General features: G+C 65.5%; 382 protein-coding genes, 6 other RNA genes, 10 pseudogenes and 2 riboswitches (2 of these 400 only partly in view). Of the genes and pseudogenes, 248 read left to right on the forward strand and 150 right to left on the reverse strand.

The annotated features are described in order from the left end of the window. From ACCQ07_RS02520 to ACCQ07_RS02540, 5 genes are all read left to right on the forward strand, one after another. On the forward strand, positions 1 to 118 hold the 3' portion of the coding sequence (locus ACCQ07_RS02520) for a bactofilin family protein (protein ID WP_008574004.1). The gene continues 332 nt to the left of window position 1, outside the view; the window shows 118 of its 450 coding nt (coding positions 333-450); its start codon lies off the left edge, out of view; the stop codon is at positions 116 to 118. Positions 119 to 201: 83 nt separating this feature from the next. Beyond that, on the forward strand, positions 202 to 588 hold the full coding sequence (gene erpA / locus ACCQ07_RS02525) for an iron-sulfur cluster insertion protein ErpA (RefSeq protein ID WP_008574005.1): 387 nt from the start codon (positions 202 to 204) through the stop codon (positions 586 to 588). A 956-nt stretch (positions 589 to 1544) separates the two neighbouring features. Continuing rightward, positions 1545 to 2807: a lipase family protein gene (locus ACCQ07_RS02530; RefSeq protein ID WP_127165412.1), complete on the forward strand. Its 1263-nt coding sequence runs from the start codon at positions 1545 to 1547 to the stop codon at positions 2805 to 2807. A 309-nt stretch (positions 2808 to 3116) separates the two neighbouring features. Further along, positions 3117 to 4007 carry an NAD(+) diphosphatase gene (nudC, locus tag ACCQ07_RS02535; RefSeq protein WP_218560824.1) on the forward strand — a complete coding sequence of 297 codons (891 nt, stop codon included), beginning with the start codon at positions 3117 to 3119 and terminating at the stop codon, positions 4005 to 4007. Positions 4008 to 4080: 73 nt separating this feature from the next. Then, the gene (locus ACCQ07_RS02540; RefSeq protein ID WP_372363754.1) at positions 4081 to 4971 is read left to right on the forward strand and encodes a cobalamin biosynthesis protein; all 891 of its coding nucleotides are present in this window, start codon (positions 4081 to 4083) and stop codon (positions 4969 to 4971) included. Positions 4972 to 5050: 79 nt separating this feature from the next. Here the strand turns inward: ACCQ07_RS02540 and ACCQ07_RS02545 are convergent, their stop codons facing one another. The 4 genes from ACCQ07_RS02545 to ACCQ07_RS02560 all read right to left on the reverse strand — a co-directional run bounded on the left by ACCQ07_RS02545 (position 5051) and on the right by ACCQ07_RS02560 (position 9161). Further along, on the reverse strand, positions 5051 to 5461 hold the full coding sequence (locus ACCQ07_RS02545) for a DUF2752 domain-containing protein (protein WP_008574010.1): 411 nt from the start codon (positions 5459 to 5461) through the stop codon (positions 5051 to 5053). Continuing rightward, on the reverse strand, positions 5461 to 5805 hold the full coding sequence (locus ACCQ07_RS02550; RefSeq protein WP_005920117.1) for a CD225/dispanin family protein: 345 nt from the start codon (positions 5803 to 5805) through the stop codon (positions 5461 to 5463). Before ACCQ07_RS02550 ends, ACCQ07_RS02545 begins: the two co-directional genes overlap by 1 nt. Positions 5806 to 6267: 462 nt before the next feature. Further along, positions 6268 to 8190 carry an MFS transporter gene (locus ACCQ07_RS02555; RefSeq protein WP_071118655.1) on the reverse strand — a complete coding sequence of 641 codons (1923 nt, stop codon included), beginning with the start codon at positions 8188 to 8190 and terminating at the stop codon, positions 6268 to 6270. 68 nt (positions 8191 to 8258) lie between these two features. Next, the gene (locus tag ACCQ07_RS02560) at positions 8259 to 9161 is read right to left on the reverse strand and encodes a LysR family transcriptional regulator (RefSeq protein ID WP_057681093.1); all 903 of its coding nucleotides are present in this window, start codon (positions 9159 to 9161) and stop codon (positions 8259 to 8261) included. A 97-nt stretch (positions 9162 to 9258) separates the two neighbouring features. Between ACCQ07_RS02560 and ACCQ07_RS02565 the strand changes: the two genes are divergently transcribed. Then, the gene (locus ACCQ07_RS02565) at positions 9259 to 10449 is read left to right on the forward strand and encodes an MFS transporter (RefSeq protein WP_372363756.1); all 1191 of its coding nucleotides are present in this window, start codon (positions 9259 to 9261) and stop codon (positions 10447 to 10449) included. A 131-nt stretch (positions 10450 to 10580) separates the two neighbouring features. Here ACCQ07_RS02565 and yccS read toward each other — a convergent pair whose 3' ends face one another. The 4 genes from yccS to purH form a co-directional block, all read right to left on the reverse strand. Beyond that, on the reverse strand, positions 10581 to 12794 hold the full coding sequence (gene yccS, locus ACCQ07_RS02570; RefSeq protein ID WP_011346193.1) for a YccS family putative transporter: 2214 nt from the start codon (positions 12792 to 12794) through the stop codon (positions 10581 to 10583). A 208-nt stretch (positions 12795 to 13002) separates the two neighbouring features. Next, entirely contained in the window at positions 13003 to 14298 is a 1296-nt protein-coding gene (gene purD / locus ACCQ07_RS02575) for a phosphoribosylamine--glycine ligase (protein WP_011346194.1), read from the reverse strand. 32 nt (positions 14299 to 14330) lie between these two features. Further along, positions 14331 to 15176 carry a hypothetical protein gene (locus ACCQ07_RS02580; protein ID WP_372165079.1) on the reverse strand — a complete coding sequence of 282 codons (846 nt, stop codon included), beginning with the start codon at positions 15174 to 15176 and terminating at the stop codon, positions 14331 to 14333. Between the two features lie 24 nt (positions 15177 to 15200). Beyond that, positions 15201 to 16784 carry a bifunctional phosphoribosylaminoimidazolecarboxamide formyltransferase/IMP cyclohydrolase gene (purH, locus tag ACCQ07_RS02585; RefSeq protein ID WP_008571212.1) on the reverse strand — a complete coding sequence of 528 codons (1584 nt, stop codon included), beginning with the start codon at positions 16782 to 16784 and terminating at the stop codon, positions 15201 to 15203. Between the two features lie 73 nt (positions 16785 to 16857). Between purH and ACCQ07_RS02590 the strand changes: the two genes are divergently transcribed. The 8 genes from ACCQ07_RS02590 (at position 16858) to ACCQ07_RS02625 (ending at position 24840) form a co-directional block, all read left to right on the forward strand. Then, complete coding sequence (locus tag ACCQ07_RS02590; RefSeq protein ID WP_008571211.1) at positions 16858 to 17475, forward strand: CDP-alcohol phosphatidyltransferase family protein; 618 nt, start codon at positions 16858 to 16860, stop codon at positions 17473 to 17475. Between the two features lie 84 nt (positions 17476 to 17559). After that, positions 17560 to 19320 carry a bifunctional alpha/beta hydrolase/class I SAM-dependent methyltransferase gene (locus ACCQ07_RS02595; RefSeq protein WP_014089210.1) on the forward strand — a complete coding sequence of 587 codons (1761 nt, stop codon included), beginning with the start codon at positions 17560 to 17562 and terminating at the stop codon, positions 19318 to 19320. Continuing rightward, entirely contained in the window at positions 19317 to 20654 is a 1338-nt protein-coding gene (locus ACCQ07_RS02600; protein ID WP_372363757.1) for a phosphatase PAP2/dual specificity phosphatase family protein, read from the forward strand. Before ACCQ07_RS02595 ends, ACCQ07_RS02600 begins: the two co-directional genes overlap by 4 nt. Then, positions 20651 to 21097 (forward strand): hypothetical protein, encoded by a 447-nt coding sequence (locus tag ACCQ07_RS02605; RefSeq protein WP_008571207.1) that lies wholly within the window; start codon positions 20651 to 20653, stop codon positions 21095 to 21097. The genes ACCQ07_RS02600 and ACCQ07_RS02605 overlap by 4 nt, the downstream gene beginning before the upstream one ends. Beyond that, complete coding sequence (locus tag ACCQ07_RS02610; RefSeq protein WP_218489086.1) at positions 21094 to 22602, forward strand: TIGR04222 domain-containing membrane protein; 1509 nt, start codon at positions 21094 to 21096, stop codon at positions 22600 to 22602. Before ACCQ07_RS02605 ends, ACCQ07_RS02610 begins: the two co-directional genes overlap by 4 nt. Further along, complete coding sequence (locus ACCQ07_RS02615) at positions 22602 to 23240, forward strand: CDP-alcohol phosphatidyltransferase family protein (protein WP_008571205.1); 639 nt, start codon at positions 22602 to 22604, stop codon at positions 23238 to 23240. Before ACCQ07_RS02610 ends, ACCQ07_RS02615 begins: the two co-directional genes overlap by 1 nt. After that, entirely contained in the window at positions 23237 to 23869 is a 633-nt protein-coding gene (locus ACCQ07_RS02620) for a lysophospholipid acyltransferase family protein (RefSeq protein ID WP_008571203.1), read from the forward strand. The genes ACCQ07_RS02615 and ACCQ07_RS02620 overlap by 4 nt, the downstream gene beginning before the upstream one ends. Beyond that, positions 23866 to 24840 (forward strand): phosphatidate cytidylyltransferase, encoded by a 975-nt coding sequence (locus ACCQ07_RS02625; protein WP_372363758.1) that lies wholly within the window; start codon positions 23866 to 23868, stop codon positions 24838 to 24840. Before ACCQ07_RS02620 ends, ACCQ07_RS02625 begins: the two co-directional genes overlap by 4 nt. A 236-nt stretch (positions 24841 to 25076) precedes the next feature. Here ACCQ07_RS02625 and fis read toward each other — a convergent pair whose 3' ends face one another. From fis to ACCQ07_RS02640, 3 genes are all read right to left on the reverse strand, one after another. Beyond that, positions 25077 to 25349, reverse strand: coding sequence for a DNA-binding transcriptional regulator Fis (gene fis / locus ACCQ07_RS02630; RefSeq protein ID WP_002804983.1), 273 nt, complete (start codon positions 25347 to 25349; stop codon positions 25077 to 25079). 105 nt (positions 25350 to 25454) lie between these two features. Continuing rightward, positions 25455 to 26825, reverse strand: a complete 1371-nt coding sequence (locus ACCQ07_RS02635) for a DUF3426 domain-containing protein (protein WP_372165087.1) — start codon at positions 26823 to 26825, stop codon at positions 25455 to 25457. Positions 26826 to 27151: 326 nt separating this feature from the next. After that, positions 27152 to 27529 carry a helix-turn-helix domain-containing protein gene (locus tag ACCQ07_RS02640; RefSeq protein WP_008571865.1) on the reverse strand — a complete coding sequence of 126 codons (378 nt, stop codon included), beginning with the start codon at positions 27527 to 27529 and terminating at the stop codon, positions 27152 to 27154. 143 nt (positions 27530 to 27672) lie between these two features. On the opposite strand from ACCQ07_RS02640, the gene ACCQ07_RS02645 reads away from it, so the two are divergent. Beyond that, complete coding sequence (locus tag ACCQ07_RS02645; protein ID WP_057681102.1) at positions 27673 to 28182, forward strand: hypothetical protein; 510 nt, start codon at positions 27673 to 27675, stop codon at positions 28180 to 28182. 22 nt (positions 28183 to 28204) lie between these two features. Here ACCQ07_RS02645 and prmA read toward each other — a convergent pair whose 3' ends face one another. Beyond that, positions 28205 to 29125 (reverse strand): 50S ribosomal protein L11 methyltransferase, encoded by a 921-nt coding sequence (gene prmA, locus ACCQ07_RS02650; RefSeq protein WP_218489084.1) that lies wholly within the window; start codon positions 29123 to 29125, stop codon positions 28205 to 28207. Between the two features lie 891 nt (positions 29126 to 30016). Here prmA and ACCQ07_RS02655 point away from each other — a divergent pair. Both ACCQ07_RS02655 and ACCQ07_RS02660 read left to right on the forward strand, forming a co-directional pair. Further along, a complete protein-coding gene (locus ACCQ07_RS02655) occupies positions 30017 to 30946 on the forward strand; it encodes a hypothetical protein (RefSeq protein ID WP_372363759.1) in 930 nt (309 codons plus the stop codon). Next, on the forward strand, positions 30943 to 31308 hold the full coding sequence (locus tag ACCQ07_RS02660) for a hypothetical protein (RefSeq protein ID WP_011346207.1): 366 nt from the start codon (positions 30943 to 30945) through the stop codon (positions 31306 to 31308). Before ACCQ07_RS02655 ends, ACCQ07_RS02660 begins: the two co-directional genes overlap by 4 nt. A gap of 369 nt (positions 31309 to 31677) precedes the next feature. Here the strand turns inward: ACCQ07_RS02660 and accC are convergent, their stop codons facing one another. The 6 genes from accC to cutA all read right to left on the reverse strand — a co-directional run bounded on the left by accC (position 31678) and on the right by cutA (position 38010). After that, a complete protein-coding gene (gene accC, locus ACCQ07_RS02665) occupies positions 31678 to 33045 on the reverse strand; it encodes an acetyl-CoA carboxylase biotin carboxylase subunit (protein ID WP_008571860.1) in 1368 nt (455 codons plus the stop codon). Then, positions 33035 to 33412 carry a four helix bundle protein gene (locus ACCQ07_RS02670; RefSeq protein WP_228885150.1) on the reverse strand — a complete coding sequence of 126 codons (378 nt, stop codon included), beginning with the start codon at positions 33410 to 33412 and terminating at the stop codon, positions 33035 to 33037. The genes accC and ACCQ07_RS02670 overlap by 11 nt, the downstream gene beginning before the upstream one ends. Positions 33413 to 33489: 77 nt before the next feature. Next, on the reverse strand, positions 33490 to 33978 hold the full coding sequence (accB, locus tag ACCQ07_RS02675; RefSeq protein WP_008571858.1) for an acetyl-CoA carboxylase biotin carboxyl carrier protein: 489 nt from the start codon (positions 33976 to 33978) through the stop codon (positions 33490 to 33492). A 96-nt stretch (positions 33979 to 34074) separates the two neighbouring features. After that, positions 34075 to 34521 (reverse strand): type II 3-dehydroquinate dehydratase, encoded by a 447-nt coding sequence (gene aroQ / locus ACCQ07_RS02680; protein WP_041469344.1) that lies wholly within the window; start codon positions 34519 to 34521, stop codon positions 34075 to 34077. A gap of 835 nt (positions 34522 to 35356) precedes the next feature. Beyond that, entirely contained in the window at positions 35357 to 37672 is a 2316-nt protein-coding gene (locus tag ACCQ07_RS02685) for a protein-disulfide reductase DsbD family protein (RefSeq protein ID WP_372363761.1), read from the reverse strand. Between the two features lie 5 nt (positions 37673 to 37677). Next, entirely contained in the window at positions 37678 to 38010 is a 333-nt protein-coding gene (gene cutA / locus ACCQ07_RS02690; protein WP_008571855.1) for a divalent-cation tolerance protein CutA, read from the reverse strand. Positions 38011 to 38394: 384 nt separating this feature from the next. Between cutA and ACCQ07_RS02695 the strand changes: the two genes are divergently transcribed. Continuing rightward, positions 38395 to 38469: non-coding RNA, sX9 sRNA (locus ACCQ07_RS02695), on the forward strand. A gap of 4 nt (positions 38470 to 38473) precedes the next feature. Here the strand turns inward: ACCQ07_RS02695 and ACCQ07_RS02700 are convergent. After that, a complete protein-coding gene (locus ACCQ07_RS02700; protein WP_014089225.1) occupies positions 38474 to 40264 on the reverse strand; it encodes an endonuclease in 1791 nt (596 codons plus the stop codon). A gap of 140 nt (positions 40265 to 40404) precedes the next feature. On the opposite strand from ACCQ07_RS02700, the gene ACCQ07_RS02705 reads away from it, so the two are divergent. The 3 genes from ACCQ07_RS02705 to groL all read left to right on the forward strand — a co-directional run bounded on the left by ACCQ07_RS02705 (position 40405) and on the right by groL (position 42736). After that, positions 40405 to 40474, forward strand: a non-coding RNA gene (locus tag ACCQ07_RS02705) — sX9 sRNA. A 198-nt stretch (positions 40475 to 40672) separates the two neighbouring features. Continuing rightward, complete coding sequence (locus tag ACCQ07_RS02710) at positions 40673 to 40960, forward strand: co-chaperone GroES (protein WP_003483210.1); 288 nt, start codon at positions 40673 to 40675, stop codon at positions 40958 to 40960. Positions 40961 to 41095: 135 nt separating this feature from the next. After that, positions 41096 to 42736, forward strand: coding sequence for a chaperonin GroEL (gene groL / locus ACCQ07_RS02715; RefSeq protein WP_011346211.1), 1641 nt, complete (start codon positions 41096 to 41098; stop codon positions 42734 to 42736). A 112-nt stretch (positions 42737 to 42848) separates the two neighbouring features. On the opposite strand, the gene xopX is transcribed toward groL, so the two are convergent. Further along, on the reverse strand, positions 42849 to 44957 hold the full coding sequence (gene xopX, locus ACCQ07_RS02720; RefSeq protein WP_071117437.1) for a XopX family type III secretion system effector: 2109 nt from the start codon (positions 44955 to 44957) through the stop codon (positions 42849 to 42851). Positions 44958 to 45459: 502 nt separating this feature from the next. On the opposite strand from xopX, the gene ACCQ07_RS02725 reads away from it, so the two are divergent. The 4 genes from ACCQ07_RS02725 (at position 45460) to ACCQ07_RS02740 (ending at position 55424) form a co-directional block, all read left to right on the forward strand. Continuing rightward, complete coding sequence (locus ACCQ07_RS02725; protein ID WP_041469347.1) at positions 45460 to 48273, forward strand: TonB-dependent receptor plug domain-containing protein; 2814 nt, start codon at positions 45460 to 45462, stop codon at positions 48271 to 48273. Positions 48274 to 48802: 529 nt separating this feature from the next. Next, positions 48803 to 49876, forward strand: a complete 1074-nt coding sequence (locus tag ACCQ07_RS02730) for a 3-deoxy-7-phosphoheptulonate synthase (protein ID WP_372363762.1) — start codon at positions 48803 to 48805, stop codon at positions 49874 to 49876. 826 nt (positions 49877 to 50702) lie between these two features. Further along, positions 50703 to 52880 carry a translocation/assembly module TamB domain-containing protein gene (locus ACCQ07_RS02735; protein ID WP_372363763.1) on the forward strand — a complete coding sequence of 726 codons (2178 nt, stop codon included), beginning with the start codon at positions 50703 to 50705 and terminating at the stop codon, positions 52878 to 52880. Between the two features lie 93 nt (positions 52881 to 52973). Further along, positions 52974 to 55424: a hypothetical protein gene (locus ACCQ07_RS02740; RefSeq protein ID WP_372363764.1), complete on the forward strand. Its 2451-nt coding sequence runs from the start codon at positions 52974 to 52976 to the stop codon at positions 55422 to 55424. Between the two features lie 420 nt (positions 55425 to 55844). Here the strand turns inward: ACCQ07_RS02740 and ACCQ07_RS02745 are convergent, their stop codons facing one another. Both ACCQ07_RS02745 and ACCQ07_RS02750 read right to left on the reverse strand, forming a co-directional pair. Further along, positions 55845 to 56765 (reverse strand): SMP-30/gluconolactonase/LRE family protein, encoded by a 921-nt coding sequence (locus ACCQ07_RS02745; protein WP_011346216.1) that lies wholly within the window; start codon positions 56763 to 56765, stop codon positions 55845 to 55847. Next, on the reverse strand, positions 56765 to 57283 hold the full coding sequence (locus ACCQ07_RS02750) for a cupin domain-containing protein (protein ID WP_277572958.1): 519 nt from the start codon (positions 57281 to 57283) through the stop codon (positions 56765 to 56767). The genes ACCQ07_RS02745 and ACCQ07_RS02750 overlap by 1 nt, the downstream gene beginning before the upstream one ends. Positions 57284 to 57445: 162 nt before the next feature. On the opposite strand from ACCQ07_RS02750, the gene glnE reads away from it, so the two are divergent. After that, the gene (gene glnE, locus ACCQ07_RS02755; RefSeq protein ID WP_372165103.1) at positions 57446 to 60271 is read left to right on the forward strand and encodes a bifunctional [glutamate--ammonia ligase]-adenylyl-L-tyrosine phosphorylase/[glutamate--ammonia-ligase] adenylyltransferase; all 2826 of its coding nucleotides are present in this window, start codon (positions 57446 to 57448) and stop codon (positions 60269 to 60271) included. A 103-nt stretch (positions 60272 to 60374) separates the two neighbouring features. Here glnE and ACCQ07_RS02760 read toward each other — a convergent pair whose 3' ends face one another. Then, positions 60375 to 60926 carry a VUT family protein gene (locus tag ACCQ07_RS02760; RefSeq protein ID WP_127167675.1) on the reverse strand — a complete coding sequence of 184 codons (552 nt, stop codon included), beginning with the start codon at positions 60924 to 60926 and terminating at the stop codon, positions 60375 to 60377. A gap of 781 nt (positions 60927 to 61707) precedes the next feature. Here ACCQ07_RS02760 and ACCQ07_RS02765 point away from each other — a divergent pair. Then, positions 61708 to 63669: a S53 family peptidase gene (locus ACCQ07_RS02765; protein WP_031420874.1), complete on the forward strand. Its 1962-nt coding sequence runs from the start codon at positions 61708 to 61710 to the stop codon at positions 63667 to 63669. 107 nt (positions 63670 to 63776) lie between these two features. On the opposite strand, the gene ACCQ07_RS02770 is transcribed toward ACCQ07_RS02765, so the two are convergent. The 3 genes from ACCQ07_RS02770 to ACCQ07_RS02780 are packed head-to-tail and all read right to left on the reverse strand — an operon-like array spanning position 63777 to position 66142. Beyond that, the gene (locus tag ACCQ07_RS02770) at positions 63777 to 64286 is read right to left on the reverse strand and encodes a hypothetical protein (RefSeq protein WP_372173279.1); all 510 of its coding nucleotides are present in this window, start codon (positions 64284 to 64286) and stop codon (positions 63777 to 63779) included. Continuing rightward, a complete protein-coding gene (locus ACCQ07_RS02775) occupies positions 64283 to 65152 on the reverse strand; it encodes a DUF2145 domain-containing protein (protein WP_014089236.1) in 870 nt (289 codons plus the stop codon). Before ACCQ07_RS02775 ends, ACCQ07_RS02770 begins: the two co-directional genes overlap by 4 nt. Before the next feature lie 42 nt (positions 65153 to 65194). Continuing rightward, on the reverse strand, positions 65195 to 66142 hold the full coding sequence (locus tag ACCQ07_RS02780) for a mitochondrial fission ELM1 family protein (RefSeq protein WP_029818534.1): 948 nt from the start codon (positions 66140 to 66142) through the stop codon (positions 65195 to 65197). Positions 66143 to 66276: 134 nt separating this feature from the next. On the opposite strand from ACCQ07_RS02780, the gene ACCQ07_RS02785 reads away from it, so the two are divergent. The 4 genes and pseudogenes from ACCQ07_RS02785 (at position 66277) to ACCQ07_RS02800 (ending at position 69665) form a co-directional block, all read left to right on the forward strand. Continuing rightward, positions 66277 to 66867, forward strand: a complete 591-nt coding sequence (locus tag ACCQ07_RS02785) for a malonic semialdehyde reductase (protein WP_008571724.1) — start codon at positions 66277 to 66279, stop codon at positions 66865 to 66867. A gap of 231 nt (positions 66868 to 67098) precedes the next feature. Next, the gene (locus ACCQ07_RS02790) at positions 67099 to 67842 is read left to right on the forward strand and encodes a YceI family protein (protein WP_005920166.1); all 744 of its coding nucleotides are present in this window, start codon (positions 67099 to 67101) and stop codon (positions 67840 to 67842) included. A gap of 126 nt (positions 67843 to 67968) precedes the next feature. Then, positions 67969 to 68209 (forward strand): annotated as a pseudogene (locus ACCQ07_RS02795) (hypothetical protein). 184 nt (positions 68210 to 68393) lie between these two features. Then, positions 68394 to 69665 carry a histidine-type phosphatase gene (locus ACCQ07_RS02800; RefSeq protein WP_372165109.1) on the forward strand — a complete coding sequence of 424 codons (1272 nt, stop codon included), beginning with the start codon at positions 68394 to 68396 and terminating at the stop codon, positions 69663 to 69665. An 82-nt stretch (positions 69666 to 69747) separates the two neighbouring features. On the opposite strand, the gene ACCQ07_RS02805 is transcribed toward ACCQ07_RS02800, so the two are convergent. Further along, positions 69748 to 70542, reverse strand: coding sequence for a siderophore-interacting protein (locus ACCQ07_RS02805; protein ID WP_372165111.1), 795 nt, complete (start codon positions 70540 to 70542; stop codon positions 69748 to 69750). A 310-nt stretch (positions 70543 to 70852) separates the two neighbouring features. After that, complete coding sequence (locus tag ACCQ07_RS02810) at positions 70853 to 71389, reverse strand: PadR family transcriptional regulator (protein ID WP_071118550.1); 537 nt, start codon at positions 71387 to 71389, stop codon at positions 70853 to 70855. 186 nt (positions 71390 to 71575) lie between these two features. Here ACCQ07_RS02810 and mdcA point away from each other — a divergent pair, with 186 nt between their 5' ends. From mdcA to ACCQ07_RS02860, 10 genes are all read left to right on the forward strand, one after another. Then, a complete protein-coding gene (gene mdcA / locus ACCQ07_RS02815) occupies positions 71576 to 73222 on the forward strand; it encodes a malonate decarboxylase subunit alpha (protein WP_014089243.1) in 1647 nt (548 codons plus the stop codon). Between the two features lie 9 nt (positions 73223 to 73231). Then, a complete protein-coding gene (gene mdcC, locus ACCQ07_RS02820) occupies positions 73232 to 73549 on the forward strand; it encodes a malonate decarboxylase acyl carrier protein (RefSeq protein ID WP_008577475.1) in 318 nt (105 codons plus the stop codon). Between the two features lie 121 nt (positions 73550 to 73670). After that, positions 73671 to 74573, forward strand: coding sequence for a biotin-independent malonate decarboxylase subunit beta (locus tag ACCQ07_RS02825; protein WP_372364114.1), 903 nt, complete (start codon positions 73671 to 73673; stop codon positions 74571 to 74573). Continuing rightward, positions 74564 to 75268, forward strand: a complete 705-nt coding sequence (gene mdcE / locus ACCQ07_RS02830) for a biotin-independent malonate decarboxylase subunit gamma (RefSeq protein WP_008577480.1) — start codon at positions 74564 to 74566, stop codon at positions 75266 to 75268. The genes ACCQ07_RS02825 and mdcE overlap by 10 nt, the downstream gene beginning before the upstream one ends. Positions 75269 to 75270: 2 nt before the next feature. Then, entirely contained in the window at positions 75271 to 75912 is a 642-nt protein-coding gene (mdcG, locus tag ACCQ07_RS02835; protein ID WP_209261026.1) for a malonate decarboxylase holo-[acyl-carrier-protein] synthase, read from the forward strand. Continuing rightward, positions 75909 to 76778 (forward strand): triphosphoribosyl-dephospho-CoA synthase MdcB, encoded by an 870-nt coding sequence (gene mdcB, locus ACCQ07_RS02840; RefSeq protein WP_209261025.1) that lies wholly within the window; start codon positions 75909 to 75911, stop codon positions 76776 to 76778. Before mdcG ends, mdcB begins: the two co-directional genes overlap by 4 nt. Beyond that, entirely contained in the window at positions 76775 to 77008 is a 234-nt protein-coding gene (locus tag ACCQ07_RS02845) for a hypothetical protein (RefSeq protein WP_372363765.1), read from the forward strand. The genes mdcB and ACCQ07_RS02845 overlap by 4 nt, the downstream gene beginning before the upstream one ends. Then, positions 77005 to 77925, forward strand: a complete 921-nt coding sequence (gene mdcH / locus ACCQ07_RS02850) for a malonate decarboxylase subunit epsilon (protein WP_372363766.1) — start codon at positions 77005 to 77007, stop codon at positions 77923 to 77925. The genes ACCQ07_RS02845 and mdcH overlap by 4 nt, the downstream gene beginning before the upstream one ends. Before the next feature lie 87 nt (positions 77926 to 78012). Continuing rightward, the gene (locus tag ACCQ07_RS02855) at positions 78013 to 79368 is read left to right on the forward strand and encodes an SLC13 family permease (RefSeq protein ID WP_011346235.1); all 1356 of its coding nucleotides are present in this window, start codon (positions 78013 to 78015) and stop codon (positions 79366 to 79368) included. A gap of 78 nt (positions 79369 to 79446) precedes the next feature. Continuing rightward, positions 79447 to 80166 (forward strand): GntR family transcriptional regulator, encoded by a 720-nt coding sequence (locus ACCQ07_RS02860; protein WP_008576608.1) that lies wholly within the window; start codon positions 79447 to 79449, stop codon positions 80164 to 80166. A 149-nt stretch (positions 80167 to 80315) separates the two neighbouring features. Here ACCQ07_RS02860 and ACCQ07_RS02865 read toward each other — a convergent pair whose 3' ends face one another. The 4 genes from ACCQ07_RS02865 to ACCQ07_RS02880 all read right to left on the reverse strand — a co-directional run bounded on the left by ACCQ07_RS02865 (position 80316) and on the right by ACCQ07_RS02880 (position 84113). Continuing rightward, complete coding sequence (locus tag ACCQ07_RS02865; protein ID WP_008576610.1) at positions 80316 to 80939, reverse strand: HAD hydrolase-like protein; 624 nt, start codon at positions 80937 to 80939, stop codon at positions 80316 to 80318. A gap of 221 nt (positions 80940 to 81160) precedes the next feature. Continuing rightward, positions 81161 to 81580, reverse strand: a complete 420-nt coding sequence (locus tag ACCQ07_RS02870) for an STAS domain-containing protein (protein ID WP_008576612.1) — start codon at positions 81578 to 81580, stop codon at positions 81161 to 81163. Continuing rightward, on the reverse strand, positions 81577 to 82008 hold the full coding sequence (locus ACCQ07_RS02875; protein WP_007969522.1) for an ATP-binding protein: 432 nt from the start codon (positions 82006 to 82008) through the stop codon (positions 81577 to 81579). Before ACCQ07_RS02875 ends, ACCQ07_RS02870 begins: the two co-directional genes overlap by 4 nt. After that, positions 82005 to 84113: a SpoIIE family protein phosphatase gene (locus ACCQ07_RS02880; protein WP_011346239.1), complete on the reverse strand. Its 2109-nt coding sequence runs from the start codon at positions 84111 to 84113 to the stop codon at positions 82005 to 82007. Before ACCQ07_RS02880 ends, ACCQ07_RS02875 begins: the two co-directional genes overlap by 4 nt. A gap of 137 nt (positions 84114 to 84250) precedes the next feature. Between ACCQ07_RS02880 and ACCQ07_RS02885 the strand changes: the two genes are divergently transcribed. The 5 genes from ACCQ07_RS02885 to ACCQ07_RS02905 all read left to right on the forward strand — a co-directional run bounded on the left by ACCQ07_RS02885 (position 84251) and on the right by ACCQ07_RS02905 (position 92639). Beyond that, positions 84251 to 84850, forward strand: coding sequence for a hypothetical protein (locus tag ACCQ07_RS02885; RefSeq protein WP_029818546.1), 600 nt, complete (start codon positions 84251 to 84253; stop codon positions 84848 to 84850). Then, positions 84847 to 86169 (forward strand): XVIPCD domain-containing protein, encoded by a 1323-nt coding sequence (locus ACCQ07_RS02890; RefSeq protein ID WP_372363767.1) that lies wholly within the window; start codon positions 84847 to 84849, stop codon positions 86167 to 86169. Before ACCQ07_RS02885 ends, ACCQ07_RS02890 begins: the two co-directional genes overlap by 4 nt. A gap of 410 nt (positions 86170 to 86579) precedes the next feature. Beyond that, the gene (locus tag ACCQ07_RS02895) at positions 86580 to 87581 is read left to right on the forward strand and encodes a glycosyl hydrolase 53 family protein (protein ID WP_014089250.1); all 1002 of its coding nucleotides are present in this window, start codon (positions 86580 to 86582) and stop codon (positions 87579 to 87581) included. Positions 87582 to 88254: 673 nt separating this feature from the next. Further along, positions 88255 to 90942 carry a pyruvate dehydrogenase (acetyl-transferring), homodimeric type gene (aceE, locus tag ACCQ07_RS02900; RefSeq protein WP_218499212.1) on the forward strand — a complete coding sequence of 896 codons (2688 nt, stop codon included), beginning with the start codon at positions 88255 to 88257 and terminating at the stop codon, positions 90940 to 90942. A 125-nt stretch (positions 90943 to 91067) separates the two neighbouring features. Continuing rightward, positions 91068 to 92639: a DUF6119 family protein gene (locus ACCQ07_RS02905; RefSeq protein ID WP_372363768.1), complete on the forward strand. Its 1572-nt coding sequence runs from the start codon at positions 91068 to 91070 to the stop codon at positions 92637 to 92639. Positions 92640 to 93254: 615 nt separating this feature from the next. On the opposite strand, the gene ACCQ07_RS02910 is transcribed toward ACCQ07_RS02905, so the two are convergent. Further along, on the reverse strand, positions 93255 to 93953 hold the full coding sequence (locus tag ACCQ07_RS02910; protein ID WP_372363769.1) for a transposase: 699 nt from the start codon (positions 93951 to 93953) through the stop codon (positions 93255 to 93257). A gap of 249 nt (positions 93954 to 94202) precedes the next feature. Here ACCQ07_RS02910 and ACCQ07_RS02915 point away from each other — a divergent pair, with 249 nt between their 5' ends. Together ACCQ07_RS02915 and ACCQ07_RS02920 are read left to right on the forward strand one after the other, a co-directional pair. After that, positions 94203 to 95162 (forward strand): hypothetical protein, encoded by a 960-nt coding sequence (locus ACCQ07_RS02915; RefSeq protein ID WP_372363770.1) that lies wholly within the window; start codon positions 94203 to 94205, stop codon positions 95160 to 95162. Between the two features lie 124 nt (positions 95163 to 95286). After that, positions 95287 to 95880, forward strand: coding sequence for a hypothetical protein (locus tag ACCQ07_RS02920; RefSeq protein ID WP_372363771.1), 594 nt, complete (start codon positions 95287 to 95289; stop codon positions 95878 to 95880). A 247-nt stretch (positions 95881 to 96127) separates the two neighbouring features. On the opposite strand, the gene ACCQ07_RS02925 is transcribed toward ACCQ07_RS02920, so the two are convergent. Both ACCQ07_RS02925 and ACCQ07_RS02930 read right to left on the reverse strand, forming a co-directional pair. Continuing rightward, complete coding sequence (locus ACCQ07_RS02925; protein ID WP_372363772.1) at positions 96128 to 96508, reverse strand: transposase; 381 nt, start codon at positions 96506 to 96508, stop codon at positions 96128 to 96130. A gap of 12 nt (positions 96509 to 96520) precedes the next feature. Then, complete coding sequence (locus tag ACCQ07_RS02930; RefSeq protein WP_372363773.1) at positions 96521 to 96760, reverse strand: transposase; 240 nt, start codon at positions 96758 to 96760, stop codon at positions 96521 to 96523. Here ACCQ07_RS02930 and ACCQ07_RS02935 point away from each other — a divergent pair. Beyond that, entirely contained in the window at positions 96674 to 96901 is a 228-nt protein-coding gene (locus ACCQ07_RS02935; protein WP_372364182.1) for a hypothetical protein, read from the forward strand. The genes ACCQ07_RS02930 and ACCQ07_RS02935 overlap by 87 nt on opposite strands. Before the next feature lie 620 nt (positions 96902 to 97521). On the opposite strand, the gene ACCQ07_RS02940 is transcribed toward ACCQ07_RS02935, so the two are convergent. The 4 genes from ACCQ07_RS02940 to ACCQ07_RS02955 form a co-directional block, all read right to left on the reverse strand. Continuing rightward, a complete protein-coding gene (locus tag ACCQ07_RS02940) occupies positions 97522 to 97914 on the reverse strand; it encodes a hypothetical protein (RefSeq protein WP_228735347.1) in 393 nt (130 codons plus the stop codon). A gap of 156 nt (positions 97915 to 98070) precedes the next feature. Then, positions 98071 to 99258, reverse strand: a complete 1188-nt coding sequence (locus ACCQ07_RS02945) for an XVIPCD domain-containing protein (RefSeq protein ID WP_372363774.1) — start codon at positions 99256 to 99258, stop codon at positions 98071 to 98073. A gap of 3 nt (positions 99259 to 99261) precedes the next feature. After that, complete coding sequence (locus tag ACCQ07_RS02950; RefSeq protein ID WP_108702759.1) at positions 99262 to 99678, reverse strand: hypothetical protein; 417 nt, start codon at positions 99676 to 99678, stop codon at positions 99262 to 99264. 130 nt (positions 99679 to 99808) lie between these two features. Beyond that, positions 99809 to 100507, reverse strand: coding sequence for a hypothetical protein (locus ACCQ07_RS02955; RefSeq protein ID WP_223866300.1), 699 nt, complete (start codon positions 100505 to 100507; stop codon positions 99809 to 99811). A gap of 724 nt (positions 100508 to 101231) precedes the next feature. Between ACCQ07_RS02955 and ACCQ07_RS02960 the strand changes: the two genes are divergently transcribed. The 4 genes and pseudogenes from ACCQ07_RS02960 (at position 101232) to xopAF (ending at position 104550) form a co-directional block, all read left to right on the forward strand. After that, positions 101232 to 101627 (forward strand): SymE family type I addiction module toxin, encoded by a 396-nt coding sequence (locus ACCQ07_RS02960; protein WP_029818555.1) that lies wholly within the window; start codon positions 101232 to 101234, stop codon positions 101625 to 101627. Positions 101628 to 102483: 856 nt separating this feature from the next. Then, a pseudogene (locus tag ACCQ07_RS02965) lies at positions 102484 to 102726 on the forward strand (XVIPCD domain-containing protein); the annotation flags it as partial. Between the two features lie 317 nt (positions 102727 to 103043). Continuing rightward, positions 103044 to 103247 (forward strand): annotated as a pseudogene (locus ACCQ07_RS02970) (XVIPCD domain-containing protein); the annotation flags it as partial. A 646-nt stretch (positions 103248 to 103893) separates the two neighbouring features. Next, positions 103894 to 104550, forward strand: a complete 657-nt coding sequence (gene xopAF / locus ACCQ07_RS02975; RefSeq protein WP_083347870.1) for a XopAF/AvrXv3 family type III secretion system effector — start codon at positions 103894 to 103896, stop codon at positions 104548 to 104550. A 484-nt stretch (positions 104551 to 105034) separates the two neighbouring features. Here xopAF and ACCQ07_RS02980 read toward each other — a convergent pair. Further along, positions 105035 to 105193, reverse strand: a pseudogene (locus ACCQ07_RS02980) (oxidoreductase); the annotation flags it as partial. 367 nt (positions 105194 to 105560) lie between these two features. On the opposite strand from ACCQ07_RS02980, the pseudogene ACCQ07_RS02985 reads away from it, so the two are divergent. From ACCQ07_RS02985 to ACCQ07_RS02995, 3 genes and pseudogenes are all read left to right on the forward strand, one after another. After that, positions 105561 to 105804 (forward strand): annotated as a pseudogene (locus ACCQ07_RS02985) (DJ-1/PfpI family protein); the annotation flags it as partial. Further along, positions 105795 to 106328: pseudogene (locus ACCQ07_RS02990) on the forward strand (DJ-1/PfpI family protein); the annotation flags it as partial. The pseudogenes ACCQ07_RS02985 and ACCQ07_RS02990, both read left to right, overlap by 10 nt. Before the next feature lie 164 nt (positions 106329 to 106492). Further along, the gene (locus ACCQ07_RS02995; protein ID WP_209261639.1) at positions 106493 to 106906 is read left to right on the forward strand and encodes a hypothetical protein; all 414 of its coding nucleotides are present in this window, start codon (positions 106493 to 106495) and stop codon (positions 106904 to 106906) included. Between the two features lie 59 nt (positions 106907 to 106965). Here ACCQ07_RS02995 and ACCQ07_RS03000 read toward each other — a convergent pair whose 3' ends face one another. Both ACCQ07_RS03000 and ACCQ07_RS03005 read right to left on the reverse strand, forming a co-directional pair. Beyond that, positions 106966 to 107310 (reverse strand): hypothetical protein, encoded by a 345-nt coding sequence (locus tag ACCQ07_RS03000; RefSeq protein ID WP_031425287.1) that lies wholly within the window; start codon positions 107308 to 107310, stop codon positions 106966 to 106968. 42 nt (positions 107311 to 107352) lie between these two features. Continuing rightward, positions 107353 to 108462 (reverse strand): annotated as a pseudogene (locus ACCQ07_RS03005) (hypothetical protein); the annotation flags it as partial. A gap of 300 nt (positions 108463 to 108762) precedes the next feature. Between ACCQ07_RS03005 and ACCQ07_RS03010 the strand changes: the two are divergent. Continuing rightward, positions 108763 to 109074 (forward strand): hypothetical protein, encoded by a 312-nt coding sequence (locus tag ACCQ07_RS03010; protein WP_372165132.1) that lies wholly within the window; start codon positions 108763 to 108765, stop codon positions 109072 to 109074. A gap of 428 nt (positions 109075 to 109502) precedes the next feature. Next, the gene (locus ACCQ07_RS03015; RefSeq protein ID WP_372364115.1) at positions 109503 to 110090 is read left to right on the forward strand and encodes a hypothetical protein; all 588 of its coding nucleotides are present in this window, start codon (positions 109503 to 109505) and stop codon (positions 110088 to 110090) included. A gap of 337 nt (positions 110091 to 110427) precedes the next feature. Here ACCQ07_RS03015 and ACCQ07_RS03020 read toward each other — a convergent pair whose 3' ends face one another. Next, a complete protein-coding gene (locus ACCQ07_RS03020) occupies positions 110428 to 112014 on the reverse strand; it encodes an SDR family NAD(P)-dependent oxidoreductase (protein WP_372165134.1) in 1587 nt (528 codons plus the stop codon). A 358-nt stretch (positions 112015 to 112372) separates the two neighbouring features. On the opposite strand from ACCQ07_RS03020, the gene ACCQ07_RS03025 reads away from it, so the two are divergent. The 3 genes from ACCQ07_RS03025 to ACCQ07_RS03035 all read left to right on the forward strand — a co-directional run bounded on the left by ACCQ07_RS03025 (position 112373) and on the right by ACCQ07_RS03035 (position 114757). Continuing rightward, entirely contained in the window at positions 112373 to 113152 is a 780-nt protein-coding gene (locus ACCQ07_RS03025) for an SPFH domain-containing protein (protein ID WP_014089266.1), read from the forward strand. Between the two features lie 162 nt (positions 113153 to 113314). After that, a complete protein-coding gene (locus tag ACCQ07_RS03030) occupies positions 113315 to 114289 on the forward strand; it encodes a glutathione S-transferase family protein (RefSeq protein ID WP_338340047.1) in 975 nt (324 codons plus the stop codon). Between the two features lie 72 nt (positions 114290 to 114361). Further along, complete coding sequence (locus tag ACCQ07_RS03035) at positions 114362 to 114757, forward strand: VOC family protein (protein ID WP_071117401.1); 396 nt, start codon at positions 114362 to 114364, stop codon at positions 114755 to 114757. 132 nt (positions 114758 to 114889) lie between these two features. Here the strand turns inward: ACCQ07_RS03035 and ACCQ07_RS03040 are convergent, their stop codons facing one another. The 3 genes from ACCQ07_RS03040 to ACCQ07_RS03050 form a co-directional block, all read right to left on the reverse strand. Next, positions 114890 to 115351, reverse strand: a complete 462-nt coding sequence (locus ACCQ07_RS03040; protein ID WP_372363776.1) for a DUF4126 domain-containing protein — start codon at positions 115349 to 115351, stop codon at positions 114890 to 114892. A gap of 255 nt (positions 115352 to 115606) precedes the next feature. Next, positions 115607 to 116545, reverse strand: coding sequence for an alpha/beta hydrolase (locus ACCQ07_RS03045; RefSeq protein ID WP_372364116.1), 939 nt, complete (start codon positions 116543 to 116545; stop codon positions 115607 to 115609). 85 nt (positions 116546 to 116630) lie between these two features. Then, the gene (locus ACCQ07_RS03050) at positions 116631 to 117251 is read right to left on the reverse strand and encodes a YiiX/YebB-like N1pC/P60 family cysteine hydrolase (protein WP_372165139.1); all 621 of its coding nucleotides are present in this window, start codon (positions 117249 to 117251) and stop codon (positions 116631 to 116633) included. Between the two features lie 228 nt (positions 117252 to 117479). On the opposite strand from ACCQ07_RS03050, the gene ACCQ07_RS03055 reads away from it, so the two are divergent. Then, positions 117480 to 117815, forward strand: a complete 336-nt coding sequence (locus tag ACCQ07_RS03055) for a DUF3817 domain-containing protein (RefSeq protein ID WP_071117402.1) — start codon at positions 117480 to 117482, stop codon at positions 117813 to 117815. A 38-nt stretch (positions 117816 to 117853) separates the two neighbouring features. Continuing rightward, a pseudogene (locus ACCQ07_RS03060) lies at positions 117854 to 118158 on the forward strand (alpha/beta hydrolase family protein). Positions 118159 to 118204: 46 nt separating this feature from the next. Here the strand turns inward: ACCQ07_RS03060 and ACCQ07_RS03065 are convergent. Next, positions 118205 to 120532, reverse strand: coding sequence for a S9 family peptidase (locus ACCQ07_RS03065; protein WP_372165141.1), 2328 nt, complete (start codon positions 120530 to 120532; stop codon positions 118205 to 118207). Between the two features lie 415 nt (positions 120533 to 120947). On the opposite strand from ACCQ07_RS03065, the gene ACCQ07_RS03070 reads away from it, so the two are divergent. Further along, positions 120948 to 122381 carry a GAD-like domain-containing protein gene (locus ACCQ07_RS03070; protein ID WP_372165143.1) on the forward strand — a complete coding sequence of 478 codons (1434 nt, stop codon included), beginning with the start codon at positions 120948 to 120950 and terminating at the stop codon, positions 122379 to 122381. A 41-nt stretch (positions 122382 to 122422) separates the two neighbouring features. Here the strand turns inward: ACCQ07_RS03070 and ACCQ07_RS03075 are convergent, their stop codons facing one another. After that, positions 122423 to 123514, reverse strand: a complete 1092-nt coding sequence (locus ACCQ07_RS03075; protein WP_008577566.1) for a DUF1615 domain-containing protein — start codon at positions 123512 to 123514, stop codon at positions 122423 to 122425. A 502-nt stretch (positions 123515 to 124016) separates the two neighbouring features. On the opposite strand from ACCQ07_RS03075, the gene ACCQ07_RS03080 reads away from it, so the two are divergent. The 4 genes from ACCQ07_RS03080 to ACCQ07_RS03095 all read left to right on the forward strand — a co-directional run bounded on the left by ACCQ07_RS03080 (position 124017) and on the right by ACCQ07_RS03095 (position 128032). Beyond that, positions 124017 to 125891 carry a GGDEF domain-containing protein gene (locus ACCQ07_RS03080; protein ID WP_372363777.1) on the forward strand — a complete coding sequence of 625 codons (1875 nt, stop codon included), beginning with the start codon at positions 124017 to 124019 and terminating at the stop codon, positions 125889 to 125891. Positions 125892 to 125999: 108 nt separating this feature from the next. Further along, positions 126000 to 126473 carry an Rrf2 family transcriptional regulator gene (locus tag ACCQ07_RS03085; protein ID WP_011346273.1) on the forward strand — a complete coding sequence of 158 codons (474 nt, stop codon included), beginning with the start codon at positions 126000 to 126002 and terminating at the stop codon, positions 126471 to 126473. A 103-nt stretch (positions 126474 to 126576) separates the two neighbouring features. Further along, positions 126577 to 127476, forward strand: coding sequence for an NAD(P)/FAD-dependent oxidoreductase (locus tag ACCQ07_RS03090; RefSeq protein WP_338340051.1), 900 nt, complete (start codon positions 126577 to 126579; stop codon positions 127474 to 127476). Positions 127477 to 127837: 361 nt separating this feature from the next. Further along, on the forward strand, positions 127838 to 128032 hold the full coding sequence (locus tag ACCQ07_RS03095; protein WP_029818569.1) for a hypothetical protein: 195 nt from the start codon (positions 127838 to 127840) through the stop codon (positions 128030 to 128032). Positions 128033 to 128260: 228 nt separating this feature from the next. Here ACCQ07_RS03095 and ACCQ07_RS03100 read toward each other — a convergent pair whose 3' ends face one another. Continuing rightward, positions 128261 to 128806 (reverse strand): hypothetical protein, encoded by a 546-nt coding sequence (locus ACCQ07_RS03100; protein WP_372363778.1) that lies wholly within the window; start codon positions 128804 to 128806, stop codon positions 128261 to 128263. Between the two features lie 194 nt (positions 128807 to 129000). Further along, positions 129001 to 129915 carry a class I SAM-dependent methyltransferase gene (locus tag ACCQ07_RS03105; protein WP_277569666.1) on the reverse strand — a complete coding sequence of 305 codons (915 nt, stop codon included), beginning with the start codon at positions 129913 to 129915 and terminating at the stop codon, positions 129001 to 129003. A gap of 160 nt (positions 129916 to 130075) precedes the next feature. Between ACCQ07_RS03105 and ACCQ07_RS03110 the strand changes: the two genes are divergently transcribed. Next, the gene (locus ACCQ07_RS03110) at positions 130076 to 130951 is read left to right on the forward strand and encodes a DMT family transporter (RefSeq protein ID WP_031420908.1); all 876 of its coding nucleotides are present in this window, start codon (positions 130076 to 130078) and stop codon (positions 130949 to 130951) included. A gap of 97 nt (positions 130952 to 131048) precedes the next feature. On the opposite strand, the gene ACCQ07_RS03115 is transcribed toward ACCQ07_RS03110, so the two are convergent. Continuing rightward, on the reverse strand, positions 131049 to 131822 hold the full coding sequence (locus tag ACCQ07_RS03115; protein ID WP_372165151.1) for a transporter substrate-binding domain-containing protein: 774 nt from the start codon (positions 131820 to 131822) through the stop codon (positions 131049 to 131051). Between the two features lie 298 nt (positions 131823 to 132120). On the opposite strand from ACCQ07_RS03115, the gene ACCQ07_RS03120 reads away from it, so the two are divergent. Continuing rightward, the gene (locus ACCQ07_RS03120; RefSeq protein WP_011346280.1) at positions 132121 to 132336 is read left to right on the forward strand and encodes a hypothetical protein; all 216 of its coding nucleotides are present in this window, start codon (positions 132121 to 132123) and stop codon (positions 132334 to 132336) included. A 784-nt stretch (positions 132337 to 133120) separates the two neighbouring features. Then, complete coding sequence (cycA, locus tag ACCQ07_RS03125) at positions 133121 to 134497, forward strand: D-serine/D-alanine/glycine transporter (protein ID WP_218496657.1); 1377 nt, start codon at positions 133121 to 133123, stop codon at positions 134495 to 134497. 86 nt (positions 134498 to 134583) lie between these two features. On the opposite strand, the gene xopV is transcribed toward cycA, so the two are convergent. Beyond that, complete coding sequence (gene xopV / locus ACCQ07_RS03130; protein WP_372165153.1) at positions 134584 to 135570, reverse strand: XopV/AopV family type III secretion system effector; 987 nt, start codon at positions 135568 to 135570, stop codon at positions 134584 to 134586. A 237-nt stretch (positions 135571 to 135807) separates the two neighbouring features. Between xopV and ACCQ07_RS03135 the strand changes: the two genes are divergently transcribed. Then, positions 135808 to 136719, forward strand: coding sequence for a CorA family divalent cation transporter (locus ACCQ07_RS03135; RefSeq protein WP_372162574.1), 912 nt, complete (start codon positions 135808 to 135810; stop codon positions 136717 to 136719). A gap of 338 nt (positions 136720 to 137057) precedes the next feature. On the opposite strand, the gene ACCQ07_RS03140 is transcribed toward ACCQ07_RS03135, so the two are convergent. The 3 genes from ACCQ07_RS03140 to ACCQ07_RS03150 all read right to left on the reverse strand — a co-directional run bounded on the left by ACCQ07_RS03140 (position 137058) and on the right by ACCQ07_RS03150 (position 140896). Then, positions 137058 to 137753, reverse strand: coding sequence for an AIM24 family protein (locus ACCQ07_RS03140; RefSeq protein WP_218504852.1), 696 nt, complete (start codon positions 137751 to 137753; stop codon positions 137058 to 137060). 427 nt (positions 137754 to 138180) lie between these two features. After that, positions 138181 to 139854 (reverse strand): alpha,alpha-trehalase TreA, encoded by a 1674-nt coding sequence (gene treA / locus ACCQ07_RS03145; RefSeq protein ID WP_371893392.1) that lies wholly within the window; start codon positions 139852 to 139854, stop codon positions 138181 to 138183. A 271-nt stretch (positions 139855 to 140125) separates the two neighbouring features. Continuing rightward, positions 140126 to 140896 (reverse strand): DUF72 domain-containing protein, encoded by a 771-nt coding sequence (locus ACCQ07_RS03150; RefSeq protein ID WP_372363780.1) that lies wholly within the window; start codon positions 140894 to 140896, stop codon positions 140126 to 140128. Between the two features lie 104 nt (positions 140897 to 141000). Here ACCQ07_RS03150 and ACCQ07_RS03155 point away from each other — a divergent pair, with 104 nt between their 5' ends. Both ACCQ07_RS03155 and ACCQ07_RS03160 read left to right on the forward strand, forming a co-directional pair. After that, positions 141001 to 141753 (forward strand): DNA-formamidopyrimidine glycosylase family protein, encoded by a 753-nt coding sequence (locus ACCQ07_RS03155; RefSeq protein ID WP_372353726.1) that lies wholly within the window; start codon positions 141001 to 141003, stop codon positions 141751 to 141753. A gap of 593 nt (positions 141754 to 142346) precedes the next feature. Next, entirely contained in the window at positions 142347 to 143252 is a 906-nt protein-coding gene (locus ACCQ07_RS03160) for a hypothetical protein (protein ID WP_171309880.1), read from the forward strand. Positions 143253 to 143289: 37 nt separating this feature from the next. Here the strand turns inward: ACCQ07_RS03160 and ACCQ07_RS03165 are convergent, their stop codons facing one another. Both ACCQ07_RS03165 and ACCQ07_RS03170 read right to left on the reverse strand, forming a co-directional pair. Further along, positions 143290 to 144219 carry a GAF domain-containing protein gene (locus ACCQ07_RS03165; protein ID WP_008577841.1) on the reverse strand — a complete coding sequence of 310 codons (930 nt, stop codon included), beginning with the start codon at positions 144217 to 144219 and terminating at the stop codon, positions 143290 to 143292. Positions 144220 to 144783: 564 nt separating this feature from the next. Then, positions 144784 to 147663 (reverse strand): M16 family metallopeptidase, encoded by a 2880-nt coding sequence (locus ACCQ07_RS03170; RefSeq protein WP_008577842.1) that lies wholly within the window; start codon positions 147661 to 147663, stop codon positions 144784 to 144786. A 35-nt stretch (positions 147664 to 147698) separates the two neighbouring features. On the opposite strand from ACCQ07_RS03170, the gene ACCQ07_RS03175 reads away from it, so the two are divergent. Continuing rightward, positions 147699 to 150491 carry a PAS domain S-box protein gene (locus ACCQ07_RS03175; RefSeq protein ID WP_372363781.1) on the forward strand — a complete coding sequence of 931 codons (2793 nt, stop codon included), beginning with the start codon at positions 147699 to 147701 and terminating at the stop codon, positions 150489 to 150491. A gap of 585 nt (positions 150492 to 151076) precedes the next feature. Here the strand turns inward: ACCQ07_RS03175 and ACCQ07_RS03180 are convergent. Together ACCQ07_RS03180 and ACCQ07_RS03185 are read right to left on the reverse strand one after the other, a co-directional pair. Further along, a complete protein-coding gene (locus ACCQ07_RS03180; protein WP_029818585.1) occupies positions 151077 to 153263 on the reverse strand; it encodes a methyl-accepting chemotaxis protein in 2187 nt (728 codons plus the stop codon). A gap of 264 nt (positions 153264 to 153527) precedes the next feature. Then, on the reverse strand, positions 153528 to 154970 hold the full coding sequence (locus ACCQ07_RS03185) for a cellulase family glycosylhydrolase (protein WP_372165163.1): 1443 nt from the start codon (positions 154968 to 154970) through the stop codon (positions 153528 to 153530). A gap of 212 nt (positions 154971 to 155182) precedes the next feature. Here ACCQ07_RS03185 and ACCQ07_RS03190 point away from each other — a divergent pair, with 212 nt between their 5' ends. The 8 genes from ACCQ07_RS03190 to hemC all read left to right on the forward strand — a co-directional run bounded on the left by ACCQ07_RS03190 (position 155183) and on the right by hemC (position 166157). Beyond that, positions 155183 to 156670, forward strand: coding sequence for a SulP family inorganic anion transporter (locus ACCQ07_RS03190; RefSeq protein ID WP_014089296.1), 1488 nt, complete (start codon positions 155183 to 155185; stop codon positions 156668 to 156670). A gap of 237 nt (positions 156671 to 156907) precedes the next feature. Next, on the forward strand, positions 156908 to 157888 hold the full coding sequence (locus ACCQ07_RS03195) for a GGDEF domain-containing protein (protein WP_071118716.1): 981 nt from the start codon (positions 156908 to 156910) through the stop codon (positions 157886 to 157888). Between the two features lie 167 nt (positions 157889 to 158055). Continuing rightward, positions 158056 to 159705 carry a M28 family metallopeptidase gene (locus ACCQ07_RS03200; RefSeq protein WP_014089297.1) on the forward strand — a complete coding sequence of 550 codons (1650 nt, stop codon included), beginning with the start codon at positions 158056 to 158058 and terminating at the stop codon, positions 159703 to 159705. 967 nt (positions 159706 to 160672) lie between these two features. Then, entirely contained in the window at positions 160673 to 162571 is a 1899-nt protein-coding gene (mdoH, locus tag ACCQ07_RS03205; RefSeq protein WP_008574349.1) for a glucans biosynthesis glucosyltransferase MdoH, read from the forward strand. Positions 162572 to 162721: 150 nt separating this feature from the next. Continuing rightward, entirely contained in the window at positions 162722 to 163390 is a 669-nt protein-coding gene (locus tag ACCQ07_RS03210) for an alpha/beta hydrolase (protein ID WP_218531775.1), read from the forward strand. A 4-nt stretch (positions 163391 to 163394) separates the two neighbouring features. Continuing rightward, positions 163395 to 164444 carry a sensor histidine kinase gene (locus ACCQ07_RS03215; protein ID WP_008574347.1) on the forward strand — a complete coding sequence of 350 codons (1050 nt, stop codon included), beginning with the start codon at positions 163395 to 163397 and terminating at the stop codon, positions 164442 to 164444. 30 nt (positions 164445 to 164474) lie between these two features. Then, positions 164475 to 165212 carry a LytR/AlgR family response regulator transcription factor gene (locus ACCQ07_RS03220; protein ID WP_014089299.1) on the forward strand — a complete coding sequence of 246 codons (738 nt, stop codon included), beginning with the start codon at positions 164475 to 164477 and terminating at the stop codon, positions 165210 to 165212. 30 nt (positions 165213 to 165242) lie between these two features. After that, positions 165243 to 166157, forward strand: coding sequence for a hydroxymethylbilane synthase (hemC, locus tag ACCQ07_RS03225; RefSeq protein ID WP_372363782.1), 915 nt, complete (start codon positions 165243 to 165245; stop codon positions 166155 to 166157). 191 nt (positions 166158 to 166348) lie between these two features. On the opposite strand, the gene ACCQ07_RS03230 is transcribed toward hemC, so the two are convergent. Next, the gene (locus ACCQ07_RS03230; protein WP_008574344.1) at positions 166349 to 167149 is read right to left on the reverse strand and encodes a DUF481 domain-containing protein; all 801 of its coding nucleotides are present in this window, start codon (positions 167147 to 167149) and stop codon (positions 166349 to 166351) included. 568 nt (positions 167150 to 167717) lie between these two features. On the opposite strand from ACCQ07_RS03230, the gene ACCQ07_RS03235 reads away from it, so the two are divergent. After that, on the forward strand, positions 167718 to 168683 hold the full coding sequence (locus ACCQ07_RS03235; protein ID WP_005916857.1) for a helix-turn-helix transcriptional regulator: 966 nt from the start codon (positions 167718 to 167720) through the stop codon (positions 168681 to 168683). Positions 168684 to 168840: 157 nt separating this feature from the next. On the opposite strand, the gene ACCQ07_RS03240 is transcribed toward ACCQ07_RS03235, so the two are convergent. The 3 genes from ACCQ07_RS03240 to ACCQ07_RS03250 all read right to left on the reverse strand — a co-directional run bounded on the left by ACCQ07_RS03240 (position 168841) and on the right by ACCQ07_RS03250 (position 170150). Next, positions 168841 to 169119, reverse strand: coding sequence for a hypothetical protein (locus ACCQ07_RS03240; RefSeq protein ID WP_218556308.1), 279 nt, complete (start codon positions 169117 to 169119; stop codon positions 168841 to 168843). An 87-nt stretch (positions 169120 to 169206) separates the two neighbouring features. Further along, positions 169207 to 169548 (reverse strand): VOC family protein, encoded by a 342-nt coding sequence (locus tag ACCQ07_RS03245; RefSeq protein WP_122273317.1) that lies wholly within the window; start codon positions 169546 to 169548, stop codon positions 169207 to 169209. Between the two features lie 32 nt (positions 169549 to 169580). Beyond that, on the reverse strand, positions 169581 to 170150 hold the full coding sequence (locus ACCQ07_RS03250; RefSeq protein ID WP_008574341.1) for a lipocalin family protein: 570 nt from the start codon (positions 170148 to 170150) through the stop codon (positions 169581 to 169583). 367 nt (positions 170151 to 170517) lie between these two features. Between ACCQ07_RS03250 and ACCQ07_RS03255 the strand changes: the two genes are divergently transcribed. Next, a complete protein-coding gene (locus ACCQ07_RS03255) occupies positions 170518 to 170829 on the forward strand; it encodes a hypothetical protein (protein ID WP_014089304.1) in 312 nt (103 codons plus the stop codon). A gap of 67 nt (positions 170830 to 170896) precedes the next feature. Next, positions 170897 to 172990 carry a prolyl oligopeptidase family serine peptidase gene (locus tag ACCQ07_RS03260; protein ID WP_008577312.1) on the forward strand — a complete coding sequence of 698 codons (2094 nt, stop codon included), beginning with the start codon at positions 170897 to 170899 and terminating at the stop codon, positions 172988 to 172990. Between the two features lie 243 nt (positions 172991 to 173233). On the opposite strand, the gene ACCQ07_RS03265 is transcribed toward ACCQ07_RS03260, so the two are convergent. After that, on the reverse strand, positions 173234 to 174418 hold the full coding sequence (locus ACCQ07_RS03265) for a pyridoxal phosphate-dependent aminotransferase (protein ID WP_014089305.1): 1185 nt from the start codon (positions 174416 to 174418) through the stop codon (positions 173234 to 173236). 144 nt (positions 174419 to 174562) lie between these two features. Between ACCQ07_RS03265 and ACCQ07_RS03270 the strand changes: the two genes are divergently transcribed. The 8 genes from ACCQ07_RS03270 (at position 174563) to hslU (ending at position 182537) form a co-directional block, all read left to right on the forward strand. Beyond that, positions 174563 to 176635 (forward strand): S9 family peptidase, encoded by a 2073-nt coding sequence (locus tag ACCQ07_RS03270; RefSeq protein ID WP_218556305.1) that lies wholly within the window; start codon positions 174563 to 174565, stop codon positions 176633 to 176635. Between the two features lie 367 nt (positions 176636 to 177002). Then, on the forward strand, positions 177003 to 177401 hold the full coding sequence (locus tag ACCQ07_RS03275) for a YbaN family protein (RefSeq protein WP_372363783.1): 399 nt from the start codon (positions 177003 to 177005) through the stop codon (positions 177399 to 177401). Between the two features lie 56 nt (positions 177402 to 177457). Further along, a complete protein-coding gene (gene lptM / locus ACCQ07_RS03280) occupies positions 177458 to 177712 on the forward strand; it encodes an LPS translocon maturation chaperone LptM (RefSeq protein WP_014089308.1) in 255 nt (84 codons plus the stop codon). Further along, a complete protein-coding gene (dapF, locus tag ACCQ07_RS03285; protein ID WP_014089309.1) occupies positions 177702 to 178556 on the forward strand; it encodes a diaminopimelate epimerase in 855 nt (284 codons plus the stop codon). Before lptM ends, dapF begins: the two co-directional genes overlap by 11 nt. After that, the gene (locus tag ACCQ07_RS03290) at positions 178553 to 179224 is read left to right on the forward strand and encodes a DUF484 family protein (RefSeq protein WP_011346312.1); all 672 of its coding nucleotides are present in this window, start codon (positions 178553 to 178555) and stop codon (positions 179222 to 179224) included. Before dapF ends, ACCQ07_RS03290 begins: the two co-directional genes overlap by 4 nt. A gap of 179 nt (positions 179225 to 179403) precedes the next feature. Continuing rightward, positions 179404 to 180321, forward strand: coding sequence for a tyrosine recombinase XerC (gene xerC / locus ACCQ07_RS03295; protein WP_372165176.1), 918 nt, complete (start codon positions 179404 to 179406; stop codon positions 180319 to 180321). Between the two features lie 196 nt (positions 180322 to 180517). Further along, positions 180518 to 181069, forward strand: a complete 552-nt coding sequence (gene hslV, locus ACCQ07_RS03300) for an ATP-dependent protease subunit HslV (protein ID WP_005997221.1) — start codon at positions 180518 to 180520, stop codon at positions 181067 to 181069. Positions 181070 to 181169: 100 nt separating this feature from the next. Further along, entirely contained in the window at positions 181170 to 182537 is a 1368-nt protein-coding gene (gene hslU / locus ACCQ07_RS03305; RefSeq protein WP_029818597.1) for an ATP-dependent protease ATPase subunit HslU, read from the forward strand. Between the two features lie 200 nt (positions 182538 to 182737). On the opposite strand, the gene ACCQ07_RS03310 is transcribed toward hslU, so the two are convergent. From ACCQ07_RS03310 to ACCQ07_RS03325, 4 genes are all read right to left on the reverse strand, one after another. Beyond that, positions 182738 to 183193, reverse strand: coding sequence for a nucleoside deaminase (locus tag ACCQ07_RS03310; RefSeq protein WP_011346314.1), 456 nt, complete (start codon positions 183191 to 183193; stop codon positions 182738 to 182740). After that, entirely contained in the window at positions 183190 to 183690 is a 501-nt protein-coding gene (locus ACCQ07_RS03315) for a GNAT family N-acetyltransferase (RefSeq protein WP_008577306.1), read from the reverse strand. Before ACCQ07_RS03315 ends, ACCQ07_RS03310 begins: the two co-directional genes overlap by 4 nt. 113 nt (positions 183691 to 183803) lie before the next feature. Next, positions 183804 to 184892 (reverse strand): HlyD family secretion protein, encoded by a 1089-nt coding sequence (locus tag ACCQ07_RS03320; protein ID WP_122273313.1) that lies wholly within the window; start codon positions 184890 to 184892, stop codon positions 183804 to 183806. After that, positions 184889 to 186541 carry an MFS transporter gene (locus ACCQ07_RS03325; protein WP_031420951.1) on the reverse strand — a complete coding sequence of 551 codons (1653 nt, stop codon included), beginning with the start codon at positions 186539 to 186541 and terminating at the stop codon, positions 184889 to 184891. Before ACCQ07_RS03325 ends, ACCQ07_RS03320 begins: the two co-directional genes overlap by 4 nt. A gap of 87 nt (positions 186542 to 186628) precedes the next feature. Between ACCQ07_RS03325 and ubiE the strand changes: the two genes are divergently transcribed. From ubiE to ACCQ07_RS03390, 13 genes are all read left to right on the forward strand, one after another. After that, complete coding sequence (gene ubiE / locus ACCQ07_RS03330; protein ID WP_008577300.1) at positions 186629 to 187390, forward strand: bifunctional demethylmenaquinone methyltransferase/2-methoxy-6-polyprenyl-1,4-benzoquinol methylase UbiE; 762 nt, start codon at positions 186629 to 186631, stop codon at positions 187388 to 187390. Positions 187391 to 187580: 190 nt separating this feature from the next. Then, entirely contained in the window at positions 187581 to 188471 is an 891-nt protein-coding gene (locus ACCQ07_RS03335; protein ID WP_008577298.1) for a GGDEF domain-containing protein, read from the forward strand. 120 nt (positions 188472 to 188591) lie between these two features. After that, entirely contained in the window at positions 188592 to 190538 is a 1947-nt protein-coding gene (locus ACCQ07_RS03340) for a M1 family metallopeptidase (protein ID WP_372363784.1), read from the forward strand. 192 nt (positions 190539 to 190730) lie between these two features. Continuing rightward, entirely contained in the window at positions 190731 to 191450 is a 720-nt protein-coding gene (locus ACCQ07_RS03345) for a hypothetical protein (RefSeq protein ID WP_031420956.1), read from the forward strand. 346 nt (positions 191451 to 191796) lie between these two features. After that, a complete protein-coding gene (locus ACCQ07_RS03350; protein WP_372364117.1) occupies positions 191797 to 192420 on the forward strand; it encodes an HAD family hydrolase in 624 nt (207 codons plus the stop codon). Positions 192421 to 192916: 496 nt separating this feature from the next. Beyond that, positions 192917 to 193816 carry a hypothetical protein gene (locus tag ACCQ07_RS03355; protein ID WP_031420960.1) on the forward strand — a complete coding sequence of 300 codons (900 nt, stop codon included), beginning with the start codon at positions 192917 to 192919 and terminating at the stop codon, positions 193814 to 193816. Between the two features lie 30 nt (positions 193817 to 193846). Further along, positions 193847 to 196042: an XVIPCD domain-containing protein gene (locus ACCQ07_RS03360; RefSeq protein ID WP_372363786.1), complete on the forward strand. Its 2196-nt coding sequence runs from the start codon at positions 193847 to 193849 to the stop codon at positions 196040 to 196042. A 462-nt stretch (positions 196043 to 196504) separates the two neighbouring features. After that, the gene (locus ACCQ07_RS03365; protein ID WP_372363787.1) at positions 196505 to 198529 is read left to right on the forward strand and encodes a methanol/ethanol family PQQ-dependent dehydrogenase; all 2025 of its coding nucleotides are present in this window, start codon (positions 196505 to 196507) and stop codon (positions 198527 to 198529) included. After that, positions 198526 to 200280 (forward strand): quinoprotein dehydrogenase-associated putative ABC transporter substrate-binding protein, encoded by a 1755-nt coding sequence (locus ACCQ07_RS03370; RefSeq protein WP_277574365.1) that lies wholly within the window; start codon positions 198526 to 198528, stop codon positions 200278 to 200280. The genes ACCQ07_RS03365 and ACCQ07_RS03370 overlap by 4 nt, the downstream gene beginning before the upstream one ends. Positions 200281 to 200306: 26 nt before the next feature. Then, positions 200307 to 200975 carry a c-type cytochrome gene (locus tag ACCQ07_RS03375; protein ID WP_031420966.1) on the forward strand — a complete coding sequence of 223 codons (669 nt, stop codon included), beginning with the start codon at positions 200307 to 200309 and terminating at the stop codon, positions 200973 to 200975. Next, positions 200972 to 202018, forward strand: a complete 1047-nt coding sequence (locus tag ACCQ07_RS03380) for a beta-propeller fold lactonase family protein (RefSeq protein ID WP_303429960.1) — start codon at positions 200972 to 200974, stop codon at positions 202016 to 202018. The genes ACCQ07_RS03375 and ACCQ07_RS03380 overlap by 4 nt, the downstream gene beginning before the upstream one ends. 35 nt (positions 202019 to 202053) lie before the next feature. Then, complete coding sequence (locus tag ACCQ07_RS03385; RefSeq protein WP_014089321.1) at positions 202054 to 203160, forward strand: S-(hydroxymethyl)glutathione dehydrogenase/class III alcohol dehydrogenase; 1107 nt, start codon at positions 202054 to 202056, stop codon at positions 203158 to 203160. A gap of 11 nt (positions 203161 to 203171) precedes the next feature. Then, complete coding sequence (locus tag ACCQ07_RS03390) at positions 203172 to 205556, forward strand: TonB-dependent receptor (RefSeq protein ID WP_372363788.1); 2385 nt, start codon at positions 203172 to 203174, stop codon at positions 205554 to 205556. Between the two features lie 84 nt (positions 205557 to 205640). Here the strand turns inward: ACCQ07_RS03390 and ACCQ07_RS03395 are convergent, their stop codons facing one another. Beyond that, positions 205641 to 207626, reverse strand: coding sequence for a sigma-54-dependent Fis family transcriptional regulator (locus ACCQ07_RS03395; protein WP_372363789.1), 1986 nt, complete (start codon positions 207624 to 207626; stop codon positions 205641 to 205643). 255 nt (positions 207627 to 207881) lie between these two features. Beyond that, on the reverse strand, positions 207882 to 208814 hold the full coding sequence (locus tag ACCQ07_RS03400; RefSeq protein WP_008573357.1) for a carbohydrate kinase family protein: 933 nt from the start codon (positions 208812 to 208814) through the stop codon (positions 207882 to 207884). 275 nt (positions 208815 to 209089) lie between these two features. Here ACCQ07_RS03400 and ACCQ07_RS03405 point away from each other — a divergent pair, with 275 nt between their 5' ends. From ACCQ07_RS03405 to rodA, 5 genes are all read left to right on the forward strand, one after another. Next, positions 209090 to 210136, forward strand: coding sequence for a rod shape-determining protein (locus ACCQ07_RS03405; RefSeq protein WP_003482734.1), 1047 nt, complete (start codon positions 209090 to 209092; stop codon positions 210134 to 210136). Positions 210137 to 210301: 165 nt separating this feature from the next. Further along, positions 210302 to 211645 (forward strand): rod shape-determining protein MreC, encoded by a 1344-nt coding sequence (mreC, locus tag ACCQ07_RS03410; protein ID WP_031420977.1) that lies wholly within the window; start codon positions 210302 to 210304, stop codon positions 211643 to 211645. Continuing rightward, complete coding sequence (gene mreD, locus ACCQ07_RS03415) at positions 211642 to 212127, forward strand: rod shape-determining protein MreD (protein WP_005911183.1); 486 nt, start codon at positions 211642 to 211644, stop codon at positions 212125 to 212127. The genes mreC and mreD overlap by 4 nt, the downstream gene beginning before the upstream one ends. Before the next feature lie 3 nt (positions 212128 to 212130). Beyond that, positions 212131 to 214191: a penicillin-binding protein 2 gene (gene mrdA, locus ACCQ07_RS03420; RefSeq protein WP_008573355.1), complete on the forward strand. Its 2061-nt coding sequence runs from the start codon at positions 212131 to 212133 to the stop codon at positions 214189 to 214191. Continuing rightward, positions 214188 to 215306, forward strand: coding sequence for a rod shape-determining protein RodA (gene rodA, locus ACCQ07_RS03425; protein WP_218496618.1), 1119 nt, complete (start codon positions 214188 to 214190; stop codon positions 215304 to 215306). The genes mrdA and rodA overlap by 4 nt, the downstream gene beginning before the upstream one ends. Here rodA and ACCQ07_RS03430 read toward each other — a convergent pair. Together ACCQ07_RS03430 and ACCQ07_RS03435 are read right to left on the reverse strand one after the other, a co-directional pair. After that, the gene (locus tag ACCQ07_RS03430) at positions 215300 to 215425 is read right to left on the reverse strand and encodes a hypothetical protein (RefSeq protein WP_372363790.1); all 126 of its coding nucleotides are present in this window, start codon (positions 215423 to 215425) and stop codon (positions 215300 to 215302) included. The genes rodA and ACCQ07_RS03430 overlap by 7 nt on opposite strands. Positions 215426 to 215565: 140 nt before the next feature. Beyond that, positions 215566 to 215949 carry a hypothetical protein gene (locus ACCQ07_RS03435; protein ID WP_228996753.1) on the reverse strand — a complete coding sequence of 128 codons (384 nt, stop codon included), beginning with the start codon at positions 215947 to 215949 and terminating at the stop codon, positions 215566 to 215568. Between the two features lie 722 nt (positions 215950 to 216671). Between ACCQ07_RS03435 and ACCQ07_RS03440 the strand changes: the two genes are divergently transcribed. The 4 genes from ACCQ07_RS03440 to ACCQ07_RS03455 all read left to right on the forward strand — a co-directional run bounded on the left by ACCQ07_RS03440 (position 216672) and on the right by ACCQ07_RS03455 (position 222629). Next, entirely contained in the window at positions 216672 to 218066 is a 1395-nt protein-coding gene (locus ACCQ07_RS03440; RefSeq protein ID WP_372363791.1) for a glycoside hydrolase family 28 protein, read from the forward strand. A 357-nt stretch (positions 218067 to 218423) separates the two neighbouring features. Further along, positions 218424 to 219572: a lytic murein transglycosylase B gene (mltB, locus tag ACCQ07_RS03445; protein ID WP_011346339.1), complete on the forward strand. Its 1149-nt coding sequence runs from the start codon at positions 218424 to 218426 to the stop codon at positions 219570 to 219572. Continuing rightward, a complete protein-coding gene (locus tag ACCQ07_RS03450) occupies positions 219569 to 220981 on the forward strand; it encodes a septal ring lytic transglycosylase RlpA family protein (RefSeq protein WP_046932245.1) in 1413 nt (470 codons plus the stop codon). Before mltB ends, ACCQ07_RS03450 begins: the two co-directional genes overlap by 4 nt. Before the next feature lie 442 nt (positions 220982 to 221423). Continuing rightward, positions 221424 to 222629: a D-alanyl-D-alanine carboxypeptidase family protein gene (locus ACCQ07_RS03455; protein ID WP_003482723.1), complete on the forward strand. Its 1206-nt coding sequence runs from the start codon at positions 221424 to 221426 to the stop codon at positions 222627 to 222629. A gap of 166 nt (positions 222630 to 222795) precedes the next feature. Here the strand turns inward: ACCQ07_RS03455 and ACCQ07_RS03460 are convergent, their stop codons facing one another. Next, positions 222796 to 223857, reverse strand: coding sequence for a lipid A deacylase LpxR family protein (locus ACCQ07_RS03460; RefSeq protein ID WP_008577896.1), 1062 nt, complete (start codon positions 223855 to 223857; stop codon positions 222796 to 222798). Between the two features lie 308 nt (positions 223858 to 224165). On the opposite strand from ACCQ07_RS03460, the gene ACCQ07_RS03465 reads away from it, so the two are divergent. The 5 genes from ACCQ07_RS03465 (at position 224166) to ACCQ07_RS03485 (ending at position 229827) form a co-directional block, all read left to right on the forward strand. Further along, positions 224166 to 225149 (forward strand): CsgG/HfaB family protein, encoded by a 984-nt coding sequence (locus tag ACCQ07_RS03465; protein WP_014089329.1) that lies wholly within the window; start codon positions 224166 to 224168, stop codon positions 225147 to 225149. A gap of 126 nt (positions 225150 to 225275) precedes the next feature. After that, complete coding sequence (locus ACCQ07_RS03470; protein WP_008577897.1) at positions 225276 to 225554, forward strand: YbeD family protein; 279 nt, start codon at positions 225276 to 225278, stop codon at positions 225552 to 225554. Further along, on the forward strand, positions 225542 to 226240 hold the full coding sequence (gene lipB, locus ACCQ07_RS03475; RefSeq protein WP_372363793.1) for a lipoyl(octanoyl) transferase LipB: 699 nt from the start codon (positions 225542 to 225544) through the stop codon (positions 226238 to 226240). Before ACCQ07_RS03470 ends, lipB begins: the two co-directional genes overlap by 13 nt. A 14-nt stretch (positions 226241 to 226254) precedes the next feature. Then, complete coding sequence (lipA, locus tag ACCQ07_RS03480; RefSeq protein WP_372363794.1) at positions 226255 to 227268, forward strand: lipoyl synthase; 1014 nt, start codon at positions 226255 to 226257, stop codon at positions 227266 to 227268. A 399-nt stretch (positions 227269 to 227667) separates the two neighbouring features. Continuing rightward, a complete protein-coding gene (locus ACCQ07_RS03485; protein WP_008577900.1) occupies positions 227668 to 229827 on the forward strand; it encodes a carboxy terminal-processing peptidase in 2160 nt (719 codons plus the stop codon). Positions 229828 to 229911: 84 nt separating this feature from the next. Here the strand turns inward: ACCQ07_RS03485 and ACCQ07_RS03490 are convergent, their stop codons facing one another. Continuing rightward, positions 229912 to 230655, reverse strand: coding sequence for a sulfite exporter TauE/SafE family protein (locus tag ACCQ07_RS03490; protein WP_014089333.1), 744 nt, complete (start codon positions 230653 to 230655; stop codon positions 229912 to 229914). An 87-nt stretch (positions 230656 to 230742) separates the two neighbouring features. Here ACCQ07_RS03490 and ACCQ07_RS03495 point away from each other — a divergent pair, with 87 nt between their 5' ends. Beyond that, on the forward strand, positions 230743 to 231648 hold the full coding sequence (locus tag ACCQ07_RS03495; protein ID WP_008577903.1) for a LysR family transcriptional regulator: 906 nt from the start codon (positions 230743 to 230745) through the stop codon (positions 231646 to 231648). Positions 231649 to 231737: 89 nt separating this feature from the next. On the opposite strand, the gene ACCQ07_RS03500 is transcribed toward ACCQ07_RS03495, so the two are convergent. Continuing rightward, entirely contained in the window at positions 231738 to 232601 is an 864-nt protein-coding gene (locus ACCQ07_RS03500; RefSeq protein WP_008577905.1) for an endonuclease/exonuclease/phosphatase family protein, read from the reverse strand. 183 nt (positions 232602 to 232784) lie between these two features. Between ACCQ07_RS03500 and ACCQ07_RS03505 the strand changes: the two genes are divergently transcribed. From ACCQ07_RS03505 to gnd, 8 genes are all read left to right on the forward strand, one after another. Then, a complete protein-coding gene (locus tag ACCQ07_RS03505; protein ID WP_372172191.1) occupies positions 232785 to 233840 on the forward strand; it encodes a bifunctional nicotinamide-nucleotide adenylyltransferase/Nudix hydroxylase in 1056 nt (351 codons plus the stop codon). Positions 233841 to 233962: 122 nt separating this feature from the next. Next, entirely contained in the window at positions 233963 to 235366 is a 1404-nt protein-coding gene (locus ACCQ07_RS03510; RefSeq protein WP_127167589.1) for a nicotinate phosphoribosyltransferase, read from the forward strand. 22 nt (positions 235367 to 235388) lie between these two features. Continuing rightward, entirely contained in the window at positions 235389 to 236489 is a 1101-nt protein-coding gene (locus ACCQ07_RS03515) for a hypothetical protein (protein WP_071117863.1), read from the forward strand. Then, positions 236482 to 237546 (forward strand): DNA methyltransferase, encoded by a 1065-nt coding sequence (locus ACCQ07_RS03520; protein WP_071117862.1) that lies wholly within the window; start codon positions 236482 to 236484, stop codon positions 237544 to 237546. The genes ACCQ07_RS03515 and ACCQ07_RS03520 overlap by 8 nt, the downstream gene beginning before the upstream one ends. Positions 237547 to 237620: 74 nt before the next feature. Further along, positions 237621 to 238379 (forward strand): DUF2242 domain-containing protein, encoded by a 759-nt coding sequence (locus ACCQ07_RS03525; RefSeq protein ID WP_008572106.1) that lies wholly within the window; start codon positions 237621 to 237623, stop codon positions 238377 to 238379. Positions 238380 to 238503: 124 nt separating this feature from the next. Beyond that, on the forward strand, positions 238504 to 238884 hold the full coding sequence (locus ACCQ07_RS03530) for a glycine zipper 2TM domain-containing protein (RefSeq protein WP_008572108.1): 381 nt from the start codon (positions 238504 to 238506) through the stop codon (positions 238882 to 238884). Between the two features lie 163 nt (positions 238885 to 239047). Next, the gene (locus ACCQ07_RS03535) at positions 239048 to 240391 is read left to right on the forward strand and encodes a hypothetical protein (RefSeq protein WP_071117865.1); all 1344 of its coding nucleotides are present in this window, start codon (positions 239048 to 239050) and stop codon (positions 240389 to 240391) included. A gap of 20 nt (positions 240392 to 240411) precedes the next feature. After that, positions 240412 to 241353: a phosphogluconate dehydrogenase (NAD(+)-dependent, decarboxylating) gene (gene gnd / locus ACCQ07_RS03540; RefSeq protein ID WP_011346352.1), complete on the forward strand. Its 942-nt coding sequence runs from the start codon at positions 240412 to 240414 to the stop codon at positions 241351 to 241353. Positions 241354 to 241428: 75 nt separating this feature from the next. Here gnd and ACCQ07_RS03545 read toward each other — a convergent pair whose 3' ends face one another. After that, entirely contained in the window at positions 241429 to 242484 is a 1056-nt protein-coding gene (locus ACCQ07_RS03545; protein WP_011346353.1) for an oxidoreductase, read from the reverse strand. 150 nt (positions 242485 to 242634) lie between these two features. Here ACCQ07_RS03545 and ACCQ07_RS03550 point away from each other — a divergent pair, with 150 nt between their 5' ends. From ACCQ07_RS03550 to folK, 5 genes are all read left to right on the forward strand, one after another. Beyond that, positions 242635 to 243006 carry a BON domain-containing protein gene (locus ACCQ07_RS03550; protein WP_071117860.1) on the forward strand — a complete coding sequence of 124 codons (372 nt, stop codon included), beginning with the start codon at positions 242635 to 242637 and terminating at the stop codon, positions 243004 to 243006. 281 nt (positions 243007 to 243287) lie between these two features. Continuing rightward, entirely contained in the window at positions 243288 to 245099 is a 1812-nt protein-coding gene (locus tag ACCQ07_RS03555) for a sensor histidine kinase (protein WP_008572116.1), read from the forward strand. Then, positions 245096 to 245536, forward strand: coding sequence for a response regulator (locus ACCQ07_RS03560; protein ID WP_109291978.1), 441 nt, complete (start codon positions 245096 to 245098; stop codon positions 245534 to 245536). The genes ACCQ07_RS03555 and ACCQ07_RS03560 overlap by 4 nt, the downstream gene beginning before the upstream one ends. 3 nt (positions 245537 to 245539) lie before the next feature. After that, entirely contained in the window at positions 245540 to 247042 is a 1503-nt protein-coding gene (locus ACCQ07_RS03565) for a response regulator (RefSeq protein ID WP_109291976.1), read from the forward strand. Positions 247043 to 247134: 92 nt separating this feature from the next. Next, complete coding sequence (gene folK / locus ACCQ07_RS03570; RefSeq protein WP_057682128.1) at positions 247135 to 247650, forward strand: 2-amino-4-hydroxy-6-hydroxymethyldihydropteridine diphosphokinase; 516 nt, start codon at positions 247135 to 247137, stop codon at positions 247648 to 247650. Positions 247651 to 247819: 169 nt separating this feature from the next. Here folK and ACCQ07_RS03575 read toward each other — a convergent pair whose 3' ends face one another. Then, positions 247820 to 248557, reverse strand: a complete 738-nt coding sequence (locus tag ACCQ07_RS03575; protein WP_372363797.1) for a pteridine reductase — start codon at positions 248555 to 248557, stop codon at positions 247820 to 247822. On the opposite strand from ACCQ07_RS03575, the gene ACCQ07_RS03580 reads away from it, so the two are divergent. Next, on the forward strand, positions 248556 to 249809 hold the full coding sequence (locus ACCQ07_RS03580) for a class I SAM-dependent methyltransferase (protein ID WP_029818631.1): 1254 nt from the start codon (positions 248556 to 248558) through the stop codon (positions 249807 to 249809). The two genes, ACCQ07_RS03575 and ACCQ07_RS03580, sit on opposite strands and share 2 nt — an antisense overlap. Further along, positions 249797 to 250216 (forward strand): VanZ family protein, encoded by a 420-nt coding sequence (locus ACCQ07_RS03585; RefSeq protein ID WP_008572126.1) that lies wholly within the window; start codon positions 249797 to 249799, stop codon positions 250214 to 250216. The genes ACCQ07_RS03580 and ACCQ07_RS03585 overlap by 13 nt, the downstream gene beginning before the upstream one ends. Positions 250217 to 250467: 251 nt before the next feature. On the opposite strand, the gene ACCQ07_RS03590 is transcribed toward ACCQ07_RS03585, so the two are convergent. Together ACCQ07_RS03590 and ACCQ07_RS03595 are read right to left on the reverse strand one after the other, a co-directional pair. After that, complete coding sequence (locus ACCQ07_RS03590) at positions 250468 to 252513, reverse strand: TonB-dependent receptor (protein ID WP_372363798.1); 2046 nt, start codon at positions 252511 to 252513, stop codon at positions 250468 to 250470. 297 nt (positions 252514 to 252810) lie between these two features. Then, positions 252811 to 253671, reverse strand: a complete 861-nt coding sequence (locus tag ACCQ07_RS03595) for a 2OG-Fe(II) oxygenase (RefSeq protein ID WP_338334603.1) — start codon at positions 253669 to 253671, stop codon at positions 252811 to 252813. A 185-nt stretch (positions 253672 to 253856) separates the two neighbouring features. On the opposite strand from ACCQ07_RS03595, the gene ACCQ07_RS03600 reads away from it, so the two are divergent. From ACCQ07_RS03600 to ACCQ07_RS03695, 20 genes are all read left to right on the forward strand, one after another. Continuing rightward, positions 253857 to 255329 (forward strand): beta-helix domain-containing protein, encoded by a 1473-nt coding sequence (locus ACCQ07_RS03600; protein ID WP_122273293.1) that lies wholly within the window; start codon positions 253857 to 253859, stop codon positions 255327 to 255329. A gap of 77 nt (positions 255330 to 255406) precedes the next feature. Beyond that, complete coding sequence (locus ACCQ07_RS03605) at positions 255407 to 258064, forward strand: TonB-dependent receptor domain-containing protein (protein ID WP_372363800.1); 2658 nt, start codon at positions 255407 to 255409, stop codon at positions 258062 to 258064. A 159-nt stretch (positions 258065 to 258223) separates the two neighbouring features. After that, positions 258224 to 259042: a type II secretion system protein N gene (locus tag ACCQ07_RS03610; protein ID WP_372363801.1), complete on the forward strand. Its 819-nt coding sequence runs from the start codon at positions 258224 to 258226 to the stop codon at positions 259040 to 259042. Continuing rightward, positions 259039 to 261117 (forward strand): type II secretion system secretin GspD, encoded by a 2079-nt coding sequence (gspD, locus tag ACCQ07_RS03615; protein WP_109291970.1) that lies wholly within the window; start codon positions 259039 to 259041, stop codon positions 261115 to 261117. Before ACCQ07_RS03610 ends, gspD begins: the two co-directional genes overlap by 4 nt. Before the next feature lie 4 nt (positions 261118 to 261121). Beyond that, positions 261122 to 262609 carry a type II secretion system ATPase GspE gene (gene gspE / locus ACCQ07_RS03620; protein ID WP_081711050.1) on the forward strand — a complete coding sequence of 496 codons (1488 nt, stop codon included), beginning with the start codon at positions 261122 to 261124 and terminating at the stop codon, positions 262607 to 262609. Next, positions 262596 to 263798 carry a type II secretion system inner membrane protein GspF gene (gspF, locus tag ACCQ07_RS03625; RefSeq protein ID WP_218489916.1) on the forward strand — a complete coding sequence of 401 codons (1203 nt, stop codon included), beginning with the start codon at positions 262596 to 262598 and terminating at the stop codon, positions 263796 to 263798. Before gspE ends, gspF begins: the two co-directional genes overlap by 14 nt. 28 nt (positions 263799 to 263826) lie before the next feature. Then, the gene (gspG, locus tag ACCQ07_RS03630) at positions 263827 to 264291 is read left to right on the forward strand and encodes a type II secretion system major pseudopilin GspG (protein ID WP_065628811.1); all 465 of its coding nucleotides are present in this window, start codon (positions 263827 to 263829) and stop codon (positions 264289 to 264291) included. 57 nt (positions 264292 to 264348) lie between these two features. Continuing rightward, positions 264349 to 264813 (forward strand): GspH/FimT family pseudopilin, encoded by a 465-nt coding sequence (locus ACCQ07_RS03635; RefSeq protein ID WP_029818641.1) that lies wholly within the window; start codon positions 264349 to 264351, stop codon positions 264811 to 264813. Next, the gene (gspI, locus tag ACCQ07_RS03640) at positions 264797 to 265177 is read left to right on the forward strand and encodes a type II secretion system minor pseudopilin GspI (protein ID WP_014089354.1); all 381 of its coding nucleotides are present in this window, start codon (positions 264797 to 264799) and stop codon (positions 265175 to 265177) included. The genes ACCQ07_RS03635 and gspI overlap by 17 nt, the downstream gene beginning before the upstream one ends. Beyond that, entirely contained in the window at positions 265174 to 265776 is a 603-nt protein-coding gene (gene gspJ, locus ACCQ07_RS03645) for a type II secretion system minor pseudopilin GspJ (protein ID WP_372363803.1), read from the forward strand. Before gspI ends, gspJ begins: the two co-directional genes overlap by 4 nt. Next, on the forward strand, positions 265776 to 266765 hold the full coding sequence (gene gspK, locus ACCQ07_RS03650; protein WP_372363804.1) for a type II secretion system minor pseudopilin GspK: 990 nt from the start codon (positions 265776 to 265778) through the stop codon (positions 266763 to 266765). The genes gspJ and gspK overlap by 1 nt, the downstream gene beginning before the upstream one ends. Next, on the forward strand, positions 266762 to 267850 hold the full coding sequence (gspL, locus tag ACCQ07_RS03655; RefSeq protein ID WP_372363805.1) for a type II secretion system protein GspL: 1089 nt from the start codon (positions 266762 to 266764) through the stop codon (positions 267848 to 267850). The genes gspK and gspL overlap by 4 nt, the downstream gene beginning before the upstream one ends. After that, entirely contained in the window at positions 267847 to 268323 is a 477-nt protein-coding gene (locus ACCQ07_RS03660; RefSeq protein WP_372363806.1) for a type II secretion system protein M, read from the forward strand. Before gspL ends, ACCQ07_RS03660 begins: the two co-directional genes overlap by 4 nt. Before the next feature lie 5 nt (positions 268324 to 268328). Further along, positions 268329 to 269039 carry a type II secretion system protein N gene (gene gspN, locus ACCQ07_RS03665; protein WP_029818645.1) on the forward strand — a complete coding sequence of 237 codons (711 nt, stop codon included), beginning with the start codon at positions 268329 to 268331 and terminating at the stop codon, positions 269037 to 269039. A gap of 397 nt (positions 269040 to 269436) precedes the next feature. After that, positions 269437 to 270159 (forward strand): GntR family transcriptional regulator, encoded by a 723-nt coding sequence (locus ACCQ07_RS03670; protein ID WP_008576739.1) that lies wholly within the window; start codon positions 269437 to 269439, stop codon positions 270157 to 270159. Positions 270160 to 270202: 43 nt separating this feature from the next. Further along, a complete protein-coding gene (locus ACCQ07_RS03675) occupies positions 270203 to 271480 on the forward strand; it encodes a sugar MFS transporter (protein ID WP_372363807.1) in 1278 nt (425 codons plus the stop codon). A 40-nt stretch (positions 271481 to 271520) separates the two neighbouring features. Next, entirely contained in the window at positions 271521 to 272588 is a 1068-nt protein-coding gene (locus ACCQ07_RS03680; RefSeq protein WP_003482633.1) for a LacI family DNA-binding transcriptional regulator, read from the forward strand. A 6-nt stretch (positions 272589 to 272594) separates the two neighbouring features. Continuing rightward, a complete protein-coding gene (locus ACCQ07_RS03685) occupies positions 272595 to 273623 on the forward strand; it encodes an SIS domain-containing protein (protein ID WP_014089359.1) in 1029 nt (342 codons plus the stop codon). Positions 273624 to 273625: 2 nt separating this feature from the next. Then, a complete protein-coding gene (nagA, locus tag ACCQ07_RS03690) occupies positions 273626 to 274780 on the forward strand; it encodes an N-acetylglucosamine-6-phosphate deacetylase (protein ID WP_011346379.1) in 1155 nt (384 codons plus the stop codon). 544 nt (positions 274781 to 275324) lie between these two features. Next, positions 275325 to 277994, forward strand: coding sequence for a TonB-dependent receptor (locus ACCQ07_RS03695; RefSeq protein ID WP_372363808.1), 2670 nt, complete (start codon positions 275325 to 275327; stop codon positions 277992 to 277994). Between the two features lie 47 nt (positions 277995 to 278041). Here the strand turns inward: ACCQ07_RS03695 and ACCQ07_RS03700 are convergent. From ACCQ07_RS03700 to ACCQ07_RS03745, 10 genes are all read right to left on the reverse strand, one after another. Beyond that, positions 278042 to 278117: non-coding RNA, sX9 sRNA (locus tag ACCQ07_RS03700), on the reverse strand. Between the two features lie 196 nt (positions 278118 to 278313). Continuing rightward, entirely contained in the window at positions 278314 to 279546 is a 1233-nt protein-coding gene (locus ACCQ07_RS03705) for a multifunctional CCA addition/repair protein (protein ID WP_122273284.1), read from the reverse strand. Positions 279547 to 279703: 157 nt separating this feature from the next. Beyond that, a complete protein-coding gene (betA, locus tag ACCQ07_RS03710; protein WP_055026926.1) occupies positions 279704 to 281374 on the reverse strand; it encodes a choline dehydrogenase in 1671 nt (556 codons plus the stop codon). Positions 281375 to 281500: 126 nt separating this feature from the next. After that, positions 281501 to 282973, reverse strand: a complete 1473-nt coding sequence (gene betB / locus ACCQ07_RS03715) for a betaine-aldehyde dehydrogenase (protein ID WP_372165214.1) — start codon at positions 282971 to 282973, stop codon at positions 281501 to 281503. 40 nt (positions 282974 to 283013) lie between these two features. Continuing rightward, positions 283014 to 284993, reverse strand: coding sequence for a choline BCCT transporter BetT (betT, locus tag ACCQ07_RS03720; RefSeq protein ID WP_008576754.1), 1980 nt, complete (start codon positions 284991 to 284993; stop codon positions 283014 to 283016). Positions 284994 to 285136: 143 nt separating this feature from the next. After that, a non-coding RNA gene (locus tag ACCQ07_RS03725) (sX9 sRNA) lies at positions 285137 to 285213 on the reverse strand. Positions 285214 to 285274: 61 nt separating this feature from the next. Further along, positions 285275 to 286012, reverse strand: a complete 738-nt coding sequence (locus ACCQ07_RS03730; protein ID WP_010377815.1) for an endonuclease/exonuclease/phosphatase family protein — start codon at positions 286010 to 286012, stop codon at positions 285275 to 285277. A 49-nt stretch (positions 286013 to 286061) separates the two neighbouring features. Continuing rightward, positions 286062 to 286877 (reverse strand): thiol:disulfide interchange protein DsbA/DsbL, encoded by an 816-nt coding sequence (locus ACCQ07_RS03735; RefSeq protein WP_008576756.1) that lies wholly within the window; start codon positions 286875 to 286877, stop codon positions 286062 to 286064. Between the two features lie 91 nt (positions 286878 to 286968). Then, positions 286969 to 287619 (reverse strand): thiol:disulfide interchange protein DsbA/DsbL, encoded by a 651-nt coding sequence (locus ACCQ07_RS03740; protein WP_218532748.1) that lies wholly within the window; start codon positions 287617 to 287619, stop codon positions 286969 to 286971. A gap of 93 nt (positions 287620 to 287712) precedes the next feature. Next, positions 287713 to 288510: a c-type cytochrome gene (locus ACCQ07_RS03745; RefSeq protein WP_014089367.1), complete on the reverse strand. Its 798-nt coding sequence runs from the start codon at positions 288508 to 288510 to the stop codon at positions 287713 to 287715. 143 nt (positions 288511 to 288653) lie between these two features. On the opposite strand from ACCQ07_RS03745, the gene yihA reads away from it, so the two are divergent. Together yihA and ACCQ07_RS03755 are read left to right on the forward strand one after the other, a co-directional pair. Continuing rightward, complete coding sequence (gene yihA, locus ACCQ07_RS03750; protein ID WP_031421051.1) at positions 288654 to 289277, forward strand: ribosome biogenesis GTP-binding protein YihA/YsxC; 624 nt, start codon at positions 288654 to 288656, stop codon at positions 289275 to 289277. 391 nt (positions 289278 to 289668) lie between these two features. Then, complete coding sequence (locus ACCQ07_RS03755) at positions 289669 to 291033, forward strand: glutamate--cysteine ligase (RefSeq protein ID WP_074038845.1); 1365 nt, start codon at positions 289669 to 289671, stop codon at positions 291031 to 291033. A gap of 187 nt (positions 291034 to 291220) precedes the next feature. Here the strand turns inward: ACCQ07_RS03755 and ACCQ07_RS03760 are convergent, their stop codons facing one another. Both ACCQ07_RS03760 and ACCQ07_RS03765 read right to left on the reverse strand, forming a co-directional pair. After that, positions 291221 to 292723, reverse strand: a complete 1503-nt coding sequence (locus tag ACCQ07_RS03760; protein ID WP_029818653.1) for an ATP-binding protein — start codon at positions 292721 to 292723, stop codon at positions 291221 to 291223. Beyond that, positions 292720 to 293439 (reverse strand): response regulator, encoded by a 720-nt coding sequence (locus ACCQ07_RS03765; RefSeq protein WP_011050505.1) that lies wholly within the window; start codon positions 293437 to 293439, stop codon positions 292720 to 292722. Before ACCQ07_RS03765 ends, ACCQ07_RS03760 begins: the two co-directional genes overlap by 4 nt. A gap of 137 nt (positions 293440 to 293576) precedes the next feature. On the opposite strand from ACCQ07_RS03765, the gene ACCQ07_RS03770 reads away from it, so the two are divergent. The 6 genes from ACCQ07_RS03770 (at position 293577) to fghA (ending at position 298783) form a co-directional block, all read left to right on the forward strand. Further along, positions 293577 to 294677 carry a glycosyltransferase gene (locus ACCQ07_RS03770; protein ID WP_218556270.1) on the forward strand — a complete coding sequence of 367 codons (1101 nt, stop codon included), beginning with the start codon at positions 293577 to 293579 and terminating at the stop codon, positions 294675 to 294677. Positions 294678 to 295131: 454 nt separating this feature from the next. Beyond that, a complete protein-coding gene (locus tag ACCQ07_RS03775; protein ID WP_039417284.1) occupies positions 295132 to 295470 on the forward strand; it encodes a hypothetical protein in 339 nt (112 codons plus the stop codon). Between the two features lie 327 nt (positions 295471 to 295797). Further along, entirely contained in the window at positions 295798 to 296073 is a 276-nt protein-coding gene (locus tag ACCQ07_RS03780; protein ID WP_005911021.1) for a metal/formaldehyde-sensitive transcriptional repressor, read from the forward strand. A gap of 66 nt (positions 296074 to 296139) precedes the next feature. Then, positions 296140 to 297249 carry an S-(hydroxymethyl)glutathione dehydrogenase/class III alcohol dehydrogenase gene (locus ACCQ07_RS03785; protein ID WP_122273278.1) on the forward strand — a complete coding sequence of 370 codons (1110 nt, stop codon included), beginning with the start codon at positions 296140 to 296142 and terminating at the stop codon, positions 297247 to 297249. A 68-nt stretch (positions 297250 to 297317) separates the two neighbouring features. Further along, positions 297318 to 297893: an S-(hydroxymethyl)glutathione synthase gene (gene gfa / locus ACCQ07_RS03790; protein ID WP_029818656.1), complete on the forward strand. Its 576-nt coding sequence runs from the start codon at positions 297318 to 297320 to the stop codon at positions 297891 to 297893. Positions 297894 to 297952: 59 nt separating this feature from the next. After that, positions 297953 to 298783, forward strand: a complete 831-nt coding sequence (gene fghA / locus ACCQ07_RS03795) for an S-formylglutathione hydrolase (RefSeq protein WP_372165219.1) — start codon at positions 297953 to 297955, stop codon at positions 298781 to 298783. A gap of 168 nt (positions 298784 to 298951) precedes the next feature. Here fghA and ACCQ07_RS03800 read toward each other — a convergent pair whose 3' ends face one another. Together ACCQ07_RS03800 and ettA are read right to left on the reverse strand one after the other, a co-directional pair. Continuing rightward, positions 298952 to 299290, reverse strand: coding sequence for a hypothetical protein (locus ACCQ07_RS03800; RefSeq protein ID WP_008576771.1), 339 nt, complete (start codon positions 299288 to 299290; stop codon positions 298952 to 298954). Between the two features lie 187 nt (positions 299291 to 299477). Next, entirely contained in the window at positions 299478 to 301139 is a 1662-nt protein-coding gene (gene ettA, locus ACCQ07_RS03805) for an energy-dependent translational throttle protein EttA (protein ID WP_005910999.1), read from the reverse strand. A gap of 224 nt (positions 301140 to 301363) precedes the next feature. Between ettA and ACCQ07_RS03810 the strand changes: the two genes are divergently transcribed. From ACCQ07_RS03810 to ribD, 5 genes are all read left to right on the forward strand, one after another. Further along, positions 301364 to 301861, forward strand: a complete 498-nt coding sequence (locus ACCQ07_RS03810) for an RcnB family protein (protein WP_008576772.1) — start codon at positions 301364 to 301366, stop codon at positions 301859 to 301861. Positions 301862 to 302058: 197 nt separating this feature from the next. Beyond that, complete coding sequence (gene glyA / locus ACCQ07_RS03815) at positions 302059 to 303312, forward strand: serine hydroxymethyltransferase (RefSeq protein WP_008576774.1); 1254 nt, start codon at positions 302059 to 302061, stop codon at positions 303310 to 303312. Between the two features lie 102 nt (positions 303313 to 303414). Further along, positions 303415 to 303939 carry a transcriptional regulator NrdR gene (nrdR, locus tag ACCQ07_RS03820; protein WP_003490311.1) on the forward strand — a complete coding sequence of 175 codons (525 nt, stop codon included), beginning with the start codon at positions 303415 to 303417 and terminating at the stop codon, positions 303937 to 303939. Continuing rightward, positions 303936 to 304424 carry a GNAT family N-acetyltransferase gene (locus tag ACCQ07_RS03825; RefSeq protein WP_057682144.1) on the forward strand — a complete coding sequence of 163 codons (489 nt, stop codon included), beginning with the start codon at positions 303936 to 303938 and terminating at the stop codon, positions 304422 to 304424. The genes nrdR and ACCQ07_RS03825 overlap by 4 nt, the downstream gene beginning before the upstream one ends. Beyond that, entirely contained in the window at positions 304417 to 305526 is a 1110-nt protein-coding gene (gene ribD, locus ACCQ07_RS03830) for a bifunctional diaminohydroxyphosphoribosylaminopyrimidine deaminase/5-amino-6-(5-phosphoribosylamino)uracil reductase RibD (protein ID WP_014089376.1), read from the forward strand. The genes ACCQ07_RS03825 and ribD overlap by 8 nt, the downstream gene beginning before the upstream one ends. Positions 305527 to 305622: 96 nt before the next feature. Here ribD and ACCQ07_RS03835 read toward each other — a convergent pair whose 3' ends face one another. Continuing rightward, entirely contained in the window at positions 305623 to 306246 is a 624-nt protein-coding gene (locus ACCQ07_RS03835; protein ID WP_372363809.1) for a hypothetical protein, read from the reverse strand. 219 nt (positions 306247 to 306465) lie between these two features. After that, positions 306466 to 306644: riboswitch (FMN riboswitch) on the forward strand. Between the two features lie 168 nt (positions 306645 to 306812). On the opposite strand from ACCQ07_RS03835, the gene ACCQ07_RS03840 reads away from it, so the two are divergent. From ACCQ07_RS03840 to ACCQ07_RS03900, 13 genes are all read left to right on the forward strand, one after another. Next, positions 306813 to 307415, forward strand: coding sequence for a riboflavin synthase (locus ACCQ07_RS03840; RefSeq protein WP_005920959.1), 603 nt, complete (start codon positions 306813 to 306815; stop codon positions 307413 to 307415). Then, on the forward strand, positions 307412 to 308551 hold the full coding sequence (gene ribB, locus ACCQ07_RS03845; RefSeq protein WP_011346403.1) for a 3,4-dihydroxy-2-butanone-4-phosphate synthase: 1140 nt from the start codon (positions 307412 to 307414) through the stop codon (positions 308549 to 308551). Before ACCQ07_RS03840 ends, ribB begins: the two co-directional genes overlap by 4 nt. A gap of 289 nt (positions 308552 to 308840) precedes the next feature. Beyond that, positions 308841 to 309305: a 6,7-dimethyl-8-ribityllumazine synthase gene (ribH, locus tag ACCQ07_RS03850; protein ID WP_003490334.1), complete on the forward strand. Its 465-nt coding sequence runs from the start codon at positions 308841 to 308843 to the stop codon at positions 309303 to 309305. Further along, positions 309302 to 309781: a transcription antitermination factor NusB gene (nusB, locus tag ACCQ07_RS03855; RefSeq protein ID WP_003490336.1), complete on the forward strand. Its 480-nt coding sequence runs from the start codon at positions 309302 to 309304 to the stop codon at positions 309779 to 309781. The genes ribH and nusB overlap by 4 nt, the downstream gene beginning before the upstream one ends. A 110-nt stretch (positions 309782 to 309891) precedes the next feature. After that, entirely contained in the window at positions 309892 to 310866 is a 975-nt protein-coding gene (gene thiL, locus ACCQ07_RS03860) for a thiamine-phosphate kinase (protein WP_031421072.1), read from the forward strand. A 387-nt stretch (positions 310867 to 311253) separates the two neighbouring features. Beyond that, on the forward strand, positions 311254 to 312834 hold the full coding sequence (locus ACCQ07_RS03865) for a CocE/NonD family hydrolase (RefSeq protein ID WP_031421074.1): 1581 nt from the start codon (positions 311254 to 311256) through the stop codon (positions 312832 to 312834). Positions 312835 to 313058: 224 nt separating this feature from the next. After that, positions 313059 to 314411 carry a type III secretion system effector F-box protein XopI gene (xopI, locus tag ACCQ07_RS03870; RefSeq protein ID WP_071118646.1) on the forward strand — a complete coding sequence of 451 codons (1353 nt, stop codon included), beginning with the start codon at positions 313059 to 313061 and terminating at the stop codon, positions 314409 to 314411. A 448-nt stretch (positions 314412 to 314859) separates the two neighbouring features. Further along, entirely contained in the window at positions 314860 to 314952 is a 93-nt protein-coding gene (locus ACCQ07_RS03875) for a potassium-transporting ATPase subunit F (protein WP_005910961.1), read from the forward strand. Between the two features lie 15 nt (positions 314953 to 314967). Next, positions 314968 to 316761, forward strand: coding sequence for a potassium-transporting ATPase subunit KdpA (gene kdpA / locus ACCQ07_RS03880; RefSeq protein ID WP_122273272.1), 1794 nt, complete (start codon positions 314968 to 314970; stop codon positions 316759 to 316761). A gap of 12 nt (positions 316762 to 316773) precedes the next feature. Then, positions 316774 to 318822 (forward strand): potassium-transporting ATPase subunit KdpB, encoded by a 2049-nt coding sequence (gene kdpB, locus ACCQ07_RS03885; protein WP_071117895.1) that lies wholly within the window; start codon positions 316774 to 316776, stop codon positions 318820 to 318822. A gap of 40 nt (positions 318823 to 318862) precedes the next feature. Further along, the gene (gene kdpC, locus ACCQ07_RS03890; RefSeq protein ID WP_039419308.1) at positions 318863 to 319492 is read left to right on the forward strand and encodes a potassium-transporting ATPase subunit KdpC; all 630 of its coding nucleotides are present in this window, start codon (positions 318863 to 318865) and stop codon (positions 319490 to 319492) included. Between the two features lie 135 nt (positions 319493 to 319627). Then, complete coding sequence (locus ACCQ07_RS03895) at positions 319628 to 322288, forward strand: DUF4118 domain-containing protein (RefSeq protein WP_109291954.1); 2661 nt, start codon at positions 319628 to 319630, stop codon at positions 322286 to 322288. After that, entirely contained in the window at positions 322278 to 322994 is a 717-nt protein-coding gene (locus ACCQ07_RS03900; protein ID WP_014089386.1) for a response regulator, read from the forward strand. Before ACCQ07_RS03895 ends, ACCQ07_RS03900 begins: the two co-directional genes overlap by 11 nt. Before the next feature lie 13 nt (positions 322995 to 323007). On the opposite strand, the gene ACCQ07_RS03905 is transcribed toward ACCQ07_RS03900, so the two are convergent. Genes ACCQ07_RS03905 through ACCQ07_RS03920 form a run of 4 tightly spaced genes read right to left on the reverse strand, consistent with a single transcriptional unit; the run spans position 323008 to position 327022 of the window. Next, positions 323008 to 324393, reverse strand: a complete 1386-nt coding sequence (locus ACCQ07_RS03905) for an FAD-binding oxidoreductase (protein WP_071117756.1) — start codon at positions 324391 to 324393, stop codon at positions 323008 to 323010. Beyond that, positions 324390 to 324929 (reverse strand): metal-dependent hydrolase, encoded by a 540-nt coding sequence (locus ACCQ07_RS03910; protein WP_033478494.1) that lies wholly within the window; start codon positions 324927 to 324929, stop codon positions 324390 to 324392. The genes ACCQ07_RS03905 and ACCQ07_RS03910 overlap by 4 nt, the downstream gene beginning before the upstream one ends. A gap of 29 nt (positions 324930 to 324958) precedes the next feature. Then, positions 324959 to 325327, reverse strand: a complete 369-nt coding sequence (locus ACCQ07_RS03915) for a YraN family protein (protein ID WP_008571510.1) — start codon at positions 325325 to 325327, stop codon at positions 324959 to 324961. Between the two features lie 3 nt (positions 325328 to 325330). Further along, positions 325331 to 327022 (reverse strand): penicillin-binding protein activator, encoded by a 1692-nt coding sequence (locus ACCQ07_RS03920; protein ID WP_372165803.1) that lies wholly within the window; start codon positions 327020 to 327022, stop codon positions 325331 to 325333. A 120-nt stretch (positions 327023 to 327142) separates the two neighbouring features. Here ACCQ07_RS03920 and rsmI point away from each other — a divergent pair, with 120 nt between their 5' ends. Both rsmI and rnpB read left to right on the forward strand, forming a co-directional pair. Continuing rightward, positions 327143 to 327964 carry a 16S rRNA (cytidine(1402)-2'-O)-methyltransferase gene (rsmI, locus tag ACCQ07_RS03925; protein ID WP_029818675.1) on the forward strand — a complete coding sequence of 274 codons (822 nt, stop codon included), beginning with the start codon at positions 327143 to 327145 and terminating at the stop codon, positions 327962 to 327964. A 146-nt stretch (positions 327965 to 328110) separates the two neighbouring features. After that, positions 328111 to 328460, forward strand: an RNA gene (rnpB, locus tag ACCQ07_RS03930) — RNase P RNA component class A. Positions 328461 to 328937: 477 nt separating this feature from the next. On the opposite strand, the gene ACCQ07_RS03935 is transcribed toward rnpB, so the two are convergent. From ACCQ07_RS03935 to ACCQ07_RS03945, 3 genes are read right to left on the reverse strand one after another with little or no spacing between them, the layout of a single operon-like run. Continuing rightward, positions 328938 to 329255, reverse strand: coding sequence for a CcdB family protein (locus ACCQ07_RS03935; protein ID WP_008571283.1), 318 nt, complete (start codon positions 329253 to 329255; stop codon positions 328938 to 328940). Next, the gene (locus ACCQ07_RS03940) at positions 329252 to 329503 is read right to left on the reverse strand and encodes a type II toxin-antitoxin system CcdA family antitoxin (protein WP_008571282.1); all 252 of its coding nucleotides are present in this window, start codon (positions 329501 to 329503) and stop codon (positions 329252 to 329254) included. The genes ACCQ07_RS03935 and ACCQ07_RS03940 overlap by 4 nt, the downstream gene beginning before the upstream one ends. Before the next feature lie 47 nt (positions 329504 to 329550). After that, positions 329551 to 330333: an NRDE family protein gene (locus tag ACCQ07_RS03945; RefSeq protein ID WP_127167620.1), complete on the reverse strand. Its 783-nt coding sequence runs from the start codon at positions 330331 to 330333 to the stop codon at positions 329551 to 329553. 309 nt (positions 330334 to 330642) lie between these two features. Here ACCQ07_RS03945 and mraZ point away from each other — a divergent pair, with 309 nt between their 5' ends. The 15 genes from mraZ (at position 330643) to lpxC (ending at position 348624) form a co-directional block, all read left to right on the forward strand. After that, positions 330643 to 331089, forward strand: coding sequence for a division/cell wall cluster transcriptional repressor MraZ (mraZ, locus tag ACCQ07_RS03950; RefSeq protein WP_003485296.1), 447 nt, complete (start codon positions 330643 to 330645; stop codon positions 331087 to 331089). 14 nt (positions 331090 to 331103) lie between these two features. Further along, positions 331104 to 332147, forward strand: a complete 1044-nt coding sequence (rsmH, locus tag ACCQ07_RS03955) for a 16S rRNA (cytosine(1402)-N(4))-methyltransferase RsmH (RefSeq protein ID WP_008571990.1) — start codon at positions 331104 to 331106, stop codon at positions 332145 to 332147. Then, the gene (gene ftsL, locus ACCQ07_RS03960) at positions 332144 to 332407 is read left to right on the forward strand and encodes a cell division protein FtsL (protein WP_005910928.1); all 264 of its coding nucleotides are present in this window, start codon (positions 332144 to 332146) and stop codon (positions 332405 to 332407) included. The genes rsmH and ftsL overlap by 4 nt, the downstream gene beginning before the upstream one ends. A 355-nt stretch (positions 332408 to 332762) precedes the next feature. Next, positions 332763 to 334631 (forward strand): peptidoglycan D,D-transpeptidase FtsI family protein, encoded by a 1869-nt coding sequence (locus ACCQ07_RS03965; protein ID WP_008571988.1) that lies wholly within the window; start codon positions 332763 to 332765, stop codon positions 334629 to 334631. An 8-nt stretch (positions 334632 to 334639) separates the two neighbouring features. Next, positions 334640 to 336115: a UDP-N-acetylmuramoyl-L-alanyl-D-glutamate--2,6-diaminopimelate ligase gene (locus tag ACCQ07_RS03970; RefSeq protein ID WP_372364119.1), complete on the forward strand. Its 1476-nt coding sequence runs from the start codon at positions 334640 to 334642 to the stop codon at positions 336113 to 336115. Beyond that, a complete protein-coding gene (locus tag ACCQ07_RS03975) occupies positions 336112 to 337623 on the forward strand; it encodes a UDP-N-acetylmuramoyl-tripeptide--D-alanyl-D-alanine ligase (RefSeq protein WP_218496076.1) in 1512 nt (503 codons plus the stop codon). Before ACCQ07_RS03970 ends, ACCQ07_RS03975 begins: the two co-directional genes overlap by 4 nt. After that, positions 337613 to 338698, forward strand: coding sequence for a phospho-N-acetylmuramoyl-pentapeptide-transferase (gene mraY, locus ACCQ07_RS03980; protein ID WP_003485285.1), 1086 nt, complete (start codon positions 337613 to 337615; stop codon positions 338696 to 338698). The genes ACCQ07_RS03975 and mraY overlap by 11 nt, the downstream gene beginning before the upstream one ends. Continuing rightward, positions 338698 to 340074 (forward strand): putative lipid II flippase FtsW, encoded by a 1377-nt coding sequence (gene ftsW, locus ACCQ07_RS03985; RefSeq protein WP_372363810.1) that lies wholly within the window; start codon positions 338698 to 338700, stop codon positions 340072 to 340074. The genes mraY and ftsW overlap by 1 nt, the downstream gene beginning before the upstream one ends. After that, positions 340071 to 341366, forward strand: coding sequence for an undecaprenyldiphospho-muramoylpentapeptide beta-N-acetylglucosaminyltransferase (gene murG, locus ACCQ07_RS03990; protein WP_057681855.1), 1296 nt, complete (start codon positions 340071 to 340073; stop codon positions 341364 to 341366). The genes ftsW and murG overlap by 4 nt, the downstream gene beginning before the upstream one ends. Beyond that, on the forward strand, positions 341363 to 342796 hold the full coding sequence (gene murC, locus ACCQ07_RS03995) for a UDP-N-acetylmuramate--L-alanine ligase (protein WP_011346425.1): 1434 nt from the start codon (positions 341363 to 341365) through the stop codon (positions 342794 to 342796). The genes murG and murC overlap by 4 nt, the downstream gene beginning before the upstream one ends. Further along, positions 342793 to 343749 (forward strand): D-alanine--D-alanine ligase, encoded by a 957-nt coding sequence (locus tag ACCQ07_RS04000; protein WP_071118277.1) that lies wholly within the window; start codon positions 342793 to 342795, stop codon positions 343747 to 343749. The genes murC and ACCQ07_RS04000 overlap by 4 nt, the downstream gene beginning before the upstream one ends. A gap of 124 nt (positions 343750 to 343873) precedes the next feature. Beyond that, positions 343874 to 344701: a cell division protein FtsQ/DivIB gene (locus ACCQ07_RS04005; protein ID WP_071117963.1), complete on the forward strand. Its 828-nt coding sequence runs from the start codon at positions 343874 to 343876 to the stop codon at positions 344699 to 344701. Further along, positions 344698 to 345933, forward strand: coding sequence for a cell division protein FtsA (gene ftsA / locus ACCQ07_RS04010; RefSeq protein WP_003485272.1), 1236 nt, complete (start codon positions 344698 to 344700; stop codon positions 345931 to 345933). The genes ACCQ07_RS04005 and ftsA overlap by 4 nt, the downstream gene beginning before the upstream one ends. A gap of 306 nt (positions 345934 to 346239) precedes the next feature. Next, positions 346240 to 347478 (forward strand): cell division protein FtsZ, encoded by a 1239-nt coding sequence (ftsZ, locus tag ACCQ07_RS04015; RefSeq protein WP_218196040.1) that lies wholly within the window; start codon positions 346240 to 346242, stop codon positions 347476 to 347478. A gap of 234 nt (positions 347479 to 347712) precedes the next feature. Further along, complete coding sequence (gene lpxC, locus ACCQ07_RS04020) at positions 347713 to 348624, forward strand: UDP-3-O-acyl-N-acetylglucosamine deacetylase (protein WP_008571811.1); 912 nt, start codon at positions 347713 to 347715, stop codon at positions 348622 to 348624. A 185-nt stretch (positions 348625 to 348809) separates the two neighbouring features. Here lpxC and ACCQ07_RS04025 read toward each other — a convergent pair whose 3' ends face one another. Then, complete coding sequence (locus tag ACCQ07_RS04025; RefSeq protein ID WP_008571812.1) at positions 348810 to 349256, reverse strand: DciA family protein; 447 nt, start codon at positions 349254 to 349256, stop codon at positions 348810 to 348812. Here ACCQ07_RS04025 and ACCQ07_RS04030 point away from each other — a divergent pair, their 5' ends adjacent. The 3 genes from ACCQ07_RS04030 to ACCQ07_RS04040 all read left to right on the forward strand — a co-directional run bounded on the left by ACCQ07_RS04030 (position 349257) and on the right by ACCQ07_RS04040 (position 354363). Beyond that, positions 349257 to 350198 carry a M23 family metallopeptidase gene (locus ACCQ07_RS04030; protein WP_011346427.1) on the forward strand — a complete coding sequence of 314 codons (942 nt, stop codon included), beginning with the start codon at positions 349257 to 349259 and terminating at the stop codon, positions 350196 to 350198. It abuts the gene before it with no gap. Between the two features lie 156 nt (positions 350199 to 350354). Further along, on the forward strand, positions 350355 to 353093 hold the full coding sequence (gene secA, locus ACCQ07_RS04035) for a preprotein translocase subunit SecA (protein ID WP_014089396.1): 2739 nt from the start codon (positions 350355 to 350357) through the stop codon (positions 353091 to 353093). Positions 353094 to 353415: 322 nt separating this feature from the next. Continuing rightward, a complete protein-coding gene (locus ACCQ07_RS04040; RefSeq protein ID WP_372165239.1) occupies positions 353416 to 354363 on the forward strand; it encodes a Nudix family hydrolase in 948 nt (315 codons plus the stop codon). A gap of 111 nt (positions 354364 to 354474) precedes the next feature. On the opposite strand, the gene ACCQ07_RS04045 is transcribed toward ACCQ07_RS04040, so the two are convergent. Genes ACCQ07_RS04045 through ACCQ07_RS04055 form a run of 3 tightly spaced genes read right to left on the reverse strand, consistent with a single transcriptional unit; the run spans position 354475 to position 357399 of the window. Then, positions 354475 to 355104, reverse strand: a complete 630-nt coding sequence (locus tag ACCQ07_RS04045) for a hypothetical protein (RefSeq protein WP_014089397.1) — start codon at positions 355102 to 355104, stop codon at positions 354475 to 354477. A 45-nt stretch (positions 355105 to 355149) separates the two neighbouring features. Then, positions 355150 to 355977, reverse strand: coding sequence for a methylenetetrahydrofolate reductase [NAD(P)H] (metF, locus tag ACCQ07_RS04050; protein WP_008573251.1), 828 nt, complete (start codon positions 355975 to 355977; stop codon positions 355150 to 355152). Between the two features lie 39 nt (positions 355978 to 356016). Then, complete coding sequence (locus tag ACCQ07_RS04055) at positions 356017 to 357399, reverse strand: glycoside hydrolase family 2 TIM barrel-domain containing protein (protein WP_071117836.1); 1383 nt, start codon at positions 357397 to 357399, stop codon at positions 356017 to 356019. Positions 357400 to 357809: 410 nt separating this feature from the next. Between ACCQ07_RS04055 and ACCQ07_RS04060 the strand changes: the two genes are divergently transcribed. Together ACCQ07_RS04060 and ACCQ07_RS04065 are read left to right on the forward strand one after the other, a co-directional pair. Continuing rightward, a complete protein-coding gene (locus ACCQ07_RS04060) occupies positions 357810 to 358787 on the forward strand; it encodes an NAD(P)H-quinone oxidoreductase (RefSeq protein WP_372165243.1) in 978 nt (325 codons plus the stop codon). A 238-nt stretch (positions 358788 to 359025) separates the two neighbouring features. Further along, positions 359026 to 360786 carry a S53 family peptidase gene (locus ACCQ07_RS04065; RefSeq protein WP_372363812.1) on the forward strand — a complete coding sequence of 587 codons (1761 nt, stop codon included), beginning with the start codon at positions 359026 to 359028 and terminating at the stop codon, positions 360784 to 360786. A 79-nt stretch (positions 360787 to 360865) separates the two neighbouring features. Here ACCQ07_RS04065 and ACCQ07_RS04070 read toward each other — a convergent pair whose 3' ends face one another. Beyond that, a complete protein-coding gene (locus ACCQ07_RS04070) occupies positions 360866 to 361270 on the reverse strand; it encodes a VOC family protein (protein WP_372358099.1) in 405 nt (134 codons plus the stop codon). Between the two features lie 376 nt (positions 361271 to 361646). Between ACCQ07_RS04070 and ACCQ07_RS04075 the strand changes: the two genes are divergently transcribed. Continuing rightward, positions 361647 to 362582 (forward strand): Gfo/Idh/MocA family protein, encoded by a 936-nt coding sequence (locus ACCQ07_RS04075; RefSeq protein WP_029818690.1) that lies wholly within the window; start codon positions 361647 to 361649, stop codon positions 362580 to 362582. Between the two features lie 382 nt (positions 362583 to 362964). On the opposite strand, the gene ACCQ07_RS04080 is transcribed toward ACCQ07_RS04075, so the two are convergent. Next, on the reverse strand, positions 362965 to 364335 hold the full coding sequence (locus tag ACCQ07_RS04080) for an alpha-amylase family protein (RefSeq protein ID WP_372363813.1): 1371 nt from the start codon (positions 364333 to 364335) through the stop codon (positions 362965 to 362967). Between the two features lie 716 nt (positions 364336 to 365051). Between ACCQ07_RS04080 and ACCQ07_RS04085 the strand changes: the two genes are divergently transcribed. The 5 genes from ACCQ07_RS04085 to ACCQ07_RS04105 all read left to right on the forward strand — a co-directional run bounded on the left by ACCQ07_RS04085 (position 365052) and on the right by ACCQ07_RS04105 (position 369465). Then, the gene (locus ACCQ07_RS04085) at positions 365052 to 365597 is read left to right on the forward strand and encodes a DUF2058 domain-containing protein (protein WP_008573524.1); all 546 of its coding nucleotides are present in this window, start codon (positions 365052 to 365054) and stop codon (positions 365595 to 365597) included. Between the two features lie 234 nt (positions 365598 to 365831). After that, positions 365832 to 366389 (forward strand): DUF3228 family protein, encoded by a 558-nt coding sequence (locus tag ACCQ07_RS04090; protein ID WP_029818693.1) that lies wholly within the window; start codon positions 365832 to 365834, stop codon positions 366387 to 366389. Positions 366390 to 366539: 150 nt separating this feature from the next. After that, positions 366540 to 367226 carry a sulfotransferase family protein gene (locus tag ACCQ07_RS04095; RefSeq protein ID WP_005910850.1) on the forward strand — a complete coding sequence of 229 codons (687 nt, stop codon included), beginning with the start codon at positions 366540 to 366542 and terminating at the stop codon, positions 367224 to 367226. Between the two features lie 492 nt (positions 367227 to 367718). Continuing rightward, positions 367719 to 368651, forward strand: coding sequence for a sulfotransferase domain-containing protein (locus tag ACCQ07_RS04100; RefSeq protein ID WP_372363814.1), 933 nt, complete (start codon positions 367719 to 367721; stop codon positions 368649 to 368651). Positions 368652 to 368682: 31 nt separating this feature from the next. After that, complete coding sequence (locus ACCQ07_RS04105; protein WP_372363815.1) at positions 368683 to 369465, forward strand: class I SAM-dependent methyltransferase; 783 nt, start codon at positions 368683 to 368685, stop codon at positions 369463 to 369465. Between the two features lie 238 nt (positions 369466 to 369703). On the opposite strand, the gene ahcY is transcribed toward ACCQ07_RS04105, so the two are convergent. Then, positions 369704 to 371146: an adenosylhomocysteinase gene (gene ahcY, locus ACCQ07_RS04110; RefSeq protein WP_031421135.1), complete on the reverse strand. Its 1443-nt coding sequence runs from the start codon at positions 371144 to 371146 to the stop codon at positions 369704 to 369706. Positions 371147 to 371177: 31 nt separating this feature from the next. Continuing rightward, positions 371178 to 371290: riboswitch (S-adenosyl-L-homocysteine riboswitch) on the reverse strand. A 125-nt stretch (positions 371291 to 371415) separates the two neighbouring features. On the opposite strand from ahcY, the gene ACCQ07_RS04115 reads away from it, so the two are divergent. The 6 genes from ACCQ07_RS04115 to ACCQ07_RS04140 all read left to right on the forward strand — a co-directional run bounded on the left by ACCQ07_RS04115 (position 371416) and on the right by ACCQ07_RS04140 (position 382097). Then, a complete protein-coding gene (locus ACCQ07_RS04115) occupies positions 371416 to 373950 on the forward strand; it encodes a S9 family peptidase (protein ID WP_372363816.1) in 2535 nt (844 codons plus the stop codon). Positions 373951 to 374304: 354 nt separating this feature from the next. Continuing rightward, positions 374305 to 377019: a phosphoenolpyruvate carboxylase gene (gene ppc, locus ACCQ07_RS04120; protein WP_011346444.1), complete on the forward strand. Its 2715-nt coding sequence runs from the start codon at positions 374305 to 374307 to the stop codon at positions 377017 to 377019. Between the two features lie 136 nt (positions 377020 to 377155). Then, complete coding sequence (locus tag ACCQ07_RS04125; RefSeq protein WP_008573539.1) at positions 377156 to 377728, forward strand: TetR/AcrR family transcriptional regulator; 573 nt, start codon at positions 377156 to 377158, stop codon at positions 377726 to 377728. Next, positions 377725 to 378762 (forward strand): DUF4105 domain-containing protein, encoded by a 1038-nt coding sequence (locus ACCQ07_RS04130; RefSeq protein WP_372363817.1) that lies wholly within the window; start codon positions 377725 to 377727, stop codon positions 378760 to 378762. The genes ACCQ07_RS04125 and ACCQ07_RS04130 overlap by 4 nt, the downstream gene beginning before the upstream one ends. Beyond that, positions 378759 to 380753: an esterase/lipase family protein gene (locus ACCQ07_RS04135; RefSeq protein WP_136733603.1), complete on the forward strand. Its 1995-nt coding sequence runs from the start codon at positions 378759 to 378761 to the stop codon at positions 380751 to 380753. The genes ACCQ07_RS04130 and ACCQ07_RS04135 overlap by 4 nt, the downstream gene beginning before the upstream one ends. A 141-nt stretch (positions 380754 to 380894) precedes the next feature. Then, positions 380895 to 382097: an OmpA family protein gene (locus ACCQ07_RS04140; protein ID WP_014089411.1), complete on the forward strand. Its 1203-nt coding sequence runs from the start codon at positions 380895 to 380897 to the stop codon at positions 382095 to 382097. Between the two features lie 174 nt (positions 382098 to 382271). Here ACCQ07_RS04140 and ACCQ07_RS04145 read toward each other — a convergent pair. After that, positions 382272 to 382604: pseudogene (locus ACCQ07_RS04145) on the reverse strand (hypothetical protein). Between ACCQ07_RS04145 and ACCQ07_RS04150 the strand changes: the two are divergent. Continuing rightward, on the forward strand, positions 382603 to 385374 hold the full coding sequence (locus ACCQ07_RS04150; RefSeq protein WP_372363818.1) for a TonB-dependent receptor: 2772 nt from the start codon (positions 382603 to 382605) through the stop codon (positions 385372 to 385374). The pseudogene ACCQ07_RS04145 and the gene ACCQ07_RS04150 sit on opposite strands and share 2 nt — an antisense overlap. After that, positions 385364 to 386977, forward strand: coding sequence for a histidine-type phosphatase (locus tag ACCQ07_RS04155; RefSeq protein WP_372363819.1), 1614 nt, complete (start codon positions 385364 to 385366; stop codon positions 386975 to 386977). The genes ACCQ07_RS04150 and ACCQ07_RS04155 overlap by 11 nt, the downstream gene beginning before the upstream one ends. Before the next feature lie 571 nt (positions 386978 to 387548). Here ACCQ07_RS04155 and metK read toward each other — a convergent pair. Continuing rightward, positions 387549 to 388760, reverse strand: coding sequence for a methionine adenosyltransferase (metK, locus tag ACCQ07_RS04160; RefSeq protein ID WP_005910819.1), 1212 nt, complete (start codon positions 388758 to 388760; stop codon positions 387549 to 387551). Positions 388761 to 389004: 244 nt separating this feature from the next. Between metK and ACCQ07_RS04165 the strand changes: the two genes are divergently transcribed. Next, positions 389005 to 390105, forward strand: coding sequence for a metal-dependent hydrolase (locus ACCQ07_RS04165; RefSeq protein WP_011346451.1), 1101 nt, complete (start codon positions 389005 to 389007; stop codon positions 390103 to 390105). Here the strand turns inward: ACCQ07_RS04165 and ACCQ07_RS04170 are convergent. The 6 genes from ACCQ07_RS04170 to ACCQ07_RS04195 all read right to left on the reverse strand — a co-directional run bounded on the left by ACCQ07_RS04170 (position 390099) and on the right by ACCQ07_RS04195 (position 397269). After that, entirely contained in the window at positions 390099 to 390926 is an 828-nt protein-coding gene (locus ACCQ07_RS04170; RefSeq protein WP_065628434.1) for a class I SAM-dependent methyltransferase, read from the reverse strand. The genes ACCQ07_RS04165 and ACCQ07_RS04170 overlap by 7 nt on opposite strands. 28 nt (positions 390927 to 390954) lie before the next feature. After that, positions 390955 to 391953, reverse strand: a complete 999-nt coding sequence (gene dusB / locus ACCQ07_RS04175; protein ID WP_071117989.1) for a tRNA dihydrouridine synthase DusB — start codon at positions 391951 to 391953, stop codon at positions 390955 to 390957. 107 nt (positions 391954 to 392060) lie between these two features. Further along, the gene (locus ACCQ07_RS04180; protein ID WP_372363820.1) at positions 392061 to 394403 is read right to left on the reverse strand and encodes a glycoside hydrolase family 98 domain-containing protein; all 2343 of its coding nucleotides are present in this window, start codon (positions 394401 to 394403) and stop codon (positions 392061 to 392063) included. Between the two features lie 222 nt (positions 394404 to 394625). Next, complete coding sequence (locus ACCQ07_RS04185) at positions 394626 to 394748, reverse strand: hypothetical protein (protein WP_256127295.1); 123 nt, start codon at positions 394746 to 394748, stop codon at positions 394626 to 394628. A 181-nt stretch (positions 394749 to 394929) separates the two neighbouring features. Beyond that, positions 394930 to 395880 (reverse strand): ribokinase, encoded by a 951-nt coding sequence (locus ACCQ07_RS04190; RefSeq protein WP_008573562.1) that lies wholly within the window; start codon positions 395878 to 395880, stop codon positions 394930 to 394932. Between the two features lie 90 nt (positions 395881 to 395970). Then, the gene (locus ACCQ07_RS04195; protein WP_008573564.1) at positions 395971 to 397269 is read right to left on the reverse strand and encodes a NupC/NupG family nucleoside CNT transporter; all 1299 of its coding nucleotides are present in this window, start codon (positions 397267 to 397269) and stop codon (positions 395971 to 395973) included. Between the two features lie 887 nt (positions 397270 to 398156). On the opposite strand from ACCQ07_RS04195, the gene ACCQ07_RS04200 reads away from it, so the two are divergent. From ACCQ07_RS04200 to ACCQ07_RS04220, 5 genes are all read left to right on the forward strand, one after another. Continuing rightward, entirely contained in the window at positions 398157 to 399125 is a 969-nt protein-coding gene (locus ACCQ07_RS04200) for a potassium channel beta subunit family protein (RefSeq protein ID WP_014089419.1), read from the forward strand. 161 nt (positions 399126 to 399286) lie between these two features. Beyond that, on the forward strand, positions 399287 to 399526 hold the full coding sequence (gene hemP, locus ACCQ07_RS04205; RefSeq protein ID WP_029818708.1) for a hemin uptake protein HemP: 240 nt from the start codon (positions 399287 to 399289) through the stop codon (positions 399524 to 399526). A 258-nt stretch (positions 399527 to 399784) separates the two neighbouring features. After that, positions 399785 to 402016, forward strand: a complete 2232-nt coding sequence (locus ACCQ07_RS04210; RefSeq protein ID WP_372363821.1) for a TonB-dependent hemoglobin/transferrin/lactoferrin family receptor — start codon at positions 399785 to 399787, stop codon at positions 402014 to 402016. A gap of 5 nt (positions 402017 to 402021) precedes the next feature. Next, positions 402022 to 402654, forward strand: a complete 633-nt coding sequence (locus ACCQ07_RS04215) for a ChuX/HutX family heme-like substrate-binding protein (protein WP_372363822.1) — start codon at positions 402022 to 402024, stop codon at positions 402652 to 402654. 29 nt (positions 402655 to 402683) lie between these two features. Further along, a complete protein-coding gene (locus tag ACCQ07_RS04220; RefSeq protein ID WP_372363823.1) occupies positions 402684 to 403622 on the forward strand; it encodes a DUF6607 family protein in 939 nt (312 codons plus the stop codon). Positions 403623 to 403749: 127 nt separating this feature from the next. Here the strand turns inward: ACCQ07_RS04220 and ACCQ07_RS04225 are convergent, their stop codons facing one another. From ACCQ07_RS04225 to ACCQ07_RS04255, 7 genes are all read right to left on the reverse strand, one after another. Beyond that, the gene (locus tag ACCQ07_RS04225) at positions 403750 to 404103 is read right to left on the reverse strand and encodes a DMT family protein (protein WP_005910790.1); all 354 of its coding nucleotides are present in this window, start codon (positions 404101 to 404103) and stop codon (positions 403750 to 403752) included. A 79-nt stretch (positions 404104 to 404182) separates the two neighbouring features. After that, the gene (locus ACCQ07_RS04230) at positions 404183 to 405067 is read right to left on the reverse strand and encodes an ABC transporter permease (protein ID WP_065628439.1); all 885 of its coding nucleotides are present in this window, start codon (positions 405065 to 405067) and stop codon (positions 404183 to 404185) included. After that, positions 405064 to 405897 carry an ABC transporter ATP-binding protein gene (locus tag ACCQ07_RS04235; RefSeq protein ID WP_008573580.1) on the reverse strand — a complete coding sequence of 278 codons (834 nt, stop codon included), beginning with the start codon at positions 405895 to 405897 and terminating at the stop codon, positions 405064 to 405066. Before ACCQ07_RS04235 ends, ACCQ07_RS04230 begins: the two co-directional genes overlap by 4 nt. Positions 405898 to 405900: 3 nt before the next feature. Continuing rightward, positions 405901 to 406947, reverse strand: coding sequence for an ABC transporter substrate-binding protein (locus ACCQ07_RS04240; protein WP_372363824.1), 1047 nt, complete (start codon positions 406945 to 406947; stop codon positions 405901 to 405903). 40 nt (positions 406948 to 406987) lie between these two features. Further along, the gene (locus ACCQ07_RS04245) at positions 406988 to 407905 is read right to left on the reverse strand and encodes a TauD/TfdA dioxygenase family protein (RefSeq protein ID WP_372363826.1); all 918 of its coding nucleotides are present in this window, start codon (positions 407903 to 407905) and stop codon (positions 406988 to 406990) included. Positions 407906 to 408153: 248 nt separating this feature from the next. After that, positions 408154 to 410637, reverse strand: a complete 2484-nt coding sequence (locus tag ACCQ07_RS04250) for an ABC transporter permease (protein WP_008573586.1) — start codon at positions 410635 to 410637, stop codon at positions 408154 to 408156. After that, on the reverse strand, positions 410634 to 411233 hold the full coding sequence (locus ACCQ07_RS04255; protein ID WP_005910777.1) for an ABC transporter ATP-binding protein: 600 nt from the start codon (positions 411231 to 411233) through the stop codon (positions 410634 to 410636). The genes ACCQ07_RS04250 and ACCQ07_RS04255 overlap by 4 nt, the downstream gene beginning before the upstream one ends. A gap of 109 nt (positions 411234 to 411342) precedes the next feature. Here ACCQ07_RS04255 and ACCQ07_RS04260 point away from each other — a divergent pair, with 109 nt between their 5' ends. The 3 genes from ACCQ07_RS04260 to ACCQ07_RS04270 all read left to right on the forward strand — a co-directional run bounded on the left by ACCQ07_RS04260 (position 411343) and on the right by ACCQ07_RS04270 (position 414230). Then, positions 411343 to 412011 carry an arylesterase gene (locus ACCQ07_RS04260; RefSeq protein WP_218504965.1) on the forward strand — a complete coding sequence of 223 codons (669 nt, stop codon included), beginning with the start codon at positions 411343 to 411345 and terminating at the stop codon, positions 412009 to 412011. Positions 412012 to 412102: 91 nt separating this feature from the next. Then, complete coding sequence (locus ACCQ07_RS04265; RefSeq protein ID WP_002811889.1) at positions 412103 to 412816, forward strand: response regulator transcription factor; 714 nt, start codon at positions 412103 to 412105, stop codon at positions 412814 to 412816. Positions 412817 to 412958: 142 nt separating this feature from the next. Further along, positions 412959 to 414230: a sensor histidine kinase gene (locus ACCQ07_RS04270; protein WP_372165272.1), complete on the forward strand. Its 1272-nt coding sequence runs from the start codon at positions 412959 to 412961 to the stop codon at positions 414228 to 414230. A gap of 416 nt (positions 414231 to 414646) precedes the next feature. Here the strand turns inward: ACCQ07_RS04270 and ACCQ07_RS04275 are convergent, their stop codons facing one another. Next, a complete protein-coding gene (locus ACCQ07_RS04275) occupies positions 414647 to 415348 on the reverse strand; it encodes an SGNH/GDSL hydrolase family protein (RefSeq protein WP_014089428.1) in 702 nt (233 codons plus the stop codon). A 181-nt stretch (positions 415349 to 415529) separates the two neighbouring features. Between ACCQ07_RS04275 and ACCQ07_RS04280 the strand changes: the two genes are divergently transcribed. The 8 genes from ACCQ07_RS04280 to ACCQ07_RS04315 all read left to right on the forward strand — a co-directional run bounded on the left by ACCQ07_RS04280 (position 415530) and on the right by ACCQ07_RS04315 (position 421229). Further along, positions 415530 to 415910 (forward strand): diacylglycerol kinase, encoded by a 381-nt coding sequence (locus ACCQ07_RS04280; protein ID WP_005910722.1) that lies wholly within the window; start codon positions 415530 to 415532, stop codon positions 415908 to 415910. 96 nt (positions 415911 to 416006) lie between these two features. Next, complete coding sequence (locus ACCQ07_RS04285; protein ID WP_014089429.1) at positions 416007 to 416645, forward strand: LemA family protein; 639 nt, start codon at positions 416007 to 416009, stop codon at positions 416643 to 416645. 346 nt (positions 416646 to 416991) lie between these two features. Continuing rightward, on the forward strand, positions 416992 to 417882 hold the full coding sequence (locus tag ACCQ07_RS04290; protein WP_184420358.1) for a TPM domain-containing protein: 891 nt from the start codon (positions 416992 to 416994) through the stop codon (positions 417880 to 417882). Next, positions 417882 to 418373 carry a TPM domain-containing protein gene (locus tag ACCQ07_RS04295; RefSeq protein ID WP_014089431.1) on the forward strand — a complete coding sequence of 164 codons (492 nt, stop codon included), beginning with the start codon at positions 417882 to 417884 and terminating at the stop codon, positions 418371 to 418373. The genes ACCQ07_RS04290 and ACCQ07_RS04295 overlap by 1 nt, the downstream gene beginning before the upstream one ends. Positions 418374 to 418427: 54 nt before the next feature. After that, complete coding sequence (gene lgt, locus ACCQ07_RS04300; protein ID WP_011346474.1) at positions 418428 to 419318, forward strand: prolipoprotein diacylglyceryl transferase; 891 nt, start codon at positions 418428 to 418430, stop codon at positions 419316 to 419318. Beyond that, entirely contained in the window at positions 419315 to 420109 is a 795-nt protein-coding gene (locus ACCQ07_RS04305; RefSeq protein WP_372363827.1) for a thymidylate synthase, read from the forward strand. The genes lgt and ACCQ07_RS04305 overlap by 4 nt, the downstream gene beginning before the upstream one ends. A 53-nt stretch (positions 420110 to 420162) precedes the next feature. Beyond that, positions 420163 to 420735, forward strand: coding sequence for a hypothetical protein (locus ACCQ07_RS04310; RefSeq protein ID WP_127165370.1), 573 nt, complete (start codon positions 420163 to 420165; stop codon positions 420733 to 420735). Continuing rightward, positions 420735 to 421229, forward strand: coding sequence for a dihydrofolate reductase (locus ACCQ07_RS04315; RefSeq protein ID WP_127165372.1), 495 nt, complete (start codon positions 420735 to 420737; stop codon positions 421227 to 421229). The genes ACCQ07_RS04310 and ACCQ07_RS04315 overlap by 1 nt, the downstream gene beginning before the upstream one ends. A gap of 51 nt (positions 421230 to 421280) precedes the next feature. Here ACCQ07_RS04315 and ACCQ07_RS04320 read toward each other — a convergent pair whose 3' ends face one another. The 9 genes from ACCQ07_RS04320 to ACCQ07_RS04360 all read right to left on the reverse strand — a co-directional run bounded on the left by ACCQ07_RS04320 (position 421281) and on the right by ACCQ07_RS04360 (position 430615). Beyond that, positions 421281 to 422237: a symmetrical bis(5'-nucleosyl)-tetraphosphatase gene (locus ACCQ07_RS04320; RefSeq protein WP_011346478.1), complete on the reverse strand. Its 957-nt coding sequence runs from the start codon at positions 422235 to 422237 to the stop codon at positions 421281 to 421283. Between the two features lie 28 nt (positions 422238 to 422265). Then, positions 422266 to 422649, reverse strand: a complete 384-nt coding sequence (gene apaG / locus ACCQ07_RS04325) for a Co2+/Mg2+ efflux facilitator ApaG/CorD (protein WP_007965232.1) — start codon at positions 422647 to 422649, stop codon at positions 422266 to 422268. Positions 422650 to 422685: 36 nt separating this feature from the next. After that, positions 422686 to 423474 (reverse strand): 16S rRNA (adenine(1518)-N(6)/adenine(1519)-N(6))-dimethyltransferase RsmA, encoded by a 789-nt coding sequence (rsmA, locus tag ACCQ07_RS04330; protein WP_014089435.1) that lies wholly within the window; start codon positions 423472 to 423474, stop codon positions 422686 to 422688. A 117-nt stretch (positions 423475 to 423591) separates the two neighbouring features. Further along, on the reverse strand, positions 423592 to 424563 hold the full coding sequence (pdxA, locus tag ACCQ07_RS04335; RefSeq protein WP_014089436.1) for a 4-hydroxythreonine-4-phosphate dehydrogenase PdxA: 972 nt from the start codon (positions 424561 to 424563) through the stop codon (positions 423592 to 423594). A gap of 19 nt (positions 424564 to 424582) precedes the next feature. After that, on the reverse strand, positions 424583 to 425974 hold the full coding sequence (locus tag ACCQ07_RS04340; protein WP_008576397.1) for a peptidylprolyl isomerase: 1392 nt from the start codon (positions 425972 to 425974) through the stop codon (positions 424583 to 424585). Continuing rightward, positions 425971 to 428400: an LPS-assembly protein LptD gene (gene lptD / locus ACCQ07_RS04345; protein WP_011346480.1), complete on the reverse strand. Its 2430-nt coding sequence runs from the start codon at positions 428398 to 428400 to the stop codon at positions 425971 to 425973. The genes ACCQ07_RS04340 and lptD overlap by 4 nt, the downstream gene beginning before the upstream one ends. Positions 428401 to 428528: 128 nt before the next feature. Continuing rightward, a complete protein-coding gene (locus tag ACCQ07_RS04350) occupies positions 428529 to 429437 on the reverse strand; it encodes a histone deacetylase family protein (protein ID WP_008576401.1) in 909 nt (302 codons plus the stop codon). A 38-nt stretch (positions 429438 to 429475) separates the two neighbouring features. Then, a complete protein-coding gene (locus ACCQ07_RS04355) occupies positions 429476 to 430033 on the reverse strand; it encodes a cob(I)yrinic acid a,c-diamide adenosyltransferase (RefSeq protein ID WP_008576403.1) in 558 nt (185 codons plus the stop codon). Positions 430034 to 430036: 3 nt separating this feature from the next. Further along, a complete protein-coding gene (locus ACCQ07_RS04360; protein WP_008576405.1) occupies positions 430037 to 430615 on the reverse strand; it encodes a hypothetical protein in 579 nt (192 codons plus the stop codon). Between the two features lie 341 nt (positions 430616 to 430956). On the opposite strand from ACCQ07_RS04360, the gene ubiH reads away from it, so the two are divergent. The 5 genes from ubiH (at position 430957) to ACCQ07_RS04385 (ending at position 435908) form a co-directional block, all read left to right on the forward strand. Further along, positions 430957 to 432165, forward strand: coding sequence for a 2-octaprenyl-6-methoxyphenyl hydroxylase (gene ubiH / locus ACCQ07_RS04365; RefSeq protein WP_209261707.1), 1209 nt, complete (start codon positions 430957 to 430959; stop codon positions 432163 to 432165). Further along, the gene (locus ACCQ07_RS04370) at positions 432162 to 433343 is read left to right on the forward strand and encodes a UbiH/UbiF family hydroxylase (RefSeq protein ID WP_372363828.1); all 1182 of its coding nucleotides are present in this window, start codon (positions 432162 to 432164) and stop codon (positions 433341 to 433343) included. Before ubiH ends, ACCQ07_RS04370 begins: the two co-directional genes overlap by 4 nt. Before the next feature lie 127 nt (positions 433344 to 433470). Further along, positions 433471 to 434193: an alpha/beta fold hydrolase gene (locus tag ACCQ07_RS04375; protein WP_029818728.1), complete on the forward strand. Its 723-nt coding sequence runs from the start codon at positions 433471 to 433473 to the stop codon at positions 434191 to 434193. 102 nt (positions 434194 to 434295) lie between these two features. Further along, positions 434296 to 434727 (forward strand): nuclear transport factor 2 family protein, encoded by a 432-nt coding sequence (locus ACCQ07_RS04380; RefSeq protein WP_008572574.1) that lies wholly within the window; start codon positions 434296 to 434298, stop codon positions 434725 to 434727. A gap of 149 nt (positions 434728 to 434876) precedes the next feature. Continuing rightward, complete coding sequence (locus tag ACCQ07_RS04385; RefSeq protein ID WP_011346485.1) at positions 434877 to 435908, forward strand: SphA family protein; 1032 nt, start codon at positions 434877 to 434879, stop codon at positions 435906 to 435908. A gap of 166 nt (positions 435909 to 436074) precedes the next feature. Here ACCQ07_RS04385 and ACCQ07_RS04390 read toward each other — a convergent pair whose 3' ends face one another. Then, entirely contained in the window at positions 436075 to 436749 is a 675-nt protein-coding gene (locus ACCQ07_RS04390; protein WP_372363829.1) for a GntR family transcriptional regulator, read from the reverse strand. A 233-nt stretch (positions 436750 to 436982) separates the two neighbouring features. Between ACCQ07_RS04390 and ACCQ07_RS04395 the strand changes: the two genes are divergently transcribed. The 3 genes from ACCQ07_RS04395 (at position 436983) to ACCQ07_RS04405 (ending at position 439317) form a co-directional block, all read left to right on the forward strand. Then, complete coding sequence (locus tag ACCQ07_RS04395; RefSeq protein ID WP_011346486.1) at positions 436983 to 437879, forward strand: gallate dioxygenase; 897 nt, start codon at positions 436983 to 436985, stop codon at positions 437877 to 437879. A 10-nt stretch (positions 437880 to 437889) separates the two neighbouring features. Next, complete coding sequence (locus ACCQ07_RS04400; RefSeq protein ID WP_011346487.1) at positions 437890 to 438249, forward strand: protocatechuate 3,4-dioxygenase subunit alpha; 360 nt, start codon at positions 437890 to 437892, stop codon at positions 438247 to 438249. Positions 438250 to 438315: 66 nt separating this feature from the next. Next, positions 438316 to 439317 carry a LysR substrate-binding domain-containing protein gene (locus ACCQ07_RS04405; RefSeq protein ID WP_008572588.1) on the forward strand — a complete coding sequence of 334 codons (1002 nt, stop codon included), beginning with the start codon at positions 438316 to 438318 and terminating at the stop codon, positions 439315 to 439317. A 177-nt stretch (positions 439318 to 439494) separates the two neighbouring features. Here ACCQ07_RS04405 and ACCQ07_RS04410 read toward each other — a convergent pair whose 3' ends face one another. The 7 genes from ACCQ07_RS04410 to ACCQ07_RS04440 form a co-directional block, all read right to left on the reverse strand. Beyond that, on the reverse strand, positions 439495 to 440973 hold the full coding sequence (locus ACCQ07_RS04410; protein WP_008572590.1) for an AMP-binding protein: 1479 nt from the start codon (positions 440971 to 440973) through the stop codon (positions 439495 to 439497). A 206-nt stretch (positions 440974 to 441179) separates the two neighbouring features. Further along, entirely contained in the window at positions 441180 to 442649 is a 1470-nt protein-coding gene (locus ACCQ07_RS04415) for an aldehyde dehydrogenase (protein ID WP_372363830.1), read from the reverse strand. An 83-nt stretch (positions 442650 to 442732) separates the two neighbouring features. After that, positions 442733 to 443560, reverse strand: a complete 828-nt coding sequence (locus ACCQ07_RS04420; RefSeq protein ID WP_008572593.1) for a p-hydroxycinnamoyl CoA hydratase/lyase — start codon at positions 443558 to 443560, stop codon at positions 442733 to 442735. Positions 443561 to 443605: 45 nt separating this feature from the next. After that, entirely contained in the window at positions 443606 to 444079 is a 474-nt protein-coding gene (locus ACCQ07_RS04425) for a MarR family winged helix-turn-helix transcriptional regulator (RefSeq protein WP_008572595.1), read from the reverse strand. A 129-nt stretch (positions 444080 to 444208) separates the two neighbouring features. Beyond that, the gene (locus ACCQ07_RS04430) at positions 444209 to 444610 is read right to left on the reverse strand and encodes an EF-hand domain-containing protein (RefSeq protein WP_031421198.1); all 402 of its coding nucleotides are present in this window, start codon (positions 444608 to 444610) and stop codon (positions 444209 to 444211) included. A gap of 200 nt (positions 444611 to 444810) precedes the next feature. Further along, the gene (locus ACCQ07_RS04435) at positions 444811 to 445533 is read right to left on the reverse strand and encodes a hypothetical protein (RefSeq protein WP_014089445.1); all 723 of its coding nucleotides are present in this window, start codon (positions 445531 to 445533) and stop codon (positions 444811 to 444813) included. Positions 445534 to 445614: 81 nt separating this feature from the next. Then, the gene (locus ACCQ07_RS04440) at positions 445615 to 446520 is read right to left on the reverse strand and encodes an SMP-30/gluconolactonase/LRE family protein (RefSeq protein WP_008572599.1); all 906 of its coding nucleotides are present in this window, start codon (positions 446518 to 446520) and stop codon (positions 445615 to 445617) included. A gap of 123 nt (positions 446521 to 446643) precedes the next feature. On the opposite strand from ACCQ07_RS04440, the gene ACCQ07_RS04445 reads away from it, so the two are divergent. Then, positions 446644 to 447753 carry a Gfo/Idh/MocA family protein gene (locus ACCQ07_RS04445; RefSeq protein ID WP_011346492.1) on the forward strand — a complete coding sequence of 370 codons (1110 nt, stop codon included), beginning with the start codon at positions 446644 to 446646 and terminating at the stop codon, positions 447751 to 447753. A 512-nt stretch (positions 447754 to 448265) separates the two neighbouring features. Here ACCQ07_RS04445 and rlmM read toward each other — a convergent pair. Genes rlmM through ACCQ07_RS04460 form a run of 3 tightly spaced genes read right to left on the reverse strand, consistent with a single transcriptional unit; the run spans position 448266 to position 450289 of the window. Further along, positions 448266 to 449309: a 23S rRNA (cytidine(2498)-2'-O)-methyltransferase RlmM gene (gene rlmM, locus ACCQ07_RS04450; protein ID WP_008572601.1), complete on the reverse strand. Its 1044-nt coding sequence runs from the start codon at positions 449307 to 449309 to the stop codon at positions 448266 to 448268. 39 nt (positions 449310 to 449348) lie between these two features. Next, the gene (locus ACCQ07_RS04455; RefSeq protein WP_372165286.1) at positions 449349 to 449909 is read right to left on the reverse strand and encodes a nucleoside deaminase; all 561 of its coding nucleotides are present in this window, start codon (positions 449907 to 449909) and stop codon (positions 449349 to 449351) included. Next, the gene (locus ACCQ07_RS04460) at positions 449909 to 450289 is read right to left on the reverse strand and encodes a hypothetical protein (protein ID WP_046932418.1); all 381 of its coding nucleotides are present in this window, start codon (positions 450287 to 450289) and stop codon (positions 449909 to 449911) included. The genes ACCQ07_RS04455 and ACCQ07_RS04460 overlap by 1 nt, the downstream gene beginning before the upstream one ends. 265 nt (positions 450290 to 450554) lie before the next feature. Between ACCQ07_RS04460 and ACCQ07_RS04465 the strand changes: the two genes are divergently transcribed. Next, positions 450555 to 450629, forward strand: a non-coding RNA gene (locus ACCQ07_RS04465) — sX9 sRNA. A 13-nt stretch (positions 450630 to 450642) separates the two neighbouring features. On the opposite strand, the gene ACCQ07_RS04470 is transcribed toward ACCQ07_RS04465, so the two are convergent. The 4 genes and pseudogenes from ACCQ07_RS04470 to ACCQ07_RS04485 all read right to left on the reverse strand — a co-directional run bounded on the left by ACCQ07_RS04470 (position 450643) and on the right by ACCQ07_RS04485 (position 454008). After that, positions 450643 to 450852 (reverse strand): hypothetical protein, encoded by a 210-nt coding sequence (locus ACCQ07_RS04470; protein WP_162012997.1) that lies wholly within the window; start codon positions 450850 to 450852, stop codon positions 450643 to 450645. 103 nt (positions 450853 to 450955) lie between these two features. Then, positions 450956 to 451885, reverse strand: coding sequence for a DMT family transporter (locus tag ACCQ07_RS04475; protein WP_014089450.1), 930 nt, complete (start codon positions 451883 to 451885; stop codon positions 450956 to 450958). Between the two features lie 11 nt (positions 451886 to 451896). Then, positions 451897 to 452145 (reverse strand): annotated as a pseudogene (locus ACCQ07_RS04480) (hypothetical protein). Between the two features lie 123 nt (positions 452146 to 452268). Beyond that, complete coding sequence (locus tag ACCQ07_RS04485; protein ID WP_372363831.1) at positions 452269 to 454008, reverse strand: glutamine--tRNA ligase/YqeY domain fusion protein; 1740 nt, start codon at positions 454006 to 454008, stop codon at positions 452269 to 452271. A gap of 416 nt (positions 454009 to 454424) precedes the next feature. Between ACCQ07_RS04485 and ACCQ07_RS04490 the strand changes: the two genes are divergently transcribed. Together ACCQ07_RS04490 and ACCQ07_RS04495 are read left to right on the forward strand one after the other, a co-directional pair. Beyond that, positions 454425 to 455066: a glutathione S-transferase family protein gene (locus ACCQ07_RS04490; RefSeq protein WP_031421206.1), complete on the forward strand. Its 642-nt coding sequence runs from the start codon at positions 454425 to 454427 to the stop codon at positions 455064 to 455066. Position 455067: 1 nt separating this feature from the next. After that, the gene (locus ACCQ07_RS04495; RefSeq protein WP_014089453.1) at positions 455068 to 455298 is read left to right on the forward strand and encodes a putative signal transducing protein; all 231 of its coding nucleotides are present in this window, start codon (positions 455068 to 455070) and stop codon (positions 455296 to 455298) included. A 94-nt stretch (positions 455299 to 455392) separates the two neighbouring features. Here the strand turns inward: ACCQ07_RS04495 and ACCQ07_RS04500 are convergent, their stop codons facing one another. Continuing rightward, on the reverse strand, positions 455393 to 455857 hold the full coding sequence (locus ACCQ07_RS04500) for a response regulator (protein WP_008572608.1): 465 nt from the start codon (positions 455855 to 455857) through the stop codon (positions 455393 to 455395). After that, positions 455854 to 456796 carry the end of an ATP-binding protein gene (locus tag ACCQ07_RS04505; protein WP_071118393.1) on the reverse strand. 968 nt of this gene lie beyond the right edge of the window, so only the last 943 of its 1911 coding nucleotides appear in the window; its start codon lies off the right edge, out of view; the stop codon is at positions 455854 to 455856. The genes ACCQ07_RS04500 and ACCQ07_RS04505 overlap by 4 nt, the downstream gene beginning before the upstream one ends.

Here is a 456796-nt window from a genome sequence, read left to right on the forward strand (position 1 = left end):
GCTCACCGGGCGGCTGATCCATGCCGCGACGGCCGGTGCAACCGCGGCGCTGCCGGCGCCGGAAGCCGGCCGTGCCGAGCCGGCCACGGCGTTGCAGGCCGAAACCGCCGACGCCTGAGTGCGGCATGCGCGGTGAATGCCGCGGCAGCCGATGCGGCGGCCTGGCTTGAAGTAGGACCGTCTGGCCCCCATGCTGGCGCCATGAGTACGCTCGTTTCGCTTCCTACTGTCGCCCCGGCGCCGGACTACCAGTCCATCGACCGGCCACTGAACTTCTCCGTGGCCGCTGCCGCCAAGGTGCGCGAGCTGATCCAGGAAGAAGGCAACGCCGACCTGGCATTGCGCGTGTACATCCAGGGCGGAGGGTGTTCCGGTTTCCAGTACGGTTTCGAGTTCGACGAGAACCGCGCCGAGGACGATCTGGCCGTGGCCACCGATGGCGTGACGCTGCTGGTGGATCCCCTGAGCCTGCAATACCTGATGGGCGCCGAGGTGGATTACACCGAAAGCCTGACCGGCGCCCAGTTCGTCATCCGCAATCCCAATGCGAAGACCACCTGCGGGTGCGGAAGCAGCTTCAGCGTCTGATTGCCTCTGGATAGATGCGGATCGTTCGACGTATCTGGGCAAATGCGAATTGCTGGCGCGTAGCGCCTATTCCTGCAGGCACCTGCGTTGATGCCAAGGCATTGCCGAACGTGTGATCGATCGCGGCAGGGCTGCGCGCTGTTTGCGTGAGATGTTGACCGGCTCGCGATGAGGTGGGCGTTGCAGGTGGCGGGACTGGCCGGTATGCCTCGCTCGCCTTGCAGTGCGCGCTGTGATGAGGGTGGTGCATCGCTTGTTGTGCGGCTGCAGTTCGTCGGCGACCGCCGGCCGCCATCACGATGAGGCGGCCAACCCGAGCTGCGCAGTGCGTACATGGCCGCCACTGGTCAGGCATGCGTGTGAGTGCTTCCACGTTGCGCAATGACTGCGGCAATGCTTCAAGACGATGACAGCGCTGTGCGCCACGTGGAGACGAGCGAACCGCGCGCGTCGTTGCGAACCACGTGCGTAGTTGAAAATGCCTGCGTCATGCGCGGCGCTGCAGGTTGCTTCAGCACGACGGCAGGAATGCGGCGAGTCGCTGGCGGTCGATCGCCGGGCACGCACCCGATTGCTTGGGCTGCGCCCGCGAGGCGGGCGATCTGCACGCGCGCGTAACGCGCCACGCCACTTTCTGCGCTGCAGGTTTCGCGGCGCGCGCGCCAGCTTCGTGCGTGCGCGATGGTGCGCAGATCCGGATGACCATACTGCGTGCGTGCTCACCGCTGGCGCCACGATATGCGCGTTTTCTCCAGGCATTGCCGCTTGTCCACGCTGATCCACCGCAGTCGTGTGCGACACCGTGCTGATGCGCATGCCATGCCTTGTGTCGATTCCACGCCGTGGTGCAGTGAGCGTTCCCGCTCGTTCCGCACCTGGATCGGGCACCGGCACCGATCCGGTGTCGGCTGATTGCTGCGCGTCTGTTCCGTCCTTCCCCAAGAGAGCATTACTTCATGTTGCAGATCAACTCCCGATCGGCGTTTGGCCTGGCGGCCATGTTGGGCATCGCCAGCGCAGTGCTTGCACCCGCCGCGCAGGCCGCGCCCGCGCGCGGTACCTTGCTTACCAGCAATTTCCTGACCAGCTACAGCCGTGACGCGATCGGCGCGATGCTGGCCTCCGAGCCGCAGGCCGAACAGCCCAAATGCAATGTCCGTGTCGCCGAATTCACCTATGCAACCGTCGGTGTCGAAGGCGAACCTGCAACCGCATCTGGCGTGCTGCTGGTTCCAGATGGCGAGCGGTGCGTAGGGCCGTATCCGTTGCTCGGCTGGGGACGTCCGACCGGAACGGTTCGCACTGAGGAGCAGGCCAAGGACATCCGCGATGCCAAGGGCAACGACCCACTGGTCACGCGCCTGGCCAGCCAGGGGTATGTCGTGGTCAGCAGTGATTATCTGGGGCTCGGGAAGTCCAACTACGGTTATCACCCGTATTTGCACAGCGCGACCGAGGCGAGTGCGACCATCGATGCGATGCGTGCGGCGCGCAGTGTGTTGCAGCGCTTGAACACGCCGCTGTCCGGCAAGGTGATGCTGTCGGGTTATTCGCAGGGCGGCCACACGGCGATGGCCACCCAGCGTGAGATAGAGACGCATCTGTCCAAGGAATTCCATCTGGTGGCCAGTGCGCCGATCTCCGGGCCTTACGCGCTGCAGCAGACATTTTTGGACAGCTGGAGCGGCAGCAATGCGGTAGGCGAAAGCAGCTTCGGCATCATTCTGGGCAGCTATGCCATCGTCGCGATGCAGCACACCTACAAGAACATCTATCTGGAGCCCGGACAGGTGTTTCAGGAGCCGTGGACTGCCAAAGTGGAGCCCTTGTTCCCGGGCAAGCAAAGCCTGACCGATCTGTTTCTCGGCGACACCTTGCCAGGCATCGATCAAATCAAGGCGTATTTCCAGCCTGGCTTCTACCGCGACTTTGCCAGCAACCCCGCCAACCCGTTCCGCCAGGATCTGGCGCGCAACGATCTGCTGGCGTGGGCGCCGCAAACCCCGACCTTGCTGTGCGGTTCGTCCAACGATGCCACCATTCCGCTCAAGAACGCGCAGACCGCCATCGCCAGCTTCAAGCGGCGTGGCAGCAACCAGGTGGCGTTGGTGGATATCGGCACCGGCAACTCCAGCGACAACTCGGCCTTCGCCCATCTGTTGACGAACGAGCCGTGCATCGTGGCGGTGCGGCATCAGCTGTTGGACAAGCAGCGCTGATACAGCGCTCGTTGCTTGACCCTGCCGAAAGAACCGTGCAGGTGCGGGCGTATCCCAAGCCCGCACCTGCACGGTTCTTCACTGCAGCCGGTGCAGCGCACTGCCGTGACCATTGGCGAACGTGCGTGTACTGGCATGGCCGCGCCTGCGCGCGGTCCCGTGATGGGGGCCGCGCGACCAGGCGTGAACCACGTTCCAAGCCGGTGGCCAGCGCGGGCGGCGCCCGCGTCTGAACACGCACCGCAGGCGCGCTCGGTCGAGTGCGTACGATGGTTGCAGGCGCTGCCGATTATCGGCAGGCTTGCGCCGATGTCAGAGTCTCTTTTTTCATCTTCCGGTTTTGCCTTCACCCACGCGCCGCTCGATCGCGGCGATATGTTGCGTGACGATCCCGACGCCCTGGCGCGTCTGTGGCCGCAGGGCCGTGTGCTGTTGATCGACGCCAAAGGCGCGGCGCTGGCCGATGCCGATGGCCAGCCGTTGTTGCTGGATGGCGCCGAACTGGGCGACGGGCCGGAGGCTGCGATCTTCCTGGGTCTGCGCGATGCGGTGGGCTGGTTTTGTGTGCCGGCCGACATTGTCGCGGTGCAGGCGCCGCAGCGGATCGATCTGCGCCAGGCCGCCGCCGATTGGCCTGCCGAGATCGCTACCGCCTTCGCCTATGCACGCGCCATGTTGCACTGGCAATCGCGCACGCGTTTTTGCGGTGTCTGCGGCGGTGCGATCGCGTTCCGGCGCGCCGGCTTCATTGCGCACTGCACGCAATGCCAGATCGAGCATTACCCGCGCGTGGACCCGGCCATCATCGTGGCGGTCAGCGATGGAGCGCGCTTGCTGCTTGGTCGTCAGGCCAGTTGGGCCCCAGGACGTTACTCGGTGATTGCCGGGTTCGTCGAACCGGGCGAGTCGCTGGAGCAGACCGTGGCGCGCGAGGTGTTCGAGGAAACCCGCGTGCATGTGCAGGACTGCCGCTACCTGGGCGCGCAGCCGTGGCCCTTCCCGGGCGCGCTGATGCTGGGCTTCACCGCGCGTGCCGCAGCGACCGAGGTGCCGCAGGTCACCGGTGAGCTGGAAGACGCGCGCTGGGTCAGCCATGCGCAGGTCAGCGCTGCGCTGGCCGGCGAGGGCGACATCGGGTTGCCGCCGCGCATTTCCATTGCGCGTGCGTTGATCGAGCATTGGCATCGTGCGCATGGCTGAGCCAGGCCGGCTTTTGCAGTGTTGCAGCGGCGCTCGCGTCCGCTCGGCTAGACTCGGCTGAGGAGGCCTGCCCATGTTCACCACCTTGGTTGCCGTCGTCGTCGCGCTCACGCTGGGCCATCTGGTACCGGCGCAGGTAGCCAGGCTGCGCAATTTCGCCTGGTTCGGCCAATGGCTGCGCCGGCTGGACGGTTACGCGGCCGGGCGCGGTGCGTGGCAAGGGCGCTATGGCGTGCTGCTGGCGGTGCTGCCGGCGCTGGTGGTGCTGCTGGTGCAGTGGCTGCTGGACGATGTCTGGCACGGTTTTCTGGATTTGCTGTTCGGCGTGGCGGTGCTGGCCTGGACCTGGGGGCCGCGCGATCTGGATCGCGATGTGGAAGCGGTCATCGACGCCGACGAGCCGCACACGCGGCGCGAAGCGATTTCGCACCTGCAGGCCGCCGGCGGCAGCGTGCATGAAGACGCGCCATCGCTGGTGGAAGCGGTGGTGGTCAACGGCCTGCGGCGTTGGTTCGCGGTGCTGTGGTGGTTTCTGCTGCTGGGGCCGTTCGGCGCGGTGTTGTATCGGCTCACTGCGCTGGCGGTGGAAAGCCCGCTGGCCGTGTTGCTGCCGCCCCGCAATCTGGCCGGCGCACGTTGGCTGCTGGCGGTGCTGGAATGGCCGGTGGCGCAGTTGATGACGATGTCGATGGCGCTGGTGGGTAACTTCGACACCGTGTTCCGCGCCTGGCGCGAAGCGCATGGCAACCGCTGGTCGCTGGAACCGCATTTTCTCGGTGCTGTGGCGCGTGCCAGCGTCAGCGCCGAGCTACGCGAGGAGGCGCACGACTACACCGATTCGGGCCTGGTACCGGTGTGGCGCCGCCTGCCGGAAGTCCGCGATGCGATGAGCCTGGTCTGGCGTGTGCTGCTGCTGTGGTTGGGGGTGCTGGCGTTGTTGGTGATTGCGGGATGGGTGCGGTAGCGCCGCGCATGATGTCGTGCAAAAAAATGTGTAGCGCGCGTCCGCCTGGGAACCTCGGCGCATCGCGCTTGTTCGCGGTCTAACCCGGCGCCAGCAGCGTAAACGGGTACCACGGCAGATTCCTTGCGATCCAGTACATCGGCAATGCCCATAACCAGAACTTCGGTTCGGACATCACGGCCACCACCGGGGCAAACCAGCGTGCGCGCCAGCCGGCTTTCCAGGCGATCAGGCCGGGCAGGGTGAACAGGCCGAGCACGGCGGCCGGATTCATTGCGAAGGCGCCGGGCAGGTCGAAGTGGACCAGCGCATACAGTGCGCGGGTCATGCCGCAGCCGGGGCAATAGCAGCCGGTGACGGCGCGGAACACGCAGGGCGGGAACGGGCTGTTGCCCGCATTCGGATCGAAGCGATACAGCAACGATACGCCAAGGGCGGCCACGCTGGTGGCCGCCCCCAGTCCAAGCCAGTGGCGTGGACGCAGTTCCATTACTGCATGTGCTGCAACTGCTGCATGTAGTCCATGTAGCCCTGCATGCCGCCGGTGGCCACCATGCCGATGTTGATCAGCAGGCCGATCGCGGCCAGCACGCTGGTCACGATGCACCAGGTCTTGGCGGTGTTGGAGGCGCGACGTGCGCCGTCGATGTCGCCCTGGTTGAGCAGGCCGTTGACCTTGCTGGAAAACACGATCGCCACGATGCCGGAGATCAGCGCCGGGCAGCACAGGCAAAAGCCCAGCACGGTGGAAACGATCGCCCAGATCAGGTGATTCGGTACCGGGCCGGGCGCGGCGCTGGACGAGGGATGGATCGGCGGTGGCATGGCACTCATGGTGAAGCTCCTTGGGTGGTAAACAACAGCGAACTGATGGGTGAGTGGGGTGGATTATCGGGCGCCATGCGCGGCGGTGATGCGCCCGGTGTGCGCTGACGACGGCCGGATGACTCTCATGCGCGCTTTGGCGCGCGTGTGAGCCGGGGCCGGCGTGTCGGTCGCGGCAGCGGCGAGTAGCGTCTCGCGGTGCCGGATGGCTGCTCGCGCCAGCGAACGGGCGCTCCACGCCTGCGCAGCGAACGAATGCGGCGGCATGCCCATCGCTGCCGGCACAGCCAGCCGCTGGAATGCGTGACGCCCGCCGGTCACGGCAGACGCCTCAGGCGCGATGATGTTGAGCACAACGACGTCCCCCGGTACGACCGGCCGCGTCCGCTTGGCGGCTGCGACGGCAAAGCGTGCAATGGCGCACAGGCTACTCGCGGCGCGCCATGGACGCAAAGCCTGCACCGGCCGGGCTCAGGGCTGATCCTGCCGCAGCGCGCGCACCTGTTGTTCGAGCAGCGCGGCACTGGCCTGATCGCCGGCAACCGCTGCCCCTGCCACCACGTCGATCTGCGCGCGCATCCGCCGCGGCACCCGCATGCGGCCCAGGCGCGTGTCGCGCCGGCTCCACATGCTCGACCACATGCCGCGCAGCGCCATCGGAATGACCGGCACGTTGCGGCGCTGCAGAATCTTTTCCACGCCGGATTTGAAGGGGGCGATTTCGCCATCCTTGGTCAACGCGCCCTCGGGGAAGATGCACACCAGCTCGCCATCGGCCAATGCGGCATCGATGCGGTCGAAGGCCTGCTGCATCAATGCGGGGTCTTCGCGCGCGCCGGCGATCGGGATGGCCTTGGCGGTGCGGAAGATCCAGCGCATGACCGGGATGCGGAAGATCTTGTAGTACATGACAAAGCGCACCGGACGCGGGATCACCGCCGATAGGATCAGCGCGTCCATGTAGCTGACGTGGTTGCACACCAGCAGGGCAGCGCCCTCGTCGGGCACGTGCGCGTCGATGTTGCGCGCGCGCAGGCGGTACAACACGCTCACCAGCACCCAGCTGAGGAAGCGCATCAGGAATTCGGGCACCAGGGTGAAGATCCACAGTGCCACCAGCGTGTTGGCGATCGCCAGCGCCAGGAACACTTGCGGAATGCTCAGGCCCGGCAGCGGAATCCGCACCCCGAACAGCACCACCTGCGGCAACTGCAGCGCGATACCGATGACCGCCGCAGCCACGATGAACAACGAGTTCTGGATATTGAGCCCGGCGATCACGCGCGAGAGCTCGGCCTTGGGCGTGCGGCTCTGGATCAGCGCAAACAACGGCACCACGAACAGGCCGGTGAACAGGCCGATGCCGACCAGGTCGATGATCAGCCGCACGCTGCCGGGCTGCTGCACGAACTGGCCGATCGACAGGCCGGTGGCCGGCGCCGCGCCAGGCCGGGCGAAGTACAGGTCCAGCAGGAAGGCGCTGATGCCGAACGCGCCCAGCGGCACCAGGCCGATTTCCACGGTGCGCCCGGACAGGCGTTCGCACAGCAGCGAGCCGGCGCCGGTGCCGATCGAAAACAGCGCCAGCGCGAACACGTACAGGTCCTGCTGGCCGCCCAGGTTGAGCTGCGCATAGGTGGGCAGCTGCGCGGTCAGCACGGTGCCGACGAACCAGAACCAGGACACGCCCAACACCGCGTTGCGCACCGCCAACGTGCGCCGGGTCAAGCGCATGATGGCGCGCGATTCGGGGATGGGGTTCCAGTTGATTTTCAGCTCGGGCGCGCCGGCGTCGACGCGCGGTACCAGCCGCGCCACCAGGTTGCCAGTGACGGCAATCGCGATCACCGCGGTGGCGGCAGCCTCCGGCCCATGACTGCCGGCGATCTGGAAGATCAGTCCGCCGAAGATCATGCCGCACAGGATCGAGATCGAGGTGCCCATTTCGACCAGGCCGTTGCCGCCGGTGAGTTCTTCCGGTTTCAGCACCGAGGGCAGGATCGAATATTTCACTGGCCCGAACAGCGTGGACTGCAGGCCGGTGCAGAACAGCGCAATCAGCAGGATCACCATGTTCTCGGTGATGAAGCCCACTGCGGCCAGCGACATGATCGCAATCTCCATCGTGGTGGTGATCACGATGAGCTTCTGTTTTTCCAGCTTCTCGGCAATCTGCCCGGCCAGCGCGGAGAACAGGAAGTACGGCAGGATGAACAATGCCGGCGCCAGGTTGGTATACAGCGTGCGCTGGGCGGCATCGATGCCGAGATAGAACAACAGGCCGATGATGGCCTGCCGATAGACGTTGTCGTTGAACGCGCCCAGCGCCTGGACAGCGAAGAACGGCAAGAAGCGGCGCTGCCTGAGCAGGGCGAACTGACTGTGACCGGACATGCAGTTTCCTTTGCGAACGCGCGCAGCCTAGCAGGCTTCCACGGCGTGCTGGTGGATGGCGGCTGCGCTCAGCGGCTTCTAGGTGCCGGCGGCCTGCGTTGCGCGTGCTGGGCGCGCAGTAAGGCCACGAAGGCGCGTGCGGCCGGGCTGGGATCGGGCCGCCACACCGCGTAGGTCAGAAAGCGGTAACGCTCCTTCAAGGCCACCGCGACCACGCCGTGCATGGCCCCGGCCATGGTCTGCGGGACGATGCCCACGCCCAGGTTGGCGGCGACCAGTTCGCGCACCAGATCGGCATGGGTGACTTCGTACTGCTGGCGTTGCCGCAGGCCCCCGTGCGCAAACGCAGCATCGATGATGCCGCGCACGCCGGCACCGGGAACCAGCCCGGCCATCGGTTCGTCGTCCAGCTCGGCCAGTGCCACCCGTTTGCGTGCGGCAAAGCGGTGGCCCGGTGCCACGATCAAGGCCAAGGCCTCTTCATGCAGCAGCAGGCGCTGCGCCGGCACCGCAAGCTGCGGGCCGACCCCCACCAGGGCGACATCCAGCCGGCCTTCGCCCAGATCGTGCAGCAAGGCCTCGCTCATGGCGGTGCGCAGATGCACGTCCACCCGCGCATGCGCGCTGCGGAACTGCTGCAGCAACGTCGGCAGTTGCACGGTGGTGAGCGAGGAAATCTGTCCCAACGCCAGCCGCCCGCGCACGGTACCCAGGGCCTGCGCCATTTCCTCGTGCAGGCGCTCGGCAGCGCGCAGGGTCTGGCGGGCATTGTGCAGGAACACCTCGCCGGCGGCGGTGGGCCGCACCTGGCGGGTGCCGCGTTCGAACAGGCGTGCGCCGAAGGTCTCTTCGATCTTGGCGACCTGGTGGCTGAGCGCCGATTGCACGGTGTTGCAGCGGCGCGCAGCAGCGGTGAAGCCGCCTTCTTCGGCCACGGCAATGGCAAATTCCAGTTGGCGCAAGGTCAGCATGCAATCTCGAAAAAAGATGGCGATGGTGAAAACAATACATTGGAAAGATGCGTGCCGGCTGCCCACACTGTGCATATTCCTTGACCAGGCAGCAGCCATGCAGGCCGAGCCCACCTCCCACCCGCCCTTGCCCCGTCGCCTGGTGCTGCTGATGGCTGCCGCCACCGGGTTGGCGGTGGCGAGCAATTACTACGCCCAGCCTCTGCTGGAAACGCTGGCGCAGGCGTTCGGCATCCAGGTGCGCAGTGCCGGTGCGGTGGTCACCGCGGCGCAGCTGGCTTACGCGGCAGGGTTGCTGTTGCTGGTGCCGCTTGGCGACCGGCTGGAGCGCCGCGGCCTGATCGTGGGCCTGTTCGTGCTGAGCGCGCTCGGGCTGCTGGTGAGCGCCAGTTCGCACAGTTTTGCGATGTTGCTGGTCGGCACCATCGTGACCGGCGCCAGCTCGGTGGCGGCGCAGATCCTGGTGCCGTTCGCCGCCACGCTGGCGGCGCCCCACGAGCGTGGCCGGGTGATCGGCACGGTGATGAGCGGGTTGCTGCTGGGGATCTTGCTGGCGCGCACCGCGGCCGGCGTGCTGGCCGGTGTCGGCGGCTGGCATACGGTGTACTGGATCGCCTCGGTCGCGTTGTTGCTCACCGCCGGGCTGTTGTGGCGCGGGCTGCCGCGCCATCCCGGCAACGCGCAACTGGCGTATCCGCAGTTGGTGGGCTCGGTGCTGGCGCTGCTGCGCGACGATGCGGTGCTGCGTTCGCGCGCGGTGCTGGGCGGGCTGATCTTTGCAGGATTCAGCATGTTCTGGACCACGCTGGCGTTTTTGTTGTCCGGGCCGAGTTATGGCTATGGCACTGCGGTGATCGGCTTGTTCGGCCTGATCGGTGCGGCCGGTGCACTGGCGGCCAATCGTTCCGGGCATTGGTCCGATCACGGCCATGGCGACCGCGTGAGCTGGGGCGGGCTGGCGATGTTGCTGCTGTCGTGGGGCTTGCTCGCGTTTGCGCCGCAGTCGATCGGGCTGCTGATCGTCGGCGTGCTGCTGCTGGATATCGCAGTGCAGGGCGTGCATATCGCCAACCAGAGCGTGATCTATCAGCGCAACCCGGCGGCGCGCAATCGCATCACCTCGGCCTACATCACCTGCTATTTCATCGGTGGTGCCGTGGGGTCGACGTTGGGCACGGCCGCGTATGCGCAGGCCGGGTGGATGGGTGTGGTGATCGGCGGCGCGGTACTGGCTGCAGCGGCACTGGGTTGGGTGGGGCTGAGCGTGGCGCGCAGGCAGTGGAAGTGAGCGTGGCCGGTGGGGCGACGACGCAGCGGTTGCACGCAGTGGCGAATACGCGGCATGGCCGTGTTCGACATCGCTTACCGCATCGAGGCTGCATGTACGGCGCGGCGCCCATGCCTGTCGACCGCTGGCGGCTAGGTCTTGCTGGCCGCCAGACGCGGCGTGTTCTCCGCCGGCGCCGTTGTCACCGCCAGCGCTGCAGCGCGGAGCTTGGGCAGCAGGCGCAGCGTCAATGCCAGTTGGTCGCGCACCAGGCGTTGCTTGGGCGGTAGTTGCACCGGATGGTGTTCCAGCGCTTCGGCGGTGGCCAGTTCTTCGCTTTCGTCGTGCGCCGGCAGCGGTTGGCGTTGGCCAAGGGCGCTGGCGATCTCGCTCAGTGCGCGCTGCAGATATTCGCCGGCTTGCGCGATGGTGGCGTCGTGTTCGCCCTCCAGTGCGGCGCGGTGCGCGCCCAGTGCCGACAGATAGCCGAGCAAGGTGTTGGACAGCGCCAGGAAGCGAAAGCCCGCATCTAGATTGCGCCGATAGCGGCCGGGTTCGCGCAGCATGTTGGATAAGGCCACCGACAACGCAGCATCGGCGTTGTGCATGTCGCGGCGCGCAATGCGGTAGGGCAGGTCGTCGCGCTTGCCGCTGGCGTACTGCTCCAGCACCTGGGCCAGATAACGCGCGCAGCTGGCCAGCACCGTGGCCATCACCTGGTTCAGCCGGCGGCCCTGCCAGTCCGGCAGGATCAGGAACGAGGCGGCCGCGGCAATCGCGCAACCGATCAGGGTGTCGATCAGGCGCGGCCAGATCAGCACGAAGCCATCGCCCAGCAGGTTGAAGCAGAACAGCGCCATCACCGTGATGCCGGCGGTGGCCAGCATGTAGCGATCGGTGCGGGTGATGAAGAACACCAGCGCGCCGGCCAGCGCCAGCAGCAGCTGCACTTCGGTGGTGGGGAACAGCTGCATCAGCGCCCAGGTGGCGACCAGGCCGATCAAGGTGCCGGCAATGCGCTGCACCAGCCGCAGGCGCGTGGCGCCGTAGTTGGGCCGGCACACGAATGCGGTGGTGAGCAGGATCCAGTACCCGTTGTCGGCGTGGATGGATTGCATGATGGCGTAGCCCACCAGCAGCGCGATGGCCATGCGCAGGCCATGGCGGAACAGCACCGAGCCGGGCGTGAGTTGCTGCACCAGCCGCGCGCCCATTTCGCGCAAGGTGTGCGGCGAGGAATCGCGCAGCCGGGTGTCGAGGTTGTCGCTGGTGGAATCGGATTGCGCCGCTTCCGACAACCTGCGTTCGATGCTCTGCAGATTGGTCACCAGCAGCTCCAGCGCGCCGAGCAGGCGGGCCAGTGCGGGGTCGGCGCGCGCGTGCAGATAATCCAGCGATTGGCGCAGGTCTTCGGTGGCAAGGCGGCTGCTGTCGCCGTAATCGAACGGTTGGCGCAGGCGAATCGCCTCGCCCAACGCCGCGCACGCCTTGCCTTGCAGGGCGAGCAGGCGCTGGCAGCGATACAGCACGTCGCTGTGGAAGAACGCGTCGGTGAGCGCCTCGTAGGGATAGTGCGAGGAGCTGGCGCGCTCGTGGAAGTCCTGCGCCATGTAATACAGCCGGAAATACAGGCCCGACTGCACGCCCGGCCGCCCCGAGCGGCCGAAGCGGCTCATGATGGCGGTCTTGGCCGCATTGAGCGCGCCGACCACCTTGGCGTTCTGTTCGGCCAAGGCCAGCCGGCGTGCATGCAGGTCGCTCTGGCGCACCGGTTCGAACAGATCGGCCTTGAGCTTGAGGTAGCGGCCCAACTCGAAGAACAGCCGCGACAGCCGCTCGCGCACCGGGCGATTGGCGAACAGGATGGTCCACAGGATCGACAGCACGCCGTACCAGGTGGCGCCGATCAGCAGCAGCGCCGCGCCGTGCCAGGCGACCAGCGGATCGCGGCTGCCATGCTGGTCCATGCCGATCATGGCGTAGATCGACAGGGCCACCGTGGCCTGCGCGATCGAGGCATAGCGCTCGCCCAGTGCGCCGAGCAGGGTCAGCGAGAACGTAGCCAACGCCATGCCCAGCACGAACGGCAGCGGATACGGAAACAGCACCACCACTGCGGCGGCGGCGGCGGCGAAACACAGCAGCGAGAGCAGCACCGATTTGATGCGGCCCAGCCAGTTGTCGTCGGTTTCGGCAATGGCGCTGGCGATCGCGCCCAGAAACAGCGCCGGCACCGCAGTGAGCTGTTGCCAGTGCCAGCACACGCCCATCGCCACCGCCAGCGCGATGAACACACGCAGGCCATAGCTGGCCTTTTCATGGGCCCACAAGCGGCTTAAGCGGGTTTCGAAGGAGGGAGTGGCCACAGTCTCTACAAGGCAGGGAGCCCGGGCATTATTGCCGCAGCCACGCGCCGCCGGTGTGGATGGCGGCTAGTTCTTTGTCAGTAGCCGCACGGTGCCAGGCGCCGCAGGTGGCCCGTGCCGGTATCGGCAGGATGCCTGGTGGTGCGCAGAAACCTGCAACCACCGCGTGGCGACAGCGCGCAACGCGGTGGTTGCAGGCGCGAGGCGCTTAGCCCTGCGCCGCCTGCTCGCGGGCGATGGCCCGCCAGCCGATGTCGCTGCGCTGGAAGGCGTTGGGCCAGTGGATCGGCTTGAGGCCAGCATAGGCGTTGCGCTGGGCGTCCTGCACGCTGTCGCCGAGCGCCGCAACGCACAGCACGCGGCCACCGGCGCTGATCACCTCGCCGGCGGCATTCAGCGCAGTGCCGGCGTGGAAAACCTTGGCGCTGGCCGGCACCGCGTCCAGCCCGGTGATGACCTCACCGGTGACCGGGGTGTCCGGGTAAGGCTTGGCGGCGATGACCACGCCCAGCGACGGGCGCGGGTCCCACTGCGCGTGCGCGCCATCGAGCTTGCCGTCGATGGCCGCGTCGAGCAGATCGACCAGATCCGACTGCAGGCGCAGCATTACCGGCTGGGTTTCCGGGTCGCCGAAACGCACGTTGAATTCGATCACCTTCGGCGCGCCGTGCGCGTCGATCATCAGCCCGGCATACAGAAAACCGGTGAACGGCACGCCATCGGCGATCATGCCCTGCACGGTCGGCTCGACCACCTCGCGCATGACCCGCGCATGCACCTCGGGCGTGACCACCGGCGCCGGCGAGTAGGCGCCCATGCCGCCGGTATTGGGGCCGGTGTCGCCGTCGCCGACGCGCTTGTGGTCCTGGCTGGTGGCCATCGGCAAGGCGTGTTTGCCATCGACCATGGAGATGAAGCTGGCCTCTTCGCCGTCGAGGAATTCTTCGATGACCACGCGTGCGCCGGCATCGCCGAACGCATTGCCCGAGAGCATGTCGCGCACCGCGTCTTCGGCCTCGGCCAGGGTCATCGCCACGATCACGCCCTTGCCGGCAGCCAGGCCATCGGCCTTGACCACGATCGGCGCGCCTTTCTCGCGCACATACGCCAGCGCGGCGTCGACTTCGGTGTGCACGGCGTAATACGCGGTGGGAATGCCGTGGCGGGCGAGGAAATCCTTGGCGAAGGCCTTGCTGCCTTCCAGCTGCGCGGCCTTGGCGGTGGGGCCGAAGATGCGCAGGCCGGCGGCATGGAAGCGGTCGACCACGCCCAGCACCAGCGGCACTTCCGGGCCGACCACGGTCAGCGCGACGGCTTCGCGCTGCGCCAGCGCGAGCAGGCCGTCCAGATCATTGACCTTGATCGCGACATTGCGGCATTTGGCTTCGGTGGCGGTGCCGGCATTGCCCGGTGCCACCAGCACCTCGCGCACGCGCGCGGACTGCGCGATCTTCCAGGCCAGGGCATGTTCACGGCCGCCGGAGCCGATGACGAGGATTTTCAAGGCAGTTGCTCGCTAGTACGGGGGAAGGGGCGTTACCTGCAGCCTTCGCGCTGCAGTGCATTGGGAAACGGGTAGGTCCAGGTCTTGGTGTCGAGCGCGAAGACGTGGGTCTTGTCCAGGGCCACCCCGCAATCGCTGCCGTGCTCGCGGATGCGCAGCGGCCAGGTGCGCGCCTGCGGCGCGCTGTTGTCCACCTCCAGCGCGAAATCCACGTCGAAGGCCTCGGCAAGGCATTGCGCCTGGGTCTGGTCCGGCTCGCGCGCGTCGTCGTCGCAGGCCAGTGCGCCGCTGTTGTCGATGTGCGCCCGCAGCGAGCCGGCATTGACCAGGCCCTTGGGCCCGGGCACGACCAGATCCTGCGATTCGAGGATCAGGCCCTGGCCCATCCAGAAACTGTGCACGGCAAAGCCGTAGAAATCGCTGCCCAGACGCAGGACGTCCACGCTGCCGGGTTGGCCGGCGCTGCCGTAGCCGTCGGCGAGCCGTTCGGCCACGACCTTGAAACCGTCGCCATCGCCGCGCAGCACGAAGAAATCGATCAGCCCCGGATTGCCGTGGCCGGCATCGCTGAGGCTGTGGCAGACCGCCAGCAGTTGCTGTACCTGGTCGCCCACCACCACCGGCTGTTCGGCGCAGACTGCGCTGTCGGCCTTGAAGCCGTCGGCTTCGCCGCTCCACTGCGCGGCCAGGCCGGCCTTGGCGCCGTAGCGCGTGCGCAAGAACCCATCCAGCCGCTCGGTGCGGCTCAGACGGGGGCCGTCGCTGGGCGCGGTAGGTGCTGCGGCGCCCGGCGCCGCAGCGGGCGCAGGCGCCTGCCTGCACGCGCTCAACAGCGCGGCGGTGGCAAGAAACGCGGCAAAACAACGCAGACGCTGCATCGACCTATCCCTGTGTCGGTGACATCAATGCCGGAAGTGGCGCACGCCGGTGAACACCATCGCGATGCCGTGTTCGTCGGCGGCGGCGATCACCTCGCCATCGCGCATCGAACCGCCCGGCTGGATCACCGCCTTGATGCCGGCCGCAGCCGCCGCATCGATACCGTCGCGGAACGGGAAGAACGCATCGGACGCCATCACCGAGCCGGCCACGGTGAGCTTGGCTTCTTCGGCCTTGAGCGCGGCAATCTTGGCGCTGACCACGCGGCTCATCTGCCCGGCGCCCACGCCAATGGTGCGGCTGTCCTTGGCATAGACGATCGCGTTGGATTTGACGTACTTGGCCACGCGCCAGGCAAACAGCAAATCGCCCAGTTCTGCCTCGTTGGGCGCACGTTGGGTGACCACGCTCAACTCGCCCAGCGACATGCTGCGGTTGTCGGCCGACTGCATCAACAGGCCCGAGCCGATCCGCTTGGTGTCGTAGTTGTTCAAGCCATTGCCGTGCGGAATCTTGAGCACGCGCACGTTGGCCTTCCTGGTGGCGTATTCCAGCGCGCCGGCCTCGTAGTCGGGCGCGATCAGCACTTCGACGAACTGGCGGTCCAGAATGGCCTTTGCCGTCGCTGCGTCCAGGGTCTTGTTGAACGCCAGGATGCCGCCGAACGCGCTGGTGGGATCGGTGGCGTAGGCCAGTTCATAGGCATCGCCGCAGCCCGCGCCCACCGCCACGCCGCAGGGGTTGGCGTGCTTGACGATCACGCAGGCCGGCGCGTCGAACTGGCGCACGCATTCCCACGCTGCATCAGCATCGGCCAGGTTGTTGTAGCTCAGTTCCTTGCCTTGCAGCTGCTGGAAGGTGGCCAGCGTGCCCGGCACCGGATACAGGTCGCGGTAGAACGCGCCGGACTGGTGCGGGTTCTCACCGTAACGCAGGTCCATCACCTTGACGAAGTTGGAATTGATCTGCGCCGGGAACGGGCTGCGCGTGGGCACCGCCTCGCTGCTGTCGGCCACTGCCGAGAGATAGTTACTGATCGCCGCGTCGTACTGGGCCACGCGATTGAACGCAGCCACCGACAGCGCAAAGCGCTTGGCCGCCGACAGCTGCCCGTCGTTGGCTTCCAGCTCGGCCAGCAGGTCGGCGTACTGCGCCGGGTCGGTGGCCACGGCCACGCGCGCGAAATTCTTGGCCGCACTGCGCAACATCGCCGGGCCGCCGATGTCGATGTTTTCCACCGCATCGGCCAGGGTGCAATCGGCTTTCACCGTGACCGACTCGAATGGATACAGGTTCAATACCAGCAGGTCGATCGGCACGATGCCGTGCTCGGCCATCACCGCTTCGTCGACACCGGCGCGCCCGAGCAGGCCGCCATGCACCAGCGGGTGCAGGGTCTTGACGCGGCCATCCATCATTTCCGGGAAACCGGTCAGCTCGGCAACGTCCTTCACCGGCAGGCCGGCCTCGCGGATCGCCTTGGCGGTGCCGCCGGTGGACAACAGCTCGACGTTGCGCGCCACCAGCGCGCGGGCCAGGTCGATCAGGCCGGTCTTGTCGGAAACGGAGAGCAGGGCCCGGCGCACGGGCAGGAAATCAGAGGCCATCGGTGGGGGATGTCGTTGCGGAGCAGCCGATATTGTAGGCTGCGCCAGCGCTCGAATGGACTCAACACCCCGTATGGCCTCGATCTACGCATTGAAGGGACGCTTCCAGGCGCTGCTGCGGCCGATGGTGGGCGCGCTGTATCGCGGTGGCATCACCGCCAATCAGGTCACGCTGGGCGCAGCGGCGGTGTCGCTGATGGTGGCGGCGGTGGTGTTGCGCGGCGGCCCCAGCTGGCCGCTGCTGTATCTGCTGCTGCCGGTGTGGATGCTGCTGCGCATGGCGCTCAATGCGGTGGACGGCATGCTGGCGCGCGAATTCGGCCAGCAGTCGCGGCTGGGCGCCTACCTCAACGAGCTGTGCGACGTGGTGGCTGATGCGGCCTTGTACTTGAGCCTGCTTGGCGTGCCCGGTGTGAGTGCGCCCTGGCTGTGGATCTTCGCGCTGCTGGCCGCGCTGACCGAGTACGCCGGCGTGCTCGGCCTGATGGTCGGCGCCAGCCGCCGCTACGACGGGCCGATGGGCAAGAGCGACCGCGCCTTCGTCATCGGCGTGCTGGGCGTGGGCCTGGCTTGTGGCTGGCTGGGTGCGCGCGGCGTCACCTGGGTCGCCATTGCCGTGAGCCTGGCCTGCGCGGTCACGGTGTGGCGGCGGGTGCGCGCCGGCCTGGCGCAGGCGCCCGCAGGCACCTAGCGATCCATTCCCGCAGCAACGCCGCTGGCCGCTGCGCTGTGGTGATCTCTGCGATTCAACCTTTCGACTTTTCAGGATGCTTCGATGCGCACAGTGCTAGAGCGCGAGTTCGTCAGTTTCGATGGTGTGCCGCTGTTCTACCGGCACTGGCCGTTGCACGATGCCGCTGCCACCGGCACGCCGAAGGCGGTGGTGCTGCTGCATCGCGGCCATGAGCACTCTGGCCGTGTGATGCATCTGGCCGAAGAACTCGACATGCCCGACGCCCAGTTCTTCGCCTGGGACGCACGCGGCAACGGCCGCTCGCCGGGCGTGCGTGGCGATGCGCCGGGCTTCGAAGCGCTGGTGCGCGATCTGGACAGCTTCATCGCGCATCTTCGCGCCACCCACGGCATTGCGGTGCAGGACATCGTGGTGATTGCGCAGAGTGTGGGCGCGGTGGTGGCCGCCACCTGGGTGCACGATTACGCCCCGCCGCTGCGCGCGCTGGTGCTGGCATCGCCGGCGTTCAAGGTGAAGTTGTATGTGCCGTTTGCACGCCCCGGGTTGGCGTTGCTGCATGCGCTGCGCGGCAACTTTTTCGTCAACAGCTACGTCAAGCCGCAATGGCTGACGCATGATCCGGCGCGCGTGGAAAGCTATCGCACCGATCCGTTGATCACCCGCCCGATTTCGGTGCGCGTATTGCTCGGTCTGTATGCGGCAGCCGATCGCGTGGTGGACGATGCACAGGCCATTACCGTGCCGACCCAGTTGCTGGTCTCCGGTGCGGATTTTGTGGTGCATCGCGGCCCGCAGGACCGCTTCTACGAAAACCTGCGCTCGCCGATCAAGCAGCGCCACTGGCTGCCGGGGTTCTTCCACGACACCTTGGGCGAACGCGATCGCGCGATGGCCATCGCGCACATTCGCCAGTTCGTCCAGGCGCGTTTTGCGCAACCGCCGGTGCGCGCCGCGCTGGGCGATGCACACCGTGCCGGGCCCAGTTTCGAAGAGGCCGAACGGCTGGCCTGGCCGCCGCAGCGCAATAGCCTGCAGGACCTGCGCTGGCGTGGCGTGCGTGCCGGCCTGCGCCTGGGTGGCAGGCTCTCCGAGGGCATCGCGCTTGGTCTGCAGACCGGTTTCGATTCCGGAAGCACATTGGATTACATCTACCGCAATCAGGCGCGTGGTCGCGGGCCGTTGGGGCGCATGATCGACCGCACGTATCTCAACGCGATCGGCTGGCGTGGCATCCGCATCCGCGGCAGCCATCTGGGCGAATTGCTGCGCGATGCGGCGGCGCGCTTGCGTGGCGCCGGCAAGCCGGTGCGCGTGCTGGATGTCGCTGCCGGGCACGGCCGCTATGTACTCCAAGCGCTGGGCAGCGGTGCACAGCGTGCCGATGCGATCGTGCTGCGCGACTTCAGCCCGCTCAACGTGACCCAGGGCACGGCGCTGATCCAGGCGCTGGGCGCAGGCGATATCGCCCGCTTCGAACAAGGCGATGCGTTCGACCCGGCAGCGCTGGCCACAGTGCAACCGGCACCGACGCTGGCGGTGGTGTCGGGCCTGTACGAGCTGTTTGCCGACAACGACCAGGTCGCGCGTTCGCTGGCCGGCCTGGCCGCGGCGGTGCAGCCGGGCGGTTATCTGCTTTACACCGGCCAGCCCTGGCATCCGCAACTGGAATTCATTGCGCGCGCGCTGACCAGTCACCGCGATGGCGTGGCCTGGGTGATGCGCCGGCGGAGCCAGCAGGAGATGGATGGCCTGGTGGAAGCGGCGGGCTTTCGCAAGGTGGCGCAACGCATCGATGCGTTCGGCATCTTCACCGTCTCGATGGCGCAGCGAATCGACGCATGAGCCACGTTGCGCGCCCATCCGGCCGTGCCGCGCTGTGGCTGGCGTTGCTGGGACCTTTTTTCTTCCTCAGCTACGGCCTGGCCAACACGCTGGCCGGGCGGGCGACGCATGTGCCATCGGTGGTGTTCGGCTGGGAACACGGTATGCCGTTCTGGCCGTGGACCATCGTGCCGTACTGGTCGATCGATGTGTTCTACGCGGTCTCGTTCTTTGTCTGCCGCAACCGCCGCGAGCTGGATACGCATGCACTGCGCTTGCTCAGCGCCCAGCTGATCTGCGTGGCGTGTTTCGTGTTGTGGCCGCTGCGCTACAGCTTCGTACGGCCGCAGACCGAGGGCGTGTTCGGCTGGCTGTTCGCGGTGCTGCTGGGCTTCGACAAACCCTTCAATCAGGCGCCGTCGCTGCACATCGTGCTGCTGGTGGTGCTGTGGGTGCGCTATGGGCAGCATCTTTGCGGGGTGTGGCGCTGGTTGCTGCATGCCTGGTTCGCATTGATCGGTGTGTCGGTGCTGACCACGTATCAGCATCACTTTCTCGATATTCCTACCGGACTCGCGGTGGGCTGGCTCTGCGTGTGGCTATGGCCGGAGCGGGTCGCCGCACCATTTGCGCAGGCACGGTTTGCACGCGACCTGCGCCGTTGGCGCCTGGCCGCGATGTATCTGGCCGGCGCGCTGGTCAGCGCTGCGCTGGCGCTGTGGAGCGGCGGTGCAGCACTGTGGTTGCTGTGGATCACCTTGGCCTTGCTGCTGGTTGCCTTGAATTACGCGCTGCTCGGGCCGGGCGGATTCCAGAAGCGCAGCGATGGGCGCCTGAGTCTTGCAGCCCATTGGTTGTATGCGCCGTATCTGTTGGCGGCATGGTGCAACTCCCGGCTCTGGACGTGGCGTGCGCCGTCGCCGCGCGCGGTGTGCGATGGCGTGTGGCTGGGGCGGATTCCGTTGCCCGGCCAGCGCGACAAGCGTGCCGCCGTGGTGGACGTGTCTGCAGAGCTCTCGTTGTACGCCGCGCAGGCGCAGGACCGTGTGGTGCCGATGCTCGATCTGGTCGCGCCGTCGCCGGCGCAGCTGCGCGAGGCCGCGCAGGCGATCGCGCAGGCGCAGGCGATCGGGCCGGTGCTGGTGTGTTGTGCATTGGGCTATTCGCGCAGTGCTGCCAGTGTGGCCACCTGGCTGGTGCGCAGCGGTCGCGCCCAGGACGTGGATGCGGCCATCGCACAGTTACGCGCCGTGCGGCCGTCGATCGTGCTCGGGCATGCGCATCGCGCGGCGATCCTGACGGCATGCGACGGTCATGACGGTGGCGACGACATCCCCGAACGGAGAGCGCAATGAATATCGCCCCGCTGACCTTGGCGGCCATGCGCGCAGTGCTGCGGCAAGGTGCAGCATTGGACCGCCTCTCACTCCTGCTGCTGGCAGCGGCCATCGGCTTGCTTGGTGTTGCGCAGGCGCCGCCGTTGATGCAGTTGAGCTATGCCATCAGCATGCTTGCGGGCGTGCTGCAGCGCTATTGGGCGTTTCGCGTGGGCCTGGATGCCGACCTGCTGGCAGCCTCCATCGCGCATCTCGAACGCTGCGGTGGCACCGGGCAAGACGCCGCGCACCAGCTCGATGCGGCGATGCATGCGATTGGCCTGATACCAAAGCTTTCGCCCACCCGCGACTGGGCATCGCGCTGGACCGGCATGCGCCGCCTGCTGCGTTGGCAGCTGGCAAGCGTGGTGGTGCAACTGCTGTTGGTGGCTGCCGCGCTCGCTCTCAGGATATTCGGATGAGCAACCAACCCGATTCCGCTCGGCGCGAACCGCGCCATGCCACGCCAGCGCAGCGAGCGCTGTGGCAACGGCTGCAGGGCTATCGTTTTGGCCAGGACGAAGCAGCGTTTGCCGCCTTCGTTCGGCGCGTGGCCAAGCAGGCACAGTGCAGCACCGAACAAGCGCAGGCGTTGGTGGAGGAGTACCGCCGGTTCTGTTTTCTTGCCTGCACCGACACCGACACCGACACCGTCGACGTCACCCCCAGCCCGTTGGTCGACCAGGTCTGGCACACGCATCTGACCGACACCCGCGAGTACTGGCAGCAGTTCTGCCCGCACGTGCTGCAGACCACGCTGCATCATCAACCCGGACGCGGCGATGCCGGCGAAGAAGCGCGTTTCCAGGCGCAGTACCGCCAGACGCTGGAGCGTTACCGCACGCAGTTCGGCGAGCCGCCGGCGCAATGGTGGCCTGTGGCGCGACCGCCGCAATCGACGCTGGATCCGCTGCACGGCCACACTGCCGAACAGACCTTGCAAGCCTTGCGTGGAGCGCCGCGGTCAGCTGGGCCGCAGCGCGGTGTGCCGTATGCCGTGGTTGTGTGGGCAATCATCGCGGTGGCAGTGGGCATGGTCTGTCACTCAGCCAATGGCGGGGCGCTGTCGCCGCTGCACTGGCGCGGTGTCTATTTCCTGCCGCTGTTCATCGCGCTGATCGGTCTGGCCTGGTCGATGGCGGCATGGTTGCGGCGGGTGCTGCGACGCGGTCGCACCGCAGCAGCAGTGGATGCCAGCGAGCTTGCATATCTGGGCGGCGGTGCCGATCGCGTGGCCGACCTGTGGTTCACCGAATTGCTGGTGCGCAATGCGGTGTATCTGGAGCGCGACGCAACCGAACCGGCACGTCGCTGGGTACGTTGCCACCGGCAGATTGCAGTCCCGCCTGCGCTGGAGCCGGCACTGGAAGCGGTGCGCACCACCGAAGACCCGGTGTGGGCCTTACGCGCGTTGCGCGCGCTGGCCGCACCGCTGGAGCAGCGCTTGATCGACAAGGGCCTGTGGCTGAGCCAGGCGCAGGCACGCGCGGTGCGCCTGGCATGTACCGTGCCGGTGGCGCTGGTATGGGGGCTTGGCCTGTGCAAGCTGGTCATCGGCGTGCAGGGCAACCATCCGGTGGGCTATCTGCTGTGTCTGATGGTGCTGACCACATTGCTGGTGCTGGGCTTTGCGCTGGTGCCCGTGCGGCGCACGCTCGGCGGCGAGGCTCGCCTTGCGACACTGCGTCAGACACGGCGACGCGATGCGGCGCGCACCGGCGGTGATCCAGGCGAGGCGGTGGCGCTGTACGGCACTGCGGCACTGATCGGAACCGCTTGGGCCGACTACCACAGCCTGCGTGCGCCGCATGGCCACGCCGGTGGCAGTGGCAGCAGCTGCGGCGGGGGTGGCGGCGACTGCGGCGGCGATGGTGGTAGCAGCGATGGTGGCGGCGGCTGTGGCGGCTGCGGCGGAGGAGGCGACTGATGCAACACGGACAGCGACAGCGGCAGTTGCTTTGGGCGCGCGTGCTGCGCGGACGTGGCGCCACGCCCAATGGCGTGTCGTGGGTGGGCATCGCATGTGCGGCGTTGGCCGGGCTGATGTTCTACATCGGGTTGAGCGCGCCTGCGCGCGAAGGGGCCATGCCGCTGCTGCTGGCGGTGCTCGGGATGCAGGGGCGGCTGTGGTGCAACCGCATGGATGGCGTGCTGGCGCGCCAGGCGCGCATGGTCGCGCGCGCCGGTGAGGTCTACAACGACGCGCCCGATCGGTTGTCCGATGTGCTGGTCTGCGTGGGCCTGGGCTATGGACTGCAGGCCGGTTTGCCGTGGGCTGCGCAACTGGGGTGGGCGGCGGCGCTGTGCTGCGTGACCACCGCATACGTGCGCATGCTGGGCCTGGCCTGCGGCACGCCAGAGCCGCGGCAGGGGCCGATGAGCCGCGTGCAACGCATGCAGTGGTTGTCGCTGGCAGGCGCGCTGGCCTTGCCGCTGCAATGGATGGGCCAGCCGCGTCTTGCGGCCTGGCTGCTGATCGGAGCACTGGCGGTGTTGATCGCCGGTGCCTTGCTGACGGTGGCAGTACGACTGCGCACGATCGTGCGCACCCTGGAGCAGAAATGATTGCCCGTTTGATCGCGCGCGCTTGCAGCGGCGCCATTCGTACCTTGACCGGCGCGCGTGCGCTATGGCGCGGTTGCGCGCCCTCCAACGAGCGTCGCGTGTATTACGGCAACCATGCAAGCCACGGCGATTTCGTGCTGATCTGGTCATCGCTGCCAGCCAGCCTGCGGCATGAAGTGCGCCCGGTGGCGGCGGCCGACTACTGGCAGCGTACCGCCCTGCGGCGCTACCTGATCCACGCGGTCTTCAACGGCGTGTTGATCGAACGCGACCCGGCGCAGCGCACGCGCGACCCGATCCAATGCCTGTGCGATGCGGTGGACGCCGGCGATTCGTTGATCCTGTTTCCCGAAGGCACGCGCAACCCGGACGACGGCGTGCTGCCGTTCAAGAGCGGGCTGTATCACCTGGCACGGCAACGCCCGGAACTGGAGTTCGTGCCGGTGTGGATCGATAACCTCAAGCGCGTGATGCCCAAGGGCAAGTGGTTGCCGTTGCCGCTGCTGTGCACCACCACCTTTGGTGCGCCATTACGCCTGGATGCGGACGAAACCAAGGATGCGTTTCTGGCGCGTGCACGTGCGGCGTTGCTGGCGTTGTCGCCCGATCAGTTGGAGGCGCGCGCATGAGCCTATATGTGGACAGCGGGCAGCTGCAGCAGTCTTCGATGCATCAGCAGACGCTGTGGCTGTTCAGCGGTATCGCGCTGGTGCTGGTCATCGCCACGCTGATTTCCGAAACCCTGCGTTGGCGCGCACGCGAACGCCCCAGCGCAGTGCTGGACAACCTAGTCGCCCGTATCCGTGCGTGGTGGGTGATGGCTGCGGTGGTCGGCCTTGCGTTCGTGTTTGGCCGCGCCGGCGTCATCGGCTTGTTCGCGCTGGTGTCGTTGTTTGCGCTGCGCGAGTTCATCACCTTGACCCCGACCCGGCGCGGCGATTACTACGCGTTGTTGGCCGCGTTCTACATCGTGCTGCCGTGGCAATACGGCCTGGTGTGGACCGGCTGGTACGGCATGTACACCTTGCTGATTCCGGTCTACGCGTTCTTGGTGTTGCCCATCCTGGCCACCATCGGCGGCGACACCACGCGCTATCTGGAACGCACCGCCAAAGTGCAGTGGGGCCTGATGATCTGCGTGTTCTGCATTTCGCATGTGCCGGCGCTGTTGAACCTGGACGTTCCCGGCTATGCCGGGCGCAATCTGCTGTTGATCGCCTTCCTGGTGATCGTGGTGCAGTCTTCGGATGTGCTGCAGTACGTGTGGGGCAAACTGGCCGGCCGCCATTTGATCGCGCCGAAATTGTCGCCGTCCAAAACGGTGGAAGGATTCATCGGCGGCGCGTTGTCGGCCAGCCTGCTCGGGATGGCGCTGTGGTGGATCACCCCGTTCGCGCCGTGGCATGCCTTCGGCCTGGCGTTGGTGGCCAACCTGATGGGATTTTTCGGCGGGCTGGTGATGTCGGCGATCAAGCGCGATCGCGGCATCAAGGACTGGGGCCATATGATCGAAGGCCACGGCGGCGTGCTCGACCGCCTGGATTCGGTGTGCTTCGCCGCGCCGGTGTTCTTCCACCTGATCCGCTATGGCTGGGCGTGACCGCTTGTCACATCGCTCGTCATGAAATCGCAACACGTGCATCGCGTGCGGTTGGCAATCTGCAGCATCGGGTCGGCGCAGCGCGCGTCGGTCGGCCGCCGCATCTGGCCAACCGGAAAGCTGACCCGCACGAAACCACGCTGTGACCGGTAACCCGTGCGCGCACCGTCTGGCAGATGCACGCTTTTACGATTCCCGATTCCCGATTCCCGATTCCCGATTCCCGATTCCCGGGCCTACGTCAGCCCGTACTCTTTGAGCTTCTTGCGCAAGGTTGCCCGGTGAATGCCCAGCATCGCCGCGGCGCGGCTCTGGTTGCCTTCGCAGTGGTTGAGCACTTCGACGAACAACGGGATCTCCATCTCGCGCAGCACGATTTCGTAAACATCGTCCGCGTCGCTGCCGTCCAGGTCGCGCAGATAACGGCGAACGGACTGGGCCACGTGTTCGCGCAGGGGCGACTTCGGGGCGCCACGACTGGTGTCAGGACGAGAGGGGGCTGCGTTCAAAGGAGGTTCCCAGTGTCACGAAGCCGGGACGCGTGGCCGGCGAGGGGGAGTGAGTCTAGCGCGTGACCTCATCGCTCGCCACGCCCATGTGGCGGTCGCGCCCGTTCACCGGAAGTCGAAACTGAAGGCGGCGGTGCTCGCGGCCGGTTCGCGTACCCGGAACGCGACCTGCACCGCCTGACCCGGCGCCAGCGTGTCCTGCGCCGGCGGCGATGGTCCCAGATACTCCTGCGGCGACAGGATGCGGGTGCCGATCACCCGGCCGTCGGCATCGGACAGCGACAGCTGCAGCCACGGCCAGGCCTGTGCCCAGCGCGCGTCGTTGCGGAAGCTGGCCTGGATCTGCAGCACCCCGGCCACACCGGGCAGCGGCCGCACCTCGCGGTTGAGCAGGGTCAGCGCCTCCGGCTCGCGCCAGGCCGGCAAGCTGCAGCGCGCCAGCGTGCAGGCCGCGCCGACCAGCGGCCGCCAGCGCGCGTTGGCGGCCAGGTGCGCGCGGTCGGCGATGACGATCTGCAACCCGAGCACGCCGACCAGCCCGACCAGCAGCGCCCACTGGCGCCCGCTGGCGCGTAGCCGCGGGCGGGTGACGCCACGCCGCGCGAAGGCGGGTGCGGCCAAGGCGGGCGCGGGCAGGGGCTGCAATTGCACGGCAGTGGTACGGGGCTGCGCGATGCCGGCATCGGACTGCGCGTGCTCGCCTGCCAATGCGCTGGCTGCGCCGGAATCGGTGGTTGCCGGGTCGGGATGGCTGGAGGGGCGGCTCGGGTGTGACTGGCCGTCGGCTGTGCCCGCCGACCGCTCGCTGGCGCTGGTGTCGGCCTGCGTTGCGGCTGCCGCCGTTGCCACAGCTGGGGTAGATCCCGCAGACGCTGCTGGCGTTGCGACTGAAGCCTGGCGCGCGGGCGTTTCTGCCAGCGCCTTCGGCGTGCCCGGCGCATTCTGAAATGCCAGATCTGCATCCGCCGAGGCGCGTAGTGCCCGTTGCTGCGCTGAATTCGATGGGCCAGGTGCAGCCCGCGCGGTTGGGTGCCCGAGGTCGTCAGCATCGGTCGCGGCCAGCCCGTCGTCGGCCCGGGTATCGGTGGCGGCCGACGCCGAGCGAGGTGGATCGAGCATCGCATCAGGAACGTGTCCGGCCGCGGGCGCGCTCGCCGAAGCGGACGGCGTCGCGGTGCCGGGCGCGGGCAGTGGCGTCTGGCCGGACACCGGCGCCTGGAGACCATCGTGCCCGGACATGCCCGTTGCGCGCTGCGGCGACGAAGCCACCGCGGCAGCAGGCAATGGCACACGCGGTGCCGGCTGCGCATCCACCTCTGGCGCTGGCGCCGGCGGCAACGCAGAGCCCGGGGCCGATGTGGCCTGCTCGGCCGGCTCCGCAGGTGGAACCACCGGGGTCGGAACCAGCGGCGGAGCAGCCGGCGTCGCACGCAGGAACGTGGCCAGGGGGCGGCGCGGTGGCGGAGTCTCGGACATCGGCAGGCGTGCAGCGGGAAGACCCCTATTCAACCACGCGCACGTCCAGGGGCGAACCTGTGCCGACGGCGATGCGGTCAAGCCGCCGCGCGCATGCCTGCAGGTGTTCGTCTCCGGCCCAGGTGGTCATGGCGGCGTCTGCGTCGATGCCCACGCAACGCACGCAGCGCATGCCTTCTCCGAAAACGGCCGCCGCCACGCCCATGCAAGCCGACGAAGACGCCCGGGCGCATCCAGGATCAGGAGGCCACAGCCAGCGGAATATCGCCTTGAAATCTCGGTGCCGGTTGCGTCGGCTCGCCGATTCCCGATTCCCGATTCCCGATTCACCGCCTGCGCCGCGTCTTCCCTTCAGCCAGCAACAGATCCAACAGGCCGGCGCGCTGGCGCGGCGTCAGGGTATCGAAGCGCGTCAGCAGCACGCGTTGCTGGTCATCCAGGCGGCGGTACTGCGCCGGTTCTTCGGCGATGGCCGACACCGGCGGGCCGAACACGCGGTCGCCGCGGCCGGTGGCCAGGTATTCGAACGCCATGCCGCTGCGCCTGGCCAGGCCGATCAGGTTTTCCACCGACGGTGCGGTGCCTTCGGCCATCTCCCATTGCGCCACCGCGCTGCGGGTGACACCCAGCTCGCCGGCCAGGGCTTCCTGGGTCAGCTTGGTGAGGCTGCGGGCTTCGCGTACTCGTTCGTACAGCTTGCTCACACGGCACCGTTGGAGGGCAGGCAGGGGCGGGAGATATAGCCCTAGCAGCGCCTGGAGATAGTTCGTATAACTTTCATATCGCCATATGTTTGCGATACTGTCGGTGGATCAATGATGGCTACATCACAGCGAACTCAAGGAGGATGTTCATGGTCGAGCCTGCCGGTCGAAAACCCGACCCCCAGCGGCGCAGCCCGCCCCCGCACGCCGCGCCCGCAGACGTGCCGTGGCCGGCCCATTCGCCGCTGGACCCTGCGGTGAGACGTTTTCGGGGCGCGGCCCGGTACGCGATCTGGCGGCGTGGCGACGAGTGGACGGCCGTGGCCGATGGTCCGCAGTGGTCAGCGGCGCTGGCACCGCGGGTCTGGGCGCTACGGCAGCGGCACTGGCCGCTGCTGGCGGCGAGCGCGCCGATGCTTGTGGTTGCCGGCGCAGTGGCGCTTGCAGGTGTGCGGGCGTGGTCGCCGGTGGCCTGGACGGCGCTGCTGGCGGCTGAGGTGCTGCTACGGGTCTGGGTGGCCCGGCAGGCCGGGCCGTGGCGCACGGCGGCACTGCAACGCGACGGCTGGCAACCGGTGACCCGGTTGCGGGCGATCAGCGTGGCCGATGCAGTGACCACCGCGCAGATTCGCGCCGGCCGGCCACAGCGCTAGCCGGCGTGGACGATACCCCGGATCAGCCGCGGCGCACGCCGTCGATCCGCATCCAGTCTTCGTCGCGTTCGCAGCGCAACTGGTCGAACCAGGGGGCGTAGCGTTTGAGCAAGTCGTCTTCTTGGCCGTGCAGGATGCCCGACAGCGCGATCCGTCCGCCCGGTGCCACGCGCGCGGCCAGGGTGTCGGCCAGGGCGTCCAGTGCCGAGGCCAGGATGTTGGCCACGACCACCTGGTAGGTCTGCACCGGTTCGTCCTGCGGCATGTAGACCGTCAGCTGCGCGTCCACACCGTTGCGTTGTGCATTGTCGGCAGTCGCCAGCAGCGCCTGCGGGTCGTTGTCCACGCCGACCGCGCCGGCGGCGCCCAGCTTCAGCGCGGCGACCGCCAGGATGCCCGAGCCGCACCCGAAATCGAGCACGCTGCGGCCCTGCAGCTCGCCGCTGCCGGCCAGGCTGTCCAGCCAGCGCAGGCACAGCGCGGTGGTTTGATGGGTGCCCGAGCCGAACGCCAGGCCCGGGTCCAGCCGCACCACGGCGGCCCCCGGGGTGTCGGCGGCTTCGGGCAGCGCGTGATTCCACGGCACGATGAAGGTGCGTTCGCCAAACTGCATCGGCTTGAACAGGTCCATCCAGGCGCGTTCCCAGTCGCTGTCTTCGACCATGCGAAACGCCACCTGGCTCCAGTCCAGGCCCGGATCGAAGGCTTCCAGCGCTGCCAGCACCACCAGCGCGTCGCTGTCGCCATCGAACAGCGCGGTCATCGTCAGCCGGTCCCACAGCGGCATTTCGCCCACGCCCGGTTCGAGAATGGCGCGCTCGTTGCTGGTATCGGCATCGGCGTCGAGCATGGTCACCGCCAGTGCGCCCACATCGTCCAGGGCGTTCTGGAAACGGGGCAGGGTGACCTCGGAACAGGAAAGCGTCAGTTCAAGAAACGGCATCGTGGCGGTCGGGCAATTCGAAAGCACGCATCCTAGACCATTCGTGCCGGCGTGCCTGCCGCGCTGCAGGCGACGGCGTTCGCAGGCGCCGTCGCTTCGGCGGTGTCTTGCACATGCGTGCGGTGAAAACTGCCTTGCTGATCAAGATGCGTCCGCCGCCAGGCAGACGGTGTGCTGCTGGCGAATGGACGACTGCCCGGTGCGACGCTGCCAGACAGCGCATCTGCGGCTGGATGTGGTGCCCGGCGGATGGCTGTAGGCCGATGCCGCCACGCCTGGGACTGAACCGATGATGCTGCTGCGCAATCGGGCACGGGCTTGGTCGACGGCCGCGTCGAGCAACCAGGAAGAGGCGCTGCGTCTTTGCGAACACGCGCAAACGCGTGCGCAGACAGCTGCGTGATGTGCTGCCGTGTTGCGTACCGCCGTGCAGCGCGATGTGTGCGGCACGCTGCGTCCACCGATGACGCAACAGCGCTGCAGCTGGGCATCGCAGCGTCGGCGAGTGATGTTGCCAGAGGACAGGCTCGCTCGAAGCGGCGCTCTCCAACATGCGCTGCTATCGGATGCCCAACCGGCGAAGATCGATGCCGCATCCGGCAATCGGCAACCGATCAACTCAACCGCAAGCCAGACGCAGCTGAGCAACACCGACACCACACCAACACCCAACACGCAGCACGGCAGAGCAAGCACCACAGCGCAGCACACCGCACAACCGAACGCATGCAGCGCGCCACTCACGTGCAGTCCGTTCAGGCCGTGACGCATGTCGCCCCCTTCCCGCCACCTCCACTGGCAGCGTCTGCTTGGCGGCGGCTGTGCGCGTGGGTGGGTGCTAGACTCCGCGCCGTCGCTGCGGGTGGTTCCGCAGCAGGGTCGCCGCCATCCATGCCGCTTGCTCGTGCCCGCCATCTCTGGCTGCTGCTCGCTCCCGCTGCGCTTGCGGCGGCCGCGTGGTGGCATGTGCGCGCGCAACCGGTCGAGCGTGATGTTGACCGCGCAGCGCCGGTTGCTGCACAGGTGGCGCCGGTCAGCGCTGCCACACCGCAGCTGCACGCGGCGGCCGAGCACGGCGCCGCGTTGCAGCTGCCGCATCGCGATGCGGTGGAAGCGCAGCCGGATCTGTATCGCTACGCGCAGCAATTGCAGCAGCAGGTGCGTGCCGGCGACGCACAGGCCGGGTGGCGGTTGAGCCGTGTCTACGATTACTGCGCGCCCTATGCGGCCAGCCCGTCCGGCTATGCCGCCGATAGCGCATGGATCGCCGCGCAACGCACGCCGGGAGTGGCAGCGATGCATGCCGCACGCGAGCGCCTGGCGCAGCGTTGCGCCGGCTTCGCCCCCACCGACGGGCTGAGTCCGCGCATGGTTGCGCAGCAACGCCTGGCCGCGGCGCGCGCCGGCAGCCTGGCCGCCGAGGCCGCCATGCTGGCGTTGGGCGAACCGTTGCACGCATCGCCCGGCTACAAGCGCGCGCTGGTGCAACGCGTGCTGGCCTCGCGCGATCCCGAGGCCTATCTGGCCCTGGCCCCGGCGATGGGCGCGCGGGCCAGCGGCGATGACAGCCTGCAAGGCTATGTGGCCGGCGATCAGTTCGCCGAGCTGGCCTGGCAAGTGGCTGCGTGCCGGCTGGGGCTCGATTGCAGTGCCAGCAGCACCTTGGTCACCAGTTATTGCGCCAACGCGGGCATCTGCTCGCGCGACAGCGCACAGGATTTCGTGTCGTTCGTATTCGATGCCGCGGTGCCGCGGCAGGGAGCAGACAGGGTGGATGAGATGGTCGATACATTGGTCTCCGATGCGGGAGCGCAGTCATGAATTACCGTCGGTTGGCGCACGGCGCCAAGTTCTGGTTATGGGTGGCGTTGTTCGTGGCGTATTCGGCGGCGGCAGTGAGCATCGTGATGATCGATACCGCCGATCACCGGTACCAGCCGCTGTCGGTCAAATCCACCAGCGTTACCGGCGACGAACAGCAGCGACGGCGGGGCGCAAGCCAGGTCGCTGCGGTCTACCGCGCCAGCAGTGCCATGCCGTTTTCCACCTTGCCGGCCGGCTCCACCTTCCAGGTGGTGTGGCCGGACGGCTCCACCGAAACCATGACCGTGGTCGACCCGTCATCGGCCAGCGGCATCGTGCCGGTGCCCGGCAGCCAGCAGGCGCCTGCGCCGCGGCGGTGAGGGGTGCGGCGCGTTACATATCGACACGGCCGCAGCCGCTACGTCTCCGGTAGCGCAGGCGGCGAAGGCGGCTAGGTGCGGCTGCAGCTTCAGTCATTCTCATGTGTGCAGACGACCGAGGGTCTGCAGATCGGATCCGGCGCTGGCTTGCGCCATCCGGGCGTCGAACCCTCGGGCTCTGTAGGAGCGCACCCGGGCGCGACAGGGCTTTATCGGTAAGCCCGGTCGCGCCCAGGTGCGCTCCTACGCATAGACTGGCCGGCTACAGGGTTGGCGGCGCGACGCAGTGTCGGCGCGATGCACCGGGGAACAACGAAAAAGCCCGGTTTCCCGGGCTTTTTTGCTTCATCGATACGGCGGCAAGTGCGATCAGGTCAGCGCGATCGACTTGTTCTTGCGCTCGGCCAGGCGCTTTTCCAGGTAGTGGATGTTCTGCCCACCGGCCTGGAAGCCCTTGTCGCGCATGATGCGCTGCTGCAGCGGGATGTTGGTCTTGATGCCGTCCACCACCATCTCGCTCAGCGCCACGCGCATGCGCGCAATCGCGGTTTCGCGATCGGGGCCATGCACGATCAGCTTGCCGATCATCGAGTCGTAGTTCGGCGGCACCTTGTAGCCGCTGTAGATGTGCGTATCCACACGCACGCCAGGGCCGCCTGGCGGATGGAAGGCGGTGATCAGGCCCGGGTTGGGCATGAAGGTTTCCGGATCTTCCGCGTTGATGCGGCATTCGATCGCATGCCCGCGCAGCACGATGTCGCTTTGCTTGATGCTCAGCTTGTGGCCGGCGGCGATGCGCAGCTGCTCGCACACCAGGTCGATGCCGGTGATGCGCTCGGTGACCGGATGCTCCACCTGGATACGCGTGTTCATTTCGATGAAGTAAAAACGCCCGTTCTCGAACAGGAATTCGAAGGTGCCCGCGCCGCGGTAGCCGATGCGGATGCAGGCGTCCACGCAGACCTTGCCGATCTCGTTGCGCAGTTCTTCGGTGATGCCCGGTGCCGGCGCTTCTTCCACCACCTTCTGGTGGCGGCGCTGCATCGAGCAATCGCGTTCGCCCAGATGGATCGCACCGCCCTGGCCGTCGGCAAGCACCTGGATTTCCACGTGGCGCGGATTTTCCAGGAACTTCTCCATGTAGACCTGATCGTTGCTGAAGGCGGCCTTGGCTTCGGACTTGGTGGTTTCGATGGCAGCCTTCAGCGCAGCCTCCGAATGCACCACGCGCATGCCGCGTCCGCCGCCGCCGCCGGCCGCCTTGATGATCACCGGGTAGCCGATTTCGCGCGCGACCTTGGTGTTGGCGACGATGTCATCGCCCAGCGGGCCACCCGAGCCGGGCACGCACGGTACGCCGGCGGCCTTCATGGCGCGGATCGCTTCCACCTTGTCGCCCATCAGGCGAATGGTGTCGGCCTTGGGGCCGATGAAGATGAAGCCGGATTGCTCCACGCGCTCGGCGAAATCGGCGTTTTCCGACAGGAAACCGTAGCCGGGGTGGATGGCCTGCGCATCGGTGACCTCGGCCGCGGCGATCAACGCCGGAATGTTGAGGTAACTGTCGCTGGAGGCGGCCGGGCCGATACACACCGACTCATCGGCCATGGCCACGTGCTTGAGGTTACGGTCGACCGTGGAATGCACCGCGACCGTGCGGATGCCGAGCGTGTGGCACGCGCGCAGGATGCGCAGCGCGATTTCACCTCGGTTGGCGATGACGACTTTATCGAGCATGGGATTGGGGATTCGGGATTGGGGATTCGTAAAAGGCGCTGGGTTCGCGGAGATGTCGCGACTTTTCCAACGAGCGGATCAATGCGTTGAGCTTGGCAAACGTGCGATTCAGCAAGTCGGCAATTGCCGCATCGGGCGATGCGAACTGCAGTCGTGTTGCGATCTGCAGCTGCGTGTCCAGCTCCGCCAACGAACCACGCGCCATCGAGAGATAGCGCAGGTACTCGGCCGTGGAGCGATGTGCAGCTCCTTCGGCAATGTTGGATGGAATGCTGATCGCGGCGCGGCGCATCTGTGCCGTCAGCCCAAAGCGTTCGGAATCAGGAAAGTCGTGGCTCAGGCGATAGATCGCTTCGACGAGCGACATCGCGTCGCGCCACACCGTCAGGCGCTCGTGTGGTCGCTCTTGCGAATCCCGAATCACGATTCCCGAATCCCGGCGCTTCAGCCAATCACAAACAACGGCTGGTCGAATTCCACCGGCTGGCCGGTTTCGCCGAGGATGGCGACGATGGTGCCGGAGGCGTCGGCTTCGATGGGGTTGAACATCTTCATTGCCTCGATGATCGCCAGGGTATCGCCGACCTTGACCTGCTGGCCGACGGTGACGAACGCCGGCTTGTCCGGGGAGGGCGAGGTGTAGAACGTGCCGACCATCGGGGCGCGCAGCACGTGGCCTTCCGGCAGTGCGGCGGCCTGCTTGGCGCCGCCGGTGGAGGCTTCGGTGGGCGATTGCATCGGCATGGTGGCCGCGGCGGCCGGCGCCTGGACGGGGGCCGGCGCGTACTGCTGCTGCACCGGGGCGCTCAGCATGGCCGCGCCCTTGGGTACGCGCGCCAGGCGCACGCTTTCTTCGCCTTCCTTGATCTCGATTTCGGCGAGATTGGATTCTTCGAGCAGGTCGATCAGTTTCTTGATTTTGCGGAGATCCATAAGGGCCTCTGGAAGTGAAACGGTGGGGAGTGCCGGCGGATGCCGGCGGAATGGGATCAGGACGCCAGCGCGCTGGCCGAGGTCATGCGGCAGGGGTCATGCGTCGCGCTCCAGGCGCGCGATCACCGCTTCCAGCGCCAGCCGGTAGCTGTCGGCGCCGAAGCCGCAGATCACCCCGTCGGCCTTGTCGCTGAGATAGCTGTGGTGCCGGAACGGCTCGCGCGCGTGCGGGTTGGACAGATGAATTTCCACGAACGGCAGCCCCACGCCCAGCAGCGCATCGCGCAGCGCCACCGAGGTATGGGTGAAGGCGGCCGGGTTGATCAGGATGTAGGCGGTGCCGTCCTCGCGCGCGGCGTGGATGCGCTCCACCAGCACGTGCTCGGCATTGGACTGCAGACAGTGCAGCACGTGCCCGGCCGCCTGCGCGCGGTCCACCAGGGCCGCATCGATCTGCGCCAGCGTGGTACGCCCGTAGACCTCCGGCTCGCGGGCGCCGAGCAGGTTGAGGTTGGGGCCATGCAACAGCAGCAGATGGGCCATGGGATCCGGAAGAGCGGAAAGGCCGGAAGTCTGCGCGATGTCGCCGATGCTGTCCAGTTCGACGAACTTAGGTCTGTTTAAAACGATTGTTTTAAATTTCGAATGGTTTGGGCGGTGGCTAATGGCGGCGGGCAATGGCGTGCCGGAGGTCATCGTGCCGGCCTTGAATCGCCCGGACCGCTGCGAGCGGAACCGGCAGCTGGCCGTGCGCATCCGGAGCGCAGCGTTTGCGCCTGGCGCGATGGAGGCAGCCGTCCCGGCCGGTTACGCGGCAACGGCTGCTGGCGGCATCCTCTCCTGTCGGGCGTCGGAATGTTGTGCCGGCGGCAGCAATTCGGTGAGTGCCCGGCTTGTTCATTGCAAGCGCGCAGGAGGTGATTTGCAGCAGGGCCGCGATCTGCGTTTTGCGCGCAGATGCAGGCTCCCAACAACGTGGCGTCGGGCCGGAACGGCCGGCGTGCCAGATGAAGGGCGATCAGCGCGATCGCCCCCCTCTGTTGCCTCGCTTCCTGCAGCTTCCCGCCGTGCAGGCCGCGGCCACGGTCGCCTGCTGCGCATCGCATGCATCAAGGCGTTGGAGGTGCCAGGGGCACCGAACAGGCGAGGCCGCGCGCAGCCTGACGCCACCTATGCGCATGCCAACATCGGCCAGTCAGGTCTGCAGGGCGCCAGCAGCGCGGGGCGTGCAGACCCCGGCCAGGAGGGGCTAAACCCGCGCTTGGACCTGTCGCAACACGCCTGTGGCGCGGGTGTCGGCCCACACGGTTCGCAAAATCTTCGGCCTGGCCCGCCAACAGACGGCCGCCCAGGCCACCGGCCGCAGCGAAGGCGCGCCTTACCGCGCAGCGCGCAGCAAGGCGTCTTCGGTAATCGCGCCGGTCAGCACGGTCGGCAGGATCGCCGGCGGGGCGCCGGGGCCGTAGACCACGTACAGCGGCACGCCGACGGCCTGGTGCTGGTCCAGGAAGGTGCTGATGGCGGGGTCGACATTGGTCCAGTCGCCCTTCATGTAGACCGCATCGACGCGGCGCAACGCGTCGCGGAATTCGGCGCTGCTCAGCACGTTCTTTTCGTTGGCCTTGCAGGTCACGCACCAATCGGCGGTCATGTTGACGAAGACCACGCGGTTGTCGGCACGCAGGCGGTCCAGCAACTGCGGCGAGAACGCCACCACGCCCTCGGCCGCGGTGGCCGCTGGCAGGCTCAGGCGCGTGACCGCGACCACCGGCACCAGCGCCAGTACCAGCATCGTCGTGGCCAGGCCCATGCCCAGGCGGTGGCTCTTCCAGCGGCTGCGCTCGAAGCACCACAGCCCCAGGGCCAGCAGGGTGGCGCCGACCAGCATCAAGGCCAGCGCATCCACGCCGCGCTGCTTGCCCAATACCCACAGCAGCCAGATCGCGGTGAGATACATGGGGAACGCCAGCACCTGCTTGAGCGTTTCCATCCACGCCCCGGGGGTGGGCAGGCGCCGCGCCAGCGAAGGCACGAAGCCGATCAGCAGGAACGGCAGCGCCAGGCCCAGGCCCAGCACCAGGAATACCAGCATCGCCAGCAGCGCGGGCGCGGTGAAGGCGTAGGCCAGTGCCGTGCCCATGAACGGCGCGATGCAGGGGCTGGCGACCACGCAGGCCAGCACGCCGGTGAAGAAGTCGCCCAGCGGCCCGTTGCGCGCGGCCAGTGACTGGCCGATGCCGCCCAGGTTGGTGCCCAAGGTGAACACGCCCGACAGGCTCAGCCCCACCGCGAACATCAGATACGCCAGCGCCGCGACGAACCACGGCTGCTGCAGCTGGAAGCCCCAGCCGGCGGCCTGCCCGGCGGCGCGCAAGCCGATCACCAGCCCACCGATGGCGGCAAAGGACACCAGCACGCCCAGCGAATACCAGATGGCATGGCTGCGCGCGTGGCTGCGGCTCTCGCCGCTGTGCGCCAGGCCCAGCACCTTCAGCGACAGGATCGGCAGCACGCAGGGCATCAGGTTCAGCACCAACCCGCCAAGCAGGGCCAGCACCAGCATGCCCAGCAGGCCCTTGTCGGCATGCGGCGGCGGCGTGCGCTCCGGGTTGCCGGCCGAGGCATCGGCGACCGGGACGGCCGTGCTGGCGGCCGGCGCCGGCTCGACCGGTGCCTGACCGGCGGCCAGCGGCGAAATCATCAACGGCGCGGCCTGCGCCTGGTTCTGCGGCGACACGGTGCCGGCCGGTACATCCAGGGCGACGCGGCGGGTCATCGGCGGATAGCAGATCCCGTCGGTCTGGCAGCCCTGGAAGGTGGCCACCAGGGTCACGTGGGCCGGGTCAGGGTGGTCGCGCAGCAGCGGCAAGGTCACTTCGGCCTGGTCGAAATACACCACCACATCGCCGAAGTGTTCGTCGCGGTGGGCCTTGCCTTGCGGCCAGCGCGGCAGCCCGGTGCGCACGCCGCTGGCGCCTTCCAGGGCCAGCGAGGTGCGGTCGCGGTAGATGTAATAGCCTGGCGCCGGGGTGAAGCGCAGCAGCAGGCTGTTGCCGTCGCCGACGATGGCTTCGAAATTGAACGCCTGCTCGGCTGGCAGCGGCAAGGCGTCCACCCCGGCGGTCTGGCCGGAGGCGCCGAACAGGCGCGGGGCGGCGTTGCGTGGCACCAGCGCGCCCAGGTTCTCGCGTGGCGCAGCGGTGGCCTGCGCCCCGGTGGCATCGGCCGCGGGCAGGTCGAGGCGGATTTCGCGCCGCTGCGGCGGATAGCACACGCCGGCATCGGCGCAGCCCTGGTACTGCACCTGCAGGACGGCGGTCTGCACTGCCGGGTCGGCCTTGCCGGCCAGGGTGGCCTGCAGTTGCTTGCGGTAGGTCTGCACCTGGCCGAAGAACTCGTCGTGCTTGCTCTCGCCTTCCGGCAGCGCCAGTTCGCCCGCGGCAAACCCCTTTCCGGCCTTGACGCTGATGCGGTGGCGATACAGGTAGTAGCCCGGTGCGATCTTCCAATTCAGCGCGATGCGGTCGCGGCTGTCGGCGGTGGCGCTCAGCGCGAAGGCCTGGTCCACCGGCAGCAGGTCGGCTTCGGTTACGGCGGCCTGCGCGGGGGCGGGCGCCAGTACCGCCAGCGGCGCGGCGAGCAAGGGGGCGGCCAAGAGCGCGCAGCGGGCGATCCAGCGGGACAGAGACTTCATGGACGTCAGAATTCCTTGCGGGTTTCGGCCCGGACCCAATCGAGATACGCCGGCAGCCCGGCGCTGGCTTGGACAGCGACCGCCTCCGGCAGTTCATACGGATGCAAGGCCTGCAGCCGCGCGATGGCGTCGGGCAGGCAGTCGTCCCAGGTTTTGATCAGCAACTGCACCTCGGTGCTGCGCTCGATCGCGCCCTTCCAGCGGTACAGCGATTGCACGCCGGGCAATAGGGTGACGCAGGCGGCCAGCCGTTCGTCGAGCAAGGCCTGCGCAATGCGCTCGGCGCTGTCGGTATCCGGGCAGGTGCTCACTAACAAATGGAGGGAAGGTGCGCTCATTGGACCCGGCAGTGTAATCCCCTGTTTGCGGGGGATCGACCGCCGATTCCGGAACAAGACGTTAACTTCGTGGCCCCGGTGAGATGGCGTGCTCAAGCGACCCTGCGGTCAGCACGCGGCGCCTTGGATGGTTCCGGGTTCGCTTGCGCCCTGCCGTGCACGGCAGGGCGGCTACCCGGGTTCGGCCAATGGGGGATCAATGCCGTGGCGCCTGCAGGCAACGCATGCCGTCTGTACAGACGCCCGGCGTCACCGGTTGGGGCAAGGCGCCCGGCGCGATCTGCTCCGGGCCCCGCGCCTCACCCGCCCGGCCGGTGCAGCCCAGGCCAACAGGCAACACGGTTGCGCTTGCCGCCAGGCGGGTGCGGCGGGCCCGGAATCGGCATGTACCACGCGTACAGTGCGGTTCCGAGCGTGCCGTTCACCCCGCCTGGCGACTGCGCGCGACGTGCGTGAGCCGGTCTTAGTTGGCCAGCTGGCAACTGGCCGGCTTGGCCGAGTTGAACAGGCTGGCGGTGGCCCATTCGGGGTGATCCACGAACGGGTTGCGGTTGCCCTGGAAGCTGAAGATCACCTCGTTGCGGGCGCGCTCGGCATCGTCCGGCGGGTCGGCCTGATGCCAGGCCAGCAGGGTGGAGAGCAGGCCCATGTAGGCCGGCGAGGCCGCGGTCTGCACGATCTTGCTGCGGTCGTCGGTCAGCTCCAGGTCCGGCTCGGATTGTCCGGTGGCCGCATCCAGCCCGCCTTCATAGCGGATGGCCATGTACATCACCGCGCGCGCCATGTCGCCCTTGCGCCGGCCCCACACCTCGAAGGTGCCGCTGTTGCCGTCGGGCGTGCGGACCCAGTTGGAATTGCCCGGATATCGCCCGCTGCCGCCGCCACTGCCGTCGTTGACCTCGGTCGCCCGCTCGCCGCAGCTGCTGGTGCAGGTGGCATAGGGCTTGTTGCCGCGGTCTGCGTTGAAGCTGGTGTCGGTCAGGTACAGCATGTGGGTGTCGGTATAGGGCGCGTACGGCAGGCCGCGGTCGCCGGTGGCGCTGCCAAAGCCCAGCGAGTTGGGCCAGGTGTGCTCGCGGTTGTAGGTGAGCCCGCTGCCGGTGCCGGCGCGGTCGCTGACCTTGGCGTAGCTGCGGTTGCGGTAGGCGTCCAGGATGCGGCCGCTGTTGTTGGGATCCTCGTCGGCCATTTCCAGGATGGTCCAGGTGCTGGTGCCGCTGCCGCTGTACGGGTAGACCGTGTGCCCCTTGATGGTGGCGTGCAACGAGCAGCGCAGCTGGCTGGCGCTGGCGGTATTGACCCGCGCGTAGTACCCGGTACCGCCGCCGCTGGCGGTGGCCACGGTGAAGGCGATGGACTGGTTGGCGGCCGGGCTCAGGCCGCTGGCATCGCGGATGGCGCTGGCGGTGATGGCCAGCGTGCAGCGCTCGCCGCCGACCAGCGCGGTGTTGGTGGACAGGGTGAAGCGGTTGCCGCTGGTCGGGTATGTCAGCGCCACGTTGCCGGAGCTGGCGCAGCTCAGCGCAAACGCACCGCTGCCCAGCGTCACCGCTTCGCTGAAGCCCACGGCCAGATCGCCGGCAGCCGGAAAGCCGGTGGCGCCTTGCGTTGGTGTGGTGCTGCTGATGGTGGGAGCACCGGTGCTTCCACCGCCGTCGCTGCCGGTGAAGGTCTGGCCGCGGTTGCAGGCGCCGAAGGTCTGCGCCGCCGAGCCGGCCCAGCTGAAGTTGGCCGCGCTGCTGCCGGTACCGGTCAATTGCAGCGAACTGCCGACCGCGGTGCTGTTGCTCTCGCTCACCGGCAGGTTCTGGCTGGTCACGCCGGCCGCCGGGCCGCCGCTGCCGGTGATGGCGCCTTCATAACTGAGGAACTGCACCAGCTGCCCGTTGGGGTCGACCAGCGCCACGCCGTCGTTGGGGCCGTTCTGCACGCCGTTGCTGGCATAGCTCACCGTGGCCATACGCACCTGGCTGCCGCAGCTGACCACCGTGCCGGCCGGCACCGCCGTATTGGCGTACACCACTGCCGCACTGGGGCTGTTGCCGTTGTACAGGTAGATGCGGTAACCGCTCAGCGATTCGCCGGCAGTGGCCACCACTTCCACCCCCTCGCCGCTGTCGCCGGAGGCGCCCGCGTCGTCGTAGTGCAGTTCGTTGATGAAGACCGCCGCATTGGCGGAGGTGGCACCGAGCGCGAACGCGCAGGCCAGGGGAAGGGTGCAACGCAGGGACACGAAACGGGACGGCAACCTCATCGACAGCTCCTTGTGATCGGGGAATGCGTTCCCGACTGTAAGGCGCGCGCATGACAGGCGATGGAACCTGGTTCCATTTCTAGAGCATTGGACCAGACCGCTATACGCCTGCCAGGTGGGCGCGCCCGGTGCCCGTGGGCATGCACTCCATTCCGGTTCCTCCGCGATGTCCGCGCCCACCTGACAACCGCTCGCTCCGTTTTGTCGGCTGCCCTCGGCGGTTCGGAGAGAAGCGGTCGGCGAAAAATTTTTGCCGCCAGCCCTTGAAAGCCGCCCGCGCAGCACAATCTCTGGCCCGCACCCGCTTGTCGGGTTTTTTCCGCGCGCTGTGCTGGCAGTCGTCATGTGCGAGTGCTAACATCGCCGATAATTTCCAGGCCAATCAAACACTTAAGAGGTCTTCTCTCTATGAGCATCAAGCCGCTTCACGACCGCGTTGTAGTCAAGCCGATCGAAGCCGACGAAGTTTCCGCCGGCGGCATCGTGATTCCGGACTCCGCCAAGGAAAAGTCCACCAAGGGTGAAGTCGTCGCGATCGGCGCCGGCAAGCCGCTGGACAACGGCAGCCTGCGCGCGCCGGTGGTCAAGGTTGGCGACAAGGTCATCTACGGCCAGTACGCCGGCAGCAGCTACAAGTCCGAAGGCGTCGAGTACAAGGTGCTGCGCGAAGACGACATCCTGGCCGTCATCGGCTGATAGCCGTTGCCGGCGGGATTCGGGAGTCGAGATTCGGGATTGGTCACCGCGGCTTGCCGCACCAATCCGCCTCTCCTCCGGATCCCGCTCTAGCCAATCCCCAATCCCCAATCTCAAATCCCGGAGTAACAACCAATGGCTGCTAAAGACATTCGTTTCGGTGAAGACGCACGTACCCGCATGGTTCGTGGCGTCAACGTGCTTGCCAATGCCGTGAAGGCCACCCTGGGCCCGAAGGGCCGCAACGTCGTGCTCGAGAAGAGCTTCGGCGCGCCGACCATCACCAAGGACGGCGTTTCCGTCGCCAAGGAAATCGAACTGGCTGACAAGTTCGAGAACATGGGCGCGCAGATGGTCAAGGAAGTCGCGTCCAAGACCAACGACAACGCCGGCGACGGCACCACCACCGCCACCGTGCTGGCCCAGGCCCTGATCCGCGAAGGCGCCAAGGCCGTGGCCGCCGGCATGAACCCGATGGACCTCAAGCGTGGTATCGACCAGGCCGTCAAGGCTGCGGTCGTCGAGCTGAAGAACATCTCCAAGCCCACCACCGACGACAAGGCGATTGCCCAGGTCGGCACCATCTCGGCCAACTCGGACGAGTCGATCGGCAACATCATTGCCGAGGCGATGAAGAAGGTCGGCAAGGAAGGCGTGATCACCGTTGAAGAAGGCTCGGGCCTGGAAAACGAGCTGGACGTGGTCGAGGGCATGCAATTCGACCGCGGCTACCTCTCCCCGTACTTCATCAACAACCAGCAGAGCCAGTCGGCCGACCTGGACGACCCGTTCATCCTGCTGCACGACAAGAAGATCTCCAACGTGCGTGACCTGCTGCCCGTGCTTGAAGGCGTGGCCAAGGCCGGCAAGCCGCTGCTGATCGTGGCCGAAGAAGTCGAAGGCGAAGCGCTGGCGACCCTGGTGGTCAACACCATCCGCGGCATCGTCAAGGTCGTGGCCGTCAAGGCACCGGGCTTCGGCGACCGTCGCAAGGCGATGCTGGAAGACATGGCCGTGCTGACCGGCGGTACCGTGATCTCCGAAGAAGTGGGCCTGGCGCTGGAGAAGGCGACCATCAAGGACCTGGGCCGCGCCAAGAAGGTGCAGGTCTCCAAGGAAAACACCACCATCATCGACGGCGCCGGCGACACCGCGGCGATCGAATCGCGCGTGGGCCAGATCAAGACCCAGATCGAAGACACCTCTTCCGATTACGACCGTGAGAAGCTGCAGGAGCGCGTGGCCAAGCTGGCCGGTGGCGTTGCAGTGATCAAGGTCGGCGCCTCGACCGAAATCGAAATGAAGGAAAAGAAGGCACGCGTCGAAGACGCCCTGCACGCCACCCGTGCAGCCGTCGAAGAAGGCGTGGTCCCGGGCGGCGGCGTGGCCCTGGTGCGTGCGCTGGTGGCCGTGGGCGAGCTCAAGGGCGCCAACGAAGACCAGACCCACGGCATCCAGATCGCCCTGCGCGCCATGGAAGCCCCGCTGCGCGAGATCGTGGCCAATGCCGGCGAAGAGCCGTCCGTGATCCTGAACAAGGTCAAGGAAGGCAGCGGCAACTACGGCTACAACGCCGCCAATGGCGAGTTCGGCGACATGGTCGAATTCGGCATCCTGGACCCGACCAAGGTGACCCGTTCGGCACTGCAGAACGCCGCCTCGATCGCCGGCCTGATGATCACCACCGAAGCGATGGTGGCCGATGCGCCGAAGAAGGACGAGCCGGCGATGCCGGCCGGCGGTGGCATGGGCGGCATGGGCGGCATGGATTTCTGATCCACGCCACTTCGGCTGTTGCAGCAAAAAAACCCCGCCCAACGGCGGGGTTTTTTTATGCGCGTCACTTGCGCAGGCACGCGGCAGTTGCCGATGACCGGCGGCCGTACCGTCAGGACGAAGGCGCAGTGCTGGCTGCGGCCTGATCCGGCGACGGATGGGTGCGGGCAGGCGAGCGTTGTTCAGGCGATGCGCTGGCTGCGGCGAGCGCCTCCTCGTTTGCCTCGGTGATCTCGGTGATGGTGACGCTGCTGGCGGGCCTGGTCTGCGCCTGCGCGCCGGCGTCCTGGATCCCCTGCAGGGCGCTATCGGCAACGGTCTGCGCGTAATCCTGCGCCTGTTCCGGCGACAGGCTTTGCACATATCTGGCGGTGTCCTGCACGTGCTGGATGAGTTCCTCGGGTGAGGACGGCATGCGGGTTGCGAGCGCGGTACCGTCGGGCCCCCTGAAGACACGCATGATCTGACCGCCGCCCCAGTTCATCGCCAGCTCTGCGCCACGCGCCATGGGGCCCGGCATGGTCATCGACATCAGCGACATGATCGCGCCGGCGTAGTAGGGCGATGAGGACGAGGCTTCGATCAGACTCTTGTCTGCGAAGGTCTTGGACAGTTTCTCCACGCCCAGGGCCAGCGCCATGACCAGGCTGCCGGAGCACATGGCCTTGAAGCGCTCCATGGCGTCCTGACGGGTCGCATGTGCGTTGAGCGCCGACTGCATCATCACGGTCGTTACAAGGATAGAGTCGGCCACCAGGTCGACCGTGCCGATGCGGTCGGGCTGGATCAGGTAGACCGTCAGCCCGGTCACTCCGGCCCCCAGCAATGCCAATGCCAACTTGGGTGCGATGTCGTGGTTGGTCACCTGATGCGGGATGGTGGCTGGCTGGTCCTGGTCCTGGTCCTGATCCACTTGTAGCGCAGTGCTCAGGCGCTTGCTGCATCGGTCCAGCGTCTCCAGCAGGTGCGTGCACTGGGCATTGAGCGTGCGGGTCAGCTCGCGCCCCTGGCTTGGGTCGGTAAAGTCGCGACGTGCCTGTTGAAACGCTTCCCGGCCGTGCTCCAGAGCGGCGGTTATCTCGTTGAGTTGCGTGCGCAGTTGCGCGCTGACCTGGCCGGGCGTCAGGCGTGCACGCAATCGCTGCGCCTGGCTCTGAAAACCGGCGCTTTCTGCCATGCCGGCGCCCAGATGCGACAGCTTGTGCTGCAGCCGATTGCCAAGCACGTTGAGGCTGTTCCAGAGGAAGGGCGTCAGCACCATCGCCGCGCACGCCGTCGATGCGGCCGCGGCAAATCCCAGGTTGTTTTCCACTGCTTCGGCTTGGTGCCGCATGGAGGGGTTGCCGAATTTCTTGGGCAGTTCGGTGGTGAGAAACAATCCGTTGAGCAGAATGGCGTAGAAGTGCATTTCGTTGGCGTCGCGCCCCAGCTGCCCGCCCATCAGCGGGAACGGAAATCCGTCGGCGGTGGGGCGCAGTGCAGATGCCGAGAGCGTCATCACGCCCTTGGTTGCCGCGGCGATGGAATAGGCGAAGGTCTTGGCCTGGTTGCCCAGCAACGGACTGGGGACCACCAGGGGCCAGAGATTGACCAGGTTGGCCAGCGACTTGAGCGCCCGCCCGGTCGCAGGTGTGCCGTGCTCCAGCGGCTGCAGCGCGTCTTCCACGGCCTTGATGTCGCCGAGCAATTGCTGACGGAAGCGTGCTTCCAGGCCGGTTGCCGCTGCGATGGCATCGCGCAGCTGCGTGATCTGTTGGCGGCACGCGGCCAGGGTGTGCGGGGCGCTCTGTTCCGGGTCGGTGTGACGCACCATCTGCAGGAATGCGGGATCGTCCGCATGGATCTGCAGCATGGTGCGCAGGTCCGCCAGCGACCAGAGATTGGACGCCCCCTTCGATACCGCAGCGTAAGCCTGCTGAACGCCGCTTGCCAATGCGGCGTTTGCGCGTGCGGCAAGCGTTGCGGCGGTGGACGGGCCGGAGGCGCGTTCGGGTGAGTCGGCCTGCGGTTCGGTGTCGTGCGAAGGCACCGGCGAAGCGCCGTGCTCGGAGTCGGCGCTGGATGCGCGCGAACGGCTGCGCGGAGTGAGCGCAGCCAGGCTGGGGTGGAGCGGGGTTTGCGTCGGCGATGTGGCGTCGGCGACGGGGGCATTGTCGGTATGGATGTCGTGCAATGGCGCCAGAGAAGAGGGGCCTGCGGTTTGCTGTTTCTTGATCTCCATGGTGGGTTTCCTTGATGAGGGGGAGCGGCCAGCGCGTACTGGCTGGCGCGCCTGCATCATTCGAACAAGCCTGCCCGGCCGGCCTAGCGCGATGCGAACTACTGCGTTGCAGGAAGAACCAACCAGGCAGGACGATGGCAACTTGTGATCGCATGACCTGTTGCCAGCTGCGCAGGGTCGAGTGCGCTGGGAGCGCAATCATCGCAGTGAGGGCAGCCCCAGCCTGCCGGATAGTCGATCGCCGTCACACTCCGCGACCACCTGTTGACACCGATGTCATCGCAGCTTTAGCGTCGCTGGGCAGGCGTTTGCGCCGAGCGGTCGGGGGGCCATCGGACAAGGGGCAGCGGTGCACGCATCGCTGGCAGGCGTCGTTGCAGCGCATTGCCACGCCGGCCACGTCCGGCCTCTCCCGGGGGATCTTATGAACTGCCGCAGTCATCGCCTTGCCTTGTCGATTTCCGTCTCCCTTGCCGTGACTGCCGCGTGCGCGCCGCCGCTCATGGCCCAGCAAACCGAACCCGATGCCACGCGCGCCACCTCCACGCTGGATGCGGTCAGCGTCACCGGCTCGCGCATCAAGCGCGCGCAGGTCGAAGGTGCGCAACCGGTGGTCACCATCAGTGCGCAGCAGATCCAGCAGGAAGGCTTCGCCACCGTCTACGACGTGCTCAACAGCATGAATCAGCAGGGCTCGGTGGAAGCCGATACGCAGTGGGGCTCGCATACGCCCAACGCCTCGCCGATCAATCTGCGCGACCTCGGGCCGGGACGGACGCTGTTGCTGGTCAACGGGCACCGCGTGGCCGATTACCCGCTGCCCTACGGCGGCGAGAGCAACTTCTCCAACTACAGCAATATTCCTTCCGCTGCGGTGGAGCGCATCGACATCCTCACCGGCGGCGCGTCGGCGATCTACGGCTCCGATGCAGTGGCCGGCGTGATCAACGTGATCCTCAAGCGCGACTATCAGGGCGACCAGGTGCGCCTGCGCGGCGGCACCGCCACCGAAGGTGGGCGCGACAGTTTCGACGTGTCCTGGGCCGGCGGGCGCACCGGCGAGAACTGGAGCCTGACCTACGCGCTGCAGGCCACCAAGCGCGACCCGTTGAGCGGGCGCGATCGCCCTGAAATGGACGATTCGGACGACATGTCCTATTCCAACTGGACCGGCCAGAACCGCCTGTACGGCTTCAATCCGTTCACCGGCTTGAGCCTGATCGACGCCAATACCAACGAGCGCCTGGCACCACCGGCCGGCACCTGCGCGCGCTTTGGCGGTGAGTTCATCGACGGGCAGCGGCTGAGCTACAACCAGAACACCGGCGCGCTCACCAATGCCGGCGATTACTGCGGCGTCGCGCGCGATTACGGCGACTGGGGTCTGGTCACCGGCAGCGAGGATTATTCGGCATATCTCTACGGCACCTGGAAATTCGGCGAGCACACCGAGGCTTGGGCCACGCTGTCTGCCAACCGCAGCATCGGCCGCTGGACCTACGACCCGCCGTACGCGTACCTGGGCCCGTTCCAGGACGCGGCCACCGGGCGTTCGTTGAACCTGATCCGCCAGCTCACCCGGCGCGAAGCCGGCGGCTGGGACCGGCTTGCCAACTACAACAAGGAGCAGTCCTGGGATCTGAGCGCCGGCTTGCGCGGCGTCTGGGCCGACCGTTTCGATTGGGAATTGAGCGTGGGCCGCTCGCGTTACACCGTCGACGAATACATCCGCACCGTGGACACCGCGCGCGCCACCGACTACTTCCTCGGCAGCTCCCTCGGCATCGCCGCCGATGGCACGCCGATCCATGCGATCAACGAGGCGCGCCTGTACACGCCGCTGTCGTCGGACCAGTACGACGCGCTGGTCGCCAAGTCGCATAACTCGGCGTATTCGTGGGTGAATCAAGCCAGTTTCAGCGTGAGCGGCGATGTGGTGCAGGGCTGGGCCGGGCCGATCCGCTTCGCCACCGTGGCCGAAGTGGCAAAGCAAGGCTATCAACTCTCGCCCGACCCCTGCGCCAACGCGTGCTACCCGGTGGATGTGGTGGACAGCGGCGGTGGCGAACGCATGCGCAGTTCGGCCGGTCTGGAATTCCAGATTCCATTGCTCTCCACGTTGAGCGCGAATGTGGCCGGCCGTTACGACCGCTACGGCAATTACCGTTCTTCGGCCGCCATCCCCACCGATGTGGGCACGCAGAGCGACACCACCTGGAGCGCGGGCCTGGAATGGCGGCCGGTGGAAAGCCTGCTGGTGCGCAGCACCGTGGCCACCAGCTTCCGCGCACCCGACATGCATTACGTGCTTGGCGAACCCAGCTCCACCAACCAGACGGTGATCGATCAATACCGCTGCATTTCCTCGGGCGCGTATTTGACCGGCGGCTGCAACGACGAGAACAACAACATCTTCTACACGGTGGACGTCAATCGTCGCGGCACCCCGGATCTGCGCTCGGAAACCGGCCGCTCGTTCACCGGTGGCGTGGTGTGGGACATCGCCCAAGGGCTGTCGTTGAGCGTGGATTACTACCGCATCCAGCTGGAGGAAATGATCAAGGACCTGGACCGCGACGAGATCCTGTCGGCCGAAGCCGGCTGCCGTACCGGCACCACCATCAGCGGCGGCACGTGGAATAACCCCGGCGGCGCGGGCTATTGCGACACCATCACCTCGCGCGTGATGCGCAATGCCGACGGCACCATCGCCAGCATCGAGCGCGGCCCGATCAACCTGGCGCAGATGGAAACCTCCGGCATCGATGCGTCGCTGAAGTATCGCCTTGCCACCGCAGGCTGGGGCAACTTCCAGCTGTCGCTGGACTACAACAATCTGATCGCCTACCGCGAGCAGATCTACCGCACCGACAGCGACGAAAACCGCCGCGACGAACGCGTGCGCAGCCGCGTGCGTGGCAGCGTGCATTGGGACAACGGCGGCGCCTGGGACTGGACCGTGTATTTCCGCCGGATCGGCTCCATGCGCGCGGTCAACTGGGGCACCTGCGAACGCTTCGACGACGGCTATCAACCCAGCGCCTCCGATGCGTGCCTGGTGACCGACACCGCCAACGTGCATCTGGGCGAAACCAGCAAGCGTTACTTCGGCCGCGTGGGCCCGGCGATCTACTGGAACCTGAGCACCGGCTACAAGATCACCGACCACGCCAAGGTCAATTTCTACGTCAACAACGTCTTCAACGAAGTGGGCTACGACCACAAGGAACGCTTCTACGGGTACGGCTTCTACAACACCACGCTGTTCAACCCGATCGGCCGCGAAGTGGCGGCCGAATACGTGTTCACGTTCTGAGCGAGTGCGGCGCTTGCGCACGCCACGGTGGCGGCCGTGGCGTGCGGGCGTCTGTTGTCTGCACTGCTTCCGGCAGGGCCGCAGGACCTGGCGAGACGACCAGCTCGATCAGCGCGTCATCGATTGTTTGCATCGCGCCGATTGGCGGCAGCGCCATCGTCACCCGTTGGATTGGCGGCCGCCGCGGGAACCTGTGCCGACTTCACCGCTGCGGCCGCATGCATTTCAACGCGGGGGTGTGCCGGAGCCCGTGGAAGGGCGTTCGCTTCCACCTGTGCCCGGTCCGTTGCCGATGAAACAGTGGCAACGCGCAAAAGTGCGTGGTATCAATGCATCCCATGAACGCACCCCGCAGCCAGTTTTATTTTTGGTACTACGGTTTTCCGATGCCGCTGGCGGAGGAAGGATTGCGCTCACCCTGAAGGCAACTTCAGCAGCATTCCCGAAAAGCCGCCAGCGCACACTGGCGGCTTTTTTGTTGCCGCCGTGCCTGGCTCCCCGATGCAACACCGCCCACCGAGACACTGTGATGCCGCCTGTAACCGATGACCTGCGTATCCGCAAGATCGAAACCCTCGCACCGCCTGCGCAACTGCTGTCGCTGCTGCCCTGCGATGAGCGCGCCTCCGAAACCGTCACCAATGCGCGCACCGCGCTGCACGACATCCTGCACGGGCGCGACGATCGCCTGGCCGTGGTGATCGGCCCCTGCTCGATCCACGACCCGGTCGCGGCGATGGAGTACGCACAGCGCCTGCGCCCGTTGCGCGACCAGTTCGGCGACGCGCTGGAGATCGTGATGCGGGTGTACTTCGAAAAGCCGCGCACCACCATCGGCTGGAAGGGCCTGATCAACGATCCGGACCTGGACGGCAGCTTCCAGATCAACAAGGGTCTGCGCGTGGCGCGTGGCCTGCTACGCGATATCAACAATCTCGGCCTGCCGGCCGGCGTGGAATTTCTCGACATCATTTCGCCGCAATACATCGCCGACCTGGTGGCCTGGGGCGCGATCGGCGCACGCACCACCGAGAGCCAGGTGCATCGCGAAATGGCATCCGGGCTGTCATGCCCGGTGGGCTTCAAGAACGGCACCGGCGGCGACGTCAAGATTGCGGTGGACGCGGTGGGCGCGGCCTCGCATCCGCATCATTTCCTGGCCGTGACCAAGGACGGACACACCGCCGTGGCAGCGACGGCGGGCAACCCGGATTGCCATGTGATCCTGCGCGGCGGCAAGCAGCCCAACTTCGATGCGGCCCATGTGGAAGCGGCCAGCCAGGTGCTCAATGCATCCGGCCTGCCCGCGCGGCTGATGATCGATGCCAGCCACGCCAACAGCAGCAAGAATCCCGAGAACCAGCCCAAGGTCGTCGAGGACATCGCCCATCAGCTGGAAAACGGCGAAACGCGCATCGTCGGCGTGATGGTGGAAAGCCATCTGGTCGGTGGGCGTCAGGACCTGTTGCCGGGGTGCGAACTGACCTACGGCCAGAGCATTACCGACGGCTGCATCGGCTGGGACAGTTCGGTGCAGGTGCTGGAACGCCTGGCGACCGCAGTGCGCGCACGGCGCATGCGCCGGATTGCCGAGGCTGCGTGAGTGGCGACGCAGCAGCATCGGCAGAACACGTGATGATGCTGCGTGGAGCATCGGCAGAACACGTGATGATGCTGCGTGGAGCATCGCCAACACGGAATGATTGCCAGGCAGCGCGTTGGCTGGTCTGCGGTGAGCGTGAGACCTCGCGCGTCCCCTCATCCGGCGCTGGGGGTCATCTTATCCCGATGGGAAAAGCGTCTTGCGGCTGGCACGTGCGTCGGTCCAGCGGGCGTCGGCAACTGCGCAGGCGATGAAGTGGATGCGCCGAACGCTCGTCCACGCCTCACCGAGGAGAGAAGGCACAGCTGGCGCGCCGATCTCGTGCAGGTGCAGCACGTTCAAGGTGACGCGCGGCGGTGCCATCGGCGACGACGCTCAGCGACGACCAATCGCTGCATCGATCGGCTTTGGCAGTGAGCGCAGGCGTCTGGCAGGCCGCTGCAGGCCAGGAACGTCGGGCCGGCGCAGGGAGCCGGCCCGACGGATTGGACACCACCCAGTGATGGCCCGTTTCGCTCAGTGACAGAAGGGGGAGAGAGCCTTCCTGGCACAGGAAGCGAGCGGGCAGGACCGTTATCCACCCGGCACGTGACCCTGCGATGTCGCTGCATGTCGTGCGCAGCAATGAAGTTCGAGAAGCGTTAAACGCAGGGATTGCGCGATTGCAGCGGTTCAGCGCATCGCCGGCGCAGCACCGGTCACCGGCCGCGCGCCAACTTCCAGGCTCGCCGCCGATTCCCGATTCCCGCAACGGCACCAGCCTCGTTCACGCGTCGCGGTCAGCGCAACCGGGATAGTGGCGGCAGACTCTTTCCTGCCTGTGCCCATGCCCTCACTTCGCGACCGCTTCCAGCGCTGGCCACGGCCGTGGCGTCGTGCAGTGGGCGTGGTGTTGGCGCTGTACGCGCTGTATCTGCTGGCCGGCAACCTGTATCTCAATACCCCGCTGTTCGACGCCAGCACCAATCGGCAGCCGCACAAGTTCACCATGCAGACCGGCCCGGCACTGACGCTGTTCCCGGGCGAGGTCATCGCCTGGAACGTGCGCATGCGCGGGCAGGCCAACCGCACCGTGTACGTCTTCCACGCCGACCGCGCACATGCGCGTATTGCACTGCTGGCCTTGTTTCGGCGCGAAGTGCGCCTGCCGTGGCTGCATGCCACCGGCGTGAGCGCGGAAGTGGAAACTTCCGATACGCCGATTCCGCCACCGCCGCGGGGCAACCAGGGCTGGACGTTGCGCTTTGATGCAATCACCAGCAACAGCATTCGCAGTGCCCGCCTGGGCAAATTGCTGATTGCCGGACAAGGGCACGGCAAGGTCGGTTTCCTGAAGCAACTCAAGGGCGGGCCGTCGGAACTGTTTCCTTCCGAAGCGGGCTTTACCGACGCGGTGGTCAGCTACGACGGAGTGCAGGTGTTCAACGGTGCGCAGCTGGATGCGCAGTTCCAGTTTCCACGCCATTACCGCGACCAGGCGCCGGGCTTGCGCAAGCTCGGCATCACCGCCGCACGGCTACAGCTCAAAGCCAATTCCGTGGCGCTGAAGATCGACACCGGCGCGCCGCATGTGGACATCGGCAGCGGACCATCGGCCGCGCGCGTGGAGGCCGATATCCGCCTGGCCAGCGGCGCGCTGCAGCCGGGCAGCCGTGCGGTGTGGCGGCTGCCATTGCTTGCGGGCGTTGGCGCCACCGACCGCGGCATGCTCGCGCTGCAACTGGACGTGGCGCAGGACATCCGCGTGCAGGCGCGGCTGCCGCGCGATGAGAAGACCGGCAGCGAGCTGCACGCCGATCTGCGCATCGCCGGGCGCAACGTTCCGTTCGAACAGCCGGCGCAGCTGTTGCCGCGCCTGTCGGGGCAGGTGCGTGGGCGCTGGAAGTTCGAATCGTTGAACTGGATCGCCGAGCTGTTCGTGCGCAAGCCGTGGTTCCAGCTGGAAGGCGGCGGTCTGGTCGAAGCGGACCTGCGCCTTGCACAGGGCCGGCTGAGTGCCGGCAGCACGCTGGATATTCCGCGCGTGGAGGCGGTGGCGCAGGTATTCGACACGCGCCTGGCCGGCGTGGCCAAGGCGCACGGGCGCATCGACGATGCCGCCACCCCGCAGGCGCATCTGGATGTCAGCATTCCCACCTTCAAGGCGGCGCCACGCGATGCGCCCAAACAGCTCCTGCTGGACGGCCGCGATCTGCAACTGGCCATGCATGGCGATGCCGAGCTGGCCCGCCTGAGCGACACGCTCAAGGCGCAGCTGCGTTTCAGCGATGCGCGTGTGCCCGATCTCACCGCCTACAACCGCTATCTGCCGGGCAATAACGTGCGCCTGCTCGGCGGTAGTGGCAGCCTGACCGGCGATGTGGCGCTCAATGCCTCCGGCGATGTCGGTAATGGGCATGCGCATCTGCGCGGGCAGGGCGCGCACCTGGCGTTGGCTGGCGTGCAGATGCGCGGCGATGCCGAGTTGCAGGCAACGCTGCAGCGCGCCGACTTCAAGAACAAGTTCTTCGACCTCAGTGGCACGCGCATACGCCTGCGCAACATGCGCGTGGGCGACGACGATAAAGACGCCGCTTGGTGGGGCGAGTTGCAAGTGGGTGCCGGCACCATCCAGGCCGAGGCACCGTTCCAGGTGGATGCCGAGGCAGCCCTTCGCATGCGCGATATCGCACCACTGCTCTCGGTGTTCGCCCAGCGCGCCGACTATCCGCGCTGGGTGCTGGGTTTGCTGGATTCGGGCGAACTGGATGCGACCGGCCGGCTGCGTTGGCGCAAGCAGCAGGTGCTGATCGACGACCTGCATGCGGAAAACGCGCGCTTGTCGCTGCGTGCGCGGCTGGCCTTGAACGATGCGCAGCGGCGCGGCGATCTGTATCTGCGCTGGGGTGTGCTGGGTGCCGGTATCGAACTCGATGGCAAGCAGCGGCAGTGGCATCTGGCCGGCGCGCGCCAGTGGTATGACGCGCAGCCCGCACTGCTGCCGGCGGTCTCCAAAACCAAGTGATGCGGCCGCTGGCGTGAGCGTGCTGCGCCCTGCTCACGGCTGGCTTGGCACACTGTGCCCAGCCGCGTGCGCGGTTTCCAGGAGCCTGCCGTCATGACGATGCCTGTTCGCGCCCGCTGGCGCGCCTTGCCACGCTCACTGCGATGGCCGCTATCGGCACTGATTGCGCTGTACGCAAGCTATTTGCTGCTGGGCAACCTGTTGCTCAACACGCCGCTTGGCCCGGCTGCGCTGAATCGCTCGCCCGACAAGTTCACGATGCACTGGGGCCCGGCGCTGACCTGGTGGCCGGGGCGTGTGGTGCTGTGGGATGTCGACCTGCAAGGCCATTCGGCACGCACGCACTGGAATGTCAGCGCGCAGCGGATGAGTGGGCAGATTCGGCTGCTGCCATTGCTGCACCGCCAGCTGCTGGTGCCGCAGTTGCATGTGCGCGGTGTGCGTGGCGGTATGCAGGCTGCAGCCGCAACGCCCGGGACGGGGGCGATGCAATCCCCTGCGGCGGCGCAAGCGACGCGTGCTGCTGTTGCTGCGGCGAAGGGGGCCGCGGATACGCCGGCCGCTTTAGCAAACGAGCGGGCGCCCACAGCAACGCCCAATGTCGAACACACGGCGACGACGCAGCCGCCCGCGCAGCATCTGCGCGTGACGACTGCAACGACCACGACGGACGCGAAGCCCGCAACGCCTACCACCAGCACACCGCAATCAGCCAGGCGCGCCGACACGCAAGCCGGTACACCCGCCTCGCCAACCGCCTGGACCCTGCAATTGGACCGCATCGTTGCCGAGCAGGTGCAGGCCGTGTCGCTGCGTCAGCTGCACATCGAAGGGCAGGGCCAACTGCAACTGGGCCTGTTCAAACAACTGCGTGGCGGGCCGATGGAAATCTTCCCCTCGCATGCGGTGTTCGAATCGGCGCGTGTGCGGTGGGGGCAGGACGAAGTGATGCGCAATGGGCAGCTGCGTCTCGACGCCAGCATCGCGCGGCATGCACCGGAGCAGGCAAGCGGACTGGCGGTGCTGCAACTCACCGACGCGCTGATCGCCGTGCATGGCGACACCGCAGCGCTGGATGTCACCCGTCATGCGCAGGGCCGGCACACGCTGGCGACCCGTGCCGGCAAGGGGCGTGCAGATGGCGAGCTGCGCTGGATACGTGGCGCCTTGCAGCCCGGGAGCCAGCTGCAATGGCGCGCGCCGCTGCACGACAGCGCGCGCGCGCCGGCCGCATTGCTGGGCGAATTGACGGCGCAGTTACAGGTCGATCAGGACATGCGGCTCGAGGTCAGCATGCCCGAGCCGGCCGATGCCGGGCTGACGCTGGACGCCGACCTGCGCGTGCAAGGCAGGCAACTGCCGGTGCAATCCATGCGCAGCCTGTTGCCGCGCACGTCCGGGCATGCGCGGCTGCATTGGCAGCTGTCTTCGTTGCGCTGGATTGCTGCGCTGTTTCCGGATGTGGATTGGCTGACCCTGGAGGGCGAGGGCCTGGTCGATGCCGATCTGCGGATCGATCGCGGCCAGCTTGCTGCCGGCAGCCGCCTGCAGGTGCCGCACGTGCACGCGCAGGTGGGCGTGATGGGGCATGCGATCACGGGACAGGCCAGTGCAGATCTGCGCGTGGACGCCGATGCCAGTGGACAGCTGCTGCCGGCGCTTGCACTGCAGATGCAGCAGTTTTCGATCGCGCATACCGACGCACCCGCGCGCCCGTTCGTGCAAGGCCGCGATCTGCGCCTGGAACTGCGCACACGCGCCGATGCGCGCAACCTGAGCAGCCTGCGCGATGCCACGCGCGCGCATCTGGTCTTCGCCAATGCCCGCGTGCCGGATCTGCGTGCCTACAACCGCTATCTGCCGCAGCAGCAACTGCGCTTTGACGGCGGTAACGGCGTGCTAAGCGGCGATCTGCAGATCGAGCCGGGTGGGCGCATCGGCAAGGGCGGTGTGCGCATCGGGGCGCGTGCAGCGCGGCTGCAGTTCGCCGGCCTGGCGTTGCGCGGCGATGTGGATGCGGATCTGCGCCTGCAGCGCGGCGATCTACGCGCCGAACAGTTCAGTCTCGATGCCAGCAGCATCCAGCTGCGCAATGTCGGATTCACCGGCCCGGATGGACAACAGCGCGATGGCTGGTGGGCGCGCATCGTGCTGGACGATGCGCGCATGCAATGGCGACAACCGGTTGGCGTGGATGGGCGTGTACGCATCCAGGTGCGCGATCTGGCATTTCTGGTGGCGTTGTATGCACGCGACCGCTCGATTCCGAACTGGATGCTCCGGCTGGTGGATGCAGGCCAGGCGCAGCTGACCGCACGCGCGCACTGGCAAGGCGAAACGGTCATCGTCGATCGCTTGCAGGCGCGCAACGAACGCTTTCAGGTCGATGCGCGCCTGCGCCTGCAGGGCAATCAACGTCGCGGCAGTCTGCTGGCCCGCTGGGGATTGCTGAGCGCGGCAGTGGGCTTGCGCGGCGACACGCCCGAATGGCATCTGCGAGGTGCGCCGGAGTGGTATCGCGCGCAACCCGACCTGTTGCGCTGAGGCCTGCATCGCGCGCGCAGGCGTGAAGAAAAAACACCAGTTCTGTACTGCCTGGTATTGTTTTGCAGTGCAGCGTGCAAGTCCGATTCGGGGCGCGCACTATGATCCTGCATCCCGACGTGGGGGAGGGAGCAAAGCCCGCTGGCAGTTCGCTGCAAGCGGGCTTTTTTATGCCTGCAGGTTGCCGGGTCAAGCGCCAATCCGCGCGAGATCCGCTGCAAATGAAGGCCGCACCTCATGCCGTGGCTGCCGCCTGCGCGCATCGCGGCGAGCAGGCTTGCATGGCGTGGCGCTGCGCCCAAAACCTGGCGAGCGATCATGCTGCTGGATGTGCACGGCGTGCGTGCAACCGTTCGTACGCGTGATCCCTGCCATCGCGGGCAGCGGCCGCGTCCGCCTGGCGGTTTTCGTTAACCGTTCTTATTGCTGCAACTCCAGCAGCCACAGCGTGCTGCCGCCAGTGATGAACAACCGCCGTTGCTCCAGGTCGAAGGTGCAGTTGGACGCCGTGGCCGGTGTCGGCACCAGGCCGAGGTATTGGCCATCGGTGTCGAAGACGCACACGCCCGCGCCGGAGCTGCTCCATAGCCAGCCCTGGCGGTCCACGCAAAAGCCATCCGGCAGGCCGTCCGGCACCACCGCGAAGCGGCGCCGGTTGTGCAATGCGCCATCGCGCCAGTCGAAGGCGGTGATCTCCGGCGAGGTCGGGCCACCTTCGGGCGTCTGCGAGACGTACAGCACGCGTTCGTCGGGGGAGAACGCCAGCCCGTTGGGGTGATCCAGGCCGACCATGCACTGCAGGGCACCGCCATCGGGCGGCAGCCGGTAGACGCCGTGATGGTCCAGCTCCTGTGGGCCCGGGCAGCCCTGGCTGGGCTTGAGCAGCCCGAACGGCGGGTCGGTGAACCAGATCGCGCCGTCGTGCGCCACGATCAGATCGTTGGGCGAATTGAGCCGTTTGCCCTCGAACCGCCCGACCAGCAGATGCGCCCGGCCATCGACATCGCTACGGGTGATCGCGCGGCGCCCGTGTTCGCAGTGCACCAGTCGCTGTTGCGCATCCACCGCATTGCCATTGGTGAAGGCGGTGGCATCCAGCAGCACGTCCACCGCGCCGTCCTCGCGCCAGCCAAGCACGCGGCGGCCGACCACATCGCTCCAGACCAGCGTGCGCTGCGCCTCCCACCAGGCTGGCCCCTCGCTCCAGGTCGCCTGGTCGTAGAGGGTCAGCAGGCGCGCGTTGCCCAGGCGCGCCGCCAGCCCGGCGTGGCGCGTGGCGGGGGGCGGGCACTCGGCCGGCCGGGCGGCGCCGGGCGCGCGGACGCGGCAGTGGCGGTCCATCAGCGCGGCGCCGGATGGCCGAACGGATGCGCGGTGGCCGCGCCCGGCGATTGCGCAAACTGCACCATCATCTGCAGGCAAGGTTCATCGCCCAACTGGCCGGAGCGATGGCCGCGCTGATCGGTGGTGCCCTGGTCCTGGCCGAAATGGATGTCGCCAGGACCCATTTCCACGCGTGTGCCGTCGCCGGTTTCGATGAACCAGCGGCCACGCAACGGAATCACCCATTGCGGGTGCGGGCTCTCATGCCAGTCGCCGACCCAGCCTACCGGCAGCACCGCGAACTGGATGCCGAGCACCTCGCCGGGAAACGGGCGCAACCACTGCGGTGCGGCACCGCCACCCACGCTCTTGCGACCGAAGCCGGGCAATTGCGAGAGGTTGAGGCAGCTGTTGCCATCCGGCCCGGTCCATAGATGCAGAAAGGGCAGGCTGGGCGGCAGCGCAGGATCGTTGCCATCGGTCTGGAGCGGAATCTGCGAGGGCAGCAAGTGGGCAGGCAAGGGGGTGGACGACATGGCGGGACCTCGTGCGAAAGCCGCAGTGCAGCATGGCTGTCGTCAGGGCTGCGTAAGCGAGATGTTCAAGGCGGCGAAATGCTGCACGCTCTGTTGCAGTCACCCTGCGGGATCTCGCGCATGCGTGTACTCCCTGCGTGGCGGGGATGCCAAAATCCGGTCATGCCGATGCCGACCGTTTCCATGTCTCCTGCGCTCACCGCCCTGATCGAGCGGGCCGTGGCGCGTGTTCGTCAATCATTGCCTGTCGAGCAGGCGTGGCCGGGCGGCGCGTTCGATCGGCAGCTTGCGCAGGTCGCACTGGCCAGCGAGTTCGCGCTCGATACCTTGGCGCGGCAATCGGCGTTGCTGCAGCACCTGGCCCAACCCGATCCGCCGCCACTGCCACTGCCGCAGCTGGATCCAGCCCAGCCACCGCTGTGGCCTGCCCAATTGCGACGCTATCGCAGCGCCGAGTCCACGCGCCTGGTCTGGCGCGATGTGCTCGGTCTGGACAGCGTCGAAGCCACCCTGGCCGGCGCCACCCGGCTGGCCGAGCACTGCCTGCAATGCGGCCTGCAAGCGCTGGAGCAGCAGTTCCACACCCGCCACGGCAAGGTCGTTGCTGCAGACGGCAGCGTGCAGCGCCTGGTGGTGTTCGGGCTGGGCAAGCTGGGCGGTGGCGAGCTGAATTTTTCCTCGGACGTGGATCTGGTGTACGCCTATCCGCAGGGCGGCCAATCCGATGGCGCGCGTCCATTGGCAGCAGAAGAGTATTTCGCGCGATTGGGCCAGCAGTTGGCCAGGTTGCTGGACGAAACCACGGCCGACGGCTTCAGCCATCGCGTGGATCTGCGCCTGCGTCCATTCGGCACCGCCGGCCGCGTGGCGTTGTCGTTCGCCGGCATGGACCAGTATTTCCAGCGCGAAGGTCGCGATTGGGAGCGCTATGCCTGGCTCAAGGCGCGCGCGGTGGCTGGCGATATCGACGCCGGCGAAGCCTGGCTGGAAACGCTGCGCCCCTTCGTCTACCGGCGGTATCTGGACTTCACCGCACTGGATGGCTTGCGCGAAATGAAGGCCGCCATCACCGCCGAAGTGGCGCGGCACGATCGTCTGGACGACATCAAGCGCGGGCCCGGCGGGATTCGCGAAATCGAGTTCCTGGCCCAATCGCTGCAGCTGATTCGTGGTGGACGCGAACCGAGTCTGCGCGAACGCCGGCTGCTGCCCGCGCTTCAGGCGCTGGTGGCCGCAGGCCAGATCGACCAGGAGAACGGCCAGGCGCTGTCGACGGCGTATCGTTTTCTACGCCGGCTGGAAAATCGCCTGCAGATGTTGCGCGATGCGCAGACCCACGCATTGCCGCAGGCGCCGCTGGATCGCGAGCGCATTGCGTTGGGCCTTGGGTATGCGGATTGGTCGGCATTGCTGGACGCGCTGGCACCGCAGCGCACACGCGTGGCCGCGGAATTCGCCGAACTGCTGGCCCCGCGCGTGCGCGCCACCGCACCGGACGCGCTTGCCGATTACTGGCGCGCGCTGCCGGAAGGCGATGCTGCGCCGTTGGCGGGGATTGGCTTGCACGATCCCGATGGCGCGCATCAGGCGCTGGCCGATTTCGCGCAGTCTTCCGGCGTGCGCGCGCTGTCCGATAGCGCGCGTGCGCGGCTGGATCGGGTGATGCCGGCACTGCTGCACGCGGCCACCCGCGCCAGCCAGCCCGACGCGGCAGTGCGTCGCATGCTCGGCCTGCTGCAGGCCACCTTGCGCCGCACCAGCTATCTGGCCTTGCTCGACGAGCAACCCAGCGCGCTTGCCCGCCTGGTCGATGTGCTCTCGCGCAGCGCGCTGCTGGCCGAGCGGCTGGCGGCGTATCCGCTGCTGCTGGACGAATTGCTCGACACCCGCATCAGCGGCCCGCTACCGGATCGCGCAGCGTTGCACGCGGCCTGCGCCGAGACCTTGCACATCGACGACACCGAAGCGGCGCTGCGTGAACTCAACGAGCGCCGGCTGGCACTGAGCTTCCGTATTGCGCTGGCCACGCTGGATGGCCGCCAGCAGGCGGTGGAGAGCACCCGGCAACTGGCCTGGCTTGCCGAAGCGGTCGTGCAGACCGTGCTGCACCTGGCGCGCAGCGACATGCTGGCCGCGCACGGACACGTGCCTGGCGGCAGCTTCGCCATTGTCGGCTACGGCAGTCTGGGCGGGCTGGAGCTGGGGTTCGGATCGGATCTGGATCTGGTGTTCCTGTACGATCATCCGCCCGAGGTGGACGCCTCCGACGGCAAGCGCCCGCTGGAAGCCGGGCGCTGGTTTGCGCGGCTTGCGCAGAAAGTGATGGCATTGCTGGCTGCCGAGACCGGCGCCGGCCGGCTGTACGACATCGATGTGCGACTGCGCCCGGATGGCGGCAAGGGCGCACTGGTGTCCTCGCTGGCCAGTTACCGCGACTACCAGCGCGATCGCGCCTGGACCTGGGAGCATCAGGCCCTGGTGCGTGCACGCGCGGTGGCCGGCGACGCGGCGCTTTGCGACGCGTTTGCCCACGTGCGTCGCGACACGCTGATGCGGGTGCGCGACACCGCGCAGTTGCACGAAGACGTGCGCAAGATGCGGGCGCGCATGCGCGCCGAACTGGATCGCAGCGATGCCGGCAGGCTGGATCTCAAGCAGGGCGCTGGCGGCCTGGTGGATCTGGAATTCGTGCTGCAGGCCGGCGTGCTCGGGCTGGCAGCGCAGCAGCCGCAGCTGCTGGACGCCTGCGACACGCCAGCGTTGATCGACGCACTGGCGCGCACGCACTGGCTCCCGGACGAGAGCGGCGCACCACTGCATCAGGCGCACGCAACGCTGGTCGATGCCGGCCTGAGCTGCACGCTGGACCGCCGCCCACGCCTGCTCGCACCGACGCCGGCCATCCAGCAGGCGCGCGGCATCATCTTCAACGCAGCACGTGGGCAGGGCCTGACGTTTCCGCTGGGCAAGGATGAAACAGCGCTGTAAGGGCCCTGGTGAGTGCGCCGCTTTCGATGCAGCTGCGGCAAACGGCGGCAACGGTGCCTGGCTGTCCTGGCGGAAAGCCCCGCATCCATGCGCGTCATGCGTTCTACCGACGCGGCGCACTCCGCCACAGCAGGGCGCGAAACGGGCCGAGCAGGAACACGCCCATGCCCAGTTTTACCGCCAGATCGCCTGCGGCCCAGCTGACCCACGGCAGGCTCGCGCCGGCAAACGCAATGCTCCAGAAGATGGTGGTATCCAGGGTGGCGCTGCAGGTGGTGGCCACGATCGGCGCGCGCCACCAGCTGCCATCGCGCAGGCGGTCGAACACGCTGATGTCCAGCAATTGCGCGGCGATGAAAGCGCTGCACGAGGCCACCGCGATGCGGGGCGTCGCCAGCCAGATCGACAGCAGCACCGCCAGCGCGAACCCGCACCAGGCAACGTGGCGCGCAGCGCGTGGACCGAAGCGGCGGTTGATCAGGTTGCTGACCAGAAACGCCAGCGGGTAGGAGAACGCACCCCAGGTCAGCCAGTCGTTGATCGGGTATTGCACCAGGATGTTGGACAGCAGGACCACCGCGCCCATTGCCAACACCGCCCAGATCAATGCGCGAGAGGTGAGCGGGGCAAAGGCAGGTGGCGAGGCAGGACGCATGGCGACACGGTTGATTGGGCGCGCAATTATCGCTTCGAGGGCAGGGCTGGACCAGCGCAGCGATGCGCGCCCCGACCACGGCGCCGCTGCGCGAAGACCCCTTCCCGTATCGCGCAGGCGCCTGGCGCCGGACCGTGCCTGTATCATCGGCGGCGACGACCGAGCGCGTGCGCACATCGCGGCCGCAATACAAAAGCGCCTGCGTTCGTGGCGGCGGCGGCGCTCGGCAGCATCGTCGGCATGCGATGTGCAGAGCGGGGCAAGCCTGCGCCCCGACATCGGGTCGTCATCGGTGACGCGTGCACATGACGCCTGACCGGCGGCATCGGCAGCACGCGGTGATCGCAAAGCAGGCGGCAGCCTCGACGCAGGAACTGCGGTGATGAGCGGGCGCAGGTGCGCGCAATGGGCGCTTGCATGTACTCGCGGCAACGGCGCGCACCTTGAGGCAGCCACGCGCGGCGAGCTGGCACGCAGCGGCACCTGCTGCCGCAGGCGCGCGCACCTCGCTGATGGCGACACAACCTCGCCCGCTGGCATTTCAGCGGTAGACATCGCACGTATCGTCCCGGCTCCCGACCCGCCGTCTGAGTGATGGCAACCCTTGCAAGCCGCGCGACCTGCCGATGCCGATGGAGATAGCCGCCGAATGTGCAGTGTCGCGATGGTGCACCGGCAGCGCTCGGCCTTGCCGTGGTCTGTGTCAGCGGCCAGCCGCGTGGATCGCGGCCCGCGCGGCCATCGATCGCAGCCGGCATCTGTGTCCTGTTTCCGTGTCGACATGATCGCGCCGGTGGTCGCGAGCGGTCGTGCACGTCCCTGCGATGCCATTCGGCCTCGCTCACTGCTGTGCCCCCTGGAGAGATCCATGCTTACTCGCATCCGCTGTCGGCCGCTGCTGGCTGCCGTGCTGTCCGCTTCGCTGTTGGCCTTCGGTAGCGCCAACGCTGCCACCACCGTCCCCGATGCCCGGATTGACGCGATCACGGCCAGCTTGCGCACAGCGCCCGTGTCCTTCGACGTGCATCTGCCACCACGCGACCAAGTGGCCCTGAACGCCCTGCTGGCCGACATCCAGGACCCGCTGTCGCCGCAGTACCACAAGTGGCTGTCGGCGGCCGAATTCCAGCGGCGTTTTGGTCCGGCGCCTGCGCAGCTCGCGCAGGTACGCGCCGCCCTGCAGGCCGCACACATGACCGTGGTGCAGCAAGGGCCAACCCTGCATGTCAGCGCGAATGCCGACAGCGTGGAGCGGTTGTTTGCCGCGCCGCTGGTGGCTGATCTGAACGCCGGCCAGCAGGTACGCCTGGCGGCTGCCGCTCCGCTGCAGCTGCCGGCCGCGCTGCGTGCCAACGGTGTCACCGTCACCGGCCTGAGCCGCGGGCTGCCGGCGGCGCGCATGGACTCGCGCATGCTGGCCGGCACGCCCGGCAACCGCACCGGTGATGGCACCACCAGCTATTGGTACAACGATCTCAAGCAGGCCTACGGCTATCCTTCCTACCAGACGATGATCGGTGCGCCAGGCAAGCAACAGCGGCTCGACGGTAGCGGCAGCACGATCGCCGTCCTGATCGGCAGCGACGTGCTGGATACGGACATTGCCGCGATGTTCGACCACGAGCGCTTCAGCCGCTATGCCGGCAACCATGCCAACCCGACACTGTATGCACGCCGCTATGTGGCCGGGGCCAAGCCCGGGGTGCAGGACGGCAATCGCGCTGCGGTGCGCGAGGCCACGCTCGATGTGGACATGGCACTCGGCGGCGCACCGGGCGCGCACGTGCTGCTGTACGTGATCCCCGATCTGTCCATCGATTCCATCCTGGCCGGCTACCGGCAGATCGTGCAGGACAATGAGGCGGACGTGGTCAGCTCCTCGTTCGGGTTCTGCGAACAGATCTTCACCGCGGCCTATAACGGCAAGGACGCCACTTCCATCCTTGGCCTGTTCGATTCGGTCTTCAAGCAAGGCAACGCGCAGGGCATCAGCTTCGTCGCCTCCAGCGGCGACAATGCCGGCCTGGATTGCCCGGACACGCAATACCTGGTGGAAGGCAAGAACGGCCGATACGTCCCCAGCGTGCATTGGCCCGCCGCCGATGCGCATGTCACCGCGGTCGGTGGCGGCAACCTGCTCACTGCCTACAAGAAGGGCAGCCTGGATTCGAGCTACCTCAGCGAAAGCGCGTTTGCCGACCCGTTGCAGGCCGAGGACCCGTATGGCGTCGGCGCGCTGCTCAGCGGCGGCTACTGGGGTGCCGGTGGCGGCGTCAGCACGCTGTTCCAGCGTCCGGCATATCAGCTGCGCGCGCTGGGCGGCACGCGCACCTCGATGCGCGCATTGCCCGATGTCGGCATGTTGGTCGGCGGCTGCCCGGGAATCGCCGTGCATCCCTGTCAGCAGGGCACAAGCTCGGTGTCCATCTACGTGGCCGGTGCCATCACCAAGGTGATCGGCACCAGCGTGGCGGCGCCGGAGTTCGCCAGCGTGGCCGCGTTGCTGGTGCAGAAGCAGGGCCGGCAGGGCAATCTCAACGATTACCTGTATCGCCTGGCCGCCAACGGCCCGCAGGCCTATCACCGCGGCATTCCCGGCAACAACGGGGTCGTCGGCAACGACGTGCCGATCGCCGGCAAGTACAACTACACCACCGGCTTGGGAACCCCGGTCGTGCGGCTGATGATCGGCGCGCTGGATGCGGCGCCTGCCGGCATTCCGCGTTCTCCCAGCAATCCGTAAACGCAGCGCGGTTGGAGGCATCGGCGTCGTGGCAACGCCGCCGATGCAACGACGATCGCGCTGCGCTCGATCAGAGGTGGCCCGGCCTGCGGCGCAGGGCGTGCACGTCACCAGGTCTGGCTGCTGCCGTATGCGGCGGCCGCTTCTGTCGGTACGAACGCCAACGCCTGGCCTTGTTCCGCATGCACGGTCCAGCCGCTGCCTGCGGGGCTAGGTTGGAACGTCACCATTTCGCCGACGTGGAAGCCTGCGACGGGGTCGTCCTGGCGTGCCTGCCATTGCAGCACTGCGGTGTTCTCGGCATGTTGCGGGTCCTGCAGGCGCACTTGGCGTGCACCCGCAGGCAGGGTGTCGACGGCTTGCACGCGCATTGGCGGCAGCTTGCCCGCGCGTGCCTCGCGGCGTGATTCGGCCACTGTATTAGATGCAGCAACGGGTGCGGAAAACACAGAGCCCGCCACACCGGACGCGATCAGCACTGGCATGGCGAGCGACAGCGCCGAATAGAACTCGGATTTTTCGCCGGGTGTGGTCGCTTCACCGGCGTGTGCGCAGGGCAATGTCAAGGCGGCGAACAGGCATGCGCTGGCAGCGAGAAAAGAACGGGCATGCATCATGGTGTTGCTCCAGGAGTAGGGGCGGCGCGTGCAATCGACAGTTCCTTGTCCACCGCGTCGCGCTGATGCAGGAAGTCGAATACCGATTCGACCGTGACCACCGAATAGTTACCGGACACACGTTCGCTCACAGGATGATCGGTGACCGCCGCATTGGCGGCGACAAAGCGCGCGCCGATGCGCTGGCTCAGGTCCAGATGCAGGGCGCTTGGGTGATAGCGCGCGGTGCGCAGCCATGCCTGTGCATCACCGCTGTTGGCAATCGCGACCGCCGGTTGCGCGTCGGCCGCCAGCGCGACGGCCAGCACTTCCAGCACCCATTGGTTGGAGTTTTGATAGTCGGTGGAAAACGGATACGCCACGATGCTGTAACGCGTTTCATGCAGGCGGTGCGCAAGATCGCCACTGCCAGTCAATCGCGCGTACAGACGTTGCTGCAGTGCCTGGGTGGGAATGCCCACGCGCAGATCGCTGCTCAACGCGCTTTCGCCGATGAAGTTGCTCAGGCCTTCCTGGTAAAGCTGTGACGCATCGCTCTTGCAGCGATTGAGCAGGTGGCGCACCCGCCAGCCGCCATCATCGTCGCGCACGGCAAATGCCAGGTGGCTATGTTTGAGGCCGTAGCGGCTTAGATCCTGGCCGCCGCGCGCCAGCAGCACCACCTTGGCATCGGGCAACGCATCCAGCGCCTGCGCGGTGGAGGTGGCCATGTCGAACATCGCGGCAGCGGCGTGCGGCGTGGGATAACGCGGCACGCAACGCGGTGTTGTTGCGGTGGCCGCCAGCGGTAATGCGGCCAGTACCAGCAGCGCAATTGCCTTGCGCCGGGTTTGCCGCATCCATCGCGCGTTGATCGTCCCTGTCATGCACATCGTCCTTGTCTCGCTGGCCCGCTGGCGGGCGTTGGGTTATGGCAGCAGGCGCGCGCGTACCTGCATGGCGATGCGCTCGGTTTCGCGCACAGGAACGATATCGACAGCGCTGGCGAGAACTTCATCGACTAAGCGCAAGCGCTGGCGTTGCCGCAACGCTTGCAAATAGGTGTCAACGCGCCCACGTGCCTGCTCGCCGAACGCGGCAGCGACCGGTACGCGGGTGGCACAGGCTTCGGAGAGCAGATTGACCGAATCGGCGCTGGCCACGATGGCATCGGCCCAGCCGAGCAGTCCAGCGTAGGGGTTCGGCCCATCGCGCTCATCGCACCACAGCAGATGCGGCAGGCCGGCGCAGGCCGCGCGCAGCGTTGCGAGTGCATCGCCCGGTGTGCGGCGCGAGGTGGTCACCAGCAGGCTGCCGCCCAGCGCGCGCAGTTGGGCGCTCACGCGCGTGCACAGCGCCGCCAGCGCCTGTGGCGTCCACGGCACCTGGGCGGTGGGGCCACCGACCAGCAGCGCCAGCCGCGGGCCCGGCAAGCCGCCCAAGGCGGGGAAGGCGGCCCGCCCGGCCGCCAGCCACGCATCGTCCACCGGGTGCAGGCTGCCGAGCAGGGTGAGCACGTTGCTGCCGCGCAGTGCATCGTGCTCGGGCACCACCAGCAGGTCCCAGTGCCGCGGGTCCAGCCGCGGATCCAGGATCTGCACGCTGCGGCTGCCGTGGGCACGCAGCAACCGGGTGGCCAGCGCCGCCTGCCTGCCGCAGCCGATGGCCAGCGCCGGGGGCTGCTGCAGTTGCCGGGCAAATGCCGCGCCAAACGCCTGCCGTGCGCCGGGGAGCCGCCGCGGCGCCGCCCAACGCCACGGCGCGTTGGTCTGCAGGTGCAGTGGCTGGTAGGCAGCGGGCTGCAATGCACGCGCCAGCGCCTCGGCCTGGCGCGCATTGCCGGCACGGCCGTCGCTCAGTGCCCAGGTCAGCCCCATCGTTTCAGATCCGACATAGATTTGTTTCAGATTGAACGCGTGTGGCGGCAATCGCGCCACTCTACACTGCGGGTCTTCACACTGGCGCCGACGCCGCAGCCTACCGTCGCACCACCCCTTCCTCTGGAGTGCTCATGTCCGACTCGCTCAATGCCGCCGCACTGGATCAGCTGTTCCGCACCGCCCGCACGCAAAATGCGTTTGCCGACACGCCGGTCAGCCACGAGGTGCTGCGTGAGCTGTATGAGCTGGTGAAGTGGGGACCCACCGCGGCCAATAGCGGCCCGGCGCGCTTTGTGTTCGTGACCAGCGCCGAAGGCAAGGCCAAGCTCAAGCCGGCGCTGTCGGAGGGCAATGCCGCCAAGACCCTGGCCGCGCCGGTGACGGTGATCGTGGCGCACGACGAAGACTTCCACGAGAAGCTGCCGTACCTGTTCCCGCATGCCGACGCCAAGAGCTGGTTCGACGGCCCGCGCGAGGGCCGCACCGAATCGGCGTTCCGCAATGGCTCGCTGCAGGGCGCCTACCTGATCCTGGCCGCGCGTGCGCTGGGACTGGACGCCGGCCCGATGTCCGGCTTCGACAACGCCAAGGTGGATGCGGCGTTCTTTGCCGGCACGCCGATCAAGTCCAACTTCCTGGTCAATCTTGGCTATGGCGACCCGGCCGGGCTGTTCCCGCGTTCGCCACGCCTGAGCTTCGACGAAGCGGCGCGCTTCGAGTAAGGCGATGCATGCGTGCCGGCTGCCGCGCAGCGCCGTGGACGGCGTGCGTCGGCCCGGCACACCGCGTGTGCCTGCCGCGTCAAGCGACGCAGTTGGCCGTTCGCCTGACGATCGCTTGATCTGGCTCGCCGTGTCGACGTACATGGTGTCTTGCGTTTCCTGCAGTCCTCGTCCGTCTGCATCTGTCCCACCCGCGTTGATCCGACGCGTCTCTCATCCCATGGAGTTCCAATGAAGACCACCCACAAGCTGTTGCTGCCGCTCGCCCTGACCCTGGCCATTGCCGCCTGCTCCAAGCCGGCCGAGAACACTGCCGCTCCGGCCGCCGAAACCCCGGCGGCGGCCACCGCACCGGCCGACGCCGCTGCTGCGCCGGCACCTGCACCGGCGGCTGCCGCCTCGACCGCCCCGGCCGTGGAAGTGGCGTCGGGCACCTACACCCTGGACCCGTCGCACACCGACGTGCTGGCGCAGTGGAGCCATTTCGGTTTCTCCAACCCGAGCGCGCACTTCGGCAATGTCGACGGCACCCTGGTGTACGACGCGGCCGACGTGACCAAGTCCACCGTGCAGGTCACCCTGCCGCTGTCCGGCTTGAACAGCTTCACCGCCAAGTTCGACGAACACCTCAAGAGCGGTGATTTCTTCGACGCGGCCAAGTTCCCGACCGCCACCTTCAAGAGCACCAAGGTGGAAGCGGCCGGCACCAACAAGCTGACCGTCACCGGCGACCTGACCATCAAGGGTCAGACCAAGCCGGTCGTGCTGGACGTCACCCTCAACGGTGCCGGCGAGCACCCGATGAAGAAGGTGCCGGCCGCCGGTTTCGACGCCACCACCACCATCAAGCGCAGCGATTTCGGCCTGGGCCAGTACGCCCCGAACGTCAGCGACGAAGTGAAGATCCGCATCACCACCGAAGCCCTGCAGGCCAAGGCGGGCGATGCTGCGGCGAAGGATGCCGCTGCCAAGTAAGCGATCTGGCTGCTGTCCAGGCAAAGGCCCGCTTCGGCGGGCCTTTGTCGTTGAGGGTAACGGCCAAGTGAGATGCCGTCGGGCGTGGTCACGTCATGTTGGGGCGGCCTGCGTGCCGGGCGAATCCTGGGAAACACCGCCGCTCACGGCATCGCCGGCAGCGTGGACTGCGTTGACCGTGGCATCGGCAAACAGGTGGCCGCCGCGACGTTTGGCAAACCTGGCGCCGCTGCACTGTCTCGACAGATCGCGCCATCGCCATCGCCGCGAATCAACGGCCGGGCGCAACGCGCGGCAACGGAGTTGCGGCTGTCATCCACGCGTCATCCGGTCCACGCAGGCTGGGCGCATTTTTCTGGAGCGGTGATGTCTGTCGTGCGCTTGGGTAGATTGTTGCCGCTGTTCCGGCAAGGGCAGCCATTGCGCCACCGCGATGTCCGGCCTCGCGGCACGCGCACCGTTGGCGCGCGTTCCACCCATGCACCGCGGTATGCCGGTCAGCCTGGACGCGGGAGAGTGCTCGCGTTGTCGGCAACGTTATGAGGCAAGCCATGCACAATCGCTCTTTTGCCGGAACGATGCGGCACGCACTGCTCGGTCTGGCGCTCTGCCTGCCGATGGCAAAACCGCTCGTGGCAAAAGAGACCGCCGCTGCAACCGCGCACCTGCGCCTGACCATCGTGCTGGTGCGGCATGGCATCCGTGCACCGACCCAGCCCGGCAGCGAGCTGGATCGCTACAGCGCGCAGCCATGGCCGCACTGGCCGGTGGCCACGGGCCAGCTGACGCCGCACGGACGAGCCGGCATGCAGGCGCTGGGCGCACGTTATCGCGCGTTATTCGCGCCGCCGCTCGGACTGGCGGCCAGTGGCTGCGCGGGCACCGAACAGATCGTCACCATCGCCGACAGTACCGCCCGCAACCACGCCAGCGCGCAGGCGCTGCTGCAGGGCATGGCGCCGGGCTGCGCAGTGCACTACCAGGCCCTGCCGGAGGGCGAGCGCACTGTATTGTTCGATGGCGGCAAGGCGCCCACGCCGCCGGTGCGGCTGGAAGCTGAGACGCGCGCGCAGCTGGCGCACTTGCAGGCGGTGTTGAGTGCCTGCCAGCACGGACGCTGCGCCACGCCGCCGCCTACCCGCCTGCTCTACGAGCCGGCCACGCGCGACGGCTCGCCGGCCGCGGCCAGCACCCTGAAGCTGGCCGGCGGACTGGCCGAGAACCTGATGCTGGAAGACATCGAAGGCTTCGATGCGGCGCAGCTGGGCTGGGGCCGTGTGGATCGCGCCGCAGTGGCGCAATTGATTGCCCTGCACAACACCTCGTTCGCCCAGAGCAAGCGTCCGTTGCCGGTTGCCACGGCGGCGGCATCCAACCTGCTCGCGCATCTTCTGGCCACCGTGCAGGCCGCGGTCGGGCAGACGCCGTCGGTAGCGGCATTGGCGCCGCCTTCCACGCGTCTGCTGGTGCTGGTGGGACACGACACTACCTTGGCCACGCTCGGTGGACTGCTCGGCGTGCAGTGGCATCGCAGCGATCGCCCCGACGACTATCCGCCCGGCGGTGCGCTGGTGCTGGATGTGTTCGAAGGCGACGGCATGCCGTTGCTGCGCGTGCGGACCTTGATGCCCAGCCTGGCGGCGTTGCGCAGCGGGCGCTTCGACGGCGATGCGCTGGCCTCGTCCACACTGGTATTGCCCGGTTGCCACGGTCAGGCCTTGTGTCCATTGCCGGTTGCGTTGGCCTGGCTGCGCACGCGCATCGATCCGACGCAGGTGCAAGTGGCGTTGCCGGCCATGCAGTCCTGGCCGGCGTCACCGTAGCGCATGTCATGCGCGGCGAGTGCGCAAGAAGCGGCTTAGTGACGCGTTGAGAGCCGACGCGCCTTGCGTGCACGCAGGGCAATCACTCCTCGCCGTGCTCGCCGCGCGCCTTCCAATAGCCTTTTGCGCGCACCGAATCCTTGTCCACGCCCAGGTGGTCTTCGAGGAATTTGCGCATGGCGCGCGCGCGCATCGATTCGGCGCCGATCCAGTAGAACGTGTCGCCATCCTCTGGCTCGTAGTCGCGCAGGCTGTCTTCCAGCAGGGTGCTGCTGGCGGCATCGAAGCCATTGCGCTCCAGCCAGTTCACCCGCACCTCGGCCGCGCTGAGCAGCTCCTGCCGCTCGGCGGCATCGGCGATCTCGATGAATACCTGCGCGTGCATGTCGGCGGGCATCGCTTCGAGCCAGCGGCCGATCGCCGGCAGCGCGGTTTCGTCGCCGATCAACACGTAGTGGTCGTAGTCATCGGTAACCAGGAACGAGCCGCGCGGGCCGCCCAGTTTCAGTGGATCGCCGGGCTGTGCGCGCGCGGCCCAACCGGACGCCACGCCCTCGCCGTGCAACACGAAGTCGATGCTCAACTCGCCGCTCTGCGGATCGAAATCGCGCGGCGTGTAGTCGCGCGCCGGCGAAGGCAGCGCGCCTTCTTCGTAGCGCGGGCCTTCCGGCGTCATGGTCGGCAGGACGAAGGCGCCGTCGGCGTTGGGAAAGAACAGTTTGACGTGATCGTCCGGCGCATCGCTTTGAAAGCCGGCCAGGTCGCTGCCGCCGAACACGATACGGCGCATGTGCGGGGTGATCGCTTCGCAACGCAGCACCTGCACGGAACGCAGGCGTGGGTCGCGACGGAGTTGGGTATTGGTGTGTGCAGCCATGGGATGCAATTCCTGGAGTGCCGCACGGATGCGCGGCGGTGCGGGGGAAGAGGGAGCGTTACGAAATCAATGCGTGATCAGTCAATAACGTGGTGAGTGGCGATCGGCCATGCTGGTGTGCTGTCATCCAGCGCAATGGCGTGGTCTTCAGCTCTACGGGAGAAGTGCCCGCAGGGGGCAGAGGAGGGGGCGTGTGAAGCTGCATGCAATTGCATCGCTTCACCTCGAACCGGGGCAGCGGGGGCGTTGTATCGCCCTGCGCGGTTCGCAGATCGCTGTCGGGCCGAGCCCAGGTGCTACCCACACCCGCTCAGTCGTCGTCGCGCTCCATGCCGTCGGCGGCGGCGTTGAGTAATGCAGCAATTCGCGCGGTTTCTGTCTCGCTCCATTGCCCATGGCGCGCGAACAAGCCATGTTTGATGCGATGAATCGCCTCGCGAATCGGGGCCGGCGTTTGCGACTTGATCAGCTCACGCGCGCGCCGATGGGTGCGGGCCAGTGCGGCATCGAGCGCATCGCGTTGCTGTGCAACGTAGTCGCTGCCAGCGGCAGTGACCTGATAGCGCTTGCGGCCGGCATCCAGATCGGTGTGCACCCAGCCGGCGGCCTCCAGTTGCGCCAGCGCCGGATAAATCGCCCCGGCGCTGGGCGTGTACAGCCCTTTGAAGAGGGCGGCGATCTGCCGCATCAGCTCATAGCCATGGCACGGGCGCTCGGCAATCAGCGCCAGCAGCAGCAGGCGCAGATCGCCGTGCTCCAGCGGGCGCACACGTGCGCCGGCACCGCGCGCGCGGGCAGATGCCGCATCGAGATCGGCCGTTGGCCTGACGGGCGGGCGCTGTTTCATTCGATATATCGAATCATGGAGAAACGATATATCGAAGTGTGTTGACGCGCAAGCGCTCGGCTTGCTGGCGGCTGACGCCTGCCCAGTGGCAAACCCGGATGCTGCAACGCGTCTAGACACCCGTAAATTTCATAATTACGATGTAATTACTTTGACATTACGGGCTCGCCCCGGCGAGGCAGAGGCATGAGTCGACAGTGGGACACCCAGGCCGAAAGCCGGCGTCAGCGTCTGCAGCGGGCCGCCGCGCTGGCGCCGCAGGGTCGCGTGGTGGCTGCCGAGGATGTCGTGGCGTTGCTGGAAGCGGTCATCGAGCCCGGCGACCGTGTGTGCCTGGAGGGCAACAACCAGAAGCAGGCCGATTTCCTGGCGCGGTGCCTTACCGAGGTGGATCCGGCGCGCGTGCATGACCTGCACATGGTGCAATCGGTGTTGTCGCTTGCCGCGCATCTGGACGTATTCGAACGCGGCATCGCCAAGCGCCTGGATTTTTCGTTCTCCGGCCCGCAGGCCGCGCGTCTGGCCGGGCTGGTGAGCGAAGGTCGCATCGAGATCGGCGCCATCCACACCTATCTGGAATTGTTCGGCCGCTACTTCATCGACCTGACCCCGCGCATCGCACTGGTCACCGCGCAGGCGGCCGATCGTCACGGCAATCTCTATACCGGCCCGAATACCGAAGACACGCCGGTGCTCGTGGAGGCCACCGCGTTCAAGGGCGGCATCGTGATCGCGCAGGTCAACGAAATTCTCGACACCCTGCCGCGCGTGGATATTCCCGCCGATTGGGTGGATTTCGTGACCCAGGCGCCCAAGCCCAATTACATCGAACCGTTGTTCACCCGCGACCCGGCGCAGATTTCCGAGATCCAGGTGTTGATGGCGATGATGGCCATCAAGGGCATCTATGCCGAATACGGTGTGGACCGGCTCAATCACGGCATCGGTTTCGACACCGCCGCGATCGAACTGTTGCTGCCCACCTACGCCCAATCGCTGGGGCTGAAGGGCAAGATCTGCCGCCATTGGGCGCTCAATCCGCATCCGGCGCTGATCCCGGCCATCGAATCGGGCTTCGTGCAATCGGTGCATTCGTTCGGCTCCGAGCTGGGCATGGAGAACTACATCGCCGCGCGTCCGGATATCTTCTTTACCGGCGCCGACGGCAGCATGCGTTCCAACCGCGCGCTGTCGCAGACCGCCGGGCTGTATGCCTGCGACATGTTCATCGGCTCCACCTTGCAGATCGATCTGCAGGGCAACAGCTCCACCGCCACGCGCGACCGCATCGCCGGTTTCGGCGGCGCGCCCAACATGGGCTCGGATGCGCGCGGTCGCCGGCATGCCAGTGCTGCCTGGCTCAAGGCCGGGCGCGAAGCGGCAACGCCGGGCGAGATGCCGCGCGGGCGCAAGCTGGTGGTGCAGATGGTGGAGACCTTCCGCGAACACATGGCGCCGGCATTCGTCGACAGACTCGACGCCTGGGAACTGGCCGAGCGCGCCAACATGCCGCTGCCGCCGGTGATGATCTACGGCGACGATGTCAGCCACGTATTGACCGAAGAAGGCATCGCCAACCTGCTGTTGTGTCGCACGCCGGAAGAACGCGAACAGGCAATCCGCGGCGTGTCCGGCTATACCGCGGTGGGCCTGGGCCGCGACAAGCGCATGGTCGAAAACCTGCGCGACCGCGGCGTCATCAAGCGGCCGGACGATTTGGGCATTCGCCCGCGCGATGCCACGCGCGACCTGCTTGCAGCGCGCACGGTCAAGGACCTGGTGCGCTGGTCCGGCGGCCTGTACGACCCGCCGAAACGTTTTCGCAATTGGTAAGGGCACAGCATGGAAACCCTGCGATATCGCTTTGATGGACAGCGCGGTGCACGCGCCGGGCTGGAACACGCGCTGGTCGGTGTCGTGGCCTCCGGCAATCTGGAAGTGCTGGTCGAGCGCGTGCCGCTCGAGGGCGCCATGGAGATCGAGATCCTCACCGCCGCACGCGGCTTTGGCGCAATCTGGCAGGCAGTGCTGGACGATTTCGCTGCACGCCATCCACTGCGCGATGTACGCATCAGCATCAACGACGTGGGCGCCACGCCGGCGGTGGTGAGCCTGCGCCTGGAACAAGCGCTGGAAGTGCTGCAGGGAGCTGACGCATGAGCCGCCCGCTCCACTGCGTAGGAGCGCACCCGGGCGCGACAGGCGTTCCCAATAACGCTGCGGTCGCGCCCAGGTGCGCTCCTACGCAAGTCATCGGGAGTCGCACATGAGCACCGTTCCCATGGCCCAGCGCAGCTACTACGAAGCCGATGCCCGCGAACGTATCGAGGGTCTGCTGGATGCCGGCAGCTTTCGCGAATTCGTTGGTCCGCGGCGTCGCTTGATCAGCCCGCACCTGGCACAACTGGACACACCCGGCGCCTTCGACGACGGCATCGTGGTGGGCGAAGGCACTTTGCGCGGCCGCAACGTGTTGATCGCGGCGCAGCAAGGCGCCTTCATGGGCGGCGGCGTGGGCGAAGTGCATGGCGCCAAGCTCACCGGCCTGCTGGAGCGCGCCGCAACCACGCAGCCGGCAGCGGTGCTACTGCTGCTGGACACCGGCGGCGTGCGTCTGCACGAAGCCAATGCAGGGCTCATCGCCATTTCCGAAATCATGCGTGCCACCTTGAGCGCGCGTGCCGCCGGTGTGCCGGTGCTGGCCCTGATCGGCAGCGGCAACGGTGCGTTCGGCGGCATGGGCATCGTGGCGCGCTGCTGCAGCGCGGTGATCATGTCCGAAGAAGGCCGCCTGTCGTTGTCCGGCCCGGACGTGATCGAAACCGTGCGCGGGGTGGAAGAGTTCGACGCGCGCGACCGTGCGCTGGTGTGGCGCATCACCGGCGGCAAACACCGCTACCTGCTTGGCGAAGCCCACACGTTGGTGGCCGATCGCATCGATGCCTTCGCCGATGCAGCGCTGGCCACGCTCGATGCACTCACCGAAGCGACGGGTGAGGCCGCATTGCAGGCGCTGGAGCATGCGCAGCAGCAGTTGACAGCGCGCATCGATGCCTACGGCGATTGCCGCGACGGGCTGGAGATCTGGAAGCGCCAAGGCATCGTCGATGCGCAGCGCCTGCCGCTGCTCGATACCGAGGCCTTTCTTGCCGCGACCGCAGACCGGAGCCTTCCATGGACCTGAGTCACTTGCTCGATCAGCTGTTTCCGCTCGGTCACGCCATCGCGCGCAACGACGATGTGCTGACCGGCAGCGCAACCACCGCCGCCGGCGATGTCACCGTGATCGGTACCGCCAACAAGCTCGAAGTCGGTGTCGATCACGCCTTGGCCCTGGCTGCCACTGTCTTGGCGAGTACCCGCGCATACCCGCAGCGCCCGATCGTGATGCTGGCCGACACCGCCGGGCAGCGGCTGGCACGGCGCGACGAGCTGCTCGGCATCAACGGGTATTTCGCGCACCTGGCGCGTGCGCTGGAGTTGGCACGCACGCGCGGTGCGCGGCTGGTCACACTGGTTTATGGCGAATCGGTCAGCGGTGGATTCCTGTCGTTCGGGCTGATGGCCGACCATATCCATGCATTGCCCGATGCGCAGATCCGGGTCATGGATCTGCGTGCGATGGCACGCGTGACCAAGCAATCGGTCGACACCTTGCAGGCGTTGAGCAAGAGCTCGCCGGTGTTTGCGCCGGGCGTGGAAAATTACGTGCGCATGGGCGCGGTGGAATCGCTGTGGGAAGGCGATCTGGCGCAGGCGCTGCTCGACGCACTGGCCGCGCCGGTCGACGGCGACCAGCGCCGTGCACGCGGCGCGCAACGCGGCGGGCGCACGCTGGCGCGCGATGTCGCCAGCGCCGTGGCTGCGGGCGAGGCCTGAGCATGGCCGGCCGCCACGCTCTGGTGTGGTTGCGCGAAGATGCGCAGTGGCAGGCCGTCACGCCTGGCGCGCAGCCACGGCTGCGGCAGTGGTTCGCGGCCGGCCTGCCAGCGGTAGTGGCGCGTGGCGATGGCAGTCAGGCACCCGGCAGCGTTCGGCTTGGCGTGCCGCTGCCGCCCAGCGAAGGCAAGCAGCGTTTGGCCCTGCAGGCGCACGTGGCCGATATCGCACGCTGCACTGCCCCGCTGACACTGGATGCGGTGACGCCACAGGCGCCTGTCGCGGTGCAGCCGGTACTGCAGGCCCTGCTCGCTCAAGCGCGCGCACATGCGTTGCGCCCGCACGTCTTCGGCAGCTTTGCCTGGCACGCCCTGACCGGCCTGACGTATGTGCACGCGCAATCGGATCTGGATCTGCTGTGGCCCATCGGAACGCCAGAGCAAGCACGCGCGCTGGTCACGCTGCTGCAGCGCTGGGAGCAGCAGCACGGGCTGCGTGCCGATGGCGAACTGCTGTTGCCCGAAGACAACGCGGTGAACTGGCGCGAGTACGCCGGCACTGCGCAACAGGTGTTGGTGAAATCCAACCAGGACTGCCGGTTATTGCCGCGTGCTGCGCTGTTTCCGATCCGGAATGCGGCATGAGCGCACAGCTGCAGCAAACCTGGGTTGCCGGTGCGCCTGCACTGCCGCGCGATGCTGCCTACCAGCTCGCACGTCTGGCGGTTGGCGCCCTGCATGCAGAGCTGGCCTGCGCGCCCAAGCCGGGCTTGGTGACGCCGTTCGACAGCGGCAGCCACACCGACATGGATGCCGCCACCTTCATGCGTAGCCTGTTCGCCTTGCGTGGCTATTTTGTCGCCATTGCCCAGGCCGGCATCGACCATGCGCCATTCGAGCGGCTCCGCGAGCTGGGTATCGGGGCCGAGTCCGCGATGTTGCGCGCTACCCGTGGCATCAATACGCATCGCGGCGCGGTTTTCAGTCTTGGCCTGCTCACTGCGCAGGCTGCACGCCTGTGGGTTGTGCAGCGGCGGCGACCTACTGCAGAACAGGTCTGCAATGGCGTACGCGCCTGGCGCGATGCATTGCAGGCTGCACCGTTGGATCCGCACAGCCATGGCCAGCGGGTGCGTGCGCAGTACCGCATCAGTGGCGTGCGCGAACACGCCGCGGCAGGGTATCCGGTGCTGCGCGAGATCGCCCTGCCTGCGTTGCGTACCGCGCTTGCGGGGGGCGCCACGCGTGAAGCGGCGTTGGTGCAGACCTTGATGCAGCTCATCGCCCAGGTGGACGATCTCAATCTTTTGCATCGTGGCGGGGCGGAGGGCCTGGCATTCGCCAAGGCGCAGGCGGCAGCCTTCCTTGCCGACGGCGGCGTTGCGCACCCGCAGTGGCGCGCGCAGTTGCATGCCATCGGCCAGCAGTTTGTCGCGCGTCGCCTGAGCCCTGGCGGCAGCGCGGATCTGCTGGCCTGTGCATGGTTCCTGCATCGGCAGGAGCTGGCATGAGCCGCGTTTGCTCGCTGGCTGCAGAACATGTGGTGCATGCGCAGGCGCACTGCCGCGGCGTTGTGCTCATCGGCGCAACGCCGGCTGGCCTGCCCGCCGTCGCAACATACGTCGCACATTGCTCCTCAGTCGACCTTCGCATCCAGGTGTCTCGCCACATCGCTTGCAATACGGAACACGGCAGCATGCGCGCAAGGCATTTCTGCAAAAACGGTCAGGTCACCGCATGAGCCTGGCCGTGCTCTGCCCCGGCCAAGGCGGCCAACATGCCGAGATGTTCGCGCGTGTCGGCGATGCGCCCGCGGTAGCCGCTGTCCTCGCCAGCGCACAGCGCGTGCTTGGCGCCGCACCACGAACACTGGCCGCAGATCCGGACCGCTACGCCAATGCCATCGCACAGCCACTGGTCTGCGCCGGTACGCTGGCGCACTGGCAGGTGCTACATGCGCAACTTCCCACGCCGCTGATGGTGCTCGGCTATAGCGTTGGCGAGCTTGCCGCCCATGCGGTGGCCTGCAGCATGTCCATCGACACCTGCCTGCAGCTGGCAGCGACGCGCGCCCGGTTGATGGATGCGGCCAGCCCGCAGCAGGCAGGGCTGATGGCGGTGGTCGGTGTGCCCTTACGCGGCCTGGAGACGCTGTGCCACACGCACGGCGCAGCGCTCGCCATCATCAACGGCGACGATCATGCCGTACTCGGCGGCCCGCGCACTGCATTGCAGGCGCTTGGCGAGGCTGCCAGCGCACAAGGTGCGCGCGTCACGCTGCTGCCGGTCAGCGTGCCGGCGCACACGCCGTGGTTGAGCGCGGCTGCCGAAGGCTTTGCCATTGAACTGGCAACCGCAGACCTCGTCGCGCCCAAGCTGCGCGTCTTGGCAGGCATCGATGCGCGTGCGGTCGGTACGCACGCCCTGGTGGTCGACTCGCTGTCCAGGCAGATCGCGCAGACCGTGCGTTGGTACGACGTGCTGGTGCAAGCCGCCGAGCGCGGCGCACGCGTGTTTCTCGAACTCGGCCCCGGCAGCGCATTGGCGCGGATGGCGCGCGAGGTGCTGCCGGCATGCGAAGCGCGCTCGGTGGACGAATTCCACAGCACTCAGGGTGTTCTCGAATGGGTCACGGCTGCGTGCGAGCGCGCGGCATGACGGTCCGGCAGGTGCTGCACACGGTGTGACCCCAGGGTGGCGGGCGGCCATCCGTGTTGTAGGCGTATCAGGTGTCTGGGAGGGCGCATGACCCCGCAAATTGCAACGATTCTTGGCTTGGTGATCATGTTCATCGTCGCCACCGCATTGCCCATCAACATGGGGGCGGTGGCGTTCGCGCTGGCCTTCATCATTGGCGGCGTGTGGGTGGGGCTGGAGGGCAAGGAAGTGCTGGCCGGCTTTCCCGGCGACCTGTTCCTGACCCTGGTGGGCATTACCTATCTGTTCGCCATCGCGCAGAAAAACGGCACCATCGATTTGCTGGTGCACTGGGCAGTGCGCGCGGTGCGGGGGCGCATCGTCGCCATCCCCTGGGTGATGTTCGTCATCACCGGGCTGCTGACCGCATTCGGTGCGCTGGGGCCGGCAGCGGTGGCCATCATCGGGCCGGTGGCGCTGCGCTTCGCCAAGCAGTACCGCATCAACCCGTTGATGATGGGCCTGCTGGTGATCCACGGTGCACAGGGCGGCGGCTTCTCGCCGATCAGCGTGTATGGCGGCATCACCAACAAGGTGGTCGAAAAGGCCGGGCTGGACGTCAGCGAGATGGCGGTGTTCCTCACCAGCCTGGGCTTCAACCTGATGATGGCGATCATCTGCTTCTGCGCCTTCGGTGGGTTGAAGCTGATGCGCCGGCAGGAGCTGTCGCTGGCCGATGCGCAGTACGTGGCGGTTGCCGGCGACCAGGCATCGCACCGCGGCTTCGCGATCGAAGGGCATGGCGCGCTGGTGGCGCCGGGCGGCGGCACCCTGTCCACCGACCCGCTGGCATTGGAGGCGGTGTTCATCACCCGCGACCGCGTGATCACCTTGATCGGCCTGCTGGGCCTGGGCGTTGCTGCGCTGATCTACAACCTCAACGTCGGCCTGGTCTCGATCACGGTGGCGGTGGCCCTGGCGCTGATCTCGCCCAACGCACAGAAGGGCGCGGTGGACGGCATCAGTTGGTCGACGGTGCTGCTGATCAGCGGCGTGGTGACCTATATCGCCGTGCTGGAAAAATCCGGTGCGGTGGACTACATCGGCACCGGCGTGTCGCACATCGGCATGCCGCTGCTGGGCGCGCTGCTGGTCTGCTACGTCGGCGGTATCGTCTCTGCATTCGCCTCCTCGGCAGCGGTACTGGGCGCCACCATTCCGTTGGCGGTGCCATTCCTGATGCAGGGCCAGTTGGGCGCGGCCGGGGTGATTTGCGCGCTGGCCGTGTCCTCCACCATCGTCGACGTCAGCCCGTTTTCCACCAACGGCGCGCTGGTGGTGGCCTCGGCGGCCAAGGAAGAGCGCGACGGCCTGTTCCGCCGCTTCCTGATCTACAGCGGCCTGGTGGTGTTGCTGGGGCCGCTGGCGGCGTGGCTGGTCTTCGTGGTGCCGGGCTGGCTGTGATGCGGTCCGCACGCCACAGCGCAGCGGGGCGCCCACGTAGAATGGGCGCCCCGACCCGATGCCGACAGCCTGCCCGCCATGACCCTCGCTCCTGATTCGCGCGCCTCCAAAAAGCGCGTGCCGCTGTACGAGGAAGTGGCCGAGCGCCTGCGTCAGAAGATCTACGATTACGCGCTGCCGCCGGGCGAGTGGATCGACGAGCCGGCCCTGGCCGAAGAACTCGGCATCAGCCGCACGCCGTTGCGCGAAAGTCTCAAGCTGCTCGCTGCCGAAGGCCTGGTGCAACTGGATGCCGGCCGCGGTAGCCGGGTCACCCGGCTGACGCTGGAAGACCTCAACCAGTTATTCCCGGTGATGGCGATGCTGGAAGGCCGCTGCGCGCACGATGCGGTCAAGCGCATCGATGCGGCCGGCGTGCAGCGCCTGGAAGAGCTGCATGCGGCAATGGAAGCCGCATCGGCAGCCGGCGATGTGGCCGAGTATTACCGCAACAATTACCTGATCCACGAAACCGTGCAGCAGTACGCCGGCAATCCCTGGTTGATCCGGGTGACGCACGATCTGCACCGCATCTTGAAGATGCACCGCGGCCGTCAATTGCTCACGCCCGGGCGCATGGCGCAATCGCTGGCGGAGCATCGCCAACTGATGGACTGCGTGCGACGCGGCGATGCCGAAGGCGCCGAGCGCACCATGCACGGGCACCTGCTGAGCCAGGGCCAGGCCCTGGCAGCGTATGTCGCGGCCGGTGGCATGCTGAACGTACCGGCGCCGTTGCCGCGGGTAGGTGGGGTGTAGAGATTGGCACGGTCCGGGCGCAGCGCCAGGCGCCCCGAGATCCCGCCTTCCTTCCTCCCATCGCAAGAAGGTGCCCGACGGGCGGATGAGGGTATGTCGACACGCATCACCGGCAATGCCCAGCGCTTGCCAATGCGCAGTTCCGCCGCCTAATCCCCGCTCAACGCAAGCAAGTCTTCCACGCGTTCGATCAACCGCGTTCCGGCCAACCCGGCGAACACGTCCGGATGCGCATAGCCCCAGGCCACTGCGGCAAACGGCAGACCCACGAGCTGTGCGGCTTCCCAGTCGGCGACCTGGTCGCCCACGTAGACCGCTTGCGACGCAGTGTGCCCGGTGGCACGCAGCACACGACGCAAGGCGCGTTGTTTGCCCAGCAGATGCGCGCCGCCTTCGATGACGGCAAATGTGGCGCTCAGCTCTGCGCCTAGCGCGCGTTGCACGTTCTCCACGGAGTTGGACGACACCACGGCCAGCCGGCTGCCGCCGGCATGCAACGCGCCCACGGTGTGGGCAATGCCGGGAAACAACGCCACCGGTGGCGCGGCGCGCATGAGCCGGATGAAGTCGGCCGCCACCCATGGCACGCGCCACGCGCTCAGGCCCGATGCCTTGAGCAATTCGCGCGTGCTTAGGCGACGTGCATCGTCGACTTCATGCGCTTGCGCGGCGCGAAAGCCATGCCGTTCGGCCAGCAGCCGCTGGGTGCTCAGGAAAAAACCAAACGAATCGGCAAGCGTGCCGTCGAAATCGAAGATGATCAGTGCGGGCATGGCAACGCGCAGGGCAGGGCGTCATAGCCTAACCAAGGTGGTGCCGGCACCCACGCGCACAGGTCCCCACATGTGCGCGCAGGCGACGTCGGCGGCGACATCGATGTGGCGCGCAGTCGTCAGCCCCGATGGAAAGCCCGCAGCGACCGCACGGCGCGCGTACAAGCCGCAACGTGCCTTGCCGCGCCCGGCGGTGGGCCCCGTCGGTAGTACAGCTGCGCTCAGGCTTCGGCGAAGTGCGGCACGATCGGCGTATCGCTTTGCGCGCTCTGTTCGATCACCTTGCGCTGCATCGCCGCCAGGTACGCGTCCAGCTCTTCGGTGGAGGCGAACACGTCGCTCAACGGCACCGCCTTGACCATGTCGAAGACCTTGCGGATCTGCGGTTGCGGGTTGCTCACCAGCACCTTGCCCTGGCGCGTGGCCAGCGCCTTGCGCGCCTTGAAGATGCAGCGGATGCCGGCGCTGGAAATGTATTCCAGTGCGCTCAGGTCGAGCACCAGCGTGGTGATGCGGGTGCCCAGCAACGGCGACAGTGCCGCGTCCAGGTCCTGGTAGGTGTGGGTGTCCAGCCGCCCGGTCAGAGTGACGCGTTGACGGGTGTCTTGCGGCGGGTCGATCTGAATGGCGAGCGTGGTCATGACAGGGCCTCGGGGACAGGGGCGTACGGGTGCAGCAGGGTGACGCGCACGACGTTATATGCACCATCGCGGCGGTAGTCGATGTGATCGGCGAACTGATGGACCAGAAACAACCCCAGCCCGCCGATGGCGCGGTCGTCGAGCTCGTCGGTCACCTCGGGCATGGGCGCGGCGCAGGGGTCGAAAGCGCTGCCTGCATCGTGCATTTCCAATACCAGCGCCTGCGCGTCCAGCTGCAGCTGCAAACGCAGCGGCTGTGCCGCGCACTGGCCGTGGGTCAGCGCATTGCAGCCGAGCTCTTCCACGATCAGCCGTACCTGGCCGATGCGCTCGGCGTGCAGGCCCTCGAGCGTGAGCGATTGTTCCAGCGCATCGTTGGCGCCCGCCAGCTGGGCCAGCGATGGCGCGATGGCCAAATCGAGCTTCATGCAGTCGTTGCCTTTCCGGGCGCGTCCCGGCCAGCGTGTGCGACCCGCCCAGCATGCTCCTGGCGCAGCCGGATCGCCAGCAGCGTGATGTCGTCGTACGGATCGGCCGTGCCGGTGAAACGGGCGATATTGGCGATCACCGCCTTGCACTGCGCCGCCGCGCTGCGGCGCGGGTGCAGCGCCGTCAGCAACCGCTCCAGTCCGTAGCTGGCGCCGCGCTCGTCCATCGCCTCGGTCACGCCATCGGTGTAGCCCAGCAAGGTCTGCCCTGCGCTCATGCGGCCCTGCAGCACCGGGTAGGATTCCTGCGGCTCGATCCCCAGCGGTGCACCGGTTTCCAGCGGCAACGGGCGCGCCTTGCCATCGATATCGATCAACAAGGGCGGCTCGTGCCCGGCGCTGGCCAGCCAGTAGTCGCCGCTGACCACGTTGATCAGGCCGCACAGCACGGTGGCGAACATGCAGGTCTCGTTGTTTTCGGCCAACCGCGTGGAGGCGGCAATCAAAATCGCGTCCGGGCGCGTGTACCGCCGTGCGGCAATCTCCAGCACGCTCACCGCGCGCGCCATGAACAAGGCCGCCGGCACGCCCTTGTCGGAGACATCGCCCACCACGAACCACAGCAGGCCCGGTTCGGTTTCCACGAAGTGGTAGAAATCTCCGCCCACCGCCTTGGCCGGCTCCAGCCATGCGCAGGTTTCCAGATGCGAACTGGCGCGGTCGAAGGTGCGCCCGGAAGGCAGCATCGCCTGCTGGATCTCGCGCGCAATCTGCAGCTCGCTGTGCATGCGTTCGCGCGCGGCGGTCATCTCGCCGATCTCGGCGATGTGATGGCGGATCGCATCGCGTGCGCTGTCGAAGGCGCGTGCCATCACGCCTACCTCGTCGTCGCGTTCGATGTGCTGCAACGGGTATTCGAATTCGCCGCGCCGGAAGTGCTCGGCGGTGTCCGTCAGTTCTTCGATCGGCCGCGTCAACTTGCGCGTGATCCGCCGCATCAACCACCACCACACCAACGCGCCCAGCAGCGCGGCCAGCGCCACCCACGCCGCCAGCCAGTTCAGGCCGGCCAGCACGTAGCCTTCGGAGGCCGACAGCACGAAGGTCCAGCCGCTGCGCCCCACCGCCGCGCTGTGGGTCAGAAAGCGCTCGCCATCGGGCGCGGTGTGCGAAAACGAAATCGGCTGGCCGGCAGCCACGGCGCGCTGCAATGGCCGCAGATCCGGGCGCGACCGGGCCACGTAGGCCGTGAGCGAATGGCGCAGATTCAGTGCCGGGTCGGGGCTGAAGACCAGCAGGCCTTCCGGCGACAGCAGCATCGTCTGGATGCCGATATCGCGCGGCAGCTGATCGATGATCTCGCGCAGATGCTGCAGCGGCAGATCCACGCTCACCATGCCGACCGGCGCCGTATCCGGTGCATCGCCAGGCCGGCGCAGCGGCAGGTTGTAGCTGGTGTACAGGCCGCCGCCGTTGGCATCCAGGTAGGGCTCGGACCACCATGCGCGGCCCTCGCGCTGGGTGCGCAGATACCAGGGCATCGCGCGATAGTCATAACCCAGTTCCAGCGCGGATTTTTCTGCGATGCGCGTGCCGCTGCGGTGCACGTACCACACAAACCCGCTGTCGCCGGCCTTTTGCGTACGCGGTGCGATGATCAGGCGCGCCGCCCCGATATCCGGGTCGCCGGTGAGCGTGGCCAGCAGCAACGCACGCAGATTGAACGGCTGCAGCCCCACGCCGCTACTGCTGGCGGCCAGCGTGCGCCCGCTCACCTGCACCGAATCGAGCAAGGCCGCCAGGCTGCGCGCGGTCTGTTCGGTCAGGCCATCCACCTCGGTACGCGCCGCCTCCACCAGCTCGGCGCGTGCGCCCAGGTAGAACACCGTGCCCAGCACCGTCAGCAGGGCCACCAGCACTGCGGTGGCCGCCAGCAGCACACGCATGCGCAAGCTGCGGCGCCAGGGCATGCGCGCGGCGACCGATGTCTGGGGTGGCAGTGATCGCGGGCGGTTGCGCATGGCGCATTCTTCGTGGCAGCGGCTGCGCTGGATCATGGCAGCTTTGCTGCCACGCACAACTCTCCCTGGCAGCCTCATCCTCACGAGGTCTCGATTGACCGGCCGAACGCGAGCGGACTAGATTGGCCGCCCACCTGCCACGGAGGCCGGCCTTGCGCCAGATGTTGACCCCAAGCCTGCTGGCCCTTTTGCTTACGGCCTGTCACCCCCCGGAGACCAGCATGACCCAGACCCATTCCCCCGCCACCGAGGCAACTGCAGCAGCCGACGTCCAGGCCGGCGGCCGCGGTCTTGCCAAGGTGAATCCGAGTCCGCGTAGGGCCTACGAGGTCACGCTCACCGTGGACAAGGCGCCTGGCGCGTTTGGCCTGGTGGAGGCTGCGGCGCAATACGACGTCAGCAATGAGCAGGAATGCGGCAAGATCCAGCCCGAAACCGGCACAGCCGGCCGCATCACCAGTCAGGAAAATGTCGCGCTCAAGAAGATTTCCGAGACCGAATACCGCGGCACCGTGTATCTGGATCTGATGCAGGACGAGGACTACTACGGTCGCGGCGTGTGCCATTGGGAATTCAGCGGCGCCAGCGTGTTGCTCAAGGCCACCGGTGCCGAAGAAGACACGCGGTTCTTGTCGTTTATCGAAGCCAAGACGGTGACCGCGCAGCAGGCGGTGACCAAGTACTACTGGAAAGACGGCTATCCGCGCTCGGAATCCAAGAGTTTCCCGGACACCGGCGAGCTCAGCCCGGAGAACTTCAAGCCTGAGATCCGCGACAATCTCTTCACCATCACGCTGGCTGCCAAGGAAGTTGCGCCATGAGTATTCCGTCACCGCAATATGCCGGTTTATCCGAGGACGCCTACAAGGATCGCGCCGTCGGTCGGCGTGCACCGGGGCACGAAGAGATCGTCACGATCGAGGGAGAGCGTTATGCCGTTCTCGATCACGTCAACAATCAATCCAACGGTTACCAGGGCACGGTTTACCGCCGTGAAACCAGTGGCGAGATCGTGGTTGCGCATCGAGGCACCGAGGGCGCGGTCAATGACGTGCTCACCGATGCCACCATGGTCACCTCGCGGACCAATCCACAGGCTGCAGATGCGCTTGCGCTGACCAAGCATGCGATGGACATCGCCAAGGATGTCGGCAAGCGAACCGGTCATCAACCGGAAGTGACCGTCACCGGCCATTCGCTCGGCGGCGCGCTTGCGCAGGTGTCCGCACACCACTACGACCTCAAGGGCGAAACCTTCAACGCGTATGGCGCGGCCAGTCTGAGTTATCGCATTCCGGAAGGTGGCAATAGCGTGATCAATCACGTCATGGCATCGGACCCGGTCAGCGCGGCATCGCCGCACTTCGGGCAGGTGCGCATGTACGCCAAGCCCGATGAGATTACCACCTTGAGTGGTGCCGGCTACAGCAATAGCAAGGCAAACTTTCTGATTCCGGACTACCCGCTGGTTGCTGCCGGCGGGTCGCTCGGAGCGCACAAGCTGGGCAACTTTCTGGGCGAACATTCTGCGCTCAGGGACCCCAACGCGAGCCCACTTGCCGAGCAGAACAAGCGCATGATCGAGGAGTACCGCAGCGATATCGATGGGCTGCGCACCGGTACCACTATCCTTACGCGTAGCGCGCGCGGCCTCGGCCAGGATGCCATCGATGCCATCCGCGGCCCGCTCGCGCCGGGCGAGCCGGCCAAACGCGACGCACGCGAGCATGGCAACGGCCATACCTCCCTGCGGATCGATCAACCCGGGCACGTGGGCAATGGCCTGTTCCAGGATGCCCAGCGCGGCGTGCATGCGCAGGACGCACGTGCCGGGCGCACGCCCGACCAGCACAGCGCGCAGTTATCCGGTTCGCTCGCATCGGAAATGCACGCCGCCGGTGGCCAGCGCATCGATGCGGTGATGATGAGCCCGGATGCCGCACGCACCTTTGCCGTGCAGGGACGTGTCGACGACCCGGCACAGCTGCGCGTGAGCGTGGACACCATGACGGCAATGAATACCCCGCTGGAACAGAGCAGCCAACGCGTCGCCGAAAACGCGGCGCGTCAGTCGGTGGCATTGGAGCAGCAACAGTCCCAGACCCAGCAACAGCAGCAGGGCGCACGCGCCATGGGCTGAGGGGCGTTTGGCGCTGCAGCGTTTGGGTGTGAAGTGACACATCACGCTGCGGCCCATGCCGCACGCCGGCCGGACTTCACATCGCCACCATCGAACATTGCATCAAGACGCCGGGCCTGCCCGGCGTTTTTGCGTTCATTCGCGCAGTCATGCGCACCGCTGCTGCTGCATCTGCACAACAACCGGCCCGCGCGAGGCGTGCAAATGCAAGGTTTTCCTGCATCGAGCTATGCCACAACTCCCCGCACCTATAGCGGCCTCAACCGGGCTGTACGGCCGTGCTTGAATCGCCACGGATTTGCAGCAATGCACGGCCAGGCACATGCCACGCCGCGCACACGCACCAGGCAAGACAGGGGATCAAGCAAGGCGCCAACCGGCGCGACATCCATCGATCGAGGGAGCGTTTCATGACCATCTTTTGCAGGCACTACCACCGTGTATGGCTCATCGTGCTGCTGTGTCTGTGCAGCGCCGGCGTCAGCGCGCAAGGCATCGCCAAAGGCGCGGACGTCAGCTGGCTCAATCAACAGGCCGCCAACAATCCGCCGCAGGTCTTTCGCGATGCAGCCGGCAACACCACCGACTTCATCAAGCTGTTCAAGGATGTCGGCGGCAACGCCATTCGCCTGCGCGTCTGGGTCAACCCGTCCGGCGGCTGGAACGATGGCCGCGACACCCTGGACAAGGCCAAGCGCGCCGCCGCGCAAGGCATGCGCATCATGATCGACTTCCACTACAGCGACAGCTGGGCCGACCCGGGCAAGCAGACCAAGCCTGCGGCATGGGCCGGCCACTCCGTTGCCCAGCTCAACACCGATGTGTACAGCCACACCCAGGGCATCCTCAAATACCTCAAGGACAACGGCATCACCGTCAGCTGGGTGCAGGTGGGTAACGAGATCAACAGCGGCATGCTGTGGAACGAGGGCAAGACACCCAACTTCGCCACCCTGGGCCAGTTCATCAACAGCGGCTACACCGCCACCAAGGCGGTGTATCCCAACGCCAAGGTCGTCGTGCACCTGGCCAATGGCTACGACAACGCCAACTTCCGCTGGTTCTTCGACAACCTGCGCTCGGCCGGCGGCAAGTGGGACGTCATCGGCATGTCGCATTACCCGCCGGTTGGCAGTTGGCAGGATTACAACAGCCGCCTGGACACCAACATGCGCGACATGATTGCGCGCTACGGCAGCGATGTGGTCATTTCCGAGGTCGGCATGGATTGGCAGCAGGCGGCCACCACCCGCGCCATGCTCAGCAACCTGCTCAGCCGCAGCAGCAGCATCGGCGCGCGCGTCCTCGGTGTGTTCTATTGGGAGCCCAACGCCTACCCGGGCTGGCAGGGCTACACCATGGGCGCAGTCAACAACAACGGCCAACTGACCGAAGCGCTGCAAGCATTCTGACCAGCACGCTGCCACGGTGCGGCGCCCGCCGCGGGGCGATGCCCTGGCACAAACCCACAGACCACGCCATCGCGTAGGAGCGCCCCCGGGCGCAAGGGCGTTACCGAGAAAGCCTCTCGCGGCCAGGCGCACTCCTACAATCGGCGGCGCCCGTCGCTGGGATGTGCTGGCGAGGGCACCCAGCTGCACCCACAGACTCCGCCATCGCGTGGGAGCGCACCGGGGCGCAAGGGCGTTACCGAGAAAGCCCCTCGCGGCCAGGCGCGCTCCTACAATCGGCGGCGCCCGCCGCTGGGATGTGCTGGCGACGGCATCCAGCCGAACCCACAGACTCCGCCATCGCGTAGGAGCGCACCTGGGCGCGAGGGCGCCACCGAGAAAGCCTCTCGCGCCCAGGTGCGCTCCTACGGGTGGGCATGCACAGCGGCCCACTCGATACGGCAGCGCCCGGCCATCGCCTGCCGCTGACCCTCATCCTTTGGTCGTACACCGGCAGCGCCCGCTGCGCCGCATCGGCGTTCCAACAGGCACCGAGGCTCCACGCAGCGCACAACAGCGTCCCATTCCATACGCACCCGTAGCGAGGAATGGCAACAGGTGCGTGCGGTACACTTGGGGGTTCACGAATTCACGATGTCGACACACCCGCGGGGTGTGTCCCCCGGGAGCGCTAATGAACTGGTTGAACGAAGTGCTGCACAACGATCCGAACCCGCTCGAGACCCAGGAGTGGCTCGAATCGATCAAGGCCGTCATCGACGTCGAAGGCCCGGAGCGCGCCCATCAGCTGCTGGAAGGCATGGTCGAACAGACCCGCCGCGCCGGCGCTTACCTGCCGTTCTCGCCCACCACCGAGTACGTCAACACCATCTCCCCGGCAAACGAGGCCAAGCACCCTGGCGACTCCGCGCTGGAGTGGAAGATCCGCTCGATCATCCGCTGGAACGCCATGGCCACGGTCGTGCGCGCAAACCGCAAGCCGGGCGACCTGGGCGGCCACATCGCCTCGTTCGCCTCCAGCGCCACGCTGTACGACGTGGGCTTCAACCACTTCTGGCGTGCGCCTTCGGACAACCATCCGGGCGATCTGCTGTTCATCCAGGGCCACAGCGCCCCGGGGATCTACGCCCGCGCCTTCCTCGAAGGCCGCATCAGCCAGTCCCAGCTGGACAACTTCCGCATGGAAGTGGACGGCCAGGGCATCTCCTCCTACCCGCACCCGTGGCTGATGCCCGAGTTCTGGCAAACCCCCACCGTGTCGATGGGCCTGGGCCCGCTGGCCGCCATCTACCAGGCGCAGTTCATGCGCTACCTGGAAAACCGCGGCCTGATCGAGAAGTCCGACCGCAAGGTGTGGTGCTTCATCGGCGACGGTGAATCGGACGAACCCGAAACCCTCGGCGCCATCGCGCTGGCCGGCCGCGAAGGCCTGGACAACCTGATCTTCGTGGTCAACTGCAACCTGCAGCGCCTGGACGGCCCGGTGCGCGGCAACGGCAAGATCATCCAGGAGCTGGAAGGCGTGTTCCGTGGCGGCGGCTGGAACGTCATCAAGCTGCTCTGGGGCGGCTACTGGGACGCCCTGCTGGCCAAGGACACCGACGGTGTGCTGCGCAAGCTGATGATGGAAACCGTCGACGGCGAATACCAGAACTGCAAGGCCTTCGGCGGCGCCTACACCCGCGCCAACTTCTTCGGCAAGTACCCGGAGACTGCGGCCATGGTCGCCGGCCTGTCCGACGACGACATCTGGCGCCTGAACCGTGGCGGCCACGACCCGCACAAGGTGTATGCCGCCTACCACCAGGCCGTGAACACCACCGGCATGCCCACCGTGATCCTGGCCAAGACGGTCAAGGGCTACGGCATGGGTTCGGCCGGTGAGGCGCTCAACCCCACCCACCAGACCAAGAAGCTGGACGATGCGGCGGTCAAGCACTTCCGCGACCGCTTCAACATTCCGGTCACCGATGCCCAGTTGGAAGACGGCCAGGTGCCGTTCTACCACCCCGGCGAAGATTCCCCGGAAGTGCAGTACCTGAAGGAGCGCCGCAACGTGCTGGGCGGCTTCCTGCCGTCGCGCCGTCCCAAGGCCAGCAAGTCGTTCGTCGCGCCCACGCTCGACAAGTTCGAGCGCCTGCTCAAGGACAGCGGCGAGCGCAGCTATTCCACCACCATGTCCTTCGTGCAGAGCCTCAACATCGCCCTGCGCGACAAGGAACTGGGCCCGCGCATCGTGCCGATCGTGGCCGATGAAGCGCGCACCTTCGGCATGGAAGGCATGTTCCGCCAGATCGGCATCTATGCCCCGTTCGGCCAGAAGTACAAGCCGGTCGATGCCGACCAGCTGATGTACTACCGCGAAGACCAGACCGGCCAGGTGCTGCAGCAGGGCATCAGCGAGCCGGGCGCCATTGCGTCCTGGATGGCCGCCGGCACCAGCTACTCGGTGTCGGATGTGCCGATGCTGCCGTTCTACATCTACTACTCCATGTTCGGCTTCCAGCGCGTGGGCGACATTGCCTGGCAGGCAGCGGACATGCGCACGCGTGGCTTCCTGCTCGGCGGCACCGCCGGCCGCACCACGCTCAATGGCGAAGGTCTGCAGCACGAAGACGGCTTCAGCCAGGTCATCGCCGGCTCCATCCCGAACGTGCGTAGCTACGACCCGACCTTCGGTTTCGAAGTCACCGTCATCATGCAGCACGGCATGAAGGCGATGATGGAAGACCAGGTGGACGAGTACTACTACATCACCCTGATGAACGAGAACTACGCCCACCCCGGCATGCCGGAAGGCGCAGCCGAGGGCATCATCAAGGGCATGTACCTGCTCAAGGACGCCGGCAAGCCCAAGAAGGGCGAGCTGCGCGTGCAGCTGCTGGGCAGCGGCACCATCCTGCGCGAGGCCATCGCCGCGGCCGAGCTGCTGGACAAGGACTTCGGCGTCACCGCCGACATCTGGTCCTGCCCCAGCCTCAACGAAGTGCGCCGCGACGGCTACGCCGTGGAACGCTGGAACCGCCTGCATCCGGAGGCCGAACAGCGCAAGCCGTACGTCACCCAGCTGCTGGAAGGCCGCCAGGGCCCGGCCATCGCCGCAACGGACTACGTGCGCGCCTTCGCCGACCAGATCCGCGCCTTCGTCCCGATGACCTACACCGTCCTCGGCACGGATGGGTTCGGTCGCTCGGATACGCGTGCCAACCTGCGTCGCTTCTTCGAGGTCGACCGTTACTACATCGCACATGCGGCGATTGCCGCGCTGGCGAAGGATGGCAAGATGACCGGGAAGGATGTGGCCCGGGCGATCAAGCAGTACAAGATTGATCCTGAGAAGGCTAATCCTGTTGGGGTTTGATTCTCACTCGACCGATTCACCCTAAAGAAAAGCGGCCGATGGCCGCTTTTCTTCTATGGAAACATATAGTTAGCTATCGAGACTGACCCTGTCAGTCGGGAACATGCACTCGGGAACGATCGGAAATGGAATTCTGCATCTATCTGGTGGAAGTTGGTTCGGCGGCCACGGACGCGGTAACCCCTGAAGATGGGAAGGCTCTTCCCCCTTCGGTAGCTGGCGAGCTTGGGGACCTTTGGGTGTTTCCTAAGGATCCGGCCCCGCCTGAGTGGGTAAGCGCCGTTTCAGCCAATTGGCCGACCGCCGTTCTCGACGGAGTAGTCTCTGCCCGGGGCGGCGCGATCGCGAGCATCGAGGTTGCAGGTCGCGTTTTCCTCATCACCTTCGGCACAGGCTATCTACGAGTCGACAAGGAATACATCGTCCGCGATTTTGGGAGGCGCACGGTGGTCAACTGCGTGGATCAGGATGAACTACGCCAAGTGTCTCGCCAAGCAATCGAGGGTAACTACCTGCAAGCGATTGAACAAACGCCGAAGTCAGCAAACATTGGAGCGTACGGAGTTGACGCCGACCGAGATCTCCTCAAGGGATTGGCTGGAATTCCGAGAAAGAAGGCGTTCGGAGACTTTTTGGCGGGATCCGACTCCCTGCGAGGAAGGATAGCTGGTGGCCTGGAACATTTAGCAAAGATTCTCAGGCTCTACCTAAAGGCGTACAACCAGAAAAAGATCATCTCAGATGACTTGAAGTGGTTTGATCGCGTAGCTCGCGAGACAAAGTCAGCCATTATCCACGCGCTAGAACAGCGGCTCGATAGGCGGTTGATGGGCATTATTCGGGGAGGTGAAGTACTGCTTCTCCTTCCAGAGTTCATTGATATATCGAAAACGCCAACGTTCTCATTTGATAGGATCGGAACAGTAGTCGCGCCTGCAATCTACGAAGATCCATCAGTAGGAGACTGGGTTGATTGGCGAGCTTCCCACAAGACTAAGCCTGCGACTTACGCAATCTCAAAAAACGATAGGATGTACTTGCACGTAGATGGGGTCAGCAATAAGGCAAGTTACACCGTCGCGCGCTGTCTCAATTGGGTTGCAAACTATTCGGGCAGTACGTACATGCTGCACGACGCAACCTGGTATCGAATTGACCACGCCTTTGTCAAAGATCTTGCGGCTTCCCTCAGGGCTATATACAAGAGTAGCAGTGGGATAGCTTGGCCAAAATACACTGGTGGCTCCGAGGGAAAGTACAATCAGGACGCAGTGTTGTCATTCGCCCCCAGCAGCTTTGAGCTCTTGGACAAAAGCAACATTACGCTGCCCGGCGCACGTACCGCCATTGAGCCCTGTGACATCTTCGATCCGCGCTCAAAAACGCTCGTGTATGTCAAAAGGAAAAAATCCGGATCGGAAGGTCTGGGGCACCTTTTAATGCAAGTGCTTGTGGGAGTGGAATCGTTTATGTCGCATGACGTCTCCATGCGAAATGAAATTCAAAAGAGACTTCCCCAGCCAAGCATGTTTCCAGTCGATTCCGAGGTGGTGTCTACGGAATGGACGGTCGTTATCCTCATCTGTGGGGTGAGTGCCAAGCGGGGTTTGCCGATTCTCACGAACGCCATGCTTCGAAAGGTTGTTAATCAACTTAAAACACGCTACGGAGTTAAGGTGTGCATTGAGTACGCCTGAGAGGGGCTACACAGTTATTAGTGCCGAAACGATTTTGGCATCCCCCAGGGGCGCGAAGTATGGGTGCGCGCTCTTTCAGCAAATCCTGCAAAACGCAGGCGATGCGCGAGGCTTGTTTGTATGCTGAATGTTGTGCGGACTGCGCGACATCACGGAAGTTAGAGGCGCTTTGGGTCCGAATAAAGCAGGTTGGTGGGGAAGCTGCTTGCAGTACTCGGTTATTTTATAGATGGATCTTGAAATATCGCAATGGGAAATAACGCTCAGGCGGATGGCTTTTTCTATAAGGCGTTCAGGGCGGCAAATGAGTTATTTAGTCGCCCCTGAAAAACCCCCAGACCGCATCCATTGCAAGGCTTGACCTGCGTTTTAGGTGTGCTGGAATTGCCAGTTTTCGTTACTCTACGAACTTGTTTCTGGCAGTTTTCGCCCATGCGTACACGCCGTCCCGCCGCCGAGCAATTGCCTGCCGATGAGTTGTTTCGTTCGCGTCTGGAGAACCAGATCGACTTGCGCCATCCACTGGTCCAGCTGAGCCACCGGCTGCCGTGGAGTGCGTTGAAAATAACTGGGTCAGGTTAACTTATCAGTCAATAACGGGGTCAGGTTAACTTATCACTCGGCGGTGTTCGGTTTGCGTGGCCGATGAGCGGGCCTGACGCCTGCAAAGCGGTGGGTCTTGGCTTCGACCATTGCGCGGAAGGCGTCGTGGCCCAGGGCTCGCTGCTGCTGTAGATGAAGACGAATGTTGGCGAGCAGTTCGTCGGAGAGGGCTTCATCGAGCAGAGCACGGTAGGCGTTGGATCGCTCGATCGGGTCGCTGCCTAGCGCAAGCCAACAGGGATGTGGTGTCAGTGCGGAGTGCTTGCGTTGGCCTAGGTTGGCTGGGCAGCTGGACCAACGATACGCCGCCGGGTTGTCGGTCAGGCGAGCACGCACCGGATTGAGCTCAATGTAGCGATAGCAGCGAAGGACGTAGTCTGCACTGTCAACAAGACATGCTTTGTACCGACCTTCCCATAGCGTACCCGTGCGCCCGTGGCGGCCATTGAACAATGCGACGTAGTTTCGCCCAAGCCGTTGCATCAGTTGCCCGATGCGTCCCGCTGCAGGTGGCGTGACTAGCAAGTGCACATGGTTGTCCATCAAGACGTAAGCGTGCAGCTGGCAGCCTGTGGCGTGCAGGGCCTCATGCATCAGGTGCAGATAGCGCAATCGATCGCCATCATCCAGAAAGCACGGCAAGCGGTTGTTCCCGCGCTGCACGATGTGCTGCGGGATGCCGGTAAGGTCCATGCGTGTGAGTCTGGACATATCACAACGCGTGCAGCCAGCTGATGGTGATGATAGCGGGAGGCCATCCAAATATTTGAGTCAGTCGCCTGAAATTTGCTTGAAAAGTGAACCTGACTCCGCTAGGGCCCAGCCGTGTATGGCACGTTAATTACTCTTTGGCCCGCTAAAATGAGATTTTGATCATGTATTTAAATTAAATGCTATTTTTATGCTTAAGTTAGGAGGCCATATGCCGCTATCGCATGCGATACGCGCGAAGAGAATTAGATGAGAACGGAATTAGCTTACAGCGAAGAATTTAATGACATCATCAACGCGGAACGTGCTTACGAGCTCTATTGGGCGGATATCATCACTGATAAGCGAGCATTTTGCTGCCCAGGCGAGGCCTGTCCAGCACGCTACACCTGCGCGAATTTAGACACGCCTGAGCTGGAACTCAAACAACAGCCGCACTATCGTGTCCAGCGTGGCTACGATACTCACACAGCTGGCTGCCCATTTGAGGGGGATGTCGAAAAAATTGTGGGGTCGGGAGTTGGGAAGGGACGAAAAGCGGACGCGGGTTCGCCGGCACCGGACCGATTTCTCATGAGTCGTCCTGCAGATCACTTTAAAGCCAAAATTGCAATTTCTGGTGGAACCGGCGGATTACGAGGTCATGGTGTTGGGGGCGGAAGTGGTGGACTTCGCAGTAGACGTACAGATTTCTACTCAGTGGCAGCGCTTGTCTCACGATGGACTAAAGCAAGGACCGCCGGAGTAGACGCAGACCAGACTATCCGGGTCGGTGCTAATCAAGCTATCACCTACAAGGAGATGTTCGAGTGTATTTTTTCTAAGCGTCCCCAACTTAGTGGAAAGGACCGCGTTTATTGGGGGACCGCTTCTATCGCGGAAGAAGAGAAGGGGTTTAGAATTAAATTTCGTGACGCAATTGAGTCCGTTCTGCCTGGGCCTAAATTGCCACGAAAGGTTCGTCCTTCGCTAATGATTTGGAGGAGTGATTTACAGGCTTCAGAGATGAAAAAGTTACACGCAAAGCGTCTGATGCGATTCGCGTCAAGCGGTGAACCTTGTGTAGTCTTTGTGTACGGTGTTCCGTTGGTAACAAAGGGGAAGGATGAGAGTGGTCTCTACGTAGGTTTTAAGGTGAAAAATCTGGATCTTATTGATGTTGAATCAATGGATATATACGAGAGAATTAAGCGCCCGCCTGCCAAGTAGGGTTTTTAGAATATACGGCGGGATTTCTTGTTGGGATCGCTCAGATGACTGTTTAGCGTAAAGTGCTGACGGGCTTCTTCGTGATGGGGGATGCAGGTGGATCCTTGATAGGGGTTTTGAGGAAATGGATGCAGTAATCAAGCAATTAGTACAGGCCGGTGGTCTATCGTTAGCCGTTCCGATTATAATCATTGTGCTAGGAAGCATCCTAGTGAAGGGTGGATTCAGTCTGCATCGATCGCGGAGCGCAGACCGAAAAGATTTTCTCGATGCGTTCAAGGATATAGAGGGGCGCAGCGACCTATGGCTATGTGTAAGTGTTCGTCATCTGTTCGGGAAATATCTGCCTACAATTTTGATTCGTAAGCTGATGGTTAGTCAGAATCCTGGTAGAGCACTACTTGACGTCTCGGACGGATGGAGCCTTTTTACGTTCGACGTGGCGACATCGCAGGTACATTGGCGTAATCCAAAGAACATCAGTGCGATCACTCGAAAGCGCAAGGTGCTGATACTAAATGTGGGGTATTTCTTGCTGGGCTGCCCAGGACTTTTTCTGGCCTACTGGATTGTGACTGGAAAATTGGCTCAGCAGTTCGCAGTCGTGGCTTGGGTCTACGTTGCATTGGCTGCCATCGGCGCAATTACCTGTTTGATCAACGGCGATCAGCTGAAAGATGCTGGTCGAGCTGCAGGGTGGTTGGAAATCGGGGGCTAGAAATTTCGGCCAATATCTATCGATTTCCGTCGACTGCAGGGAATACGGTTTATCGTAGACCCCTAGATTTTGAAGCGATTTTGCCTGTGCCACTCCAGGTAAGCTTGGTGTGGCCGCAGTTCTAAATCCTTAGGGAGGATGAGGCGACGATCCCTAACGATCAGCCTGTCGAGTTCATCAGGCACTCCTTGTGGCGATACGAGAATGTCGTAAGTTGGAGAGATGCAAATAATGGGGTCAGGTTAACTTATCGGTCTACGGTGTTCGGTTTGCGTGGCCGATGAGCTGGCCTTACGCCCGCAAAGCGGTTCGTCTTGGCTTCGACCATTGTGCGGAAGGCGTCGTGGCCCAGGGCTCGCTGCTGCTGTAGATGAAGGCGGATGCTGGCGAGCAGTTCGTCGGAGAGGGCTTCATCGAGCAGGGTACGGTACGCGTTGGATCGCTGGATCGGGTTGCTGCCAAGCGCAAGCCAACAGGGATGTGGTGTCAGCGCGGAGTGCTTGCGCTGGCCTAGGTTGGCTGGGCAACTGGACCAGCGATACGCCGCCGGGTTGTCGGTCGGGCGAGCACGCACCGGATTGAGCTCAATGTAGCGATAGCAGCGAAGGACGTAGTCCGCACTGTCCACAAGACATGCCTTTTACCGACCTTCCCATAGCGTACCCGTGCGCCGGTGGCGGCCATTGAACAATGCGACGTAGTTTCGTGCAAGCCGCTGCATCAGTTGCCCGATGCGTCCCGCTGCGGGTGGCGTGACTAGCAAGTGCACATGGTTGTCCATCAAGACGTAAGCATGCAGCTGGCAGCCTGTCGCGTGCAGGGCCTCATGTATCAGGTGCAGATAGCGCAATCGATCGCCATCATCCAGAAAGTATGGCAAGCGTTTTTTCCGCGCTGCACGATGTGCTGCGGGATGCCGGGAGGGTCGATGCGTGGAAGTCTGGCCATGGCACAAGACTCGCAGCCAGGCATTGGTGCTGATAGCGAGGAAGCCCTGTCGAAAGTTGAGGCTGTAGCCTGAAATTTGCGTAGGAAGTGAACCTGACCCCGTTAGCGCCCGATACCTTGATCGCTGCGTTGCCGGCGTCGACGACATACCTACCAGTCGTCTATCGGGTGGGAGCATGGGGCTGCGGTAAGAATAGGCAAGGGTTGGGGGCGCTATGTAGTAGCTTTGTAGCGGCAAGGCCGGCAGAGATTCCAAGAGCAATCATGAGCACTGCAGCGTACTGGCGACGCGATCCAGGACTCACTGACGCGGGTGCCTCGTTGTGTTGCGTCCTCCTGGTAAGCATGTCGAGCTGTCGGGCTGCACTGTCCCAATCATTGCAATGAACTAAAACCTGATGCACTTCATCGGCGTCATTTATCTGCACTCTGTACAAGCGCTTGCTAGTCTCGTGATCGATTCGAGATTCAGTGAGCATCAAAGTTAGCGAGTCGCAGAGTATCTTGTCCGTACCCGAGTAGAGGATTTCCATGGAGTGAACGCTCCCATTGGGCCGTGCAGAAAAAAACGCTGGCGGCTTGAGTGAATAGTGAGATAGGTAGCTGCATGACCGACTGAATATTGCAGTCACGAATTTTATTGCTAAGACTAACGCGGTCAGGTTGACCTGACCCGCTAGAACAGACTTAAAACTAAGGTGCAAATTTTTCTTCTGTATCCACGTAAACCACCAATACCTCTTCGCCCGCATAGGGCACGGTGACTTTCGGCATCCAAAGCTCAGCTGGTGGTATGACAGCTTTCGCCATCGCATCGCACCTAGCACTAATGCCACATCTGCGGATGGCAATGCGCAAGACGCCGCGGTCACTTAAAAAATCAACGCCGGGAGAATAAAATTGGCTTTCCGCCGGCATGCGATAGGTGATTTGGAGCGAGTTGGATCCCACCTTTGCAACTTTGACCGGCTGCACATCACTCTTCCTATAATCAGATCGCAGACTTACTTCTGCAGAAGCAGTCGAGATTGATAGCGAAAGTAATGCTGTCCCAAAAATGAGCCTAATTTTCATATCTAAGTTCATGCCAAGGTCTGGGATCCGTCTAGAAACGTTAGCACCTGCCATCTCGGTAAGCCAAAGCTAACCTCAAACGCCGGAAGCGAGCTACTTGCAAAGTGTTTCAATACTTACGTGTTGTCTCTGCTTGGCTGGTCGAAAGGCTGCTATGACCCAGGTCAATCAGACTTGCAACCTTGGTGCATCTTGCTTTTGACTCTGTTCCTGAATTTCAGCACTCATCGCGAGTGCACATGTCTGTTCGGCAGACTGCACGCGCGCTTGGCTTTGCTCAACCGAACTCTCCACCGCATCTGCCGTGCGCATTTGCTCACGGTGGTACACGGAGGTGGAAGGATCTCCCTGGACCAGGAAAACGTACTCGCCGGCGGCTGCCCGGGTGCCTGCTTGGCCAAGCACTACGCTGTCTACACGTTCCAGTCCCTGCTCTTTGGCAAGGGCATACAGGCTCCAGGTCATACGGTCACTTGCCGCATCGGGAGCACGATTCAGCGAATGATCGATCCGATGTACGCCATCCTGGATTTGAGAAAACATGGGATCGCTAGGCGATGGAGCCTGCGCGCTGAGCTTGAAACCATCGGATGATCCACGCGACGGCGCGGCCGGATCCTGTGGTATCAATGGCTGCCCACTCGTAGGAGGCGCGATTCTACGATCGTCCGCATCGAACCACTGCTTGCCGTCAAACCTGTATCCGCTGCGTACCGATGCCGCGCCGACGTCTTGATAAAGGTCTTCCCCAAAATCCGGGGCGTTGACTGTCTCACCTTGTGCGTTCTTCGGCAGAACAGGTTGAACGCCGCTGGCTTTCAGCAAGTTGCTGACAACGCCGTTGCTGTTGTTGTGCAGCGGGGAATATTCCAGTTGTGCGTGATTGATCTGATCCCCAGCCTTCAGGGCAGACTCAAGTTTTGTGGATAATTCCTGGTCAGAACCGCTCCAGGCAACGATGCGCTCGTGGCGTTCGCCCGGTGCGGGCCAGTCTGGTGCGGTGACTGTCGCTTTCACGATGTTGCCCTTGGCATCCCTCGCAAGAGCCGGCTCGGAGGGATCCAACTGGTTCAAAGGCACTGGCTCGTAGTTGCCGTCTTGTTTGAGCCGGTACCCAATTTCATAAGGGGCAATGTAAGGGGCTGTTTCAACTCGAATGTGCCCAAATTTCTCCGAGCCAAGAACTGTGCTCTCGGCAAAGTTCGCCAAGTCATTTCCCTCGGCTCTAGTGTCGGGTCCTCCACGTACTACGGTCTGGCTGCCATCCGATTTCTGAAAGAGCAGGTAAAGATGGCGGCGGTCACCAGCAACCTCGCTTGCCCCCACCAAAATTGTCGCCTTCCTCTGCTCATCCATGACTTATTCCTCAATATCTTGCGGTGCTCGATTCACTACCAGTTTGCTCAAGTAGATCCCGTCAGCAGAATGAAAGCCCACCATCCAGGTAACCGGCACAGCTGGCGCTGTCACCGATGGCTGCGCCTCTTTCACGGCAGGGGAAAGCGTGCACATTATTGACGCTTTGTAACCTGCGCCAGGAGAGCTCAACGCTTGGCAGTGAAATCCTAGATCCTCAAGGTTTTTCTGCGCGGCCATAATGGGCGAGCCTACCGGGTTGGCGGCTTGAAGCTGCTGCCTTGCTTTCGCGGCAGACTGCTGAGTATTAAAACCGGGCCGTGAGTCTTGCTGCATGGCAGAGCACCCTGATATGAAGAAGAGACTAGCAGCTGCTAGCAATGCTAAAGAGCTAAGGTTGGCGTGAGGATTCGTTTGCATGACTGACAGCTCCAACGCAATCACACAGATGGTCATCCATGCGTAGTTCGGTTGCAAGTATGCGCCCCAAGAGATAGCGGAGCTATGAAGTTACAGTGGCGGGCTGACCTGACCTAGCCTGGCCCCAATCTTATGCGTCAGCTGCTGCTGCGCCTTTCTCTTTGCCCTTTAGCGCCATGTCGAGCAAGTATTCATAGGTCTGCAGTTTACCCCTGGCCGACGTGGCAACCCAGCAGATCATCCAGAAGAACAGCAGGAAAATCCCCACTATTGCTGTTAATGGAGACATCGCTAGAGGATTGCCACCAGCGCGCAGAACCAGGAAGAGCGACGCCGCAACCGGCAGAAGGCCTAGCTTGTCGATGCTTCCGGCCAATAGCGCAATGCGGCCCGCACGGCGTGTATGGCTGTAGCGAGCGTGATCCAGCATGATCTGCAGGGTTGCTGCCGGATACTTCTTCAGCCAACTCACCTCCTGCATAAATTGCTCTAGCTGATGATCAGTGCGCATTGCTTGATCTACTGTCCATCGACGTAGATCACTGACTATCCCATAGATGCTAATTATCATCAGGATGCCTAGCGCTATCAACGCAACCCAGAAGCCAGCCGTTGCTGCCTTCTTTAGCAACTGGGGAGGAACATTGGTAAAGCTTAAGAACGAAGCAACGAGGGTCAGGGCGATTCCTAATGCCATAACGATGGCGGCGCCGCGCACGAGGCGGCTTGGGCTGGCAGTGTCGGCAGGAAACTCTGGTAGCGCGCGCAGGCGTTCTTCTAATGCCTTGAAGGTCAAGGGCACGATCGGTCCCACATCGCTACTTTCCATGACACCTACCATCGTTGGGTGATACGGCAAGATTAAAGGTGTCAGGTCTACACAGCCAGGTAGAAGTGATGGGACGGCGCGAAATTTCTTTCGTAGTGCATCCGGTGCAAGCGTAGCGGGCCTGTGACCTCAAATATCTGATCACACAGATCGTGTGTCGCTACTTTTCGGATCTGCCTTCTGAGCACAGATGGCCTCGGTTGACATCGCGATTGGTACGTTGCAATCTCCAGCCTAAGGAGCGTCGAAACTCCTCACACAGCGGTACCCACCTCCGTCAAACCGGTGGGTTTTTTGTGCCTGCATCCTGCAGGTACAAGCCGACGCGATGCCTGCGTCGGGAGGGCGGCTAATACAACACCCGCAAGGGAAATACGCCCGCCGGCTGTGTGCGGTTTCGAACCTCCCGACATCCCGTCGCCGTTGGCGGCGGTTCTTGGGTTGTTCCAGGAGGGCGTTGCCATGTCTACCGCACCATCCATGCCGGCATCTGTGCCGGTTGATCTATTGCCAGCTTCCGCTCACCGCCTGCTGTTAGATGTAGCCGAGGTGCTACGCCGGCTCGTCGCACGCGCAGCTGTTGAGCAGGCGAGCATCCATCCCGCGCATCCGCTGAGTCGCCAGCTTGGTGCGCTGCTGCACACCTTGCGCCGCCGGGTCGCGCGCAGTGCTGGGGGGTGCAGCAGCGCGTTGCCGCATCCACCAACCACCAGCCGGAGGTGCCATGACACGCCGCCGCCCACCCACGGCATCTGCCAGCGCACGGCCCACCCGCACGCGTGCGCGCCCCACGCCGCCCAAGCGCGTGCAGTGGGTCGTGGTGGAACCCGACCGCACCAAGCTGCCACCGATGCTGCCGCCCGACCCGGACGTCTCTCCGCAAGGCCCCGGCACGCTACGCGCAGCCCGCCGTGCCCGCCGCCCGCGCCAATGCACCGTCAGCTACACCCATTACCCCGGCGCCCACGACCACGCCGGCGACCAGCACGTACCGCACGTCCGCCTCAGCGGCCTATGGCTGGAACAACTGGGCTTTGCCATCGGCACCAAGCTGCGTATCACCGCCAGCGCGGGGCAGCTGTTGATGGAGGTGTTGCCACCGGTGGAGGTGCCGCTGTAGCCGCGGTGCTAGATGTTGCCCACGCAGCATGCAAGACAATCCGTCCAGAGGCATAAGACACGTGCTGCGTAATGATGTCTCTGCCTGATTAGTGCTTAGCTATAGTGGTCGCGCGCCTTCTATCAGGCTTGCGCGCCGACCATGACTACTGAGTAGAGGTAAGTATGCGGATGTTGACTGCGTTCCTTTCAGTTTCCCTTCTATTGCCTAGCTGCAGTGCGGTGTCAGCCACCAAGGCGCGGCACTCCATTGCATATCCCACAGAACTCCAGGGGATGTGGGATCTGGGGCCACAATCGTGCAAGCTACCCTTGAATCCTGATTCTGATTCACCCATACGCATCGAGAAGACCCGGCTGCGTGGGTACGAGCACGAGGAGGTTCTGGTAGCAATCAAGCTTGTTTCCACCGGCCCGCACGCCTGGGTTGTTTCCGCCAAGTCGGATATTGCGCCAGATATAAGAACTGATGACTTGTACATTTTGAAGGGCGAGCATCTAGTGATTTCCGACGGTGAATCAGTGAAGCAGTATCGTCGGTGTAAATAATTTAAAAAGTTATCGCATGATCAAGGAGAGACGTCATGGCAGGTGAAGACGGGAATGTCGTTCAACCTGCGCCGTACAGGCTGCAGCAGTTTCATAGCCCCAGGCTCGGCAATCAGCGTGTCGAAGATTTCGAAGGTTTGGTCACCCATCATCCAGGGGCAAATGCGCGTGCTCAAGTGGTGGACGGCATTCCTGTCAATGTCGAAAACCCGCGTACCCGGTCTTAGGGTGTGATTGGCGGGGAAATTCAGGAGCTGGAGACACGTAGAACTGACGGCGGATCTTCCAGCGCTCTGGGCGCGGATCAGATGCTCTTGACCAAGGATTTCTTGCTTGAAGATAGCCGGATCCCGCCAAGTGGTGCCAACGTTCGCGCCGTTGATGTGCCTTCGCCTGTTGCAGGCTATGTAGCCCGTGTTGATGCCGGCCGGTTTGGTGCCGTAGATATCTACGATCGCAAAGGCGGCGAATTGGTCGCGCGCATCTTGCATCTGGATCCAGTCGGTGTTTCGGTAGGAGACAGCGTGGAATACGGTCAGTTGCTCGGTACGCAGAGCAACAAGGGGCTCCCTAACGCCGGCAAGCATGTCCATATGGAGATGGACAAGCGTTACTACCAGCAATCCGAAGACTACATGGAAGACCCGCGAGCGGGCGTCTATCGGTTGATGCCCAGACACGGAGTGGTGGCATCGAGCCAAGGCCAATTGTGGACGATGGCACCATCCGCATTGGCGAATCGTCTGACATTGTGCGGCATGTGCAGCGCACATAGAATGCTGAGGGATTCCGAGGCGCAGATAACCAGCCGCTTCAGGAGGATGGCGTGTACCGTCTGTCGATGCAGCCGGCTGTCATCAACTACCAGCAAGTCTTCATTGTCCAAGGTGCCATCAACGACCCGGCACACCAGCGCGCACACATGCCGACCGTGGAAGCCGTGCAGACGCCAGAGATCCAGTCATTTGATCGCCTGCAGGCAATCAACCAGACCCAGGCGCGCGAACAACAGCAGGCGCTGGAGCAATCGCAGCAACCCGTCAGCCAAACCGGTCCATCAATGACGCGCTGAACGTCATGCCACGCGGCGACTTCTGGTAGTGGGCTTGCATCGCTTCCGTCGGGTTGGGAGATCGCACTTGGGTGACTGCCACTGCAGCCTTGCACGCGTCGGTTGCCGCCACGCTGGCCGATGCCGGACAGATAGATCGCCGACGACGCACTTACTCCTTGGGTTTCGATCGATACGCTGCTTAAACGGCAGGGAAGTAATTAAGCGAGCGACTCATGCAAGCCCGTGCGACGCTGTGCAATAGCGTGCCGGCTTCGCTTCCGTCACGATAATTTCTTCTTGAATGCGAGATGTTGGCGACGTCGCGTCAGCTGCGTCCGGACCTTTCCGTACCTGATGCGCGTCATCCAGCAGGGTGGGGATCGTTGTGGATCTTCTTGGCTGATGATCACCGGCATCACCAAAATGCCACGCACGATCTGGGTCACCGGGTAGGTTTGAAGGTGTGCTGGGCAGACCAAGTACATGTCGTCTGCGTGGGTGTCCTAGGGTAAGAGATTCGGGTGGTTCGATTGTCTCATCTGTTTTAACTCGCTCGTTTAATCTGCGGCGTTTTTCGGATTATTGCAGATAAGTTCGCGGCCACGTCCACTGGCGAGTGCGTATTTTGTAAGAATTTCTCTGTGGATCGATAGAGGTAATTTCCATGACAAGTAGTATCAATCGTTACTCATATAACCCAACTAATTTCCCTCAGTTTGAGCAACTGTCTGCCAGCCAGAACCAGGCCGAGCGAAGCCATCCTAGCGCTCCGCTCAAGGATCGCAGTCATGAAGAAGCGTTTCCCGTGCGCCTGGCATCTACACGGATAAAGAGATCCTCCGGAGCAGGTCGGGAGTTCGCATTGAACCGAAATAAGCCGATCAAGGGCGTTGGCTACTCGACCCAGCCTGCTGTAACAGCTTCAACCGGGACCTCTAAGCCTGGGGTTCTCTGCATGACTGACGGGATGGACCTTTGCGTTGGGGTTGCGGTCGGGGGAGAAAAACCCTCCCAGAATGCAGGCAAGGCGCGGGTGTTCCATGTTATGCCCGAAAATCGCAGAGCGCAGTGGGAAATTAAAAGCTATATTGAGAGTCTTCGTTCGCAGGGGTATGCCGCTAAAGCAGCAATCCATGGAGGCGATAGTAGCTCTCGCTCAAGCGTCTCAAAGATTCAAGCCATCGAGGCAACCCTTGGGGCGATGGACGTACCGATTGAATTTAGCAGCACCGGTGCTGGTGCCAATAATGGCAACGGCCCGCTGGGCGCCGTCGTAGAAGAAAACGGAACTGTAAGGTTCGTAACAAATCTCGTTAAGTAGTCATCTGGCGGATTAGCTCCACGTGCAGGGGCTAGTCCGCCATTCCAGCACTCTGTCTACTTATTGATCAACGGCGCGGCTTGCCGGGCCGATATGCTTTTGCTTCAGTGTCAGCGTGGACCACTGCGACCGTTCGCCCATATCCGATCAAGCGAATTTCGGCATCTGGGGATCAGCCATTGGCATGGCAGTTTTTGTCTAGGAATCGTATGTGTCACTGGCGCCACATTTGCGGGTAACGGTGCGCAAATTCCGTCTTCGTTAGAATCGATTCCTGGGAAATCAAGAAATTCGGCTGGTAGGGGTTAACGAGATGTTGCATTGCGTCCTGCTGCCCAGCTACAGCAGATCCCAGCCGACACATGTGCACGCATAGGGCGGGGACTCTGAGCATGCTTACAGCGCTGAGTGCGCCCGGTTGGCCTTCAAACCCTCAAGCGCTGCTAAAAAATGACATGCCAGCGCGTAAATGGATTGACGCCCACTACGCTTGCGACGTAGGGCGAATCACCAGGCTGCCGACCTCGACATCCTCTGGCTGATCGATCGCATCGGCGATGGCGTGCGCGATGGCCTTGGCAGGCAGGCCGCTTGCCTCGGACTGCGCCTGCAGGGTTTGCCGCAGCGTTGGGTCGCTCACGGTCGGTTACCAGTCGCCGAGCGCGTTCAGCCATGCATTCAAGCGCTTGTTCGGGGCGGCACCCAGGCGCTTGGTGAGGCCGGGCGAGAGATAGCGCAGCAAGCAGCCGGTTGTGGCGATCATCCGGAGCCTTGTTTGCCTGTCCTGCGGCGCTGCCTGGAGAGGCGACCGTTGAAGTAGGCCTTGCGCGCGTCAACGCATGCGCGTGGAGCATGCCTGGCGGCCGCCACGCTGATGCGGGGCGTCCTCACACCGCACTGCGCAGCGGTGCATACAGTGGCCCGCGCACCACCGCAATCGCTCGCGCTGCAGTGCGGACTCATCCATGCGCGACGCCAACACACTGTTGGTCTCATACAGAGGAACTGCCATGTCTATCGAACGGGAGCAGGCCCATGCCAACCATTCGCGCCGTCTGGTGCTACGCACCGCACTGCTGGGCAGCGCTGCGATGATCTGCGCCGGCGCAACGGCCAACGATGCGCATCCGGCAAGCGCGCGGCGCGACAAGGTGGCCTCAGATGCAGCGCAACTAACGCTAGGCATGCTGGTGTTCGAGGGCTTCCAGCTGCTGGATGTGTTCGGGCCGCTGGATATGTTCGGCAATCTTGAAGGTAAGGTGAGGATCGTGATGCTCGGCGAACGTGTCGGCGCAGTCGCCAGTAGCGCCGGCCCAACGGTTGCGGTGGAATACGCGCTGGATTCGGCGCCCCCAGTCGATATCCTGATGGTGCCGGGCGGCATGGGCACTCGCCGCGAGGTGGACAACGCCGCGTTGGTTGCTGGCATTGCGCGCCTGGCGCACACGGCCCCGCATGTGGCCAGCATCTGTACTGGCGCCGCATTGCTTGCGCGCGCCGGCCTGCTGGATGGGCGGCGCGCCACCACCAACAAGCGCGCCTTCGCCTGGGTGACGTCGCAGGGTCCGAAGGCGGAGTGGGTGAAGCGTGCGCGCTGGGTGGAGGATGGACATCTATTCACATCCTCAGGCGTGTCCGCTGGAACGGACATGGCGCTGGCGCTCATTGCGAAGATCTTCGGCCACGACGCTGCCAAGGAAGTCGCCAGCATCGCGGAGTACGTCTGGAACGAGGATGCCGGCGACGACCCGTTTGCCACCGCCCTCGCTGCCGGCTAAATGGTGGGTGCGCTGAGACTGTCTTGTTGATCCGGCTCAGCGGCAAGATGCGACCGGAGCCGCAATGCACCAGGTGGGGCCAGGCTGCGCGCTGATGAAGCGCCGTGCAGCGCTTGATCCTGGTTCCACCTGTCTACCAGCCCGCAGCAAGGAGTCGCGCCCCCATGCCATTGGCCATCTTCCGTCGTTACCTTTCGTTCGCAGCCGCCGTTGCCGTTGCCACGCTTGCAGGATGCGGCATGACCAAGCCCCCGATTTCAAAAAAGCAGTTTTCGCAGAATGTTGCGGCACTGCTTGCAGGTAAGGAATCGGCTGTTGTCGAAGCCGGGAAACTGGCCGATGTTGCCTGGAGTCGGCTGTGCTTCGAGCGCGAGGACAGTTTGTTGCTCACGTTCGATCAGGGCGGTGAGACATCCGTACTGCCGTTGCCTTACGAAGAGTTCTTCGTTGATGAAGCCCATGTAGCCAATTCGCTGGAAAATAGCTGCATCACACCGGCCGACCGCATCCTGGTCAAGAGAAAATATTCGGGCGATCACGGGCGTATCGAGTTTCAAAAGGCGACGCAGGAGGGCTGAGCCATGGCCGAGGTCACCGATTCGAACGGTGCCAAGCGCGGTCATGGCGGCGACCATGTTCAGACGGATTCACGTGCGCGCAGGTGATTGAGCAGGAGGACGTGCTGCACTGGCGGCATCGGCATATCGCGCTGCCCGTGGTCCCATTGCTGCAGGAATGGGGTCAGATACGCGCGATGCCAGGCATTCAGACGCGTACGCGCGGCATGGCGTGCGCGCAGGCGCTCAACCACCGCTGCCGCAGCGACGTCGTCCCCATGTTCCAGATGGTGGAACACAAACGCCAGTAATGTGCTGTCGGGACTGGCAAGCAGCACATCCTGGGCAATTGCCCCGGTGCTGTGGCCTTCCTCCATCATGCGCATGGCCATCTCGAGGTCGCGATCGAAGAATGGCCCGGACAACTGCTGCGCGATCACATCGAAGTAGTACGCGTCCAGGGCAGGGAGGGCAGCGGCCAGACGGTCGAAGGCGTTGCCCAGCTGCGCATCGCTGCGAGCCGGGTCCAGTCTCACGCCGCCATACGTGCCGACGTCCTGGGGGTTGAGCGCATGCTTGCCAAGCAGCGGTGCGGCGCGATCGTATATGTGCAGGTCGTGCAGTTGGGTGGTTGCCGAACGTCGCTGCCAGTCCAGCAGCCGGGCGTGCTGCAGGCCTGCCTGGACAATCAACTCCCCACACGTCGCGTCGTGGGTGGCCCACAGGCACTGGCGGCTGCCGTCGCGGTCGCGGGTCCAACACCATGGATGCTCAGGTGGCGCGGCAACCGGCGACCAACCTGCCTGCTGCAGCGCGGCGCTCAGGCGCTGCTCCACCAGCATCGGGATCAGTTCCTGCACGCGTGCGAGCTGGCGCCGGGTCCTGTTGCGTGCGGCCAGCAAGGCAGTGGGCGTGCGCTTGGGCTGCAAGAAGAAGCGCAAGCCGGCGTTTTGCTCGATCTCGCCAGGCTCCTGGCTCTCGCTGAGGTGAGGCAGCGCGAGATCTTCCGACACGCCGCGCCGGCGCTTGAGTCCACGCCGCGCGGCGATGCCACGGATCGCCTGCAGGTCGTCGCAGGCGACAAGACCGTCCAGCGACGACGCCAGGCCGTCCTCGGCGGTGAATGTGGCGTCGAGCCAGCCGTTGACCAGCAGGCCATAGAGGTCGGTGAACAACTCGCCATCGTCGGCCTGATCGGCAAGCGTCAGCACGTCACGGAACAAGGCGGAGACCGGCAGGGCGTGGCCGGTTGCCGTTTGCTGGTAGAGCGCAGGTGCGTCTTCTTCCAGGTGCAGATAGCCCGCACCGCGATCGCTCTCCAACCAGCACGATGTCTCGGCAGCCCTCGCTTGGGCGCGCAGCGCCGCATCGTCGATGGCCTCCACCGGCGTGCGCACCAGCACGCCGTGGCGCAGCAGCACCTCATGCATGCGCAGCCAGGTCAGGCCGGTGTCGTAGCGTGCCTGCAGGTGGAGCAAGGCGTGGATGAGCGCGGCCTGGTGCGCGGCGTCTTGCGTACTGCGATCGACCAGGTGGATGGCGCGTTCGATCACGTCCTCGATCGCGTGCTGTGACATGGGCAACGTCCTTGCTGGGGGCCGCGACAATACGCACCATCGTAGCGGCTCGCGACAACCGATCAACGACTTCGCCGGCCTGCAGCATTTTGCGAGTGCACTTAAGTCCGCCTCTGGCGCCCATGTGAGTTGTCGCTGGCCCGGTGCAAGGCCGCTAACAGGCAGTGGCTTCACTTGCTAGCAATCGCGTCTTCAGCAGTGTGTCGTGATGGCGTGAAGGGTGCGTGGTTGCGTGCCGTTGAACGCATCCGGCCTCCTGGATCACAGTGCGGCGACGGCCTAGCGCCGATCATTGCCTGCATGAATATCGGGAACCAGATCACGGCGCGCACCGTGACCGTCACCTCGGGCGACACCGGGCGCGCGCACAGTAAAGTCAATGTGGAATTGTCGGCGCGCCCCGATCCGCGGTGGCAATCGTGCTTCCACTTCGTCGTGCAGGGCCGCGATGGCTTCTACATGGAAGGCCGCCCGATCTTCGATCAGTCAAACTTCGAAGCTGTCGTGCCAGCCGGGCAGGTAGATGCCTTTCGGCACGAATTGCCGGAGGTTTTGGCCTTGACCAACACGCTTGCGCGCGCGCAAGCCATCAAGGATACGGATCGGCGATAGCGCAGAGCCCGGGACGATTGCAGCGTGAGTCGGCCATGCACCGCGCGGCAAAAACTGCACAAGGCGCGGGTTCATCTGCTCTGCCACTGGAAGGAAGCTTCTTCCTTCTTGCGTAGATGCCAATGCAGGCGCGCCCTGCTGTTCGGAACACCTCTGTCCCCGCTTTACATCGTCAGATGCCGCTTAACAGCGAGGGCTGTCTGGAGATGGTGCGAACATGGCCGGTTTCTGTGTCGAAGGATGCAGAGCGTCGCGGCCATATCGTGGGCAAAAGCGCATCGCTCGGCCAGGCAGATGTGATGCCTCCGGTGATATGTGCCTCACTTTGGGCGTGGCACTTGCACCGGAGTTCAAGACTTCACGCAACCTGCCGCTATTCCACGCTCACCAGAAGGTTCGATGGAACTGTGGAGGCTGTGTTGAACGTGATGATTCGATTGCTCGTTGTGTCCTTGGCGGCTGCGTGTGTCGCCCCCGTGCTGGCTGCCGAACAAGCGCCTGCGCGGATCGATGGCACGGGTGCGCGCATCCGGATGTTTGGTCAGAACGGCGTGGGAATCGTGTTGTACAAGGACGCTGTGTGTACCGCCGCGTATGGTGAAAAGGTGCGTGCGTCCGGTTCGTTGGGGAGCGCGTTCGGCTCGCTGATGGGGTCGGTGAAGAACCAGGCGATCGGCATTCCGGAGACCCAGAACACGCGCAACCTGCACGAGCGCAAGATGATCGGTTCCAAGCCGTTCTACAAGGAATATGCGATCGAAGCCGGCAAGCCGGTGGTGGTGGAAGCCGGTGCCAGTTCGCCGGCGCATTGGACAAGCACGCCGGGCTTCACAAGCGGTTGGACATGCGGGCCGTTGCTGGCGTCCACCTTTGTTCCGGAGGCGGGTGCCGATTACGAGGTTGCGTTGGACCTGGACTTTCGCAACTCGGTCTGCACCTTGGCGGTCAAACGGGTTGCCGTTGATGGACAGGTAACTCCTGTCGATGTGGCGCCCGTCTCCAAAGACTGCAAATAATCTCTAGCGTTGCATCAGCTCAGGATGTGGCCAGCGATGATGCAGGCCAATGACGAGACGTTGGCCTGCGTGATTGCAGCACGCGGGCAAAAAAGCAGGAATGGCATCCCTGACGACAGACGTGGCTAGATGGAAGACGAGTCGTTGATGCTGTCTGCCGCCTCTGCAAGGATGTGCTGACGATATGGTCGACACGTTTCTTGCACGCACTTGCAGTCTGTGTCACTGCGCATCGCGCCAATAGCGCCGGATGCCGACAGCGTCAACCGAACACCGTTTTTGCTGGTGGTGAGGAATACGCGTGCCGGTATGGATCGCCAGGCCCCGTCATCGCGCCTCACCAATCGGTTGGCGCGTAATCCTTCAAGAACTGCCCCCACACATGTTCGCCGGTGTTGAAGCCGTGGATGATCGGGTCGACGATACGCGCGGCGCCGTCGACGATATCCAGCGGTGGGTGGAAGCGTTCCTGCTGCACCTTGAGCGCGGCGATCTCTGCCGGGTCTTCGTCGGTGACCCAGCCAGTGTCCACACTGTTCATATGGATGCCGTCGTTCTGGTAATCGGCCGCCGAGGTGCGCGTCATCATGTTCAACGCGGCCTTGGCCATGTTGGTGTGCGGGTGGCGCGTGGTCTTGAAGTTGCGATAGAACTGGCCTTCCATCGCCGAGACGTTGACGATGTGCTTGTCGCGTTCGGGCGTGCGCAGCATCAGCGGCTTGAGACGCGCATTGATGATGAAGGGTGCGATGGCGTTGACCAGCTGCGTTTCCAACAGCTCCACCGACGGCACTTCGGCCATCAGCAGGCGCCAGGAATTGCGGCCGCGCAGATCGACCTGCTGCAGGTCCTGATCCAGTCGCCCATCAGGAAACAGATGCTGTTGGCCTACCAGCTCGTCGTCCAGCAACGCGATCTGCGAGAGTTCGGCGGCACGGGTGAGGCCGTCGGCGCTGTCGAGCCCACGGCCATGCACCGCGGGTAACGCGGTGGCCGAGGCATCGCGGAGCAACTCGGGGGTGCGCAGGCCTTCGTAATGACCGACAAGATTCCGCACGGTCTCCGGCAATTCGTGCAATGCGGCGGTTTCGCCGGCCATCATGTGGGCGTAGAACTGCGGCGGGCGACGCACGGTCTGGCAGGCGTTGTTGATGATGAAGTCCAGCCGCTCGCGCGTGGCCAGCAGTTCATGGCAGAACGCTTCCACGCTGGGGGTATGGCGCAGGTCCAAGCCGAACACCTGCAGGCGATGACCCCACTGCGCGAAGTCCGGTTCCTGCGCATAGCGCGCGGCCGAATCGCGCGGGAAGCGCGTGGTGACGATCAACTCTGCACCGGCGCGCAGCAGCTTCAAACCCGCCTGGTAGCCGATCTTGACGCGCCCGCCGGTCAGCAGGGCGACGCGCCCGCGCAGGTCGGCGGTTTCGGTGCGCTTGAAGAAGTTCACCTCCGCACAGGTGGGGCACATCTGGTCGTAGAAATGATGCAGCTCGGTGAACTTCTGCTTGCAGACATAGCAATGGCGCAGCTCGGGCGAATGCGTGGGCTCCGCCGCGGCAGTGGCGTTTTCGCCGTTGTGGGCGTCGTGCAGGCCGGCGGCATGCGGCGGGAAATAGTTTGGCGTGCTGAACACCGGTTTGCGTCGTAGTGCGCGGATACCGCGTTGTTCCAGCAGCGCTTCGGCCTTGCGCACCTTTTCCTGGTGGCGCTCTCGCTCTCGCTGCTTGAGCAACTGCCGCCGCGCCTTCGGCTCGGGGTGATAGACCTTGGCAACCACTTGATGCAGCCGCACGCGGTCGGCTTCGGGCAGGGTGTCCAGTACGCTGCGGTCGGCGTCGATGGCCTCCAGCACGTCCAGGGCCGCGCGCAGGCGGTCGGTCAGGGGCAGCTCGTCGTTGGGCACGGGTGGGGCGTTGGTGTTCAAGGCAGATCCGGAATGGGCGGCTGGCAACGCAGGCACGATGGCCGGCAGCCAGCAGGCGAAGACGATGACAGGAGCAGGCGGGCAGGGCGCCGCTGCGCTTGGCCGCTGGGCGGGATGTCGGCAGGCGGACATTTTCGCCGATTGTGGGTGGCTGGCGCCAATACGGGCGGCTGAGCGGGTCAGCCAGGCTGTTGCCGCGCGCTCGGCTGGCGGCCTTGGGCGCTCTCCGAGCGACGAACTGTCGGCGAACGTCCCCAGCTGCGGGCAGGATGCGACTGGCCGGATGTTTGGGTAACCTTCCGCCACACCGGCGCGAATTGGCGCCCGGGCATTCAAGGGGACATCGATGAAGACTTCCATGCTGGCCATCGGGCTGGCCGGCTTGCTGTGTGCGTGCACCGTTGTGTCGCCCGATCCGGGGCAGCAGGCCGTGTTGGTGGATAAGCCCTTGTTCTTCGGCAAGGGCGGCATCCGCCTGGACGATGTGCGCGATCCCGGGCGCACTTACACCTGGCTGACCACGTCGGCCAGCTATGTGGATGTGACGCCGCAAACCGTGCAGGTGGCATTCGACGATTTTTCCTCCAGCGACAACATCCTGTTGGACTTCTCCACCCAGATCCAATACAGGATTACTGCGCCGGCGCTGCTGTTGTCCAGGTTTGGGCAGGATTGGTTCAAGAACAACGTGGCCAGCCAGTACGCGTCCATCGTGCGCGACCAGGTCAAGCGCTACGACATGACCAAGATGATGAGCGACCCGGACACGGCCAGGAAGATCGACGATTCGGTGACACAAAACGTCAGTGCCTTGGTCAAGGAGCAAGGCCTGCCGATCCAGATCCAGAACATCACCTTGGGCCGCGCACGTCCGAATCCGGATGTGTTGCAACAGATGAATCTGACCGCCGCGCAGCAACAGCGGGTCAAGACCCTGGTGGAGGCGACCACCGCAGAACGGCAGCGCGAGCAGGAGCAAGAGGCCAAGGCCGACGCCGACAACGCGTACCGCAACCGCATGGGGCTGACGCCGGAGCAGTACCTGGCCAGCCAGATCGCCGAGCTCAATGCCGAGGCCTGCAAGAAAGCGCAGGCGTGCTACATGGTGCCATCGGGAACGGCGGTGATTGCAAGATAGGTGCGTCTTGCCGGCCGCCAGGCGCACGCACCGGGCGATGCGCCTGCCTGCATTCTTCCACGGTGATCGCGTGCCACGCTCGCGCACCATCGCGCTGCTCACGCAGCCTGCAACATCGCTGGGCTACGGTCGCCAGTGAGCGTCGCGGAGGGAGAAAGCACGATGGGTCTGTTGGTCGATGGGAAATGGCAGGACAGGTGGTATGACACCAGCAAGAGCGAGGGACGGTTCGAGCGCTCGCAGTCGCAGTTTCGCAATTGGGTCACGCGCGATGGCAGCGCCGGGCCGCATGGCCAGGGCGGGTTCCAGGCGGCTTCGGGGCGTTATCACCTGTATGTGTCGCTCGCCTGCCCATGGGCGCACCGCACGCTGATCTTCCGGCGCCTGAAAGGGCTGGAGTCGATGATCGACGTGTCCATCGTGCACTGGCTGATGCGCGAAAACGGCTGGACCTTCGCCGATGGGCCAGGCGTGGTCGGCGACACGGAGAATCACGCGCGATATCTGTACGAGGTGTACCTCAAGGCCGACCCGCATTACTCGGGCCGGGTCACGGTGCCGGTGTTGTGGGACCGCGAGCGCAAGACCGTGGTCAGCAACGAGTCGGCAGACATCATCCGCATGTTCAATAGCGCCTTCGACGCGATTGGCGCTGCAGACGGTGATTTCTACCCGCACCCGCTGCGCGAGCAGATCGATGCGGTGAACGCGCGTGTCTACGACACCGTCAACAACGGGGTCTACAAGGCGGGCTTTGCGACCACCCAGGCGGCCTATGAGGAAGCGGTGGTGCCGTTGTTCGAAAGCCTGGACTGGCTGGAGGCGCGCCTGAGCGCACAACGCTATCTGTGTGGCGACCGGCTCACCGAAGCCGACTGGCGCCTGTTCACCACACTGGTGCGGTTCGATGCGGTGTACGTGGGGCACTTCAAATGCAATCTCCGGCGCATTGCCGACTACCCGCAGCTGTCTGGATTCCTGCGCGAGCTCTACCAGATGCCGGGGATTGCCGACACCGTGAACTTCCAGCACATCAAGGGGCATTACTACCAGAGCCACGACACCATCAACCCCACCGGTATCGTCCCGATGGGGCCGCTACTGGATCTGGATGCGCCTCATGGGCGTGGCGGCTGATTCGCATGGTCGATGTGGCACGGCGGGCATGGTGGCGTATGCTGCGCACCCGCGCGATCAACAGGCGACGTCATGCTCAATCATGTCATGGTAGGAACGAACGATATCGCGCGTGCGCGAGCGTTCTACGATGCAGTGCTAGGAGGTGTCTTCGGTGCGCCTGCGCCGTTCGTCAATCAGGCAGCAAGCGGGCACACGCGCCTGTTCTACCGGCATGCAGGCAGCACTTTTTGTGTAAGCGAGCCGATCAACGACGAACCCGCCAGCCCGGGTAACGGTGCAACGGTTGGCTTCAAATGCGACTCGCCGGAGCAAGTGCAGCACTTTCATGACAGCGCGGTCGCTGCTGGCGGCATTTCCATCGAAAGACCGCCCGGTTTGCGTGAGAGCAGCATGGGGCCGACGTGGTTGGCGTACGTGCGCGACCCTGATGGAAACAAGCTGTGTGCAATCTATCGCCCGGCGTGAGCGTGGTCTGTCGCGCAGTCTGTTACAGGAATAGCTGGCTGGGTCGATGACGGCGACTGAGCGCTATGCGAGCACGGCCTGCACAACCCGTGGCAGGCCTTCAAGCATCATGCATGGATCCGTGGAGATGCGTTATCGCTTGGCCGCATCGCGCATGATCAGCGTCGCCGCGCCTACCGTGATTGCGTCTTCGACCACGCCGGTGCTGGTTTGGCCATAGCGCTCGATCGCACGCATGCGTGCATTGAAGGTGAGATAGGCGGCGGCAAGGGCGGTCGTCGCACCGAGCAGCGCGGCGATGCCGCGTTGTTCGCGTGGCGCCAATGCAGTGCCGACGATCACACCTGTGGCGATGCGCGCAATCATGCCGGGCAGCACGATGCGGTCGGGCGCGGTTTTCATCTTGTCGCCGGCCAGCTCGCCGCCAGCCAATGCCAACATGCCGGCCGATGCCAGTGGGTTGGCGAGCAGTGCCGGCGCACCATTGTCGGCAGGCAGCTTGCCGGTGCGTGCAGCATTGGCGACGGCCGCCAGCGGCGTCATCGACCGCATGCCGGCGACGACGCCCATCAGGATGGAGTGGATCAAAGCCATGTGCACCTCTGCATGTGCTCGACCATCGCAGGCGGAATGCCTGCGCGTGGCACGCTGTCATCGATCTGCGCAGACTAGGGCGTGGCGTGTGTGGGAGTTGGCAAGATGTTGTGCACGCTACGCATCGGTTGTGCTCGCATGCCGGCCGCTGCCATGCGCAAACCGCTGGCGCAGCAACCGGTGGTGTCCGTGGCTGACCGCTGCGGTGCATGCCATTGCCTTGGGCACTTGAATATCCCGAGGCCATGCCTTGCGTCAGCGCTCGCTCCGATCGGCAGCCTTGCTCCCGAGCAACACCTTCAAGCCGTGGGTGATGCCGCGCGGCCCGATGCTCAGGTGGTCCTCATCGTTGAGAACCTCAAGCGTGAGATGCAACGACGGATAGCCACGCGCACGCAACGCACGCGCCATGTTCTGGGTATCGATGACCATGTCGTAGGTCTGGTGATAACGCACTTGCTCGTACTCACCGACGTACATGTACACCTGCGCCGGCAGATCGCGATGCGTGGCTGCAAAGGTCGTTTCCTGCGCCACCATGTCATGTTCGCCATACCAGTACGACGGGCTCCCGAGGATATAGCCAGAAAACATCTCCGGGCTGCTGAGCAGGATGTCCGTGCCGAGCAGGCCGCCGTACGAATGCCCCAGATACAGGCGCCGCTGTTCGTCGGTTCGGTAGTGGTTGGCCACAAACGGCAAGACCTGCTCGCGCAGGTAGCGGATATAGGCAGCGCTCTTGCCGTGGGTCGCCACCGGCGCCGCGTTAGGGCCGTCTTCCGGCGTCGGCGTATAGTCGCGCCTGCGGCTGGGCATGGGTTCCTCGCCGACGGCGTAGGACAGCCCAACCAGGATGAAATCCTCGATGGCCGGGCCTTCGCCATTCAAGCGACGTGCGATCTGTTTGACCAGCGCAAACGCGTAGTCGCCGTCGGTGGCATACAGCACCGGGTAACGCCGCTGCGGATTTTCCGCATAAGCGCGTGGCAGGGCGACGAAGACCTGATAGCGACGCCCCGAGACTGGATCCGGTACGTCCCAGACCTGCGTATCGGCCAGCTCATAAGGGTGGCCCTCGCCACGCTGGCTGCCCGGGGCATGGGCAGGCGTGCGCACTGCGACCGCTGCCTGCGGCGTTGCTGCTTTAGCCGGCGTCGGCGCTGGTGCCTTGCCGCAGCCGACCAACAGCGCGATCCCTAATCCTGCCAACATCGCATTCTTCAAAGCAGTCTCCTGCAGGGTCACCCCGGAATCGTCTGGGGACATCGGCACGCGGCGTTTAGTTCAGCCGACCCATCGAGGTCAACGCCGCCGTCGTGGCCATATCGTTCGGATTGGTGCCCGGCATGTCCTGCGGCACAGGCATGCCCTTGCTGCGGTAGAAATCGATCCAGTATGGCGAAATCTTGCCGGTCTGCAGGTTCTTGAAGTTCATCGGTTGCAGGGCGAACACGTGATGCGCGCGGAAGGCGCGCTCGATGAAATCCGAGCAGTAATAGCGGTTGTCGTCCTGCACGTAAGTGTCGTTGTAGGGCTTGCCAAGCATGCGCCATGCCTGGGCAATGGCATCGGGGATGGCAGGACGATGTTCGGGGGTGAGCCGATACACGAAGATCTGCCGCTGCTTGGCGGTGGCCTCATCGATGAATGCCTGCAGTGGTTGCTCGCGCGAACCGTATTCGTCGGCATGCAGCACCACCGCAACGTCGCCTGCATGCGCCACCAGCGCGACATGGTCGAAGCTGGGTTGCCCCTGGGTGGAAGTTGCATCGTCGATGGCGCCGCTGAGGCCAGTGTGCGCCGCAGTGACGAACAGCAGATCGCCATCGCGCACCTTCAGCGCCAGCGCCGTGGCGGGCAATAAGGCAACCAGCAGGAACAACAGCACTGCGATGCGCATGGTGCGAGGCTTGAGGACGACGGAGCCGGCATTATCGCCGGGATGTGCGGCGGCGGTGCCAAACGCATGTGGGCACTGGGCACGTATCACGCGCATCGGTCGCAAGGCGCATGCGCTTGCCTGGCCATTTAACCTCAGTGTCGTTGGGTTGGACTGTAGACTGGCCTTGCCAGCGGGCGTCGCCGCCGCCATCGCGTCGCGGCAATCCCTGTCCGTCTGGAGTGTTGTATGCGTGTGTCTTCTGCGTTGTCGCCGATCGGCCGTCTGTTTGCGTTGGCTGCATTTTTCGAAGGGCTGACCTGGGCCGGATTGTTGGTCGGCATGTTTCTGAAGTATGGGCTGCAGAGCACCGAGCTCGTGGTCTGGGTATTCGGGCGCCTGCATGGCGCGGCGTTCCTGTTCTATGTCGCGGTCAGCATGATTGCCGCACTGCGGCTGCGCTGGCCGTGGTGGGCATGGGCCTTGAGTCTGCTGGCGGCGTTGCCGCCGCTGGTGACGGTGCCGCTGGAGATGTGGTTCCGGCGTCTGGGCTTGCTGGGCCAGCGGCAACCTGTTGCGCACTGAGCCGCTGCGCGCGCAGCGCCCTGGCAGCACGTTCGCCGCTGACACCGGCCAATCCGATCAAGATGCCGGTGCTTCTTATGGCCGGTGGCAAGGACGAGCGCGCCGGTCGAACACACCCAACGGATGGAGTGCGCACTCAAGGATGCCCGCGTAATCGCTGTACTTCCCCAACGAGGGCTACGGGTTCTTCATCGAGCCGCATCGACGCGGGTACGACACGCGCGTGCTGGCGTTTTTGAGGAAGCACTTGGGTGGCAGTACGGCCAAGCGAGTGGCCGCCGTGTCATCCGGGTCTAACCGGATGACACATGTGGTGCGGCGCCTAGGCGCGATGACGCGTTAGCTGCGGACATGGCGCAGCAGCGGCCACCGTACCGCCTGTACGCCGCTCAATTGGCCGGCATCGGCTGCATCTGATACTGCGCCGGCGGGGTCGCACCGAGCAGGTACTGCACGAAGTAATCCCAGCGACGGCGGGTGACGTACGGGGTGAGATCGCCGTAGCCGTGCTTGGCGTTGGGCAGCATCAGCATGTCGAAGTTCTTGTTGGCCTTGATCAAGGCATCGGCCACCAGCAAGGTGAGGTACGGCGGCACGTTGTCGTCCAGGGTGCCGTGCACCAGCATCAGCCGGCCCTTGAGCTTGCTGGCGTGATTGGCGTTGGCCTGGTCGTCGTAATTGGAGGTGCCGTCGGTGTTGACGATGTGCTCGCCGTGATACTTCTCGGCCCAATCGTCTTCGTAGCCGCGATTGTCGTGGTTGCCGCTTTCCGACCAGGCCACCTTGAAGAAATCCGGATAACGCAGCATCGCGCCGGTCGAGGCGTTGCCGCCGCCGGAATGGCCCCAGATGCCGACGCGATCCAGATCGATCCAGGGATAACGTTGACCCAGCTCCTTCAAGCCGGCGACCTGATCGGGCAAGGTGTTGTCGCCCATGTTGGCGTACCAGGTGTCGTGGAAGGTCTTGGAGCGCCACGGCGTGCCCATGCCATCGATGGCAATGACGATAAAGCCCAGTTCGGCCAGCGATTGATTGTCGCCATGGCCGGCGAGAAAGCTGCGCCCGCGCACCGAGCCGGTCTGCGGGCCGGGGTAGACGTAATCGATGACCGGGTACTTGCGCGTCGGGTCGAAGTTGGTGGGTTTGAACATCAAACCGTACAACGTGGTCTTGCCGTCGCGTGCCTTCACTGTGATGGGTTCCGGCGGTACCCAGCCGGCCGCCTTGAGGCGGGTGATATCGGCGGTGGCGATCGTGCTGACGGTGCGGCCGTCGCCGGCTTCGCGCAGCAACGTGACCGGCGGCGTGACCGAGGTGGAATAGGTGTCGACAAAACGTGCACCGTCGGGCGACAGCGCGATGCTGTGATTGGCCGGTTCCGGCGTGAGCAACACCGGATCGCCGCCATCCAGGCTGACTTTCCACAGCTGCTGGTAGTACGGGTCCACGCCTGCGCTGCGGCCGACGCCGACAAACCATGCGGTGCGCGTGACCGGGTCCACGCGCAGCAATTCGGTGACGTTGCCTTCGCCGGTGGTGATGGCGCGCTTGGGTTTGCCGGTGGCCAGATCGTAGAGATACAGCTGGCCCCAGTCGCTGCGTTCGGAGAACCACACCGCCTCGTTGCTGGCCGGCAGATACGCCCAGTTGGCGGCGACCTGGCCGCTTTCGTAATAGGTCTTGACGGTTTCGTCGAAGGCGGTGCGCACCGCGCCGGTGCTGGCATCGGCGATACGCAACCAGGTCTGCTTGTGGAAGCGCGAGGTGGAGGCGAATGCCAGCGTCTTGCTGTCCGGTGCCCACTTCACGTCGTCCCACAGGCCAGGCGAGCAACTCACGTCGTCGCAGAGCGTGGAGCGATGTTGATCCGGCGGTGTTTTCAGGCGCAGCACGCTGCGGGTGGGCACGTCGATGATGACGCGCTCGATCATGGTCACGTCCTTGTCGCCGGCCAGCGGATATTTCCACGCCTGCAGTTCCGGATGTCCAAGCTTGGTGCTGACCAGGTACATGTCGCCGGTCTTGCGCTGGTCCTGCTGGAAGGTGGCGATCTTGCGGGAGTCCGGCGACCACGCCACGATGGCATTGTCGGTGTGCTGCCAGCCGGCGTTATCGGTGGCGTAACCGAAGTTTTCCACGCCATCGCGGGTGAGCTGGGTTTCCTGGCCGCTGGCAAGATCGCGTACCCATAGGTTCCAGTCGCGTATGAAGGCTTCGCTGCGCTTGTCCGGCGACAGCACGCCCGGTTCCGGTTTGTCCTTGGCGTACAGCTTGCTGCAACGCGCACGCGCATCGCAGACCACGGCGGTGTCGCGCACGTTGAGGCGGTAGCGACCATCGGCGGTGACCTTGACCACCGGTGCGAAGGTGTCGACCTTAAGCGGCTTGTCGCCGGTCTTCAATAGCTTGTTGAGCGAAGCAACCAGCGCAGCCTGTTTGAAGAGCGGTGCGGTCTTGCCGGTGCTGGTGTCCAGCTGCAGCAGCCGGTTGCCCTTGGCATCGTGATCGACATACGCCACGTGCGTGGCATCCAGCCAGTCGATGCGGGTGAGGGCGTGGTCCACCAGTGGCTGTGCGGCATAGCTGATCAGCCGTTCGGCGCGCGCGTAGTCGGCCTCGGTGACGGCAGGGGCTTGCGCGCCGGCAAGTGCCGGCAGAGCGGCCAGGGCGACGGCAAGGCACAGGTGCCGCAGCGGCAACGGGGTGGTGGGCATGAAGATTCTCCGGGATGAAAGGAGCGCGCAATGCGGTCGGCGCGACCGTCCGATGCTACCCGCCACGTGGCCTGGGTGCCTCTGCCAGAAGTCGTGCCCGCGTGGTGGCGTCCGTTGCGAGCCGCACCCGGCTCGCAACGGACGCCGCGTGGCCGAGAAAGCGGGCCGGCAATCGAGCGGTTGCCCAGCGGATCACCCAGGCCCTGCACCACCGCTGCGTGGCGGCGCGGGGTCGATCGCCATCGCCATCGCCATCGTGGGCGAAGACACCCACGGCCCGCACGTGCGCCGCTGCGCGATCAGCCACCGACGACGTGCCCTTGCGCGATGAACTACGCTTCTCCCGTGCCCCAGCATGGCCATGCGGCACGATATGGGGTGTTGCACGCACGCAATGTTGACTGGAGGCCGTCTGATGTCCTGGTTTCGCCGCTTGGCACTGTCCCGCTTCCTCAAGGCGCATCCGCCAGGCAGGACGCAGCCTGCCGCCATGGATCTGATTGCCGCATATGCGCCAGTGCTGCCTGCCAGTCTGCTCGAGCTATGGCGTAAAAAAGGGCTGGGGCATTATGGACGCATGCAATTGGCGCTGATCGACCCCCGGCACTGGCAGCCGGTGCTGGATCGCTGGATCGTCTCGCCACCTGACGCAGTACAGCGTATTCCGATCGCGCTCACGCCCTTCGGCGCACTGCTGTACTACCGCAAGCTCACTGCCACCGACGAAGACGTGGTCTATGTGGATCCGGTCTCCAAAGCCACCGGCGATCTGAGCTGGAACCTCGAGGACTTCTTCAACCAGTCCCTCTGCGATGCGGCGTTCTGCGATTCCCTGATTCCATCGGCCCGGCTTGCCGCCGCGCGCAAGGAGTGCGGCCCACTCGCTGCGGGCGAGGTCTACCAGATCGACCAACTGCTGCTCTCGATGCAGATGCTGCGGGTCGACAAGGTCGATGCGTTGGCGCTGCACACCCGGCTGCGCGACGCTGTCGATGCCCCCGCACCCGTGGCCGACGCGCCCGCGACCGTTGCCGATGCATTGCCTGCAGAGCAGCGCCCTGTGTTCGAGGGCATCTTCCAGCAACCACAGGCGAGCGGCGACCTGCACGGCCTGTACCTGTCGTCCTACATCGATTGGCATCGCATGCTGTCACTGGAACCCGACGGGCAATATCGCCTGCTGTTCTGGAAGATCGATCATCGCAGCCATGCCCGTACCGATGTGCGTGCGTATTCGGGGCGCTTTGAGGTGACGCAGACCGAAATGGGCGATCGCTACCTCACCCTGGACATCCGCTTGCGCCGTGATTCGAGCGGTAGCGATGCCAACGATGCACAACTGCTGGTCATGCGCTCGGGTACGGAGATGTTCCTGCTGCGCACCGACGAACTGGCAGACATGGCAACGGCCATGGAGGGCTCGAAAACACTCGGACGCAGCGAGTACTACTTCCGCAAGGTGAGGTTGACCGATGCGTTCGTCCCGGAGCCATCCGGCGGGCGCGCCGCGCCACCGCTTGCCGATCTTCCACACGTGTTGCAGCAACAGGTGAATGCCGAGGCGATCATCGCCACCGTCACCTACGTGGACGAGATCGACCCGGACGCTGAAGACGACGGCGCCGGCACCGTCATGTGCACGCTGGACCGCGGCCAGGACGATGGCCTGCGCATGAACATGCCGCTACGCTCGCCACCAGGCACAGGGCGTGCCCTGGTTGGCTGGGTATGGGAGATGGACCCTGCTGTGTGTCGTGCCGGCATCAGGTATCGACGCGGCAGCGATGGCAAGGTGGAAGACGGCCCGGTTGTCGGCGATGTGTTGACCAATCGCCTGAGCACCGAATGAGGCGACAGAGCGCAGCGCCGGCAGCGCGGTGGCCCGCTCGTCTACTTGCTCATGCAGCGCTTCCAGCGTTCGTTCACTCGCTGCGCAAACCAGGCGGTGGTGAGCGTGCGGGTGATCTTTGGGCTTTCCAGGGTGATGCCGGGCAACACGGCACGCGGCAGCGGCTTGCCGGCGCTGCGCTCTGCCAACGCGAACACCTGGCGATACAGGTCGGAGTCGGCGAAATCTGCGGTGTTGCCGGCCTCCAGTGCGCGGCGGAGCTGGCGGTCGCTCATCGCCAACTGGCTGACCAGGCTGCGTGCGGCGCGCTCGGTGCTGCCGGGCGCATCCAGGCTGGCGCCCGGCGTGAGCAGGTCGCCGTCCAGGGCTAGCGCGATGCCGCTGGCCCTGCTCAGCGCGGCCTGGAAGGCGGCATTGCGGCTGGCGTACCAGCCGGCGTTGAAATCGGCGAAGCGGTACAGCAGCGCGTCGTAGTTGGCGGGATAGCCCAGCAGATGCTGGGTACCGAACCACAGCCCGCCACGGCGGCTGAAGACTTCGTGGCGGATCGAATCGCCGGGCGGGTAGGGGTAGCGCTGCGCATGCTGCTCGGCGAAGGCGATGCTCACCTGCATCGGCCCGGCGGTGTGCACCGGGTTGAACCCGTCGAACAGCCGCGCGCCCAGCGGCACGCTGCCGGTGAAGTCTTCGAAGATGCGGCTCAGTTCCTGTTCGGTGCGCGCGGCAGCGATGCGCGTGGCATAGCTGCGCCCATCCGGCGAACTCAGACGCAGGGCGGCATCGACCATGAAGCCGGGAATGTGATGCGCGCTGGCGCGGCGGTCGATCTCGGCACGCGAGATCTTGCCCAGGTTGGGCACGACCGGATTGGCCTGGTAAGTCGATTCCTGCTCGGTCACCGCCAGCACTGCGCAGATGTGCTCGGCGCTGGTGTCCAACGCCTGCGAGGACAGCGCCACATACACATCGTTGGCCCAGCCGGCGCGGTCGGGCAATGTTGCCGGCAGGCGCTGCGCGATATCGGCCTTGACCGCATCGGGCGAGCGTTGCGGGGCACGCGGGGCCTGTGTGGCGCAGGCCGACAGCAAGGCGATGGCGAGCAGGGTGAGCGCGCGGGGCAGGTGTGAGATCACGGCGTCTCCGGAAGATCGAGGGGCGGCAGCTGCCGTGCGGCAGTTTACGCGGCCGCGCCGGGGGAGCTTCACCCACCGGCGCGTGGGGTTGCCGTCTCGTCGCATCGCGATGGCAGGCGATCGAGCAGATGGGGTGGACTGCGTGTCGCCGTGCCTCAGGCGCATCGCGCGATAGCCAGGCGACGTGCGGGTCTGGCTGCCGTCTGCGCGTCCGGGCGATGTGCTGCGATCTCCCGTCATCCGGATTCAAGAGTGGCCCGCCTGGGCCGATAACGAACGCGACCGCTTGCGTCGATCACGTGCGCTGTCGTGTGCGTTGGTCATCATGACAGTCGCATCACCTCGGAACATGGGCGTTTGGCCTGAAATTCCGCTGGATTCCATCGCCATCCAACCGTGGGAGTGCTTGAAATGCCGCAGCAACCAGCAAGCCGCCACGTATGCGCAGATGGCAGCGGCTTGGCGTGCGCACGTTGCGGCCCGTCCTCGACGTGATGACGCGATGAGCATGTGCGTGGTCCGATGGCGACATGGGCTCGCCGCGTTTGCCTTGCTGCTGGGCAGTGTCATGGCGTCGGCGCAGCCGCAGCCGTGGAAGACGATCGAAGCGGCGACCATCGACGACCCGGTGGTCGCCTTGCAGATCGCACAGGGCGCACTGCAGCGGGCTAGCGGGGACCACGACGTGGAGGCCGAGTTCTGGGCCTTGCTGGCGCAGGCGCGCGTGCTTATTTCGCTGGAAGACAGCGAACGCCGCCAGGTGGCGCTGACGCAGGCGCGCGGAAAGCTCGACCAGCTGCACGGCAGCACCTCGCAGGCGCAGCTGTGGCTGGATATCGTGCAGGCGCTCAGCGACGTGCGCGAAAACCCCAATCGCGTCATGGTGGCGCGGCTGGAAGCGCTGCGCCAACGGGCCAGCGCGCTGGGCCGCAACGATCTGCTGTGCGAAGTCGAGGCGGTCGACATGTGGAGCATGCTCGCCTCCGGCAGCAGCGATGAATCCTGGAGTGCGGCGCAGGCCAGCTATCAATGTGCGGCGCGCGAAAAACTCCTGGGGCTGGAGCTGGATGCGTTGACGCAACTGGGCGCATTGGCCAGCCGCGTCGGTGGTCGGCCCGCCGAAGACAGCGAAACCGAAGACTATCTGCAGCGTGCGCTTTCACGCCTGCACGACCAGCCGGCGCGCTTCCAGCGCAGTCTGATCGAATACGAGTTCGGCACTGCCTTGGCAACCAGGCAACCCGAAGCGGCGCTGCTGCATTTCAGGCGCGCCTTGGCGCTCAGCCGCGAACTGCGCGACCAGGCCGGCGTGGCTGCGGCGCTGACCAGCGCCAGCGAAGCCCTGATCGAAACCGGCGATGCCGCTTCTGCATTGACGATGGCGCGCGAAGCCCTGCCGTTGATGCAGCAGCAAGGCAATATCGGGCGCGTTGCGGCGTGTCATGCCGTCTTGCTGCAGGCCTTGATCGCGTTGAAGGCTGAGGGCCTGGACGCCGAAATCGTCGCCGCCAAGGCCGCGGACGATCCCAACCTGACCTTGAACCGTCGTGCGCAACTGGTGGACGCGATCGCCCAGGCGCTGGCATTCCGCGGCCGCCATGCAGAGGCCTACCAGGAACTGCAACGCGCCAACGCGCTGCGCGCGCAGAGCCTGGACCGCCAGCGCGATACGGTGATGTTGCGGTTGCAGGCGCGCTACGAAGACGCACGTCGCGGCGCCGAAACGGCCGAGCTGCGCCGCCGCAGCGAGACCGCGCAGCTGGCACTGCAGGCGCGCGAAGCGGGCCAGCGGACGCTGTGGATCGCGTTGTGCGCGGCCTGCCTGTTGCTGCTCGGTGCACTGGTGGTGCTGGCCTTCGGCGCACGGCACCGCCGCCAGTTGTCGCGGCTGGCGATGCGCGATGAACTCACCGGTCTGCCCAACCGGCGCGCCATTCGCACCGAGGCGCAGCAGCAGATCGAGCAGGCCTTGCGCTCGCACACGCCGGGCATGCTGGCATTGATCGATCTGGATCACTTCAAGCAGATCAATGACGTGTATGGGCACGCCACCGGCGATGCGGTGCTCAAGGCACTGGCCAGTGCGTCCCGGCTCGCCTTGCGCGCGCAGGATCGCCTGGGCCGCCTGGGCGGCGAAGAATTCCTGCTGGTGCTGCCGGGCTGTGGCGAAGAGGAGATTCCCGCGGTGTTTACGCGCCTGCGCAGCGCGGTGGCAGCGATCGACATCGCCGGCCTGCCGCCCGACCAACCGGTGCGCTTTTGCATGGGCGCGGTGCGCATCGTCGCCGACACCGGGCTGGATGTGTTGCTGAGCCAGGCCGATCTTGCGTTGTACGCCGCCAAGACCGCTGGGCGCGATCAATGGGCGGTGTGCTGATCCTGGTGCACGCACCCGCGCTGCGACATCGAGGCGATGCTGCGGCACAATCTGCCGGCCGATGGCGACCGCTGGTTGCCGTGAACCGATCGAACGACCCAGGACCGCATGCGCACCGATAGCCGCCTTTCCCGCATGTTGCACGTGTTGCTCCACATGGCCAGAAGCCCGCAGCCGATGACCTCCGAGCAGATCGCCAGCATGCTGTCGACCAATGCGGTGGTGGTGCGCCGGACCATGGCCGGGCTGCGCAGTGCCGGCTATGTGCAATCCAGCCGCGGGCACAACGGCGGTTGGCAGATCGGCTGCGATCTCGCGCAGGTGACGCTGCTGGATGTGCATCGCGCGGTTGGCGGCCCGCACCTGTTTGCGATCGGTGCCGATCACCCGAATCCGCAATGTGGGGTGGAGCGTGTGGTCAATGCGGCAATCGCCGATGCGCTGGCCCACGCCGAAGCGCTGCTGTTGCAGCGCCTGGGCACGGTGACGCTTGCCGCACTGGCGAGCGAGTTCGATGCCTTGTGCAGCGCGAGGGCGCCATCTGGCGGCAACGCGGCGGGCAAGCGCACGCGGCAGCGCTGAATCGGGTCACTGGATGCGCGGCGCGATACCCGTGGTGTCTGTCGTCGTCGATTAATGTAACATTGAAAGATACATTAATCGGTGTCGGCACCCAAGAGCGACCATGCAGCACGAGGTGATCATCATTGGCGGCAGTTATGCAGGGCTGTCAGCCGCCCTGCAGTTGGCGCGGGCGCGACGCCGCGTCTTGCTGGTGGACAGCGGCCGGCGGCGCAATCGTTTTGCCGAAACCTCGCATGGCTTGCTGGGCCGCGATGGCGCATCGCCTGCGCGCATCGCCGATGAGGCGCGTGCGCAGGTGCTGTCGTATGCCAGCGTGCAGTGGGCTGACGGCGAGGTGGTCCAGGTCCGCGGGCAGGCGGATGCGTTCGAGGTCGTCTTTGCCGATGGCAGCGTGCATGCCACTCGCCGGCTGATTCTGGCCATGGGGGTGGTCGATCGTCTCCCTGCGCTGGCCGGTCTGGCCGAACGTTGGGGCAGGCAGGTGTTCGTGTGTCCGTATTGCCATGGCTACGAACTGCAGCAGGGGCGCATCGGTGTGATCGCGACCTCTGCGCTTGCTGCGCATCAAGCCGCCATGCTGCCGGATTGGGGCCCTACTTGGCTGTTCTTGAACGACACGCTGGTGCCGGACGAATCCCAGCGGGCGCAACTGGAGACGCGCGCGGTGCATGTGGTGACCGGCGCAGTGGCGGCGCTGCAAGGCGAGGGCGATGTGCTGGAGCTGGTGCTGCACGACGGCCAGAGGTTCGCGTTGGACGGGGTGTTCATCACCACCCAGACCGAGATCAGTCCGTTGGTGAGGCAGCTTGGATGTGCCACCAGCGAGGGGCCTTTCGGTCGCCTTCTCGCTGTGGACGCCATGCAGGCAACGACGGCGCCGGGCGTATTTGCCTGTGGCGATATCGCAAACCCGGCCGCATCGGTGGTGTTGGCGGCAGCCGGCGGCGCGATGGCCGGCGTTGCAACGCATCGCAGCTTGATCTTCGGCCTGGGTAGCTGACGATTGCGCCGGTAGCGACGCGCGTGCACGCCAGCGGTGTGCGGGCTGCGACTCAGCGCCGCATCCCCGACCGACGCAGGTCCTGCATTGGAATCCTGTGCCTGGCGAAAAACAGCAGTGCAAGAGCGCCGCAGCCGGTGACGAATGACGGCCAAGCCCACCTGACGACTTCGCATTGGTTGGTCGCTCTGAGTGGGGGGGCGCGTAAACTTCGCTGCCATGTGGATAGAAATTCAGCTTGAAAACACCTCGTCCATCACCGCCGCCGGCCTCTGAACGCAAGAGTTCACGCCTGATTGACTGGCTCGTGCGCGGCGTGGTTGGTATGGCGGTGATCGCATGTTGCGGACGTTTTTGGCTATTGGGTGAGGCAGTCTTCGAAGGGCGCTATGTCAGCGTTATTCGTGGCCGGCCGGCACGGATCTTTCTGGTCGACAGCGACCCGCATCGCTTCTGGATTGCTGTTGGCTGGGATGCACTGCTGAGCTGCGTACCGTTGCTGATCGTCGGCGGGTTTGCATATGCAAGTTGGCGCGCGCGCCGCCACGTGCGGTGATGGCACGGTTGGCGGCGATTGCAGTCTTCGTGCTGCATGACCCGGCGTGTGCGTGGCCACCGATCATGCGACGTCGCTGCCATCCGACACCCAGCGGTTAAGGCGCGGCGGCAGGCAATCGTCTGCAGCGTGCAAATGCTGGTGCGCGGCGCAAACGGCGTGTCGGGCAAACAGCGCTGACCAAAAGCAGGCCGGATTCGCATCGGCCTCGCGGCGCTCGCGCATCCATCAATGCGCTTTTTGCTTGCGCGCAGGTCGCCGCGCACCGTGCCTGGGCCAGGTGTCGTAGCTGTAGACGAACTGCTTCTGGTCGGCCCCCACGGTCGGGTCGCAATGCCAGGAACCGGCGACACCGCCGGGTTCCAGCACGCCGCCGATCTCGCGTACCGCCTGCGCTTCGAAGGCGCAGATGGGCCCGTAGACGGCCACATCCCAGTCTGGTCGCGACGTTGGATGCGCGTGCTGTACCAGCACGACGTCGCTGCCATGGAAGCGATGGACCTGCGCGGCATGTTGGCGATCGGTGCTGAAGTAGCAGGGTGCACCGATGCTCAGTACCACGACGTCGCCGTCGCGCGATACCGCGCACTTGCCCTGGTGCTCGCCCAGGCGGATCACACGCCCGCCCACCGTTGCGGTGGTCACCGGATAGCGCGTGGTCACTTCCGACATCGGCTGTGATGCTGCGCTTGCCGATGCCGTCTGCGCGTGTGTTGGTGTCGCAGTGACCGGCAGTAGCCAGACCAGCAGGGCAATGATCAAATGGGCGCGCATGCAACGTCCGTGTCGAGGGCGCGGCAGTATCGCAGATCCCGCCGGCGGCACGCTGCAACCGCCGCGGTAACCGTCATGCCGGCCTCGCGTGATCATGCAGTGCGCATGCGTGCCGCGAGTGCACGCTGTCTTGCATTCGCCACGCGATGATCGCGCGGGCCGTATCGCCAGCGTCAATGGCGTGGAGGCACCACTCAGCGCCGTGCAGGCAAGCTCGCCAGCACGCCATCCAGGGCAAGTTGCGTGGTGAAGCCGGCCTTGGCCAGGCGCTTGCTCACTTCGTTGGGCACATCGCGCCCACTGGTGAGCTTGTTCGGCGCGCCGGTGTAATGAAACAGCCGCCCGCCTCGGCGCAACACGCGTGCCAGCTGACCGTAGAAAACCTGCGAATACAGCTCGCCCGCAATGCCGAAGCGGGGCGGGTCATGCAGGATGGCATCGACCGAATCGTCGGCCAGCGTGGCGATGTGCTGCGCGATATCGGCATGGGTCAGCTGCAAACGCCCGCCGGCAGCGGCGCCCTGCGGATCTGGCGACCACGGGTTGAGCGTGCGCAGCCACAGCACGTCGGCATTCTTTTCGAACGAGAACAGCTGCGCGACCCCGGCCTCCAGGCAGCAGGCGGCGAAGTAGCCCAGGCCGCCGCAGGTGTCCAGCACGATCTTGCCGCGCGGATCCACCAGCGCCACCTTGCGCCGCGCATCCTCGAATGGGGATAGTTGCGCGGACGGCAGCATCTTGATGCCATCGATCTCGAACGTGGGCGCGCCCCATTCGGTGGGCACCAGCTTGATCAATGCGCCGCTGTAGCGCGAGATCGGCGCGAAATCCTCGCCATCCCAGAAGTACAGCGTGCGCTCCTTGAGTTTGCCCGGATAGGGATAACCGCGGCCGCGCCATTGCCAGGTCTGTGCATCGAGCTGGGCAGTGTCGGTACTGCGGCCCAGGTCGAGCGAGCCGGTCCAGTGAGTCAGACCACTGCCGCGCGCGGCAAGCAGGGCTTGGGCATCGGCGAGAACGAGTAGGGGGCCGGAGTAGTGGGGCACGGCTGACAGCTCTGTGTGCGGCGTGCGGCACGTGCCGCACCGCTGCAAGGAAGGGAGCGGCATCGTAACCGACCTGTTGCGGCATCTGCTGCCGGGCCACCACCATGCGCTCGCCACCGAGGTCGACTGCCCGCGCCGTTTCGCTGACACACGCTGCAACGCATACTGCAGGCAGTCCGTATCGACACCTCGTCGGATCGGCGTCAACCGTGGAGTGTGGGCAATGCTGAAAGGTGTGTTGTTGGGGTTCGCCTGCTATGCGGCCTATTCGATCAGCGATGCGTTCGTGAAACTGCTCGAGGGCACGCTGCCGGTCTATGAAGTGCTGTTTCTCGGCGCGCTGCTGATGCTGCTGGCGGTGCCGTTCCTGAAAAAGCCCGACGACCAGCTGCGCGAGCTGGTGATGGCCAAGCAGCCGGCACTGTGGCTGCTGCGTGCGCTCACCGGCGCCATCGGCAATCTCACCTCGGTGATCGCCTTCACCACCTTGCCAATGGCCGAAGCATTCGCGCTGATCTTCCTGATGCCGATCTTCGTCACCGTGCTGTCGGTGATCTTCCTCAAGGAAGAAGTGCATTGGCGGCGATGGTCGGCGGTGATCGTCGGGTTCATCGGCGTGTTGATCGTGCTGCGCCCTGGATTTCGTCATCTCACCCACGGGCATGTGGCGGCCATCGTGTGTGGCCTGGTCGGCGCCATCTCGGTGATCGCCTTGCGCATGGCCGGCCATAGCGAGAAGCGATTGACCTTGTACGGCGCTGGCGTGATCGGCCCGTTGGTGATGGGCGGGATCATGATGTTGCCGAGCTTCGTCTGGCCCACGCTGTCCCAGTGGGGCTTGTTGGCCGGCTACGGCTTGCTCGCCGGGCTGGCCGCCATCTGCATGATGTACGCCACGCGCATGGCCCCGGTCAGCCTTGTCGCACCGACCCAATACAGCCAGATGCTATGGGCCATCGCCTTCGGCTACCTGCTGTTTCACGATCATCTGGACTGGCCGATGGCCGTGGGCATCGCGCTGATCCTGGGCGCCGGTCTGTTCACCCTGGTGCGCGAGGAACAGGTGTCGCGTTGGTGGCGGCGAACCAAGATTGTTTGACGGCGGGGATTGGGGAGTCGGGATTGGGGATTTGTAACAGCGTTAGTCGACTTGACGTGCAGCTTTGCTGCTTTTCGAATCCCTAATCCCGGCTCATTCAGCGCGGCTGCCGCCAGCCTTCAACGATGCGTTGATAGTCGCCGCTGGCCTTGCTCAGGTGCAGCCATTGGTCCACATAGGCTTTCCAGGCGTGGTCGTCGCGCGGGAGCAGGAAGGCTTTTTCGCTGTATTGCAGCGGTTGCTCCGGTGCGATGGCGCACAGGCCTGGCAGCCTTGCCTGCTGATACAGCGCTTCGGAGGCGTCGGTGATCATGACGTCTGCGCGATGCGCCAGCAGTTCCTGAAAGATGGTGGTGTTGTCGGCGAACAGCCGCAACGTGGCCTGCGGTAACTGGCGGTGCGCGAAAGCCTCGTTGGTGCCGCCCGGTGGTTCGATGAGGCGCACCTCCGGCCGGTTGAGCTGTTCCAGACTGCGGTAGCGCGCCTGGTCGGCGCAGCGCACCAGTGGAATCTTGCCGTCCACATCCAGTACCGCGCTAAAGCTGGCCTGGCGTTGCCGCTGCAAGGTGATGGAGATCCCGCCGACCGCGATATCGCAGCGGTCGGCCAGCAAGTCCGGCATCAGTTGCGGCCAGCTGGTGCGCACCAGGCGCACGCGTGCGTCCAGGCTGGCGGCCAGCGACTGCACCAGGTCGATGTCGCTGCCTTCGAACTGCCCGTCGCCGCGCAGCAACGAATAGGGACGGTAGTCGCCGGTGGTGCATACGCGCAGCACCCCCGATTGCAGCACCGCATCCAGGCGCGACGCCGGTGTGGCGGCGTGCGCCGTGCCGCAGCTCAACAACAATGCAAGGCAGATGCGATGGCGCATGGCATGGTCTCGGCGAGGTCTGGGCATGATAGCGGTGGCTGCGGCGGCCTGCGCTGCAAGGCGTCGCATGCGCGCCAGGTCAGGCTTGCTTACCGGCTTGGACGTGGCCGTCTGCGGTTGTGGATGCGCGACCGCGCAAGAGGGCCTTGTGCGCCGTGCGATGTCGAGTGTGATCATTCGCGCCATGCCGACTGCGCCACGTCAACAGCATGTCACGCAAGCTCATTGCAGGCTCACGGCGGAGTAGCGCGATGCAGCCTAGCGTTAACGCTCCTGTCGAATTCCATCGGAGCTGCTCATGCATCTGAATCCACGCACCGCGCGCACCATGACCAACGCCGACGCCGCTGTTCTGGCACATGGCACGCCCGATCCCGATACCAACGAAGAAGACACGCCGCTGGAAGAACAGCCGCCGCAACGCGGTGGCCTGAACGATGAGGTGGGCGACCCGGAGCAGGAGGACGACGGAGCGCTGCCGGGGCGGGTAGGCGGCGGCCTTGCGGGTGGTTGAGTACTGACGGTGCGACTGCGCTGGTATGAGCTCTACCTGCCGTCACCGTGACAGCACGTCGCATGCCGGTCCCACTTGTCGGCGCGTGTCTTTCAAGACACGGGCGTCCACGCCTGTACCGCGTTTTGTTCTCTTGATAGTAGCGCCAACGAAGAGTAGGTCAGTGTCGCGTTTGGCCCTGCTTCCTGTTGGCCATTTTTTTCGCCTGGCGTCGTGTCTCTGCGTGCTCGTCCTCCGTCTTGTGCGCTCGACGTTGTGCGCTAGATGCTGCTTGTCACGCGCGCGGTCGGGGAAGCGGGCGCGAGCATGGCACGCGCATGCTGTGTGCGGCTGCGCTGCAATGGGGCAGCACTAGCAGCGCCGTGGTGTGATCTGAGGCGCAGCTGCAGGCTCGATCTATTGCATGTGGTGCTGTTGGCGTCGTCATCAATGCCGTGCACTGCCTTGCTGCCCGGCGATGACCTCGCGACAACGGGCATTGCGGCAAGCGATCCGTCAGCGCAGTTCCGACCGGCACGAGTTGGCGAATCAGGCGGGCGCGAGCCAGCTGTCCGATGCGCAGCGACTGGGTACCCGGGTGCCCAATGCGCACAGCGCCCACGCGTTCGGTGCTTGTCTCGACAGTGGGTGTCTACACGCCACCACCGACGCACCATGATGGGGCGAGCTGCCCACCATGCGCCGGCGCATCCATGCCCTTGCGGTTGCCGCGGCGCAAACCCCTGGTATGCGTCGGCGCGATCTCGTATTTTTGACGGCTTGTTCACTTGCCGGTGCCGTGCCCATGTCTGACCCGTCCGCGCCCGATCATCTGCAACGCAGCCTGTCCAATCGCCACCTGCAGTTGATCGCCATCGGCGGGGCGATCGGTACCGGCCTGTTCATGGGCTCTGGCAAGACGATCAGTCTGGCCGGGCCGTCGATCCTGTTCGTCTATCTCATCATCGGCGCGATGCTGTTCTTCGTGATGCGCGCAATGGGCGAACTGCTGCTCTCCAACCTGGAATACAAGTCGTTCATCGATTTTTCCACCGACCTGCTCGGGCCGTGGGCCGGGTTTTTCTGCGGGTGGACATACTGGTTTTGCTGGATCATCACTGCCATTGCCGATGTCATTGCCATTGCGGCCTATGCGCAGTTCTGGTTTCCGGGATTGGCGCCGTGGGTTCCCGCGATCTTGTGCGTGTTGTTGCTGCTGAGCCTGAATCTGGTCACGGTGAAATTGTTCGGCGAGATGGAATTCTGGTTTGCGCTGATCAAGATCATCGCCATTGCCGCGTTGATTATCACCGGCGCCGGGCTGGTGGCCTGGGGCTTCCGTTCGCCATCGGGCAACGTGGCCTCGCTGTCGAATCTGTGGAACGACGGCGGCATGTTCCCCATGGGCATCGGCGGGTTCTTTGCCGGCTTCCAGATTGCGGTGTTCGCCTTCGTCGGTATCGAGCTGGTCGGCACCACGGCTGCAGAAACCGCCGATCCGCGCCGCAATCTGCCCAAGGCGATCAACTCGATCCCGGTGCGCATCTTGATTTTCTATGTGCTTGCGCTGATCGCCATCATGGCGGTGACGCCGTGGCGACAGGTGGTGGCCGACAAGAGCCCGTTCGTGGAGTTGTTCGTGCTGGCCGGCGTGCCGGCGGCAGCGAGTTTGATCAACTTCGTGGTGCTGACCTCGGCCACCTCCTCGGCCAATAGCGGCATCTTTTCCACCAGCCGCATGCTCTACGGCCTGGCCGAAGAACAGCATGCGCCCAAAGGCTTTGCCAAGCTGTCGCGCGCGGCGGTGCCGGCGCGCGGCCTGCTGTTTTCCTGCCTGTGCCTGCTGCTGGGCGCGATGCTGGTGTATCTGATTCCCAACCTGGTCACTGCGTTTACGCTGGTCACCACGTTGTCGGCGGTGCTTTTCATGTTCGTGTGGTCGCTGATCCTGTGCGCCTACATCGCCTACCGCCGCAAGCGCCCGGAGCAGCACGCCGCCTCGGCGTTCAAGATGCCCGGCGGCGTGCTGATGTGCTACGTCTGCCTGGCATTCTTCGGCTTCGTCATCGTGCTGCTCACCCTGCAGGACGACACGCGTCAGGCATTGCTGGCCAGCCCGGTGTGGTTCCTGCTCCTGACCATTGGCTATGCAGTCAAACGCCGCGGGAACCGGCAGCGTTGAGCGATCGGTGCGAACTCATCGCGTGTGCAGCGTGCGGCGGTGACCGCACGCTGCGAGCCATCATGGCGATGCGCGTGGCCGGTGGATCATTCACCGCTTGGGTCAGGATGCGCCGCTTCGCCTTTCTCTGCCGGGCTCGGTGACGCGATGGCCGCCCCGGCGGGCACACGCTGCAACGGAATCTGTTTCTTTGCTTTCCATTCCGGCGTGACCGGCAGACCGTAGTGCTGAAAGAGCTTGGCGACGTTTTCGAGATGGTCTGACGTTCGGTCGGCATATTCGCTGAATCGCCCCGAATCGTTATCGATGCAGAGCTCGCCTTCCGTGTTGTAGTACAGGGTACCGCTGATGCGCGCCTCCGGTATGCGGCGATTTTCCTGCCAGGGTGTCTTGTTCCATGGTTGGCCGCCCACGAGGGTGACATGGCCTTGCGCGTATGGCTGTTTCTTCTTGCGCGCGTCCTTGCTTGTCATCGGCTCGTCCAGGACCACGCCAGGATGCCCTTCGCCGATGACCAAGCTGCCATTGCTGGCGATGTTCCATTTGTACTCCACCTTCTTGTCGCGCAGATCGTCCAGGCGCAGGCGCTGAGCCAGTGGCGTACTGGGCGGGACGTCGGTTGCAGTCTGTCCGCGGAACGTCGGGGTGCTTCTGATGCGATCGATGGCGTCCTCGCTCAGCCCAAGATCGTTGGATAGCTTGGCTGGATCGAGACGATGCAGCGTCTTCAGTGCCGGACCGGTCGAGACGAACAGGCGTGTTGGATTGATCTTGACGTGCTCGGGAGCCTCCGTTATTTCCTGAGCCTGGATCGGCGTCCGGTGGGTACCGTCTTTTAGAAGCTTTCCGCGCGCAGGCTGGGTGCTGCCGAACAGCGTATCGAGATGGCTGCTGTCTGCGACGAACGCCGGCGATCGCCCCTTGGCTGATGCGCTTCGGCGCAGGCGGGGCAGCTCGCGAAGCTGGGAATGGACGCCGATTTGGATGTCGTCGCACACCGCTGGGGCATGTCGCGGATCCACATGACCGACAGGCTCGTGTAGCCCGCCAGACGCCGAGCCGGAGATCTTCATGCGCGTACTCCTGGAATGCGTGAGCGGAAAATGTAAGACAGCCAGAAACTGCATACCGCGCACAGCAGAATCGATGTGCGATTTGGCGAACGCTTTCGCTGCCTTGCAGAAACCGCACGGCGAATTGCAGGTGTGACCAGGGACGGCCGTCGTCGCCGTCGCCGATGGGCATGTGCCGGCGTTGACGCCATGGTGGACGCGGAGGATGCTTGGGCTCTTTCATCTCACCGTCGATGCATGATCACGATCCACCCGATTGCTGGAACCCGGCACACCCCAGGTTGCTGGGTCGACCTGTGCCAGCCAAGCCCGCAGGAGCTGGCGCAAGCCGCTGAGAAAGTGGGGTTTGCCTTGCCTGATCGTGCGGCGATCGGCGAGATCGAATTCAGCAGCCGGGTGCGTCGCCAGGGCGATGTGTTGTTTCTCAATGTGCCGCGTTTCCAGGACGAGGACGGCCCCACGGCGCCTTTGGGGTTTGCGCTGTCGCCGACCATGCTGGTGACCTTGCGCGAGCAGCGCATCGGCTCGTTGGAGGACTTGACCGCGCGGCTGGAACACGAGCCTTGCCACAGCTCGGACGATTTGCTGTTACGCATGTTCGATCAACTGGTCGGGCGGCTGGCAGACCGGCTTGAGGCACTCGAAGCAGCGGTGACCGAGACCACGCGGCAGGTATTCGACAGCCCACACAAGACCAAGGATCTGGAGCGCATGTTGCACCAGGTCGGCGACATGGGCCGCCAGCTTGGCGGCCTGCACAACGCAGGGCAAGGCATGCTGCGCCTGGTCACCTATCTGGATGGCGCCGCCCCGGACTGGTTCGGGGCCGATGCAGCCAAACGCATCACCCTGCTGCACAAGGACCTGACCACCTTGAGCGAATTCCAGCAGCACATGGACGACCGCATCGAGTTCCTGCTCGACAGCGTGCTGGGCATGATCAACATGGACCAGAACAACGTGATGAAGGTGATGGCGGTGGCGTCGGTCGTCGGCATTCCGCCCACCGTGCTGGTCGGCATCTGGGGCATGAACTTTTCTTACATGCCCGAACTCAAGGGGCACGACCATTACTTCTGGGCGCTGGGCATCATCGCGCTGAGCGTAGTGGTGCCGCTGGCGTGGTTTCGCAAGCGTGGCTGGGTGTGACGCATCAGCGCCCGTAAACCGTGGGAGCGCTGCTGGGCGCGCTATGGCGTGACTGGGAAGGCGCTCGCGCCCGGGCGCGCTCCTACAACGTGTCGTTAGCGCAATCATCTGTTGCGCGCGGTTTCCAGACTAGGCAATGCCGAGCTGGTGCAGTTCGGTCGCCCAGCAGCTCGCGGCAGAATGCGGGAACCCCGTAGGAGCGCCCCCGGGCGCGATGTGGGGTTACCGGGAAGGCCCTCGCGCCCGGGGGCGCTCCTACGGGGTTGGCCGGAAAACTGCCCGGGTGCATGGCGTGCAACCGGGCAATGTGCAGTGCTTGCTGCTGTCGGGCGGCCTGGTCAGCCCTTGGCCTGGAAGCTGGCTTCTTCGTACGGCTGCACCACCACCCAGCCTTCGCCGGCAAAACGCATCTGCATGCTTTCGCCCGAGCCGCGGCCGAACAGCGTGCCGATCGAGACGTCGGTGACCAGCTCGGGGGTCAGCGTGCCGGACCAGGCGACCGTGGCGTTGGGGTCGGTGAACACCGGACCGCTGGCGGCGGTGACCGGCAAGGTCAGTGGCTCGTAGTGCGAGGTGATCGCCACGATGCCGTGGCCGCTCAGGCGCACATTGAACAGCCCGCCCGAGAGCATGCCGGCCACTTTGCGCATCATGGTGATCTTGTGTTCGACGCCCGATTCGAACGCCAGCACGTCGTTGCCGTTGACGAAGATCGCCTCGCCGTTCAAGCGCAGCAGCGTGATCATCTTGCCGACATCGGCCAGATACACGCGGCCCTGGCCTTCGGCCTTCATCAACTGCATGCCTTCGCCGCTCACGGCTTTTTTCAGCAGATTGCCCAGGCCCTGTTCCAGCAGTCCCTCGCGGGTGAACTTGACGTTGCCGGTGCGCGCCACCATGGCGCCGGCCTTGGACCACACCATGCCGTCGAGGCGCACTTCCAGCAGATGCGGGTTTTCCAGTTCGAACGGATCGGGGCTGACGTCCTTTTCCTTGGAATGGGCGAGAAATTCGTTGAGCGTGCGTACGGCCATGGGTCCGTCCTGGAGTGTAAAGAGTGCGCATGATACGCGGCCCTCTGCGGTGCAGTCGCGGGCCGGCACCGGGAGCCTAAGTGCTGCGCATCGCCGCACGCGATGACAGCGGCAATGTGGCGATCAGCAATCGCCCTCTACGCTTGCGGGCGAACCAGGTGCGGATCGAAGAGCTGCGCTCCACGCGGCTGCGCACACCATCAGAGCGCGTCGCCGGTGCGCAGGATCGCCATGGTGGCCCGTCTGCCACGGCTCGTGCGGGCAATGCCTCATCGCACGACTGCTCGCGACCTGTTGCCGGAAAATGCAGAGCGCGTCATTTTGCCGCGACGGCGGTACTGCGCATCGGTGACGTGCACCGTCCGAGACCCGCCGCCAATGATCCGACCCTGCCGCCGCCACGCACTGCGCGGCAGCGGCACCATCCTCAGCGCGCGGCCGCCTCGGGCTTGCGCACGCGCTTGGCGGGTGCGGCTTTGGCATCCTTGCCCGAATACAGGTTCAGCAGCATCAAGGTGACGCCGTTGGTCCAGCCGAAGCCGTCCTGCAAGGCGTATTCGCCACCGCCGCCGCCGGCCGCATCGGTTTCCAGGCCGTACTTTTCGACCAGCTTGTGCTCGCGTGCGAACAGCGCCTGTACCTGGGCCAGAAAACGTTCGCCAATGGTGCGTGCCAGCGCGTCTTCGCCGTAGCGCCGCAGGCCATCCACGGCCACCCATTGCAGCGGCGCCCAGCCGTTGGGTTCGTCCCATTGCTGGCCGGTCTTCACTGCGGTGGTCGCCAGGCCGCCGGGGCGAAGCAGCGTTCTACGCACGGTGCTGGCGGTGCGCTTGGCGTGATCGTCCGAGGCCAGGCCGGCGAACAGCGGGTACAGCGCGGCGGCGGTGACCTGGTTGCTCAGCGTGCGCGTCTGCCAGTCGTAGTCGGCGTAGTAGCCGGCGGCATTCCACAGATGCGCGTCGATGGCCTGCTTGCGCTGTTGTGCAAGTGCGGCGTAATCGCGGGTGCACTCTGCGCCGGCTTGCGTGCAGGCCTGCGCCAGCGTGCGCTCGAGGTGGTAGAGCAGGCTGTTGAGGTCGATCGGGAGGATAGCCGTGGTGCGGATGGTGCGCAGGTTCTGGCCGTCGGCCAGCCAGCGGCTGGTGTAGTCCCAGCCACTTTCGGCGCCGGCACGCAGGTCGCGGTAGACCTCGGCGGCCGGGCGGTCTTTCACTTCTGCGGCGGTACGGGTGTCGTGCAGCCAGGCCTCCGGGCGCGGGGTGTCGCGCTCGTCCCAATAGCGGTTGAGCACGCTGCCGTCGGCCAGGCGCACCACGTGGCGCGCGGCCTGGCCGGGCTGCAGGTCATCGCTGCCCTGCATCCAGTAGGCGTATTCCTTCTGCAACTGCGGCAGGTAGCGCTGATACACCGCCTCGCCTTCCACGCCGGCCTGTAGCTCCACCATGTAGGAGAAGAACGGCGGCTGCGAGCGGCTGAGGTAGTAGGTGCGGTTGCCGTTTGGAATATGCCCGTAGGTGTCGATCAGGTAGGCGAAGTTGTCCAGCATCTGGCGGCTGAGCGTGGTTTCGCCGCTCTTCACCAGGCCCAGCATGGTGAAGTAGGAATCCCAGTAATACACCTCGCGGAAGCGCCCGCCCGGCACCACATACGGATGCGGCAGCGCCAGCAGGCTGCTGTGCGGCGGCACGTGGTTCTGGCTGCGCACCAGCTTGGGCCACAGCAGGTCGATGTGCTCGCGCAGCGCGGTGTCCTGGCGGATCGCGTCGGTCTGCACCGGCGGCGATTCTTCGAAATTGGCATCCACGAACTTGCGCAGGTCGAAGCCGGGGTGATCGTGCTGCGCCAGATAGTCGGCATTGATCAGCGCCGGGTCGCGCAGCGGCAGGAAGTCGACAAAGTGCTTCTGGTCGTCGAACAGCTCACCGCGCTGCACGGCCTGGAACAGTTCCGGGTAGGCCAGGTCGGGCGTGGGCGGCGTGGGCGCCGGCGCATTGACGACCGGAGGGTCCAGCGGCGCGGCGGTCAGCGTGCCCGGCGCAACAAACATGCTCAGCGACAGGCCAAGCAGCGACGTGCAGCACGGGGGCGCGGCAGAACTCATGACATCTCCAGAACGGGCAGTGGCGTAGGGCATGGTAAACGACCGATGTGGCGGGCGGGACCGAGCGGGGTGCCGGCACGCCGACAGGCTTCGCACGGGGACGACTGGATTCAGCAAGCTGATCGGCGTGGTGCCGCAACGTGCGTCGGTCCAGGCATATCGGCGCGGCACTCAGGCAGCTTGAATTGTGGCGCGCCGGCATCCCTGCAGTCTGGCTGCTGCAAGATGCGCGCCAGTGACGTGCCGGAAGACCGCCACCTGCCCGCTTGCGCTAGCGCTCGTTCTTCAGCAGGCGCTGTAATTCCAGCGCATTGGAGGTGGCGCACCCGGCTGCGGTGTTGTCGAAGATCACCCAGCGTTCGGGCGGTGGCGGCGTGCTATCCGGGTGGCTGGCGCGCACCGTGGCGGCCAGCGCCTGCAGTGCGGTGTGCGCGTAGCTGCTGTAGTAGATACGCGGTGCGCCATGCCAGCGCCAGTAAAGCGGCGCAGCAGCCAGGCTCGGGAGGGAGGCCGCGGGCACCGGCGCCGGGTCGGCGGCGCAGCGTGCAATGCGATGGCGTGCCAGCAGCGCCTGCGCAGGTGCGGCGAACCAACTGGCGTGGCGTGGTTCGCAGACCACGCCGCCGTCCCAGCGCCGGCGCAGCATCGCGAAAAACCGCGAGGCCACCGCGGCATCGAAGGCCGCGCTGGGCGGCAGTTGCAGCAGCAGGCAGCCCAGTCGTGTTCCCAACGCGCCGGCCTGCGCCAGGAAGGCATCCAGCAGCGGCCCGGTGCCGTGCAGGCGCGCGTCGTGGCTGATGCTGCGCGGCAGCTTGACCGAAAAACGAAAGTCCTCCGGTACGCTGTCGGCCCATCGTGCGTAGGTGCTGGCGCGATGCGGGCGATAGAACGAGGAATTGATTTCCACCGCGTCAAAACGCGTGGCGTAGCGCTGCAACACGCTGGCGCCCTCGCCGAACTGTGCACGGTCGGCGGCAGGAATCGACCAGCCCGCGCAACCACAACGCACACGTGCAATGGCACCGGATGAACGAGCTGGCATGGCAGGCAAGCGGAGGGTGGCAGCACTCTATGCATGCGCGTGCGTCAGGATGTCGTGTGCATCGCGATCACGGGCGAATCACGCAGCGCTTCGATACTGGGCGCATGCCAGAAGGTCCCTCACTTGTCATCCTGCGCGAAGATACCCAAGCGTTTGTCGGTCGCAAGATCGTGCGCGTGTCCGGCAACAGCAAGCAGGACATCGCCCGTCTGGACCAGCAAAAAGTGCTGGCACTGCGCAGCTGGGGCAAACACTTCCTGATCGAATTTGCGCACTTCAGCGTGCGCATCCATTTCCTGCTGTTCGGCAGCTACCGCATCAACGAAGACAAGCCCAACGCGGTGCCGCGCTTGTGCCTGGAATTTTCCAATGGCCAGCGGCTGAACTTTTATGCCTGCTCGGTGCAGTTCATCGAGCGCCCGCTGGACGAGGTCTACGACTGGACGGCGGATGTGATGAACCCGCTCTGGGACCCAGCGCAGGCACGCCGCAAATTACGCGCCGCGCCGGCACTGCTGGCGGCCGATGCACTGCTCGACCAGACCATCTTTGCCGGCGTGGGCAACATCATCAAGAACGAGGTGCTGCATCGTATCCGCGTGCATCCGGAAAGCACCGTGGGCGCGCTACCGGCGCGCAAGCTGGGCGAACTGGTCACCCAGGCACGCGACTACAGTTTCGACTTCTACACCTGGAAAAAAGCCTTCGTGCTGAAGAAGCATTATCAGGTGCACACCAAGACCAGTTGCCCGCGCGACGGCGCGCCGCTGCAGTACCGCAAGCATCTGGGCAAGGCCGGGCGTCGCGCGTTTTTCTGCGAGGTCTGCCAGTGTCTGTACCGCGCCGACGAGGCCTGAGCTGCGCCGCGCCGCGGCCGGGAAAGCGGCGGGCGGACCGGGTAAGGCCTGCCGACGGATTGCGGTCACTCAGCACCAGCTCGCACTGGCCGAGACCTGCGTGCGCCTGTCGTTGGCTTGCCAGTGAGCGGATGGCGATGCGTCTTCGGTGGGAGCGCTGGCGTACCGGTGCAACAGCGTTCGGGCAGATGCACTGCGCGGTTGGGCGTCGCCGGGTGCGCAGTTTTTCGCGGTGCTGGCGGTTGGCCTGCGCATCGCATGGCCGGCGATGTGCCTTGCCTGTTTCGGATGCTGGTGTCGACAGCGGCGCGCCCGCTGTTTGGCCCGTGGCGCACTGGCAATTCGCTTGCGCAACCTGCGGCGCAATGTGAATGGCGGCTGGCCCTGCCTGGCCAAACAACGAATTCCAAACGCGCGCCGGCGCGGCGCCGGCTAGATTTGCGCGTCGCACACCAGGGTTCGCCGTGTGCGGCATCGGCACTCTCATCTCATCGGTCTCCCGCATTGTGATTACCCGCAGGAAGGAAGCGCTTGTCCCGCATGTCGCCGCTGTCGCATGCACGGGCGCCATCCTGTTCTTTCTTGCCTGCCTGTTGCTGTACATGCCGCCGCCGCGCGAAACCGCGCAACACGAGGACACGTTGCAGGTGTATTTCGTGCCGCGGCCGCAACAGACGCCGCCGGCACCGCAGCAACCGCCGCAGGAGCCCGAGCGCAAACCGCGCGTTGCATCGGCCGCGCGTGCGACGCCGCCGGCCACGCACACGCCGCCACCGCCGCGGGAGCCGGCCGCCGCCACTGCCCCTGCCAGCGATTCGATGTCGGCCCAGCTGTATACCCGTGACGGGCGCCTGCGCATGGCGCAGGTGGACCCCATGGCGCAGACCGGCAGTGCGGTGCCGCCGGGGATGGCCGACGAACGCGCGCAGGCCAAGGCGCGCAAGATCATGGAGCGGGTCAACCCGGTGCAGTACCAGCAAACCCGCTTCGCCAAGGACTGGAAGAGCGATGGCACCCTGGGCGATGTGGCGGTGCAGGAAATGAATCGCGGCATGAAGAAGTTCAACGACATGCTCAACGGGCCGCAGACCCAGGTTGCCAAGGCGCGGCCGCCGCCGGATGTGCGCTTCAATCCCGCGCTTGCCGGCAATCAGGCCGAGATGGGCAGCGAGGCGACGGGCGATGCCTATAAATCGGCGCCGATTGCGCATGAAACGCTGCCCGACCTCAAGGGTGAAGCCAGCCGTCGCATCCGCGAGGCATTGGCGGCGCTGGAACAGCGCAGTGCGCGTTGCGATGCCTCCAGGCGCACATCGCTGTTGTCGCCGGTACGCACGCACCTGTCGGATCTGGAACGCGCCGAGCACGCCTTGAACAACGGCGCCGACCCGGTGATGGCCGCACAGATGTTGCCGCGTCAGGCCGACAGCGCCTACGACCTGGCCCGCCGCGCGCTGTGGTACGCCGATCGCCAGTTGAAGCAGTGCGCGCTGGGGTGAGGGTACGTCTGCGACGCAGCAGACCGGTTCGCAGGCCTCAGGCCAGACTCTGCCGGTAACGGTCCTTTTCTGCGCTCAGCGCGACCTCGGCACGTAGGAACACCTGGCCGATCGGCTCGTCCGGGGCAGTGGATTGCGCTTGGCCCAACAAGACGGTCAGGCCCAGCGCATGTTGTTGCTGGGCGATCTCGCGCAGGCTCTGCAAGGTGCGCTCGGCGTCGGGGCCGCGCAGCACGGCGATGAATTCCGCACTGTCGGTGACGCGGTCGATGCTGTTGCCTGGCCCCTGCACCAATGCCGCGAAGGCCTGGTCGAGCTGCTGCAGGTTGCGCCCGAGCAGACGTTCGCTCTGGCGCTCGGCCAGTGCGGCCAATTCCTGCACTTCCAGAATCACCAGGTGATAACCCGTGTCGGCAACGGCCTGGCTGGCGACCGGGACGACAGGCTGCAGGATGGCATCGCGCTCGAGTTGCAGCTCGCGCTTGCGCTCGTCGAGCAGGCGCATGGCCACCCGTGCAAGCGCCTGCAGGCCGGTGCGCTGCAACTCGGTGAGCGTGCGTGGCTCGGTGTCGAGCACGCAGACCGTGCCCAGTGCAACGCCTTCTTCGGTGACCAGCGGCATGCCGGCATAGAACCGCGCGCCGGTGTCGCCGGTGACCACCGAGATATCGGCAAACCGGCTGTCCTTGCGCAAGTCGGGTACTTCCATCAACTGATCGGGGCTGCGGATGGCGTGGTCGCACACTGCCTGGCTACGTTCGGTCTGCTGCAGGCCCAGCCCCAGCCGCGCCTTGAACCATTGGCGGTCGCGGTCCACCAGCGACATCAGCGCGATCGGTGTGTCGCACAGGGACGCGGCAACCTGCACGACGTCTTGATAGGTGTCCTCCGGCAGGCTGTCGACGATGCGATAGCCATCCAGGACGTGTTGGCGAGAGGATTCGTCAGCCACGGGCATGTCTTTCATCGAATAAGCCAGGCAAGCGCGAACGCGAAAGCCGCAAGCATACCGGCAGCGCCGGTAACGTGGCGTGGATGCCGCCCCGCGGAGCGCGCAGCGTGAGACACCAACACCGCATGCCGACAACGACCGCGTGTGTCGTGGTTGCGTGCCGAGCGGGCAGGGCTGCCATGGCGAACTCGCTACAGGCAAGGTGTTCGACACGTGCTGGGTGTACCGCCCGCTCTGGCGAGTTTTTCGCCCGGGCCGTCTGCAGCAAGATTGCACAGCGGCAGACGGGCCCACCCGGCAGTGGCGAGCCAGTGCGATTGCTGCTTCAACAGCACAGCGCATGACAGGCACTCTGCCGTATCCCTGCTGCTGTCGAGCACGCCTGCAGGCCGCGATCACAGGGCAGCAGTGCATGTGCCCCTGGTGCTGTCGCGCCACAACCACGCGGGAACACTCGCGGTGGCGACGCTCGTTCGGGCAACGACTGACGCGGCGGACAACCACACGCCGCATCACACATGACCCCCGCCGGCACCGGCCACGCTGCATGCAGCAGCGCAGCCGGTGTCGCAGGTGCGATCAGCGCTTGACCGGCTTGCCGTCCACGTCCAGCACCTGCACTTGGCCCAGTTTGAGTGCACGCACCGGGGCTTCGATCTTCTTCAGGTCGCCGACGATCACCCAGGTCATCGCCTCCGGCTTGATGATTTCCTTGATGGCCTTTTGCGCGGCCGGCTGGTCGATCGCTTCCAGGCGCGGCTTGAGCGTCTGCACGTAGTCGTCGGGGCGGTCGAACTGCACGATGCCTTCGATCGCGCCGAGCACCGCACCGGTGGTTTCGAAGCTGCCGGGCAGGGCGCGGATGCGCTGGTTCTTGATCTTCTCGATTTCCTCGCTGGTCAGCGGCTTGTCGCCGATGATGGCGGTGGCTTCCTTGAAGATCTCGTTGGCCGATTCGGCGGTCTTGTCGGTCTGCACCGGTGCCGAGAACAGATATGGCCGCTGGCCCTGCGCGTCCATCATGCGGGTGCCGGCGCCATAGGCCCAGCGCTTGTTCTCGCGCAGGTTCATGTTCAGGCGCGAGGTGAAGGTGCCGCCGAAGGCGCCATTGGCCACGCCGATCGCCAGGTTGTCCGGCGCCTTGGTCGACGGTGCGAGCAGGCCGGCCAGAATCACCGACTGCGGCGCATCCGGGCGGTTGATCAGGTACACGCGCGGCTTGGGCTGCGCGGCGACCTGGACCAGGTTCTTCTTCGGCAACGGCGTGGCAGGCGCCTTCCAGTCACCGAAGGCGGCATCGAGCTGGGGGATGATCTGCGCCAGCGTGGTATCGCCGGCCACCAGGATGCGCAGGTTGTCCGGGCGCAGCCACTGGCTGTGGAAATTCTGCAGATCCTGCGCATTGAGGCTCTTGATCGCCGCCTCGGTCCCGCTACCGGTGAGCGGGATGCCGTACGGGTGCTGGTTGCCGAACAGCAACGGCGGCAACGCCCGCAGCGCCAGGCTGTTGGGCTGGGTCTTTTCCTGGGCAATGCCGGACAGCCACTGGCCGCGGACGCGTTCGATGTCGGCGGCCTTGAATGCCGGGTTGCGCACGATGTCGGAGAACAGCTGCAGCGAGGGCTGCAGCTGGTCGTTGAGCGCATCCAGCGAAGCGCTGCAGCTGTCCAGATCGCAGCCGACCGCCGTGATCGCGCCCAGGCGCTGGCGGCGCTGCGCCACTTCCACCGAATCCAGTGCGGTGGTGCTCTCGTTCATCAGCGCGGCACTGAAGCTGGCGGTGCCGAGCTTGTGGCCCTGGTCGGCGGCGTAGCCGGCGTCGAACAGCAACTCCACCTGGGTGACCGGGATGGTGTGGCGTTCGGCCAGGATCACCTCGATGCCGTTCTTCAACTTGCCGCGCTGCAGCTTCGGAAAGCTCAGGTCCGGGAATCGATCGGTCTGCGGCACGCCCTTGCTGCGGTCCAGCGTGGAGGCGGTGACCTTGAACGTGCCCGCGGCCGGCAGCTTGGGCGCCGGCTTGCCGGGTTCTTCGCCACGTGCCACCACCGCCTTGTCTTCGGCGGCCGGGTCGAAGTCCTTGCCGGCCGGCAGCACGGTCAGCAGGTAATCGCCCTTGCCGAACCAGGTGGCCGAGGCCTGCTTGACGCTGTCGGCGGTGGCGGCCTGGGCGCGCTGCAGATCTTTCTTGTAGGCGCCGGGGTCGCCGCGATAGACCTGGCCCTCGGCCAGGATCACCGCCTTGCCGGTGAAGCCGCCGACCTTTTCCAGCCCGCGCACGAAGCCGGCGCGGTAGGCCACCTGCGCGCGCTGCAGTTCGTCGGCGGTGGGGCCCTGGGCGATGAATTTCTTGAGTTCTTCGTCGATGATTGCCTCGACCTTGGCCGGGTCCACGCCGTCCTTCACGTCGGCCTGGATCTGTACCTGGCTGGACAGCGCGAACGGCTGCACCGAGGCGGAGACGTCGTCCACCAGATTGTCCTGATAGACCAGGCGCTGATACAGCCGCGAGGTCTTGCCGCCGCCGAGCACGGTGGTGGCCAGATCCAGCTGGATGAGGTCGTCGGTGCCCAGTTGCGGTGCGGCCCAGGTGCGGTAGATGCGCGGCTGCGAGACATGGTCGTGCTGCACGCCGCGCTTCTGCGCCGCCAGCGGGGTCACCCACGGCTGCTGGCGCGCCACCGGCTTGCCGGACGGGATATCGCCGAAGTACTGCAAGGCCTTGGCGCGCGCCTGCGCCACGGTGATGTCGCCGGCCAGTACCAGGGTGGTGTTGGCGGCGCCGTAGTTGTCGTTGAACCACTGTTTGACGTCGGCCAGCGAGGCCGCGTCCAGGTCTTCCATCGAGCCGATGGTGTCGTGCTGGTAGGGATGGTTGGCCGGGAATAGGTTGGACAGGATGTTCTGGTCCACGCGGCCATACGGGCGGTTCTCGCCCTGGCGCTTTTCGTTCTGCACCACGCCGCGCTGGGTATCGAGTTCCTGCTGGCCGATCGCACCGAGAAGGTGGCCCATGCGGTCCGATTCCAGCCACAGTGCGGTATCCAGCGCGGTGGTCGGCACGGTCTCGAAATAGTTGGTGCGGTCGAACCAGGTGGTGCCGTTCATGTCGGTGGTGCCGACCTTTTCCAGCGGCGCGAAGAAGCTGCCCTTGTTGTTTTCCGAGCCGGAGAACATCAGGTGCTCGAACAGGTGGGCAAAGCCGGTCTTGCCGGCCGGCTCGTCGCCGGAGCCGATGTGGTACCAGATGCTCACCGCCACCACCGGCGCCTTGTGGTCTTCGTGCACCACCACGGTCAGGCCGTTGGGCAGGGTGAAGCGGGTATAGGCGATATCGGGAATGGCGCTGCTGGCCGCGCTCTTGGACAGGCTGGCCGGGGCGGCAGCAACGGCGGGGGCAACGGAACCGGCAGCGACGCCAAGCACACCGGCGATCAACAGGGACAGCGGACGCAGCATGTGACACTCCAGGACAGGGCAATCGGCCGAGGGTAGTGGCTGCTTGGCGGCGGGGCAAATGCGGATCGGCAGGGGCCGGCCTGGCGGCTCACCGCGTTCGGTGCCGGGCAGGAGCCGGGCGCCGGCGCGTCGCTCGCGCGGCGCATTGCCACGGCACGACGGCCAGGCGAGCGCCAGCGCCACGACTCAAGTTGCTCGTCGCCTCGCCGTTACCTGGGGCGACCTATCCTGACCAGACGCCGCCTGCCGATCACGCCATGACCGTCCTGTTGCCGCCCGTGCCGATGCCCGTCGATGACGCCCTGCGCGTGGAGGCGGTGCGCCGGCTGGGCGTGCTGGACACCGAGGCCGAGGCCGAATTCGACGATATCGCCTGGCTGGCTGCACACGTCAGCGGCGCCACGATGGCGCTGGTGTCGCTGCTGGATGCCGACCGCCAGTGGTTCAAGGCGCGTTGCGGCACCGATCTGGAAGGCACCCCGCGCAGCGCCTCGTTTTGCGCCCACGCGATCATGGGCACCGAGTTGATGGAAGTGCCCGATGCCGAAGCCGACCCGCGCTTCGTCAACAACCCGCTGGTGATCGCTGCCCGCGGCGTGCGCTCGTATGTCGGGGTGCCGTTGATCGGGCGCGAAGGCTACGCCTACGGCACCTTGTGCACGCTCAGCACCCAGCCGCGCATGCTCGAGGACAGCCAGAAACAGGCCCTGATCCGTCTCGCCCGCCAGGCCGCCAAACAGCTGGAAGCGCGGCGCGACCGGCTGGACGCGCAGGCGCAGCGGCAGACCTTGAGCATGTTGCTGGAAGCCATGCCCGACGGCGTGGTGGCGTGCGGCACCGACGGCTTGCTGCGCGAGTTCAATCACGCCGCCCGGCAATGGCATGGCACCGACCCGCGCGTGCTGCCGCCGGCGCAGTGGGCGCTGCACTTCGACCTGTACACCGCCGATGGCAACAGCCTGCTGCCCACCGAGGAAATCCCGCTGCTACGTGCCTGGCGTGGCGAACACGTGCGCAATGCCGAACTGGTCATTCGCGCCACCAACCAGCCGCCGCGCAGCGTGCTCTGCAATGCGGACCCGGTGGTCGGCGACAAGGGCACGGCGTTGGGCGCGGTGTGCGTGATGCACGACATCACCCAGCTCAAGGATGCCTCGGCCGCACTGGCCGGCGAACGCGCGCGCCTGCAGGCTCTGGTGGACGCCTCGCAGGACGTGGCCATCATGGCATTCGACCCGCAGGGCCGTCTGGAACTCTTCAATCCCGGCGCCGAGCGCCTGCTCGGTTACCGGGCCGAGGAGGTGCTGGGCACCTGCCCGGCGCAGTTCCATCTGCCGGCCGAACTGGAGCGGCACATGGCGACGCTGGCGTTGTCGCCCCCTTCGTACCTGAAACTGGCTGCGGCCGCGGCTGGCGATGTGCTGGCCGAAGAACTCTGGACGCTGGTACGCAAGGACGGCGATCTGCGTCGCGTGCGCCTGTGTTTCAACGTGATCCACGATGCGCAGCAGGGCCTGGCCGGGTATCTGGCGATGGCCATCGACGTCACCGCCGAACTGCAGGCGCAAGCCGCCGCGCAGCTGGCCGCCGAACGGTTCACCGGTGCATTCGAAACCGCGCCACAAGGCATGGCCATCGTGTCGCTGGAAGGTGAGTGGCGCGACGTCAATCCGGCGCTGTGCGGCATCCTGGGCTATTCGCGCGAGCAATTGCTGCGCACCACCTTCCAGCAGATCACCCATCCCGACGATCTGCAGATGGACCTGCAATTGGTCCAGGACCTGATCGACGGAAAACGCGACAGTTACAGCCTGGCCAAGCGCTACATCAGCCAGCACGGCGCGGTGATCTGGGCGCAGCTGTCGGTGTCGCTTGTGCGCGATAGCAGCGGTGCGCCGGTGCATTTCGTTTCGCAGATCCAGGACGTGACCGAGCGCCACGTGGCCGCCGAGCGGCTGGCCGAAAGCGAAGCGCGCCTGCGCGCGATCAGCGACGCCACGCCCACCCTGGTGGCCCAGTTCGATGCCGGGCAGCGCTACCTGTTCGCCAATGAAGCGCATCGCCACTGGCTCGGCGTGGAGCCTGCCAGCCTGGTCGGTCGCCACATTACCCAGGTACTGGGCGAAGACCTCAGCACCGCCGCGCGCGCTGCGCTGGCACAGGTGGTGGCCGGGCAGCGCGCCAGTTTCGAACATGTCCTGGGCGGCAGCACACCGCGCGATGTGGAAGTCACCCTGGTGCCCGAAACGCAGACTGCCACGCCCACGCAGGGCTTTTTCCTGATGGCCCACGATGTCACTGCGCACAAGACCCTGCACCGCCTGATGCACGAGCGCGCCACCCGCGATGCCTTGACCGGCCTGCCGAACCGGCACGCATGGTCCGAAGCGCTGCAGGTGGCGGTTGCGCAGGCGCAACAGCAGCAACGCGCGGTGGCCGTGATGTTCCTGGATCTGGACGGCTTCAAGCGCATCAACGATGTCCACGGACACCGTGCCGGCGATGCGGTGCTGGTGGCGTTCGGCAGCTGCCTGCAACGCGCGGCAGGCGAGCGCTATCTGGTGGCGCGTCTGGCCGGCGACGAATTCGTCGTGTTGCTGGACGGGTTGGAAGATGCGCAGGCCGAATGCGCCGCGGTGGCAGAGCGTATCCGCACGCTTGCCGCGGAAGGCGCCACGTTTGGCGATGAGCATCTGCCGATCCAGCCCAGCATCGGTGTGGCCTGGCAACACGGCGCACAGGCCGAGGCGTCCAGTTTGATGCATGCCGCTGACGAGGCGATGTATGCAGCCAAGCGCGCGCGGCAGCCAGATGGGCAAGCGCCTTGATCTTAGGCGTGGTGTGGGTGCGGGGCAGCTCATGCGCACTGCCGGAAACTGCGTACTTCTGCTGTTAGGTTCAAACGCAAACCGCAAACCGCAAACCGCAAACCGCAAATAGCCAGTGCCTGACTGCGTGACGGTGGGCATCGGATCGGCGCGGCAGCCAACGGTTGCCGGCGGCGTCAAGCGAGTGGGACGACGCAGAGCACACCGATGGCACACGCCAACGGGCTATCGCGTGGGACAGCCTCGCCGGGAAGACGCCGCGCCCGCGTCGCAAAAAGGCAACGATACGCGTCCGTGCCTGGGGAACGCTCGATAGAGCGCGTCGAGACCGACCCCGGCACGTTGCGCGCCGCGGTTGATGCTCAGGTGCCCGGTCAGTCGCTTTACAGCACCCCACCATCGCTTCGCGCAGGCTGGCGTGGTGGGGTCGGCCCACGATTGCGGCGAACCCTGATGCGGACGCATGGCAGATGGCGGGCTTATTGTGCCGATCCCAAACCATCAGTCGCCGTGATTGCTGCACATGCCACCGACATCGCCTGCCGCACAGGCGCGAGCGCTCGTGTGCGTGGCAGGCGATATCGCTCACGCACGTCGCCTGTGCTCGTGCACAGCGTGCTTGGCGGCCGCCGGCTTCGTAGCGGCAAGCGCGTTCGTTGCGCCACGTACCGGCGGTGTTCCGGCATCCGATGTCAGCCGGAACACCGCCACGGCGCGGGTCAGGTCTGCTGCCTGGTCTTCCATGCTGCGCGCGGCCGCGGTGGCTTCTTCCACCAGTGCGGCGTTTTGCTGGGTCATTTCGTCCAGCTGCATCACCGTGGTGCTGACCTGTTCGATGCCGGCGCTTTGTTCGGTGCTGGCCGCGGTGATCTCGGCCATGATGTCGGTCACGCGCTTCACCGAGCTGACCACCTCGGTCATGGTGCTGCCGGCCTGTTGCACCAGCTCCGAACCCTGCGCCACTTTTTCCACCGAATCGGAAATCAGCTGCTTGATTTCCTTGGCAGCACCGGCCGAGCGCTGCGCCAGGGCGCGCACTTCGGTGGCGACCACGGCAAAGCCACGGCCTTGCTCGCCTGCGCGCGCTGCTTCCACGGCCGCATTCAGCGCCAGGATGTTGGTCTGGAAGGCGATGCCGTCGATCACCCCGATGATGTCGGAAATACGCGCCGACGATTGCGTGATCGCCTGCATGGTGCTCACCACTTCCTGCACCACGCGGCCGCCGCTCTCGGCCACATCGCCGGTGCCCTTGACCAGTTGGTTGGCCTGGCGCGCGTTGTCGGCGTTCTGGCGCACGGTGGAGGTGAGTTCTTCCATCGAAGCGGCGGTTTCTTCCAGGTTCGCTGCCTGATGCTCGGTGCGCGTGGACAGGTCGGCATTGCCGCTGGCGATCTCGCCTGCCGCGGTATTGATCATCTCGGCCGAGTGCTGGATGCCCTGCACGATGCTGGTCAATTGGATGGCGGTGCGGTTGGCTGCATCGGCCAGGCGACCGAACGCGCCTTCGTAATGCGACTCCACGCGCTGCGACAGGTCGCCGTCGGCGATCGCGGCCATGATGCGGCCCACATCGTCCAACCCGGCGTCGGCCTGCTGCATCAGCCGGTTCAGCGCCTGCACCATTTCCGCAAACGCGAACTGGTAATGCGATTGGTCGCCACGTGCGGAGAAATCGCCGCGCGCAGCTGCATCGGCCAGGCGCGCGATGTCGCTGTTGATTGCAGACAGATTCTCTTTCACCGTATCCAGCGCCTGATGCAAGGCTGCGCGCTGGCCGGGCAGGCGACGCATGTCGCGGCGCAGATCGCCACGGCCGTAGTCGCTCATCACGTCCATCGCTTCGTTGATGGCATCTAGATGTTCGAATACCACCGTGTTGACGCCGTGCGCCAGCGTGCCGTAATCGCCGGGGAAATCTTCCGGAATGCGGTGCGCGATGTTCTCGCCCTGCTGCAGGCGGATCATGGTCTGCATCTCGCCGTTGAAGCGCTGCAGCTGGGTCTGCATCTGCTGCATGCTGTGCATCAGCTGGCCGGTTTCATCGCGCGATTCCACGCGGATGTCGTTGTCGAAGCGGCCCGAGGCGATGGCTTCGGCAGTGCGCGAGGCAGCGCGCAGCGGCGCGGCCATGGCCGAGGCGATCAGCCAGCACAGCCCGATCACCAGCGCCACCAGGGCGCCGCCGATCAAGGTCAGGGTGCGCGTGAAACCCCACGCCTGCACTTGGATGTCTTCGGCATACACGCCCATCACCAGCACCCAGTTCCAGGCCGGAAAGGTCTTGGCATAGCTGATCTTCGGTAGCTGTTCCTTCTTGCCCGGCTTGGGCGCGTCGTAATAGCTGAAGCCGTCGCCGCTATCGATGGCGGTCTTGATGTCGCGATACACGTATTGCCCGGCATCGCTCTTGTAGTCGGTCATGTCGGTGCCGACCGGGCGCTTGGGATGCATCAGGATGCGCATCTGCGGGTCGACGATGAAGAAGTAATCCACCCCGTCGTTGGTGCGCATGTCGGCCAGCGTGGTGCGCGCGGCTTCCTTGGCTTGCTCCAGGCTCAGCTCGCCGGCTTTGACCTTGTCGGCATAGTGCTGCATCACCGTCAGGCCCATCTCCACCTCGGTCTTGACGCTGAGCTTGCGCGCCTCCACCAGATCCAGATATTGCAGGCGCGCGGCGGCCATCGCCAGCAGGATCACGCCCACGGTCAATAGCGTGCACAACAGGACGAACTTTCGGGTGAGCGGGAGATTGGCAACAGAACGACGCAAGAGGGAAACAACAGGCATGACAACGACATCCAGAACGCGCGCACGGCGCTACATCATGGATAGCGGCTGATTCACATGCAGGTTGAATACTAACTGCGGCAGCGTCCGCTCAGGCGATGCAACAACGTGCCAATGCAATGTAGGAGCGCACCGGCCGCGACAAGACGTATCGGTAACGTTCCTCGCGCCCGCGCTGCTACGGAAGCATCAGCATTGGTCCATCGATGCAACGGCGGACACGCACTGCGTGTCCGCCGCATTGCATCAACCTGCAGCGCAGAAGCCGAACTCGGCAGTGGCGCCGGGCGCCAGCGTGCGGTTGAAGTCCACGCCGCTGGCCTGGAGTGTGGTGCCGCTCTGTGACCAGGTAACGTTCCAGGCGTTGTTGACGGTGCCGGTGACTGTCAGCGAGATCGACCAGTTGCCGCTGGCGGTGCCGGTATTGGTGACCTGCACGCGGTTGCAGTAGCCTCCGTTCCACCTACTGTCCGGGATCACCTTGGTACTGAAGCCCGCGCTTGGCGTCGGGCTTGGCGTCGGGGTTGGCGTCGGTGTCGGCGTGGGGGTCGGCGTTGGCGTCGGTGTGCTGTTGCTTACCGTTCCCCACAGCGTCCGCAACAAGGTCATCTTGTCTTCGCGCACGCTGATCCAGTCGTCGCGCAGGATGCCGCCGGTATCGCCGCTATTGGGGTTCCACGACCAATAGAACCCTTCGTTGATGCCCTTGCCACGCAGGTACTTCACCAGCGCGTCCTGCCAGACTTTGTCGCGCGCATCGCCTTCGCCGTACTTGCCGCCGAATTCGCCCAGCAGCAGTGCGTGATTGCCGGCAAACTGGCCGAAATGGCGGTCCCAGATCGCAGGCATGTTGTTGGGGAAGTTGCTGTCGTTGAAGTACGACTGCACGAACACGTCCGGGCCGTACACATGCGGTGCCAGCAACAGTCGGTTGGCCGGAATGTTCAATGGGGTGCAGGCCAGCGGCTGCAGGCTGCCACCCCAGAAGATGCCGCCATTGGTCGAACACACCGGGTTGTCGGTGATGCCTTCCACCGCAATGATCCACTTCGGCGCCACCGCAAGCACGGCGGCAGAACCGCGCTCGGCGGCCTTGTTCCAGTCGGTGGCGGCGTTGCCCGTGCCCCAAGTCGCGGCGCCGTGCGGCTCGTTCTTCAGATCCACGCCGATCACCCTCGGCACGTTCTTGTAGCGGTTGGCGACAAAGCGCAGATCGTCCAGCCATTGCGCTTCGGAATATGAACTGGTGTACCACAGCTCGGAAATCGCCGCGCAGTCGGGCGTGTGGTGATCCAGCAGCACATACATGCCGCGTGCGTTGAATTCGTTGATCACCTTGTCGAGGATCTGCAGCGAGGTCAGGCCCTGCAGATCGGCGTTGCGGCTGTAGTCGATGCTGCTGGGCATCTGGCCGCTACGCAGCGTGGCCGGGCAAAACGGCAGGCGCACCGCGTTGAAGCCCAGGCCCTGCATCTGATTGATCATCTCCTTCCAGTTGCGTGCCCACAGGCCATGCATGACATGGTTGCCGGTCTCGAAGCCGAACACGTTGACGCCCTTGAGCTGAACCACGTTGCCGTTGTCGTCGACGATCTTGTTGTTGCTGACCGAATAGCTGAAAGCCGGTGCGGCTGTGAGCGCTAACATCGTTGCCAATGCGAGCGTACTTGCAGTCCTGAAAATGGACATGATGGTCTCCCTGGATGACCGAACTCGACGGCCGAGTGCGGTGAGGGGGGCATCTTGGTCTTCGGCTGCGCCGTGTGGCGTGACCGCTGCCACAGAAGAGCGCAGTGGCGCACCGATCACACGCAAGCTGCGGGCGAGGTCGCTTTCCCGCACACTATCGCTGCTGCGTGCTGTCCGCAGGCTGTCCTTTTTGTCCCCCGGAGTGTCCCTCAATGTCCTTGTTGCGTGCCGAAATGGCGCAATGGCGCGCCTCCCCCGCGCGCGAACTCATGGCCGGTGCGGTCGCCACATTTGCGCTGATTCCCGAAGTGATTGCATTCGCGTTCGTCGCCGGGGTGGATCCGCAGGTGGGCCTGTTCGCATCCTTCGTGATCGGCATCGTGATCGCGTTTTGCGGGGGGCGGCCGGCAATGATTTCGGCTGCGGCCGGCTCGGTGGCGCTGGTGGCTGCACCGCTGGTGGCCGCGCACGGGTTGCCCTATCTGCTGGCCGCCGGCCTGCTCGCTGGCATGGTGCAGATCCTGTTCGGGTTGTTGCGCCTGGGCGTGCTGATGCGCTTTGTCAGCAGTTCGGTGCGCACCGGTTTCGTCAACGCGCTGGCCGTGCTCATCTTCGCAGCGCAACTGCCGCATCTGCTCGGGGCCAACCTGACCACCTGGGTCATGCTGGGCGCAGGCCTGGCCATCATCTACGGCCTGCCGCGTCTGCGCCTGCCGGGGCTGTCGGCGATTCCCTCGCCCCTGCTGTGCATCCTGCTGCTCAGCGTGGCCGGTACCGCGCTGCATCTGCCGCTCAAGACGGTGGCCGATCTGGGCAAGCTGCCCAACGCGCTACCGTTCCTGCAATGGCCGGCGGTGCCGTTGACGCTGGAGACGCTGCGCATCATCGCGCTGCCGGCACTGGCCATTGCCATGGTGGGCCTGCTCGAGTCGATGATGACCGCGCGCGTGGTCGATGAGCTCACCGACACGCCCAGCAACAAGAACCGCGAATGCACCGGCCTGGGCATCGCCAACGCGGCGGCCAGCCTGTTCGGCGGCATCGCCGGCTGCGGCATGATCGGGCAGACCGTGGGCAACGTGAAATACGGCGGCCGCGGCCGGCTGTCCACGTTGTTTGCCGGCGTGTTCCTGCTGATCCTGATGGTGCTGCTCAAGCCGTGGGTGTCGCAGGTGCCGGTGGTGGCGCTGGTGGCGATCATGGTGATGGTGTCGGCGGAGACCTTCGACTGGCGCTCGCTGCGCACCGTGGTGACCCACCCGCGCACCTCCAGCGTGGTGATGCTGGCCACCGTGGCGGTCACATTGTTCACGCACAACCTGGCGGCAGGTGTGGCGGTCGGCGTGCTGCTGAGCGGGGTGTTCTTCACCTTCAAGGTGGCCGGGTTGCTGCAGATCGCGCATCACGATGGCGCGGATGGCGTGCGCACCTACAGCGTGCGCGGGCAGGTGTTCTTCGCCTCGGCCGATGTGTTCATCGACGCCTTCGACGCACGCGAGGTGCCCGGCCGCGCAGTGGTGATCGATGTCGGCCGCGCGCACTTCTGGGACATCACCGCGGTGGCGGCACTGGACAAGGTGGTGCAGCGTTTGCGTCATCACGGGCTGGACGTGCAGGTGAAAGGCCTGAATGCCGGCAGCCGCCGCCTGATGCAGCGGCATGCCTTGGGCGAAGACGCGCTGGAATCGGCACTGCCTTAGAGCGTGTTATTCACGTTGAGATGGAATGCGCCTGGCACGCCTGCGGCGCGTCATCCCGGGCTGTCCGTGCGCTGAGCGCGGCTGCGAGCGAATTCAAGTTCCGGCGGGCGACGCCGATGATTCGGCATCCTCATTGCCGGTCGTCGCTGTGATGCCAGTGGGTTTCAGCCCGAGATGTGTACCTGCGTGCCAAGCCCGGCATGACGGGTTCGTGTCCGCCCGCCGGAGGGCGCAGCCGTGACCAACGCACCGTTGCTGGAACGGATGGTGGACCTGACCGCCATCCGCGATGCGGACCTGCTCGATCTGAGCCTGTTGCGCACCGTGCGCGAAGTCTGCGCGGCCGAAGAACTTTCGCTGCTGCGCATCGCCCCGGACAGCAACAGCATCGCCGAAACGCGCCTGCGCGACGATGGCCGGCTGGCGTTGACGGTGGCGGAGATCCACGATGCGCGCACGCGCATCCAGCTGGCCGAGGTGCATGGGCCGGGCGATGTGGTGCAGCTGCACGAAGACGGCCGCGCCCTGCTGGTCTACCCGATGATGGAAACGCGCGGCATCCGGACCTGCCTGCGGGTGGGCGGGACGCGTATTCCCGGCGTTGCCGAGCAAGCGATGCTGCAGGGCTTTGCGCGCTTCTTCCAGAACTACCGCAGCCTGCTCGACGACGCCCAGCGCGATGCGCTGACCGGCCTGCGCAACCGCAAGACCTTCGACGATGTGATCCTGCGGCTGTTTGCCGGTGGTGCCGACTCCGCCGCAGAGCAGGGCGTGTGGCTGGGCATCGTGGACATCGATCACTTTAAGCGCGTCAACGACACCTTCGGGCATCTGTATGGCGATGAGGTACTGCTGCTGGTCGCACAGCTGATGCAGCGTGCCTTTCGCCAGGACGACCTGCTGTTCCGCTTCGGCGGCGAAGAGTTCGTGATCGTGTTGCGCGGCGTGGACCGCGACACGGCCGTGAGTCTGTTCGAGCGATTCCGGCTGGCGGTGGCCGAGCACCTGTTCCCGCAGGTGGGGCAGGTCACGCTCAGCACCGGCATCGTCGAACTGACGCACGGTCGGCTGATCAGCGAAATGCTGGACGAAGCCGACAAGGCGCTGTACTGGGCCAAGCAGAACGGCCGCAATCGCGCGGCGGTCTATGCTGAGCTGATTGCCGGTGGGCAATTGCAGCAGGTTGCGCAACCAGTGGGCAGCATCGATCTGTTCTAGGCGCCAGCGCGGCGCTGAAACAGGCCAGAGCTCTTGGCCGTGGATGCAGACACGAAGCTTCTGCAGTATTCATCGCACCCGCATCGCATGCTTCGGCGCAGCCGCAGGTATCGGCCTGCACGCGATGCTGGCTACACTCCAGGGCTATCCATGATGCGGGGTGTGCAATGAAGCGAGTTGCCGTGGGACTTCTGGCGATGGCGGTCTCGACCGCACTGATGGCGGCCACGCCGAGTTTCGATGGCGCGCGCATCTCGCGCGACGTCAAGGAACTGGCCTCCGACGCCTATGAAGGCCGCGGCCCGGCCACTGCCGGCGAAGAAAAGACCATTGCTTATCTGAGCGAGCAGTTCGCCGAAGCCGGCCTGCAGCCGGGCGGCGACCTGGCCAACGGCAAGCGCGGCTGGACCCAGGCGGTGCCGTTGCGGCGCGCCGATATCGTCGGCACGCCGACCATTGCGGTGCAGAACGCGGGCAAGCCGCAAACGCTGACCCAAGGCAAGCAAATCGCCATCCGTGCCGCGCTGGATGGCTCATCCAAAGTGGAGATCGCCAACGCGCCGCTGGTGTTCGTCGGCTACGGCGTCAAGGCGCCCGAGCGCAACTGGGACGATTTCAAGGGTGTGGACCTGAAGGGCAAGATCGCGGTGGTGCTGATCAACGACCCGGATTTCGAAACCGGCAAGGGCGACTTCGACGGCACCGGCATGACCTACTACGGCCGCTGGACCTACAAGTACGAAGAAGGCGCGCGCCAGGGCGCACTCGGCGTGCTGGTGGTGCACGAAACCGCGCCTGCCTCGTATGGCTGGGACACGGTGGCCAGCTCCAACACCAACACCATGTTCGACGTGGTGCGCGACAACCCGCGCAGCGCGCATCCCACGCTGGAAGGCTGGATCCAGCGCGATCTGGCCACCGAGCTGTTCAAGCACGCCGGGCTGGATTTCGAGACCTTGAAGAAGCAGGCGCAGACGCGCGGGTTCAAGCCGGTCGAGCTCAAGGACCAACGTTTGAGCGCCAGCTACCAGGTCAAATCCGATGTGATCACCTCGCACAACGTGGTGGCGCGGCTGGAAGGCAGCAAACATCCGGACGAGACGCTGATCTACAGCGCGCACTGGGACCATATCGGCGTGGGCAAGCCGGATGCACGCGGCGACACCATCTTCAACGGGGCACTGGACAATGCCAGCGGCACCGCCGCGCTGCTGGAGCTGGCGCGTGGTTTCGCCCAGGGGCCAACGCCTGAGCGCTCGGTGGTCTTCCTGGCGGTCACCGCCGAAGAAAAGGGCCTGCTGGGCTCGGAGTTCTACGCCTCCAAGCCGCTGTACCCGCTGGACACCACGGTGGCGGTGATCAACATGGACGGCATGAATCCGTTCGTGCCCTCGCGCGACTTCGGCATCTACGGCACGGCAAAGCTCGAGCTGCTCGATCAACTGAAGAGCGTGGCCGCGCAATCCAAGCTGCGTTACACGCCCGATCCCAAGCCGCAGGCCGGGTATTTCTTCCGTTCCGATCATTTCTCGTTCGCCAAGCGCGGCGTGCCGGCGCTGTCGTATGCAGCCGGCCAGGATTGGGAAGTGGGCGGCGTGGCGGCGGGAAAGGCGGCCGCCGACGACTACACCGCCAAGCGCTATCACCAGCAAGGCGACGAATGGAAGCCGGATTGGACCTTCGCCGGCGCCGCCCGCGACCTGGGCGTGCTGTATGCGTTGGGCCAGCAGCTGGCCGACTCGCGCCAGTGGCCGAACTGGAGCCAGGATTCGGAGTTCCGCGCTACCCGCGACGCCAGCGCGGCGGCACGCAAGTAAGACGGCTCACAACGTCATTGCGCGAGGACCAGGGCTGCTGCCCTTGCGCAATGGCGCATGTGCCATATCGATATGCCGCGTTTGAATAAGCCTTGCCTGCCACGCGGCTTGTGCTTGCTGTTGTCGGTCACAGCAAGCGGCGAACGTTCTGTGTAACGCCCTCGCTGCTGGCGGCATGGATGCCGCATCGCGCCCCAGATGCATTCACGGCGTGTCCGGCGAGCGGCGAGGGCACTGCGCACGCGACACGGCGGGCCTAAGGATCGCCGAGCGCTCGCAGACGTCATTGATGCCTCGATCAAGCGGTTGCATCAGCAAACAAAACCACGTGCGACGAGCCGCTTTCCCGGGCATCGCGCAACTGTCTGGTGCGGCGAGGACGCCGCATACTCGACCAATCAAGCTGTTGCCGCAGGCCTTGAGAACGTTCGACCACCGCAATGCCTGGAATTCCAGAGCGCCTTGAGCGATGCAGAGCGACCAACCAATCGCTTGTCCCAACCTCTGACCGCATCGGCACAACGCAACGCCAGCGCCCCGTCGCCGCAACCGATTGCACGCCATGGCACACCAATTGCACCTCTCCGGCAGGATGGCCCGGCCAGCGGTCCGTGACAGCGTCTGCGCTAGGCTGCAATCTGTTGGGGTTGCGTTCGGTCGGTGCGGCGTAGTCTGCCGCGCGGTCCTCGTGGGGGAGGGCGAAGACCGTACGCGGCGTTCGTTCCTTTAACGGTCGATTCTTTAGGATGAGCTGCGAGGTGAGATTGCAGCCAGGAGAACTTGTGCATCGGAGTGGTTTCAGAGCGTCTTGGTCGTACACCGTCGGGCTCGCCCGCTCGGCCGCGTGCCAGGCAACATCGCACTGCATGGCGGGGATGGACCTCCCGTGTCAGCCCGCACTGTCGTCCTCGCGCGACGGGCAGCCCTGATGGATGGCACCGTGACTCCTTCCCCGACAACGACTGCAATGCCCCCCGTTTCCGCCCTCGATGCCGGCACGCCCACGCTGCCGCCGGAAGCACCGCTGGCGATGCCCGAACAGAACCTGCGCGAAGGCAGCCTGCAAGTGCGCCACCAGCGCACTTCGCCGCCCGGCATCGGCGTGCGCCGCTTCTATTTGATCGGCGGCACCTTCGCCACCACCGCCATCGCCGTGTGGGTGATGCTCAGCGTGCTGTGGCCCGACGGCATCAGCGTGCTGGAAGGCTGCCTGCTCGGCCTGTTCGTGTTGCTGTTCGCCTGGATCGCCATGTCCTTCGCCAGCGCGGTGGCTGGTTTCGTCACCGTGGTGGCGCGCGCCGGCCGCAAGCTCGGCATCGACCCGGAGCAACCCCTGCCCACGCTGCGTTCGCGCACCGCGTTGCTGATGCCCACCTACAACGAAGACCCGCGCCGGCTGTTGGCCGGCCTGCAGGCCATCTACGAATCGGTCGCCGAGACCGGCCAGTTGGAGCATTTCGATTTCTTCGTGCTCAGCGACACCACCCGCGAGCACATCGGCCGCGCCGAGGAGCTGGTCTATAACGAACTTTGCGATCGCGTCGACGGGCACGGCCGCATCTTCTACCGCCGCCGCGCCGACAACGCCGCGCGCAAGGCCGGCAATGTGGCCGACTGGGTGCGTCGCTTCGGCGGCAGCTACCCGCAGATGCTGATCCTGGACGCCGATAGCGTGATGACCGGCGACACCATCGTGCGGCTGGTCGCCGGCATGGAAAACAACCCGGACGTGGGCCTGATCCAGACCTTGCCGGCAGTGGTCAACGGGCAGACCCTGTTCGCCCGCATGCAGCAGTTCGGCGGGCGCGTGTACGGGCCGATCATCGCCTTCGGCGTGGCCTGGTGGCACGGCGCCGAGAGCAATTACTGGGGCCATAACGCCATCATCCGCACCCAGGCCTTCGCCGATCACGCCGGCCTGCCGTCGCTGCGCGGGCGCAAGCCGTTCGGCGGGCATGTGCTCAGCCACGACTTCGTCGAAGCGGCGCTGATGCGGCGCGGCGGCTGGGCCATGCACATGGTGCCGTACCTGCAGGGCAGCTACGAAGAAGGCCCGCCCACGCTGACCGACCTGCTGATCCGCGACCGCCGCTGGTGCCAGGGCAACCTGCAGCACGCCAAGGTGGTGAGCGCCAAAGGCCTGCACTGGATCAGCCGCATGCACATGCTGATCGGCATCGGGCATTACTTCACCGCGCCGATGTGGGGTCTGTTGATGCTGATCGGCATCGGCATTCCGCTGGCCGGCGGCGGTATCGATCTGGCCGGCGACCTGCCGTTCTCGCCCGCCCGTTACTGGCACGGCAGCAGCCAGGGCAATGCGATCTGGATCTTCATCTGCACCATGTTCGTGTTGCTGGCGCCCAAGCTGCTCGGCTACATCGCGTTGCTGCTCAACCCGCGCGAACTGCGCGCCTGCGGTGGTGCCTTCCGCGCTGCGGTGAGCATCCTGCTGGAGACCGTGCTGGCCGCCCTGATGGCGCCGGTGGTGATGTACCTGCAGTCGCGCGGTGTGTTCGAGGTCCTGGCGGGCAAGGATTCGGGCTGGGATGCGCAGGTGCGCGACGACGGCAAGCTGTCGTGGCCGGCGCTGTTTCGCAGCTATGGCGGTCTGACCGTGTTCGGCCTGTTCATGGGCGCGGTGGCCTACGCGGTCTCGCCCGCGCTGGCCGCCTGGATGGGGCCTGTGATCGTCGGCATGGCGTTGTCGATTCCGGTGGTGGCGCTGACCTCGCTGCGTCGCACCGGCATGGCGCTACGCCGCGCCGGCATTTTCTGCATCCCCGAAGAACTCGACCCGCCCAAGGTGCTGGTGCGTGCCTCCGAGCTGCGCCGCGCCGCTGCGCTGGAACCGTCGCTGATCTGAGTGTGCGTCGGCGCCGGCCTCATTGGCCGGCGCTGTGGCGCGGTCGCCTGCAGAGGCCCGTGGCGATCGGCGGGCCTCAAGCCTCTGGCGCCGGTTGATCTGGCCCACCCCTCGCGCAAGGCATAATGCCCAGCCCGCAAGCGGAGCTGGATGATGCTGGAAGTGATCGAACGCGAGACCGGACCGAACCCGCAATGGAGCGTGCTGTGGCTGCATGGCCTGGGCGCCGATGGCAGCGACTTCGCCCCGATGGTGCCCGAGCTGGTACGCCCGCAGTGGCCCGCGCTGCGCTTCGTGTTCCCGCATGCGCCGATCCGCCCGATCACCATCAATAACGGCGTGCGCATGCGCGGCTGGTACGACATCGTCGGCATGGATTTCGCCCAGCGCGCCGACAAGGCCGGCATCGCCGAATCGGTCACCCAGGTCGAGGCCTTGATCGCCCATGAGCAGAGCCGCGGTATCGCGCCGGAGCGCATCCTGCTGGCCGGCTTCTCGCAAGGCGGCGCCGTGACCCTGGCCGTTGGCCTGCAGCGCAGCGTGCCGCTGGCCGGGCTGATCGCCATGTCCACCTATCTGCCGGATCCGGCCGCGGCCGCCAGCCAGTTGCAGCCGGCCGCCCTGCGCCAACCGCTGTTCATGGCGCATGGCACGGCCGACCCGGTGGTGCCGTTCGCGGCCGGCCAGGCCAGCATGCAGACCTTGCGCACGCTGGGTTTCGCACTGGATTGGCACACCTACCCGATGGGTCACCAGGTCTGCCTGGAAGAGATCGAGGCCTTGCGCAACTGGATGCAGGCACGCTTCACCGCTGCCTGAGCCCATGGCCCAGCGCGCACCGCAGATCGCCTGGATGCCGGACCTGTGCCGGCTGCCGCGGTTGGGCGCGATGCTGGGCCTGGCCGAGTTGGTGGTGCTGGTGGTGACCTTGGTCCCCGACGCCGGCGCGCGCAACATCACATTGTCGCGGTTCCTCTCCGCCAGCGGCCTGGCGCTGTGGCTGGCATTGGCGGTCACCGTGCTGCTGTGCGTGTTGCGGCCCACCTTGTCGCGATTGCCGCCACGGCTGGGCGGGCTGAGCGCCTTGCTGATCGCTGCCGTGGTGGCGATGCTCGGTGCCGGCATCGTGCATGGCCTGTATGCGGTGCTCGGGCAGGTCCCGCTGGGCGCGCAGGTCGGCTTCTGGCGGTTCACGCTCGGCAGTGCGGCCACGGTGGTGCTGATCACTGCGCTGGCGCTGCGCTACTTCTATGTCAGCGACCGCTGGGAGGCGCAGGTGCAGGCCAATGCACGCGCCGAGGCGGATGCCCTGCAGGCGCGCATTCGCCCGCACTTCCTGTTCAACAGCATGAACCTCATCGTCAGCCTGCTGCGGCGCGATCCGGTGGTGGCCGAACAGGCGGTGCTGGACCTGTCGGATCTGTTCCGCGCCGCCCTCGGCGCCGGCGAGGGCGTCTCCACCTTGCGTGCCGAATGCGAACTGGCCGAACGCTATCTGGCAATCGAATCGCTGCGCCTGGGCGAGCGCCTGCAAGTGCGCTGGCACCGCCAGGAACCGTTGCCGTGGGAGCTGCCGATGCCGCGCCTGGTGCTGCAGCCGCTGGTCGAAAATGCGGTACTGCATGGCGTTTCGCGCATGCCCGAAGGCGGTACGCTGTACCTGTCGCTGCGTCAGCGCGGCAACCAGCTGCAGATCCGCATCGTCAACCCGGCGCCGCAGCCCGGCACCCAGTTGCCGCTGCTGGCCGGCGCCGGGCATGCCCAGGCCAGCATCTCGCACCGGTTGGCGTTCCAGTTCGGCGCCGGGGCACGGATGGCGGCCAGCTGGGCTGAAGGCTACTATGCCTGTGAGATCACATTGCCGCTGCCGTGAGGGGAAAGTCACTGCAGCGAGGGGGAGTCCATGACGGCCACGCAGGTGCGGGTGCTGATCGCCGATGACGAGCCACTGGCGCGCGAGCGCCTGCGCATGCTGCTGGGCGAGCATCCGCAGGTCGAGGTGATCGGCGAGGCCGAAAACGGCCAGCAAGTGCTGCAGCAGTGCGAACAGCTGCGCCCGGACCTGGTGCTGCTGGATATCGCCATGCCCGGCGTGGACGGCCTGGAAACCGCGCGGCTGCTGCGGCAAGGCCAGCCGCCGCCGGCGGTGGTGTTCTGCACCGCCTACGACCAGCATGCCTTGTCGGCGTTCGACGCGGCCGCGCTGGATTACCTGATGAAACCGGTGCGCCCGGAACGGCTGGCATCTGCACTGGAGAAAGTCGCCACCTTCCTGGCCGGCCGCGTGCCCGGCACCGCGCCCAGGCCGCTGCGCACCCATCTGTGCGCGCGCCTGCGCGGCAGCCTGCGGCTGATCGCCATCGGCGACATTCGCTATCTGCAGGCCGAAGAGAAGTACGTCATCGTCCATCACACGCGTGGCGAGGACTTGATCGAAGAGTCGCTGAAATCGCTGGAAGACGAATTTGCCGACCGCCTGGTGCGCATCCATCGCAATTGTCTGGTGGCCCGCGATGAACTGGTGGAACTGCGCCGCAGCGGCGATGGCCAGGTCCACGCGGTGCTGCGCAACGTGCCGCAGACCCTGGAAGTGAGTCGTCGCTGCGTGGCCAGCCTGCGCGATCAACTACGCCAACTGTGAGTTCGGTGCCGGCTCCGCGATAATGCCGGCATGACCACGCTCCGTATCGCCACCCGCAAAAGCCCGCTTGCCCTCTGGCAGAGCGAACATGTCGCCGCCGCGCTGCGTCAGCACCATCCCGGCCTGGAGGTGGTGCTGGTGCCGATGAGCACCCGCGGCGACGAAGTGCTGGACCGGTCGCTCGCCGCCATTGGCGGCAAGGGCCTGTTCCTGAAGGAGCTGGAGTTGGCGATGTTGCGCGGCGAAGCCGATTGCGCGGTGCATTCGCTCAAGGACGTGCCGATGGAACTGGACGCCCCGTTCGTGCTGCCGGCCATCCTGGAACGCGGCGATCCGGCCGATGCGCTGGTGTCCAATCTCTACGCCAGCCTGCAGGCGCTGCCGCTGGGCGCGCGCGTGGGCACCTCCTCGCTGCGCCGCCAGGCCCAGTTGCGTGCCGCGCGCCCGGATCTGGAATTGATCGACCTGCGCGGCAACGTCAACACGCGGCTGGCCAAGCTCGACAACGGCGGCTACGTCGCCATCGTGCTGGCCTGCGCCGGCCTGCAGCGGCTTGGGTTGGAAGCACGCATCAGCGCGCGGCTGGACGCGCCGGAATGGTTGCCGGCACCTGCGCAGGGCGCGGTGGCGGTGGAATGCCGTGGCGACGATGCACGCATCCACAGTCTGCTGGCGGTGCTGGATGCCGGCCGCACGCGTGCCTGCGTGGAAGCCGAGCGCGCCATGAACCGCGCCCTGCACGGTAGTTGCCATGTGCCGGTGGCCGCCTTCGCGCGCTGGGAAGGGCAGGGCCTGTTCCTGCAGGGCATGGTGGGCAGCGCCAGCGACGGCCGCCTGATCCACGCCGATGCGCACGGCAGCGCCGAAGATACCGAAGCGCTTGGCCGCCGCGTTGCGCAAGGGCTGTTCGACAAGGGCGCCGCGCAGCTGCTGGCCGAGCTGTAACGCGCTGTCGCGTCAACGTGTAACGCGACCGACATCGACGCCGGCGCCCAAGCGCAAGCTCCAGACCCAGCCGCTACACACGCAATGCCGCCCCCACGCAGCGCCCGCTCTTCGTAGCAGCGGCCCTGGCCGCGAGAGGCTTTATCGGGAACGCCCTCGCGGCCAGGTCCGCTCCTACCGTTCGCGGTTGTTTACTTGAACGTGTAGACCAGATTGACCGTGGTCAGCGTATCGGTCTTCTTGTCGCCGTCGCTGACGTCGCTGTTGTGACGCATCTGCCACGCCGCCTTCAACGCAAAGTGCGAGTTCATGCTGACCTGCACGCCGAAGTCGTTTTGCGCATAGGTGTTGTACTCGCCCGATTCCACCAGCAGCGTGTTGATCAGATCGGTGTTGTCGGTGACGGTGTACTTCAGGTCGAACAGGCCGCGGCCGATCAACCCGGTTTCGTTACGGTCTTCGTCGCTGTTGTGCGCGCGGCGCACACCCGGGCCCACCTGCGCATCCAGGTAGAAGCGGTCGGCGTCGATCAGGCGCGTGCCATAGCCGATACCGAAGGTGGCCAGACGGTCGTAGGTGGCGAAGTCGTCGTGTTCGTAGCGGCCGGTGGCCGTGAGCTGGCGGTGTTCGCCCAGCTGCAGTGCGCTGCCGACGCTGCCGGTGTAACGCTCGGCGGTGGTCTGGCGCTCGCGCGTGGTGCTGCCGTCGTCGTTGGTGTTGGTGTATTCCGAACTCGAACGCAACGCGGTGGCATCCAGGCTATGGATCCAGTCACCGTCGGTGTAGCGCAGGCGCACGCGGCCGTTGAGGCTGTCGGTGGTGCTGTTGCCATGCGCCGCTGCGTAGCCGAGCTCGCCGCTGCTGCCGCTCCACGGCGACGGCAGTACCACGGCGGCCGGGTCTGCCGGCGCCGGTGCGACTGCCTGGGCCCAGACGGAGGGCGTGATCAACAACAGCGGCAACAGGGCAGACAACGGGACACGGCGGGACATGGGCAGCTCGCTTTGGAAGGCGGGAGAGGGGTGGAAGCGATTTCATGATAACGGACTGTGCGGTGACGTCATCGCCAAGTGAATATCCGCTTCATTGCCGGTTGGGACGCCGAAGGCGGCATGGACCGGAGCGGCCCTGCAGACGGGCGCGGCGATGAAAGGCGATCTTGGAAGCGGTGGGCGATGTGGTCGCAGTGGCTGGAGCGACCTGCGAGGTCGTTGTCAGGGGAATGAATGGTGGTTCGGGGCGAATGCCCGGCGTGAACCGCAGCGACCTGCCCGGGTGCGCGTGCGCATGGCAGGCGGCCTGGCGATGTCATCAGGACTTCTGGCCAGCCAGTGGCAGGAGCCTGAGCGGCCCGGGGCGTCGCGTGCCAGCGTTACCGGCGATGCCTGCCAACCCGGGGCCTGCGCGACCGCGCGCACGACCCCGGCATGCAGTGGCTGTGCGACCGACCCAACAGACCAGGCCGCTGCATCGCACATCCTCCGGGCGCTTGCCGCTGTCTGCCAGCCGTCACATCGCGATGCTCACCCCGCCGCGCAAAGACTCGGACATAATCGACGCATGGACCGCTACGAACGCATCAACTCCCTGCATCGCTTGCTCAAATCGGCACGCTACCCGGTCACGGTGGCGCGGCTGCAGGATGAGCTGAGCTGTTCCCGCGCGACTGTCTACCGCGATCTGGCGTTTCTGCGCGACGCGCTGATGGCACCGGTGGAAGGCGACGGCGAATCGGGCTTTCGCTATCTCTCCGGCGAAAGCGACCGCTTCGAATTGCCCGGCCTGTGGCTGAGTTCGGAAGAACTGCACGCACTACTGGCCTCGCAACAGCTGCTCGCGCGCACCGGCGGCGGGGTGTTGTCTTCGATGCTGGCACCGCTGCAGCAGCGCATCGAAGGACTGCTGGCTGCCCAGGCCGGCGTCTCGCAGTGGCCAGTGGATCGGGTGCGGGTCATTCCACATCGCGGCCGCAAGCTGGACGAAGCCAGCTTCCGCACCGTGGCCTCCGGCGTGCTGGAGCGCAAGCAGCTGAGCTTCGACTACCGTGCGCGTTCCACCGACGAATCGACCAAGCGGACGGTGTCGCCACAGCGCATTACCCATTACCGCGACAACTGGTATCTGGACGCGTGGGATCACGGTCGCGACGGCGTGCGCAGCTTTGCGGTGGACCGCATCAACCACGCGCGTCTGCTCGATGCGGCGCCGCGCGATGTGCCCGACAGCGAACTGGACGAGCAGCTTGCCGCCAGCTACGGCATTTTTTCCGGGGCGCCCAAGGGGTGGGCGACCATCGTGTTCAGCTCCAAGGCCGCGCGCTGGGTTGCCGACGAACATTGGCATTCCAAGCAGCAGGGCCGCTTTCTGCCCGATGGCCGCTACGAGCTCAAGTTGCCCTACAGCAACTCGCGCGAACTGCTGATGGACGTGCTGCACTACGGCTCGGACGCAGAAATTGTCGAGCCCATGTCGCTGCGCGAGCAGGCCAAGGCGTTGTTGTCGCTGGCGCTGAGCAATTACGACTGAGCGTGGTAGACAGTTGACGCATACGGCAGGGCCGCAGTTGCGGCAGGCACGTGCACGCGTCTGGAAGCTGCATCAGCCCTGGTAGGCGCAGATGCGATCAATGGCGCCCAAGGCCTGAAGTGGCCGAGGTGCGAAGCGGATTCGGCCTTATGACGTCTCAGGCCCCATCTTGCACCGCGAGCATCTGCTGCGGCTGCAAGCCCAGGCAGTGGAAGTCAACCAAATCCTCACCCTGATGCCACTGCTGCTCTACCCAGGCCTGTCCCCACCGATCCACCTCGTAAACCTCGAACGTTTCGCCGAGCATCGAGAGAAGCCGGTCTCTTTCCAGTTGCGGCAGGTGGCAGACAGTGGACTGGTGGAGATGCGTGACCTGGACACGCGTGCCGACCCGAACGACCAGGCCGATGCTGTCAGTTGTGGTTTGCTCCGGCATGGGGCCTGATACCTCGGTTAGCCGAGCCGCGACGCGGCGTCGGCTCGGACGAATTGCCAGGCCGCGCGACAGGCACGATCACAGGAGCTAGCGCTGCCACAGGCCGTGATCGTTTCCGCCGAGCAGGTAGATGGCACATCGACCCCAGCCGGGAAGTTCCATCGGTGGGACTGCGACCGTGCCGCCTGCCTCCACGATGGCCGAAACAGCCGACTCGATGTCTTCGACGAGCCAGTAGGGGCGAACAACGGGCCGTTCCGACTCGCGCAGAGGTGCGCGTACACCGACGATGCCGCCGCCGGCCAGGTATGCGGTGCGGGCGTTACCCAGCTCGGGTACCGGCTCGCCGAATTCGGCGCCCTGCACCGCGTAGGCGGCACAGACCTCCTCCGTGTTGCAGGTAACGATCTCCAAGTACTGAACCTTCAAGCCACACCTCCAACGGATGACGTCCGATCGTGCTAGCGCTTGTTCGGCACTTCAAAGCCCAGGCGGTCCACCTGTTCGCGCAGCTGCGGTACCCGCTTGAGTTTGTCGGTATAGATGGAATAGTCGTCGCGCATCTTGTTGACCAGCATGCGGTACTGGTCGCGGCTCATGTCCGGCTTGCGCGAGAAGATCCAGGCCAGGTCGCGGCCCGGGTAAGAGATCAGCATCCACGAGCCGTCGGGGGCGATCTCCAGGATGCGCTGCTTGGCCGGGATGACCTTGTAGAACCACACGCGCCAGTCGCGGTTGCCGCTGTCGGCATCCACCGAGGCGCGCGCATTGACTTGCTTTTCCGGTTCGCCGAATCCGTCGCGGTACAGATAGCGCACCGCCACCTTGCCGTCTTCGACCAGGGTGTATTCGTCGCGGCTGGTGACGTGGCCACGCTCGACCGCGTTGGGCATGCGCGCAATCACGTACCAGGTGCCCATGATCTTGGACAAGTCGATTGCCGGCTCCGTGGCGGACGTGTCCTTGGCGTGTGCCACGGGCAGGCCGAGGACGAGCAGAACAGCGAGGGCGATCGTAACGGTCAGGCGCATCGCAACATCACAAAGAGGCAGTCGGAGCAGCACACTACCGCATGCAGGGGGCAAGTTCGCGTCAACGGTCGGGTCTGGCATCGGCAGCCGGGCAATCCGCGGCAGACGCCGGGCGGCTGGGGCCGGCTGGCGGGCGCCGATCAGGCGCTGGCACCGCGACCGACCGGCTGGCTGCGCCGCGCGGCGTCGGTCCGGTGCCGCGCGCCGACGTTGCAGGGGGCCGCAGCATTCGTGGAGGCCGGTGACGCGCCTGCGCAGGCGCCCCAATCGCGCCCCGCAGGATGCCCGCGTCAAGGTCGCAGCTTGTGAGATGGGCTGCGGCAATCCTGCGCGCCTGTTGTGATCCTTCCTGCCACGGAGTTCCGCCATGTCGCATCGTCCTGCTTCCCGTTCCGAACGTCCCGACCCGCGCGTGCTGCGCCCGGTGCGGCAGATCGCCCTGGCCGGGCTGGCCCTGGTGCTGGTCTGGCCGGCCGCGCGAGGTAGCAGCGAGTGGATCGGCTGGTTGCCGCTGTGGCTGGTCGGCATGCCGATGCTGGCGTGGTGGAGCCTGCACCGGTTTGCCCTGCCTTCGTTGGCAACGCGTGGCGCGCGCCGTGTTGCGCCCCGGCGGCGTGGCCCGCAGGCCCAGCGCCGGCGCAGCGCTTCGCGTACGGCGACACAGGCGCGCGCAGCCTGACCTTCGGCAGGGTTGGCTGGCGGGGCGCTGTGCTACGTTCCGGGCATTCGTGTTTCCGGAAACATTCATGTCCAAGTTCGCCTCGATCTGCCTGGTTGCCGGCCTGATCACCGCTGGCGCCGTCTCTGCAGAGGAACCCCCCGTGTCCAACGATCCCTACGCCTGGCTGGAAGATGTCACCGGCGCCAAGCCGCTGGACTGGGTCAAGACCCAGAACGCCAAGACCGAGGCGCGGCTGGCCAGTACGCCGGCGTTCAAGCAGATGGAAACCAGCATCCGCGAAGTGCTGGATTCGGACGCCAAGATTCCCGGCGTGCAGAAGATCGGCGCGTTCTACTACAACTTCTGGAAGGACAAGCAGCACGAGCGCGGCCTGTGGCGGCGCACCACGCTGGACGAGTACCGCAAGGCTTCGCCCAAGTGGGAAACGGTGCTGGACCTGGATGCGCTCAACAAGGCCGAAGGCGAAAACTGGGTGTGGCACGGTGCCGACTGCCTGCGCCCGGACTACCAGCGCTGCCTGATCGCGTTGTCGCGCGGCGGTGCCGATGCCGATGTCACGCGCGAGTTCGATCTGGGCAGCAAGCAATGGGTCAAGGACGGTTTCTTCCGCCCCGAGTCCAAGGGCGGGCTGGGCTGGATCGACCGGGACACCGTCTACGTGTTCACCGATTTCGGCGCCGGCAGCATGACCAGCTCCGGCTACCCGCGCATCGCCAAGCAGTGGAAGCGCGGCACGCCACTGACTGCTGCGACCGTGGTGTACGAAGGCAAGCCGACCGATATGTACATCGCGGCCATGCATGACGACACGCCCGGTTTCGAGCGCGATTTCGTCAGCCGCACGCTGGCCTTCTACAACGACGAGCTGTATCTCAAGGGCGCCGACGGCAAGCTGGTCAAGGTGGACGTGCCCAATTCGGCCAGCAAGTCGGTCAAGCGCCAGTGGCTGACGCTGGAGCTGCGCGAGCCGTGGACGGTGGGTGGCAAGACCTACAAACCCGGCACCTTGCTGGCCACGCGTTTCGACGATTTCATGGCCGGCAAGCGCAACTTCGATGTGTTGTTCGAACCCACCGACACCACCTCGCTGGCCGGCATGGCGTGGACCAAGTCGCACCTGGTGTTGAACGTGCTGGAAGACGTCAAGAACCGTCTGAGCGTGATCACGCCTTCGCGCGATGGCTGGAAAAAGAGCGCGTTCGTCGGTGCGCCGAGCTTTGGCACGGTGGATGTCGGCGCGGTGGATAGCGACGACAGCGACGCGCTGTGGCTCACCGTCACCGATTACCTGACCCCCACCACCTTGTCGTGGGTGGAGGTGGGCTCTGCGCCGCAGCCGCTCAAGACCATGCCGGCGTTCTTCGATGCCGGCAAGGACACCATCGAGCAGCACTTCGCCACCAGCAAGGACGGCACCCGCGTGCCGTATTTCCTGGTACGCCCGAAGACCTTGAAGCTCGACGGCAGCGCGCCGACCCTGCTGTACGGCTACGGCGGTTTCGAGATTTCGATGACGCCCAATTACTCCGGTGGCCTAGGGCGCGCGTGGCTGGAGAAGGGCGGCGTCTACGTGGTGGCCAATATCCGCGGCGGTGGCGAATACGGCCCTCGCTGGCACCAGGCCGCGCTCAAGCAGAACCGCCACAAGGCGTATGAAGATATGGCCGCGGTGGCCAAGGATCTGGTGGCGCGCAAGATCACCTCGACCAAGCATCTGGGCGTGCAGGGCGGCAGCAATGGCGGCCTGATGACCGGCAACATGCTCACCCAGTATCCGGAGCTGTTCGGTGCGGTGGTGGTGCAGGTGCCGCTGCTGGACATGAAGCGCTACAGCCACCTGCTGGCCGGCGCCTCGTGGATGGCCGAATACGGCAACCCGGACACCGACGACTGGAAGTTCATCCAGACCTTCTCGCCGTACCACCTGTTCGATGCGAAGAAGACCTATCCGCCGGTGATCTTCCTGACCTCCACGCGCGACGATCGCGTGCACCCCGGTCACGCGCGCAAGATGGCCGCCAAGATGATCGAGGCCGGCAAGGACGTGACCTATTACGAGAACATCGAAGGTGGCCACGGCGGTGCGGCCAACAACGCGCAGGCCGCGCATATGGCCGCGCTGGCGTACAGCTTCCTGTGGGAGCGGTTGGCCGACTGAGGCGCCGTCCACATGCGGCATGATGCGTCGCGCGACACGAGGCCGCTGGCAGTTTGCAGCGGCCTCGTGTCGTTAGAGGGTTTTGTCTTAGGTCAACATGCCCAAGCGTGCGCGATGTTGGCCTTGCCGATGGCGTTGGCGGTCAGCGGGTGCGCAGTGGAGAACGCGCGTGCTACGCAATGCGCAAGGCGTCGGCGCCTTACGCAAAACGTCCGTGCAGCGCACTGCGGGTCACGCAGCCTGCTACAACCGCTTCAACCCACGCGCAATCCGCTCCACCGCCTGCTGCAGACGCGGCAGGCTTTGCGTGTAGGCAATGCGGACGTGCTGGTTGGCGCGGTAGTGGCCGAAGTCGATGCCGGGCGTAAACGCAACATGTTCGGTTTCCAGAAAATGCGCGCAAAACGCCTGCGCATCATCTGAAAATCCGCTGATGTCGGCATACAAGTAAAACGCGCCTTGCGGTTCGACCGCGATCTCGAAGCCCAGCGCACGCAAGGCCGGCAGCAGGTAATCGCGACGCTGCTGAAACTCACCGCGGCGCGCTTCGAAGATGGCGATGCTCTCGGGCGTGAAGCAGGCCAGTGCGGCATGCTGGGCAATTGTCGAGGCACTGATGTAGAGATTCTGCGCGAGCTTCTCCAGTTCCGGCACCGCGTCGGGCGGTGCGATCAGCCAGCCCAGCCGCCAGCCGGTCATGCCGAAGTATTTGGAAAAACTGTTCAGCACGAACGCGCCATCGTCCACCTCCAGCACGCTGTGCGCGTCCAGGCCGTAGGTCAGGCCGTGATAGATCTCGTCCACCACCAGATGGCCATCGCGCGCATGCAGCGCCTGCGAAAGCGCAGCCAGTTGCGTGCGCGACAGCACGCTGCCGGTGGGATTTGCCGGTGAGGCCACCAGGGCGCCCACGCTGTCGGCGCTCCAGGCGCTCTCCACCAGCGCAGGGGTCAACTGATAATCGCTGTACGGGCCGACCGGGACCAATTGCGCGGCGCCTTCGACCAGGCGCAGAAAATGCCGGTTGCACGGGTAGCCCGGGTCGGCGAGCAACCAATGCTTGCCCGGATCCACCAGCAGGCTGCTGGCCAGCAGCAATGCGCCAGACCCCCCGGGTGTTACCAGAATCCGCTCCGGATCGAGGTTGCAGGCGTAGCGTTGCGCATAGAAGCGGGCAATCGCCTCGCGCAGCGCTGGCAGCCCGCGTGCGGCGGTGTAGCGGGTGTGGCCGGCTGCCAATGCCGCCTGGCCGGCAGCGACGATCGGCGCGGCAGTGGTGAAGTCGGGCTCGCCGATTTCCAGGTGGATCACGTCGTGGCCGGCCTGCTCGAGCGCATTGGCGCGCGCCAGCAGCGACATGACATGGAACGGGGCGATGTCCTGGCTGCGACGGCTATAGCCGCCTGCGTAAGGAAGTGTGGAATCCATTGGTTCGATGATAGACCAGCATGACCCAGGACACATGGCGCCCGACAAGGGGCTCTCACACACTCCGGTGCCGGGATGGCATTGCGTTCATCCAATGGACCCCAATCTGATGAAGCCGTCCTCACTCTTCTGATCGCCAGCCTGATGACCACATCCCCTGCCTTCGCCGCCCTTCCGTCGCCGCCAGACGTCGCCAAGCACCCGCATGTGGTCAAGGCGCCGTTCGGTGCGACCCGCAACGATGACTATTACTGGTTGCGCGACGACAAGCGCGAAGACAAGGCGGTGCTGGCGTATCTCGACGCCGAGAATGCCTACACCGACAAGGTGATGGCGCCGCTGAAACCGTTGGAGGAGGCGCTGTACACCGAGATCGTCGGGCGCATCAAGCAGGACGATGCCAGCGTGCCGTATCGCGAGCGCGGCTATTGGTATTACACGCGGTTCGAAACCGGCAAGGATTATCCGATCCAGGCGCGTCGCAAGGGCAGCATGGAGGCGCCGGAACAGATCCTGCTCGACGTCAACCAGATGGCGCAGGGCAAGGGCTACTTCAGCGTGGGCGATGCCGCGGTGAGCCAGGACAACCGCATCCTCGCCTGGGCCGACGATGCCGTTGGCCGCCGTCAATACACCATCCGCTTCAAGAACCTGGACACCGGCGAACTCTATCCGGATACCGTGGAAGGCGTCTCGGCCAATGTGGTGTGGGCCGACGACAACAAGACGCTGTTCTATGTCGAAAACGACCCGGAAACGCTGCTCACCGTGCGCGTGAAAAAGCATGTGCTCGGCACGCCGTCCAAAGACGATGTGCTGGTGTACGAAGAGAAGGACGACAGCTTCTACATGGGCATCGGCCGCACGCGCGACGACAAGTACATCACCATCGCGGTGGAAAGCACGGTTTCTTCGGAAACCCGCTATGCGTTGGCCGCCAAGCCGGACACCTTCACGGTGCTAGCCAAGCGCGAGCGCGATGTGGAATACCACGCCGAGCATTTCGATGGCCGCTGGGTGATTCGCACCAATGCCGATGACGCCAGGAACTTCAAGCTGGTCACTGCACCCACCGGTGCGACCACGCGCACGCAGTGGACCGACTGGGTGGCGCACGACGACAACGTCTACATCGAAGACTTCGAATTGTTCGATGGATTCACCGCCATCGAAGAGCGTTCGGGCGGACTGGAGCGTGTGCGCTTGCTCATGCGCGATGGTAGCCATGAATACGTCAAGGCCGATGAACCGGCGTATTCGATGGGTCTATCTGTCAACGCCGAGCCGGATACCGTCTGGCTGCGTTACAGCTACACCTCGCTGACCACGCCGGCGACCACCTACGAGCTCAACACCCAGACCGGCGAGCGCCGGTTGCTCAAGCAGCAACCGGTGATCGGCTACGACGCCAGCAAGTACGTGACCGAACGCGTGTGGGTGACGGCACGCGACGGGGTCAAGGTGCCGGTGTCGCTGGTGTACAAAAAGGGCTTCAAGAAGGATGGCAGCGCGGCGCTGTTTCAGTATGCGTACGGCAGTTACGGCATGTCGATGGACCCGGCATTCAATCTGCCGGCGATCAGCCTGCTGGACCGCGGTGTGGTGTATGCCATCGCGCACATCCGCGGCGGCCAGGAAATGGGGCGCCAGTGGTACGACGACGGCAAGCTGCTGCACAAGCAAAACACCTTCAATGACTTTATCGATGTCACCCGCGGTCTGGTCGCGCTAGGTTACGCCGCCAAGGACCGGGTTGCCGCATCCGGTGGGAGCGCGGGCGGTCTGCTGATGGGCGCGGTGGCCAATATGGCGCCGCAGGACTATCGCGTGATGGTCGCGCAGGTGCCGTTCGTCGATGTGGTCACCACCATGCTCGACGCCAGCATTCCGCTCACCACCAACGAATACGACGAGTGGGGCAACCCGGAAACCCAGGACGATTACCAGTACATGCTGTCGTACTCGCCGTACGACAACGTGCGCAAGCAGGCGTACCCGGCGCTGTTCGTGGGCACCGGCCTATGGGATTCGCAGGTGCAGTACTGGGAGCCGGCCAAGTGGGTGGCCAAGCTGCGTGACGACAACACCGGCACCCAGCCGATCGTGTTCCGCACCAATATGGAAGCCGGGCATGGCGGCAAATCCGGACGCTTCCGCCGCTACCGCGAGCTGGCCGAATCGTATGCGTTCGTACTGGATCAGTTGGGCGTGAAGTAGCTGGACGGGAGGGATTGGGGAGTCGGGATTCGGGATTCGTTGGAGCGGATGGCTTGGGCGGCAGCTGGCTGCTCGCTGGGATGCGAGCGGCTTGCACGTCTTCCATCTTCCGCCTCACCGCCTTCGTTTTTCCTTATCGGCGCGGTGCGTTCGCTGCCTCGCCCTGCAGCGAGCCGGGCATCGCAGTCAGGCGTCGCTGCGGCCGGGGCTGCGTATCTGACCGCAGCGCGGTGGGGCGACGCTGGAGATCTGGCGGCCAGCGCGCGCTGCATGCCGCCCGCTGCGCAGAACGCGCCCTTCTGCAGCGGTAGAATCATCGCTGCAGGGCCGACTCACCAAACCGCAGCGCTGGCCGTATCATTTGCGCATGACGCGACCGACTCGATTCCGCTGGGCCTGGTGGTTGCTGGCCTACGCCAGCCTGGCTACCGGCATCGTCGGGATCTTCGTCCCGGGGCTGCCGACGACGGTCTTCATCCTGATCTCTGCCTGGGCGGCCTCGCATGGCTCCGAGCGCCTGCACAACTGGCTGCTGTCGCATCCGCGCTTCGGCCCGGCGATTGTGGAATGGCAGACCTACCGGGCAGTCAGCCGCAAGGCCAAGTGGATGGCGACGCTGACCATGACGGTCTGCGCCGCGATCATGCTGTGGTGCGTGCCGCTGTTCTGGGTCAAGTGCCTGTCGATCGGCAGCATGGCCGTGGTGGTGATCTGGCTGTGGTTGCGCCCGGAGCCGCCGCCGCGCCCGCTGCCAGGTGCGCACTGAACGCAGCGCGCCTGCCAGCGCACGGCCGTAACGGCGTTCTGGCTATACTTCGGCCCATGAGCATCATGTCCCGACCGTCTGTTCGTCTCGCACTGGTTGGTGCGACCTTTCTCCTGCTTGCCGCTTGCGGCAACAAGGGCCCGCTGGTGATGCCGCAGAAGCCGGTGCCGGTGGAAGCCCAGCCGGTGCCGCAGCCGGCGGATGCGTCGCAACCGCTGGACGAGTCCACGCCTGCGCCTGCGCCGGTGGATGGCGCTACCAAGCCCGCATCCACCACCGACCAGCCCGCTAGCAGCGGCAATGAGCGCTGACGGTCGCAGCGGGCGTCTGCGTTTCACCAAAATGCATGGCGCCGGCAACGACTTCGTGGTGCTGGACCTGCGCGACGGTACGCCGCCACCGGATGCCGCACTGGCGGCGCAGCTGGCCGACCGCCACTTCGGGGTGGGCTGCGATCAGATCCTGACCATCGAGGCACCGCGCAGCCAAGGTGCCGTGGCGGCCTACGGCATCTGGAATTCCGATGGCTCGGCCGCACGCCAATGCGGCAACGGCGCACGCTGTGTCGCCGCGTGGCTGGTGCGCGACGGCACGGCCCAGGGCGAGCGCTTCATCATCGACAGCCCAATGTCCGCGCACGCGGTCGAGCGCCTCGACGGCGACCGCTACGCGGTGGCGATGGGTGTCCCGCAGTTCGAGCCCGCCCAGATTCCGCTGGCCGGGTTTGCACATGCGCGCGACGAATATGCGCTGCCGGTGCACGGCGAGACCGTGCGCTTTGGCGCGGTGTCGATGGGCAACCCGCACGCGGTGGTCGAAGTCGGTCGCGTCGATGCAGCACCGGTGGAACGCGTAGGCGCGCTGCTGCAGCAGAACGCGGCGTTTCCCGATTCGGTCAATGTGGGTTTCGTGCAGGTGGTCGACCCCGCGCATGTGCGCCTGCGCGTGTTCGAGCGCGGGGTGGGCGAAACGCTGGCCTGTGGGAGTGGCGCCTGTGCGGCCGCGGTGGTGTTGATGCAACGCGGCCGTGTCGAGCGCGATGTGCAGGTGTCCTTGCCCGGTGGCGAGTTACGCATTCGTTGGCCCGGCGACCAGGAGCAGGTGGTCATGTCCGGCCCGGCGGTGTTCGTCTTCGATGGAGAATGGAACCGATGAGCGAGAACACGGACAAATTCGGCGCGCACGAAGTGGCCACCTGGTTGCGACGTCACCCCACCTTCCTCAAGCAGTTCCCGGATCTGGCGGTGAGCTTGCTGGTGCCGCGCGACGACGGCCCCACCGCTTCGTTGGCCACCTATCAGCTGGAAGTGCTACGCGACAAGAACCGCGAACTCTCGCGCCGCCTGCACGAGCTCGGCAGCAACGCGCAGGAAAACGAGCGGCTGGCAGTGCGCACGCATCAACTCACGCTTGCGTTGATGCGCCAGACCAGCGCGGCCGACACGCTCAAGGCGATGGCCGCCTCGCTGGCGGAAGATTTCAACGGCGAACTGGTGCGGCTGGTGTTGCTAAAGCCCGTCGATGCGCTGGATGCGGACTGGCTGCAGACCATCGCAATCGACGATGCACGGCTGGCGCCGTTTCGCGATTGCCTCAACGATGGCGAGCCCATCTGCGGCCGCCTGCAAGCTGAAAAACACACGCTGCTTTACGGCGCACAAGCGGGGCAGGTGCACTCCACCGCGTTGCTGCCGCTGCCGGGCATCGGCCTGATCGCGGTGGGGAGCAGCGATGCCAACCGGTTCTATCCCGGCATGGGCACGCTGTTCCTGCGCATGATGGGCGAATCGTTGAGCGTGGCGTTGCAGCGCTTCGACGTGTGAGGCCATGGCTGCGCACACCGACGTTGGCGACATGGGGCGCTGGTGGTGGCGCTGCTTTTGCAGCAGGGAGAGTGAGGTGTTGGCAGTCGAGTCTCTGCGTTGTCTGCACCTGCAGGGCGCGCGCGTCGCGCGCGTGTTGCAGATGACGGCAGTCACCCCGCGCAATCGGGAGCGCTGAGGTGTCATCGGTCGACGAGTTCCTGACGTACCTGCAGGTCGAGCGGCAAGTATCGGCGCACACGCTGGACGCGTATCGGCGCGACCTCGCGGCCCTGGTCGTCTGGGCAGCCGAGCAGGCGACCGAAGCTGGCGTGCAGGGCGCTGCAGTGCCTGGCGAGACTGCACAGCTCGACAGCGCGCACTTGCGGCAATTCGTTGCGGCAGAGCATCGACGCGGGCTGTCGGCAAAGAGCCTGCAGCGCCGCCTGTCGGCATGCCGCAGTTATTACGCCTGGTTGCTCAAGCATGGCCGCATTTCGGCCAGCCCGGCGGCGGCGCTGCGTGCGCCCAAGGCGCCGCGCAAGTTGCCCCAGGTGCTGGACGCCGACGAAGCCGTGCGTCTGGTGGAAGTGCCGACCGATGCGCCACTGGGCCTGCGCGACCGCGCGCTGCTGGAAGTGTTCTACTCGTCCGGGCTGCGCCTGAGCGAGTTGTGCGCGTTGCGCTGGCGCGACCTGGACCTGGACAGCGGCCTGGTGATGGTGCTCGGCAAAGGCAGCAAGCAGCGCCTGGTGCCGGTGGGCTCGCACGCGATCGCCGCCTTGCGCGAGTGGCGACGCGACAGTGGTGCAAGCGCCGACAGCCACGTCTTCCCTGGCCGTGCCGGCGGTGCGCTTTCGCAACGTGCAGTGCAGATCCGCATCAAGCAGCTGGCCGTGCGCCAGGGCATGTTCAAGGACGTGCACCCGCATATGCTGCGCCACAGCTTCGCCAGCCATATCCTGGAATCGTCCGGCGATCTGCGCGGCGTGCAGGAGTTGCTGGGCCATTCGGACATCGCCACCACCCAGATCTACACGCATCTGGATTTCCAGCACTTGGCCAAGGTCTACGATGCCGCGCATCCGCGTGCCAGGCGCAAGAAAGCTGCAGAGTGAGCGCCAAGCTGTAAGCAGCCGGCAGCCGGCGTCATCGATTCGTGCGGTTCATTGCCGCAGGTCGGTCTGCATGTCGCGTGCAACCGTGTTGCTGTCTCGCAAGTGAGCGCCGCCATCCCTGCCTGCGGCGACTGGTCGCGGCGTGCTTGAACCCGGCATGGGCGTCCCCACCTCCTTGGAAACCCTCGGAGGATCCATGGACCCTAGCCAGAACCCCAATATCGTTCACGCCACCACCATCATTTCGGTTCGACGCGGTGGGCATGTCGCCGTCGCCGGCGATGGCCAGGTCACCCTTGGCCATACGGTCATGAAGGGCAATGCACGCAAGGTGCGTCGGCTGGGGCGCGAGGGCCAGGTGCTGGCCGGTTTCGCCGGTGCGGCAGCCGATGCGTTCACCTTGTTCGAATTGTTCGAAGCCAAGCTCGACAAGCACGGCCAGCTGACGCGCGCTGCAGTGGAACTGGCCAAGGATTGGCGCACCGAGCGCCGGCTGGGCAAGCTCGAAGCGCTGCTGGCCGTGGCCGACAAGGAAACTTCGCTGATCATCAGCGGCACCGGCGATGTGATCGAACCGGAAGACGGCATCATCGCCATCGGTTCTGGCGGCTCGTACGCCTTGTCGGCCGCACGCGCGCTGCTGGCGCACACCGAGCTGGATGCCAAGACCATCGCCACCGAAGCGATCAATATTGCCGGCGATATCTGCATCTATACCAATCGCAACGTGGTGGTCGAAGAGCTGTGATTCGGGATTCGGGATTGGGGATTCGCAAAAGCGCTCCTTTCCCTCCGCCCGGATATCCATCGATCGTTCCCATTCCGCTTTTACGAATCTCAAATCCCTAATGCCAAATCCCGACACCGCCACCATGACTCCGCGCGAAATCGTGCAGGAGCTCGACCGTCATATCGTTGGCCAGCACGATGCCAAGCGCGCGGTTGCCATCGCGCTGCGTAACCGCTGGCGCCGCATGCAGTTGCCGGAAGAACTGCGCAACGAAGTGATGCCCAAGAACATCCTGATGATCGGCCCCACTGGCGTGGGCAAGACCGAGATTGCGCGGCGCCTGGCGACGTTGGCCAATGCGCCCTTCGTCAAGGTCGAAGCCACGCGCTTTACCGAAGTGGGGTATGTGGGCAAGGATGTGGAGCAGATCATCCGCGACCTGGCCGATACGTCCGTCAAGCTGTATCGCGAGCAGGCAAAGGTGCGCGTGCGCAACCAGGCCGAAGAGCGTGCCGAAGACCGCATCCTGGACGCATTGCTGCCACGTCGCGCGGCCGGGATTGGGTTTGATCCGGAAGCGGCGCGCAACGAGCCCTCGTCGCAGGACAACGAAACGCGCATCAAGTTCCGTCGCATGCTGCGCAACGGCGAGCTGGACGAGCGCGAGATCGAACTGGACGTGGCGGTGAACGCCAGCATGGACATCATGACCCCGCCGGGCATGGAGGAAATGGGCCAGCAATTGCGGCAGATGTTCTCCAATCTGGGCAGCGGCAAGTCGCAGAAGCGCAAGCTCACCATCAAGGCGGCGCGCCCGCTGTTGATCGAGGAAGAAGCCGGCAAGCTGGTCAACGAAGACGACGTGCGCACTGCGGCCATCGAGGCGTGCGAGCAGCATGGCATCGTGTTCATCGATGAGATCGACAAGGTGGCCAAGCGCGGCGAAGCCGGCTCCAGCGGCGGCGATGTCAGCCGCGAAGGCGTGCAGCGCGATCTGTTGCCGCTGGTGGAAGGCTCCAACGTGTCCACCAAGTACGGCACGGTCAAGACCGACCACATCCTGTTCATTGCATCCGGCGCGTTTCATCTGGCCAAGCCCAGCGATCTGATTCCGGAGCTGCAGGGCCGCTTCCCGATCCGCGTGGAACTGACCGCGCTGACCAAGGCCGATTTCGTGCGCATCCTCACCGAGCCCAAGGCCGCCTTGATCAAGCAGTACGAGGCCTTGCTGCAGACCGAAGGCGTGGCATTGACGTTTGCGTCTGACGCGGTGGATCGGCTTGCCGAGATTGCCGCGCAGGTCAACGAGCGCCAGGAGAATATCGGCGCCCGTCGCCTGCACACGGTGTTGGAGCGTCTGCTGGATGTGTTGAGCTATGAAGCGCCCGATCGCGATGGGCAGAGCGTGACCGTCGATGCAGCTTATGTGGATGCGCAGCTGGGTGAGCTGGTACAGGATCCGGACCTGAGCCGCTACATCCTCTGACGGTGCTGCACGGTGACGTGCGAACGGTTTAGAAAAGACCCGCCATTGGCGGGTCTTTTGTTTGCAGAAGGCACTGCGAACAAGCCAGGTCTTGGTGCAGACTAGCACTGCGACGCAAGCCAAACAGCAGCGCCACTGCGCAGTGGCATTGCCTGCCATCTGTCACCGCGTACGGCTACGCACCTGCAGTGACGCTGACCTCAATCCTCGCCAATATCTTCGTTCCACACATCCGGGTTGGCGGAAATATAGCCGCCAAGCAGGTCGATGCATTCCTGGCTATGCAGATCGATCACGTTGACGCCGTGCTCGCGCAACCACGCGATGCCGCCCTGGAACGTGACCGATTCCCCGACCACCACCGTGCCGATGTTGAACTGGCGTACCAGCCCGCTGCAGTACCAGCACGGCGCCAACGTGGTGACCATGATGGTGTCCTTGTAGCGGCGCTGGCGGCCGGCCTTGCGAAATGCGTCGGTCTCGCCGTGTACCGAGGGGTCGTTTTCCTGCACGCGGCGGTTATGGCCGCAGCCGAGCAGGCGCCCGTCGTTGTGGTATAGCGCCGCGCCGATCGGGATGCCGCCTTCGGCCAAGCCCTGGCGTGCTTCGGTGATGGCGGTGTCCAGCAACGCGCGGTAGTCGGGGGTGGTGATCATGCGAACTCCAAAGGGGCCGCGCCGGCAGGGCGCAGCATGTCGAGATGGGGAATGCCATCTTCCAGGTACGGTGCGGAAGCAGGTGCAAACCCGTGCGCCGCGTAGAACGATTGCAGGTGCGCCTGCGCACCGAGCTGGATCGCGTGACCCGGCCACTGCGTGTGCACCAACCGGATGCCTTCGCCTAACAGCGCATGCGCAAGTCCAGTGCCACGAAATGCAGCGGCGACGACCACACGGCCGATGCTCGGTTCGGAATAACTCAAGCCCGGCGGCAGCACGCGCAGGTAAGCCGCCAACGCGGCGTCATTGGCGGTGCCCAGCAGATGCAGCACCGCCGGATCGGTATCTTTGCCATCCAGTTCCGGATAGGCGCATTGCTGCTCCACCACGAATACATCCGTGCGCAGCCGCAGCAGCGCATACAGCTGCGTGGTGTTCAGTTGCGCAAACCGCAGGTGCTGCCAGTGCAGGGCAGGAAGGGGCATGGTGGGCATCACTGCATGATAGCGGCAGTGCCGCCGTTGAGCTGCGACGTCATGCCGGTGTGGGGTACTGGCTGCCTGACCTGCGCCGACACTGGTGCCCACGCGCGGATACCGGTTTGTGCCTAGTCGACTGCGCTGTCGGTATCGACGGCCACCACCACCGACATGCCCGGCCGCAGCCGCGGCGCCAACGGCTGGTCCGGATCGACGCTGATGCGCAGCGGAATGCGTTGGGCAATCTTGACGAAGTTGCCGGTGGCGTTATCGGCCGGCAGCACGCTGAATTCGGAGCCGGCAGCCGGCGAAATGTCCTGCACGCGGCCATGCAGGCGCGCGTTGTCCAGCGCATCCACGGTGAAGCTGGCGCGCTGGCCGATGCGGATCCTGGCCATCTGGGTTTCCTTGAAATTGGCCACGATCCACAGCGTGTCCGGCACCAGCGACATCAGCTGCGTGCCGTTGGTGACGTAGGCGCCCTGGCGCACGCCAAGCTGGCCGAGCTGGCCGTCGCGCGGAGCCAGGATGCGCGTGTTGTCCAGGTTGATCTGTGCCAGCTGCACGGCGGCCTGCGCATTGGCGAGCGCGGCTTCCAACGCGGCGCGGTTGACGGTCACGCTGCGGGCGTTTTCTTCGGCGGCCTGCACTGCGGCACGTGCCTGCGCCACGCCGGCATCGGCTTGCGCGCGCGCGGCAAATGCGGTGTCGCGGTCCTGCTCGGAGACCAGTTGCTGGCTGGCCAGCTGCTGCGTCCGTGCATAGGCCGAATGGGTGCGCTCGCGTTGTGCCTGGTTGCTGCTCAGCGCCGCGCGTTGCTCGGCGATCGTGGCTTCGGCGCTGTGGCGTTGTTGATCCCAGTTGGCAAGGTTGGCCTGGGCGGTCTGCACTTGCGCCTTGGCCTGTTCGAGTTGCTGGGCATAGATGCGATCGTCGATGCGTGCCAGCAACTGGCCGCGCTTGACGTGCGCAAAGTCCTGCACCGGTACCTGCGTGACATAGCCGCTCACCTGCGGCGCAATCACCGTGATCTGACCGTGCACCATCGCATTTTCGGTGCGTTCGATCGCACTGACGAACGGCGGCAGGCGCCAGGCATACAGCACCAGCGCCACGCCGATCAGGGCAAGCCCGCCGAAGCCGATGACCCCGGCCAGACGACGACGCCGACGACGTTGCCGGTCGGCAGGCGGGGAGGAATCTGCTGGTGTCTTCATGGGCGCGCAGTGGGAGCAGGAGGAGGAGGGGGTGATACCGAGGGGCGCAGATAGCGGCGCCACAGCAGCACGGACAGGATCCACACGCCGGTGGCGATGGCGATGCAGCCGATCAACAGGAACACGTCGTTGTACGCCAGCACATTGGCCTCGCGCGTGGCGACCGTGCCCAGCGTGCGCACGCCTTGGGCCTGACGCAGTGCCGGGTCGCCGATGCTGCGGCCATACAGGCTTGCATAGGCCTGCACGCGCGCGGCCACCTGCGGGTCGGTCAGCGCCAGATGTTCCACCAATTGGCTGGAATGGTATTTCTCGCGCACCACCTGCACGGTGCCGAGCAGGGCGCTGCCGAGCAGGCCGCCCATGTTTTGCGCCATGCCGAACAGCACGATGAAACTGATCAGGTTGCCCGGCTGCGCGATTACCCGGCCGATGCCGGCCACCATCGCCGGGCCGATGAAGAACGTGCTGCCGAAGGCGAGCAGGAACTGGCTCACATACATCTGTTCGGGGCGGGTGAGGCTGGTGGCATCGGCATCCATGAAGCAGCCCACACAGATGGCCGCTACCGCGATGATCAGATGTTCGGCAACCCGCGCCGGGTTGATCAGCCACGCGCTGGCCGCCACGCCGACCACCGCGCCCAGCAGCATCAGCGCAAACAGGGTCTGCAGTTGCGTGTTGGCCAGGCCCAGCGTCTGGAAGAAGCCGATGGCGCCGGTGCTTTGTTCCGACAGCACCAGGCGGATCAACAGGATCGCCAGCCCCAGCCGCAACATGTCCGCACTGGCCAGCCAGCGCGTGTTGATCATCGGATTGCGGCGGTTGTGTTCGATCCAGGCCGCCGTGCACAGCAGCACGATGGACGCGGCCAGCACCACGCCCAGCCATGGCGTGCTGGTCCACCACAGCAGGCGCCCGAGCGAGAGCACCGCGGCCAGGCCGGCGGCGCCGGCGGCGAACAGGCTGAAGGTGAGGAAATCCAGCGGCTCGAACACGCGATACCGGTCGCTTGGCGGTAACTTGAGCGCCAGCACGCAGGCCAGCGCGAACACCGCCAGCCCGCACTCGAACAGGTACAGGCCTTGCCACTCGCCAAATTCCAGCAGGTCGGTGGAAAACACCCGCGCCAGCGGCAACGCCAGCTGGGTCATGCCCAGGCCCAGTACCACGGCCTTGAGCCGATATTTGCTCGGGAACGCCTGGATCACGTAATACAGACCCAGCGAGCTGAGCGCCGCGCCCACCAGCCCATGCGCGGCACGCACGGTGATCGCCGAGCTCAGGCTGTGCACGAACAGGTGCGCGAAGGCGATGAGCGCGTACAGCGCCAGGAAGATTTCGGTGAACCGGCGCAACCCGAACTGCTGGCGAAATTTCACCAGCAGCAGGTTCGCCGACATGTTGGTCATCACATAGGCGGCCGGCAGCCACGCCATTTCGGTGGCATAGGCCCCCAGCGTGCCTTGCAGGTAGGTGAGGTTGGCAGTGACCAGGGCGTTGCTCAGCCCTCCGGTGAGCGCCACCACCGCGCCCACCAGGCCGTACTGAATACGCCGCCGGATAGGGTGCAGGGGGGTGGAGGCCGACCCGGGCAGGGTGGGCCGCTCGTGGGGCTGCCAGTCGCGCTGGACGTACTTGTCGCGCACTGAGTGCTCGCAGGGCCGGTCGCAGGTGAAAACGCGATTGTGGTCCGGTTGCGGTCATGGCGGCGTCAGCAGTGCGATAATCCAGCCATGAGCGAATCCCCCTATACCTCCGGTACCACCCATTTCGGCTTTCGCGATGTCGCTGCCAAGGACAAGCAGAAGCTGGTCGGCGAAGTGTTCACCTCGGTCGCGCGTAACTACGACCTGATGAACGATCTGATGAGCCTGGGCGTGCACCGCGCATGGAAACGCTACTTCGTGGCGACCGCGCAGGTGAAGCCAGGCGACCGCGTGCTGGACCTGGCCGGCGGTACCGGCGACATCGCCGTGCTGCTCAAGGAGCGCGTGGGCAATGAAGGTGCGGTGGTGCTGGGCGACATCAATGCCGGCATGCTGTCGGTGGGCCGCGACCGGCTGACCAACCGCGGGCTGGTGTCCGGTTTCGACTACGTGCAATGCAATGCCGAAGCGCTGCCGTTCCCGGACCAGAGTTTCGACCTGGTGACCATTTCCTTCGGCCTGCGCAACGTCACCGACAAGGACGCCGCCTTGCGCGAGATGTACCGCGTACTGAAGGTCGGCGGCCAGGCGCGCGTGCTGGAATTTTCCGAAGTCACCGCCGAGTGGTTCAAGCCGATCTACGACTTCCACTCGTTCAAGATCCTGCCCAAGCTGGGCCAGTTGTTCGCGCGCGATGCCGATAGCTACCAGTACCTAGCCGAAAGCATCCGCAAGCATCCGCCGCAGGAATCGCTCAAGGGCATGATGGGCGAGGCCGGGTTTGCGCGTTGCCACTTCAAGAACCTGACCGGCGGCATCGTGGCCATCCACTCCGGCTACAAGATCTAAGCAGGTCGTTTCAGCCCGGTTGGCGTCGGCGCGCGTAGCGTGCGCTGGCGCTCGCCCACCGCGTGCACGGGATCGCGCGTTGCGTGGAAGCGGTGTCGCACATGGATACACCAGCGAAGTTCTGAGACTTCCGTCGCGTTGGCTCGACACGCTCTCGGCGACACTAAACGCTCTTTTGCCGGAGTGTTGGATGCGCTTGTACGCCGGGCTCTCGCGCGTGTTTCCCCGCTCCTTCAGCGCCAAACTGCTGGCGGTGACCTTCCTGGGCATCCATCTGCCGTTGCTGTTGTTGATCGCCTGGTTGGCAGCGCAGAGCGAACTGGACGGGCGCCCGCTGTGGTCGGTGGTGATCGTGGCATTGCTGGCCACCCTGGCCGGCACGGCGCTAACCTTGGTCGCGCTGTACCGGCTGCTGGCGCCGCTGCGCATCGCTGCCGATGCGCTGGATTCGTATTACGCCGATCAACGCCTGCCTACGCTTCCCGAACAGGGTGACGATGAATTGGGCCGCCTGTTGCGCGGCATCAACCGCAGCCTGCGCGGCATCGATGCCGGCATGCGCGATCTCAAGAAACACGCCTTGTTCGACCCGTTGACAGAAGCGCTGAACCGGCGCGGCTGCGAACAGGCGATGCGCGATTCGGTGATCGCCTCCCAGCGCGAAGGCTGGCCGTTCGTGCTGTTCGTGCTGGACATGGACAACCTCAAGCAGATCAACGACCGCTTCGGCCATCTGGCTGGCGACCGCGTGCTGGTGCGTCTGGTGAACTCGGCGTACGGCTGGTTGGGCGCGCAGGACTGGGTCGGGCGTTGGGGCGGCGACGAATTCCTGATCGGCATCCATGCCAGCGAAGACGACGCCACGCTCAAGCTCAACCAATGGCTCTCGATGCTCGAGCGCGAAGATGCCGACGAGGCGCCGCTGCATGTGAGCGCCGGCAGTGCGGTGTGCGAACAAGGGCTGGATGCCACCGAACTGTATCGCCGCGCCGATGCGGCGATGTACCGCGCCAAGTTCTCCGGCGGCCGGCGTCTGGTGCGCGACGGGCACGACGCCCCGCGCGGCCATCCGGTGGCCTGACCTGGGAAAGCCGATTGCGACAGCACGCGGCAGGCCATCGCGCGGATGGCTACCGATGGCACGGGCAGGCTGCGGCGCAGGGCGTTAAAATGCCTCATTTTCCTTGCTGCGGTGCCGTCGATGCGCTTCCCGTTCCTGTCGCTGTCCCTGGCCGTGTCCATCGCGCTGGCCGGCTGTTCCAATGACTCCACGCCGTCGGCCTCCCCCACCGCGCCGGCCGCCACTGCCAAGGCCCCCGTGAAAGCAGACGCCCGCAACCACGACGAAAGTTCCTACGCCCAGCCGCAGCTGGTGGTCATCAAGGACCTGGCGCTGGACCTGAAGCTGGATTTCGATGCCAAGCAGATCGGCGGCACTGCCACCTACACGCTGGAGTGGAAGGACAAGGCCGCCAAACAATTGGTACTGGATACGCGCGAGTTGAGCATTGCGCAGGTACAGGTGGACGATGGCAAGGGCGGCCTGTCGCCGCTGCAGTTCGCCCTGGCACCGGCCGACAAGACCTTCGGTAGCAAACTCACCATCGAAGCGCCGAATCAGCCGGGCAAGGTGGTGATCACCTATCACACCGCACCCACCGCCTCGGGCCTGCAGTGGCTGGAGCCGTCGATGACCGAAGGCAAGCAACTGCCTTTCATGTTCAGCCAATCGCAGGCGATTCACGCGCGCAGCTGGGTGCCGCTGCAGGACACCCCGAGCGTGCGCTTCACCTATAGCGCGCATGTCACCTCGCGCCCGGACGTGATGGTGCTGATGAGCGCCGACAACGACCCCAAGGCGGCACGCGACGGCGATTACAACTTCAAGATGCCCGAGCCGATTCCGTCCTACCTGCTGGCGATCGCCGCCGGCGACGTGGTGTTCAAGCCGATTTCCGCGCGCTCGGGCGTGTGGGCCGAGCCGGCCATGGCCGACAAGGCCGCCAAGGAATTCGAAGACACCGAAAAGATGATCGGTGCCGCCGAAAAACTGTATGGCCCGTATCGCTGGGGCCGTTACGACATGCTGGTGCTGCCGCCGTCGTTTCCGTTCGGCGGCATGGAAAATCCGCGCCTGACCTTCGCCACGCCTACCGTAATCGTCGGCGACAAGTCGCTGGTCTCGCTGGTCGCGCACGAACTGGCGCATAGCTGGTCCGGCAACCTGGTGACCAATGCCAGCTGGAAGGACATCTGGCTCAACGAAGGGTTCACCACCTACGTGCAGGGCCGCATCACCGAGGCGCTGTACGGCAACGAGATGGCCGAGATGGAGCGCGAAATCGACCAGGGCGATTTGCTGGCCGAAGTCAAAGACATGCCGCCGGCCGACCAGGTATTGGAGTTGCCGCCGCTGGCCCAGCGCGACCCTGACGAGGCCTTGAGCCAGGTTGCCTACGTCAAGGGCGCGTGGTTCCTGCAGTTCCTGGAGCAGCGTTTCGGCCGCGAAGTATTCGACCCGTTCCTGCGCGGCTGGTTCGACGATCATGCCTTCCAGAGCGCCACCACCGACCAGTTCGTCGATTACCTGAAGAAGAACCTGCTGGACAAGCATCCCAACACGGTCAGCGCAGCCGAAGTGGATGCGTGGCTGAAGCAGCCGGGCATTCCGGCCTTCGCCGCCAAGGCGCGCTCGCGCAGCTTTTCGATCGTGGATACCGCACGCATCGCCTGGAGCGGCAGCGGCACCTTGCCGAACAAGCAGGTCACCAGCGAGTGGGGCACGCAGGAATGGGTGCACTTCCTCAGCGGCATGGGCGCCACGCTCAAGCCCGAGCAGCTCAAGCAGCTGGATGAGGCGTACCACTTCACCGGCACGCCGAATGGCGAGATCGCCATGCGCTGGTATCCGCTGGCCATTCGCAGCGGCTACACCGATGCGCGCGCTGCCGCGGGCGAGTTCATCGAACGCGTCGGCCGCCGCAAGCTGGTGCTGCCGATTTACGCCGAATTGTTGAAGACGCCCGACGGCATCGCGTTCGCCGAACAGGCCTTCGAAAAGGCCAAGCCCAGCTATCACCCGATCACCACCGCATCGGTGGCCGAGATGATCGCCAAGGCCAAGGCGGCACCGCCGGCGCAGCCGTAAGGGCAGCGGAGGGCGTTGCAGACGCCCTCCGGCCACCTCCATCGCTGCCGTAGGAGCGCACCCGGGCGCGAGGTGGCTTTACCGGGAATGCTCCATCGCGCCCAGGTGCGCTCCTACGGTCGCCGGCGGTTTGATCGCGGGTACGGCAGGCAGGCTGGTATCGTTGACATTGAATTCTCTCCGGAGTCGACGATGAAGTATCTGCTGAGCGCGGCCTTGTGCGTTGCCGCCTTGAGTGCCTGCACCGACCGCGAGGCGCAACGTCAGGCGCAGGCCACCGCGCAGGCGCAGGCCAGGGAAGCCCAGGCCGATGCGCTCGCCAAGCAATACGACGAAGCGGTGAAAGCGCAGAACTGGGACATGGCGCGTGCGCATGGTGCGGCCTTGATCGAAGGTTATGCCGGCACCGCGGCTGCCACGCGTATCGAACCGGGCTATGCCGATATCAAGGCCAAGGGCGAGCAGGCGCGCGAGCTGCGCCGCATGCAGGCGCTGTGGCAGTACTCGCAGGTGCCGGCCAAGGGCGGTACGCAGCGCTCGGCGATGATCGAGGCCAAGCAACGTGTGGATGTGGATGGCAGCGGGCCCAAGCCGGTCAGCCTGGTGTTTCGCGATCATCCGCAGTGGAAGCGCCACAGCTACCTCGTGCTCAAGGCCGGCGATTTCAATTGCTACGGTGGCTGCAAGGTGCAGGTGGCGGCCGATGGCGGCGCGCCGCGTGCCATGGCGGCGCACCGCCCGGACACCGACGAAGCCATTGCCATGTTCATCGACGATGACAAGGCGTTGTGGAAGCTCGTACGCAACGCCAAGCGCATCAGCATCACGTTCCCGGTCAAGGCCGGCGGTACGCGCACCGCAGAGTTCGAGGTCGGCGGCCTGGACACCACGCAGATGCCCGGGTGGAAGTAGGCCGGCTCGCGATGACATGCCGGCGTACATCGAATGTGTGTGCGGGCTGGTGCAGCACTAGCGGGCTTGATCGACTGTGCGGTACCCCGGTGTGATGGCGCTGCAGCGCGTCGGCACTGCGCGCTCGGGGCGGTCGGCAAAGCTGGCGCGCATTCGTTCGGTGGCAGGCGCGCGCGCGTTGGAGTGTCCGCGCAAGTACATGCCGAGCGGGCGCCACACGCACCGGCTTGGCGGTGCGTGCAGACGCCATGTCGACCGCGTTGGGCGAAGTCGCTGATGGCGCCCTGCAAGTTGGCCGCACCGCCGCATGCCGCATCGAATCGATCACTTTCTTGTCTTTGCACGGATGGACAGCATGACACTCACCGCGCGCGCTCCCACGTTGTCCGACTACCGCCATTGGGTCTTCGACATGGACGGCACCCTGACCGAGGCTGCGCACGATTTCGCCTTGATCCGCCGCGCGCTGGACATCCCGCCAGAGGCGGACATGCTGCACCACCTGGCCGCGCTGCCGGCCGACGAAGCGGCGACCAAGCATGCCTGGTTGCTCGAACACGAGCGTGCGCTTGCCCAAGGCGCACGCGCCGCGCCGGGCGCAGTGGCGCTGGTGCGCGCGCTGCATGCTGCCGGTTGCCGGCTTGGCATGCTCACCCGCAACGCACGCGAGCTGGCAAAGATCACGTTGCAGGCGATCGGTCTGGACGATGCGTTCGCCTGGGACGACATCGTCGGCCGCGACGAGGCGGCCCCAAAACCTGCGCCCGACGGGCTGCACTATTTCGCGCAGCGCTGGTCGGTGCAGGGCAGCGCGCTGGTCATGGTCGGCGACCATCACAATGACCTGGCCTGCGGCCGCGCCGTCGGTGCGTGCACTGTGCTGGTCAATACACCCGGCGATCCCTGGCCCGGTTTCGCCGACTGGCGCCTGCACGATTGCACGCAGTTGCTTGCACGCTGGAAAGGCTAAAGTCGGTGCTTTGTGCCTGAGCAAAGCGCGGGACGCCAGCGTACAACGCGCTGGTGGAAAGCTTGAATAAGCCGGCTTCGGCAGAAGTGTTTGAACGAGCATTGCTTCTCGTCCCTAACCGATGCGCAGAGCAAATCGAAGCGTGGCTGAGCTTCTATAGCGAGGAAAGCATAGGCTCGCTGTTAGTAAACGTACTGACCGCAATTCTTAACACGTTGACTTGATGAGGGTCTGGCCGGTGACATAGAGCTCGACAGGATCGATGAGTTTCTGGATGAGCTGAAAGAGGCGCTTCCAGCGATGGTTGTTGAAACCCGGACCAGGATGATTCTGGCCCGCTTTTGCCGACCAAAGCGATGCGATCCATGACAACGCTGGTCCGTTCCAGGAGTTGGTGCGGCAGCGTATCAGTGCGATGCTTTTCGCCAATGGCTTTCCCTGACAAGTTGAGGTCAGCGGATCGGAGTTAAAGGCACCAGGCAAGGACCGGAAGAAGATGAAAAAATTGCACACCCATCCATCGCTCGAAAAGCTGGCTCAGGAATGCCGAGAGTGGCTGGAACAGGCCCAAGCAAAGCGCAAGGCTGAGCAAGCAGAGGCTGCGATCCAAAAATTCTTGGACATGCCAGGTGAGCTGGACCCAAAGGCAGGCCTGCAGTTAGACCGCCTGGCGCTCTATTTCGATGTAGCAAGCTGCGATGGTTTTTTTCGCTCTGACACAGAAGATCTCTCCCGCCTGATCCAGCACGCAGTTCAGCTGCGTGCTCTTGTTTTTCGCTGGGATGCGATGTATTCCGACATGCGTCAGGATCTTGGGAACTGGCCCAGGGAGTTCTCAGACAGCATGAAGGCTATGGGGCCTTCGATGCTTTCGTGGTGGGGCCAGGCTTCGACTTGCGCTCAGCTTTATATTGAAATGGCAGAGAAGGATCAGCGCATCAATACGATGCCTGAGATGCGCAAGGTCAAGAACGCTACTTCGGATGTCTTTGCGGTGGAACTCTTCTCAACACACTTTAATATTCCAACATGCTTTAAACCTCTCAAACCACTCATTCCTGAGTACCAAGCGGTGCTCGATGCCTGGAACACGGTAGATGAAGTGAAGTTCCAGGCCCTGATGCAAATGGCTGCTGACTTCCACATCTCACGTAGCAAAGAGAACACTGATCGGACCCGCTATGAGTTCGATGCCACGATCGATCGTGTTTTCCCGGCAGAGCTGCTGGCCATCCAAGCACTACGACGCAAGCACCACCTTCCAGAGTTCGAGGCTGATCACGCATTGATCGATACGCCTTGGAAAGTGCTGCGCGAGATCAAGAGTGTGGATGTCCATCCGCTTGCCAAGGCCGTTGAAGAACGTCTGATCAAGGACTACCCGCAGTTCCGCTAACCCATGCATCATGAAGAGAAGGACTTTGACATGAATGACTCAATCCGCCAGACGCGCAGCGCAGACATTGCTGCCCTCGCCCAAGCCACTGATGCAAACAGCCAAGTAGATCTCACCGCTTATCAAGCCTACCGACTGATCTACTCGCATCAGTCCATGGACGGGTTGGATGCGAAGGGTGTTGTCAATGACATTGTGAGTTCGCCGGCTTACGCCAGTGAACGTGGGCGTGAGCAACTTGCATCATTGATTGATGCCATTAGCTCCAGGCTTCCGCCTGCTGATTGCAAGCGGCTAGATGCGGCTTTGGATGCTGCAAATGTCAACGAGTCTTTGGCCGAACGGACTTACGAGCGCTACATCGAAGAGCCTGTTGTTGCTGGTTACGAGACGGCGAAGCTCAGAACGGGTGAAGCGCTCGACTGGACGGACAAGCAGATCAGCGACAACCTGGCAGAAGCTAGGAGGTGGGCCAATGACGCCCGAGACAATCCGCAAAATAGCTACCTTGAACGCGCCGCCGCTGGATTAGGCGGCTACGGCACCGGTGAAGCGCAGAGCAGCTACGGTGCCATGAAAGGCGCAACATCTCGTGGCCTTGGGATGATTGGCGACACCATTGACCTGGCTAAATTCGCCCATCAGTTCAGCAATGATCGCGACTTCCGCAATCTGGTCATGGGCGCGGCAGCGGTCTACGCGAACTCCGCAGTTGAGGATCCCGCGAAAATTCCCCGCGACATCAAGAGTGCCGCGGTCGGTGCCTGGAACGAATGGGAAGCCGGATACGAGAAAGCGACGAAGGAAGGCAAAGAGCAGGAATACCTAGGTGGGATCAAGGGTGCAGCCGCGATTGAAATCATCGCAACCTTTGTTCCTGCAACAAAGCTTACGAACCTGGCCAAGGTTGCCAAGGCAGCTGATGTAGCCGAAGACCTGGCACCTGCAGCTGGGAAGATCGCTGGTCGCGTTCAAACGCATGCCGGCAAAGAGTTGGCGAGCGAACTTGTCGAGCTTGCGCACGACGCGCAGAGGCTCCAAGCCAAAGGCGGCGCTGCTGCTGAGGGCGCAGATCTCATGTTTCAAGGCTTGGCTGGGGTCAAGCGCAGCCAAGGTGAGCTTGGTGATCTTGTTGAGGGTTTCCGTAAGTCGGGTAATTTGGATGGGCTACTCCAAAGCGGTGCACTCTCGCCGAAAGAGCTTGGGCACTTGGCTCGGAAAGACGTCTCGATATTTGAAGGCCAGGTCTCCATGGAGAAGGCCGTCGATGCCTACATCGGCAAGCGAAATCTCTCTGAGCTGGCCGATCCTGAGATCGGCGACATTGGTGAGGCTTTCGTCTCCCATGATCTTGCCAAGAAGGGCTACACCGATCTCGTTGCGATCCAGAACAAGCAAGGCCACGGCATCGATGTCGTCGGCAAAAATCAGGAAGGCAAATGGGAGAGTTTTGAGGTCAAAGCATCTGTCCAGGGCACAGCCCGGAGGCAATTTGGTAACCCGGAAGAATTCATCACTGATCGGTTGAGGAAAGCGGAAGGCGAGCGGGGATCCTGGGCCCCAAAGAACGTGTGGGAGGAACAAGCTCAATCTACTGCCGAAAAGATCCTTGATGAAACCATGGATCGCACGACTGGTAGGGTCAAGATCGAATCCAACTGGGCACGTGTCAACATTGAGCGCGATCCGGCCACCGGCTTGATCAAGGGTGAGCCCGAAATCGAGAAGTGGAAAACGCCGCTCGAACGGCAGCAGGATCGCCAGCTTGAACGAAGCCTTCGCCAAGAAACGCAAGGGCAGAAGAAGACACCAGTTGATGCAGACCATCAAGATTTCGCGCTCCATCAGCAGATCAAAGGCAAGGTCGCGGAGCTGGACGTGCAAAACGGCCGCACCTTCGATGCAGTCAGCGAAAGGATGACGGCGAGCTTGCTCGCGCTTGCGAAAGACAACGGATTGACCAGAGTTGATCATGTCCTACTGAGCAAGCAGACGGACAGCCTGCCAGCAGCTCAAAATGTCTTTGTTGTGCAGGGATCCCTGAATGATCCGGCGATGCTTCGAGCTTACATGCCAACGGCTCAAGCAGCACAGACACCGGTCGAGCAGTCTTTCAGCCAGCTTGAACAAGTTAACCAGCGGCTTGCCCAGCAGTTGGCTCAGCAACAAACATTGGACCAAACACAGGCGCAGTCACAAGGCGCGCCACAGATGCGCATGTCTTGAATGGCTGAAAGAAGGGAACGCATGAAGTCATACCGGTGCGCCGTAGCTAAGACGCCATAACGGCTTGACATAGGCTGGCTCTACGACAGTTACAGCAGTGTGGCAGCTGAAGGACGCAGCTCATCAGGTTAGCTTGAGTGGGTTTCCCTGTTGGCCCAGGGATATGGAAGAGATTGCAAGTTCAATTCTTCGGCAGGGCATTTCCCATCATCTGCACCACCTGTGTCACAGCACGTTCGGCGCAAACTGTGCCAAAACCGTGACAGCGCCAAGTGCCCAGCTCGCCGTCATTGCCTCCAACCCTTGCCGACTCGACGTGGTGCGGCGCACCAGTGCGCTGGCATGACGTTTGCTCAGGTCTCTCCCGACGTTTCCTACGTCCGCATCGCCACGGCGGTGACAGCGCCTGCGCTGCGGGATGTTTCAACCGACTGGTTGTTCAAACGAGAGGGGTAGACGCACATGCACCAATCTTCCTGTCGCAGCGTATGCAGCACTGCGCTGCTCATGCTTGCGCTGAGCGCCGTTCTGTCTGGCTGCAAGAAAGACACACCGACCGAAACTGCGGCGCCGGCAACGGCTGCAACACCTGCCGCTGCGCCCGCCGCTGCACCTGCCGCCGCGGTCGATACCGATAGCGAGTTCACCGCCAATGCCAGCAATGCGGACAACTGGGGCGGTGTGGGGCGCGACTTCGCACTCACCCGGCATAGCCCGCTGGCCGAGATCAATCGCGACAACGTCAAGAATCTGAAGATGTCGTGGGAGATGAAAACCGACGCCACGCGCGGCCACGAAGGCCAGCCGCTGGTGATCGGCAGCATCATGTACATGGTCAGTGCGTATCCGAACAACGTCTTCGCCATCGATCTGGCGGCGCAGGACGACGGCGGCAAGGTGTTGTGGAAATACACCCCGCAACAGGACGAACGGTCGGTGGCCGTGGCATGCTGCGACACGGTCAACCGCGGCGCCTCCTATGCCGATGGCAAGCTGGTCTTCGGCAGCCTCAGCGGCGATGTGATCGCACTCGATGCCAAGACCGGCAAGGAAGTGTGGAAGCAAAAACTCGCCCACCCGGACAAGGGCGAAACCATCACCATGGCGCCGATCATCGCCGACGGCAAGGTGGTGGCCGGCATCAGCGGCAACGAATTCGGCGTGCTCGGGCGCGTGGCCGCCTACAACCTCGCCGATGGCAAGCAGGCCTGGTCCTGCGATGCGGCCGGCACCGACAAGGCGATCTGCCTGGGTCCGGATTTCAACAAGGCCAATCCGCAGCATGGCCAACTCGGCGACCTGGGCGTCAAGACCTTTCCCAACGAAGAATGGAAGCGCGGCGGCGGTGCAGCGTGGGGCTGGTACAGCTACGACCCGAAGTTGAAGCTGGTGTACTACGGCACCGGCAATCCCGGCCTGTGGAGCCCGTCGTATCGTTGCGGCAAGACCTCGCAGGAGGAGTGCAACAACGGCGAGCATGACAACAAGTGGTCGATGACCCTGTTCGCCCGCAAGATCGATACCGGCGAGGCGGTGTGGGGCTACCAGAAGACCCCGTTCGACCAGTGGGATTACGACGGCATCAACGAGCCGATCCTGGTCGACCTGACCATCGACGGCAAGCAAGTCCCCTCGGTGGTGCAGTTCGATCGTAACGGCTTTGCCTACGTGTTCGATCGGCGCGATGGCACGCTGCTGCGCGCGCACAAGTTCGTGCCGGCCAACTGGGCCGAACGCATCGACATGAAGACCGGTCGCCCGGTCAAGGTGGCTGCGCATTCTCCGCTGGAACGCGGCAAGAAAGTGCAGGCGTTTCCGTCGGCGATGGGCGGCAAGGACCAGCAGCCGTGCTCGGTGGATCCGGCCAATGCGGCGGTGTTCTTCTGCGGCACCAATAACTGGCACATGGAGCTGGAACCGCAGGAGCGCGGCAACACCATGATGGGCCTGCCGTATGTGTTCGCCAACGTGATGATGAAGCCGAACGAGCCGGGCGCGCTGGGCATCGTCAAGGCGTTCGACGTGGTGGAAGGCAAGTCCAAGTGGGAGATCAAGGAGAAGTACCCGGTGTGGAGCGGCACCCTGGTCACTGACGGCGGGCTGGTGTTCTACGGCACGCTGGATGGTTGGTTCCGCGCGGTGGACAAGGACACCGGCAAGAAGCTGTGGGAGACCAAGCTGCCGTCCGGCATCATCGGTAACCCCATCGCTTATAAAGCCAACGGCCATCAGTACGTGGCGGTGTTCTCCGGTATCGGCGGGTGGATCGGCCTGCCGGTCACTGCGGGCCTGGATCCGTCCGATCCGTATGGCGCGCTGGGTGCGGCAGGGCTGGCGTTCGGTGCGGGCTTTGACAAGATCCCGCTCGGCGGCATGGTCCACAGCTTCCGTATCGATGGCGCCGGCAAGACCGTGACTGCCACTGCGACCGCCACTGCGGCCGCAGGTGGCGGTACCGCCAATGCCGCAGCGAAGACGGCACGATGATCTGCACGCAAGGCGTTGGACGCGCACCTCGGCAGCTTGCTGCCGGCGTGCGCGGCATCACCCGGCACCTGCAGCAGGTGCTGGTGCTGTGCAGCCTCGGACTCGTCGCCGCAGGTTGCACACGCGAGCCGTCTTCATCGACGGCTCGCGCTTCTCGTTCGGATGTGGTGCCCGCTGCGGCACCTGCATCAACCAACTCGCCGGCAACACCGCCGCCAGCGCCCGACCCGCACGTGCTGCGCGTGTGCGCAGACCCGGGCAACATGCCGTTGTCCAACAAGGCCGGCGAAGGCTTCCAGAACAAGATTGCCCAGGTCGTGGCCGCTGCCATGGGCCGGCGCCTGCAATACGAATGGCGCACCTACTACCAGCGCGGGCTGGCACGCAGCACGATCAACGCGGGCCGTTGCGATGTGCTGATGGATCTCAACAGCGATTTCGAGCAAGGGGTGGTCACGCGCCCGCTCTATCGCTCGACCTATGTATTGGTCACACGCAAAGGCTTGAATGTGCGGCCTGCTTCGCTGGACGACCCGGCGCTGAAGAAGCTGCGCCTGGGCGTGTTCCAGAGCTCGCCTGCGCGTCAGGCGCTGTACGAGCATGGCATCAGCGGTGAGGTGCAATACCTGTTCTACGACTCGGCCACTGCGCCGGAAGAACACCCCGGCAAGCTGGTCGAACGGGTTGCCGCCAACACGCTGGATGCGGCCGAATCCTGGGGCCCGGTGGCCGGGTATTACGCACAGCGCAACGGTCTGGGAATGGTGCCCTTGAACACCATCGACGATGCGGTGCTGGAGTATTCGATGGCCTGGGCGGTGTCGCGCAAGAATGCAGACCTGCGCGATGCGTTGAACACGGCGCTGCAGCAGAGCGCGGCAAAGATCGACCAAATCCTGCGCAGGTATCACGTGCCGCTGGTGCGCTGTAGCGACTGCGTGGTGGCCGGCGATCTGGCGTCGCACGGGCCGTATGTCACGCCGACACCGGCATCCACTGCACCCAGTCCGGCGGCCTCGTCGCAAGAGTTGGCGCAGCTGCAATTGCGCATCGCCGACGGTGCAGACCCGAACCAGGAACTGGCGCATGCACTGGACGCGGGCGATGCCGTGCGTGCGGCATGGCTGCTGCGCCATGGCGCCGATGCCAATCACGCGAACCTGCTGGGCGAGCCGCCGTTGCACCAGGCCATCCGCAATCAGGAGACGGACCTGGTCGGCCTGCTGCTGGATGCCGGCGCACGCATCGAGGCGCGCGACGCCAGCGGCTGGACCGCACTGATGAAAGCCGCCTGGGCCAATGACGCCGACAGTGTCGGCAGGTTGCTGGCCAAGCGCGCGCCGGTGGACACCGTGTCCAGCGACGGCTGGAGCGCGCTGGATCTTGCGGTGTCCTATGCCGACGTGGGAGTGGTGCAGGCGCTGCTGGACAAGGGCGCGACCGTGCGGCGCGCCAACCCCACCGGGTTCACCCCGGTGATGTTTGCGGTGGCGCGCGACGACCCGGCCATTGTGGAGGCTGTGCTGGCACGCGGCGCCGAGGTCAACCACGCCAATCAGGCCGGTGTCACAGCGCTGATGCTGGCTGCCGCGGCCGGGCGCGAAGCGGTTGCCCGACGCCTGCTGGCCGCAGGTGCCGACCCGTCTGCGCGCAACCGCGACGGCAAGAGCGCTGCGGATTTGGCGCAGGCACGTGGCGACACCGCGCTGGCCACGCTGCTCGCCGAGGCCCCGCGCCCGGCACCCAAATGATTGCCTCACTCGTCGCGCGCACCGGAGTGCGCGGCGTTCCCTCCGATCAAAAAGGTTCGTTCATGCGCACGTCCACTACACGTTATCTCGATCGTTCCGTCCGCGCACCGCTGTGCGCGTTGATGTTCAGCGTCGTGTTGGCGGCATGCGGCAAGGACGCGCCGCCGGCCCCGGCCGCCGATGCGCCGCCGCCAGCGCCCCCGGCGGCCGCCAGCGCACCGGCGCCTGCGCCAGCCGCCGACAGCACAGCGTCTGCACCTGCACCTGCGGCCGCAGGGATGCCGAATGTGGCGGCCGGGCCTGCCCCGGATCCAGCGACGCCGGTCGCACCACCTGCCACGATCGTGCCGATTCCCAAGGGACCCGAGGTCAAGGTCACGCCCGAACTGGTCGCCGAAGGCAAGAAGATCTATTTCTCGGCCGGCTGTAATGCCTGTCATGGCGGTACCGGTGGCGGTGGCATGTGCCCGCCGCTGACCAACGACATCTGGGTGTACGGCAGCGACGACGACACCCTGCGTACGCTGATCAATGAAGGCACCGCGGCCATGATCACCCACGGCAAGACCCGCGTCGGGCACGAAAAGGTCGTCGGGCAGATGCCGCCGTTCGCGCCGGTGCTCAAGCCCGGCGATACCGAAAAGTTGCTCGCCTTCATCCACTCGATCAACAAGACTGCAGGCAAGGCGCAATGAGGCCAGCGCCTGCTCGCTGGCCATGCATGCTTGCGGCAACGCTGCTGGCCACGCTGCTGCTGGCCGGCTGCCAGCGCGACGCTGCCTCGCCGGCCTCCACCGCCGCACCCGCGACGACGGGCCCTGCAGCACCGGCGCCGGCAACGCCGCCGGTGTTTGCGTATGTGCCCAATCAACGCAGTGGCACCGTCTCGGTAATCGATACGCACACCGATACCGTGGTGCGCACGCTCAGCGCGCAGGGCCAGCTCGGCAAGCGCTTGCAGCAGCTATTGCCCGGCCCACAGGGGCATCTGTATCTGATCGATGCCGAGCATCACCGGCTGGTCGAACTCGATACCGAAAAAGATGCGGTGTTGCGCAGCGTGGACATCGGCGAGAACGCCGAGGGCATCGCGTTGTCGCCGGACGGCAAGCAGTTCGCGGTATGCGTGGAAGGCCAGAATCAGGTGGCGCTGATCGACGCGGCGCAATTTGTCGTGCAGCAGGTGATCGCCACGCGCGGGCAGGCGCCGGAGCATTGCGCCTACACCCCGGATGGCAAGTGGTTGCTCACCAGCAATGAAGGCTCCAACGACATGGACATGATCGAGCTGGCCACGCATCGATCGCGCGGCGTGGTGGCCACCAGCGGGCATCCGCGCGGCATGGCGTTCGCACCCGACGGGCACAGCGTGTACATCGCCCAGGAAACCGCCAACGTGGTGGACGTGATCGACCTGCAGACGCGTCAGCGGCGCGCCAGCCTGCCGGCCGGCGTGCGCACCGCCGGCGTGGCGCTGTCGGGAGATGGCGCGCGGCTGTATGCCTCCAACGGGGGCGCCGGCACGGTCAGCGTGATCGATCTCAAGACCGCACGCACCCTGGCCGAGATCCCGGTCGGGCAGCGTCCGTGGAATCCGGCGCTGACGCCGGCCGGCGACAAGCTCTACGTTGCCAACGGGCGTTCCAACAGCGTGAGCGTGATCGACACCGCCAGCTTGCGCGAACTCAAACAGATCCCCGTCGGCGAGCTGCCGTGGGGCGTGATCATCGCGCGCTGAGCGGCCGGCAGGCCGACGCGCGTCAGGGAGGCCGGATGAAGACACGCGCTGCGGTGGCCTGGGGTCCGCACCAGCCGTTGACCATCGAAGAGGTAGACCTGCAGCCGCCGCGTCCCGGTGAGGTGCTGGTGCGCCTGGTCGCTACCGGCATTTGCCATGGCGATGCGCATGCGTTGGCGCATGGCCACGCCGGCAGCTTCCCGGCGATCCTGGGGCAGGAGGGCGCCGGTGTTGTCGAAGACGTCGGGATCGGCGTCACCAGCGTGCGGGCCGGCGATCACGTGATTCCGCTGTACATGCCCGAATGCGGCGTGTGCAAATTCTGCCGTTCCGGCCGTACCAATCTGTGCCAGGCGATTCGCAGCAGCCAGGAACGTGGCCTGATGCCCGATGGCAGCAGCCGGTTCTCGTTGCACAGGCGTCCGGTCCTGCATCACATGGGCACCAGCACGTTTTCCGAATACACGGTATTGCCGGAGATTGCGGTCGCACGCATCCATCCGGATGCGCCGCTGGAGCAGGCCTGCCTGCTCGGTTGCACGGTCACCACCGGCGTCGGTGCGGTGCTCAACAGCACGCATGTGCGGCCGGGAGATTGCGTGGCGGTGTTCGGGTTGGGCGGCATCGGATTGTCGGTGATACAGGGCGCAGTGCTGGCCCAGGCCGGTCGCATCATCGCGGTGGACATCGACCCTGCGAAATTCGCACTGGCACGCACGCTGGGCGCCACCGATTGCCTGGATCCGCGCGACTACGGTGCGCCGATCCAGCAGGTGATCGTGGACCTGACCGATGGCGGCGCCGACCACAGCTTCGAATGCATCGGCGATGTCGGTGCGATGCGCGCCGCGCTGGAGTGCTGCCACAAGGGGTGGGGCGAGAGCGTCATCCTGGGCGTGGCCGAGGACACGCAGGAAATCAGCACGCGCCCGTTTCAATTGGTCACCGGGCGGGTGTGGCGCGGCAGCGCCTTTGGTGGCGTCAAAGGCCGCAGCGAGTTGCCTGGTTATGTCGAACGCTATCTGCACGGCGACATTCAACTGGCGCCGCTGATCACGCGCACGCTGGCGCTGGACGACATCAACCAGGCGTTGGCGGACCTGCGTGCGGCACGCGGCATCAAATCCATCGTGGTGTATTGAAGGAGACGCACATGGCAGCAGGCAGATGCAGGACAGCGACGCTGCATCGCAGGGGATTGGCAGGCGCATGCGCCATGACCTTGCTCGCACGCAGCGCAGTGGCCGTTGCAGCGGAAGCGCCGCAAGTCACCTGGTTGGACCGTATCGAGGTGACCGCCACGCCGATCCCGGGCACCACCATCGATGCGGCGCAATTGCCGTACATGGTGCAGTCGGCAAGCAATGCCGAACTGTCGCGTGGGCGCAGCAACAACCTGAGCGATCTGCTGCAGCGCCGCTTCGTGGGCGTGGACGGTAACGACGTGCAGGGCAGTGCGTTCCAGAACGATCTCACCTTCCATGGCTTTCGTGCGTCGGCGCTGCCGGGCGCCTCGCAGGGGGTGTCGGTGTATCTGGATGGCGTGCGCTTCAACGAACCGTTCGCCGATATCGTCAGCTGGGACATGCTGCCCGAAGCGGCAATCAGCGCCGTGACGCTGATGCCGGGTTCCAACCCGCTGTTCGGGCCGAACACGCTGGGTGGCGCGGTGGTGCTGTCTACCGCCTCCGGGCTGACCGCGCCCGGATTACAGGGGGAAGCGAGCATCGGCAGCGGCGCGCGCAAGCGGCTGGATGCCAGTTACGGCGTTGCCGGCGCCGACGGCTGGCATGGCTTTGTCGCGCTGACCGGCTTCGACGAAAACGGCTGGCGCGCTGCCTCCGAAGGCCGGCTTGGCACCGTGTTCGGCAAGGTCGGCAAGCAAGGCGAGCAGACCGACTGGAGCCTGTCGCTGTTGCACGGACGCAGCCGTCTGATCGGCAATGGTCTGCTGCCCGATACACGCTACACCGACGAAGGTCCGGAGCCCGGCTTGTATCGCGCCGATCGGCGCTCGGTCTACACATCGCCCGATCTCACCCGCAATCGCACTACGCTATTGAGCGTGCAGCTGGACCATCGTTTCGATGCAGACACTGCGCTGCACGCGCTGGCTTATTCGAAGATGGGGCGGCGCGACACCGTCAATGGCGACATCGGGCAGGACTACGAGGAATTCGTCGAAGAGTGCGCTTCCGGTTACGCCACCGATGGCAGCGCACTGGATGCCGATTGCGACGTCGCCCGCACCGATGCCGACACGCTGCACACCGGCGCGCTCAACACCACCCAGATGCGTCAGCACGCGCAGGGCGTTGCGCTCAATCTGAGCATGCAATGGGGCGCGCATGCGCTCACCACCGGCGCCACTTTCGATCGCGGCCATGTGCGTTATCGGCAATTCGCCCGCGACGGGTGGGTGCAGCCCGACCGCTCGGTCGTTGCAGATCCGGCGACAGACCGCGCGTTCTTTTCCGGCGTGCGCGGCAGTACGCAGACATTGGGCGTGTTCCTGGCCGACACCTGGGCACTGGACGATGCCACCCATCTCACCGCCGCGGTGCGCTGGAATCATGTGGTGGTGGACAACGTTCTTTCCACCGCCGACGACGGCGACCGCCCACGCGAGCGCTTCGTTTATGCCAAAGCCAACCCGTCGCTGGGGCTGACCCGGCGGCTCGCATCGGCGGTGACGCTCTACGGCTCGGTCGCGCAGAACAGCCGTGCACCGACCGCCATCGAATTGGGCTGCGCCGATCCCACTCAGCCATGTCGGTTGCCGACCGGTCTGCAGGCCGATCCGCGCCTGGAGCAGATCATCTCGCGCACCTACGAACTGGGCGCGCGCTGGACGCCGTCGGCCGATCGCAACGCCACGCTGTCGGTCTACCGCGCCGACAATCGCGACGACATTCTGTTCTTGCGCGCACCGGATATGCAGTTGGGTTACTTCGACAATGTCGGCCGCACGCGCTATCAGGGCGTGGACGCGGCACTGCATCTGCGCAGCGGCGATTGGCAGTGGTCGGCCGGCTACAGCTACCTGGATGCCACTTACCGCAGCGACGGCCAATTGCTGTCCGGCGAGCGTGTGATCGCGCTGCGGCCGGGACTGCGGATCGCCGCGCTACCGCGGCACAACCTCAAGCTCGGGGTGGAGTGGCAACGCGATGCGCTGACGCTGGGCGTGGGCGTGCGTGCGGTCTCCGGGCGGGTGGCCAGCGGCAACGAAGATGGCCAGGTCGACAATGCCGAAGAAGGCCAGGCCGCGCCCGACCGTATCGACATCGGCACCGCCGGCTATGCCCTGGTCGACCTGCAGGCGCGCTGGACCATCAACGCGCGGGTGTCGCTGTTCGCCCGGATCGACAACGTCTTCGACCGCCGCTATGCCACCTATGCCGCGGTGGCCGAAGACGTGTTTCCCGACGGCGAACTCGCACGCCCGCAGGATGCGCCAGTGGAAACCGGCCCGGCACGATTTCTCGCACCGGGGGTGCCCCGGCAGTACCTGATCGGCGTGCGCTGGGCGCTTTGATCGCGGGAAATCGGGAATCGGGAATCGTAGAGCGTCAGCGCGCTGCTTTTATCTATTCCCGATTCCCGATTCCCGATTCCCGATTCACCCGGTCTCCAGCCCGTGCTTGCGCAACTTGCGGTACAAGGTGTTACGGCTGATGCCCAGGGCATCGGCGGTGCGGCTGACATTCCAGCGATGGCGTTCGAGTTGTTGCTGCAGCACCAGCCGTTCGGCCTGATCCAATGCAACGCGGCCGGGCATATCGTCGGCCGCGACCGCGCGCGCATCGACCAGGCAAGGTGCGCTGCCCGCGTCGACGATCTCCTGCGGCAGATTCGGCAGGCGAATCACCTCGTCACTGCACAGCACGGCCGCCGTGCGCAGCACATTGCGCAATTGGCGCAGGTTGCCCGGCCAGGCGTAGCTGAGCAGCTTGTGCAGCGCATCTTCGCTGATGCGCACGCTGCGCTCGCTGTTTTCCTCGCGCAACAGGGTGCGGATCAGTTCGGCCTTGTCGCTGCGTTCGCGTAGCGGCGGCAGATGCAGCACCACGCCGTTGAGGCGGTAGTACAGGTCCTCGCGGAATTCGCCGGCGGCCACCATCTGCGCCAGGTCGCGGTGGCTGGCGCTGATCACGTGCAGCTCCAGCGGCATTGCCCGGTCGCTGCCCAGCGGGGTCACGCTCTGTTCTTCGAGCACGCGCAGCAGCCGCGTCTGCAGCGGCAGCGGCATGTCGCCGATTTCGTCCAGGAACAGGGTGCCGCCGCTGGCCTGCAGCAGCTTGCCGTGACGGCCTTCGCGCGCGGCGTCGGTGAACGCGCCGCGCGCGTAGCCGAACAGTTCGCTCTCGATCAGCGCCTCGGGAATCGCCGCACAGTTCACCGCCACGAACGGCCGCGCTGCCCATGGCGAGCCGCGGTGCACCGCCTTGGCGAACTCCTCCTTGCCGGTGCCGGTGGCGCCGCACATCAGGATCGACACGCGATGCGCGACCAGCTTCAGCGCGTTGTCCAGGTTGTGGCGCATGCGCGGATCGGAGCCGACGTGTTCGCGTGCGTAAGCGGCCTCGCCATCGTCGGCGGGGGTGGCGTGCGCGCCGCCAGCAACCGCGTTGCGGCGCGGCGGCTGCGCCAGGGCGAAGAAACGGCGCCCGTGGCAGGCGCAGCGGATCGACCACAGCGTGCTGGCAGCGTTGCGCGCACGCTGCTCCACGGTGTCGAAGTCCAGCTGCATCACCTGCGAGATGTCGCGCCCGACCAGCAGGCTGCGGTCGCCCTTGCCGAGCTGTTCCAGCGCCGCTTCGTTGACGGCCAGCACGCAGCCGTCGGCGCCGATCGCCATCAGCGCCTCGTGCAACAGGCCGGCGAACTCCGGGCGGCTGTGGAAGCGCAAGATCCACGCATGCCTGTACTGCTCCAGGAAATACGAACGCGCGATCTGTGCCGCCGACATGCGCACCAACGCGCTGGTGTGGCGCTGTACCAGCTTGGTGTCGCGCGCGTCCGGCGTGGACGCATCCAGCACCGCCAGCAATTGCCCGTGCGGGTCGAGGATCGGCGCACCGCTGCACGACAGCGGCAGATGCCGGGCCAGGTAATGCTCGCCACGGTGCACGCCGAGCGCGCTGCGCTCCACCGCGCAGGTGCCGATGCCGTTGGTGCCCTGGTAGCGCTCGGCCCAGCTGGCGCCGCAAAACAACCCGGTCTGGCGGAATTCGCGCAGCAGTGCCGGGTCCTGCACGCTGTGCAGCAAGGTCGCCTCCGCGTCGGCGAACACCACGGCATAGCCGCCGCCGGCGATCTGCTCGTAGAGGTTCTCCATCTCCACCTTGGCGATGCGCAGCACTTCCTCGAGCCGCTGCTGGCGCTCGCGCAGCCCGCTACCGTCGTGGACCATCGGCAACGGGGGGGTATCCGGACTCAGCCCATACTCGTCCAGGCAGCGCTGCCACGAGCGCGCCAGCGCCGGCGGCAGCGGTTCGATCTGGCGGAAGCGGCGCATCCGCGCCAGCAGCGCCGATTCGGCCTGGGCATCGGACAAGGGCCCGGCCGTGGCTTGCAGGAGGTTGGCGACAGTCACTTCCGACACGTGGCGCTTCCTCGGTCCCTACCCGGGGCCAGAGCGGCAGTGACGCATAAACCGGGGCGAGGCTCAAACCGCGGTGCAGCAAACGCCGGGGATGCGGATTCGGGAGTCGGGATTGGCAAAAGCGGCTCGGCTGGGGGCGGCTGCCTTTTCGCCTGGGCCAAAACGAAAAAACCGCGCCATCGCGCGGTTCCTCGTGGCCTCGAGGCGCCAGGACCCAGCTTTTATAACTCCCGACTCCCGAATCCCCACTCCCGGCTACAACGCGTAGCCGAACTGCTGCTTGAACTGGTCGTTGAACTCGGCGAAGTCGAAGCGCTGGTTCTGGGTGCCCGGGTGTTCCACTTTCAGCGCGCCCATCAGGTTGCCCATGCGGCCGATGGTCAACCAGTCGTAGCCGCCCTGGATGCCGTAGATCAGCCCGGCGCGGAACGCATCGCCGCAGCCGGTCGGGTCGACCACGCGGCGCTCGTGCGCCGGCGGAATGTCGTAGGTCTTTTCCGGCGTATGCACCAGTGCGCCCTTCGGGCCCTGCGTGGTGATATAGGCCTGCACACGCGAGACGATGTCTTTTTCGTCCCAGCCGGTGCGTTCCTGCAACAGGTTCGACTCGTAGTCGTTGACCACCACGTACTGGGCCTGTTCGATGAACTGGCGCAGCTCCGGGCCGTTGAACAGCGGCATCGCCTGGCCGGGGTCGAAGATGAAAGGGATGCCGCCGGCAGCGAACTCTTCCGCGTTCTGGATCATGCCTTCGCGCCCGTCCGGGCCGACCAGGCCCAGGGTCACGCCCGGCACATCCTTCACGTGGTTTTCGTAGCTGCGCATCATCGCGCCCGGATGGAAGGCGGTGATCTGGTTGTTGTCGTGGTCGGTGGTGATGAACGCCTGCGGGGTGAACAGGTCGTCGATGATCTTCACCCGCGACAGGTCGATGCCCAGCGTTTCGAAGTGTTCGCGGTACGGGCCGAAATCCTGGCCGACGGTGCCCATCGGGATCGGCGCGCCGCCGAGCAGATGCAGGTTGTAGGCGATGTTGCCGGCGCAGCCGCCGAATTCGCGGCGCATGCGCGGCACCAGGAACGACACATTCAGGATATGCACCTTGTCCGGCAGGATGTGGTTCTTGAACTGGTCCGGAAACACCATGATGGTGTCGTAGGCGAGGGAACCACAGATCAGTGCGGACATCGAGTCGGGCCTTTGCGTTGGGAAAACCCGCCAATTGCCGGGCATGGCAGCGGGACGGCGCGTGCGCCGCGGCGCAAAGGGTAACGGCTGCGGCCGATCAGGGCCACAACCGCATGCCATGGCCGGCGTGACCGCCACATGAAAACGGGGGCGAAATCGCCGATTTTTCCTTGCTCACCCCGGGGGGGATTGCTAGGCTAGCCGACTTCGTTTTCTGCCCAAATTTTCGCCAGTCTGGCGGCGGGCATGCGACTCACCCAGGAACGACTCCCTCGATGTTCAAGAAACTCCGCGGCATGTTCTCCAACGACCTGTCCATCGATTTGGGCACGGCCAATACGCTGATCTACGTGCGCGGACAGGGCATCGTGCTGAACGAGCCGTCGGTGGTTGCGGTGCGGCAGGATCGCGCAATCGGCGGCACGCGCTCGGTCGCTGCCGTCGGCGCGGAGGCCAAGCAGATGCTCGGCCGTACCCCCGGCCACATCACCACCATCCGCCCGATGAAGGACGGCGTCATCGCCGACTTCACCTACACCGAGGCGATGCTGAAGCACTTCATCAAGAAGGTGCACAAATCGCGCTTCCTGCGCCCCAGCCCGCGCGTACTGGTGTGCGTGCCGGCCGGCTCCACGCAGGTCGAGCGCCGCGCCATCAAGGAATCTGCGGAAGAGGCCGGTGCGCGCGATGTGTATCTGATCGAAGAGCCGATGGCCGCAGCGATCGGCGCCGGCATGCCGGTGACCGAGGCGCGCGGCTCGATGGTCATCGACATCGGCGGCGGCACCACCGAAGTGGCGGTGATCTCGCTCAACGGCATCGTGTACTCGCAATCGGTACGTGTGGGCGGCGACCGTTTCGATGAGTCGATCACCAATTACGTGCGCCGTAACCACGGCATGCTGATCGGTGAAGCTACCGCCGAGCGCATCAAGCTGCAGATCGGCTGCGCCTACCCGCAGGACGAGGTGCAGGAGATGGAAATCTCCGGCCGCAACCTCGCCGAGGGCGTGCCGAAGATGATCAAGATCAACTCCAACGAAGTGCTCGAAGCGCTGCATGAGCCGCTGTCGGGCATCGTCTCGGCGGTGAAGCTGGCGCTGGAGCAGACCCCGCCGGAACTGTGTGCCGACGTGGCCGAGCGCGGCATCGTCCTCACCGGTGGCGGCGCGCTGCTACGCGACCTGGACCGCCTGATCTCCGAAGAAACCGGCCTGCACGTGCAGGTGGCCGACGACCCGCTCACCTGCGTGGCCCGCGGCGGCGGCCGTGCGCTGGAGCTGGTGGACATGCACGGCAACGAGTTCTTCGCGCCGGAGTGAAGCGCTCGGGATTAGGGAGTCGGCATTCGGGATTCGCAAAGCGTGTCCCGGCCTTCGGCCTTGACCGATTGCGGTGTAGCCCTGTTTGTCTAACGCTTAGTCGTACCGGGGGCCGCCAACTGCTCCTCGAATCCCCAATACCTAATCCCGAATCCCGGCCTTAACGTGCCCTCCTACGCCGGTCCTCCCGTCGCCTCCCGTCCGGGCGAAGTCACCTCCACGCTGCGGCTGCTGGTTTATCTGGTGCTGGCGGTGGTGCTGATCGCGCTCGATAGCCGCGGTGGCTGGCTGAGCCAGGTGCGCATGCAGGCCAATCTGCTGATCCAGCCGATCTGGGCGGTGGCCGGGCTGCCGGGGCGCATCGGCTCGCAGGTGCGCGACAACGCCGCAACGCATGCGCAACTGGTGGAGGAGACCCGGGATCTGCGCAATCAGCTATTGGTCGCCAATGCGCGCCTGACCCGGTTGCAGACCGCAGCCCTGGACAACGCGCAACTGCGCGAACTGCTCAACGTGGCCGAGCGCCGCGGTCTGGACGTGCAACTGGCGCCGATCCTGAACATCGATCTGGATCCGACGCGCCAACGCCTGCTGCTGGACGCTGGCAGCCGCGAAGGGGTGGTGCTGGGCCAGGCGGTGATCGATGCCGGCGGCCTGATGGGACAGGTGATCGAAGTCACCCCGCTGCATTCCACCGTGTTGCTGCTCACCGACCCCGACCACGCCGTGCCGGTCAGCGTGGCGCGCAATGGCGTGCGGCTGATCGTCTACGGGCGCGGCGACCGCCTGGAACTGCGCGACATCCCGCTCAGTGCCGGCGTGCAGGTGGGCGATGAAATCGTCACCTCGGGGTTGGGCGGCCGCTTCCCGGCCGGCTTCCCGGTCGGCAAGGTCTCCGAACTGCATCCCGACGATACCCACGCCTTCCTGGTCGGCGAACTGACCCCGGCCGCCAAGCTCGATCGCGGCCGCGATGTGTTGCTGCTGCGTGCCGGCAAGCCGTTGCGGTTGGTGCCGGGGGCCGGGATTGGGGATTCGGGAGTTGGGATTCGCAACAGCGACAACAGCAACGGCGGCGCGGCAGCCGCCAGCGCGCCGGTGGCTGCCACGCCACGCACGCCGGTGGGCGGGATTTCCAACGTAATGATTGATACCGCGCGTCCGACGGCCGCTGCGGCATCGGGCACCGGCACTGTTCCCGCGCCGCGCACACAGTCCGTGTCGACACCTGCCGCGCCTGGTGTCCAGTCGGCCCGCGCATCAGCGTCAGCATCCAGCGGCCACGCCAGCCTGCCGGCCAGTCCTCCTGGGTCGAACGGCCCTGAACTCCAGACCCGCGGTTCCCGCGCAGCGTCATCGCAGGGCTCACAGGCTTCAGGGAGTGGAGACGCTGGAAGGGGCAACGGCAACGGCAACGGCAACGCCGCACCAGCACAGGCGGCCGCTTCTAACCAATCCCCAATCCCCAATCCCCAATCCCGTTCTTCTCCGCAGGAGACGGACCAATGACCCGCATGCGCAACACCTGGATCCTGCCGGCGAGCATCTTCATTGCGCTGGTCCTGGGCCTGCTGCCGTTGCCGATGGTGGTGCAGCCGCTGCGGCCGTACTGGCTGGCGCTGGTGCTGGCGTATTGGGTGATCGAGGAGCCGGACCGGGTTGGGCTGGGCCTGGCCTTCGTGGCCGGCGTGCTGGCTGATCTGCTGTATGGCGGGCTGCTCGGCGAACAGGCGCTGCGGCTGGTGATCATGACCTTCATCCTGCAGCGCTTCCGCGCGCGCATGCGTTTTTTCCCGGTCTCGCAACAGGCGCTGGCCATCGGCGGGCTACTGCTCAACGACCGCATCGTGTCTTCGGCGGTGCATCTGGCGGTGGGCGAGCCGACCCTGCCGTGGAGCTACTGGTGGGCGCCGCTGCTGGGCATGGCGCTGTGGCCGCCGCTGTTCGTGGTGCTGGATGCGGTGCGGCTGGGCAAGCGGGGCAAGAAGTAAGCCATGCACGGGCGCCGTCATCCCAAGAATCCGCATGCGGAGGCCGAACAGTTCCGCCGTCGCGCGGTGCTGGGCTTTGTGATGGTGGTGATCTGCCTGGTCGGCCTGGGCGGCTGGTATTTCAAGTTGCAGGTGCTCGACCACGAGGTCTACGCCACCCGTTCGGAGGCCAACCGCATCAAGCCCAAACCGGTGGTGCCCGGGCGCGGCATGATCTACGACCGCACCGGCCGGCTGCTGGCCGAAAACGTGCCGGCCTTCCGTCTGGACGTGACCCCCGACAAGGTCGCCGACATGAACGCCATGCTGGACGCGTTGGGCAAGGTGATCCCGATCGCGCCGGAGGATCTGGAGCGCTTCAACCGCGAGCGCCGCGCACGCCGCAGCTTCCTGCCGGTGACGCTCAAGCTGCGCATGAGCGATGAAGAGATGGCACGGTTCGCGGTGGAGCGCTGGCGCTTCCCCGGCGTGGAGCTGGAGCCGTATCTGACCCGGCGTTATCCCTACGGCCCGTTGTTCGCGCACATCATCGGTTATGTGGGCCGGATCGACGAAAAAGACCTGGCAGTGCTGGGCGAGGGCAATGCTGCGCTCACCCATATGGGCAAATCCGGGCTGGAGCGCTACTACGAGCAGGATCTGCGCGGGCAGGTCGGTTACGAGCAGGTCGAAACCAATGTGCAGGGGCGGGCCATCCGCACCGTCGGCCGGGTCGCGCCGCAGTCGGGTGCGGATCTGCGCCTGTCGGTAGACGCCGACCTGCAGCGCGCGATGGTGGCCGCCTTCGGCGAGCACGAAGGGGCGGCCATTGCGATGGACCCGCGCACCGGCGAGATCCTGGGCATGGTCAGCTTGCCCAGCTACGACCCCAACCTGTTCGTCAACGGCATCTCGCACACCGATTTCAAGATGCTCAACGACAACCCGTCCCGGCCGCAGTTCAACCGGCTGGTGCTGGGCGGCGTGGCGCCGGGCTCCACGCTCAAGCCGCTGATCGCGTTGGCCGGCCTGGACAGCGGCCTGCGCCGGCCGGAAGACCGGGTGCTGTCCACCGGCATGTTCTACCTGCCCGGCGTCAGCCGCGGTTGGGGCGATTCGCACCGCGGCGGGCATGGCTGGACCGACCTGCGCAAGTCGATCGCCCAGTCGGTCAATACCTACTACTACCGCCTGGCGGTGGATATGGGCATCGAGCGCTTCGACCACTATATGTCCGAGTACGGCTTCGGCCAGCCTACCGGGGTGGACCTGCTGGGCGAAATCGGCGGCATCCTGCCGTCGCCGGCCTACAAGTACAAGACGCGCAAGGAGCGCTGGTATCCCGGCGACACGGTCAACATCGCCATCGGCCAGGGCGACTGGAAGGTCACGCCGCTGCAGCTGGTGCGCGGCGTCTCGGCGATCGCCAGTGGCCTGCTGCTGCGCCCGCACCTGGTGCTGGAAGAACGCACCGGTTTCGATCATCCCTGGGAGCCGATGATCCAGCCGCCCGGCAAGCCGCTCAGCCAGAACCCGGCGCATCTGCAGGTGGTGCGCGAGGGCATGATGGACACCATGCGGCCCGGCGGCACCGGCTATGCGATCACCCCGGGCGCGCCGTACCAGATGGCGGGCAAGACCGGCACCGCGCAGGTGGTCAGCCGCAAGGGCGTGGCGGCAGTGGACCCGCGCAGCCTGCCGTTGCACCTGCGTCACCGCGGCCTGTTCGTCGGCTTCGCGCCGGCCGACAACCCGGTCATCGCGGTGGCGGTGGCGGTGGAAGGCGGCGGTTTCGGCACCAGTTCGGCGGCACCGATCGCACGCAAGATCTTCGATGCCTGGCTGCTGGGCAAGATGCCCGCCGGTCTGGAGCCGCTGGACAGCGAGCTGGGCATGACCGCCGTGGGCGTCAATCAGTTCGAAGCCGGCGTCACCGACGCGCGCGCCGCCGGCGACGCCGCCGCTGCCACGCTGGACGAGCTGCCAGTGGTGATCGGCCAGAGCGCCGTTGCGCTGGACCCCAACACTCCCGCGCAACCGGTGGTGCCGGATGTGCCGGACGCGGTGCAGGAGACCGACCATTGAGCGACATCCTGCGCTGGTTGGTGGACATGGCTGCGCGCTTTACGCGCAGCCTGGACTGGGTGCTGTGCCTGGCGCTGGGCGGCCTGATGGCCATCGGCCTGTCGGTGCTCAAGAGCGCCGGCGGCACTGCCAATGGCGAGCACCTGATGCTGGCGCAGGGCATCCGCTTCATCATCGGGGCAGCAGCGATGTGGGGCATTTCACGCATGTCGGTACTGCGCCTGCGCGCCTGGACACCGTGGGTGTACGGCTTGTCGATGCTGCCGCTGCTGGCGGTCTTCGCGCTGGGCACCGGTAAGTACGGCCGGCAGTGGCTGGACCTGAAAGTGTTCTACCTGCAGCCGGCAGAACTGCTCAAGATCAGCCTGCCGATGATGGCGGCCTGGTATCTCCACCGCATGCCGCTGCCGCCGCGCATTGCCACCGTGCTGGTGACCGGCGTGATTATCGGCGTGCCCACCGCGCTGATCATGTTGCAGCCGGACTTCGGCACCGGCGTGTTGATTGCTGCCAGCGGCGTGTTCGTGCTGTTGCTGGCCGGCCTGCCGTGGTGGTGGGTGGTCGTTGGTGTGGGTGGTGTATCCGCGGCTGCGCCGGTGGCGTGGTTCTGGCTGCTGCGGCCGTACCAGAAGGACCGCATCATGATGTTCCTCAACCCCGAAAACGACGCGCTTGGCGCGGGCTGGAACATCATCCAGTCCAAGATCGCGATCGGTTCGGGTGGGCTGAACGGCAAGGGCTGGGGTCTGGGCTCGCAATCGCACCTGAACTTCATTCCCGAACAGACCACCGACTTTGCGTTTTCCGTGCTCAGCGAAGAATTCGGCTGGATCGGCGTCGCCACCGTGCTGACCCTGTACCTGATCGTCATCGGCCGCTGCCTGTGGATCGCCTCGCAGGCGCGCGACACCTATTCGCGCCTGGTTGCCGGCGCCACCGGCCTGGCGTTCTTCGTCTACGTGCTGGTCAACGGCGGCATGATCTCCGGCCTGCTACCGGTGGTGGGCGTGCCGATGCCGCTGATGAGTTACGGCGGCACCTCGGCGGTGTCGTTGCTGGCCGGCCTGGGCCTGGTCATGGCAGTAAAGTCGCATCGACCGGTGCACGGTTACTGAGCCGTGCCGAAAATATGCCGTTCAAACACCGATGCGCGCAGCGACTGAAATAAGGCGCTCGAAGATGTCCATGCCATCGCGCCGAGCACGGCAATCATATGCGCCACGACGTCGTCCATTCCCGCATTGTCCGGCGGGCACTTCCGCCAGCGCCGGGATCGTACGGCAGGCGCGCCTTGAACATTGTCCCTTTTGCTGGCGACGCGGCAGCCCCTGGCAGGAAGGGCTGCCGCGCGTGTCAGTGCTGAGCGTTGCAGCCTTATTGGGAAACTCGGATGCTGCCGTTAACGTCGATAAAGACTTGAAACACGTTGCCGACTGTAAACGTCGGCTGGTTCAGGGTTCGCAGCGCAGTGCCGAGTCTGCAGTCGGTCGTGCTGAATCCACCCACTTGAAATGTGGAGCCGACAAGAACCGAGGCAAGGGTTGTGGTCCTGCCGTTCGAAGGTACCGGGGTGCAGCTCCATCCGCTGCGAACGTTGACGTTCTGTACGAAAATTGCTTTTACGCCGGGGTTTTTATTTGTCGCAAAAATGGGAACGGCCTGCTGCGCGCTGGCCGTCGTGGCGACTCCCGCTGCCAATGCGAGCAAGGCACAGCATGCGGCTTTCCTGAAATCACGTGCGTTCGAATATATGGTCATTTAAATTTTATTTGGGTTGGAGAAGGGCGGCCTGTTGCAGGCTGCGGGGGATATCGCCAGTGGCGCATTTAATTGTTGCCTGAGCGTCGCGCATTTTGTCTATAGTGAAGTTAATGGATAAGATGGAATTGCGGAGAAAGTCACGAAAGCGCGTGGGTCGGATATGGATGTATATAACGGGGAATTTTATCTAATATAATTCGAGTAAATGGAGCGGTGGGCCGGGGTATTATTTGCCACTGAAAACTACGCGAATTAAATTCACTGGTGCCCTTGGATAAACTGGTCAAGCCGGCCGCGTGTGGTGACTGGAATGTTGGCTCAACAAGACCCATGCCATCGCGCGTGCAAGGCACCTAGGAGCGCAGTCCTGTGCAGCAGCCAGCGCAGGTGATCGTCGGCCGCTCGCCGTCGGGCAGATGCAGTGCATCGCCATGGCTGCTTCAGTCGGCATCGACGGCGATGGCAGTCGGCGCTCAGACGGAGGATCGCCACTCTGCTGAGGGCTCTTGATCCGGCGACCTTGAAGTCGCGTCGGCGTCTGGAGTTTTGCGGGAGCCTGTAAAACCGGCTCCCTGGGCGACTGGTTCGGTGCCACGGTGGCCGATTCGCAATCGCTGCCGCCAGCTGCGCCGGGCGCTTGTAGAGTCCGCACGCTGGCGCCACTGCGTCGATCGCGACGTGCAGGCGACACATTCCTTCGCATTCGAGTGATCTCCCCGATGAAACTGCTCGCCACTGCCATCGGCGGTGCCTGTCTGGCGCTGGCCGGTCATGCCGCCGCCATCGATTTCGCCACTGGCGATTCCCGTCCGCTGTCCGAGCCGGTCGTTCCGGCCACCTGCAAGCTGCTGCGTGCCGGCCGGACCGCCAGCGATCGCCAATTCGACCCGGCATTGGAAAGCGCGCCGCCCGATACCCAGGCCATCCAGGCCGCGCTGACCGATTGCGCCAGCAAGCACGGTAGCGTGCTGTTGACCACCGGCAGCGGCGACGCCTTCCTGACTGGCCCGTTGTCGATCCCCGCTGGCGTGACACTGGTCGTCGATCAAGGCGTCACCGTGTACGGCTCGCGCAACCCGGCCGACTACGGCAACGGTTGCGGCACGGCAGGCGCCAGAAGCGGAGGCTGCCAGCCGTTGATCGCCATCAAGGGCGCTCGATCCGGCGTGATGGGGGTGCGCCGCAATGGCCACCAGGGCACCATCGATGGCCGCGGCGATCTGCCCATGCTGGGCAAGACCACCACCTGGTGGGAGTTCGGCGAGGCCGCCAAAGGCGCCGGCCAGGTGCAGAACAGCCCGGACCTGGTCAAGTTGCAGAACGCCAGCGCTTTCACGCTCTACGACATCAACCTGGTCAATGCACCGTACTTCCATTTCTTTGCGCATATCGTCGACGGCCTGACCATTTGGGGCGTGCGCGTGAAGTCGCCGGCCACCAGTCCCAATACCGACGCGCTGGACCTGGACAGTGTGCTCAATGCCACCATCCAGGACAGCGACGTGATGAGCGGCGATGATGGCGTGGCGATCAAGACCATTGCGTCCAGGTCGGCCAACATCAGCGTGCTGAATTCGCGCTTCTATGGCACCCACGGCATCTCGATCGGTAGCGAATTGATGTCCGGTGTCAGCAACGTGCTGGTCGACAACAACGTCATCGTATCCACCGATGCCAACGGCAATCGCAGCACCGACAACAATGGCCTGCGCATCAAGACCAGCCTGGCCAAGGCAGGGGCGGTCGACCTGGTGACCTACCGCAACACCTGCCTGTACGGAGTGAGCAACCCGCTGGTGATCAATCCGTTCTACGGCAGCGCCCGCGGCGGCAACGTCCCGACCTTTCGCAGGATCGTGGTCGATGGCTTGCGCAGCGTCGACGGGCGCGGCGGCAAGGGATGGCTCCTGCAGGGCGCCGATGCGAGCGCTCCGCTCGATCTGGTGCTGGCGAACGTGGCGTCCGACAACCTCGGCAATACCACCGGCAATGCGCGGATCGGTCTGAGCAATAGCGCGTTGACGCCGAGCGGCAGCAACGTGGTGACCACCGCAGTCCAGCTCGACGGTGCGGTGCCTACCTGCCCGGGCGCTTCGCAGTTTCCAGAGCTATAAGCGGTGCGGCGCGACCTTCGCCGGTCGTGTCGCTGACGAACGCTCCTGCGCAGCAGCGCAGGCCGGCTGCGAGAAGGCAGCCTATGCTCCGGAGAAGGGGGCCGACGCCGGGCTTGGCCCGGCAGATCGGCAGGGCCACGCGACGATAGCGGCCTCATCCATCTGCCCGAGGCCGCGGTGCTGCCACCACCGCCAGCCGCAGGCCTTGGGAAGCGCCCTTCAGCGCCCGCCGCGGACCACTGGCCGGTTCGCTCTGACGGAGGCGGCATGCTGCGGAGAGTCTTGACATTGGCCAAAGTTCTTCGTTTTCATGGCCTTATTGCCAGAAGTTCATCTGATGTCTGTTACCCTCGGCCGATGATTCGACGCACCCTGACCTGCCTGCTCACCCTCGGCCTTGTCGCCTGCGCGACCCAGCCTAGTCCTCCGTCGCCGCCACCGGCTGCCAGCGCGCCGCCGGCCAAGCCGCCGCTTGCGCCATCGGCATCAGCACCGCCGGCCAGCGCCGCCGCCGAGGCGCCCGCGCTTCCGCCAGTCGACCTGACTCCGGTGCCGTTCGAGATCGCCCGCGCCAACTTCGTGCGCGACACCTCGGCCAGGTACGGCATCGATGCCGCGCAGATCGAAGCGGTGCTGGCGCAGGCGCAATTCAAGGACGCCATTGTCACTGCGATGTCGCGCCCGGCCGAACGGGTCAAGCCGTGGAACGAATACCGGCCGATGTTCATCACCCAGGCGCGCATCGATGGCGGCCGCAAGTTTCTCGCCGAACATCGCGCCGAGCTGAGCAAGGTCGAAGCCGCCACCGGTGTGCCCGCGCAGGTGATCGTGGCCATCATCGGGGTGGAAACCAGCTACGGCAGCAACGCCGGCAAATACCGCGTGCTGGACGCGCTGTACACGCTGGCGTTCCGCTATCCGCGCAGCGGCGACCCGGCCAAGCTCGAACGCGAAGTGCGCCGCGAACTGTTTTTCCGCGACGAACTCGCCCAGTTGTTCGCGCTCGGCAAGGAAGAGCAACTCGACGTCAGCACCCTGATCGGCAGCTATGCCGGCGCAATGGGCATGGGCCAGTTCATGCCGTCCAGCTATCGCCAGTTCGGCGTGGATGGCGATGCCGACGGCAAGCGTAATCTGTTCACCGACTACAACGACGTATTCGCCTCGATCGCCAATTACTTCGTCAAGAAGGGCGGCTGGGTGCGTGGCGGGCAGGTCGCGGTACCGGCCACGCTGGCCGCCGGGCACGAAGAATTCAATCCCACCGACTGGTCGCCGGTGTACACGCTGTCCGACCTGTCGGCGCGCGGCTATCACCCGAGCGCACCGGTGGTGGCCGGCAGCACCGCTACCCCGATCAGCCTGGACGACGCCAACGGCAAGCAGTACTGGCTGGGCTTCCAGAACTTTTACGCGATCACCCGCTACAACATTTCCAAGATGTATGCGATGGCCGTGTTCCAGCTGTCCGAGGCCATCGCCGGCAAGGAGTTACCCCCGGCATGAACAACATTGCAGGCCCCAAGTGGCTGATCCCGATGGCGCTGATGCTCGGCCTGGCGGCCTGTAGCAGCGCACCGAAGAAGACCGCCGGCGGCACCGGCAGCGGCGCGATCAAGGGTGTGAAGGTCGAAGGCAAGGGCCCGGCGTATGTCGCCACCGGTTGCCCGTCCACCTCGCCGTATGCGCCCGCAAAGGAAGATCCGTCCACGCGCGGCGACTACACCGCCGGCGGCTTGTACAAGCCCGGCGTGAAAGACTCCACGCCCGATCATGTGCCCAATGTGGCCTGCATCCCCGAGCCGCTGGTGACCAACGAGCCGCGCTCGGCGGTGGGCAATCGTTCGCCGTACGAAGTGCTGGGCAAGCGCTATGTGGTGATGGACAACCCCGGCGACTATGTCGAACGCGGCACCGCCTCGTACTACGGCAACAAGTTCCATGGCCGGCTGACCTCCAACAAGGAGGTGTACGACATGTACGCCTTCACCGCCGCGCACAAGACCTTGCCGCTGCCCAGCTTTGCGCTGGTGACCAACACCGACACCGGCCAGTCGGTGGTGGTGCGCGTCAACGACCGCGGCCCCTTCCACGACGGCCGGGTGATCGATCTGAGCTACGCCGCGGCGGTGAAGTTGGGCATCACCGGCAAGGGCACCGGCAATGTCGAAGTCCGCGGCCTGACCGAAGCCGACAACGGCAATCTGCTCGCCAAGCGCCGCAGTGGCCAGACACCGGTGAATACCGCCGTTGCCGCGGCGCGGCCGGCTGCCGGCGCCAGCCAGATCGATGGCCTGGTGCAGCGCTTGCCCACCCGCACCGTGCCGCCGCGTGCGGTCGCCACCGGTACCGCCACCGCGGTTGCCACAACTGCCGCTGCACCCACTGCCGGTGCACCGGTCACTGCGGCCGGCGAGCGTTGGCGCTACCGCGTCGCCGATTCGCGCCAACCCGGCAATGCCGACAACTTCGATGCCTGGATGAAGGCGCAGGGCGTGCGTGTGGCCACCGGCAAGCCGGCTGCTGCGGCCCCGCGACCGGCCCCGTCAGCGTCCGCCGCCGTGCCCGCCGCGGCGCCGCCAGTGGCGGTTGCGGCGGTCAAGCCGTCCGAAAGCACTGCCTCGCGCCCGCTCAAGGCCGACCCAGCGCCCGCCAAGGCGCCCAGCGTGGCCGAAGCTGCGCTCGGCGACATCCTGCTGCAGGTCGCCAGTTTCGCCAGCCGCGAAAACGCCAATCGCGCACTGTCGCAACTGGCTTCGGCGGGGATTGCCGGCGCCAGCGTCAGCGACATCGTAAGTGGCGGGCGCACGCTGTGGCGGCTACGCGTGAATGCACGCGACCATGCAAATGCGTCGGAGATTGCCCAGCGCATCGCCGGCCTCGGGTTCGGTCGCCCGCAGATCGTGGTCAATTAGCGCGCCTGGGTGGGCCACTGCGACGCCGATCGGGCGTGAGCGCATCCGTGCTTGCGCGCTGGCTGCAGTGGCATTATCGGGAACGGCTGAGCCCACCCGGTCAGCGGGTAAACATTGCGCATCTGCATTGCGCATCTGCGAGGCGGATGCGGCCAAGGTCGGCTTCGATATGCACGTCGCGCACGTCAAATCCTTCGCGTCCTCTGCCTCCAGCTCACGCCTGCGCACCAGCGTCGCCCGTCGAATGCGCTGCAAGCAATGCCGCACGTGTGCGTGTCGCCGCATTCGGCAGTTCGCCTCGGGCACCGCAAGCGTCCGTGCGCCTGGCTGCCATCGCTGAACTGCGCAAGCGCACGCATCGCGCAACGCGTCGCCCTGATCGCCGCGGCGCCTTACAATTTCGCATTGCCCGGCTTTCGGGCCCGTCAGGAGTCGTTCTTCAATGAAATTCCGCTTCGCCGCCGCTGCCGTGGCCACGTTCGCCTTCGGCCTGGTCTGCGCCCAGACACCTGCGCCGCAGCCGACTCCTGCCGTGGCTGCCGCCCCGGCCGCCTTGCCGGTGCCGCCGGCGCCCGCACCGGCCGTGTCCAAGTCCTGGATCCTGATGGACTACGCCACCGGGCAGGTGCTGGCCGGTGAAAACATCCACCAGCAGCTGGCGCCGGCCAGCATCACCAAGGTGATGACCTCCTACGTGGTCGCCGCCGAGATCAAGAACGGCAAGGTCAAGCGCGACGACCAGGTCATGATGAGCGAACGCGCCTGGCGCGAAGGCGGCGCGGGCACCGACGGCAGCTACAGCGGCTTCCCGGTCAACCAGACGGCGCGTCTGGAAGACATGGAAAAGGGCATGGCGATCCAGTCCGGCAACGATGCCGCCATCGCGCTGGCCGAGCACGTGGCCGGCAGCGAAGAAGCCTTCGCCTCGCTGATGAACAGCTACGCCGCCAAGATCGGCATGAAGGATTCGTACTTCGTCAACGCGCACGGACTGAGCGCCGAAGGGCATCACTCCACCGCCTACGACCTGGCCCTGCTGGGCCGCGCGATGGTGCGCGATTACCCGGAGACCTACGCCTACAACAAGATCAAGGAATTCCAGGTCGGCACCATCAAGCAGAGCAACCGTAACCGGCTGCTGTGGCGCGACCCGGCGGTGGACGGCATCAAGACCGGTCACACTTCCGAAGCCGGCTACTGCCTGCTGAGCTCGGCCAAGCGCGGCGATCAGCGCCTGATCGCGGTGGTGATGGGCGACAGCTCCGAAGAACAGCGCGCCACCGATAGCCTGGCGCTGCTCAACTGGGGCTTCCGCTTCTTCGAAACCCACAGCCTGTATGCGCCCGGCAAGGTCGTCACCAAGCAGAAGGTCTGGAAGGGTCAGCAGGATGAAGTGCAGCTCGGCGTGGCACAGCCGCTGCTGGTCAGCCTGCAGCGCGGCCGCTACAACGATCTCAAGCCCAGCATGGAAGTGCCCAAGAACCTGCAGGCACCGATCAAGCAGGGGCAGCAGGTTGGCACCGTGAAGGTCAGCCTGGACGGCAAGGTCATCGCCCAGGCCCCGCTGGTCGCCATCAACGCGGTCGAAGAGGGCGGATTCTTCAAGCGCCTCTGGGATGCGTTCTGGATGTGGTGGGAATCGGAGTGATCCAAACAAAAAAGCCGGCTTTCGCCGGCTTTTTTGTTTGCGGGATTGGGGATTGGGGATTGGGGATTCGAAAAAGCGAGGGCAGCGGCGAAGCCCCGCGCTGCTCTTCCAAATCCCGCTGGCCCGCTCTTGCGAATCCCCAATCCCGAATCCCGAATCCCAGCCGTCAAAGCATCCGGCTAATCGTAAAACTGCCATACACCGGCGTTTCGCGCTGGGTGTCGAATTCGCGGGTACGGTGGTAGCGGGCGAGGGCGAATTTCCAGCGGCCGTACATCACTGCCAGGCCGTAGCCCACATCGCCGACGAACGGGCGCTTGTCCACGCTGTGGCTGTTGCGGAAGGTGTTGCCGTCCAGGGTGATGTCGCGGATCACCCAGCGCGCGTCGGTGGTGACGAACAGGTGGCCGGACCAGCCGCTGGCGCGCCCGAGCCGGCTGGGGGCGGTGTTTTCGCCCGCGGGGCGGGTCGGGGTGCTGCCGAAGTCGTCCGGCAGTTTCCAGCCGAAGCGCGCCTCGCCGCCTGCATTCAAGTGCGTGGCCATGTTGCCGACCGCGCCGCCCCAATGCGAAATGAAATCCCAGCCGAACCCACCGGCATTGCCGCTGGCATCGGCGGGCCAGCGATGCATGCGCTCGTGCACCAGGTTGATCAGCGGTTCGTTGTGCAGCTGGTTGTCCCAGCCCTGGAATTTCTCGTCCCCGAGTGCATCGTGGATCGCATCCTGCGCTTCCTTCGCAAGCGCCCACGGGCCGACAACGCCGACCTGCAACTGCGTGGTGCGCAGGTGCGCATCGTTACGCGCGTTGTAGCCGAAGCTCGCCAGCAGGATGCCGGCATAGGGGCGGTCGTCCGGGATGACGTCGCGGCGGGTGTAATCGGTCGGGGTGAAGATCGCCTGGCCGATGGAAAACACCATGTTCTGCTGGTCGAACTCGCCCGGGTGCAGCCGCTCCAGATAGCTGTTGACCCACCGCGCAGTCCGCGGCAGGCACGGGTCGTCGGTGTAATCGACCAGGTTCGGCGACACCAATGTCAGTACCGCGCCGTTGGAATACCCCTGGTCCTGATCCTCGCCGCCGAACAAGTCGTTATCGACACGGAAGTTCACCGCAGGCGGCGTGCGCCCAAGACGGCTGGAATCGCACTGATCCGCCGCCAGGGCCGGCAACGACAGCCCGGAGAGAGAAAGCAGCAAGGCAGCAGACAACGCGCGCGGTCGGAGCATGGAGGACCTGGGGAGGAGGGCTGGAATCGGAAAAATGCCTGCGTCTTCTGTTGCGCCGTGTGAACGCGCGCGTCATTTGCCGCGGCTAAAGCGAGCTGTAGCAGCCGTCGAACACAGCCGTGTGCGATGTCTGTGTGGCAGTGACAGCCCTAGGCAGCAGGCAAGCGCTGCTGCCATGAAAAGCTGGCGCCGATAGCATATGATCCGCCGCGGGGGAACCAGCCCCAAGGAACGGCGGCCTTTGCAGGCCAATTCATTACCAACGGATCGCGTTTGCCAACGGCAGCGCAGGTGTTTAGGGGAGTAACATGAGCAAGACGATTTCTGTGGGCGCAGCGCTGCTGTCCAGCGTGCTGGGTATTGCATTGGCCAGCGTTAGCGCGCCGGCGTCGGCCGGGTTCAAGGACGCCTTCAAGGGCTCCGCGCAAGATCAGCGCAAGGAGGGTGTGGCGCAGATCCCGACCTGCACCAAGTCGCTGGGTAGCCTGTCGGTCATCGAGCCGGAAGACGCGGTCAACTGGTGGTCGGGCCAGCAGCTGCCGGCGCCTTCCAAGTTGATCAAGGTGTTCGTCAACAAGTCGCGCTGCTTCACCCTGGTGGATCGCGGCGCCGGCATGGCGGCCTCGCAGCGCGAGCGCGATATGGCGGCCAATGGCGATCTGCGTGCCCGGTCCAACATGGGCAAGGGCCAGATCCGCGCGGCCGATTATGTGATGACGCCGGACCTCATTTCGCAGAACCACAATGCCGGCGGCAGCGCCATTGCCGGCATGTTGGGCGGCCTGGTGGGCGGCAATGCCGGCAACCTGGTCGGAGGCCTGAACCTCAGCAAGAAGACCGCTGACGTGGTGCTGACCATCACCGATGTGCGTTCTTCCGAACAGGTCGCCATGGCTGAAGGTAACGCCAAGAAGACCGATTTGGGCTGGGGCGCGCGTGGCAACGTCTTCAGCGGCGGCGACTACGGCGCGGCCGGTGCGGGCGGTTACGCCAATACCGAGATCGGCCAGGTGATCACGCTGGCATATCTGCAGGCCTACACCGACATCGTCAGCCAGCTCGGCGGGCTGTCCGGCAATGCGGCGGCATCGAACACGCAGCAGGCGGTCACGGTCACGCGTGCAGGGCGTCTGCTGGCCAATGCCAAGGGCACGGGTGCGGCCGTGCGCACGCTGGAGCCAGGCATGATGCTCTACCCCACCGGGACCAAGGAAGGCGTCATGTGGGAAGTCGAGGACGAGATGGGCAACCGTGGCTGGGTCTCCTCGGCCATGTTGGAACTGTCCAAGTAAGCCGCGGATGCAATCGGCGCCAGGCGTGACGGCGCTGGCGTAACGCAGCGGGGCCGCGCGGCTCCGCTGTCCCATTCCGCGCGGGGCGGGCTTGGGTTTGCCCATCGTCGGCCCGATAATGGGCGGATGGATATCAGCACCGACAACCCCGATCACGGTTTTCAGTTTCCCGGCACCTTCGAGCTCAGCGCCATGGGCACGGCCGAGCGCGGACTGGAAACCGAGCTTCCGCGCCTGCTTGCTGCCACCGGCGTGGAGCTGCTGCAGGAGAGCGTGAGCTGGAAGCATTCTTCCAGCGGAAAGTATGTCTCGGTCAAGATTGGCTTCCGTGCCGAAAGCCGCGAGCAGTTCGAGGCCGCACATCAGGCGCTGCGCGATCATCCGGAAGTGAAGTGGACGCTGTAGCGGCCGAGCCCGTGAGCAGCTCTACGGCTGGCCTGCCTGCGCAATTACGCGACCTCGGCCAGCAGAATTACGCGCCTGTGTGGCGTGCAATGCAGCGTTTCACCGATGCGCGTGGCGAACACACGGCCGATGAGGTCTGGGTGGTCGAGCATGCGCCGGTGTTTACGTTGGGCCAGGCCGGCAAACCCGAGCATGTGCTGGCCCCGGGCGAGATTCCGGTGCTGCAGGTCGATCGCGGCGGGCAGGTCACCTATCACGGCCCGGGCCAATTGGTCGTTTACCCGTTGCTGGATCTGCGCCGGCTGAAGATCGGTGTGCGCGATTACGTGTGCAAGATCGAGCAGGCGCTGATCGATACGCTGGAGGAGTGGAACATCCTGGCCCAGCGTCGCGAGGGGGCGCCGGGGGTGTATGTCGGCGACGCCAAGATCGCCGCGCTCGGTATCCGCGTGCGGCGCGGTTGCACCTTCCACGGCCTGTCGTTCAATGTGGCGATGGACCTGGAGCCCTTCCGCCGCATCAATCCCTGCGGCTATCAGGGCCTGCAGGTGACCTCGGTGCTAGACTTGGGTGGTCCGTCCGGGATGGATGCCGTCAAGACCGTGCTGCTCGCCCAACTGGCCCGCCAGTTTGGCCTCGTCCTGCAGCCGACGTCCGCATTGCCCGACCTTTCGCTTCCGGCCTGAGTGCCCCGACTGCCATGACCCAGCCTCCCGCCCGCTCCATCCCCTTGCAGGTCGTTTCCGGCGAGCACGCCGCGCCTGCGTCCCTGCAGACCGGCGTCAAGCAGATCGGTGGCGACAAGATCAACCGCTCGCCGGTGCAGTTCGTCGACGCGCCGGTGCTGCGCAAGCCGTCGTGGATCCGGGTGCGGATTCCCTCCGGCAATGCGGTACAGAACCTCAAGGCCAAGCTGCGCGAAAACCGCCTGGTCACGGTGTGCGAAGAAGCCAGCTGCCCGAACATCCACGAGTGCTTCAGCCACGGCACCGCGACCTTCATGATCCTGGGCGAGGTCTGCACGCGGCGCTGCTCGTTCTGCGACGTGGCGCATGGCCGGCCCAAGCCGCCCGACGCGAGCGAGCCGGCCAGCCTGGCCGCCACCGTTGCCGACATGGGCCTGAAGTACGTGGTGGTAACCAGCGTGGACCGCGACGACCTGCGCGACGGTGGCGCCCAGCATTTCGTCGACTGCATTTCGGCCATCCGGGCCAGTTCGCCCAACACGCGTATCGAAATCCTGACCCCGGATTTCCGCGGCAAGGGTCGCATGGACCGCGCGCTGGAGATCCTGGCGCTGAGCCCGCCGGACGTGTTCAACCACAATATCGAAACCGTGCCGGACCTGTACCCGAACGTGCGCCCCGGCGCGGACTACCAATGGTCGCTGACGCTGTTGCAGCGCTTCAAGGCGCAGCATCCGTCCATCGCCACCAAGTCCGGCATCATGCTGGGCCTGGGCGAAACGATGGAGCAGGTGCAGGCCACGCTACGCGACCTGCGCGCGCACGATGTGGACATGATCACCATCGGCCAGTATCTGCAGCCCACGCCGCACCATCATCCGGTGATGCGTTACTGGGCGCCGGAGGAATACAAGGCGCTGGAAGACTACGGCAACGCGCTGGGCTTCAGTCATGTCGCCTCCGGCCCGATGGTGCGTTCTTCGTACCACGCCGATCGGCAGGCTGCAGGCGCTGGCGTCGCCGCCTGAGTCGGTAACAGGCAATCGGGCGACTGCCGCTGCCCGTGTGCGATCGATGTCTGAACCAGCCCCGCGGTGCGGGTGCGTCGATGCAGGCCGGTCCTGCGTGTTGTCGGTAGGCCACTGATCGACCAGTGGCGACGTGCTACGGCCGGCCACATCGCGATGCCAATCAACGACAGCCCCGTGCATCGCGCGGGGCTGTGTCGTCTCTGGCCCATGCGGCGCGCAGCCGCAAGGTACGGTCTCGTTCACAATCCGCTACAGGCCCGGCGCTAGGCTGATTCAGCCAGCGGATGACAACGCCAGCAACTTTCGGCACTGTCATGCTGTCTGATCCGTTCACCGCCCTTCTTTCGTCGGCCTCGTGCCGAGAGCCATTCGATGACCTACAACGTTTCTTCGTGCATGAAGGCCGGCCTGCTGGCGCTGGTGTTGACCACTCCGATGGCCTTGCTTGCGCGCGCCGATACTGCGCTGCCCGCCGCTGCCACGCCCGACCAGGCGACGGCCACCAAACTCGTCTACGGCCTGCTCTCCGACAGCCGCTATGCCTACCGGCCGCGCACGCTGGACGAGGCGATGTCCAAGGACGTGTTCAAGCGCTACCTGGAAACGCTGGATGGCGGCAAACAGTTCTTCACCCAGGCCGATATCGACAGCTTCGCGCCGCTCCAGGCCGGCGTGGGCGACGCGTTGCGCGGCGGCAACCTGGAGCCGGCGTTCCAGGTGTTCTCGGTCTACAAGAAGCGCGTCGATCAACGGGTCAAGTACGCGCGCGACCTGCTCAAGCAGGACTTCGATTTCAGCGGGAACGACAAGTTCGAGTACGACCGCAAGGACGTGCCGTGGGCTGCAGACGACAAGCAGTTGGACGTGCTGTGGCGCCAGTCGGTGATGAACGATTGGCTGCGCCTGAAACTGGCCGGCAAGAAGCCCGACGACATTCGCAAGACGCTGGACAAGCGGTATGTGGCACTGGCCGATTCGGTCAAGCAGCTCAAGGGCGAAGATGTGTTCCAGTTCTTCGTCAACGCCTATACCAATGCCGTCGACCCGCATACCGATTACTTCACCCCGCGCACTGCCGAAACGTTCAACCAGCAGATGTCACTGTCGCTGGAAGGCATTGGCGCGCAGCTGCAGAAGCAGGACGACATGGTGGTGATCCGCGAGGTGATCCCGGGCGGTCCGGCGGCGGTGGATGGCACGCTCAAGCCGGGCGATCGCATCGTTGGCGTTGGGCAGTCCAAGAATGGCGCGATCGAAGATGTGATCGGCTGGCGCATCGATGACGTGGTGGCCAAGATTCGCGGCAGCAAGGATACCCAGGTGCGCCTGGAGTACATCCCGGCCGAGTCGGGCATCGACGGCAAGCACCGCACGGTGACCCTGACCCGTCAGAAGGTGCGTCTGGCCGAGCAGGCTGCCAAGGGCGAAACCATCACCTTGCCGGCCACCGGCAGCGAGCCGCAGCGCCGTATCGGCATCATCAAGCTGCCGGGCTTCTACCAGGATTTCGAAGGCCGTCGCCGCAACGCAACCGACTACGCCTCGGCCACGCGCGACGTCGCCAAGCTGCTGGCCGGCTTCAAGACCGACAAGGTCGATGGCGTGGTGCTCGACTTGCGCAACAACGGCGGTGGGTCGCTCGACGAGGCGATCGAACTGACCGGCTTGTTCATCGAGCAGGGGCCGGTCGTGCAGGTCCGCGAATCCGGCGGCCGCGTCACCGTCAACGGTGACAGCGACCCCAAGGTCGCCTGGGACGGTCCGCTGGCTGTCTTGATCAACCGTGGCTCGGCGTCGGCATCGGAGATCTTTGCCGGCGCCATCCAGGACTACGGTCGTGGTCTGGTGATCGGCGAAACCAGTTTCGGCAAGGGCACCGTGCAGAACATCGTCGACCTGGATCGCTGGCCTGCTGCCGAAGGACAGCGGTATGGGCAGGTCAAGTTGACGATCGCGCAGTTCTTCCGCGTCAGCGGCTCCAGCACCCAGCACAAGGGTGTGGTGCCGGATATCGCCTTTCCGGCCAGCGTGGATGCCACCGAGTTCGGTGAGAGCACCTACGACAATGCATTGCCGTGGACGCGTATCGCCGCTGCGCCGCACACCCAGTACGGCAACTTCGCACCGCTGCTGCCCAAGTTGCAGGCTCTGCACACTACGCGCATCGCCACCGACAAGGAATTCCAGTGGTGGGAAGAAGACGTCAAGCAGTTCCGCGATGAAAAGGCCAAGAAGTACATTTCGTTGAATGAGGCCGAGCGCGTTGCCGAGCGACAGAAGCAGGATCAGCAACGCAAGGATCGCCAGCAGATTCGCAAGCAACTCGGCCTGCCGCTGGATCCGCTTGCCGAAGACAGCGACGACGGCCTGACCGGTAACGAGCGCGACATCGTCAAGGACACTGCACGCGAAAAGGCCGCCGAAAAGCGTCCGGATCCGCTGCTGCATGAGTCGGCGGCCATCCTGGCCGATGCGCTGGGCTTGCTGTCGCAGGACAAGCCGTTGTCGGCGCAGGTGCTGCCGAAGTCGACCGCACCGGGACGTTGGGCAGACTGAGCCGGGCTGCCGATTCAATGCATGGGCGCCACCGCTTGCCGGTGGCGTTTTCATTTGGACAGTAGTGTTGCCGCTGGCAGCGTCTTAGGCGATGGCCTGCCAGCAGGCCTGCAGGCCGAGCAGCAGCAAGGTGCCGAAAAATATCCGGCGGAATGCCTCGGCAGAGATGCGGCGTCGCAGCTTCGTACCGGCCCACACTCCCAGCGCGGTGGGCAGCAACGCCAGCAGCGATGGCAGGCCGGCCGAGAGCGGCACGCCACCGTGCCAGACCAGTGCGATGGCCAGCGCAAGCGTTGCCGTGCCGAAGCACGCGGCCAGTGCGCGGATCAACACCTCGCGTGGCAGGCCCAGTGCAGAGAGGTACGGCACCACCGGGAGGACCAGCACGCCGGTGGCGCCATTGAGCAGGCCACCGACCAGGCCGATCAGCGGGCTGCCCCAGCGCTCGTGACGTGGCGGCAGGGTCCATTGCCGGCGGGCAAGCCCCAACAGGGCATAGGCAACCAGCAGGACCCCAAGTGCGCCGCGCAGGTAACGCGGATGACCGCCAATCATCAACCCGGCGCTCAACCAGGTGCCCGCCACCACCATGGCCAGCACCGGCCACAGACGCCGCAACAGCTCGGTCGCAGCTGGCCCCCAGGCCTGTTGCAGATTCGTCACCAACGAAGGCAGCACCAGCAGCGCGGCGGCCTGGCTGGGCGGAAGCCACAGCCCCAGCAACCCCATTGCCACCGTTGGCAGCCCCATGCCGGCCACGCCTTTGACCGCGCCAGCCAACAGGAATACCGCGACAACCATGATCAGCTGCGAGACGTCTTCATTCATGGGGAGCAGCATCGGCGCGGGGGCGGTGCCCGGCAAGCTGTCTTTGTTTGAGGCAGACTTCGGCCACACCGAAGGCTGGAGGTGCAGATGCAGGTGGAATTCACCGACTTGCGGATCTTTGTTGCGGTGGCCGATACCGGCAGCATCACCGCCGGCGCCGACCGCGTGGCGCTGTCGCTGGCGGCCACCAGTGCGCGTATTCGCGCGCTGGAGCTGCAGGTCGGCGCGGCCCTGTTCGAGCGTGGCCGGCGGGGCGTGACGCTCACCGCCGCCGGCCAGGTCCTGCTGCGTCATGCACGGGTGCTGGCACGGCAGGAACAGGCGATGCGCAGCGAGCTTGGCGATTACGGTCTTGGTGGACAGGTCACCCTGCGGCTGGCCGCGAACACCGCCGCACTCTCCGAATGGCTGCCCGAGTGCGTCGCGGATTTTCTGCTGGCCCATCCGCGGGTGGACCTGACCCTGGCCGAATGGGGCAGCGAGGAGGCGGCCGATGCCGTGCGCGACGAACGTGCCGACCTGGCCGTGGTGGCCGGGCATGCCGACTTCACCGGCCTGCAACGGCGCCCGTTTCGGCAGGATCGCCTGGTAGTCGCGGTGGCCGCCGGCCATCGGCTTGCCGGCGCCGACAGCCTGCGCCTGGCCGATATCGCGCCGATGCAGTTGCTGGCGTTATCGGCCGACAACGCCTTGCAGCGCCACCTGCGGACGCATCTGGCCCGTGCCGGCGTGCAGCTGCGCATCCGCGCACGCGTGCCGGGCATCGAAACGCTGTGCCGCATGCTGGCACGCGGCGTGGGTGTGGCCATCGTGCCGCACGCGGCGCTGGCTTGCTCCAGTGTCAGGCAGCAGCTGGCGGCGGTACCGCTGGAGGAAACCTGGGCGCGGCGCGAGCTGTCCATCATCTGGCGCGACGCCCCCTCGGCCACCCTGCAGGCCTTGCTGGAATGGCTACAGGCCAGCGCCGCGAACGCCGGAATTCACCCGGCTTGATCACCGCAGCGCTGCGTGCATCGGCTGGACCGTGTCACCGCCGGCGCGCGCGCCGGCTGCCGGCCGCTGGCTCTTGCGCGCTCTTGTCCTCAGCGTGGCCAGTCGAACTCGGCCATCACCGGGTAATGGTCCGACGGCAGAATGCCACCGGGACGATCGTCCAGGGTCGCGAAGCGGGTAGGACGCAATCCGCGATACAGGATCCAGTCGATGCGCCGAGTCGGGTGCGTGGTGAAGTCCTGGAAGGTGTTTTCCGGCCCGCTGCGCTTGCTGGCCTGTGCACGTGCATCGCGAAGTACCGCGGTCAGCGTGGGGTAGGTGATTTTGTCCGGATCGCTGTTGAAGTCGCCGGTCAGCACCACCGGGACAGTGGCGGGCAACTGCGCGATGCGCGACAGGATCAGGCGCGCGCTGCGCTCGCGGGCGGGCTCGTCCTCATCGCGATACGGAAAGTGCGTGTTGAACAGATAAAAGCGGCGTTTGTCGCTGCGTCGCTCGAACAGCGCCCAGGTGGCCATGCGTGGCAGCACATTGCCCCAGGTAATGCTGCCGGCGCGTTCGGGCGTGTCGGACAGCCAGAAGTTGCCCGACTCCACCACCTTCAGTACACGCGCGTCGTAGAACACGCCCATGTGCTCGTCGCTGTCATCGCCGCGCCGGCCCTGGCCGAACCAGCGGTAGTCGGGCAACTGTTCGGCCAGAAAGGCAGCCTGTTCGCTCACCAGTTCCTGCGTGCCGAACACGTCCGGATGCGTCTGTTTGATCAACGCGACCATGGCAGCGCGACGCACCTGCCAGCGTTTGTCGCCATCGGTATCGGCCGGCACGCGCACGTTGAACGACATGACCCGCAGTGGCGCGGCCGGCGCGACAGCCAGCGCGGGTAAGGCGATACACAACAGTGCACCGATTGCGAGAAGGCGGCGCAGCACCTGCGCGATGGAGCGTGGCATGCAGGGAAATTCCTTGAAGAAGCAAGAGCGCCGAGTCTAGCCAGAGATGATGACCGCTGCGTCACGGCGACGACCACCGATGCAGAGGCAATTGGCCGCTTGACGCCATCGTGCATCGGCGTAGCATTTGCACCAGGCAGGCGGACAGACCGCCAGCCCACCACTCAACCGTGAGGGATTCTCATGGCAACACCGTACGACTATCTCGTGTTCATCGGGCGTTTCGAGCCCTTTCATAACGGCCACGCCGCCGTCGCCCGCCATGCGCTGGGCAAGGCGAAAAAGCTCATCGTGCTGATCGGCTCGGCCGACACGCCGCGCACCATTCGCAATCCTTGGACCGTCGCCGAACGTGCGGTGATGATCGAATCCGCGTTGCCGGACGAAACTGCGCGGCTGATCGTGCGCGCGCTACGCGATCATCTGTACAACGAAAGCCTGTGGATTGCCGAAGTGCAGCGGCAGGTTGCTGAAGCGGTGCAAGCCGATGGCGGCTCGCTGGATGCGAACATTGGCCTGATCGGCATGGACAAGGATGCCAGCAGCTACTACCTGCGTGAGTTTCCGCAGTGGCCGCTGGAAGATGTGCAACACACCGCAACGCTGTCTGCCACCGAATTACGCCGCTACCTGTTCGAAGCCGGCGACATCGGTTTTCACGGCGGCCTGTTGATGCTGCGCGGCAATGTGCCGGCGCCCGTCTACGACATGCTGGAAGCGTTCCGGCGCAATTCCCCCAGCTACGCGCAGCTGGTGGCCGAATACCGCTTCATCGAGCAATACCGCGCCGCGTGGAAAGACGCGCCATATCCGCCGACGTTCGTGACCACCGATGCGGTGGTGGTGCATTCGGGCCACGTGCTGCTGGTGCGGCGTCGCGCCGAACCGGGCAAGGGCTTGTGGGCATTGCCCGGCGGTTTCGTCGGCCAGGAGGAAGGACTGCTGGACTGCTGCCTGCGCGAGCTGCGCGAGGAAACCCGGCTCAAGCTGCCGGTGCCGGTGCTCAAGGGCTCGTTGCGTGGCAAGCAGGTCTTCGATCATCCCGAACGCAGTCAGCGCGGACGCACCATTACCCATGCGTTCCATTTCGAGTTTCCGGCCGGCGAGTTGCCTGCGGTGCGCGGCGGCGACGATGCCGACAAGGCGCGCTGGATTCCGATCGCCGAAGTGATGGCGATGGGCCCGCGCCTGTACGAAGACCACCTGCATATTCTTGAATTCTTCCTGGGCCGTGGCTGACGCGCGCAACGACGACGTGCTGCCGCGATACCACCAGGGCCGCACATGCCGTGACCGCTTGAACCGTGACCTCCCGCCGGCGGACAGACCGCCGGTTCATTCGACGCGAAGGAGCTTCCGTCATGCATTACCTCGATAACCTGCTGCTCAACACCGATAGCTACAAGGCCAGCCACTGGCTGCAATATCCGCCCGGCACCGACGCGTCGTTTTTCTATGTCGAATCACGCGGCGGACTTTACGAGCAGACCGTGTTCTTCGGCCTGCAGTCGATCCTGAAGGAAGCGATCAACCGGCCGGTGACGCACGCCGACATCGACGATGCAAAAGCGTTGCTGGCCGCGCATGGCGAGCCGTTCAACGAAGCCGGCTGGCGCGATATCGTCGACCGGCTTGGCGGTCAGTTGCCGATCCGCATCCGCGCGGTGCCCGAGGGCGCGGTGGTGCCAACGCACAACGTGCTGATGACCATCGAGTCCACCGACGCCAAGGCATTCTGGGTGCCGTCGTATCTGGAAACCTTGTTGCTGCGCGTGTGGTACCCGGTGACGGTGGCCACGGTGAGCTGGCAGGTGAAGCAGATCGTGCGCGGCTACCTGGAGCGCACCAGCGACGATCCGGAAGGGCAGTTGCCTTTCAAGCTGCACGATTTTGGCGCGCGTGGCGTGTCCAGTCTTGGCTCGGCCGCGTTGGGCGGTGCCGCGCATCTGGTGAACTTTCTCGGCACCGACACCTTGTCGGCGTTGCTGCTGGCGCGTGCGCATTACCACACGCCGGTGGCCGGGTATTCGATTCCCGCTGCCGAGCACAGCACCATCACCAGCTGGGGCCGCGAGCGCGAGGTGGATGCGTATCGCAACATGCTGAGGCAGTTCGCGCGTCCGGGTTCGATCGTGGCGGTGGTGTCGGACAGCTACGACATCTACCGCGCCATTGCCGAGCATTGGGGTACCACCTTGCGCGAGGAAGTGATCGCCTCCGGCGCAACGGTGGTGATTCGTCCGGATTCGGGCGACCCGGTGGATGTGGTCGAGCAGTGCCTGCTGTTGCTGGACGAAGCGTTCGGCCATCAGGTCAATGGCAAGGGCTACAAGGTGCTCAACCATGTGCGGGTGATCCAGGGCGATGGCATCAATCCCACCTCGCTGCGCGCGATTTTGGAGCGCATCACCGCCGCCGGATACGCCGCCGACAATGTCGCCTTCGGTATGGGCGGTGCGTTGCTGCAGAAGGTGGACCGCGACACGCAGAAGTTTGCGTTGAAGTGCTCGGCGGTGCGCGTGGACGGCCGGTGGGTCGATGTCTACAAGGACCCGATCACCGACCAAGGCAAGCAGAGCAAGCGCGGCCGCCTGACCTTGCTGCGCAACCGCAACGATGGCAGCTACCGCAGCGCCTTGCTCGATGAGATGGACGCCTACCCCGACAGCGAAGACGCGCTGGTGACGGTGTGGGAAAACGGCGTGTCGCAACAGGAGTGGACGCTGGAGCAGGTGCGCGCGCGTGCCAACGCCGCACGTCGCTGACGCGCGGCGCGCAGGGTTCGCCATGCACGCTTCCATCGACGACATCTCCTTGTTGCCTGCTTCGGCGCTGTTGGCGCGCCTGCGCGCCGCAGCACCCCACCTGCAGCGGCGCGTGCCGCTGCAGGACGAGGCCAGCCGCTGGCATGCGCTGCGCATCGGCGCGCGCACCTATCGCGCAGCGTTGCCGATCACCTTTACCCCGTATGCCTCGGTGCGGCCGTGTTCGGCGCGCTGCGGGTTCTGTTCGGAAAATCTGCGGCAGCACGGCGGCGGTCGTGCGGCAGCGACGTTGCGACCCGGGCCTGCGTATTTCCAGCAGCTGAGCGCTGTCTTGCAGTTGCTGCGCGATGTGCCGTTGTCGTATTCGTTGTCCGGTCTGGAAATGACCGACGATGCGGCGTGGTTGCAGACCTTGCTGCGGACCCTGGCAACCACGCCCAATGGCCCGCGCGTCGAGCAGCGCGTGCTGTACAGCAACGGTGCCGGGCTGGCGCGTGCGCACGGTGCGCGCTTGATCGAGGCGCTGGTCGCGTTCGGGCTGTCGTGGGTCGAGCTGTCGCGTCACCATCGGCTGCAGGAGCGCAACGACGCGATCATGCGTTTCCGCCCCGACGAGCCGATCGCCGATGTGGCGACCTTCGTACAGACGGCACGGCGGCTGGCAGCACGGCTGCCGCTGCGACTGGTCTGCATCGTGCAGCGCGGTGGCGTGGACAATGCCGACGCCGTTGCGCAGTACATCGCGTGGGCGCGCAGCTGCGGCGCCAGCCAGGTGATCTTTCGGGAATTGTCGCGGTTGGACGATGCCTATCGCAGCAACGGCACGCTGCGCTACATCGGCGAGCACCGCGTCGGCGTGGACACACTGCTGGAGGAGTGCATGCAGCAGCCCTGGTGGTCGCGCTGGCAACCCGATGGCCTGACCGAAGGCTATTACTTCTGGAATGTGCGGCTGCGCGATCAGACGGGCTTGCAGGTGGTCTTCGAAAGCGCCGACTACGCCGCGATGCATGCGCGCCACGCGACCGGCGATCTGTACAAGCTGGTGTTCTTCGCCAACGGCCGTCTCTGTGCGGGCTGGGATCCGGAGGCCGATGTGCTGTGGGAGCCCACCGATGGATGAGTTCGATCGGCGCAGCTGGTGGATGCCGGCCCCGGACGAGGCCGCTTGGGCGCTGCCCGACGATCTGCGCGCGGTCGACCCGCTGAGCGGGCGCGATTGTGGCTGGGTCAATCAGATGCGCCCGTTTGTGCGCCATTTCAGCCGGCCGGGCGAGCAGGTGTTCGACCCGTTCTGCGGCTTTGGCAGCACCTTGCTGGCGGCCGCGCTGGAAGGCCGCAACGCGCATGGCATGGAAATCGATGCGGCACGTGCGCAGTTGGCACGAACGCGTCTGGCGCGGCATGCGGTGGCGGCGCCGGTGGTGGTCGGCAGCCTGGCCGATATCGCGCCTGCGGCCCCGATCGACCTGTGTCTGACCAACGTGCCGTATTTCGGCTGCCACTGGCATGGCGACGTGCTGCCCGGGCAGCTTTATGCGAGCAGCGATTACGCCAGCTATCTGACCGGCATGCGCGCGGTCTTCCATGCGCTGCGCAAGCAGATGCGGCCGGACGGCGTGGGCGTGGCGATGGTGCAGAACGTGGTGGTCGGCGGCCGCGTGATTCCGCAGGCCTGGGATCTGGGCCGCATCCTGGCCAGCCTGTTCACCCTGCGCGAAGAGCGGGTGCTGTGCTATCGGCGTCCGGCCGCAACGCTGGCGCATGCCAAGACACAGAGCGATCGCAGCCACGAATACGCACTGATTTTTCAGCATTGTCGTGCCCGGCTGGATCTGCAGCAGGCTGCGCAATTGCTGCAGGCGGTGCAGGCACAGGGCCTGCCGGTCGTGGTGCATGGCAGCTACGCGCGCTGGCTGGCGTCGCCGACCTCGGTGCCCGAAGGCCCGGCCGATCTGGACCTGATGCTGCGTGGCGAACAAGCGCTGTGGGACCGCCTCACCCTCTGGCTGCAGCAGCAGGGCTTCGCGTTGAGCCTGTGGGGCGAACCGTGCCGGGCGCCGGTGGCACTGGCGGTGGTGCGTGCGCACCACTACCTGCGTGCCGAGCGCATCGGCGCCGATGGCCGCCGCCTGCAGGTAGACCTGCAATTGCCAGTGGATGAACCGCCGTTGCCCTGACCCGGCAGCGCGACGCCGCGCGCACACGGGTTGCCGCTATGCTCTGTGCCGGTTTTGGATGCCGGAATCTCCCTATGTCTTGTTCTTCCCTGATCGCGCGCGGCGCACTGCTTGGCGCGCTGGCAACCCTGGCTGGCTGCGGCGGCAGCAAGGGCGACACGATGCTGATGCGCGAGTCGTTCAATTCCGATGACACCTATTCGCGCAGCGTGGCGGCCAGTTCGCCGCAAGCCTGCGAGGCGGCGCGGCGTGTGCTGTTGAGTCAGGGCTACGCCGTCACACGCGCAGATGCCGCCGCGGTGGAAGGCAGCAAGAACTTCCAGCTCAAGGAAGCAGACCAGAGCGAACAACTCAATCTGCGCATTTCCTGCGCCAGCCAGGACGGCGGCAAGGCGCAGGTCTTCGTCAGTGCGTTGCAGGACCGTTACGCACTGAAAAAGAGCTCCACCTCGGCCAGCGTGGGCGTCGGCGTGCTGGGCTCGTTATCGTTGCCGGTCGGCAGCAGCGGCGATTCGCTGGTGCGCGTATCCAGCACCACGGTGCAGGATGCGGCTTTCTACAAGCGCTTTTTCGAACGCCTGAATTCGTATCTTCCCAAGGTCACCGAAGCGGCACCTGCTGCGGTGAGTGCAGCGCCCGCACCTGCACCTGCAGCCACACCAGCGCCGGCAGCTGCGGCCGCGCCTGCCGCAACCACCACGACGTCGGCAGCTCCTGCTGCGGCTCCCACCACGGTTGCACAGCCTCCGGTTGCGCCGTTGCCCGTCGAAGCGCAAGACCCCCCACCGGCACCGGCGAAGGTGCCGCAAACCGAGCCTGCCACGCAGCCGTGATGGCGCGGTTCACGCTCCGCTCCAAAGCCTGAATAGCGACTGCGCGCTTCACGTTGTGTTCTCGACCCAGCGGCCAGAGTGCGCCCATGCCTCGCCGAGCGGGCGAGAAACGTGGAGAACAACGATGAAAATGCGCACCTCCCTGCTGGGTATGTCCCTGATCGGCCTGATGGCGACGAGCACTTTCGCACAGGCTCAAAACTACGCGCATCAGCAGCGCTATACGGAAGCGGACGAAGGTCGCAGGTTCAATGACGGCACCCGCGTGCGCTGCCGCAATGTCGAAGTGCAAAAGAACTCGACCGACCCGAACCGCATCGGCGGTACGCTGGCCGGCGCTGCAATCGGTGGCCTGTTGGGCAACCAGGTTGGCGGCGGTAACGGCAAGAAGCTGGCGACCGTGGCAGGTGCAGTGGCGGGTGGCGCGGCAGGCCGCACCATTCAGGGCAATCGCCAGCAGGCCAACGGCAACCGCCAAGTCGAGCGCGTCTGCGAACGTCGCTGAAGTTCGGTGCGGCGATTGGTCCGAGTTGAGTCCTGCAAGCCCCGGCCATGCCGGGGCTTGCTACGTTTGAGAGTGGCGTCGTGCCGACGATTCATTGCGTATGCCATCGATGAGTGTTGTCCACGCGCATGGCAGTTCGTCATCGCGCGCACCATCGGCGCCGATGCCGCCGCGGCATGCGCGCCTGCGCCGGCTTGCCGCGCTGGCATGTGCAAGCGGTTTGCTGGCGGGGCAGCTGCTGCAGATCGCCGATGCTGCACCGAGCCAGACCGCACGTGCTGCCAGCGCAGAGTGCCTGGAAGCACTGCTGCGACGGCTGGGCTGGACCATCCAACGGGCCGCAGTGAGCGAACCGGTACTAAAGCGTGGTGAACCGTGTACGCGCGGCACGCTTGCGCAGGCGCAGGCCGCCGGCGATCTGCAACTGACGCTTCCGGCCGATTGGGACACGCGACAGCGCGGCGCAGCGCTCACCGCTGTGCTGGACGATGCAGCCACGCACTGCGCCTACGCGTTCGAACTCGGTGCAGCCACCCGCCGCGCGGTCACGCAATTGCAGAACAACCCGCGCTACCGCTTCTCGGCGCTGCAGCTGGGTTGGGTCGGATTCGGCTGGCGTGGCGCAGCGGCGCAGGGCTGGAGCGGTTTTCGCAGTTTCGGTCGCGGGTATCAGCCGCGCGGCAGCAATGCGCGGGCGCTGGATGCGTTCTACCGCGGCCAGGTGCGTTCCGAGTGCGGCGTGGGCCGACAAGTGGCTCAGCTCGCCACCCAGCGCGAATTGTTCGGCGATGCCGGGTTCGATGACGTATTTACGCCTGGCGAATTGTCGATCGGCACGTTCCTGACCTTGCACGACACCGACAGCATCCTGCTCGGTACGCATGCCGGCGACTTCTTTGCCGACGGCAAGGCGGTGAAAACCTCACAGCTCGGGCGGCAGGCGTTCGTGGGCGCACCAGGCTTCATCGCGCATGTGTTCGATAAGTCCTACCTGGATGACATCCACAATCAGGCCGAGAATTTCGTGGTGGTGGATGTCAGCGATGCAGCCGCGCAGGCGCTGGCGCAGCACGGTGGCTTTGCGTACTACGACGCGCGCAACCGGCAGATCTGGGAGCTGGCCAAACAGTTGCGCGGGCCAGGCAAGCGCCGCTTCGAGCGCCTGCTTTACGAGCGTGATGCAGCCCTGCGCGCCACGCTCGACCCGCAGCAGCAGACCCAGCTGCAGCAGTTGCAGGCGCTGCTGGACGACCCGTTCTACCAAGGCTTTTGGGTTTATGTGCACCCCAAGGGCACCAAGCCGATCGGCTACCACGTGGCACGCCTGCTCGACCGTAACCCGCGCACGCCGTATGCCATCGACCTGACCTTGCACAATCTGCGCACCACCTTGTACTGGCGATGGATCGACTGGCAGCTGCAGCGGTGCAGCGCCGCCACCGTCGCGGAACAATCCATTGAGAATTCCGCCACGCCAGCGTACGCCGAGCGTGGCACCCTGCACTGATCAGATCATGAGGAGCGATTATGGAACTGGGTATGGTGGGACTAGGCCGCATGGGCGCCAACATGGCCGAGCGCCTGGTCAATGGCGGGCATCGCGTGCATGGCTACGATCCGGGCGCGAACGCGCGCACCAGCGCGCAAGCCAAGGGCATCGTCACCGCCGATGCGCTGGCAGCGCTGGTGTCCGCATTGCCGAGCCCGCGCGTGGTGTGGCTGATGGTCCCGGCCGGCAAGATCGTCGATGACACGCTGGCGCAGCTGCTGCCCCTGCTGCAGGCCGGCGACATCGTCATCGATGGCGGCAATTCGTACTACAAGGATTCGCAGCGGCGCGCGGCGTTGCTGCAGGACAGCGGCATTGCCTTTGTCGATTGCGGCACCAGCGGCGGCATCTGGGGTCTGCAGGAAGGCTATAGCTTGATGGTGGGTGGCGACGAAGCGGCGGTGACGGCCTTGCATCCGATCCTGGCAACGCTCGCACCGGCGCCGGACAAGGGCTGGGGGCGGGTTGGCCCGAGCGGTGCAGGCCACTTCACCAAGATGGTCCACAACGGCATCGAATACGGAATGATGCAGGCCTATGCGGAAGGCTTCGCGCTGATGCAGCACAAGGCCGATTTTGCGCTGGATCTGCACCAGGTTGCCGAAATCTGGCGCGATGGCAGCGTGGTGCGTTCGTGGTTGCTGGACCTGACGGCCGATGCGTTGACGCATAACCCGACCATGGCCGGCATCGCGCCGTTCGTGGCCGATTCGGGCGAGGGCCGCTGGACGGTTGCCGAAGCGATTGATCTGGAAGTCTCGGCACCGGTCATCACGTTGTCGCTGATGGAACGGCTGCGCTCGCGCGACAAGGATTCGTTTACCGACAAACTGCTCGCAGCGATGCGCAACCAATTCGGCGGCCACGCGGTGATGACCACCACCCCGGCAGCGCCGACTATCGGTAGCAAGGACGCGTAAGGACTTGGATGCAACCACGGTGCGCGCCGGGACTACGGCGCGCGCTGTTGGAAGTGCAAAACCGTTGCAGCGTGATCAACCGCGCGCGGCATCCAGCCACTGCACTCGGCCGTCCGCAGCGCTGCGTTGCGCAAGGTCCACCAACCGCATCAGTTGCACCGCATCGCTGCTGCTGACCGGCGCTGTGCCGGTGCCTGCCAGCGCGTCGCGAAAGGCGGCGTAGCACTGCCGATAGTCGCCCGGCAGGTTGTCGGGCTGATGGGTGTGGACGCGGCCTTCGTCATCGACGCGGGTGAGCGTGCCCGGTAACGGGTCCACGCCCCAGCCGACCGTGCCGGGGCGACGGCCGGCACGCAGCTGGTCTTCCTGCGTATCCAGGCCGTGCTTGAGATAACTGCCGCGCGTGCCATGCACGGCGAAGCGCAGGCGGCCATCGGCCACCAGCGACCCCGCGTGCAGAATCACGCGCAGCCGAGGGTAGTGCAGGGTGACGTGGAAATAATCCACGCTGCGCGCCTGGTCGCGCTGACGTTGCAGATCCGCGCCAATGCCCTGCGGCATACCGAACAACTGCATTGCCTGATCGAGCAGATGCGGGCCCAGGTCGTACCACAGTCCGGCACCGGGGCTGTCGCTCTCGCGCCAACGGTCGCGCACCTGCGGGCGATAGCGGTCGAAGTGCGAATGAAATTCCACCACCTCGCCCAGCTGGCCTTCTTCGATCAGCCGGCGCACGGTGAGAAAGTCCGCATCCCAGCGGCGATTCTGGAACACGCTGATGATGCATCCCGCCGCATCGGCGGCATCGACCATCTGCTGCGCTTGCGCCGCATCCAATGCAAACGGCTTGTCCACCAGCACATGCTTGCCGGCGGCCAGGGCTTTCAGCGCGAAGGATGCATGGGTGTGGTTCGGGGTGGCCAGCACCACGGCATCCAGTGCCGGATCGGCCAGCGCACTGTCCAGATCGGCCACCACGGTGACGCCGGGAAAGTCGGCCTGTGGCTGTTGCGGCTTGGACGACACCACGCTGTGCAACTGCAGGCCGGGGGTGCTTGCGATCAGCGGTGCATGAAAGGTGCGGCCGACATAGCCATAGCCGACGACGGCCAGATTGAACAGTTTAGGCATTGAAAACGGTTCATCGCAACGACGGAGGGAGCCCGCATGGTATTGCACCTGCCCGTGTGCGCAGGGTTCACAACCTCTGCATGCAACGGTCACGTCTGCTCGACGAGCGCCACCGCAAGCTGCGCCCACATTCAACAGGAGGTGCTTGGTATGAAGAACGTGACGCATGCACGCAAGCTGCTGGCTCTGTCGCTGTCGCTCGGTCTGACCCTCGGCGCGTCGCAGGCATTTGCGGCACCGCAGGAACATGCCGACCACAAGGACCACGCTGCCGGCATGAACGAGTCCAAGAAGCCGGTCACCGACACCTGGATCACCACCAAGGTCAAGGCCGACCTGCTGGCGACCGACAATGTCTCGGGTACCGACGTGAAGGTCGAGACCAAGAACGGCATCGTGACCCTGACCGGCGCGGTTGCCACCCAGGCCGAGCATGACAAGGCCGTTGCCGTTGCCAAGGGCATCGAGGGCGTCAAGAGCGTCAAGTCGACCGGCCTGAAGGTCACCGCTGCGAAGAAGTAAGCGCAGCTGCTGCGAATGCCGGGCCGCCGAGGCGAGGCGGCGACCCGAGCACCAGGCGCACTCCACGGAGTGCGCCTTTTTTGTTTTTGATGAACCGGCCGGCAAGCCGACAGCTGGCAGGGCGCTCGCGCCATTTTCACGCATGCTGCACGTATGCTATGCCCATTCAGCTATGTCACAGACTGACCTGATTTCTCTGAATCATTAATCTGGCAAGCTGCGTGATCGGAGACAATGCCGGTCAGCCCTTGGCCCTGCAGCGAGTGCAATTCGGTCCAGCAATGCAAACAACGGTCCAAGCAGACAAGTGGGATCGCTGGCGCCTGCCTCTGTTGGCGGCCGCCGTGTTCCTGATTGTGGTGGTGCCCTCCTTGTTGCTGCAGCAGATGGCCCGCAACGCCAACCAGGCCGCGTCCTGGGTGTCGCATAGCCAGGAAGTGCAGGAGACCGCGCAGCGCCTGGAGGCGGCGATGCGCGATACCGAATCGGCGGCGCTGATGCGCTCGCATGGCGTGGAGCGCGAGGCGCTGAACGAGCGTATGCGCCGCGGCCGGCGCGAATCGCTGGCCGCCGTGCAGCGACTGATCGAACTGACCAAGGACAACCCCGCCCAGCAAGTACGCATGGGGCGCATCCAGAGCACCATCGAACGGCGTCTGCTGTTGGCCGAGCGCATTGCGGTGACCACTGCGCCGGAGCAGATACGCGCGCTGATCAACGACATGACCCTGAACAACCCGATCCGTGTGCTGATCGACGACCTGCAGAGCGCCGAAGGCCGGTTGCTGGCGCTGCGCAATGCGCGCGCCGCAACCGAGCGCATGCATTACGCGGTGCTGAGCTGGGCGGCGCTGGCGGTGCAGTTGCTGTTGCTGGGCACGGTGACCTGGCTGCTGCAGCGGCAGATCCGCCGCCGGCTGGCGGCCGAGCAGGAATACCTGCGCGCCAACGGGCGCGCCAGCTCGGTGCTGCAAACCGTGCGCGAGCCGATCGTGCTGCTGGATGCCAGCCAGCGCATCGTGCTGCATAACCCGGCCTTCGCCGACCTGTATGGCCTGGAAGAGCGCGGCAACGAATTGATGCCGCTGGAAGAGGTGGGCGATGGCGTCTGGCGCGATGCGCAGATCCATCAACGGCTGGCGGACGTGTTGTTGCGTGGACGCGAGTTGTGGGATTTCGAACACGAGCAGCGCGCCGCCGACGGCGTGCTGCGCACCATGTTGATCAATGCACGCCGCATGCCGCTGCCCGACAGCACAGACGAAGACGTGGTGCTGATGACGGTGAGCGACATCAGCCTGCAGAAGGCCGCGCAGTTGCGTATCCAGGAGCTCAACCGGCAGATGGAAGGCAAGGTGGAGCAGGTCTCGGAAGTCAATCGCGAGCTGGAAGCCTTCAGCTACTCGGTCTCGCACGATCTGCGCGCACCGCTGCGGCACGTGGCCGGGTTCTCCGACAAGCTGGCGCGCCATCTGGGCGATGCGGCCGACGAGAAGTCGCGCCATTACATGGAGGTGATCAGCAGCTCGGCGCGGCGCATGGCCTCGCTGATCGACGATCTGCTGGTGTATTCGCGCCTGGGCCGCGGTGCGCTGCGCCTGCAGGCGGTGGACATGCAATCGCTGGTGGCCGAAACGCGTGCGATCCTGGATTCCAACGTGCAGAGCGAGAACACCGGCCACCGGGTGGAATGGCATATCGCGCCGCTGCCGGTACTGGTTGCCGACGAAAACATGATGCGCCAGCTGTGGATGAACCTGCTCGGCAATGCGGTCAAGTACAGCGCCAAGCGCGAGGTGGCCAAAATCGAGGTCAGCTATACGCCGATGTCCGACGGCGGCCACCAGTTCAGCGTGCGCGACAACGGCGCTGGTTTCGATATGGAATACAGCGGAAAATTGTTCGGTGTGTTCCAACGTTTGCACAAGGCCAGCGAATACGCTGGTACCGGCATCGGCCTGGCCAGCGTGCGGCGCGTGTTGACGCGTCACGGCGGCCGGGTGTGGGCCGAAGGCGTCGTCGACGAGGGCGCCACGTTTTATTTCGTGTTACCTCCTGCGCTTGAAGCGCCCAACCAAGAGTTCATTGCATGACCGCCATCCGTACCATTCTTCTGGCAGAAGACAGCCCGGCCGATGCGGAGATGGCGGTCGACGCCTTGCGCGAAGCCCGCCTTGCCAATCCCATCGTGCACGTCGAAGACGGCGTGGAAGCCATGGACTACCTGCTGCGCCGTGGCATGTTCGCCGACCGCGAGGAAGGCCTGCCGGCCGTGCTGCTGCTGGACATCAAGATGCCGCGGATGGACGGGCTGGAAGTGCTCAAGCAGGTGCGCAGCGACGAGACGCTCAAGCGCCTGCCGGTGGTGATCCTGTCGTCCTCGCGCGAAGAAAGCGATCTGGCCCGCAGCTGGGACCTGGGCGTGAATGCCTATGTGGTCAAGCCGGTGGACGTGGATCAGTTCTTCAACGCGGTCAAGACGCTCGGCACGTTCTGGGCGGTCATCAACCAGGCACCGGAGCTGGACTGAACCATGCCGCATGAGGGGGGCACCCTGGAGCAGCTGAAGATCCTTCTGGTGGAAGATTCACCGGAAGACGCCGAGTTGTTGTCCGATCAGTTGCTCGAGGCCGGGCTGGACGCGGCATTCGAGCGCGTGGACAGCGAGCCGTCGCTGCGCGCCGCGCTGGATGACTTCCAGCCGGACATCGTGCTGTCGGACCTGAGCATGCCGGGCTTTTCCGGCCACCAGGCGCTGCGCCTGGTGCGCCAGAACGGCGCCACGCCCTTCATCTTCGTCTCCGGCACCATGGGCGAGGAGACCGCGGTCAAGGCGCTGCAGGATGGCGCCAACGATTACATCATCAAGCACAACCCGACGCGCTTGCCGAGCGCGGTGATCCGCGCGATTCGCGAAGCACGCGCGGATCTGGAACGCCAGCGCGTGGAAAGCGAACTGATGCGCGCGCAGCGCCTGGAAAGCCTGGCGATGCTGGCGGCCGGTCTGAGCCACGACCTGCGCAATATCCTGCAACCGTTGTTGATCGTGCCCGACCTGCTGGCCGGGCGCACCGACGACCCGCAGCTGCGTCAGCTGGCCAACGTGGTGGCCGAATGCGGCCGGCGCGGACATGAGATGGCCGAGTCGATGCTGTCGTTCGTGCGCGGTTCCAACAAGCCGCGCGAGCAGGTGTCCATCGCCAACCTGTTCCAGGCCGTGCAGATGCTGCTCAAGAGCAGCCTGCCCGATGGAGTACGCCTGCAGATGGACACCATCGCTGCGGATCTGACCATCGAGGCCAACTACACCGAATTGCAGCAATGCCTGCTCAACCTTGGCTTGAACGCAATCCAGGCGATGCCCGAGGGCGGCAGACTGATCCTGGCAGCCGATCGCTACGATGCCTCGCGCGTGCGCATGAGCGTGGCCGACACCGGCGTGGGCATGAGCGATGAAACCCGCGCGCGCCTGTTCAGTCCTTTCTTCACCACCAAGGCCGATGGCACCGGGTTGGGACTGATTTCGTGCAAGCGCATCATCGAAAGCTATGGTGGCAGCATCGTGGTCGATAGCCGGCTGGGCGAAGGGACGCGCTTTGACATGATCGTGCCGATGCGTGCGGTGTCGACGGCGGTGACCGAAGCCGAACTGCCGCTGCCGCTTGGCCATGGGCAGCGCATTTTGCTTGTGGATGGCGAGGCAACGCGCCTATCGCTGCTGGGCAATGCGCTCTCCAGCCAGGGCTATCAGCCGCAGCTGGCCAGCGATGGCGCCGCGGCGCTGCAGCTGGTGCAGCAGCACGCGATGCCGGACCTGGTGATCATCGACAGCGACATCATCCTGCTCTCGGCCGTGAGCGTGCTGCTGAGCATGCAGGAGCTGGGCTACCAGGGCCCGGCGATCGTGCTGGAAGATGTCGGTGCGCCGTTGCAGCGTGCGCATTTCCCGTCGGATCTGCCGGTGCATGTGCTGCGCAAGCCGCTGGAAATGCGCCGGGTGTTCCGCGCCGTTTCGCATGCGCTGGAAGTGGCCTGACACCACGTTTGCGCGCACCCGGCGCATGCGTCGATGGGTGCAACGCGATTGCAACAGTTGACGTCCGTGCCGGCCGCATGCGCGAATAACGTATGACCACCGTGCTTCTCAGCCTCGGCAGCAACGTCCAGCCGACCCACTACCTGCGCCTGGCTGTCGCCGCACTGCGCGCGCGCTTTGGCCAGATCGTCGTGTCACCCGCGTACCGCACGCCTGCGGTGGGCTTCGAAGGGCCGGACTTCGTCAACAACGCGGTGGTCTTGCAGACCGATCTGGAGCTGGACGCGCTGGATCACTGGCTGCATGCACTGGAAGATGCGCATGGGCGCGATCGCAGCGGCCCGCGTTTCAGCGACCGCACCCTGGATCTGGACGTGGTGTTCTTTGGCGACCGTATCGTCGAAGGCCCCGGGCATCTGCGCATCCCGCGGCCCGAGCTGAAGCACGCATTCGTGCTCAAACCGCTGGCCGACATCGCGCCGGACTTCGTCGACCCGCTGAGCGGGCAGACGTTGGCAGCCCTGTGGCATGCGCACCCGCAGTACGGCAGCGCGTTTGCCACGGTGGAGCTGGATGCGGCTGCGCCGCAGTTGAGCGTCACGCAATAGTGCTGTTCTGGCAGCGCGGTTGAGCGCGGCCGAGCACGCGCGCACGTAGCGCACGGACGTGTGCAACCGTCCGGCAATGCCGCACGCGGCGAGGTGGCAACCGGGCGCACGTGCATGACACGGGGGGCGTCCCTTTGCAGCGAAAGTGCGCAGGCCCCGGAAGCGTCGTTCAACTGAGCTGGCGGCCGCCATCGACGTGCAGGGTATGGCCGGTGACGAAGCTGGCCTCGTCCAGCAACCAGCGCACCGCTTCGGCAATTTCCTCCGGCGTGCCGATGCGCGCCAGCGGCGTACGCGCGAGCAACGCCTGCTTGGCATCGGCGGACTTGCCTTCTTCCGGCCACAGGATGGCGCCAGGCGCGACCGCGTTGACACGCACGTGCGGCGCCAGTTCCAGCGCCAGCGAACGGGTCAGCATTTCCAGCGCGCTCTTGGAGGCGCCGTACAGCGGGTGGTTGCGCATCGGCGCCTGCGCGTGCAGATCGGTGAGGTTGACGATGGCCCCGCGGCGCTGGCGCAACTGTGCGGCGGCCGCTTGCGCGATGAAGAACGGCGCGCGTGCATTGACCGCAAACAACTCGTCCCATTGCGCTGCAGTGGCCTCGCCAATGGCGGTGGAGTAGAACGCCGAGGCGTTGTTGACCACCCCATCCAGGCGACCGAAGGCGGCGACGCAGTCGGCCACCAACTGCGCAGGTGCGTCGGGCAACCGCAGATCGGCGTGCAAGGCCTGTGCGCTGCCGGCACGCTGGGCGCACAGTTCGGCCACGCGAGCGCCCAGCACCTCGGCGGAACGGTGTGCGTGCAGTGCAACGCGGTAGCCGGCAGCGTGCAGCGTGGTGGCGAGCTGCGCGCCGATGCGGCGGGCGGCACCGGTGATCAACACCACCTTGGAACTGTCTGTCATGGCGTACTCGCTCGGCGTTGCGGAGGGCTCGGCTATCCTGTGCATTGTCCCCGCAACCGGTGCCCGCATGCACGCCGACCTTCCCACACCCGATCCGGACGCGCTGGCCCACAGCGACCGGCTGGCTGCGCATGTGCGCGCCGAAATCCAGGCCGCCGGCGGTGCGATCCCGTTCTCGCGCTTCATGGAGCTGGCGCTGTATGCGCCTGGCCTGGGCTATTACAGCGCCGGCGCCAGCAAGTTCGGCGAGGCCGGCGATTTCGTCACCGCCCCGGAATTGGGGCCGTTGTTTGCGGCCACCGTCTCCGGCGCGTTGGCGCCGGTATTGCAACAGCTCGGGCCGCAGGCGCGGGTGCTGGAAGTGGGCGGCGGCAGCGGCGCGTTTGCCGAAGTCACGCTCAAGCGGCTGCTGGAACTGGACGCGTTGCCCGAGCGCTACGCGATCCTGGAGCCCAGCGCCGACCTGCGCGAACGTCAGCGCGAGCGGTTGGGGCGCAGCCTGATTCCGCCGGTGTTCGATCTGGTGGAATGGCTGGATGCGCCGTTCCCGGACGATTGGGATGGCGTGCTGTTTGCCAACGAAGTCATCGACGCCTTGCCCACGCCGCGTTTCGCACTGCGCGATGGGCAGGTGTATGAAGAAACCGTGGTGCTGGATGCCCAGCAGCACTTCGCGCGCGGCGAGCAACCGGCCGATGCGTTGCTGAGCGCGGCCGTGCGTCACCTGGAGCGTTATCTGGAGCAGCCGTTCGCCGATGGCTATCGCTCCGAGTTGCTGCCGCAGTTGCCGTACTGGATCCAGGCGGTAGCCGGCGGTTTGAAGCGTGGCGCGATGTTGTTCGTCGACTACGGTTACCCGCGCGGCGAGTTCTATCGTGCGCAGCGCGAGGACGGCACGTTGCGTGCGTTTTACCGGCATCGCATGCACGAAGATCTCTACCGTTGGCCGGGCCTGCAGGATCTGACCGCATCGGTGGACTTCACCGCGTTGGCCGAGGCAGGCACCGGCGCAGGTTTCGAGCTGGCCGGGTATTGCACGCAAGCAAGCTTCCTGCTCGGCAATGGGCTGGACGCATTGTTGGCGCAGGCCGATACGCGCACCGATGAAGTGGGGCGCATGCGTCTGCGCGAACAGATCAAGCGACTGACGCTGCCCAGCGAGATGGGCGAGCGCTTCCAGGTGATGGGCTTCTCGCGCGATGTCGATTTTGCCCCGGCATTCCTGTCCGGCGATCTCACATGGCGGTTGTGAGTTCGGCACTCCGGCCGTTTCACCGGCCGCGGTTGTGGGTGGGCGTGTGGATCGCGGCAATCGTCGTGGTCATTGCCGTGTGCCTGGGGCCGCCGCCGGAGTTTCCGGAGTTGCCGTCCAACAGCGACAAGGCCGAGCACTTCATTACGTTCGCGTTGTTGTGCTGGGGAGCGGTGCAGTTGTTTGCGACCCGGCGCGCGCTGGCGTTGGCTGCGTTCGGATTGGTGTTGCTGGGCATCGGCATCGAAATCGCGCAAGGCGCGCTGACCACCAATCGCAGCGCCGACCCGTACGATGCATTGGCCGATACCTTGGGCATTCTCGCCGGGCTCTGTCTGGCATGGACGCCGTTGCGATGTGTGATGTTGCGGATCGATCGGCGCCTGTTTGGACAGCGGCGACGGTGACGGAACGATGTCTCGGCAGGCCAGGCGCCTGCCCGCTGCCGTAAACGGAGCCAGGCGGCGACGCGATCCTGATCAACCTGGCAGCGTATATCCGCAGCGATCTGAAGCATCGTACGCCAGGACCGCATGCGCCAAGCGGCGTGCCGAAGCCGCGGCGGGGCGCCAGGTGCCGGCTTGGCGATGACGGCTTGTGCAGCCGCTACGCTGCGTCGCGGACCCGTGGTTCGCACCTCGCCACCGCTGCCGCGGCGTTACAGCTTCATTCTCAGCCCGAGATACAGCTGCCGTCCGGCCGCTGGCGAGAACATGGGCTGTGCCTGTGCCCAGAAGAAGCTGTCGTACCACACGTAGGCATACTCGCGACCGGTGGCATTGCGGACCTGCACGTCCACGCTCCAGTTCGGGTTGATCGAATAGCGCGCGGTGAGGTCGAGCGTTGCAAAGCCGCCGTACTTGCCCGCCACGTTGCGCTCTTCGAGGTAGTAGTCGCCCTGGGCGCGTCCCTGCAGGCCCAGTTGCAGCGCCTCGGTCGCGCGGTAGTCCACGCCGATGTTGCTGATGTAGCGGGGCGTGGCGATGACTTCGTTGCCTTGCAGCGAAAGCGCGGCGGCACGGTCGTCGCGCGTGATCCTGGCTTCCTGGTAGGCATGCGATGCCCAGAGCGTCCAGCGATCGCCCAGCTGTGCGCTGATCTGCGCATCCACGCCGCGGCGACGCGTCTTGCCCAAGGTGACGGTGGTGCCGGTGGCCGGCATGTTCGATACCTCGTTTTCCGCATCCTGTTGCCAGACGGCGATACGCGCCTGGCTGCCTGCAAATGGGCTGAATTTCATACCCAGCTCGACGCCGGTGTTGGTGGAAGGGCGGATGCCGGCTTGCCCTGGGGTGAGATAGGCCGGGGCGGTGGAGCCGGTCAACACCTGGAAGGTACGGCCCCAGTTGGCGTACACGTTGGTGCTGGGCGTCAGGGCGTAGATCACGCTGAGTTTGGGTTGCCCGATGCTGCCGTAACGCTGCAGCGGTGCGCGCACCGCACCCGGTAGCTGCGTGTCGCCGTCGAAGCGGTCCACGCGATAGGCCGGCACCAGCTTCAGGGCCTCGACCGGCTGATAGATGGCCTGTACGTAGGCGCCCCAATTGTCGAAGGTATAGCGGTCGTCGTTCTGGATGCGCGCTGGCACTGCGGCAAAGTCGGTGGGCTCGGCATAGTTGAAGCGTTCGCGCCGGTACGCATTGTCCTGATGTTCGTAGTTGATGCCGCCTTCCAAGGTCAGCAGGTCGTTGGCGCGCCAGGTCAGGGTGTTGAGCATGCCCACCTGCGTTTCGTTCCAGCGCCGACGCTGGCGCGGGGCATTGCCGGTGGGCAGGTCGCTGAAGGTCACCCGGCGGTCGTCCTCGTAGCGGTTGTAGTAAAGCTTGCTGCCCAGGAACAGGGTGTCGGTCAGTTTCAGGTCCAGATGCACGCCGAGCTGCTGCATGTCGCGGTCGTCGCCATCGTTACGGTTGCGGCGGTCCGAGCTGCGACGGTCCGCCTGCAACTCTGCTGCGGTCATGAAGCCCGGCTCGTCGGCCTGGGTGCGGTACGCGCGTGCCGTCAGGCCGATGCGCATGCCGTCGTCGAGACTGCCGTAGAACCATTTGCCGCCCAGCACATGCTTGCTGGAGCGATCGTGCGCACGATAGCCATCCGACGCCTGTGCGCCGATGAAGTAGTTCTGCGCGAATCCGTCGCGTTCGCGCCCTATCGCGATCTGCGCATCGCGGCTGGCGTAACTGCCGTAGGCCACGCGGGCATCGGTGTAACTGCCGCCCTGGCGGGTGCCGAAGTTGATGTTGCCGCCGATGTTGTGCAGCCCATAGCGCGGATCGTTGGTGCCACGCACCACCTCGATGTAGCTGATTTCCAGCGGAAACAGCATGTCGATGAAGCGCTGGTTGCCGCTGTTGACGTTGCTGGGAATGCCGTCGATCAGGGTCTTGATGGCATTGAGATAGCCCTCGCCGTTGAAGGCGCGGAAGCTGACCTTGCCCGATTCGGCGCCCTGTCGGGTTTCGGTCAACTGCATGCCTGGCATCTGCCCCAGCAATTCCCAGCTGTAGGACACGTTCTTGTCCTCGATCTGGTCGGCGCCCAGGACATCCACCGACGTCAGCACCTGATGCGCACTGAGCTGGCCTTCGTGATGCTGATGGACGTCGACCTTGCCGAGCGTCAGCGCCGAATCGGAGGACTGCGCGCGTGCGTCGGCAGCAAACAGCAGAGCGGCGACAGTCGCCACGAGGGGATGGATCTTCATGAAGCGGGCAATACCTGCGGGCCAATGGAATCGTGTCAGTAATGACATGTTATAACATATTCTGACAAATTCAATTCGCGTCGCGCTGCTGCCGCCTTGGGGGACGATCGGCAAGTGATCGTGTTGCAACGCCTGATGGCCGCCTGCGTGTTGGCGATGTGCCGCTCGCGGCGTGGGGAACAGCCAACAGCCAATGGCGCTGCATCCGACAGCCGCAGCACGCAGGCGATGCAGGTGCCGTGTCGCTCCGCGTTGGCGGCGGACGGGGTCGATCCCGCCGGCGCGGTGTTGCGGTGCTTATCCGGGCATGCGCACTGCGCGCTCGCGCAGCCACTTGGTGGCTACCCACTTGTCGCCGGCCAATACCGGCGCACCGGCGTGCAGGCTGCGTGTCATCGGGTGCGGGCGGTCGTAGCTGAAAAACACTGCATTGCCCTTGACCGCAGCGACATCCAGATGCGCATCAGGAAAACGCGTCGCACCGCCGCGTTCTGGCGTGTTGAGGTACATCACCAGCGAGGCGACGCGTTGCCCGCCGGCCTGCACCAACACCGGGGTGCCGGCTGCGTCCGGATCGAAGTAATCGTAATGCGGCCGGTATTCCGCACCGGTGGCGTAGCGCAGCACTTGCAACCCTTCGCCGTGATCGACCGGCCAGTCGAGCAGGCGCGCGATGCGCGCTTCGATACGTTGACACAGCGCATCCTGGCCAAGGCGCAGGCACATGCTGTCGCTGGTGCGCGCGGCATGCACCACGTGCTCTCCGTTTGCATTGTCCACGGTGCGCGAGCGCGCCAGATGCGGCTGGGCCAAGGCGATCAATGCATCGCATTCCTCGTCGGAAAGAAAGCCGCCGAGTACCACCACGCGCGGCAGCAACAGGCTGACCAACACGCGCACATCGCGGTCGCCCAACGCAAGCAGCGAGGCATCGGCGTCTTGTTGCAACGCGGGCACGCGCACCGGCATCGGCAAGTCGTTCGCTTGCGCGTGTTGCTGGATGTGCGCACGGACCAGTGCCTCGACCGCATCGATGGCGTCCTGTTCGTTCCAGCCCTGATCCAGTAGCGGCTGTAGCGCTTGCTCGGGCGGATGGCCGGCCACGGCTTGCGCCACGATCCAGTCGGCCAGCGGGGTCGGGATATCGGTGTGTGTCATCGCTCTACAGTGCATGTCGGCATGTGGCATTCGTATGTCAATTGTGTCGTGGTAAGACAAATGAAACAGATGCCCTCTATAAAAGTGACGGGGATCTTGAACGTGCTCGCCACTGCAGTGCGCGGAACGCCACCAATTCTTGACGACTCCTCTTCATACCGACCTTTGACCTGGAGATCAGCCGCATGGCCGTTCGCAACAGCAGCAAGACACTTCTCATGACCTTTGGTACCGCACTGGCGCTGTCGGCCTGTGGTGGCGGAGCCGACCGTGTCGCCTCGCCAGGTGAAGGCGCATTCCCGCCGGCACCGGCCCCCACACCGACGCCGGCGCCCACGCCTGCACCAACGCCGGCACCCGCACCGAGCGGTCCGGCCGCCGATTGCCCGAGCGGTTTTTCCAACGTCGGCACCATCGCCAACAACACGCTACGTGCCTGCCAGTTGCCGGAAACCATCAACGGCAACCTGGTGGTACCGGCGCGCGCGGGCACCGTTTACTCGATCAGCGGCCGCGTCAATGTCGGCACCGACCGCGGCGGCAACGCCACCGCACCGGCCGCCGGCAGCACGCAGAGTGTCTTGACCATCGAGCCGGGCGTAACCCTGTTCGGGTCGGCCGGTAGCGACTACATCGTGGTCAATCGCGGTTCGCAGATCTTTGCCGAAGGCAGTGCGACTGCGCCGATCGTCTTCACCGCACGTCAGGCGCTGGAGAGCACGGTCAGTGCCAATACCATCGGCCTGTGGGGCGGCATCGTGGTGCTGGGGCGCGCGGCGATCAACAACTGCCCGGGCACCACGGTGTCGGGGACGCCGGAATGTCAGGCGCAGGTCGAGGGGACCAACGCGTTCTATGGCGGCAACAACGCTACCGACAACAGCGGGTCGATGCGCTACCTGCGCGTGATGTATTCGGGCTTTGAAATTTCGCCCAACAACGAATTGCAGGGCATCACCCTGGCGGGCGTGGGAAGCGGCACCAAGCTGGATTATGTGCAGATCCACAACAGCTCCGACGACGGCATCGAATGGTTCGGCGGGACGGTCAACGGCAGCCACCTGGTCATCACCGGTGCCGACGACGATTCGCTGGATACCGATGCTGGCTGGAGCGGTGCACTGCAGTTCGGCATCGTGGTGCAGCGCGCCGGTGGTGGCGACCGCATGAACGAGTGGAGCAGCCTGCGTCGCCAGCCGTATTCGCGCCCGAAAGTGGCCAACTTCACCTACGTGGGCAACGCGCGCGCCGGTGCGGCGATCATGCTCAACCAGGGCACCCAGGCCGCGTTCTACAACTCGGTGGTCACGCGCCCAGCCGGCGGCACTGGTGATGGCCTGGTATGCTTCAACCTGGCCGATACCGACACGCTCGGCACCTTCAACTCGGTGTTCTTCGCCTGCCCGACGGCCTTCGGCAGCGACGCGCGTGCGGCCAGCCAGTTCGCAGCCGGCACCAACAATGTCGCCAACGGCGTGTCCACCTTGCAGAACACCTTCGTCAATGGCGCCAATGAATCGGCAGTACCGGCGTTCCAGGGCCTGAACGGGGTGAGCAGCTTCTTCCAGCAGGTGAACTACATCGGTGGCGTGCGCGATGCCAACGATACGTGGTGGCAGGGCTGGACCTGCGGGCTGACCGCCGACCGTCCCTGCTGAGGCATGGCATCGCACGGCGGCCATCGGTGGCCGTGCGATGCGTCCAGCTTCATCTTTCTGTTGCCAGGGCTCCCACGATGCGAACCTCTGCTGTTGCCCGTCTCTCGCGGACGGGCCTGTCTCTTTCCATTTCCACCTTGCTGATGTCCGGCGCCGCCATGGCGCAGTCGACCACCAGCGACGCCGACGCCGGCAGCAGTACGTCCAGCGCGGCCAGTACCAGTGTGCCCAAGCAACTCGACCAGGTCGTGGTGCGTGGCGACTACATTCCCGAGCCGATGCTGCAAACCTCCGAAGTGGCCTCGTTCGTGACGCGCGAAGACATGGAGCGCACCGGCGACAGCAGCGCCGCGGTGGCGCTGACGCGTGTCACCGGGCTGAGCCTGTCGCGCGGCAAGTATGTGTATGTGCGCGGTCTGGGCGAGCGCTATTCGTCTGCGTTGTTAAACGGTTCGCCGCTGCCCAGCCCAGAGCCGATGCAGCGCGTGGTGCCGCTGGACCTGTTCCCCAGCGATGTGCTGGCCAGCGTGACCGTGCAAAAGACCTATTCGGCCGATTATCCGGGCGAATTCGGCGGCGGCGTGATCGATCTGCAATCGATGGAAATCCCCGACACGCCGTTCCTGTCGTTGACCGTGGGTGGTGGGGCCAACAGCGTCAGCACCGGCGAAAAAGGCCTGACCTATTACGGCTCAGACGATGACGAGTGGGGCGTTGATGATGGCACCCGCAAGCAGCCTGCCGCCTTGCGCGATGCGATCAGGACCGGCCGCCGAGTCGATCTGGGCAGCTTTTCGCGCGAGGACATCCGTCGCATCGGGCGCAGCTTGAACGATGCCGACCTGTATGTGCTGCAGGAAAAGGACAGCATCGCTCCGGACGTCAATGTCGGCGGCAGCGCCGGCTACAGCATGGATGTGGGCGAGGCCAAGCTGGGCATCATCGCGGTGGCCAGCTACGACAACGAATGGCGCACGCGCACCGGCAAGCAGCAGGACGGCATCTTTGTCGGCGACAGCGTCGAGTTCAATTCCAACTACGACTTCGCCACCACCCGCAACAACGTGCGCAGCAACGGCATGCTGGGGCTAGGGTGGGAATATGGCCGGCATACCATCGGCTGGACCACGCTCTACGTGCACGACACCTTGAAGGTGGCGCGCAGCCGCGCCGGTCGCGACGAACTGGCAGGTTTCGACGTGCGCGACGACAACACCGAGTGGTACGCGCGGCAGTTGATCAACAACCAACTACGCGGCACGCACGCCTTCGGCGAATACGACGACCTGAAGATCGAATGGCGCGCTGCAGTGGCCAACGCCAGCCGCGATGTGCCTTACGAAACCGGGATTCGTTACGAGCGGCTGGACGGCTACTGGGCGCACGATGCCTCACGCGTGCAGAACTACACGCGTTTCAGCAAGGTCGACGACAAGGTGGCCAGCGGTGGCGTGGATGTCACCTGGCGCTTGCCGATGGAGCACGACCTCACCGTCAAGGGCGGGCTGGCCTATCTGGACAACGACCGCAGCGCGTGGAGCCGCGAATTCCGTTTCCTGGCGCTGGACGGGCCGCTGCCGTTCCTGAACCAGTACCAGCGCGTGGATTATCTGTTCTCCGATTACAACCTCAGCAACGATCTGCTGCGTCTGCGCGAAACCACCGGTAGTTTCGGTGCGGCTGCCTACGACGCGAACTTGAAGGTCAAGGCGGCGTATCTGCAGGCAGAGGGCGAGATCATGCCGACGCTGCGCGCCACGGCGGGCGTGCGTTACGAAGACGCCACCCAGGCGGTGCATCCGTACGACATCTTCAGCGGCACGCGCCAGGACGGTGTGGCACCGTTGCACAACAGCTATGCGCTGCCGTCGGCCACGGTCACCTGGAATTTTGCCGAGAACCAGCAGCTGCGCTTTGGCGCTTCCAAGACCATCGCACGCCCGCAGTTTCGCGAAATGGCGCCACAGCAGTATCTGGACCCGGACATCGACCGCCAGTTCTTCGGCAACCCGTTTTTGGTCGACAGCGAGCTGGTCAATCTGGACGCACGCTACGAATGGTTCTTCGAACCGGGCCAATACGTCACCGTCGGCGCGTTCTACAAGAACATCGACAAGCCGATCGAAGCCATCGTCAACGACGCCCCCGGCGGCGGCATCGTGCAGAGCTTCATCAATGCGCCCAAGGCGACGCTGTACGGCGTGGAGCTGGAGGCCAAGAAGTATCTGGAGTTGCCGATCGCTGCCGACTGGTGGGGCGACAAACGCATGTTCGTGTCCGGCAATTACACCCGAACCACGTCCGAGGTTAGTGCCAGCGATGGCGATACGGTGCAGCCGTTCGGCTTCAGCGCACCGGTGCAGGCGACCTTGTTCATCCGCGATGGTTCGGCATTGCAAGGCCAGTCCGATGACATCGCCAACCTGCAGATCGGGGTGGAAAGCGAGCGCACGCTCAGCCAGGCGACGTTGATCGCCAACTACGTGGGCAAGCGGGTGTCCGCGCGTGGTCGCCCCGGGCAGCCGGATTACATCGACAAGCCGGGCACCTCGCTGGATCTGGTGATCAAGCAGGGCCTGACGTGGTCCGGCGAGACGGTGTCGGTGAATTTTGCCGCGCGTAACCTGCTCAAGACCAAGTACCAGGAGTACCAGAAGGTAGGGAGCAACCGGGTGGACCTGTACACCTACCAGCCTGGCATCAGCTATGACATCAGTGTGACAGCGCGCTTCTGATCTGAGGTGCAGTTGCCAGTGTCGCAAGCGCCCGCTGTGCGTTGCATGGCGGGCGTTTGCGTTTAGTCGTATGGCGCCGTGTGTCGGTCTGTGTCATCGGTTTCTTCGAACTGACACATTGCAGCCGCATTCTGTCATCCAATCGAAATCCTGAGACGGATGTCCGCTTTGCAGCGCGCCTGGCCCTCGTTGAATTCCTTGTTGCTGGCGCCAGGCGTTCGCACGGCGGTGGCGTGTTGCGTGGTTGCGTTGCTGGTGCTGCAAGGTGTGCGCCTGTTGTGGCTGGTGCTCACGCCGATCGGGCCGTTGGGCACTGCGCAGCGCGGTCGCGTCACTACTCTCGACGTGTCCGCATTGCGTCGCGATGTGTTCCATCGCAGCGCCTCCGACACCAATCGCGATGGCATGGTGCTGCATGGCGTGCGTGCTGGCGGCACCCAGGCGGCCGCCTATCTCAGCGGTAGCGATGGCCGGCAAGGCGTCTACCGCGTCGGCGACACGGTTGCGCCCGGCGTGGTGGTGCAGGCGATCGCGGCCGATCATGCGCTGCTGCGCGCTGGCGGCAGTGTGCGTCGCATTGCATTGGGCGAGGCATCTGCTGCGGGTGCATCGCTCCGGCCTGCAGCAACGAGCGCAACCGCGCCGACCGTTGCTCCGGCAGCCGTGCAATCGAATGTCACCACGGCAGCAGGCGCGAGCGCAGCCACCGCCGTCGATGCGCAGCAGCTGCTCGCCAGTGCCGGCTTGCGCGCCAGCGCCGATGGTGGCGGTTTCACCATCATGCCGCGCGGCGATGGCGCACTGCTGCGTCAGGCCGGTCTGGCGCCGGGCGATGTGCTGACCCAGATCAACGGCCGCACGCTCGATGCAGAACATCTGCGCGAGCTGCAGGACGAATTGCGCGATGGCCAGAGCGCCACGCTGACCTACCGCCGCGACGGCCAGACCCACACCATGACCTTGAAGCGCCCGCAATGACTGCTGTTCGCCCGCTCTGGCTGCTCTCGGCCACGTTGTTGCTCGCGCTGCCCGCGGTGCCGATGACTGCGTTGCATGCCGCCGATGCACCGGCCGTGCGCCTGCAGGACGTGGACCTGCGCGCTTTCATCCAGGACGTCTCGCGTGCCACCGGCATTACCTTCATCGTGGACACGCGCGTGCAGGGCTCGGTCAACGTGGCGCGCGCGCAGGCGATGTCCGAAGCCGATCTGCTGGGCATGCTGCTGGCCGTGTTGCGCGCCAATGGATTGATTGCGGTGTCCAGCGGGCCATCGACCTATCGCATCATTCCCGACGACACCGCCGCGCAGCAGCCGGGTAGCGCCGCCAACGGCAACCTGGGATTTGCAACGCAGGTCTTCACCCTGCAGCGCGTGGACGCACGCAGCGCGGCAGAAATCCTCAAGCCGCTGATCGGGCGCGGTGGTGTGATCATGGCGATGCCGCAAGGCAACAGCCTGTTGATTGCCGACTACGCCGACAACCTGCGACGCATTCGCACGTTGGTGGCGCAGATCGACACCGACCGTGCGGCCATCGACACGGTGACGCTGCGCAACAGCTCGGCGCAGGAACTGGCGCGCACCCTGACCTCGCTGTTCGGGCAAGGCGGCGAGCGCAGCAATGTGTTGTCGGTGTTACCGGTGGAAAGCAGCAATTCCTTGATCGTGCGTGGCGACCCGGCACTGGTGCAGCGCGTGGTACGCACCGCAGTCGATCTGGACGGGCGCGCCGAGCGCCGCGGCGACGTCAGCGTGGTGCGCCTGCAGCACGCCAGTGCCGAGCAATTGCTGCCGGTGCTGCAGCAGCTGGTCGGGCAGACGCCCGGCAACGAGGCGCAGGCCGGGCAGGACACACGTTCCACTGCGCTGGACGTGGCTGCGGCGAGCGGCGCGGCGCAGACGCAGGTGATCGCGCCGGCAGCAGGCAAGCGCCCGGTGATCGTGCGCTACCCGGGCTCCAATGCATTGATCATCAATGCCGATCCGGAAACCCAGCGCGCTTTGATGGATGTGATCCGGCAGCTGGATGTGCATCGCGAGCAGGTATTGGTCGAAGCGATCGTGGTGGAGATCTCAGACACCGCTGCCAAGCGCCTGGGCGTGCAGCTGCTGCTGGCTGGCCGCAATGGCACGGTGCCGCTGATCGCCACGCAATACGGCGGCGCCTCGCCAGGCATCGTGCCGCTGGCTGCGGCGGCGGCTGGCACGCGCAGCGGCAATGCCGACGACGATTCGGTGCTGGAACAGGCACGCAACGTGGCTGCGCAATCGCTGCTGGGCCTGAGCGGTGGCCTGATCGGCCTGGCCGGGCAAAGCAACGACGCGGTGTTCGGCATGATCATCGACGCAGTCAAGAGCGACACCGGCTCCAACCTGTTGTCCACGCCGTCGATCATGACCCTGGACAACGAGCAGGCGCGCATCCTGGTAGGCCAGGAAGTGCCGATCACCACCGGCGAAGTGCTCGGTGCGGCCAACGACAACCCATTCCGCACCATCCAGCGCCAGGACGTGGGCGTGGAGCTGGAAGTGCGCCCGCAGATCAACACGGCCGGCGGCATCACGCTGGCGATCAAGCAGGAAGTCTCGGCCATTGCCGGGCCGGTCAGCGCGCAATCCTCGGAGCTGGTGTTCAACAAGCGCCAGATCGAAACGCGCGTGGTGGTGGAGAACGGTGCCATCGTGGCGCTTGGCGGCCTGCTCGATCAGAACGACCGCCAGACCGTGGAGAAAGTGCCGCTACTTGGCGATGTACCCGGCCTGGGCGCGTTGTTCCGGCACAAGTCGCGCAACCGCGACAAGACCAATCTGATGGTGTTCATTCGCCCTACCATCATTCGCGATGCAGCCGATGCCCAGCGCATGACCGCGCCACGCTACAACTACCTGCGCGAGCGTCAGCTGGCCGATGGCGATCCGGAAGCGGCGCTGGATGCGCTGGTGCGCGACTACTTGCGTGCGCAGCCGCCGCAGCTGCCGGCCGGTCCATCGTCGGTTGCGCCGGCACCGGCAACAATACCTGCGCCCGGCGCACGTCCCGTGCAGCGTTGATGCCATGAGCAGCGCCCGCGCCAGCATTTCCTATGCATTCGCCAAGCGTCACGGCGTAGTGCTGCTTGGCAGCGACACCACCGCGCAGATCGGTTTGCGCGAAGGTGGCGATGTGCAGGCCCTGATCGAGTTGCGCCGCGCGTTGGGCATGCCACTGCAGGTGCGCACGCTGGCGCCGTCGGTGTTCGACCGGCATGTATCGGAGATCTACGCCGATGCCGGGCTGGAGCAAGGTGTGCAGGTGGAAGCGCTGGATCTGCATGGCAGCCTGGATTCGTTGATCGACGACATCCCCACCGCCGATCTGCTCGACAGCCAGGACGATGCGCCGATCATTCGTTTGATCAACGGCATCATCGCCGAGGCCGCGCGGCTGGGTGCATCCGACGTGCATCTGGAATCCTACGAGTCGCGCCTGCGCGTGCGCCTGCGCGTGGATGGCGTGATGCGCGAGGCAGCCACGCTGCCCGGACGCATCGCACCGCTGCTGGTGTCGCGCGTCAAGGTGATGGCGCGGCTGGATATCGCCGAAAAACGCATCCCACAGGATGGACGCGTGTCGCTGGTGATGGGGGCCAAGGCACTGGACGTGCGTGTGTCCACGTTGCCCACGCGCGGCAGCGAGCGGGTGGTGTTGCGTATCCTGGATAAGGAGCAGGGCACGCTGTCGCTGGCGCAGCTGGGCATGCCACCTGTGGTGATGCACACCGTGCAGCGCGCATTGCAGGTGCCCAATGGCATCGTGCTGGTCACCGGGCCCACCGGTTCGGGCAAGACCACGACCTTGTACGCGGCGCTGCGCCTGCTCAACGATGGCTCGCGCAATATCCTCACCGTGGAAGATCCGGTGGAATACGCCATCGATGGCGTCGGCCAGACCCAGGTCAACGCACGTGTCGGCATGACCTTCGCCGCCGGCCTGCGCGCGATCCTGCGCCAGGACCCGGACGTGGTGATGATCGGCGAGATCCGCGATACCGAGACCGCGCAGATTGCGGTACAGGCCAGCCTCACCGGCCATCTGGTGCTCTCCACCGTGCACACCAACGATGCGGTGGGCGCGGTCACGCGGTTACGTGACATGGGGATCGAGCCGTTCTTGCTGGCTTCCAGTCTGCGACTGATCCTGGCGCAGCGGCTGGTGCGGCGCTTGTGCACGCAATGCCGCAGTGCACGGCCGATGGACGCCGCAACGGCCCAACTGCTGGATGCGCCGGCCGATGCAGTGATCTACACCGCCGTGGGCTGCAACGTCTGCCACCACAGCGGCTACGCCGGCCGCGTGGGCATCTACGAGGCCATTGCGGTAGACGATGCGATGCGCCGTTTGATCGGCGACAACGCCGACGAAGACGCGCTGGCTGCAGTGGCCTTCGCACGCGCGCCGCGGCTGGGCGATGCCGCACGCGCTGCCGTGCTGCAAGGCCTGACTACGCTGGAAGAAGCGCTGCGTGTGACCCGCCAACAGGACGACGCGCATGCCGCAGTTTGATTACACCGTGCTCGATCTGCATGGGCGCAACCGGCACGGCGTCATCAGTGCCGACAGCGTGCACGGCGCACGTGCGCTGCTGGAACAGCGGCAATGGGTGCCGGTGCGCGTGGAAGTTGCGGCCGCGGCCGGCAGCACGGCCGGGCGCGCAGCGCGCTTCAGCGGCAAGGATCTGGTGCTGTTCACCCGCCAGCTTGCCACGCTGGTGGAGACCGCGCCGCTGGAAGAGGCCTTGCGCACCATCGGCACCCAGTCCGAACGCCGCGGCGTGCGTCGGGTCACCAGCCAGACGCATGCATTGGTGGTCGAAGGATTCCGCCTGTCCGATGCGATGGCACGCCAGGGCAAGGCGTTCCCTGCGTTGTATCGGGCGATGGTGGCCGCCGGCGAAAGCGCGGGTGCGTTGCCGCAGGTGCTGGAACGACTGGCCGATCTGCTCGAACGCCAGGCACAGGTGCGCAGCAAGTTGCAGTCTGCATTGGTCTATCCGGCGGCGCTGGCAGCGACGGCCGGTGCGGTGGTGATCGTGCTGATGACCTTCGTGGTGCCCAAGGTGGTGGACCAGTTCGATTCGATGGGCCGCGCCCTGCCGTGGCTGACGCGCGCGGTGATCGGCGTGTCGCATTTTCTGCTGCATGCCGGTATCCCGCTGCTGATCGCGCTGGTGATTGCGGTGGTTGCGGCGTTGCAGCTGCTCAAACGCCCGGCACTGCGCCTGACGGCGGACCGCGCGTTACTGCGTGCGCCACTGCTGGGCCGGTTGCTCCGCGATCTGCACGCCGCGCGCATGGCGCGCACCCTGGCCATCATGGTCAACAGCGGCTTGCCGTTGATGGAGGGGCTGATGATTGCCGCACGCACCGTGGACAACCGCGCGTTACGCCTGGCCACCGACGGCATGGTCACCGCGATCCGCGAAGGCGGCAGCCTGGCCGCGGCCATGAAGCGCGCGGGGGTGTTTCCGCCAACGCTGCTGTACATGGCCTCCAGCGGCGAAAACAGCGGACGCTTGGCGCCGATGCTGGAGCGTGCCGCCGATTACCTGGAGCGCGAATTCGAGACCTTCACCGCCGCCGCGATGAGCCTGTTGGAGCCGGCCATCATCGTGCTGCTCGGCGGCGTGGTGGCGGTGATCGTGTTGTCGATCCTGCTGCCCATCCTGCAATTCAACACCCTCGCGCTTGGTTGAGCGCGTCCGCTTATCCATGGAGATCGTCATGCAGTCCATCCACCCTCGTGCACGCCTTGGCTCGCTGACGGCACATCGACGCAGCCGTGGTTTCACCCTGGTCGAACTGATGGTGGTCATCGTCATCATCGGCCTGCTCGCCACGGTGGTGATGATCAATGTGATGCCCAGCCAAGATCGCGCGATGGTGGAAAAAGCCCGCGCCGACGTGGCGGTATTGGAGCAGGCGCTGGAAACCTATCGCCTGGACAACCTCAGCTACCCAAGCACCGAACAAGGGCTGCCAGCCTTGCTCAACCCGCCGGTCGGATTGACGCGGCCGGAGCGCTATCGGCAGGGCGGTTACATCCGCCGGTTGCCGGAAGACCCATGGGGCCATGCATACCAATACCGGCGCCCCGGCCGCCATGGCGGCTTTGACGTGTACTCGTTTGGCGCAGACGGTGCCGAAGGTGGCGATGCCGACAATGCCGATATCGGCAACTGGCGCTGAGTGACGGCCGTGTCTGCAATGCTGGGCCCTCCAAGGCCGTGTTCCTCGCGCATGCCGATGCGCGTGGCGAACCGATGCGCGCGTGGCTTCACCTTGCTCGAGGTGCTTGCCGTGTTGGTCATTGCCGCGCTGGCCAGCACGTTGGCGGTGATGACCTTGCCGGATACGCGGCGCGATCTGCACGATCATACCGACACCCTGGCCAGCGCGCTGATGCATGCACGCGACGAGGCGATCATGAGTTTGCGCATGGTGGAGGTCAGCATCGATGCCGGCGGCTATGGTTTCCGTCGTCAGGCCCAGCAGCAGTGGGTTGCCTTGGATCAATCGCCATTTGCCGCGGTCCGCTGGCCGCAGGACATCCAGGCGCAGCTGCCTGCCGACAGCAGACACATAAGTGTGCGCTTCGACCCCACCGGTGCGGCCACACCGCAGCGCATCGCGTTGGGCGATGGCCGGCAACAGATGCAGATCGTGGTAGATGCCGCAGGCGTGGTGCAGGTCGATGCGCCATCTCGCTAATGCACGCGCATCAAGTGGATTTTCGCTGCTCGAACTGATCGTCGCGCTGGCGATCTTCGGCATGGCGGTGGTCGGCCTGTTGAACCTTTCCAGCGAGAGTACCCGCACCGCCGTGGTGCTGGAGGAGCGCGCGTTGGCCGCGGTGGTGGCGGAAAATCAGGCGATCGAGGCGACGCTGGCGCCAGCTGCCGCGATCCGCGCACCAGCGAACGGGCAGGTGGTGATCGGCGGGCGCAGCTGGGAGTGGCAGCGCCAGTCGAGGCCGGCCGGCGCGGCAGGTTTGGTGCAAATCGAGGTGCGCGTGCGCCCTGCAGGCCAGGCGCAGGAAGTTGCCGGTCTGAATGTCTTGCGGAGCGCCGAATGATCGGCAAGCAACGCACGCGCGGCTTCACCTTGATCGAATTGCTGGTGGCCCTGGCGGTGTTCGCGTTGGTGGCCGCAGCTGCGGTGGTGGTGATGCGGCAGAGCATCGACCAGCGCGATGCCGTGCGCGCGCGGCTGCAACAGATTCGCGACTTTCAACTGGCCCATGGCCTGCTGCGCAGCGACCTGCAGCAGGCGGCCATGCGCCGCACCCGCAACAGCGAGGGCAGCGCCGCACGCAGTGCATTTGTCGCCAGTGCGCCCGGAACGTACGGGCCCTTATTCGGGTTTGTGCGACGTGGCTGGAGCAATCCGGACCAGGCACCGCGTGCGTCGCTGCAATACGTGGAGTACCGCGTCGTGGATGGGCGGCTGGAGCGCAGCGCACGCTCTGCGCTCGACGGCGCGGCAGCTGGCACGCCGCAGGTACTGTTGCGCGGCGTGCGTTCGGCGGCGGTGGCATTCCATTACCGGGCGCAGTGGAGCGATGGCTGGAGCGGCGGGCTTGAAGCATTGCCGGACGCGGTCGCACTGGAGCTGGACCTGGAGCACTGGGGGCGCGTGCGCCAACTGTTCCTGTTGCCGGAAGGGCGCACGTGATGGCACTGCACGTACCTGCCAGGCAACGCGGCGTGGCCTTGCTCACGGTATTGCTGCTGGTTGCCGTGATGACCTTGCTGATGGCGGCCGTGCTGGAAGACCTGCGCTTTGGTCTGCGCCGCAGCGGCAATGGCCAGGCGATGACGCAGGCGCAGTGGTACGCCCTGGGCAGCGAGGCCGTTGCGCGGCAGCGCTTGCAGGCGCTGTCCCAGCGGGATCCGCTGCGCACCACGCTGGACGGCGGCTGGAACGACCAGCCGGTCCGCTTTCCGCTGGACGACGGTGCGGTGAGCGTGCGCCTGCGCGATCGCGGCGGCTGCTTCAATCTCAACAGCGTGGTCGTTGGTGCGCCCGAACAATGGCAGCGTAGCGATGAGGGAGCACGCCAATATCGCGCATTGCTCCAGGTGTTGGGCCTCGCCCCGCAACAGGCGCATGCGCTGACCGACGCATTGGTGGACTGGATCGACTCCGACACACAGCCGGGCGTGCACGGCGCCGAAGACGAGCGCTACCTGCAGGTCGCCGCGCCGCGGCGTACCGGTGCAACCTTGCTGGCAGGCGTCAGCGAACTGCGCGCCATCGCCGGTTACACGCCGCAATTGATCGCGCAACTGCAGCCGTATCTCTGCGCATTGCCGGAGGGGCGCTTGTCGCCGATCAATATCAACACGCTGCGCCTGGACGATGCACCGGTGCTGGTGGCGTTGACCGGAGGAGCGCTGGAGCTGCCGGCCGCGCGACGCGTTATCGCTGCACGGCCGGCTGGAGGATGGCGCGATGTCAGGATGTTTCTCAGCCAGCCGGCGCTGATGCAGGCCGAGCTGTCCAATGCGGTATTGGAACAGCTCGAACTACGCACCCGCTACTTCTCTCTCTACAGCCAGGTCGACCATGCCGGCGCGCAGGTCATGCTGGAAGCGTTGCTGCAACAGGAAACGGCCGGCCGGGTCCGACTGGTCGCGCGCCAATGGAGTTCTGACCAATGACCACCACGTTGTTGTTGCTGCCAGCCGATGCAGCCGCCCAAGCCACTGCAGTGCGTGTGGACGCGCAGGGGCAAGTGCAATCGATGGGTCAGGCCGCCACGCCGCCTGGGCCATCCACGCGCAACCTCCTGGTGGTGCCGGGTGTGGATGTCCATCTGCGCTGGTTGAGTTTGCCTGGCCGCAGCATTGCGCAATCGCGGGCCGCTGCGCGCCTGCAATTGGCCGAGCATCTGGCTGTCGACGCGCAGGCCTTGCATGTGGTGATCGCCGCTGGCGCTGAGGCCGATGGCACGCGCCTGGTCGCCGCAGTGGACAGCGTGGTGATGCAGCACTGGCTGGCGCGCGCAACGCAACTGGGCTTCGTTCCCGATGCGGTGGTGCCGGATTGCCTGCTGCTGGAGCCCGGTGCCGATGCGACGGTCGCGGTGATGCACTGGGACGGCCGATGGCTGATCCGCGGCGCACAGCTGGCCTGCAGCCTGGAGCCAGAGGCGGCGCGTCTGCTGTTGGGCGATCGTGTGCCGGCCGTGCCGCCGGTGCCCGACCCGACGCAGTCCATTGCCTGCTTTGCGCGCAATGCTGCCCACGTGCCGATCGATCTCCTGCAGCACCCGTTCGCGAACAAGGCCGCTGCTGAGCAACGGCGCGCTTCGCGCCGTCTGGCGGTGTTGGCCGCATTGGTGCTGCTATCGCCGGGGATGCTGTTGCTGGCGCAGACCTTGCGCTACGAGATCGGTGCGCGTGTACTGCAGGCGCGCGCCGCCACGCAGTTGGGTGTGCGCGATGCAGCGGCGGTACCGGCCGCATTGCAGGCGCGTTGGCAGGCCGGCACGGCGGCCGATCGCCTGGCGATGCAACTGAGCACCTTGTTCGGCGCAGTCGATACCCTTCCAGCGGCAGAACTGGATCAGCTGGACTACAACGCCGCACAGCCGTTGCGCGCGACCTTGCTGCACACCGATGACGCCAGCCTGCAGCAGCTCTCGGCGCGGCTTGCGGATGCCGGCTGGCACGTGGATCCGGGCAGCAGCCAGGTCGAAGACGGTCGCATGCGGACACCGTTGGCGCTGGAGCCATTGCGATGAAGACATCTGTGCAACGCGGCACGTACTGGTGGCAGACACGGGCGCCGCGTGAGCGGCGCATGCTGGGTGTGATGTGCGCCGCACTGGCGGCATCCGTGGGCTGGTATGCGCTTTACATGCCATTGCGGCACTGGCATGACCGGGCTTGGGCGCGCTACGCCCACGCTGCGCAGCTGGTGCTCGATGCATCTGCACAGGCGGCATCGACCAGACGCACCGCCGCACCGGGACCAGCGGCTTTGGCCGAGATCATCGCAAGCAGCGCACGCGATGCCGGCGTCAACATCACCTCGCAACAGCGCAGCGCCGCGGGCGGGGTGGAGGTGCAGATCGAGGCCGTCAGTGCCGCCACGCTGTTCGGCTGGCTTGAGCGATTGCGACAGGCGCACGGCCTGGCGCCGACCCAACTGCACGTGGCACGCGAGCAGGGCCAACTCCGCGTACGCTGCGGGTTTGCGGAATCGGAACCGTGACACGCATGCGCTGGGCCTTGCTCTTGGTGTCGATGGTGGGGGTCGCGCTACTGGCGTTTGTCCCGTTGCGCCTGGTGCTGCCGCGCGAGGGACTGCCGTTCTCGGTGCTGGATGTGGAGGGCCCGATCTGGGCCGGCACGTTGCGGCAGGTGCAATGGCAAGGCATCGCCTTCGGCGATGTGGCGGTGCGGCCGCGGCTCTGGCCGCTGGTGCGTGGCGAACGCCAGGTGCAGTTGCAGTCCACACATCTGCACATGCTGTTGGTGGATGGCGCGCAACGCGGCATACGCAATGCACAGGGCCAATTGCTGGTGCGCCAGCCCGGTGGCGTGGCGCTGATCGATCTGGCGTTGCAGCTGCAGCAGGTGGATCTGCTCTTCGATGCCACCGGTTGCGTGCAGGCGCATGGGCGGGTCAGCCTGCAATTGCTGGCAAGCGGTGCGGGCGAGCTGCCCGGTCTGCCGCCGCTGCGCTTGTCCGGGCAGCCGGCGTGCGTGGATCACACCGCCGTGCTGACCTTGCTGCCCGACACCGCATTGCCCGCCGGCGTGCAGGCCGAAGCACAGCTGCAACTGTGGCCCGACGGACGCTGGCAGCTACAGTCGCGTGTCGATCCGGCGCAGGACGCGGTGTTGGGCGTCGGCCTGCAATTGCTGGGCTTCGCCGCCACGCCGGAGCGCGGGATGGTGCGCAACGACCACGGTCAATTGCGCTAGTGGCGATGTGACTGGCTGCGCGCCGTAGTGCCGGTTTTCTGCACCATGCACGTGCGCGCGGCACCGCTGGCGCATCCATCGCGGCCGATTAAGCGACACGCCGGGGCATCCGTCGACAAACCTGTCGTCATGGTGCGGTGGCGAGTGGTTACGGCATTCGTCAGCGCGCACGCAACCTGCATAGCAGCTCCGGCACGCCTGCACTTTGGCGGCCGAAGGAGTGCAGCCGGTCCGCCGTGGCCGGATGCGTCGCCGATCCGGCGCTTTCGCGATTGCACGCGGTCTGATGCGCACGGGGCAAATTGGTACTATATTGGACCTAACAAATCCAAGTCGGTCCGGAGGACAGGCAGTGGCCAAACCGAGAACCAATGCCAGGACGGACGACGACCCCAGGATGGACGCGCTGGCGCTGGAGGCTTCCGCGCCGACGCCGCTGTATCTGCAATTGGCCGCCAAGCTCAGCGACGCCATCCGTGGCGGGCAGTGGAAGGCCGGCGAGGCGTTGCCGGCCGAGCGCCAGCTGTGCGAACGGCTGCAGATCTCGCGGGTGACCCTGCGCCAGGCGGTGGATGTGCTGGTCGAACAAGGCCTGGTCTCGCGCCGGCAGGGCGCCGGCACCTTTGTCACCACCCAGATCCAGCATCAGCTCAGCGGCCTGACCAGTTTCAGCGAGACGCTGCGCATCAAGGGCTATGAACCCGGGACGCGCTGGCTGGAACGGCGGCTGCGCCCGGCGCATGGCGAAGAGATCCTGCGGCTGGGCTTGTCGCCGGATGCGGCGGTGGCCTCGCTGACGCGTCTGCGCAGCGCCGACGACCGCGTGATGGCCTATGAGCACGCGGTGTTGCCGCAGCGCATCGTCACCGACCCGCAGCAGATCGGCGATTCGCTCTACAGCTATCTCGATGCCCAGGGCACGCCGGTGGTGCGCGCGCTGCAGTACTTCCGCGCCATCAATCTGCCCGCACGGTTGGCCGAACACCTGCGCATGAAAACCGGCGAGGCGATTTTGCATGTAGTGCGCGTGGGCTATGCCCGCGATGGCAGCGCGATCGAATTGACCGACACCTATTGCCACAACGACTTCTACGACTTCGTCGCCGAACTGCGCCGCTGACGCCAACGGCATTCCTTACGACAACCTCAGAGCCAGCCGATCCATGACTACCGCCAGGCCCGCAAATCCCGTTGTCTCGATCGCCATCGTCGGCGTGCTGTTTTTCATCATCGGCTTTTTTACCTGGATCAACGGGCCGCTGATCACCTTCGTGCGGCTGGCGTTCGACCTCAACGAGGTCAATGCGTTTCTGGTGCTGATGGTGTTCTACCTGTCGTACTTCTTTCTGGCCTTGCCCTCGTCGTGGATTCTCAAACGCACCGGCATGAAGAAAGGCCTGGCGCTGAGCCTGGTGGTGATGGCCGTGGGCGCAGCAGGCTTCGGCCAGTTCGCCACGCAGCGCTGGTATCCGGGCGCACTCGGCGGCTTGTTTGTCATCGGCAGCGGCCTGGCCTTGCTGCAGACGGCGATCAACCCGTACATCAGCATTCTCGGGCCGATCGAAAGTGCCGCGCGCCGCATTGCCTTGATGGGCATCTGCAACAAGATCGCCGGCATCCTGGCGCCGATCCTGATCGGCTCGCTGGTGCTGCACGGTATCGGCGACCTGTCCGCACAGGTGGCCAGCGCCGATGCGGCGACCAAGGAAGCCTTGCTCACCGCGTTCGCCGCCAAGATTCACGCGCCATATCTGGTGATGTCCGGCGTCTTGCTGCTGCTGGCCATCGGCGTGCTGTTCTCGCCATTGCCCGAGCTCAAGCCCTCCGAGGCCAACGCCACGCCGGGCGCGACCGGTGGCGTGCAGAAATCCAGCATCTTCCAGTTCCCGCACCTGTGGCTGGGCGTGCTGTGCCTGTTCGTCTATGTGGGCGTGGAAGTGATGGCCGGCGATGCCATCGGCACCTACGGGCACGGCTTCAATCTCCCGTTGGACAGCACCAAGATCTTCACCTCCTACACATTGGGCGCGATGTTGCTGGGCTACATCGCCGGCCTGGTACTGATTCCGCGCGTGATCTCGCAGGCGCGTTACCTGAGCGTGTCGGCGGTGCTGGGCGTGCTGTTCTCGCTCGGTGCCTTGTTCACCCACAACTACGTGTCGGTGGGCTTCGTCGCCGCGCTTGGCTTTGCCAACGCCATGATGTGGCCGGCGATCTTTCCGCTGGCCATTCGCGGACTGGGCCGGTTCACCGAAATCGGCTCGGCACTGCTGGTGATGGGCATCGCCGGCGGCGCGATCATTCCGCAGCTGTTCGCCATCCTCAAGCAGCATTACGACTTCCAGGTCGTGTTCGCTGCGCTGATGGTGCCGTGCTATCTGTACATTCTGTTCTATTCGCTGCGCGGTCATCGCTTGGGCCTGCCGGCCCAGGCCCAGTGATCGCGGCGGCATGATGCGTTCCGACGGACAAGGTACCTCCATGCGCAGGCCCACCATCAAAGATGTCGCCGAACGCGCCAAGGTCTCGTTGAAGACCGTGTCGCGGGTGATCAACAACGAGCCGTCGGTGATGCAGGCCACGCGCGCGCGCGTGCTGCGCGCCATCGCCGACCTGGATTACGAACCCGACCCGTCCGCGCGTAATCTGCGCAGCGGCACGCCGTTCGTGATCGGCCTGGTGTACGACAACCCCAACCCGTACCACATCATCGGCATCCAGAACGGCGTGCTGGCCGCGTGCCGGGAAACCGGCTTTGGCCTGCAGATCCATCCCTGCGATTCCACCTCGCCGTTGCTGGCCGAAGAACTGGCCGAATGGGTGCAGCGCTCGCGCCTGGCCGGGGTGGTGTTGACCGCGCCGATGTCCGAACGCCCGGAATTGCTGGCCGGTCTGGCTGCTCGCGGCATCAAGAGCGTGCGCATCATCGCCTCCACCGACGACCCCGGCGACGGCCCGTGCGTGTACATCGACGACCGCGATGCCGCCTATGAAATCACCGAGCACCTGATCCAGCTCGGCCATCAACGCATCGGCTTCCTGTGGGGCGGCCCGCAACATCGCTCCAGCGGCGAGCGTTACGCCGGCTATGAAGCGGCATTGAAGGATTACGGCATCAGCCTGGACAAGCACCTGGTGATTCCGGGCGACTACACCTTCGACGATGGCTTCCGCGGCGCACGCCGGCTGTTGTCGCTGCGCGAACCGCCCACCGCCATTTTCGGCAGCAACGACGAGATCGCTGCAGGCGTGCTGGCCGCAGCCAAGTCCACCGGCATGAACGTGCCGTATCAATTGTCGATCGCCGGCTTCGAAGACAGCCCGTTCTCGCGCCAGTCGTGGCCGGCATTGACCACCGCCAAGCAGGCCACCGATGACATCGCGCGGCATGCCGCACGCTTGTTGATCAGCCAGCTGCGCAGCGACGCCTACGACGACCAACCGGCGCAATTGCAGAGCCGTGGTTTCGTGCCGCAGTTGGTGGTGCGCGGCTCCACCGCGCCGGCGCCCGCGTCCACCGGCAAACCCCTTCCTCCTGAATCTGCCTGAGCCACGATGAGCCTTCCCTCCGAAACCGAGACCTTGATGTTCCGCGAAGCGGCGCAGACCGCCGATGTGGTGGCTGCACAGTTCGCGCGTAATGCCGACACCATCGCCGCGCTCGCGCAGTCGCTGCGCCAGACGCCGCCGCCGTTCGTGGTGACCTGCGCGCGCGGTAGCTCCGATCATGCGGCCACCTATGCCAAGTACCTGTTCGAAACCCAGCTCGGCATCGTCACCGCATCTGCGTCGCCATCGGTGGGCTCGGTCTATGCAGCGCCGCTGCAGCTGCGTGGCGCGCTGTACATCGTGATTTCGCAATCGGGCAAGAGCCCGGACCTGCTGCGCAATGCCGAAGCGGCCAAGGCGGCCGGCGCGCGCGTGGTCGCACTGGTCAACGTGGAAGATTCGCCGCTGGCGCAACTGGCAGAGGTGGTGATTCCGCTGGGCGCAGGCCCGGAAAAGAGTGTGGCCGCCACCAAGAGTTATCTTGCCTCGCTGGCCGCGGTCCTGCATCTGGGCGCGGTGTGGAAAAACGACCCGGCCCTGCTTGCCGCGCTCGACGCATTGCCGCAACAGTTGCGCAGCGCGTGGCAGGCCGATTGGTCGGCGCTCACCGCCGGCCTGGTGCCTGCGCACAACCTGTTCGTGCTCGGCCGCGGCCTGGGCCTGGGCGCAGCGCAGGAAGCAGCATTGAAGTTCAAGGAAACCTGCGGCCTGCACGCCGAAGCCTACAGTTCGGCCGAGGTCAAGCACGGGCCGATGGCCCTGGTGGGGCCGGGCTTCCCGGTGCTGGTCTTCGCACAGCCCGACGAAACCGGTGCCGGCACCCGCGCACTGGCCGAAGAATTCCGCGCGCGTGGCGCGCAGGTGTGGCTGGCCGCGCCCGGTGGCGATCTGCCGCTGGCAGAGGCCGCGCACCCGGCTTGCGCGCCGCTGCTGACCGTGCAGAGCTTCTATCGCGCGATCAATGCGCTGGCGCTGCAGCGCGGCAACAATCCCGATCTTCCGCCGCATCTGAACAAGGTCACGGAAACCGTCTGATCATGCACGCTCTCGCGACTCAGGCACTGTGTAATGCACGCGTGCTCACCGACAACGGATTGCAGGACGGCCTGGTCGTGGTACTGGCTGGCACGCAGATCCAGGCGATCGTGCCGGCCGACGATGCGCGCGTTGCGCAGGCGCATACGCGCGTGGATCTGGGCGGCGCCACCTTGTTGCCGGGCTTTATCGACATCCAGGTCAACGGCGGTGGCGGCGTGTTGTTCAACAACGCACGCGACCCGCAGGCGCTGGCCACCATTGCGGCCGCACATCGCCGCTTCGGTACCACCGGCATGCTGCCGACCTTGATCAGCGATACCGCGCAGGTGATGGCCGAGGCGATCGATGCCACGCGCCAGGCCATCGCACAAGGCGTGCCCGGAGTGCTCGGCATCCATCTGGAGGGCCCGTACCTGAGTCCTGCGCGCAAGGGCACGCACGACGCAGGCAAATTCCGCGTGCCGGACGCGCACGAGATTGCCGTCGATACCTCATTGGACAACGGCGTCACCCTGATCACGCTCGCACCCGAGCGCGTGCCGCTGGACGATATCCGTGCCTTCGTTGCCGGTGGCGCGATCGTGTTCGCCGGCCACACTGCGGCCACCTACGAGCAGGCGTGCGAGGGCATTGCCGCCGGCGTCAGCGGCTTCACGCACGTGTACAACGCGATGTCCCAGCTGGCTGGCCGCGAACCCAATGCAGTCGGCGCAGCGCTGGAAGACCCCAACGTGTGGTGCGGCGTCATCGTCGACGGCGTGCACGTGCATCCGGCCAGCCTGCGCGTGGCGCTGGCGGCCAAGCCACGCGGTAAATTGCTGCTGGTCACCGACGCCATGCCGATGGTCGGCAGCGACAGCGCCAGCTTCGACCTCTACGGCGAAACCATCACCGCCGTGGACGGCGTGGTGCGCAATGCCGATGGTGCATTGGCCGGCTCTGCATTGGACATGGCCACCGCCGTGCGCAACAGCGTGCGCTGGCTGGGCGTGGACCTGGCCGAAGCTGCGCGCATGGCCTCCACCTATCCCGCGCAATGCATTGGCCTGGGCGAACGCCTGGGACGCATCGCACCTGGCTACCAAGCCGACCTGGTACTGGTGGATGACGATGTGCAGGTGTTGAGCACGTGGGTGGCTGGGCAGCGCGATTAGGCGGCACTGGCAACATGACTTGGCCAATCTACGCATCGTGCGCGCCGCATTGCGTAATGCGGCGCGCGTGTCGTGTTTGATTTTTGAAATGCAGGGGCGTGCAGCGGCCCATGCACATCGAATTGGCGCATGTCGCATGCCTCGCCTTGCTTACCCGCCCCCTTATGCGAACAGGCCGCAAGGCGCAGTGGTCTGCATCGGCGCCAAGGGCAGTGAGACAGCGATCACGCCGTCATCCCGATATCTGCAGGGAAGCCGGTGTTTAGCGCATAAAAATAGACGTATGCAGCAGCGGGTTGACACTGCAACCCACCGAAGGCACCTTCGCTGGTAACGTTCTCAGCGAAGAAACGTCTGCTCCACGTTTGAGAAGACGACAACCGGCCGTTGTTCCAGCGGTCCGGCGTTTACCCGCATGTGGTCATGCAATGCGGGCAGTTGTTCGTATCCGGCACAGGGGACGGATCACGGGCATGGCACGCGCGTCGCGCGCCGTTGTGCAACCAGGCGGTTGCCATCCGACATCAGTGATGAGGTCCACGCAATGCTGCTTTCCCGTCTGTTCGCGTCATCCCCTTGCGTTCCGGTATCTGCGTTCGTCAACCCACTGCGCCGCTCATCGTTGAGCGCTGCTGTCAGGCGCCTGCTCATGGGTGGCGCCAGCCTGGCCTGCGTCGCAAGCCTTCCCGCATTTGCGCAGGAGCAGCCCGCACCCGCGCAGCAACAGACACCACCACAAACCAGTCCCTCGGTCTCCACCCTGGACGAAATCAAGGTGGTGGGTTACCAGGCCAGCCTGGGCAAGGCGCTCAACGTCAAACGCAACGCCGATGCGATCGTCGATGCGATCAGCGCCGAGGATATCGGCAAGTTTCCCGATACCAATGTTGCCGAATCGCTGTCGCGGTTGTCCGGCATCACCGTGGACAGGCAGTTCGGCGAGGGCGAAAAGGTCAGCATCCTGGGAACCGACCCGGCGCTCAATCGCGTGCTGCTCAATGGCCAGCCCATTGCGTCGACCAGCTGGGGCGGCGACCCCAACGACCCGGACAGCCGCTCGTTCAACTACAGCACGCTGGCGCCGGAAGTGGTCGGCCTGATGGAGGTCTATAAGACGCCCGAAGCGCGCATCGACGAGGGCTCCATCGGCGGCACCGTGATCGTGCATACGCGCAAACCGCTCGATCTGGATCGCAATACGCTCACCGGCACCGTGAGTTATGGCTACAACGATCGTTCCGACGAAGGCAAGCCGAGCGCATCGGCGCTGTATAGCTGGAAGAATCAGGACCAAACGTTGGGCGTGCTTGCCTCGGTGATGCATTCGCAGCGCGTTCTGCGCCGCGACGGCGTGGAAATTTTCGGCTACGACAATGTGCAGGGCGCCGGGTTTCCGCCCGGTGTGGTTGGCAACAACACCGGCGTGTTTCCGACGTCGATCAACACGGCGTTATTCCAGCAGACGCGCAAGCGCGACGGTGTCAGCGCGGCGCTGCAATGGAAGCCGGACAGCGATTTCGAGCTCAACCTGACCGGTTTGTACGTCAAGGAAAGCTTCGACAACTACAACCAGAGCCGCTACGGCTACTGGGGCTCGACGCCCGGCGATGCGCAGGCCTTGGGCTTCGAAAACGGTATCGCCACTTCGGGTACCTTTGGCGATCAGTCCAACACCTATCTCGACGGCTATCTGCGCAATAGCCAGGTCAGCACCGGCAGCATCCACTTGCGCACCGACTGGCATGGCGAGGGTTGGAACGCCTCCAGCCAGGTGGGCTACACCAGTTCGCAAGGCGGCGCCGAGCGTATCTACGGCATCCAGTTCCGCAATCTGGCTGGCTACAGCTACGCCATCGACGGGCGCCGGACCGCGATGGACTACAGCACCGATCCCACCAATGCGGCGGCGATGCAGCTCAACAACGCCTCGGCCAGCCATAGCCCGCAATACGACAAGGAGCGCTATCTGCAGCTGGATTTCGATCATGCGGTGGAGTGGGGGCCATTCACGCAGATCCTCACCGGCATCAAGCTCACCAATCACGCCACCGGGCAATCGTCCTATAGCCGTACCTGGACCCCGAACGATGGCAGCACGCTGGCGGCATTCTCGCCGGGTACCACGCCGTCGGGCTATCTGGACGGGCTATCGACCAGCACCGACATGCAACGCTGGTCGACCATCAACAGCGGTGCGATCGGTCGGTATATCGGCGAATTGGAAGGCGATGATGGGTTGCCCATCAGCTATGCGGGCAACTACAGCATCCAGGAGCAGAACCGTGCGTGGTTCCTGCAAGGCAATTTCTCCGGCGAGCGGTATCGCGGCAACATCGGCGTGCGCTATGTGCACTCACGCGATTCCACCGATGGCTACAGCTATGCGCCGGGCGGCGGCTACACACCGGTCAACTTTCTCAGCAGCTACGGCAAATGGCTGCCTTCGTTCAATATTGCCTACGACCTGCGCGACGATCTGATGCTGCGGTTTGCCGCCTCCAAAGTGATCGCGCGGCCGCGCTACACCAACATGACGCCGTACGTGGCCACCGACGACACCACGCTGACGGCCTCGACGGGGAACCCAGGACTGAGTCCATACGAGTCGACCAATCTCGGTGCATCGCTGGAGTGGTATTTTTCCGACAGCAGCTTGCTCAGTGGCGAATTCTTCTCGCGCGATATCTCCAACTACATCCTCACTACCGTGCAGGACCGTGTGTTCTTCAACAACGCTACCGGCGGCTCGAGCACCTACCAGACATCGGTGCCCACCAACGCCGGCGATGCCACGGTGCGCGGTGTGGCGCTCAATCTGCAGCACAATTTCGGCAATGGCTTCGGCGTGGTGGCCAACTACACCTATTCCGATTCCAACACCGACGGCGACTACAGCCTGCCGTACAACTCGCGCAATGCCTACAACATCAGCCCGTACTACGAGCAAGGCAAGTGGAATGCGCGGGTGAATCTGGGCTGGCGCTCGGAATACTTCACCCAGATTGGCCGGCTCAACGGGCAGCAGATGACCGACGCGTTTACGCAGGTAGATGCCTCATTCGGCTACCAGGCCACCGAGCGGCTGCGCGTGGCGCTGGAAGCCACCAACCTGCTGGATGAAACCTATTTCAGCTACATCGGCAACAAGAACCAGCCGTACTACATCTACAAGAATGGTCGTTCTTTCATGTTGAGCCTGAATTTCAAGCTGTGATGCCCGGCCGGGGCGGCTGCTCATGTGTAGCCGCCTTGGTTTAGAGCGGCTAACAAAACGTCGCGAGCAGTCGTCAGGCGGGTGCGGACGGCGCACAGGAACCGCAGTGTACGAGTGGTACATGAGGATTCCGAGCACCGGCCGCGCCCGCCTGGCGGCTGCGCAGTAGTTTTGTTAGCTGCTCTTAACGGCGGAAATCAGATCTCCAATACATCACTGAATTCGAATGGGCAGGTTTCGGTCCATGGGGTGCTGCAATTGTGTCCTTCCTGGCGTCCCCACATCGCGTCGCACCTGGACCCAGGTGCGCGACATGCAGCTATGCACCGATCCGTCGCGCTGCCGCAATCGCGGCAATGCGCGCCTTTGTCAGTGCCTCGCCGATCTGCGGCCCTTGCAGACCTTCGGCCGCCAGATCCCGCGCATTGATCGCCAGTGCGGCGGCATGTAGCCGTTTGAGTGCTTCGCCCTGCGGGTACGCGGCTTCTTCACTGCCCAGACGGCCACGCTTGTCGGCTTCGCAGACCAGTGCCAGCTGCGCGATACGCTCCGGGCGGCGAAACGCATCGCAGCGCACCAGCAGCTCGTGCAGGGTGCGGTCGCGCAGCTCGGCCAGGCGATGCACGTTCAAGTGTTCGCGGCAGGCGATGATGGCAAGTTGCCGAAAGTCCTGCGGCACCTTGAGCCGCTCGCACAGCGCCTGCAATGGCGCCACGCCGCGTTGTTCGTGCATGACGTGGCGCGGCCATTCCTCAGGTGGTGTGAGTGCCTTACCCAGATCGTGGGTCAGTGCGGCAAAGCCCACCAGCGCATCGCCGGGCGCGAGACGTGCCGCCATATCGCTGACCATTTCCTGGTGAATGCCCGTGTCGACCTCCGGATGGAATTCGGCGCGCTGCGGCACGCCGTACAGCGCATCGACTTCCGGCAGGATGACCCGCAGCGCATCGGTGTCGTGCAGCGTGCGCAGGAACGCCGAGGGCTGCGCGCAGCTCAATGCGCGCCGCAGCTCCTGCCACACGCGCTCCGGCACCAGGCTATCGAGTTCGCCGCTGGCGGCCATGTCCCGCATCAATGCCGCAGTGTCGGCAGCGAGCGTGAAGCCCAGCGGTGCCAGCCGCGCCATGAAGCGCGCGGCACGCAACACGCGCACGGGATCTTCGACAAACGCCGGACCGACATGCCGCAAGACGCGCGCCTGCAGATCACGCGCACCGTTGTACGGGTCGAACAACTCACCCGTCTCCTCATCGCGCGCGATCGCGTTGATGGTGAAGTCGCGGCGTAGCAGGTCTTCTTCCAGGGTCACCGATGGGTCGGCGTCCACCACGAAGCCGCGATATCCGCGGCCGGATTTGCGCTCGGTACGCGCCAATGCGTATTCCTCGCCACTGCGCGGGTGCAGGAACACCGGGAAATCCTTGCCGACCGGCTTGAACCCCTGCGCTTCCATCTGCGCCTGATCGGCGCCAACCACCACCCAGTCGCGGTCGCCAGCCGGCTGCTCAAGCAATGCATCGCGGACTGCGCCGCCAACGAGATAGATCTTCATCAGCGCATGATGCCCGAGCAATCATGCGCCTGTCTGTGCGGTGTCCCGGCTGCTTGCGGGACCACTGGCGGCGTGGACGCCGCCAACGCGCTCATGGAAGGGTTCACGGTACATGCAAAAAGGGTTAGGGCACCGCACGCTCGACCCGGAGAAAAGGTCACCCGCGCACAGGTGCATCTCCAGCGATGTAGTAATCGGCGGTGCTGCGCGGCAATGGGGTACGACCACGCATGCGGTCGGCGATTTTCTCGGCAATCATGATGGTGGTGGCGTTGAGGTTGCCGGTGATGATGCGCGGCATGATCGAGGCGTCGATCACGCGCAGGCCCTCCATGCCGTGCACGCGGCCCTGGCCGTCCACCACCGCCATGTCGTCGGTGCCCATCGCGCAGGAGCAGGAGGGGTGATAGGCGGTTTCAGCGCGAGAGCGGACGAATGCGTCCAGCTCCGCATCGGTCTTGCAGTCCGCACTGGGGCTGATCTCGCGGCCGCGGTAGGGGTCTAGCGCCGGTTGCGCGATGATCTCGCGGGTGATGCGGATCGCGTCGCGGAATTCCTGCCAGTCCTGGTCGGTGGATTGGTAGTTGAACAGGATCGAAGGATGCTGGCGCGGGTCGCGCGATTTGGCGTGCACACGCCCGCGGCTGGGTGTGCGCATCGAGCCGACGTGCGCTTGGAAGCCGTGCTCCTTGACGGCATTGCTGCCGTTGTAATTGATGGCCACCGGGAGGAAGTGGTACTGGATGTTGGGCCAGTCAAATTCCTCGCGCGTGCGGATGAAGCCGCCGGCTTCGAACTGATTGCTGGCGCCGGTGCCGGTACCGGCAAACAACCATTCCGCGCCGATCGCAGGCTGGTTCCACCACTGCAATGCCGGATACAAGGACACCGGCTTGGTGCATGCGTACTGGATATACACCTCCAGGTGGTCCTGCAGGTTCTGGCCGACGCCGGGCAGGTCGTGCACCAGTTGCACATCCAGTGCGCGCAGCAGATCGGGTGCGCCTACGCCGGAGCGTTGCAGCAGCTGCGGCGAGGCGATCGCACCCGCGCACACCAGTACTTCGCGGCGTGCATGCGCATCGATTCCTTCGCTGCTGTTGCCCACCAGGTAATGCACGCCGATGGCACGCTTGCCTGCAAACAAAATGCGGTCGGTGGTGGCGTGGGTGACGATATGCAGGCCGTCGCGCGGCTTGGCCATGTCCAGGTAACCGCGCGCGGTGCTGGCGCGGCGCCCGCGTGGCGTCACCGTGCGGTCCATCGGTCCGAAGCCTTCCTGCTGGTAGCCATTGAGATCGTCGGTACGCGGGTAGCCTGCCTGTACGCCTGCCTCGACCATGGCATGGAACAACACGTTGTTGTCGTTCTTCGGCGTTGCCACGCTCACCGGGCCGTCGCCGCCGTGATAGTCGTTGGCGCCGATGTCGCGCGTCTCTGCCTTGCGGAAGTACGGCAGGACATCGCGGTAGCTCCAGTCCTCCAGGCCGGGGCGCTTGGCCCAATGATCGAAGTCCAGTGCATTGCCGCGGATGTAGCACATGCCGTTGATCAGCGACGAACCGCCCAGGCCCTTGCCGCGACCGCATTCCATGCGCCGGTTGTCCATATAGGGTTCCGGCTCGGTTTCATAGGCCCAGTTGTAGCGACGTCCCTGCAACGGAAAAGCCAGTGCTGCCGGCATCTGCGTGCGGAAATCCATGCGGTAATCCGGCCCGCCGGCTTCGAGCAGCAGCACGGTCACGCCGGGATCTTCGGTCAGGCGTGCCGCCAGCACGTTGCCTGCCGAGCCGGCGCCGATGATGATGTAGTCGTATTCGCGTTGCATGGTGTTCTCCTGATGCGGTAACGGTGCGGTGGCGATCAAGGCATATGGCACAGACCCAAGCGTGCTCCCGGGGAGCGATAGCGGCGCGTTATTGCTACCGCGCTTGCGTGCGCTGGCTCTCTGCCCTCAGAACACCGACGCGTAACGTTCCAGTTCGATCTGGACGGATTTGGTGCGCGTGTAGGCCTCCAAGGTCGCCAGGCCGTTTTCGCGCCCCACGCCCGACTGCTTGTAGCCGCCCACCGGCATCGGTGCCGGCGACTCGCCCCAGGTGTTGACCCAGCAAATGCCCGCTTCCAGGCGATGGATCAGCCGATGTGCACGCGCCAGATCCGGCGTGACCACGCCTGCAGCCAGCCCATACGTGGTGGCGTTGGCGCGCGTCACCGCTTCGTCTTGGTCGTCGTAGGTGAGCAGGCTCAGGACCGGCCCGAAGATTTCCTCGCGCACGATGGTCATTACATCGGTGCAATCGCTGAAGATGGTCGGCGCCACGTAATAGCCCTGCGCCAGTGCGCCGTCTTGCAGGCGCTCGCCGCCGCACAGCAGACGTGCGCCTTCGGCCTTGCCCTGTTCGATATGCTCCAGCACGCGCTGCATATGCGCGGCGCTGACCAGCGGACCGAAGGTGGTGCGCTCATCGAGCGGATCGCCGATATGGATCCGTTGCACGCGGGCCAGCAGGCGCGCTTCGAATGCATGACGCAAGGCGCGCGGCACGAACACGCGGGTACCGTTGGTGCACACCTGCCCGGAGCTGTAGAAGTTGGCCATCATGGCGATGTCGGCCGCCAGGTCCAGGTCGGCATCGGCGCAGACGATCAGCGGCGACTTGCCGCCCAGCTCCATGGTCACCTCCTTCAGCGACGAACTTGATGCGCTGGCCATCACCTTGCGGCCGGTGGCGGTGCCGCCGGTGAAGCTGATCTTTTCGATCTGCGGATGTTCGGTGAGCGCCGTGCCCACGCTGGAGCCATCGCCGGGCAACACGTTGAACACGCCATCGGGCAGGCCGGCCTCGGTAAAGATTTCGGCCAGTTTCAACGCGGTGAGCGGGGTAACTTCGCTGGGTTTGAAGATCATCGCGTTCCCGGCGGCCAGGGCGGGCGCGGCTTTCCACAGCGCGATCTGGATGGGGTAATTCCACGCGCCGATTGCACCCACAACGCCCAGCGGTTCGTGGCGCGTGTAGAAAAAGCTGCCTTCGCGCAAGGGCACCTGCGCACCCTGCAGCGCCTGCGCAACGCCAGCGTAATACTCCAGCACGTCGGCTCCGGTGACCACATCCACGCTACGCGTTTCGCTCAGCGGCTTGCCGGTGTTGAGCGTTTCCAATTCCGCCAGCGCATCGTTGCGCTCGCGCAGCAACGCCACCGCACGCAGCAAAATGCGCGAGCGCTCCACTGTCGTCAGGGCCGCCCATTGTCGCTGGCCTGCCTGCGCGCTATCGACCGCGGCGTCCAGATCGTCGGCACCGGCATTGTGCACGTTGGCCAGCACCTCGCCGGTGGCGGGGTTGACCACTTCGAACGTGTGGCCGCCGCGGGCGGGAACATAACGGCCGCCGATATACAGCAACTGGTCGGAAAAACGTGGCATGACAAACCTCCTGTGGGACGGTCGCCGCAGCGACGCACCTTCAGCGGGTGAGGTGCAGAAACTGCAGGTGACGTTCGTATTGATCGATGATGTCGTTGATGATCTGTTCGCGGCTGTAGCCCACCAGGTCGTAGTCCTGGCTGCCTTCGTACAGGTAGACCTCGGCGCGGTAGTAGCGCTGGTTGCGGAAGCGCTGCGCGGCAAACGACGGAGTCAGATAGCCGCGCATCACGATTTGATAGCGGAAACCCTGCTGTTCGCCATGATCGACGCTGATTTCCATGTCGCCGTCGTCGATGCGGCTGCTGACCTTCCAGCCTTCCTCCTGCAGCTGTGCGGTGACCGCTTCGATGGCCGGGCGCACCTGGTCGTGCATGAAGCGATACACCTCATCGCGCGCCGGGAAGTGCATCGCCTGGCCCAACCGCTGGCGCCAGCCGCCGTGATGACGCGATTGCCCGATCAAGGGGCTGGGGCTGTAAAGCTGCGCGCGTTTGCGCTGCGATTCTTCGCTGAGGGCGCGTGACAGGCCCCAGGCCATCAGCAGCAGCACTGCAGAGAATGGCAGCGACGCCAGCACCACCGCCGATTTCAGTGCGTCCATGCTGCCGGCCAGCAACAAGCCTGCCGTGACCACGGCAGTGAGCACGCCCCAGAACACGCGCAGCCAGCGCGGGCCATCGTCGTGCGGTTCGCCGCCGTGGGAGGAGAGCGTGGACAACACCACCGTGCCGGAATCGGCGGAGGTCACGAAGAACACGAAACTGATCGCCACCGTGACCGTGATCACCGTGTGGCTCCAGGGATAACTCTGCAGCAGGGAATACAACACCGTCTGCGGTGCATCGATGGCCTGCTGCGCCCATGCTGCCTGGCCGTGATGCAGCAGCTGATCCAGCGCGCTGTTGCCGAAGATCGACAGCCACGCCAGGGTGAACCCGAGCGGGATCAGCAATACCCCCAACACGAATTCGCGAATGGTGCGGCCGCGCGAGATGCGCGCGATGAACAGCCCGACGAACGGCGCCCAGCCGATCCACCAGGCCCAATAGAACACCGTCCAGTTGCCCAGCCAATCGGCGCGGCCACCGTAGGCATACACGTCGAAACTCTTGTTGACCACGCTGCCCAGGTAGTCGCCCAGGTTTTGCATCAGCGCATTGAGCAGGTACTGCGTCGGTCCGGCGAACAGCATGAACAACAGCAGCGCAATGGCCAGCAGCATGTTGATGTCCGACATCCAGCGCACGCCCTTTTCGACGCCGGACACCGCCACCACGATGGCCGCGCCCATCATCGCCACGATCAGCGCCACCTGCACCCAGTGCGTATGCGGCACGTCCATCAAGGTGCTCAGGCCGGCGTTGAGATGCAGCACGCCAAAGCCCATGTCCGCGCCCAGGCCGAACACGGTGGCCACGATGCCCAACGCATCCACGGTATAGCCGATCGGCCCGTTGATGCGTTTGCCGATCAGCGGGTACAACGCCGAGCGCAACGCCAGCGGCAGGTTATGGCGGAAGGCAAAATACGCCAGCGCCATGGCGGCCAGTGCGAACACTCCCCATCCATGCAGGCCCCAATGCAGGAACAGCACCTGCATCGCCTGTCTCGCGGACGCCTCGCCACTGCCGGTACCGCCCTGGGGCGGTTGCAGATAATGCGTGAGCGGCTCGGAGACGCAGAAGAAGAACAGCGTGATGCTGATGCCGGCGGCGAACAGCATGCCGGCCCAGGAGAGATAACTGAATTCCGGCTCGTCGTGATCGGCGCCGAGCTTGATGTTGCCGTAGCTGGACAGGGCCGTGGCCAGCACGAACACCAGATACAGCGTCATCGCCAGCAGGTAGTACCAGCCGACATTGCGCGACGCCCAGGTCTGCGCATCCAGCAGCACACGCCCCGATTCCAGCGGAAACAACGACACCAGCAAGGCAAACGTGCACACGACCGTGGCAGCCAGCACGAACACCGGGCGCAGGGTGCGTACCGGCAAGGTGTGCGGCGCTGTCGCACTCATGGCAACGCACTCATACGCTGCGTATCACGTGTTGTGCTCCCAACGAAAAACCGCCTGCGTTATCGCACAGGCGGTGTCGAGGGGGTGTCAGCGGTCGAGTTCGCCAATGCGAACCCGTCGTCACTTTTCCGGTTGTTTGGAGCGGCCAACACAGCGTGGCGAGCAGTCGTTAGGTGGGCGTGGGCGGCGCGCTCAGAACCGGAGTGTACGAGCGGTACGTGCCGATTCCGAGCACCGGCCGCGCCCGTCTGGCGGCTGCGCAGTCGTTCTGTTGGCTGCTCTTAACGCAGCAATTGCCTTGGCACGCGGATATCCATGCCCACCGCCAGGTGATCTGAAAACGCGGCCGGAATGGCTTCGGTATGTTCGATCACCAGGCTGTCGCTGACCAGGATGTGGTCGATCGCCCGGTCCGGACGCCAGCTGGGAAAGGTGTGCACCTCGCAACTGGGCGGTTGCAGACGGGTATGGCGATAGAGCGACTGCATCTCCGGGCGATCGGCCATGCAATTGAAATCGCCCATCAACATCGCGTTGGGATGGTCGGACAACAATTCGGCGATGAAGGCCAACTGCGCCATACGCGAATTGGCGCCCAGCGACAGATGCGCCACCGCCACGGCCAGGCCATCGCGGCCCTCACCGAATTTCGCCAGCAGGATGCCGCGCCCGCCGATGCGGCCGGGCAGGGCGTGGTCCTGCACTTCCACCGGTTCCAGCTTGCTCAACAAGCCGTTGGCGCTGGAGGCCACCCCGCCCATGCGGCGGTTGGGTTGGTGGCTCCAATAATCGAAACCGGCGCGCTCGGCCAGATAGTGGGTCTGGTTGGTGAAACCCGAGCGCAGGCTGCCGGGGTCGGCCTCCTGCAGGCCAACGATGTCGCGTTCGCCGACCAGCTTGGCGATGCTGTCCAGGCTGGTGCGCTTGCTGCCCAGCGGCAACGCGTGCGACCAGCTACGCGTCACATAGTCGCTGTAACGGCGGGTGCTGGAACCGGCCTGGATATTGGCGGTCAGCACCCGCAGGGTGCGCGAGTCCGAAGCGTTCACGACGTTGCGTTCGCGCGACTCACTTGGCCAGCGTGGCGCGTTCGCGCGCGATCAGGTGATCGGCAATGCGCAGCATGTCCGGGAAGCTCTGGCCCTTGACCAGGTACTTGCCGTTGATGATCAGCGACGGGGTGCCGGTGATCTTGCTGCGGGTGGCGAACTGCTTGGCGCGGTTGGTCTTGGCCGAGACGCCGAAGCTGCTCATGGTGTCGATGAAGGTCTTCTGGTCCACGCCGTACTTGGCATAGAACGCGGCGATGTCCTGCACCGAATCCTTGCCGCGCTCGCCCTTGAGGGTCTGGTCGACGTGGATGGCCTTGTACAAGGCTTCGTGGGTCTTTTCCTGCACGCCCAGGGTTTCGGCGGCATAGAAGGCGCGGCCGTAGTCATCCCAGGTGCCACCGAACATGGCCGGCACATAGACAAAATGCACGTCCGACGGCAAACCGGCCTTCCACGGCCCGATCAGCGGCTGGAACGCGTTGCAGGCAGGGCAGACATAGCCGAAGACTTCGGCCACTTCGATCTTGCCGGCGGCCTGTTGGTAGGGCTGGCCAGCGTCGATGTCCAGATAATCGGTGCCGGCGACCGGCTCGGGGCCATTGGGTGCACGCGGGGCAGCGCTGGGCGCGGCGGGCGGTTGAGTGGTGGCGCTTTCGCCGACTGCAGGCGGAGCGGCCGGGTCTGCGGCCGGGGTAGCGGCAGCAGGCGCGGGCGCCGTTTCGGCAGCTGGGGTGGTGGCGGCAGGTGCGGTGTCGGACGAACCGTCCTGCGCCTTGCAGGCGACCAGGATCGGCAACAGCGCCATCAGCGTCAGGGCGAAGCGTGTCTTCATCGGATTGGATCTCCAGCGTGGGGCGAGAAAAGGGCCGGACGGCCGCGGGGCGCATGATGCCACGCGCGGCCGTCGCTGGCGGTTATGCGGTTCAGCGCTTGGCCGGCGCGGCGTGCTCGCGGGCGATCAGGTAGTCGGCAATGCGCAACATGTCCGGGTAATTGCGTGCGCCGATCAGGTAGCGGCCGTTGACGATGATGGCCGGCGTGCCGGGAATCTTGCTGCGCAGCGCGAACTCGCGCGCGGCCTTGAGCTTGGCCTCCACCGCCTCGCTCTTGTAGGTCTCGATGAAGCGCTGCTGCGGGATTCCGTAACCGGCATAGAACGCGGCCAGTTCTTCGGGCGCCACGTTCTGGGTGGGCACGGTCTGCTTTTCATGGATGGCGTCGAACATGGCGCGATGGCTGCGCTTGGCCACGCCCAGGATGTCGGCAGCGAAATAGGCGCGCGCAAACGCGTCCCAGAAGCCACCGAAGGCGGCCGGTACCGGGGTGAAGCGTACGTATGCCTGCTGCTTGGCCACCCAGGCTTCCAGCACTGGTTCGAAATGTGCGCAATGCGGGCAGGTGTAGCCGAAGACTTCGGTCACTTCGACCTTGCCGGCCAGCGGGGCGTACGGCTGGCCGCCGTCGATCAGGGTGTAGTCCTCGCCTTCGACCGGCGCGGCCTTCTTGTCGGCGGCGCAGGCCACCAGCGGCAACAGGAACATCAACAGCAGGGGCAGACGGGAAAGCAATTTCATGCGGGCTCCGTGGGGGCGAGGGGAGAGCGGTAAACGACGACGCCGGTCGCGGGACCGGCGTCGTGAAGCGGCGTGGCGACGGCAGGGATCAGCTCACGAACGTGCAGGCGTTCCTGCAGGTGGCTGCGCCGCTGCCGCGTCGTCGGCACGATCATGCAGGCCTTGCAGATAGCTGGCCAGCGCCTGGATCTCCTGCTCGGTCAGCGGATGCGCCACCTGCGCCATGATATTGAACAGCGCCGGATTGCGCTCCTGGGTGGTGCCGGCCTGGTATTCCTTCAGGCGCCGCGCCACGTACTCGGCATGCTGTCCGCCCAGGCGCGGATAGGCCGGGCCCGGATTGCCGCCGCCCGATGGCCCATGGCAGGCCATGCAGGCCGGTACGCCGCGGGCGATGTCGCCGCCGCGGTACAGCTTCTCGCCGACCTCGTAGAACTTCATGCCTTGGTAGGGGCCCTCGGCGATCGCCGCGTCGTCGGCGACACCGGCGGAGGCCTTCTGGGTGGCGAAGTAGGCGCCCAGGTCGCGCATGTCCTGCGCGGTGAGGTCCTTGACGAAGGGCACCATCACCGCCGACATCCCGGTATTTCGCTCGCCGCTGGCAATCAACGCCACCTGATGCGCCACGTAGCGCTCGGTCTGCCCGGCAATGCGCGGGTACATCGCCACTGCCGGATTGCCGTCCGGTCCATGGCAGGCTGCGCAGGCAGCAGCCTTGGTCTGGCCGGCCTTGGCATCTCCCCAGGTGGTCTTGGCCAGGTCCACCTCCAGCGGCGCAACGCGTACCGGCGGCGGATCGGGGATCGGCGTGACTGCCGATTGCGCAAACGCCACGGCCGCAATGACCGGTACGGCGAGTGCGGCGAGGACTAGCACACGAGCATGGCGCATCAGCTAAAGCTCCGTATGGACCCGGCCCGCGCGCGTTGGGTACTGGCAGTGGCAGGCGTGCTTCGATTATCGACACGCCTTTGCGCCAGGGTCAACGAACAGTGCAGCAAAACTGCCGGGCCCGAACGTGCGATCCTAAGCGGATGTCGCTTCTTATCGAACAAGCCCGCTACCACCTGTCCGCCCACAACGCCCGGCAATTGCCCGACGATGGCGGCTACGAGGTGGCCTTCGCCGGCCGCTCCAACGCCGGAAAATCCAGCGCGCTCAATGCGCTGACCCGCCAGAACGCGCTGGCGCGCGTGTCCAAGACGCCCGGCCGCACCCAGCAGCTGGTGTTTTTCCAGATCCAGCCCGAGCGCTATCTGGTGGATCTGCCCGGTTACGGCTACGCCAAGGTGCCGCAGGACCTGCAGGCGCACTGGCAGGCCTTCATCGACCGCTATTTCCGCACCCGCGAGGCGCTGCGCGGGCTGGTGGTGGTGATGGATATCCGCCACCCGCTGAAGGATTACGACCTGCAGATGCTCGGCTATGCCGCCGAACGCGGCCTGCCCGCGCATGGTTTGCTGACCAAGGCCGACAAGCTCGGCCGTGGCCAGCAGATGCAGACCCTGCAGAAGGTCAAGAAGGAAGTGACCTCGCGCTTTGGCGACAGCGTGACCGTGCAGGCCTACTCGGGCGAATCGCGCCAGGGTGTGGACGAATTGCGCGCAATTGTCGGTGCTTGGCTGGGACTGGATGTGGAAACCACTGCGGCCGAATGATGCCGTGCAACACGAGTGTCGGGCGTGGCTGGATGCCCAGCGCCTCGTCACGACGGCAGACTTCGGTCTGCCGTTTGCGTTTCCAGCGGCAGTGATCGGTGGGTCGCCTGCGGAGCGATGCGCGGCCTGAGCATTGCGTAGGGGCGCGCATGGCAACGCTTGCGGTGATGACCGCGCTGTGTCGGACGATGCCGGCGCTGCAGAACGCGCAGCCCGGTCATTTGATCCAGATCACGCCATCGCCGCGATCGATGGCGGGCATGCATCGGTGGAAATGTCATGCCCCGCCGGTGTCGCCAATCCTTTCGCGTCGGGCGGGTATAGTGCGGGCCTTGCGGTGGCAGGGGAGGATCCCCACATCGTCCCACCCCTTTCGTTTGCGAGCCTGCCCTTGTCGAGTCCCAGCCACGTTGCCGAAACGCCGATCACCGAACGCGCGGAGCTGGTCCAGGTGCTGGCTTCCGGCGAGAAGCCGAGTGCGGACTGGCGGATCGGCACCGAGCACGAGAAGTTCGGCTTTCAGTTGGATGACCTGCGTGCGCCCACCTTCGAAGGGGCACGCGGCATCGAGGCCTTGCTGACCGGGCTGACCCGTTTCGGCTGGGAGCCGGTGCAGGAAAACGGCCGCACCATCGCGCTGCTGCGCGATGGTGCATCGGTCACGCTGGAGCCGGCCGGGCAACTGGAGCTCTCCGGCGCGGCAGTGGAAACCCTGCACCATACGTGCGTGGAAACCGGCACCCATCTGGACGAAGTGGCGCAGGTCGCCGGCGAATTGCAGCTGGGCTTTCTGGGCATGGGCTTCCAGCCCAAGTGGCGTCGCGACCAGATGCCGTGGATGCCCAAGGGCCGCTACCAGATCATGAAGAACTACATGCCCAAGGTCGGCTCGCTCGGCCTGGACATGATGACGCGCACCTGCACGGTGCAGGTCAACCTGGATTACGCCACCGAAGCGGACATGGTGAAGAAGTTCCGCGTGTCGCTGGCGTTGCAGCCGATCGCCACCGCGTTGTTCGCCGATTCGCCGTTCACCGAAGGCAAGCCGAACGGCTACCTGAGCTACCGCTCGCACATCTGGACCGACACCGACGCCGATCGCACCGGCATGCTGGATTTCGTGTTCGAAGACGGCTTCGGCTACGACCGCTACGTCGATTACCTGCTCGATGTGCCGATGTATTTTTCCTACCGCGACGGTGTGTATCACGACGCCAGCGGGCAGAGCTTCCGCGCTTTCATGCAGGGCAAGCTGCCGGCGTTGCCGGGTGCGTTGCCGACGCTGCGCGATTGGTCCGACCACATGACCACCGCGTTTCCGGAAGTGCGTTTGAAGAAGTATCTGGAAATGCGCGGTGCCGATGCCGGCCCGTGGGATCGGTTGTGCGCGCTGTCGGCGTTCTGGGTCGGCCTGCTGTACGACCAGACCGCGCTGGATGCGGCCTGGGACCTGGTCAAGGATTTCAGTCCGACCGAGCGCCATGCGCTGCGCGACGGCGTGCCCAAGTACGCGTTGGGCCTGCCGTTCCGCAATGGCACCGCGCGCGATCTGGCAGTGGAGGCGGTCAACATCGCGCGCGAGGGCCTGCGTCGCCGCGCACGCCTGAATCGCGACGGGCAGGACGAAACCGGCTTTCTGGATGTGATCGCCGAGATCGCCGAAAGCGGCGTCACCGCCGCCGAACGCAAGCTGGCGCTGTATCACGGCGCATGGAAGGGCGATATCGACCGCGTGTTCCGCGAGTTCGCCTACTGAGCGTGGGTTGGCCGGTCGCCAGCGCGTGCTGGCGCTGGCAGCAGTTGGCCGTGGGCGATTGCGTGCCGGAGTCGTCGCGTCAGCCGATGTGGCCAGACGCGCAAGGCCATGGCCGGAACAGCGGTGGTGGGCTCGGATCATGACAGCTGCCGCTTGCCCGGCCTGGCAGGCCGCACTCCATCACACGTCAGCGCCGCTCGGGCATGCAGGGCAGTCGTACGGTCACGCGCAAGCCGCCATGCGGGCGATTGTCCAGGCGCAGGTCGCCGCCGTGCGCCAGCACAATGCTGTGCGCCACCGACAAACCCAGCCCGATGCCGCCGGTGTCGCGATTGCGCGAAGACTCGCCACGCACGAACGGCAGCAACAATTGTTCGCGCTGGGTCGGGTCGATGCCGGGGCCGTCGTCGTCGATCCACAACACGCCGTCCTCGCCATCGCGCTGCAGTTGCAGACGGGCGCGCTTGCCGTACTTCAACGCGTTTTCGAGCAGATTCATGACCGCGCGGCGCAACGCCAGCGGGTCGCCGTCCAGGGTGATTTCCGGGCCGGGCAGCAGCTCGGCGTCGGCGCCGATATCGGTGGCGTTGTCCACCACGCTCTCCACCAGCAAGCGCAGATCCAGCGGCGCGCGCTCGCCGCGATGACGATCGTTCTGGATGAAGTCCAGCGCTGCGGAAATCATCGCCTTCATTTCGTTGATATCGGCCAGCGCCTTGTCGCGCAGCGGTGGCTGCAGGCCATCCAGACGAAACGACAGCCGCGCCAGCGGCGTGCGCAGGTCGTGCGCAATCGCTGCGACCATGTGCGTGCGTTCGTTGATCAGGCGGTTCAGGCGCGCCTGCATCGCGTTGAACGAATCGGCTGCGCGCACGATTTCCGGCGGGCCGCTGCGTTGCAGGGCGGCGGCATCGGGATTCCGGCCCAGGCGGTCGGCAGCTTCGGCAAAGCGCTTGATCGGTGCCGACAGCGCGCGCGAAAACCACCATGCCAGCGGCACGTTGGCCAGCAGGCCGGCCAGGAACAGCAGCACGACGTGGGTCTTGAACTCGCCCGAGAGGCGTCGACGCGGCGATTCCACCGTACGCCAACGGCCATCGGGTTGTTGCAGGGCGGCGGTGAAGCCGTCCAGCAGCGGTACGCCGGGGGTCAGGCGCTCGCTTTCCCAGGCGCCGGGCAACTCGTCCGGGCGCAGCCCGTCGCCGGGCAGCGCAGCAGGGTGGCCGTCACGCGGCCAGTCGTCCGGAAACGGCGGCAGAGGTTGCGTGCCAGGGCGTTCGTGCGCCCCGTCACCGCCTTCGCCCGCGTGGTTCTGGTTGGACCACCGCTGCGGCGGCAGCATGCCTGGCTGGGGGCCTTCACGATCATTGGCGTTGCGGTAGAACCGCACCTGGCCTTCGGGCACGTCCAGCCAGTGCGCAAGCAGCATTTCGGCGAAGGGGTCGCGCACCTGGCCTGTCGGCGGCACCGGGGCTTGCGCCGATTCGTGCACTTTCAGGGTCTGGGTACCGGCCGGCATGCGGGTGGAGAGCAGCGCCACCACTTCCGGCGGATGGACCGGAGGCTCGTAGACGGGGGTACGCATCATCAACAGGGCGATGCCCACCGCCTGGGCGGTGACCAGGGCCACCGCCAACAACACAAAGGTCCGCGCAAAGATCGACAGCCCGCGTCGTGCCGGTTTGCTCACAGGCGCGAGACGCTCGGCAGCAGCATGTAGCCCTCGTTGCGTACGGTGCGAATCAACTCGGTATGGACGCGCTCATTGATTTTGCGGCGCAGGCGGCTGATCTGGCTGTCGATGGCGCGGTCGTAGACGTCGGTGTCGCGGCCGCGGGCGTAGTCCAGCAGCTGGTCGCGGCTGAGTACGCGCTGCGGGTGTTCGACGAAGGTGCGCAGCAGCGCGAACTCGCCGTCGGACAGATTGATGAAGATGCCGGTCGGGTCGCGCAGGTCGCGGCGCACCACGTCCAGCCGCCAGCCGGCGAATTCGTAGACGTTTCCGCGCTGGTCGGCCTGTTCGTTGCTGGCCTGGCTGCGCCGCAGCAGGGCGCGCACACGGGCCAGCAATTCGCGCGGATTGCAGGGTTTGGCCAGGTAATCGTCGGCGCCGACTTCCAGGCCGATGATGCGGTCGGTGTCGTTACCCAGCGCGCTGAGCATGATGACCGCAGGTGAACCGCGCTCGCTGGCCAGGGCGCGCGCTGCACTCAGCCCATCTTCTCCCGGCATCATCACGTCGAGTACGATGAGATCCGGGCGGCGCTGCGCCATGACAGAGCGCATCTCCGCCACGTTTTCGGCCATATCCACCTGGTAGCCGTGAGCGCTCAGAAATTCGCCGATCAGCTTGCGCAGGTCCGGATCGTCGTCGACCACGAGAACGCAGGGTTGTTGCAGGTCCATAGGGATCATCGTCTGTGGCGCGGAGCTTGGCCCGCGCAAGGTGGTGGCTGCCGGATACATGGTGCTCGCAATTGCAGGGCTGGAGCACGCATCATAATGATCGAATTTGTCAACCATTGGCACACGTGTAACGCACCATGACAGACCAGGACATCGCGCAGGAAGCCACGGCATCGACACTATGCCGTTGTACTGGCGCGTGCGTGCATGACAAGGCATTTCCAATGATGCGGGTGATCAGTCGCGACAACGGCGTGGGGCTGACCCGCGACATGGTGCTGATGGCCGATACGCTGCGCGCCGGCGGCGTGCCGGTGCAGGAAGTGGGATTCACCAGTCAGCGCCTGCACGACACTGGGCGCGAGGCACGCCTGTGGGCCAGCCGCACGCTGTTCGGGCGGGTGCCGCTGCAGATCTTTTCCGAGCGCGTGTACAAGCGCTGCCTGCCGCTGGGGCAGATCAACCTGCTGGTGCCCAACCCGGAGTGGCTGCTGCCCAAGTGGCTGCCATTGCTGCCGCGCTTCGATGCGGTGCTGTGCAAGACCCACCATGCCGAGCGAATTTTCCGCAGCCTCGGGTGCGCCACGCGCTTCATCGGCTTCACCAGCCCGGATCGCCATGACCCACGCGTGTTTCGTCAGCGCGCTTTCTTCCACCTGGCCGGGCGCAGTACCGCCAAGGGCACGCGCGTCTTGCTGGACACCTGGCAGCAGCATCCGGAGTGGCCGCTGCTGACGGTGGTGCAGAACCCACGCACCGCCGGCAAGCCGGTCGTGGCCCCGAACATCGACCACCGCGTGGGGTATCTGGACGATGCCGAACTGCGCCGCATGCAGAACGCGCATCTGTTCCATATCTGCCCCTCCGAGGCCGAAGGGTTCGGGCACTACCTGATGGAAGCGCTAAGCGTGGGCGCGGTGACGTTGGCGACCGACGGCGAGCCGATGAACGAATTGATCAGGCCCGAACACGGGGTGCTGATGCCGGTGGCCGAGGTGCGTCAGCGTCGTCTGGCATCGTATTACTACGTGGACGCGGCAGGCATCGCGCAGGCAGTGGAAACCGCGCTGGCATTGCCACAGGCCCAACTGGACCAGTTGTCGGCCAACGCGCGCGCGTTCTACCAGGCCAACGATGCGGCATTTGCCGCGCGCTTTCGTGCTGCGGTGCTGGCCTCGCTACCGGAGCATGCAGTGGACGCTGCGGTCGCCGCGGCGCCGGCTGCCGTCGAAAACTGACGGCGACAACGCCTGCGTCGCCACTGTCGAACCACGCATCTTCCCGCGCGTAAGCCGAAGCAGGTGCTGCACGCGCCTTGCATCTGCGCTGCGGATGGCGGCAAGCGCCAATCCACGCCGGCGCGCGGCGCGCGATGGCAAATGCGCAGCACAGTCAGCTGCAACTCTTCCCGGACCAGCGCGGCCCAGCCCGCGTCCGCCGTCTGCAGGCCGTGCGCAGATGTGCCATCCAGCCAGGGAGATCACGATGGTCCACGCACCACCACGCGTTGTCGTTACCACTGCAATACTCGCGGCGCTCAACCTGGCAGGTTGTGCCAATTTCTGCGGTGCTAGGCACCATGCGCCTATGCCCTACGCGCATCGCGAGCCACCGCCACCGCCACCGCCACCGCCGGGTGCAGGAATCATCGATGCGTTACCGCCCTGTGCGCCGGAACACGATGTGATCCCAATGCCGCCGCCTGCCGACGTCGCGCACCGCGCTGCGCCGCAGCGGCAGGATCGGGGAATCGGCGACGGCTGCCTGGTACATAGGGGCGTGGCACCGCCACCGCCGCCACCCTTCGATAGCGACCCATTCGACGCACCGGATGCCGCAGATGAACCGCCTGGCCTGCCGCCAGACGATTCCGAATTCGACGCAGCGCTGCAGGCGTGCGCGACCGCCGAAGGCAGCGCAGCGCCGTTCCCGCAGGCGCCTTCGCCGGACCTGCCGCCCGAGTTGCTGGCGCAATGTCTGGATGCCGCAGGATTCGCTCCGCCGCCGCCGCCGTTCCAGCCCCGGCGCTGAGGCAGGGACTCCACCCCAGCGGTCGGCAACGGTCGGGATGATCGAAGGGGCCGGTGCTGCGGCAATGGCGCGCAACAATCCTTGCGCTGGGTGCCTGGGGCGCCTGCGACGTGCGAGGCGTCGCCACGTCTGCGCAATGTGCGTGCTGCACTGCGGCTAACAGGTGGGCTCTTTATCCCCGTGCCACCGGCGGCAGTGGGGGCATCGCGCCATGTGCCAACGCGTGGCGGTCATCGCGCTCGACAAGACCACGGTCGGCGGGCCGCTGGCCATAGCTTTTTTCGAAACAATCCATATACTGCCCCCCAGTATTTTGCTGGAGCTGACATGCCGCATTCGCCGCACGAGAAAAAGCGAGCGCTAGCACGCGTGCGCCGGCTGCGCGGGCAATGCGACGCGCTGGAGCGGGCGCTGCAGGCGGGCGCGGACTGCGCTCCGGTCTTGCAGCAGATCGCCGCGATCCGGGGCGCCGTGAACGGGCTGATGTCGCAGGTGCTTGAAGCGCATATCCGTGAAGATTTCGGGCACGCCGCCGCATCCGATGCGCAACGCGCCGAGCGGGTGCAGGATCTGCTCGGTCTGGTCCGGTCCTACCTCAAATAAATCTCCCACCGGGTCGGCGCTTGTCGCGCCCCCGTCCTCGAACCTCATCGTCAGGAGCGTCATCCCATGAAATCCCGTGCAGCAGTCGCATTCGGACCCGGCAAGCCGCTGGAAATCGTCGAAATCGACGTCGCGCCGCCGAAAGCCGGGGAAGTGCTGGTCCGCATCACCCACACCGGCGTGTGCCACACCGATGCCTTCACGCTGTCCGGCGACGACCCGGAAGGCATCTTCCCGTCGGTGCTCGGGCATGAAGGCGGCGGCATCGTCGAGGCAGTCGGCGAGGGCGTGACCAGCGTCAAGGTCGGCGACCACGTCATTCCGCTGTACACGGCCGAATGCCGCAAGTGCAAGTTCTGCCTGTCCGGCAAGACCAACCTGTGCCAGGCCGTGCGCGCCACCCAGGGCAAGGGCCTGATGCCGGATGGCACCACGCGCTTCTCCTACAACGGTGAGCCGATCTATCACTACATGGGCTGCAGCACCTTCAGCGAATACACCGTCGTGCCGGAAATTTCGTTGGCCGTGGTCAATCCGGAGGCGCCGCTGGAGAAGGTCTGCCTGCTCGGCTGCGGCGTCACCACCGGTATCGGCGCGGTGCACAACACCGCCAAGGTCAAGCCAGGCGAAAGTGTTGCCGTGTTCGGCCTGGGCGGCATCGGTCTTGCGGTGATCCAGGGCGCGGTGCAGGCCAAGGCCGGGCGCATCCTGGCCATCGACACCAATCCGGGCAAATTCGACCTGGCGCGCAGCATGGGTGCCACCGATTGCATCAACCCCAAGGACTACGACACGCCGATCCAGGAGGTCATCGTCGAGTTGACCGATGGCGGCGTGGACTTCAGCTTCGAATGCATCGGAAACGTCAACGTGATGCGTTCGGCGCTGGAGTGCTGCCACAAGGGCTGGGGCGAGAGCGTCATCATCGGCGTGGCTGGCGCCGGCCAGGAAATCAGCACGCGTCCCTTCCAGCTGGTGACTGGTCGCGTGTGGCGCGGCAGCGCCTTCGGTGGCGTCAAGGGACGTACGCAATTGCCGGGCATGGTGGAGCAGTCGATGAAGGGCGAGATCGACCTGGACCCATTCATCACCCACACCATGCCGTTGGAAGAGATCAACGAGGCCTTCCACCTGATGCACGAGGGCAAGTCGATCCGCACGGTGATCCATTTCTGACCAGGCGGCCAGGAGCGGCGCGCGGCCGCTTCCGCGCACGTGGTACCCGACACTCCGGGAGGAGCGTGATGACTAACGTGTCGATTCATCCTTCGGTAGATGATGGTGTTGCGCGAGGTGGTGCAGAAGATTTTCAAGGCGGCACGCTTGAATGTCACTGCGCCAGCGACAAGGTGACCGTCGAGGTGTCTGCGCAGACCGCGCATAACCATGCTTGCGGTTGCAGTAAATGCTGGAAACCCGATGGCGCGAAGTTCTCGGTGGTGGCGGTGGTTCCGCGCGACAACGTCAAGGTCACCGCGCACCGGGAAAAGCTGAAGATCGTCGACGAAAGCGCGACGATCCAGCGCCATGCGTGCACCGGTTGCGGCGTGCATCTGTATGGGCGGATCGAAAACAAGGACCACGCATTCTACGGTCTGGATTTTGTGCACACCGAGTTGTCGAAACAACAGGGCTGGTCGGCACCGGGCTTTGCCGCGTTCGTCTCGTCGATCATCGAAACCGGCACGCCGCCGGAGCAGATGGATGGCATACGCACGCGCCTGACCGAACTGGGATTGCCGCCCTACGACTGCCTTTCGCCGGCGTTGATGGATGCCCTGTCGGCGCACGTGGCACGCAAAAAGGGTCTGTTGCATTGATGGTCCAACCTTGCAGCCGGCGATCCGGCTGCAGGGTTTTCTCTTCGTAAGGAATCTTCATGGAACGTATCGAACACCGCGCCTGCTTCGGCGGCTGGCAGGATGTCTATCGGCATCAGTCGCACACCTTGAACTGCAGCATGCAGGTGGGCATTTACCTGCCGCCGCAGGCCGCCAACGGCCCGTTGCCGGTGCTGTATTGGCTGAGCGGTTTGACCTGTACCGAACAGAATTTCATCAGCAAGGCCGGCGCGCAGCGCTATGCGGCCGAGCATGGCGTGATCCTGGTTGCGCCCGACACCAGCCCACGGGGCGAGGATGTGGCCGATGCGGACGGTTACGACATCGGCAAGGGCGCGGGCTTTTACGTCGATGCCACGCAAGCGCCATGGGCGGCGCATTACCGCATGTACGATTACGTGGTGAACGAATTACCGGCCTTGATTGAAGCGACCTTTGCCACCACCGGTGCGCGTGCGATCAGTGGCCATTCGATGGGTGGGCATGGCGCGTTGACCATCGCATTGAAGAATCCGGGCCGCTATCGCAGCGTGTCGGCGTTTTCGCCAATCGTGGCGCCCAGCCAGGTGCCGTGGGGCGAGAAAGCATTTGGCCAGTATCTGGGCAACGACCGTACGACCTGGAAAGCCTACGATGCCACTGCATTGATTGCTGACGCGCAGGAGCGGTTGCCGCTGCTCATCGATCAGGGCGATGCCGATGAATTTCTGCAAACCCAGCTGAAAACCGTAGTGTTCGAAGATGCAGCCAGGTCCGCCGGCTACCCGGTGACGGTGCGGCTGCAGCCCGGCTACGATCACAGCTACTACTTCATCGCAAGCTTTATTGGCGAGCACATTGCGCATCATGCTGCGGCCTTGCGTGGTTGAGTGCCGCTGTTGGCGTATGCCGTTGGAGATGCAGTCCGGTGGATGAGGGGCAGGGGCCACGCCGACGCAGTGCGTGGCGTCACGTTTGGCTGAGTGGCGTCACTCGCCCGCTCTGCCATCGGCGGCACTGGGCACTGCCAGCGCCGCCGACACATGACGGAGTGCAGTTCAGCGAACGTCGCGCAGTTCCCAGTGCGAGCCAGCCAGGGCCTGCATGCGCTGTTTGAACAGGTCGCCGGGAATGCTTGTCGTTGCAACCAGATCGATGCGCAGGTCGTGCTGCTTGCCGGTGACCGTCGCTGCCGGGTCGGTGATGCCCAGGCTGGGATCCACTTCGTCGGGGTCGGTCTGTAGCTGGCGCCAACGGTCGAACCACGCCGGATCGCGCAAAGCTGCCTGCAATTGCTCGGCAAAGGCCTCGGCGCCATTGGCGGTGAAGCTCACCGAGGGCGCACTGCCACGGGCGAGCTTGGGATCGGGCAGGCTGATCGAATAGCTGACAGGCATATGCAAGGCTCAGATGGATGACGCCGGCACGGTAGTGCAGCGCAAGTGAGCATCCCGTCGACGGGCGGGCAGGGGACTCCACACGCGCAGGTGGACGGCGCCAGCAGCCAACAGCCAAGTCTCCGTCCGCTGACTCCGCACACAAAAAAGGCGCCTTTCGGCGCCTTTTCTTTGGAACTACGACGACTTACTTCAAGGCCTTGAAACGCAAACGCTTCGGGCCGGCGTCGTCGCCCATGCGGCGGCGCTTGTCTTCTTCGTACTCGCGGTAGTTGCCCTGGAAGAACTCCACGTGCGAATCGCCTTCGAAGGCCAGGATGTGCGTGGCGATACGGTCCAGGAACCAGCGGTCATGCGAAATCACGAAGGTGTTGCCGGGGAATTCCAGCAACGCATCTTCCAGCGCACGCAGGGTTTCGATGTCCAGGTCGTTGGACGGTTCGTCCAGCAGCAGCACGTTGCCGCCCTGCAGCAGGGTCTTGGCCATGTGCAGACGACCGCGCTCACCACCGGACAGCGAACCGACCATCTTCTGCTGGTCCTGGCCCTTGAAGTTGAAGCGGCCGATGTAGGCGCGCGACTGGATTTCGATGCCGTTGATGTTGAGGATGTCCAGGCCGCCGGCGATTTCCTGGAATACGTTGTGGTTGCCCTCCAGTGCGTCGCGGCTCTGGTCCACGTACGACAGCTGCACGGTCGGTCCGACCACGATCTCGCCGGAGTCCGGCTTTTCCTGGCCGGTGATCATCTTGAACAGGGTCGACTTACCGGCACCGTTGGGGCCGATGATGCCGACGATGGCGCCCGGTGGCACGATCATCGACAGGTTGTCGATCAACAGGCGGTCGCCGAACTTCTTGGACACGTTCTTGAACTCCATCACCGCGTTGCCCAGGCGCTCGCCCGGCGGGATGAAGATCTCGTTGGTTTCGTTGCGCTTCTGGTAATCGACCGATTGCAGTTCTTCCAGGCGGGCCAGACGTGCCTTGCCCTTGGTGCGGCCGCCCTTGGCGTTCTGGCGCGACCATTCCAGTTCCTTCTGGATCGCCTTCTGGCGGGACTTTTCCTGGTTGTCTTCCTGCTTGAGGCGCTCGTCCTTCTGGGTCAGCCAGTCGGTGTAGTTGCCTTTCCACGGAATGCCGCGGCCGCGGTCCAGTTCCAGGATCCACTCGGCGGCGTTGTCGAGGAAGTAGCGATCATGGGTCACCGCCACCACGGTGCCGGTGTAGCGCGCCAGGAACTGCTCCAGCCATTCCACCGACTCGGCGTCCAGGTGGTTGGTGGGTTCGTCGAGCAGCAGCATGTCCGGCTTCTGCAGCAGCAGGCGGCACAGCGCCACGCGACGCTTTTCGCCGCCGGAGAGCTTGCCGACGATGGCGTCCCACGGCGGCAGGCGCAGCGCATCGGCCGCCACGTCCAGCTGGTTTTCCAGCGTATGCGCATCGCCGGCGGCCAGGATCGCCTCCAGGCGCTCCTGCTCCTTGGCCAGCGCGTCGAAATCGGCGCCTTCTTCGGCATAGGCCAGATACACCGCATCCAGCGCGGCCTGGGCCTGCAGCACGTCGCCCACGCCTTCTTCCACCGCCTCGCGCACGGTGTGCTCGGGATTGAGTTGCGGTTCCTGCGCCAGGTAGCCGACCTTGATGCCCGGTTGTGGGCGCGCCTCGCCCTCGAAATCGGTGTCCACGCCGGCCATGATCTTCAGTACCGTGGACTTGCCCGCGCCGTTCAGGCCCAGCAGGCCGATCTTGGCGCCCGGGAAGAAGCTCAGCGAGATGTCCTTGATGATCTGCCGCTTGGGCGGGACCACCTTGCTGACGCGGTTCATGGTGTAGATGTATTGCGACATGGGGGCTCCGTGGACGCAGGCAGCCCGCCGGCCGAGGCCGGAGGCAGCGGAAAAGGGGTTGCGCCAATTATACGGGCAAGTGGCTTGAGCCGCGGCAGCACCCTTGCAGCTAAACCGCACCTTACTTTCGACCTGAATAGGCTTTTTCGTAATCGATTCCAGCAAGAATGCGTTAAGGCGGCCCGCCCCTTAATGAAATTACGACACCGCGAACAGGAACTGTCATGAACCGCAAACGCATCGTTACCGTTGTGCTTTCCTCCATCCTGGCGCTCGGTGCCTTCGCACCTGCGGCGTTCGCCGGGGATTGGGACCGCGACCACGATCGCCGCGGCCATGACCGTCACCATGGCCACGATCATCGAAGAGACTGGCGCGACGCCCGCCGTGACGACCGTCGCGAGTGGCGCCAGGACCGCCGCTACTACAGCAACGGCTATCGCGAGGGTTATCGCGATGCCCGCTACCAGGACCGCCGCTACGACCGCAATCGCGTCTACGTCTACGATCGCCCCGCGTACTACCGCGCCGGCCCGCCGCCGCGTCCGTATTGGGCCCGTGGCCAGCGCTACCACGGCCCGGTCTATGTGGTGAACGATTACGACCGCTACGACCTGCGCCGCCCGCCGTACGGCTACCGCTGGCAGCGCGACGACCGCGGCAATCTGCTGTTGGTGGCCATCGCCACCGGCATCATTGCCGACCTGGTGCTCAACAACTAACGTGGCGCGGCTGCCGGGTCGTCCCCGGCCGCGACCGGCAATCAAGCCGGTCATCACGCAAAGGCGCATCGTCGGGTGCGCCTTTGTCATGTGCGCAGTGCGGGCACACGGGCGGCGCCGGCTGCGCGATTGGTCACCCGTGCGGCAGGGGCTTACAATCGGCGACCCTACTGGCAATAGCTGCCCCGGAGCTTGGAATGTTCTCGCGCGATGTCCGACTGGAAACCTACGACCCCGAACTGGCCAAGGCCATCGCTGCTGAAGCCGGCCGCCAGGAGGATCATGTCGAGCTGATCGCCAGCGAAAACTATTGCAGCCCGCTGGTGATGGAAGCGCAGGGCAGCCAGCTGACCAACAAGTACGCCGAAGGCTATCCGGGCAAGCGCTACTACGGCGGCTGCGAGTTCGTCGACATTGCCGAACAACTGGCGATCGACCGCATCAAGCAGGTGTTTGGCGCCGATTACGCGAACGTCCAGCCGCACAGCGGTTCCCAGGCCAACCAGGCGGTGTATCTGGCGCTGCTGCAGCCGGGCGACACCATCCTGGGCATGAGCCTGGCGCATGGCGGCCACCTGACCCACGGCGCAAAGGTCAACGTCTCTGGCAAGCTGTTCAACGCGGTGCAGTACGGCGTCAACGAGCAGGGCCTGATCGATTACGACGAGGTCCAGCGCCTGGCAACCGAGCACAAGCCGAAGATGGTGGTGGCCGGTTTCTCCGCGTATTCGCAGAAGATCGACTGGGCCCGCTTCCGCGCCATCGCCGACAGCGTCGGCGCCTATCTGTTCGTGGACATGGCGCACATTGCCGGGCTGGTCGCCGCCGGGGTGTACCCGAGCCCGATGGAACATGCGCACGTGGTCACTTCGACCACGCACAAGACACTGCGTGGCCCTCGCGGCGGCATCATCGTCGCCAAGGGTGCCAGCGAAGAGCTGCAGAAAAAGCTGCAGTCGATCGTGTTCCCCGGCATCCAGGGCGGCCCGCTGATGCACGTGATCGCGGCCAAGGCGGTGGCGTTCAAGGAGGCGTTGGAGCCGGCGTTCAAGACCTATCAGCAACAGGTGATCAAGAATGCCCAGGCGATGGCCAATACCCTCATTGCGCGCGGCTACAAGATCGTCTCCGGCGGCACCGAGAACCACCTGATGCTGGTGGACATGATCGGTCGCGATGTCTCCGGCAAGGACGCCGAAGCTGCGCTCGGCAAGGCGCACATCACCGTCAACAAGAATTCGGTCCCCAACGACCCGCGCTCGCCGTTCGTCACTTCCGGTCTGCGCCTGGGCACCCCGGCGATCACCACGCGCGGTTACCAGGAACAGGACAGCATCGACCTGGCCAACTGGATCGCCGACGTGCTCGACGCGCCAACCGACGAAGCCGTGCTGGCGAAGGTGCGCGATGCCGTGACCGCGCAGTGCAAGCGCTATCCGGTGTATGGCTAAGGTGCCGGGATTGGTGATTCGGGAATCGGGATGCGCTAACGGCGCGTCCTTGCTTGTGCTGTTGCCAATCCCCAATCCCCAATCCCAAATCCCGGACGTCTGATGCATTGCCCCTTCTGCCAGCACAACGATACCCGCGTGATCGATTCGCGGGTGTCCGAAGACGGCACGACGATCCGTCGGCGCCGCGAGTGCGAGGCGTGCGGCGAGCGGTTCAGTACGTTGGAAACGATCGAGCTGAAGCTGCCCACCGTGGTCAAGAGCGATGGTGGACGCGAGGCGTTCGATGCACGCAAGCTGCGCACCAGCTTCGACCGCGCGCTGCAGAAGCGGCCGGTGGCCGAAGAGCAGATCGAGGCGGCGGTGCGCGCGGTGGTGCATCAGCTGCGCATGTCCGGCGAGCGCGAAGTGGGTTCGCTGCGGGTAGGCGAATACGTGATGGTGGAGCTGCGCAAGCTCGATCATGTCGGCTATGTGCGCTTTGCCTCGGTGTATCGCAGCTTTCAGGACGTTGCCGACTTCCGCGAGGAAATCGAAAAGCTCGAACGCGAACTGCCGGTCGGCAGCGAACAACTGCCGCTGCTGGAAGCGGCATTGGAACGCGCCGGCAAACCCGGCAAGCGATGAGCGCGATGCGCATCGCCTGCGTTGCGCAAACGCCGCAGTACCTGCCTGCGATTGCGCAAGCGCATCTACAGGCCTTCGGCGCGCTGCTGCCGGAGTGGAGCATCGATGAGGCGCTGAGCGAACTGCGCAGCCATACGCGCGATGGCGTCATTCCCACGACCTGGGTGGCGCTGGATCAAACGCAGTGGCTGGGCTCGGTGAGCCTGCTCGAAAACGAGGACGCACGCATCCGGCAATGGTCGCCGTGGTTGGCGTCGTTGTACGTGCAGCCGCAGGCGCGCGGGCAGGGCATCGGCGAGGCGTTGGTCGCACACTGCGTGCAGGCCGCCGCGCAGCTGGGCGTGCCGCTGCTATACCTGTATTGCCAGCCGGGCTTGGCGCCGTTCTACCAGCGCCTAGGATGGCAGATACATACCGGGTTCCTGCTGGGCCCGATGCAGATCGTGGTGATGCGCATTACGCCGGGAGTGCAACGCAATGCGTGAGGCCACAACGACCGCCAGCGCCGACGACCATCGCTGGATGGCGCAGGCGTTGCGTCTGGCCGAGCGCGGCGCCTACACCACCCGGCCCAATCCGATGGTGGGCTGCGTCATCGTGCGCGATGGCGTCTGCGTGGGCGAGGGCTTTCATCAACGTGCCGGCGGCCCGCATGCCGAAGTCTTCGCGCTGCGTGCAGCGGGTGAGTTGGCGCGCGGTGCCACCGCGTACGTGACGCTGGAGCCATGCGCGCACTATGGGCGTACCCCGCCATGTGCGCTGGCCTTGATCGATGCCGGCGTTGCGCGTGTGGTTGCAGCAATGGCCGACCCGTTTCCGCAGGTCAATGGCGGCGGGTTTGCGCTGCTGCGCGAGGCCGGGATCGAAGTGCTGAGCGGCGTGATGCACGCGCAGGCGCGCACGCTCAACCAGGGATTTCTGTCGCGGGTGGAGCGTGGGCGGCCGTGGCTGCGGGTCAAACTCGGCGCCAGCCTGGACGGACGGACGGCGCTGGCAAGCGGTGAATCCAAATGGATTACCGGAAGTCGCGCGCGTGCCGATGGGCAGCGCTGGCGCGCACGTGCTGGCGCGATCCTGACCGGTGCAGGTACGGTGATGGCCGACGACCCATCCATGACGGTGCGGCTGGGCGAGGACATGCCGGTCGTGCCACCGCTGCGCGTGGTGCTCGATGCAGGGCTGCGGACGTTGGCGTGCAGGAACATTCGTCAGGGCAATGCGCCAACGCTGTATCTGCATGGCGAAAATGTGGCCGCACCTTCGCTGGACGATGCGCAGTTCCTTGCGATGCCGTTGCAAGCTGGACGCTTCGATCTGGCGGCGGTGCTGGCGCTGCTGGCCGAGCGCGGCATCAACGAAGTCCACGTGGAAGCCGGCGCCATGCTGAGCGGTGCGCTACTGCAGGCCGGACTGGTGGACGAATTGCTGGTCTACATGGCGCCGGTGTTGCTGGGCGACACCGCAAGGCCGCTGGTCGCTGGCCTTGGCATCGAAACGATGGCGCGGCGACATGCACTGCAGCTGCTGGATGTGCGCCAGCTGGGGCAGGATCTGCGTCTGCGCTATGCGCCGGCTGTTGCCGGGTGAGAGCTGCATGGCGCGTGCGATGCTGCGCGGCTGTGCTGTTGCGCGCATAAAAAAAGGCCCCGCATGCGGGGCCTTGGTGTATCTGCGAGGCGCCGATCAGAAGCTCGCGCGCACGCCGACCTTGTACTGGTTGGCGTTGTCGACGAACTGCGCTTCGGCGACCAGGCCCCAGGTGCGGGTGAAGTTGACCTGGCCACCCAGGGTGCCGACGAACTCACCCTTGTCCACGTCGCTACCGTCGATGTAACCGGCCTTGATCCAGGCTTCGGTGCGCGGCGAAGGCTTGCCACGCAGGCCCAGGTTGGCGAAGCCCAGGTTGCTCGAGTCCGACGCATCGTCGACCGAACGGCCGCGCAGGCGCAGGTCGGATTCGACCTTGGCGCGCAATACGCTGATGTCGGCGGTGAACTCCACGCGCTCGGTCATTTCTTGGCGGTAGCCGATACCCAAGGTGGCCTGCTGCAGCGTGCCCTCGAGCACAAAGCCTCCACCGAGGTTGAAATCCTTGTTGGCGCGCTCATAGCTGGCCAACAGGTAGACCGGCTGGGCAATCTGCCAGGAACCGCGAATGTAGCCGCCGTCGATATCGTCCGAATCGCCATTGACGCTGATTTCGGTACGGTTCCAGCCGCCTTCGACGTAGTTGTAGCTCAGGCCTTCCGCAGAAGCGGCAAACGGTGCGGCAGCCAGCATGGCAGCCATGATCAGGGTGTTACGCATTGGATGTCTCTCTCCGAATTGATGTCCGTGTCTCCACCTCGTTGCAAGGTGGAAAAGAACGACGTCTCCCGTCGCGGCGCGTAAATTAACAGATCCTTCACAATCCTGGCTATGGGGGATTTCCCGACATGACGCAGTGTCCTGCCAGCCTTGGCCCACGCTCGGCCATTGCTTCGATGTGCCCTGTTAAACTTTGCGCACCGGTTCGCCGGTACTCACGAACGTCTTCAGGGCGGGGTGCGATTCCCCACCGGCGGTAGGCATGCGCAAGCGTGCGAGCCCGCGAGCGCTTGCACTCCAGGGTTGAGCGGATCAACGCCAAACGCCTGCCGGGCAAGGTCAGCAGATCCGGTCCGATGCCGGAGCCGACGGTATAGTCCGGATGAAAGAAGACGGCCAACGCGCGGCCTTGCGGCTGCGCGCGCGCCTGTTTGCTTTGCCTTGCGGCGTTTTTCGCTCAACTCCTGCGAGAAACGACTAATGTCCATGCACCACCAGCCGCGCTGTGCCGCGGCCTTCCAGCGCTCCGTCACGGCAGCCGTGCTGCTGCAAGCGGGGGCACGCTGATGTTCACCGGCATCATTGAAGGCGTCGGCCAACTGGCCGCGCGTCAGCCGCAGGGCGGCGATGTGCGCTTCACCTTCGCCACCGGCACGCTGCCGTTCGAAGCGGTCCAGTTGGGCGAAAGCATCGCGGTCAATGGCGTGTGCCTGACCGTGATCGCATTCGACGCGGCCAGTTTTCAGGCCGATGCCTCGACCGAAACGCTGTCGCTGACCACCCTGGGCGCGTTGCCAGAGGGCGCACTGCTCAATCTGGAACGCGCGATGCGGCCTACCGACCGGCTTGGCGGGCACCTGGTCAGCGGACATGTGGATGGCCTGGGCCAGGTGCAGTCGGTCCATGACGATGCACGTGCGCAGCGTTGGCGGTTTGCTGCGCCGGCGTCGGTGTTGCGCTATGTGGCCAAGAAGGGCTCGATCTGCGTGGACGGCGTGAGCCTCACCGTCAATGACGTAGACGAAGACGGCTTCGAGGTCGCCTTGATTCCGCATACCGTGGCCCACACCGCGTTTGCGCAGACTGCGGTCGGTGCGGCGGTGAACCTGGAAATCGATCTGGTGGCGCGCTATGTGGAACGCCTGCTCGGCACGCGGGGGGCAGCATGAATTTCGCACCCGTTCCGGAACTGATCGAAGAACTGCGCGCCGGGCGCATGGTGGTCATCGTCGATGACGAAGACCGCGAAAACGAAGGCGATCTGATCATGGCCGCCGAGTTGGTCAAGCCGTCTGACATCAACTTCATGGTCACCCACGCGCGCGGGCTGGTGTGCCTGTCGCTGACCCGCGAGCGCTGCGCGCAGCTGGGTCTGGCGCCGATGGTGCGCAACAACACCGCGCAGTTCCAGACCAACTTCACTGTCAGCATCGAAGCGGCCGAAGGGGTGACCACCGGCATTTCGGCCTACGACCGCGCGCACACCGTGCGTACCGCCGTACGCCCGGATGCCCGGCCCCAGGATCTGAGCCAGCCTGGGCATATTTTCCCGTTGATCTCCCAGCCCGGTGGCGTGCTGACCCGTGCCGGCCACACCGAAGCGGCCAGCGACCTGCCGATGCTGGCCGGGCTGGAACCGGCCGGTGTGCTGGTGGAAGTGCTCAACCCGGACGGCAGCATGGCGCGCCGCCCGCAATTGGAAGTGTTCGCGCGCGAGCATGGCCTGAAGATGGGCTCGATCGCCGACCTGATCGCATATCGGCTTGCCAATGAGCACACCGTCGAGCGCGTGGACGAGCGGCAGATCACCACCGAATTCGGTCCGTTCAAGCTGGTGACCTACCGCGACCGCATCGCGCACGACCTGCACTTTGCGCTGGTGCGCGGTCGCGCCGATCCGCAGACGCCGACGCTGGTACGCGTGCAGGTGGAAAACCCGTTGGCCGACCTGCTGCACTGGCAGCGCGATGACTTCGGCGTGGCAGCCACCGACGCCTTGCGCGCGATCGCCGCCGAAGGGCAGGGCGTGATGGTGGTGCTGTCGGCGCCACGCGACAGCGAATCGCTGCTGGCACGGCTGCGCCAGCAGCCCGAAGCGGCCGCCAATGCCAAGGACGTGAGTCAGTGGCGGCGCAACGGCGCCGGCGCCCAGATCCTGGCCGACCTCGGCCTGGGCAAGTTGCGCGTGCTGGGCACCCCTCGGCGCCAGGTGGGGTTGGCCGGGTTCGGGCTGGAGGTGGTTGAGTATCTGGAATGCCACCCCGGTGAAGGCGTGCGCTCGGTGCCGCCGTCTGCCGTTCCCTGAGATGGCTGCGAGCTCACTTGGCCGGTCCCGTTGGTCTGGACTGTCAGTTAGCTGACGGCGCGCGGCTGTCAGCTGCGCGCTGCGTGTGGCGGCGCTGAAGTGGCCCGGGGCCGGCTACCGGTTCCAGCCGTGGCCCGCCCCCGGCCGTTTGCGCAGTGGGCCATTCGCCACGCCCCGTGTTGCTGAAACGCATGGCCGGGTCTGCTTTGGCCGACCCGGCCCACACGCGTCGGCCAGGCCTGGGCCCGGCAGCTGTTAAACTTCCCGCCCCCTCGAGTTGCCGACCCGCATGACCCACTACGAAGGCGATCTTCGCCCCACCACCGCGCGCTTTGCGATCATCGCCAGCCGCTGGAATGCCCGCATCACCGACGTGCTGGTTGCCGGCGCGCGCCAGAGCCTGGCCGGCAACGGTATCGGCGAAGACGCCATCGACGTGATCCGCGTGCCGGGCGCCTGGGAGATCCCGATCGCCGCCAATCGCGTGGCGCAGTCCGGCCAGCACGGCGCGATCATCGCGCTGGGCTGCGTGATCCGTGGCGATACCCGCCACTACGAGCACGTGGCCGACCTGTGTGCCGAAGGCCTGATGAGCGTGCAGCTGCAGACCGGCGTGCCGGTGCTCAATGGCGTGCTGGCGGTCGAACGCGTGGAAGATGCCGAAGCCCGTGCCGGCGGCAGCCACGGCAATAAGGGCGAGGAATGCGCGCTTGCAGCGCTGGAACTGGTGAATTTGATGGAGTTGTTGCCATGAGCAAGCCCGGTGGGCATTCGCGCCACGGCCGTCGCGACGGCATCGACCCGGTGCTGCGCTCGCGCGCACGTCGACGCGCCTTGCAGGCGGTCTATGCCTGGCAGATCTCCGGCGGTTTTGCCAAGCAGGTGATCGCCCAGTTCGCGCACGAGCAGGCGCACGAAGTGGCCGATCTGGCGTACTTCGAGAACCTGGTTGAAGGCGTGCTGAGCAACCGCGCCGAGCTGGATACCGCGCTGACGCCGTACCTGGATCGCAGCGTGGAAGAGGTCGATGCGATCGAACGCGCCGTGCTGCGCCTGGCCGCCTACGAATTGCTGTACCGCCAGGATGTGCCGTACCGCGTGGTGATCAACGAAGCGATCGAAACCGCCAAGCGCTTCGGCTCCGAGCACGGCCACACTTACGTCAACGGGGTGCTGGACCGCGCCGCGGTGGAGTGGCGCAAGGTGGAGTCGGGCGCCAGCGGCGCCTGAGCGCCGCGGGAACTGGGGAGTCGGGAAAGGCAATCGTAAGAGCACCGTTTCCGATACCTCACTGAGGCGCTTTTGCGATTTCCGATTCCCTTTTCCCGATTCCCGTCGCCATGCCCGAATTCGATCTAATTGCCCGTCTGCGTGCGCGCATTGCAGCGCGTGCCGATGTGCCGCTGGGCATTGGCGACGATGCGGCGTTGCTGCAGCCGCCGGCCGGTGAACAGTTGGCGATCACTGCCGATACGCTCAATGCAGGCGTGCATTTTCCGCACGAGACGCGCGCTGACGATCTGGGCTGGAAGACCCTGGCGGTCAATCTCTCCGATCTGGCGGCGATGGGCGCGCAACCGCGTTGGTGCACCTTGTCGTTGTCGTTGCCGCACGACGATGCGGCATGGGTGGATGGCTTTGCCGATGGCTTCTTCGCGCTGGCTGATGCACACGACATTGTGCTGGTCGGTGGCGACACCACGCGCGGGCCGTTGTCGTGCGCGGTGACTGCGATCGGCAGCCTGCCGCCGGGCGCCGCGCTGCGGCGCGATGGTGCGCGCGTTGGCGATGATGTGTGGGTGACCGGCGCGCCGGGTGAAGCCGCCGCCGCGTTGGCGTTGTGGCAGGCCGGCCAGTTGGATGTGACCTGCGCGGCGGCCGACCCGTTGCACGAGCGCTGGCGCGGCCGCCTGCTGCGTCCGCAGCCCCGCGTGCAGGCGGGGCTGCGCCTGCGCGGGCTTGCGCATGCCTGCGTGGACATCTCCGACGGGCTACTGGCCGATCTGGGGCATCTATGCGAACGCAGCGGCGTGGGTGCGCACCTGGTGCTCGCGGCCTTGCCGGCGATGCCGCGCAGTGCCGGAATCGACGTGGTGCAGTGCCTGGGCTGGCAACTCGGCGGTGGCGACGATTACGAGTTGTGTTTCACCGCCGCGCCGCAGCACCGCGATGCCGTGGCGCAGGCAATGGAATTTGCAACGGTGGCTGCAACGCGCATCGGCCAGATTGTCGCCACGCCCGGCGTGGTGGTACACGACGCCGAGGGCAACCCCTGGCACCCACCGCAGCGCGGCTACCAGCATTTCGTCGGCTGAGGCGTGGGGTTGGAGCGTGCGGTGGATGCGGGCAGTGCCGGTGCGCTGCGCTGAGACGATGCTGCTGCGCTGATCGTTGGGTGCCGTAGTGGAGGCGGCGGTGGCGCCTGCTGCGAAGTTGGGTGGAGCGCATTGGAAACAACGGGTGCTGCCAGCCCTCATCCGCCCTCCGGGCACCTTCTCCCGCGAGCGGGAGAAGGCAGCGAACCGGTTTGCCCGGCCGCTCCCGCTTGCGCAAGCAACGAATCCCGAATCCCGAATCCCGAATCCCGGCCCTTGAGCCATACCGTACCGTCTGGTACGTTCGCCCCGTTCTCCCCCGAACCACGGATGCATCGCAGTTGCCGCTGGGCCATCCCGGCCTGGCCTCGCGTGGGAGACAGCAGCATGAGCAAGCGTTGGATCGGGAGCATCGCCGCACTGGCGTTGCTGTTGGCATCGGCGTCGGCCGTGGCAGGCGCCTTCAGCAAGACCTATGAACGCATTCCCGGCTGGGACGGTGCCCAGATGGGCGCATTGGTGTTGGTGCCGCAAGGGCAGGGCGCCGGGCCGTTTCCGCTGATCGTGATGCCGGCCAGTTGGTCGTTGCCCAATCTGGAATATCTGGGGCGCGCCACCCAACTGGCCAGCGACGGCTACGTGGTGGTCAGCTATACCTCGCGTGGATTCTGGGATTCGGCCGGGCAGATCGATATCGCCGGGCCGGACACGGTGGAAGACGTCAGCGCGGTGATCGACTGGGCGTTGGCGCATACGCCGGCTAACCCGAATGCGATCGGTGCGTCGGGCATTTCGTACGGGGCGGGCATCAGCCTGCTGGCAGCCGAGCGCGACCCGCGGATCAAGGCGGTGGCTGCGCTCAGCGGTTGGGCCGATCTGGAAGCGGCGCTATATTCCAATCGCACCGTCAGCCAGCAGGGCGTCGGCCTGCTGGTGGGTGCGGGCGCACTCACCGGCCGGGCCGGCCCGGATCTGGCGCAGATCGGCGCACGCGTGGCGCAAGGCGATTACGATGGCGCGGTGCAGGGCTTCCTGCCGCAGGCCGCCTCGCGCAGCCCTGCGACCGATGTGGCAGCGCTCAACGCGCGTGGGACCGCGGTCTTGTTGGGTAATGCCTTCAACGACGGCCTGTTTCCGCCGAACCAGACCATCGCGTTCTTCAACCAGTTGCGTGGCCCCAAACAACTGCTGCTCAGCCAGGGCGATCACGCCACCGCAGAGCTGCCTGGTGCATTGGGATTGCCGAATGAGATCTATACCGCGACCACGCGCTGGTTCGATCGCCATCTCAAGCAACTCCGTAATGGCGTAGATGCCGAAGCACCGGTGCGGCTGTCGCCACGTGCCGGGCAATGGCTGGACTATCCGGACTGGGCATCGGTGCAACAGGCAACCACGCAGCTGGGTCTGTCCGCACCAGCCAGCTTGCTGACCCCCACCGGTGGATTGACCGGCGGGACGTTCAGCGGGTGGCAATCGCGCATCGCCACCGACGTGCCGACCGTGGCCGATTCCGGGGTGGTGCTGGTCAGCGGTTTGCTGCAAGGCATCGGCCTGCCGGTGAGCACCTCGATTCCGCTGGTCAACCGCGCCGGTGCCGCCGTGTGGGTCGGCTCGCCATCGACCAGCACCCGGCGCCTGGCCGGTAGCCCGTCGCTACGCGTGACAGTGGTGCCCAGTCAGTCCAACGTCAGTCTGTTCGCGTATCTGTACCGCATGGATGGCTTGGGCGTCGCGCAACTGATCACGCATGCGCCGTACTCGTTGCGCAATTCCACACCGGGCCGTGCAGTCACCCTGGACTGGCCACTGCAGGCGGCGGCAACCGAGATTCCCGCAGGGCAGCGACTGGTGTTGGTGATCGACACCCGCGACGCGCGCTACACCGATGCCAGCGAGGGCGGTGGCACGGTGACATTCACCTCGCCAGTTGCAGCGCCCTCCGTGTTGAACGTGCCGCTTCGGTAGGGCAGCACGCCGTATCTGCATCGTCCCAGATCGTCCGCCGCGAGACTGGCGAACAGCGGCGGGTGGCGTGCCAGCCGCCGAACCCGCATCTGCATCGGTCACGTCGCGTTCGCCCAGGCGAACGCGATTTCTGGCTGTGCGCGCGGACACGAGGTCGCTTTCGGGAAAGTACGCACGAAGCCTAACTCGATGCCGCTGCTGCGGCACACCGCAGGAGACCCGAGATGCCGATCACCCGAACCGGTCTGCCGCACGCTGTGGCGTCAACCAGCCAAACGCAGGAGACGTCGCAGGCTTCGGCGAGTCAAGGAGTCGTCGACTCAAGCACAGTGCCACCCCGGCGTGCCGAGACGTTCGACGGGCTATCTGCGCTGCCGAATGATCTACGCCGCGAGATTGCGCAGCGGTGTGGACCGCGCAGCCTCGTGCGCCTGGGCAGCGTCTCGCGGCAGATGGCGGAAGACACCAGGGATGTGCGAGCGTTCCTGACAGCGAGGCCGCGCTATGACCCGAGCTTGGAGTTCGGGGACGTCCATAGTGCAGAAAGCATGCGTGTCGCCCTGGACGAAGTGGCGCATTTCCCCTACCCGGACGATGAGGATCGCAGCGAGCAGATATTGCGCGGATACGGAAGGCTTGCAGCGCGGATTCCATCATTGCCGCAGGCGCAGCGATTTGAGGCGTTTACCGCGGTGTTGAATCACGCCACCCGCCATTCCGGGAACATGGCATTTCGCGTGGTGGCGCGCTTGACGGATGACCTGGGATGCTTGCCCGAGGACCTGCGCGCGCTCGCGTTCCATGCAATCTTGCCCAGTTTGATTGCTACGCGCCGGCAAGCGCTGCAGGCTGCTGCCGGAGCAGCGCACGTTGGCCACATAGGGGCAGTCGCAGAGGCTGATGCAGGGGGCGTGCAAGGTGATGGTGAGCCAGGGCCGCAAGGCGCTGCGGCTCCGGCCCAGGGTGGCGCTGCCGGAGGCATCGGCGGAGCGCTTCCGTTTAATTTGCTGGCATCGGCGATCAGGCATCTGCCCGAGGAGGCAGTCAACCTGGCGATCACCGAGGCTGCTGCACTCCAGAGCGGCCCACGCCTGCTGGCAGAGGTGACCCTACGCCTGCATCTTGTCGGATTGGAGCCGATCCATCGATTCCAGCAAGCGTATGCGCAGCTTGCCGAGCACCTCGCGCGTTCCGGCGATGGAGCCGAAGCCTTGACCCACCTGGTGGCCTTGTTGAACAGACTGCCCGATCCGGGAGTGCGCCAGGCTGCCTTCAGGGAATTGACGCGCGCCGTGCACGCATTGGACAGCACAGAGAGCGGCGCTGCGGTGCTGAGGCGGTTGGCTGGGGCGTTGCCGCACCAGCCTGCCGCGGTGCGTTACCTGTGCAGCCTTGATGTGCTTGCAGCGGCGGCGAGCCTCTTCCCGAGCGAGCAGATACCGGTCATTGCCGCCGTCCGTGCGCAGGCTGCTGCGATCCCGAACCAGGCCGCTGAACTTATCGCCAGATGCGACGACGCGATCGCCACGGCCAGCATGATGCTTGCGACTGTGTCGCGCAGGTATATGGACATGTGAGCACTGTTTGATTGAGTGTGGTCTGGTCACGCAGCGGACGCGCTTGCCTGGAGCCCCCCCTGTCCGGCGCGACCCTTGAGCAGATGGAACTTCGCAGCGTCGCTGCCATCTGCGTGCCTGCAGCCGGCGCAGCCAGGCAAGCCAACCGTCGGAACGCGCGGCGGGCCATCTGGTTGAGGCGCAGCGCTGGCCCGCGCATTTTATGCGGACTTTACGCAGCGCCGGCGGCAGATCCATAGCGACTTTACGCGGCCCAGGCAGAGACTGCGCAGGTTGGCGGAGCGGTTCCGCCGTGGACGATCCCGATGCATCCCTTGACCTGTCTGCTCCATCGGCGCTGCGCGCACGGTGCTGCAGCGCTTTGCCATGTTGGCACGCACACGCCGCCTACGCCGTTGCACATCGCACTTATCGCGCCGCCGTGCGCGCGTTCGGGGGAGTGATCGACATGCCTGGCTGGTTGTCCCTGTTGTGCGGTGTGGCCGTACTCGTTGCTGCTGCGTACCTGCTGTACGTGGTGCTGCGGCCCGAAGACTTCTGATCCGAGTGCGCCTCAATGACTGAAACTTTTCTTGTGTACGCGCTGGCCATCGTGCTGGCGTGGCCCCTGGGCCGTTATATGGCTGCGGTGATGCGCGGTGCACCGATGCGCGGCGATGCGCTGTTCGGCTGGATCGAACGGCCGTTGTATGCCTTGCTTGGCACGCGTCCGCAGCAGGGCATGTCGTGGCGCGGATACAGCATGGCATTTCTGCTCAGCAACCTTGTTGTTGGTTTGCTGACCTGGGTGGTGTTCATGACCCAGGCATGGCTGCCGTTCAACCCGGACGCCATCCCCAACATGCGGTGGGATACCGCCCTGCACACCATGGTGTCGTTCGTCACCAACACCAATCAGCAGCATTACTCTGGCCAGGCGCAGCTGTCGTATCTGTCGCAGATGACCGGCATCGTCGGCCTGCAGGTGGTGACGCCGATGATGGGCTTGGCATTGGCGGTTGCAACGCTGCGCGCATTGTTCGGTGGGCGTGCCGCCAGACAGGCGTCGATTGCTGCAGCGAATCCGGACACGGCGGCCGTGGCGGAGAGTTCGGAGCCGGAACCGTCGCGTCCAGGGCGCCAGCACGGCGGGTCTGGGTTGGAAGCCCTGCCTGAAGCGGACGTCGGCAATTACTGGGCCGACGTGATTCGCTCCAGCGTGCGCGTGTTGTTGCCGCTGTGCCTGCTGTGGACCGTGCTGCTCGGCTGGCAGGGCGTGCCGTCGACATTACAGGGCGCGGCGACGGCGACGCCATTGGATAGCAGCGCGGGCATGCCCAAGCAGACCATTGCGGTGGGCCCGGTTGCGGCGATGGTGGCGGTGAAACAGCTGGGCACCAATGGCGGTGGCTGGTATGGCCCCAATAGTTCGGTGGCGCTGGAAAACCCAACGCCGTTGAGCAATCTGCTTGAAACGCTCGCGTTGGTCTTGCTGCCGATGAGCGTGGTGTTCATGGTCGGCTACCTGACCGGGCGCAAGCGCCTGACGGCATTGGTGTTCGGCACGATGCTCACGATGTCGGCCGCGTCCACCGCGCTATTGCTGTGGTCCGAAGCGCATTCGGCCAGCGCCAACTCGCCGGCGCTGATGGAAGGCAAGGAAGTGCGCATCGGTGCCGATGCCTCGGCATTGTGGGCGGCGTTGACCACGCAGACCTCCAATGGCTCGGTCAATGCGATGCACGATTCGTTGGCGCCGTTGAGTGGCCTGGTCACGCTGGTCGACATGTTGATCAACGCCATCTGGGGCGGTATCGGCTGTGGTCTGCAGCAGTTTGTGGTGTATCTGTTGCTGAGCGTGTTTCTGGCCGGTTTGATGACCGGACGCACGCCGGAGTTGTTCGGCCGCAAGATCGAATCGCGCGAAGTGCAGTTGCTGGCGCTGTTGATCCTGCTGCAGCCGCTGGTGGTGCTGGGCTTTACCGCAGTGGCGCTGGCTGTCCCGGCACTGACTGCCAATTCCAACCCCGGCTTCCATGGCATCAGCCAGGTGTTCTACGAGTACACCTCTGCATTCGCCAACAACGGTTCGGGTTTCGAAGGCCTGGGCGATGCCACGTACTGGTGGAACCTGAGCTGTTCGGCGGTGCTGGCGCTGGGACGGTATCCGGCGTTGATCCTGCCGCTGATGGTGGCCGCCCGCATGGCAGTCAAGCGGCGTGCGCCGGAATCGGCCGGCAGCCTGCAGGTCGAAACGCCCACCTTTGCGCTGACCCTGATGGCGATCGTGATCGTGCTGACCGTGCTGCAGTTCATGCCGGCACTGGTGCTGGGTCCTATCGCTGAACACCTCGCCCTGGCGGCGTCCTGAGAGTTTTGAGCAATGTCTACGATCGATACGACTGAAAAACGCGAGCGCGGTGACGCAGCGTTGTTCGATGCCGCCGTACTGGTTGCGGCGATGCGTGCGGCGTTCGCCAAGTTGGCGCCGCGGCATCTGCTGCGCAGCCCGGTGATGGCGGTGGTGATGGGCGGTACCTTGCTGGCGGCGGTGATCACCGCCAGCGGGCATTCGCATGCCGGCTTCGGCTGGGCGGTGACGGCGATCCTGTTCGTCACCGTGCTGTTCGGCAATTTTGCCGAAGCCATCGCCGAAGCGCGCGGTCGCGGCCAGGCTGCATCGCTGCGGCGTGCGCGCAAGGACCTGGTGGCACGCAGGGTGGAAACCGCACTCGGTGGCCGCGAAACGCGTGTGCCGGCAGCGGAGCTGCGTCCGGGCGATTACGTGATGGTATCCGAAGGCGAATTCGTGCCGGCCGATGGCGAGATCGTGCGCGGTGTGGCCACCATCAACGAAGCAGCGGTGACCGGCGAATCGGCACCGGTACTGCGCGAGGCCGGCACCGATCGCAGCGGCGTGATCGGTGGCACGCGCGTGCTCTCCGACGAGATCGTGTTCAAGGTCACCGCCGAGCCGGGGCACAGCTTCCTCGATCGCATGATCGCGTTGGTGGAAGGTGCCAACCGGCAAAAGACACCGAACGAAATCGCGCTGACCTTGTTGCTGGCCGCGATGACGCTGACGTTCTTGATCGTGGTGGCATCGTTGCCGGCGATCGCGGGCTTTGTTGGCGTCACGCTGGATCCGCTGCTGCTGATCGCGTTGCTAGTGTGCCTGATCCCGACGACCATCGGCGGGCTGTTGCCGGCGATCGGTATCGCCGGCATGAACCGCGCGCTGTCGGCCAATGTGCTGGCCAAATCGGGCAAGGCCGTGGAAGTGGCCGGCGACGTGGATGTGCTGCTGCTCGACAAGACCGGCACCATCACCTACGGCGACCGCCAGGCCACCGCATTCCATCCGCTGGCCGGCGTCGACCGTGCGCAACTGCGCGATGCGGCCATGCTCGCCTCGCTGGCCGACCCCACGCCGGAAGGCAAGTCCATCGTCAAGCTGGCGCGTCAGCAAGGTGCGGTCGCAGTGGAAGCCGAGGGTGGGCATTTCATCGCGTTCACCGCGCAGACGCGCATGTCCGGCGTGGATATCGGTGGGCGCAGCATCCGCAAGGGCGCCGGCGATGCGATCGTGGCGTATGTGCAGGCGCAGGGCGCAACGGTCTCGCCGGAATTGCAGGGCCGTATCGAGGAGGTCGCACGTGGCGGCGCCACACCGTTGGTGGTGGCCGAAGGCCGTCATGTGCTCGGTGTGGTCGAGTTGAGCGACGTGGTCAAGCAGGGCATCAAGGAAAAATTCGCGCAGTTGCGTGCGATGGGCATCAAGACCGTGATGATCACCGGCGACAACCCGCTCACCGCGGCGGCGATCGCTGCCGAAGCCGGCGTGGACGACTACATCGCCCAGGCCCGCCCGGAAGACAAGCTGGCACGCATCCGTGCCGAACAGACGGGCGGACGGCTGGTGGCGATGGTCGGCGACGGCACCAACGACGCCCCGGCGCTCGCGCAGGCCGATGTGGGCCTGGCAATGAACTCCGGCACCCAGGCGGCCAAGGAAGCCGGCAACATGGTGGATCTGGATTCGGATCCGGCCAAGTTGCTGGCGGTGGTGGAAGTGGGCAAGCAGCAGCTGATCACGCGTGGCGCGTTGACCACCTTCTCGCTGGCCAATGACGTTTCCAAGTACTTCGCGATCCTGCCGGCGCTGTTTGCAGCCGCCATCCCGTCGATGGCAGCGCTCAACGTGATGCAGCTCTCCAGCCCGCGTCATGCGGTGCTGGCGGCCTTGATCTTCAATGCGTTGATTATTCCGGCATTGATTCCGCTGGCGTTGCGCGGGGTACGTTTTCGTCCTTCCAGCGCCACCGCGCTGCTGCGCCGGAACATGCTGATCTACGGCGTTGGCGGCGTGTTGCTGCCGTTCGCGGCGATCAAAGTGATCGATCTGGCGCTGGTGGCCGTCCTCGGTGCCTGAGCCACGCGTGATGCCCCTTTCTTCTTCCGGAAACATGTCCATGTCTTCTTCCTTGCCATTACGCGACGGCGGCGTTCTGCGCGGTTCGCTGATGCTCGCGGTGTTCACCTTGTTCGGGTCGGGCCTGGCCTACTCGCTGATCGCCACCGGCATCACCGGTGCGCTGTTCTCCGAGCAGGCCACCGGTTCGCTGGTGCGCGTCGATGCGCGCGTGGTTGGTTCGGCCTTGGTGGCCCAGCCGTTCACCGATGCGCGCTATTTCCAGCCGCGTCCGTCGGCCGCCAAGTACGACCTCACCGCCGCGGCCGGCAGCAACCAGGCCCGCTCCAATCCCGATTTGCTGGCCCGTATCGCGACCACGCGTGCACAAGTGGCCGCACGCGACGGCATCGCCCCTGAAGCCGTACCGGGCGAGCTGCTGACCCAATCCGGCAGCGGCCTGGACCCGCACCTGAGCCCGGCCGGCGCCCAGGTACAGATCCGCCGTGTGGCCGCCGCACGCGGCTGGCCCGAGCAACGCGTTGCCGCCCTGGTGCAGGCGGCGACCGAAGCGCCCCAGTTTGGGCTGCTTGGGCAGCCACGGGTGAATGTGTTGGCTTTGAACCTCGCGTTGGATGAGGCCGGGGGCCGGAACCCGGGACCGGGGACCCGGGAAATGCCGAAGCAGTAACTGCAGGATTACGCATTTGCTAGTTGCCAAGCGCGCTGCCTGCAAACGCAGTCATCATGCAGCATTGCGCGGTAGGCTCTTCCGGGTCCCGGGTCCCGCTTCGCCCACTCCCAATTCCCGACTCTCCATTCCCGCATGTCCGATGCCCGCACCCAGCAAGCCGACGCCCTGATCGGCGAATTACAGCGCGAACATGGTGGGCGGCTGACGGTGTTCCTGGGCGCCGCGCCCGGAGTCGGCAAGACTTACGCCATGTTGTCGCGGGCGCGCGAGCGCCTGCGCCAGGGCATGGATGTGGTGGCCGGCGTGGTGGAGACGCACGGGCGCAGCGAAACCGCGGCGCTGCTGGAAGGCGTGCCGCTGCTGCCGCGCGCCCGGGTCAGTTACCAGGGCCGCATGCTGGAAGAACTGGATCTGGATGCACTGCTGGCACGCAAACCGCGGCTGGCCCTGATCGACGAGCTGGCGCACCGCAACGTGCCCGGCAGCCGCCATGAGCGGCGCTGGCAAGACATCGTGGAGTTGCTCGATGCCGGCATCGACGTCTACACCACAGTCAACATCCAGCACCTGGAAAGCCTCAACGACATCGTGCTGCGCATCACCGGCGTGCGCGTGTCCGAGACCGTGCCCGATGCCGTATTCGACCGCCTGCGCGACATCGTGCTGGTGGACCTGCCGCCACGCGAACTGATCGAGCGCCTGCAGCAGGGCAAGGTGTATCTGCCCGAGCAGGCCACGCAGGCGTTGCAGGCGTTTTTCTCGCCTTCCAACCTCACCGCGTTGCGCGAGCTGGCGATGCAGACCGCTGCCGACCGCGTCGACAGCGATCTGCGCGATACCCAGGCCGCGCGCGGCTTGCCTGGCACCGCTGCGTTGCGACGCCGCGTGGTGGTGGCCATCGATGGCCGTGGCAGCTCGGATTATCTGGTGCGCGTGGCGCGGCGCCTGTCGGAGCGGCGCGATGCACCGTGGACGGTGGTCACCGTCCAGACCCGCACCGTGACCGATGCGGCCTGGCAGCTGGAAATCGATCGCGCATTCGCGCTCGCCCATCGTCTCGGTGGCGACAGCGCGCTGCTGCACGGCACCAACGTGGCCGATGCCTTGCTGGATTTCGCTTCGCAAAACGGCATTTCCACCCTGGTGCTGGGGCGCACCCGCGAGCGCCCGCTGGCGCGCATGTTCAACCGCACGTTGACCCAGCAATTGCTGCAACGTGGCGCGCATTACGAATTGGTCATCGTCAGCTCCGCCGATGCGCGCGCACGTGCGCGCCAGCGCTGGCGTAACCCGCGCCAATGGCTGCAGCGTTACGACATGGCGTTCGCTGCGATCGCGGCAGCCAGTGCGGTGGGGGTGGCGTGGTTGCTGCAACGCTGGACCGATATCGACGACCTGTCGATGGTGTTCATTGTCGCGGTGGTGCTGGTGGCCTCGCGCACACGCATGGCTGCGGCGGTGGTTGCCGCATTGCTGAGTTTTGTCGCCTACAACTTCTTCTTCATCGAACCGCGTTTCACCTTGCAGATCAGCGCGCGCCAGGGCGTGGTGACGGTGTGCATGTTCCTGATCGCCGCGTTGGTCGCCGGCCGGCTGGCCTCGCGCCTGCGCAGCCAGGTACTGGCCTTGCGCGCGGCCAATGCGCATGCCAACGCCTTGCAGGCGCTGGGCCGCCAGCTCAGCACCGCGGCCGATCTGGGGCAGGTGCTGGAAGCCGGCCGTCGCGCGCTGACCACTGCGCTGGATGCCGACGTCTGGCTACGCCTGGAGCAGCGCGAAAGCGACGCACCCGCCAGCTTCGGTGCGCTCGATCGCAGCGCCGCAGACTGGACCCAGCGCCACGGCCAACCGGCCGGCCGCTTCACCGATACCCTGGCCGGCGCGCAATGGTGGTGCCTGCCGGTGCGCCACGAGCGCGGCACGCTGGGTGTGGCCGCGCTGCGCCTTCGGCAGACCCTGCAACGGCCCGGCCTGGAGCAACGCCGCCTGGCCGAAGCGATGGTGGAAGACATCGGCCAGGCCGCGCTGCGCACGCGCCTGGTCGCCGATCTGGAAGGCGCACGCGTCAGCGGCGAAACCGAGCGCCTGCGTTCTGCCTTGCTCTCGTCGGTCTCGCACGATCTGCGCTCGCCGCTGGCCTCGATGATCGGCTCGGCCAGCAGCCTGGCCAGCTACGGCGATGCGATGGACGCGCACGACCGCCACAGCCTGCTCGACACCATCCAGCTCGAAGGCGAGCGACTGGATCGCTACATCCAGAACCTGCTCGACATGACCCGGCTCGGCCACACCGGCCTGACCTTGAATCGCGACTGGATCGGCGTCGATGAATTGATCGGCTCGGCCACCCGCCGCCTGCAGCGCTACCAGCCGGAGGTGCGCCTGCAACTGGACCTGGCCGCCGACCTGCCGGCGATCTGGGTGCACCCGGCGCTGGTGGAACAGGCCATCTTCAACGTGCTGGAAAATGCGGCGAAATTTTCGCCAGCCGGCGTGCCGGTGACCGTGCACGCGCAGCTGCGCGCCGGCGCGCTGCAGATCGACATCGGCGACCAGGGGCCGGGCATTCCCGAAGACGAGCGCGCGCGGATCTTCGACATGTTCTACAGCGTGGAGCGCGGTGACCGCGGGCGCAACGGCACCGGCTTGGGTCTTGCCATCTGCCAGGGCATGATCGGCGCGCACGGGGGCAGCGTGGAGGCATTGGCAGGCGCGCATGGTCACGGCACCACAATCCGCATTACGCTGCCGTTGCTCGTTCCCGCCGCGCCACCTCGCCCCGATGCCGACTGACCTCACCGCCATCCCGCCCGCCCGCGTGCTGATCGTCGACGACGAGCCGCAGATCCGTCGTTTTCTCGACATCAGCCTGCGTGCGCAGGGCTATCGCGTGCTGCAGGCCGGCACCGGCGAAGAAGGCCTGGCCTTGCTGGCCGGGCAGGGCGCCGAATTGGTGGTGCTGGACATCGGCCTGCCCGATCGCGATGGGCATGAAGTCCTGCGCGAGATCCGCCAGTGGTCCAACGTGCCGGTGATCATGCTCACGGTGCGCGCCGGCGAAACCGAAAAGGTCGCCGCGCTCGATGCCGGCGCCAACGACTACGTCACCAAGCCCTTCGGCGTGCAGGAATTGATGGCCCGCATCCGCTCGTTGCTGCGCCAGGCCGGCGCCGGCAGCACGGTGGAAGAAAGCGTGTTCGACGACGGCCGGCTGCATATCCATCTGGGCCTGCGCGAGGTCACCCTGCACGGCGAGGCCGTGCCGCTGAGCCGCAAGGAATACGCCTTGCTCGCACTGCTGCTCAAACACGCCGGCCGCGTGGTCACCCAGCCGCAGTTGCTGCGCGAGGTGTGGGGCCCCACCCACGAAGAAGACACCCACTACCTGCGCATCCTGGTCGGCAAACTGCGCCAGAAACTGCAGGACGACGCCGCCGACCCGCACTACATCGTCACCGAGCCGGGCGTGGGGCTGCGGTTTATCGGGGGCACGCGGTGAGTCCTGCGCGTCGCTAGGCGGGCGGCAACACCTTCCCCGGATTCAAGATGCCATCCGGATCCAGTGCGGCCTTGATCGCGCGCATGGCCGCCAGCGTGGCTGCATTGAACGCCTGGCTCATGAAATCGCGCTTGGCCACGCCGATGCCGTGTTCGCCGGAGAGCGTGCCCTCCAGCGCCAGCACCAGCGTAAACAGCCGTGGCAGGGCGGCGTGTGCGCGGGCATCTTCGTCGGCATCGGCCGGGTCGTACATGATGTTGACGTGCAGGTTGCCGTTGCCGGCATGGCCGAAGGCGACGATGGGCAGTGCGAATTCCGCAGCGAGTGCTTCCACGCCGGCAACGAGTTCGGGAATGCGCGACACCGGCACCACCACGTCCTCATTGATCTTGCCCGGCTTGATGGTGCGCAAGGCCGGTGACAAGGCACGGCGTGCGGCCCACAACCTGTCGCGCGCGCTGCCATCGGCGGCCACGTCCAGGCCCAGTACGCCCTGGCCATCGGCCGCCTCGTGCAGGGCTTGCAGCGCGTAGGGCAAGGTGTCGTGATCGCCGTCGGCTTCGATCAACAGCATGGCGCCGGCGTCGGGTACGTCGCTGCCATTGCGGCGTAGCAGCGCAATCGCGCTGGCATCCATGAATTCCAGCATGGTCGGCGTGGTCGGTTGTGCCATCAGCCGCGACACTGCGGCTGCGGCGCTGGAGGCATCGCGATACAGCGCGCGCAGGCCGGCTTGCGCGATTGCGCGCGGGGTCAGCTTCAAGGTCGCCTCGACGATGATCGCCAGGGTGCCCTCGCTGCCCACCAGCAAGTGGGTGAGGTCGTAACCGGTGGAATTCTTGGTATACGCACCGCCGCAGCGGATCACCTCGCCGGTGCCGGTCACCGCCACCAGGCCGAGCACGTTGTCGCGGGTGGCGCCGTATTTCACCGCGCGCGGGCCGCCGGCGTTGGTGGATAGATTGCCGCCGACGCTGCAGATCTCCGCGCTGGACGGATCCGGCGGCCAGAACAATCCGTGCGGCTGCAGCGCCTGCTGCAGGTCGCCATTGAGCACGCCCGGTTGCACCACCGCGCAGCGGTCTTGCGGACGCAGTGCCAGGATCTGGTTCATGCGCGCCATCGACACCACCACGCCGCCGGAAAACGGCACCGCCGCGCCGGTGGTGCCGGTGCCGGCGCCGCGCGCCACGATCGGCACGCCGTGCGCACGGCACGCCTGCACGATCGCCACCACCTCATCGGTGTCGCGCGGCAACGCCACTGCGGTAGGCAATGCCCAGCGGCGCGAATCGTCTTCGCCATAGCGGCGGCGCGCATCGTCGCCGGTCAACCAGCCATCGGTACCTAGGCGCGTGGCCAATACCTCGGCAAGTGCGGTGGGAAGTACATCGGTCATGACTTGCGATCCTGTGGTGCCGCGCGCTGGATGCATTTCCACCCCAGCACGGCGACGGTGAGCGGCAGCCAGACCCAGCGCAGCTCGGAGAGCAGTGTGCTCAGGCCACGCGCATTGAAGAAGCCGGTGGCAAATGGTGACACCCGGATCGGCCGCCATGGCGCGAACCAGCGCGTCTGGCTCCACGGCCAGCCCAGTGCCACGCCCAGGCCGCCGGAAGTCATCGCATCCAGCAGCGGGTGCGAGGCGGCACAGACGAACAAAAACACAGACGCCTGCACGGCATCCGCGCGCAACAGGCGATGTAACGCAACGCCGAGCAACCCCACGATTGCGGCGAACAACAGCGAGTGGCTGGCACCGCGATGGCCAAACGCATCGGCGTAGGGAATGTGCAGCGCGAACGCCAGCACATCGGCATCGGGCAGCATCGCCGCCGCCACGCCGGCCGCGAGCAGGCGTGGCGAGATGCGGCCGCGTTCACTGGCGCACCACAGCGCCAATGGCACGGCTGCGTGGGTCATGACGGTTGGCATAAAAACGTTGGCGTGAGCGTCGGTGGCGGTCAGCAATCGTCGGCGCGGAACGCGTCGCGAATCCAGTGCAATACCGGCGGTTCGCCGCTGGCATCGACCACATCGAAGCGGCACGGCAGCGCGGCCAGGGTCGGGTGGGCGCCAAGAAACAACTGCGCGGCCAGCACCAGCTTGCGACGTTTGCGCCAGTCCACCGATGCCGCACCGCCGCCGAAGCGGTCATCGCGCCGGTAACGCACTTCCACAAATACCAGCGCTGGCCCGTCGCGCATCACCAGATCCAGTTCGCCGCCACGGTAGTTGGCATTGCCAACCACCAGCCGCAGCCCGGCCTGCTCCAGCAACGCGCGTGCGGCCGCCTCGACCGCCGCACCACGCTGCTGACGCGCTGCCGGCATGGCTCAGCGGCCGTCGGCGATCGGCGTCGGGCGGCCGCCGCTGAAGGTGGACCAGGCCGGCGTGCGCAACACATTGCCGAAGCCATCCAGGTGCAGGGTGCCGGTGGCGCCGCGCAGGCCGCCATCGGTGCCGGTGGCGAGTTTTTCCAGGTACGCAGTGATCTTCCAGGCGTCGTAGCCGAACGCGAACAGGCGGGCGGCCGGGCCGCGTGCGCTGGGCAGGGTGCTGGCCACCTGGCTGACCGCCGGCAGGCCGGACACGCCCAGGGCGGTCCAGGTTTCGCTCGGGTAGACGATGCCATCCAGCGCCAGATCGTCTTCGACCTTGCCGGTGCCGGCCACCAGTTGCGAGGTACCCACGCGCGATTTGCCGGCGAACCCGGCCAACGCCAGCTGCGGCGCCAGCGCACGCGCAGTATTGCCGCGCACTGCCAGAAACACTGCATCGGCAGTGCCGTAATTGCGCAACTGCGCACCGATATCGCCCGGCGCATCGGCCACGCTGATGCTGCCGGCCACTGTGCCGCCGCGTTCGCTGAAACGGTCGCGGAAGGCCTTGATGGTGCGCTTGCCGTTGTCGTCGCTGGTGCCGACGATCAGCACGTTGCGGCGTTCGCGCGAGAGCAGGTATTCGGCGGCCATGATGCCGTCGTCTTCCGGCGCCAGCGAGAAGCCTGCGCTGCCGGTGGGCGGGGCCTTGTTGTCGGTGGGGCGGTTGAGCGCCAGCACCGGCACCGCCAACTGGCCGCGCGCAAACAGCGCGCTGACCTCGTCGCGCCCCAACGGGCCGACCACGTAATCCACCCCGGCGTTGACCGCCTTGTCGTAGGCGGCATTGGCGCCGGCCGGGGTGCCGGCGGTGTCGAAGAACTGCACTTCCGGGCGGCGGCGGGTTTCGGCGTAGTAGCCGGCCAGCAGGCCATCGCGTACCGGCGCGGCGGCGGTGGCCAGGTTGCCGGTGATCGGCAGCAGCACGCCCAGCTTGACCGGCGGGCGGTAGCCATCGCGCTCGGCCGGCGGGCGCTTGCTGGTGTCGAAGCCCCACTGTGCATCGCGCTCGAAGGCGCGCGGCAACGCCAGGCCGCGGCTGATCAACGCGCGCCCGGCAAAGTTGTACAACGGGTCGCCGGCCGGCAGTGCAGCGGTGCGGCCCTTGAGGGTGGCGTCGTCGAGCGCGGCAAGCAGGCGCACGATCGCGCGCTGGTTGTCGCTGCGCACGGTGCCGGTCAGGCTGGCATCGGCACGCGCGCGCTCGGCTGCGGCGCCGAACAGGTCGCCGGTGGCTTCCAGCGCCGCAGCGCGGGCCACCAGCCAGCGCGTCTGCAGCGGCTGGGTCAGCCCCTGCGGGCTGTCGCCCAGGGCCTGCAACGCCTGCGCGCCCTGCTTGTCGAGCACCGCCAGCTCGCCGGTGAGCAGCCCGAAGCGGGCCCGCTCCTCGCCGCTCAGGTGGCGTGGGTTGACCTGCGCCAGCAGCGTGCGGGCGGGCGCATCGTCACCGGCGTCGTGCCAGCCGAACGCCGCGGCCGCCAGCAACCGGCTGCGCTGCGCGCCGCTGGCACTGGCGGCTTCGGCTTCCAACTGCTGCGCGGCGTCGCGCGGTTTGCCCTGATCCAGCAGTGCCAGCGCTGCGCTCTGCGTCGGCGACGCGGTCGGCGTGACGCTGCTGGTGGCGCAACTTGCGGCCAGCATCACCATCAGCGAAAGGGCAGAGATCCTTGCAACACGCTTGTTCATTTCAGATCCATTGGACAGGGGCCGCCGGGGCGGACCGTTAAAAACGCTACGATTCTACCCTTTGCCCCCGGAAAACCGCTGATGACGTCCCCTGGAACCCTGCACGTGGTCGCCACGCCGATCGGCAACCTGGCCGACCTGTCGCCGCGCGCGCAGGAGGTGTTGCGTGGTGTGGCCGCGATCTGCGCCGAAGACACGCGCCATACCCGCCAGTTGCTCGGCCATTTCGGCATCGACCGCCCGCTGCTGGCGCTGCACGACCACAACGAAGACGCCATGTCCGAACGCATCGTGGCGCGCCTGCGCGAAGGCGAGTCGCTGGCCATCGTCAGCGACGCCGGCACCCCGTTGGTGAGCGACCCCGGTTTCAAGCTGGTGCGCGCCGCCCGTGCGGCCGGCATCAAGGTCAGCCCGGTCCCGGGCGCCTGTGCGGCGATCGCCGCGCTCAGCGTGGCCGGCCTGCCCAGCGACCGTTTCGGCTTCGAGGGATTTCTGCCGGCCAAGAGCGCCGCCCGCCGCGAGCGCCTGGCGCGGCTGGCCGGCGAGACCCGCACCCTGGTGTTCTACGAGTCGTCCCACCGCATCGTCGAATCGTTGGCCGACCTGCGCCTGGCCTTCGGCGATGACCGCCCGGCGGTGATCGCCCGCGAACTGACCAAACTGTTCGAAACCGTGCTCGACGGCAGCCTGGCGCAGCTGCAGGCCCAGGTCGAAGCCGACGACAACCAGCGCAAGGGCGAGTTCGTGGTGATGGTGCAGGGCGCCGCCGACGCTGCCGACGGCCAGCTCGCCGAAGGCCGCCGCGTCTACGCCAAGCTCGCCGAGCACCTGCCCCCGTCCACCGCCGCCAAGCTCGCCGCCGAGCTGACTGGCGCGCCGCGGAAGGCGTTGTATGGCGGCTAATGCGGTCATCCCAGGAGCATGCCTGGACGCGACGGTGGCGGGTCGGTACCCCCTTTCGCGCACGGGTGCGCTCCCACAAGGCAACGGCCAGCGTGAAATCGCCGCGCCGTTTTGCACTGCAGCGATAGCGTAGAATGCGCCCCGGCGGAGTCGGCTAGACAGTCGCGTCACTCGCAAGAGTGCCGAGGAAAGTCCGGGCTCCATAGGGCAAGGTGCCAGGTAACGCCTGGGCGGCGCAAGCCGACGGACAGTGCAACAGAAAGATACCGCCTACGTTCCCTTCGGGGAGCCGGTAAGGGTGAAATGGTGCGGTAAGAGCGCACCGCGAGTCCGGTAACGGACCGGCACGGCAAACCCCACCTGGAGCAAGACCAAATAGGGATCCATTGGCGTGGCCCGCGCTGGATCCGGGTAGGTTGCTTGAGCGCTGCGGTGACGTAGCGCCTAGACGAATGACTGTCCACGACAGAACCCGGCTTATCGGCCGGCTCCGCCGCCTTCGTTCGGGCGTTCGCCCTTCTCGAAGGCGCCCACGCTTTTTACCGCCGCAGGCGATACAAAACGCGGGTCCCGCTCCGGGCATTCCACATCCCCGCGGCTGTCGCCGCGCCCCCTTGACTCAAGGGGGCTTGCAGGTAGGCAGTTGGTCGAGGCGTAGGTCGTTGGTCGAGGCTCTCGCGACGCGTCGCCGCCTTCATTCGGGCGTTCGCCCTTCTCGAAGGCGCCCACGCTTGGTACCGCTGCAGGCGGTACAAGACGCGGGTCCCGCTCCGGGTCTGCCACATCCCCGCGGTTGTCGCCGCGCCCCTTGATTCAAGAGGGCTTGCACTCGGTAAGTTGTCTGGTGCTTTCGGCTGTCTGCGATCAATGCGATTGCTGCTTCGATCTTTACTGCTTGGCTTGGGCTTTGCCCTCGCGGCGAACGCTGTGTGCGTTGCTGCGGCCTTGCTTGACGCGTTTTTCTGTTTTGCGCTTAACCGAACGAGCGGGTGAATAGCTCGTCCAGGGCGTCGATGATGATCTGGCCTTGGTCCTTCAATGTGCCGGCAGGTTTGTTGAGCACGGCCAGCGGCACCGAGGTCATTTCCAGAGGCTGCAGGATGACGCTGTGGCCGGCGACGGTGAGTTCCGGGGTGAAACGGGATGGGGTCGGGGAGTGGCCGGACTTAATGACCAGGGGCACGACGACGCGGCGAGGAGAGGCGTCGAAGATCTTCGACTGGACCACCACCACGTACGGGATGTTCTTGTTCTGGCCGACATTGGCGTAGACATCGAACTGGCCGGTCATAGCGTGGAGAACTCGTCGGCGAAGGAGCCGTGCGCTTCAGTGAAGACCTTCCATTCGCTCGCGGCGCGTTGCAGCTCAAGCGCTCTGGCGCTGTGGTTGTCGCGTTCCTTGGTGACGTACTCGGCCAGCAACTCTTCCACCTTTGCCGAAAGGTTGCCAGTCATCGCGCGGGCTTGCGCCGCCAGGTCGGCATTGATGGTCAGATTCAGCGGCTTCTTCTGCGCTGAAACGTCGTAATAGCGATTCATGCATTGGCTCCTGGTTATGCGCACGCTATGCGCATGACTGTGGCTTGTCAACGCGAGCCAGGGATCTCCAGGCGTGTCTCGCCCTGGAAACTCCCATTCGGCCCGAAGCGTCGTTCGTGGATGAAGCCGTGGCCGTGATGGTCTGCCGCAACGATGGTGCTGGCGCGGGTGCCGTAGCTGGGGCCGCTGATGAAGGCGGCCGAGAGCAGGCGTTCGGTGGGCAGGTCCACGCCGGTCTGCGGTAGCGCAGCGTCGGGGGCGATGGCCGGGTTGCCCAGGGCGGCCCACAGCGGCTGCAGGTCTTCCTCGCCGCTGGCGCACCAGCGGTGCAGCACCCTGGTCAGCGCGGCGGTCTTGGGCCACGGCGCATCCAGCGGTCCGTTGGACATGCCATGGATGCCCGCAGCCAGTCGCCGTGCCAGCGGTGGGTGGTTGCTCAGGTGCTCGCAACGGTCGGCGTCGCACAGCAACAGGTTGAAAGGTGGGAACTCGTGGGCGGCACCGGCCAGTGCGTTGCCGTAGGCAGTAGCGCTCAGGCTGCCGGACAGATAGTCGGCGATCAGATGCCCGCGCGAGCGCCCCGAGGCCGTGGCGAGCGGGTCACGCACGTTGGTGACCACCGCAGCGCGTCCGTCCCGACCCAGGCCAACCCAACTGCCACCGGAGCGTAGGTCGCGGCCGGCCAGCATGTTGTCGGCCGGCGCCGCCCAGCGCGCCAGTGCCGCAGTGGGACGTTCATGGAATTCGTCGCGGTTGCCCACCAGCAGCAAACGCCAGCGCGGGTGGGCTTTCCAGGCAAGAGCGACCAAGCACATGCCGCCGATTGTCATCTTGTTTGCGCAGTTGGGATACGTAGCTGGCGCAATGTGAAGTGAGACGGCAGTCGGGTTTACATGGCCTTCACCGCCCTGAATTTCCGTTCAATCTCAAAATATGAGACGAAACAGCAACTTGTGGATAACCTTTGAACAAGTCTCTAAAGAGTGCCGCAACTCATTGATGCAACTGGCGATTTGTGGTCTTGAAAACTGTTGACAACCTTTGACGCACTGCTAAGGTGGGCAACGGAGGGAAAACCAGGTGTTTTGTGGTTTTTCGTGGTTCAATGATCCCCCAGCGGGTATTCGAGGTTGCATTCGGTGTTTCAGGGCGAGACTGCCATCACGGTGGACGACAAGGGGCGTATGGCGGTGCCAACCGCATACCGCGACCTCGTTGCGCGTGTCAGCGGCAATCGCCTGGTCCTCACCTACAACCCCTTCGAAGCCGGATGCCTGTGGCTATATGCGGAAAAGGAGTGGGAGCGGGTGCGCGACGACGTGATGTCCAAGCCCAATACCCAGCGCGTGGTCCGCACGCTGCAACAGAAGCTGGTGGGTTCATCCGCCGTGCTGGAGCTGGACGCCAACGGCCGTCTGAGCATTCCGGCCAGCCACCGCAATGCGGTGGGCATCGAAAAAAAGGCCGTGCTGCTGGGCATGGGCGACAAGTTCGAACTCTGGAGCGAGCAGGCACATCGCGCACTGATCCAGCAGACATTGTCTGACGGGGATCTGGGCGATGAATTGCTCGATCTCAGGTTGTGAGCCGGGGTGCCCGGATGCGCGGTGAAGCGCAGCCCGGTCACCCGGTGTCGCAGCCGCCGGCGGCGCATGTGCCGGTGCTGTACACGCAGGTTCTGGATGGCCTGCAAGTGACCGAAAACGGAACGTATCTGGATGGCACGTTCGGGCGTGGCGGGCACGCACGCGGCGTGCTGGAACACCTTGGCCCGGGAGGTCGACTGCTGGTGATGGACAAGGACCCCGAAGCGATCGCGGTGGCCGAACACAGCTTCGGTGGCGATGCGCGCGTGTCCATCCATCGCGGCAGTTTTGCCGGACTCGGCCAGGTGGTGGCCGCGGCCACCGTCGACGGGATCCTGCTGGACCTGGGCGTGTCTTCGCCGCAGCTGGACGTGGCCGGGCGCGGTTTCAGTTTCGGCAAGGACGGCCCGCTGGACATGCGCATGGACCCGGACAACGGCCAGAGCGCGGCGCAGTGGCTGGCGCAGGCCAGCGAGCGCGAGATCGCCGATGTGCTGTGGACCTATGGCGAAGAACGCCAGAGCCGCCGCATCGCGCGCGCCATCGTGGCGCGGCGCGCCGAACAGCCGCTGCTGCGCACTGCACAACTGGCCGACCTGATCGCGTCGGTGATGCCGCGCGGCGACAGCAAGACCCACCCGGCCACACGCAGCTTCCAGGCCATCCGCATCCACATCAACCGCGAGCTGGCCGATCTGGAAGCCGGGCTGGACGCCGCCCTGGACGCGCTCAAGCCGGGCGGCCGGCTGGCGGTGATCAGCTTCCATTCGCTGGAAGATCGCATCGTCAAACAATTCATGGCCCGCTATGCCAAGGCCCCGCCGAGCAACCGCCGCTTGCCCGAAGCCCAGCCGTTCGTTCCCACGCTGCAGCTGGTGAGCGGCGCGATCAAGGCCGACGACGCCGAATTGATCGTCAATCCGCGTGCCCGCAGCGCGGTGTTGCGGGTAGCTGAAAAGCTGGGAGTCGGGATTCGGAATTCGGGATTGGAAGAGCGCTCCAAGCGAATCCCAAATCCCCAATCCCCAATCCCGGCGTCTCAAGGAGACGCCGCATGAGCCGCTTGCTGCTCGTCGTGCTGCTTGCCTGCAGCATCGCCTCGGCGATCGGTGTGGTGTACATGCGCCACATGCATCGCAAGCTGTTCGTGCAGTTGTCCAAGCTCGAGCACACGCGCGACGAATTGAATATCGAATTCGGCCGGCTGCAGCTGGAGCAGGCCACCTGGGCGGAAAGCAACCGGGTCGACCAGGTCGCACGTGCGCGCATCGGGATGAAGTTCCCCGAGACCAACGACATCGTGGTGGTGCGCCCATGAGCTTGTGGCAGGACAACCGCGTTGCACGACGCAGCTGCCCGCAGGGTGGCGCTTATGTGGGTGCGGCCATGACAGAACGGCAGGACAGCCGTTTTGCACAGCGCAGCTGCCCGCAGGGTGGCGCTTATGCAGGTGCCGCCATGACAAAACGGCAGGACAGCCGTTTTGCACAGCGCAGCTGCCCGCAGGGTTGCGCTTATGCAGGTGCCGCCATGACAAAACGGCAGGACAGCCGTTTTGCACAGCGCAGCTGCCCGCAGGGTGGCGTTTATGCAGGTGCCGCCATGACAAAACGGCAGGACAGCCGTTTTGCACAGCGCAGCTGCCCGCAGGGTGGCGCACACGGAGGTGCGCCATGAAAACCGGCCGCAACCGCCCCCGTAGCAATTTCAACCTCCGTGGTCGCCTGACCCTGGTCGGTATCGCGCTTGGCCTGTGCTCGGTGACGCTGATCGGCCGCGCGGCCTACGTGCAACTGGTCAATCGCGATTTTTACCAGCGTCAGGGCGAAGCGCGTTACCTGCGCGAACTGCCCATCGCCACCTCGCGCGGCATGATCACCGACCGCAACGGCGAGCCGCTGGCGGTGTCCACGCCGGTGGAATCGATCTGGGTCAATCCGCAGGAACTGCTGCGCAACCCGGACCGCATTCCCGAGCTGGCAAAAGCGCTCGGGCAGCCGCTGGACGAGTTGAACGCCAAGCTGGCACAGAAGGCCGGCAAGGAATTCATGTACCTGCAGCGCCGGATCAATCCGGACAAGGCGCATGCGATTGTCGATCTGAAGATTCCTGGCGTGTTCTCGCAGCGCGAGTTCCGCCGCTTCTATCCGCAAGGCGAGGCGATGGCCCATGTGCTGGGCTTCACCAACATCGACGACCGCGGCCAGGAAGGCCTGGAGCTGGCATTCGACGAATGGCTGCGCGGCAAGCCCGGTTCCAAGAAGGTGGTGCGCGATGCGCGCGGCGCCATCGTGGAAAGCGTGGACCTGGTGCGTCCGGCGCAACCGGGCAAGGACCTGACGCTGAGCATCGACCGCCGCATCCAGTTCCTGGCCTACAAGGAGCTGCGCAACGCACTGGTCGAAAACAACGCGGCCGGCGGTTCGATGGTGGTGATGGATGTGGCCACCGGCGAAGTGCTGGCGATGGTCAACCTGCCTACCTACAACCCCAATTCGGTCACCGGCATCAATCCGTCGGCGCGCCGCAACCGTGCGGTCACCGATCTGGTCGAGCCGGGTTCGACGATGAAGCCGCTGACCGTGGCCACCGCGCTGACGGCCGGCGTGGTGACCAAGGACACCGTCATCGATACCAACCCCGGCTACATGTCGGTGGGGCGCTTCACCATTCGCGATGTGCCGCGCAACAACGGCGTGCTCAACGTCACCGGCGTGATCACCCGCAGCTCCAACATCGGCGCGGCCAAGATCGCGGCCAAGGTGCCCGACCAGACCTTCTACCAGTCGATCCGCAACTTCGGTTACGGCAGCGCGCCGCATAGCGGGTTCCCCGGCGAATCGGCCGGCGTGGTGCTGCAGCCGGCGCGCTGGAGCGGCCCGTCCAAGACCACGATGTCCTACGGTTACGGCCTGTCGGTGACGCCGCTGCAGATTGCCCAGGCGTACGCCACGCTGGGCAACGGCGGCAAGCTCACTCCGCCGACCTTCGTGCGTGGCCAGCACAACGAAACCCGGCAGGTGATCACGCCGGAAGTGGCGCGCCAGGTCATCGACATGATGGAGACCGTGGTGACCCAGGGCGGCGCCAAGGGCGCGGCGATTCTGGGCTACCACGTGGCCGGCAAGACCGGCACGGCGCGCAAGAATGGCGCCAACGGCTACGAGCGCGGGCATTACAACGCCCTGTTCGCCGGCCTGGTGCCGGCCACGCGCCCGCGCTTTGCCACCGTCATCGTGATCAACGATCCGCAAGGCAAGGTGTATTACGGCGGTCTGGTGTCGGCGCCGGTCTTCCATCGCGTGATGGAAGGCGCGCTGCGCTTGATGGACGTGCCGCCGGACGATATCCAGTCGTGGCTGGCCGCACAGGCGGCCGGCAAGACCGGCCAGCCGGTGGTCAAGCCGCAATCGGCCGATCCGGATCCGGCCCTGGTGCCAGACCCGGTGGATGAAGTCTCTGCCGGCATTCCGACCGCACTGGCGCCTGCGCCGGCTGCCGCGCCAGCACAGCCCGCGCCGTTGCAGGAGAGCCGCCAGTGAGCCGCTCCATGGCGCTTTCGCAGTTGCTGCCGGATGTGGCATTGACGCACGACGTGCAGGTGTCCGGGTTGGTGATGGATAGCCGCGCCGTGCGCCCGGGCGATGCATTCGTGGCGATCGCCGGTTTCGGTGCGCATGGTCTGGGCTTTGTCGAACAGGCGCGCGCCAATGGCGCGGCGGCGGTGTTGTTCGAGCCGCCGGCTCCCGACGGTCTGCCGGTCCCGGCCGATGCGATTGCCGTGCCCGGTTTGCGCACGCGCCTTGGCGTGATGGCCGATCAATTTCATGGCCGGCCATCGCAGGCGATGCGCATGGTCGGCGTCACCGGTACCAACGGCAAGACCTCCACCGTGCAGCTGCTGGCGCAGGCCTTGACGCTGCTTGGTACGCCCACCGGCACGCTCGGCACGCTGGGCGTCGGTCTGTATGGCGCGGCCGTGCCGACCGGTTTCACCACCCCGCTGGTGCTGCCCACGCACGCCCTGTTGGCGCAGTTGCGCGATGAGGGTGCGCAGGCCGTGGCAATGGAAGTCAGCTCGCACGCGCTCGATCAGGGCCGCGTGGATGCGGTGCATTTCGACGTGGCAGTGTTCACCAATCTCACCCGCGACCATCTCGATTACCACGGCGACATGGCGCAATACGGCGCGGCGAAGGCCAAGCTGTTCACCCGCGCAGGGTTGAAAGCGGCCGTGGTGAACCTGGACGATGGCTTCGGCCGCATGCTGTTCGCTGCGCTTGATCCCGCGCTGCGCGCGATCGGTGTGAGCTCGCGCGCGCATGCCGACGCCCGCGTGAGCGCGCAGGCACTGCAGCTGGACCACAACGGCATCAACTTTGCGTTGAATATCCAGGGCCAAGTGCATCCGGTGCATTCGCCGCTGCTGGGCCGTTTCAACGTGGACAACCTGCTGGCCGTGGCCGGCGCGTTGTGGGCGATGGAGTTTGCGCCTGCGCAGATCGCCAGTGTGCTCGGCCAGTTGCAGCCCATCCATGGCCGCATGAACCGCCTCGGCGGCGCACATGGCGCACCGTTGGTGGTGGTCGATTACGCACACACGCCCGATGCGCTGGAACAGGCATTGAGCAGCCTGCGTTCGCATGCGCAGGACCGCCTGATCTGCGTATTCGGCTGCGGTGGCGAACGCGACACCGGCAAGCGCCCGCAGATGGCGGCGATTGCCGAGCTCAAGGCCGACGTGGCGATCGTGACCGACGACAACCCGCGTGGCGAAGACGGCGATGCGATCGTGGCCGATATCCTGCGCGGCTTCGCGCGACCGGATGCCGCCATCGTGCAGCGCGACCGCGCCGCTGCGATCCATCAGGCCATCGGCATGGCCAGCCCATCGGACATCGTGTTGATCGCCGGCAAGGGCCACGAGCCGTATCAGGAAATTGCCGGTGTGCGGCACGCCTTCGACGACGCCCTCGTGGCGGCGCAGGCGCTGCTGCCGCGCACCGTGTTGGGAGTGCGGCCATGAAGCTCACGCCACTGTCGTTGATCGCACATTGGGCGGGCGGCGAGCTGCACGGCGACGACACCATGATCGATGCGGTCGGTAACGACACCCGCACGCTTGCCGACGGCAGCCTGTATGTGGCGCTGCGCGGCGAACGCTTTGATGGGCACGATTTCGCCACCGAGGCGGTCGCGCGCGGTGCCAGCGGTGTGCTGGTCGATCGCCTGCTGCCGGCGCTGAGCGTGGCGCAGGTGGTGGTGGACAACACCGAGCTGGCGTTGGCGCGCATCGCCGCCGGCATGCAGCGCGACCGCGCCACGCGTGTGCTTGCGCTGACTGGCTCCAACGGCAAGACCAGCGTCAAGGCGCTGCTGCTGTCGATCCTGCAGGAAGCCGGGCGCGTGGATGGCACCACCGTGTACGCCACGCCGGGCAACCGCAACAACGAGATCGGTTTGCCGCTGGCAGTGATCGCCGCGCCCGACGATGCGGACTTTGCGATCTACGAAATGGGCGCCGGCAAGCCGGGCGATATTGCCTATCTCACCGAGATTGCGCAGCCGCATGTGGCGTTGGTCAACAACATCGCGCCCGCCCATCTGGAACGTCTGGGCAGCTTGCTTGGCGTCGCACGGACCAAGGGCGCCATCTACGCCGCGCTGCCCGCCGATGGCGTGGCGGTGATCAATGCCGACGACGCGTTCGGCATGTGGTTCGAACAGCAGTTGCAGAGCCAGCCGGTGCAGGGACGTCGCGTGTTGCGCTATGGCTTGCAGGCCAGTGCCGAGATCACTGCGCGTCAACTGCGTCTGCACACCGGCGGCGCGCAGTTCACCCTGGTCACGCCGCAGGGCGAGGCGCCGATTGCGCTGCCGCTGCCAGGCCGCCACAACGTGCTCAACGCACTGGCGGCAACCGGGCTTGCACTCGGTGCCGGCATCGCCTTGCCGGTGATCGCCGACGGTCTGGCGCAGGCGCGCGCGGTAGCCGGCCGGCAGATCGCGCAGACCTTGCCCAATGGCGCGGTCCTGATCGACGACAGCTACAACGCCAACCCGGGCTCGCTGGATGCGGCCATCGATGCCTTGGCCGCCGCACCGGGCGAAGGCTGGCTGGTGCTGGGCGACATGCGCGAACTCGGCGCCGAAGGCGTGGCACTGCATGCCGCCGCGGGGCGTCGCGCACGCGCGGCCAAGCTGCAGCGGCTGTATGCGCTGGGCGAACTGAGCGCTGCCGCAGCGCAGGCATTCGGCGAAGGCGCCCGCGTGTTCGCCACGCACGCCGAGTTGATCGACGCCTTGCAGGCGGATCTGGTCGATGCCACCAGCCAGCAACAGCAAGTGCCGCAGCACGGATCAGGAAATACGCAGGAACATGCAGTGATTCACCAACAGCAATCGCCATCCACCAACGCGCTTCCGGGCGTCGCCTCCATCACGATCCTGATCAAGGGCTCGCGCGGTAGCGCGATGGACCGCGTCGTCACCGCGCTGCTCGCATCGGCGGAGGACGCATCCCATGCTGCTTGAGTTGGCCCGTTGGCTGCAGCAACTGGAGAGCCTGTTCGGGCTGTTCAATTATTTAACCTTCCGCGGCATCCTGGCTGCGCTGACCGCGCTGTTCCTGTCGTTGTGGATGGGCCCGGCGGTGATCCGCAAGCTCGCCCAGTTCAAGGGCGGCCAGCCGATCCGCCAGGACGGCCCGCAAACGCATTTTTCCAAGGCCGGCACGCCGACCATGGGCGGTTCGCTGATCCTGCTCACCGTCACCTTGTCGGTGCTGCTGTGGGGCGACCTGCGCAACCGCTACGTGTGGTTGGTGCTGGCAGTGATGATCTGCTTCGGTGCGATCGGCTGGTACGACGACTGGATCAAGATCGTCAAACGCGATCCCAATGGCCTGAAGTCGCGCTGGAAGTATCTGCTGCAGTCGATCTTCGGTCTGGCCGCTGGCTTGTTCCTGTACTACACCGCCGACGTACCGGCGGCGATCACGTTCTACATCCCGATGTTCAAGTCGATCGCGCTGCCGCTGGCCGGCGTGAGCTTCGTGGTGATCGCCTACTTCTGGATCGTGGGCTTCTCCAATGCAGTGAACCTCACCGACGGCCTGGATGGTCTGGCCATCATGCCGACCGTGCTGGTGGCCTGCGCGCTGGGCGTGTTCGCGTATGCCTCGGGCAACGTGGTGTTTGCCGAATACCTGAAAATCCCGCTGATTCCCGGCGCCGGCGAGCTGATCATCATCTGCTCGGCGATCGCCGGGGCAGGGCTGGGCTTTCTGTGGTTCAACACCTACCCGGCGATGGTGTTCATGGGCGACATCGGCGCGCTGTCGCTGGGCGCAGTGCTCGGCACCATCGCGGTGATCGTGCGTCAGGAGATGGTGCTGGTGATCATGGGCGGCGTGTTCGTGATCGAAACGCTGTCGGTGATGATCCAGGTGGCCAGCTTCAAGCTGACCGGCAAGCGCGTGTTCCGCATGGCGCCGATCCACCACCATTTCGAGCTCAAGGGTTGGCCGGAGCCGCGCGTGATCGTGCGCTTCTGGATCATTTCGGTGGTGCTGGTGCTGATCGGCCTTGCCACGTTGAAGGTGCGCTGATGAACGACATGTCCCGCCAGGCCACACGACTGGACGCCATCGGCGGCCGCTACGACCCGTGGCTGCTCGGGGCGGCAGTCACGCTCGCCTCGCTGGGCGTGGTGATGGTGGCGTCCAGCTCGATCGAACTGGAAGCCAGCCCGTTCTATTACCTGACCCGCCACCTGCTGTTCCTGGGTGGTGGCATCGCGCTGGCGTTCTGGGCGATGCGCACCGAGCTCAAGACCATCGAACAGCACAACCAGATGCTGTTGCTGGCCTGCTTTGTGCTGCTCGTGGTGGTGTTCGTGCCTGGCCTGGGCAGCACCGTCAATGGCGCCAAGCGCTGGATCAACCTGGGCGTGTCGCGGTTCCAGGTGGTCGAATCGGTGAAGGTGTTCTACATCATCTGGCTTGCGAGCTATCTGGTGCGGTTCCGCGACGAGGTCAACGCGACCTGGCAGGCGATGCTCAAACCGGTATTTGTGGTCGGCTTCTTGGTCGGCCTGTTGCTGCTGCAGCCGGACTTCGGCTCCTCGATGCTGCTGCTGAGCGTGACCGCCTGCATGCTCGTGCTGGGTGGTGCGCCGATCGGGCGCATCATCCTGCCGATCCTGCTGCTGCTGCCGGCCCTGGTGGCATTGGTGATCTTCGAGCCGTACCGCATGCGACGCGTGACCTCCTTCATGGACCCGTGGGTGGATCAGCTGGGCTCCGGTTACCAGCTGTCCAACGCCCTGATGGCCATCGGCCGCGGCCAGTGGACCGGCGTGGGCCTGGGCGCTTCGGTGCAGAAGCTCAACTACCTACCCGAATCGCATACCGACTTCATCTTCTCGGTGATCGCCGAGGAGCTGGGCTTTGTGGGCGTGTGCGGCGTGATCGGGCTCTACGCGCTGCTGGTCGGTCGCGCCTTCTGGCTGGGCATGCGCTGCGTGGAGATGAAGCGGCATTTCTCCGGCTATATCGCCTTCGGCATCGGCCTGTGGATCGCGATGCAGAGCTTCGTGTCGATCGGCGTCAACCTGGGCATCCTGCCGACCAAGGGGCTGACCCTGCCGCTGATTTCGTCGGGCGGCTCATCGGTGCTGATGACCTGTCTTGCGATGGGTGTGCTGCTGCGGGTGTCCTACGAAGCCGATCGCGCCGAGCGCCTGCGCAGCAAGTTGTCTCCGCAGGGCGCGGCCACCTCGCCAGCTGAGCCGGCCGAGCCGGTGGTCGATTCGGTGCCGCCGGCGTACGCGCCTGCGCACAAGCCGCAGCGCGACACTGGCGCTACGCCCACGCCGGCCGCTCCCCCGGTTGCCGCCGCCTACGTAGCGCCGGCGTCGGCCATCCTGCGCGGCACCAGCCGCATGCAATCGCGTGTGGAACCGACCTTCGGGAGGATTGCGTGAGCGTTTCTGCCCATGCCGCGCAAAAAATGCCCGCACCGTCGTCTGCGATGATGCGGCCGGTCATGATTCTGGCTGGCGGCACCGGCGGGCACATCTTCCCCGGCCTGGCCGTGGCCAAGGTGCTGCGCGCGCGCGGCGTGCCGGTGACCTGGCTGGGCGCCGATGACGCCATGGAAACCCGCCTGGTGCCGCAGCACGATATTCCTATCGATACGCTGGCCATCAGCGGCTTGCGCGGCAAGGGCGTGGTGAAGCTGCTCGGTGCGCCGGTGCGGGTCATGCGCGCGGTGCGCGCTGCCGGCTTCGTGCTGCGCAAGCGCCGGCCGCGTGCGGTGATCAGCTTTGGCGGCTTTGCGGCCGGCCCGGGCGGCCTGGCTGCGCGCCTGCTCGGTGCGCCATTGCTGGTGCACGAACAGAATCGCGCCCCCGGCATGACCAACAAGGTGTTGTCGCGTTTCGCGCGCCGCGTGCTGACCGGGTTTCCGGGCAGCTTTGCTGGCGAAGAAGCGGTAGGCAACCCGGTGCGTGCAGAAATCGCTGCATTGCCGGCGCCGGCCGATCGCTTGGTGGGCCGCACCGGCCCGGTACGCGTGCTGGTGCTGGGCGGCAGCCAGGGCGCGCGTGTGTTGAACCAGGCGGTGCCGACAGCGCTGGCTGCACTGGGTCACCCGGAGGTCGAGTTGCGCCATCAGTGCGGCGAGAAGCTGCGCGCCGAAGCCGAAGCGGCCTACCTGCAGGCAGGCGTCAACGCCAGCGTCGAACCCTTCATCGCCGACATGGCCGCGGCCTATGCCTGGGCCGATCTGGTGGTGTGCCGCGCTGGCGCATCCACCCTGGCCGAACTATGCGCCGCCGGTGTCGGCAGCGTGCTGGTGCCGTTCGCCGCCGCCGTGGACGACCATCAAACCCGCAATGCCGAATACCTGGTCGGCGCCGACGCCGCCGTGCTGCTCAAGCAGGACGACAGCCTGGCAGTGCGCTTGCAGCAGGTGTTGCAGACGTTGCTCGCCGACCCGACTCGTCGCCTCTCGATGGCCAACGCCGCACGCACCCTGGCCAAGCCGGACGCCGCCGAGCGCATCGCCGACATCATTCTTCAAGAGGCCGGGAGTGGAGATGGCCAGCCTCCGGCTGTCCAAGAGCGAGCGGGATTGGGGATTCGCAACAAGCAAACGCACAAACAGGGCAGCATGCAGACATCCGTAAATGGCGACCGTTCGGCGCAGTTGATCGCCACCAATCCCCAATCCCGACTCCCCAATCCCGGCGCCTCCGCAGGAGGTGCCCCGTGATCCGCCGTCTGCAAGACAGTGGCGATTTGGTGCGGGCGTTCCCGCGCGTGCATTTCGTCGGCATCGGCGGTACCGGCATGAGCGGCATTGCCGAGGTGATGCTGACGCTGGGCTATGAAGTGTCCGGCTCGGACAACGCCGACAACGCGGCCACGCGCCGGCTGGCCAAGCTGGGTGCGCGCGTGATGCGCGGCCATTCGGCGGCCAACGTGCTGGGCACCGATTGCGTGGTGGTATCCAGCGCCATCCGCGAAGACAACCCCGAGTTGATGGAAGCGCGCAGCCAGCGCATTCCGATCATGCCGCGCGCGGCGATGCTGGCCGAGCTGATGCGTTTCCGTCGTGGCATTGCGGTGGCAGGCACGCATGGCAAGACCACCACCACCAGCCTGGCGGCTGCAGTGTTGAGCGAAGGCGGGTTGGACCCGACGTTCGTCATCGGTGGCCAGCTGCTGGCTGCCGGTGCCAACGCAAAGCTCGGTGGCGGCCAGTGGCTGGTCGCCGAGGCCGACGAGAGCGATGGCAGCTTCCTGCGCCTGAATCCGTTGATGGCAGTGATCACCAACATCGATGCGGATCACCTGGAAAACTACGGCAACGATTTTGCCCGCGTGCAGGCTGCATTCGCCGAATTCCTGCAGCGCCTGCCGTTCTACGGCCTGGCGTTGCTGTGCATCGACGACCCGGAAGTGGCTGCACTGGCCGGCAAGACGCCGCGCCACGTGATGAGCTACGGCATGAGCGAAAACGCCGACGTGCGCGCCGAAGATGTCGTGCAGGACGGGCCACGGATGCGCTTTACGCTGCGCCTGCCCGAAGGCACCACCACGCCGGTGACGCTCGCACTGCCGGGCCGTCACAACGTGCTCAATGCGCTGGCGGCTGCCGCAATCGGCTGGCAGCTCGGCGTGGCGCCGGACACCATTGCGCGCGCGCTGGAAAACTTTGCCGGCATCGGCCGTCGGTTCAACGATCTGGGCGAAGTCACCACCAGCAGCGGGGCACGTGTGCGCGTGGTCGACGATTACGGCCATCACCCGCGCGAACTCGAAGCGGTGTTCGCCGCCGCGCGTGGCGGCTGGCCGGACAAGCGTCTGGTCGTCGCCTTCCAGCCGCACCGCTATAGCCGCACCCGCGACCAGTTCGACGCCTTTGCCGCGGTACTCAGCACGGTCGACGCATTGGTGCTGAGCGAGGTCTACCCGGCCGGCGAAGCGCCGATCCCGGGCGCCGATTCGCGTGCATTGGCACGCGCCATCCGTGCGCGCGGCCGCAGCGAGCCGGTGGTCGTCGGCCAGATCGCCGGGCTTGCCGAAGTGTTGCCGGACGTCCTGCAGGACGGCGACCTGCTGTTGATGATGGGCGCCGGCGATATCGGTTACGTGGCCCAGCACATCATCAGCAACGGGTTTGTCGGAGAGCAGGCATGAGCGCGTTGGTCGGCAACGTTCGCACCAGCGATCCGGCAGCCTTTGGACGCGTCGCCGTACTGCTCGGCGGCACCTCGTCCGAGCGCGAGGTGTCGTTGAATTCCGGCAGCAACGTGCTGGAGGCGCTGCGCGCGCGCGGCGTCGATGCGCAGCCGGTGGATGGCATTCCGGCGTTGGCCAAGGCATTGGTCGCGCAGCAGTTCGATCGCGTGTTCAACGTGCTGCACGGACATAACGGCGGCGGCGAAGACGGCATCGTGCAAGGCCTGATGGAAGCCTTCGGCGTGCCCTATACCGGCTCGGACGTGCTGGGCTCGGCGCTGAGCATGGACAAGATCCGTACCAAACAGGTGTGGCTGTCGCTGGGCCTGTCGACGCCGCGCTACGCGCGGTTGGCTGCTGGCGCCAGCGCAGAGGCAATCCATGCCGCTGCACAGCAGATCGGGTTGCCGGTCATCGTCAAGCCGGCCAACGAAGGATCCAGCGTCGGCGTCAGCCGCGTGTTCGACCAGGCGCAGCTCGAAGAAGCAGTGACTCTGGCGGCGCGCTACGACGGTGCGCTGTTGATGGAGCAATTGATCGAAGGCGACGAACTCACCGTGGCCGTGCTCGGCGACACCGCGTTGCCGTCCATCCGCATCGTGCCCAAGGGCCAATGGTACGACTACAACGCAAAGTACATCGCCGAGGACACCCAGTACCTGTGCCCGGGCCTGGAAGGCGAGGCCGAAGCGCAGATTCGCCGACTCGCGCTGGACGCCTTCCGCGCTGCCGGCTGCCGTGGCTGGGGTCGCGTGGACGTGATGCGCGATGGCAGCAGCGGCCAGCTGTATCTGCTCGAAGTGAACACCGCTCCCGGCATGACCAGCCATTCGCTGGTGCCCAAGGCCGCCCGCCAACTCGACATCGATTTCGAAGAACTGGTCTGGCGCGTGCTGGAGCAGACGCTGTGACGCGGGGATTGGGGATTCGGGATTCGGGATTGGCCAACAGCGACGCGATGCGCGCCCTTGCTGTTGCTGCTGCCGTGACGAATCTCCAATCCCCAATGCCGAATCCCGTGTGCGGAGCACACCAATGAACGCCACCCTGCGCATCCTGGCCTGGTTGCTCGCGCTGGCGTTGGTCGCGCTGCCGGTGGTGGCCGTGCTCAATGGCTGGGTCGGTGCCGAGCGCTGGCCATTGGCGAAGTTGCGCGTGTCCGGCGACTTCAAGCGGGTGCCGGCCGAAGAGTTGCGTGCGGTGGTGTTGCCGTATGCGCGTGCCGGCTTTTTCGCGGTGAAACTGCAGCAGGCACAGGACGCCATTGCGCGGTTGCCGTGGGTGGAAAGTGCGCAGGTGCGCAAGCGCTGGCCGGATGTGCTGGAAGTGCACGTGACCGAGCACAAGCCGTTCGCGCGCTGGGGTACCGACCGCATGCTGTCCGAGCAGGGCCGGCTGTTTCGCACCCCGCCGCTGTTGAAGGATTTCAAGTTGCCGCAGCTCGGTGGGCCGGACAGCAAGACCCAGGACGTGGTGGCGCTGTACAACGAATCGCGCGCCCTGTTCGCACCGACCGGGCTGGATGTGGAGCGTCTTGAAATGGACGCGCGCGGCAGCTGGTCGCTGGGGCTGAGCAATGGCGTGCAGATCGTGGTCGGCCGCGACGATGCACGCGCACGGCTGCAGCGCTTCGCCCGCGTGCTGCCGCAGCTGTCCGATCCACAGCGCCCGATCGCCCGCGCCGACCTGCGCTACACCAACGGATTTACCGTTGAAAGGCAGCGATTGGAAAGTGGGGATTCGGGATTGGAAAAAGCGCAGCCCCGGCATCGCGCAGCACCTTCCGCACCTCCCGTCGCCCAGGCATTTCCGCGTTTTCCCAATCCCGTATCCCGAATCTCGAATCCCGGCTTTAAGACATGAATCGCAAAGGCGACAAATCCCTCATCGTTGGACTGGACATCGGCACCTCCAAGGTCGTTGCGCTGGTCGGCGAATACTCGCCCGGCAATCCGATCGAAGTGATCGGCATCGGTTCGCATGAATCGCGCGGTCTCAAGCGCGGCGTGGTGGTGGACATCGAATCCACCGTGCAGTCGATCCAGCGTGCGGTGGAAGAGGCCGAGCTGATGGCCGGCTGCGAGATCCGCTCGGTGTATGCCTCGATTTCCGGCAACCACGTGCAGTGCAAGAACTCGCCAGGCATCGTGCCGATCCGCGATGGCGAAGTGACCTGGAGCGATCTGGAGCGCGTGCTCGATGCCGCCAAGGCGGTGGCCATTCCGGCCGACCAGCGCATCCTGCATGCGATTCCGCGCGAGTACGTGCTGGACGATTCGCAGGAAGGCATCCGCAACCCGGTCGGCATGACCGGCGTGCGCCTGGAGGTGCATGCGCACCTGGTGGTGTGCGCGCAGTCGGCAGCCGCCAACATCACCAAGTGCGTACAGAAGTGCGGCCTGCAGGTCGACGATCTGGTGCTGTCGTCGCTGGCGTCGTCGGTCGCAGTGCTGACCGCCGACGAACGCGAGCTTGGCGTGGTGCTGGTGGACATCGGCGCCGGTACCACCGATCTGGCGGTGTACGTGCAAGGCGCGATCTGCCACACCGCTTCGTTGCCGATCGCCGGTGACCATGTCACCAACGACATTGCGCACATGCTGCGCACGCCGACGCCGGAAGCCGAGCAGATCAAGGTGCGTTACGCCTGCGCGCTGGCACAGCTGGCCACCGCCGAAGAAAGCATCCAGGTGCCGTCGGTGGGCGACCGCCCGCCGCGCCGCATGCCGCGCCACGCACTCGCGCAGGCGGTGCAGGGCCGTTACGAGGAAATCTTCGAGATGGTGCAGGCCGAACTGCGTCGTTCGGGCTTCGAAGAAATGGTGCGCGCCGGCATGGTGCTTACCGGCGGTGCCTCGAAGATGGAAGGCGTGGTGGAACTGGCCGAAGAAATGTTGCAGATGCCGGTGCGCGTGGGCATTCCGCAGCACGTCACCGGCCTGGGCGAAGTCGTCGGCAACCCGGTACACGCCTCCGGCGTAGGCCTGCTGCTGATGGGCAGCCAGATCGAACACCCGCGCCGGCCATCGATTCCGACCGGGCGCGCAGGCAGCTTGTTCAAGAAATTGAAGAATTGGTATCGCGGCGAATTTTGAAGTGCCGGGATTCGGGAGTTGGGATTCGGGATTGGAAAGAGCAAGAGCAAGAGCGAAAGGCAAAGCGGCGGCGGTTGCGAAGATTAAGTAGAGAGCGGCGAGCAGGTAGGCGATAAAATTATTTGCAGGCATTGCGTCGAGGAGTAGGTGACACGAGCCGTGGAGCGCAACAGCGAATCTACGGCCCCGGCACACGAATCCCGACTTTCAAACAACAACACTCGCCGTGGTGCGGAGTGGGCAGGGACCCTCGCTTGTGCGAATCCCCAATCCCATTCCCCAATCCCGGCTCAAGAGGACACTGACATGGCACATTTCGAACTGATTGAAAAAATGGCTCCCAACGCGGTCATCAAGGTGGTTGGCGTCGGCGGCGGCGGTGGCAATGCCGTTGCGCACATGGTCAACACCAACGTCGACGGCGTGGAATTCATCACCGCCAATACCGACTCGCAGGCCATCAAGAACTGCGGCGCCAAGCTGCAGCTGCAGCTCGGCACCAACGTCACCAAGGGCCTGGGCGCAGGCGCGAATCCGGAAGTCGGCCGTCAGGCCGCGCTGGAAGATCGCGAGCGCATCATGGACGCGCTGCAGGGTGCGGACATGGTCTTCATCACCGCCGGCATGGGCGGCGGCACCGGTACCGGTGCGGCACCGGTCGTTGCGCAGCTGGCCAAGGAAATGGGCATCCTGACCGTGGCCGTGGTCACCAAGCCGTTCCCGTTCGAAGGCCGTCGCCGCATGCAGGTGGCGCTGAAGGGCATCGAGGAACTGAGCCAGCATTGCGATTCGCTGATCACCATTCCCAATGAAAAGCTGATCACCGTGCTGGGCCGCAACGCCACCATGATCCAGGCGTTCCGCGCTGCCAACGACGTGCTGCAGGGCGCCGTGCAGGGTATCGCCGACCTGATCGTGCGTCCGGGCCTGATCAACGTCGACTTCGCCGACGTGCGCACCGTGATGTCGGAAATGGGCCTGGCCATGATGGGCACCGGTTCGGCACGCGGCGACGATCGCGCGCAGGCCGCTGCCGAAGCCGCCATCCAGAACCCGCTGCTGGACGACGTGAACCTGGCCGGTGCCAACGGCATCCTGGTCAACATCACCGCCGGCCCGGATTTCACCATGTCCGAGTTCGACGAGATCGGCCGCACCATCGAAGCGTTCGCGTCGGAAGATGCCACCGTGGTCGTCGGTACCGTGCTCGACCCGGACATGCAGGACGAAGTGCGCGTGACCGTGGTGGCCACCGGCCTGAACCGCGCGGTTGCCCGCCAGGCCCAGCGTCCGGACCAGCGCGCGCCGATCAAGCTGGTGCGCAACGCCACCACCGGCCAGCCGGAATTCGGCGACTTCGACACCACCAGCGGCGATGCGGTGTCCAAGGCCGTGGGCGGCAGCATGGGGCTGGGCCTGCGCCGTCCGAGCAGCGACTCGGTCGGCAGCGGCAGCCACAACAGCGGCGGCTCCTCGACGCCGGCGGCAGACCTGCCCAACGATTACCTGGATATCCCGGCGTTCCTGCGCCGCCAGGCCGACTGAGGATCGTCGGCTGCGTCGCTACGGTGACGTAGCCCGTCCGCCCGGGGCCCGCTTCGGGTTGTACTGCCATGTCATGTCATTCCTGCCGGATCGGTGCCGATCCGGCAGCTTTTGTTATCGCGTGACTGACTGATTACGGTTGCCGTCACGCGCGACTTGTTAAAATTCGGATAATCTCAGCGGATTAGACAGTCGGTTCAGCGTCTGTCTGCATTGTTCATCCAGACTTCGCATATGACCCAGCAACGCACTCTCAAGAACACCATTCGCGCCACCGGCGTCGGCCTGCACAGTGGCGACAAGGTGTACATGACGTTACGGCCGGCTCCGGTCGATCATGGCGTGGTGTTCCGACGGGTGGACCTGGAACCGGTCGTCGAAGTCCCCGCAGATGCCGAACTGGTCACCGAGACCACGCTGTGCACCGGGCTGACCTGTAACGGCGCCAAGATCCAGACCGTCGAACATCTGATGTCCGCATTGGCGGGCCTGGGTGTGGACAACGTCATCGTCGAACTGTCTTCGGCCGAGTTGCCGATCATGGATGGCTCGTCCGGCCCGTTCGTGTTCCTGCTGCAGTCGGCAGGCATCGTCGAACAGAGCAAGCCCAAGCGCTTCATCCGGATCAAGCAGACGGTAGAAGTGCGCGACGGCGACAAGGTGGCGCGTTTTGAGCCCTACGAGGGCTACAAGCTCGGCTTCACCATCGAATTCAATCACCCGATGATTCCGGCCAAGCAGTCGCGCCAGGAAATCGAGTTCTCCACCTCGGCGTACGTCAAGGAAATTTCGCGCGCGCGCACCTTCGGTTTCATGCGCGACCTCGAGTACATGCGCGAGCGCAATCTGGGCCTGGGCGGTTCGATGGACAACGCCATCGTGCTGGACGAGTTCCGAGTGCTCAACGAAGACGGCCTGCGCTACACCAACGAATTCGTGCGGCACAAGATTCTGGACGCCATCGGCGACCTGTATCTGGCTGGCGGCGCCATCCTCGGCGCCTACGAAGGCTTCAAGTCCGGCCACGCCCTCAACAACAAACTGGTGCGTGCGCTCCTGGCCGACCAGACCGCCTGGGAATGGGTCAGCTTCCCGGAAGGCACCGAACAACCACCGGTCACCTACGCCAGCCCCGTCTACGCCTGATGTCAGGGAATGCCCTGGTTGGCGTTCAAAGTGTGAACGCGCTCGAATTTCAGGCCCTTTCTTAACATTTATTTAAGACTTCTCTAACTCCTGCGGGCCACATGCCCGCTAGGATGCGTCGGGTCGTGTGCGGTCTTCGCAACGCTTTCACGCACTGGCGGCCGCTCCGGATGGGCGGCATGGCTTCACCGTTTGGTCGGTAACACGTCCTGTAGAGAAGCCAACGCGTCGCGCAAGCCTTTGTGCGTCGCCTCGGAAACAGGTTTAGGACGGTCGCGGTTCTGCTGCGTTGGGGAATGCAGCGGCACGGTTGCGGTCTTGACGGTCACCGCGGTGGCCTTCAGTCCGACGGATCGGGCGGCATCCAGGATTTGGGTTTCGGCAAGCCGCACCTTGGCATGCCAGACCGGCGAATCCACCAGAAAAACGAGCTGTTCGCCTCGGACATTGGCCAACCGGCAACGGGTCGCCAGATGAGGTGGTAACAGGGGGCGCAACTGCCGGTCCAGCGCATCGAGCCACAAGGCTCGGCGCAAGGGGTCGCCAGCCTTTTCCCCCAGCGCGGCCTCGATGGCCGGTTGTGGAGTGGAAGGGTTGCGTGCGTTGGACTTGGGCTTGGACATGACACTCATATGGCGTTGAAAAAAGTTGTAATCAAATCGCGGCAGACCCGGGCGCAGCGTGTGGCCCGACAGTTCCAGGACTTTGCAGCGGATCGACCGATGGTGGTGCTTGGCGCGGTACTGGGCCTGGGCATGTTGATCGGCGTCGGTGCCAGCACCGCCACCGGCATGGTGACCAATTCGGCGCTGCAGGCCAAGGTTGCGCAGCAGCAGGCCGAGCTGGCCCAGGCGCAGCGCGCCTCGCAGGCGCAGGTCAATGCACTGGCCGCCCGGCTGGGCGAGCTGCAGGCACAGGCCACCCGCCTCAACGCGTTGGGCGAGCGCCTGACCGAAATGGGCAAGTTGAAGGACGGCGAGTTCGACTTCGACGAGCCGGTCGGCGTCGGTGGCGGCGATGAGCCGGTCAGCGACATGCCGGTGAAAGACCTCAAGGAGACGCTCGGGCAAGTGGAGCAGCAGTTCTCCGCCTCCGGCCAGCAATTGAACGTGCTGGCCTCGCTGATGTTCGATCATCAGCTGGAGCAGAATTCGGTGCCCTCGCGGATGCCGATCCGCAACACCTACATCACCTCCGGTTTCGGCGGCCGCGCCGATCCGTTCGACGGTGGTTCGGCCTTCCACAAGGGCGTGGACTTCCATGCCAACGTGGGCGACCCGGTGCTGTCGGTGGCCGATGGCGTGGTCAGCTACGCCGGCGTACGCGGCGGTTACGGCAACGTGGTCGAAGTGGATCACGGCAATGGCTATGTGACCCGCTACGCGCACAACTCGCGCCTGGTGGTGAAGGTGGGCGATCTGGTGCGCGCCGGCCAGCAGGTCGCGCGTGCCGGTTCCAGCGGCCGCTCCACCGGTGCACACGTGCATTTCGAGGTCTGGGCGGATGGGCGCGTGGTCAATCCGCGCAAATTCCTGGGCGAAGCCACGCCGGTGGGACGTCAGGGGCGCGGTTGACGGGGGCGCGGGCCGCGCTTGATTCGTGAAGGCCCGCCCCAAGCTACAATAGGGTGTTGCCATCGACAGGGCGCAGTGCGCCCTGTTTCGTTTACGGCGGTCGGGTCTGTGGGGACCGGCGTCGGTCAAACCGTTCCTTTTCAACCGGTTTCTTCAATGATCAACAGTCTGCTTACCCGTGTCTTTGGCAGTCGTAACGAACGCCAGCTGCGCCAGCTCAACCGCCTCGTCACCCAGATCAATGCGCTGGAGCCGACGATCGAGAAGCTCTCCGACGCCGAGCTGCAAGCCAAGACTCCGGAGTTCAAGCAGCGGCTTGCCGCCGGGCAGTCCCTGGACAAGATTCTTCCCGAAGCCTTCGCGGTATGCCGCGAGGCCAGCCGACGCGTGCTGGGCATGCGCCATTACGACGTGCAGCTGATCGGCGGCATGGTGTTGCACCTGGGCAAGATCGCCGAGATGCGCACCGGCGAAGGCAAGACCCTGGTGGCCACGCTGCCGGTGTACCTCAATGCGCTGCAGGGCGAGGGCGTGCACGTGGTCACGGTCAACGACTACCTGGCGCGCCGCGACGCCGCGCAGATGGGCAAGCTGTACAACTGGCTGGGCCTGAGCGTGGGCGTGGTGTACCCGGGCATGCCGCATAGCGACAAGCGCGAGGCCTACGGCGCCGACATCACCTACGGCACCAACAACGAATTCGGCTTCGATTACCTGCGCGACAACATGGCGCTGTCGCGCGCAGACCGTTACCAGCGCAACCTGCATTACGCGATCGTCGACGAAGTCGACTCGATCCTGATCGACGAAGCGCGCACCCCGCTGATCATCTCCGGCCCGGCCGACGAATCGCCGGAGCTGTACATCCGCGTCAATCGCATCGTGCCGCAGCTGACCAGGCAGGAAAGCGAAGAAGGCGAAGGCGATTTCTGGATCGACGAAAAGGGCAAGCAGGTGCATCTGTCCGAGGCGGGCATGGGCCACGCCGAAGAGTTGCTGTTGCAGGCCGGCATCCTGGAAAACGCCGAAGACGGGCTGTATGCCGCGCAGAACCTGAGCGTGGTGCACCACCTCAACGCGGCGCTGCGCGCGCATGCCATCTATCAGCGCGATGTGGATTACATCGTGCGCGATGGCGAAGTGGTGATCGTGGACGAATTCACCGGCCGCACGCTGTCCGGGCGTCGCTGGTCGGACGGCCTGCACCAGGCGGTCGAAGCGAAGGAGGGCGTGCCGGTCCAGCGCGAGAACCAGACCCTGGCCAGCATCACCTTCCAGAACCTGTTCCGCATGTACAAGAAGCTGTCCGGCATGACCGGTACGGCCGATACCGAAGCCTACGAATTCCAGAGCATCTACGGCCTGGAAGTGGTGGTGATTCCGACCAACCGCCCGACCGTGCGCAAGGACCATCCGGACCAGGTGTTCCTCAACCGCAAGGGCAAGTTCAACGCGGTGCTGGCCGACATCGAAGATTGCGCCAAGCGCGGCCAGCCGGTGCTGGTGGGAACCACCTCGATCGAGACCTCGGAGATGCTGTCCGAGCACCTGCGCAAGGCCGGGGTCAAGCACGAAGTGCTCAACGCCAAGCAGCACGAGCGCGAAGCGACCATCGTGGCCAACGCCGGCCAGCCGGGCGCGGTGACCATCGCCACCAACATGGCCGGTCGCGGTACCGATATCGTGCTGGGTGGCTCGTTGGAATCGGAGTATCACGCCCTCGGCGAAGACGCCAGCGAAGATGCGCGCTTCAAGATCAAGACCGAATGGCAGCGTCGTCATGACGCGGTCAAGGCGGCCGGCGGCCTGCACATCATCGGTACCGAACGCCACGAGTCGCGGCGTATCGACAACCAGCTGCGTGGCCGTGCCGGTCGTCAGGGCGACCCGGGTTCGTCGCGCTTCTATCTGTCGCTGGAAGACAACCTGATGCGCATCTTCGCCTCGGACTGGGTCCAGAAGGCGATGCGCATGATGGGCATGAAGGAAGACGACGTCATCGAAGACCGCCTGGTCAGCCGGCAGATCGAAAAGGCGCAGCGCAAGGTGGAAGCGCACAACTTCGACATCCGCAAGAACCTGCTGGATTTCGACGACGTCAACAACGATCAGCGCAAGGTGATCTATGCCCAGCGCGACGAATTGCTGGACGCCGAGTCGGTCAAGGACAACGTCGACGGAATTCGCGGCGATGTGATCTACGACCTGGTCGCACGCTTCGTGCCGCCCAATTCGGTCGACGAACAGTGGGATCTGAAGGGCCTGGAAGCCACGCTGGAGTCGGAGCTGGGCATGACCTTGTCGCTGACCGACATGGTGCGTGCGCAGGAAGAAATCGACGCCGAGCAGATCGCCGCCAAAGTGCAGACAGCGGTGGATGCGCACTTCGCCGAGAAGGAAGCTGCGATCGGCGCGGACACCATGCGCGCGCTTGAAAAGCACGTGATGCTGACCGTGCTCGACCAGGGCTGGAAGGAGCATCTGGCCAAGATGGATTACCTGCGCCAGGGCATCTACCTGCGCGGTTACGCGCAGAAGCAGCCCAAGCAGGAATACAAGAAGGAAGCCTTCGAGCTGTTCTCCGAGATGCTGGAGAACGTCAAGCGCGAGGTGATCAATCTGCTGGCGCGCGTGCGCATTCGCAGCGAAGAAGAAGTGGCCGAACTGGAAGAGCAGGAACGTCTCCAGGCGCAGGCGCGCTTGATGGCCTCGCAATTCCAGCACCAGGATGTGGGTGGCTACGGCGCCGAGGAGGAAGTGGAGCAGATGCAGGGCGGCAACGCGCCTGTGCCGGTGTCGCAGGTCACCCGCGACGAACCCAAGGTGGGCCGCAACGACCCATGCCCGTGCGGCAGCGGCAAGAAGTACAAGCACTGCCACGGTCAACTCAGCTGAGGCTGAGTTGACCGTGGAGCAGCCCGCTTTGCGGGCTGCTCACCCGCTATCCGCGTTGCCGATAGCGGGCTCACGGCGCTGCTCCCGATCCCCTGCGCCTTCGGCGCGCCCCCTTACCAAGGGGGGCTTTGCTTTCGGAATTATCGCGATGCTTTGCGGGCTACGAGGTTAAGCGGTAAGTGCGGCGTTGATCTGCTGCTCTGAGGCGGAGGTTTGGGATTGGGGATTGGCAATGCCTGTGCAACGCCTGCGTTAGCAAATCCCGAATCTCCGATCCCGGCCTCATTGCGCTGTACCGCTCACTCGCGGCACTCTTGCCGCCATGCCTGATTCTCTTCGATCCATTCACGTCGTTGCCGGCGTGATCACCGACCCCCGCGGGCGCATCCTGCTGACCCGCCGCACCGAAACGCGCGACATGCCTGGCCTGTGGGAATTTCCGGGCGGCAAGCGCGAGCCTGGCGAGACCTCCGAACAAGCGTTGGTGCGCGAGCTCAACGAAGAGCTCGGCATCGAGGCGCAGGTGGGCGATTGGGTGATGGAAGTGCCGCAGCTCTATCCGGACAAGCGGCTGCGCCTGGAAGTACGTCATATCACGAGCTGGAAAGGCAGCCCGCGCGGCCGCGAAGGCCAGGCCATGACCTGGGTGGCGGCAGACAAGCTGGCCCGCTATTCGATGCCGCCGGCCGACGTGCCGGTGGTGGGCGCGCTACGGCAGCCCGACCGTTACCTGATCACGCCCGAGCCGGAGGACGAGGCGCGCTGGCTGGAGGGCCTGGAGCTCGCATTGCACAACGGGATCACCCGGATCCAGCTGCGTGCGCGGCAGCTTGCGCCGGCGCGTTGGCAGGCGTTGTTGCAGCAGGTGATGCGCCTGCGTGGTCGCGCGCGCGCGCAACTGTTGCTCAATCGCGATATCGCGCTGGCTGCGGATCTGGGTATCGGCGTGCATCTGGGATCGGAGCAGCTGGCCGGTCTGCAGGAACGCCCGCTGCCTGCAGACCGACTCGTGGCTGCGTCGTGCCATGGCTTGGACGACCTGCGCCACGCCCAACGGATCGGCTGCGACTTCGCGGTGCTGGGGCCGGTGCAGGCGACCGCGTCGCATCCGGGCGCCACACCGATCGACTGGGACGGTTTCGAGACCTTGCGCGAACAGGTCTGGCTGCCGATCTACGCGCTCGGCGGCATGCAGGGCGAAGATGTGCGTCAGGCGCGCTCGCATGGTGCGCAGGGTATCGCGGCGATCCGCGCGCTCTGGCCGCAATGAGCGCACCGCAGCGTCTGACGGCCGAACCGCCAGCGCAATGCCTTCGATCCCTGTTGCGGCGTGCAGCGGTCCTGCGGTGATCCCGCGCCGCCGGATGCCACGCATACGCTGCTAGAACGTCACCCAGAAGCAGTTGTATTGCCTGCGTAGCCGCAGCACGCTGCGCGCCGGCGTGCCGCTGGCGAGGTTCTGTTCCAGCCGCAGTCCCCAGGGGCGCGGGCGGCTGGGCGGGGTAGGCAGTGGCGCGTCGATGGCGCTGCCATCCAGCGACGATGTGGGCGCGGTGGTGTCGGCGTCCCAGGTGGGGGTGTCGCTTTGCGGATACATCGGCACGATATCCAGCAACGGGCGCTGCACGATGGCTTCCAGCCGGCTCAGCACCTGATTGGCGGCGGCATCGGATTGACCGCTCCACAGGTACAGGCTGGACAGGCGGTTGACGTCGCGGCTGTCCACCGCCAATTGCAGCAACGACACCAGTTCGCTCAGCCGCCGCGGGCAGCCGTAGCGATACAGGCCGGTATCGCCCTGCGGGCGGATGGCAGGCGGTGCGCGGCTGGCCGCGCCGACGTCTTCGCAGCGCCGGTCGGTGAACAGGGTTTGCCCGTCCGGCGCGACGCAGCGATGGATTTCCTGCGCCTGCACGCGCGCGGCGGGACAGGCGCAGAGCAAGAACAGCAGGGGCAGAAGGCGATGCATCGGCGCAGCGTAGCCGGGTAAGCGTGAGCTGGCGACATGCATGCGCGCGGGTGTGCGAGGGCGACGACTGGAATGCGAAGCAGGTGCTCAGCGTCCGAGCAGCTGCAACACCTGCGTGGTCGGCTTGGCCAGATTGAGGGTGTAGAAATGCAATGCCGGCGCGCCACCTGCGATCAGGCGCTGGCACAAGGCCGCCACGACCTCTGCGCCGAAGGCGCGCACTGCGTCGGCGTCGTCGCCGTAGGACTGCATCTTCTTGCCGATCCAGCGTGGAATCTCTGCGCCGCATTGCTCGGAAAACCGCCGCAGCTGCGAGAAATTGGAGATCGGCATGATGCCGGGAATGATCGGTATCTCCACGCCCATCCGCTGCACTGCGTCGCGGAAATGAAAGTAGGCATCGGCGTTGTAGAAATACTGGGTAATGGCCGCATCGGCGCCGGCATCGACCTTGGCCTTGAAATAGCGCAGGTCGCTGAGCGCGTCGGCCGCCTGCGGATGGGTTTCCGGATAGGCGCCGACTTCGATCCGGAACGCGGCGCCGTGCTCGGCGCGGATGAAGGCGATCAGGTCCGAGGCGTAACGCAGGTCGCCCGGATGGCCCATGCCCGACGGCAGGTCGCCACGCAGCGCAACGATGCGGGTGCAGCCGATGGCGCGATACAGCTTGAGCAGCTCGCGGATTTCCTGCCGGCTGCCGCCGACGCAGGACAGGTGCGGCGCCGCTTCGAAGCCATGCTTCTGCTTGAGGTGGCGTACCGTTTCGGAGGTGTAGCTGAGCGTGGAGCCGCCGGCGCCGAAGGTGCACGACACGTACTCCGGCGCGTAGCCCTTCAACCTGGCTGCAGTGCGGTCCAGTTGCGCGCGCTGATCATCGGTCTTGGGCGGGTAGAACTCGAAACTGAGATGCGTCATCGCGGCGGTTCCGGCGGATCGTCTGGCGATAATATCGCTTCATCGCGATGAATGCATATCAGATTGCGACGGTTCCGATGCGCACTGTCGCAGGGCCGGTGAGGGCGGCAGCACGCGGAATGGCAGGTTGGCATAGCCGGCGCGGCCGGCGTCATCGCGCACTTCCACAAACAAGCGGTAATTGCCCGGCGGTGGTGCGACCAAACGCACCTCCTCGCCCGTAGCGCCTGCGCCGTTGCGACCACCGGGCATGCGGTTCGGCGCAATGGCGGCATCGACCAGCGGTGGCAACGTCTCGGGGTCGCCCCCGATGCTGCGCGCGGTGCTTTCGCTGCGCACGTGCCAGTCGTAGCGCAGTACGGATGCGCCGCTGGCACGAATGCGTGCGGTCACGGCCTGGCCCGGGCGAAGGCTCACGCTGTCGGTGGCGCGTTGGCCAGCCAGCGTGAGCGCCGCTACCGTTGGCGCCCTGGTGTCTGGCCATTGGCCGGTCCACAGCAATTGCAATGTGTCCACGCTGGGCGTGGCCTCGCCCGAAGACAGGAACAGGCCATACCAGGTGGGCGTGCGCTCCTGCTTGTCGCCCCACAGGAACACGAACGAGCCCAGCCCCTGGCGGGTGTCGCTGGCGATGTCGCTGCGGTAGCGCTGTTCCAGCAATAGCGCCTTGCGCGTGCTGTCGTCTTCGATCGGTGCGCCCCACGAGGTGGTCGGCGATTCCCAGTGCCCGGTGGGGCCCCATTCGGTGACCACGTATGGGCCGCGCCAACCGCTCTCGTGCAGCTTTTGCGGGAGCGCTGCGATATCGCCGTAGAGCTGCACGGCGATCAGGTCCAGTGCCGGCGCGCGCGTCTTGAGTTGGTCGATGAGTTGCTTGTCGAAACCGGCCAGCGTGGTGGTGACCGGATGATCCGGGTCGATGGCATGGATCGCCTCGGCGATCTCGCCGACCGCATTCCAGACCTTGGGATTGGTGTAATCCAGATTGAGCTCGTTACCGACCACCCACATCAGCACCGCCGGATGCGCCGCCGATTGCCGTACCTGCGCAAGGATGCGTTGCAGTTGCTGTTTCACTGCCGTTGCATCGTCGTAATCGAAGCCATGCCGCTGGTTGCCGACCTCGATGCCGACCGCCACTTTCAGGCCGTTGCCTTGTGCGCGATCGAGCAGGGCGCGCTGGCGTTGCGGGTCCGGATCCACGCGCCAGGTGCGCAACGCGTTGCCGCCGCGTGCGGCCAGCGTTTCCATGCTGCCATTGCCCAGGCCGGCACCCTTGATCACGAAGGGAGCGCCATCCACCAACAGGCGGTAGCCGTCTGCTTCCTGCGCAATGCGCACCTGCGCCGCGCTGACCTGCGTGCTCGCGACCAGTGCGAACACGCAGACGGCGATGACACGCGCATTGCATGACAGTTGCATGGCGACTCCTGGTGGTCAGCAAGGCACCAGCATAGGCCGGGATACCGTGATGCGGGCGGCCGCGCAGCATCTGCCTGGTTGGGGTTGCTTGCGGTCAATCGCATCCGGTTCTGGGGACTGGGTTGCAATCGCGCGCCGCTTGCCTGCTTGAAGTTGCTGCGCATTCGGTGAGCGCAGCGCTTTGCGCCATTGGGCTGCAATGCGACATGCAGGAAGAGGTTGGCGAAGACCGCTTGTCCAACGCACATGGTGTCCTTCGAACATTACGCAGTACCGCGGCGTTGTCGAAGACCCACCATCGCTGGCTTGCCGCTGCCGTGGCAATGCCTGCTGGAAACCGTGGAGTGCATCTGCGCCGGGCGTTGACGCCTGCACGCCTACACTGGGCGCACTTTCCATGGAGCGCTTTCATGAGCGATACCACGATGACCGCCATCGCCATCCGCGATGGCAAGGGCGACGCCGACGCGCTGTACGCCACCGAACAACCGCGCCCGCGTCCGGCACCGGGGCAGGTGCTGATCCGCGTGCATGCCGCCGGCATCAATCGCCCGGATCTGCTGCAACGCGCCGGGCACTACCCGCCGCCACCTGGCGCGCCGGAAACGCTGGGGCTGGAAATCGCCGGCGAAATCGTCGAGCCGGCTGGTCGCTGGAAGGGGGGCGAGCGCGTGTGCGCGCTGCTGGGTGGCGGTGGCTACGCGCAATACGCCGCCGTCGATGCGCGTCACGTATTGCCCATTCCCGCCGGCATGGATCTGATGCACGCCGCCGCGTTACCGGAAACCATCTTCACTGCCTATGCCAATCTGTTCGAACACGGCCGGCTCGCGGCAGGCCAATGGCTGCTGTTGCATGGTGCGACCTCGGGCATCGGCGTTACGGCGATCCAGATGTCCAAGGCGGCGGGCGCGCACGTGCTGGCCACCGCGCGCTCGGCCAGCAAGGCGGCACAGGCGCGCGAGTTGGGCGCCGATGTGGCGATCGATTCCACCACTGCGTCGTTTGTCGAGGTGGCCAAGGCGCACGGCGGCGTGGATGTTGCGCTCGACATGGTGGGCGCTGCGGTCTTCGCCGACACCCTGGAAGCGCTCAACCCGCGCGGACGCATCGTCTACATCGCCTCGCAGGCCGGCGCCACCATCGAGGTGCCGATTCCGGTGCTGATGCGCAAGCAGGCGGTCATCACCGGCTCGACGCTACGCCCGCGCAATGCAGACGAAAAAGCCCGGCTGGCGGCGGAAGTGGAGCGCGTGGTGTGGCCATGGATCGAGCAGGGCAAGCTGCGCGTACTGCTCGACAAGCGCTTCCCGCTGAGCGAAGCGGCTGCGGCGCATCGTTACCTGGAGCAGGGCAGTCACCTGGGCAAGGTGGTGCTGGAGATGTAGCACGTAGCACTGGACTCAACCAGCTCGGCGCCAGCGGCTGCAGGCGCCGTGCGCCCGGCGATCGACAAGCGCCGGCCGCGCCACCGCGCAATCGCACAGCTACCTCGGCACGAGGTTCGCGTGGCAGTTCGCGGCCGCATCGTTTTACGCACACAGAGTTCGCACTGTTGCGCCTGAAACCACTGCCGCCTCGTGAGAATCCGCAGCCTGTTAACTCACGATCAATGGCGGCACACGAATGATGACGCGCTCTTTCTCTCAGGCCGTCCTGGCTTGCGCCGTCGCACTGGGTATGACCGGTGTCGCGCAGGCAGCCGAACAGGCACCTGCGCAACTCGCCGTCGGTGGCGCGCTGGCGCCGCAACGCATCCTGCAGGTGGGGTTGGTGCTCAAGCCGCAGGTGACCATGCGTCAGCAACAAGCGGCGGTGGAGCAGTGGTTGACCCGCGATGGCGGCGATCCGCTGTTGCGCGGCCAACTGGCACGCGCATCGGCTGCTTCCACCCGCGATATCGCACAGGTCAAGGCCTATCTGAGCCGGTATGGCATCACCGATGTACGCCCGGCCGTCGATGGCCGCCTGCTGCAGGTTCGCGCGACAGCGACGGCATTGCAGGCTGCCCTTGGCACCCCGCTGCGGGCAGTGAGTGCCGATGGCCGCCTCGGCGTTGCCGCTGCTCAGGGCACGGTCGCAGTGCCGGCCGGCTTGCAGGCGGTGGTGCAAGGTGTGGTTGGCCTGGACGGCACGGCCGGCGCCAAGGTCACCCCGCACGGGGCGCCGCTGAGCGCCGCGCGCACATCGTTGTTGAACAGCAGCGCCGTGACGGCCGCCAACAGCGGCGGCGGCGCAGAAGTCGTGCGCCACAGCATCGAAGAGCTCAATAGCGCGTACGGCGCCGATACGCTGGCACCGGCCAGCGATATCGTCGGTGCGGTCATTGCCGCCGGCAATCTGGAAAATACCCTCGCGCGGCTGCAGAGCTTCCAGGACCTGCACGGCCTGCACACCCCGGTCACGGTGGTGACCGTGGGCGACCCTAGCGCGCCGGGTTACCAGTCCGATGCCGCCAGCAAGGATTCGGAAGTCGAGTGGGACATGGATACCCAGTTGCTGGTCGGCAGCGCCGGCGGGTTGAAGCGCCTGATCATCTACAACATCCCGGACTTTTCCTGGAAGAGCATGATCGATGGCATGGCGCGCGCGGCCGACGACAACCTGGCCCGCGTGGTCAGCATGTCGATCTATGGGCAGGAAATCCAGGTCAACGACGCGGTCTTCCAGGCCATGGACGCCAGCCTGACCAAGGCGGTGCGTCAGGGGCAGAACTTCCTGATCTGCAGCGGCGACGACGGCGTCTACCTGCCGCTGAGCGCACGCGCCAACGCGCCTTATTACGACACGCTGGCGGGGCGCCCGGACCTGCGCCAGGTCGGTTGGCCGGCTTCGCACCGCTACGCGATTGCGGTGGGCGCCACCGAGTTGCTGACCCAGGGCGGCAACCCCGGCAGCTACGCCTCCGAGCGCGTCTGGAATGCCGGTGTCGGCCGCCACCTCAGCCAGGGCGGCCTCAGCAAGATTGCCTATGCGCCGCAGTGGCAGCGCACCCTGCTGCCGGGGCAGACGGCCTCCGGCTACCGCGCTGTGCCCGACGTCAGCTTCAATGGCTCGTTCTACAGCAGTGCGCAGATCCGCGGCACCGATGCGCAAGGGAACGAGGCTGCCTGGTATGTGTGGGGGACCAGTGCCGCCACCCCGACCTTCGCCGGCTATATCGCCCGGCTGTTGCAGTCGCATCCCACTCTGGGCTTCGTCGCGCCGCAGATCTATCAGTACGCGAGCCAGCGTCACGATGCGCAGCGCGCCCATGACGTGGTGGTCGGCAGCAATGGCCTGTATCGCGATGGATACAACGCGAGCTACGGTTGGGACTTCGCGTCGGGTTGGGGCAGCATGAACATCGGCGACTTCGACCGTTTCCTGACGCAGGCAGCGCCATGACCTTCACTGCGCATGGCGAGCTCGCTGTCGCTGCGCATTAACCCACCGATATTCCAACGTTGCGTAGCGGCGGTGCTGGTTACCGTGGCGGCGTACAGTCGACCACCGCTTCGATGTGGTGGCCGTCCGGGTCGATGACGAACGCGGTGTAATAGTCATCGCCATAATCCGGTCGCAAGCCGGGTGCGCCATTGCAGTGACCGCCGTGCCGTAGCGCGGCTCGGTGAAACGCGTCCACGGCGGACGCGTCGGTGGCGGCAAATGCCAGATGGAATCCGACCCCCGGGGCACATTGCGTTGCCTGGCGTTGTTTCAACGCCAGGCAATCCTCGCCACCGGGCCTGCCATCGCCGACCGCCTGGTCGAGCGTGCCTGGCTCCAGATCGGACCACACCCGCACATAGCCAGGCGCACCCAGCGTTGCGTCGAAAAATTCGGCGGATATCTCGATCGTACGAACGCCCAGCGAAACGTGATGCAACATCGGTGCAGCCTTCGATGGCGACGGCACAGCGGCGTGCCGGCAGCGATACTTGTCTGCACGCGCGCCGGCGTCAATCGCATGCTGCAAAAGAGGCTAGTGGCGTGTGGTCGAGCACCGCCAATTCCAACCGCCGCGCCGACAACGTCTGCAGCCGTCGCGCATTGTCTTCGTGGCGCAACTGAGCAGGCCCGGTAGGCAGCGGCTGGCATACAGGTATAGCAAAACAAGCAGGAGAGATGTCTCGCAGTGGGCTGCACGCTGACCGTACACTGCGCCGTCGCGTGCGCTCTCCGCATCGCGCCGCTGCAGCATTGGCCTGGCAGTGTGCGTGCAGGCGTTCGCATCGGTGGCCACCCCTACCAGCACGAAGGTTTCGATGAAGCATCCAGACGCATTGCGTATCGCCCTTGTCGGGATCGGCAAGATCGCCCGCGACCAGCACGTGCCGACCATCGCCGCGCGCGACGATGTGCAGCTGGTGGCCACCGTGAGCCGGCATGGCACGGTCGACGGTGTGCCTGCCTATCACACCCTGGAAGACGCATTTGCCGCCCAGCCGCAGATCGAAGCGGTGGCCTTGTGCACGCCACCGGTCGGACGGCACGCTTTGGCGCAGGCCGCGTTGATGGCCGGCCGCCATGTGTTTCTGGAGAAGCCGCCGGCTGCCACGCTCGCCGAAATTCATGACCTGCAGGACGTGGCGCGGCGTGCGCAACGTAGCCTGTTCACCAGCTGGCATTCGCGTTGCGCAGCCGGTGTCGAGCCTGCCCGTGCATGGTTGGCCGACAAGCAACTCGTGCGCGCGCACATCACCTGGAAGGAAGACATTCGCCACTGGCATCCGGGCCAGGACTGGATTCTGGAACCTGGCGGCATGGGGGTGTTCGACCCCGGCATCAATGCGCTCTCCATCGTGACCCATCTGCTGCCGCGCAGCTTGGCGCTGCGCGACGCCGAGCTGCATACCCCGGAAAACCGCCAGGCGCCGCTGTATGCCAGGCTCGCATTCGTCGACACCGCAGGACTCCCGGTAACGGCCGAATTCGATTTCCTGCAGACCGGCCACCAGCGCTGGGACATCGAAGTGGAAACCACCGCGGGCCTGCTCATGCTCAGCGAAGGCGGGGCCAAGTTGAGCATCGATGGGCAACTTAAGGCGCTGCCAGCGTCCAGCGAATACGACGGCTTGTACGGGCGCTTCGTGCAGCTGGTGCGCGCGGGCCAATCGGAAGTGGATATTGCACCGTTCGTGCACGTGGCAGATGCGTTCATGCTCGGCGCACGCCAGGTCACCGCAGCGTTCGCCTGGTAAGTCGTTCTGCCGCTCGCCAACGGTGAACACCGCTGGTCAATGCCAGCGGTCCTGCGGCCGACTGCGATCGATGGAAGCGGGTTCGGGGCACACGGTCGTCCGCCCACCGCGGTGCGCGGTGCGCAGGAAACGGGCCGACTGCAAGGCGTGTTGGCGGTTCATCGATGCGAGTGGGCGTGTACTGCACCCCGCGGCATCCTGGTGCAGTCGATCGGCGCCAGCACGTAAAGACAACGAAGCCCCCATACGCCGGCTGCGTCGGGGGCTTCGCCTTGATCGCCCTGCGGCGTTGGCGTGCAACGTCGCACGCCAACGTCGCAGTCACCATTTCAAACGATGGGAGCACTGCAACGTAGTGCCACCGCCATGCTGTGGTGGCTGCTCAGCGGCGCCACATGCGCGCCCCGCGCGCCGGCAGGGTAAAGGTGTACGAGCTGCTGGAAATGCGCACCACGTTGCCCGAGCCCAACGCGTCCACGTAGTCGGCATTCCAGTACAACACGCTGTTGTTCATTCCCACCGTGGTGGTGACCGGGTTGCCGCACTTATTGATGCCCACGATGCCTAGGCTGCCGCGACGGAACAGGATATGGCAGGAGCTGGACGACAAGACCTGCATGTCGGTGCCCTGCACGCCGTTATGGAAGCCGATCATGCGGCGCAGGTCTTCGCGGAGATAGGCGTTGACCCAGCGGTTGTCGCCGCTTTCGTTGTTGTCGGTATAGATCATCGGCATGCCGCCGTTGCGACCGATCAGGTATGCGTAGGCCAGCGTCTCATCCACCGGGTCGAGAATCACGTAGCGGAAGCCGGCGTTGTTGGGAATGTCGTGGGTCACTGCAAAGGTCACGGCGCGATTGCCCGGCAATGCCTGTCCGGACGCGGCGGGGTCCACCAGCTGCTGCATGCTGGCGCCGATCGCGAACGCATTGCGCACCGCATTGAACAACGGAAAGTCGTAGGCTGCATGCGGCGTGGATTGCAGATACGGCGCCAGGAACTGGTCGTAATCGCCATTGCCAGTACCGCCGCCGGTAATCACTTCACCGAAGACATACACACCCGAGCGGATGCCGGCATCGAAGACGCGGTTGAGATGGTCGAAGGTCATGTGCTTGGCCGCATCCACCCGGAAGCCGGTCACGCCAATGCTCTTGAGCGCCTGCAGATAGGCGCGCTGTTGCTGCACCACCCAGTCGTTGCCCACGAGATCCGGCAGGCCTGGATCGCTGCCGCCGCCGCAAATGCGGTAATTACGCACTTGGTAGGCGTCGTTGTAGTTGCTGATGCATTGCGCCGGGCCGAAATCGCTGGCGCTGAGGAAGTTTGACTGCAGCGTGCCGAACAGGCGCAACGAATCGTAACGGCCGGGGTCTGCAGCGTACTGCGACAGCACCACGCTGCCCGGGTAATTGAGGTCTGAACGCGTGGCCGCTTCGTTGGCCATGTGGTTGAACACGATGTCGGCATAGGTTTCCACGCCGTTGTTGGCCAGCGCCTGGACCATCTTCTTGAATGCAGCGGTGTCGCCGAGCGGGTTGTCGATCAGGCGGATGTCCTGGGGTTGATAGCGCGCCCACCAGGCACTTCCTTCGGAGCGGTACGCGGGGGCGACCAGCACCTTGCGATAGCCTGCATCGGCAATCTGCTTGGCGCGCGCTTCGACGGTGGCATATGGCCAGTTGAAGGCATGCAGGATGACATCGGCCTGCGCGTTGGCGGTGGTCAGCAGCAGGACCAATGCGGTCAGCAAGAGACGTGCACCGCGTTGTATCAGGGAAGGTGGGGCATGAGCAGGCGTGTTGCGCATCGGATCGATCTCCAGTGGTAAGCGCAGGCCGACGCGCAGTGCGCGATGCCCGCATCAAGGCTTCCGGCCCCTGTTCCGGAAAGCGCGCGCACGGCGTGCAGCGCGCGGTGATGCTAAGCGCGCATCGCGGCGCAGCATGGAGGTTGTGCATACGTATTCACTGCAGCGGGCCAGCAAACTGGGCGCCGGGTTGGGCGCCAACGGCGCGATTGGTCGCAAAAATCAGGGAACCACGCGGCCGTTGCGATCTCGCCTGCACTTGCCTTGTCACATCAAGGCTTGGCGATAGGCAATGCTCATCCTTACCATGCTGCGCGTGCAACGTGGCCGGCGCAATCTCGCTAGACCGTCGCGGGTGACACAGATCAGCTGCTTCGCTGTTCGCCGCCGGCAGTGTGCACGTCATCGTTGCACGCTGCGCTGCCCTCGTGCGGCAAGGCCTGAGGTGCCGATTCGCGGCTTGCATGCCGCATCCGCATCGCGCCGAGCAGCGATCGCCCGCCGCAGCGGCGATAAGCCCGAACCTGCGGCTGGCTGCGCCTGGCAGCGGCATGGCTGCAATCTGGATTGCAGGCGATCCCAACGGCTCGGCCCGGCCACGACGATGGGCCGGTGCTGGCCGCGTTAAACTAGTCGCCAGTCCACTGCCCGGCCTCCCGATGCGCAATCCATTGCAAGAACAGCTGCTCAAGGCCGGCCTGGTGAAAAAAGCCCAGGTGGACAAGGTTGCGCGCGAGCAGGTCAAACAGCGCCATGCCAAGGGCGCGGCGGTGCAGCCGGCGGCGACGGACAAGATCGATGCGGCGCGCCTGCAGGCCGAGCGTGCCGAGCGCGATCGTGCGCTGGCCCAAGAGCGCAACGTGCAGGTGCGCCAGCAGGAAGTGCTCGCGCAGGTACGGCAGATCGTGGAGACCAACAAGGTCAAGCGCGAAGGCGAGATCGACTACCGCTTCAACGACGGCAGCGTGATCCGCAGCGTGCTGGTCAACACGACGCTGCGCAGCCAGTTGGCCAGCGGCGCGCTGGTGATCGTGCGGTACGGTGATGGTTTCGAGCTGATTCCGCGTGCGGCCGCCGACAAGGTTTACAGCCGCGATGCCAATGCGGTGGTGCTGGACCACGGACGCAACAGCGCGCCGGCTGCCGCCGACAGCGATGACGAGTACTACAGCCAGTTCAAGGTGCCGGACGATTTGATCTGGTAGCGCCGGCGAACGGCCGCGTTGGGTGATTGCCGGACGGTTCCCGCTCCGCCGCAGGCGCGACGTCGCTGCATGCTGCGTACCTGCATGCTGTCGGTGCATGTTCGGTGACTGTCGGGAACCAGGCCAGGCACTCGGGTCAGTCCGATCGCCGCGCGGTCGGCTGATGCTGATCAACGTAGTCGTGCGAACGCCTGCGCGCTACCCTGGCGCTCTTTGTCGCCGCATACCCCACTCATGTCGATCGTCCTGACCCAGTTCGCCCGCACCCGCTTGTTTCCGCGCGATGGGCGTCGCAATGCCATCCAGGACTGCACGCCGGAGCAGTTCATCCAGCGGCTCAACGACGAGGCGCCGCTACGCGTGATCGAGGGCTATGCGCCGTTTTGCCAATTGCATGTGCACCGCAACTGGACCTCGACCCGTTGCCTCACCATTCCCATTACCGAAGACAACCGGCACCTGCTGCGTTCCGGCTACGAGGCACGCAGCACGCAGGAATTGGCCGTGCTGGTGCGGTGGTTCGAAGGTGTCGAGCCACCGGTGGCCGGCTATCTGCTGCCCATCCTCTACAGCCGCGAGCAGTTGGCCAAGGAAGGCACGCCCATCGAGGCAGACTGGGGTGTGGTCGGTTGTCTGTACACCGCAGAGCCGGACGAGATTCCGATGGCACCGATCACCATGTTGCGCAATGCCCTGGGCGTGGAAGAGGGCGGCTCGGGCACGCCGCTGGACCGCGAGGCATATCGGCGTAGCGTGGCGTTCTGGGAGCGCAATGCCAATTGGCGCGGGTGAGCGCGTCGTTGCGATCCGCGTTCTTGTCCGCCACTTAAATCGCGCATGGCGCGTGTAGTTGCCACATCCATCCTGACTGCCAATGCCGGGACGTACGCCATGGCTGCGTGCTAGGTTGCCGCCCTGCGTGTAACGGATCGGAGAATCGCCATGTCGTTAGAAGTGCTTGGTGCTGGCCTAGGCCGAACCGGGACGCTGTCGCTGAAGTTCGCGCTGGAACATTTGGGATTTGGACCGTGTTATCACGCCACGGAGGTCGCCGCGAACATGCGTACGGCACTGCCGCTGTGGAATGCCGCCGAGCGCGGTGCCGCAGACTGGTCGACCATCTTCGCCGGCTACCGTTCGAGCACCGACCATCCTGGTTGCTATTACTGGCGGCAATTGATTGAGGTATATCCGCAGGCCAAGGTCGTCCTGACGGTGCGCGATCCCGACAGCTGGTTCGAGTCGGTGACCCAGACCATCCTGATGCCGGGCAGAAAGAGCACCTTCGTCGGCCCCGAAGGCGAAACATTCAGTACGTTCTTGAAGCAGCAGATGGGCGGGCGCAGTCAGGACCGCGCCTTCATGGTCGACTACTTCAATCGCTGGAATCAGGCGGTGATCGATACGGTGCCAGCCGAACGGCTGCTGGTATTTTCGGCTCGGCAAGGCTGGGCGCCACTATGCAGCTTCCTCGGCGTACCGCTGCCGCACAAGCCTTACCCACACTTGCACGCACGGCCGCGGCTGCGTTGGTTTACGCGCGGCTTGCGTCTGCCGGACGACGTTGCCGCACGCGAGCGACACGTGCGCGAATATCTGGAGTACCTGCGCGAAGATCTGTTCGGATAAACGCACATTGCGTGGCTTATTCTGCGACACATGCCCGATAATTTGATTTTAAAAATAAAGTACCAACCATGATGTTGATTGGCCATATGACTATTGCTAGCCTGAATAAGGCGAATGTCAAAGTTCGCCATTTCTGAAACTTCCAGAAGAGGTGCGCGTGATGAAAACTGCCAAAGCCATGCTGTCACTCGTGTTTTCGAAGATTCTAAAAATGTTTGGTCCGCGCAAGGTGGCGTATATCTACACGCAGTGACTGCAATGCCCGGGCAGGCTTTGCCGGATGGCCCGCATGCACGCGCATCGTCGGCGACGGCGATGCGCGCTGCCGCAGGTTACCGATGTGCTGCAAGTGCAGTGTGCGGATGTGCGGCAGACGTTATGCCGTCTTGCCGGGACTTGGAGCCAGGCGCGGATGCGGATCATGCGGTTGCGAAGTGTTCACGCGTGCATATCCGATGAGCCCGATGCGATGACAACCGACAGGACGCCGATGTGGGCATGCCCTCCAAGCAGCGCGAATATCCCAGTCGCTTTTTCGACTCGACAGTCTGGAACGACTTCGCCTTTCGCGACGACGATGTCGTCATCGCCAGCTATGCCAAGGCAGGGACGACCTGGGTGCAGCAGATCGTCGCGCAACTGATCTTCGGCGGCACCGAGGAGATCGAGGTCTCGCGGCTGTCGCCCTGGTTCGACTCGGTGTATCCGGACAAGGCCACCAAGCAGCGGCTGCTCGCCGAGCAACGCCATCGCCGCTTCGTGAAAACCCATCTGCCCGCCGATGCGCTGGTGCTATCCGAACGCGCCCGCTATCTCTACGTCGGCCGCGATGCGCGCGACATCGTCTGGAGCCTGTACGACCATCAGCGGGCAGTCAGCGCGGATGCACAGGCGCGTCTGGATGCGGAGCCCTCCAGCAACGGTAAATTGAAGGTCATGCCGCCGCCCACGTGCTCGGTGGAGGACTATTTCCAGAACTGGATGCGCGCCGATGGTGCGCCGCTGTGGCCGTTCTGGGAGGACGTGCGTTCCTGGTGGGCGCTGCGCGATTACGACAACGTGCTGCTGGTGCATTACGCCGCGTTGCTGCATGACCTGCCTGCGCAAGTGCGGCGCATTGCCGCATTCCTGGATATCCCGCTGGATGCCCAGTGCTGCGAGCGCGTGCTGGCGCACTGCAGTCTGGACTACATGCGCGCGCACGCGGCGCGCTACGTTCCACAGGGCGCCGGTTTCTGGCGCGACGGCGGCCGAGCCTTCTTCAATCAAGGTCTCAATGGGCGGTGGCGTGACCGACTGGCACCGGCAGTCGATGCGGCCTATCGCCAGCGTGTTGTCGCCGAGCTTGGCGCCGAGTGCGCGCATTGGCTCGCCACCGGCGATGTTGCGTCGGCGGCGCATGCGACGACCGGGATGGTTGCTTAGGGTGGCCAGCGATTCTTTCGCGGAGAAGGGCATGGATGCATCGTCGGCGCACGCCTACGATCAGGTGTCGCAATACTACGATCGCCTGAGGGACCACTGGGCCGCTGCCAGTGCAGCGCAGTGTGCGCAGGCATTGGCGGCACTGGTCGGCACTGGCACGGCGCTGGAGTTGGGGATCGGCACCGGCCGTATCGCGCTGCCGCTGGCGGCTGGCGGCGCGGCAGTCTGCGGCATCGACAACTCGCCTGGCATGTTGGACATGCTGCGTGCCAAGCCCGGTGCAGAGCGACTGACCCTGGTCTGCGCCGATTTTGTCGATGTCCCGGTCGCCGGGCCGTTCGACCTGATCTATTCGGTGTATTCGCTCGGCTATCTGTTGACGCAGGACGACCAATTGCGTTGCCTGCGCGCGGTGCGCGAGCGCCTGGCAACGTCCGGCGTGTTCGTCCTGCAGACGATGGTGCCGCAGGCGGAGACCTTGCTGGCGGACGGCAAAGTGAGGTCGTTGGAGGCGCCGGCCCTGGACGAGGGCGAGGTGCCGGTGATGCTGATGTGCTCCAGCGCCGATCCGGCCCGGCAGCTGATCCAGCAGCGCATCGTGATGATCGGGGAGTCGGCGACCCGCGTCTTCAACGATCGCTATCGCTACCTCTGGCCTTCCGAGCTGGATCTGATGGCACGGATCGCCGGCTTGCGCTTGCGGGCCAGATGGGGCGATTGGAGCGGGCAGCCCTACACTGCGCGCAGCCGTAGCCAGATCTCCGTGTATGAGCCTGCTGCGATGGATGCGGACGAGGCGAGCGCACGCGGCTGACAGTGCCATCGGCGAAGATCGGTCAATAGCGGCTGCAGCAAATGTCGGCGTGTCGTGGCCCTGGCCGCCGCGCGGTCTGTCACGTTCGGCCGACCACAGCGCAGGCGACAACGCGTAGTGCAACGCGTGCGCAGATTCAGCTTCGACGTCGTGCCGATCATGGCCTTGAAGCACAACGGGCGCCTTGCGGCGCCCGTTGATTGACACTGTCGAGGATGGGCGAACATGCGCCCACGTCTCAGTAGCGGTAATGATCCGGCTTGAACGGGCCTTCCACCGGCACGCCGAGGTAGTCGGCCTGGTCCTTGGTGAGGGTGGTCAGCTTCACGCCGATCTTTTCCAGGTGCAGACGCGCAACTTCTTCATCCAGGTGCTTGGGCAGGATGTAGACCTTCTTCTCGTAGGTGTCGCGCTTTTCCCACAGGTCGATCTGAGCCAGGGTCTGGTTGGCGAACGAGTTGGACATCACGAAGCTCGGGTGGCCGGTGGCGCAGCCCAGGTTCACCAGGCGGCCATCGGCCAGCAGGAAGATCGCGTTGCCGTTGGGGAACACGTACTTGTCCACCTGCGGCTTGATGTTGATCTTCTGCACGTCCTTCAGCGCCTTGAGCGCATCGACCTGGATCTCGTTGTCGAAGTGGCCGATGTTGCAGACGATGGCCTGGTCCTTCATCGCCTGCAGGTGCTCGACGGTGATGATGTCCTTGTTGCCGGTGGTGGTGACATAGATGTCGGCCCGGCCCAGGGTGGATTCGATGGTGTTGACTTCGAAGCCTTCCATCGACGCCTGCAATGCGCAGATCGGGTCGATTTCGGTGACGATCACGCGAGCGCCATAGGCGCGCAGCGAGGCGGCGCTGCCCTTGCCGACATCGCCGTAGCCGCAGACCACGGCAACCTTGCCGGCCAGCATCACGTCCATCGCGCGCTTGAGGCCATCGGCCAGCGACTCGCGGCAGCCGTAGAGGTTGTCGAACTTGCTCTTGGTGACCGAGTCGTTGACGTTGATGGCCGGGATCAGCAGCTTGCCGGCTTCGGCGATCTGGTACAGGCGGTGCACGCCGGTGGTGGTTTCCTCGGAGACGCCCTTCCAGTCCTTGACCACGCGGCCCCAGTAGCCCGGGCGCTCGACGGCCACGCGCTTGAGCAACGCCTTGATGACGCCCTCTTCGTGCGAGGAGGCCGGCTCGTCCACCCAGGTGCTGCCGTTCTCGAGCTCATAGCCCTTGTGGATCAGCAGGGTGACGTCGCCGCCGTCGTCCACCACCAGCTCCGGGCCGGTAAGGGTGCCGTCGGGCAGGGTGAAGGTCAGCGCGTCCAGGGTGCAGTCCCAGTACTCTTCCAGCGTCTCGCCCTTCCAGGCGAACACGGGGGTGCCGGTCGCGGCGATCGCAGCGGCGGCGTGGTCCTGGGTGGAGAAGATGTTGCACGAGGCCCAGCGCACATCGGCGCCGATGTCCTTGAGCGTTTCGATCAGCACGGCGGTCTGGATCGTCATGTGCAGCGAGCCGGTGATGCGGACGTTCTTCAGCGGCTTGGTCTGCGCATGCTTGCGGCGGATCGACATCAGGCCCGGCATTTCGTGCTCGGCGATGTCCAGCTCCTTGCGGCCCCAATCGGCCAGGGAGATGTCGGCAATCTTGTAGTCGGTATGCGGGGTGATCTTTGTGACAGCGTTCATGCAATGGCTCCGGTAGGCAAACGAATGTCTGCAATGCCGGGCGCCGTTGAACGGTAACTGCTGGTCGAGCCTGGCCGTGTACCTGCACCTGTGGTGCAGTGAGCGGATCAGTCCGCTCTACCGGTCGCAGCGCCCCTCGACGAGAGTGCCCGATTATATCGGCAGCACCCTCGCGCGGCATGAATTGCGGCCGACCCCCTACCAACGGCAGGGGAGCGGCCGACAGGCGGCTGCTATGGTCCGGAGTCGATCATCAGCGGGGACGGACGATGCGGGCGAAACGGCATGCGCAAGGCTGGCGGCAGCACACATGGGCGTTGGCAGGGGTGCTGGCATTGAGCGCACCGGTGATGGCCGGGACGGCTCGCCCGGCAGCGACCAACGCGGCAGTTGCTCCACCAGGCCCTGCGCCAGGCAGCAGTTACCAACTGCCGTCCAAGGCACTGCAGGCGGTGGTGGATGCCCCGCGTGCGCCGCTGCTGCAGCTCTCGCCCAGGCGCGATCTGGCTGCGATGCTGCAAATGCCCGCACTGCCGGACATCGCCGAGGTGGCCCAGCCGGAGCTGAAGCTGGCCGGCCTGCGCATCCATCCGAAGACCTTTGCGGCCAGCCGCTTTTCGTTCGCCAGCAAGCTGTGGCTGCTGTCGGTGGCCGACGGCAGCGAGCGGCAGATCGCCGGGTTGCCCTCCCCGTTGTCGCTGGCCGATCTGAGCTGGTCGCCCGACCAACGCCATCTGGCGTTCCGCCGCGAAGATGCCGCCAGCGGCGCCAACGAACTGTGGCTGGTGGACGTGGCGGCCGGGCAAGCGCGGCGGCTGCTGGCCGGCTTGAACACCAGCGTCAACGACGACTTGCGTTGGTTGCCCGATGGCAGTGGTTTGCTGTTGCAGCAACAGGTTGCACGACAGGGCGCACCGCCGACCCGCGATGCGATCCCGACCGGGCCGGCGACCCAGCAGACCAGTGCGGCTGCCGGGGTGCGCTCGCTGCCCACGTATCAGGACCTGCTGCGCAACGAAGCCGATGCGCGCGTGTTCGAGTACTACGCCACCGGCCAGCCGATCATCGTCACGGTGGCCGGGCAGGTGCGCCCGATCGCCACGCCAGGCATCTATCTCAACCTGTCGGTGTCGCCGGATGGCCGTTACATCCTGAGCGAACGCAGCGAGCGGCCGTTTTCGTATCTGGTGCCGGTGGACAACTTCCCGCGCAGCATCCAGGTGCTGGACCTGCAGGGCAAACTGGTGCGTCAGATCGCGCAGCTGCCATTGGTGGAAGGCCTGCCGACCGGAAACGATGCGGTGCCGACCGGCGTGCGCGACATCGCCTGGCGGCACGATGCACCGGCCACGCTGGTGTGGGCCGAAGCGCAGGACGGTGGCGACCCGGCACGCGAGAGCAAGGTCCGCGACGCGGTGCGGATGCAGGCCGCGCCGTTCAACCGCGCGCCGGTCACGCTGGCGCAATTGGGCAGCCGATTCGAAGGCATCCAGTGGGGCCGCGGCGATCTGGCGATCTTGAGCGAAAGCTGGTGGAAGACCCGCCGCACCAAGCAATGGCGTATCGCACCGGATCAACCGCAACGCGCGCCCGAACTGTTGTGGGACCGCTCCTCGCAGGACCGCTACAAGGACCCGGGCACGCCGGCGACGGTGGCCGACGGCAAGGGCCGCCCGCTGCTGCAGACCAGCAGCGATGGCAACAGCCTGTTCCTGTTCGGCAAAGGTGCTTCGCCGGAGGGCGACCGCCCGTTCGTCGATCGATTCGATCTGCGCAGCAAGCAGGCCACGCGGCTGTTCCATTCGCAGGCGCCGACCTATTCGGCGCCGCTGGCCTTGCTGGACGCGCAGGCCACGCAACTGCTGCTCAGCCGCGAATCGCCGGAAGAACCGGCCAACTATGTCGTGCAGTCGCTGGGCGATGGCACCGCGGCGCGCGCGTTGACGCACTTCGCGCACCCGCTGCCGCAATTGCGCGGCGTGCAGAAGGAGCAGATCCGCTACAAGCGTGCCGACGGCGTGGACCTCACCGCCACGCTCTTGCTGCCGCCCGGTTACGACCCCAAGCGCGACGGGCCACGGCCGTTGCTGATGTGGGCCTACCCGGGCGAATTCAAAAGCGCCGACACCGCCAGCCAGGTCACCGATTCGCCGTACCGTTTCAACGCGATCAGCTACTGGGGGCCGCAGGCGTTTCTGGCGATCGGCTATGTGGTGCTCAACAACCCGAGCATGCCGATCGTGGGCGAAGGCAATGCCGAACCCAACGACACCTATGTGCCGCAGCTGATCGCCGATGCGCAGGCCGCGGTGGACGAAGTGGTGCGGCGTGGCGTCACCGACCGCGAGCACATCGCCATCGGCGGGCATTCCTACGGTGCCTTCATGACCGCCAACCTGCTCGCACACACGCGCTTGTTCAAGGCCGGCATCGCACGCAGCGGCGCCTACAACCGCACGCTCACCCCGTTCGGTTTCCAGGCCGAAGAGCGCAATTACTGGCAGGCGCAATCGGTGTACCAGGCGATGTCGCCATTCAATTACGCCGACAAGATCAAGGACCCGCTGCTGCTGATCCACGGCCAGGACGACAACAATACCGGCACCTTCCCGATCCAGAGCGAGCGCATGTTCGCCGCGATCAAGGGCCTGGGTGGCACGGCGCGCCTGGTGATGTTGCCCAACGAATCGCATGCTTACCGCGCGCGGCAATCGATCATGCAGATGCTGGCCGAGAGCGAGCAGTGGTTGAAGACCAATGTCGGCGAGCCGGTAAAGGAGACCGGCGCTATGCGCACGCGTTGATCGGTGGTGCGCTGGCACGGTAGGAGCGCGCTCGCGCGCGATGCGCCGTTACCGATGAAGCTTCGTCGCGCCCGGATGCGCTCCTACAGCGGATGAGGATGTGGCCGATGTGGTGCCGGCAACGGCTGCCGAGCCGTATAGATGGGTGCCGCGATCACCTGTAGGAGCGGGCCTGCCCGCGATGGGGCATTACCGGTAACGCCCCATCGCGCGCGAGCGCGCCACGACGAGATTCATCGCCACGTGCGCCAGCACACGATGGTTGGTGTTGAAACCGTCGTGCCGGTCGCGATCATCTAATCCTTTTGGGTTAGTCTTCGACGACTTTGCGCTTGAAGAGGGTGTGCGTTTCCGATGAACGAGTACCGCAGCAGTCTTGTGTTCGCTACCCCCGATCTTCCCTTGCGCGACGATGTGCGTCGGCTCGGCGCACTGGTGGGTGATCTGCTCGCCGAGCAGGTGTCTGCGGAATTCCTCGATGAAATCGAACGCGTGCGCACCACCGCCATCTCGCGGCGCGAAAGCGATGCCCCACCTTCCACGCTGAGCGAACAACTCACCGGACGGCAGCCGCGTGACGCCGAAGCGTTGGTCCGGGCGTTCAGCACCTATTTCCAGGTGGTCAACATCGCCGAGCGCGTGCACCGCATCCGCCGCCGCCGCGAATACCAGCGCAGCGGCACCGATACGCCGCAGCCCGATGGCCTGCATGACGCATTGCGCCGCCTCAAGGCGCAGGGCGTGACCCTGGACGAACTCAGCCAATGGTTGCCGCGCATCGATGTGGAGCCGGTGTTCACCGCGCATCCCACCGAGGCGGTGCGGCGCGCGCTGCTGGAAAAAGAACAGCTGATGGTCGCCAGCCTGGTCGACAACCTGGACGGCATGCGCACGCCCAACGAACGCGCCAGCGACGCCGCGCGCTTCCGCATGGCCCTGACCGCGTCGTGGCAGACTGCCGATTCCTCGCCGGTGCGCCCCACCGTGGACGACGAGCGCGAGCACGTGGGCTTCTACCTCACCCAGGTGCTCTATCGCGTCATCCCGGTGATGTACGAAACGCTCGAACACGCCATCGAAGAAACCTACGGCAGCGTGCCGGCATTGCCGCGTTTGCTGCGCTTCGGCACCTGGGTGGGCGGCGACATGGACGGCAATCCCAATGTGGATGCCAAGACCATCGCCGGGACGCTGGACGCGCAGCGGCGCGCGGTGCTGGACCGCTATCAGAAAGAACTCTGGCAGTTGGCCAGCCTGCTCAGTCAATCGACCACGCTGGTGCAGGTGAGCGCCGAACTCACCGCACAGCTGGAGCGCTACCGCGCGCTGCTCCCCGACGCGGCCGCGCGTTCGCGCCCGCGCCATGGCGACATGCCGTACCGCCTGCTCAACGACCTGATGCGCGCGCGCCTGCAGGCCACACTGGACGATGCCGAGGGCGCTTACAGCGCACCTTCGGAGCTCGAGCACGACCTGCAATTGATCCTGGACAGCCTGCAGGCCAACAAGGGCCTGCATGCCGGGTGGTTCGCGGTGCGGCGTCTGCTGTGGCGCGTGCGCAGCTTCGGTTTCCATCTGGCGCGGCTGGACGTGCGCCAGGAATCGAGCGTGCATGCGCGCGCGGTGGCCGATGCCCTGGGCCAGACCGATTGGGATGCGCAGGATGCCACCCAGCGCGCTGCCGTGCTCGGCCCGTATGCCGCAGGGCAGGAACCTTTGCCGCGCGTGGACGATGAAGGCAATGCACGGTTGGATGCGGTATTCGCCGCGCTTGCCGATGCGCGCACCCGCCATGGCGCCGATGCATTGGGCAGCTACATCATCTCGATGGCGCATAACCGCGCCGACGTGTTGACCGTGCTGGCACTGGCCCGGCGTGGTGGCTTGGTCGACGATGCCGGCGCGGTGCCGCTGGATATCGTGCCGCTGTTCGAAACCGTGGACGATCTACGCGGCGGCACCGGCACCGTGCAGGACCTGCTGGCCGACCCGGTGTATCGCCAGCATCTGGCCGCGCGCGGCGATACGCAGATGGTGATGCTGGGCTATTCGGACAGCGGCAAGGACGGCGGCATCGCCGCCTCGCGCTGGGGCCTGCAACGCGCGCAGGTCGAGTTGCTGGAAGCGGCCGCCGAATTGGGCGTGCGGCTGACCTTCTTCCACGGCCGTGGCGGCTCGATCGCGCGCGGCGGCGGCAAGACCAGCCGCGCGCTGGATGCCGCACCGCGCGGCAGCGTGGATGGCCGCCTGCGCGTCACCGAGCAGGGCGAGGTGATCCACCGCAAGTACGGCATCCGCGCTCTGGCGTTGCGCTCGCTGGAGCAGATGACCGGCGCGGTGCTGCTCTCGAGCCTGCGCCCGCGTGCGCCCGAGCCGCGCGAGGCGCATTGGCGCCCGGTGATGGATCTGGTGGCCGAACGCAGCACGGTTGCGTATCGCGCCTTCGTCGGCGCGCCGGAGTTCATGCAGTACTTCCGTCTGGCCACGCCGATCGATGTGATCGAGCGCATGACGCTGGGCTCGCGTCCGTCGCGGCGGCTGGGCCAGGACGCGGCCTTGTCCAACCTGCGTGCGATTCCCTGGGTGTTTGCGTGGAGCCAGGCGCGTGCGGTGATTCCCGGCTGGTACGGCGTGGGCAGCGGCCTGCAGGCGGCGGTGGATGCCGGGCATGAAGACACCTTGCGCGAAATGGCGCAGGACTGGCCGTTCTTCCGCACCTTTCTGGACGACATCGCCATGGTGTTGTCCAAGGGCGACCTGAATATCGCCGAGTTGTTCTCGCGCTTGTCCGGCGACCTGCACACGCGGTTTTTCCCGCTGATTCGCGACGAACTTGCCTTGACCAAGGCCTGGGTGAAGGCGCTGCTGCAACAACAGTCGCTGTTGCAGCACGACCCGCGGCTGGCGTTGTCGATCCGTCTGCGCAATCCCTACATCGACCCGATCAGCGTGCTGCAGGTGGATCTGCTGCAACGCTGGCGCGCCACCGATGGCGAAGACGAAGCGCTGCTGCGTGCGCTGGTGGCCTGCGTCAACGGCGTCTCGCAGGGCGTGCAGAACACCGGCTGATTGCATGGCCGGCTGCAGGGGCGGGTAGGGAACAGACCACCGCAAGCCAACGGCAATCACGCCGTTGGTCGGAGAGCGCGCACGAACGGCAAGCGGACTCTGGCGTAACCGGACAAATCTGTCCGATAATGTCGGCATGATGACGTCCCGCCCCGATGCCGCGCTGCGCCGCCGGCAGATTCTCGATGCCGCCGACGAGGTGTTCAGCGAACACGGCGTCAATGCCCCGCTGGAGCTGGTGGTGGAGCGCGCCGGTCTGGGGCGCGCCACGCTGTATCGCAATTTCCCCGACCGGCTGGCACTGATGACTGCATTGATGGCGCGTGGCCTGGATGGGCTGGAGCGCCTTGCCGCCGACCTCGCCGACCGTCCGGATGGCCTGGCGGTGCTGCTGCACGATGTCGCCGAGCACATCGCCCAGTCTTCGCCGCTGGTGGATTTCTGGCGCTCGATCGAACGCGCGCATCCGGCGGTGGAGGCGGCAGATCGGCGGGCGGTCGGCATCTTCCTGCCGTTCGTCCATCGCGCCCGCGACGCCGGGCTGTGCCGCGCCGATGTCGACGAGGAACAGGTGCTGTTGGTGATCGACATGCTGGGCAGCTGTCTGCGCGGCAACGATGAGGCCGAACGCAAACGGCTTGCGCATCGCTCGGCCGATCTGTTGATGCATGCGCTGGGCATGCGGGTACCCGAAGGCGGCACGCGATGACACCGGCCACACGCGCCCGCATCGGTCGCTGGGCCCTGCGCACTGCGCTGGTGCTGGCCGCCGGATGGGGCGCCCTGGCGATCTACTACGCACTGACCGGCAACGCCCTCGTACGCGCCGGGTGGGTGGCCTCGTGGTGTGCGATGGCGGTGGCAGCGTTGTGGGGGGTACGTCGTGGCCGCGAGAACTGGGCCCTGGTGGGCATCTTCAGCGCCGCGTTCGTGGTGCTGGCGGTGTCGTGGTGGCTGATGCAGCCCAGCCAGGACCGCGACTGGGCCGACGATGTCGCCCAGCGTCTGCAGCCGCAGGTGCACGGCGACATCGTCACCCTGCACAACGTGCGCAACTTCGATTGGCGCAGCGAGACCGACTATGTGCCGCGTTGGGAGACGCGCCAATACGATCTGAACCGCCTGGTCAGCGCAGATCTTGCGCTCTCGTACTGGATGGGCCCGGCGATCGCGCACACGCTGGTGTCGTTCGGCTTCGACGATGGTTCGCACGTGGTGTTCTCGCTGGAAATCCGCAAGGAACGTGGCGAAGCGTTTTCCGCGTTGGGCGGATTCTTTCGCAGTTTCGAAGAAACCCTGGTCGCCGCCGACGAACGCGACATCCTGCGCGTGCGCACCAACGTGCGTGGCGAAGACATGTACCTGTATCGCCTGGCGATTCCCAAGGCCGGGCTGCGCCGCATGTTCATGGGATATGTGGAACTGGCCAACGAACTCGATCGCAAGCCGGCGTTCTACAACACGCTTACCAGCAACTGCACCACCATTGTGTTCGCGCTGGTGCGGCAACTGCAGCCCACACTGCCGCTGGATCATCGCCTGCTGCTGTCCGGCTATGTCGACCAATACGCCTACGACCATCACGGCCTGATGCCCGGTTATCCCTTCGCCACCTTGAAGCAGCGCGGGCATTTCACCGCGCGTGCGATCTCCGCCGACAAGGCCGCGGATTTTTCTGCGCGCATCCGTGCCGGCATGCCGCTGGCGCCGGCGCCAGGCGCAACCGCGACCACGCCGCGATGAGGCCGCGCATGCACCGAGCGCGTGCCGCTGCATTCCTGGCGGGAGTGCTGGCAACTATGTGGTTGAGCGGCTGCGCCATGGTGACGGTGCAGTCGCGCAACAGCGGCGACTACATCGCGCAAACGCGTGGCGATGTGCTGAGCACCGGTGAATTGAGTCAGTCCGGCAGCGAAACCTTGCAGGTTGCCGGCCTGCAACCCAAGGCCTGCCGCGCTGCGCCGCTGCCGTGCCTGCAGCAGCTCACCAGCGAGGCCGGTATCGGCGATGAGCGGCGCTTGGCCACGCAGGCAGAACTGTGGACCGCGCGCGCCATCGCGCTGAGCGGGCGCAACCCCACCACGATGAGCGATGCCGCGGTGGAGGCCTGGTTGGAGGCCGCGCGGCATGCGTATGCGTACCTGTTCTTCACCGCGCGTGCGCCCAGTGCGCGGGCGTTCGAGAATCGCCAGTCGCAGGTGCGCGATTACTACAATTACGCCGTGCAGCAGGTGGTGGAGCGCCTGTTCGCACGATCGCAGCAAGCCGGCGAAACCACTCCGGCATCCACCACGGTCGGGCGCTGGCAGCTCGACGTCGATCTGTCCGCCTACCGGCTGCCGGGCGACGGCAATACGCCACGTGCGATCTTCGCCGCCTCGGCGCTGCGCTTCAATGGCCTGCGCAGCACCTACCGGCGCGATGGATTCGGCGCCGAGCTGGTCGCGGAAGTGGACCCGCAAGTGGTTGGCGACCCCGCCGGGCTAGCATTGCAGCAGGCCGTCGCGGCGGGTGCGGCGCCCGATCGCCCGTTGCCGACGTTCAGCGAAATGCCGTACGCGCCGGCAACGATCTTGCTGCGTTTCGAGGGCGAGACGCTTGCTGAGGTGTTGCGCAGCCACCTGGTCACCTTGGTGCCGTACGACCCGTATCGCCAGAGCGAAGTGGTGCTGCATGGCCAACGCGTGCCGCTGGCAGGCAACTTCACTGCCGCGTATGGATTGTGGCTGGCCAAATCCGGATTTGCGGAGCAGTCGCTGCGGTCGATGCTGGGCAGCGCACGCGGTATCGATCGTCCGCACCTGTATCTGATGCAGCCCTATGATCCCAACCGACGCGTGCTGCTGATGCTGCACGGTCTGGCCAGCAGCCCGGAGGCCTGGGTCAACGTGGCCAATGAAGTGATGGGCGATGAAACGCTGCGCCAGCGCTACCAGATCTGGCAGGTGTATTACCCGACCAACGCGCCGATGGCGATCAACCGTGCGGAAATCCAGTCGCTGGTGGAACGCAGCCTGCAGCACTTCGATCCGTCCGGCAGTGCGATCGCGTCGCACGACATGGTGTTGGTCGGGCACAGCATGGGCGGGGTGATCGGGCGGCTGCTGGTGTCGTCCTCTGGCGAGCAATTGTGGGATTCCCTGCTGCAGAACTACCGGCTGGACGGCGAACGCGGCGCGCGCATCCGCGCCAAATTGTGGCCGTTGCTGCACTTTTCGCCGATGCCGCAAGTGGACCGCGCCATCTTCATCGCCGCGCCGCATCGCGGTACGCCGTTGGCCGAGGGCGGGCTGGGGCGGTTTGTGAGCAAGCTGGTCCGTTTGCCGGGCGCGTTGCTGGATCGCTTCGGCGATGTGATGCAGGACCTGGCCAACAGCGAACGCGACGATCCGGGCGGCGCTCCCCGCCGCAAGGGCCGCGCGTTGGTGCCCACCAGCATCGACAACCTGCGCGACACCGATCCGTTCGTGCGTGCCACGATGGATCTGCCGATCTCTCCAAACGTGCAGTACCACACCATCATCGGGCGCGAGAAACCGCAGGTGCCGCTGGCCGATTCCGACGACGGCCTGGTGCCGTATCGCAGCGCGCATCTGGACGGCGCGGCCTCGGAGCTGGTGGTGACCTCCTGGCACAGCGTGCAGGAAACGCCGCAGGCCATTCTGGAAATTCGTCGCATCCTGCATGTGCAGTTGCAGGCAGAGCAGCAGGCCTCGCACGCGCCGGATCGCTAGCCTGCCGGTGGGGCGGCTGCCGTTTCGCGTGCTCCACTGGCGGCACCGGCATGCAGCGTGAAAGCTGCCGGTCTTAGCGCCATGTTGACCGCGACCGTGCTATCAGGCGGGTCTCGTACAGGCTCGAACAGGGAAGAGGCGATGCGCAAGGTGTCGGCGATGTTGTGGGTACCGGTGTTGTTGGTCGGATGCGGGCGTGGCGAAGCTCCAAAGGATGCAACCACTGCTGCCGGTGCCACGGGTGCTGCGCCGATGCAGCCTGCAGGCACCTCCAACGCTGCAGCGGCCGTCGACCAGGCCGCACCGGAATTTCCGGCCATCCCCACCATCGTGGTGCCGGAGATCGTCGGCGTCACTCCCGCGCAACGTGCACTGGAAGCATCGCTGCAGGACATTCTCGACCCGATCCAAGGCGTCAGCGTCGCCCCGGCACGCTGCGGCGATGGCGGTGCCCTGATCACCGATGCCGGCATCACCAGCGTCGACGCCAACGGCAACCTGTTGCGCAATGGCGAGGGCGGTCTGTTCGATCTCAAGGCCGACGGCAGTGGCACCGCCAACTTCGAGGGCGGGCTGGTCAACGTCAATGCCGACGGCAGCGGTACCATCAATGCGATCGGCGAAGGCGGGTCCGGTGGGGCGCTCATCGATGTGCAGTCCGATGGTGGCGGCACCTACAACGGCCCGGCCGGCTTGATCAGTCTGGACGGCAAGGGCGCCGGAACCTGGAACAGCGAAAAAAGCGGGCTTGTCGACAATCGCGGCGATGGCAGCGGCACCTGGAACGGGCCACGCGGGCTGGTCACCATCAACGCCGATGGCTCGGGCACCTGGAACGGTCCCGATGGCCTGGTGCAGAACCACGGCGACGGCACCGGCACGGTCGGTACGCCGCCGCGCGAAGTGCGCATGCCGCCACTACCGAAAGTGCCGCCAGCAGGCCGCTTCCCGCCGCTGCAAAAGTTCGCACCGCCCGGCGCACCCTGCGGTTACCTGATCACCTTGAACGACCGCATCCTGTTCGACTTCGATAAGTCCGACATCCGCCCCGACGCGGCGCGCGTGCTCGACACCCTGGGCGCCGCACTGACCAAGGTCACGGCAAAAGACATGCAGGTGCGCGGGCACACCGATGCCAAGGGCAGCGACGATTACAACCAGGCGCTGTCCGAGCGACGCGCCAATGCCGTGCTGGCAGCGTTGCGCGCCCGTGGTGCCGCGCAGTCGGCCAATGCAAAGGGCTATGGCGAATCGCAGCCGGTGGCGCCCAATACTCTCAACGGCCAGGACAATCCGGGCGGGCGGCAGCTCAATCGACGGGTGGAGATCTTCCTGCGTACCTGACGCAGGCGTGACGGTAGGGGAGAGCGCTTGACCGCGCGCTGGTGCGGACTGCCTTGCATGCCACCGCAATGCGCGTCGATCGCAGGCTGGCGGGCGGCCGAAGGCAGTCGGCAACACCTGCCGTTGGCGCGTGCGCAACCGTCAGATGATTGAGGTGTGTGTCTGCGCCACCACCTAGACCCGTGCATCCAGGGTCCAGGCATCGCCTCGCCGGCGCGCATGCCCTGCTGTCGGTGGATGCATGCGCCAGGCAGGCAGCGCACAGCGTCGACAATGTTTGCCTCCATACGGCAATGACTGTGCCGACTTGCGCATGCGTTGCGCGCATTTGTCATGTTCGCAACCACGGTCACCAAACTGACATACCGCATCACCACCATGCGCGGCGCCTGCCTGCAGGTGTGATGCAGTTCCGCCTGCGCGGGCTGCCTCGCTTCCCCACATTCGCGGCGGCGCAGCCTTGGCGCGTGTCCATGGCGCGCTGCTGCATTCATCGGATTGGATCATGATCGTTCGTTGCTCGCTGTTGCGTCCTTCGCGGTTGTCGCAGGCGCTGTGTTTGTCGTTGTGCGCCCTGTGCGGCCATGCCGCGGCCCAGGAGACGCAGGCCACCACGCCCGCACAGGGCGACATGGCCACGCTGGACAAGGTCACTGTCGCTGCCACGCGCTATAACGCGACCGACATGCAGATGGCCGCCACCAATACCGTCAACGTGTTGTCGGCCGACGATCTCAAGACCACTGCCGTGCACAACGTCGCCGAAGCGCTGGGCCTGATGCCGGGCGTCAACGTGATCAATACCGGGCAATCGTATTTCGGCGGCATCGACGGCGCCGCGCGCGGCGAAGGCATGTTTTCATCGGTGCGCGGCCTCAATGCCGAATACAACGTCAACCTGATCAACGGCATCAACGTCGCGCAAGGCATGCCGTACAGCCGCGGCGTGCAATTGAGCCTGCTGCCGCCGTCGGGCCTGCAGACCATCGTGTTGAACAAGACCTCCACCGCCGACATGGACGGTGATGCGATCGGCGGCACCATTGATTACCGCACGCCCAGCGCATTCGATTCGCCCGATCGCCAGGGCGGCAGCGTGACCTTGAGTGGACGCCTGGAAAGCCGTGCACGCGACTACGGCGATTCCGGGCTGGGCAGCGGCGCAGCCGGCGACTGGCATGCGCGTTTCGGCGGTGCCGGGCAGTTCGGTGTGTCGGTCAGTGCGTATTACGACGAGCGCCATTTCGTGAACAGCGAAGTGGCCTCTGCCTCGGCTGCACGCAACGATGGCGCATGGAAATTCGCACGTGCCGACGCCAGCGGCAATCTGGCCGCAGGCGCCGACCCGCAAGAGGTCCTGCAGAGCACCGGCATCAATATCGGCTACTCGCAGGGGCAGACCCGACGCTACGGCGGCAACGCGGCCTTCGACTGGCGTGTGGATCCCAGTTTGCATCTGTATGCACGCATGACCTACGCCTTTGCCAAGACCGAGCAGAACACCGGCTACACGCAGTTCGTGCCGGCCAATGTCAGCTTCACGCAAATCGGCAGCAGCGGCGTGTATCAGCCGCAGATCAACCGCGTTGCAGTGCGTTACTGGTACGAAACCAACCCGGAAGAGGCCGACCTTGCCACCGTGCAGTTCGGCGCAGAAAAGCAGCTCGGCCATTGGACGTTCGCGCCCAACATCTTCTACGGCACCGGCAATAACGACCGGCCGGATCACGTGGAAATCTCCGCGCGCAACGACCAGTACAGTTCGACCAACTTTGCCTATGGCGCCAACCGTTTCATCAGCTACGACGGCGACGGTTTCCCGATTCCCTTGCTCACCCCGGCCATGCAGGCGCAGGCCTCGGACGTGGGTAGCCTGTATGCACGGCGCACCGGGCAGATTTCCAAGCAATACAGCGGCCAGGACAAGGGCGGCGGCAAGTTCGACGTGGCCTATGACTTCGATGCGGGGCTGCTCAGCCGCATTGCCTTTGGCGTGAAGTATGTCGACAGCTCGCGCAGCTTCACCGATCGCGATTGGACCAATGCCAAGTACACCGACGGCACCTTGTTGCGCGATACCGGCCTGATCGCGCAGCGCTATGATGCGGTCTATCCAGGCCAATACGCGTTTCCCACCGTGCGCCTGAGCAATGCAGCGCTCAACGACCTGATCGCACGCACGCTCACCCCTGCCAGTTTCGACAGTTGCGGCCAGTTGGCCATCAACAATCTCAACTGCAACACCATGCGCGCAACCGAAGCGGTGAGCGCTGCCTATGCAATGGCCACCTTGCGCACCGGCAACTGGGAAATCCTGCCGGGCGTGCGCTTCGAACATACCGCCATCACCAACACGTTCTGGGCGCAGCCGGCCGCCATCAACGGTGCCGAGCAGGTCGGCGCATTCGCCAACAACCAAACGCGCTACAACGTCGCCTTGCCCAGCGTGTTCGTCAATTACCGGCCCGATGGCGATGGCGCGGTGTATCGCGGCTCGGTGTGGACCAGCTACACGCGCCCGGCCTTCGTGCAGCTGGGCGGCGGCCGCTCCACCGACATCTCCAGCGATGGCCAGACCACCATCACCGAAGGCAACCCGGATCTGAAACCGATCAAGTCGCTCAACGTAGACCTGTCGGGCGAATGGCAGAACGACAGCGGCGGCCACGCCATGCTGGCCGGCTATTACAAGCGCCTCACCGATTACATCTATGAAAGCGGTTCGAATGCCGCCAATGCCGGCGAAAGCGAAAGCGGCAATATCCGCTTCGTGCGTCCTCAAAACGGTGGCGACGGTCGCGTGCTGGGCATGGAAGCGGCCGTGCGGCAAACCTTCCAGGGCCTGCCCGCACCGCTGGACGGCTTCGGCATCGGTGCCAACATCACCCGCCAGAGCACGCGCGTGGACCTGGGAGAAGAAGGCTTCGCACACGAACGTATCCAGAACGCGCCGAACCTGCTCGCCAATGCGGAGCTGTTCTACGAAAAGGGGCCGTGGTCGGTCAACCTGAGCTATCACTACTCCGGCGAATACGTGTCGGTGTACGACTATCTCAACCAGGGCGCAAATTGGGACAACCTGTGGATCAAGCCGATCACCCGCGTGGACCTGCATCTGGGCTATGCACCGAACGATCACCTGCGCGTGGATCTGTCGGTGGCCAACCTCACCAAACAGCACAGTTACTGGGCGCACGTTGGCCATGACACCGATGCGATTTCCGACATCGTCGATTCCGGTATGACCAGCCTGTTGACCGCCAAGTATGTGTTCTGATCGCGCACGATTCGCATCCGACGACCTTCCAGGTGCGCAGCAGGATGCAGATGTCATGACGGACGCGCGGCCTAGCGCAGGCCGTGCACGCGCCTGCGGTGGAACGGAGCAGTGGGCATTGCAACGCGCGTCGTCGGCCAGCGGTGGGGAGCCGCGATGGGCCGCCCGCGTTGTCGCGAGCGCAGGTGCCGCGATGGGGATCGCGGCACCTGCGCGGCAGGCCAGGCGCAGGCAGTGCGTCGGTATTGCACCGAGGCCTGATACGCCCCGTGGCGCGCCAGCGGCAACCGGCAGCGTGCTGTGCCTGGTACTGGCGGCTGCGTTGGCGTTGGGCGGCTGCACCACGTCGATCCCGAGCGTGGCCACCGCGCGCGCCTCCACAGCGCACGGTGGCGATCGAGCGACAGGTATCGCCGGCAAACAGGTGGGCACCGGAGCGCCGGCATCGACGCAGGCCGCGCAACTGGAGCGCGTGGTGGTGGTGTTCCGGCATGGCGTGCGCGCACCGCTGCAAGGCGAGGCCGCCGCCGCGCACTATGCCGACCAACCCTGGCCGCAATGGTCCACGCCCGCCAGCCTGCTCACTCCGCATGGTCGCCAAGGCGTGCGCTTGAGTGGCGAGTACCTGCGTCAGTGGCTGGTGCAGCAGGCGTTGTTGCCGAGCAACGGTTGCCCGGTAACCGGCAGTGTGTCGGTGTGGGCCAATACCGATCAACGCACCATCGATAGCGGCGCACTGCTGGCCGACGCGCTTGCACCCGGCTGCGGCATTCTTGCCGGGCATCGGGAGGCTGGCAGCAACGATCCGCTGTTTCGACCGATCGAGGCCGGCACGGTGCCGTTCGATGCGGCGGCAGCGGTCGCATCGATCCAGCAACAGACCGGAGGCCCTGCCGCCTTGCTGCAAGGCCATGCTGCCGAGCTGCAGGCATTGCAGCAGATTCTGGGCTGCACGCGGACGCCGTGCGAGTTCGCGCAGATGCCTTCGACGCTGGCGCCGTCGGCCAACGGGCGCGGGCTCAAGTTAGGTGGGCCAATTGACCTGACCTCCGGCACCGGCGAGGTGTTGCTGCTGCAATACGCAGAAGGCCTGCCGCTGTCGCAGGTCGGTTGGGGCCGTGCGACGCCCGAGCGCCTGGCCCAGGTCTCACGCTTGCACGCATTGCTGTTCGATATTTACGCACGGCCGCACTACATGGCCTCGCGTTCGGGCGCACCGCTGGCGCGCGAGGTCTTGCAACGCTTCGGTGACGCGCAGGCGCCGAAGGTCTCGGTGTTCGTCGGCAGTGACACGCATATCGCCGCGTTGAGCGGCCTGCTGCATGTGCATTTCCTTCTGCCCGGTTACGGCGCCGACGACCCGCCACCGGGCGGCGCGTTGGTGCTCGGCCTTTGGCGCGAGAGCGACGGCCGCCAGCTCGTGCGCGCCCGTTACCTGGCGCAATCGCTGGATCAACTGCGCACGCTGGTACCGCTGGATCTGGCCCATCCGCCGCTGCAGCAGGAACTGTCGCTGGGCTTGTGCGCTCCGGAGCAACGCATGGCCTGCCCATTGGCGGATTTTGCGATGGCGCTCGAACAGCAGTTACAGCTCGATCGGTAGCAACAGGTTCGCGACCGCTGTTCTGCGGTGGTCCACATGGCATGTGGCTTCGCCCCGTACCCTCACCCCAACCCCTCTCCCGCGGGGAGAGGGGCTTGAGCGGCGTGGTGTCGTTGTCCCTTCTCCCGCAAGGCGGGAGAAGGTGCCCCGTAGGGGCGGATGAGGGTGCGTGCGCAGCCACGTGCTATCTGGCAGGTGAGTGGCTTTGCCCCGTACCCTCAACCCCCCTCCCGCGGGGAGAGGGGCTTGAGCGGCGGTTGGCGTCGTTGTCCCTTCTCCCGCAAGGCGGGAGAAGGTGCCCCGTAGGGGCGGATGAGGGCGCGTACGCAGCCACGTGCTATCCGGCAGGTGAGTGGCTTCGCCCCCTTACCCTCACCCCAATCTCTCTCACGCGGGGAAAGAGACTCTATTTCGTCACGCCCGTACGCGTGCGGGACCGTCGTTAGCCGAAGCCTTCGCAACCTGCCACTTCCTGGCGTGGGCAACCCACCGACGACCCCAAAACCGCAACTGGGCCGCATCAGCGGCCCAGTCGTTATGCGTCTACCTAGCTTTCGCAGGAGCGGGACGATTATTTCAGCTTGGCGGCGGCACGCAGTGCGTCGGCGCGGTCGGTCTTTTCCCACGAGAACGAGGTCGCGCTGTGCTGCGCGCCGGTGCCGTCGGTGTAGGTGAAGTCCTTCGGCTTGCGGCCGAAGTGGCCGTAAGACGCGGTCTGCTGATACATCGGGTGGATCAGGTCGAGCATCTGGATGATGCCGAACGGACGCAGGTCGAAATGCTTGCGGATCAGCTTTTCGATCTGCTCGTCGGCAATCTTGCCGGTGCCGAAGGTGGTGACCGAAATCGAGGTCGGCTCGGCCACGCCGATGGCGTAGGAGACCTGCACTTCGCAACGGTCGGCCAGACCGGCGGCCACCACGTTCTTGGCGACATAACGCGCGGCATAGGCAGCCGAACGGTCCACCTTGGACGGATCCTTGCCGGAGAACGCACCGCCACCGTGACGCGCCCAGCCGCCGTAGGTGTCGACGATGATCTTGCGGCCGGTCAGGCCGCAATCGCCCACCGGGCCGCCGATCACGAACTTGCCGGTCGGGTTGATGTGGAACTTGGTGCCTTTGTGCAGCCACTTGGCCGGCAGCACCGGCTTGAGGATTTCCTCGCGCACCGCTTCGATCAGGTCCTTCTGCTTCACGCCCGGGTCGTGCTGGGTCGACAGCACCACCGCATCGATCGCCGTCGCCACGCCATCTTCATAGCGCAGGGTGACCTGCGACTTGGCGTCTGGACGCAGCCACGACAGCGCCGAGTTCTTCTTCTTGCGGATCTTGGCCTGCTGCTCGACCAGGCGGTGCGAGAGGTGGATCGCCGCCGGCATGAAGCTGTCGGTTTCGTTGGTGGCATAGCCGAACATCAGGCCCTGGTCGCCCGCACCCTGCTGCTCGGGATTCTTGCGATCCACGCCCTGGTTGATGTCCGGCGACTGCTTGCCGATCAGGTTGAGCACGCCACAGGTCTCGCCGTCGAAGCCGACGTCGGAGCTGTTGTAGCCGATGTCCAGGATGACCTTGCGGGTCAGCGCTTCCAGATCGATCCAGGCACTGGTGGTCACTTCGCCGGCCACGATCGCAACGCCGGTCTTGACCATCGTCTCGCAAGCCACGCGGGCGCGCTTGTCCTGGGCCAGGATGGCGTCCAGCACTGCGTCGGAGATCTGGTCGGCGATCTTGTCCGGATGGCCTTCGGAGACCGATTCGGAGGTGAACAGGTAGCTGGACATCAGGCTTATATCCCTTGATTCGGATGAAAAGATGGGTGCGGATGATACACGCCCCGTGTGTCGGTTGCATTGTGCGCCTGAATGGATCGGTTTGGGGTTAAGCCGACGTCGGTCCGCCGCCCGGGGGCGCGGGCCTGTGCGTTGCCCGTGACGATTAACTGCCCGGTGACGCAGCGGTGCCGGCCGGCCGCACCCCGCCTCAAACATCCCGATCCGTGCAGGTCCGGCCTGCTAGCATCGGCCGATGGATTCATTGACCCAGATCGTTCTCGGCGGCGCCATCGCTGCCGCCATCGCGCCGCCCGGACAGCGGCGTGCCGCCTTGTTGGCAGGCGCGGCACTGGGCACCTTGCCCGACCTCGACTCGCTGGCATTGCTGCCGCTCACCGACGACCCGGTCACCCTGATGACCGTGCACCGCAGCGTCAGCCATTCGTTGTTCGTGCTGCCGCTGGTGGGTTGGTTGATCTGGTGGCTGTTCCGCCGCTATGGCAATGGACGCGTGGCCAGCGCACCCACGCGCTGGTTCTGGGCGATCCAGCTGGCCTTGATCACGCATCCGCTGCTGGATGCGTTCACCGTCTACGGCACCCAGCTGTGGTGGCCGTTGCAGCCGCATCCGACGATGTGGTCGAGCGTGTTCATCATCGACCCGGCATACACGGTGTGGCTGTTGCTCGCCTGCGTGGTGGCCTGGTTTGCGCGCGCGCGCCCGTTTGCGCAACACGTGCTGGTGATCGGGTTGGTGGCCAGCACCGCGTATCTGGGCTGGTCGTTGATTGCCAAGCAACTGGTCGACCGCCAGGCCGATCGTGCGCTGGCAGCGATGGGCCTGGCCGATGCGCCGCGGTTCTCGGTGCCGATGCCGCTCAACACCTTGCTGTGGCGCGTGGTGGCGATGACGCCCAACGGCTATGTCATCGGCGAGCGCTCTCTCGTGGCCGACACCGGCCCGATGCACTTCCGTGGGTTTTCCAGCAACACCCAGGCGTTGGGCGAAGTGGCCAGGTTCGATTCGGTGCGTCGGCTGACCTGGTTCAATCGCGGCTTCATGCGCGCGCGCCTGGTCGACGATGACCTGATGCTCAGCGACCTGCGCATGGGCCTGGAGCCGGACTACAACTTCAACTTCGTGGTGGCCCATCGCGACAACGGGACGTGGCAGCCGATCGTGCCGCGGCAGGTGCAGGCGGCATATCGTGCGCCGGTGGCACGCGACCAGATCGGTGCAGTGCTGGGGCAGATGTGGCACCGCATCTGGCACGAGCCCCGCAGCACCGTGCTGACCGGCGACCTGGAAGCTGTCGGCGCTCCGGTCGTCGCGCCCGCATCGGCAACTCAATAAACCGTGGCGCGCGCCTGCACGAACGAATAGAAGAACACGGCGTCCGGGTCGCTGTGCACCTGCGCCAGCTCACGGTGCATGCCATCCACGGTGGCGGCCTCGACCGCGCCGGCCTGCAGCAATTGATCGGCCGCCGAGAGCAGCACTTCTTCCCAGAACCCGATCATGGTCTTGCGCCGGCCCGGTTCGCGGTTGTCCAGATGCAGCGTCTTGATCTGCGTGTGCACGTCGCGAAAGCCCCCGGCCAGCAGCAGGTTGCCCAGCTTGGCACCGACGAACGGGTCGCCGCCCTGGTCGTGCTGGAAATCGTTGAATGCCATCCAGTAGCGCCACAGGTTGGGCGAATACGGATGCAGCAGGAACGAAGCATTCATCACCTCGGTCACGTACACCGGCGAGCCGGGCAGCAGCACGCGCCGCACTTCGTTGAGCACGCGCGCAGGCGAGGGCACGTGTTCGAGCACCCAGCACAGAAACGCCGCATCGAACTGACGCGCCTCGAACGGTAAATCGCTCGCATCGGCCTGCTGCAGTGTGTAGCGTGCGCGGCACCACGCCAGCCGTTCGAGATTTGCCCGCGCCGCGCCCAGCTGCGCCTCGCTCAGATCCACGCCGGTGACATGCAGTTCGGGAAAACGGCGCAACAGGATTTCAGTCTGCGCGCCGACGCCGCTGCCCACTTCCAGCAGGCGCCGCGCGCCGCTGTAGTCGATCTGATTGAACAGCGTGGTTTCCAGCAAGCGCGCCTGTTTGAGCAGACGCGCCTGTTCGGTGGCGGAAAAGCCGTGCAGATAGGTGGGGGTGTCGCTCGGTGCGCTCATGCGTGCGGCTCCAGCAAGGCAGGAAAACTCAGGCAGCGTCCGATAGTGCGGGCGGCACGCCGGCGATCAAGGCATCGAAGTAATCACGCGTCAGGGCCAACTGGGCTTCGGGCGTTTCGGCGCGATTGACCACCGCCCGGAAGTCGGCGCTTTGCGGGTGGTCCTTGGCATACCAACCCAGATGCTTGCGTGCGATGCGCACGCCCTGCGGTTGGCCATAAAACGCGTGCAGCGCTTCCAGGTGGCCGAGCAAGGTATCGCGCACGAACGCCAGCGACGGCGGCGGCAATACCTCGCCGGTGGCCAAAAAATGTGCCACTTCGCCGAAGATCCACGGGCGGCCTTGTGCGGCGCGGCCGATCATCACGGCATCGGCGCCGGTCTCGCGCAGCACCTGAGCGGCTTTCTGCGGCGAGTCGATATCGCCATTGGCAACCACCGGGATCTGCAGCGCGGCCTTGATCTGCGCAATCGTCGCGTACTCGGCGCTGCCGGTGTAATGCTGGTCGCGGGTGCGTCCGTGTACGGCGAGCGCGGCGATGCCGCAGTCCTGCGCGATCCGCGCGATCGTCGGGCCGTTGCGGTGGTCGCAATCCCAACCGGTGCGGATCTTCAACGTCACCGGCACGTTCACTGCCTGTACCACCGCGGTCAGGATGCGTGCCACCAGGTCTTCGTCGCGCATCAGCGCCGAGCCGGCCCACGCGTTGCAGACCTTCTTGGCCGGGCAGCCCATGTTGATGTCGATCAACTGCGCACCGTGGTCGACGTTGTAGCGCGCCGCCTCGGCCAGTTGCTGCGGCTCGGTGCCGGCGATCTGCACGCTGATCGGGTCCGGCTCGCCGGCATGGTCCATGCGGTGCAGCGATTTGCGCGTGCCCCAGAAGCGCGGGTCGGAAATGGTCATTTCCGACACCGCCAGGCCCGCGCCCAGCCGCTTGCACAGCAGCCGGAACGGTTTGTCGGTAACGCCCGCCATGGGGGCGAGGATCACCTTGGGAGCGATGGAGTAGGAGCCGATCTGCATGGCGCTAGTGTAACTTCAGCGGTGACGGCCCTTCGCGCTGCCAACCCTGCGGCGGCCGGGCCGGCAGCAGGCGGGCCGCATGGCCGGCACCGCCGCTGTGGTATCGCCTACTGCCAGACGGCCAGATTATCCAGGTACAGCTTGGCCTGGGTGCCTACACTGGCGCGGTATTCGACGATGTTGTTGCCGGCACGCAAGGTTGCCGTCAGCGGACTGCTGGCCCAGTCGCTGGCCGAACTGGTCTGGGCGAAGGCCGGGGTGCCGACACGCACGCCATTGACGTACAGGTCTACGCTACCGACGCTTGTGCCCGGTGCGGAATAGCGCGTGGCCAGCGTATAGCTTCCCGCCTGCGGCACGTTGATGGTGGTCCGCAAACGCGCGCCGGGGTTGCCGCCGAAGTCGACATAGCCCAACCCCTGGTAGTTGTGCACTGCGCCGGAGACGCCATTGGCGACAAGGCTGCCGATGCGCAGGAAGTCGAAGTTCTCCGCTTCGTATTGCCGCACGCCGGTATAGGCGGGTGGCGCAGCCGGTGCCTGCAGTGGTGTGACCGCCGCGGCGCTAGCGCGTCCGGTGGCCGAGCCGGAGCACTGGATGGTGATGTCCAGCGGCCCGTTGTGGGCGACGTTCAAGGTCAGACCATCGCCGCTGGGCGTGGCGGTGATGGTACTGGCCTGGTGCTCGCCGCGATCGGCAAAGGTATAGGTCGGCGTGGCGCTGGCGCCGCTGATGGTGATGGTGTCGGTCTTGAGCGGGCCGGTTTCCGAATCGAAATTGGTCAGGTAGACCGACACCGCGTCGGCGAACTCCTTGACCACGCCCGTCGTGTAGGGGCCGTAGGTCATGTTGAGCGCGGCGCAACTGTTGTACTTCAGGTTGAACGCGCCGCTGGCAGTCTTGTTGGTCTTGTAGGGGTTGTAGGTGACCCAGGTGTTGTCTTGACGTGCCACATAGAGATCGCCGGTGGATTCCTGCGGGAACAAGGCATTCAGTTCCTGGGTCTTGGCGGCGATGGAGGGCCAGCGGGTGGCGTACGCGCTGCGCTTGACCTGTACGGGGAAGGATTTTGCAAGGTCATCGCTCAACTGCCACATGGTCGGGATGGCGGGGTAGCGCCCGGTCTTCTTGTACCAGCTGTGCTGGTTGAGATAGGTGCCGTCGTCGTCCATCAGATACAGGCCGGAGAACAGCGTTTCCGGCGATGCATACAGACTCTGATCGTTGCCGCTGGTGGTGTCGTCGACCACTGCCAGCTTGGTGCGGTCGATCACCTGCTGGCGATCGAGGATGTGCAAGGTGCCGTCGAGAATCTTGCGGTAGACATCCATATGGATGTTCTTGAACTGCGGGAAGAACTGCCAGCGCCGCGTGTTGTAGCCGTCGGCGGTGGTCCCGTTTGGCAGGCTTTGAACGGTATCGGTCCAGATCAGTTCCGGGCCATCGAAATAGGTTTCGCCGGTCAGCGTCAGGTGCTCGATCAGATGCGGGGCGCCCGCGGCCAGAGGATAGGCGCTGCCATCGGCGGCGTACCAGCCGCTGCTGTCAGGACGGATGCCGTAATGGCCCGCAAATCCCGACAGAAACATGCCCAGGCTGACGCTTTCGATGTCGTGGTAGCCGTAGTTCATCGTGAACTTTTCTTGGATGATGAAATTCTTGGCATAGCTGCCCAGGGCGGTGCGTAAGGCCTCGTTGCGCTTGACCATTGCCAGCGGGTTGATGTTTGCGCCCCAGAAGCCGCCGGTGAAGCTCACCGCCAGATAGCCGCCGTACTTGTTGGTCAGCTTGAGCAGGTTGGCCCAGTGCTCCCAGCGCTGCGCTGCCGAGACCGAGCAGGCTTCGTCGAATCCCCAGAACTGCTCGGCGTAGTTGAAACCGAGGAAGTTCGGGTAGTCGCGGAAGAACTCACCGTAGACCGTCGATTCCAGATCGGTGCCGTTGGGATAGTCGGGGAAGTGGCTGAAGCCGCCGCTGGACGGTTGCACCATCGCCCAGACACCGTTGGCCGCAGCTGTCTTGATCCACGAGCGTGCCGTCTCGATCCCGTTCGCCACCTGGTTCCAGTTGCACTGATTGTCGGTGGCGCCTTTGTGACTGATCGAGAGCGAGATCAGCAGAACCGTGTAGGGGCGCAGGTCTGCAGGAATCAGGTCGATGATCTTCTGCGGATCGGCGGCGTTCCAGGTGTCGGCATGGATCACGAACATCGGCTTGTCGGGCGCGAGGCTGCGCCGGAATGCCGGGTCGATACTGGCGCTCGCCGTTGCCGTGGACGCCTGCGTGGCGGTTGGCGCCATGGCGCGCGGGGCGCTCACGGTGACCGTCGCCGCCGGCGATGGGGTCGCAGCGGTGCCGGCATCGGCGGCATCGCCGCCACAGGAGCTGAGCAGGCAGGGAAGTAAGACGCAGGGCAGCAGGAATGGCGTGCGCGATCGACGCAGGATCATCGGTAGTTCCGTTGAGCTTGGGGGGCAGGGCCAGGCATACCGCGTCACTGCCATTGCGTGAGGCGGTAATGCGCCAGTCGACGATGCAGACGCATCTCGGCAAGCCGCGCCGCCAGGAGCGTCCTCGCATGACAACAGGCAATGGTCGTGGTACGCCCGGTGGTGCGGCGATAGTAGGCAAGCGCAGATAGCGCGCTAGCGCGTGCAGCCGATCAGCACGCTTTATGCGATGCGCTTTCGTTTTTCGAGCACCCAAAACAGCGCTGGGTCACGTGGCGTCGCGATGGCGCAGCCGGTGGTGTGACGTTGGCAGCAGAGCGTGCGCAGCGTGGCGAAAGCAGACATGCGCTCGTTGCAGCGTCACATCGTTCGGCGCGATGCGCAGCGACGCGGCCAACCGCTTGTCGCGATCGTCATTGGGCGCGGGACATGCACGCGCATTCCTGGAAAAAACCTGGGCGCCTGCGTGGGTGCGGTGTCGAGGGCATGCGCGCGTGGCGCACGCCAATGGCAGTGAACCGTGGTCTCAGTCGTCCGCGCGCAGCCGCGGCATCGACACCGCCGCACCTTCCACCTCGGTGGAGCGCGCCGCATAACGGGTGGCAAAGCGCACGTGGGTTGCGAAGCTCGCAGCCGGCACCTGCGCCAGCGAGGCAACCAGCGCACCGTTGAAGGCATCGCCCGCGCCGGTGGTGTCGATGGTCTGCGCGCTTTCCGCGCCCACGCGGTAATGCGCCTGGCTATCGCCGCGCAGCTGTTCTTCGGCGTGCGAAATGAAGGCGCCCACCGCGCCCAGGGTCACCACTACGGTACCGCCCGGCAGCAGCTTGCGGCACAACGAATGCAACGTATTGCCGTCCAGCGCGGCGACGTCGTCGGCATTGATGCGCTCGCCGACATGGCGACCGAGCAGTGCGGCGAATTCGGTTTCGTTGGGCGTCAGCACATCCGAGAGCTTGAGCAGGCCAATCGAGGTCGGTGCATTGGCCGGCGCGGCATTGAGCACGGTCAGCACGCCACATTCGTGCGCCAGCGCCAGTGCGGACTCGATCGTCTCGGCCGGGGATTCCAGCTGCGCCAGCAACACCTTTGCCGCAGCCACCAGCGGGCGTTGGTTCTCGATGAAGGCGGGGCTCAACACGGCGTTAGCGCCGGCGCCGATCACGATGGTGTTGCGGCCGTGCCCGTCGACATAGATGCCGCCGGTACCGGTCGGTTCATTACTGGGCTCGGCGATCAGCGAAAAGCCATCCTGCGCGGCCAGCGAGCGCGCCAACGCACCACCGGCGTCGTCGCCCAGCGCGCACAAGAAATGCGTCTTGGCGCCAGCGCGTGCGGCCGCAACCGCCTGATTGAAGCCCTTGCCGCCCGGGCCGGTGCTGTAGCGCCCGGCGATGGTCGCGCCCGGCACCGGCAAGGCATCGCAGCGCCACACGTGATCGACATTGAAGGACCCGACAACGACGACCGAACTCATAAATACCTTGCCTTGAATGACTGACTTGAAAGACTGGATGAAACGCGGCGTGCAGTGATTAGACCGTCACGCCGATGAACCCGCACCGCCTCAACCGAAATGCGACAGCACACCGGCAATGGTAGCGGTCATGAAGGTGGCGATCGAACCGCCGAGCACCGCACGCAGGCCGAACTTGGCCAGATCGTGACGACGTTCCGGCGCCAGCCCGCCGATCCCGCCGATCTGGATCGCGATCGAGCTGAAATTGGCGAAGCCGCACAGCGCGTAGGTGGCGATCAGGCGACCTTCTGCGCTCAGGCCTACGCCCGGCACTTCGCCCTTGACGATGCGCGACAACTCGCTGTAAGCGACGAACTCGTTGATCACCACCTTCTGGCCGATCAACGACCCGACCGTGGTCGCATCCACCCACGGGGTACCGATCACCCAGGCGATCGGCGCCAGCACGTAGCCGAAGATCGTCGACAGGTTGGTCGGGCGGCCCAGTAGCGCGGCGGCGCCGGTGACCTCGCCCAGCCAGGTCAGCGGTGCGTTGATCAGCGCGATCAGCGCGATGAAGGCCAGCAGCATCGCGCCGATGTTCAGCGCCAGGCGCAGGCCATCGCCGGCACCGGCCGCGGCCGCATCGATGACATTGCTGGTGGTTTTTTCCACTTCCATCTTGACGGTGCCGCGGGTCAGCGGGGTGCCGGTTTCCGGCACCAGCAGCTTGGCGACCACCAGCGTGGCGGGCGCGGCCATGATGCTGGCGGCCAGCAGGTGCTTGGCATAGAACGCCTGTTGCGCCGGATCGCTGCCGCCGAGCATGCCGACGTATGCAGCCAGCACGCCACCGGCGATATGCGCCATGCCGCCGATCATCATCGTCAGCAGCTCGGACTGGGTCATCTTGGGGATATACGGGCGCACCGTCAGCGGCGCTTCGGTCTGGCCGATGAAGACGCTGGCGCACACGCTGGTGGTTTCCGCACCGGAAACGCGCATCACCTTGGTGATCGCCCACGCCATCGCACGCACCACCATCTGCATCACGCCCAGGTGGTAAAGCACGCCCATCAGCGCCGAGAAGAAGATGATGGTGGGCAGCACCTGGAACGCAAAGATGAAGCCGTAGCTGTCGATGTTCATCAGGTTGCCGAAAATGAAGGTGGACCCTTCATTGACGAAACTCAGCACCTTGACGAAGCCCTTGCCCAGCGCGTCGAACACGTCGCGCCCGCCCGGCACCAGCAACACCAGTGCGGCGAACGAGATCTGCAGGGCCAGACCGGTGGCGACCAGCTTCCAGTCGATCGCGCGGCGGTTGCTCGAAAACAGCCAGGTGATGCCGATGAGCACCGCCAGACCGAACAGGCCGAAACCGATCCTTCCCAAACCTTCGACCATTCCAATCCCCGGGCTGCTGACGGCAAAACGGGAAGCCTAGAGCAGGGGGTGACAGGGGGCAAGGCGAGGGGCATTCAGATGGCCTCGGTCGGCCCACAGACGAGAGGGGGCGGGCAGGGGCAGGCCCGCGCTGGCGCGCTGTGGGACCGTGCTTGCGCAAAGTCGGGAGTCCGCATGGGCGAGGTGGGCGGTGTTCATCGCGTGGCGGCGCGGCTGTGGCGGTCGTGGCGCCCGCCCGGATGCGGTGTTCACCGTCATGCGTCAGCGTTCGGGGGAACTGCCGCGCAGCCTGGAGTGGCTGAAGCGCGTGATTGGATCTACTGCTGCGACTGCTACGGCTGTCGTTGCTGCTCCGCTTCATCGGGCGGGGTGTCTTTGGTGCAGATGGCCTGGGACGGTTGGCGTTTGTGCGCGAGTGCTGCTGACCGTTGCACGCATGTCCGCCGGCGTCATGCGCTGGTGTCTCCAGGCACGGTGCCGCATCCGGTGTCGGGGCACGCCGTCAATCCGTCCATGCGGCTGGTTGGCGCATGCATGCCACCAATGGCCCCACCCTGGTTGCGACGCCACACGCCGGCGATTTTGCCTGTTGATCGGCAAGCAGTCGCTGCAGCAAGGTCTCGCGTCTGTCACGTGTGGATAGGCGTGGAAACGCCCATGCAAGCCGAGGCATTCGGTGCAGATAACCACCAACGGCAGACCAACACCGACAAAAGCGCCGATCACGATGCATGCGCAGTGCAGGCGGTGCTGCGAACACGCAGTCGAGCCGGGAACAGGTCGATGCACGGCGCTGCACACGCCGCGCGCTGTGCCTGCCCGACGCCACGGCCTACACTGCGCACGCCGGTCCAGGGCAGGTGCCCTGGAGGTTGCGGGAGTTCGCCATGCTTTACCGACGTCTGGGTTCCACCGGGCTGCAGCTATCGGCCTTGTCGTTCGGGGCCTGGGTCACCTTCGGCAAACAGATCGGGCGCAGCGAAGCGCGCAATCTGATTGCCGCCGCCTGGGACAACGGCATCAATTTTTTCGATAACGCCGAGGTCTACGCGCGCGGCCGCGCCGAGGAAGTGATGGGCGATGTGATCGCCGATCTGCGTTTGCCGCGCGATGGCTTCTGCGTGTCGAGCAAGGTGTTTTTCGGTGCGGTCGACAGCCCGCGGCCGACCCAGCGCGGGCTCTCGCGCAAGCATGTCACCGATGCCTGCCACGCCGCGCTCAAGCGCCTGCGCGTGGAGTACCTGGACCTCTATTACTGCCATCGGCCCGATCCGGACACCCCGATCCAGGAAACCGTACGCGCCATGGATGCGCTGATCCGCCAGGGCAAGGTGCTGTACTGGGGCACATCCGAATGGAGCGCCGCGCAGTTGCGCGAGGCCATCGCGATTGCCGAACGCGAACATCTGCATGCGCCGGCGATGGAACAGCCGCAATACAACCTGCTGCATCGCGAGCGGCTGGAGCGCGAATACGCGCCACTGTGCGAGAACGGGCTGGGCACCACGATCTGGTCGCCGCTGGCCTCGGGCCTGCTGACCGGCAAGTACAACGCGGGCGTGGAGGCCGACAGCCGTCTGGGCCAGCCGGGCAACCAATGGTTGCAGGACGAAGTGCTGGGCGCGCCGGAAGCGCGCCGGCTGGAGCGCGCCCGCGCGTTCTGCGCGGTGGCGGCCGAGCTTGGCCAGTCGCCGGCGCAGTTGGCCATCGCCTGGTGCCTACGCAACCGGCATGTGTCCAGCGTGATCCTGGGCGCGAGCCGGGTCACACAGTTGGAAGAGAACCTCGGTGCCCTGGACACCCTGGATCAGGTCGATGACGCCGGGTGGGCACAGGTGGAGTCGAGCACGCGCTGAGCCATTGGGTCGATCGAGTGCTGCGGTGGATGCTTGTAGTAGTCACCGCAGCTGAGGGCAGCGACACACGTCCGTTCGATTGGCGCGATCAATCGAAGACTAGAGAGCGATTTAAACATCCGGCCTTTCAAATGAGAATGGCTCTTGATCATTAAATGAGAATGGTTATTATTTGTCTGGCCAACCGACTGGAGAACCAGATCATGACCGCCCACCCCGTGCTGCTTCGCTCCGAACCGGTCAATCTGCGCGACCGCGCCACGCCGCGCGCCGTGCCCGCCGAAGACCTCATCAGCAGCCAAGCGCTGCTCAAGGGCCGGCGTGAAGTGCTGATCCAGCACGGCGATCGCGTCTATCGCCTGCGCCACACCAGCAACGACAAGCTGATCCTGACCAAATAATCCAGCCACTGGGCTGCGCACAGCCACTGTGCGCAGCCGCTGCCGCAACGATCGTCGTGCGCCGTCAGTGCCGATGACGCGATCCTGCTCTGCGCGCAACGCCCGATTGCCATCGCATCCCATCTTTGCGTACTCGCTCAACGCGTGTGCGCAAGATCGCAGCGGGCGCTGCCGCCGCCGCCCGCCACTCAACTCCATCTTCCCTGCCGCGTTTGGCTTATGCCGCACGCGCCGCCGGGGGACGCGTAAAGGTTCCTGATGATCCGCCTGCATCCGCTGGTGGTCGCGCTGTCGCTGGCGCTGCCCGCTATTTCCTTGTGTGCCCGTGCTGCCGAACGCGATGCCGGAGCGGAGGGTGCGCGTGAGGTGCACGACTTCGACCGGCTCCAGGTCACCGCCACGCGCACCCAGCGCGCGCTGGTGGATGTGCCCAGCACGGTGGATGTGATCGATCGCGAACAGCTCGACAACCAACTGGTGCGCGAACTCAAGGATCTGTTCCGCTACACGCCGGGCGTATCGGTCACCAGCACCAGCGGCCGCTTCACCGGTGCCAACGGCATCCGCATCCGCGGGCTGGATGGCAACCGCGTGGCGATGCTGGTGGATAACGTGCCGGTGTCGGACACCTTCAGCTTCGGCAGCTATCTCAACGCCAACCGTAACTTCGTCGACCTGGAAACACTCAAGCGCGTGGAAGTGGTACGCGGGCCGGCCAGTTCGTTGTACGGCTCGGATGCATTGGGCGGCGTGGTCGCCTTCGTCACCAAGGATCCGTCGGACTATCTGAGCGCAGACAAGCACAGCTACGCCGGCCTGAAGTTCGGCTACGAAGGTGACTGGAACGGCCTGTTTGCCGGTGCCACCGGCGCGTTCGGTGGCGAACGCTGGAGCGGCTTGGTGGCGGTGAGTCATCGCCAGGGCCAGGAGGCGCAAAACCAGGGCGATGACCGCAGCCGCGATTTCACCCGCACCGCGGCCAATCCGCAGCGCATCGATGGGCGCAGTGTGCTCGCCAAACTGGTGTACGCCCCAAGCGCACAACAGCGCTTCAAACTCACGGTCGAAGGCAACGAAGACTACGGCAGCATCGATGCATTGACCGGCATCGACACGCGGAGTCCGACGGCGTCGCTACGCATCCTGTCGCAGCAAGGACGCGATCATCAGACACGTGCGCGGGTCTCGCTGCGGCATGAAGTCGATGCGCTGGATTCCGTGTGGGCCGACGATCTGCAGTGGCAGCTGTATCGCCAGGACAGCGAGAGCCTGCAACGCACCAACGAACTGCGCGGCAACACCACGCGCCGGCATAACGAACACAATTTCGATCAGCGTGTTTACGGCCTGCTGGTCAACGCGCATAAGTCCATCGAAACCGGCACCCTCAGCCACGAGATCACCTATGGGCTGGATGGCACCTGGACCGATACGCGCGCCAAGCGCGACGGCTATTCGGTCAATCTGGCCAATGGCGTGGTGAGCAACCGCGTCGGTCAGGACGTGTTTCCGGTGCGCGACTTCCCGATGAGCGAAACCACCAAGCTCGGGTTGTATGCGCAGGACGAGATCGGCCTGCTCGATGGCCAGCTGTCGCTGACGCCGGGCGTGCGCGTGGATTATTTCCGGCTGTCGCCGCAGGTGGACGACATCTTCCGCGAAGACAATCCCGGCGTTGCCGCCGAGACCATCGACGAGACCCAGGTGTCTCCCAAGTTCGGTGCGGTGTGGCGGTTTTCGGACGCCTGGTCGGCGTACGCCAACTATGCGCATGGCTTCCGCGCGCCGCCGTACAACGACGTCAATATCGGTTTCACCAATCTGCAGGCGCGCTACACCGCCATCGCCAATCCGGATCTGAAATCGGAGACCAGCCGCGGCGGCGAACTGGGCCTGCGTTTCAACGATGCGGTCGGCTATTTCGGGCTCGCCGTGTACTACACCGACTATCGCAACTTCATCGAATCGTATGCGCCGGCTGGCGTGAATGCCGACGGACTGGCGCTGTTCCAGTCGCGCAACGTGGACGATGTGGTGATCAAGGGCGCAGAGGCGCGCGCGGGCATCGATCTGGGCATGCTGGCGGGTTGGCAAGGCTGGTCGTTGAACAGTGCCGTTGCCTATGCGGAAGGCGACAACCTCACCGACGGCACGCCGCTCAATTCGGTCGACCCGTTGCGCGGCACGCTTGGCATGGCCTTCGACAGTGATCGCTGGGGCGCAGAAGTGATCGGTACCTTTGTGGCCCGCAAACATCGCCCGCAGCTGGACAGCTATTACACGCCGGCCGGCTACGCCACGCTGGACCTGATGGGGCATTGGGAGTTCGCGCCTGGCGCCAAGCTCACCGCCGGCATCTTCAACCTGGCCGACCGTCGTTACGTGGACTGGAATGCGTTGCCCAACGGCACGCTTGCCAGCAGCACCGTGGTCGATCGCTTCACCGCCGCCGGGCGCACCGCCTCGGTCAGCCTGGCCGTGAGCTGGTAGCGGCCATGCCCATCGTCCGCCCACTGCCGTTGTCGTCGACCGTGCGTGCCACCCGCCGCACGCTGCCGCGCCCGGCGCAGCTGGCGGCCCTGGGTACGGTGCTGTGCCTGTATCGCCCGGCCCTGGGCAATGAACTTGAGGGCTGGCAGCACGCGGTCGACGCGGCGGCCTGCCGGCAGCTGGACAGCGACGGCGTGCGCGAAGGCGTTTGCTTCTTCGATGCCGACGGACAGTGCTGCTGGCGGCTCTACCTGCTGCCGGACAGCGATTTTCTCAGCTGGGACCGGCTGATCTGCCAGCTGCCGCCATTGGCGATGGAGAACCAGGCGCTGGGCGTGGGCGAGCGCCTGTGGCGTCGGCTGGCCGGGCGCATGCGCGGCGAGCACTGGCGTCTGAGCGCGCTACGCCTGCAGGCCGGTGGCGACCACGCGTCGTCGCTGGCGGCCAGCCTGGCCACCGTGTCGGCCCTGGGTGCCGAAGTCGCTGCGCGATTGGCGAACGATGAGGGCATCGACGGACGGGTGGCGGTGGATGATTGCTGTTGCGCGCGCGCCGCCGCGCTGCGGGCGACCTCGCCTGCCACTGCCGGTAGCGCCCCGGCGGCCATGCACGCTGCCTTGCTGCGGCTGCGCCGCTGATGTTCCTGAGACCACCACCGAGAATCGAGATGAACCGAGTACTGCCCTGCTGCCTTGTCGCCACGTTGAGCCTGTTGCCGCTGTCGGCGATTGCCGACGCCGCCGCTGCCGATCCCGAACGGGATCGCCAGAGCATCCTGGCGATGCAGGGCGAATACGCGGTGGACTTCGCCTTCGACGAAACCGTGCTGCTCAAGCCAGGTTACGAGCGCGCCTCGGCGATGCGCAGCGGCGCCAACGAGGTGGTCATCGTGGTGGAGGATTCGCCACGCAAGCTGGTGTTGCAGCATCTGCTGGTCGACGAAAAGACCAGGCATGTGACCAAGCACTGGCGGCAGGATTGGGTGTACGAAGCGCCGCAGCGTTTCGAATTCACCGCCGACCAGACCTGGCAGGTGCGTGCGCTGCCGGCATCGGCCACGCAGGGCGCATGGACGCAATGCGTCTTCGAGGTCAGCGATGCGCCGCGCTATTGCGGCACCGGCCGCTGGGACTACGCCGATGGCCATCCCACCTGGACCAGCGATCTGAGCTGGCGCCCCCTGCCGCGCCGTGAGTACACCAAGCGCAGCGACTACAACGCGCTGTCGGTGATCAACCGGCACACGCTCACGCCCAACGGCTGGACCCACGAACAATTCAACACCAAGGTGCTGCGCAAGCCCGACGGCACCCAGGAAGCGATTGCACGCGAGTTCGGCTTCAACGATTACCGCAAGACCACCGAGGTGGACTTCGCCCCGGCCTATGCGTACTGGAAAGGCACACAGGGGTATTGGGCCAAGGTGCGCGCGCGCTGGGCCGCATTCCTGCAAACGCCACCGGGCCTGCATCTGAAAACCAAGCCGGACGGCATGGCGATGATCGTGCCGATGTTCGAGCAGGCTGAGTCAGCGCAGAAGGGCAAGCCGGTCAAGGACGCGCAAATCGATGCGGTGTTCGCACGGTGGGTCGAACCGGCGAACTAGGCACCCTGACGCCGTAGGAGCGCATCCGAGCGCGATATGGCATTCCCGGTAAGGCCAATCACACCGCAGGGGGCTCTTGCGAGGTCGCGCCCGGGTGCGCTCCTACGAGCGAGAGGGTGCTTTGCCTTTATTCCTTGAACATCAGGAACGCGGCCACCAGGATCAGGCCGAACGCGGCCCAATGGTTCCACTTCAGCGACTGCCCCAGGTAGAAGGTGGAGAAACCGGCAAAGACCAGCAGCGTGATCACTTCCTGCATGCCCTTGAGCTGCGGCGCCGAATACACCGCGCTGCCCAGACGGTTGCCAGGCACCTGCAGGCAGTATTCGAAGAACGCGATGCCCCAGCTGACCAGGATGGCGATCATCAGCGGCGTGGTCTTGTACTTCAGGTGCCCGTACCAGGCGAAGGTCATGAACACGTTGCTGGCGATCAGCAGCAGAACCGGGTACAGGTAGGCGGTGAAGGGGGCAGTGGGCATGGCGGCGAGCGGCAGAGAATGGGGGCCGAAGCATAAGCCAACTTCGTTAAGCGCACGCGACCGTGCCGCCGGGGCCGCGCTAGCGCTGCATGCCCCAGCGACGCACCGTGAGCCGCTCGATCGCCTGGAACACCACGCCCTCCACCAGCAGCCCCAGCACGATCACCATCGCCAGCCCCGCGAAGACCTTGTCGGTGTAAAGCTCATTGCGGTTCTGGAAGATGTACCAGCCCAGGCCGCCCTGGCCGGAGGTGGCGCCGAACACCAGTTCGGCGGCGATCAGGGTGCGCCAGGCGAATGCCCAGCCGATCTTCAGCCCGGACAGGATCGCCGGCAGCGCCGCCGGAACCAGCAGTTGCGCTACATAGCGCGGGCCGCGCAGGCCGTAGTTGCGCCCGGCCATGCGCAGCGTGTCCGGTACCGCCTGGAAGCCGGCGTAGGTGGTCAGCGCCAGCGGCCACAGCACCGAGTGCACCAGCACGAACACCAGGCTGCCGGTGCCCAGCCCGAACCACAGCAAGGCCAGCGGCAACAGCGCAATGGCCGGCAGCGGGTTGAACATGGCGGTCAGCGTGCCGAGCACATCGCGGCCCCAGCGCGTGGAAGCGGCCAGCGCGGTCAGCACGAACGCCAGCAGCACGCCCAGCGCATAACCTTGCGCCAGAACACGCAACGACGCACCGACCCGGCGCAGCAGTTCGCCCGACAGCAGCCCGTCGTAGAACGCGCGCGCGGTCTGCACTGCGCCGGGCAGCATCAGATCGTCGCCGACCAGCCGCGCGGCGATCTCCCATGCCGCGACCAAGACCACCAGCACCAATGCCTTGCGCAGCCAGGGCGGTGCGTGCCAACGCGTGGGCGTGGTCGCGGCGCCCAGGGCAGGGTCCAGCGGGGTCAGTGCCACTTCGTACTCGGGCCGCACCGGTGGAATCGGCGGCACTGCGCTTGCGGTGCTGCGGCTCATGTCAGCGCCTGGCGTTGGCGCAGGGACGGGCGACGCAGCGGTGCCACCTTGTCGTCGTCCAGCGTGTCATCGGGCAGATCGAACAGCAGCCGGTGAATGCGTTGCGCGGTCTGCTGGAAGGCCACGCTGCCGGCACTGTGCGGGCCGAAGGCATGCGCGTTGAGTTCGGCGCGCACCTGGCCCGGGTGCGGCGACAACAGCAGCACGCGATTGCCGACCACCAATGCTTCTTCGATGGAATGGGTGACGAACAACAGCGTGAAGCGCAATTGTTCCCACAATTCCAGCACTTGCTCCTGCATGCGCGAACGCGTCAGCGCATCCAGTGCCGCGAACGGTTCATCCATCAGCAGGACACGCGGGCGCATCGCCAGGGCGCGTGCGATGGCCACACGCTGCTTCATGCCGCCGGACAAGGTGTGCGGGTAAGCATCTGCAAATCCGCTCAGCCCGACCTGGGCCAGACTGTCGTCTGCCCGCTCGCGCGCCTCGGCACGGCCGAGTTTGCGCGCCGCACGCAGCCCGAACACCACGTTCTCGCGCACGGTTTTCCATGGTGCCAACTGGTCGAATTCCTGGAACACCACCACCCGGTCCGGCCCGGGACCGGTGACCGCATGACCCTGCAGGCGGATCTGTCCTTCGCGCGGCGCAACGAAACCGGCCACCGCCTTGAGCAAAGTGGATTTACCGCAGCCTGAGGGCCCCAGCAGCACGAAGCGGTCGGCTTCGTGCACATCGAAGCGCACGCGATGGGTCGCGCGCACCACGCGCTGGGCCGAAGCATATTCCAGGCTGACATGATCGACCTGCAGCAGGGGCGTGCTCATCGCTCAGCTCCCGCCCGCAATCAGCGGGTCGTCGAAAAAGTAATCGCCCACCTTGCCCGGCGCCTGCTTGATCGCCCCGCTGTGCTGCATGAACTTGCCCAGCCCCAGCGTGTTCTGCGGTGCCACGGTGAACTGCACTTTCGGGTCCTTGAGGATCTGCAGCACCAGCGCGCGATCGATGCCCGAGCCATTACGACGCAGGAAGATATCGGCCGCCTGCTCCGGATGGGCCGTGACGAACTTCGCCGCCTGGTCCAGTGCGGCGACAAACGCGCGGTAGGTCTTGGGATTGTCCTTGCGGAATTTTTCGGTGGCGTACAACACCGTTGCCGACGACGGGCCGCCTTCGATCTCGTAGGAACTGGTGACGATATGCGCGGCCGGGTTGCGCGCCAGTTCCTGCTCCTGAAACGGCGGGCTGGCAAAATGCGCGGTGATTTCGGTACGCCCACGGATGATCGCCGCGGCGGCATCCGGATGCGGCAAGGCGACTTGTAGCGCGTCGAGCTGATGGGTGCCCTTGTCGCCCCAACGTTGTTGCGAGGCGTGTTGCAAGAAACGTGATTGCACGGAGACACCCGTCGCCGGCACCGCAATGCGGTCCTTTGGCGTGAAATCGCCGATGGACTTGATGCGCGGATTGTTGCTGATCAGGTAGTACGGGAAATTGCCCAGCGATGCGACGCCGCGGACATTCTGGCGGCCGCGCGTGCGGTCCCAGATGGTGAACAACGGCCCGACACCGGCACCGGCGATATCGATCGAACCGGTCAACAACGCATCGTTGACTGCCGCCCCACCGGAGAGCTGCAGGAATTGCACGTCGATGTCCACACCGGCGGCCTTGCCCTGCTGTTCGATCAACTTCTGGTCCTGCGCCACGTCCAGCAGCAGGTAAACGATGCCGAATTGCTTGGCGATCCGCAGCTTGCCTTCGGCTTGCGCATGCGCGCTATGCAACAGCGGCAACGCGGCCAACACCAGCAGCGCGATGGCCCGCGAAAAACGCCGGTGCGGCAAAGGAGCGTGGGAAGAGACGGTCAAACGCATGCGGCGCTCCAGTCGGGAAGGGGAGGGAACAGGTGCAGGCTCAGAACGGTGCATCGCCTTCGATGGTGGTGCGGTTGAGCCGACGGCGCAGATGATCCGGCGTACCCGCCGCCAGATGCATCACCGAGCGGTTGTCCCAGAACACCATGTCGTGCGGCTGCCAGCGATGCCGATACACCAGCGCATCGCGCGTGGTGTGTTCGAACAACCTCTGCAACAGCGCGCGGCTTTCGTCCTCGGGCAAACCGACGATGCGCGTGGTGAAATGCTCGCTGACGAACAGTGCCTTACGGCCCGTCTCCGGATGCGTGCGCACCACCGGGTGCTGCACCGGTGTCACTTCGGCAATCTGCTCCGGCGTCAGTGCCGGCCGCCACGGATTGCGGGCGCGCAACTCCTCGTACTTGGCCAGATAACTGTGTTCGGCGCGCAGGTCCTGCACGGCGCGTTTGAGCGATTCGGGCAGCGTTTGCCATGCCAGGTGCTGGTTGGCAAAGAGGGTGTCGCCGCCTTCGCCGGGCAGCTCCTGCGCATGCAGCAGCGACCCCAGGCTCGGTGTTTGCTTGTACGACAGATCCGAGTGCCAGTAATGCCCGGCATCGCCCAGGCCGATCGGCTCGCCGTTCTCCTTGATGTTGGACACCACCAGCACTTCCGGGTGCCCGTGCAGTTGAAAGTTGCGTAGCACGTGAATCTGCAGCGGCCCGAAGCGACGGCTGAATTCCACCTGCTGGGCCGGTGTGATGCGTTGATCGCGAAACACCAGCACGTGGTAATCCAGGTGCGCGCGGTGGATACGCGCGAAGGTGGCGGCGTCCAGCGGTTGCGCAAGGTCCAGCCCGATCACCTCGGCGCCCAGCGGAGCGTCGAATGGCACGATCCTGACGCTGGAGCTCTGCACGGGGGAAGACGCATCGCGCGGCGTGTGCACACGCGCTGCGGAAGTGATGCTGGCCATGACGTGGCACCTCGACGGCAACGAAAGGCCGCCTGGGCCGGCGGCCGGACGTACCACTCTAGGCAGTCGTGTCACCGCTGCGAACGTACGATTTGCAAGGTGCTTATGCGCTGCAGACATATGCAGCACTCACAGAAGAGCAAGGCCCCTCACGCTGCGCGCCACAGCGTCCGTGAGCTGGCCTGCAGCACAGCCACCGGGCCGCGCGTCGCATGCCGTTGCCCGCATGCGACGCGTTTTACCCGCGCTTATTCGCTCCGCAATGCCAACGCCGGCGGCGTGGACAGGATGCGCCGCGTGCCCGACCAACCCGCCAACAGACTCAAGGCCAGCCCGAATGCGCCGCCGAGCAGCAGGCGCGGCCAATCCGGTGTCAACGCCATCTCGAACGCCTGCTTCCCGACGACCGCGCCGATCACGGCCGCAGCGGTCACCGCCAGCGTCGCCGCCAGCAAGCCAAGCGCGCCGAATTCCACCAGCACCGCACCGCGTAGCTGGCCACGGCGTGCGCCCAGGGTGCGCAACACTGCGCTGTCGTAACGGCGTTCGCCCGCGGTGGCCTGCAATGCGGCCAGCAACACCAGCATGCCGGCCAGCAGGCTGAAGCCCATCACCAGTTGCACCGCCTGTGCCACCTGGTCGATGACCTCGCGCACGCGGCCCAGGATGGCATCGATATCCAGCAACGAAATGTTCGGATAGTCGCGACTCAGCGCCGCCAGCTTGGACGCATTGCCCGGCGGCAGGTGGAAGGCGGAAATCAGGTTGTACGGCGCATCGCCGACCGATCCTTGATTGAGCAGCAGGAAGAAGTTGACCCGGAACGAATCCCAGTCGGCCTTGCGGATGCTGGTCACGGTGAACGTGCGTTGCTGTTCGCCCAGCAGCAGGGTGATGCGATCGCCCAGTTTGAGCTGGTAGCGCTGCGCCCAGCCTTCTTCCACCGAGGCTTCCGCCGCGGTGCTGTCGGCCGCCCAGAACTTGCCCTGCAGCAGCGTATTTGCCGGCGGGAACGCGTGGCGCCAGGAAAAATTCACCGGGCGGTTGTCGCCGTCGCCGTCGTCGGCCGGGTCGCGGTCGCCACGCACCGGCGGTTTGTCGTTGATGGCCACCAGGCGCCCGGTGGAAAACGGCTCCACGGCCGCATCCTTCACCCCCAGACCGCGCAGCGTCTGCAGCACCGGCTGGGTTTGTTCGGGCTGGATGTTCATCAGGAAGTAGTTGGGCGTATCGGCCGGCAGGCGGTCGCGCCATTGGCCGAGCAAGCCCGGGCCGACCACCGCCAGCAGCAACAGCGCGCACAACGACAGCGACAGCCCGACCAGTTGCACCACGCTCAAGCCGCGGCGCCGTGTCAGCGAGGCCAGGCCAAGTTTCCAGGCACCGCGCAGGCGGTGCTGGATCGGTCGCAGCAACGCGAGCAGGCCCAGCCCCAGCAACATCGCCACCAGTGCCAGCGCGGCCAGGCCGCCCAGCACCCAGCCGGCCAATACCAGGTTGCCGGTGGCATAGACGGTGAGCGCCAGCGTGGCGGCCAGGGCGGCGCCATACACCAGCAACGAACTCGGTGGCACTGCAGCAAAGCTGCGGTTGAGCACGCGCATCGGTGGCACGTTGCGCAGCCGCAGCAGCGGCGGCAGGCCGAAGCCCAGCAACAGCACCAGGCCGATGCCTGCACCGGCCAGGGCCGGGGTGGCCTGCGGCAGCGGCAACCGGTTCGGGATCAGGCTGCCCAGCGCCTGCACCAGGCCTTCCTGCGCAAGCATGCCAAGCCCGATACCGACCAGGCAGGCCGGAATCGCCGTCAGCAGCAACTGCAGCGACAGCATTGCCAGGATGTCGCGCTGGCGGGCGCCCAGGCAGCGCAAGACCGCCACGGTGTCGATGCGTCGCATCGCAAACCGGTTCGCTGCCAGGGCCGTGGCCACGCCGGACAACAGCACCGCCAGCAACGCCGACAAGGCCAGGAAGCGGCCGGCGCGATCAAACGCTGCACGCATGCCGCGTTGGGTGTCTTCGATACCCACCAGGCGATACTCGCTGGCGCGTGGCTTGAGCCAGGCGCGCAAATCGGCGATGGCATCCGGTGCGCCGGCGAACATCAACCGATAGGAGGCGCGGCTGCCTGGGCCGAGCAGGCCGGCGCCGTCGATATCGGCGCGATTGACCAGCAGCGGCGGCGAGAGCTGCATCAGCTCCCCGGAGGCATCGGGCTCGGCGCGCAACACGCCGGTGATGGTCAGATGGCCGGCACCGAATTCCAGTTGCTCGCCCACGTGCAGGCCCAGCGCTTCGAGCAGGCGCGGATCGGCATAGGCCTGGCCCGGCGGCGGTGCGCTGGCGACGCTGCCTTCCGTCCCGGTGCCGTCCTTGGACACCAGCAACTGCCCGCGCAGCGGGTAGCCGGGGCCAACGCCGCGGATATTGGCCATCTGGCTGGCATCGCCATGGAACAGCACGCTGGGAAAGCTGACCATGCGCGTGCTCTGCAGGCCGCGTCGCTGGGCTTCTGCGGCGAAGTCGGCTGGGATCTCCTGCCGCCCGGTCACGCCCAGATCGCCGCCGAGCACTTCGGCCGCGCTGGAGGTCAGCGCGAGCGTCACCCGGTCGACCAGGGTGCCCACCGCGGTCATCACCGCCACGCCCAGCACCAGCGCGGCGAACACCGTCAGCAGATCGCCGGCCAGGAATTCGCGGCGCACGGCGCGCGCGGCTTGGCGCACGACGTTCATGCCGCCGGACCGGTCTGTGCGTGCAGGCGGCCGCTGTCGATGCGGTAGATGTGCCTGCAGCGCTGCGCCAGGCTCATGTCGTGTGTGACCAGCACCAGGGTGGTGTCGCTGGTGGCATTGAGCGCGAACAACAGGTCGCTGATCTGCGCGCCGGTGGCCTGGTCGAGGCTGCCGGTGGGCTCATCGGCGAACAGGATGCGCGGGCGGGCCACGAATGCGCGCGCCAACGCCACGCGTTGCTGCTCGCCACCGGACAGCTGGCGCGGGTAATGCCGCGCACGTGCACTCAGGCCCACGGCCTCCAGCACTTCGCGCACCCGCGCCGGATCCTCGCGCCCGGCCAGTTCCAGCGGCAGTGCGATGTTTTCTTCGGCAGTCAGCGCCGGCAGCAGGTGAAAACTCTGGAACACGAAGCCGACGTCGCGGGCGCGCAGCGCAGCGCGCGCTTCTTCGTCGAGCTGGCCCAGGTCCTGGCCCGCCAGCGCAATGCTGCCGCGGCTGGGCAGGTCCAGCCCGGCCAGCAGGCCGAGCAGGGTGGTCTTGCCGGAACCGGACGCGCCGACGATGGCGATGCTGTCGCCTTCACTGACCGTCAAGCTCACGTTGTCGAGGATGTGGAGCGTTCCCTCCGGGCCACTGACGGACTTGCCGACCTCGCGAACGTCGATGGCGGTGCGGGTGCTGGAGCGGGGGGCCAGACTGTCGATGAGGAATCTCCGAATGCGTGAAAGAACACTGCGATATGGCGTGCTGGCCCTGTGGCTGCTGACACTCTCCCTGCTTGCGCCGGGGATTGCCTCTGCCAGAAGTCCGGTCGCCACTGCGCCGATCCTGGTGGTGGGCGACAGCCTGAGCGCTGCGCACAACATCCCGGTGCAGTCCGGCTGGGTGACCTTGCTGGACCAGCGCCTGAAGCGTGACATGGCGACGCCCCCGGCAGTCGTCAATGCCAGCATCAGCGGCGAAACCACCTCCGGCGCGCTGACCCGGCTGCCGGGCCTGCTGGAAAAGCACCGCCCCGGCGTGGTGGTCATCGAGCTCGGCGGCAACGACGCGCTGCGCGGGCTGACCCCGGCCCAGCTCAAGGGCAACCTGGAAAAGATGATCCAGCTCAGCCAGCAAGCCGGCGCCAACGTGCTGCTGCTCGGGATCGACGTGCCGCCCAATTACGGCCCAGCCTACCGCGAGCGGCTCAAGGCGACCTATGCGGACCTCTCCACACAGTACAAGACCGCACTGGTGCCGTTCTTCCTGGAAAAGGTCGCGCTGCAGCCCGGTCTGATGCAGGCAGATGGTCTGCACCCCACCGCCGCCGCGCAACCGAAGGTGCTGGAGACGGTATGGCCGGCATTGCGCCCGCTGCTCGGCCGCTAAATGCCGCGGAAGACGAAACGTTATCCGGTCTTCACGCTCTTTCCACCGTCGATCCGGCATGTTTCACAAAGCTGAAGACCGAGGAAAGTCCATGCGTCAGACCAAGGAAACGTCCGGCCTCGTGCTGGTCGTCGAAGACAACCGCAATATCTCCGAAATGATCGGCGAGTACCTGGAAGGCCGTGGCTTCGAGGTCGACTACGCGCAGGACGGCCTGGACGGCTACCGTCTTGCCGCGGAGAACAGCTACGACGTGGTCGTGCTGGATCTCATGCTGCCACGCCTGGACGGCATCGAAGTGTGTCGCCGCCTGCGTAACGACGCACGCAAGTCCACCCCGGTGTTGATGCTGACCGCCCGCGACACGCTGGACGACAAGCTCACCGGCCTGGGCTTTGGCGCCGATGACTACCTGACCAAGCCGTTCGCGATTCAGGAACTGGAGGCGCGCCTGCGTGCCCTGATCCGCCGCGAGCGTCGCCAGGTGGGCTCGGAAGTGCTCAAGGTCGCCGACCTAGTGCTGGACCCGGTGAGCATGCGCGCCACCCGTGCCGGCACCGAGCTGCAGCTCTCGCCGATCGGCCTGCGCCTTTTGACCATCCTGATGCGCGAATCGCCGCGTGTGGTCACCCGCCAGGAAATCGAGCGCGAAATCTGGGGCAACGGCTTGCCCGATTCGGACACCCTGCGCAGCCATCTGTACAACCTGCGCAAGATCATCGACAAGCCGTTCGACCGTCCGCTGCTGCACACCGTGCAGAGCGCCGGCTATCGCATCGCCGACATCGCCCAACCGATGGCGTGATGTCACGCGCCGGCCGCCGTTCTGGCGGCCGGCTGCTGTATAGGCGCTCACGCGCCGCTCGATCTCCTGTGCTGCCGGCTGGTTGCACGAAGGACTCACGGAAGCGTTGCCTATACTCCGGCGCTCTTCCCTGGATGCAGTAATGCCACACGGGCTTCCGAGAAAAATACGTCTCGCCTTCCTGCTGCAGGTCGCGCTGGCGAGCCTGGCGCTGGTGCTGGCCGGGTATCTGGTGTCGTTCGTCATCAAATACAGCCTGGTGCGCACCGTGCTCGCCGACGAGGCCGTGCATTTCTGGCAGATGCAAAAGAGCGTGCCGGACAACCGACCGCCCAATACACGCAACATCCAAGGGTATTTTTCGCCCGCCGGTACCACTGCCGAGGCTGCACCGGCCGCACTGCGCCACCTTTCTCCGGGTTTCAGCGAAGTGGCTGCCGCCGATGCGCTGGTGTATGTCGATCAACGCCCAGAGGGGCGGCTGTATCTGGTGTTTCCGCGCTCGCGGGCGGCGCATCTGACCTTGTGGTTCGGTGTGGTGCCGGCAATCGTGGTGTTGGTGGCGATCTATGGCGTGTCCTGGTTCACCTATCGGGTTTCCAAGCGGCTGGTCTCGCCGATCAGCTGGCTGGCCCGGCGCGTCTCGCATTGGGACCCACGCAACCCGGATGTGGACGAACTGGCTCCGGAGCGGCTGCCTGCCGAATTGCAGGGCGAAACGCGCCAGCTGGCCGCCGCGCTGCATGCGCTGGGGCTGCGCGTCAGCGAGCATGTCGCGCGCGAACGCAATTTCACCCGCGATGCCAGCCATGAATTGCGCACTCCGCTCACGGTGATCCGCGTGGCCAGCGACATGGCCTTGGCCGACGACGAGTTGTCGGCGCGCACGCAGCGCAGCCTGCGTCGCATCCAGCGCGCCGGCCACGATATGGAAGCGGTGATCGATGCCTTCCTGATCCTGGCGCGCGAAGCCGAGATCGACCCGCAGAGCGAAAATTTCGATGTGGCCGAGCTTGCCAGCGAAGAGCTGGAAAGTGCGCGCGAATTGCTCGGCGACAAACCGGTGTCGTTGCGCATGGTCGGCGACCGCAGCCTGCAGATGTTCGCCCCGCCCAGGGTCATGCGGGTGGTGCTCAGCAACCTGTTGCGTAACGCCTGCGCTTACACCGATACCGGCAGCATCGAGGTGGAGGTGACCCACGACCGCATCGTGGTCCGCGATACCGGCATTGGCATGAGCGAAGAGGCGCGTGCCCGCGCGTTCGAACCGTTCTTCCGCGCCGACCCCACCCGCCCGCAAGGCACTGGGCTCGGCCTGTCGATCGTCCGTCGGCTATGCGATCGCTTCGGCTGGCGTATCGAACTGCAGAGCCAAGCCGGCGTCGGCACGTCCGTGGCGGTGGTCGTCGCCTGAGGCGCCACTTTGTGGTCCTGGCGCTTGCTGATGACGCCTTGCTGCCGCTCAACAGTCACGCGGCATGGCAGGAAGACGACGACCGGCTGCTGCACGCGCTTGGCTGACCGCTTCGATCACCCTATTTACCGCTCGGCAGCCGGAACGCTCAACGTGGTGCCAACAGTGCACCGGCGCGTGGACGTTTGCAGTGCCTTTAGCGACGTTGCAGGTGCTTGGCATTGCCGGTATTTCTTGCCCACACCGCCAATGCGGTCGCCACGTGCCCAAATCGCAGACCCCTACGTCAGTTGTGTGGGAACAGGGCCGGCAGGCTGCCGCCACGAAAAAACGCGCTGGCATGGAGCGGCAGCCAACGCCTCCCCTGCAGGCCGGCCGATCCGGCGACAGGCGCGCCGGATCGGCTCGGTTGCGTTCTAGCGTTGTTCCAATACCGGTGCCACGACCTTGCGCCAGATCGCGTAGCCATCGGCCGTCATATGCAGCCTGTCGGCGCGGAACAGTTCTGCGCGCGGTTTGCCGCTGGCATCGAGCATCGGGGTGTAGATGTCGACGAAGTCCACACGCGGCAGCGGGGCTAGCGCGTCCTTGATCAGGCGGTTGGCCTTGATCACGGCCGGCAGCAGTTGCGCGCGCGACGGGCTGGGCTTGATCGACAGATAGCTGATGCGTGCCTCGGGCAGGTCGCGGCGTACACGTGCCACGAATGCCAGCACATCATCGCGCACCTGTTCGGGTGTGCGGCCACTGTTGAGGTCGTTGTCGCCGGCGTACAGCACGACCTGGCGTGGCGCGTATGGAATCACGATGCGGTCTGCGTACCAGGTGCTGTCGCGCACTTCCGAGCCGCCAAAGCCGCGATTGATCACCGGTTTGCCCGGGAAATCCTGGGCCAATGTCTCCCAGAACCGGATCGATGAACTGCCGACGAACACGATGCCGTGCTTGGGCGGCGGCTGACGCGCGTCGCTCTCGGCGAAGCGTTGCATGTCTTGTTCCCAAGCGGCATTGGAGACCTGCGCCGGCACCGCCGGAGCGGTGTGCAGGGCGTCGGCATACGCATGGCCGGACAGGAGGACTAGGGCGCACAGCACGCTGCGCAGGCGATGGATGGTCATGCAGGAACCTTCAAAGTGAAGCGGGCTGCCATGGTGCGCCAGGCTGGAAGCTGAGGGCAAACCTGCCGGTAGCTGGCGGGGCGGGGCGCCACGGTGCAAGATTCGCACTTTCCCCAGCAGCGACCATGCCATGCGTTTGATTTGTTCCCCTCTTCGCCCATGCGGCAGGACGCACTGACGCATGGCCGATCAATTGGGGCACGTCCCGCGCGGCCCGCGTCGCATGCTCAAGGCGGCGATCTGGTCATGGCAGGGATTGCGCGCGGCGTGGCTGCACGAATCCTCGTTCCGCCTGGAGGTCTGTCTGGCGGCAGTGCTGGTGCCGCTCGGTCTGTGGCTCGGGCAGTCGGGACTCGAGCGCATTGCACTGATTGCACCACTGTTGATCGTGCTGGCGGCCGAACTGCTGAACTCGGCCATCGAAGCGGTGATCGAACGCTACGGCCCGGAACATCACGTATTGGCCGGGCGTGCCAAGGACATGGGCTCGGCGGCGGTGTTCGTGCTGCTGATCAATGTGCTGCTGTGCTGGGGATTGATCCTGTTGCCGCGGCTGTGGTGACGCGCGGCAGGCAGGGCGAGCCGGGCAGGGGCGTGTGCATGCGGGCTTGACCTGGCACGTGGCATGCTCGGGCTCTCTTCCAATGGAATCGCCTGCATGCCTGTCCTGATTCGCGCCTTGGTGTTGCTGATCCTGACCGCGTCGCTGTCCGGTTGCGGCTACAACGCGATCCAGCAGAAGGAAGAGGGCGTCAAGGCCGGTTGGTCGGAGGTGCTCAATCAGTATCAGCGCCGCGCCGATCTGATTCCCAACCTGGTACGCACCGTGCAGGGCTACGCCCAGCAGGAACGCCAGGTCCTGACCGAAGTGACCAATGCGCGTGCGCGCGTGGGCCAGATCCAGGTCAACGCCGATGACGAAGCGTCGTTGAAGCAATTCCAGCAGGCGCAAGGCGAGTTGGGTAGCGCGCTGTCGCGGTTGTTGGTGGTCAGCGAAAACTATCCGCAGCTCAAGTCGGACCAGTCGTTCCGCGATCTGCAGGTGCAGCTGGAAGGCACCGAAAACCGCATCACCGTGGCACGTGGCCGCTATATCCAGACCGTGCAGGACTACAACACCTACATCCGCTCGTTTCCGCAGGTGATCACGGCCAAGATCTTCGGCTACCAGCCCAAGCCCAATTTCAGCGTGGAAAACGAAGCGCAGATCTCGCGCGCCCCGCAGGTGGATTTCGGTAATCAGCAGACGCCGCAGCAGGCACCGCAGCAACAGCCCGCGCCTCAGCCAGCGCAGTAATCAGTTGCTGTGCGTGCACGGTGCTTGTGCAGTCGTCGCTAGCAAGCGCAGTACGCGCGCTGTCGAGCAATGTACGGGCACGCGCCAGGTGATGCGCGCCGAGCCGCACATCAGCACGAATCTGCGGACCAAGCCAACAGACCGTGTCGAGGCGAGAGCTAGCTCTCCCATCGGGGATGGGCTTGGTGCGGATAGGTCGCCCGCCAGGCTTTGCAGTCGTTCCGACCAGCCGTGGCTTCGTTTCAGGCGCACACGTTCTCTGTAAGAGGCAACGTCCTGCAGGGAAGACGCAATCGCAAAACCCCGCGCTGATGGACGATCGGCGCGCATCAGGTAGGAGTTGGCAATGCGACGAATGTGTTTGCGAGTGGTGTGGATGATGGCGTTGCTGCTGCTGCCGGCATCGCTGCTGGCGCAGGAGTTGGCTGCCATCCCGCCGCTGCGCTCGCCGGTGGTCGACGTCACCGGCACCCTGGATGCGGCGCAGATCCAGCAACTCGAGCAACAGGCGCTGGCCTTGCAGCAGCGCAAGGGCGCGCAGTTGCAGATTTTGATCGTGCCGACCACGCAGCCGGAAGCGATCGAGCAATACACCCAACGCGTGTTCGACCAATGGAAGATCGGTCGCAAGGGCGTGGACGACGGCGTGCTGCTACTGGTGGCCAAGGACGACCGCCGCGTCCGCATCCAGCCGGGCTACGGCCTGGAAGGCGCCATTCCGGACATCACCGCCAACCGCATCATCCAGGAGTATCTGGCGCCGCGCTTCCGTGAGGGCGATTACGCTGGCGGCATCACGGCGGCGACCGCAACCCTGGCCGGCCTGATCGAGGGCGAGGCCCTGCCGGCGCCGGTCAGCGGGCATGCCGAGGGCGGCAACGGCGCGGGCGGCGGTGGCTGGATCATGGCGCTGTTCATCGGCTTCGTGGTGGCCATGGTGGCGCGAGGCATCCTGGGCGCGCTACCGCGCCCGCTGCGCGCCGTGCTGACCGGCGTTGCCGCCGGCGGTGCGGCGTTGCTGTTGACGTCGTTGCTGTTGGCCAGTGCGGGCGCGGCGCTGATCGGCCTGCTGGCCGGCCTGTCCTCCGGCTCGCCCGGCCGCTTTGTCGGTGGTGGCGGCTGGGGCGGCGGCTTCGGTGGATTTGGCGGCGGCGGCCGCGGCGGTTTCGGCGGCGGTGGTGGATGGGGCGGTGGCGGCGGGTCATCAGGAGGCGGTGGCGCCTCGGGGAGCTGGTAATGCGGTGGCTCAGGCATATCTTCGCGCCCTCGGCGCAGCGCACTTTTCCAGCCGCATGCATGGACGCCATTGCGGCGGCGGTGACCGCGAGCGAGCGCTCGCATACCGGCCAGATCATGGTCGCGGTCGAGGCCGACCTGCCGCTGGAGGCGTTGTGGCGCGGGCACAGCGCGCGGCAGCGCGCCGAGCAGGCCTTCGCCCAGCTGCGGACCTGGGATACCGAAGCCAACAACGGGGTGCTGATTTACCTACTGCTGGCCGACCACGCCATCGAGGTGGTGGCAGACCGCGGTCTGCGCAGCCGGGTGCCGGAAGCGCGCTGGGCAGAGGTGTGCCGGCGCATGCAGCAATTCCTGCGCGAAGGCCAGCACGAAGCGGCTGTCCTGGCCGGCATCGAGGCGGTGACCGAGCTGTTGGCCGAGCATTTCCCGGCCACAGACGGCGCGCAGCATGAAGACGAGCTACCTGACCGGCCGCGGATTTTAGGCTGAGCGCGTGCGAGATGTCAGAATAGCGGCCTCGCTTGTTTGTGATACGCGGTCCGCATGATCTATCTGCACGCCATCGACCCCATCGCCTTCTCGCTCGGCCCGGTGCAGGTGCACTGGTACGGCTTGATGTATTTGGCGGCGTTTTTCTCGGCCTGGGCGCTGGGCCGTTCGCGCATCCTGCGCGGTCGCCTGCCCGGGGTAGACATGGATGGTTTTTCCGACCTGCTGTTCTACGGCATGCTCGGCGTGGTGTTGGGCGGGCGCATCGGCTACATGCTGTTCTATGCGTTCGAGACCTTCCTGGCCAACCCGCTGATCCTGTTCAAGGTCTGGGAAGGCGGCATGAGCTTCCACGGCGGCCTGCTTGGCGTGTTGATCGCCTGCTGGCTGTGGGCGCGCAAGCACCGGTTGCACTTCTTCGATGTGATGGACTTTGTCGCCCCGCTGGTGCCGCTGGGTCTTGGTTTCGGGAGGCTCGGCAATTTCGTCGGCGGCGAATTGTGGGGCAAATTCACCCAGGCCGGCTGGGGCGTGATCTTTCCGCACGCGCCGGAACTGGCGGACCGGTTGCCCGCGCAGATCCAGGCGCAGTACGCCGCCGGCGCGTTGAACCAGTTCGCACGCCACCCCTCGCAGCTCTATGAAGCTGCACTGGAAGGCGTGGTGATGTTCGTGGTGTTGTGGACGTTCTCCATGAAGCCGCGCGCACGGTATGCGGTCTCTGGCCTGTTTGCATTGCTGTATGGCGTGTTCCGTTTCATCGTCGAATTCGTGCGCGTGCCAGACGCACCGATCGGCTACCTGGCCTTCAATTGGCTGACGATGGGCCAGATTCTGAGCCTGCCGTTGATTGCGGTTGGCCTGGTGCTGCTGGCGATGTCGCGCCGCGCGCCGGTGTTGCAGCCGGTGCTGCCGGCGCCCGCAGGCGTGGAGGCTGCCAAGTGAAGCCGTACCTGGAGTTGTTGCAGCATGTACTGGAACACGGTGCAGAGAAGTCAGACCGCACCGGTACCGGCACGCGCAGCGTGTTCGGCTGGCAGATGCGCTTCGATCTCAACGACGGCTTCCCGTTGGTGACCACCAAGAAGCTGCACCTGCGCTCGATCATCCATGAGTTGCTGTGGTTCCTGAAGGGCGACACCAATATCGGCTACCTCAGCGACAACCAGGTACGCATCTGGGACGAGTGGGCCGACGACAACGGCGATCTCGGTCCGGTGTACGGCAAGCAGTGGCGGCGCTGGACCGGCCCGGACGGTGTCGAAATCGACCAGATGCAGTGGCTGGTGGATGAAATCAAGCGCAATCCGGATTCGCGTCGGCTGGTGATCAGCGCCTGGAATGTCGGCGAGCTGCCGCAGATGGCGCTGATGCCGTGCCACAGCCTGTTCCAGTTCTATGTGGTGAACGGCAAGCTCAGTTGCCAGCTCTATCAGCGCAGCGGCGACATCTTCCTGGGCGTGCCGTTCAATATCGCCAGCTATGCGCTGCTGACGCATATGGTGGCGCAGGCCACCGGCCTGGGCGTTGGCGATTTCGTGCACACGCTGGGCGATGCGCACCTGTATTCCAATCACTTCGACCAGGCACGCGAGCAGCTGACGCGCACGCCGCGCGCGCTGCCCACCTTGCGTTTGAATCCCGAGGTCACCGACCTGTTCGCGTTCCGCTTCGAAGACATCGCCATCGAAGGCTACGACCCGCATCCGGCGATCAAGGCGCCGGTGGCGGTGTAATTAAGGTCAGTCAAGGAGGGCATATGACTAGTGGTTGGTCTTCACGAATCGGAATGGTCGTACTGCTTGTTGTAGCTAATTGCTTCGGCTCAATAGAGGTTTTCGCAGCAAAGCTGACCTCGCTGACGCCACTCGAGCAATCGCGCGCCTTCTATCAGCAGTTATTGGCGCCGACGCTTACAAAGAATTTAACTTCTAAATATCTAGCTGAGCTTGAAACGCAGCTGGAAGAGGAAATGCAAGATCGCTGGAAAGGGGGTTGCCCTGAGATGCGCCCCGCAATTCGCTCCGAGCTGGAAAAACAAATGCGGCCATCGCTGCAAGAATTATTTGATCGCCCCTGGCTTGGCGACACAATGGCCCCCTTGATCCTTTCTGCGACTACGGATTCGCAACGTTTGATGATTGCTACGGCACTGGATACCAATAATAGGGAGCTAGCATCATTCCTGATGGGGAAAACCAGTTTTGACTCTGTGACGCCGGGTAAGGTTGACGAAGTCATAGCATTGAAAGTGCAAGAAGCTATGCCTGGATTAGTGTCTAGGATGAATAGTATTTTTGCAGCGTTAAGGCCTATTACCGATCAATGCGATGCACGTTTAACCAGCGGTACTTTCAAGTGATGAAACTGACCCTGGTCGTGGCCTTCGACCGCAACAACGCCATCGGTCGCGATAACGAGCTGCCGTGGAAGCTGCCCGATGATCTCAAGCGCTTCAAGGCGCTGACGCTGGGCAAGCCGATCCTGATGGGGCGCAAGACGGCGCAATCGCTGGGGCGTGCATTGCCGGGGCGGTTGAATCTGGTGCTGACCCGCTCGGGGCAGGTGCCGTTCGACGGCATGCAGGCGGTCGCATCGGTGGAGCAGGCGATCGAACGCGCCGTGCAGGAGGGGGCGCAGGAGCTGTGCGTGATCGGTGGCGGGGAGGTGTATCGCCTGACCATGGAACGCGCCGATCTGCTGGCCGTGACCGAAGTGGACACCGCGGTGGATGGCGCCGATACGCACTTCCCGCCGATCGACCCTGCGGTGTGGTCGCCGGCGAGGCGCGAGTTACATGCTGCCGACGCCCGGCATGCCCATGCGTTTTCGTTCGTGGATTACGAACGCCGCTGAGCGATGCAGGGTCGCGCCCGGCACCGCGATGGCGACGGGCGCCTCGCGCGCTCAGTCCTGTGGCGTATCGACTGACGGCTTGGGGCCGGCCGCTGCGTTCCCCGCATTGCCGCGGTTGCCGCGCGAGCGCTGACGCCCCTGACGCTCACGTGGACGCCGCGGTGCGCGTGCGACCGGTGCCGGCCCGGTCACTTCCCGTCCGGGCACCTGCACCACGCGCAGCTCCTCGCTATCCAGCTGCAACGCCGTGAGCTTGCCGCCCCAGACCGCGCCGGTATCGATCGCATGCACACCCTGGGTGATCGTCAGGCCCAGTGCGGACCAATGCCCGCAGACGATCTTCAGGTCGCGCTCGACCCGTCCCGGCACTTCGAACCAGGGATACAGGCCCTGTGCCTGCGTCCCCGGCGTGCCCTTGTCGTCGGTGGCGATGCGCCCACGCGGGGTGCAGTAGCGCATGCGGGTGAATAGGTTGATGATGGCCCGGCTGCGGTCGTAGCCGCTCAGGCCCGGCGACCAGCCCGGCTGGTCGCCGTACATATTGCGCAGCAGCTTGCGATAGCCGCCGCCCTGCAGTTGCTGCTCGACCTCGCGTGCATGCTTTTCGGCCATCTGCGTGGTCCACTTCGGCGCCAGCCCGGCATGGATCATCATCCAGCCCAGGGTGCGGTCCACGTGCGCCAGCTTCTGCATGCGTAGCCAGTCCAGCAACGCATCGCGATCTTCGGCCATCACGATGCGCAGCAGATCCGGGTTGACCTTGCGCTGCTCTTCTTCCGAACGCGCCCCGATCGCCAGCAGCGATAGGTCGTGATTGCCCAGCACCACTACGCTGTGCGCGCGCAGGGAATGCACCAGGCGCAGCGTTTCCAGCGATTGCCCGCCGCGGTTGACCAGATCGCCGCAGAACCACAGCGTGTCCTGGGCGGGGTCGAAATTGATCTTCTCCAGCAACCGCTGGGTGATGTCGTAGCACCCTTGCAGGTCGCCGATGGCCCAGACGCTCATTGCGCGCGCTCCCTTACTCCGGCATTCATCAGTGCAGCGTCCTGGGCACGCTCAGCACGAAGGCGGCGATCGGAGCGATAAATTCGGTGCCATCGTCGGCCACCATGTCGTAGTGGCCCTGCATCTGTCCCTGCTCGGTCTCCAGCAGTACGCCGGAGGTGTAATGGAAAGCTTCGCCCGGTCGCAGCCACGGCTGTTCGCCGACCACGCCTTCGCCATCCACCTGCTCGGTGCGCCCGTTGCCATCGGTGATCTGCCAATGACGCGCGATCAGGCGCGCAGGCACCGCGCCCGCATTCTGGATGCGGATGCTGTAGGCAAAGGCGTAGCGGCCTTCGTCCGGGGTGGATTGATGGGCGAGGAAGCGGGGCGATACCTCGACCTCGACGCGGTAGCGCGGATCATCTTGCATGGCGAAAGTCTAAATAAAACGGTGTGGGAGCGGCGCTCAAGCCAGCTCGACATTGGCCAGCCGGATGAAATCCGCGACCTCCAGTTGTTCGGCGCGTGCATCCGGGCGCACCTGCGCGGCGTCGAAATGGGCCGGTTCGCAAATGGTGGACAAGGCATTGCGCAGGGTCTTGCGGCGCTGCCCGAACCCGGCGCGCACCACATCGGCGAAGCGGCGGCGGTCGTTGATCTGCACCGTGGCCGGGTCGCGCGGCACCAGCCGCACGACGGCCGAGTCCACCTTCGGCGGCGGCCGGAATGCGCCCGGCGGCACCACGAACAGCGCAGTCACCTCGCAATACGCCTGCAGCATCACGCTGAGCCGTCCGTACACCTTGCTGCCGGGGCCGGCGGCCATGCGGTCGACCACTTCCTTTTGCAGCATGAAATGCATGTCGGCCACGGCAGCGGCATGGTCCAGCGCATGGAACAGGATCGGCGAGGAGATGTTGTAGGGCAGGTTGCCGACCAGGCGGATCGGCGTGCCGTTGGCCAGTGCAGTGAAATCCACGCTGAGCACATCGCGGTGGATGATGCTCAGCGCGCCGATCGGTGCCGCCGCTTCGGTCAACGGCGCGATCAGGTCGCGATCGAATTCGATCACGGTCAGCGCGCCATGCCTGCGCAGCAGCGGAAAGGTGATGGCACCCTGGCCCGGGCCGATCTCGACCAGATGCTGGCCGGCGCGCGGGTCTACCGCCTGCACGATGCGGTCGATGTAATACCGGTCGGCAAGAAAGTGCTGGCCAAGCGACTTCTTGGCCGGTGCGCTGAAAGAAGAATTCATCTGCGCAGTTTAACGGAGGCCGCGCCTGCACGCGGTGTCGTTCGCGTGCCCGCCTGGCCTGGCGGATCGGCGGCGTGCGCCATGCGGCAGGCCCGCGCCGAGCAAGCACACGTGGTGTTAGCGGCGCGCCGCCAATCGCGCGCACAACGCAGTGGCTGCCATCAGGCTGGAGGGGTCTGCGATTCCGCGGCCGGCCAGTTCCAGCGCAGTACCGTGATCCACCGCCACGCGCGGGTAGGGCAGGCCCAGGGTGATATTTACAGCCTGCTCGAAGCCGCTGTACTTGAGCACCGGCAGGCCCTGGTCGTGATACATCGCCACCACCGCGTCGAAACCGCGCAGTTTCTGCGGCAAGAACGCGGTGTCCGCCGGCAGCGGGCCGATCAGCTGCATGCCCTCGCCGCGCAGCTGCTCAAGCAGCGGAATGACGATATCCAGTTCCTCGCGGCCCAGGTGACCGTCTTCGCCGGCATGCGGGTTGAGGCCGAGCACGGCGATGCGCGGGTGCTCCAGACCGAAGTCGCGCTGCATCGCTGCATGGGTAATGCGCAGGCATTGCAGCAGCGCATCGGCGGTGATCGCATCGGCCACCGCGCGAAGCGGCAGATGGGTTGTCACCAGCGCGACGCGCACGATGCTGTTGGCCAGCATCATCACCACCGGGCAACCGGCTTGTTCGGCCAGCAGTTCGGTGGTGCCGGTGTAAGCAATGCCGCCGGCGTTGATCACTGCCTTGTGCACCGGGCCAGTGACGATTCCCTGCAGGCGGCCGGCGAGGCAGTCACCCGCGGCGCTGCGCAGGCCGGCGATCACTGCTGCCGCATTGGCCGGGTCGGGTGCGCCCAAACGCGTGGTCACGGCCTGGCGAACGGGATGCAGCGGCAGGTCGCCGGGCGCACGTGCCGGCTGGTCGGGATCGAGCAGCCGTACAGGCAACGACAGCGCCGTTGCGGCGCTGTGCAGGGTGTCTGGGTCGGCGTAGGCAATCAGATGCGCGTCCGAGCGCGGCTGCTGCGCAAGCCGGATGCATAGCTCCGGCCCGATTCCGGCCGGCTCGCCTGGCACCAGCGCGAGCGACGGGACCATCATGCTATCCGGCTGCCCGGTCTCAGCGCGTCGGCTTTGCCGGCGGCGGCGAGGGCGCTGCCGGGTCTGCCGATTTGGCCGGAGCGGCAGTGGCATTGTCATCGGCGCGGTCGCCGGTGCGGTAGCTCACGTACGCTTCGCCACGCAGTTCCTGCAGATAGCGGTTGTACTCTTCTTCCAGCTTGCGGCGACCGATGGTTTCACGCACCTGCGCGCGCTGGTTCTCGGCGCTGACGTCGGTCTGGCGGCTGCCGACGCGCTGCACGATGTGCCAGCCCGCCTGGGTCCGGAACGGTTCGGAGACTGCGCCGTCGGTCAGGCTTTCGACCTGCTTGCCGAAGTCCGGGCCGAACGCATCGGCGGGGAACCAGCCCAGATCGCCACCCTGACCGCGGCTGTTGGTGTCCTCGGAGGACTCCTTGGCCGTCGCCTGGAAATCGGCACCACCAACGATGCGCGCGCGAATCGTATCGATCTTGGCCTTGGCCTGCGCCTCGGTCTGGTTCTCGCCGATCCGCACCAGGATGTGGCGTGCGTGGTACTCGGTGACCATCTTCTTTTCGCCGCCGGCATTGGCGTCGCGCATTTCCACCAGCTTGAGCAACTGGAAGCCACTCGGGCCGCGCAGCGGTCCGGCCACCTGGCCGGGCTGCATGTCGCGGATCAGCTGCGCAAATGCGTTCGGGATTTCATCCAGGCTGCGCCAGCCCAGATCGCCGCCTTCCAGCGCATTGGGGCTATCGGAATAACGCACCGCAGCGGCCGAAAAATCCAGCTCGCCCTTGTCGATCAAGGCTTTGACGCCATCGACCTTCTTCTGGCCGGTGGCGATCTGCTCGGCAGTTGCCCCTTCCGGCAAGCCGATCAGGATGTGCGCCAGGTGGTACTGGCTACCGGTGGCGGCCTGTTGGGCCAGTGCGGTATCCACTTCGCCTTCGCTCACGCTGATGCGGCTCTGCGCAAAACTCTGGCGCAGGCGCTGCACGATGATCTCGTCGCGCACCGATGCGCGGAAATCGGCGTAGCCCATCCCGTCGGCTGCCAGCTTCTGGCGCAGGCCGTCCACGGTCGTGCCGTTCTGCTGGGCGATGCTGGCGATGGCGCGGTTGAGTTCTTCGTCGCTGACGCGGATACCGTTGCCATCGGCACGGCTGACCTGCAGCTTGACCAGCACCAGGCGCTCAAGCACCTGCCGCTGCAGCACATCGTCTGGCGGCAGCTGGTTTTCGCGACCGGCGTACTGCGACTTGACGTTGCGGACTGCGCGATCGAGCTCGCTCTGCAGCACCACGTCTTCGTCGACGATGGCAGCGATGCGATCCAGCGGCTGGGATTGCTGTGCCGAGGCCAACGGCGAAACCGTGCTGGTGATGGCCAGCAGCGAGGCAAGAACAACAGAGAAAGGCTTGGTCATGGAATCAGGTTCGGATCGTAATCGTCCGGATTGGTCGTGGTGTTGCTGGGCGGGACCAGGTAGAGGTCGTCGCGGTAATAGCCGAGAATAGCACGGCGCAAAGTGCGGTCCGTGTTCTGCCCGAACGAGCTCAAGCCCTTCAGCACGAACTCAATCTGGATCGAGTTGTCCATCTCGCCATCGCGGTTGCGCACGAACCGGCGCACCAGCCCGCGTACCGCCAGGCAGCAGCTGTCCCATTGCACGCCACCGATGATTTCCAGCGGCTTGCGGTCCAGCAGCGAGTAGTAGTACCGACCGACCGCGCTCCAGCTGGGGTTGATCGGGTACAGGAAGGAGAAATCGGCCTGCTTGAGCTGGTCGCTGTTGTCGGTGAGGTTGCGACGGTAGCGATACGCCAGGTTGATGATGCCGTCGTTGTTGAGCAGGTAGCGCGTGCGCAGGCTGGCCAGATCTTCCTTGCGTGAGTTCGGGTTCCACTGGTAGGTGGCGCCCATCGACCAGCGGTCGTTGATCATGTAGTTGGCGTCAGCCACCCAGGCAGACTTGCCCTGTTCGACGGTCTGCTCGCTGCCGGCTGCCGAATTGTTGCTGTTGTTGATGGTGACCAGCGAGTCGCTGAAGTACAGGATCTGGCCCGCGCTCAGCGAGAGCTTTTCGCGGCCGTCGTCCTGGCGCAGCCAGCGCGAGGTCACTGCCAGGGTCAGCTGGTTGGCATCGTTCTGGCGGTCGGCGCCGGTGTAGCGGGTGTCGCGGAACAGCTGCCCGTAGCTGAAGGTGAACGGACGGGTGTCGAACACCGGCAGATCGTCCTGGTCGCGGTACGGCACGTACAGGTAGTACATGCGCGGCTCCAACGTATTGAGATAGTTGGTGCCAAACAGCGAGGTTTCGCGATCGAAGTACAGGCCGGCGTCCAGCGAGGCGATCGGCAGGCTGCGCGTGGGCGTGCGGTTGCCGGTCAGCGGTGCGGTATCGGCCAGCGTGGAATCCAGCTGGTACGCGGTGTAGCGCCACGCCACGGTAGGCGTCAGGAACCATGCTGCGCCCGACAGCGGCATCGAGATGTAGGGCTTGACGTCCAGGCGCGCGCCGCTGCCGTATTGCTTGTTGCGGATATTGGTACGGACGTACTCGTCTTCGTTGTCATCCCTGCTGCTGCCACTGATCGGCGGCCTGACGAAGTAAGAGTCATCATGCGTAAACCGCACTGCCTCGGCATAGATACCGGCCTCGAAAATGCCCAGCGGCTTTTCCCAGGTGAAATACGCGCGCGGCTGCCGGTTATAGGGCAGGGCCTGCTCGTCCAGCGTGTAGTCGGTGAGCTGCCAACGGTCGGCCATCAGGCCCGCGGTCCAGGTCTCGCCGGTGCCGTAGATGCCCACGGTGCTCTGCAGGCTGGAGGCCGAGCCCATGCCGTTGATGCGGCTGGTGAAATCTTCCACGTAGCGCGTGTCGCTGACCCAGGAGATGCTACTGCGCGCCTGCCAATTGCTGTTGACGTTGTGGTAGCCGCTGTAGAACACGCTGCCACGGTCCTTGTCGCGCAACTTGTCGTTGGGCAGGTAGTTGCCGGTGACTTCGCCGCGACCGCCCTCGTACAGGTACCGGAATTCGGTGCCGAACATGAAACCGCGCTTGCTCATGTAGCGCGGCAACAACGTGGCGTCGTAGTTCGGCGCCAGGTTCAGATAGATCGGCTGCAGGTAGTCGAAGCCGTTACGGCCGGACAGACCGAATTGCGGAAACAGCAGGCCGGTCTGGCGGCGGTCGTCGATCGGGAACTTGAACCACGGGAAGTACAGCACCGGCACCTTGCCGATCTGCAGCACCGCGTTGCGCGCGGTACCGAAACCTTCCTCGTTGTCGACGTCGATCTCCGGCGCGCGAACGCGCCAGATCGGCTGCGAGGGGTCGCAGGTGGTGTACGTGGACCGATGCATCTGCCCGACCTGGCCCTGCAGGTCCACCGATTCGGCGTCGCCATTGCCGCGGCGCTCCACCAACTGGTACTGGATGTTGGTGACCTTGTGGGTGTCGGTGTCCTGATTGCCCTCGGCGCGGTCGGCGACCATGCGGAAAGAGGTGTCCTGGTAGCGGACATTGCCTTCGGCGATGTAGTTGCCGGTTTCGGTGTCCATGCGCAGGTTGTCGGCACCCAGGAACTGGTCGCCGCGCTTCAACGCAACATTGCCTTGGTATTGCGGGGTGGTGCTGGTGCCGGAGAGTTGGTCGCCTTCGATGTCGGTCGGCAACTGCTGGCGCATTTCTGCGGCCTTGGGGTCGGCGGCGGGGGCGCCGTCGAAGCCGGGTAGCGGGTCTACGGCCGGGCACAGTCCCCAGTTCAACGGCTTGTCGGCAGCCATGGCCGGGAGGCAGATGGCGATGCTCAAAGGCAGGGGCAGCAGGCGGAGAGCTCGGCGCACGCGTGGGTTCAACCAATAAAATGGCGACTAGCTTGCCGCATACCCCGCATAGGGGCAATGAAGAGCGCCGGCGCCGGGAGGGCGAGGTTCATCGCACTCGGTGACGCGACCGGCGCCCTGGCCGGGGTTCAGCGCAGCGCTGCCACGTGCGCCACGCTGCTTTCGCGCAGCGCCTGCAGGTCGTAGCCGCCTTCCAGCATCGAGACCACGCGGCCGCGTGCATGGCGGTCGGCGAGTGTGCGCAGCGCGCCGGTGAGCCAGGCGAAATCGTCGTCGTCCAGCATCAGGTCGGCCAGTGGGTCGCGCAGATGCGCATCGAAGCCGGCGGAGATCAGGATCAACTGCGGGCGGAAGGCATCGACGAGCGGCAGCATCTCGTCTTCCCAGACATTACGGAAGCGCAGCCCGTCGCTGCCCGGTGGCAGCAGCAGGTTGTGGATATTGCCGACGCCGCGCTCGTACACGCTGCCCGAATGCGGATACAGCCCGGACTGGTGGGTGCTCAGGTACTGCACGGTGGGGTCGCGTTCGAAGATCGCCTGGGTGCCGTTACCGTGATGGACGTCGAAATCCACGATGGTGATGCGTTCCAGCCCATGCCGGTCGCGGGCGTGGGCGGCGGCCACGGCGATGTTGTTGAACAGGCAAAATCCCATCGACACCTGTGCGGTGGCGTGGTGACCGGGCGGACGCACGGCGCAGAAGGCGGTGCGGGCCTGGTCCTGCATCACCGCATCGACCGCGGCGATGCCGGCGCCTGCGGCGCGCAAGGCGGCCGCGCGCGAGGCCGGCACCATGCGTGTATCCACGTCCAGCTGACGATAGCCGTCGAAGGCGGTTTCCAGCACCGCATCCACCTGCTCGCGCTCGTGCACGCGGCACAGGTCGCCCAGCTTGGCCAACGGCGCTTCGCGCCAGTCCAGATCTGGGAATGCGCCGCGCAGGGCCTGGACGACCGCTTCCAGGCGGGCGGGGCTCTCCGGGTGCTCAGGGCCGGCGTCGTGACCGAGGCAGGCGGGATGGGTAAAGACCAACATGGGGCAACTCTAGCCTCTGTGCCGACCCGGGCACATGCTCAACCGCGTCGGCGGTCGTGCCGCCACAGGACTTCCTGCCGACCATCGGCACGCGCCAGCACGCGCGCCAACACGAACAGCAGGTCGGACAAGCGGTTGAGATAGCCGATCGCCTCGCTGCGTACCGCTTCCTGGCGCGACAGCGCAACGGTCTCGCGCTCGGCCCGGCGCACGATGGTGCGGGCCAGATGGCAGCGCGCGGCGGCCTCACCGCCGGCCGGCAAGATGAATTCCTGCAGTGCGGGCAGCGTCTGGTTGAAGGCGTCCAGCTGCGTCTCCAGCGCCTGGATGTCGGCCGCGTCGATGGCCGCGTGGCCGGGGATGCAGAGCTCGCCGCCCAGGTCGAACAACTGGTGCTGCACGGTGGTCAGCAGTGCGGCAATCGGCTCCGGCACACCGGGGGCGGCCAGCAGCACGCCGATGGCCGAATTGGCTTCGTCCACGGTGCCGTAGGCATTGACGCGCAACGCATCCTTGCCGGTCCGGCTGCCGTCGCCCAGGCCGGTGCTGCCGTCGTCGCCGGTCCGCGTATAGATACGAGAGAGTCGATTGCCCATGGCTTAGCCGGCGTAGGGCTGGCGACGCGGTGCGGACAGGCGCTCGGCAGCCACCTGGATCACCGCGGCGGCCGCCACGTACAGCGCGGCGCTGCGCAGATAGGGCCCCAGCCAGTCGGTGTAATTCTTGAACCAGCCGGCCACGGTCGGGTCGGCCACGCTGGCGCTGATCCAGTAGAAGCTGCCCTGGGCGATCAGCTGGCACAACGCCACGGCGATCAGCAGGGCCGGCACCAGCCGCGCCAGCGCGCTCCACTGTGCGCCGTGATAGTGCCGGCGCAGCCACATGCCGCCGGCCCACAGCGCGAAATACGCCGGGATCAGGCACCAGTAGGCCGGCGACACGCAGTAGTGCTGCCAGAAGCTCAGGCCCTGGCCGGTGATCACCAGCCAGTCCACCGCCACGGCCAGCAGCATCAGCAGTGGAAATGCCAGCTTGGTGCGCGCAGCCAGATGAAATCCGCCGATGAAGAACACCGCCCAGGACGCATCCGGAACCGGCGCGAAGTGATTGATCCGCGTGGCCGCCATCAATACGGCGAGCAGACTCAGAATCAGGGTGTCGTGCGAGCGAGAAGTCATGCGCGGAGCGGGCCGGATTACAGGCCCTGGAGTGTAGCGTGGAAGTGGTGCTGCCCGTGGCTTGGTCATGGCAGCTGCAGAACGAGTGCGCAGTGCCAGGCGCGCGTGGGCGGGGCCCGGAATCGGCCTGCACCACGCCTAGATCGCCGCGTCCGGGTGCGCCGTCCGCGCCCGCCCTGCGACTGCCCGCCACGCTGTGCCAGCCGCTGCATGCGTTTTGGGGAGCGCGTGACGCGCTGCGCTGCGTGCGAGCCGGGCAAGGCGCAGGTGGGCAGCGGGCGCGGCAAGATGTCCCGCCCTCCGGCGGCAACGCGCAGTGAGCGAAGGCTTATCATGTGCGGATGACACATCCCCATGACGTTCTGATCGTTGGCGGCGGCCTGGTCGGCTCCAGCCTTGCGATTGCGCTGGACCGCCTCGGCCTGGATGTCGGGCTGGTGGAGGCCACCCCGGCCGGCACGCCGCCGGCAGTGTTTGATCAACGCAACCTCAGTTTCGCCGCGGCCACGGTGAACGCGCTGGGTGCGCTCGGGGTGATGGCCAAGCTGCGCAGCCCGCCCGGGCCGATCCGGCGCATCCATGTCAGCCGCGCCGGGGACTTCGGCCGCGTGCAACTGGACGCGGCCGATTACGGCCGCGACGCCTTCGGCCAGGTGGTGGTGGCACGCGACTTCGGCGATGCCTTGCAGACCCGTCTGGACGAACTGACCCATCTGCGGCGTTACCGGCCTGCGCGGTGCATCGGCATAGAGCCAGTGCAGGACGACGTGCGCGCGGTGCGCCTGGCCACCGATGCGGGCGAGCAACGTGTGCAGGCCAAACTGGTGGTCGGCGCCGATGGCAGCCATAGCGCGGTGCGCGAGCTGCTGCACATCGGTACCGATGCCCACGATTTTCTGCAGACCCTGTTCGTGGCGCGCGTGCGTGCGTCACGACCGCCCGATGGCACGGCCTGGGAGCGTTTTGGCGAACATGGGCCAACTGCGCTGTTGCCACGCGGCGACCGCCATTACGGTGCGATCCACTGCGTGGCGCGCGCCGAGGCCGAGGCCGTGGCTGCGCTCGATGACGCCGGCTGGCTGGCGCGCCTGCAGCGTGCCGCCGGCTGGCGTGCCGGGCGCTTCGTCGCCACCGGCGAGCGCAGTGCCTATCCGCTGGTGCAGGTGCTGGCCAACAGCCTCATCGCCGAGCGCGTGGTGCTGTTGGGCAATGCCGCGCAGACGCTGCATCCGATCGGTGCGCAGGGCTTCAACCTGGGGCTGCGCGATGCGCTGACGCTGGCCGAATTGATCGAGCACGATCGCAGCGATGCCGGTGCCGGTGCGTTGCTGGCCGAGTATCTGGCGCGGCGGCGGGTGGACCGCGAGCACACCATCGGGTTTTCCAGCGGTCTGGCGCGGCTCACCGGCAACCCGGCGCCGTTGCTGCGGCCGTTGCGTAGCCTGGGCTTGTTTGCCACGTCGCAGGCGGCCCCGCTGCAATCGATGCTGGTAGGCGGTGCCATGGGCTTTCGTGGCGATGTGCCGCAGCTGTGCCGGAGCAGCGCATGAGCCGGCGCAGCACGCGCGATGCGGTGATCGTCGGCGGTGGCGTCGTCGGCGCCGCCTGCGCGCTGGCGTTGAACGATGCCGGCCTGAGCGTTGCCCTGGTCGAAGGGCGTGAGCCTGTCCGCTGGCACGCCGATCAACCCGATCTGCGTGTCTATGCCTTCGCCGCCGACAACGCCGCGTTGCTCGACAGCCTGGGCGTGTGGAATGCGGTGCGTGCCGCGCGTGTGCAGCCTTACCGGCGCATGCGGGTCTGGGATGCCGGTGGCGGTGGCGAGCTGGGCTTCGACGCCGACACGCTGGGACGCGAGCAACTGGGATGGATCATCGAAAACGACGTGCTGGTGGACCGCTTGTGGGCCGCCGTGCATGCGGCCGGCATCGAAGTGCATTGCCCGGCACGCGTGGTCGAGCTGGAGCAGGACGCCGCCAGCGTGCGCCTGCGCCTGGACGATGGCAGCCGGCTGGAAGCGGCAATGGCCATTGCCGCCGATGGTGCAGCATCCACCCTGCGTGAACTCGCCGGGCTACCGGTCTCCCGGCATGCCTACGCACAGCGCGGCGTGGTTGCCTTCGTGGAAACCGAGCACCCGCATCAGGCCACCGCCTGGCAGCGCTTCCTGACCACCGGGCCGCTGGCCTTCCTGCCGTTCGCCGATGGCCGCAGTTCGATCGTGTGGACCTTGCCGGATGCCGACGCCGAGCGCGTGCTGGCGCTGGACGATGCCGATTTCTCGCGTGAGTTGACCCAGGCCTTTGCCGCGCGCCTGGGCGAGGTGCGCGTGGTGTCGGCACGCACTGCCTTCCCGCTGCAACGGCAGCTGGTGCAGCAGTACGTCAGCGGCCGCGTGCTGACCCTGGGCGACGCCGCGCATGTGGTGCATCCGCTGGCCGGGCAGGGCGTCAACCTGGGCCTGCGCGATGTGGCGGCATTGCGGCAGAGCGTGCGCGAGGCGATGGCCAAACGTGCCGATTGGGCCGCGCCGCATCGCCTGCAACGCTGGGCACGTACCCGGCGCAGCGAGAACACCGTGGCCGCCTACGGCTTCGATGCGATCAATACGGTGTTTTCCAACGACGAAATGCACCTGACCTTGTTGCGCGGATCGGTATTGGGCCTGGCCGGCACGTTGCCGCCGTTGGTCGATGCGCTGTGGAAGCGCGCCTCCGGCGGCGCGTGAGCCAATCGCACCCGCCGCCGGAATCGGCGTCGGCGGCTGTCTGTCATGCCTTGATATGCCTTTGATGCTATAGCGAAGGCAGCAGGTTCCATACGACGTGCGTGGCTGCCATGGCTACAGTCGCGCCATGACCTCGTCTGCGCCTCCTTCGTCCAAGCCGGCAGTGCTGTTGTTGTGCGGCCTGCTGTGCGACGCCGCCATCTGGCAATCGCAGCGCGTCGCGCTGCGCGATCTGGCCGATGTGCAGGTGATGGATTTCGCCGGCTTCGACAGCATCGCGCAGATGGCCGCGCATGTATTGGACGTTGCGCCGCCGCACTTTGCGCTGGCGGGACATTCGATGGGCGGGCGGGTCGCGCTGGAAATCATGCGCCAGGCGCCAGCGCGCGTGCTGCGGCTGGCCCTGCTCGATACAGGCATCGCGCCGCGCCGCGACGGCGAACGCGAAGAGCGGCTTGCATTGGTGCGACTGGCGCATGCCCAGGGAATGCAGGCGCTGGCTCAGCGCTGGTTGCCGCCGATGCTGCACCCCGATCACCGCGCCGATGGCGCGTTGATGGATGGCTTGATGGCCATGGTGCAACGGCAAAGCGCGCAAAGTTTTGCTGGGCAGACCAATGCCCTGCTGGAACGCCCCGATGCGGCACCGGTGCTCGCGCACATCACATGCCCGACGTTGTTGGGAGTCGGGCGACAGGACGCGTGGAGCCCATTGGCGCGGCATCAGGACATGGCGCGACACATTCCGCAGGCGCGGCTGGCGATTTTCGAACACTGCGGGCACATGGCGCCGGTGGAGGCACCTGCCGCCGTCAGCGACGCGCTGCGCGACTGGTTGCAGGCCGCGTGATGGCGCGCCCGCCGAACGCATGGGACTACGGGGCCACTGCTGCCGAAACACGCAGTTCGCCGGGTGTCGAGATTGCCTTGGTCACGCCTTGAGGAACGCTGCATGCACGACGACGTCTCGATCATCATTGCCTGCGAGCAAGCGATCCGCCGGTTCGCGCTGTGCAACGACCGCCATGATCATGCCGGCCTGGCCGCGTTGTTCACCGACGATGGTGTGTTCGCGCGTCCCAGTGCACCGGATGCGCCCGTGCGGGGGCGCGAGGCCATCTTGCAGTCGTTTCGCGAGCGTGCGCCGCGCACCACGTGCCACCTGATGCTCAATACCTTGGTCAGCGTCCAGTCGCACACGCTGGCGCACGCGCACAGCCATGTCCTGCTCTACACCGCCGGCGATACCTCCGCAGCGCCGCCGTGGACGGCGCAATCGCCGGCATTGCTGGGCAGCTTCGAGGATGTGCTGGTGCTCGAGCAGGGGCGCTGGTTGTTCCAGCAACGGCTCGGGTCGCTGCTGCTGCGGGTCGGCACCGGCTGAGTCGGCGTATCCGGGCTGCAGACAACACCGTTACCCATCGCTGTCCCGATGGCGCATGTCGCGTGCCGCCGTCTTTGAGTCCTGTTTTCTCCCCTCCCCGTCGCGTCGCATCGCAGTCATCCATTCCCTTTGCATCGGAGATTCGCCTAGTGGAACGCGTCCGTTCGTCTGTTCGTTGTGGTTCGGTGTTGCCGCATGCGCTGTCGCCTCGTCAACCTGCGCTGATCATCGCTGCCTTGCTGGCCGCAGCGTCGCCAGCAGCGTGGGCGCAGGCCGTGCCGGAAACCGCGGCGCCACCGCAAGGCATCAATTTGGGTGGCACCAGTTTTCTAGATGGCTTCAGTTCCATGAAGCCTGGATGGACGGCCATCGAGTATCTGCGGTACTACGATTTCGATGCGATCAAAAATGCCAACGGCGATAATTCGCCGGCGTTCCGCGACCCCAACGTCGGGGTCAGCGTCGCGTTGACCCAGCTCATCTACGTCACGCCCTACACCTGGAAGGGCGGTTCGTTGAGCTTCAATGCGATCGTGCCGCTGGTCAATTACGACACCTCCGTCGCTGCCGATAGCCCGGTGCGCTTGAGCAGCAATGGCTTGGGTCTGGGCGATATCTCGTTCGGGCCGGCGCTGCAGATGCCGCCGGTGATGCGCGATGGGCGGGTGCTGTTCTTCCAGCGATTTGCCATCGACGCCTTCGCGCCCGTGGGCAAGTTCGATCGCGATGTCGCCATCAACCAGAGCACCGGTTTCTGGTCGGTCGCACCGCATTGGGCCTTCACCGTGCAACCCAGCGACAACTGGGAAATCAGCGGGCGGTTGAATTATCTCTACAACTTCCGCACCAGCCGCGCCGGCGGTGTGCCGCCGATTCCCGGGTTCCGTTTTCGCAACGGCCAGGCCGGCGATGTGCTGTGGGCAAACTTCGCCAGCTCGGTCAAGGTCACCGAACAATTGCGTCTGGGCATCAATGGGTATTACCTGCAGCAGTTAAAGAACAACCGCACCAACGACCAGAGCATTCCCGACAGCAAGCGCAGGCAGTTCTACGTTGGTCCCGGGTTGTCCTGGCGGTTCGACGAAAAGAACCTTCTCAACTTCAACGTTTACCTCCCCATCGAGGTCGAGAACTCGGTGGCGGGCAATAGCTACAACCTGATGATTGTGCACTCGCTGTAACGTGTGCGGGTCATGTGTCCTGCATTGCCTGTGCCGCGGTGCCGGCATGTGGACGATGCTGATGCGATGCGATCCGTCACGCGAACCTGCTTGCGCGGGAGGTCCGGCCTCATCGCTCAAGCCGGGTGCTTGGCGCGCAGGGGTATCGACGAGCAAAGCGCTCGTCTCACAGTCCCATGCTGTGCCGTTGCGTGTTGGCGTGTTCGCGGAACAGCAATTCCGCGCGTGCGCCATCGCGCTGCTCGATGGCCGAGACGATCGCGCCGTGTTGCCTGTGTCCGTAAAACAGATCGTCGTAGGCAAGCGCGGCAGTGCGTTGGCCGAGCACGACGTTGACCGGGCTGACGAACGGCACCAAGGTGCAGCGCTCCACCGTTTCGGTCAGGATCGGCTTGTTGGCCGCCTCCACGATGGCGCGATGGAAACGGGCATTCATTGCGCCATATGCCTGCTCGTCGTCGGCACGGAGATTGCGGCTGGCCAGGATGCGGTCGCCTTCGCCCAGGCAGGCGTACAAGGTGGCGAGCAACTCGGCGGGGGCGCCCCGTTCGGCGACGGTGCGCGCGGCCATGCCTTCCATCACTGCGCGCACCGCCAGTGCATCCAGGCTTTCCTGCTGGCTGAAGCGCCGCACGGCGTAACCACGGTTGCCTGCCTGCACCAGCAGGCCTTCCTGGCACAACGCCGGCAGGGCCTGGCGGATCGGCGTGCGCGAAAGCGCCAGGCGCTCGGCCAGTGCCGCCTCGGTGAGGCGCTCGCCCGGCGCGAAGGTGCCGCACAGGATCAATTCGCGTAGCTGCTGGATCGCTTGCAATCGGTGGTTGTTCGCCATTGGCTCCATTCTCTCGCGCCATACCGCAGCGCACGTTCCTTCGACAGGGAAAACTCGCACTTACGTGTATAAAAACCTTGCGGATGAGATCGCTTGATGGCAATTTGGATCCCAAGGATACCGTTTTGGCGATCCGAAGTCGTTGGTCGTCCTTTGTTGGGATCCATTGCGTTGCAGATCCCAATCACCCACTGATGCGCGCCTGCCCCGACCGGGCCCGGCCCGCGTCGCAGGAGCACAACATGGCAAGCATCATCGGCGGTATCGGGACCTCGCACGTTCCCACCATCGGGGTGGCCTACGACAAGGGCAAGCAGCAGGACCCGGTATGGAAACCGTTGTTCGACGGCTACACGCCAGTGGCCGCGTGGCTGGCCGAGCAACGGGCCGACGTGCTGGTGTTCTTCTACAACGACCACTGCACGACGTTCTTCTTCGATCTGTATCCCACCTTCGCGCTGGGCGTGGGCGAACGCTTTCCGGTTGCCGACGAAGGCGCGGGGCTGCGCGAGCTGCCGCCGATCCGCGGCGACGTGCAGTTGCAGGCGCATATCGCCGAATGCCTGGTCAATGACGAATTCGACCTGACCGTGTTCCAGGACAAGCCGATCGACCACGGCTGCGCAGCGCCGCTGCCGCTGCTGTGGCCGCATGTGCCGGACTGGCCGGGCACGGTGGTGCCGATCGCCATCAACGTGCTGCAGTACCCGCTGCCGACGGCGCGGCGCTGCTATCGCCTGGGCCAGGCAGTGCGCCGCGCGATCGAATCGTATCCGGAAGATCTTCGGGTGGTGGTGGTGGGCACCGGTGGGCTATCGCACCAGATCCATGGCGAGCGCACGGGCTTCAACAACACCGAATGGGACATGGAATTTCTGGACCGGTTCCAGCATGCGCCCGAGACACTCACCGATCTCACCCACACCGATTACGTGCGCCTGGGCGGTGCGGAGAGCGTGGAGCAGATCATGTGGCTGGCGATGCGCGGCGCGCTAGATGGGCCGATCCGCAAGCTGCATCAGAACTACTACCTGATGACCACCACGGCGATGACCGTGGTGCTGTACGAGCCGGGCGAAGAAGCGGCCGGCGCGCCGCGTTCGGCCGAGCTGCTTGCGCGCACTGCCGCTGCGGCCTGAGGAGGTGCTGATGAATCCGCAAACCCATGGCATGGAGCAGATCGGCGGCACGTACCTGTTCGATCTGCGCACCAGCAATCGCGCGCTGCGCCTGAACCGCTTTTTCTGGCACATGATCCGCGCCCCGTGGCGCGATCGTTTCTTGCAGGATGCAGAAGCATTGATGCAGGAAGCCGAACTCACCGAGCAGGAGAAGGCGCTGATCCGTGCACGCGACTGGCTGGGCCTAGTGCAGTACGGCGCCAACTTCTTCGTCATCGAAAAATTTGCGCGCGTGGTGCGCATGACCAATCTGCAGGTCTACGCCATCATGCGCGGCGAATCGTTCGAAGACTTCATGCAGACGCGGCGTGTGCCCCATGCGCGCTGAGCCGGGCGTATCGGCTGTGCGCCGCATCGTCGCGTTACCCGACTTCCCAACCCAAGGTCTCCCCCAATGACCATGTCCTCCGTGTTCTTCGAACACCGCATCAAGGTGCGGCACCTGCGTGTCATCGAGGCGCTGGACCGACAGAAAAGCCTGTTGCGCGCCTCACGCGTCTTGAATGTCACCCAGCCTGCGCTCACGCGCGCTTTGCAGGAGATCGAAGAGATCGTCGGTGCGCCGCTGTTCGAGCGGCATTCGCGCGGCGTTCGCCCCAACGCGATGGGCGAGGTGCTAGTGCAGACGGCGCATGTGGTGCTGGGGCAGCTGCGACGTGCGCAGGACACCTTCGAAGGGCTGCTGCAGGACGATGCGCTCACGATCACCGTGGGTGCCTTGCCGGTGGCGGCCAGCGGTCTGCTGCCGGCGGTGCTGGCCGCGCTGTATCGCACCGAGCCCACGCTGCGGGTGCGCCTGCTGCACGGCCGCACCGATGAACTGTTGCCCAAGCTGGCCGGTAACGAGATCGATCTGGTGGTCGGGCGGTTGTATCCGCTGGCCCGCTACGACGCACTGATTCGCAAGGTGTTGTACCAGGATCCGATTGCGCTGGTGGCGCGCAGCGACCACCCGCTGTTCGCCAACGGGCCGGTGCGCGTTGCCGAGGCGGTCGCGTACCGGCAGGTGCTGCCGACCCTGAGCCAGCATGTCGAACGCGACGTGGCGCAGGTCATGCGCGAGCACGGTCTTGCAACGCGCGATCAGTTGCGTTCCAGCTCGGCCAGTTTCACGCGCGAAATCCTGCTCGGCACCGACAGCATTGCGGTGATGCCGAGCATGATGGTGGCCGGCGACATCGCACGCGGCGAGTTGCGTGCCTTCCAGCTGCAGCAGCCCTCGCAGGCGCGCGCAGGCGGGGTGATCTATCGCGATGGCGCCGCAATCCACAAGCCGGGCGTGCGCTTGCTGATGCGCGAGCTGGAGCACCAGCTGGCCCTCATGGCCGAACAGGGCGCGGTGTGGGTGGACGACCGTGTTGGCGAAGACGATGTGTTGCTGGATGCCTCTGCGTGATCGCGTGAGGCCGGCGCAACGCGTGGCGCTTCGCGATTCCTGCTGAGCTGCATCAACGCTCAACGGGTTGTCGCGCGCGGCTGCACACGGCGGGTCGTGCGCCGCGCCACAGCAACGGGCAGCCCAGGCTGCCCGTTGCAGTTGGCGGTGCGCATGCGCGCCCGATGCGACGGCACCTCAGGTGTCACTGGCCAAGGTGTCCTTCAAGCGCGCTTTTTGTAATTTGCCGGTCGCCGTGCGCGGCAAGGCATCCACCAACCGCAGATGCTTGGGCACCTTGTACTTGGCCAGCCGTGCGGTCAGATAGGTGCGGATCTCCTCCAGGTCCGGCGCCGCAGCGGCCGGCACGATCGCCAGATAGCCCACCTCGCCCCACTGCGGGTCGGCCAGGCCGACCACTGCGCACTCGCGGATGTCCGGATGGTCTGCGAGCAACGCTTCGATCTCTGCCGGGTACACGTTCTCGCCGCCGGAAATGAACATGTCCTTCTTGCGGTCGACGACCCAGAAGAAGCCGTCGGCATCGCGCTGCACGATATCGCCGGTACGGAACCAGCCCTGCCCATCGAGCACGTCCGCGCTCGCCTGCGGGTCGCGCCAGTAACCGGGGCTGAGGTTGGGACCGCGCAAGAGCAATTCACCGGGAACGCCCGCCGGGCAGTCGTTGCCGTGGTCGTCGACCACGCGCGTCTGCACCGATGGCGTTGCGATGCCGGCCGCACCCAGCTTGTTGCGGATCACATCGCAGTCCACCGACATGCCGAACACCGTGCCGGCTTCGCTCATGCCGAAGCCGCAGACCATGGGGATGCCATCGTCCAGCCAGCCAAGCAGATCGTCGCTGGCGTGCGGCGCGCCGCCGCTGACCAATGCGGTGAGATGGCGCAGCGCTGCCGCATCGAAGCCGGGCTGATTGCGAAATGCCTGCATCATCTGCGGCACGCCGACGTAATGCGTGATTCCCAGCGATGGATCGGCAAGCCAGCCCAACGAGCGTTTGGGATCGAAGCCATTGGAGACCTGGATCGAACCGCCCACCGCCAGCGCCGAGCGCACATTGGTGACCAGGCCGATGATGTGGAACATCGGTGCTTCGCACAGAAAGCTGCTGCGTGCGTCCACGCGTGTGGTGACGCCGAAGTTATGCGCGGCATGCTGCAGGTTCTGCTCGCTGAGCATCACGCCCTTGGGCTGACCCGAGGTGCCGGAGGTAAACAGGATCAGGCTGACACGATCCGGCGGAATCGATGGCGTGTCGGCAGGCTCCAGTGCATCGGCGCTCGCGATAAAGCCTGCCAAGGCTTCCATGTCCGTGCGACCGGCAGCGACATCGTCGCCCAGCAATACGCGTGGCTCTGCGCGTTGCAGCAGCGCATCGAGCTCGCTCGCGCTCAACCGCCAGTTGAGCGGTACATAGATCGCGCCGACCCGCCCGCAGGCAAAGTGCAAGGCCACCTGCCACACCGAATTGCGCGCCAGCACGGCGAGCCGCTCTCCATCGACGCAGCCACGCCGGCGCAACAAGGCCGCCAGGCGGCCCACCAAGGCGTCCAGTTCGGCATAGGTCCATTTCAGGCCCAGCACTAGGTCGCGTGCGGCAAACTGTTGCGGCGAGAGACGGGCGTGGAAGGCGATCGAGTCGGTCGGCATGGCCATGGCGCGGTCTTCTGGAAGAGTGGGAAGTGACTGGGTGTGAGTGCGAGTGCTGCGTGCGAAAGGTTTAGACGTCCCGGAGAACGTGATGCGCACGTGGCGGATGCAGCCCACGCGTGCGCCTGCGCATAGCAGGCACGCAATGCGCTATCGGTTGGCGATGTGTGCATGCCAGTCCGCACGCAGGCGCGCGTTGTTTCGACTGTGCGCTAGCTCAGGTAGAGGGTTTTGGTTTCGAGGAAGGCATGCAGACCTTCGATACCGCCTTCGCGGCCGATACCCGAATGCTTGAAGCCACCAAACGGCATGCTGATATCGACCCACATGCCGTTGATCGCATGACTGCCGCTGCGCACGCGGCGCGCGATGCGATAGGCGCGTTCGGCGTCTTCGCTGTAGATGGTGCCGTGCAGACCGTAGTCGCTGGCATTGGCCTTGGCGATGAGGTCGGCTTCGTCGTGGTAGTCGATGAAGCTCACCACCGGTCCGAAGATTTCCTCGCGCGCAATGGTCATGTCCGGCGTCACCTCGGCAAACACCGTCGGTTCGACGAAGAAGCCGCGCGACAGGTGTGCCGGGCGGCCTCCCCCCATGGCCAGGCGTGCGCCCTGCGCCTTGCCTTTGGCGATGTAGGACTGCACACGTTCGAGCTGGCGGCCCAGGGCCAACGGGCCCATCCCGGTGTCTGCCGCAAACGGGTCGCCCAGCTTCACTGCGCTCAGTGCCGCGCAATATGCCTGCAGGACTTCTTCGCGGCGCTGCGCCGGCACCAGGACGCGCGTCAACGAGAAGCACACCTGTCCGGCGATCGGCATGGAGTAGGGCACCAGGGTGGGCAGCACCTTGGAGATGTCGGCGTCCTCCAGCACGATTGCTGCCGATTTGCCGCCCAGCTCCAGCCCAACCCGTGCCAGGCGCTCGGCGCAGGCGATGCCGATCGAGCGGCCGGCCTGGGTGGAGCCGGTGAAGCTGACCTTGTCCACGTGCGGGTGGCGGATCAATTGCTCGCCCACCTCGCGGCCGGCGGGGAGCAGGTTGAACACGCCATCGGGCACGCCGGCGGCGCTGATGCACTCGGCCAGGATATAGGCATCGATCGGCGTTTCCGGCGAGGGCTTGGCCACCACCGTGCAGCCGGCAGCCAGCGCGGCGGCGACCTTGTAGCACAGCAATACCAGCGGCGCGTTCCAGGGCGTGATCGCGGCGACCACGCCGACCGGCTCCTGCACCACATGCACGCGGCCACCGTTGGGGCGCACACGTGGTTCGACGAATGCGTGGGTGGCAATCAGGTCGGCGTAGTAGTCGAATAAATCCGGCGCCTGCTGCGAGGCGCGCTTGCTGAAGCCAAGGGTCGCGCCGACCTGGCCCGTCCATGCTTCGGCCAACTCCGGCATGCGTGCACGCAAGTGGTCGGCCACCCGCTTGAGTGCCACGCTGCGCGCTTGCGGGGAGAGCTGCGGCCAGGGGCCGTGGTCGAAGGCGCGGCGTGCAGCTGCGATGGCCGCTTCGGTATCTGCGTGCGAGGGTTCGGTGTAGCGCAGCAGCCGTTCTTCGGTATGCGGCGCGATCACATCGACCGAGCGATCGCCGGTGCTTGCGCGCCATTGCCCGTCGATGAACAGACCCAGGGGACCTCGCGCGGCGATGCCGCGCAGCGTTTCGAATAAGGCTTCCATACTCCCTCCTCGGTGCAGAAAACCACTGGCAGCGCCAGCGATGCACGCACAACGCGCACCGCTTCGGACGCCGTAGGACGCGCTTACGCTCGGTGTTTGCTGAGGTCGTACTCGCCCAGGCCGGGCTTGTAGCTCTTCTCGTCGATGAACTGACGGATGCCTTCCTTGCGGGCGTTGTTGTCGAACGAGTTGGCCGCTTCCTGCATGCGTACCAGGTAATCTTCGGCTTCGTCGTAGGTCATGGTGCCGACGCGGCGCACCGCATCCTTGGCGTACTTGAGCGCGACCGGGTTCTTGCGCAGCAACAGTTCGGCCACTTCGCGGGTGCGTGCCTCCAGGCGTTCCAACGGCACGCTTTCGTTGACCAGGCGCCATTCGGCAGCCTTCTTGCCATCCACCATTTCGCCGGTCAGCGTCATCCACATCGCATCGCGCATCGACAGCAGTTCCACCGCGACCTTGGTGACGCCACCGCCGGGCAGGATGCCCCAGTTGATTTCCGACAGGCCAAACTGCGCCTCATCGGCGGCAATCGCCAGGTCGCAGGCAAACAGCGGGCCGAAGCCGCCGCCGAAACACCAGCCGTTGACCATGGCGATGGTCGGCTTCTGATACCAGCGCAGGCGACGGAACCAGCCATACGATTCGCGCTGCGAGCGCCGCACGCCACGCAGGCCCTGCGCTTCGGTTTCGCGGAAATATTCCTTCAGGTCCATGCCCGCCGACCAGGCGGTGCCTTCGCCGCCGAGCACCAGCACGCCGACGTTGTCGTCGAACTCCAGCTCGTCCAGCACGTCCATCATGCGGCGGTTGAGCGCCGGGCTCATCGCGTTGCGCTTGTCGGGGCGCGCGAACTTCACCCAGGCGATGCGGTTTTCGATGCGAACCGATACCACGTCATGCTCGTTCAAGCGGCGTCTCCTTCGAGTCGTGAGAGTGCTGGTGTGTTGATGGGCTCAGAGTGCTTCGGCCAACGCGGTGTCTGGCGCGGCGGCGCGCTCCAGTGCAGCGCTGGCGTTCAACTTGCAGAGCAGCCGCAGCAGGGTCTGTTGTTCGCTGGCCTGCAGGCCGGTGCAGGTGCGTTCGCCCGCGCGCGCCAGGCAGCCCTGCGCAACCAGCAGCGTGCGCTCGCCCGAGTCGGTGAGGTACAGGCCCTTGCTGCGACGATCGCGGCCAGCAAGGCGTTCGATCAGGCCTTGCTCGGCCAGCGCATTGGCGATCTTCATGCCGGCGGCGCGGTTGACCAGCAGACGGTTGCCCAGCTCGGTCTGGTCGCAGCCGGGTTGATCGCGGATGTGGATCAACGCGGTCACGCGCGCCGGGGTGAGCTGTAGCTCGGCCAATTCCTGGCGCGCGGCGTGGCTGGAGGCCAGGGCGGCGAGTTGCAGCTGGTAGCCAAGATCGGCGGCAAGTGAAAGGCGAGCAGTCATCGGTCCGTCCAGATTGTATCCGTTAAATACAATCTAGCCGACCGAAGCGGGCCCTGCAAGAGGGGGCGATGGCGTGATGCGAAGCACAGTGCGCGGTTGCGTAGTACAGCCGCGCCTGCCGTAAGACGATCAGCGGATCAGCCAGCCAGCGAGCTGTTCGCGGGTCAGGTAACCGCTGTGACGGGTGTCGAGCGCGTCGAATTCATCGGCCAGGGCAGGGTTGGCCTGCGCCTCTGCACGGCTGATGCGGCCATCGCCATCGGTATCCATGGCTTCAAAATCGATGCGGTAGCTGCCGACCACGCTATTGGGCTGGATCGAACGCACGATCACGCTGGATTCGCCGCGCGGGCGCTCCAGTTCGGTTTGATGGGTGACCTCGCCACTGGACAGCGGCTGGGTGCGGATGGCACTGGGCACGTCGATCAGCGGCATGCTGCTGGCCGGCGTGGGCGCCTGCTGCGCCTGTGCGGCAGTGCAGAGCAATAGCGACAGCGTTGAGACGAGTGTGGCAAGACTGCGGTTGGTCATCAGATCCCCCTGATGCGGAACAGCCCACAAGCATAGAGCCTGGCGGCCTTTTGCGCTGTGCGTGACGGTGGCGCGCCGCTTGGCGACGGGGATACGCTGTTGAATTGTCAGAGGCGGCGAACGGGTCTTGTCGCGCTGCTGCATCGTTGCCCTGAGCGAGCACTGCGCATTGCATCGCGCAGTGCTCTGGTTGGCGCCACTCAGCCGGGAATGAAGGGGAAGACGATCTTCAGTAGTCCCTTCAGGCCGCCCTCCGCCGTGCTTGTCACCGCCTTGGCACCCAGGCTGTTGAGTGCGCGGCGCACGTCGTCCCAGCGCAACTGCGCAATGTCCTTCTTGAGCAGATCCGACACCTCTTCTGCGGTGGGCGTGAGCTTCTGCAATGCGCGCACAGTGGCGTGCGGATCCGGTTGCAGGTAGCCCCAGCGCTCGGCGATTTTCAGCAGCGTGTCGAAGCGCACCGCGACCACTTCGCGGTTGCGTTCGTACACCGGCAGCGCACCGACATCGAGAATGGCTTGCTCGAACTGTTGCGCGTCGTCGGGATGTTCGATGCGCACCGCCAAAAAGCCTTCCTTGCGGCTGCGTTCGCTGACATGTTTTGCACCCGAGCGCAGATTGTCTTCGGTGAGCACGTTGGCAACGATGCGCTGCATCGCGGCGTCGCCCTCTTCGGGCACCAGCGAGCGCCAACGCGCATAGCCATCGCGCCGCAGCGCCTTGACCTTGGCCGAAGTCACCCGCAACTGCAATGCGACCGCAGCGTTGGAGCTGTTGCGCGAGATGGCGCCATCGCGTTCGAGCAGCACGAAGATCAACAATTCCAGGTCACGCTTGGTCAGCGACTGGAACCCCTGCAACAGGGTCAGGCGCAGAAATTCGCTGCCGAAGGCGGCCGCGTCCTTCAATTCGATCGGTTGCATGGGGAGTCCTCCACAGGTGACCTGCAGCATGCCAGGACGCTGTTGCGCGGCCTGAGAACCAATGCGACGCACACGCCAGTTTCAGTGTCCGGTTTCGCGCCCGCGACGATCGGACCTGAACGTTTCAACTGCGCCGCGGTCCTGCAAGGTGACGAACACCTGCTTGCCATCGGCGCCGCCGAAGGCCACGTTGCTGGCCTTGCGCCCCTTCAATGCAACCGTGCGCAGCAGCTTGCCCTGCGGCGACACCACTGCAATCTGCCCGGCATCGTAGCGGGCGATGTACAGATTGCCGTCGGCATCGCAGCGCATGCCGTCCATGCCGAAATCGGGGAAGCTGATCAGCAGCCGTTTGTTGCGCAGGCTGCCGTCGCTGCCACGGTCGTAGGCCCACACCTTGCGCGACATGCTTTCATTGACATACAGCTGTTTGCCGTCGGGGCTGACATCCAGGCCGTTGGGCGTGGTCATCCCTGCCTCCAGCAGCCGCACCGCGCCGTCGCGGCCGATGTGCCACAAGCGCCCGCCATTGTCCTTCCAGTTCGGGTCGCTGGCGTAGAAGCTGCCATCGGGCGCCAGCGCCAGATCGTTGGGGCCATCTGCCTCGGGCAATGCCGCGAACGTGCTGACCGCACGCGTCTGCATGTTGACCTGCAGGATCTTGTGGCCGGTGTAATCGGCGACATACATGGTGCCGTCGCGAAAGCGGATGCCATTGCCGGTGCTTCCCTCGGGCAAGGTGACGAACACCTCGGCACGTGCGCCGCCGTCGGCCTGCAGCGCGATGCGCGCGATGGTGCCGTCCTTGCCCAGGTTCACCGCGTACAGCGCGCCATCCGGACCGGTCGCCGGGCCTTCGGCATTGTGTGTGAATGCGCCATCGCCGATCAGATCGCGCGCAACGAAGGGAGTGTCGGCAGCGCTGGCGAGCGAACTGGACAACAGGAGCGCCAGCGGCAGATAGCGAAGATGGGCAACGACGGTCATGCGCAATGCTCCGGATGTGATCGCCAGCAGTGTGCCAGAACGTGCAGCGCGACCATGGCGGTGATCACACCCGATCAAGTAAGGTGCGCGAGCAGTACGCCCACACTCGCGAAGGAGGTTTGCATGTCCGTGGAATCGATCACACGTCGCCGCTTGCTTGCCGCCTTTGGCGGTGCAGGCATCCTGCTGGCTGCACCGACGTGGGCAGTGCCGAAGAAAAAGCCCGGAAAACCGCTCAATGTCGCGTTGGTCGGGTTGGGTAGTTATGCCAGCGAACAGCTCGCGCCCGGCCTGGCGCTGACCAAGCATTGCAAGCTTGCCGGGATCGTCACCGGCACGCCGTCGAAGATTCCGCAGTGGCAGTCCAAGTACGGCATCGCCGACCGCAATGTCTACAACTACGAGAACTTCGATCGTATCGCCGACAACGACGACATCGATGTGGTGTACATCGTCACGCCAACGCATCTGCATGCGCCACTGACCCTGCGTGCGGCTGCCGCGGGCAAGCATGTGTGGTGCGAGAAGCCGATGGCGATGCACGCCGGTGAATGCGAGGCCATGATTGCTGCCTGCAAACGCAACAAGGTGGCGCTGACGATCGGCTACCGCATGCAGCATGAGCCCAACACGCGGCGCGTGATTGCGATGGCCAGCGAAAAACCGTTCGGCGCGATGCAACGCGTGCGTGCCGAGGCCGGGTACAACGGCTATCAAGGCACCGCCAAGGCCGACCGCCCGTGGCGGTTGCGCTCGCAGTTCGGTGGCGGCGCGATGTACGACATGGGCGTGTATCCGCTCAATGCCGCGCGTTACACCGTGGGCACCGAGCCGCTGGCAGTAACGGCCAAGCGCTGGACCGACCGACCCGATCTGTTCGATGAAGTCGACGAGCACATGGACTTCACCCTGGAGTTTCCCAATGCGGTGCGCGCCGAGTGCAAGACCAGCTTCGGCAAGAACATGAATGTGCTGCGCGCCGAATGCGAGCGCGGTTGGTACGAGTTGTCGCCGTTCCAGAGCTACCAGGGCGTGACCGGCAAGGCCAGCGATGGCCGCGTGTTCGACGCCAAGGTGCCGCATCAGCAAGCGCTGCAGATGGACGAAGACGCGCTGGCCATCATGAACGGCACGCCATTACGTGCGCCGGGCGAAGAAGGCCTGCGCGACATCCGCATCGTCGATGCGATCTACCGCTCGGCGCGCGAGGGCAGCAAGCGCATCGTGCTGTAAATGAGCTGGTTCCGGCGGCCAAGTGCCGCCGGGGCCACCGCAATAGCAAGCAGCGGCCCAGGGCCGCCAGGCATGGCAGCACACAGCGGCCAACACACATCCTGACTATGGAGCGAGCAAGCGGCCAACCGACCAACCGGCCGCGGTGCGTCACGCCCGCAATCAATGGCCGACAGCTGCAAGCAGCACACCAGCGGCAACCAGCGGCCGCAGAAATGTTGATTCAGTGAGAAGAGCAAGCGTCAATTTCGCAAAAGCGAGTCGCGCCAGTCGGGAAGCAATTTCTACTACAAGGCACGGGACCAACCATCACGAGGATTCCCGTTGCACGCCTCAGGCGCGCTTCAAACGCTCAGAGCATCGCTGTGCAGGAATGATTCAAAACGCTCCGTGAACGTCGCGCGGTGGTCGAAGGAATCGACGACAGCATATACAGCCGAACCGGCCAACCGCTTTTACGATTCCCGATTCCCGATTCCCGATTCCCGAATCCCAAATCCCGAATCCCAGCCTCACTCCCGCATCGCCAGTACCGTGATCTCCTCGCGATCGTGATACAGCTGCTTGGCGCGCACGATCAATGATTTTTCTGCCTGTTGCTCGAACAGGTCCAGGCACAGGCGTGTCTCGTCCCAGCGCTTTTTCATCGGCAGCTTGAGGTTGAAGATGGTGTTGCGGCACCAGCCTTCGCGCACCCAGGTGGCCATGCGTTCGGCCACGCGGCGCGGTTGCTCCACCATGTCGCAGACCATCCAGTCCAGCGGCTGCGCGGGCTTCCAGTGGAAGCCGTCGGCGCGCAGGTGCTCCACCAGCCCGGTCTCCAGCACATGCTCGCGCAGCGGGCCGTTGTCCACGCTGGTGACGTGCACGTGCTGCCGCGTCAGTACCCAGGTCCAGCCGCCGGGCGCAGCGCCCAGATCGGCCGCGCGCATGCCCGGCTTGACCAGTGCGTCGCGTTCTTCGGGCGTGAGCAGCGTCAGCAGGGCCTCGTCGAGCTTGAGGGCAGAGCGCGAAGGCGCTTCCGGCAGCAATTTCAGGCGTGGAATGCCCAGCGGCCACGGCGCGCTGTCGGCGTTGTCGGCCACCGCCAGCAAGGCGTGGTCGCCGTCGAGAAAACAGACGTGCAACCGCGGTTGGCGCGGCTGCGGCTTGTCGGTGAGCAGGCCGGCCTTGCGCAGGGCCGGTCGCAGTGCATTGCCGAAGCTGCGCGCCAGGCCTGCAAGCGGCTTGCCAGCGTCCGAATCCGGGTGTTCCACCCACAGATCGCCAAACCGCTGCTGCCCGTCCAACGCGGCCAGGATCGGCGTGATGCGGTCCTTGGGGTCGATACCTTTCAGCTCGGCAATCACTACCAGCTTTTGCCGGGCGAAGATCAACTCGCGCCACTGCAGTTTTGCTGCAAGTTGCGCAGCCTCGTCGCAGACGAACAGCACATAGCCGTCGTTGCGTTGGGTGCGCGCATACCCGGCGATGCCGACGAATGCAGCGCGCGCGCTCAGTTCTGCGGCAAGCTCAGGTTCGAAACCCTGCCGGCAATAACACAGCAGGCCGCTCATCGCTGCACCTGCAGGAGGGCGCCCGCTGCGCCGGCAACATCAGTAATGGTCACCGCCGCCCTCGCCATAGTTGCGCAGCACTGCACACGCCTGGTCGCGCAGTACGTCGCGCACCACCTCGATGCCGCGGCGGCTCAGTTCACCCACCCAGTCGGCCGGCAACGGGCCTTCGTCGAATTGCGTCAGCGCCATCACGTCGTCGGCGCGCGCGCCGATCAGCAGGCGGTCGATGCCGGCCCATACGGTCGCGCCGTAGCACTGGCAGCACGGCTGCGCGGAGGTGGCCAGCGTCACCGGCGACAGCACATCGTTCAAGCGTGGCGTCTGCAGGCGCTGTTGCGCCAGCATGTAGGCCATGTTTTCGGCATGCGCCAGCGAGGTGGTCTGCGGCACCACGCGGTTCACTGCGGCGGCGATGATGCGATGGTCCGGGCCGAACACCACCGCGCCGAACGGGCCGCCGCTGCGTTCGCGCACATTCATCCGCGACAGCTCGATCACCAGGGCCACCTTGTCCTCATCGCTGGGATAGGCGCGGCTGTCGTCGACATGCGCGTGGATCCAGTCGGGCAGGGTGAGGTGGATGTGCGCGTAAAGCATCAGTGGACCGTTTCTGTAGGGGGAGTGGCGGGGCGCAGTGTATCGGCCTGCGCGTCCTTTGCGGCACATTGACCGGCCACGCACTGGCAGGCGCTGATCTCGCGGAAGCCGCACACGCTCATCATGCCGCCAGCCTGGCATTGCGCCAGTACGCCGTTGGGGTCGGTGGCGCTGTTGACGTTGACGCAGGCCGGAAACGCACCGCAACAGTTGCCGACGTTCTTCACCGTGCAATCGGCATCGGTGCGGCAAGTGGTGGTGACGACCACCGCTTTGCCGGCTGCCGGGCCGCGTGTCGAGCCGGTCGCCGGAGGTGGCGTGGCGGTATCGGTCGGTGGTGCGGCCACGCAGCCAATCGACCCAAGACAGGCCAGCAGCAACAGCGTGCTCAGACACCGGGACAAAAGACGGGACATGCAGCCGCTCCGATCAGGATAGGTGAGCGGCCATGGTAAGCCCCGGGTGCGCGGAATGTGGCACGCGCAGGATCAGCTAGAAAATTCCGCAAGCCAGATCGTGCGCGCGTTGTGGCTGATGACGCTGGCGACGGCGTCGCGTGTGACCGAAACACGCCTGCAGCCTTGGAGCAGCTAACGAAACGACTGTGCAGCCGCCGGGCGGGCGCGGCCGCTGCCCGGAATCGGCATGTACCACGCGTCCACTCCGGTTGCTCCGCGCCGTCGTATCCGCCTGACGACTGCCCGCTAGGTGTTGTCAGCTGCTCTTGGTGAAGTCAACGCCGTCTGCGCAGTGACCGGTGGCAGCGCGTGGCAAGGTCCAGTTGCTGCATGCTTTCGTCGCGGCGATCGCTGGGCAGATCGTCATCCGGCCGACCCGGAAGCAGCGTACAGAACACCTCGGCCGGAGTCGCCGCGTTGGAGACGGGCGGCTGCGGCGAGCAGGCCGCCAGGCCGATCGACAGCGAAAACACCGCGCCGCGCAAGGTATTTGCAGGTGGGCGTAAGCATGGTTGCGGGAGGCACATGGCGGCATCGCTGGCTGATACAGCCTGCAATCTAGGCCGCTGCGTGCATCAGGTACCGGGGTCATTTCGCTTCCGCATGCAGTGCTGCGCACCACAGCACGCCGACCAGCAGGCAGGCGATGGCGGCCAACTCCAATGGCGTGGGCAGGCGCATTTCCCAGGCGAAGCCGTACAGCAGCGCAAACACCGTCTCGAATACGATCATCTGCCCGACCAGGGTCAGCGGTAGCACGCGGCTGGCACGATTCCACAGCGCATTGCCGATGATCGAGGCCAGGATGCCCAGCAACAGCGACACGCCCCAGAAACTGGCCCACTCGAGCGGTGCATGCGCGGCACTGCCGATCAGGGCCGCCGGCGCCAGCAACAACGCCAGTGCGCCGGTGACCACGCCGGTCAGCAGCGACCAGTCGCCGCCGGACAGATCCGGGCGCCGCCGCAACCAGCGTGCATTTGCGATCGAATAGGCCGACCACGACACCAGCGCACCCGCCGCGCACAGCAGGCCGGCGATCCGGGTCAGGCGATCGCTTGCCTGCTGGCCGGAGTCGTCCTGCACGGTATCCACTGCCACCAATGTCACGCCGATCACGCACAAAACGCAGGGCGCGGCCAGACGTCGCAATTGCACCGCACCGGCGGCACGCGTCCCGATCACGGTGACCACCACCGGCAACAGCCCGATGATCAACGCCGTTGCCGCGCTGCCTGCCCACTGCACGGCGCTGCCAAGCAGCACGTAATACATCAGGTTTCCCATCAGGCTCAAGCGCACCAACGCCCACCATTCGGCAGCGCCCAGCCGGGCAGCGGTCTGCCGCGCGCGTGGCGCCAGTAGCAAGGTCGCCACGGCGCCATACGAGAGATACCGCGCCACCGCCAATTGCAGCGGCGTAAAAGCGCCCAGCAATTGCGGCGCCAGAAACACCAGCCCCCACAGCGCGCCCGCACCGATTCCGCAGGCGACACCCACCATCAAGCGTTCACGCATCGTGCTGTTCCTCAGGGCATGCATTGCAGCGTGCCGTGCGGCAGGGCGTTGATCAAGGCGGGCCCTGCAGACGGATGCAACGCCGCACGCTGCATCAGTGCGCTGTTCCAGCTTCTGTGATGTCGTCGGTCACACGCATGGCGCCGCGTGCGTGCGATGGCGCTGCGCAAATCAATGGGATGCCATCGCAGCGCATGCGCCACCGCCACGATCGTGATGGCCTGAAGCGGTCCACGGCGTGGCAGCCGCTTGCTGCGCATCGGCGTTGCGGCCGAAAGGGTGCGTGACGACGCAGGTGCGGCCTCTGCAGCCGTGCAGCCGCCGCCCAACCTAGGGAGCAGCGACGCCCGCCTTGCAACAGCGCCGCTGTCTGTCCTGCGTGGTTACTTGGCCCAGGTATCGCGCAAGGTCACGCTGCGATTGAAGACCGGCGTGGCCGCGCTATGGTCGCGACGGTCGGCAACGAAGTAACCGCTGCGTTCGAACTGGAACGCCTGCTCCGGCGCAGCCATCGCAGCGCTCGGCTCCACGTAGCCGCGCACGTTGCGCTTGGACTCGGGGTTCAGATAATCGCGGTAGGTCTTGCCTTCGGATTCGTCGTCGGGCTTTTCCACCGAAAACAGGCGGTCGTACAGGCGGATTTCCGCTTCCACCGCGTGTACGGCGCTGACCCAGTGGATGGTGCCCTTGACCTTGCGGTTGGCGCCTTCCATGCCCGGACGCGATTCCGGATCGAGCCAGCCGCGCAGTTCGACGATCTCGCCGTCAGCGTTCTTGATCACCTCGTCCACGCGCGCAATGCCTGCGCCGCGCAAGCGGATTTCGCCGCCCGGCACCAGGCGCTTCCAGCTCTTGGGCGGAACCTCGGCAAAATCCTCGCGTTCGATCCACAGCTCGCGCGCAAACGGTACTTCGCGTGTGCCGAAGCTCTCGTCCTTGGGGTGGTTGGAAAACTGCAGCGTTTCGGTATGGCCTTCCGGCAGGTTGGTCAGCACCAGCTTGAGCGGGTCGATCACTGCCATGCGGCGCGGCGCCGCGGCGTCCAGATCCTCGCGCAGGCAACCTTCCAGCACCGAGAAATCGATCAGCGAGTTCTGCTTGCTGATGCCCACGCGGTCCACGAACAACCGCATCGCCGCCGGCGTATAGCCACGCCGGCGCAGGCCCTGCAGCGTGTACATGCGCGGGTCGTCCCAACCGTCCACCAGCTGCTCTTCCACCAGCGCGGTGAGCTTGCGCTTGCTCATCACCGTGTAGTTGATGTTGAGGCGCGAAAACTCGATCTGACGCGGCTTGGCCGCTTCGCGCGGTAAGCCCTTGTCCAGCAGCGGCTGCAGCAGTTCCGGGTGACCGGCCAGGTCCACCTTGTCCACGCACCAGTCGTACAGCGGGCGGTGGTCTTCAAATTCCAGCGTGCACAGCGAATGGGTGATGCCTTCGACTGCATCGCCGAGCGAATGCGCGAAGTCGTACATGGGGTAGATCGGCCACGCATTGCCGGTGTTCTGGTGCTCCACATGCTTGATGCGGTACAGCGCCGGGTCGCGCAGGTTGATGTTGCCGCTGGCCATGTCGATCTTGGCGCGCAGCGTGCGCGCGCCGTCGGGGAATTCGCCGGCACGCATGCGCGCGAACAGCTCCAGGTTTTCTTCGACGCTGCGCTCGCGGAACGGCGAATTGCGGCCGGGCTCGGTCAGCGTGCCACGGTATTGCCGCACCTGTTCTGCGGACAGGTCGCACACGAACGCATGGCCATCGCGAATCAGCTTCTGCGCGGCCAGGTAATACACCTGGAAATAATCCGAGGCGTGGCGCAGTTGTGCCCACTCATAGCCCAGCCAGCGCACGTCGTCCTGGATGGCCACCACGAACTCGGGGTCTTCCTTGGCCGGGTTGGTATCGTCCAGGCGCAGGTTGCACAGCCCGCCGAACTCGGCCGCCAGGCCGAAATCCAGGCAGATCGCCTTGGCATGGCCAATATGCAGGTAGCCGTTGGGCTCGGGCGGGAAGCGGGTGCGGATGACCGTGTGCTTGCCGCTGGCCAGATCCTCGCGGACGATCTGGCGGATGAAGTCTTTCTTCTCCGCCGGGGCGGTGGCGTCGGTGGCTAGGGTCTCGGACATGCGCGCATCAGCAATGGGTAAACCGCAAGTTTAGGCGGTGGCACCGGTTAGGGGTAGGCGCGGGGCGCGGCGGGGCGGCTTCCGGGCGTTGGTTTGCGCGGGGTTGGGTCCCGGATAGCCCCTGCAGGCGGTGCCGGCGATGTGCGGATCTGTCGTCGCCGGCTTCACGATGCAACCCACGGCACGCCAGGCGGCGCTGACGGACCTGGCGAGCAGGCGCGGTCGGCGTGCCCATTGCGCAGCAACCACGGCGCAAGGCCCCCTCTCACCTCGCGCTTGGCCTTTTCACGTTATTGGCCCGCACGCGCTGCCTTGCGCGCGTGCTGCAGGACCAGGCGTGCCTGCGGCCGGGCATGGCTGGCGGGTATCGGCCGCGACGCGTACGCTGCGCCGACCCCGTTGGAGCGCTCCTGCCCATGCCACTGCCCCGTCTGGTGATCGGCGACAAGACCTTGTCTTCCTGGTCGTTGCGGCCGTGGCTGCTGTTGCGACACTTCAGGGTGCCGTTCGAGGAAGTCGCGCTGCCGCTGGCGACGCCCGAATTCCAGGCGCGCATTGCCGGGTATTCGCCGACCCGCCAGGTGCCGGTGCTGTGGGACGACGCCCTGCATGTGTGGGATTCGCTGGCGATCTGCGAATACATCAACGAGCGCTGGTTGGACGGCCGCGGCTGGCCGGCCGACCTGGCCGTGCGTGCACAGGCGCGCGCGGCCGCGGCAGAGATGCATTCGGGCTTTGCGGCCTTGCGCAGCCAATTGCCGATGAATTTGGCCCGCGCGCCGGGCCCTGCCCAGTGGGATGCCGCGGCCGAGCGCGACATCACGCGCATTCAGGCGCTGTGGGCCAGCCTGCGCGCCGAGCACGGCCATGCCGGGCAGTTCCTGTGCGGGCAGTTCGGCATTGTCGATGCGATGTATGCGCCGGTGGCGCTGCGTTTTTCCAGCTACGGCGTGCCGCTGTTTGAAGCGGCCGGAGATTATGTGGCGGCGCTGGATGCATTGCCGGCGCTACGCGACTGGCGCAATGGCGCGCAGCGCGAACGTGCAGAGCGCAGCTGAGATGCAGATCGCCTACCGCGCCAGTCACCTCATCGATGCGCATCTGGCCAAGCACGCGCTGGAAGATGCCGGCATCACCGCGTTTGTCTTCGGTGAATCGCTGCTGGGCGGTGCCGGCGAGCTGCCCGCCTTCGGCGTGCTGCAGGTCTGCGTGGCAGATATGCATTTGACTCAGGCCCAGGCGGTGCTGGCGGAGATCGGCTTGTGCGGGCAGGTCACGCGGGCGCTGTAGCGCAGCGCCAGTCGTAGGAGCGCACCCGGGCGCGACGAGGCTCTGCCGATAAACGCCACGTCGCGCCCAGGTGCGCTCCTGCGATGTATGCGCGTCATTCCTGCTGACGCCACCCCGGCGGCGCTGCATCCGGCGCGGCCAATGCGCGCAGACGCTTGAACAACACGGTGGTTTCGGCCACGTTCCAGACCCGCAGTGCGACTTCGAAGGTATCCAGCGGCTTGGTCAAAAAGTCCTTGGCGCCCAGGCCCAGGGCGCGGTGGCGCGCGCTGCGGCTGGGGTCGGCGGTGAGCACGATCACGGGCAGGAACCGGCCAGGGTCTGACAGCCGCGCCAGCTGTTCCAGCAGCGCGTAGCCGTCCAACTCGGGCATCTTCAGATCCAGCAGGATCAGGTCCGGGGCAAATGCCGAGACCAGGCCCATGACCCGTAGCGGATCGGTGGTGGCGATCACTTGCTGGAAACCTTCGCGTTGCAGCAGGTCTTCGAGCAACCGCACGTTGGCCGGCTCGTCGTCGACGATGAGGATGCGGGAACCGAGAATTTCGTCGCGTGTCATGCCAGCAACCCGTCGATCACGGTGAAGAATTCCGCCACGTCGAGCGGCTTGGTCAGATAGGCGCGCACGCCTTGATTGCCCACGCGCGCCAGTGTGGCGGTGGTGGCATCGGCACTGATCACCACCACCGGGATGGCCGCCAGCGCCGGCTGCGCCTGCAATTCGCGCAACAGCTCTTCGCCGTTGCCATCGCTTAGGTGCAGGTCCAGCAGGATCAGATCCGGCGCGCCGTGCTGCAATAGCGCACGCGCCTGCGCCAGGCTGGCCGCCTCGAGCAGCTGCCACTGCGGGCGACGCTCGGTGAGCGTGCGGATCAACGCCTGATTGGATGGATTGTCTTCGATGCTCAACAGCCGGCACACGCCGCTGCCGGCACTGCTTGGCGGTACCAGCGGCCGCGCCGGTTCACTGTGCTGATGCTCGCCCTGCGGCAGCGAAATCCAGAACCGCGCGCCCTCGCTGCTGCTGTCCACGCCGATCTGTCCACCCATCGCCTCGATCAAGCGCTTGCTCAGCGCCAACCCTAGCCCCGTTCCTTCCACCGCAGAGCGCTCGGCGCCCAACCGCTCGAACGGCGTAAACAGGCGTTCGATCTGCGCCGGGGTCAGCCCCGCGCCCTGGTCGGCCACGGTGATACGCACCTGTTCGCCATCGGCCTGCGCGCTCACCTGCACCTGCCCGCCAGTACGATTGAACTTGACCGCGTTCGACAGCAGATTGAGCAGCACCTGGCGCAGCCGCTGCGCATCGGCGCGCACCGTCCAGGGTCCGTCGATGGATGCCGGTTGCAGTGCAATGCCATGCTTGTCGGCATCCGGCGCGATCAGTCCCAGGGCTTCGTGCACGGCCGCGCGTACCGAGACCGGCTCCGGACTCAGATCAAGTTGATCGGCTTCGATACGCGCGATGTCCAGCAGCTCGGTGATCAACCCGAGCAAG

The organism is Xanthomonas sp. NCPPB 3583, assembly GCF_041475715.2.
Taxonomy (GTDB): domain Bacteria; phylum Pseudomonadota; class Gammaproteobacteria; order Xanthomonadales; family Xanthomonadaceae; genus Xanthomonas; species Xanthomonas euvesicatoria.

What these genes read in the sequence shown, in the direction of transcription:
- ACCQ07_RS04410 (WP_008572590.1), bottom strand. Translation starts at nt 440,973, where the DNA reads ATGGCCATGCCGACCGACTCGATCGCCTTCCACGCCCGTCTCTCGCCG.
- ACCQ07_RS02910 (WP_372363769.1), bottom strand. Translation starts at nt 93,953, where the DNA reads ATGTCCAGACTCACACGCATGGACCTTACCGGCATCCCGCAGCACATC.
- ACCQ07_RS03380 (WP_303429960.1), top strand. Translation starts at nt 200,972, where the DNA reads ATGAGGCCAGCGCCTGCTCGCTGGCCATGCATGCTTGCGGCAACGCTG.
- ACCQ07_RS03780 (WP_005911021.1), top strand. Translation starts at nt 295,798, where the DNA reads ATGCCGCATTCGCCGCACGAGAAAAAGCGAGCGCTAGCACGCGTGCGC.
- ACCQ07_RS02955 (WP_223866300.1), bottom strand. Translation starts at nt 100,507, where the DNA reads ATGGAAAGTAGCGATGTGGGACCGATCGTGCCCTTGACCTTCAAGGCA.
- ACCQ07_RS03500 (WP_008577905.1), bottom strand. Translation starts at nt 232,601, where the DNA reads ATGCCACGCTCCATCGCGCAGGTGCTGCGCCGCCTTCTCGCAATCGGT.
- ACCQ07_RS04115 (WP_372363816.1), top strand. Translation starts at nt 371,416, where the DNA reads ATGCGGGCGAAACGGCATGCGCAAGGCTGGCGGCAGCACACATGGGCG.
- ACCQ07_RS02960 (WP_029818555.1), top strand. Translation starts at nt 101,232, where the DNA reads ATGACACGCCGCCGCCCACCCACGGCATCTGCCAGCGCACGGCCCACC.
- ACCQ07_RS03670 (WP_008576739.1), top strand. Translation starts at nt 269,437, where the DNA reads ATGGACGCGCTGGCGCTGGAGGCTTCCGCGCCGACGCCGCTGTATCTG.
- ACCQ07_RS03165 (WP_008577841.1), bottom strand. Translation starts at nt 144,219, where the DNA reads ATGAAAGACATGCCCGTGGCTGACGAATCCTCTCGCCAACACGTCCTG.
- ACCQ07_RS04075 (WP_029818690.1), top strand. Translation starts at nt 361,647, where the DNA reads ATGAAGCATCCAGACGCATTGCGTATCGCCCTTGTCGGGATCGGCAAG.
- ACCQ07_RS03595 (WP_338334603.1), bottom strand. Translation starts at nt 253,671, where the DNA reads ATGACACACACCGATATCCCGACCCCGCTGGCCGACTGGATCGTGGCG.
- ACCQ07_RS03525 (WP_008572106.1), top strand. Translation starts at nt 237,621, where the DNA reads ATGTCTTGTTCTTCCCTGATCGCGCGCGGCGCACTGCTTGGCGCGCTG.
- xopX (WP_071117437.1), bottom strand. Translation starts at nt 44,957, where the DNA reads ATGGAGATCAAGAAACAGCAAACCGCAGGCCCCTCTTCTCTGGCGCCA.
- ACCQ07_RS03495 (WP_008577903.1), top strand. Translation starts at nt 230,743, where the DNA reads ATGCAGGTGGAATTCACCGACTTGCGGATCTTTGTTGCGGTGGCCGAT.
- ftsW (WP_372363810.1), top strand. Translation starts at nt 338,698, where the DNA reads ATGAACGACATGTCCCGCCAGGCCACACGACTGGACGCCATCGGCGGC.
- ACCQ07_RS02735 (WP_372363763.1), top strand. Translation starts at nt 50,703, where the DNA reads ATGCCCTCACTTCGCGACCGCTTCCAGCGCTGGCCACGGCCGTGGCGT.
- gspF (WP_218489916.1), top strand. Translation starts at nt 262,596, where the DNA reads ATGCCGCAGTTTGATTACACCGTGCTCGATCTGCATGGGCGCAACCGG.
- ACCQ07_RS02700 (WP_014089225.1), bottom strand. Translation starts at nt 40,264, where the DNA reads ATGAGGTTGCCGTCCCGTTTCGTGTCCCTGCGTTGCACCCTTCCCCTG.
- ACCQ07_RS03840 (WP_005920959.1), top strand. Translation starts at nt 306,813, where the DNA reads ATGTTCACCGGCATCATTGAAGGCGTCGGCCAACTGGCCGCGCGTCAG.
- ACCQ07_RS03580 (WP_029818631.1), top strand. Translation starts at nt 248,556, where the DNA reads ATGGCGTACTCGCTCGGCGTTGCGGAGGGCTCGGCTATCCTGTGCATT.
- mdcH (WP_372363766.1), top strand. Translation starts at nt 77,005, where the DNA reads ATGAGCCTGGCCGTGCTCTGCCCCGGCCAAGGCGGCCAACATGCCGAG.
- ACCQ07_RS03435 (WP_228996753.1), bottom strand. Translation starts at nt 215,949, where the DNA reads ATGACCATATATTCGAACGCACGTGATTTCAGGAAAGCCGCATGCTGT.
- ACCQ07_RS02935 (WP_372364182.1), top strand. Translation starts at nt 96,674, where the DNA reads ATGCAGCTGGCAGCCTGTCGCGTGCAGGGCCTCATGTATCAGGTGCAG.
- ACCQ07_RS04485 (WP_372363831.1), bottom strand. Translation starts at nt 454,008, where the DNA reads ATGTCCGAGACCCTAGCCACCGACGCCACCGCCCCGGCGGAGAAGAAA.
- betB (WP_372165214.1), bottom strand. Translation starts at nt 282,973, where the DNA reads ATGCCACGTTTTTCCGACCAGTTGCTGTATATCGGCGGCCGTTATGTT.
- ACCQ07_RS03230 (WP_008574344.1), bottom strand. Translation starts at nt 167,149, where the DNA reads ATGTCCCGCCGTGTCCCGTTGTCTGCCCTGTTGCCGCTGTTGTTGATC.
- ACCQ07_RS03235 (WP_005916857.1), top strand. Translation starts at nt 167,718, where the DNA reads ATGGACCGCTACGAACGCATCAACTCCCTGCATCGCTTGCTCAAATCG.
- ACCQ07_RS04200 (WP_014089419.1), top strand. Translation starts at nt 398,157, where the DNA reads ATGCTTTACCGACGTCTGGGTTCCACCGGGCTGCAGCTATCGGCCTTG.
- ACCQ07_RS03675 (WP_372363807.1), top strand. Translation starts at nt 270,203, where the DNA reads ATGACTACCGCCAGGCCCGCAAATCCCGTTGTCTCGATCGCCATCGTC.
- ACCQ07_RS03400 (WP_008573357.1), bottom strand. Translation starts at nt 208,814, where the DNA reads ATGTCCGCACTGATCTGTGGTTCCCTCGCCTACGACACCATCATGGTG.
- mreD (WP_005911183.1), top strand. Translation starts at nt 211,642, where the DNA reads ATGACCCGCATGCGCAACACCTGGATCCTGCCGGCGAGCATCTTCATT.
- ACCQ07_RS03945 (WP_127167620.1), bottom strand. Translation starts at nt 330,333, where the DNA reads ATGACAATCGGCGGCATGTGCTTGGTCGCTCTTGCCTGGAAAGCCCAC.
- ACCQ07_RS03170 (WP_008577842.1), bottom strand. Translation starts at nt 147,663, where the DNA reads ATGCTGCGTCCGCTGTCCCTGTTGATCGCCGGTGTGCTTGGCGTCGCT.
- ACCQ07_RS03100 (WP_372363778.1), bottom strand. Translation starts at nt 128,806, where the DNA reads ATGCGCGCCCATTTGATCATTGCCCTGCTGGTCTGGCTACTGCCGGTC.
- ACCQ07_RS04060 (WP_372165243.1), top strand. Translation starts at nt 357,810, where the DNA reads ATGAGCGATACCACGATGACCGCCATCGCCATCCGCGATGGCAAGGGC.
- ACCQ07_RS04435 (WP_014089445.1), bottom strand. Translation starts at nt 445,533, where the DNA reads ATGCAACCGATCGAATTGAAGGACGCGGCCGCCTTCGGCAGCGAATTT.
- ACCQ07_RS03035 (WP_071117401.1), top strand. Translation starts at nt 114,362, where the DNA reads ATGCTCAATCATGTCATGGTAGGAACGAACGATATCGCGCGTGCGCGA.
- ACCQ07_RS02995 (WP_209261639.1), top strand. Translation starts at nt 106,493, where the DNA reads ATGCCATTGGCCATCTTCCGTCGTTACCTTTCGTTCGCAGCCGCCGTT.
- ACCQ07_RS02750 (WP_277572958.1), bottom strand. Translation starts at nt 57,283, where the DNA reads ATGTCGTCCACCCCCTTGCCTGCCCACTTGCTGCCCTCGCAGATTCCG.
- ACCQ07_RS04425 (WP_008572595.1), bottom strand. Translation starts at nt 444,079, where the DNA reads ATGACTGCTCGCCTTTCACTTGCCGCCGATCTTGGCTACCAGCTGCAA.
- ACCQ07_RS03015 (WP_372364115.1), top strand. Translation starts at nt 109,503, where the DNA reads ATGATTCGATTGCTCGTTGTGTCCTTGGCGGCTGCGTGTGTCGCCCCC.
- ACCQ07_RS03450 (WP_046932245.1), top strand. Translation starts at nt 219,569, where the DNA reads ATGAACAACATTGCAGGCCCCAAGTGGCTGATCCCGATGGCGCTGATG.
- ACCQ07_RS03040 (WP_372363776.1), bottom strand. Translation starts at nt 115,351, where the DNA reads ATGGCTTTGATCCACTCCATCCTGATGGGCGTCGTCGCCGGCATGCGG.
- ACCQ07_RS04210 (WP_372363821.1), top strand. Translation starts at nt 399,785, where the DNA reads ATGATCCGCCTGCATCCGCTGGTGGTCGCGCTGTCGCTGGCGCTGCCC.
- ACCQ07_RS04370 (WP_372363828.1), top strand. Translation starts at nt 432,162, where the DNA reads ATGAGCCGGCGCAGCACGCGCGATGCGGTGATCGTCGGCGGTGGCGTC.
- ACCQ07_RS03085 (WP_011346273.1), top strand. Translation starts at nt 126,000, where the DNA reads ATGCGCACCGATAGCCGCCTTTCCCGCATGTTGCACGTGTTGCTCCAC.
- treA (WP_371893392.1), bottom strand. Translation starts at nt 139,854, where the DNA reads ATGAGTTCTGCCGCGCCCCCGTGCTGCACGTCGCTGCTTGGCCTGTCG.
- ACCQ07_RS03135 (WP_372162574.1), top strand. Translation starts at nt 135,808, where the DNA reads ATGATCACGATCCACCCGATTGCTGGAACCCGGCACACCCCAGGTTGC.
- ACCQ07_RS02540 (WP_372363754.1), top strand. Translation starts at nt 4,081, where the DNA reads ATGTTCACCACCTTGGTTGCCGTCGTCGTCGCGCTCACGCTGGGCCAT.
- ACCQ07_RS02780 (WP_029818534.1), bottom strand. Translation starts at nt 66,142, where the DNA reads ATGGGGCTGACCTGGGCACTGAGCGACGGCCGTGCCGGCAATGCGCGC.
- ACCQ07_RS04130 (WP_372363817.1), top strand. Translation starts at nt 377,725, where the DNA reads ATGACACCGGCCACACGCGCCCGCATCGGTCGCTGGGCCCTGCGCACT.
- ACCQ07_RS03575 (WP_372363797.1), bottom strand. Translation starts at nt 248,557, where the DNA reads ATGACAGACAGTTCCAAGGTGGTGTTGATCACCGGTGCCGCCCGCCGC.
- ACCQ07_RS04235 (WP_008573580.1), bottom strand. Translation starts at nt 405,897, where the DNA reads ATGAGCACGCCCCTGCTGCAGGTCGATCATGTCAGCCTGGAATATGCT.
- ACCQ07_RS03290 (WP_011346312.1), top strand. Translation starts at nt 178,553, where the DNA reads ATGAGCGAGAACACGGACAAATTCGGCGCGCACGAAGTGGCCACCTGG.
- ACCQ07_RS03910 (WP_033478494.1), bottom strand. Translation starts at nt 324,929, where the DNA reads ATGCCAACCGTCATGACCCACGCAGCCGTGCCATTGGCGCTGTGGTGC.
- ACCQ07_RS03975 (WP_218496076.1), top strand. Translation starts at nt 336,112, where the DNA reads ATGAAGCTCACGCCACTGTCGTTGATCGCACATTGGGCGGGCGGCGAG.
- ACCQ07_RS04320 (WP_011346478.1), bottom strand. Translation starts at nt 422,237, where the DNA reads ATGAGCGTCTGGGCCATCGGCGACCTGCAAGGGTGCTACGACATCACC.
- ACCQ07_RS04000 (WP_071118277.1), top strand. Translation starts at nt 342,793, where the DNA reads ATGAGCGCGTTGGTCGGCAACGTTCGCACCAGCGATCCGGCAGCCTTT.
- ACCQ07_RS03485 (WP_008577900.1), top strand. Translation starts at nt 227,668, where the DNA reads ATGAAGGCCGGCCTGCTGGCGCTGGTGTTGACCACTCCGATGGCCTTG.
- ACCQ07_RS02760 (WP_127167675.1), bottom strand. Translation starts at nt 60,926, where the DNA reads ATGCGTCCTGCCTCGCCACCTGCCTTTGCCCCGCTCACCTCTCGCGCA.
- kdpA (WP_122273272.1), top strand. Translation starts at nt 314,968, where the DNA reads ATGACTGAAACTTTTCTTGTGTACGCGCTGGCCATCGTGCTGGCGTGG.
- ACCQ07_RS04495 (WP_014089453.1), top strand. Translation starts at nt 455,068, where the DNA reads ATGCAGATCGCCTACCGCGCCAGTCACCTCATCGATGCGCATCTGGCC.
- ACCQ07_RS03560 (WP_109291978.1), top strand. Translation starts at nt 245,096, where the DNA reads ATGACCGCCATCCGTACCATTCTTCTGGCAGAAGACAGCCCGGCCGAT.
- groL (WP_011346211.1), top strand. Translation starts at nt 41,096, where the DNA reads ATGGCTGCTAAAGACATTCGTTTCGGTGAAGACGCACGTACCCGCATG.
- ACCQ07_RS04395 (WP_011346486.1), top strand. Translation starts at nt 436,983, where the DNA reads ATGGCAAGCATCATCGGCGGTATCGGGACCTCGCACGTTCCCACCATC.
- ACCQ07_RS03770 (WP_218556270.1), top strand. Translation starts at nt 293,577, where the DNA reads ATGACAGACCAGGACATCGCGCAGGAAGCCACGGCATCGACACTATGC.
- ACCQ07_RS02730 (WP_372363762.1), top strand. Translation starts at nt 48,803, where the DNA reads ATGCCGCCTGTAACCGATGACCTGCGTATCCGCAAGATCGAAACCCTC.
- ACCQ07_RS03465 (WP_014089329.1), top strand. Translation starts at nt 224,166, where the DNA reads ATGAGCAAGACGATTTCTGTGGGCGCAGCGCTGCTGTCCAGCGTGCTG.
- ACCQ07_RS04180 (WP_372363820.1), bottom strand. Translation starts at nt 394,403, where the DNA reads ATGATCCTGCGTCGATCGCGCACGCCATTCCTGCTGCCCTGCGTCTTA.
- mdcA (WP_014089243.1), top strand. Translation starts at nt 71,576, where the DNA reads ATGAGTCGACAGTGGGACACCCAGGCCGAAAGCCGGCGTCAGCGTCTG.
- ACCQ07_RS04430 (WP_031421198.1), bottom strand. Translation starts at nt 444,610, where the DNA reads ATGACCAACCGCAGTCTTGCCACACTCGTCTCAACGCTGTCGCTATTG.
- rsmA (WP_014089435.1), bottom strand. Translation starts at nt 423,474, where the DNA reads ATGAATTCTTCTTTCAGCGCACCGGCCAAGAAGTCGCTTGGCCAGCAC.
- ACCQ07_RS02670 (WP_228885150.1), bottom strand. Translation starts at nt 33,412, where the DNA reads ATGTCGCTCGTCGAAGCGATCTATCGCCTGAGCCACGACTTTCCTGAT.
- ACCQ07_RS03900 (WP_014089386.1), top strand. Translation starts at nt 322,278, where the DNA reads ATGCCGACTGACCTCACCGCCATCCCGCCCGCCCGCGTGCTGATCGTC.
- ACCQ07_RS04220 (WP_372363823.1), top strand. Translation starts at nt 402,684, where the DNA reads ATGAACCGAGTACTGCCCTGCTGCCTTGTCGCCACGTTGAGCCTGTTG.
- ACCQ07_RS03835 (WP_372363809.1), bottom strand. Translation starts at nt 306,246, where the DNA reads ATGCGTAACACCCTGATCATGGCTGCCATGCTGGCTGCCGCACCGTTT.
- ACCQ07_RS04250 (WP_008573586.1), bottom strand. Translation starts at nt 410,637, where the DNA reads ATGAACGTCGTGCGCCAAGCCGCGCGCGCCGTGCGCCGCGAATTCCTG.
- ftsL (WP_005910928.1), top strand. Translation starts at nt 332,144, where the DNA reads ATGAGCCGCTTGCTGCTCGTCGTGCTGCTTGCCTGCAGCATCGCCTCG.
- nrdR (WP_003490311.1), top strand. Translation starts at nt 303,415, where the DNA reads ATGCATTGCCCCTTCTGCCAGCACAACGATACCCGCGTGATCGATTCG.
- mdcE (WP_008577480.1), top strand. Translation starts at nt 74,564, where the DNA reads ATGGACCTGAGTCACTTGCTCGATCAGCTGTTTCCGCTCGGTCACGCC.
- ACCQ07_RS03600 (WP_122273293.1), top strand. Translation starts at nt 253,857, where the DNA reads ATGGCCGTTCGCAACAGCAGCAAGACACTTCTCATGACCTTTGGTACC.
- xopI (WP_071118646.1), top strand. Translation starts at nt 313,059, where the DNA reads ATGCCGATCACCCGAACCGGTCTGCCGCACGCTGTGGCGTCAACCAGC.
- ACCQ07_RS03765 (WP_011050505.1), bottom strand. Translation starts at nt 293,439, where the DNA reads ATGGACCTGCAACAACCCTGCGTTCTCGTGGTCGACGACGATCCGGAC.
- ACCQ07_RS04055 (WP_071117836.1), bottom strand. Translation starts at nt 357,399, where the DNA reads ATGCAACTGTCATGCAATGCGCGTGTCATCGCCGTCTGCGTGTTCGCA.
- ACCQ07_RS03810 (WP_008576772.1), top strand. Translation starts at nt 301,364, where the DNA reads ATGAACCGCAAACGCATCGTTACCGTTGTGCTTTCCTCCATCCTGGCG.
- ACCQ07_RS03270 (WP_218556305.1), top strand. Translation starts at nt 174,563, where the DNA reads ATGACCACATCCCCTGCCTTCGCCGCCCTTCCGTCGCCGCCAGACGTC.
- ACCQ07_RS03200 (WP_014089297.1), top strand. Translation starts at nt 158,056, where the DNA reads ATGAAGCGAGTTGCCGTGGGACTTCTGGCGATGGCGGTCTCGACCGCA.
- ACCQ07_RS04070 (WP_372358099.1), bottom strand. Translation starts at nt 361,270, where the DNA reads ATGTTGCATCACGTTTCGCTGGGCGTTCGTACGATCGAGATATCCGCC.
- ACCQ07_RS03935 (WP_008571283.1), bottom strand. Translation starts at nt 329,255, where the DNA reads ATGACCGGCCAGTTCGATGTCTACGCCAATGTCGGCCAGAACAAGAAC.
- ACCQ07_RS04195 (WP_008573564.1), bottom strand. Translation starts at nt 397,269, where the DNA reads ATGGTCGAAGGTTTGGGAAGGATCGGTTTCGGCCTGTTCGGTCTGGCG.
- ACCQ07_RS03360 (WP_372363786.1), top strand. Translation starts at nt 193,847, where the DNA reads ATGAATGACTCAATCCGCCAGACGCGCAGCGCAGACATTGCTGCCCTC.
- ACCQ07_RS04440 (WP_008572599.1), bottom strand. Translation starts at nt 446,520, where the DNA reads ATGACCGTCGTTGCCCATCTTCGCTATCTGCCGCTGGCGCTCCTGTTG.
- ACCQ07_RS04265 (WP_002811889.1), top strand. Translation starts at nt 412,103, where the DNA reads ATGCGTCAGACCAAGGAAACGTCCGGCCTCGTGCTGGTCGTCGAAGAC.
- ACCQ07_RS04150 (WP_372363818.1), top strand. Translation starts at nt 382,603, where the DNA reads ATGATCGTTCGTTGCTCGCTGTTGCGTCCTTCGCGGTTGTCGCAGGCG.
- ACCQ07_RS03550 (WP_071117860.1), top strand. Translation starts at nt 242,635, where the DNA reads ATGAAGAACGTGACGCATGCACGCAAGCTGCTGGCTCTGTCGCTGTCG.
- ACCQ07_RS03350 (WP_372364117.1), top strand. Translation starts at nt 191,797, where the DNA reads ATGGACAGCATGACACTCACCGCGCGCGCTCCCACGTTGTCCGACTAC.
- ACCQ07_RS03510 (WP_127167589.1), top strand. Translation starts at nt 233,963, where the DNA reads ATGCATTACCTCGATAACCTGCTGCTCAACACCGATAGCTACAAGGCC.
- ACCQ07_RS04445 (WP_011346492.1), top strand. Translation starts at nt 446,644, where the DNA reads ATGTCCGTGGAATCGATCACACGTCGCCGCTTGCTTGCCGCCTTTGGC.
- ACCQ07_RS03800 (WP_008576771.1), bottom strand. Translation starts at nt 299,290, where the DNA reads ATGCCTGTCAGCTATTCGATCAGCCTGCCCGATCCCAAGCTCGCCCGT.
- ACCQ07_RS02610 (WP_218489086.1), top strand. Translation starts at nt 21,094, where the DNA reads ATGAGCAACCAACCCGATTCCGCTCGGCGCGAACCGCGCCATGCCACG.
- ACCQ07_RS02945 (WP_372363774.1), bottom strand. Translation starts at nt 99,258, where the DNA reads ATGGATGAGCAGAGGAAGGCGACAATTTTGGTGGGGGCAAGCGAGGTT.
- ACCQ07_RS02615 (WP_008571205.1), top strand. Translation starts at nt 22,602, where the DNA reads ATGCAACACGGACAGCGACAGCGGCAGTTGCTTTGGGCGCGCGTGCTG.
- nusB (WP_003490336.1), top strand. Translation starts at nt 309,302, where the DNA reads ATGAGCAAGCCCGGTGGGCATTCGCGCCACGGCCGTCGCGACGGCATC.
- ACCQ07_RS03265 (WP_014089305.1), bottom strand. Translation starts at nt 174,418, where the DNA reads ATGGATTCCACACTTCCTTACGCAGGCGGCTATAGCCGTCGCAGCCAG.
- hslV (WP_005997221.1), top strand. Translation starts at nt 180,518, where the DNA reads ATGGACCCTAGCCAGAACCCCAATATCGTTCACGCCACCACCATCATT.
- ribD (WP_014089376.1), top strand. Translation starts at nt 304,417, where the DNA reads ATGCGTGAGGCCACAACGACCGCCAGCGCCGACGACCATCGCTGGATG.
- rlmM (WP_008572601.1), bottom strand. Translation starts at nt 449,309, where the DNA reads ATGAGCGGCCTGCTGTGTTATTGCCGGCAGGGTTTCGAACCTGAGCTT.
- ACCQ07_RS03460 (WP_008577896.1), bottom strand. Translation starts at nt 223,857, where the DNA reads ATGCTCCGACCGCGCGCGTTGTCTGCTGCCTTGCTGCTTTCTCTCTCC.
- ftsZ (WP_218196040.1), top strand. Translation starts at nt 346,240, where the DNA reads ATGGCACATTTCGAACTGATTGAAAAAATGGCTCCCAACGCGGTCATC.
- ACCQ07_RS04190 (WP_008573562.1), bottom strand. Translation starts at nt 395,880, where the DNA reads ATGAGTTCGGTCGTCGTTGTCGGGTCCTTCAATGTCGATCACGTGTGG.
- ACCQ07_RS04135 (WP_136733603.1), top strand. Translation starts at nt 378,759, where the DNA reads ATGAGGCCGCGCATGCACCGAGCGCGTGCCGCTGCATTCCTGGCGGGA.
- ACCQ07_RS02890 (WP_372363767.1), top strand. Translation starts at nt 84,847, where the DNA reads ATGAGTATTCCGTCACCGCAATATGCCGGTTTATCCGAGGACGCCTAC.
- ACCQ07_RS03210 (WP_218531775.1), top strand. Translation starts at nt 162,722, where the DNA reads ATGATGCTGGAAGTGATCGAACGCGAGACCGGACCGAACCCGCAATGG.
- ACCQ07_RS04170 (WP_065628434.1), bottom strand. Translation starts at nt 390,926, where the DNA reads ATGAGCGCACCGAGCGACACCCCCACCTATCTGCACGGCTTTTCCGCC.
- ACCQ07_RS04030 (WP_011346427.1), top strand. Translation starts at nt 349,257, where the DNA reads ATGGCGTTGAAAAAAGTTGTAATCAAATCGCGGCAGACCCGGGCGCAG.
- ACCQ07_RS03775 (WP_039417284.1), top strand. Translation starts at nt 295,132, where the DNA reads ATGCCGCCGCCTGCCGACGTCGCGCACCGCGCTGCGCCGCAGCGGCAG.
- ACCQ07_RS04360 (WP_008576405.1), bottom strand. Translation starts at nt 430,615, where the DNA reads ATGACTTCTCGCTCGCACGACACCCTGATTCTGAGTCTGCTCGCCGTA.
- ACCQ07_RS03185 (WP_372165163.1), bottom strand. Translation starts at nt 154,970, where the DNA reads ATGTCCATTTTCAGGACTGCAAGTACGCTCGCATTGGCAACGATGTTA.
- ACCQ07_RS04090 (WP_029818693.1), top strand. Translation starts at nt 365,832, where the DNA reads ATGTCGATCGTCCTGACCCAGTTCGCCCGCACCCGCTTGTTTCCGCGC.
- cutA (WP_008571855.1), bottom strand. Translation starts at nt 38,010, where the DNA reads ATGAGCGCACCTTCCCTCCATTTGTTAGTGAGCACCTGCCCGGATACC.
- mraY (WP_003485285.1), top strand. Translation starts at nt 337,613, where the DNA reads ATGCTGCTTGAGTTGGCCCGTTGGCTGCAGCAACTGGAGAGCCTGTTC.
- ACCQ07_RS02905 (WP_372363768.1), top strand. Translation starts at nt 91,068, where the DNA reads ATGGAATTCTGCATCTATCTGGTGGAAGTTGGTTCGGCGGCCACGGAC.
- ACCQ07_RS03150 (WP_372363780.1), bottom strand. Translation starts at nt 140,896, where the DNA reads ATGCCAGCTCGTTCATCCGGTGCCATTGCACGTGTGCGTTGTGGTTGC.
- ACCQ07_RS03385 (WP_014089321.1), top strand. Translation starts at nt 202,054, where the DNA reads ATGAAGACACGCGCTGCGGTGGCCTGGGGTCCGCACCAGCCGTTGACC.
- ACCQ07_RS02765 (WP_031420874.1), top strand. Translation starts at nt 61,708, where the DNA reads ATGATCGCGCCGGTGGTCGCGAGCGGTCGTGCACGTCCCTGCGATGCC.
- nudC (WP_218560824.1), top strand. Translation starts at nt 3,117, where the DNA reads ATGTCAGAGTCTCTTTTTTCATCTTCCGGTTTTGCCTTCACCCACGCG.
- lpxC (WP_008571811.1), top strand. Translation starts at nt 347,713, where the DNA reads ATGACCCAGCAACGCACTCTCAAGAACACCATTCGCGCCACCGGCGTC.
- ACCQ07_RS04105 (WP_372363815.1), top strand. Translation starts at nt 368,683, where the DNA reads ATGGATGCATCGTCGGCGCACGCCTACGATCAGGTGTCGCAATACTAC.
- ACCQ07_RS02845 (WP_372363765.1), top strand. Translation starts at nt 76,775, where the DNA reads ATGAGCCGCGTTTGCTCGCTGGCTGCAGAACATGTGGTGCATGCGCAG.
- ribH (WP_003490334.1), top strand. Translation starts at nt 308,841, where the DNA reads ATGACCCACTACGAAGGCGATCTTCGCCCCACCACCGCGCGCTTTGCG.
- ACCQ07_RS03070 (WP_372165143.1), top strand. Translation starts at nt 120,948, where the DNA reads ATGTCCTGGTTTCGCCGCTTGGCACTGTCCCGCTTCCTCAAGGCGCAT.
- ACCQ07_RS02825 (WP_372364114.1), top strand. Translation starts at nt 73,671, where the DNA reads ATGGCCCAGCGCAGCTACTACGAAGCCGATGCCCGCGAACGTATCGAG.
- fghA (WP_372165219.1), top strand. Translation starts at nt 297,953, where the DNA reads ATGGAACGTATCGAACACCGCGCCTGCTTCGGCGGCTGGCAGGATGTC.
- ACCQ07_RS03530 (WP_008572108.1), top strand. Translation starts at nt 238,504, where the DNA reads ATGAAAATGCGCACCTCCCTGCTGGGTATGTCCCTGATCGGCCTGATG.
- ACCQ07_RS02645 (WP_057681102.1), top strand. Translation starts at nt 27,673, where the DNA reads ATGTTCATGGTCGAGCCTGCCGGTCGAAAACCCGACCCCCAGCGGCGC.
- metF (WP_008573251.1), bottom strand. Translation starts at nt 355,977, where the DNA reads ATGACGCATCTCAGTTTCGAGTTCTACCCGCCCAAGACCGATGATCAG.
- glyA (WP_008576774.1), top strand. Translation starts at nt 302,059, where the DNA reads ATGTTCTCGCGCGATGTCCGACTGGAAACCTACGACCCCGAACTGGCC.
- folK (WP_057682128.1), top strand. Translation starts at nt 247,135, where the DNA reads ATGACCACCGTGCTTCTCAGCCTCGGCAGCAACGTCCAGCCGACCCAC.
- ACCQ07_RS04225 (WP_005910790.1), bottom strand. Translation starts at nt 404,103, where the DNA reads ATGCCCACTGCCCCCTTCACCGCCTACCTGTACCCGGTTCTGCTGCTG.
- ACCQ07_RS03010 (WP_372165132.1), top strand. Translation starts at nt 108,763, where the DNA reads ATGAATATCGGGAACCAGATCACGGCGCGCACCGTGACCGTCACCTCG.
- ACCQ07_RS03120 (WP_011346280.1), top strand. Translation starts at nt 132,121, where the DNA reads ATGCATCTGAATCCACGCACCGCGCGCACCATGACCAACGCCGACGCC.
- ACCQ07_RS03585 (WP_008572126.1), top strand. Translation starts at nt 249,797, where the DNA reads ATGGCGGTTGTGAGTTCGGCACTCCGGCCGTTTCACCGGCCGCGGTTG.
- ACCQ07_RS03605 (WP_372363800.1), top strand. Translation starts at nt 255,407, where the DNA reads ATGCGAACCTCTGCTGTTGCCCGTCTCTCGCGGACGGGCCTGTCTCTT.
- rsmI (WP_029818675.1), top strand. Translation starts at nt 327,143, where the DNA reads ATGACGTCCCCTGGAACCCTGCACGTGGTCGCCACGCCGATCGGCAAC.
- gspL (WP_372363805.1), top strand. Translation starts at nt 266,762, where the DNA reads ATGACCACCACGTTGTTGTTGCTGCCAGCCGATGCAGCCGCCCAAGCC.
- ACCQ07_RS03610 (WP_372363801.1), top strand. Translation starts at nt 258,224, where the DNA reads ATGTCCGCTTTGCAGCGCGCCTGGCCCTCGTTGAATTCCTTGTTGCTG.
- ACCQ07_RS03920 (WP_372165803.1), bottom strand. Translation starts at nt 327,022, where the DNA reads ATGGTGATGCTGGCCGCAAGTTGCGCCACCAGCAGCGTCACGCCGACC.
- lgt (WP_011346474.1), top strand. Translation starts at nt 418,428, where the DNA reads ATGATCTATCTGCACGCCATCGACCCCATCGCCTTCTCGCTCGGCCCG.
- ACCQ07_RS04455 (WP_372165286.1), bottom strand. Translation starts at nt 449,909, where the DNA reads ATGCTTTACGCGCACATCCACCTCACCCTGCCCGACTGGATCCACGCG.
- ACCQ07_RS02885 (WP_029818546.1), top strand. Translation starts at nt 84,251, where the DNA reads ATGACCCAGACCCATTCCCCCGCCACCGAGGCAACTGCAGCAGCCGAC.
- ACCQ07_RS03505 (WP_372172191.1), top strand. Translation starts at nt 232,785, where the DNA reads ATGGCAACACCGTACGACTATCTCGTGTTCATCGGGCGTTTCGAGCCC.
- ACCQ07_RS03660 (WP_372363806.1), top strand. Translation starts at nt 267,847, where the DNA reads ATGAAGACATCTGTGCAACGCGGCACGTACTGGTGGCAGACACGGGCG.
- ubiE (WP_008577300.1), top strand. Translation starts at nt 186,629, where the DNA reads ATGAGCGAATCCCCCTATACCTCCGGTACCACCCATTTCGGCTTTCGC.
- ACCQ07_RS04390 (WP_372363829.1), bottom strand. Translation starts at nt 436,749, where the DNA reads ATGGAGCCAATGGCGAACAACCACCGATTGCAAGCGATCCAGCAGCTA.
- ACCQ07_RS04340 (WP_008576397.1), bottom strand. Translation starts at nt 425,974, where the DNA reads ATGACCAAGCCTTTCTCTGTTGTTCTTGCCTCGCTGCTGGCCATCACC.
- ACCQ07_RS02860 (WP_008576608.1), top strand. Translation starts at nt 79,447, where the DNA reads ATGACCCTCGCTCCTGATTCGCGCGCCTCCAAAAAGCGCGTGCCGCTG.
- ACCQ07_RS02865 (WP_008576610.1), bottom strand. Translation starts at nt 80,939, where the DNA reads ATGCCCGCACTGATCATCTTCGATTTCGACGGCACGCTTGCCGATTCG.
- lipA (WP_372363794.1), top strand. Translation starts at nt 226,255, where the DNA reads ATGACCCAGCCTCCCGCCCGCTCCATCCCCTTGCAGGTCGTTTCCGGC.
- dusB (WP_071117989.1), bottom strand. Translation starts at nt 391,953, where the DNA reads ATGCAGATCGGCTCCTACTCCATCGCTCCCAAGGTGATCCTCGCCCCC.
- ACCQ07_RS03215 (WP_008574347.1), top strand. Translation starts at nt 163,395, where the DNA reads ATGGCCCAGCGCGCACCGCAGATCGCCTGGATGCCGGACCTGTGCCGG.
- hemP (WP_029818708.1), top strand. Translation starts at nt 399,287, where the DNA reads ATGGTTATTATTTGTCTGGCCAACCGACTGGAGAACCAGATCATGACC.
- ACCQ07_RS03520 (WP_071117862.1), top strand. Translation starts at nt 236,482, where the DNA reads ATGGATGAGTTCGATCGGCGCAGCTGGTGGATGCCGGCCCCGGACGAG.
- gspI (WP_014089354.1), top strand. Translation starts at nt 264,797, where the DNA reads ATGCGCCATCTCGCTAATGCACGCGCATCAAGTGGATTTTCGCTGCTC.
- ACCQ07_RS02800 (WP_372165109.1), top strand. Translation starts at nt 68,394, where the DNA reads ATGCACAATCGCTCTTTTGCCGGAACGATGCGGCACGCACTGCTCGGT.
- ACCQ07_RS04290 (WP_184420358.1), top strand. Translation starts at nt 416,992, where the DNA reads ATGCGACGAATGTGTTTGCGAGTGGTGTGGATGATGGCGTTGCTGCTG.
- ACCQ07_RS03865 (WP_031421074.1), top strand. Translation starts at nt 311,254, where the DNA reads ATGAGCAAGCGTTGGATCGGGAGCATCGCCGCACTGGCGTTGCTGTTG.
- ACCQ07_RS04400 (WP_011346487.1), top strand. Translation starts at nt 437,890, where the DNA reads ATGAATCCGCAAACCCATGGCATGGAGCAGATCGGCGGCACGTACCTG.
- ACCQ07_RS03785 (WP_122273278.1), top strand. Translation starts at nt 296,140, where the DNA reads ATGAAATCCCGTGCAGCAGTCGCATTCGGACCCGGCAAGCCGCTGGAA.
- ACCQ07_RS02745 (WP_011346216.1), bottom strand. Translation starts at nt 56,765, where the DNA reads ATGGACCGCCACTGCCGCGTCCGCGCGCCCGGCGCCGCCCGGCCGGCC.
- ACCQ07_RS04375 (WP_029818728.1), top strand. Translation starts at nt 433,471, where the DNA reads ATGACCTCGTCTGCGCCTCCTTCGTCCAAGCCGGCAGTGCTGTTGTTG.
- metK (WP_005910819.1), bottom strand. Translation starts at nt 388,760, where the DNA reads ATGTCCAGCTACCTGTTCACCTCCGAATCGGTCTCCGAAGGCCATCCG.
- mltB (WP_011346339.1), top strand. Translation starts at nt 218,424, where the DNA reads ATGATTCGACGCACCCTGACCTGCCTGCTCACCCTCGGCCTTGTCGCC.
- ACCQ07_RS03090 (WP_338340051.1), top strand. Translation starts at nt 126,577, where the DNA reads ATGCAGCACGAGGTGATCATCATTGGCGGCAGTTATGCAGGGCTGTCA.
- pdxA (WP_014089436.1), bottom strand. Translation starts at nt 424,563, where the DNA reads ATGATGGTCCCGTCGCTCGCGCTGGTGCCAGGCGAGCCGGCCGGAATC.
- ACCQ07_RS03915 (WP_008571510.1), bottom strand. Translation starts at nt 325,327, where the DNA reads ATGCCGGCAGCGCGTCAGCAGCGTGGTGCGGCGGTCGAGGCGGCCGCA.
- ACCQ07_RS04260 (WP_218504965.1), top strand. Translation starts at nt 411,343, where the DNA reads ATGAGGAATCTCCGAATGCGTGAAAGAACACTGCGATATGGCGTGCTG.
- ACCQ07_RS04285 (WP_014089429.1), top strand. Translation starts at nt 416,007, where the DNA reads ATGCCTGTCCTGATTCGCGCCTTGGTGTTGCTGATCCTGACCGCGTCG.
- kdpC (WP_039419308.1), top strand. Translation starts at nt 318,863, where the DNA reads ATGTCTTCTTCCTTGCCATTACGCGACGGCGGCGTTCTGCGCGGTTCG.
- hemC (WP_372363782.1), top strand. Translation starts at nt 165,243, where the DNA reads ATGACCACGCTCCGTATCGCCACCCGCAAAAGCCCGCTTGCCCTCTGG.
- ACCQ07_RS04295 (WP_014089431.1), top strand. Translation starts at nt 417,882, where the DNA reads ATGCGGTGGCTCAGGCATATCTTCGCGCCCTCGGCGCAGCGCACTTTT.
- ACCQ07_RS03590 (WP_372363798.1), bottom strand. Translation starts at nt 252,513, where the DNA reads ATGAAGATCCATCCCCTCGTGGCGACTGTCGCCGCTCTGCTGTTTGCT.
- ACCQ07_RS04005 (WP_071117963.1), top strand. Translation starts at nt 343,874, where the DNA reads ATGAACGCCACCCTGCGCATCCTGGCCTGGTTGCTCGCGCTGGCGTTG.
- ACCQ07_RS03080 (WP_372363777.1), top strand. Translation starts at nt 124,017, where the DNA reads ATGAGCATGTGCGTGGTCCGATGGCGACATGGGCTCGCCGCGTTTGCC.
- ACCQ07_RS02620 (WP_008571203.1), top strand. Translation starts at nt 23,237, where the DNA reads ATGATTGCCCGTTTGATCGCGCGCGCTTGCAGCGGCGCCATTCGTACC.
- ACCQ07_RS03155 (WP_372353726.1), top strand. Translation starts at nt 141,001, where the DNA reads ATGCCAGAAGGTCCCTCACTTGTCATCCTGCGCGAAGATACCCAAGCG.
- ACCQ07_RS02950 (WP_108702759.1), bottom strand. Translation starts at nt 99,678, where the DNA reads ATGCAAACGAATCCTCACGCCAACCTTAGCTCTTTAGCATTGCTAGCA.
- ACCQ07_RS04475 (WP_014089450.1), bottom strand. Translation starts at nt 451,885, where the DNA reads ATGCGTGAACGCTTGATGGTGGGTGTCGCCTGCGGAATCGGTGCGGGC.
- ACCQ07_RS04125 (WP_008573539.1), top strand. Translation starts at nt 377,156, where the DNA reads ATGATGACGTCCCGCCCCGATGCCGCGCTGCGCCGCCGGCAGATTCTC.
- ACCQ07_RS02870 (WP_008576612.1), bottom strand. Translation starts at nt 81,580, where the DNA reads ATGACCACGCTCGCCATTCAGATCGACCCGCCGCAAGACACCCGTCAA.
- ACCQ07_RS03440 (WP_372363791.1), top strand. Translation starts at nt 216,672, where the DNA reads ATGAAACTGCTCGCCACTGCCATCGGCGGTGCCTGTCTGGCGCTGGCC.
- mdcB (WP_209261025.1), top strand. Translation starts at nt 75,909, where the DNA reads ATGAGCGCACAGCTGCAGCAAACCTGGGTTGCCGGTGCGCCTGCACTG.
- ACCQ07_RS04355 (WP_008576403.1), bottom strand. Translation starts at nt 430,033, where the DNA reads ATGGGCAATCGACTCTCTCGTATCTATACGCGGACCGGCGACGACGGC.
- ACCQ07_RS02625 (WP_372363758.1), top strand. Translation starts at nt 23,866, where the DNA reads ATGAGCCTATATGTGGACAGCGGGCAGCTGCAGCAGTCTTCGATGCAT.
- ACCQ07_RS04165 (WP_011346451.1), top strand. Translation starts at nt 389,005, where the DNA reads ATGGATTCATTGACCCAGATCGTTCTCGGCGGCGCCATCGCTGCCGCC.
- ACCQ07_RS03390 (WP_372363788.1), top strand. Translation starts at nt 203,172, where the DNA reads ATGGCAGCAGGCAGATGCAGGACAGCGACGCTGCATCGCAGGGGATTG.
- ACCQ07_RS04380 (WP_008572574.1), top strand. Translation starts at nt 434,296, where the DNA reads ATGCACGACGACGTCTCGATCATCATTGCCTGCGAGCAAGCGATCCGC.
- ACCQ07_RS03315 (WP_008577306.1), bottom strand. Translation starts at nt 183,690, where the DNA reads ATGCCCACCATGCCCCTTCCTGCCCTGCACTGGCAGCACCTGCGGTTT.
- ACCQ07_RS04240 (WP_372363824.1), bottom strand. Translation starts at nt 406,947, where the DNA reads ATGCGTTTGACCGTCTCTTCCCACGCTCCTTTGCCGCACCGGCGTTTT.
- ACCQ07_RS03255 (WP_014089304.1), top strand. Translation starts at nt 170,518, where the DNA reads ATGTCGCATCGTCCTGCTTCCCGTTCCGAACGTCCCGACCCGCGCGTG.
- gspK (WP_372363804.1), top strand. Translation starts at nt 265,776, where the DNA reads ATGGCACTGCACGTACCTGCCAGGCAACGCGGCGTGGCCTTGCTCACG.
- ACCQ07_RS03220 (WP_014089299.1), top strand. Translation starts at nt 164,475, where the DNA reads ATGACGGCCACGCAGGTGCGGGTGCTGATCGCCGATGACGAGCCACTG.
- ACCQ07_RS04140 (WP_014089411.1), top strand. Translation starts at nt 380,895, where the DNA reads ATGCGCAAGGTGTCGGCGATGTTGTGGGTACCGGTGTTGTTGGTCGGA.
- yihA (WP_031421051.1), top strand. Translation starts at nt 288,654, where the DNA reads ATGTCGCTTCTTATCGAACAAGCCCGCTACCACCTGTCCGCCCACAAC.
- ACCQ07_RS03250 (WP_008574341.1), bottom strand. Translation starts at nt 170,150, where the DNA reads ATGCGCCTGACCGTTACGATCGCCCTCGCTGTTCTGCTCGTCCTCGGC.
- ACCQ07_RS04490 (WP_031421206.1), top strand. Translation starts at nt 454,425, where the DNA reads ATGCCACTGCCCCGTCTGGTGATCGGCGACAAGACCTTGTCTTCCTGG.
- ACCQ07_RS03335 (WP_008577298.1), top strand. Translation starts at nt 187,581, where the DNA reads ATGCGCTTGTACGCCGGGCTCTCGCGCGTGTTTCCCCGCTCCTTCAGC.
- ACCQ07_RS03050 (WP_372165139.1), bottom strand. Translation starts at nt 117,251, where the DNA reads ATGCGCATCGCAGTGCTGTTGTTCCTGCTGGTTGCCTTATTGCCCGCC.
- ACCQ07_RS02875 (WP_007969522.1), bottom strand. Translation starts at nt 82,008, where the DNA reads ATGAAGCTCGATTTGGCCATCGCGCCATCGCTGGCCCAGCTGGCGGGC.
- ACCQ07_RS02655 (WP_372363759.1), top strand. Translation starts at nt 30,017, where the DNA reads ATGCCGCTTGCTCGTGCCCGCCATCTCTGGCTGCTGCTCGCTCCCGCT.
- ACCQ07_RS02770 (WP_372173279.1), bottom strand. Translation starts at nt 64,286, where the DNA reads ATGATGCATGCCCGTTCTTTTCTCGCTGCCAGCGCATGCCTGTTCGCC.
- ftsA (WP_003485272.1), top strand. Translation starts at nt 344,698, where the DNA reads ATGAATCGCAAAGGCGACAAATCCCTCATCGTTGGACTGGACATCGGC.
- ACCQ07_RS02530 (WP_127165412.1), top strand. Translation starts at nt 1,545, where the DNA reads ATGTTGCAGATCAACTCCCGATCGGCGTTTGGCCTGGCGGCCATGTTG.
- secA (WP_014089396.1), top strand. Translation starts at nt 350,355, where the DNA reads ATGATCAACAGTCTGCTTACCCGTGTCTTTGGCAGTCGTAACGAACGC.
- accB (WP_008571858.1), bottom strand. Translation starts at nt 33,978, where the DNA reads ATGGATCTCCGCAAAATCAAGAAACTGATCGACCTGCTCGAAGAATCC.
- ACCQ07_RS02550 (WP_005920117.1), bottom strand. Translation starts at nt 5,805, where the DNA reads ATGAGTGCCATGCCACCGCCGATCCATCCCTCGTCCAGCGCCGCGCCC.
- ACCQ07_RS04230 (WP_065628439.1), bottom strand. Translation starts at nt 405,067, where the DNA reads ATGAGCCGCAGCACCGCAAGCGCAGTGCCGCCGATTCCACCGGTGCGG.
- thiL (WP_031421072.1), top strand. Translation starts at nt 309,892, where the DNA reads ATGCCCGAATTCGATCTAATTGCCCGTCTGCGTGCGCGCATTGCAGCG.
- ACCQ07_RS03140 (WP_218504852.1), bottom strand. Translation starts at nt 137,753, where the DNA reads ATGGCCGTACGCACGCTCAACGAATTTCTCGCCCATTCCAAGGAAAAG.
- ubiH (WP_209261707.1), top strand. Translation starts at nt 430,957, where the DNA reads ATGACACATCCCCATGACGTTCTGATCGTTGGCGGCGGCCTGGTCGGC.
- ACCQ07_RS03965 (WP_008571988.1), top strand. Translation starts at nt 332,763, where the DNA reads ATGAAAACCGGCCGCAACCGCCCCCGTAGCAATTTCAACCTCCGTGGT.
- ACCQ07_RS02920 (WP_372363771.1), top strand. Translation starts at nt 95,287, where the DNA reads ATGGATGCAGTAATCAAGCAATTAGTACAGGCCGGTGGTCTATCGTTA.
- mdcG (WP_209261026.1), top strand. Translation starts at nt 75,271, where the DNA reads ATGGCCGGCCGCCACGCTCTGGTGTGGTTGCGCGAAGATGCGCAGTGG.
- ACCQ07_RS03635 (WP_029818641.1), top strand. Translation starts at nt 264,349, where the DNA reads ATGCGCGTGGCGAACCGATGCGCGCGTGGCTTCACCTTGCTCGAGGTG.
- ACCQ07_RS03875 (WP_005910961.1), top strand. Translation starts at nt 314,860, where the DNA reads ATGCCTGGCTGGTTGTCCCTGTTGTGCGGTGTGGCCGTACTCGTTGCT.
- betA (WP_055026926.1), bottom strand. Translation starts at nt 281,374, where the DNA reads ATGCAACGCGAATACGACTACATCATCATCGGCGCCGGCTCGGCAGGC.
- mrdA (WP_008573355.1), top strand. Translation starts at nt 212,131, where the DNA reads ATGCACGGGCGCCGTCATCCCAAGAATCCGCATGCGGAGGCCGAACAG.
- ACCQ07_RS03340 (WP_372363784.1), top strand. Translation starts at nt 188,592, where the DNA reads ATGCGCTTCCCGTTCCTGTCGCTGTCCCTGGCCGTGTCCATCGCGCTG.
- ACCQ07_RS04405 (WP_008572588.1), top strand. Translation starts at nt 438,316, where the DNA reads ATGACCATGTCCTCCGTGTTCTTCGAACACCGCATCAAGGTGCGGCAC.
- ACCQ07_RS03065 (WP_372165141.1), bottom strand. Translation starts at nt 120,532, where the DNA reads ATGCCCACCACCCCGTTGCCGCTGCGGCACCTGTGCCTTGCCGTCGCC.
- ACCQ07_RS02600 (WP_372363757.1), top strand. Translation starts at nt 19,317, where the DNA reads ATGAGCCACGTTGCGCGCCCATCCGGCCGTGCCGCGCTGTGGCTGGCG.
- ACCQ07_RS02685 (WP_372363761.1), bottom strand. Translation starts at nt 37,672, where the DNA reads ATGAAGTCTCTGTCCCGCTGGATCGCCCGCTGCGCGCTCTTGGCCGCC.
- ACCQ07_RS03355 (WP_031420960.1), top strand. Translation starts at nt 192,917, where the DNA reads ATGAAAAAATTGCACACCCATCCATCGCTCGAAAAGCTGGCTCAGGAA.
- ACCQ07_RS04415 (WP_372363830.1), bottom strand. Translation starts at nt 442,649, where the DNA reads ATGGAAGCCTTATTCGAAACGCTGCGCGGCATCGCCGCGCGAGGTCCC.
- xopAF (WP_083347870.1), top strand. Translation starts at nt 103,894, where the DNA reads ATGACAAGTAGTATCAATCGTTACTCATATAACCCAACTAATTTCCCT.
- gspN (WP_029818645.1), top strand. Translation starts at nt 268,329, where the DNA reads ATGCGCTGGGCCTTGCTCTTGGTGTCGATGGTGGGGGTCGCGCTACTG.
- ACCQ07_RS03515 (WP_071117863.1), top strand. Translation starts at nt 235,389, where the DNA reads ATGCACGCTTCCATCGACGACATCTCCTTGTTGCCTGCTTCGGCGCTG.
- ACCQ07_RS03115 (WP_372165151.1), bottom strand. Translation starts at nt 131,822, where the DNA reads ATGCGCCATCGCATCTGCCTTGCATTGTTGTTGAGCTGCGGCACGGCG.
- ACCQ07_RS02940 (WP_228735347.1), bottom strand. Translation starts at nt 97,914, where the DNA reads ATGAACTTAGATATGAAAATTAGGCTCATTTTTGGGACAGCATTACTT.
- ACCQ07_RS03490 (WP_014089333.1), bottom strand. Translation starts at nt 230,655, where the DNA reads ATGAATGAAGACGTCTCGCAGCTGATCATGGTTGTCGCGGTATTCCTG.
- ACCQ07_RS02785 (WP_008571724.1), top strand. Translation starts at nt 66,277, where the DNA reads ATGTCCGACTCGCTCAATGCCGCCGCACTGGATCAGCTGTTCCGCACC.
- mdoH (WP_008574349.1), top strand. Translation starts at nt 160,673, where the DNA reads ATGCCCCCCGTTTCCGCCCTCGATGCCGGCACGCCCACGCTGCCGCCG.
- ACCQ07_RS03310 (WP_011346314.1), bottom strand. Translation starts at nt 183,193, where the DNA reads ATGATCACCACCCCCGACTACCGCGCGTTGCTGGACACCGCCATCACC.
- ACCQ07_RS02635 (WP_372165087.1), bottom strand. Translation starts at nt 26,825, where the DNA reads ATGTCCGAGACTCCGCCACCGCGCCGCCCCCTGGCCACGTTCCTGCGT.
- gfa (WP_029818656.1), top strand. Translation starts at nt 297,318, where the DNA reads ATGACTAACGTGTCGATTCATCCTTCGGTAGATGATGGTGTTGCGCGA.
- ACCQ07_RS03025 (WP_014089266.1), top strand. Translation starts at nt 112,373, where the DNA reads ATGCTGGCCATCGGGCTGGCCGGCTTGCTGTGTGCGTGCACCGTTGTG.
- gspG (WP_065628811.1), top strand. Translation starts at nt 263,827, where the DNA reads ATGCAGTCCATCCACCCTCGTGCACGCCTTGGCTCGCTGACGGCACAT.
- ACCQ07_RS03190 (WP_014089296.1), top strand. Translation starts at nt 155,183, where the DNA reads ATGTCCTTGTTGCGTGCCGAAATGGCGCAATGGCGCGCCTCCCCCGCG.
- ACCQ07_RS04095 (WP_005910850.1), top strand. Translation starts at nt 366,540, where the DNA reads ATGTCGTTAGAAGTGCTTGGTGCTGGCCTAGGCCGAACCGGGACGCTG.
- gspE (WP_081711050.1), top strand. Translation starts at nt 261,122, where the DNA reads ATGAGCAGCGCCCGCGCCAGCATTTCCTATGCATTCGCCAAGCGTCAC.
- aceE (WP_218499212.1), top strand. Translation starts at nt 88,255, where the DNA reads ATGAACTGGTTGAACGAAGTGCTGCACAACGATCCGAACCCGCTCGAG.
- ACCQ07_RS03705 (WP_122273284.1), bottom strand. Translation starts at nt 279,546, where the DNA reads ATGAAGATCTATCTCGTTGGCGGCGCAGTCCGCGATGCATTGCTTGAG.
- ACCQ07_RS03430 (WP_372363790.1), bottom strand. Translation starts at nt 215,425, where the DNA reads ATGGACGACGTCGTGGCGCATATGATTGCCGTGCTCGGCGCGATGGCA.
- ppc (WP_011346444.1), top strand. Translation starts at nt 374,305, where the DNA reads ATGAACGAGTACCGCAGCAGTCTTGTGTTCGCTACCCCCGATCTTCCC.
- ACCQ07_RS03455 (WP_003482723.1), top strand. Translation starts at nt 221,424, where the DNA reads ATGAAATTCCGCTTCGCCGCCGCTGCCGTGGCCACGTTCGCCTTCGGC.
- ACCQ07_RS04310 (WP_127165370.1), top strand. Translation starts at nt 420,163, where the DNA reads ATGGTCGTACTGCTTGTTGTAGCTAATTGCTTCGGCTCAATAGAGGTT.
- lptM (WP_014089308.1), top strand. Translation starts at nt 177,458, where the DNA reads ATGAGCATCATGTCCCGACCGTCTGTTCGTCTCGCACTGGTTGGTGCG.
- ACCQ07_RS02895 (WP_014089250.1), top strand. Translation starts at nt 86,580, where the DNA reads ATGACCATCTTTTGCAGGCACTACCACCGTGTATGGCTCATCGTGCTG.
- gnd (WP_011346352.1), top strand. Translation starts at nt 240,412, where the DNA reads ATGGAACTGGGTATGGTGGGACTAGGCCGCATGGGCGCCAACATGGCC.
- apaG (WP_007965232.1), bottom strand. Translation starts at nt 422,649, where the DNA reads ATGCAAGATGATCCGCGCTACCGCGTCGAGGTCGAGGTATCGCCCCGC.
- ACCQ07_RS03030 (WP_338340047.1), top strand. Translation starts at nt 113,315, where the DNA reads ATGGGTCTGTTGGTCGATGGGAAATGGCAGGACAGGTGGTATGACACC.
- ACCQ07_RS04315 (WP_127165372.1), top strand. Translation starts at nt 420,735, where the DNA reads ATGAAACTGACCCTGGTCGTGGCCTTCGACCGCAACAACGCCATCGGT.
- ACCQ07_RS03365 (WP_372363787.1), top strand. Translation starts at nt 196,505, where the DNA reads ATGCACCAATCTTCCTGTCGCAGCGTATGCAGCACTGCGCTGCTCATG.
- erpA (WP_008574005.1), top strand. Translation starts at nt 202, where the DNA reads ATGAGTACGCTCGTTTCGCTTCCTACTGTCGCCCCGGCGCCGGACTAC.
- ACCQ07_RS02805 (WP_372165111.1), bottom strand. Translation starts at nt 70,542, where the DNA reads ATGGCTGCACACACCAATACCCAACTCCGTCGCGACCCACGCCTGCGT.
- ACCQ07_RS03685 (WP_014089359.1), top strand. Translation starts at nt 272,595, where the DNA reads ATGAGCCTTCCCTCCGAAACCGAGACCTTGATGTTCCGCGAAGCGGCG.
- ACCQ07_RS02740 (WP_372363764.1), top strand. Translation starts at nt 52,974, where the DNA reads ATGACGATGCCTGTTCGCGCCCGCTGGCGCGCCTTGCCACGCTCACTG.
- ACCQ07_RS03320 (WP_122273313.1), bottom strand. Translation starts at nt 184,892, where the DNA reads ATGAAGACACCAGCAGATTCCTCCCCGCCTGCCGACCGGCAACGTCGT.
- purH (WP_008571212.1), bottom strand. Translation starts at nt 16,784, where the DNA reads ATGGCCTCTGATTTCCTGCCCGTGCGCCGGGCCCTGCTCTCCGTTTCC.
- ACCQ07_RS03905 (WP_071117756.1), bottom strand. Translation starts at nt 324,393, where the DNA reads ATGACCGATGTACTTCCCACCGCACTTGCCGAGGTATTGGCCACGCGC.
- ACCQ07_RS03260 (WP_008577312.1), top strand. Translation starts at nt 170,897, where the DNA reads ATGTCCAAGTTCGCCTCGATCTGCCTGGTTGCCGGCCTGATCACCGCT.
- ACCQ07_RS03970 (WP_372364119.1), top strand. Translation starts at nt 334,640, where the DNA reads ATGGCGCTTTCGCAGTTGCTGCCGGATGTGGCATTGACGCACGACGTG.
- gspJ (WP_372363803.1), top strand. Translation starts at nt 265,174, where the DNA reads ATGATCGGCAAGCAACGCACGCGCGGCTTCACCTTGATCGAATTGCTG.
- betT (WP_008576754.1), bottom strand. Translation starts at nt 284,993, where the DNA reads ATGAGTGCGACAGCGCCGCACACCTTGCCGGTACGCACCCTGCGCCCG.
- ACCQ07_RS02580 (WP_372165079.1), bottom strand. Translation starts at nt 15,176, where the DNA reads ATGCAGCGTCTGCGTTGTTTTGCCGCGTTTCTTGCCACCGCCGCGCTG.
- ACCQ07_RS04085 (WP_008573524.1), top strand. Translation starts at nt 365,052, where the DNA reads ATGCGCAATCCATTGCAAGAACAGCTGCTCAAGGCCGGCCTGGTGAAA.
- ACCQ07_RS04275 (WP_014089428.1), bottom strand. Translation starts at nt 415,348, where the DNA reads ATGACCATCCATCGCCTGCGCAGCGTGCTGTGCGCCCTAGTCCTCCTG.
- nagA (WP_011346379.1), top strand. Translation starts at nt 273,626, where the DNA reads ATGCACGCTCTCGCGACTCAGGCACTGTGTAATGCACGCGTGCTCACC.
- ACCQ07_RS04185 (WP_256127295.1), bottom strand. Translation starts at nt 394,748, where the DNA reads ATGTCTGCTTTCGCCACGCTGCGCACGCTCTGCTGCCAACGTCACACC.
- ACCQ07_RS02915 (WP_372363770.1), top strand. Translation starts at nt 94,203, where the DNA reads ATGAGAACGGAATTAGCTTACAGCGAAGAATTTAATGACATCATCAAC.
- ACCQ07_RS04500 (WP_008572608.1), bottom strand. Translation starts at nt 455,857, where the DNA reads ATGACACGCGACGAAATTCTCGGTTCCCGCATCCTCATCGTCGACGAC.
- ACCQ07_RS02725 (WP_041469347.1), top strand. Translation starts at nt 45,460, where the DNA reads ATGGCCCAGCAAACCGAACCCGATGCCACGCGCGCCACCTCCACGCTG.
- ACCQ07_RS02555 (WP_071118655.1), bottom strand. Translation starts at nt 8,190, where the DNA reads ATGTCCGGTCACAGTCAGTTCGCCCTGCTCAGGCAGCGCCGCTTCTTG.
- ACCQ07_RS02545 (WP_008574010.1), bottom strand. Translation starts at nt 5,461, where the DNA reads ATGGAACTGCGTCCACGCCACTGGCTTGGACTGGGGGCGGCCACCAGC.
- ahcY (WP_031421135.1), bottom strand. Translation starts at nt 371,146, where the DNA reads ATGAACGCTGTCACAAAGATCACCCCGCATACCGACTACAAGATTGCC.
- accC (WP_008571860.1), bottom strand. Translation starts at nt 33,045, where the DNA reads ATGCTCGATAAAGTCGTCATCGCCAACCGAGGTGAAATCGCGCTGCGC.
- ACCQ07_RS03535 (WP_071117865.1), top strand. Translation starts at nt 239,048, where the DNA reads ATGCCGCCGCGGCATGCGCGCCTGCGCCGGCTTGCCGCGCTGGCATGT.
- ACCQ07_RS03695 (WP_372363808.1), top strand. Translation starts at nt 275,325, where the DNA reads ATGCTGCTTTCCCGTCTGTTCGCGTCATCCCCTTGCGTTCCGGTATCT.
- ACCQ07_RS02605 (WP_008571207.1), top strand. Translation starts at nt 20,651, where the DNA reads ATGAATATCGCCCCGCTGACCTTGGCGGCCATGCGCGCAGTGCTGCGG.
- ACCQ07_RS02660 (WP_011346207.1), top strand. Translation starts at nt 30,943, where the DNA reads ATGAATTACCGTCGGTTGGCGCACGGCGCCAAGTTCTGGTTATGGGTG.
- ACCQ07_RS04270 (WP_372165272.1), top strand. Translation starts at nt 412,959, where the DNA reads ATGCCACACGGGCTTCCGAGAAAAATACGTCTCGCCTTCCTGCTGCAG.
- ACCQ07_RS02775 (WP_014089236.1), bottom strand. Translation starts at nt 65,152, where the DNA reads ATGACAGGGACGATCAACGCGCGATGGATGCGGCAAACCCGGCGCAAG.
- ACCQ07_RS04040 (WP_372165239.1), top strand. Translation starts at nt 353,416, where the DNA reads ATGCCTGATTCTCTTCGATCCATTCACGTCGTTGCCGGCGTGATCACC.
- ACCQ07_RS03405 (WP_003482734.1), top strand. Translation starts at nt 209,090, where the DNA reads ATGTTCAAGAAACTCCGCGGCATGTTCTCCAACGACCTGTCCATCGAT.
- ACCQ07_RS02595 (WP_014089210.1), top strand. Translation starts at nt 17,560, where the DNA reads ATGCGCACAGTGCTAGAGCGCGAGTTCGTCAGTTTCGATGGTGTGCCG.
- ACCQ07_RS03825 (WP_057682144.1), top strand. Translation starts at nt 303,936, where the DNA reads ATGAGCGCGATGCGCATCGCCTGCGTTGCGCAAACGCCGCAGTACCTG.
- ACCQ07_RS03105 (WP_277569666.1), bottom strand. Translation starts at nt 129,915, where the DNA reads ATGCCGCTCCCTTCCTTGCAGCGGTGCGGCACGTGCCGCACGCCGCAC.
- ACCQ07_RS03470 (WP_008577897.1), top strand. Translation starts at nt 225,276, where the DNA reads ATGGATATCAGCACCGACAACCCCGATCACGGTTTTCAGTTTCCCGGC.
- ettA (WP_005910999.1), bottom strand. Translation starts at nt 301,139, where the DNA reads ATGTCGCAATACATCTACACCATGAACCGCGTCAGCAAGGTGGTCCCG.
- mdcC (WP_008577475.1), top strand. Translation starts at nt 73,232, where the DNA reads ATGGAAACCCTGCGATATCGCTTTGATGGACAGCGCGGTGCACGCGCC.
- ACCQ07_RS04155 (WP_372363819.1), top strand. Translation starts at nt 385,364, where the DNA reads ATGTGTTCTGATCGCGCACGATTCGCATCCGACGACCTTCCAGGTGCG.
- ACCQ07_RS04245 (WP_372363826.1), bottom strand. Translation starts at nt 407,905, where the DNA reads ATGGCCAGCATCACTTCCGCAGCGCGTGTGCACACGCCGCGCGATGCG.
- ACCQ07_RS03240 (WP_218556308.1), bottom strand. Translation starts at nt 169,119, where the DNA reads ATGCCGGAGCAAACCACAACTGACAGCATCGGCCTGGTCGTTCGGGTC.
- hslU (WP_029818597.1), top strand. Translation starts at nt 181,170, where the DNA reads ATGCCAAATCCCGACACCGCCACCATGACTCCGCGCGAAATCGTGCAG.
- ACCQ07_RS03370 (WP_277574365.1), top strand. Translation starts at nt 198,526, where the DNA reads ATGATCTGCACGCAAGGCGTTGGACGCGCACCTCGGCAGCTTGCTGCC.
- ACCQ07_RS03680 (WP_003482633.1), top strand. Translation starts at nt 271,521, where the DNA reads ATGCGCAGGCCCACCATCAAAGATGTCGCCGAACGCGCCAAGGTCTCG.
- ACCQ07_RS03895 (WP_109291954.1), top strand. Translation starts at nt 319,628, where the DNA reads ATGTCCGATGCCCGCACCCAGCAAGCCGACGCCCTGATCGGCGAATTA.
- ACCQ07_RS03940 (WP_008571282.1), bottom strand. Translation starts at nt 329,503, where the DNA reads ATGAATCGCTATTACGACGTTTCAGCGCAGAAGAAGCCGCTGAATCTG.
- ribB (WP_011346403.1), top strand. Translation starts at nt 307,412, where the DNA reads ATGAATTTCGCACCCGTTCCGGAACTGATCGAAGAACTGCGCGCCGGG.
- rsmH (WP_008571990.1), top strand. Translation starts at nt 331,104, where the DNA reads ATGCGCGGTGAAGCGCAGCCCGGTCACCCGGTGTCGCAGCCGCCGGCG.
- xopV (WP_372165153.1), bottom strand. Translation starts at nt 135,570, where the DNA reads ATGAAGATCTCCGGCTCGGCGTCTGGCGGGCTACACGAGCCTGTCGGT.
- ACCQ07_RS04025 (WP_008571812.1), bottom strand. Translation starts at nt 349,256, where the DNA reads ATGAGTGTCATGTCCAAGCCCAAGTCCAACGCACGCAACCCTTCCACT.
- prmA (WP_218489084.1), bottom strand. Translation starts at nt 29,125, where the DNA reads ATGCCGTTTCTTGAACTGACGCTTTCCTGTTCCGAGGTCACCCTGCCC.
- ACCQ07_RS04350 (WP_008576401.1), bottom strand. Translation starts at nt 429,437, where the DNA reads ATGTTGGTCTTTACCCATCCCGCCTGCCTCGGTCACGACGCCGGCCCT.
- ACCQ07_RS03555 (WP_008572116.1), top strand. Translation starts at nt 243,288, where the DNA reads ATGCAAACAACGGTCCAAGCAGACAAGTGGGATCGCTGGCGCCTGCCT.
- glnE (WP_372165103.1), top strand. Translation starts at nt 57,446, where the DNA reads ATGCCGATGCCGACCGTTTCCATGTCTCCTGCGCTCACCGCCCTGATC.
- ACCQ07_RS02855 (WP_011346235.1), top strand. Translation starts at nt 78,013, where the DNA reads ATGACCCCGCAAATTGCAACGATTCTTGGCTTGGTGATCATGTTCATC.
- ACCQ07_RS03735 (WP_008576756.1), bottom strand. Translation starts at nt 286,877, where the DNA reads ATGAAGACACGCTTCGCCCTGACGCTGATGGCGCTGTTGCCGATCCTG.
- ACCQ07_RS03745 (WP_014089367.1), bottom strand. Translation starts at nt 288,510, where the DNA reads ATGCGCCATGCTCGTGTGCTAGTCCTCGCCGCACTCGCCGTACCGGTC.
- ACCQ07_RS03565 (WP_109291976.1), top strand. Translation starts at nt 245,540, where the DNA reads ATGCCGCATGAGGGGGGCACCCTGGAGCAGCTGAAGATCCTTCTGGTG.
- dapF (WP_014089309.1), top strand. Translation starts at nt 177,702, where the DNA reads ATGAGCGCTGACGGTCGCAGCGGGCGTCTGCGTTTCACCAAAATGCAT.
- ACCQ07_RS03275 (WP_372363783.1), top strand. Translation starts at nt 177,003, where the DNA reads ATGACGCGACCGACTCGATTCCGCTGGGCCTGGTGGTTGCTGGCCTAC.
- cycA (WP_218496657.1), top strand. Translation starts at nt 133,121, where the DNA reads ATGTCTGACCCGTCCGCGCCCGATCATCTGCAACGCAGCCTGTCCAAT.
- ACCQ07_RS03545 (WP_011346353.1), bottom strand. Translation starts at nt 242,484, where the DNA reads ATGCCTAAACTGTTCAATCTGGCCGTCGTCGGCTATGGCTATGTCGGC.
- ACCQ07_RS02565 (WP_372363756.1), top strand. Translation starts at nt 9,259, where the DNA reads ATGCAGGCCGAGCCCACCTCCCACCCGCCCTTGCCCCGTCGCCTGGTG.
- ACCQ07_RS03345 (WP_031420956.1), top strand. Translation starts at nt 190,731, where the DNA reads ATGAAGTATCTGCTGAGCGCGGCCTTGTGCGTTGCCGCCTTGAGTGCC.
- aroQ (WP_041469344.1), bottom strand. Translation starts at nt 34,521, where the DNA reads ATGGCCCATCTGCTGCTGTTGCATGGCCCCAACCTCAACCTGCTCGGC.
- ACCQ07_RS03055 (WP_071117402.1), top strand. Translation starts at nt 117,480, where the DNA reads ATGCGTGTGTCTTCTGCGTTGTCGCCGATCGGCCGTCTGTTTGCGTTG.
- ACCQ07_RS03740 (WP_218532748.1), bottom strand. Translation starts at nt 287,619, where the DNA reads ATGAAATTGCTTTCCCGTCTGCCCCTGCTGTTGATGTTCCTGTTGCCG.
- ACCQ07_RS02790 (WP_005920166.1), top strand. Translation starts at nt 67,099, where the DNA reads ATGAAGACCACCCACAAGCTGTTGCTGCCGCTCGCCCTGACCCTGGCC.
- ACCQ07_RS03110 (WP_031420908.1), top strand. Translation starts at nt 130,076, where the DNA reads ATGCTGAAAGGTGTGTTGTTGGGGTTCGCCTGCTATGCGGCCTATTCG.
- ACCQ07_RS04045 (WP_014089397.1), bottom strand. Translation starts at nt 355,104, where the DNA reads ATGCATGTCGCCAGCTCACGCTTACCCGGCTACGCTGCGCCGATGCAT.
- ACCQ07_RS02710 (WP_003483210.1), top strand. Translation starts at nt 40,673, where the DNA reads ATGAGCATCAAGCCGCTTCACGACCGCGTTGTAGTCAAGCCGATCGAA.
- gspD (WP_109291970.1), top strand. Translation starts at nt 259,039, where the DNA reads ATGACTGCTGTTCGCCCGCTCTGGCTGCTCTCGGCCACGTTGTTGCTC.
- ACCQ07_RS04215 (WP_372363822.1), top strand. Translation starts at nt 402,022, where the DNA reads ATGCCCATCGTCCGCCCACTGCCGTTGTCGTCGACCGTGCGTGCCACC.
- kdpB (WP_071117895.1), top strand. Translation starts at nt 316,774, where the DNA reads ATGTCTACGATCGATACGACTGAAAAACGCGAGCGCGGTGACGCAGCG.
- ACCQ07_RS02810 (WP_071118550.1), bottom strand. Translation starts at nt 71,389, where the DNA reads ATGAAACAGCGCCCGCCCGTCAGGCCAACGGCCGATCTCGATGCGGCA.
- ACCQ07_RS02560 (WP_057681093.1), bottom strand. Translation starts at nt 9,161, where the DNA reads ATGCTGACCTTGCGCCAACTGGAATTTGCCATTGCCGTGGCCGAAGAA.
- ACCQ07_RS04065 (WP_372363812.1), top strand. Translation starts at nt 359,026, where the DNA reads ATGATGACGCGCTCTTTCTCTCAGGCCGTCCTGGCTTGCGCCGTCGCA.
- ACCQ07_RS04280 (WP_005910722.1), top strand. Translation starts at nt 415,530, where the DNA reads ATGGCCGATCAATTGGGGCACGTCCCGCGCGGCCCGCGTCGCATGCTC.
- ACCQ07_RS02590 (WP_008571211.1), top strand. Translation starts at nt 16,858, where the DNA reads ATGGCCTCGATCTACGCATTGAAGGGACGCTTCCAGGCGCTGCTGCGG.